At 60.3% G+C, this 455,000-nt stretch carries 422 protein-coding genes, 7 tRNA genes, 1 other RNA gene and 2 pseudogenes (1 of these 432 only partly in view); 204 read left to right on the top strand and 228 right to left on the bottom strand.

Annotated elements, in window-relative coordinates; all coding sequences use genetic code 11:
* From K3759_RS09055 to uvrA, 6 genes are all read left to right on the top strand, one after another.
* A protein-coding gene (locus K3759_RS09055) for an MFS transporter (protein ID WP_259981246.1) crosses the window boundary here: on the top strand, positions 1–23 show its 3' end. Its footprint begins 1,312 nt before the window's first position; only the last 23 of its 1,335 coding nucleotides appear in the window; its start codon lies beyond the left edge, outside the window; it ends in the stop codon at positions 21–23.
* Between the two features lie 65 nt (positions 24–88).
* Positions 89–688 carry a DUF924 family protein gene (locus K3759_RS09050; RefSeq protein ID WP_259981244.1) on the top strand — a complete coding sequence of 200 codons (600 nt, stop codon included), beginning with the start codon at positions 89–91 and terminating at the stop codon, positions 686–688.
* A gap of 98 nt (positions 689–786) precedes the next feature.
* A complete protein-coding gene (lpdA, locus tag K3759_RS09045) occupies positions 787–2,181 on the top strand; it encodes a dihydrolipoyl dehydrogenase (protein ID WP_259981242.1) in 1,395 nt (464 codons plus the stop codon).
* 73 nt (positions 2,182–2,254) lie between these two features.
* Positions 2,255–2,806 (top strand): dihydrolipoamide dehydrogenase, encoded by a 552-nt coding sequence (locus K3759_RS09040; RefSeq protein WP_259981240.1) that lies wholly within the window; start codon positions 2,255–2,257, stop codon positions 2,804–2,806.
* Positions 2,807–2,821: 15 nt separating this feature from the next.
* Positions 2,822–3,997, top strand: a complete 1,176-nt coding sequence (locus K3759_RS09035; protein ID WP_259981239.1) for an MFS transporter — start codon at positions 2,822–2,824, stop codon at positions 3,995–3,997.
* Positions 3,998–4,063: 66 nt separating this feature from the next.
* A complete protein-coding gene (gene uvrA, locus K3759_RS09030; RefSeq protein WP_259981237.1) occupies positions 4,064–6,949 on the top strand; it encodes an excinuclease ABC subunit UvrA in 2,886 nt (961 codons plus the stop codon).
* Between the two features lie 36 nt (positions 6,950–6,985).
* Here the strand turns inward: uvrA and K3759_RS09025 are convergent, their stop codons facing one another.
* From K3759_RS09025 to K3759_RS09000, 6 genes are all read right to left on the bottom strand, one after another.
* Positions 6,986–8,041 (bottom strand): transketolase, encoded by a 1,056-nt coding sequence (locus K3759_RS09025; protein WP_259981235.1) that lies wholly within the window; start codon positions 8,039–8,041, stop codon positions 6,986–6,988.
* A gap of 79 nt (positions 8,042–8,120) precedes the next feature.
* Positions 8,121–9,005, bottom strand: a complete 885-nt coding sequence (mmsB, locus tag K3759_RS09020; protein WP_259981234.1) for a 3-hydroxyisobutyrate dehydrogenase — start codon at positions 9,003–9,005, stop codon at positions 8,121–8,123.
* Complete coding sequence (locus K3759_RS09015; RefSeq protein ID WP_259981232.1) at positions 9,002–10,045, bottom strand: enoyl-CoA hydratase/isomerase family protein; 1,044 nt, start codon at positions 10,043–10,045, stop codon at positions 9,002–9,004. Before K3759_RS09015 ends, mmsB begins: the two co-directional genes overlap by 4 nt.
* 7 nt (positions 10,046–10,052) lie before the next feature.
* The gene (locus tag K3759_RS09010) at positions 10,053–11,195 is read right to left on the bottom strand and encodes an acyl-CoA dehydrogenase family protein (protein ID WP_259981229.1); all 1,143 of its coding nucleotides are present in this window, start codon (positions 11,193–11,195) and stop codon (positions 10,053–10,055) included.
* Between the two features lie 84 nt (positions 11,196–11,279).
* Positions 11,280–12,389, bottom strand: coding sequence for a carboxylate-amine ligase (locus K3759_RS09005; protein ID WP_259981226.1), 1,110 nt, complete (start codon positions 12,387–12,389; stop codon positions 11,280–11,282).
* 52 nt (positions 12,390–12,441) lie between these two features.
* Positions 12,442–13,941 carry a CoA-acylating methylmalonate-semialdehyde dehydrogenase gene (locus K3759_RS09000; RefSeq protein ID WP_259981225.1) on the bottom strand — a complete coding sequence of 500 codons (1,500 nt, stop codon included), beginning with the start codon at positions 13,939–13,941 and terminating at the stop codon, positions 12,442–12,444.
* Between the two features lie 112 nt (positions 13,942–14,053).
* Between K3759_RS09000 and K3759_RS08995 the strand changes: the two genes are divergently transcribed.
* The 3 genes from K3759_RS08995 to coaD all read left to right on the top strand — a co-directional run bounded on the left by K3759_RS08995 (position 14,054) and on the right by coaD (position 16,091).
* The gene (locus K3759_RS08995; RefSeq protein WP_259981224.1) at positions 14,054–14,974 is read left to right on the top strand and encodes a LysR family transcriptional regulator; all 921 of its coding nucleotides are present in this window, start codon (positions 14,054–14,056) and stop codon (positions 14,972–14,974) included.
* Between the two features lie 61 nt (positions 14,975–15,035).
* Positions 15,036–15,470, top strand: a complete 435-nt coding sequence (locus K3759_RS08990; protein ID WP_259981222.1) for a CBS domain-containing protein — start codon at positions 15,036–15,038, stop codon at positions 15,468–15,470.
* A 123-nt stretch (positions 15,471–15,593) separates the two neighbouring features.
* Entirely contained in the window at positions 15,594–16,091 is a 498-nt protein-coding gene (gene coaD / locus K3759_RS08985) for a pantetheine-phosphate adenylyltransferase (protein ID WP_259981220.1), read from the top strand.
* A 332-nt stretch (positions 16,092–16,423) separates the two neighbouring features.
* Here the strand turns inward: coaD and K3759_RS08980 are convergent, their stop codons facing one another.
* Positions 16,424–16,567: a hypothetical protein gene (locus tag K3759_RS08980; protein ID WP_259981217.1), complete on the bottom strand. Its 144-nt coding sequence runs from the start codon at positions 16,565–16,567 to the stop codon at positions 16,424–16,426.
* 58 nt (positions 16,568–16,625) lie between these two features.
* A complete protein-coding gene (gene gap / locus K3759_RS08975) occupies positions 16,626–17,627 on the bottom strand; it encodes a type I glyceraldehyde-3-phosphate dehydrogenase (RefSeq protein ID WP_259981215.1) in 1,002 nt (333 codons plus the stop codon).
* Positions 17,628–17,845: 218 nt separating this feature from the next.
* Here gap and K3759_RS08970 point away from each other — a divergent pair, with 218 nt between their 5' ends.
* Positions 17,846–18,820, top strand: a complete 975-nt coding sequence (locus K3759_RS08970) for a DUF808 domain-containing protein (protein ID WP_259981214.1) — start codon at positions 17,846–17,848, stop codon at positions 18,818–18,820.
* A gap of 83 nt (positions 18,821–18,903) precedes the next feature.
* Here K3759_RS08970 and tkt read toward each other — a convergent pair whose 3' ends face one another.
* Positions 18,904–20,919 (bottom strand): transketolase, encoded by a 2,016-nt coding sequence (gene tkt / locus K3759_RS08965; RefSeq protein ID WP_259981213.1) that lies wholly within the window; start codon positions 20,917–20,919, stop codon positions 18,904–18,906.
* A 309-nt stretch (positions 20,920–21,228) separates the two neighbouring features.
* On the opposite strand from tkt, the gene K3759_RS08960 reads away from it, so the two are divergent.
* The 4 genes from K3759_RS08960 (at position 21,229) to rpiB (ending at position 23,035) form a co-directional block, all read left to right on the top strand.
* Complete coding sequence (locus K3759_RS08960) at positions 21,229–21,759, top strand: hypothetical protein (protein ID WP_259981211.1); 531 nt, start codon at positions 21,229–21,231, stop codon at positions 21,757–21,759.
* On the top strand, positions 21,759–22,151 hold the full coding sequence (locus K3759_RS08955; RefSeq protein WP_259981209.1) for a cell division protein ZapA: 393 nt from the start codon (positions 21,759–21,761) through the stop codon (positions 22,149–22,151). Before K3759_RS08960 ends, K3759_RS08955 begins: the two co-directional genes overlap by 1 nt.
* Positions 22,148–22,483 (top strand): MliC family protein, encoded by a 336-nt coding sequence (locus tag K3759_RS08950; protein WP_259981208.1) that lies wholly within the window; start codon positions 22,148–22,150, stop codon positions 22,481–22,483. Before K3759_RS08955 ends, K3759_RS08950 begins: the two co-directional genes overlap by 4 nt.
* Before the next feature lie 102 nt (positions 22,484–22,585).
* Complete coding sequence (rpiB, locus tag K3759_RS08945; RefSeq protein ID WP_259981206.1) at positions 22,586–23,035, top strand: ribose 5-phosphate isomerase B; 450 nt, start codon at positions 22,586–22,588, stop codon at positions 23,033–23,035.
* Positions 23,036–23,211: 176 nt separating this feature from the next.
* Here rpiB and grxD read toward each other — a convergent pair whose 3' ends face one another.
* Genes grxD through K3759_RS08930 form a run of 3 tightly spaced genes read right to left on the bottom strand, consistent with a single transcriptional unit; the run spans position 23,212 to position 24,159 of the window.
* Positions 23,212–23,574 (bottom strand): Grx4 family monothiol glutaredoxin, encoded by a 363-nt coding sequence (gene grxD / locus K3759_RS08940; protein WP_259981204.1) that lies wholly within the window; start codon positions 23,572–23,574, stop codon positions 23,212–23,214.
* A 1-nt stretch (position 23,575) separates the two neighbouring features.
* On the bottom strand, positions 23,576–23,920 hold the full coding sequence (locus tag K3759_RS08935; RefSeq protein ID WP_259981202.1) for a hypothetical protein: 345 nt from the start codon (positions 23,918–23,920) through the stop codon (positions 23,576–23,578).
* A 2-nt stretch (positions 23,921–23,922) separates the two neighbouring features.
* Positions 23,923–24,159, bottom strand: coding sequence for a BolA family protein (locus K3759_RS08930; RefSeq protein WP_259981201.1), 237 nt, complete (start codon positions 24,157–24,159; stop codon positions 23,923–23,925).
* Between the two features lie 145 nt (positions 24,160–24,304).
* Between K3759_RS08930 and K3759_RS08925 the strand changes: the two genes are divergently transcribed.
* The 6 genes from K3759_RS08925 (at position 24,305) to K3759_RS08900 (ending at position 32,272) form a co-directional block, all read left to right on the top strand.
* The gene (locus tag K3759_RS08925; protein ID WP_259981200.1) at positions 24,305–25,264 is read left to right on the top strand and encodes an XdhC family protein; all 960 of its coding nucleotides are present in this window, start codon (positions 24,305–24,307) and stop codon (positions 25,262–25,264) included.
* On the top strand, positions 25,261–26,262 hold the full coding sequence (locus K3759_RS08920) for a molybdopterin-binding protein (RefSeq protein ID WP_259981198.1): 1,002 nt from the start codon (positions 25,261–25,263) through the stop codon (positions 26,260–26,262). The genes K3759_RS08925 and K3759_RS08920 overlap by 4 nt, the downstream gene beginning before the upstream one ends.
* Positions 26,263–26,348: 86 nt before the next feature.
* On the top strand, positions 26,349–26,834 hold the full coding sequence (locus K3759_RS08915; RefSeq protein ID WP_259981197.1) for a (2Fe-2S)-binding protein: 486 nt from the start codon (positions 26,349–26,351) through the stop codon (positions 26,832–26,834).
* A 115-nt stretch (positions 26,835–26,949) separates the two neighbouring features.
* Positions 26,950–29,325, top strand: a complete 2,376-nt coding sequence (locus K3759_RS08910; RefSeq protein ID WP_259981195.1) for a xanthine dehydrogenase family protein molybdopterin-binding subunit — start codon at positions 26,950–26,952, stop codon at positions 29,323–29,325.
* Between the two features lie 70 nt (positions 29,326–29,395).
* Positions 29,396–30,184 (top strand): xanthine dehydrogenase family protein subunit M, encoded by a 789-nt coding sequence (locus K3759_RS08905; protein ID WP_259981193.1) that lies wholly within the window; start codon positions 29,396–29,398, stop codon positions 30,182–30,184.
* Between the two features lie 162 nt (positions 30,185–30,346).
* Positions 30,347–32,272 (top strand): OmpA family protein, encoded by a 1,926-nt coding sequence (locus tag K3759_RS08900; protein WP_259981192.1) that lies wholly within the window; start codon positions 30,347–30,349, stop codon positions 32,270–32,272.
* A gap of 111 nt (positions 32,273–32,383) precedes the next feature.
* On the opposite strand, the gene infC is transcribed toward K3759_RS08900, so the two are convergent.
* Complete coding sequence (gene infC, locus K3759_RS08895; protein WP_348155125.1) at positions 32,384–32,932, bottom strand: translation initiation factor IF-3; 549 nt, start codon at positions 32,930–32,932, stop codon at positions 32,384–32,386.
* 199 nt (positions 32,933–33,131) lie between these two features.
* On the opposite strand from infC, the gene K3759_RS08890 reads away from it, so the two are divergent.
* Positions 33,132–33,401 (top strand): hypothetical protein, encoded by a 270-nt coding sequence (locus K3759_RS08890; RefSeq protein ID WP_259981191.1) that lies wholly within the window; start codon positions 33,132–33,134, stop codon positions 33,399–33,401.
* An 82-nt stretch (positions 33,402–33,483) separates the two neighbouring features.
* Here the strand turns inward: K3759_RS08890 and purF are convergent, their stop codons facing one another.
* From purF to alr, 5 genes are all read right to left on the bottom strand, one after another.
* On the bottom strand, positions 33,484–34,968 hold the full coding sequence (gene purF, locus K3759_RS08885) for an amidophosphoribosyltransferase (RefSeq protein WP_259985606.1): 1,485 nt from the start codon (positions 34,966–34,968) through the stop codon (positions 33,484–33,486).
* Positions 34,969–35,222: 254 nt separating this feature from the next.
* Positions 35,223–35,777 (bottom strand): CvpA family protein, encoded by a 555-nt coding sequence (locus tag K3759_RS08880; protein ID WP_259981189.1) that lies wholly within the window; start codon positions 35,775–35,777, stop codon positions 35,223–35,225.
* A gap of 29 nt (positions 35,778–35,806) precedes the next feature.
* On the bottom strand, positions 35,807–37,174 hold the full coding sequence (gene radA / locus K3759_RS08875) for a DNA repair protein RadA (protein ID WP_259981188.1): 1,368 nt from the start codon (positions 37,172–37,174) through the stop codon (positions 35,807–35,809).
* Positions 37,175–37,277: 103 nt separating this feature from the next.
* The gene (locus K3759_RS08870) at positions 37,278–38,081 is read right to left on the bottom strand and encodes a DNA repair protein (RefSeq protein ID WP_259981186.1); all 804 of its coding nucleotides are present in this window, start codon (positions 38,079–38,081) and stop codon (positions 37,278–37,280) included.
* A gap of 279 nt (positions 38,082–38,360) precedes the next feature.
* Entirely contained in the window at positions 38,361–39,404 is a 1,044-nt protein-coding gene (alr, locus tag K3759_RS08865) for an alanine racemase (RefSeq protein WP_259981184.1), read from the bottom strand.
* Between the two features lie 129 nt (positions 39,405–39,533).
* Here alr and K3759_RS08860 point away from each other — a divergent pair, with 129 nt between their 5' ends.
* Both K3759_RS08860 and K3759_RS08855 read left to right on the top strand, forming a co-directional pair.
* On the top strand, positions 39,534–40,259 hold the full coding sequence (locus K3759_RS08860; protein ID WP_259981183.1) for a sterol desaturase family protein: 726 nt from the start codon (positions 39,534–39,536) through the stop codon (positions 40,257–40,259).
* Between the two features lie 100 nt (positions 40,260–40,359).
* The gene (locus K3759_RS08855) at positions 40,360–41,667 is read left to right on the top strand and encodes a dienelactone hydrolase (protein WP_259981181.1); all 1,308 of its coding nucleotides are present in this window, start codon (positions 40,360–40,362) and stop codon (positions 41,665–41,667) included.
* Between the two features lie 43 nt (positions 41,668–41,710).
* Here K3759_RS08855 and K3759_RS08850 read toward each other — a convergent pair whose 3' ends face one another.
* The 10 genes from K3759_RS08850 to K3759_RS08805 form a co-directional block, all read right to left on the bottom strand.
* The gene (locus K3759_RS08850; protein WP_259981180.1) at positions 41,711–42,166 is read right to left on the bottom strand and encodes a DsrE family protein; all 456 of its coding nucleotides are present in this window, start codon (positions 42,164–42,166) and stop codon (positions 41,711–41,713) included.
* 175 nt (positions 42,167–42,341) lie between these two features.
* Positions 42,342–43,844 (bottom strand): replicative DNA helicase, encoded by a 1,503-nt coding sequence (locus K3759_RS08845; RefSeq protein ID WP_093927178.1) that lies wholly within the window; start codon positions 43,842–43,844, stop codon positions 42,342–42,344.
* 151 nt (positions 43,845–43,995) lie between these two features.
* Positions 43,996–44,673 (bottom strand): orotate phosphoribosyltransferase, encoded by a 678-nt coding sequence (locus tag K3759_RS08840; protein WP_259981179.1) that lies wholly within the window; start codon positions 44,671–44,673, stop codon positions 43,996–43,998.
* 55 nt (positions 44,674–44,728) lie between these two features.
* Positions 44,729–45,760 carry a dihydroorotase gene (gene pyrC / locus K3759_RS08835; RefSeq protein WP_259981178.1) on the bottom strand — a complete coding sequence of 344 codons (1,032 nt, stop codon included), beginning with the start codon at positions 45,758–45,760 and terminating at the stop codon, positions 44,729–44,731.
* Positions 45,761–45,806: 46 nt separating this feature from the next.
* Entirely contained in the window at positions 45,807–46,766 is a 960-nt protein-coding gene (locus K3759_RS08830) for a phosphoadenosine phosphosulfate reductase (protein WP_259981177.1), read from the bottom strand.
* 143 nt (positions 46,767–46,909) lie between these two features.
* The gene (locus K3759_RS08825) at positions 46,910–47,974 is read right to left on the bottom strand and encodes a glycosyltransferase family 2 protein (RefSeq protein WP_409202477.1); all 1,065 of its coding nucleotides are present in this window, start codon (positions 47,972–47,974) and stop codon (positions 46,910–46,912) included.
* Positions 47,964–48,653, bottom strand: a complete 690-nt coding sequence (locus tag K3759_RS08820) for an FkbM family methyltransferase (RefSeq protein ID WP_259981174.1) — start codon at positions 48,651–48,653, stop codon at positions 47,964–47,966. Before K3759_RS08820 ends, K3759_RS08825 begins: the two co-directional genes overlap by 11 nt.
* Before the next feature lie 3 nt (positions 48,654–48,656).
* The gene (locus tag K3759_RS08815; RefSeq protein WP_259981173.1) at positions 48,657–51,008 is read right to left on the bottom strand and encodes a glycosyltransferase family 2 protein; all 2,352 of its coding nucleotides are present in this window, start codon (positions 51,006–51,008) and stop codon (positions 48,657–48,659) included.
* Positions 51,008–51,634, bottom strand: coding sequence for a sulfotransferase (locus tag K3759_RS08810; protein ID WP_259981171.1), 627 nt, complete (start codon positions 51,632–51,634; stop codon positions 51,008–51,010). Before K3759_RS08810 ends, K3759_RS08815 begins: the two co-directional genes overlap by 1 nt.
* The gene (locus K3759_RS08805; protein ID WP_259981169.1) at positions 51,631–52,650 is read right to left on the bottom strand and encodes a glycosyltransferase family 2 protein; all 1,020 of its coding nucleotides are present in this window, start codon (positions 52,648–52,650) and stop codon (positions 51,631–51,633) included. Before K3759_RS08805 ends, K3759_RS08810 begins: the two co-directional genes overlap by 4 nt.
* 189 nt (positions 52,651–52,839) lie before the next feature.
* On the opposite strand from K3759_RS08805, the gene K3759_RS08800 reads away from it, so the two are divergent.
* The gene (locus tag K3759_RS08800) at positions 52,840–53,748 is read left to right on the top strand and encodes a MoxR family ATPase (protein WP_259981167.1); all 909 of its coding nucleotides are present in this window, start codon (positions 52,840–52,842) and stop codon (positions 53,746–53,748) included.
* Between the two features lie 5 nt (positions 53,749–53,753).
* The gene (locus tag K3759_RS08795) at positions 53,754–55,013 is read left to right on the top strand and encodes a VWA domain-containing protein (RefSeq protein ID WP_259981165.1); all 1,260 of its coding nucleotides are present in this window, start codon (positions 53,754–53,756) and stop codon (positions 55,011–55,013) included.
* 211 nt (positions 55,014–55,224) lie between these two features.
* On the opposite strand, the gene purL is transcribed toward K3759_RS08795, so the two are convergent.
* Entirely contained in the window at positions 55,225–57,384 is a 2,160-nt protein-coding gene (gene purL / locus K3759_RS08790; RefSeq protein WP_259981164.1) for a phosphoribosylformylglycinamidine synthase subunit PurL, read from the bottom strand.
* A 276-nt stretch (positions 57,385–57,660) separates the two neighbouring features.
* The gene (locus tag K3759_RS08785; protein ID WP_259981163.1) at positions 57,661–58,572 is read right to left on the bottom strand and encodes a LysR family transcriptional regulator; all 912 of its coding nucleotides are present in this window, start codon (positions 58,570–58,572) and stop codon (positions 57,661–57,663) included.
* A 168-nt stretch (positions 58,573–58,740) separates the two neighbouring features.
* Between K3759_RS08785 and K3759_RS08780 the strand changes: the two genes are divergently transcribed.
* The 9 genes from K3759_RS08780 (at position 58,741) to K3759_RS08740 (ending at position 69,348) form a co-directional block, all read left to right on the top strand.
* Positions 58,741–62,157, top strand: a complete 3,417-nt coding sequence (locus K3759_RS08780) for an indolepyruvate ferredoxin oxidoreductase family protein (protein ID WP_259981162.1) — start codon at positions 58,741–58,743, stop codon at positions 62,155–62,157.
* A 285-nt stretch (positions 62,158–62,442) separates the two neighbouring features.
* Complete coding sequence (locus K3759_RS08775; protein WP_259981160.1) at positions 62,443–63,252, top strand: glutamate racemase; 810 nt, start codon at positions 62,443–62,445, stop codon at positions 63,250–63,252.
* A 38-nt stretch (positions 63,253–63,290) separates the two neighbouring features.
* Positions 63,291–64,319, top strand: coding sequence for an N-acetyl-gamma-glutamyl-phosphate reductase (gene argC / locus K3759_RS08770; protein WP_259981159.1), 1,029 nt, complete (start codon positions 63,291–63,293; stop codon positions 64,317–64,319).
* On the top strand, positions 64,316–64,759 hold the full coding sequence (gene ccmE, locus K3759_RS08765; protein WP_259981158.1) for a cytochrome c maturation protein CcmE: 444 nt from the start codon (positions 64,316–64,318) through the stop codon (positions 64,757–64,759). Before argC ends, ccmE begins: the two co-directional genes overlap by 4 nt.
* 82 nt (positions 64,760–64,841) lie before the next feature.
* Complete coding sequence (locus K3759_RS08760) at positions 64,842–65,453, top strand: holin-associated N-acetylmuramidase (protein WP_259981156.1); 612 nt, start codon at positions 64,842–64,844, stop codon at positions 65,451–65,453.
* Positions 65,444–66,019 carry a holin family protein gene (locus tag K3759_RS08755; protein WP_259981154.1) on the top strand — a complete coding sequence of 192 codons (576 nt, stop codon included), beginning with the start codon at positions 65,444–65,446 and terminating at the stop codon, positions 66,017–66,019. The genes K3759_RS08760 and K3759_RS08755 overlap by 10 nt, the downstream gene beginning before the upstream one ends.
* Before the next feature lie 74 nt (positions 66,020–66,093).
* On the top strand, positions 66,094–68,058 hold the full coding sequence (locus K3759_RS08750) for a heme lyase CcmF/NrfE family subunit (RefSeq protein WP_259981152.1): 1,965 nt from the start codon (positions 66,094–66,096) through the stop codon (positions 68,056–68,058).
* Entirely contained in the window at positions 68,055–68,507 is a 453-nt protein-coding gene (locus K3759_RS08745; protein WP_259981150.1) for a cytochrome c-type biogenesis protein, read from the top strand. Before K3759_RS08750 ends, K3759_RS08745 begins: the two co-directional genes overlap by 4 nt.
* Positions 68,508–68,574: 67 nt before the next feature.
* Positions 68,575–69,348, top strand: a complete 774-nt coding sequence (locus tag K3759_RS08740) for an enoyl-CoA hydratase-related protein (protein ID WP_259981148.1) — start codon at positions 68,575–68,577, stop codon at positions 69,346–69,348.
* 3 nt (positions 69,349–69,351) lie between these two features.
* Here the strand turns inward: K3759_RS08740 and K3759_RS08735 are convergent, their stop codons facing one another.
* The 3 genes from K3759_RS08735 to gltX all read right to left on the bottom strand — a co-directional run bounded on the left by K3759_RS08735 (position 69,352) and on the right by gltX (position 72,931).
* Positions 69,352–69,651, bottom strand: coding sequence for a hypothetical protein (locus K3759_RS08735; protein WP_259981147.1), 300 nt, complete (start codon positions 69,649–69,651; stop codon positions 69,352–69,354).
* Positions 69,652–70,119: 468 nt separating this feature from the next.
* Positions 70,120–71,415, bottom strand: a complete 1,296-nt coding sequence (locus tag K3759_RS08730; protein WP_259981145.1) for a citrate synthase — start codon at positions 71,413–71,415, stop codon at positions 70,120–70,122.
* Between the two features lie 115 nt (positions 71,416–71,530).
* Entirely contained in the window at positions 71,531–72,931 is a 1,401-nt protein-coding gene (gene gltX / locus K3759_RS08725; protein WP_259981143.1) for a glutamate--tRNA ligase, read from the bottom strand.
* Positions 72,932–73,046: 115 nt separating this feature from the next.
* On the opposite strand from gltX, the gene K3759_RS08720 reads away from it, so the two are divergent.
* Entirely contained in the window at positions 73,047–75,074 is a 2,028-nt protein-coding gene (locus tag K3759_RS08720) for a ComEC/Rec2 family competence protein (protein WP_259981140.1), read from the top strand.
* Here K3759_RS08720 and lexA read toward each other — a convergent pair.
* From lexA to K3759_RS08685, 7 genes are all read right to left on the bottom strand, one after another.
* Positions 75,068–75,763 (bottom strand): transcriptional repressor LexA, encoded by a 696-nt coding sequence (gene lexA, locus K3759_RS08715; protein WP_259981138.1) that lies wholly within the window; start codon positions 75,761–75,763, stop codon positions 75,068–75,070. The two genes, K3759_RS08720 and lexA, sit on opposite strands and share 7 nt — an antisense overlap.
* A gap of 72 nt (positions 75,764–75,835) precedes the next feature.
* Entirely contained in the window at positions 75,836–77,008 is a 1,173-nt protein-coding gene (gene glp, locus K3759_RS08710; RefSeq protein WP_259981136.1) for a gephyrin-like molybdotransferase Glp, read from the bottom strand.
* Complete coding sequence (gene moaC / locus K3759_RS08705) at positions 77,005–77,478, bottom strand: cyclic pyranopterin monophosphate synthase MoaC (protein WP_311199005.1); 474 nt, start codon at positions 77,476–77,478, stop codon at positions 77,005–77,007. The genes glp and moaC overlap by 4 nt, the downstream gene beginning before the upstream one ends.
* Entirely contained in the window at positions 77,478–78,290 is an 813-nt protein-coding gene (gene trpC / locus K3759_RS08700; protein ID WP_259981131.1) for an indole-3-glycerol phosphate synthase TrpC, read from the bottom strand. The genes moaC and trpC overlap by 1 nt, the downstream gene beginning before the upstream one ends.
* A gap of 7 nt (positions 78,291–78,297) precedes the next feature.
* Positions 78,298–78,957 (bottom strand): uracil-DNA glycosylase, encoded by a 660-nt coding sequence (locus K3759_RS08695; protein ID WP_259981129.1) that lies wholly within the window; start codon positions 78,955–78,957, stop codon positions 78,298–78,300.
* The gene (trpD, locus tag K3759_RS08690) at positions 78,954–79,970 is read right to left on the bottom strand and encodes an anthranilate phosphoribosyltransferase (RefSeq protein ID WP_259981128.1); all 1,017 of its coding nucleotides are present in this window, start codon (positions 79,968–79,970) and stop codon (positions 78,954–78,956) included. Before trpD ends, K3759_RS08695 begins: the two co-directional genes overlap by 4 nt.
* Positions 79,967–80,548 (bottom strand): aminodeoxychorismate/anthranilate synthase component II, encoded by a 582-nt coding sequence (locus tag K3759_RS08685; protein ID WP_259981126.1) that lies wholly within the window; start codon positions 80,546–80,548, stop codon positions 79,967–79,969. Before K3759_RS08685 ends, trpD begins: the two co-directional genes overlap by 4 nt.
* Before the next feature lie 165 nt (positions 80,549–80,713).
* Between K3759_RS08685 and K3759_RS08680 the strand changes: the two genes are divergently transcribed.
* Complete coding sequence (locus K3759_RS08680) at positions 80,714–82,273, top strand: divergent polysaccharide deacteylase family protein (protein WP_259981124.1); 1,560 nt, start codon at positions 80,714–80,716, stop codon at positions 82,271–82,273.
* Between the two features lie 12 nt (positions 82,274–82,285).
* Here the strand turns inward: K3759_RS08680 and K3759_RS08675 are convergent, their stop codons facing one another.
* Genes K3759_RS08675 through fabI form a run of 6 tightly spaced genes read right to left on the bottom strand, consistent with a single transcriptional unit; the run spans position 82,286 to position 89,354 of the window.
* The gene (locus K3759_RS08675) at positions 82,286–83,326 is read right to left on the bottom strand and encodes a succinylglutamate desuccinylase/aspartoacylase family protein (RefSeq protein WP_259981123.1); all 1,041 of its coding nucleotides are present in this window, start codon (positions 83,324–83,326) and stop codon (positions 82,286–82,288) included.
* Between the two features lie 2 nt (positions 83,327–83,328).
* Positions 83,329–84,840: an anthranilate synthase component I gene (gene trpE, locus K3759_RS08670; RefSeq protein WP_259981121.1), complete on the bottom strand. Its 1,512-nt coding sequence runs from the start codon at positions 84,838–84,840 to the stop codon at positions 83,329–83,331.
* A gap of 12 nt (positions 84,841–84,852) precedes the next feature.
* Positions 84,853–86,697 (bottom strand): peptidyl-prolyl cis-trans isomerase, encoded by a 1,845-nt coding sequence (locus K3759_RS08665; protein ID WP_259981118.1) that lies wholly within the window; start codon positions 86,695–86,697, stop codon positions 84,853–84,855.
* Between the two features lie 30 nt (positions 86,698–86,727).
* On the bottom strand, positions 86,728–87,909 hold the full coding sequence (locus K3759_RS08660; protein WP_259981116.1) for an aminotransferase: 1,182 nt from the start codon (positions 87,907–87,909) through the stop codon (positions 86,728–86,730).
* 47 nt (positions 87,910–87,956) lie between these two features.
* Complete coding sequence (gene gpt / locus K3759_RS08655) at positions 87,957–88,490, bottom strand: xanthine phosphoribosyltransferase (protein WP_259981113.1); 534 nt, start codon at positions 88,488–88,490, stop codon at positions 87,957–87,959.
* A gap of 57 nt (positions 88,491–88,547) precedes the next feature.
* On the bottom strand, positions 88,548–89,354 hold the full coding sequence (gene fabI / locus K3759_RS08650) for an enoyl-ACP reductase FabI (RefSeq protein WP_259981111.1): 807 nt from the start codon (positions 89,352–89,354) through the stop codon (positions 88,548–88,550).
* A 238-nt stretch (positions 89,355–89,592) separates the two neighbouring features.
* On the opposite strand from fabI, the gene pdxH reads away from it, so the two are divergent.
* The 5 genes from pdxH to K3759_RS08625 all read left to right on the top strand — a co-directional run bounded on the left by pdxH (position 89,593) and on the right by K3759_RS08625 (position 95,736).
* Entirely contained in the window at positions 89,593–90,198 is a 606-nt protein-coding gene (pdxH, locus tag K3759_RS08645) for a pyridoxamine 5'-phosphate oxidase (protein WP_259981108.1), read from the top strand.
* A 19-nt stretch (positions 90,199–90,217) separates the two neighbouring features.
* Complete coding sequence (locus K3759_RS08640) at positions 90,218–90,763, top strand: cold shock domain-containing protein (protein WP_259981105.1); 546 nt, start codon at positions 90,218–90,220, stop codon at positions 90,761–90,763.
* Positions 90,739–91,236 carry a DUF192 domain-containing protein gene (locus K3759_RS08635; RefSeq protein WP_259981104.1) on the top strand — a complete coding sequence of 166 codons (498 nt, stop codon included), beginning with the start codon at positions 90,739–90,741 and terminating at the stop codon, positions 91,234–91,236. Before K3759_RS08640 ends, K3759_RS08635 begins: the two co-directional genes overlap by 25 nt.
* 77 nt (positions 91,237–91,313) lie before the next feature.
* Positions 91,314–91,390, top strand: a tRNA-Pro gene (locus tag K3759_RS08630).
* Between the two features lie 695 nt (positions 91,391–92,085).
* Complete coding sequence (locus K3759_RS08625) at positions 92,086–95,736, top strand: vitamin B12-dependent ribonucleotide reductase (RefSeq protein WP_259981102.1); 3,651 nt, start codon at positions 92,086–92,088, stop codon at positions 95,734–95,736.
* Between the two features lie 121 nt (positions 95,737–95,857).
* Here the strand turns inward: K3759_RS08625 and K3759_RS08620 are convergent, their stop codons facing one another.
* Positions 95,858–101,707 carry a DUF11 domain-containing protein gene (locus K3759_RS08620; protein WP_259981099.1) on the bottom strand — a complete coding sequence of 1,950 codons (5,850 nt, stop codon included), beginning with the start codon at positions 101,705–101,707 and terminating at the stop codon, positions 95,858–95,860.
* 351 nt (positions 101,708–102,058) lie between these two features.
* On the opposite strand from K3759_RS08620, the gene K3759_RS08615 reads away from it, so the two are divergent.
* Positions 102,059–102,397: a hypothetical protein gene (locus K3759_RS08615; protein ID WP_259981097.1), complete on the top strand. Its 339-nt coding sequence runs from the start codon at positions 102,059–102,061 to the stop codon at positions 102,395–102,397.
* A gap of 6 nt (positions 102,398–102,403) precedes the next feature.
* On the opposite strand, the gene K3759_RS08610 is transcribed toward K3759_RS08615, so the two are convergent.
* The 3 genes from K3759_RS08610 to K3759_RS08600 form a co-directional block, all read right to left on the bottom strand.
* Positions 102,404–103,114: an endonuclease/exonuclease/phosphatase family protein gene (locus K3759_RS08610; protein WP_259981096.1), complete on the bottom strand. Its 711-nt coding sequence runs from the start codon at positions 103,112–103,114 to the stop codon at positions 102,404–102,406.
* Positions 103,111–104,481 (bottom strand): phosphatidylserine/phosphatidylglycerophosphate/cardiolipin synthase family protein, encoded by a 1,371-nt coding sequence (locus K3759_RS08605; protein WP_259981095.1) that lies wholly within the window; start codon positions 104,479–104,481, stop codon positions 103,111–103,113. Before K3759_RS08605 ends, K3759_RS08610 begins: the two co-directional genes overlap by 4 nt.
* 93 nt (positions 104,482–104,574) lie before the next feature.
* Positions 104,575–105,072, bottom strand: coding sequence for an RNA polymerase sigma factor (locus tag K3759_RS08600; protein ID WP_259981093.1), 498 nt, complete (start codon positions 105,070–105,072; stop codon positions 104,575–104,577).
* A gap of 241 nt (positions 105,073–105,313) precedes the next feature.
* Here K3759_RS08600 and K3759_RS08595 point away from each other — a divergent pair, with 241 nt between their 5' ends.
* The 6 genes from K3759_RS08595 to K3759_RS08570 all read left to right on the top strand — a co-directional run bounded on the left by K3759_RS08595 (position 105,314) and on the right by K3759_RS08570 (position 111,354).
* Entirely contained in the window at positions 105,314–105,571 is a 258-nt protein-coding gene (locus tag K3759_RS08595) for a hypothetical protein (protein ID WP_259981090.1), read from the top strand.
* A 406-nt stretch (positions 105,572–105,977) separates the two neighbouring features.
* Complete coding sequence (locus K3759_RS08590; protein WP_259981088.1) at positions 105,978–106,577, top strand: outer membrane protein; 600 nt, start codon at positions 105,978–105,980, stop codon at positions 106,575–106,577.
* Positions 106,578–106,893: 316 nt separating this feature from the next.
* A complete protein-coding gene (gene cysS / locus K3759_RS08585; protein WP_259981086.1) occupies positions 106,894–108,264 on the top strand; it encodes a cysteine--tRNA ligase in 1,371 nt (456 codons plus the stop codon).
* Complete coding sequence (gene cimA / locus K3759_RS08580) at positions 108,261–109,877, top strand: citramalate synthase (RefSeq protein WP_259981084.1); 1,617 nt, start codon at positions 108,261–108,263, stop codon at positions 109,875–109,877. The genes cysS and cimA overlap by 4 nt, the downstream gene beginning before the upstream one ends.
* Positions 109,874–110,593: a trans-aconitate 2-methyltransferase gene (locus K3759_RS08575; RefSeq protein WP_259981082.1), complete on the top strand. Its 720-nt coding sequence runs from the start codon at positions 109,874–109,876 to the stop codon at positions 110,591–110,593. The genes cimA and K3759_RS08575 overlap by 4 nt, the downstream gene beginning before the upstream one ends.
* Complete coding sequence (locus K3759_RS08570; RefSeq protein ID WP_259981079.1) at positions 110,590–111,354, top strand: squalene/phytoene synthase family protein; 765 nt, start codon at positions 110,590–110,592, stop codon at positions 111,352–111,354. The genes K3759_RS08575 and K3759_RS08570 overlap by 4 nt, the downstream gene beginning before the upstream one ends.
* 4 nt (positions 111,355–111,358) lie before the next feature.
* Here K3759_RS08570 and K3759_RS08565 read toward each other — a convergent pair whose 3' ends face one another.
* Positions 111,359–112,570, bottom strand: coding sequence for an MFS transporter (locus K3759_RS08565; protein WP_259981076.1), 1,212 nt, complete (start codon positions 112,568–112,570; stop codon positions 111,359–111,361).
* A gap of 123 nt (positions 112,571–112,693) precedes the next feature.
* On the opposite strand from K3759_RS08565, the gene K3759_RS08560 reads away from it, so the two are divergent.
* The 3 genes from K3759_RS08560 to K3759_RS08550 are packed head-to-tail and all read left to right on the top strand — an operon-like array spanning position 112,694 to position 114,731.
* Positions 112,694–113,440, top strand: coding sequence for a precorrin-6A/cobalt-precorrin-6A reductase (locus K3759_RS08560; RefSeq protein ID WP_259981074.1), 747 nt, complete (start codon positions 112,694–112,696; stop codon positions 113,438–113,440).
* A complete protein-coding gene (locus K3759_RS08555; RefSeq protein ID WP_259981071.1) occupies positions 113,437–114,069 on the top strand; it encodes a DNA-3-methyladenine glycosylase in 633 nt (210 codons plus the stop codon). The genes K3759_RS08560 and K3759_RS08555 overlap by 4 nt, the downstream gene beginning before the upstream one ends.
* On the top strand, positions 114,066–114,731 hold the full coding sequence (locus tag K3759_RS08550) for an alpha/beta hydrolase (RefSeq protein ID WP_243260677.1): 666 nt from the start codon (positions 114,066–114,068) through the stop codon (positions 114,729–114,731). Before K3759_RS08555 ends, K3759_RS08550 begins: the two co-directional genes overlap by 4 nt.
* Here the strand turns inward: K3759_RS08550 and K3759_RS08545 are convergent.
* On the bottom strand, positions 114,728–115,171 hold the full coding sequence (locus K3759_RS08545; RefSeq protein WP_259981067.1) for a VOC family protein: 444 nt from the start codon (positions 115,169–115,171) through the stop codon (positions 114,728–114,730). The two genes, K3759_RS08550 and K3759_RS08545, sit on opposite strands and share 4 nt — an antisense overlap.
* 145 nt (positions 115,172–115,316) lie before the next feature.
* Here K3759_RS08545 and K3759_RS08540 point away from each other — a divergent pair, with 145 nt between their 5' ends.
* Complete coding sequence (locus K3759_RS08540) at positions 115,317–115,901, top strand: HNH endonuclease (RefSeq protein ID WP_259981065.1); 585 nt, start codon at positions 115,317–115,319, stop codon at positions 115,899–115,901.
* Positions 115,902–115,904: 3 nt separating this feature from the next.
* Here K3759_RS08540 and xth read toward each other — a convergent pair whose 3' ends face one another.
* Positions 115,905–116,687, bottom strand: a complete 783-nt coding sequence (xth, locus tag K3759_RS08535) for an exodeoxyribonuclease III (RefSeq protein WP_259981064.1) — start codon at positions 116,685–116,687, stop codon at positions 115,905–115,907.
* Between the two features lie 347 nt (positions 116,688–117,034).
* Here xth and K3759_RS08530 point away from each other — a divergent pair, with 347 nt between their 5' ends.
* Together K3759_RS08530 and K3759_RS08525 are read left to right on the top strand one after the other, a co-directional pair.
* Positions 117,035–117,298 carry a DUF6749 family protein gene (locus K3759_RS08530; RefSeq protein ID WP_259981061.1) on the top strand — a complete coding sequence of 88 codons (264 nt, stop codon included), beginning with the start codon at positions 117,035–117,037 and terminating at the stop codon, positions 117,296–117,298.
* 57 nt (positions 117,299–117,355) lie between these two features.
* On the top strand, positions 117,356–118,414 hold the full coding sequence (locus K3759_RS08525) for a DUF6902 family protein (RefSeq protein WP_259981060.1): 1,059 nt from the start codon (positions 117,356–117,358) through the stop codon (positions 118,412–118,414).
* Positions 118,415–118,430: 16 nt separating this feature from the next.
* On the opposite strand, the gene K3759_RS08520 is transcribed toward K3759_RS08525, so the two are convergent.
* Positions 118,431–118,754: an iron-sulfur cluster assembly accessory protein gene (locus K3759_RS08520; RefSeq protein WP_259981059.1), complete on the bottom strand. Its 324-nt coding sequence runs from the start codon at positions 118,752–118,754 to the stop codon at positions 118,431–118,433.
* A 96-nt stretch (positions 118,755–118,850) separates the two neighbouring features.
* On the opposite strand from K3759_RS08520, the gene K3759_RS08515 reads away from it, so the two are divergent.
* The 7 genes from K3759_RS08515 to scpB all read left to right on the top strand — a co-directional run bounded on the left by K3759_RS08515 (position 118,851) and on the right by scpB (position 126,082).
* The gene (locus K3759_RS08515) at positions 118,851–120,008 is read left to right on the top strand and encodes a deoxyguanosinetriphosphate triphosphohydrolase (protein WP_259981057.1); all 1,158 of its coding nucleotides are present in this window, start codon (positions 118,851–118,853) and stop codon (positions 120,006–120,008) included.
* Positions 120,009–120,056: 48 nt separating this feature from the next.
* On the top strand, positions 120,057–120,677 hold the full coding sequence (locus tag K3759_RS08510; protein WP_259981055.1) for a hypothetical protein: 621 nt from the start codon (positions 120,057–120,059) through the stop codon (positions 120,675–120,677).
* Between the two features lie 106 nt (positions 120,678–120,783).
* The gene (argS, locus tag K3759_RS08505) at positions 120,784–122,529 is read left to right on the top strand and encodes an arginine--tRNA ligase (RefSeq protein WP_259981052.1); all 1,746 of its coding nucleotides are present in this window, start codon (positions 120,784–120,786) and stop codon (positions 122,527–122,529) included.
* A gap of 79 nt (positions 122,530–122,608) precedes the next feature.
* Positions 122,609–123,628 (top strand): SPOR domain-containing protein, encoded by a 1,020-nt coding sequence (locus K3759_RS08500; protein WP_259981049.1) that lies wholly within the window; start codon positions 122,609–122,611, stop codon positions 123,626–123,628.
* Entirely contained in the window at positions 123,628–124,635 is a 1,008-nt protein-coding gene (gene nagZ, locus K3759_RS08495) for a beta-N-acetylhexosaminidase (RefSeq protein WP_259981046.1), read from the top strand. The genes K3759_RS08500 and nagZ overlap by 1 nt, the downstream gene beginning before the upstream one ends.
* Positions 124,628–125,422, top strand: a complete 795-nt coding sequence (locus K3759_RS08490; protein WP_259981043.1) for a ScpA family protein — start codon at positions 124,628–124,630, stop codon at positions 125,420–125,422. The genes nagZ and K3759_RS08490 overlap by 8 nt, the downstream gene beginning before the upstream one ends.
* 3 nt (positions 125,423–125,425) lie before the next feature.
* Entirely contained in the window at positions 125,426–126,082 is a 657-nt protein-coding gene (scpB, locus tag K3759_RS08485; protein ID WP_259981041.1) for an SMC-Scp complex subunit ScpB, read from the top strand.
* 254 nt (positions 126,083–126,336) lie between these two features.
* Here the strand turns inward: scpB and K3759_RS08480 are convergent, their stop codons facing one another.
* From K3759_RS08480 to K3759_RS08445, 8 genes are all read right to left on the bottom strand, one after another.
* Positions 126,337–127,413, bottom strand: a complete 1,077-nt coding sequence (locus K3759_RS08480; RefSeq protein WP_259985604.1) for a 2'-deoxycytidine 5'-triphosphate deaminase — start codon at positions 127,411–127,413, stop codon at positions 126,337–126,339.
* A gap of 78 nt (positions 127,414–127,491) precedes the next feature.
* Positions 127,492–127,568 (bottom strand) — tRNA-Pro (locus K3759_RS08475).
* Between the two features lie 67 nt (positions 127,569–127,635).
* The gene (locus K3759_RS08470) at positions 127,636–128,616 is read right to left on the bottom strand and encodes a MerR family transcriptional regulator (protein ID WP_259981039.1); all 981 of its coding nucleotides are present in this window, start codon (positions 128,614–128,616) and stop codon (positions 127,636–127,638) included.
* 3 nt (positions 128,617–128,619) lie between these two features.
* Entirely contained in the window at positions 128,620–128,922 is a 303-nt protein-coding gene (ihfA, locus tag K3759_RS08465) for an integration host factor subunit alpha (protein WP_040701172.1), read from the bottom strand.
* A 109-nt stretch (positions 128,923–129,031) separates the two neighbouring features.
* Positions 129,032–130,003, bottom strand: coding sequence for a beta-ketoacyl-ACP synthase III (locus K3759_RS08460; protein ID WP_259981035.1), 972 nt, complete (start codon positions 130,001–130,003; stop codon positions 129,032–129,034).
* Positions 130,000–131,076 (bottom strand): phosphate acyltransferase PlsX, encoded by a 1,077-nt coding sequence (plsX, locus tag K3759_RS08455; RefSeq protein WP_259981032.1) that lies wholly within the window; start codon positions 131,074–131,076, stop codon positions 130,000–130,002. The genes K3759_RS08460 and plsX overlap by 4 nt, the downstream gene beginning before the upstream one ends.
* Before the next feature lie 50 nt (positions 131,077–131,126).
* Entirely contained in the window at positions 131,127–131,333 is a 207-nt protein-coding gene (rpmF, locus tag K3759_RS08450) for a 50S ribosomal protein L32 (protein WP_093741388.1), read from the bottom strand.
* Positions 131,334–131,534: 201 nt separating this feature from the next.
* Entirely contained in the window at positions 131,535–132,086 is a 552-nt protein-coding gene (locus K3759_RS08445) for a DUF177 domain-containing protein (protein WP_259985603.1), read from the bottom strand.
* Between the two features lie 90 nt (positions 132,087–132,176).
* On the opposite strand from K3759_RS08445, the gene K3759_RS08440 reads away from it, so the two are divergent.
* The 3 genes from K3759_RS08440 to K3759_RS08430 all read left to right on the top strand — a co-directional run bounded on the left by K3759_RS08440 (position 132,177) and on the right by K3759_RS08430 (position 135,317).
* Positions 132,177–132,641 carry an outer membrane protein assembly factor BamE gene (locus K3759_RS08440; protein WP_259981025.1) on the top strand — a complete coding sequence of 155 codons (465 nt, stop codon included), beginning with the start codon at positions 132,177–132,179 and terminating at the stop codon, positions 132,639–132,641.
* 70 nt (positions 132,642–132,711) lie between these two features.
* The gene (locus K3759_RS08435; protein WP_259981022.1) at positions 132,712–133,434 is read left to right on the top strand and encodes a GNAT family N-acetyltransferase; all 723 of its coding nucleotides are present in this window, start codon (positions 132,712–132,714) and stop codon (positions 133,432–133,434) included.
* A 71-nt stretch (positions 133,435–133,505) separates the two neighbouring features.
* On the top strand, positions 133,506–135,317 hold the full coding sequence (locus tag K3759_RS08430; RefSeq protein WP_259981019.1) for an ABC-F family ATP-binding cassette domain-containing protein: 1,812 nt from the start codon (positions 133,506–133,508) through the stop codon (positions 135,315–135,317).
* On the opposite strand, the gene K3759_RS08425 is transcribed toward K3759_RS08430, so the two are convergent.
* The 3 genes from K3759_RS08425 to tyrS all read right to left on the bottom strand — a co-directional run bounded on the left by K3759_RS08425 (position 135,314) and on the right by tyrS (position 138,064).
* Positions 135,314–135,925 (bottom strand): hypothetical protein, encoded by a 612-nt coding sequence (locus K3759_RS08425; RefSeq protein ID WP_259981017.1) that lies wholly within the window; start codon positions 135,923–135,925, stop codon positions 135,314–135,316. The genes K3759_RS08430 and K3759_RS08425 overlap by 4 nt on opposite strands.
* Positions 135,925–136,680: a 3-hydroxyacyl-CoA dehydrogenase gene (locus K3759_RS08420; protein WP_259981016.1), complete on the bottom strand. Its 756-nt coding sequence runs from the start codon at positions 136,678–136,680 to the stop codon at positions 135,925–135,927. Before K3759_RS08420 ends, K3759_RS08425 begins: the two co-directional genes overlap by 1 nt.
* A 133-nt stretch (positions 136,681–136,813) precedes the next feature.
* Entirely contained in the window at positions 136,814–138,064 is a 1,251-nt protein-coding gene (gene tyrS / locus K3759_RS08415; RefSeq protein ID WP_259981015.1) for a tyrosine--tRNA ligase, read from the bottom strand.
* A gap of 66 nt (positions 138,065–138,130) precedes the next feature.
* On the opposite strand from tyrS, the gene K3759_RS08410 reads away from it, so the two are divergent.
* Positions 138,131–139,258, top strand: a complete 1,128-nt coding sequence (locus tag K3759_RS08410) for an anhydro-N-acetylmuramic acid kinase (protein ID WP_259981013.1) — start codon at positions 138,131–138,133, stop codon at positions 139,256–139,258.
* 248 nt (positions 139,259–139,506) lie between these two features.
* Positions 139,507–140,193, top strand: a complete 687-nt coding sequence (locus tag K3759_RS20235) for a hypothetical protein (protein WP_311199004.1) — start codon at positions 139,507–139,509, stop codon at positions 140,191–140,193.
* Between the two features lie 55 nt (positions 140,194–140,248).
* On the opposite strand, the gene K3759_RS08400 is transcribed toward K3759_RS20235, so the two are convergent.
* The 3 genes from K3759_RS08400 to K3759_RS08390 are packed head-to-tail and all read right to left on the bottom strand — an operon-like array spanning position 140,249 to position 142,998.
* Complete coding sequence (locus K3759_RS08400; protein WP_259981012.1) at positions 140,249–140,785, bottom strand: GNAT family N-acetyltransferase; 537 nt, start codon at positions 140,783–140,785, stop codon at positions 140,249–140,251.
* Entirely contained in the window at positions 140,785–142,062 is a 1,278-nt protein-coding gene (gene eno / locus K3759_RS08395) for a phosphopyruvate hydratase (RefSeq protein ID WP_259981011.1), read from the bottom strand. The genes K3759_RS08400 and eno overlap by 1 nt, the downstream gene beginning before the upstream one ends.
* Before the next feature lie 33 nt (positions 142,063–142,095).
* Positions 142,096–142,998: a DMT family transporter gene (locus K3759_RS08390; protein WP_259981010.1), complete on the bottom strand. Its 903-nt coding sequence runs from the start codon at positions 142,996–142,998 to the stop codon at positions 142,096–142,098.
* A gap of 129 nt (positions 142,999–143,127) precedes the next feature.
* Here K3759_RS08390 and K3759_RS08385 point away from each other — a divergent pair, with 129 nt between their 5' ends.
* On the top strand, positions 143,128–144,189 hold the full coding sequence (locus K3759_RS08385) for an AbrB family transcriptional regulator (RefSeq protein WP_259981009.1): 1,062 nt from the start codon (positions 143,128–143,130) through the stop codon (positions 144,187–144,189).
* A 10-nt stretch (positions 144,190–144,199) separates the two neighbouring features.
* Here the strand turns inward: K3759_RS08385 and K3759_RS08380 are convergent, their stop codons facing one another.
* Positions 144,200–144,898, bottom strand: coding sequence for an NYN domain-containing protein (locus tag K3759_RS08380; protein WP_259981007.1), 699 nt, complete (start codon positions 144,896–144,898; stop codon positions 144,200–144,202).
* Entirely contained in the window at positions 144,895–145,314 is a 420-nt protein-coding gene (locus K3759_RS08375) for a Fur family transcriptional regulator (protein ID WP_259981005.1), read from the bottom strand. The genes K3759_RS08380 and K3759_RS08375 overlap by 4 nt, the downstream gene beginning before the upstream one ends.
* Positions 145,315–145,661: 347 nt before the next feature.
* Between K3759_RS08375 and K3759_RS08370 the strand changes: the two genes are divergently transcribed.
* Together K3759_RS08370 and K3759_RS08365 are read left to right on the top strand one after the other, a co-directional pair.
* Complete coding sequence (locus tag K3759_RS08370; protein WP_259981003.1) at positions 145,662–146,969, top strand: DEAD/DEAH box helicase; 1,308 nt, start codon at positions 145,662–145,664, stop codon at positions 146,967–146,969.
* 92 nt (positions 146,970–147,061) lie between these two features.
* Positions 147,062–147,949, top strand: coding sequence for a DMT family transporter (locus K3759_RS08365; protein ID WP_259981001.1), 888 nt, complete (start codon positions 147,062–147,064; stop codon positions 147,947–147,949).
* Positions 147,950–147,952: 3 nt separating this feature from the next.
* Here the strand turns inward: K3759_RS08365 and K3759_RS08360 are convergent, their stop codons facing one another.
* The 4 genes from K3759_RS08360 to mazG all read right to left on the bottom strand — a co-directional run bounded on the left by K3759_RS08360 (position 147,953) and on the right by mazG (position 151,651).
* Positions 147,953–149,362, bottom strand: a complete 1,410-nt coding sequence (locus tag K3759_RS08360; protein WP_259980999.1) for a YdiU family protein — start codon at positions 149,360–149,362, stop codon at positions 147,953–147,955.
* Positions 149,362–149,811 (bottom strand): N-acetyltransferase, encoded by a 450-nt coding sequence (locus tag K3759_RS08355; protein ID WP_259980997.1) that lies wholly within the window; start codon positions 149,809–149,811, stop codon positions 149,362–149,364. The genes K3759_RS08360 and K3759_RS08355 overlap by 1 nt, the downstream gene beginning before the upstream one ends.
* A complete protein-coding gene (locus K3759_RS08350; protein WP_259980995.1) occupies positions 149,808–150,749 on the bottom strand; it encodes a nucleoside hydrolase in 942 nt (313 codons plus the stop codon). The genes K3759_RS08355 and K3759_RS08350 overlap by 4 nt, the downstream gene beginning before the upstream one ends.
* 77 nt (positions 150,750–150,826) lie before the next feature.
* A complete protein-coding gene (mazG, locus tag K3759_RS08345) occupies positions 150,827–151,651 on the bottom strand; it encodes a nucleoside triphosphate pyrophosphohydrolase (protein ID WP_259980993.1) in 825 nt (274 codons plus the stop codon).
* 64 nt (positions 151,652–151,715) lie between these two features.
* On the opposite strand from mazG, the gene K3759_RS08340 reads away from it, so the two are divergent.
* The 3 genes from K3759_RS08340 to K3759_RS08330 all read left to right on the top strand — a co-directional run bounded on the left by K3759_RS08340 (position 151,716) and on the right by K3759_RS08330 (position 154,381).
* A complete protein-coding gene (locus K3759_RS08340) occupies positions 151,716–152,885 on the top strand; it encodes a M20 aminoacylase family protein (RefSeq protein WP_259980992.1) in 1,170 nt (389 codons plus the stop codon).
* A complete protein-coding gene (speB, locus tag K3759_RS08335; RefSeq protein WP_259980990.1) occupies positions 152,885–153,850 on the top strand; it encodes an agmatinase in 966 nt (321 codons plus the stop codon). Before K3759_RS08340 ends, speB begins: the two co-directional genes overlap by 1 nt.
* A 105-nt stretch (positions 153,851–153,955) precedes the next feature.
* Complete coding sequence (locus K3759_RS08330) at positions 153,956–154,381, top strand: DUF1499 domain-containing protein (protein WP_259980989.1); 426 nt, start codon at positions 153,956–153,958, stop codon at positions 154,379–154,381.
* On the opposite strand, the gene K3759_RS08325 is transcribed toward K3759_RS08330, so the two are convergent.
* Positions 154,319–154,618 (bottom strand): hypothetical protein, encoded by a 300-nt coding sequence (locus K3759_RS08325; protein ID WP_243260587.1) that lies wholly within the window; start codon positions 154,616–154,618, stop codon positions 154,319–154,321. The two genes, K3759_RS08330 and K3759_RS08325, sit on opposite strands and share 63 nt — an antisense overlap.
* Positions 154,619–154,678: 60 nt before the next feature.
* On the opposite strand from K3759_RS08325, the gene prfA reads away from it, so the two are divergent.
* The 3 genes from prfA (at position 154,679) to K3759_RS08310 (ending at position 157,384) form a co-directional block, all read left to right on the top strand.
* The gene (gene prfA, locus K3759_RS08320; RefSeq protein ID WP_259980985.1) at positions 154,679–155,734 is read left to right on the top strand and encodes a peptide chain release factor 1; all 1,056 of its coding nucleotides are present in this window, start codon (positions 154,679–154,681) and stop codon (positions 155,732–155,734) included.
* 23 nt (positions 155,735–155,757) lie between these two features.
* On the top strand, positions 155,758–156,573 hold the full coding sequence (gene prmC, locus K3759_RS08315) for a peptide chain release factor N(5)-glutamine methyltransferase (protein ID WP_259985602.1): 816 nt from the start codon (positions 155,758–155,760) through the stop codon (positions 156,571–156,573).
* A 208-nt stretch (positions 156,574–156,781) separates the two neighbouring features.
* Complete coding sequence (locus tag K3759_RS08310; RefSeq protein WP_259980983.1) at positions 156,782–157,384, top strand: DUF4167 domain-containing protein; 603 nt, start codon at positions 156,782–156,784, stop codon at positions 157,382–157,384.
* A gap of 55 nt (positions 157,385–157,439) precedes the next feature.
* Here the strand turns inward: K3759_RS08310 and K3759_RS08305 are convergent, their stop codons facing one another.
* The 7 genes from K3759_RS08305 to lptF are packed head-to-tail and all read right to left on the bottom strand — an operon-like array spanning position 157,440 to position 165,436.
* A complete protein-coding gene (locus tag K3759_RS08305) occupies positions 157,440–158,018 on the bottom strand; it encodes a hypothetical protein (protein WP_259980981.1) in 579 nt (192 codons plus the stop codon).
* 2 nt (positions 158,019–158,020) lie between these two features.
* Positions 158,021–158,863, bottom strand: a complete 843-nt coding sequence (rsmA, locus tag K3759_RS08300) for a 16S rRNA (adenine(1518)-N(6)/adenine(1519)-N(6))-dimethyltransferase RsmA (protein ID WP_259980979.1) — start codon at positions 158,861–158,863, stop codon at positions 158,021–158,023.
* A complete protein-coding gene (gene pdxA, locus K3759_RS08295; protein WP_259980977.1) occupies positions 158,860–159,834 on the bottom strand; it encodes a 4-hydroxythreonine-4-phosphate dehydrogenase PdxA in 975 nt (324 codons plus the stop codon). Before pdxA ends, rsmA begins: the two co-directional genes overlap by 4 nt.
* The gene (locus tag K3759_RS08290; protein WP_259980975.1) at positions 159,831–161,069 is read right to left on the bottom strand and encodes a peptidylprolyl isomerase; all 1,239 of its coding nucleotides are present in this window, start codon (positions 161,067–161,069) and stop codon (positions 159,831–159,833) included. The genes pdxA and K3759_RS08290 overlap by 4 nt, the downstream gene beginning before the upstream one ends.
* On the bottom strand, positions 161,057–163,207 hold the full coding sequence (locus K3759_RS08285; RefSeq protein ID WP_259980973.1) for an LPS-assembly protein LptD: 2,151 nt from the start codon (positions 163,205–163,207) through the stop codon (positions 161,057–161,059). The genes K3759_RS08290 and K3759_RS08285 overlap by 13 nt, the downstream gene beginning before the upstream one ends.
* A gap of 1 nt (position 163,208) precedes the next feature.
* The gene (lptG, locus tag K3759_RS08280; protein WP_259980972.1) at positions 163,209–164,306 is read right to left on the bottom strand and encodes an LPS export ABC transporter permease LptG; all 1,098 of its coding nucleotides are present in this window, start codon (positions 164,304–164,306) and stop codon (positions 163,209–163,211) included.
* Positions 164,303–165,436 carry an LPS export ABC transporter permease LptF gene (lptF, locus tag K3759_RS08275; RefSeq protein WP_259980971.1) on the bottom strand — a complete coding sequence of 378 codons (1,134 nt, stop codon included), beginning with the start codon at positions 165,434–165,436 and terminating at the stop codon, positions 164,303–164,305. The genes lptG and lptF overlap by 4 nt, the downstream gene beginning before the upstream one ends.
* A 131-nt stretch (positions 165,437–165,567) precedes the next feature.
* Between lptF and K3759_RS08270 the strand changes: the two genes are divergently transcribed.
* Together K3759_RS08270 and K3759_RS08265 are read left to right on the top strand one after the other, a co-directional pair.
* Complete coding sequence (locus K3759_RS08270) at positions 165,568–167,040, top strand: leucyl aminopeptidase (RefSeq protein WP_259980969.1); 1,473 nt, start codon at positions 165,568–165,570, stop codon at positions 167,038–167,040.
* 7 nt (positions 167,041–167,047) lie between these two features.
* Positions 167,048–167,506 carry a DNA polymerase III subunit chi gene (locus K3759_RS08265; protein ID WP_259980968.1) on the top strand — a complete coding sequence of 153 codons (459 nt, stop codon included), beginning with the start codon at positions 167,048–167,050 and terminating at the stop codon, positions 167,504–167,506.
* A gap of 58 nt (positions 167,507–167,564) precedes the next feature.
* Here the strand turns inward: K3759_RS08265 and K3759_RS08260 are convergent, their stop codons facing one another.
* From K3759_RS08260 to K3759_RS08245, 4 genes are all read right to left on the bottom strand, one after another.
* Positions 167,565–168,011: a hypothetical protein gene (locus tag K3759_RS08260; protein ID WP_259980966.1), complete on the bottom strand. Its 447-nt coding sequence runs from the start codon at positions 168,009–168,011 to the stop codon at positions 167,565–167,567.
* A gap of 149 nt (positions 168,012–168,160) precedes the next feature.
* Complete coding sequence (locus K3759_RS08255) at positions 168,161–168,742, bottom strand: TIGR02281 family clan AA aspartic protease (protein ID WP_259980965.1); 582 nt, start codon at positions 168,740–168,742, stop codon at positions 168,161–168,163.
* 45 nt (positions 168,743–168,787) lie between these two features.
* Positions 168,788–169,426, bottom strand: coding sequence for a MarC family protein (locus K3759_RS08250; protein ID WP_259980962.1), 639 nt, complete (start codon positions 169,424–169,426; stop codon positions 168,788–168,790).
* Between the two features lie 92 nt (positions 169,427–169,518).
* Positions 169,519–171,384 carry an ABC-F family ATP-binding cassette domain-containing protein gene (locus tag K3759_RS08245; RefSeq protein WP_259980960.1) on the bottom strand — a complete coding sequence of 622 codons (1,866 nt, stop codon included), beginning with the start codon at positions 171,382–171,384 and terminating at the stop codon, positions 169,519–169,521.
* Between the two features lie 106 nt (positions 171,385–171,490).
* Here K3759_RS08245 and ndk point away from each other — a divergent pair, with 106 nt between their 5' ends.
* Complete coding sequence (gene ndk / locus K3759_RS08240) at positions 171,491–171,913, top strand: nucleoside-diphosphate kinase (RefSeq protein ID WP_067266630.1); 423 nt, start codon at positions 171,491–171,493, stop codon at positions 171,911–171,913.
* A 63-nt stretch (positions 171,914–171,976) separates the two neighbouring features.
* On the opposite strand, the gene K3759_RS08235 is transcribed toward ndk, so the two are convergent.
* The 3 genes from K3759_RS08235 to K3759_RS08225 all read right to left on the bottom strand — a co-directional run bounded on the left by K3759_RS08235 (position 171,977) and on the right by K3759_RS08225 (position 173,678).
* Complete coding sequence (locus K3759_RS08235; RefSeq protein WP_259980959.1) at positions 171,977–172,399, bottom strand: DUF4112 domain-containing protein; 423 nt, start codon at positions 172,397–172,399, stop codon at positions 171,977–171,979.
* Positions 172,400–172,495: 96 nt separating this feature from the next.
* Positions 172,496–172,618 (bottom strand): hypothetical protein, encoded by a 123-nt coding sequence (locus tag K3759_RS08230; RefSeq protein ID WP_259980958.1) that lies wholly within the window; start codon positions 172,616–172,618, stop codon positions 172,496–172,498.
* 145 nt (positions 172,619–172,763) lie between these two features.
* The gene (locus K3759_RS08225) at positions 172,764–173,678 is read right to left on the bottom strand and encodes an MBL fold metallo-hydrolase (protein ID WP_259980957.1); all 915 of its coding nucleotides are present in this window, start codon (positions 173,676–173,678) and stop codon (positions 172,764–172,766) included.
* Between the two features lie 44 nt (positions 173,679–173,722).
* Here K3759_RS08225 and K3759_RS08220 point away from each other — a divergent pair, with 44 nt between their 5' ends.
* Entirely contained in the window at positions 173,723–175,045 is a 1,323-nt protein-coding gene (locus tag K3759_RS08220) for an ATP-binding protein (RefSeq protein ID WP_259985530.1), read from the top strand.
* Positions 175,046–175,115: 70 nt separating this feature from the next.
* Positions 175,116–175,565, top strand: coding sequence for a DUF4442 domain-containing protein (locus K3759_RS08215; protein ID WP_259985529.1), 450 nt, complete (start codon positions 175,116–175,118; stop codon positions 175,563–175,565).
* A gap of 26 nt (positions 175,566–175,591) precedes the next feature.
* On the opposite strand, the gene K3759_RS08210 is transcribed toward K3759_RS08215, so the two are convergent.
* Positions 175,592–175,668, bottom strand: a tRNA-Ile gene (locus K3759_RS08210).
* A gap of 128 nt (positions 175,669–175,796) precedes the next feature.
* Between K3759_RS08210 and purM the strand changes: the two genes are divergently transcribed.
* From purM to rnd, 3 genes are all read left to right on the top strand, one after another.
* On the top strand, positions 175,797–176,843 hold the full coding sequence (gene purM, locus K3759_RS08205; RefSeq protein ID WP_259985528.1) for a phosphoribosylformylglycinamidine cyclo-ligase: 1,047 nt from the start codon (positions 175,797–175,799) through the stop codon (positions 176,841–176,843).
* Positions 176,840–177,436 carry a phosphoribosylglycinamide formyltransferase gene (gene purN / locus K3759_RS08200; RefSeq protein WP_259985527.1) on the top strand — a complete coding sequence of 199 codons (597 nt, stop codon included), beginning with the start codon at positions 176,840–176,842 and terminating at the stop codon, positions 177,434–177,436. The genes purM and purN overlap by 4 nt, the downstream gene beginning before the upstream one ends.
* An 80-nt stretch (positions 177,437–177,516) precedes the next feature.
* The gene (gene rnd, locus K3759_RS08195; protein ID WP_259985526.1) at positions 177,517–178,674 is read left to right on the top strand and encodes a ribonuclease D; all 1,158 of its coding nucleotides are present in this window, start codon (positions 177,517–177,519) and stop codon (positions 178,672–178,674) included.
* Between the two features lie 56 nt (positions 178,675–178,730).
* Here rnd and K3759_RS08190 read toward each other — a convergent pair whose 3' ends face one another.
* The gene (locus tag K3759_RS08190) at positions 178,731–179,249 is read right to left on the bottom strand and encodes a hypothetical protein (RefSeq protein WP_259985525.1); all 519 of its coding nucleotides are present in this window, start codon (positions 179,247–179,249) and stop codon (positions 178,731–178,733) included.
* A 126-nt stretch (positions 179,250–179,375) separates the two neighbouring features.
* Between K3759_RS08190 and K3759_RS08185 the strand changes: the two genes are divergently transcribed.
* Positions 179,376–179,786: a SufE family protein gene (locus tag K3759_RS08185; protein WP_259985524.1), complete on the top strand. Its 411-nt coding sequence runs from the start codon at positions 179,376–179,378 to the stop codon at positions 179,784–179,786.
* A 4-nt stretch (positions 179,787–179,790) separates the two neighbouring features.
* Here K3759_RS08185 and K3759_RS08180 read toward each other — a convergent pair whose 3' ends face one another.
* Together K3759_RS08180 and K3759_RS08175 are read right to left on the bottom strand one after the other, a co-directional pair.
* Positions 179,791–180,432 carry a DUF1638 domain-containing protein gene (locus K3759_RS08180; RefSeq protein WP_259985523.1) on the bottom strand — a complete coding sequence of 214 codons (642 nt, stop codon included), beginning with the start codon at positions 180,430–180,432 and terminating at the stop codon, positions 179,791–179,793.
* A 75-nt stretch (positions 180,433–180,507) separates the two neighbouring features.
* Positions 180,508–181,206, bottom strand: coding sequence for a B12-binding domain-containing protein (locus tag K3759_RS08175; RefSeq protein WP_259985522.1), 699 nt, complete (start codon positions 181,204–181,206; stop codon positions 180,508–180,510).
* 202 nt (positions 181,207–181,408) lie between these two features.
* On the opposite strand from K3759_RS08175, the gene K3759_RS08170 reads away from it, so the two are divergent.
* Positions 181,409–182,485: a PA0069 family radical SAM protein gene (locus tag K3759_RS08170; RefSeq protein ID WP_259985521.1), complete on the top strand. Its 1,077-nt coding sequence runs from the start codon at positions 181,409–181,411 to the stop codon at positions 182,483–182,485.
* Positions 182,486–182,488: 3 nt separating this feature from the next.
* Here K3759_RS08170 and bmt read toward each other — a convergent pair whose 3' ends face one another.
* Together bmt and K3759_RS08160 are read right to left on the bottom strand one after the other, a co-directional pair.
* Complete coding sequence (gene bmt / locus K3759_RS08165; protein WP_259985520.1) at positions 182,489–183,502, bottom strand: betaine--homocysteine S-methyltransferase; 1,014 nt, start codon at positions 183,500–183,502, stop codon at positions 182,489–182,491.
* A 134-nt stretch (positions 183,503–183,636) separates the two neighbouring features.
* Positions 183,637–183,954, bottom strand: coding sequence for a DUF1476 domain-containing protein (locus tag K3759_RS08160; RefSeq protein WP_259985519.1), 318 nt, complete (start codon positions 183,952–183,954; stop codon positions 183,637–183,639).
* A gap of 167 nt (positions 183,955–184,121) precedes the next feature.
* Here K3759_RS08160 and purC point away from each other — a divergent pair, with 167 nt between their 5' ends.
* From purC to K3759_RS08135, 5 genes are all read left to right on the top strand, one after another.
* The gene (gene purC, locus K3759_RS08155; protein WP_067629081.1) at positions 184,122–184,883 is read left to right on the top strand and encodes a phosphoribosylaminoimidazolesuccinocarboxamide synthase; all 762 of its coding nucleotides are present in this window, start codon (positions 184,122–184,124) and stop codon (positions 184,881–184,883) included.
* A gap of 48 nt (positions 184,884–184,931) precedes the next feature.
* Positions 184,932–185,162, top strand: a complete 231-nt coding sequence (purS, locus tag K3759_RS08150) for a phosphoribosylformylglycinamidine synthase subunit PurS (protein ID WP_259985517.1) — start codon at positions 184,932–184,934, stop codon at positions 185,160–185,162.
* A complete protein-coding gene (gene purQ, locus K3759_RS08145; protein ID WP_259985516.1) occupies positions 185,162–185,830 on the top strand; it encodes a phosphoribosylformylglycinamidine synthase subunit PurQ in 669 nt (222 codons plus the stop codon). Before purS ends, purQ begins: the two co-directional genes overlap by 1 nt.
* Positions 185,831–185,899: 69 nt before the next feature.
* The gene (locus K3759_RS08140; protein WP_259985515.1) at positions 185,900–187,627 is read left to right on the top strand and encodes an ATP-binding protein; all 1,728 of its coding nucleotides are present in this window, start codon (positions 185,900–185,902) and stop codon (positions 187,625–187,627) included.
* A gap of 4 nt (positions 187,628–187,631) precedes the next feature.
* Positions 187,632–188,966 carry a sigma-54 dependent transcriptional regulator gene (locus tag K3759_RS08135; protein WP_040701160.1) on the top strand — a complete coding sequence of 445 codons (1,335 nt, stop codon included), beginning with the start codon at positions 187,632–187,634 and terminating at the stop codon, positions 188,964–188,966.
* Positions 188,967–188,984: 18 nt separating this feature from the next.
* On the opposite strand, the gene K3759_RS08130 is transcribed toward K3759_RS08135, so the two are convergent.
* The gene (locus K3759_RS08130; RefSeq protein ID WP_259985514.1) at positions 188,985–189,275 is read right to left on the bottom strand and encodes a hypothetical protein; all 291 of its coding nucleotides are present in this window, start codon (positions 189,273–189,275) and stop codon (positions 188,985–188,987) included.
* A gap of 552 nt (positions 189,276–189,827) precedes the next feature.
* On the opposite strand from K3759_RS08130, the gene K3759_RS08125 reads away from it, so the two are divergent.
* Entirely contained in the window at positions 189,828–192,704 is a 2,877-nt protein-coding gene (locus tag K3759_RS08125) for a ribonuclease E/G (RefSeq protein WP_259985513.1), read from the top strand.
* Between the two features lie 94 nt (positions 192,705–192,798).
* On the opposite strand, the gene K3759_RS08120 is transcribed toward K3759_RS08125, so the two are convergent.
* Positions 192,799–193,026 (bottom strand): sulfurtransferase TusA family protein, encoded by a 228-nt coding sequence (locus K3759_RS08120; protein WP_259985512.1) that lies wholly within the window; start codon positions 193,024–193,026, stop codon positions 192,799–192,801.
* Positions 193,027–193,117: 91 nt separating this feature from the next.
* Between K3759_RS08120 and K3759_RS08115 the strand changes: the two genes are divergently transcribed.
* The 4 genes from K3759_RS08115 to K3759_RS08100 all read left to right on the top strand — a co-directional run bounded on the left by K3759_RS08115 (position 193,118) and on the right by K3759_RS08100 (position 197,464).
* Positions 193,118–193,870 carry a cytochrome c biogenesis CcdA family protein gene (locus K3759_RS08115; protein ID WP_259985511.1) on the top strand — a complete coding sequence of 251 codons (753 nt, stop codon included), beginning with the start codon at positions 193,118–193,120 and terminating at the stop codon, positions 193,868–193,870.
* A 54-nt stretch (positions 193,871–193,924) separates the two neighbouring features.
* Positions 193,925–195,151, top strand: coding sequence for a hypothetical protein (locus K3759_RS08110; RefSeq protein ID WP_259985510.1), 1,227 nt, complete (start codon positions 193,925–193,927; stop codon positions 195,149–195,151).
* Entirely contained in the window at positions 195,148–196,500 is a 1,353-nt protein-coding gene (locus K3759_RS08105; protein ID WP_259985509.1) for a cytochrome P450, read from the top strand. Before K3759_RS08110 ends, K3759_RS08105 begins: the two co-directional genes overlap by 4 nt.
* Positions 196,501–196,570: 70 nt before the next feature.
* Positions 196,571–197,464, top strand: coding sequence for a fructose bisphosphate aldolase (locus K3759_RS08100; protein WP_259985508.1), 894 nt, complete (start codon positions 196,571–196,573; stop codon positions 197,462–197,464).
* Between the two features lie 49 nt (positions 197,465–197,513).
* Here K3759_RS08100 and K3759_RS08095 read toward each other — a convergent pair whose 3' ends face one another.
* The 8 genes from K3759_RS08095 to K3759_RS08060 form a co-directional block, all read right to left on the bottom strand.
* The gene (locus tag K3759_RS08095; protein WP_259985507.1) at positions 197,514–197,741 is read right to left on the bottom strand and encodes an N-(5'-phosphoribosyl)anthranilate isomerase; all 228 of its coding nucleotides are present in this window, start codon (positions 197,739–197,741) and stop codon (positions 197,514–197,516) included.
* Between the two features lie 9 nt (positions 197,742–197,750).
* Positions 197,751–197,984, bottom strand: a complete 234-nt coding sequence (locus tag K3759_RS08090; RefSeq protein ID WP_259985506.1) for a ribbon-helix-helix domain-containing protein — start codon at positions 197,982–197,984, stop codon at positions 197,751–197,753.
* Positions 197,981–198,157: a DUF4169 family protein gene (locus tag K3759_RS08085; protein ID WP_007119696.1), complete on the bottom strand. Its 177-nt coding sequence runs from the start codon at positions 198,155–198,157 to the stop codon at positions 197,981–197,983. The genes K3759_RS08090 and K3759_RS08085 overlap by 4 nt, the downstream gene beginning before the upstream one ends.
* A complete protein-coding gene (gene fumC, locus K3759_RS08080; protein ID WP_259985505.1) occupies positions 198,154–199,545 on the bottom strand; it encodes a class II fumarate hydratase in 1,392 nt (463 codons plus the stop codon). Before fumC ends, K3759_RS08085 begins: the two co-directional genes overlap by 4 nt.
* 95 nt (positions 199,546–199,640) lie before the next feature.
* Positions 199,641–200,120, bottom strand: coding sequence for an SspB family protein (locus tag K3759_RS08075; protein WP_259985504.1), 480 nt, complete (start codon positions 200,118–200,120; stop codon positions 199,641–199,643).
* Positions 200,121–200,193: 73 nt separating this feature from the next.
* Complete coding sequence (gene chrA, locus K3759_RS08070) at positions 200,194–201,432, bottom strand: chromate efflux transporter (protein WP_409202515.1); 1,239 nt, start codon at positions 201,430–201,432, stop codon at positions 200,194–200,196.
* A gap of 371 nt (positions 201,433–201,803) precedes the next feature.
* Positions 201,804–202,151, bottom strand: a transfer-messenger RNA (tmRNA) gene (ssrA, locus tag K3759_RS08065).
* A gap of 70 nt (positions 202,152–202,221) precedes the next feature.
* Complete coding sequence (locus K3759_RS08060) at positions 202,222–202,977, bottom strand: FadR/GntR family transcriptional regulator (RefSeq protein WP_259985501.1); 756 nt, start codon at positions 202,975–202,977, stop codon at positions 202,222–202,224.
* Between the two features lie 79 nt (positions 202,978–203,056).
* Between K3759_RS08060 and K3759_RS08055 the strand changes: the two genes are divergently transcribed.
* The 16 genes and pseudogenes from K3759_RS08055 to K3759_RS07980 all read left to right on the top strand — a co-directional run bounded on the left by K3759_RS08055 (position 203,057) and on the right by K3759_RS07980 (position 219,395).
* Positions 203,057–203,845 (top strand): DUF2182 domain-containing protein, encoded by a 789-nt coding sequence (locus K3759_RS08055; protein ID WP_259985499.1) that lies wholly within the window; start codon positions 203,057–203,059, stop codon positions 203,843–203,845.
* A gap of 1 nt (position 203,846) precedes the next feature.
* Entirely contained in the window at positions 203,847–204,479 is a 633-nt protein-coding gene (locus tag K3759_RS08050; protein WP_259985497.1) for a DUF1326 domain-containing protein, read from the top strand.
* The gene (locus tag K3759_RS08045) at positions 204,476–204,976 is read left to right on the top strand and encodes a DinB family protein (RefSeq protein WP_259985495.1); all 501 of its coding nucleotides are present in this window, start codon (positions 204,476–204,478) and stop codon (positions 204,974–204,976) included. Before K3759_RS08050 ends, K3759_RS08045 begins: the two co-directional genes overlap by 4 nt.
* A pseudogene (locus tag K3759_RS08040) lies at positions 204,976–206,080 on the top strand (dimethylsulfoniopropionate demethylase). Before K3759_RS08045 ends, K3759_RS08040 begins: the two are co-directional and overlap by 1 nt.
* 36 nt (positions 206,081–206,116) lie before the next feature.
* Positions 206,117–207,103 carry an acryloyl-CoA reductase gene (acuI, locus tag K3759_RS08035; RefSeq protein WP_259985493.1) on the top strand — a complete coding sequence of 329 codons (987 nt, stop codon included), beginning with the start codon at positions 206,117–206,119 and terminating at the stop codon, positions 207,101–207,103.
* Between the two features lie 67 nt (positions 207,104–207,170).
* Positions 207,171–207,596, top strand: coding sequence for an HIT family protein (locus tag K3759_RS08030; protein ID WP_259985492.1), 426 nt, complete (start codon positions 207,171–207,173; stop codon positions 207,594–207,596).
* A gap of 175 nt (positions 207,597–207,771) precedes the next feature.
* The gene (locus tag K3759_RS08025) at positions 207,772–209,409 is read left to right on the top strand and encodes a BCCT family transporter (RefSeq protein WP_259985491.1); all 1,638 of its coding nucleotides are present in this window, start codon (positions 207,772–207,774) and stop codon (positions 209,407–209,409) included.
* A gap of 98 nt (positions 209,410–209,507) precedes the next feature.
* On the top strand, positions 209,508–210,731 hold the full coding sequence (locus K3759_RS08020; RefSeq protein WP_259985490.1) for an aminotransferase class V-fold PLP-dependent enzyme: 1,224 nt from the start codon (positions 209,508–209,510) through the stop codon (positions 210,729–210,731).
* Positions 210,732–210,792: 61 nt separating this feature from the next.
* A complete protein-coding gene (locus K3759_RS08015; RefSeq protein WP_259985489.1) occupies positions 210,793–212,214 on the top strand; it encodes a deoxyribodipyrimidine photo-lyase in 1,422 nt (473 codons plus the stop codon).
* Positions 212,215–212,276: 62 nt separating this feature from the next.
* Positions 212,277–213,488 carry a cyclopropane-fatty-acyl-phospholipid synthase family protein gene (locus K3759_RS08010; RefSeq protein ID WP_259985488.1) on the top strand — a complete coding sequence of 404 codons (1,212 nt, stop codon included), beginning with the start codon at positions 212,277–212,279 and terminating at the stop codon, positions 213,486–213,488.
* Between the two features lie 35 nt (positions 213,489–213,523).
* A complete protein-coding gene (locus K3759_RS08005) occupies positions 213,524–213,964 on the top strand; it encodes a TrgA family protein (protein ID WP_259985487.1) in 441 nt (146 codons plus the stop codon).
* A gap of 5 nt (positions 213,965–213,969) precedes the next feature.
* Positions 213,970–215,103, top strand: coding sequence for an NUDIX domain-containing protein (locus K3759_RS08000; protein ID WP_259985486.1), 1,134 nt, complete (start codon positions 213,970–213,972; stop codon positions 215,101–215,103).
* Positions 215,104–215,116: 13 nt separating this feature from the next.
* Positions 215,117–216,151, top strand: a complete 1,035-nt coding sequence (locus K3759_RS07995) for a cysteine synthase A (protein ID WP_259985485.1) — start codon at positions 215,117–215,119, stop codon at positions 216,149–216,151.
* Positions 216,148–218,514, top strand: a complete 2,367-nt coding sequence (locus K3759_RS07990) for a DUF3772 domain-containing protein (protein WP_409202508.1) — start codon at positions 216,148–216,150, stop codon at positions 218,512–218,514. Before K3759_RS07995 ends, K3759_RS07990 begins: the two co-directional genes overlap by 4 nt.
* A complete protein-coding gene (locus K3759_RS07985) occupies positions 218,511–219,233 on the top strand; it encodes an alanyl-tRNA editing protein (RefSeq protein ID WP_259985483.1) in 723 nt (240 codons plus the stop codon). Before K3759_RS07990 ends, K3759_RS07985 begins: the two co-directional genes overlap by 4 nt.
* 72 nt (positions 219,234–219,305) lie before the next feature.
* Positions 219,306–219,395, top strand: a tRNA-Ser gene (locus tag K3759_RS07980).
* A 112-nt stretch (positions 219,396–219,507) separates the two neighbouring features.
* Here K3759_RS07980 and K3759_RS07975 read toward each other — a convergent pair.
* From K3759_RS07975 to K3759_RS07960, 4 genes are all read right to left on the bottom strand, one after another.
* Complete coding sequence (locus K3759_RS07975) at positions 219,508–219,798, bottom strand: hypothetical protein (RefSeq protein WP_259985482.1); 291 nt, start codon at positions 219,796–219,798, stop codon at positions 219,508–219,510.
* A 437-nt stretch (positions 219,799–220,235) separates the two neighbouring features.
* Complete coding sequence (locus tag K3759_RS07970; protein WP_259985481.1) at positions 220,236–220,832, bottom strand: L,D-transpeptidase; 597 nt, start codon at positions 220,830–220,832, stop codon at positions 220,236–220,238.
* Positions 220,833–220,941: 109 nt separating this feature from the next.
* Positions 220,942–222,579: an FAD/NAD(P)-binding protein gene (locus K3759_RS07965; protein ID WP_259985480.1), complete on the bottom strand. Its 1,638-nt coding sequence runs from the start codon at positions 222,577–222,579 to the stop codon at positions 220,942–220,944.
* A 130-nt stretch (positions 222,580–222,709) separates the two neighbouring features.
* On the bottom strand, positions 222,710–223,279 hold the full coding sequence (locus K3759_RS07960; RefSeq protein ID WP_259985479.1) for a DUF882 domain-containing protein: 570 nt from the start codon (positions 223,277–223,279) through the stop codon (positions 222,710–222,712).
* A 331-nt stretch (positions 223,280–223,610) separates the two neighbouring features.
* On the opposite strand from K3759_RS07960, the gene K3759_RS07955 reads away from it, so the two are divergent.
* The 4 genes from K3759_RS07955 to K3759_RS07940 are packed head-to-tail and all read left to right on the top strand — an operon-like array spanning position 223,611 to position 227,856.
* Positions 223,611–225,227, top strand: a complete 1,617-nt coding sequence (locus K3759_RS07955) for a murein L,D-transpeptidase (protein WP_409202507.1) — start codon at positions 223,611–223,613, stop codon at positions 225,225–225,227.
* 34 nt (positions 225,228–225,261) lie between these two features.
* Positions 225,262–226,353 carry a UDP-3-O-(3-hydroxymyristoyl)glucosamine N-acyltransferase gene (gene lpxD, locus K3759_RS07950; protein ID WP_259985478.1) on the top strand — a complete coding sequence of 364 codons (1,092 nt, stop codon included), beginning with the start codon at positions 225,262–225,264 and terminating at the stop codon, positions 226,351–226,353.
* 32 nt (positions 226,354–226,385) lie between these two features.
* Entirely contained in the window at positions 226,386–226,643 is a 258-nt protein-coding gene (locus tag K3759_RS07945) for an acyl carrier protein (RefSeq protein WP_007119669.1), read from the top strand.
* A 4-nt stretch (positions 226,644–226,647) separates the two neighbouring features.
* Positions 226,648–227,856, top strand: coding sequence for a beta-ketoacyl synthase (locus K3759_RS07940; protein WP_259985476.1), 1,209 nt, complete (start codon positions 226,648–226,650; stop codon positions 227,854–227,856).
* A 74-nt stretch (positions 227,857–227,930) separates the two neighbouring features.
* Here K3759_RS07940 and K3759_RS07935 read toward each other — a convergent pair whose 3' ends face one another.
* Entirely contained in the window at positions 227,931–228,623 is a 693-nt protein-coding gene (locus tag K3759_RS07935; protein WP_259985474.1) for an invasion associated locus B family protein, read from the bottom strand.
* 467 nt (positions 228,624–229,090) lie between these two features.
* Here K3759_RS07935 and K3759_RS07930 point away from each other — a divergent pair, with 467 nt between their 5' ends.
* Positions 229,091–230,629 carry a DUF853 domain-containing protein gene (locus K3759_RS07930; RefSeq protein WP_259985472.1) on the top strand — a complete coding sequence of 513 codons (1,539 nt, stop codon included), beginning with the start codon at positions 229,091–229,093 and terminating at the stop codon, positions 230,627–230,629.
* Between the two features lie 106 nt (positions 230,630–230,735).
* On the opposite strand, the gene K3759_RS07925 is transcribed toward K3759_RS07930, so the two are convergent.
* From K3759_RS07925 to K3759_RS07900, 6 genes are all read right to left on the bottom strand, one after another.
* Entirely contained in the window at positions 230,736–232,040 is a 1,305-nt protein-coding gene (locus tag K3759_RS07925) for a branched-chain amino acid ABC transporter permease (RefSeq protein ID WP_259985470.1), read from the bottom strand.
* Positions 232,037–233,047 (bottom strand): branched-chain amino acid ABC transporter permease, encoded by a 1,011-nt coding sequence (locus K3759_RS07920; RefSeq protein ID WP_259985469.1) that lies wholly within the window; start codon positions 233,045–233,047, stop codon positions 232,037–232,039. The genes K3759_RS07925 and K3759_RS07920 overlap by 4 nt, the downstream gene beginning before the upstream one ends.
* Before the next feature lie 2 nt (positions 233,048–233,049).
* A complete protein-coding gene (locus K3759_RS07915; protein ID WP_259985468.1) occupies positions 233,050–233,871 on the bottom strand; it encodes an ABC transporter ATP-binding protein in 822 nt (273 codons plus the stop codon).
* The gene (locus K3759_RS07910; protein WP_259985467.1) at positions 233,868–234,650 is read right to left on the bottom strand and encodes an ABC transporter ATP-binding protein; all 783 of its coding nucleotides are present in this window, start codon (positions 234,648–234,650) and stop codon (positions 233,868–233,870) included. Before K3759_RS07910 ends, K3759_RS07915 begins: the two co-directional genes overlap by 4 nt.
* Before the next feature lie 88 nt (positions 234,651–234,738).
* Entirely contained in the window at positions 234,739–234,897 is a 159-nt protein-coding gene (locus K3759_RS07905) for a hypothetical protein (protein WP_259985466.1), read from the bottom strand.
* 143 nt (positions 234,898–235,040) lie between these two features.
* The gene (locus K3759_RS07900) at positions 235,041–236,225 is read right to left on the bottom strand and encodes an ABC transporter substrate-binding protein (RefSeq protein ID WP_259985465.1); all 1,185 of its coding nucleotides are present in this window, start codon (positions 236,223–236,225) and stop codon (positions 235,041–235,043) included.
* 186 nt (positions 236,226–236,411) lie between these two features.
* Between K3759_RS07900 and K3759_RS07895 the strand changes: the two genes are divergently transcribed.
* Positions 236,412–237,509, top strand: a complete 1,098-nt coding sequence (locus tag K3759_RS07895; protein WP_259985464.1) for a PQQ-dependent sugar dehydrogenase — start codon at positions 236,412–236,414, stop codon at positions 237,507–237,509.
* Positions 237,510–237,512: 3 nt separating this feature from the next.
* On the opposite strand, the gene K3759_RS07890 is transcribed toward K3759_RS07895, so the two are convergent.
* The gene (locus K3759_RS07890; RefSeq protein ID WP_259985463.1) at positions 237,513–238,517 is read right to left on the bottom strand and encodes a GlxA family transcriptional regulator; all 1,005 of its coding nucleotides are present in this window, start codon (positions 238,515–238,517) and stop codon (positions 237,513–237,515) included.
* A gap of 191 nt (positions 238,518–238,708) precedes the next feature.
* Here K3759_RS07890 and K3759_RS07885 point away from each other — a divergent pair, with 191 nt between their 5' ends.
* The gene (locus tag K3759_RS07885; RefSeq protein ID WP_259985461.1) at positions 238,709–240,079 is read left to right on the top strand and encodes a class II 3-deoxy-7-phosphoheptulonate synthase; all 1,371 of its coding nucleotides are present in this window, start codon (positions 238,709–238,711) and stop codon (positions 240,077–240,079) included.
* A gap of 87 nt (positions 240,080–240,166) precedes the next feature.
* Here the strand turns inward: K3759_RS07885 and K3759_RS07880 are convergent, their stop codons facing one another.
* A complete protein-coding gene (locus K3759_RS07880) occupies positions 240,167–240,865 on the bottom strand; it encodes a PAS domain-containing protein (protein WP_259985459.1) in 699 nt (232 codons plus the stop codon).
* Between the two features lie 241 nt (positions 240,866–241,106).
* Here K3759_RS07880 and K3759_RS07875 point away from each other — a divergent pair, with 241 nt between their 5' ends.
* From K3759_RS07875 to K3759_RS07815, 13 genes are all read left to right on the top strand, one after another.
* Entirely contained in the window at positions 241,107–241,997 is an 891-nt protein-coding gene (locus K3759_RS07875) for a YicC/YloC family endoribonuclease (RefSeq protein WP_259985457.1), read from the top strand.
* A gap of 72 nt (positions 241,998–242,069) precedes the next feature.
* Positions 242,070–242,648: a guanylate kinase gene (gene gmk, locus K3759_RS07870; protein ID WP_259985599.1), complete on the top strand. Its 579-nt coding sequence runs from the start codon at positions 242,070–242,072 to the stop codon at positions 242,646–242,648.
* Positions 242,645–243,166, top strand: a complete 522-nt coding sequence (locus K3759_RS07865) for a gamma carbonic anhydrase family protein (protein ID WP_259985455.1) — start codon at positions 242,645–242,647, stop codon at positions 243,164–243,166. Before gmk ends, K3759_RS07865 begins: the two co-directional genes overlap by 4 nt.
* Before the next feature lies 1 nt (position 243,167).
* Positions 243,168–244,220: a cell wall metabolism sensor histidine kinase WalK gene (locus K3759_RS07860; RefSeq protein WP_259985597.1), complete on the top strand. Its 1,053-nt coding sequence runs from the start codon at positions 243,168–243,170 to the stop codon at positions 244,218–244,220.
* A 138-nt stretch (positions 244,221–244,358) separates the two neighbouring features.
* Positions 244,359–245,399: a substrate-binding domain-containing protein gene (locus K3759_RS07855; protein ID WP_259985454.1), complete on the top strand. Its 1,041-nt coding sequence runs from the start codon at positions 244,359–244,361 to the stop codon at positions 245,397–245,399.
* A 72-nt stretch (positions 245,400–245,471) separates the two neighbouring features.
* Complete coding sequence (gene pstC / locus K3759_RS07850; RefSeq protein ID WP_409202506.1) at positions 245,472–246,968, top strand: phosphate ABC transporter permease subunit PstC; 1,497 nt, start codon at positions 245,472–245,474, stop codon at positions 246,966–246,968.
* Entirely contained in the window at positions 246,965–248,320 is a 1,356-nt protein-coding gene (gene pstA, locus K3759_RS07845) for a phosphate ABC transporter permease PstA (RefSeq protein WP_259985453.1), read from the top strand. Before pstC ends, pstA begins: the two co-directional genes overlap by 4 nt.
* Before the next feature lie 15 nt (positions 248,321–248,335).
* Positions 248,336–249,133: a phosphate ABC transporter ATP-binding protein PstB gene (gene pstB, locus K3759_RS07840; RefSeq protein WP_259985452.1), complete on the top strand. Its 798-nt coding sequence runs from the start codon at positions 248,336–248,338 to the stop codon at positions 249,131–249,133.
* Positions 249,134–249,137: 4 nt separating this feature from the next.
* Positions 249,138–249,845, top strand: coding sequence for a phosphate signaling complex protein PhoU (gene phoU / locus K3759_RS07835; protein WP_259985451.1), 708 nt, complete (start codon positions 249,138–249,140; stop codon positions 249,843–249,845).
* 4 nt (positions 249,846–249,849) lie between these two features.
* Entirely contained in the window at positions 249,850–250,539 is a 690-nt protein-coding gene (gene phoB / locus K3759_RS07830) for a phosphate regulon transcriptional regulator PhoB (protein ID WP_067936042.1), read from the top strand.
* A gap of 133 nt (positions 250,540–250,672) precedes the next feature.
* On the top strand, positions 250,673–251,680 hold the full coding sequence (locus K3759_RS07825) for an IS30 family transposase (protein WP_259985450.1): 1,008 nt from the start codon (positions 250,673–250,675) through the stop codon (positions 251,678–251,680).
* Positions 251,681–251,836: 156 nt separating this feature from the next.
* Positions 251,837–252,274 carry a type II 3-dehydroquinate dehydratase gene (aroQ, locus tag K3759_RS07820; RefSeq protein WP_259985449.1) on the top strand — a complete coding sequence of 146 codons (438 nt, stop codon included), beginning with the start codon at positions 251,837–251,839 and terminating at the stop codon, positions 252,272–252,274.
* Positions 252,274–253,029, top strand: coding sequence for a LuxR family transcriptional regulator (locus K3759_RS07815; protein WP_259985448.1), 756 nt, complete (start codon positions 252,274–252,276; stop codon positions 253,027–253,029). Before aroQ ends, K3759_RS07815 begins: the two co-directional genes overlap by 1 nt.
* Before the next feature lie 303 nt (positions 253,030–253,332).
* Here the strand turns inward: K3759_RS07815 and tsf are convergent, their stop codons facing one another.
* The 5 genes from tsf to K3759_RS07790 form a co-directional block, all read right to left on the bottom strand.
* A complete protein-coding gene (tsf, locus tag K3759_RS07810; RefSeq protein WP_259985447.1) occupies positions 253,333–254,208 on the bottom strand; it encodes a translation elongation factor Ts in 876 nt (291 codons plus the stop codon).
* A 99-nt stretch (positions 254,209–254,307) separates the two neighbouring features.
* Entirely contained in the window at positions 254,308–255,183 is an 876-nt protein-coding gene (gene rpsB, locus K3759_RS07805) for a 30S ribosomal protein S2 (RefSeq protein WP_259985446.1), read from the bottom strand.
* Positions 255,184–255,337: 154 nt separating this feature from the next.
* A complete protein-coding gene (locus K3759_RS07800; RefSeq protein ID WP_259985443.1) occupies positions 255,338–256,174 on the bottom strand; it encodes a 1-acyl-sn-glycerol-3-phosphate acyltransferase in 837 nt (278 codons plus the stop codon).
* Positions 256,171–256,929: a GNAT family N-acetyltransferase gene (locus K3759_RS07795; RefSeq protein WP_259985442.1), complete on the bottom strand. Its 759-nt coding sequence runs from the start codon at positions 256,927–256,929 to the stop codon at positions 256,171–256,173. Before K3759_RS07795 ends, K3759_RS07800 begins: the two co-directional genes overlap by 4 nt.
* A gap of 147 nt (positions 256,930–257,076) precedes the next feature.
* Positions 257,077–257,262: a DUF3553 domain-containing protein gene (locus K3759_RS07790; protein ID WP_259985441.1), complete on the bottom strand. Its 186-nt coding sequence runs from the start codon at positions 257,260–257,262 to the stop codon at positions 257,077–257,079.
* Positions 257,263–257,291: 29 nt separating this feature from the next.
* Between K3759_RS07790 and K3759_RS07785 the strand changes: the two genes are divergently transcribed.
* Positions 257,292–257,894 carry a histidine phosphotransferase family protein gene (locus K3759_RS07785; protein ID WP_259985440.1) on the top strand — a complete coding sequence of 201 codons (603 nt, stop codon included), beginning with the start codon at positions 257,292–257,294 and terminating at the stop codon, positions 257,892–257,894.
* A gap of 3 nt (positions 257,895–257,897) precedes the next feature.
* Here K3759_RS07785 and K3759_RS07780 read toward each other — a convergent pair whose 3' ends face one another.
* From K3759_RS07780 to K3759_RS07745, 8 genes are all read right to left on the bottom strand, one after another.
* A complete protein-coding gene (locus tag K3759_RS07780) occupies positions 257,898–259,163 on the bottom strand; it encodes a glutamate-5-semialdehyde dehydrogenase (RefSeq protein ID WP_259985439.1) in 1,266 nt (421 codons plus the stop codon).
* 31 nt (positions 259,164–259,194) lie between these two features.
* On the bottom strand, positions 259,195–260,301 hold the full coding sequence (gene proB, locus K3759_RS07775) for a glutamate 5-kinase (protein WP_259985438.1): 1,107 nt from the start codon (positions 260,299–260,301) through the stop codon (positions 259,195–259,197).
* Complete coding sequence (gene obgE, locus K3759_RS07770) at positions 260,289–261,323, bottom strand: GTPase ObgE (RefSeq protein WP_259985437.1); 1,035 nt, start codon at positions 261,321–261,323, stop codon at positions 260,289–260,291. Before obgE ends, proB begins: the two co-directional genes overlap by 13 nt.
* Positions 261,324–261,353: 30 nt before the next feature.
* On the bottom strand, positions 261,354–261,890 hold the full coding sequence (locus K3759_RS07765; protein ID WP_259985594.1) for a GNAT family N-acetyltransferase: 537 nt from the start codon (positions 261,888–261,890) through the stop codon (positions 261,354–261,356).
* A gap of 295 nt (positions 261,891–262,185) precedes the next feature.
* Positions 262,186–262,455 carry a 50S ribosomal protein L27 gene (gene rpmA / locus K3759_RS07760; RefSeq protein WP_007119633.1) on the bottom strand — a complete coding sequence of 90 codons (270 nt, stop codon included), beginning with the start codon at positions 262,453–262,455 and terminating at the stop codon, positions 262,186–262,188.
* A 12-nt stretch (positions 262,456–262,467) separates the two neighbouring features.
* Positions 262,468–263,157: a 50S ribosomal protein L21 gene (locus K3759_RS07755; RefSeq protein ID WP_243263100.1), complete on the bottom strand. Its 690-nt coding sequence runs from the start codon at positions 263,155–263,157 to the stop codon at positions 262,468–262,470.
* Between the two features lie 205 nt (positions 263,158–263,362).
* Entirely contained in the window at positions 263,363–264,172 is an 810-nt protein-coding gene (locus K3759_RS07750; RefSeq protein WP_259985436.1) for a DUF2059 domain-containing protein, read from the bottom strand.
* Positions 264,172–265,014, bottom strand: coding sequence for a DUF2059 domain-containing protein (locus K3759_RS07745; protein WP_259985435.1), 843 nt, complete (start codon positions 265,012–265,014; stop codon positions 264,172–264,174). Before K3759_RS07745 ends, K3759_RS07750 begins: the two co-directional genes overlap by 1 nt.
* 145 nt (positions 265,015–265,159) lie before the next feature.
* Here K3759_RS07745 and K3759_RS07740 point away from each other — a divergent pair.
* Positions 265,160–265,249: transfer RNA gene (locus tag K3759_RS07740), tRNA-Ser, on the top strand.
* A 429-nt stretch (positions 265,250–265,678) separates the two neighbouring features.
* Here the strand turns inward: K3759_RS07740 and K3759_RS07735 are convergent.
* The 12 genes from K3759_RS07735 to K3759_RS07680 all read right to left on the bottom strand — a co-directional run bounded on the left by K3759_RS07735 (position 265,679) and on the right by K3759_RS07680 (position 285,308).
* Entirely contained in the window at positions 265,679–270,832 is a 5,154-nt protein-coding gene (locus K3759_RS07735; protein ID WP_259985592.1) for a RecQ family ATP-dependent DNA helicase, read from the bottom strand.
* An 846-nt stretch (positions 270,833–271,678) separates the two neighbouring features.
* Positions 271,679–272,773: a site-specific integrase gene (locus K3759_RS07730; protein ID WP_259985433.1), complete on the bottom strand. Its 1,095-nt coding sequence runs from the start codon at positions 272,771–272,773 to the stop codon at positions 271,679–271,681.
* 485 nt (positions 272,774–273,258) lie between these two features.
* Positions 273,259–273,684, bottom strand: a complete 426-nt coding sequence (locus tag K3759_RS07725; RefSeq protein ID WP_259985432.1) for a hypothetical protein — start codon at positions 273,682–273,684, stop codon at positions 273,259–273,261.
* A 550-nt stretch (positions 273,685–274,234) separates the two neighbouring features.
* Complete coding sequence (locus K3759_RS07720) at positions 274,235–275,152, bottom strand: hypothetical protein (protein WP_259985431.1); 918 nt, start codon at positions 275,150–275,152, stop codon at positions 274,235–274,237.
* A gap of 412 nt (positions 275,153–275,564) precedes the next feature.
* Positions 275,565–277,385 (bottom strand): tyrosine-type recombinase/integrase, encoded by a 1,821-nt coding sequence (locus K3759_RS07715; protein WP_259985430.1) that lies wholly within the window; start codon positions 277,383–277,385, stop codon positions 275,565–275,567.
* Positions 277,386–277,653: 268 nt separating this feature from the next.
* Positions 277,654–278,019, bottom strand: a complete 366-nt coding sequence (locus tag K3759_RS07710) for a hypothetical protein (RefSeq protein ID WP_259985429.1) — start codon at positions 278,017–278,019, stop codon at positions 277,654–277,656.
* A 99-nt stretch (positions 278,020–278,118) separates the two neighbouring features.
* On the bottom strand, positions 278,119–279,717 hold the full coding sequence (locus tag K3759_RS07705; RefSeq protein ID WP_259985428.1) for a YfjI family protein: 1,599 nt from the start codon (positions 279,715–279,717) through the stop codon (positions 278,119–278,121).
* Between the two features lie 1,404 nt (positions 279,718–281,121).
* A complete protein-coding gene (locus tag K3759_RS07700; RefSeq protein ID WP_259985427.1) occupies positions 281,122–281,331 on the bottom strand; it encodes a DedA family protein in 210 nt (69 codons plus the stop codon).
* 39 nt (positions 281,332–281,370) lie between these two features.
* A complete protein-coding gene (locus K3759_RS07695) occupies positions 281,371–281,571 on the bottom strand; it encodes a hypothetical protein (RefSeq protein WP_259985426.1) in 201 nt (66 codons plus the stop codon).
* A 73-nt stretch (positions 281,572–281,644) separates the two neighbouring features.
* Positions 281,645–283,072, bottom strand: coding sequence for a TrkH family potassium uptake protein (locus K3759_RS07690; protein ID WP_259985424.1), 1,428 nt, complete (start codon positions 283,070–283,072; stop codon positions 281,645–281,647).
* A gap of 7 nt (positions 283,073–283,079) precedes the next feature.
* Complete coding sequence (locus tag K3759_RS07685; RefSeq protein WP_259985422.1) at positions 283,080–283,760, bottom strand: response regulator transcription factor; 681 nt, start codon at positions 283,758–283,760, stop codon at positions 283,080–283,082.
* On the bottom strand, positions 283,761–285,308 hold the full coding sequence (locus K3759_RS07680) for a DUF4118 domain-containing protein (RefSeq protein ID WP_259985420.1): 1,548 nt from the start codon (positions 285,306–285,308) through the stop codon (positions 283,761–283,763).
* A 238-nt stretch (positions 285,309–285,546) separates the two neighbouring features.
* Between K3759_RS07680 and K3759_RS07675 the strand changes: the two genes are divergently transcribed.
* The 4 genes and pseudogenes from K3759_RS07675 to K3759_RS07655 all read left to right on the top strand — a co-directional run bounded on the left by K3759_RS07675 (position 285,547) and on the right by K3759_RS07655 (position 290,580).
* Positions 285,547–286,584 (top strand): hypothetical protein, encoded by a 1,038-nt coding sequence (locus tag K3759_RS07675; protein ID WP_259985418.1) that lies wholly within the window; start codon positions 285,547–285,549, stop codon positions 286,582–286,584.
* A 3-nt stretch (positions 286,585–286,587) separates the two neighbouring features.
* The gene (locus tag K3759_RS07670; protein WP_259985417.1) at positions 286,588–287,247 is read left to right on the top strand and encodes a Fe2+-dependent dioxygenase; all 660 of its coding nucleotides are present in this window, start codon (positions 286,588–286,590) and stop codon (positions 287,245–287,247) included.
* A 660-nt stretch (positions 287,248–287,907) separates the two neighbouring features.
* A pseudogene (locus K3759_RS07660) lies at positions 287,908–289,188 on the top strand (IS1182 family transposase); the annotation flags it as partial.
* Positions 289,189–289,353: 165 nt separating this feature from the next.
* Positions 289,354–290,580 (top strand): FAD-dependent oxidoreductase, encoded by a 1,227-nt coding sequence (locus tag K3759_RS07655; protein ID WP_259985416.1) that lies wholly within the window; start codon positions 289,354–289,356, stop codon positions 290,578–290,580.
* Positions 290,581–290,731: 151 nt separating this feature from the next.
* Here the strand turns inward: K3759_RS07655 and K3759_RS07650 are convergent, their stop codons facing one another.
* Together K3759_RS07650 and K3759_RS07645 are read right to left on the bottom strand one after the other, a co-directional pair.
* Positions 290,732–292,105 (bottom strand): HAMP domain-containing sensor histidine kinase, encoded by a 1,374-nt coding sequence (locus tag K3759_RS07650; RefSeq protein WP_259985414.1) that lies wholly within the window; start codon positions 292,103–292,105, stop codon positions 290,732–290,734.
* Positions 292,098–292,769 carry a response regulator transcription factor gene (locus K3759_RS07645; protein ID WP_259985412.1) on the bottom strand — a complete coding sequence of 224 codons (672 nt, stop codon included), beginning with the start codon at positions 292,767–292,769 and terminating at the stop codon, positions 292,098–292,100. The genes K3759_RS07650 and K3759_RS07645 overlap by 8 nt, the downstream gene beginning before the upstream one ends.
* 144 nt (positions 292,770–292,913) lie before the next feature.
* Here K3759_RS07645 and K3759_RS07640 point away from each other — a divergent pair, with 144 nt between their 5' ends.
* From K3759_RS07640 to K3759_RS07600, 9 genes are all read left to right on the top strand, one after another.
* On the top strand, positions 292,914–294,434 hold the full coding sequence (locus K3759_RS07640) for a glycosyltransferase family 39 protein (protein ID WP_259985410.1): 1,521 nt from the start codon (positions 292,914–292,916) through the stop codon (positions 294,432–294,434).
* Positions 294,431–295,426, top strand: coding sequence for a glycosyltransferase family 2 protein (locus tag K3759_RS07635; protein WP_259985408.1), 996 nt, complete (start codon positions 294,431–294,433; stop codon positions 295,424–295,426). The genes K3759_RS07640 and K3759_RS07635 overlap by 4 nt, the downstream gene beginning before the upstream one ends.
* On the top strand, positions 295,426–295,854 hold the full coding sequence (locus tag K3759_RS07630; protein WP_259985406.1) for a GtrA family protein: 429 nt from the start codon (positions 295,426–295,428) through the stop codon (positions 295,852–295,854). Before K3759_RS07635 ends, K3759_RS07630 begins: the two co-directional genes overlap by 1 nt.
* Positions 295,855–295,941: 87 nt before the next feature.
* Positions 295,942–296,280, top strand: coding sequence for a PepSY domain-containing protein (locus K3759_RS07625; RefSeq protein ID WP_259985404.1), 339 nt, complete (start codon positions 295,942–295,944; stop codon positions 296,278–296,280).
* A gap of 166 nt (positions 296,281–296,446) precedes the next feature.
* The gene (locus tag K3759_RS07620) at positions 296,447–297,475 is read left to right on the top strand and encodes a metallophosphoesterase (RefSeq protein WP_259985402.1); all 1,029 of its coding nucleotides are present in this window, start codon (positions 296,447–296,449) and stop codon (positions 297,473–297,475) included.
* A 39-nt stretch (positions 297,476–297,514) separates the two neighbouring features.
* Entirely contained in the window at positions 297,515–298,114 is a 600-nt protein-coding gene (locus K3759_RS07615; protein WP_259985400.1) for a DedA family protein, read from the top strand.
* Positions 298,111–298,602 carry a DUF2127 domain-containing protein gene (locus K3759_RS07610; protein WP_259985398.1) on the top strand — a complete coding sequence of 164 codons (492 nt, stop codon included), beginning with the start codon at positions 298,111–298,113 and terminating at the stop codon, positions 298,600–298,602. The genes K3759_RS07615 and K3759_RS07610 overlap by 4 nt, the downstream gene beginning before the upstream one ends.
* Before the next feature lie 94 nt (positions 298,603–298,696).
* Positions 298,697–299,131 (top strand): EamA family transporter, encoded by a 435-nt coding sequence (locus tag K3759_RS07605; protein ID WP_259985396.1) that lies wholly within the window; start codon positions 298,697–298,699, stop codon positions 299,129–299,131.
* Between the two features lie 697 nt (positions 299,132–299,828).
* Positions 299,829–300,818, top strand: a complete 990-nt coding sequence (locus K3759_RS07600; RefSeq protein ID WP_259985394.1) for a hypothetical protein — start codon at positions 299,829–299,831, stop codon at positions 300,816–300,818.
* A gap of 219 nt (positions 300,819–301,037) precedes the next feature.
* Here K3759_RS07600 and K3759_RS07595 read toward each other — a convergent pair whose 3' ends face one another.
* From K3759_RS07595 to K3759_RS07585, 4 genes are all read right to left on the bottom strand, one after another.
* Complete coding sequence (locus K3759_RS07595) at positions 301,038–301,790, bottom strand: hypothetical protein (RefSeq protein WP_259985392.1); 753 nt, start codon at positions 301,788–301,790, stop codon at positions 301,038–301,040.
* A gap of 571 nt (positions 301,791–302,361) precedes the next feature.
* Positions 302,362–302,700: an HNH endonuclease gene (locus K3759_RS20280; RefSeq protein ID WP_409202505.1), complete on the bottom strand. Its 339-nt coding sequence runs from the start codon at positions 302,698–302,700 to the stop codon at positions 302,362–302,364.
* Between the two features lie 148 nt (positions 302,701–302,848).
* On the bottom strand, positions 302,849–303,082 hold the full coding sequence (locus K3759_RS07590; RefSeq protein ID WP_259985389.1) for a hypothetical protein: 234 nt from the start codon (positions 303,080–303,082) through the stop codon (positions 302,849–302,851).
* Between the two features lie 53 nt (positions 303,083–303,135).
* Positions 303,136–303,609 (bottom strand): hypothetical protein, encoded by a 474-nt coding sequence (locus tag K3759_RS07585; RefSeq protein ID WP_259985388.1) that lies wholly within the window; start codon positions 303,607–303,609, stop codon positions 303,136–303,138.
* A 494-nt stretch (positions 303,610–304,103) separates the two neighbouring features.
* Here K3759_RS07585 and K3759_RS07580 point away from each other — a divergent pair, with 494 nt between their 5' ends.
* Positions 304,104–304,319, top strand: a complete 216-nt coding sequence (locus K3759_RS07580; RefSeq protein ID WP_259985387.1) for a hypothetical protein — start codon at positions 304,104–304,106, stop codon at positions 304,317–304,319.
* A gap of 230 nt (positions 304,320–304,549) precedes the next feature.
* On the opposite strand, the gene K3759_RS07575 is transcribed toward K3759_RS07580, so the two are convergent.
* The 3 genes from K3759_RS07575 to K3759_RS07565 form a co-directional block, all read right to left on the bottom strand.
* Entirely contained in the window at positions 304,550–305,050 is a 501-nt protein-coding gene (locus tag K3759_RS07575; RefSeq protein ID WP_259985386.1) for a hypothetical protein, read from the bottom strand.
* A gap of 407 nt (positions 305,051–305,457) precedes the next feature.
* Complete coding sequence (locus K3759_RS07570; RefSeq protein WP_259985384.1) at positions 305,458–307,389, bottom strand: tetratricopeptide repeat protein; 1,932 nt, start codon at positions 307,387–307,389, stop codon at positions 305,458–305,460.
* A 402-nt stretch (positions 307,390–307,791) separates the two neighbouring features.
* Positions 307,792–308,151 carry a hypothetical protein gene (locus K3759_RS07565; RefSeq protein ID WP_259985382.1) on the bottom strand — a complete coding sequence of 120 codons (360 nt, stop codon included), beginning with the start codon at positions 308,149–308,151 and terminating at the stop codon, positions 307,792–307,794.
* A gap of 256 nt (positions 308,152–308,407) precedes the next feature.
* Here K3759_RS07565 and K3759_RS07560 point away from each other — a divergent pair, with 256 nt between their 5' ends.
* The 3 genes from K3759_RS07560 to K3759_RS07550 all read left to right on the top strand — a co-directional run bounded on the left by K3759_RS07560 (position 308,408) and on the right by K3759_RS07550 (position 311,865).
* The gene (locus K3759_RS07560; protein ID WP_259985380.1) at positions 308,408–309,889 is read left to right on the top strand and encodes a tetratricopeptide repeat protein; all 1,482 of its coding nucleotides are present in this window, start codon (positions 308,408–308,410) and stop codon (positions 309,887–309,889) included.
* A 595-nt stretch (positions 309,890–310,484) separates the two neighbouring features.
* Complete coding sequence (locus K3759_RS07555; protein WP_259985378.1) at positions 310,485–311,342, top strand: class I SAM-dependent methyltransferase; 858 nt, start codon at positions 310,485–310,487, stop codon at positions 311,340–311,342.
* 103 nt (positions 311,343–311,445) lie between these two features.
* Positions 311,446–311,865, top strand: coding sequence for a thioesterase family protein (locus tag K3759_RS07550; protein WP_259985376.1), 420 nt, complete (start codon positions 311,446–311,448; stop codon positions 311,863–311,865).
* A 454-nt stretch (positions 311,866–312,319) separates the two neighbouring features.
* Here the strand turns inward: K3759_RS07550 and K3759_RS07545 are convergent, their stop codons facing one another.
* Both K3759_RS07545 and K3759_RS07540 read right to left on the bottom strand, forming a co-directional pair.
* Complete coding sequence (locus tag K3759_RS07545) at positions 312,320–313,429, bottom strand: alkene reductase (protein ID WP_259985375.1); 1,110 nt, start codon at positions 313,427–313,429, stop codon at positions 312,320–312,322.
* A gap of 194 nt (positions 313,430–313,623) precedes the next feature.
* The gene (locus K3759_RS07540; protein ID WP_259985374.1) at positions 313,624–314,193 is read right to left on the bottom strand and encodes a carboxymuconolactone decarboxylase family protein; all 570 of its coding nucleotides are present in this window, start codon (positions 314,191–314,193) and stop codon (positions 313,624–313,626) included.
* Between the two features lie 118 nt (positions 314,194–314,311).
* On the opposite strand from K3759_RS07540, the gene K3759_RS07535 reads away from it, so the two are divergent.
* Together K3759_RS07535 and K3759_RS07530 are read left to right on the top strand one after the other, a co-directional pair.
* Complete coding sequence (locus tag K3759_RS07535) at positions 314,312–314,923, top strand: TetR/AcrR family transcriptional regulator (protein ID WP_259985373.1); 612 nt, start codon at positions 314,312–314,314, stop codon at positions 314,921–314,923.
* A gap of 304 nt (positions 314,924–315,227) precedes the next feature.
* Complete coding sequence (locus K3759_RS07530) at positions 315,228–315,929, top strand: haloacid dehalogenase type II (protein ID WP_259985372.1); 702 nt, start codon at positions 315,228–315,230, stop codon at positions 315,927–315,929.
* Between the two features lie 1,270 nt (positions 315,930–317,199).
* Here K3759_RS07530 and K3759_RS07525 read toward each other — a convergent pair.
* Genes K3759_RS07525 through K3759_RS07515 form a run of 3 tightly spaced genes read right to left on the bottom strand, consistent with a single transcriptional unit; the run spans position 317,200 to position 322,706 of the window.
* On the bottom strand, positions 317,200–318,720 hold the full coding sequence (locus K3759_RS07525) for a response regulator (protein ID WP_259985371.1): 1,521 nt from the start codon (positions 318,718–318,720) through the stop codon (positions 317,200–317,202).
* A gap of 7 nt (positions 318,721–318,727) precedes the next feature.
* Entirely contained in the window at positions 318,728–321,895 is a 3,168-nt protein-coding gene (locus tag K3759_RS07520) for a response regulator (protein WP_259985370.1), read from the bottom strand.
* A 46-nt stretch (positions 321,896–321,941) separates the two neighbouring features.
* Positions 321,942–322,706: a DUF3365 domain-containing protein gene (locus K3759_RS07515; RefSeq protein ID WP_259985368.1), complete on the bottom strand. Its 765-nt coding sequence runs from the start codon at positions 322,704–322,706 to the stop codon at positions 321,942–321,944.
* A 356-nt stretch (positions 322,707–323,062) separates the two neighbouring features.
* On the opposite strand from K3759_RS07515, the gene K3759_RS07510 reads away from it, so the two are divergent.
* From K3759_RS07510 to K3759_RS07500, 3 genes are all read left to right on the top strand, one after another.
* The gene (locus tag K3759_RS07510) at positions 323,063–323,917 is read left to right on the top strand and encodes a universal stress protein (protein ID WP_259985366.1); all 855 of its coding nucleotides are present in this window, start codon (positions 323,063–323,065) and stop codon (positions 323,915–323,917) included.
* A 30-nt stretch (positions 323,918–323,947) separates the two neighbouring features.
* A complete protein-coding gene (locus tag K3759_RS07505) occupies positions 323,948–324,361 on the top strand; it encodes a cytochrome c (RefSeq protein ID WP_259985365.1) in 414 nt (137 codons plus the stop codon).
* A gap of 139 nt (positions 324,362–324,500) precedes the next feature.
* The gene (locus K3759_RS07500) at positions 324,501–326,030 is read left to right on the top strand and encodes a PAS domain S-box protein (protein ID WP_259985364.1); all 1,530 of its coding nucleotides are present in this window, start codon (positions 324,501–324,503) and stop codon (positions 326,028–326,030) included.
* On the opposite strand, the gene K3759_RS07495 is transcribed toward K3759_RS07500, so the two are convergent.
* Positions 326,027–326,779 carry a response regulator gene (locus K3759_RS07495; RefSeq protein ID WP_259985363.1) on the bottom strand — a complete coding sequence of 251 codons (753 nt, stop codon included), beginning with the start codon at positions 326,777–326,779 and terminating at the stop codon, positions 326,027–326,029. The genes K3759_RS07500 and K3759_RS07495 overlap by 4 nt on opposite strands.
* A 138-nt stretch (positions 326,780–326,917) precedes the next feature.
* Between K3759_RS07495 and K3759_RS07490 the strand changes: the two genes are divergently transcribed.
* On the top strand, positions 326,918–327,601 hold the full coding sequence (locus K3759_RS07490) for a helix-turn-helix domain-containing protein (protein WP_259985361.1): 684 nt from the start codon (positions 326,918–326,920) through the stop codon (positions 327,599–327,601).
* 55 nt (positions 327,602–327,656) lie between these two features.
* Here the strand turns inward: K3759_RS07490 and ccoS are convergent, their stop codons facing one another.
* From ccoS to K3759_RS07405, 17 genes are all read right to left on the bottom strand, one after another.
* Positions 327,657–327,848, bottom strand: a complete 192-nt coding sequence (ccoS, locus tag K3759_RS07485) for a cbb3-type cytochrome oxidase assembly protein CcoS (protein WP_259985359.1) — start codon at positions 327,846–327,848, stop codon at positions 327,657–327,659.
* Positions 327,845–329,965: a heavy metal translocating P-type ATPase gene (locus K3759_RS07480; RefSeq protein WP_259985358.1), complete on the bottom strand. Its 2,121-nt coding sequence runs from the start codon at positions 329,963–329,965 to the stop codon at positions 327,845–327,847. Before K3759_RS07480 ends, ccoS begins: the two co-directional genes overlap by 4 nt.
* A complete protein-coding gene (locus tag K3759_RS07475) occupies positions 329,962–330,435 on the bottom strand; it encodes a FixH family protein (RefSeq protein ID WP_259985357.1) in 474 nt (157 codons plus the stop codon). The genes K3759_RS07480 and K3759_RS07475 overlap by 4 nt, the downstream gene beginning before the upstream one ends.
* Positions 330,432–332,021, bottom strand: coding sequence for a cytochrome c oxidase accessory protein CcoG (gene ccoG / locus K3759_RS07470; protein ID WP_259985356.1), 1,590 nt, complete (start codon positions 332,019–332,021; stop codon positions 330,432–330,434). Before ccoG ends, K3759_RS07475 begins: the two co-directional genes overlap by 4 nt.
* A gap of 95 nt (positions 332,022–332,116) precedes the next feature.
* The gene (gene ccoP / locus K3759_RS07465; protein WP_259985355.1) at positions 332,117–333,019 is read right to left on the bottom strand and encodes a cytochrome-c oxidase, cbb3-type subunit III; all 903 of its coding nucleotides are present in this window, start codon (positions 333,017–333,019) and stop codon (positions 332,117–332,119) included.
* A complete protein-coding gene (locus tag K3759_RS07460; RefSeq protein WP_259985354.1) occupies positions 333,016–333,204 on the bottom strand; it encodes a cbb3-type cytochrome c oxidase subunit 3 in 189 nt (62 codons plus the stop codon). Before K3759_RS07460 ends, ccoP begins: the two co-directional genes overlap by 4 nt.
* A 10-nt stretch (positions 333,205–333,214) precedes the next feature.
* On the bottom strand, positions 333,215–334,051 hold the full coding sequence (gene ccoO / locus K3759_RS07455; RefSeq protein ID WP_259985353.1) for a cytochrome-c oxidase, cbb3-type subunit II: 837 nt from the start codon (positions 334,049–334,051) through the stop codon (positions 333,215–333,217).
* A gap of 5 nt (positions 334,052–334,056) precedes the next feature.
* Complete coding sequence (ccoN, locus tag K3759_RS07450) at positions 334,057–335,667, bottom strand: cytochrome-c oxidase, cbb3-type subunit I (protein WP_259985352.1); 1,611 nt, start codon at positions 335,665–335,667, stop codon at positions 334,057–334,059.
* A gap of 111 nt (positions 335,668–335,778) precedes the next feature.
* Positions 335,779–338,226, bottom strand: coding sequence for an FAD-dependent oxidoreductase (locus tag K3759_RS07445; RefSeq protein ID WP_259985351.1), 2,448 nt, complete (start codon positions 338,224–338,226; stop codon positions 335,779–335,781).
* A 1-nt stretch (position 338,227) separates the two neighbouring features.
* A complete protein-coding gene (locus K3759_RS07440) occupies positions 338,228–340,690 on the bottom strand; it encodes an FAD-dependent oxidoreductase (protein WP_259985349.1) in 2,463 nt (820 codons plus the stop codon).
* Between the two features lie 87 nt (positions 340,691–340,777).
* A complete protein-coding gene (locus K3759_RS07435; protein WP_259985347.1) occupies positions 340,778–341,365 on the bottom strand; it encodes a helix-turn-helix domain-containing protein in 588 nt (195 codons plus the stop codon).
* Between the two features lie 91 nt (positions 341,366–341,456).
* Positions 341,457–342,722, bottom strand: coding sequence for an ABC transporter permease (locus K3759_RS07430; RefSeq protein ID WP_259985346.1), 1,266 nt, complete (start codon positions 342,720–342,722; stop codon positions 341,457–341,459).
* A complete protein-coding gene (locus tag K3759_RS07425; protein WP_259985345.1) occupies positions 342,722–343,525 on the bottom strand; it encodes a taurine ABC transporter ATP-binding protein in 804 nt (267 codons plus the stop codon). Before K3759_RS07425 ends, K3759_RS07430 begins: the two co-directional genes overlap by 1 nt.
* 111 nt (positions 343,526–343,636) lie before the next feature.
* Positions 343,637–344,629, bottom strand: coding sequence for an ABC transporter substrate-binding protein (locus tag K3759_RS07420; RefSeq protein ID WP_259985344.1), 993 nt, complete (start codon positions 344,627–344,629; stop codon positions 343,637–343,639).
* 427 nt (positions 344,630–345,056) lie between these two features.
* Positions 345,057–345,833 (bottom strand): MetQ/NlpA family ABC transporter substrate-binding protein, encoded by a 777-nt coding sequence (locus tag K3759_RS07415; RefSeq protein ID WP_259985343.1) that lies wholly within the window; start codon positions 345,831–345,833, stop codon positions 345,057–345,059.
* Positions 345,834–345,880: 47 nt separating this feature from the next.
* On the bottom strand, positions 345,881–346,555 hold the full coding sequence (locus K3759_RS07410) for a methionine ABC transporter permease (protein WP_259985342.1): 675 nt from the start codon (positions 346,553–346,555) through the stop codon (positions 345,881–345,883).
* Positions 346,545–347,606: a methionine ABC transporter ATP-binding protein gene (locus K3759_RS07405; protein WP_259985341.1), complete on the bottom strand. Its 1,062-nt coding sequence runs from the start codon at positions 347,604–347,606 to the stop codon at positions 346,545–346,547. The genes K3759_RS07410 and K3759_RS07405 overlap by 11 nt, the downstream gene beginning before the upstream one ends.
* A gap of 192 nt (positions 347,607–347,798) precedes the next feature.
* Between K3759_RS07405 and K3759_RS07400 the strand changes: the two genes are divergently transcribed.
* Positions 347,799–348,713 (top strand): MBL fold metallo-hydrolase, encoded by a 915-nt coding sequence (locus K3759_RS07400; protein WP_259985339.1) that lies wholly within the window; start codon positions 347,799–347,801, stop codon positions 348,711–348,713.
* The gene (locus tag K3759_RS07395) at positions 348,710–349,657 is read left to right on the top strand and encodes an MBL fold metallo-hydrolase (RefSeq protein WP_259985337.1); all 948 of its coding nucleotides are present in this window, start codon (positions 348,710–348,712) and stop codon (positions 349,655–349,657) included. Before K3759_RS07400 ends, K3759_RS07395 begins: the two co-directional genes overlap by 4 nt.
* A 552-nt stretch (positions 349,658–350,209) precedes the next feature.
* Here K3759_RS07395 and K3759_RS07390 read toward each other — a convergent pair.
* From K3759_RS07390 to K3759_RS07380, 3 genes are all read right to left on the bottom strand, one after another.
* A complete protein-coding gene (locus K3759_RS07390; protein ID WP_259985335.1) occupies positions 350,210–350,767 on the bottom strand; it encodes a hypothetical protein in 558 nt (185 codons plus the stop codon).
* A gap of 93 nt (positions 350,768–350,860) precedes the next feature.
* On the bottom strand, positions 350,861–351,586 hold the full coding sequence (locus tag K3759_RS07385) for an RlmE family RNA methyltransferase (protein ID WP_259985333.1): 726 nt from the start codon (positions 351,584–351,586) through the stop codon (positions 350,861–350,863).
* Positions 351,586–352,704 carry a Ppx/GppA phosphatase family protein gene (locus tag K3759_RS07380; RefSeq protein WP_259985332.1) on the bottom strand — a complete coding sequence of 373 codons (1,119 nt, stop codon included), beginning with the start codon at positions 352,702–352,704 and terminating at the stop codon, positions 351,586–351,588. Before K3759_RS07380 ends, K3759_RS07385 begins: the two co-directional genes overlap by 1 nt.
* Before the next feature lie 277 nt (positions 352,705–352,981).
* On the opposite strand from K3759_RS07380, the gene K3759_RS07375 reads away from it, so the two are divergent.
* Genes K3759_RS07375 through K3759_RS07365 form a run of 3 tightly spaced genes read left to right on the top strand, consistent with a single transcriptional unit; the run spans position 352,982 to position 355,328 of the window.
* Positions 352,982–353,278: a virulence factor gene (locus K3759_RS07375; protein ID WP_259985331.1), complete on the top strand. Its 297-nt coding sequence runs from the start codon at positions 352,982–352,984 to the stop codon at positions 353,276–353,278.
* 30 nt (positions 353,279–353,308) lie between these two features.
* Complete coding sequence (locus K3759_RS07370) at positions 353,309–354,238, top strand: methylenetetrahydrofolate reductase (protein WP_259985330.1); 930 nt, start codon at positions 353,309–353,311, stop codon at positions 354,236–354,238.
* Between the two features lie 10 nt (positions 354,239–354,248).
* A complete protein-coding gene (locus tag K3759_RS07365; protein WP_259985329.1) occupies positions 354,249–355,328 on the top strand; it encodes a methyltetrahydrofolate cobalamin methyltransferase in 1,080 nt (359 codons plus the stop codon).
* A 187-nt stretch (positions 355,329–355,515) separates the two neighbouring features.
* Here K3759_RS07365 and K3759_RS07360 read toward each other — a convergent pair.
* The 10 genes from K3759_RS07360 to K3759_RS07315 form a co-directional block, all read right to left on the bottom strand.
* A tRNA-Arg gene (locus K3759_RS07360) sits at positions 355,516–355,592 on the bottom strand.
* 74 nt (positions 355,593–355,666) lie between these two features.
* Positions 355,667–356,887, bottom strand: coding sequence for a cysteine desulfurase (locus K3759_RS07355; protein WP_259985328.1), 1,221 nt, complete (start codon positions 356,885–356,887; stop codon positions 355,667–355,669).
* A 3-nt stretch (positions 356,888–356,890) separates the two neighbouring features.
* Complete coding sequence (locus K3759_RS07350; protein WP_259985327.1) at positions 356,891–357,469, bottom strand: YIP1 family protein; 579 nt, start codon at positions 357,467–357,469, stop codon at positions 356,891–356,893.
* 1 nt (position 357,470) lies between these two features.
* Positions 357,471–357,953 carry a YIP1 family protein gene (locus K3759_RS07345; protein ID WP_259985326.1) on the bottom strand — a complete coding sequence of 161 codons (483 nt, stop codon included), beginning with the start codon at positions 357,951–357,953 and terminating at the stop codon, positions 357,471–357,473.
* Complete coding sequence (locus tag K3759_RS07340; RefSeq protein WP_259985324.1) at positions 357,953–359,233, bottom strand: SufD family Fe-S cluster assembly protein; 1,281 nt, start codon at positions 359,231–359,233, stop codon at positions 357,953–357,955. The genes K3759_RS07345 and K3759_RS07340 overlap by 1 nt, the downstream gene beginning before the upstream one ends.
* Complete coding sequence (sufC, locus tag K3759_RS07335) at positions 359,233–359,988, bottom strand: Fe-S cluster assembly ATPase SufC (protein ID WP_259985321.1); 756 nt, start codon at positions 359,986–359,988, stop codon at positions 359,233–359,235. Before sufC ends, K3759_RS07340 begins: the two co-directional genes overlap by 1 nt.
* A gap of 84 nt (positions 359,989–360,072) precedes the next feature.
* The gene (locus tag K3759_RS07330) at positions 360,073–360,879 is read right to left on the bottom strand and encodes a polysaccharide pyruvyl transferase family protein (protein WP_259985319.1); all 807 of its coding nucleotides are present in this window, start codon (positions 360,877–360,879) and stop codon (positions 360,073–360,075) included.
* A complete protein-coding gene (sufB, locus tag K3759_RS07325) occupies positions 360,879–362,402 on the bottom strand; it encodes a Fe-S cluster assembly protein SufB (protein WP_409202514.1) in 1,524 nt (507 codons plus the stop codon). The genes K3759_RS07330 and sufB overlap by 1 nt, the downstream gene beginning before the upstream one ends.
* Positions 362,403–362,437: 35 nt before the next feature.
* The gene (locus tag K3759_RS07320; RefSeq protein WP_259985317.1) at positions 362,438–363,574 is read right to left on the bottom strand and encodes a cysteine desulfurase family protein; all 1,137 of its coding nucleotides are present in this window, start codon (positions 363,572–363,574) and stop codon (positions 362,438–362,440) included.
* Complete coding sequence (locus K3759_RS07315; RefSeq protein WP_259985316.1) at positions 363,529–363,990, bottom strand: Rrf2 family transcriptional regulator; 462 nt, start codon at positions 363,988–363,990, stop codon at positions 363,529–363,531. Before K3759_RS07315 ends, K3759_RS07320 begins: the two co-directional genes overlap by 46 nt.
* A 172-nt stretch (positions 363,991–364,162) precedes the next feature.
* Between K3759_RS07315 and K3759_RS07310 the strand changes: the two genes are divergently transcribed.
* The 4 genes from K3759_RS07310 (at position 364,163) to K3759_RS07295 (ending at position 366,944) form a co-directional block, all read left to right on the top strand.
* A complete protein-coding gene (locus K3759_RS07310; protein WP_093926309.1) occupies positions 364,163–364,816 on the top strand; it encodes an alpha/beta hydrolase in 654 nt (217 codons plus the stop codon).
* Positions 364,816–365,052 (top strand): hypothetical protein, encoded by a 237-nt coding sequence (locus K3759_RS07305; RefSeq protein WP_093926310.1) that lies wholly within the window; start codon positions 364,816–364,818, stop codon positions 365,050–365,052. The genes K3759_RS07310 and K3759_RS07305 overlap by 1 nt, the downstream gene beginning before the upstream one ends.
* Positions 365,049–365,633 (top strand): HD family hydrolase, encoded by a 585-nt coding sequence (locus K3759_RS07300; RefSeq protein ID WP_259985315.1) that lies wholly within the window; start codon positions 365,049–365,051, stop codon positions 365,631–365,633. Before K3759_RS07305 ends, K3759_RS07300 begins: the two co-directional genes overlap by 4 nt.
* A gap of 96 nt (positions 365,634–365,729) precedes the next feature.
* Complete coding sequence (locus K3759_RS07295; RefSeq protein WP_259985313.1) at positions 365,730–366,944, top strand: NADP-dependent isocitrate dehydrogenase; 1,215 nt, start codon at positions 365,730–365,732, stop codon at positions 366,942–366,944.
* 125 nt (positions 366,945–367,069) lie between these two features.
* Here K3759_RS07295 and K3759_RS07290 read toward each other — a convergent pair whose 3' ends face one another.
* The gene (locus tag K3759_RS07290) at positions 367,070–367,276 is read right to left on the bottom strand and encodes a DUF6356 family protein (RefSeq protein WP_093926313.1); all 207 of its coding nucleotides are present in this window, start codon (positions 367,274–367,276) and stop codon (positions 367,070–367,072) included.
* Positions 367,277–367,391: 115 nt separating this feature from the next.
* On the opposite strand from K3759_RS07290, the gene K3759_RS07285 reads away from it, so the two are divergent.
* From K3759_RS07285 to typA, 3 genes are all read left to right on the top strand, one after another.
* Positions 367,392–367,850 (top strand): Lrp/AsnC family transcriptional regulator, encoded by a 459-nt coding sequence (locus tag K3759_RS07285; RefSeq protein ID WP_259985312.1) that lies wholly within the window; start codon positions 367,392–367,394, stop codon positions 367,848–367,850.
* 15 nt (positions 367,851–367,865) lie between these two features.
* Complete coding sequence (locus tag K3759_RS07280; RefSeq protein ID WP_093926315.1) at positions 367,866–368,195, top strand: multidrug efflux SMR transporter; 330 nt, start codon at positions 367,866–367,868, stop codon at positions 368,193–368,195.
* A gap of 146 nt (positions 368,196–368,341) precedes the next feature.
* Positions 368,342–370,159 carry a translational GTPase TypA gene (gene typA / locus K3759_RS07275; protein ID WP_243263037.1) on the top strand — a complete coding sequence of 606 codons (1,818 nt, stop codon included), beginning with the start codon at positions 368,342–368,344 and terminating at the stop codon, positions 370,157–370,159.
* A gap of 87 nt (positions 370,160–370,246) precedes the next feature.
* On the opposite strand, the gene K3759_RS07270 is transcribed toward typA, so the two are convergent.
* The 4 genes from K3759_RS07270 to recA form a co-directional block, all read right to left on the bottom strand.
* On the bottom strand, positions 370,247–370,972 hold the full coding sequence (locus K3759_RS07270) for a phosphatase PAP2 family protein (protein ID WP_259985311.1): 726 nt from the start codon (positions 370,970–370,972) through the stop codon (positions 370,247–370,249).
* Positions 370,973–371,054: 82 nt separating this feature from the next.
* Positions 371,055–371,342, bottom strand: coding sequence for a DUF1330 domain-containing protein (locus K3759_RS07265; RefSeq protein ID WP_259985310.1), 288 nt, complete (start codon positions 371,340–371,342; stop codon positions 371,055–371,057).
* Between the two features lie 5 nt (positions 371,343–371,347).
* Positions 371,348–374,005 carry an alanine--tRNA ligase gene (alaS, locus tag K3759_RS07260; RefSeq protein ID WP_259985309.1) on the bottom strand — a complete coding sequence of 886 codons (2,658 nt, stop codon included), beginning with the start codon at positions 374,003–374,005 and terminating at the stop codon, positions 371,348–371,350.
* A 172-nt stretch (positions 374,006–374,177) separates the two neighbouring features.
* Complete coding sequence (gene recA, locus K3759_RS07255; RefSeq protein ID WP_259985308.1) at positions 374,178–375,248, bottom strand: recombinase RecA; 1,071 nt, start codon at positions 375,246–375,248, stop codon at positions 374,178–374,180.
* 202 nt (positions 375,249–375,450) lie between these two features.
* Between recA and K3759_RS07250 the strand changes: the two genes are divergently transcribed.
* On the top strand, positions 375,451–376,044 hold the full coding sequence (locus tag K3759_RS07250; RefSeq protein WP_259985307.1) for a gamma-glutamyl kinase: 594 nt from the start codon (positions 375,451–375,453) through the stop codon (positions 376,042–376,044).
* Between the two features lie 31 nt (positions 376,045–376,075).
* Here K3759_RS07250 and K3759_RS07245 read toward each other — a convergent pair whose 3' ends face one another.
* From K3759_RS07245 to guaB, 3 genes are all read right to left on the bottom strand, one after another.
* The gene (locus tag K3759_RS07245; protein WP_259985590.1) at positions 376,076–378,310 is read right to left on the bottom strand and encodes an ATP-binding protein; all 2,235 of its coding nucleotides are present in this window, start codon (positions 378,308–378,310) and stop codon (positions 376,076–376,078) included.
* Positions 378,311–378,485: 175 nt separating this feature from the next.
* Positions 378,486–379,646, bottom strand: a complete 1,161-nt coding sequence (locus K3759_RS07240) for an RsmB/NOP family class I SAM-dependent RNA methyltransferase (RefSeq protein ID WP_259985305.1) — start codon at positions 379,644–379,646, stop codon at positions 378,486–378,488.
* A gap of 49 nt (positions 379,647–379,695) precedes the next feature.
* A complete protein-coding gene (gene guaB, locus K3759_RS07235) occupies positions 379,696–381,144 on the bottom strand; it encodes an IMP dehydrogenase (protein ID WP_259985304.1) in 1,449 nt (482 codons plus the stop codon).
* A gap of 190 nt (positions 381,145–381,334) precedes the next feature.
* On the opposite strand from guaB, the gene K3759_RS07230 reads away from it, so the two are divergent.
* From K3759_RS07230 to K3759_RS07215, 4 genes are all read left to right on the top strand, one after another.
* Positions 381,335–383,395: an ASKHA domain-containing protein gene (locus tag K3759_RS07230; protein ID WP_259985303.1), complete on the top strand. Its 2,061-nt coding sequence runs from the start codon at positions 381,335–381,337 to the stop codon at positions 383,393–383,395.
* Positions 383,395–384,240, top strand: coding sequence for a class I SAM-dependent methyltransferase (locus K3759_RS07225; RefSeq protein ID WP_259985302.1), 846 nt, complete (start codon positions 383,395–383,397; stop codon positions 384,238–384,240). Before K3759_RS07230 ends, K3759_RS07225 begins: the two co-directional genes overlap by 1 nt.
* A gap of 41 nt (positions 384,241–384,281) precedes the next feature.
* A tRNA-Gly gene (locus tag K3759_RS07220) sits at positions 384,282–384,355 on the top strand.
* A 197-nt stretch (positions 384,356–384,552) separates the two neighbouring features.
* Positions 384,553–386,604 (top strand): ATP-binding protein, encoded by a 2,052-nt coding sequence (locus K3759_RS07215; protein ID WP_259985301.1) that lies wholly within the window; start codon positions 384,553–384,555, stop codon positions 386,602–386,604.
* A 51-nt stretch (positions 386,605–386,655) separates the two neighbouring features.
* Here the strand turns inward: K3759_RS07215 and K3759_RS07210 are convergent, their stop codons facing one another.
* From K3759_RS07210 to zwf, 4 genes are all read right to left on the bottom strand, one after another.
* Positions 386,656–388,284, bottom strand: coding sequence for a long-chain fatty acid--CoA ligase (locus K3759_RS07210; RefSeq protein WP_259985300.1), 1,629 nt, complete (start codon positions 388,282–388,284; stop codon positions 386,656–386,658).
* 161 nt (positions 388,285–388,445) lie between these two features.
* Positions 388,446–390,038 (bottom strand): glucose-6-phosphate isomerase, encoded by a 1,593-nt coding sequence (gene pgi, locus K3759_RS07205; protein ID WP_409202504.1) that lies wholly within the window; start codon positions 390,036–390,038, stop codon positions 388,446–388,448.
* A complete protein-coding gene (pgl, locus tag K3759_RS07200) occupies positions 390,035–390,706 on the bottom strand; it encodes a 6-phosphogluconolactonase (protein WP_259985299.1) in 672 nt (223 codons plus the stop codon). Before pgl ends, pgi begins: the two co-directional genes overlap by 4 nt.
* Complete coding sequence (gene zwf, locus K3759_RS07195; protein WP_259985297.1) at positions 390,703–392,166, bottom strand: glucose-6-phosphate dehydrogenase; 1,464 nt, start codon at positions 392,164–392,166, stop codon at positions 390,703–390,705. The genes pgl and zwf overlap by 4 nt, the downstream gene beginning before the upstream one ends.
* A 160-nt stretch (positions 392,167–392,326) precedes the next feature.
* Here zwf and K3759_RS07190 point away from each other — a divergent pair, with 160 nt between their 5' ends.
* The gene (locus K3759_RS07190; RefSeq protein ID WP_259985295.1) at positions 392,327–393,274 is read left to right on the top strand and encodes a radical SAM protein; all 948 of its coding nucleotides are present in this window, start codon (positions 392,327–392,329) and stop codon (positions 393,272–393,274) included.
* Between the two features lie 17 nt (positions 393,275–393,291).
* Here K3759_RS07190 and K3759_RS07185 read toward each other — a convergent pair whose 3' ends face one another.
* A complete protein-coding gene (locus tag K3759_RS07185) occupies positions 393,292–393,561 on the bottom strand; it encodes an usg protein (protein WP_259985293.1) in 270 nt (89 codons plus the stop codon).
* A gap of 190 nt (positions 393,562–393,751) precedes the next feature.
* On the opposite strand from K3759_RS07185, the gene gyrA reads away from it, so the two are divergent.
* A complete protein-coding gene (gene gyrA, locus K3759_RS07180) occupies positions 393,752–396,502 on the top strand; it encodes a DNA gyrase subunit A (protein WP_259985291.1) in 2,751 nt (916 codons plus the stop codon).
* Between the two features lie 127 nt (positions 396,503–396,629).
* Here gyrA and K3759_RS07175 read toward each other — a convergent pair whose 3' ends face one another.
* The 4 genes from K3759_RS07175 to K3759_RS07160 all read right to left on the bottom strand — a co-directional run bounded on the left by K3759_RS07175 (position 396,630) and on the right by K3759_RS07160 (position 400,786).
* A complete protein-coding gene (locus K3759_RS07175; RefSeq protein WP_259985289.1) occupies positions 396,630–396,962 on the bottom strand; it encodes a hypothetical protein in 333 nt (110 codons plus the stop codon).
* 165 nt (positions 396,963–397,127) lie between these two features.
* The gene (locus K3759_RS07170) at positions 397,128–398,609 is read right to left on the bottom strand and encodes a carboxypeptidase M32 (RefSeq protein ID WP_259985287.1); all 1,482 of its coding nucleotides are present in this window, start codon (positions 398,607–398,609) and stop codon (positions 397,128–397,130) included.
* 3 nt (positions 398,610–398,612) lie between these two features.
* Complete coding sequence (ctaA, locus tag K3759_RS07165; RefSeq protein WP_259985286.1) at positions 398,613–399,758, bottom strand: heme A synthase; 1,146 nt, start codon at positions 399,756–399,758, stop codon at positions 398,613–398,615.
* A 263-nt stretch (positions 399,759–400,021) separates the two neighbouring features.
* Entirely contained in the window at positions 400,022–400,786 is a 765-nt protein-coding gene (locus tag K3759_RS07160) for an RNA methyltransferase (RefSeq protein WP_259985285.1), read from the bottom strand.
* A 122-nt stretch (positions 400,787–400,908) separates the two neighbouring features.
* Between K3759_RS07160 and K3759_RS07155 the strand changes: the two genes are divergently transcribed.
* Positions 400,909–401,532: a thiamine phosphate synthase gene (locus K3759_RS07155; RefSeq protein WP_259985283.1), complete on the top strand. Its 624-nt coding sequence runs from the start codon at positions 400,909–400,911 to the stop codon at positions 401,530–401,532.
* A gap of 40 nt (positions 401,533–401,572) precedes the next feature.
* Here K3759_RS07155 and K3759_RS07150 read toward each other — a convergent pair whose 3' ends face one another.
* Positions 401,573–402,718: a HupE/UreJ family protein gene (locus K3759_RS07150; protein WP_259985281.1), complete on the bottom strand. Its 1,146-nt coding sequence runs from the start codon at positions 402,716–402,718 to the stop codon at positions 401,573–401,575.
* Here K3759_RS07150 and K3759_RS07145 point away from each other — a divergent pair.
* The 4 genes from K3759_RS07145 (at position 402,717) to K3759_RS07130 (ending at position 406,237) form a co-directional block, all read left to right on the top strand.
* Entirely contained in the window at positions 402,717–403,544 is an 828-nt protein-coding gene (locus K3759_RS07145; protein WP_259985279.1) for a DUF4198 domain-containing protein, read from the top strand. The two genes, K3759_RS07150 and K3759_RS07145, sit on opposite strands and share 2 nt — an antisense overlap.
* Before the next feature lie 42 nt (positions 403,545–403,586).
* Complete coding sequence (locus K3759_RS07140; protein WP_259985278.1) at positions 403,587–404,471, top strand: PfkB family carbohydrate kinase; 885 nt, start codon at positions 403,587–403,589, stop codon at positions 404,469–404,471.
* Entirely contained in the window at positions 404,468–405,400 is a 933-nt protein-coding gene (locus K3759_RS07135; protein ID WP_259985277.1) for a pseudouridine-5'-phosphate glycosidase, read from the top strand. Before K3759_RS07140 ends, K3759_RS07135 begins: the two co-directional genes overlap by 4 nt.
* Positions 405,401–405,484: 84 nt before the next feature.
* Positions 405,485–406,237: a DUF502 domain-containing protein gene (locus K3759_RS07130; RefSeq protein ID WP_259985276.1), complete on the top strand. Its 753-nt coding sequence runs from the start codon at positions 405,485–405,487 to the stop codon at positions 406,235–406,237.
* Here K3759_RS07130 and K3759_RS07125 read toward each other — a convergent pair.
* Together K3759_RS07125 and K3759_RS07120 are read right to left on the bottom strand one after the other, a co-directional pair.
* Positions 406,217–407,251 (bottom strand): patatin-like phospholipase family protein, encoded by a 1,035-nt coding sequence (locus tag K3759_RS07125; protein WP_259985275.1) that lies wholly within the window; start codon positions 407,249–407,251, stop codon positions 406,217–406,219. The genes K3759_RS07130 and K3759_RS07125 overlap by 21 nt on opposite strands.
* A gap of 5 nt (positions 407,252–407,256) precedes the next feature.
* Complete coding sequence (locus K3759_RS07120) at positions 407,257–408,042, bottom strand: 3-hydroxybutyrate dehydrogenase (protein WP_311199019.1); 786 nt, start codon at positions 408,040–408,042, stop codon at positions 407,257–407,259.
* Positions 408,043–408,443: 401 nt separating this feature from the next.
* Between K3759_RS07120 and K3759_RS07115 the strand changes: the two genes are divergently transcribed.
* Positions 408,444–410,174, top strand: a complete 1,731-nt coding sequence (locus tag K3759_RS07115) for an extracellular solute-binding protein (protein ID WP_259985585.1) — start codon at positions 408,444–408,446, stop codon at positions 410,172–410,174.
* On the opposite strand, the gene K3759_RS07110 is transcribed toward K3759_RS07115, so the two are convergent.
* Positions 410,163–410,786 (bottom strand): helix-turn-helix domain-containing protein, encoded by a 624-nt coding sequence (locus K3759_RS07110; RefSeq protein ID WP_093927201.1) that lies wholly within the window; start codon positions 410,784–410,786, stop codon positions 410,163–410,165. The two genes, K3759_RS07115 and K3759_RS07110, sit on opposite strands and share 12 nt — an antisense overlap.
* A gap of 102 nt (positions 410,787–410,888) precedes the next feature.
* On the opposite strand from K3759_RS07110, the gene K3759_RS07105 reads away from it, so the two are divergent.
* Complete coding sequence (locus K3759_RS07105) at positions 410,889–411,533, top strand: DsbA family protein (protein WP_259985274.1); 645 nt, start codon at positions 410,889–410,891, stop codon at positions 411,531–411,533.
* 148 nt (positions 411,534–411,681) lie between these two features.
* Entirely contained in the window at positions 411,682–412,887 is a 1,206-nt protein-coding gene (locus K3759_RS07100; protein WP_259985584.1) for a multidrug effflux MFS transporter, read from the top strand.
* An 18-nt stretch (positions 412,888–412,905) separates the two neighbouring features.
* Here the strand turns inward: K3759_RS07100 and mfd are convergent, their stop codons facing one another.
* Entirely contained in the window at positions 412,906–416,382 is a 3,477-nt protein-coding gene (gene mfd / locus K3759_RS07095; protein ID WP_259985272.1) for a transcription-repair coupling factor, read from the bottom strand.
* A gap of 31 nt (positions 416,383–416,413) precedes the next feature.
* Positions 416,414–416,941, bottom strand: coding sequence for a component of SufBCD complex (locus K3759_RS07090; RefSeq protein WP_259985583.1), 528 nt, complete (start codon positions 416,939–416,941; stop codon positions 416,414–416,416).
* A 119-nt stretch (positions 416,942–417,060) separates the two neighbouring features.
* Here K3759_RS07090 and hemB point away from each other — a divergent pair, with 119 nt between their 5' ends.
* Together hemB and K3759_RS07080 are read left to right on the top strand one after the other, a co-directional pair.
* Positions 417,061–418,065, top strand: coding sequence for a porphobilinogen synthase (hemB, locus tag K3759_RS07085; protein WP_259985270.1), 1,005 nt, complete (start codon positions 417,061–417,063; stop codon positions 418,063–418,065).
* A 126-nt stretch (positions 418,066–418,191) separates the two neighbouring features.
* Complete coding sequence (locus tag K3759_RS07080) at positions 418,192–418,758, top strand: YSC84-related protein (protein ID WP_259985269.1); 567 nt, start codon at positions 418,192–418,194, stop codon at positions 418,756–418,758.
* A 77-nt stretch (positions 418,759–418,835) separates the two neighbouring features.
* Here the strand turns inward: K3759_RS07080 and K3759_RS07075 are convergent, their stop codons facing one another.
* On the bottom strand, positions 418,836–419,708 hold the full coding sequence (locus K3759_RS07075) for an NAD(P)-dependent oxidoreductase (protein WP_259985268.1): 873 nt from the start codon (positions 419,706–419,708) through the stop codon (positions 418,836–418,838).
* A gap of 96 nt (positions 419,709–419,804) precedes the next feature.
* Between K3759_RS07075 and K3759_RS07070 the strand changes: the two genes are divergently transcribed.
* On the top strand, positions 419,805–422,273 hold the full coding sequence (locus K3759_RS07070; protein ID WP_259985267.1) for a penicillin acylase family protein: 2,469 nt from the start codon (positions 419,805–419,807) through the stop codon (positions 422,271–422,273).
* Positions 422,270–422,836: a pseudouridine synthase gene (locus tag K3759_RS07065; RefSeq protein WP_259985266.1), complete on the top strand. Its 567-nt coding sequence runs from the start codon at positions 422,270–422,272 to the stop codon at positions 422,834–422,836. The genes K3759_RS07070 and K3759_RS07065 overlap by 4 nt, the downstream gene beginning before the upstream one ends.
* Here K3759_RS07065 and K3759_RS07060 read toward each other — a convergent pair.
* From K3759_RS07060 to trkA, 6 genes are all read right to left on the bottom strand, one after another.
* Positions 422,833–423,234, bottom strand: a complete 402-nt coding sequence (locus K3759_RS07060; protein ID WP_259985265.1) for a DUF2177 family protein — start codon at positions 423,232–423,234, stop codon at positions 422,833–422,835. The two genes, K3759_RS07065 and K3759_RS07060, sit on opposite strands and share 4 nt — an antisense overlap.
* A 108-nt stretch (positions 423,235–423,342) precedes the next feature.
* A complete protein-coding gene (locus K3759_RS07055) occupies positions 423,343–423,834 on the bottom strand; it encodes a GNAT family N-acetyltransferase (RefSeq protein ID WP_259985264.1) in 492 nt (163 codons plus the stop codon).
* A 33-nt stretch (positions 423,835–423,867) separates the two neighbouring features.
* On the bottom strand, positions 423,868–425,166 hold the full coding sequence (gene hflX, locus K3759_RS07050; protein WP_259985263.1) for a GTPase HflX: 1,299 nt from the start codon (positions 425,164–425,166) through the stop codon (positions 423,868–423,870).
* Positions 425,163–425,402 (bottom strand): RNA chaperone Hfq, encoded by a 240-nt coding sequence (hfq, locus tag K3759_RS07045; protein WP_007119530.1) that lies wholly within the window; start codon positions 425,400–425,402, stop codon positions 425,163–425,165. The genes hflX and hfq overlap by 4 nt, the downstream gene beginning before the upstream one ends.
* 130 nt (positions 425,403–425,532) lie before the next feature.
* Positions 425,533–427,086 (bottom strand): TrkH family potassium uptake protein, encoded by a 1,554-nt coding sequence (locus K3759_RS07040; RefSeq protein ID WP_259985262.1) that lies wholly within the window; start codon positions 427,084–427,086, stop codon positions 425,533–425,535.
* A 15-nt stretch (positions 427,087–427,101) separates the two neighbouring features.
* Positions 427,102–428,478 carry a Trk system potassium transporter TrkA gene (gene trkA / locus K3759_RS07035; protein WP_259985260.1) on the bottom strand — a complete coding sequence of 459 codons (1,377 nt, stop codon included), beginning with the start codon at positions 428,476–428,478 and terminating at the stop codon, positions 427,102–427,104.
* Between the two features lie 126 nt (positions 428,479–428,604).
* Between trkA and K3759_RS07030 the strand changes: the two genes are divergently transcribed.
* Complete coding sequence (locus K3759_RS07030; protein ID WP_259985259.1) at positions 428,605–429,099, top strand: hypothetical protein; 495 nt, start codon at positions 428,605–428,607, stop codon at positions 429,097–429,099.
* A gap of 45 nt (positions 429,100–429,144) precedes the next feature.
* On the opposite strand, the gene K3759_RS07025 is transcribed toward K3759_RS07030, so the two are convergent.
* The 5 genes from K3759_RS07025 to dusB form a co-directional block, all read right to left on the bottom strand.
* Positions 429,145–430,557, bottom strand: a complete 1,413-nt coding sequence (locus K3759_RS07025; RefSeq protein WP_259985258.1) for a sigma-54 dependent transcriptional regulator — start codon at positions 430,555–430,557, stop codon at positions 429,145–429,147.
* Complete coding sequence (locus tag K3759_RS07020; protein ID WP_259985257.1) at positions 430,550–432,805, bottom strand: PAS domain-containing sensor histidine kinase; 2,256 nt, start codon at positions 432,803–432,805, stop codon at positions 430,550–430,552. The genes K3759_RS07025 and K3759_RS07020 overlap by 8 nt, the downstream gene beginning before the upstream one ends.
* Before the next feature lie 95 nt (positions 432,806–432,900).
* Positions 432,901–434,280 carry a sigma-54 dependent transcriptional regulator gene (locus K3759_RS07015; protein ID WP_259985256.1) on the bottom strand — a complete coding sequence of 460 codons (1,380 nt, stop codon included), beginning with the start codon at positions 434,278–434,280 and terminating at the stop codon, positions 432,901–432,903.
* A 1-nt stretch (position 434,281) separates the two neighbouring features.
* The gene (locus K3759_RS07010; RefSeq protein ID WP_259985255.1) at positions 434,282–435,367 is read right to left on the bottom strand and encodes a nitrogen regulation protein NR(II); all 1,086 of its coding nucleotides are present in this window, start codon (positions 435,365–435,367) and stop codon (positions 434,282–434,284) included.
* On the bottom strand, positions 435,364–436,308 hold the full coding sequence (gene dusB / locus K3759_RS07005) for a tRNA dihydrouridine synthase DusB (RefSeq protein ID WP_259985582.1): 945 nt from the start codon (positions 436,306–436,308) through the stop codon (positions 435,364–435,366). The genes K3759_RS07010 and dusB overlap by 4 nt, the downstream gene beginning before the upstream one ends.
* Positions 436,309–436,540: 232 nt before the next feature.
* On the opposite strand from dusB, the gene K3759_RS07000 reads away from it, so the two are divergent.
* From K3759_RS07000 to K3759_RS06990, 3 genes are read left to right on the top strand one after another with little or no spacing between them, the layout of a single operon-like run.
* Positions 436,541–437,671: a bifunctional 2-C-methyl-D-erythritol 4-phosphate cytidylyltransferase/2-C-methyl-D-erythritol 2,4-cyclodiphosphate synthase gene (locus tag K3759_RS07000; RefSeq protein WP_259985254.1), complete on the top strand. Its 1,131-nt coding sequence runs from the start codon at positions 436,541–436,543 to the stop codon at positions 437,669–437,671.
* Positions 437,668–438,159 carry a phosphatidylglycerophosphatase A gene (locus K3759_RS06995; protein WP_259985253.1) on the top strand — a complete coding sequence of 164 codons (492 nt, stop codon included), beginning with the start codon at positions 437,668–437,670 and terminating at the stop codon, positions 438,157–438,159. The genes K3759_RS07000 and K3759_RS06995 overlap by 4 nt, the downstream gene beginning before the upstream one ends.
* Complete coding sequence (locus tag K3759_RS06990; RefSeq protein WP_243262996.1) at positions 438,160–438,633, top strand: CinA family protein; 474 nt, start codon at positions 438,160–438,162, stop codon at positions 438,631–438,633.
* Here the strand turns inward: K3759_RS06990 and K3759_RS06985 are convergent.
* On the bottom strand, positions 438,630–439,082 hold the full coding sequence (locus tag K3759_RS06985; protein WP_243262995.1) for a type II toxin-antitoxin system RatA family toxin: 453 nt from the start codon (positions 439,080–439,082) through the stop codon (positions 438,630–438,632). The two genes, K3759_RS06990 and K3759_RS06985, sit on opposite strands and share 4 nt — an antisense overlap.
* Before the next feature lie 68 nt (positions 439,083–439,150).
* Here K3759_RS06985 and hpt point away from each other — a divergent pair, with 68 nt between their 5' ends.
* From hpt to K3759_RS06965, 4 genes are all read left to right on the top strand, one after another.
* Entirely contained in the window at positions 439,151–439,687 is a 537-nt protein-coding gene (gene hpt / locus K3759_RS06980) for a hypoxanthine phosphoribosyltransferase (RefSeq protein ID WP_093926363.1), read from the top strand.
* A complete protein-coding gene (locus K3759_RS06975) occupies positions 439,684–439,860 on the top strand; it encodes a hypothetical protein (protein WP_259985249.1) in 177 nt (58 codons plus the stop codon). The genes hpt and K3759_RS06975 overlap by 4 nt, the downstream gene beginning before the upstream one ends.
* Positions 439,861–439,953: 93 nt before the next feature.
* Entirely contained in the window at positions 439,954–440,433 is a 480-nt protein-coding gene (locus K3759_RS06970; RefSeq protein WP_259985248.1) for a cytochrome c, read from the top strand.
* Between the two features lie 3 nt (positions 440,434–440,436).
* Complete coding sequence (locus K3759_RS06965) at positions 440,437–441,324, top strand: cytochrome c (protein WP_259985245.1); 888 nt, start codon at positions 440,437–440,439, stop codon at positions 441,322–441,324.
* Positions 441,325–441,345: 21 nt separating this feature from the next.
* Here K3759_RS06965 and lipA read toward each other — a convergent pair whose 3' ends face one another.
* Positions 441,346–442,299 (bottom strand): lipoyl synthase, encoded by a 954-nt coding sequence (lipA, locus tag K3759_RS06960; RefSeq protein ID WP_243262992.1) that lies wholly within the window; start codon positions 442,297–442,299, stop codon positions 441,346–441,348.
* Positions 442,300–442,541: 242 nt separating this feature from the next.
* Here lipA and K3759_RS06955 point away from each other — a divergent pair, with 242 nt between their 5' ends.
* Positions 442,542–443,090, top strand: a complete 549-nt coding sequence (locus tag K3759_RS06955; protein ID WP_243262991.1) for a peroxiredoxin — start codon at positions 442,542–442,544, stop codon at positions 443,088–443,090.
* A gap of 60 nt (positions 443,091–443,150) precedes the next feature.
* Here the strand turns inward: K3759_RS06955 and K3759_RS06950 are convergent, their stop codons facing one another.
* Complete coding sequence (locus K3759_RS06950) at positions 443,151–444,068, bottom strand: hydrogen peroxide-inducible genes activator (protein WP_259985241.1); 918 nt, start codon at positions 444,066–444,068, stop codon at positions 443,151–443,153.
* 95 nt (positions 444,069–444,163) lie between these two features.
* Between K3759_RS06950 and K3759_RS06945 the strand changes: the two genes are divergently transcribed.
* Positions 444,164–445,660: a catalase gene (locus tag K3759_RS06945; RefSeq protein WP_259985239.1), complete on the top strand. Its 1,497-nt coding sequence runs from the start codon at positions 444,164–444,166 to the stop codon at positions 445,658–445,660.
* Between the two features lie 45 nt (positions 445,661–445,705).
* Here the strand turns inward: K3759_RS06945 and K3759_RS06940 are convergent, their stop codons facing one another.
* Complete coding sequence (locus K3759_RS06940) at positions 445,706–446,794, bottom strand: DUF6456 domain-containing protein (protein ID WP_259985237.1); 1,089 nt, start codon at positions 446,792–446,794, stop codon at positions 445,706–445,708.
* A gap of 278 nt (positions 446,795–447,072) precedes the next feature.
* Here K3759_RS06940 and K3759_RS06935 point away from each other — a divergent pair, with 278 nt between their 5' ends.
* Entirely contained in the window at positions 447,073–447,369 is a 297-nt protein-coding gene (locus tag K3759_RS06935) for a DUF6477 family protein (RefSeq protein ID WP_259985236.1), read from the top strand.
* Between the two features lie 36 nt (positions 447,370–447,405).
* Here the strand turns inward: K3759_RS06935 and K3759_RS06930 are convergent, their stop codons facing one another.
* A complete protein-coding gene (locus K3759_RS06930) occupies positions 447,406–448,944 on the bottom strand; it encodes a trimethylamine methyltransferase family protein (protein WP_259985235.1) in 1,539 nt (512 codons plus the stop codon).
* 199 nt (positions 448,945–449,143) lie between these two features.
* Here K3759_RS06930 and guaA point away from each other — a divergent pair, with 199 nt between their 5' ends.
* The 6 genes from guaA (at position 449,144) to K3759_RS06900 (ending at position 454,974) form a co-directional block, all read left to right on the top strand.
* The gene (guaA, locus tag K3759_RS06925; RefSeq protein ID WP_259985234.1) at positions 449,144–450,706 is read left to right on the top strand and encodes a glutamine-hydrolyzing GMP synthase; all 1,563 of its coding nucleotides are present in this window, start codon (positions 449,144–449,146) and stop codon (positions 450,704–450,706) included.
* Between the two features lie 2 nt (positions 450,707–450,708).
* Positions 450,709–450,987: a putative quinol monooxygenase gene (locus tag K3759_RS06920; RefSeq protein WP_259985233.1), complete on the top strand. Its 279-nt coding sequence runs from the start codon at positions 450,709–450,711 to the stop codon at positions 450,985–450,987.
* Positions 450,984–451,853 carry a DMT family transporter gene (locus K3759_RS06915; RefSeq protein ID WP_259985232.1) on the top strand — a complete coding sequence of 290 codons (870 nt, stop codon included), beginning with the start codon at positions 450,984–450,986 and terminating at the stop codon, positions 451,851–451,853. The genes K3759_RS06920 and K3759_RS06915 overlap by 4 nt, the downstream gene beginning before the upstream one ends.
* A 116-nt stretch (positions 451,854–451,969) precedes the next feature.
* Entirely contained in the window at positions 451,970–453,058 is a 1,089-nt protein-coding gene (locus K3759_RS06910) for an OmpP1/FadL family transporter (protein WP_259985231.1), read from the top strand.
* Positions 453,059–453,168: 110 nt separating this feature from the next.
* A complete protein-coding gene (locus K3759_RS06905) occupies positions 453,169–454,101 on the top strand; it encodes a DMT family transporter (RefSeq protein WP_259985581.1) in 933 nt (310 codons plus the stop codon).
* A 12-nt stretch (positions 454,102–454,113) separates the two neighbouring features.
* Positions 454,114–454,974 carry an ATPase gene (locus tag K3759_RS06900; RefSeq protein WP_259985229.1) on the top strand — a complete coding sequence of 287 codons (861 nt, stop codon included), beginning with the start codon at positions 454,114–454,116 and terminating at the stop codon, positions 454,972–454,974.
* Positions 454,975–455,000: the final 26 nt, after the last annotated feature.

Raw genomic sequence — 455,000 nt, 5'->3', positions numbered from 1 at the left:
CGGATGATATAAAACGTGACTAGGCTTTTAGGGTAAGACGTTCTTAACTTTAATGAATCGCCCGAATTGCGGCAAAGGAGTGTGCGAGATGACTGGCACAAACACAGGCCCCGAAAACGTACTGAATTTTTGGTTGCAGGACATCGGTCCGACCGGGTGGTACAACAGTTCCGAAGATTTGGACGCCGAGATCCGTGCCCGTTTCGAAGAGCGCTGGAATGACGCGCAAGCGGGAAAGCTATGCCATTGGCTGACCACCCCCACCGACGCGCTGGCCTTTTTGATCCTCACTGACCAATTCCCCCGGAATATGTTCCGGGACACGGGTAAAGCGTTTTCGAGCGATCGTATCGCGCTGGCCGCTGCCAAATTGGCGATTGAAAAGGGGTGGGACATGCGTGTGGAAGCGCCCGAACGGCAGTTCTTCTATCTGCCGTTGATGCATTCGGAAAATCTCTGCGATCAGGACCGCTGCGTGCGCCTGATGTGCGAGCGTATGCCCGAAAGGGGCGACAGCAACCTGCTCCACGCCCGCGCACACCGCGAAGTGATCCGCCAGTTTGGTCGGTTCCCCTATCGCAACAAGGCGCTCTCGCGCAGCTTCACCGCACAGGAAACCTCATACCTGAAAGAGGGCGGTTACGGGCGGACAGTTAAGCAGCTTCGCGAAGGTCGGCAAGCGGCGTGAACCTCCGTGGGGGCGGATGCAACACGCGTGGTTGTGGCGATTGCAAATATGGTTTAGCGGTAAACTATATTTGCAAACCCTAACGCGAGGTCCGTGCCATGGCTGCCAAATCCTTTGATCTGATCGTGATCGGTGCGGGGCCGGGCGGCTATGTCGCCGCCATCCGTGGCGCACAGCTGGGCCTCAAGGTCGCAGTTGTAGAGCGGGAAAATTTGGGCGGTATCTGTCTTAACTGGGGCTGTATCCCAACAAAGGCGCTGCTGCGCTCTGCCGAAGTGTTCCACCTGATGCACCGTGCCAAGGATTTTGGTCTGGCAGCTGATAAGATCGACTATGACCTCGACGCCGTGGTGAAACGCTCGCGCGGCGTCGCCAAGCAAATGGAAGGCGGGGTCAAACACCTGCTGAAGAAGAACAAGGTCGAGGTCTTTATGGGCGAAGCCTCGATCCCCGCAAAGGGGAAGGTTTCAGTCAAAACCGAAAAGGGCAGCGATGATCTGACGGCCAAGAACATCGTGCTGGCCACCGGCGCACGTGCCCGCGAATTGCCGGGGCTAGGGGCGGATGGCAAACGCGTCTGGACTTACCGCCACGCCCTGCAACCCGTACATGACCCCAAGAAGCTATTGGTCATCGGGTCCGGTGCCATCGGCATTGAATTCGCAAGCTTCTACAACACCCTTGGCGCCGACACGACTGTTGTCGAAGTGATGGACCGTGTTTTGCCAGTAGAAGATGAAGAAATCTCTAAGTTCGCCAAGAAAGCCTTTGAGAAACAGGGCATGACCATCATGCAAAAGGCCACGGTCAAGAAGCTAGACCGCACTGCCGACAAGGTCACGGCTCATATCGAGCGCGACGGCAAGGTCGAAAAGCTTGAGTTCGACACCGTGATCTCTGCGGTCGGTATCGTCGGCAATACCGAAGGTCTGGGGCTTGAAGAGCTCGGTGTCAAAGTCGACCGGACCCATGTGGTGACAGACGCCTATTGCCGCACCGGGGTCGACGGGATCTATGCGATTGGCGACATCGCCGGAGCGCCTTGGTTGGCCCACAAAGCGAGCCACGAAGGCGTGATGGTTGCCGAACTCATCGCAGGCCAAAAGCCACATCCCGTCAAACCCGAAAGCATTGCGGGCTGCACCTATTGCCACCCACAGGTCGCCTCTGTCGGGCTGACCGAGGCCAAGGCCAAAGATCAAGGCTATGACATTAAAGTCGGGCGTTTCCCCTTCATCGGCAATGGCAAGGCCGTGGCCCTGGGCGAGCCGGAAGGGTTGGTAAAAACCATCTTCGACGCCAAAACCGGTGAGCTTTTGGGTGCGCATATGGTTGGGGCTGAGGTGACGGAACTGATCCAAGGCTACGTTGTGGGCCGACAGTTAGAGACCACCGAAGAAGACCTGATGAACACCGTCTTCCCGCATCCGACGCTCAGCGAAATGATGCATGAATCCGTGCTCGACGCCTTTGACCGCGTGATCCATATGTGAAGCGGGCGGGCAGGCTGCGCTAGACGTGACTTGCCCCGCCGCCGCCCTGGGCCGAACCGTCTGGAACCAGGTCGTGGTCAGTTTTAACCGTGTCGTCATGCAACGCAGTGGCCGCCGGATCCCAGTCCGACGTCATCCCGCAATTATCGCTGCTGCTGAGAGGATGGGCTTGTTTGGCAATCCGTCTGGCTTCAACAGCCATACCCCGTTCAGCTACCCGACCTGTGACAAATGCGCAGGGCCCTTCGCTGCTCCGGCCACCTGTGCATCCCGCCAGTTTGACCAGAACCTCGCCGATCAGACCCCGGAGAAACTGGATCGTCCTTATGCGGCACGACATGTGCAGCCGATGCTCCGCTCCGGTGGGTATTTTTGGATCGCCGTGCGGGTCATCATTCCCTTACACTCGGCACTAAACGACAACTCACGCTGGTCTGCGCGGGAGCCAAAGAACCCCATAATTAAAGATGTTTTCGACGAAGGTTGTACCAATGCGCAACAATGGGGCAACTGCAGCGCCATCGCCTGTCATCTCGAACCAGGCTGGCCACCGAAGTTCAATATGAATACGGATGACCTGACCAACTGCCCGCAAACGCCACTTTGCACCTGGGCGCTGACTTAAAGGTCCTGAGACAATATGACTGAACATACCTCCTTCCTGCGCGTCTTCGCGCTTTGGGCCGCCGGGCTCGGTGCTGCGGCGCAATACGGCAAGATGAGCGTCATCTTCGATCTTTTGCCAGACCTCTATCCGCAGGCCGGGGCAGCGCTTGGCTTTTTGGTGTCGCTGGTGGGCGGTGTCGGTATCCTCCTTGGGGTTGTGGCGGGCTTGATGGTGGCGCGCGTCCGCTATCGTCGGGCGCTGCTGTTCGCGCTATGGCTAGGGGCAGGGGTCTCGGCATTTCAGGCGCTGCTGCCGGGCTTTGGCTGGATGCTTGCCAGTCGGGTTGTGGAGGGGCTGTCGCATCTGGCCATCGTTGTCGCCGCACCGACGCTCATTGCGCAACTTAGCACTGTGAAAGACCGGGGGTTTACACTGACCCTCTGGGGTACATTCTTTGGCGTGGCCTTCGCCGTCTTGACCCTTACCGGTCGCCCGCTCGCACTGGCATGGGGCGTGCCCGCGCTTTTTGCGGCCCATGCGTTCTATATGGCGGGTTGCGCGCTGGTGCTCTTTGCCATCCTTCGGCGTTTGCCAGAGGAGGGCGCACAGCCGCCACTCTCCTTGCCGCAGATCCTCCGCGACCATCTGGCGATCTACCGGTCGCCCCACCTGTCTGCACCGGCAGCGGGCTGGTTGTTCTATACATTCAGCTTCGTCTCCATCCTTACTGTCCTGCCGCCCTACCTCCCCGAAGACTGGCGCGCGGTCACGATGGCGGCCATGCCGCTGACCAGCATCGCGGTCTCGATGACCATCGGCGTCGCCTTGCTCCGCCGTCTTCCGGCGGTTCAGGTTGTGCAGTCGGGCTTTGCGCTTTCCGCCCTCTCGATGGTTTGGCTGTGGCTCACCCCCGGTTCGTCATTGGCCTGTCTGGCCCTTGCTGGTGCCATGGGGCTGATCCAAGGGGCAAGCTTTACCGCCGTGGCGCAACTGAACCATGGCCCCGCTGCGCAGGCGCAGGCGAATGGTGCCGTGGCACAGATGGGCAACCTCGGAAACAGCCTTGGCACGCCCATCATGGCCTTTGGTCTGGCAACATTCGGAGGTGCGGCGCTGCCACTATTGGCGGGGGGCGCCTTTGTCATGGGGCTTGGGGCACATCTCCTCCTTGGTGCGGCCCGGCGTCGCAGGGCCCGAGTTCCTGTTTAGTTCTCATTTTTCCGTTGGAAAACACTGCATCAGCACCTATGTACAAACCGTTAAGAGGGGCATGTCATGGCTGAGCTGAAGAACATCGAAGTGCGCGGTGCGCGCGAACACAATCTGAAAAACATCGACGTAGATATTCCACGGGACCAACTGGTTGTAATCACCGGGCTTTCGGGGTCTGGCAAGTCGAGCCTTGCCTTTGACACGATCTATGCCGAGGGGCAGCGCCGCTATGTGGAGTCGCTGTCAGCCTACGCGCGGCAGTTCCTCGACATGATGCAGAAACCGGATGTTGACCATATTTCCGGCCTCAGCCCGGCGATCTCTATCGAACAGAAGACGACATCGAAGAACCCCCGGTCGACAGTCGGCACGGTGACAGAGATCTACGACTATATGCGTCTGTTGTTTGCACGCGTCGGCACCCCCTATAGCCCGGCCACCGGCAAGCCTATCGAAGCACAACAGGTTCAGGACATGGTTGACCGGATCATGACCATGGAAGAGGGCACGCGCGCCTATCTTTTGGCGCCGATTATTCGTGACCGGAAGGGTGAGTATCGCAAAGAATTTGTCGAGTTGCGCAAGCAGGGCTTTCAACGCGTCAAGGTGAACGGAGAGTTCCACGACCTTGATGAACCGCCGACCTTAGACAAAAAGTTCCGCCATGACATCGACGTCGTCGTCGACCGGATCGTGGTGCGTGAAGGTCTGGAGACACGGCTGGCGGATTCGCTCCGCACTGCGCTAGACCTCGCCGATGGTATCGCCATTTTGGAAACCGCGCCGAGTGAAGGTGAGGCCGAGCGGTATACCTTCTCCGAGAAATTTGCCTGTCCGGTCAGTGGATTTACGATCCCTGAAATTGAACCGCGGTTGTTCTCATTCAACGCGCCTTTTGGCGCTTGCCCATCTTGTGATGGGCTGGGCGTCGAGCTGTTCTTTGACGAACGGCTGGTGGTGCCGGATCAGAACCTGAAAATCTATGATGGGGCGCTTGCACCTTGGCGCAAGGGGAAGTCTCCTTACTTTAAGCAAACCATCGAAGCCATTGCGAAACATTATAAATTTGACCAGAAGACCCGTTGGAAAGACCTGCCTGAGCATGTGCAAGAAGTCTTTCTGCGGGGGTCCGGTAAGGAAGAAATCACCTTCCGCTATGATGAAGGCGGGCGCGTTTACGAGGTGAAACGTGTGTTTGAAGGGGTGATCCCCAATATGCAACGGCGCTACCGCGAAACGGACAGCAATTGGGTCCGTGAGGAGTTCGAACGCTATCAAAACAACCGTCCTTGCGGCACCTGCGGCGGCTATCGTCTGCGTCCAGAAGCGCTTGCGGTGCGGATTGGCCCCGCGACGGGTACGGAGGACGAACTGCTCCACATCGGTAAGGTTGTAGAGATGTCGATCCGTGAGGCCTACGACTGGTGCAAATCTGTGCCGGAGCACCTAACGGCGCAAAAGAATGAGATTGCCCGCGCGATTCTGAAGGAAATCCGTGAGCGCCTAGGATTCCTAAATAACGTGGGTCTTGAGTATCTTACGATGTCTCGTTCAAGTGGCACATTAAGTGGCGGGGAGAGCCAGCGCATCCGGTTGGCGAGCCAGATTGGCTCTGGCCTGACTGGTGTGCTCTATGTGCTTGATGAACCGTCCATCGGCCTACACCAGCGCGATAACGACCGGCTGCTCGGCACGCTGAAAAACCTGCGCGATCAGGGCAATACGGTGATCGTCGTGGAACATGACGAAGAGGCGATCCGGGAGGCGGATTACGTCTTTGATATCGGCCCGGGGGCTGGTGTTCATGGCGGGCAGGTGGTGAGCCATGGGACACCGGAACAGGTCGCGAATGATCCAAATTCTGTGACGGGTCAGTATCTTACTGGCGTTCGTGAAATTGCTGTGCCGACAAAGCGACGCAAGGGGAACAAGAAGAAGTTGCAGGTCGTAAAGGCAACTGGCAACAACCTGCAGAACGTGACCGTGGACTTCCCGTTAGGGAAGTTTGTCTGTGTCACCGGCGTATCGGGGGGCGGCAAATCGACCCTTACCATTGAGACCTTGTTCAAGACTGCTTCGATGAACCTGAATGGGGCGCGGCAAACGCCGGCACCCTGTCAGACCATTAAGGGATTGGAACACCTCGATAAGGTTATCGATATTGACCAACGGCCCATTGGGCGGACCCCCCGTTCGAATCCAGCGACTTACACTGGGGCCTTCACTCCGATCCGGGACTGGTTCGCCGGGCTGCCGGAATCGAAGGCGCGTGGCTATAAGCCGGGGCGGTTCAGCTTTAACGTGAAGGGCGGGCGCTGCGAGGCCTGTCAAGGTGACGGGGTCATCAAGATTGAGATGCACTTCCTTCCGGATGTTTATGTGGAATGCGAGACATGCAAGGGAGCGCGCTACAACCGCGAGACTTTAGAAGTTAAATTTAAGGGCAAGAGCATTGCCGATGTCCTTGATATGACTGTGGAAGATGCGCAGACGTTCTTCGCTGCCGTACCCTCGATCCGCGAGAAGATGGACGCGCTGATGCGGGTGGGGCTGGGCTATATCAAGGTCGGCCAACAGGCGACGACGCTTTCGGGCGGTGAGGCGCAGCGTGTGAAATTGAGCAAGGAGTTGAGTAAACGCTCAACCGGTCGCACGCTCTATATCCTTGATGAGCCGACCACTGGTCTGCACTTTGAAGACGTGCGTAAGCTGTTGGAAGTGCTGCATGAACTGGTAGATCAGGGCAACTCTGTTGTGGTGATTGAGCATAACCTCGACGTGGTGAAAACTGCGGATCACATCATCGATATCGGCCCTGAGGGCGGCGATGGCGGTGGTCGGGTTGTGGCGACGGGCACGCCGGAGAAGGTCGCGGAAGTGGCCGAAAGCCATACCGGAAAATACCTCAAACCGATGTTGTACAAACAAACAAAAGTGGCGGCGGAATAACCGCCGCCACCGATTGGCTTTCCCTGCGGCGTGCTCTTATAGCACGGCGCGGGCGATGCGGATCAGCTGCAGCGTCTCATAGGCACTGTCCTGCAGCGAGATCACCTGACCGTTCAGTACTGCGTAGTTGTAGCCTTCTTCCGGCTCGGCCAGACGGTAGAGGTTGATAAGGTCCGCCTGAGTCAGCGCTGCGGTCGGAGCAACGTTAATGCCTGAGCCGATAGTCGGTACGCGGGCCAGTTCATTGATGCGCAGCAGGGCGGTGTGATCTTCGTTGCTGAGCAGAACTGGCTGACCGTCGATCAACGCGTAGCGATGACCGTCGGGCGCGGCATCGAGGTTGTAGAGTTGCGCAATCTGATTGGACTCCAGCAACAGCAGCTCGCGTTCCGTGAGTGGGTCGGCCTCAAGATAGGGTTCGCGGCGCTCTCGCAGTAGCGTGTCCAGTTCATCGTCCGAATAGCTGGCCCATTGCTCATAGGTGACGCCCTGTTTCGCCAGCCCCGGGGGAACGCAGGGCGGGTCTTTCTTGGCCAGACCGGGGGGGCAGTTGCGATAGGTGATCAGCTCGTCCTCAGGCAGGGCAGCTGCATTCAGCTCTGGCGCGGCCAGAGCCAATGCGGCTGCGCCAAGGATAACGGCCATGTCACGGCCCTCGGGTGCCGGTGTGTTGAGAAGGCGGGTTACAACGGTATCGCGGTCTTGCGTGAAGCGGTTCACGCGCTCATTAAATTCGGCACGGTCCACACCTTTGGGCAGTTTGATGTCATCGCCCTTGATCTTGACCTTATCACCGTTGATCTTGATCTTGACCTTATCGTCTTTCTTGGCCTTCTTTTCCTTGTGTTTTTCAACCTTTTTCTCGTGCTTTTCCTTCTTCTTCTCAGCCTTTTTCTCGCGCTTGTCCTTCTTCTTCTCTTTTTTGTCTTTCTTGTCCTTGCCCTTATCGTCTTTGGCGAGCCAAATCGTATCCGGGCCGCTGGCATCAAACGCGATGGCAGACTGTGCCGGAGCGAAGCCGGATCCCGCGGCGGCCAATGGGCCGGTTGCGCAGGCGGTGGTTAGGATCGTGGTAATGAGCAGGCGTCGCATCAGGTGATCTCCAAAGATTGGTTCATTCTGAAGCCAACGCCTGCCCGGGTCAGGTCGTTCCCGCGTGGGGTGGATCAGCTCAACCTTGCCAACCGCGCTTTTCGAAACGGGGCAGCATGGCGGAGAAGTCTTTGCCCTTACCGCCTTCTTCTTCGACGAAGCGGGTGTAGAGTTCCTTGGCCAGTGCGCCCATCGGTGTGTCGGCATTGGCCATTTCCGCGGCCTGTTGGGACAGCCCCAGATCTTTGAGCATCAGTTCCGCCGCGAAGCCCGGTTTGTAATCGTTGTCGGCAGGCGATTTCGGGCCAACGCCGGGGGCCGGGCAATAGGCGTTCATCGACCATGAGTAGCCGGAAGAGGTGCTAACCACGTCGAACATCCGTTCGCGGTCAAGGCCCAGTTTATCGGCCAGCGCGAAGGCCTCGCAGGTGGCGATCATCGTAGCGCCAAGGATCATGTTGTTGCAGATCTTCGCCGCTTGGCCCGCCCCTGCATCGCCGCAATGCACGGCTTTCTGACCCATGATGTCGAAAAGTGGTTTGGCCTTTTCAAATGCTGCTTCCGCGCCACCCGCCATGAAGGTGAGGGTGCCGCCCTGCGCGCCGCCAATGCCGCCGGAGACAGGCGCATCGACAAAGAGCAACCCGGCCTTCTGCGCGGCCTCGGCTGCAAAGCGCGCGCTTTCCACGTCGACGGTTGAGCAGTCGACCAGCAGCGCGCCCGGGGCCATATGGGCGATTGCTTCTTCGGCGACTTGGCGCAGAATCGCGCCGTTGGGCAGCATGGTGATAACCACATCCGCGTCCCTAACGGCGTCGGCGATGGTCTTGGCTTCGGTGACCCCTTCGGCCGTGGTGCCAGCCACGTCGTTGCCGCGCACCGTATGGCCAGCGGCGGCAAGATTGGCGGCCATCGGCCCGCCCATATTGCCTAGACCGATGAATCCGATTGTGAGATTGCTCATGAGTTTTCCTCCAACTTCAATTCGTTATCGCCCAAAGAGGCGAGCATGGCGTCGATATCAGTATGCGGTACGTTCCAATCGGCATGTTGCCAGTTGGGGCTGCGGTCCTTGTCGATGATTGCGGCGCGCACGCCTTCGATAAAATCGCCTTTTTCCAGTGACCGCGCGGTAAAGCGGTATTCCTGTGCCAGCGCCGGGACCATGCCAATGCCGGGCCCGCGCAAGCGGCGCAGCATTTCGAGCGTGCAGGCCATCGACAGCGGCGAGTTGCGGCGCAGGGTTTTCAGTGTCCCGACTGCGAAATCGCTGTCGGACATTGAAAGGGCCGCGTTGATCTTTGACAGGCTTTCGCGATTGAAGAGGTGGTCCACCTCTCCCTGAACCTCGGCCAGCTTGGACGGGGGCGGGGTGGTGGCCGCGCGGTCGAGGATGAAGGGATCGCCGTTCTCCTCCAGTTGCGCGATGAGATTGGGCCATTTGGCTTCGGGGATGAAGTAATCTGCAAAGCCCGCGTGGAGCACGTCATTCGCCCCCATCCGCGCGCCGGTGAGGCCGAGGTATTCACCCATCCGCCCCGGTGCCTGCGCCAGGAGTAGCGTGCCGCCCACATCCGGGACCAGTCCGATGCCGCATTCCGGCATGGCGATTTTGCTGCTTTCGCCCACCACGCGGTGCGAGCCATGACAGCCAATGCCAACCCCGCCGCCCATGGTGAACCCCTGCATGAAGGAGATCACCGGCTTGGGGTAGCCATGTAGCTTGTTGTTGAGCCGATACTCATCAGCCCAGAAACGGCGGGCGAAGTCGAAATCGCCGGCCTTTCCGGTCTCGTAAAGCTGTGCCACGTCACCGCCTGCGCAGAAGGCCTTCTCACCCACTGCATCCAGCACGATCACGGCAACTTCCGGATCGTTGCGCCAGTTGTCGATCGCCTTTTCGATGGCGATACACATGTCGTAGCTCAGCGCGTTAAGCGCTTTGGGCCGGGTGAGAGTGATACGGCCGGCGCGGCCTGATTTGCGGATGCTGATATCGCTCATGTCGGGCTCAGCGGTTCTTGAGCATGTCGCGGGCGACAATTACGCGCATGACCTCGTTGGTGCCTTCGAGGATTTGGTGCACGCGCAGGTCACGAACCAGTTTCTCAATTCCGTAGTCCGCTAGGTAGCCATAGCCTCCGTGTAGCTGCAGGCACTGATCGACGACCTTACTGCCAGTCTCGGTCACGAATTTCTTGGCCATCGCGCAGAATTTCGTGGCATCCGGCGCGCCAGTATCGAGCTTCCATGCGGCTTGGCGCAGGAAGGTGCGGGCGGCTTGAAGTTCGGTCTCCATATCGGCGAGGCGGAATTGCAGCCCTTGGAACTGGTCGATGCTCTGGCCGAAGGCCTTACGGTCGCCCATGTACTCCAGCGTTTTGGTCAGTGCGGTCTGCGCGGCACCGACCGAGCAGGCGGAGATGTTCAGCCGCCCGCCGTCAAGCCCGGCCATGGCGTATTTAAAGCCCTTGCCCTCTTCCCCGACAAGGTTCTCAGCCGGGATTTTGCAGTCGTCGAACTGCACCAGCGCCGTCGGTTGGCTGCGCCAGCCCATTTTGTCTTCCAGCCCGCCAAAGGACAGGCCGGGGGTGCCGTCTTCGACAAAGACGGTGGAGACACCCTTGGCCCCGTCATCCGAGGTGCGCACCATGGTGACATAGGCGTCTGAATAGCCGCCGCCCGAGATGAACGCCTTGGTGCCGTTGAGCGTGTAGCCGTCGTTGGTGCGCTCGCAGCGGGTCTTGAGCGCTGCCGCGTCTGAACCCGAGCCGGGTTCAGTCAGGCAGTAGGACAGCACCGTGTTCATGCTCAGCACGCCGGGCATGATGCGCTCTTTCATCTCGTCACTGGCGAAAGTGTCGAGCATCTTGGCGCACATATTGTGGATCGACAGGAACGCCGCGACCGAGGGGCAGGCCATAGACAGCGCCTCAAACACCAGCGTCGCATCAAGCCGTGTAAGACCAGAACCGCCGGTTTCTTCCGAGACATAGAGCCCGCCGAAGCCCAGTTCCGCGATCTGGGGCCACAACTCCTTTGGGATCGTGCCGTCTTTTTCCCACTGGTGGGCGTGCGGGGCGATATTGTCTTGGCCAAAGGCGTAGGCCATGTCGAAAATGGCGGTCTGTTCTTCGTTCAATGCGAAATCCATCGCGGCTCTCTCCCTGAATGTCTCGGTGTCCTTGGAACTGAACACTTGTTTAATTCTATCAGCCGAGCAGAGCCGCAACAAGGCTCAGAGGTCGGCGTGATATTCCTCGATCAGATGGCGGACGATGGCTTCGCCGCCTTTGCCTTCGGGGGCATCCGCCCAAATATTGCGTTGCCGGTCAGCCGATGTGCCCTCTTTGACGACATCGCGCAGGGCGCAGACTTCATCGAGACAGCCAAGCACCTCGGCGTCCTCGGCCAACAGTCCGACGATCTCTTCAAAAAGGGTGTCAAATCCCTTCATTTTCCGGTCGCCGAAGTCGATCAGGCTGTCGCTTGTGCCATACCGCTGGGCACGCCAGCGGTTTTCGGAGATCAGGAAACGATCATATTTACGCCAGCTCAGGTTCGCATCGCGCAGTCGGAGGAGCATTCGGCACAGCGCCTGCGTCAGTCCGGCCAAGCCCAGCGTATGAGCCATGCGCGGCTGCACGTCGAAAATACGGGCCTCCAGTGTCGGGTAATGAACCGACGGGCGCAGGTCCCACCAGACTTTCGACGCGTCTTCAATGATCTCTAACTCAACGAGCGTATCAGTCGTGCGTTGGTATTCCGCCCAGCTGTCAAACTGCGGTGGCAGCCCGGTGCGCGGCATGTTGTCCATCACCGCCATGCGGTAGGAGGCAAGCCCTGTGTCTTCGCCCTGCCAAAAGGGAGAGGACGCGGATAGCGCCAGCAGATGGGGCAGGAAATAAGAAAGCTGCGGCATCAGGTCGATGCGCAAATCGTCACTGTCGAGGCCGACATGGACATGCATACCGCAGATCAACATCCGCCGGGCGACGTTTTCAAGCTCGGTTTCAAGCTGGGTATAGCGTTGCTTTTCCGTGGTTTCTTGCGCCTTCCAGTCAGAGAACGGATGGCAGCCCACGGCAATCGGTGCGAGATTATGTTCGTCTGACAGATCCGCAATGGTGCGGCGCAGGCGGCGCAAGTCCTCGCGGGCCTCGGCCACATTTTCGCAGGGTTTGGTGCCAATCTCGATCTGGCAGGCAAGAAACTCGGGACTAACCTGATCTTGCAGTGCCTCGCGACAGGCGGTCATCAGAGCTCCAGGCACATCGGCCAGCGCCAATGAATCCTTATCAACGAGCAGATATTCTTCTTCGATTCCGATGGTGAACTTGGGCTGCATGGCTCTGGCCTCCGGCAGGGGCCGGCCGCCCGAAGGCGGCCGGCGGGATGGATCACTCCATCACGGGGATGGAGAACTCGCCACCCTCTTTGATGCCCGACGGCCAGCGGGCCGTTACGGTCTTAGTGCGGGTGTAGAACTTGAACGCATCCGGCCCGTGCTGGTTCAAATCGCCAAAGACGGATTTCTTCCAGCCGCCAAAGGTGTGGTAGGCCAGCGGCACCGGGATCGGCACGTTGACGCCGACCATGCCGACATTGATCCGGTTGGCAAAGTCACGTGCCGCGTCGCCGTCACGGGTAAAGATCGCGGTGCCATTGCCATACTCGTGGTCCATCGCAAGGCCGATTGCCTCTTCGTAGTCCTTGGCACGCACACAGGTCAGCACGGGGCCAAAGATTTCCTGCTTGTAGATGTCCATATCCTTGGTCGCACGGTCAAAGAGGTGCGGACCGACGAAATAGCCGTTCTCATAGCCTTGCAGTTTGAAGTCGCGCCCGTCGACGACCAGTTCCGCGCCCTGATCGATACCGGTCTGAACCAGACGTTCGATATTGGCCTTGGCGGCGGCAGTCACAACCGGGCCGTAGTCCACGTCATTGCCGGAAGTGTAGGGGCCGACTTTCAGCTTTTCGATGCGCGGCACCAGCTTTTCGATCAGACGGTCGGCGGTTTCATCCCCCACCGGCACGGCCACGGAAATCGCCATGCAGCGTTCGCCAGCAGCACCGTAGCCCGCGCCGATTAGTGCGTCGGCAGCTTGGTCCATGTCTGCGTCGGGCATGATGATCATGTGGTTCTTGGCGCCACCGAAACACTGCACGCGCTTGCCGTTGGCACAGCCAGTTGCATAGATGTATTCGGCAATCGGCGTGGAACCTACGAAACCCACCGACTGAATGACGTCATGGTGCAGGATCGCGTCGACGGCTTCTTTGTCGCCGTTCACGACCTGAATGATGCCCTTGGGCAGACCGGCTTCTTCCAGCAGTTCGGCCAGCATCAGCGGGACGGAGGGGTCACGCTCGGAAGGCTTCAGGATAAAGGCGTTGCCGCAGGCGATGGCCGGGGCGAACATCCACATCGGGATCATGGCGGGGAAGTTGAAGGGCGTGATGCCTGCCGTCACACCAAGCGCCTGACGCATGGAGTACATGTCGATGCCGGGGCCGGCGCTGTCGGTGAAATCACCTTTCAGCAGTTCGGGCGCGCCGATGCAGTATTCGACCACTTCAAGGCCACGCTGCACGTCACCGGCGGCGTCGGGCAAGGTCTTGCCGTGCTCGCGGCTCAGCGCCTCGGCCAGCTTGTCCATGTCGCGGTTTAGCAGGGAGACGAATTTCATTAGCACGCGGGCGCGGCGCTGCGGGTTGGTCGCGGCCCATTTGGGCTGGGCGGCGGCGGCGTATTCAACGGCTTTGTTCAGCTCTTCGCCATTGGCGAGCGGCACTTTCGCCTGCACTTCGCCGGTGGCGGGGTTCATTACATCGGCGAAGCGCCCGGAGGTGCCTTTGACGTGTTCGCCGTTCAGGTAATGGGTCATCTCTTGCATGATCGGATCTCCTCTATGGTTGGCGGCACGATAGCCTTGCAAAAAGCAATGTAACAGAGGAAGGATGGCAAAACCGTCTTGCATTTTTGCAAAGCACAAAGAGGGCCGTTGTATGGATCAGAACTGGGACGACCTGCGGTTGTTTCTGGCGGTCGCGCGGGAGCAAAGCCTGTCGGCCGCGGGCAAGCTCTTGCGGCTTGATCCTGCGACGCTGGGACGGCGTATGGCACGGTTGGAAAAATCCTTGCAGACCGTGCTCTTTGTGAAATCCCCGCAGGGCTACGCGCTGACGGAAGCCGGCAGCGATCTGATGCAGCGCGCCGCCAAGGTCGAACAGGCGATGCGCGCCGCCAGCGCCGGGGTGCCGGTGCAGAGTGACAGGCTGTCGGGCCAGATTCGTGTAGGTGCGCCGGACGGGGCGGCGAACTATCTCTTGCCACAGGTCTGCGCCGGCATCGCGGCGCAGAACCCGGACCTGGATGTGCAGATCATCGCCCTGCCACGGGTGTTCAACCTGTCACGGCGCGAGGCCGATATGGCGATCGGCGTCAGCGCACCCACGGCGGGGCGGTTGGTCGTGCAAAAAGTGACGGACTACAAACTGCATCTAGCCGCGGCTGACAGCTATCTCGCGCGTCATTCACCGGTCCGGTCCACTGCGGATTTAGCCGGGCATCGGATCGTTGGCTATATCCCGGATATGATCTTTGACCGAGAGTTGGATTACCTTGCCGATCTTGGTGTGAACCGGGTGGCTTTGGCATCGAACTCGGTGTCGGTGCAGGTACGAATGATCCAACAGGGCGGGGGGATTGGCGTCGCGCATGATTTCTCCCTTCCCGCCACGCCGGGCGTGCGGCGGATTCTGCCCGATCAGGTGAGCCTGACCCGCGCCTTTTATTTGATCCGGCATGTCGATGACCGCCGCAACGCACGGCTCTCGGGCTTTGCCGAGGCACTGGCGGTGGGGCTGCGGGCCGAAACCATGCGGCTTGAGGCGCTGGCCGCCGAACAGGCTGCGCCAAAAGCTTGACAGAAAAGGATTTCGCGGTGACGCTGGACCCAAGACGGCCGTTCAAAGAAGGAGGCGCCAGGTGCTGGTATCGCAGATTCTCAAGACCAAACCGGATGACAAGGTGGTCACAACCAAGCCGGGTTTGCTGATCTCCGAAGCGGCTCAGATGCTGTCGGAAAAGCGGATCGGTACGCTGGTTATCTCGACAGATGGCAAGACTCCGGATGGTATCTTGTCGGAGCGAGACATCGTGCGCGAGCTGGGCCGGCAGGGCGCTGGCTGCCTTCAGCAAACAGTCGAAAGCATCATGACGACGAAACTCGTCACCTGTAGCCGCAACGACCGCTCGGATGCGATCCTGCAGCAGATGACCACGGGGCGTTTCCGCCACATGCCGGTGCTGGAAGACGGTGAACTGGTCGGGGTGATCTCGATCGGGGACGTGGTCAAGGCGCAGTTGCAAGAGCTGTCGATGGAGAAGCAGGCCCTCGAAGGCATGATCATGGGGCGCTGAGGGCGCGCGGCCACCCGGGTTCGGCCCTGATGACGGGGCGGCACTGCTACCGCTAACCGGGTTGCGCTCGGCCCGGTGAAATGCTTGGCTATGCCGCAACGCGGCACAAATCAGGACAGTTCCATGCGCATAGGCCTTTACCCCGGCACGTTTGACCCGATCACCCTGGGTCATATCGACATCATCCGCCGCGCTGCGCGCATGGTCGACCGGCTGGTGATCGGCGTGGCCATCAACCGCGACAAGGGGCCGTTGTTCAGCCTTGAAGAACGGGTGGCGCTGATCGAGGCGGAATGTGTGGACCTGGCCGCCGAGACCGGGGTCGAGATCGTGGTGCATCCTTTTGAAAACCTGCTGATCGATTGCGCCCGCGATGTGGGGGCGCAGATCATTGTGCGCGGCCTGCGTGCGGTCTCGGACTTTGAGTATGAATTCCAGATGGTTGGCATGAATCGCCAGCTCGACGATTCGATCGAAACGGTTTTTCTGATGGCCGAGGCCACCCATCAGGCGATTGCCAGCAAACTGGTGAAAGAGATCGCGCGGTTGGATGGGGATGTCAGCAAATTCGTGACCCCTGCAGTGAACGAGGTGCTGATTGAGCGGTTTGCGCGGAAGTAGCCTCTAAAGTGGAGAACGGGCCGATTGCGGGGCGGTTCTGCGCGGTATTTTAGAAAAGGATGAAGGGGAGGGGTGTGGCGCCAAATCGGCGGCCGCGCCTTTTTCGTTAGCGGAGTTTGGCCCCCATTGCCCTGGGGGTGTCGCACATGCGCTTGGAGAAGGCCCGCTTAATAGCGTACCATGGCAGGGTGGTTTGATCGGACGGGAAGATAGCGCTTTGGTGGGCGTTGTAGAAATCGGCAGAGACCGATTTGCGATCGGTGACCGATAGCATGCCGCTAGCGGGACTCGGGTGGTTGGACAGAAAAGGGGGATGGGAGGCGCGGCGCGACTTATCGCCAGAAAGCAATCCACTCGATTAGTTCAAAGAGCTTTTTACCAAGATAGATCATATGATCCGCGCCGTAGGAATAGACGTCAAGCAGCATCAATCCGGCAATGACAAGGGCCAGCACAATGGCGATGGGGTTGGTCATGTCGCGGCTCCGGGCGGGGTTGGCCTGATATTACAGGCGCACCCCCGCCGTGCAAGCCTTAGCCCAGTTTGCCCATGGCGACGGCGACATCGGCCATGCGGACCGAGAAGGCCCATTCGTTGTCGTACCAGCCCAGAACCCGCACGGTGCGGCCAGCGACGACGATGGTCTGGTCGGGGGCGAAGATGCAGCTTTCCTCGGTGTGGTTAAAGTCGATGCTAACCTTCTGCTCGGGATCATAGGCCAACACGCGCTTCATAGAACCCTGAGCGGCGGCGCGCGCGGCGGCGTTGATCTCTTCGACGGTCACGTCGCGGCTGGCTTGGAAGGTCAGGTCCACTGCGCTGACGTTGGGCGTGGGCACGCGCATGGCGGTGCCGTCGAGTTTGCCTTTGAGCGCAGGCAGCACTTCGCCCAAAGCCTTGGCCGCCCCGGTTGAGGTGGGGATTAGCGCCATGGCAGCGGCGCGCGCACGGTAGAGGTCGTCGTGGCGGCGATCCAGCGTCGGCTGGTCACCGGTATAGCTGTGGATCGTCGTCATCAGGCCGCTCTCGATGCCCACGGCGTCATGCATGACTTTGGCCAACGGCGCGAGGCAGTTGGTTGTGCAAGATCCGTTTGAGATCATCCGGTCGGCGGCGGTCAATTGGTCGTCATTCACGCCGTAGACGATTGTCTTATCGACGTTTTTGCCCGGGGCGGAGAGAAGAACGCGTTTGGCGCCGTTCTTAAGGTGGACATTGGCCTTATTGCCGTCGTTGAACTTGCCGGTGCATTCCAGAACCACGTCACAGCCGGACCAGTCCAGCTCTTCTAGGTTATAGCTCGACATCATCTCAATGTCGTTCTGACCGAGGTTCATATAGCCGTCGTCGACTGTGATCTCGCCAGGGAAACGTCCGTGGACAGAATCGTATTTGATGAGATGCGCGGCGGTGCTGAGCGGGCCGGTGGCATTTACCTTGATCACCTCGATGTCATCGCGCCCGGAGGCTGCGATGTGGCTGAGCGTGCAGCGGCCGATGCGGCCAAATCCGTTGATGCCAACTTTGATGGTCATGGTGCATTCCTTGTCTCGGGCCACGCAATCCGGGGCCGTATGTCGGGGTCGCGCGTTCTATATCCGCGGCGGACGGTCAGGGGGAAGGGGCAAAGCCAAATGATTTCCATATGTTAGCGTTAAACCTGTATGTTAGCGGTAAAGGTGTTGGTGGCTTCAGGCTTGCCAGATGGGCTGCACATGCTACTTCGGTTGCAATACGGAAAAAGGGGCACGGAATGAGCGGTTTACTGGCACTTGTGGATGACGTGGCGGCCATCGCCAAGGTTGCGGCGGCGAGCGTTGATGACGTGATCGGGCAGGCGGCCAAGGCGGGCTCAAAGGCGGCGGGCGCGGTGATTGACGATGCGGCGGTGACGCCGAAGTACCTGCACGGGTTCAAGGCCGAGCGTGAATTGCCGGTGATCTGGAAGATCACCAAAGGATCGTTGCGCAATAAGTTGCTGTATCTGCTGCCGGCTGGACTGCTTCTAGCGAATTTCGCGCCATGGGCGATTCCACCGCTGTTGATGCTCGGCGGGGCTTATCTGTGTTTTGAGGGGGCTGAGAAGGTTGCTCATGCGCTTGGCTGGGGACACGGCCATGAGGATTACCCCGATAAGGAGAAGGTGATCGAAGACCCGGCCCATCTTGAAGAGCAAAAGGCCGCGGGGGCGATCAAGACCGACTTCATCCTTTCGGCGGAAATCATGACCATCGCGCTGTCTGCGATCCCTGAAAGCAATTTTTGGATGGAAGCGGCGACATTGGCGGCGGTGGCGGTGATGATCACGGTTGCGGTCTATGGTGCGGTCGCATTGATCGTCAAAATGGATGATCTGGGGCTGGTGATGGCAAACAAAGGCCGCTTTGCCCTGACGCGGACGTTGGGGCGCGGCTTGGTGCGCGCGATGCCCGGCTTTCTGAAGTTGCTGACGATCGTCGGTACGGCTGCGATGCTTTGGGTTGGCGGGTCGATTATTATCCACGGGCTAGAGCAAATGGGCTTTGCTGCACCTTACAACTGGATCCATGATATTGCAGTCACAGTGGGCCATGCGGTCCCCGCACAATTCGAAGGGGCCGTGGAGTGGACTACAACAGCGGCAATCGATGGCGTCTTTGGTCTGGCTCTTGGCCTGCTGCTAATTCCGGTCGGTGAGAAAATCATCACGCCGATCTGGCGAAAGGTCTTTCATAAGGCCGCAGTGTAAAACGCGGCCCTAGTGATAGGACAATAGAAAAGGGGCGACGGATGAACCGTCGCCCCTTTTTACTGTGCCGCGTGATCCGTGGATCAGAGCAAGGCCTTGGCTTTCTCAGCGACGTTCTCCGCGGTGAAGCCGAAACGCTCGAACAGTTCTTCCGCCGGGGCGGAGGCACCGAAACGGTCCATGCCGACGAAGTCCGCCTTGCCGTATTTGCCGCGCTCGCCAAAGAGCCATTGATCCCAGCCCTGACGCATGCCTGCTTCGATACCGACACGCACAGCACCCCCGGGCAGCACGCGCTTGCGATAGGCCTCGTCCTGCGCAGCGAAAAGCTCCATACAGGGCATGGAGACGACGCGGGTGCCGATGCCCTCGGCCTGCAGCAGATCGCGCGCGGCCAAGGCCACATGCACCTCAGACCCGGTGGCGATCAAGATCACCTGACGTTTGCCTTCGGCATCGGCCAGGACATAGGCGCCTTTTTCGGTGAGGTTGTTGTTCTTATGCTCCAGGCGCACGGTCGGCAGGCCCTGACGGGTCAGTGATAGAACCGACGGCGTGGTTTTAGAGGTGAAGGCGATTTCCCAAGCCTCTGCCGTTTCCACCGCATCGGCGGGGCGGAAGACGTAGGTGTTGGGTGTGGCGCGGCTGATTGCCAGATGCTCGACCGGCTGGTGGGTCGGGCCGTCTTCGCCAAGGCCGATGCTGTCATGGGTCATGACGAAGGCCGTGGGGATTTGCATCAGCGCCGCCAGACGCATCGACGGACGCGCGTAGTCGGTGAAACACATGAAGGTGCCGCCATAGGGACGGATGCCGCCGTGCAGCGCCATACCGTTCATCGCCGCCGACATGCCGTGCTCGCGGATGCCCCAGTAGACATAGCGCCCGCCGCGGTTGTCCACGTCGAAGACACCCAGATCGGAGGTCTTGGTGTTGTTCGAGCCGGTCAGGTCCGCCGAGCCGCCGACTGTTTCGGGCAGGATCGGGTTCAGCACTTCGAGGGCTTTTTCGCTGGCCGCTCGTGTTGCCATCTTGGGCGCGGAGTCGGTGATCTGCTTTTTGAAGGCTTTGACGGTGGCGCTCATCTTCTTGGGCGCTTCCAGCGCCAGCGCACGGTTGAACGTCTCGCGCTTGGCGCGGGGCATCTTGTCGAAACGCTCTTCCCAAGCGCGGCGCGCGTCGGCACCGCGTTTGCCGATCTCTTCCCATGCGGATTTCACATCCGAGGGCACTTCGAAGGGGCCAGTCGTCCAGCCATAGGCTTTTTTGGCATCCGCCATTTGATCGGCATCGGTCAAAGCGCCGTGGCCTTTCGAGGTGTCCTGTGCCGCGTGGCCCAGAGCGATATGGGTTTTGCAGGCGATCATCGTGGGCAGGTCGGAGGCTTTCGCCTCGGTCAGGGCCGCGTCGATCTCATCGGGGTTGTGGCCATCGATTTCGATCACATGCCACTGCGCGGCTTTGAAGCGCGCGACCTGATCGGTATTGTCCGACAGGGTCACCGGGCCGTCGATGGTAATGTTGTTGTTGTCCCACATCACGATGAGCTTGCTCAGTTTGTGGCGGCCTGCCAGCGTGATCGCCTCTTGGCTGACGCCTTCCATCAGGCAGCCGTCGCCGGCGATGACATAGGTGTGGTGATCCACGACCTTGGAACCATACTGCGCGCGCAGCATTTCTTCGGCCATGGCGAAGCCAACCGAATTGGCGATGCCTTGGCCTAGCGGACCGGTGGTGGTCTCAACCGCGTCGGCAAGAAAATTTTCCGGGTGGCCAGCCGTGCGTGCGCCCATTTGGCGGAAGTTCTTCAGCTCTTCGATGGGGAACTGCTCATAGCCGGTCAGGTGCAGCAGCGAATAGAGCAGCATCGAGCCGTGGCCCGCGGACAAGATGAAGCGGTCACGATCCGGCCAAAGCGGGTTGGAGGCATCGAACTTCAGGTGCTTTTCAAAAAGCACGGTGGCCACATCGGCCATGCCCATCGGCATGCCGGAATGGCCCGAATTGGCGGCGGCGACGGCATCGAGGGTCAGCGCGCGAATGGCGGTGGCCTTGGACCAGTGATCGGGGTTTGCGCGTGCGAGGGCTGTCAGATCCACGGGGCGTTCCTTTGCGGCTGTGGCAGATTGGGCCTGTGCATACCAGCGATCGGGCAAAGTTCAAGCACAACCGGGTCTTAGTGGGGTGCGCCGGACTATGTGGGGTGAACTCCGCCTTCCAAGTCGCTGAAACAAAAGGGGGGCGCAATTGGCACGGTCTTTGGCTAACATCGCGGAAACCGGCTTATGCGGGCGATTCGCGCGCGTGACATTGCACGAGACGCGCGCTATCTGCCCAGAACGGCAGCCAACAACGGGCAAAGCAGGCAAATAATGCAGCCCCTAGAGCAGGACGAACAAGGAGACTTCATGCGGATGAGTGAACTTGAAGAATATCAACGCCGCATTACGGCCGCGATGGACCGATTGGCGAAGGGGCTGGATCAGCTCAACGCCGCCCCGGCGGAGCCGGACGAGGATATCGTACAGGCGCTGGAAGATGAACGGCAGGCCAATGCCCAGCTGACTGAACGGGTGAAAGCCCTCAAAGAAAGCCACCAGGACGAATTGAATTCCCTGCGCGATCAGATGGATTTCAACAACGATCGGGTGACCCAGCTTGATATGGACGTGCAGCGTCTGCGTCAGGCGAATGAGCAGTTGTCGGCAGCCTGTGAACAGCTGCGTTTGGCCAACGCCGAAGGGCTGGCCGACCCCAAGTTGATCGACACCGCCGTGATTGCCGAGTTGGAAAGCCTGCGTGCCACCCGCGCCATTGAGATGGCCGAAATTGACGCCGTGTTGACTGCGCTGGCGCCTCTGGTCGAAGAGAGCGAGCCCGAAGCACCCGCTGAGGATGACCGCGCCGAAGAAGAACCCAAGTCAGGAGGGGCCGACTGATGCCCGAAATACGGATCACCATTGGCGGCCGCCAGTTCGAGGTCGCCTGTCAGGAAGGTGAAGAGAGCTATCTGCACGCCGCCGCAAAAATGCTGGACGATGAAGCCCGTGTGCTGAGCGATCAAGTGGGCCGCATGCCCGAGGCGCGGATGTTGCTGATGGCCGGGCTGCTTTTGGCCGACAAAACCGCCAGCGTCGAAGACCGCATCGCCGAAGTGCGCGCCGAATTGGCCGAGCGTGAGGCCGAGTTGACCAGCCTGCGCAACACCAAGATCGAGCCGGAGCGTATCGAAGTGCCTGTCGTGCCGCAGGGTGTCAAAGACACCTTGGCCGAGATCGCCGCACGGGCCGAAGCGCTGGCCGCCGAGATTGAAGAGAAGTCGGACAAATGAGAAAACTGGTCAGAGCAGCCCTCTGTGCGCTGCTCTGGGCCGCTCCTGCCGGTGCTGAGACGACCGCTTTGACCTATCTTTGTGATCGTGGAGTAGCGGTGCCGGTGGTCTATGTCCCCGATGCCGATCCCGCTGTCGCGGTGCTCTATGTCGAAGGGCGGTTGATCCATTTGCAAATCATGCCCTCCGGCTCTGGCGCGCGATATGGCTGGCCGTCGGATGGGTCATCCTATGAATGGTGGGAACATCAGGGCCGTGCGCGCCTTGGCTGGCACGAGGGGGCCAGCGACGCGGTGACGCCGATCTATACGGACTGTGTGCCGCAAGATTGACCCCATGCGGGATTGCGGCGCGGGCGGCAATATGCTCTGGGGGGCGCGAAAAGTGCCCCTTGGGCGCTGGCTCTTGCGACGCAACAATCAGGACACTCTCCCATGACCGTGAAACCCCGCATCATCATCTCAAGTGACCACGCCGACATCGCCCTACGCCAAGACATCGCCCGCCATGTGGCCGAGCGCGGTTTTGAGGTCGAAGACATCGGCCCGGCAACGGCAGAGAGCACGGATTACCCCAAACACGGCGAAGCCGCCGCACGACGCATCGCAGCAGGGGAGTTCGACCTTGGCATCCTGATCTGCGGCACGGGGCAGGGCATCATGATGGCCGCCAATAAGGTCAAAGGCATTCGCTGCGGTGTTTGCGCCGATACATTCTCGGCCAAGATGATCCGGGCGCATAACAACGCGAATATGCTGTCGATGGGCGCGCGGGTGATCGGCGGCGGGCTTGCGCTTGAGATCGTGGATGCCTTTCTCGATACCGAGTTTGAAGGCGGGCGTCATGGCCGCCGCGTCGATATGATCACGGCGATTGAAGACTGAGCTTAAGGTGCTGCCGGAGCGCGCCCGTTGGGGTGCGTTCGGGGCGGTTTCGACACCGAGTTTACAGGGCGCTATCGCTGGTGGTGCTGCGCGGGGCGCCTGCAGGTGCCGGACAAAAAAAACACCCCGGAGGGCCAAACCGCTCCGGGGTGTTTTTCGTCTGACCTGTGGTCGCTTCAGCCGTTGGCTTCGCGGATCTTATCTGCAGCGTCCTTGTCGAACGCCACGCCGTTCTCGGCAAAGAGCGTGTCCAATTCGCCCGACAGCGTCATCTCGGTGATGATGTCACAGCCACCGACGAACTCGCCTTTGACGTAAAGCTGGGGAATGGTCGGCCAGTCAGAGAATTCCTTGATCCCCTGACGCAGACCCTCATCGGCCAGCACGTTCACATCGGCAAAGTTAACGCCCATGTAGTTCAGCACCCCGGCCACGCGGCTGGAGAAACCACACTGCGGCATTTCCTTGGTGCCTTTCATAAACAGAACCACGTCGTTTTTGGTGATTTGTTCTTTGATCTGGTTGGCGGCATCGCTCATGTCATTTGTCCTTCACATCTGATTTCTTGAACGCAGCGTGATAGCGCCGCGCATAGGTTTCATCGTCGGCCCAGGGCTTCACATCCAACTCGGCCCCGCCGAGAAAGAAACCGCCCCGTTTCTTCGTCCAATTCGTCTGCCCACGCTCAAGGCTCTCATTGCGCCGCGCGGTGCGGGCCACGGCTTCCAAATCCAATGCCTCCATCCCCAGCGGCACTTTGCCGGTCTCAGGACGCGGAGGCTGGCGGTGCGAGAGCGGCACGTGCCGCCCGCGCCCCGCACGGTGCTGGGCATAGGCGGTGGCGGCGATCCCGCCCAGAACAACCGCTGCGGCCCAGCCCCACATCGTCAGTCTGGCGTCCGAGTGGTCAGCGCCAGCGCGTGCAGATCACCATTTGATCCGTCCATCTTGCCCTTGAGGGCCGCATAGACGGCGCGCTGTTGCTGCACCCGGTTCATACCACGGAAGCTTTCGTCAACGACCATGGCCGCCATATGCACGCCGTCATTGCCTTCGACGGTGATCTTGGCGTCCGGAAAGGCCGCGCGGATCAGGTCTTCGATTTCGCTGGCTTGCATGGGCATGGGGTGGCTCCGGTTGCTGTGTTATCTTGGCCTAGATGTAGTGCCGCACCGCGCTGCGTGCAAGGCGAAGCCGAAGGCTGGATCGGGCATTGACCTTTGCCCGCGTTGCAACACACTCTGCGCCCTCACGGCGAAAGGACAGCAGATGGACCGGATCCCCGAACAGGCGCTCGAATGGGCCGAGGCTGGACAGCCTGTGGCGCTGGCCACGGTGGTAGAGACATGGGGCTCGGCCCCGCGCCGCGCAGGCGCGCAGCTGGCCGTGGCGGGCGACGGTACGATGATGGGTTCCGTCTCGGGTGGCTGTGTCGAAGGGGCGGTGGTGGTCGAGGCGCTGGAGGCGCTAGAGGACGGGCGGACGCGGCTTTTGGAATACGGTGTCAGCGACGGCGATGCCTTTGCCGTGGGGCTGGCCTGCGGCGGCACGATCAAAGTGCTGGTGGAGCCAATCGGGCCTGAGGCGTTGCCCCTTGAGATGCTGCGCGAATTGGTGGCGAAACGGACAAGCCGGCAGGCCGTGGCCTATGAGGTCGCGCTTGACGGCAGCACCCGGCACCTGACCCAGGACGGACACCAAGACCGCTTTCGCAGGGACCGGTCAGGGGTGGAGGAAGACAGCGGGCGTTTCATCGCCATCCACAACCCGCCACTGCGCCTTGTGATCGTCGGCGCGGTGCATATCGCGCAGCATTTGGTGCGCATGGCGGGGGAGGCTGGGTTCGACCCCATCGTCGTTGACCCGCGCGAAGCCTTCGGCTCCTCCGCGCGTTTCCCCGACTGCCGGGTGATCAACGACTGGCCCGATGCCGCGCTACGCGAGATTGGCCTCGATGCCCGCTCCGCCGTTGTTCTGCTCACCCATGACCCCAAACTCGATGATCCGGCGCTGCATGTGGCGCTTGCGTCAGCGGCCTTCTACATCGGCGCGCTCGGCTCGACCCGAACACAGGCCAGCCGTCTTGCGCGGTTGGAAGAGGCGGGCGTGGCACCGGATCAGGCTGCGCGGATCCATGGGCCGGTCGGCCTCGACATTGGTGCTGCCAGCCCCGCCGAAATCGCCGTGTCGATCCTCGCTCAAATGATTCAAAGCCTGCGTCGCCCATGAGGTTCGGACCGGTCCCCTTGAGCGATGCGCTTGGCGCGACGCTCGCCCATTCCGTCGCCGTCACAAAGGGGCGTCTGCGCAAAGGGCGGGTGCTAGTGCCGCAGGATATCGACGCACTTTCTAAGGCGGGCATCAAAGAGGTGATCGTCGCCCGGCTTGACCCCGGCGACATTGATGAAAATGCCGGTGCTGCCAGATTGGCCCATGCGCTCTGTGGTCCGGGTCTTCGGATGTCGCAGCCCTTTACCGGACGGGTAAACCTGCTTTCCGATGGGCCGGGCGTGGTGGTGATGGATCGTGCGGCGCTAGAGGCGGTCAACGCAGTGCATCCGATGATCACGCTGGCCACGGTGCCGCCCCATCAACAGATGGGTGAGAACGGCATGGTGGCGACGATCAAGATCATTTCTTATGCCGTGCCCGCCGAAGCGGTGGCGACCGCCTGTGCAGCGGCAGGAGAAAGCGCGCTGCGCCTTGCGCCACCCGTCCTGCGCGATGCAACGCTCATCATTACAGATGTCCCCGGCGGTGCCGGAGAGAAGGGCCGCGCGGCGGTCGAAGGGCGGCTGGCAGCGCTGAACGTGGCCTTGGAAGACGTCATCATGGTCCCCCATCGCAGCGCACCACTCGCCGAGGCGATTGCCGCAGCCCAGACCGACCTGATCCTTATCCTCACCGCCTCGGCCACGTCTGACAGCAACGACATCGCTCCGTCGGCCTTGCGTCAAGCAGGCGGCGAGGTGACGCGTTTTGGCATGCCGGTGGACCCCGGTAATCTACTCTTTCTCGGCCATCTGGGCACCCGAGCCGTGATTGGCCTGCCGGGCTGCGCCCGCTCGCCTGCGCTGAATGGCGCGGATTGGGTGCTGTCGCGGCTGGTTTGCGGCATTCCGGTCACCAGCGCGGATATTGCGGGCATGGGGGTGGGCGGACTGCTCAAGGAAATCCCGACCCGTCCGCAGCTGCGAAACCCCGACAAAAGCGCGAGCGGCAGCTGAGAAAAAGCCCTCAGAAAATATGTGTTCTCAACTAGTGCTTGTCGTGCTTAACTGCCTCTAACAAGCGTCAGACTGGGAGGAAGAACATGACACAGGTCAAGATGACCGTGAACGGCAAACCCGCGTCAGGGGAGGTCGAAGGCCGCACGCTGCTGGTGCATTTCCTACGCGATGATCTGGAACTCACCGGCACCCATGTGGGCTGCGACACCAGCCAATGCGGGGCCTGTGTGGTTCATGTGAATGGCAATGCGGTCAAGGCCTGCACCATGTTCGCGATTGAGGCTGACGGGGCCCAGATCGACACCATCGAAGGGCAGGCGGCCCCGGACGGCACGCTCAACACCATCCAGCAGGCGTTTCAGGATCACCACGGGCTGCAATGCGGATTTTGCACGCCGGGCATGGTGATGTCGGCAGCGGCCCTGCTCAAGGACAACCCCAAGCCGAGCGAGGCCGAGGTGCGCCATTACCTTGACGGCAACATCTGCCGCTGCACCGGTTATCATAACATCGTCAAAGCGATCATGGCCGCCAGTGGTCAGGACGTCAGCGCGCTGGCGGCAGAGTAAGGCTCAGAACAGCGTTGCGTTGAGCAGACCGGTGATGGCGGAGGGAGGACCACCAGAACCGGGCGCCGCGTGACAGATCAGGTGCATCCGCACCGCCACCAAACGGGAGGACATTATGCCTAAGGATTTTGAACCGACGCGCGGAATTGGCGCCAGCAGCAAACGACGGGAGGACATTCGCTTTCTCACTGGGTCGGGGCGCTACACGGATGATATTAACCTGCGCCGTCAGACCCATGTGTTCTTCCTGCGCTCTGACGTGGCGCATGGGCGGCTGACGGGGGTCGATACCTCCGCCGCCGAGGATATGCCCGGTGTGCTGAAGATTTTCACCGGCGCGGATTTTGCCGAAATCGGCGGCATGCCCTGTGGCTGGCAGATCACTGATAAACACGGCCAACCCATGCAAGAGCCGAAACACCCGGTTCTGGCCCATGAAAAGGTTCGCCATGTGGGTGAGCCCATCGCTGCCGTGGTGGCCGAGACTTTGGCGCAGGCGCGCGACGCCGCTGAAGCAATCGTCGTCGATATCGATGAGCTGCCCGCCGTGGTGAACATGAAAGATGCGGTTAAAGAAGGTGCACCAAAGGTGCATGACGATCTGACAAGCAACCTTTGTTACGACTGGGGTTTTGTCGAAGAGAATAAGGACGCGGTGAACAAGGCCTTTGAGGAGGCTCATCATGTCACCACGCTTGAACTGGTCAACAACCGTCTTGTCGCCAACCCGATGGAGCCGCGCGTGGCCATCGGCGAGTACGACCGCTCGGCTGGCGATTATACGCTCTATACAACCAGCCAAAACCCGCATGTGATCCGCCTGCTGATGGGCGCCTTTGTGCTGGGCATTCCCGAGCATAAGCTGCGTGTGGTGGCCCCTGATGTGGGCGGCGGCTTTGGCACCAAGATTTTCCACTATCAGGAAGAAGCCTTTTGCACCTTTGCCGCCAAGGCCGTGGGGCGTCCGGTGAAATGGACCTCCAGCCGCTCCGAGGCTTTCATGTCTGATGCCCATGGCCGGGATCACGTGACCAAGATCGAACTGGCGCTGGATGCCGACAATAATTTCAAGGCCATTCGGACCGATACCTATGCCAATATGGGGGCCTATTTGTCGACTTTCGCGCCCTCGGTGCCGACATGGCTGCACGGCACGCTGATGGCGGGGAACTACAAAACACCGCTGATCTACGTGAATGTTAAGGCGGTCTTTACCAATACCGTGCCAGTAGACGCTTACCGCGGTGCCGGACGGCCCGAGGCGACCTATCAGTTGGAGCGTTTGATCGACAAGGCCGCGCATGAGTTGAAGGTCGACCCAATCAAACTGCGCCGCCAGAACTTCGTGACGGAGTTTCCCTACGCCACCCCGGTGGCGGTGGAGTATGACACTGGCGATTACAACGCCACGATGGACAAGCTTGAAGAGATCGCTGACCACGCGGGCTTTGCGGCGCGGCGCCGCGAGAGTGAAGCCAAAGGCAAGCTTCGCGGCTTCGGCGTGAACTGCTATATCGAGGCTTGCGGCATCGCGCCGTCGAACCTTGTCGGCCAACTCGGTGCGCGTGCGGGGCTTTATGAAAGCGCCACGGTGCGGGTCAATGCGACCGGTGGGCTGGTTGTCATGACCGGCAGCCACAGCCACGGGCAGGGGCATGAGACCTCTTTCGCGCAGGTGGTGGCCGATATGATCGGCATTGATGAGAACATGGTCGAGATCGTCCATGGTGACACGGCACGCACGCCGATGGGCATGGGTACCTATGGCTCAAGATCGCTGGCCGTGGGCGGCAGCGCGATGGTGCGCGCGACGGAAAAGATCATCGCCAAGGCCAAGAAGATCGCCAGCCATCTACTCGAAGCCTCGGAAGGGGATATCGAGTTGAAAGATGGTGCCTTTAGCGTGGCGGGGACGGATAAATCCGTGGCTTGGGGCGATGTGACGCTCGCGGCCTATGTGCCGCATAACTATCCGTTGGAGGAGATCGAACCGGGGCTGGAAGAAACCGCCTTCTACGACCCGTCGAACTTTACCTATCCGGCGGGGGCCTATGCCTGCGAGGTCGAGCTTGATCCCGAAACCGGGCATGTCACGGTGGAGCGGTTCACCGCAGCGGATGACTTTGGCAACGTCGTGAACCCGATGATCGTCACCGGTCAAGTACATGGCGGTTTGGCACAGGGTATCGGCCAGGCACTGCTGGAAAACTGCGCCTATGACGAAGACGGGCAATTGCTAAGCGCGTCTTACATGGATTACGCCATGCCCCGCGCAAGCGATTTGCCGTTCTATGACGTGGATCACTCCTGCCAGACGCCCTGTACTCACAACCCCTTGGGCGTGAAAGGCTGCGGGGAGGCGGGGGCGATTGGCTCGCCGCCTGCCGTGGTCAACGCAGTGCTCGACGCCATGCGCTCGGGCGGGAAGGACATTGGCCATATCGACATGCCGGTCAGCCCCTCGCGGGTTTGGGAGGCGATGAATGGCTGAGCGCCTCGGCCAGCTGAAGATTGGATTAAGAAAAGAGGCGACGCTTGGCGGCCTCTGGGAAGGATGAAAGATGTATGATTTTGAGATAGAACGCCCGGCCAGCGTGGCGGATGCGGTCAAGGCTTTGGGCCGGGAGGACGCGCAACCGCTCAGCGGTGGGCAGACGCTGATCCCCACGCTCAAGGCGCGGCTGGCGATGCCGTCGGTTCTGGTGTCCTTGACGGGTATCGAAGGCCTTAAGGGCGTCGAAATGCGTGACGGCGCGCTTTGGATCGGGGGTGGGACGACCCATGCCACTGTGATGCGCGACGCGGCAGAGAGCTATCCGGCGCTCGCCAGCCTCGCCGCGCGGATTGGTGACCCGGCGGTGCGCAACCGAGGCACGATCGGGGGATCACTGGCGAACAACGATCCTTCCGCCTGCTATCCGGCGGGTGCCTTGGCCAGCGGCGCGACGATTGAGACCGATCGGCGGGAGATTGCGGCGGATGATTACTTCCAAGGGATGTTCACCACCGCGCTGGAAGAAGGAGAGATCGTGACCGGCGTGCGCTTTCCCATTCCGCAGGCCGCGCATTACGAGAAGTTCATCCAACCCGCCTCACGCTTTCCGCTCGTCGCGGCCTATGTCGCGCGGTTCAGCGACGGGGTGCGTATGGCAATCACGGGTGCGTCCAATGAAGGGGTCTTCCGCTGGACGGAGGCCGAAGAAGCGCTGTCGTCCCGCTTTGAGCCAAGCGCGCTTGAGGGGCTGGCCCTTGATGGTGGCGGTATGATCAGCGATCTGCATGGCAGTGGCGCTTACCGCGCGCATCTCTGCGCAGTCATGACGCGCCGGGCGGTGCAAGCAATCGCCTGATAGCCGATAACAAGCCTTAAACCTGTGCCGCGTCCCCTGCCGGGGGCGCGGTATTTTTATGGGCTAAGGTATTGATATTGGATAGCGGAACCAGAGCCCACATTATGCGTTAGGTGACAAGCGCTGCCCGAACGGCGTTCCCGCAATAATGAGGACGTGAACATGAAAAACCTACTGAGATCGACGACTTCGCTGGGTCTTAGCCTTGCATTGGCTTTCCCCCATGGTGCCTTTGCACAGGATCAAAATCTGGCTGAATGCGGCCCCGTAGGCGAAGCGACAGAGTTTCCCTGCGCATTTGATGATCAGACGGTAGAAAATGCCGAAGAACTGCGCGTGATTGCCGGGCTGAGCGCCGATGCGGAAGCAGATGCGAGTGCGGAAGTAGAAGCTGAAGGTGAAGCTGAAGCTGAAGCTGAAGCGGAAGGCGGTTCGGTTGTGGATCAAGCCACTGACGCCGTTGAAGCAACAGGCGACGCCGTTGCCGACGCTGTTGAAGGTGCCGAAGATCAGGCTGAGCAGGCTGCAGAAGCGGCAGAGGCCGAAGCGGATGCCGCCGCAGAAGAAGCTGAGTCCACAGCTGCCGAAGCTGAAGCAGCCGTAGAAGCCGAAGCAAATGAGGCCGAAGCTGAGGTAACAACTGAAGCAGAGACCGAAGCTGAAGTTGAAGCTGAGACAGAAATGTCTGCTGAGACCGAAGCTGAAGCCGAGACAGAGATGTCGTCAGAAACTGAGGTAGAGGCCGAGACCGCCGAAACCGAAGCTGAGGCTGAAGCCGTTGAAGAGTCGGAAGTCAAATCTGCGACAGAATCCGCGCCTGCTGATGTAGCTACCGGATCAGAGACAGATACAACCACCGACACTGAGACCACAGCTGGTTCTGCCGAAACCGAAGCCGAAACAAGCGGCGAAGCGGTTGGCGCAGAAGCCGATGCTGGTCTGACCGAAGAGCAAATCCGTGAACGTGATGAACGCCGTGCGGCCCGTCAGGCCGAGCGTCGTGAAGAACGCCGCGCCGAGCGCCGCGCGGAACGCGAAGCCGCTGCTGCAGCCGCTGCCGCTGCTGCTGAAAGCGACTCGGATGCCGAAGTTGTGACCGAAGAAGTAACTGAACAAGATGTCCGTAGCTCGGACGAAGACTTCGACACCAAAGTTACAGCAGCCGGTGATGCCGAAGCTGCTGCGTCGAATGACGACGACGGTGGTCTGTCTGACTTTGAAAAAGCACTGCTGCTCGGTCTTGGCGCCGTAGCCGTCGGTTCGGTGCTGAACAATGGCGAGAAAATCGTAAGCCGCTCGGGCGACCGCGTGGTTGTACAGGACGACTCAGGTGAACTGCGCGTCCTGAAGGACGATAATGCATTGATCCGCCGCCCTGGCGACCAAGTGCAAACTCAGACCTTCGACGACGGCTCGACACGTACCATTGTGACCAAAAGCGATGGCAGCCGGATCGAAACCATCCGGTCGCGCGATGGTACCGTTCTGCGCCGCACCAACTTTGATGCGCAGGGCCGCGAGTATGTGCTGGTCGATGACCTCGTGGAAGAGCGCGAGGTTATCGTGAACGACCTGCCGCAGGTCCAGGAAACACAGCAAGCCCAACGTGTGAGCACACAGGACGAAGCCGCGCTGCGTCAAGCACTGCAGGCTGAGTTGCGCAACGACCAAGGCCGGACATTCTCGCTCCGTCAGGTTCGCGAAATCCGTGAGGTGCGTTCGCTTGCGCCCGAACTGGAATTGGATGCCGTACGCTTCCCCACAGGTTCCGCCGCGATCCAGCCTGAGCAAGCCCGCGCGCTTGCAAATATCGGCACCACACTGCGTGACATGATCGAGAAAGACCCGCGCACTGTGATCCTAGTTGAGGGCCATACCGACGCCGTTGGCGATGCGAGCTACAATCTCGCTCTGTCTGACCGTCGTGCGGAAACCGTTGCACTGGCGCTGACCGAGTACTTTGACGTACCGCCAGCCAACCTGATCACACAAGGCTACGGTGAAAGCCAGCTACGCGTGCCGACAACAGCGGCAGAGCCTGCCAACCGCCGCGCTGTTGTACGCAACATCTCTGGTCTGCTGCGCTAAGCAGACCTAACTTAAAATAGAAAACGCCCCCGGAGCGATCCGGGGGCGTTTTACGTTGGAGACGAGAAAACCGTTCATCAAGCCCGCTAAGCAAGCCCGAGACAGTTTAGATCACTTGTTGGGCAGGGGCCCGATCACCATGACCATCTGGCGGCCTTCCATCTTGGGGAAGTTCTCAACCCGGCCAATGTCTTTGGTATCTGCAGCAACGCGCTCCAAAAGCTCACGACCAAGGTTCTGGTGCGCCATTTCACGGCCACGGAACCGTAGGGTCACCTTCACCTTGTCGCCACCTTCGAGAAACTTAAAGACGTTACGCATCTTCACATCGTAGTCGTTCGTATCCGTGTTGGGACGGAACTTGACCTCTTTGATCTCGATGATCTTCTGTTTCTTGCGGGCTTCGCTCTCGCGCTTTTGCTGTTCATATTTGAACTTGCCGAAATCCATGATCTTACACACGGGCGGCTTGGCATTGGGCGAAATCTCGACAAGGTCGAGGCCGGCTTCATCGGCCATTTCCATGGCACGCTGAGGCGTCACAACGCCGACGTTTTCGCCGTCCGCACCGATCAGGCGGATTTCAGTGGAGCGGATCTTGTCGTTGACGCGCGGGCCGGTGTCACGTTGGGGCGGCGCGTTATGAGGTCTGCGAGCGATGGTGATGGTCCTTTGATTGTTACCTATTCCGAGAATGCAAGGTAAACCCGGAGGGGGGCATCTTCAAGCCGCAAAATTGCGCTATAAGTGGGGTTTGCACCGATTTCCCCTTGATCCGCAGCAATTGTGACGCAATTGACGGGTATGCGGCCACGCGGGTAATCTTTGACTTCGCGGGGCGTAGATTAAGGGGAATAGAATGAAGAATCTGGTCTGGTTGGTCGTAGCGGCGCTGATTGCGCTGGCAGGCTATATGCTTTTCACTGGCAAAGGGCCGCAAGAAGTGGCGATTGAGGCTTCTGACGCGATCAATGCGCCCGCGCTGGCTGAGGATGCGACCCAAGCCGCTGAAGAAGCTGCCGATGCGATCACCGACACGGTGGATGCTGCAGGTGAGGCGATCAGCGACGCAGTGGATGATGCAACCGAAAGCGCAAATGACGCGGCAGAACCTGCGGCGCAGAATTAAACAACCGCTTAATAGCAAAAGATAAAGGCCGCGTCCGGAGTTTCGGACGCGGCCTTTGTTTTGAACATGGTCAAGCGCAGGCCTATTCGGCGGCAGGCTTCATCTGGAACCCCTCTTTCACCTGATCGGCGGGTGTCACCGGATAATCGCCCGAGAAACAGGCGTCGCAATACTGCGGGCATTCGGCCTTGCGGCCTTCAGCTTCGCCCACCGCACGGTAAAGACCGTCAAGCGAGATGAACTTGAGGCTATCGACTTGGAGGTGATCGCGCATCTCATCTTCCGACATGGTAGCCGCCAGCAGCTTTTCGCGCTGCGGAGTGTCGACACCGTAGAAACAAGGCCAAGCCGTGGGCGGGGAGGCGATGCGGAAATGCACTTCCTTGGCCCCGGCATCCAGAATCATCTCTTTGATCTTGCGCGAGGTCGTGCCGCGCACCACCGAGTCGTCGACCAAAATCACCCGCTTGCCCTTGATCAGCGCCCGGTTGACGTTGAGCTTGAGGCGCACACCCATGTTGCGGATTTGCTCGGTCGGCTCAATGAAGGTCCGGCCCATATATTGGTTGCGGATGATCCCCATCGCATACGGAATGCCGGACTCGAGGCTGAACCCGATCGCCGCCGGGGTGCCGCTGTCGGGCACAGGGCAGACGAGATCGGCGTCGACGGGGCTTTCCTTGGCCAGTTCACGGCCAATATTCTCGCGCGTTTCATAGACCGAGCGACCGCCGAGGATACTATCAGGGCGGCTGAAATAGACATGCTCAAAGATGCAGAAGCGCGATGGCACGCGGCGGAAAGGGAAATGGCTTTCGACCCCTTTTTCGGTGATGACCACCATTTCGCCCGGTGCAATCTCGCGCACGAATTCGGCACCGATAATGTCGAGCGCGCAGGTCTCAGAGCTGAGCGCCCAGCCATCGCCGACACGGCCCAGAACCAGCGGACGCACGCCCAGCGGGTCGCGCACACCGATCAGCTTGGTGCGGGTCATCGCCACGACTGAAAAGGCACCTTCGACCCGGCGCAGGGCATCTTCCATCCGTTCGGGGATGTTTTGCTGCAGGGAGCGTGCCATCAGGTGAATGATGCACTCACTGTCCGAGGACGACTGAAAGATCGAGCCGCGCTCGATCAACTCACGGCGCAGCGCATTAGCATTCGTGATATTGCCATTGTGCGCAATCGCGGCGCCGCCCATGGCAAATTCGCCAAAGAAGGGCTGCACGTCGCGGATCGCGGTCGGGCCTTTGTTGCCAGAGGTGGAGTAGCGGACATGACCGATCGATAATTCGCCGGGCAGAGTTTGCATGATGTCCTGCGAGGTGAAGTTATCGCGGACATAGCCAAAGCGTCGGGCAGATTGGAAACCAGCTTCGGGATCATAGCTGACGATGCCGCCAGCCTCTTGTCCGCGGTGCTGGAGGGCGTGGAGGCCAAGGGCCACAAACGTGGCGGCATCAGCAACGCCAACAACGCCGAAAACGCCGCATTCCTCCTTCAGTTTGTCTTCATCTCCGCTGTCGCGCAGATAGGATGTGTCAAAAGGATGGGCGGGTGGCATGAGCTTGGACAACGGGGCAACTCCGAATCCGGGTGAGGTCGCTGTCTATGTAGGGGCTTCGCACCCGACTGTCACCCCGCATGTCGCCCGCAAGCGGCACTGGGCGCGATAAAGCGATGCGCTCGATCGGCAGATGGGCAGTGGTGGCCATCAGGACCCCGCAGCCACTGCCGACCATATCCCAGATGCAAAACAGGCGGCCCTAAGCTTTGGCCGCCTGTTTAAAACGATTGTGTGAAGAGATTGTGAAGGCTTTACGCGCTACATTTCCCAACCAGCGCCTCGTAACGGTTGGTAATCCAACCAAGCGCCTCTTGTGGGTCTTTCTCTTCGATCTGGCCGGTAAAGCGCGAGAAAACGGCGGCGGAGCGGCTGTTTTCAACCATCGTTGTGCGCTCTCCGGTGATGACCGTGTCGTAGACGAAGAAGGCAATCGCCACGAGCAGCACACCCCGGACCACGCCGAAGACAAAGCCAAGCCCCTGATCGATCCCACCAAGAATCGACCGGTGCACCAAAGAAGAGAATAGCGGCGTGAAGAGCGACACAACGATCAAGGCCGCCGCAAAGACCAGCGCAAAGGCACCGATGACCGACAGCTCACAGCTATCGGCAAGGAACTCACCGACGTAGGGCAATTCGCGCACCAGCGGCTCAACCTGCGGTGCAAAGAGGAAGGCCAACACTGCAGCTGCAATCCAGCCAACAATCGCCATCAGCTCGCGCACCAGCCCGCGGCCATAGGCCAGCAGTGCCGATAGCACGATGACCACCGCAACCACCCCGTCAATAATGGTAAAACCGTCCATGCGCGTTCTCGCCCTCGTCTAAGGGGGGATCAGCCCGCCCCGAAAATTTCGCCAACAAATCCGGTCAGATCGCTCATTGTATTCAGCGCAATTCCGGTCGCACCCACGGCTTTCCCGCCGCGCGGTGCAATAGCGCTCGTAAAACCAAGTTTTTGCGCCTCTTTCAACCTGTTTTCCGTCTGGCTGGCGGGTCGCAGCGCACCGGAAAGGCTGATTTCCCCGAAAACAACGGTTTCGGCAGGTAATGCAACATCTTCGCGAGCGGAAAGGATCGCGGCGGCGACGGCCAAATCGGCGGCAGGCTCTGAAATTTTCATGCCGCCCGCGACGTTGAGATAGACGTCAAGCCCGGCAAAGGGAATGCCGCAGCGTGCCTCTAAAACCGCGAGGATCATTGCCAGACGCCCCGAGTCCCAGCCCACCACCGTGCGCCGCGCTTGGGAGTGGGGCGAGGGTGCAACAAGCGCCTGAAGCTCCACCAAAACGGGTCGTGTGCCTTCGATACCCGCAAAAACGACAGAGCCGGGAGAAGGCTGGCCGCGCTCGGACAGAAACAGGGCTGAGGGGTTGGTAACCTCGGCCAACCCGCTGCCGGTCATCTCAAAGACGCCGATTTCATCCGCCGGACCAAAACGGTTTTTCACCGCGCGCAGAATGCGGAACTGGTGGCCGCGCTCGCCTTCGAAATAAAGCACGGTGTCGACCATATGCTCCACCACGCGCGGGCCCGCGATCTGGCCTTCTTTGGTCACGTGACCCACCAGAATCACCGCCACACCGCGGCGTTTGGCAAAGGTGGTCAATTCATGCGCCGCCGCACGAACCTGACTGACGGAACCGGGGGCGCTTTCGACGTTGTCGGCCCACATGGTCTGAATGGAATCAATGATCGCCAGTTGCGGGCGCTCGGCCTCCAAGGTGGTGAGGATATCGCGCAGGTTGGTCTCTGCTGCCAGTTTCACCGGCGCTTCGGCCAAATCTAGCCGCTGCGCGCGCATGCGGACTTGAGCGCTGGCTTCTTCGCCGCTGACATAGATTGTCTTTAGCCCCGATTTCGCGAAATGGGCGGCAGCCTGCAGCAAAAGGGTCGATTTCCCGATACCTGGATCGCCGCCCACGAGGATCGCCGAGGCCGGCACCAACCCGCCACCCAGAACGCGGTCCAATTCGGCAATGCCCGATTGCGCGCGGGGCGGCGGGGTTTCTTGGGTGGCAAGGTCGGTTAGCTCAATGGCAGAGCCGCGCCGCGCGCCCAGAGATTTACTGGGTGGGCCTGCGGAGATGCCTTTATCTTCGACAATCGAGTTCCAAGCGCCGCAGGCGTCGCAGCGCCCGGACCATTTGGAATGTTTTGCGCCGCATTCGGTGCAAGAAAAATTTGAGGAGGTTTTAGCCATGGGCCCTTTTCGCGCAGGTGCCGGATGGCGTCAAAGGAAAAGCATCCGGCCTTTGGGCGATGATCCCGGGGGGGAACCCAAGGGCCGGATGCTGCCGCCTAACTTATTCGGCGGCCTTGGGTGGTAGGTCGATCACAATGTTATCAAGCGATGTGGGATCAGGCTTGCGATTGGGGGCGGGCGCTTCAGTTTGGACCACACGCTCAAGGCCAAGTTCCGGCATGATCTCCCGCATCTCATCGCGCAGACGTTCGAGTTGGGCCACGGCGACGCTCTCTTCGAGTTCGACTTCATGCAGCCAATGCTTCATTTCGGTCGAGATCCCCTTGGCCTGCGTGAGACGGCTGTTGAAAAGTTCAACCTCTTCTTGACGCTGCTTCAGGAAACTACGTGCACGGGCCAGTTTCTCGTCAGAATAAACTTCGGCCAGATCGCGGGCCACATGGCTCATCTGCGCGGCCATTTCCAGAACGGCGGGCTCCAGCGTGCTGAGGTCAGGGTGATCGCGAAGATAGGCAAGTCGCTCACGCACCGAATCGAATTCCGAACTCATCTGAAAAGTTTCAGCGCGGTCAGCAGCGTGAACGGCAGCATAGGCGCGTGCCACATCCTGCATGCCGACATTGAACTGGCGATGCGAGGTTTCAAGCTGCATGACGCGGCGGTTGGTGGGCAGGAAAAAACACAGGCCCACGGCCAAAACGGTCAGAGCAAGCTGGGCGTACATCCCGGCGTTCTCCACCGGCTCACCGCCATACTGCAAATCAAGACTGATCCAATTCCAAAGACCGAGTGCGGCCATAATGCTGGCACCGGTCAGAGCGAGTGCCGCGAGGGCGAAAACCACCAAGGCAAGGCGCTGAAAAGCGAATTGAACGAGGTAGGCAAAGGAACGAAGCTGGGACATACATTCTCCCCCCTGGAAGAGCTACTAAGCAAGTTTCTGCCGACCAACGCCCCCTTATCCTTCTTTGTTCCCGTTACACGCGGAATTATGCTGAGGATTTAACAATCTGTTGCAGATATCATGCCACAACCCGCCGTATTTCGGAAACTTTTTGGTCTGGAAGAGCGCATTTTTCCGTGATCCGTCGTGGGCGGGAAACGGCTGTTCGCCTTGGAGCAGGTTCTGCAAGTGGGGTGATTTTTGCCGCAAGCGTCCGCAGGACGGTGGAAAATCGCCGATCTATGCGCTGTAGGCGCGAGCGTATCTTGCACCGAGCGAAGTCAGCACTTCATAGCCAATCGTCCCGGCCCAATCCGCCAGATCGTCGACGCCCTTTGCAGGGCCAATCAATTGTAGCGTCTGAGGTGCGTCTGGCAGGGCGGAAATATCAACCGTGATCAAGTCCATTGAGATCCGGCCAACGATGGGCAAAGGGATACCGTCATGCTGGAAACAGGCTGTGCCCGCTACATTGCCCATCGCGCGCATGAGGCCATCGGCATAGCCTGCTGCAACGGTGGCAAGCTTCACCGTGCCCTCTGCGGTCCAAGAATTCCCGTAGCCTACAGTCTCACCCGGCGTGACGCTGCGGATTTGGATCACCGGTACATCAAGGGTAACGACGGGCCGCGCGTCAGTGAAGGGGCGACCGCCGTAAAGGCCAATTCCGGGACGGGTGACATCGAAGTGATAGTCGGGGCCCAGCAAAATGCCCCCGGTGGCAGAGAGCGAGCGTGGCGCGTCAATTCCTTGGGTCATCTCACGAAAACTGCGCAGTTGCGCGTCGTTCATCTCGTGATCCGGCTCATCCGAGCAGGCCAGATGTGACATGATTAGCGAAGGGCCTTGGCTTAGCGCGATGTCGCGCAGGGCCGCCCATTCCGCAGGCTCCATCCCGAGCCGGTTCATTCCGCTGTCGAGCTGGATGCCAAAGCCATGCCCGGGCAGGGTTTCAAGCTGGCGCAGCAGTTGCTCGGTCGAGTTGATCATCGGCGTCAGCGCGGCACCGGAAATCGCCTCGGCGTCGCCTGCCATATGGCCGGAAAATACATTGATGACCGGGCCTTCGCCCAAGGCCTGTCGCAGCGCCACACCTTCTTCGGCCAAGGCCACAAAGAACTGCCGTGCGCCAGCCTCGGCCAAGGCTGTCGCCACGCGGGCTGCGCCCAACCCATAGCTGTCGGCTTTGACGACCGCGCCGGTTACGGCTTCCGTCATGCGGTCAAGGGCGCGCCAGTTGTCGGCGATGGCTTGCAGGTCGATGGTCAGGGTTGCTTTGCTCATGCGCGGATGTGGGCCAGAATGCGGGGCGAGGTCAAGCGGCCAAGCGCACCTAACGTAACGCGCGACAACCGCGGCGGCGATTTGTTACGGTTTCGCCTACCGGATGCGCAGGAGGGGGAGGTCAGGCGGATGTCACGGATCAGGATTATGTTCGGCCATGCGGGTGTGTCCCTCATGGCGCTGGCCTGCGCGGTGGCCTTTCTGGCGATGCTCTGGGGGGCGCCGCTGTGGTGCTGGGCGCTGGTGCCACTGGGGATCGCGGCGCAGATGCTTAATGAATACAATCTGCACCGTCATATCTTCCACCTTGACCCGCCGAAACGGCAGTGGGCCTTCGATCTGCTTTACCGCGCGCATTACGGGCACCATGATTTTCCCACCAATCACGGTCTGTTCTTTGTCCCGCTTTGGGTCGCTTTGCCGATGCTTGTGGGGAATTTTCTTTTGGTCTGGGGGATCGCAGCGCTGCTGGGGTTTGAAGCGGCTATTTGGATCGCCACGGCAATTGTGCCTCTTGGCGGGGTGCTGACCTTTCTGAGCTATGAGTGGTTCCACATGACCGCGCATCTGACCCTCCCCAAAACGGCGGTTGAGCGCCATGTCACGCGGCTGCACAACCAGCATCATTTTCGGGACTTCAATAAGTGGTTCCACGTCAGCCCTGGTGGAGAGATCATCGATCGCGCCATGGGCACGGATATCGACGCCGAAGCGTTGAAACAGCAGCAGCGCATCGCCTTTATCCGGACTTTGGGAATGAAACCTGATGACCCGAGGCTGTTGGCATCCCGCGCCAAATTCGCCGGGAAATACGGGCTGACTGAGGCTGAAATAGCCCGCGCCGCGCGGGGATGAATGGGAAACTTCCGTAACGTCACGGGCAGGGCGCTTGTTTGTGTCGGTGGCGGAGGTAGGCTCAAGCCTATCCAAGGGAGGACGAACCATGCATCGACATATGACAACCACAGCCCTGCTTGCCGCCAGCCTTGCCGCCGGGGCGGCACAGGCCGAGAACCGGATCGACCAACAGCTGCCGAACGCGCCGGAACTCGCGGCCTATGGCGACCACGCGGTGGGCGTGCGCACACTTGAGATGGTGAACCCCGGCCAGATCGACATTCTGGCGATTGACCCCGCCGCCGACAAACCTGCCGAGATGCCGCGCTATGATCGGCCCCTGACCGTTGAGATGTACTACCCTGCCGCCGAGGGCGCGAACGGTGACACCGCCTTCAAAGCGTACCTGCGCGATGGCACCACCGAAGTCACCCTCACCGGGCAGGCCATGCGCGACGTGGACCCACTGGCGGGAGAGACCTTTCCGCTGGTCCTAATCAGCCACGGCTATCCGGGTAACCGCTATCTGCTGTCGCATCTGGCCGAGAACCTTGCCTCTAAAGGCTATGTCGTGGCGTCGATCGATCACACCGACAGCACCTATCGCACACAGGCGGCCTTTGGCTCGACCCTAGTGAACCGCTCGCTCGATCAGCTGTTCGTGCTGGAACAGATGGCCCAAAAGGCCGAAGAGGGCGGCGATTTTGCGGGGCTTTATGATGCCCAGAACACCGGATTGATCGGCTACTCCATGGGCGGCTACGGCGCGATCATCACCGCAGGCGGCGGCGTGACCGAGGCATCGGTCGGCTACACATGGGGTGGGCCGCATGGCACATTGGGCATTCATCAGGCCGGGTCCGAGACCCATAATGCGCTGCCCGATCCGCGCATCAAGACAGCCGTGGCCTTTGGGCCTTGGGGCATGAACCGTGGCTTCTGGGATGCCGAGGGTCTGTCGGGCGTGCAGATCCCGATGCTCTTCATTGCCGGATCGCAGGATGACACATCTCTCTACGAAGATGGCATTCGCGCAATCTGGGAGAACACCTCGGGCGTCGACCGCGCAATGCTGACCTATATGAACGCGGGCCACAACGCCGGCGCGCCGATGCCCGCTCCAGAGGAGTCCTATTATTTCAACGAAGACAAAGGATTCAACATCTCAGAACACTACACGGATGCGGTTTGGGACACGGTGCGGATGAATAATATCGCCCAGCATTTCGTAACCGCATGGCTGGACAGCCACTTGAAGGGCGAGGCTGAGAAGGCGGCCTATCTTGATCTGGTGGAGGATTCCAACGCAGGCGTCTGGTCGGTCGCAGAAGACGGGACCGAGAAGGAAGACCACAGCTATTGGAAAGGTTTTGCCGAAGGCAGCGCCAAGGGGCTGATGTATGAGACCCGCGCGGCGGGGGAGTAACAAAACGAACGCCCGGGGGGGGTGTCCCCCCAGGCGTTGCGCTTTACGGTTTGATGTAGGTATAGCCCATCTGTTGCAGACGCGAGAGTTCCGCAACGCCAGAAGGCACAATGTCTTCTTCCCACACGTCATAGAGATCGTTCTCATAGCTGATCTTGCGCCCGCGCAATGTGTTGTTGCAGACGTGGAAGCTGACGTTTTGTCCTTTGAGCGATGAGACGGTGGTCTGCATCTTCTCATTGCCTTTGGCATCGGCCAAGAGGCTCAGCCCGTTGCCGTGCAACACGACTTTCACGTCGATATTCTCGGCTCCGACAGCGTTGATGTGATTTTGAATGTTGCGCATGGCCCCCAGATGCGCCTTTGAGGCTTCGCCGCCGTTGTAGTTGATGTGATAGACGACTTTTTGCTTGCCGTAGCGCTCGGATTCTTCGGCGTGGAGCGCGAAGGCGAAGGTGGTGGCGAGCATCAGGCAGATGGCGCGGATGATATTGGTCATTTGGTCCTCCCAAGGTGAGTGACGGTACTGGCGCGATGCGCAGAACCGCCCATCTAGCCTAACGGCAGTGACGGACAATCCAAATCATTTATTCAGGTATGTGAATTTGATGAGGAGGGGAATGGTAGGAGAGTGCCACCGGCCCGCGAAAGAGCAGTGGCCATAAATCGAGAGATCAGAATTCCTGATCGTCGTTGCCGCCGCCCTGCTGCCACGGCTGCACAAGATTGCCGAAACGGGTGAACTTGCCCTCAAAGCTAAGGTCCACCGTGCCAATCGGGCCGTGACGCTGCTTGCCGATCACCACTTCGGCGCGGCCGTGCAGGCGTTCCATCTCTTCCTGCCAGGCGGCCATCTTGTCCAACTCGTGATCGCCGGGCTTCTCACGTTCTTTGTAGTATTCCTCACGGTAGACGAACATCACCACATCGGCATCCTGTTCGATCGAGCCGGATTCGCGCAGGTCCGACAGCTGCGGACGTTTATCTTCGCGGCTCTCCACCTGACGCGAGAGCTGCGAGAGCGCGATCACTGGAATGTCGAGTTCCTTGGCGATGGCCTTGAGACCCATGGTGATTTCCGAAATCTCGTTCACCCGGTTTTCGGATTTGCCGGTGCCGCGCACCAGCTGCAGGTAGTCGATGATCAATACATCAAGCCCGTGCGTCCGCTTGAGGCGCCGTGCGCGCGCGGCAAGCTGGCTGATCGGCAGGGCGGGCGTGTCGTCGATGAAGAGCGGGCAGGCCTCCAGCGCCTTGGCGGCATCGACGAAACGGCGGAACTCGGTCTCTGTCATATCGCCCGAGCGAATCTGCTGACTGGGGATTTCGGCGGCTTCAGACAGGATACGCGCGGCAAGCTGTTCGGCGCTCATCTCAAGGCTGTAGAACCCCACCACACCGCCGTCGACCGCGCCGGTCGTGCCGTCAGGCTTTGTCCCACGCTTGTAGGCTTTGGCGACGTTAAAGGCGATGTTGGTGGCGAGCGAGGTTTTCCCCATAGACGGACGCCCCGCGAGGATCAAAAGGTCAGACCGGTGCAACCCGCCGAGCTTTTTATCCATGTCGATCAGACCGGTAGAAACGCCCGACAGGCCGCCGTCCCGCTGATAGGCGGCATTGGCGACGTTCACCGCATCGGTCACCGCCTTGAGGAAGGACTGAAAGCCGCTTTCAACCTGACCCTGTTCGGCCAGCTTGTAGAGTTCTTGCTCCGCCTCGACAATCTGTTCGCGCGGCTCGGAGGAAACATCCACCTGCGCGGCCTTTGCCGAGATGTCACGGCCCAGTTGGATCAGATCGCGGCGCACAGCGAGGTCATAGATCATCTGCGCATAGTCGCGCACTGCAAAGGCGCTGATCGCGGCGCCCGCAAGACGGGCGAGATAGGCCGGGCCGCCGAGTTCTTTCAGACCCTCGTCGTCTTCCATGAAGGCCTTTAGCGTGACCGGGGAGGCTAGGTTGTTCTTGGCGATCCGCTGGGCCGCGATATCGAAGATCCGCGCATGGACAGGCTCGTAGAAATGCTTTGGCCCAATGACAGAGGCGACGCGGTCATAGACGTCGTTGTTGGTCAGAATGGCGCCCAGCAACTGCTGTTCGGCCTCAATCGAATGCGGCATCGATTCCGGTGCCTGTACAGCCAATTGGTTCGCGTTCAGCGATGTAATCTCGTTCATGACCTCACCCATATTTACCCAGATGGTCGTCATAACCAGCGGGTTTGCCCGGCGCAAATTGTATCTTTCTGTGGATATCTCTACGCGCAAAAGGCCCCACCACATCTTGCCTTGTGGCGGGGCCCTACGTCAACATCTTGCTGGAAATGCCTTACCCTTTGCGGGCATCCTGCCATTCGCGCGGGGCATTAAGAAAGGCTTCGACTTCGGTCAGCGTGGCCGTATCGAAGGCGTTCTGGGCGCGGGCTTCGGCCAGCACATCCCACCATGTGCAAAGCGCGTGGAGCGTAACGCCATGGTCGCCAAGGGTCTTTTCAGTCTGCGGGAAAATGCCGTAGTGAAAGATCACCGCCGTGTGGGCGCAAGTCGCCCCGGTTTCCCGAATCGCGTCGACGAAGCTGAGTTTCGAGCCGCCATCGGTGGTCAGATCCTCGACCAGCAGCACGCGCTGGCCTTCGGTCATCTCTCCTTCGATCCGGGCATTGCGGCCATAGCCTTTGGGCTTTTTGCGCACATAGGTCATGGGCAACGCCATACGCTCGGCGACCATCGCGGCGAAAGGAATGCCTGCGGTCTCGCCTCCGGCGATGTTGTCGAAAGCCTCGAAACCTGCATTCCGCATCACGGTGACGGTTAGGAAATCCATCAGTGTCGAACGGATGCGCGGGTGGGAGATCAGCTTGCGGCAGTCGATATAGGTTGGGCTTGGCAGGCCGGAGGCCAGCGTGAAGGGCTCTTCCGCGTTGAAATGGACTGCGCCGATCTCCAGCAGCATGCGCGCGGTGAGGCGGGCCATTTCTTCGGGGCTTGGGTGGCTGGTGGGGATCATGGCAGGCGTCCTTGGGTGGGGAGAGGTCGGAGCGGTATTTGAGAAAGGATGAAGATTAGGAGGTCCAGTGTAGATCGAAACCGGGGTCGAAGACCGTGACCGGGCCGTCGGGGGTGTCGATGCTGGTGGGGTGCTGAGGGGCGTCGCGGCGCAGGGTGATGCGGGTTTCGTTTGGCGGCAGGCCATAGAAGGCGGGGCCGTTGAGTGAGGTGAAAGCTTCGAGCTTGTCGAGGGCACCGTCGCCTTCGAAAACCTGTGCCAGGATCGACATTGTGTTGGGCGCGGTGAAGCAACCGGCGCAGCCGCAGGGTTGCAGTTTGGCGCCATCGGTATGGGGCGCGCTGTCGGTGCCAAGGAAGAAACGCGCGTCGCCGGAAGTGGCGGCAGCGCGCAGGGCGAGGCGGTGGGTTTCGCGCTTGGCGACAGGCAGGCAGTAGTAATGCGGGCGAATGCCACCGGCGAGGATGTGGTTGCGGTTGATCACGAGGTGGTGCGTGGTGATCGTGGCGGCAAGGCCGCTGTCGTTGCTACGCACATAGTCGGCGGCATCGGCGGTGGTGATATGCTCCATGATCACGCGCAGCGCGGGATGGGCGCGGCGGATCGGGTCGAGAACGCGGTCAATAAAGACGGCTTCGCGGTCGAAGATGTCGATTGCGCTGTCGGTGACTTCGCCGTGGGTGCAGAGCGGCAAGCCAATCTCGGCCATGCGGTCGAGCACGGGGGCGACCTTGTCGAAATTGGACACGCCGCTGGCGGAATTGGTGGTGGCGCCCGCAGGGTAGAGTTTGACGGCGTGGATCAACCCATCGGCATGGGCGCGGGCCACGTCATCGGGGTCGGTGTCCTCGGTCAGGTAGAGGGTCATCAGCGGGGTGAAATCCGCGCCTTCGGGCAGGGCCGCCATGATCCGGTCGCGGTAGGCGGCGGCTTGGGCGCCGGTCACCACTGGGGGCACGAGGTTCGGCATGATAATGGCGCGGGCGAAGTCGCGGGCGCTATGCGGCAGCACGGCGCGCAGCATGTCGCCGTCGCGCAGGTGCAGGTGCCAGTCGTCGGGACGGCGGATCGTGAGGCTTTGTGTCATGGGCGCGGGGCTAGCACAGAGCGGGGGCGCGCGCCAGATTGAAAACCTACCCGCTGGCGGTTGCGACCTCGGCCATACGGGCCTGTCGGCGGGCGCGCATCCGCTCGAGCCGGCGGGCAAAACGTGGGGCACTCATTCGCGCGCTGACATTGGCGCAAAGCGCTTCGAGCAATATCTCCCGCCCTTGGGCGTTAAGCGCTTGGCTGAGGTTGCGCAGATAGGGAAGGTAATCGCGTCGCGCGCGGTAGAGGGCGGCGAAACGCGCGGTGTCGAGGGTGCCATCTGCGGCGGCCTGCAGCAGAGGGTCAAGTTGATCGATTTCCAGCAGGTCGGTTTGCAGCGCGTCGCCCATAAAGGGCATGCGCAGTTTGGTTACATTAGCGCGGGTGAACAGCGCCGCATGCATCGCGTCGAGTTTCTCTCTCGGATCGTAGAGAACAAAAACCCGTTCCGCGGCGTCGAGCATATCGGGCGCATAGCCATAGCGGGAGGTGAAATCGAGGATGCGCATATCGGTGAAACGGTCGTCCCATTCGGTGATGCGCGGGTTTAGCGTTGCCTGCGGTTGGATTGCCACGACCGCCGCACCAGGAGACGCGACGGAATAAGCAGCGGCGGCATAGGCGCAGGGGCCAGCGCCGTAGAAAAGCACTTGGTCAAACTCATCGAAGAAACCGTCGTCGATCAGCCGGTCGAAATAGGCATAGACCTCTTCGGCGCGGAACCATGTGTCGCCATCGCTGGCCAGACACAGATGCGACCAGTCGTGGTTGCGCACCATGTCCCAGCCCAAGGGCTGCGCCTTGTCCGAAAGGGCATGCATGCCTTGGTAGGTTTCAAAGGTGACCAGCAGGGTGGTGTCACGCTCGATAAAGGCCGAGAAATGGCTTTTGCCTAAGGATTGGAAATAGCCATCTTCTTCGGCCACGGCCTCAACCGCGCGCAGCCATTTGCGCTTGGGCATATCGGCCAGTGAGCTTTCGATCGTAGGCGTATCGCTTGGCATCAGGGATCCTCGGGCATGGCACGGCGGGGCAGATCCGCCATTTCAGCTTTGTCTAGCCGGATAATAGGGCAAAAATGGGGAGAAACCGTGAGAATTTGAAGAGAATGTGACGGTTCTCCGCGGGCGGTGCGGCGACAAGCGGATTACTGCTGGCTTTTGCGCTCTCGGTCGCGCCTTGCGAATTTGACCATGAAACCTGCGGCTTTCGCGGTGACCGGGCGGCTTGGCGGAGCCATAAGCAGGCGCCCGAATAGGGCGCGGAAGGGGTCTTGTTGCATAAGGGCGTCGAAACGGGCGCGACGCCATTCGACGGCGGCCTCGTGCAGCGTGGCGAGGGTAGGATCGGCCTTAAGGGTGGCGAGTTCTTGGTCGCGCGCCGGGGCGGTGGCGTTGATTGAAGTGTCGGTCTCGATGTTGAAATTCCGCTCTACCCAATAGTCCAACCCGAGCATCTGATCGCTATGCACCGCGCGGCCCCGATCGGCCTTGAGCACATAGGACTCCATGGCGCCCAAAGGGTAGTGGTTAATCTGCGCGAGCCCATAATTCTGCCGCCCATAGGTCGAAAATATGCGGCGCGTCTTGAACAGATCGGGCAGGGGGCGGCCATGGCTGTCGAACCAGCGGGCTCGGCCCAACTGCTTAGGGTTGGGGCCGCGGGGACGGTGCACGCCGGGCTGCGCATAGGTGCCATCGTTGCGGTAAAGCGTCTTGAACATCGCCGCCCGCCACGGCCAATGCATCACCGCTGGCGCGCAGCGGGTAAAGGCCTCGGTCACCGGGCGGTCTTCGTATCGGACCTGATCCGCACTGCCAAAAAGCCGCCATGTGAGGGTGATCGCTGTGGCCTCGGGCAGGGCGGCGTGCAGCGCGGCGAGGCTGTGATCCCCGCAGTGGATGTTGACGAATTCATCGACGTCAAGCGGCAGGATCCAATCGGCCTGCTGCACAAGCTCCAAGTCGGCCGCGGCCTTCAGCGCGGTGAACTGAATGCCGCCATTCTCATAGGGGCCGTCGTTGCGGATGTGGGTCACGCCGCCAAGCTCTTGCAACCGGTCGAGCATCGCATCCGTGCCGTCGTCGCAATCGTTGGAAAAGACCAGCACATGGTCGAAACCGATGGCGCGGTGATGCGCCAGCCATTCCAGCAAGAATGCACCCTCGTTGCGGACGCAAAGGATCGCGAGGTGAGAGATCTTACCACTCACGGCGGAAGGCCACGACTTTGTTATGCGAACCGCGGTGGTAATAGGCCATTCCGGCCTGCATGAAGGCGCTGAACACCTTATTAACCCCCGCGGGGCCAATCCACTGCGGATGCAGTTCAATAATGGCGGCGCGGAGATTATTGAGGGGCAGGGCCGGGATCAGGTCAACCTCGGCACCTTCTATGTCGCAGATCAACACGGTGGGGGTGAGATCGGCAAAGACCTTTTCGGCATCCAACACATCGATCTGGTGAGTCTCGGGCGGTGCTTCGCCGTCGAAGCGGGTCATCGAAGACGACAGAATCTGTTCGCGCACGTGGAAGTCGACCTTGCCGGGCGCGGGGCCTAGGATGGCATTGGTGATATGGGCATTGCTCAACCCATTGGCCGCGTGGACCCGGCGGATGAAGGGGATGAGGTTGGGGTTCGCTTCAAAGGAATGAACCGAGGCGACTTGGCGTTTGCTGGCCACCAGTGTCGACATATAGCCAACCCCGCCGCCCAGTTCGATTACCCGGTCACCCTCGCGGACCACACGCAGCGCGGCTTCGCTTTCCTTTGCCTCATAGGCGTTTTGGCGCAGCAGTTTGCGGACCCGCCCGCGCAGGATCGCGGGATCATCGGGGAACTTCATGCCGCGGGAGTGGATGAAACTCGGCTCGGTCGGGGTGTCGGTCACGGGTCAGCTTTCCATGTCGAGGGCGAGAGCATAGGCGACCCGCTCGGTTGCGCTTAACTTGGTGTTAAGCGCTTGGCGGTAGAGATCGCGGAACTCTGGTATCTGGTGCAGTTCTTCTGCCTTGGCGCTATGCCAAGCAAGGCCCGCTTGGTGATGTGTGCGCAGTTGTTCGTCTGCCAGCAGCCGGTCCATCTCGGCGCGGAGGCGCGGTAGGTTGCGCTGGATTGAGACATCGCGGTGGTCGTTCCAATCCATGCGGATCCAGTAATTGATACCGATGGAACGGTCGACATGCAGCGCGCGCCCGCGTTGGCGTTTGACAAGGAAGGAAGCGGCTGAGCGTAGCGCGTAATGGTTCAGTTGCAGCAGGTCGTATCCGATGTTGCTTTTGGAAGAACGCCATCCATTGCGCAGCGCGTCGCGCGTCATGTCGCGGCCCGCGCCGTTGACCCATTTGACCCCCTCAGCCCGCGCATCGTTCAGCTTGTTGGGCCGGTGGCAGGAGAGTTTTTCATAGGCGCCGATGTTGCGGAACATCGTTTTGAACCCCCATGCGGTATGGGGCTTTGGGCAGAAGCTGGGCGCGCAGTGGTCGAATTGGCCGATCACCGGGGCCTCTGAAAGTGCGGTCACCCCGTTATGGCCAAAGAGCCGCCATGTCATAGCGACATTGGTGGCGTCCGGCGCGGCGGCGAAGAAATCCTGAAGTCGGCCATTGCCGGTGCGGATGTTCACGAATTCATCCACGTCGATATGCGCGATCCAGTCCGCGTCGCGGATCAGCGGCTCTTTCAGCGCTTGGTTCAGCGCATGCTGCTGGGGGGAGTTGCCCTTCCAGTCGTCATTATTGCGGTGTTGCAGGATGCCCATCTCTTGCAACCGCCCCAACACGGCATCGGTGCCGTCGGTGCAGTCATTAGTGTAGATCAGGAAATTATCAAAGCCCACTGCACGGTGATAGGCAACCCACTCAAGGATATAGGGGGCCTCGTTTTTCATACAGCCGACGATGACATTGCCGCTGCTGCCGGGGGGCAATTGGCGCGGTGCGACAGTGGTATAGGCAGGCGCGGGCTGATCCTCGCCCTCGGGGGCTGCGCGGTTGTGCGGGCGGAAGGGGCTGCTAAGGATCATCTCATGGTTGACCTTCACCCGGTTCAAGAGGTGGGCATTGGCCTCGCGGTCAGCTTCCGACGCTACGGGGTCCGATAGCATCGCCTCGAACTTGCGGGCCGACTGCCGCGCCATGTCAGCCTCCGCGCGTTTTTGCGCCAGAGGGGTCGCCGTGGTGCGGATGCGGTGGGCGAAGGCGGCAAGGTACTGTGTGGCGCGAAAGCCGAGCTCGGGGTCTGCTTCGCGCCAGAGAGGTTCCGGCGCATCGGGGGTAAGCGCCTCGGCCAGCGCGGGGAATTGGGCGATCAGTGCGGCGTTGTCATCGGCGAAATGGTCAGAGATCGGGGCAAGGTTGCCGGGTTTGATCGGTGCGCCGCCGATTTGCAGCGCTTGCAACATCTGGCTCCAAGTGCTGCGCGAGCAGGACAGGTCATGCGCCTGCAAATAGCGGATCAATACATCGTTAAACGCGCGCATTCGGGTGAGCCATGGCGCAGGCATAGGGGCAAGCGCGCGGCCCGGGTCCACTGGACCGAGGGGAGCGAGGCCGAGACTGTCCGACACCTCACGGCCGCCTTCTTTGGACAGCAGATGCGGCAGATCGAGCGGGCGAAGCTGCACGTTCTCTGCGCCAAATTCCTCGGCCCAATGGGTGTAAAGCGCGTGATAATCCAGCCAGAAGGGCGCGTTTTGCACGTCGGGGAACAGGCCGAAATCAGGGGCATTCTCTGTCGGTTCAAGCGCGCCTTGCCACCAGTTGCCCTGTGCGGCCAAGGCCAGTTCCTGCGTCAGCGGATGGCGGCGGCCTTCGCTCACGGCAAAGGCATAGTGCGCGGTGAGAAGCCGAGCCTGTTCTTCAAGATGGGCGATAATGCGGATATCGTTGAAATTGGAGCTGAGCAGATCACGCAGACGGGTAAGCTCTTCAGGCCGCGACAGCAGATTGCCGAGTTGCGCCGCGCTGAGCACCACATGATCGGCGCGGGTCTCTGCCAAGTCGCGGGGGATCAGCGCGTGGAATTCATCGCGCAGCGTGGCACCGATCAACGCACTGTCGAGTCCGCGTCGATGGCGTAGCAGCCCCACCGCATCGGGCGCGGCGCAGGCGGCATAGAGGCGGACATGGTTCCAATCAGCGGCCAAAATTCCTTCTTTCAGAAGCGCGTCCTTTTGCTGCTGCAGGATATTGCGCAATCGCGCGGCAGCTTTCTCGGTCGGGCCGATGAAAAGGGTGAGACGCATCACTCGGCCCCCACCTTGCCAGTGTTGCTTTGGCCCCACCATGGCAGGTCGATGCCGAGGTAGGCGGCGATCTTGTCGCGCGCACCGGGGTCTTCAATGTCGAATTCCAGAAAATTGCCGCATCCGGCAAAGACACGACGGCAAAAGGTGAAATGCCCCTCGACCCATTTGGCAAGCTCGGCTTCGCTGCGGCCAAACCCCCGCGGCAAGCCCGGTACATCGGCCTGAGGCAGGCGATGGCGGCCCAGATTGTTCCAGCGGATCATGCTGTTGGCTGTCTTTGCTGGATCGCGGTATGAGAGGAGAAATTTAACCTCGGGATGATGGCTTTGAATGGCGCTCAAGAGGCCCCAATCGGTCTGCGGCCAGAGGCTGCGGTCGTGGCGTACGGCACTCATTTCATTGACCACGTCGAACTCCCCCAATCGCGCGAGCGGGTCGCCGTTGGCAAAGTAATCGGCATAGATGATCCGGCCGACATGCTCTCCAGTGATTTCGGGCAGGGTGCTTTGCCCCTTGCGGATGCGCCAATCGGCAACCTTGAGCCCGGCGTGGCGTAGCGCGTCTGTGAGCGTGGTTGTGCCGGTCTTGGGAAGGCCTAGATTGATGATGCGCGGTCCCGTCATGTCAGCCCGATCTCGGCGCGGATATCTGCTTCGGCAGCGCAATAGAGGCTGGCTTTGCGCAGTTGCGCCTGCATCGCGCGGTAGGCCGGATCGGCCAGCAGCGCGTCGCGGCGCGCACGGTGGGCGGTAACGGCTTCGGCATGAAGGGCCGCGATGCCGGGCAGGGATTTAAGATGTTCCATTTCAGCATGCAGGGCGGGCAGGTAGCGCAGGATTGAGCGATCTTCCCAAGCGGTGTCATTCCGCTCGCGCCAATAGGTGTCATCAAAAGCGCGGTGTTCGCGGTTTACATCGCCCCGATCATTCTTGACCAGATAGCTGTCAAGCGAGCGTAGCGCGTAGTGGTTCAACGTCGCAAACCGCCTTGCGCCGCGGGCGGGAAAGGCGCGGATGCGGCGTTTGTTGGCAGCGCTGCGAAAGGGCGCGGGCACCTGTCGGCCTGCGCCATCGGTCCAATGCGGTTGGTGTTTTTCGTCATCATGAAAAGGCCGGTGCGCACCGTAGTAGCCTAGCGGGAAATCTTGGCGGACCAGTGATTTGACCTCTATCGCCGTATCGGCACAGCAGATGTCGGGGTTATGGCTGCGGGTAAATTGCGCGATGATCGGTGCATCGACGAATTCCTCGACCCCGCCATTGGCAAAGAATTGAAAGTGGACCGAAATCGCCTGCGGGTTGCCGCAAGCCTCAATGAGCGCGGGCAGGCGGTGGTCGCCCACATGTATGTTCAAAAACTCATCCACATCCGCGACCCAGACCCAATCGGCCCGTGTGACGACGGGCTGACCCCGCGCATCCTTGAGCGCCTGCATCTGGTAGTTCCGATTGGTCGCGGGGTTCGGCAGATGGGTGACGATGCCCCGCGCGCCAAGCGCGTCAAGCAGACGGTCGGTCCCATCAGTGCAATCATTGGAGTAGAAAAGAAAATCACTGACCCCGATCACCCGATTAAAGGCGATCCATTCCAGTAGAAAAGGGCCCTCGTTCTTGACGCAGGTGACAGCGGTGGTGCGCATGTCAGACCCCGCCGCGCCGGGTCACGATGATAGTACACTGTCCCATATCTGCCCCTGTGGCCCCGGTGGTTGTCCCCGGTGGCCGTCAATTATTGGATAAGACTATGGCAGCGCGGTGAAATCACGTCAATCTGCGCAAGCCTTGTCAGACCCCTTGACGGGGCGGGGCGGGAATGCACCACTGGGGCCATGAAAAACATTGATACCATCGACGCGGTCCAAAAGATGCTGAGCGCTGAGGGCTATGTCTGCGATCGCGCGCTTGGGGTTGTGGTTTTCCTGAGCCTGACACTGGGGCGGCCCTTGTTTTTGGAGGGCGAAGCAGGTGTCGGCAAGACCGAGATCGCCAAGGCGTTGGCCGCCGGGCTGGGGCGGCGGCTGATCCGGTTGCAGTGCTATGAAGGGCTCGATGCCTCTAGCGCGGTTTATGAGTGGAATTTTCCGGCTCAGATGGTGGCGATCCGTACGGCAGAGGCGGGCGGCGGCGCGGACCGGCGTGCGTTGACCCAAGAATTGTTCAGCGATGACTACCTGATCGAACGCCCCCTTCTGCAGGCGCTGCGCCCGGATGAGAATGGCGCACCGGTGCTGCTCATCGACGAGTTGGACCGCACCGACGCCCCGTTCGAGGCCTTTCTGCTGGAAGCCCTGAGCGATTTTCAGGTGACGATCCCCGAACTTGGCACGATCCGTGCGCCGGAGCCGCCGATTGTGATCCTCACCTCAAATCGCACGCGGGAAGTGCATGACGCGCTGAAGCGGCGGTGCCTTTACCACTGGGTTGATTATCCGGATGTGGAACGCGAGATGGCGATCCTGCTGGCCCGCGCGCCTGAGGCGGCGGAGGCGCTTAGCCGCGAGGTTGTGGCTTTTGTTCAGCAATTGCGCACCGAGGATCTGTTCAAGAAGCCCGGCGTGGCAGAAACCATTGATTGGGCGAAATGTTTGTTGGCCTTGGACGTGACGACCCTGAGCCCCGAGGTCATCGCTGATACGCTGGGGGCGGTGCTGAAATACCAAGACGACATCGCCAAGCTGCAGGGCTCCGAGGCCGCGCGCATTCTGGAACAGGCCCGCGCCTCGCTGGTGCCTGCCTGAGCAGGATGGCTGAGCAGCTTCCCCTCATCTTGCCGGACGATCCGAAGCTTGCGGGCAATATCACCCATTTCGCCCGTGCCCTGCGGCGGGCGGGATTGTCGATCGGGCCGGGGCGCGTGGTGGAGGCGGTGGAGGCGGTGGCTGCCGTTGGCTTCACCAGCCGCCGCGACTTCTATTGGACGCTGCACGCCTGTTTTGTGAGCCGCCCTGAACAGGCGCGGGTCTTTGCGCAGATCTTCCGGCTCTACTGGCGCGATCCGCGGTATCTGGAACATATGATGGCCGCGATGCTGCCCGCCATTCGCGGTGTGCAGGAGGACCGCCCCGCGACCCCGGCAGAGAAACGCGCAGCGGAAGCCTTGCTGGACGGCGCCGAAGCGCCGGAACGCGAGGATCAGCCCGAGCTTGAGGAAACGCTCATCGAGGTGGACGCGAGCCTCACGATGTCGGCGCGCGAACGGCTCAGAACGCTGGATTTCGAACAGATGAACCTTGCCGAGATGGCTCAGGCGAAGCGGATGTTGGCCAAGCTCTCGCTTCCGGTACCGCCGATGCCCAGCCGGCGGAATATGGCGGCGGCGCAGGGGCGGATTGATGTGGCACGTACAATGAAAGCGGCGCTACGGCGCGGGGGGGAGATGGAGCGGCTCTACCGGATGAAGCCACGTGAGCGCTATCCGAACCTTGTGGTGCTCTGTGATATCTCGGGCTCGATGAGCCAATACAGTCGGGTGATCCTGCATTTCCTGCATGCCGTTGCCAATCGCAAGGGGGCTGGCTGGGCGCAGGTGCATGGTTTCACCTTTGGCACGCGTCTGACCAATATCACCCGGCATCTCGCCACCCGCGACGTGGACGCAGCACTGGCAGCGGCGGGCGCACAGGCACAGGACTGGGAGGGCGGCACTCGGATCGGTGCAGCACTAGCGGCGTTCAACCGAGATTGGTCGCGGCGGGTCATGGGGCAGGGGGCGGTGGTTTTGTTGATCACTGACGGGCTGGACCGGGACGATCCGGCGGAACTGGCGCGTCAGATGCAGCGGCTGCAACTCACCGCACGACGGGTAATTTGGCTGAACCCGCTGCTCCGCTGGGACGGCTTCGCGCCCAAGGCGGCGGGCATTCGCGCGATGCTGCCCCATGTCGACAGTTTTCGCGCAGGGCATTCCATCGCGTCTTTGGAAGCCCTGGCCGAGGCGATCTCGCGCCCCGATGATCCGGGCGAAAAGGCGCGGATGATGGCGGGGTTGAACGCTGACCTCTAGGCGATGATGTGAGCGAAGTGGGGCTGCGGGCCTCTCCAAAACCAGAAGGTTTCAGAGCCACCTTTGATTGATCCCGGCCTGTCACCCGCCTGTCGTCGGCTCAAGCGAAATAGCCGTATCCCCTGAAGGGGCCCCTCGGCGATTTCGCTTGCCCCGCCGCCCTGCGCGCGACCCATTGTTCTCAAGCAAGGGCCGCTCCAAAACTAGAGTTTTAAGCGAAGGCCTTGGCGAAAGTGGTCCGATAGGTCTGGCGCAGATCGGACAGCGGGGCGGAAGCCGCACCGAAGCTGATCATGTTGCCACCGAAGGCGCCGATTTGGGAGACGGGAACGTTTGCGTCCTTGCCAGCGGCGATCAGGGTTTCGGCGGCCTCGGCGGTGCAGGCGACGAGGTAGCGGGCTTGGTCTTCACCGAAGAGCGTCGCGGTGTCATCGCTTTCGATTTCGACGCCGATGCCAGCGGTCTCGGCCAGCTCGAAGGCGGCGAGGGCAAGACCACCATCTCCGAGGTCGGTGCAGGCGGAGATTTGGCTGGACTGGGCGCGGATAAATTCACCGTGACGGCGTTCAGCCGCGAGGTCGACATGAGGCGCGTCGCCCTCGGTGCGGCCAAAGGCTTCGGCGAGCAGAGCGGATTGGCCAAGGTGGCTGCCCGTGGTTCCGATCAGAAGGGCGACATGACCTTCGCGCAGTTGATTGCTGATGATGTCATCGACGGTGTCGAGCAGGCCCACGGCACCGATGGTGGGGGTGGGCAGGATGCCTTTGCCGTCGGTTTCATTGTAAAGGGATACATTGCCCGAGACGATAGGCATGTCGAGCGCGCCGACAGCTTCGCCGATGCCTTTGATCGCGCCGACGAGCTGGCCCATGATCTCGGGCTTTTCTGGGTTGCCGAAGTTCAGGTTGTCGGTGGTGGCAAGCGGTTTGGCACCTACCGCGCAGAGGTTGCGGTAAGCTTCGGCCACGGCTTGTTTGCCGCCTTCGGTGGGGTTGGCTTTGACGTAGCGCGGGGTCACGTCGGACGTGAACGCCAGCGCTTTGTTAGTGCCATGTACACGTACGATGCCAGCGCCGAGGCCGGGCAGGCGGACGGTGTCGCCCATGACCATAGTGTCATATTGCTCATAGACCCATGCTTTGGAACTGTGGTTCACGGAGCCGATGAGGCTGCGCAGTCCTTCGATGGGGTCGATGGTGGGGGCATCGGTCAGCGCGGGAGCGGCGGGGGTTTCCACCCAGGGGCGGTCGTATTCTGGTGCTGTGGAGGCGAGTTTCGACAGCGGCAGGTCGGCTTTGACCTCGCCATTTAGGCAGATGAGGAAACGGTCTTCAGGGAGGGTTTCGCCGACGATTGCGAAGTCGAGGTCCCATTTGTCGAAGACGGCTTTGGCCTCGGCCTCAAGCTCGGGGCGCAGCACCATGAGCATCCGCTCTTGGCTTTCGCTGAGCATCATTTCATAGGCGGTCATATGCGGTTCGCGCGTCGGCACTTTTTCAAGGTCGAGACGCACGCCGAGGCCGCCTTTGTCCCCCATTTCCACGGCAGAGCAGGTCAGGCCTGCGGCACCCATGTCTTGGATCGAGATCACGGCACCGGTGGCCATCAGTTCCAGCGTGGCTTCCATCAGGCGCTTTTCGGTGAAGGGATCGCCGACTTGCACGGTGGGACGCTTCTCTTCGATGGTGTCGTCGAACTCGGCGCTGGCCATCGTCGCGCCGCCGACACCATCGCGGCCTGTTTTCGCACCGAGGTAAACCACGGGCATGCCGACGCCGGAAGCGGCGGAGTAGAAGATCTTGTCGGCATCGGCGAGACCGGCTGCGAAGGCATTCACGAGGCAGTTGCCGTCATAGGCTTTGTCGAAACGTACTTCGCCGCCAACGGTCGGGACGCCGAAGCAGTTGCCGTAGCCGCCGACGCCTTCGACAACGCCGTGCACAAGCTGGCGGGTTTTAGGGTGATCAGGGCGGCCAAAGCTGAGCGCGTTCATCGCCGCGATCGGGCGCGCGCCCATGGTGAAGACGTCGCGCAGGATGCCGCCGACGCCGGTTGCGGCGCCTTGGTAGGGTTCGATGTAGGAGGGGTGGTTGTGGCTTTCCATCTTGAAGACCAGCGCTTGGCCATCGCCGATGTCGACCACGCCCGCGTTTTCGCCGGGGCCGCAGATCACCTGCGGGCCGTCTGTGGGCAGGGTGCGGAGCCATTTCTTGGAGGACTTATAGGAACAATGCTCGTTCCACATGGCCGAGAAAATACCCATCTCGGTGTAGTTCGGCTCCCGCCCGAGGATATTGACGACCTCGGCGTATTCCTCGGGGGTGAACCCGTGGCTGGCGATGAGGTCGGGCGTGATGGCTGGATCTTGCATGGAAATTCCCCGGCTGGCGCGTTTGCGCCCTCATACAAGGGGAAATGCCGGGGGGGAAGTGGGTTTGGCCGCCTGCGGGTTGAAAGAATGGGAAGAGCCAAAAAAAAGGCCGAGCTAAAAGCTCGGCCAAGTCCAACAGGGAGGTATGAAGCGACGCGCCCTCAGGCTGTCAATCTTCATGACGGTGAAATAGGAGGCAGCGCTGCTCAAATCAAGGCTATTTAACATCGCAAGTCATCATGGCCGATATGCGCCTATTGCATGGCTGAAGGGCAGTCAGCCTTCGGCTTCGGTGCGTTCGCGCCAGAGTTTGCGGTAGGTAATGATCTCTTCCTGGACGAAATCCTTGAAGGCGGCGACGCGTTTGGATTGGCGAAGCTCTTCGGGGTAAGCGAGGTATACCGGCACTTCGGCGGATTCGATATCGGGCATCACCTGCACGATATGCGGGAAGTCCTGAATGAGGTAGTTAGGCAGCACGCCAAGGCCAAGGTGGTGCACTACGCCCTGCAAGACGCCGAAGTAGTTGTTCACCGTCAGTAGCGAGCGCAGGTCATACATCATCAACTCTTTGACCAGTTGCAGTCCCGCACCGACCTGATCGCTGTCGGTGTTTTGGCAGATCAGTCGGTGATCGGCCATATCTTCCATCCGCTGCGGTGTGCCATGTTTTTCCAGATACTCAGGGCTGGCGTAGAGCCCCATGCGCACGGTCATGAGACGTTTGCGGACCAGATCGGCCTGGCTCGGCTCTTTCATGCGGATCGCCACATCGGCCTCGCGCATGGGCAGGTCGAGCACGCGTTCTTCAAGCATCAGGTCGACTTTGAGGTCGGGGTATTGCTCATAAAGTTTGGGCAGGCGGGGGGCGAGCCAAAGGGTGCCGAAGCCGGTGGTTGTGGTCACGCGCAGCTCGCCAAAGACCTCTTCTTCGCTGTCGCGGATGCGCGCGGCAGCGGCGTCGAGACGCTTGGCCATGGCCGAGGTGGCGTCGAACAAAAGCTCCCCCTGTTCGGTCAGGATCAGCCCGCGGGCGTGGCGGTGAAAGAGATTGGTGTTGAGCTGTTCCTCAAGTCCGCGAATCTGCCGGCTAACCGCGGATTGCGATAGATTAAGCTTGTCGCCCGCATGGGTCAGAGACCCGGCATCGGCCACGGCGTGAAAAATTCTCAGTTTGTCCCAATCCATGGCCCGTACTTTCCTTGCCCAGCCTTTCTCCTATCTTAATAGGCGGGAGAAGACAGCACAAACCGTTCACCGTCGGTCGGGCTTTTCGGAATATCTGCTATACAGGTCAGTATTTGTGACCTATATACGGGGCAATCATGCAGACTGACGTGCTAGGGAGGGCCCGCCATGACAACGCAAAAGATTTCACTGAACGATCGTTTCGACCTTGAGAAAAGCCCGGTGCTGCTGAACGGCACGCAGGCGCTGGTCCGGCTGATGATGATGCAATCCGCACGCGACCGCGCGGCAGGGTTGAACACCGCAGGCTATGTGACCGGCTACCGGGGCAGCCCGCTGGGCGGGGTCGATCTGCAAATGCAGCGCGCCGAAAAGAAACTGGCCGAGCATAACGTGCGGTTTGAGCCGGGTCTAAACGAAGACCTCGCGGCGACGATGCTTTGGGGCAGCCAGCAAGCCGAGTTGCGCGGCGAAGGGAAATACGACGGTGTCTTTGGTCTGTGGTACGGCAAGGGGCCGGGTGTGGACCGCACCGGCGATGTGATGCGCCATGCGAATATGGCGGGCACCTCGCCCCATGGCGGTGTGCTGATGGCGATGGGGGATGACCATACGGGCGAATCCTCTACCGTGTTGCACCAGTCGGAATGGGCCATGGTGGACGCCTATATGCCCGTCGTCTCCCCCGCCGGTGTTCAGGAAATTCTTGACTACGGCATTTATGGCTGGGCGCTGAGCCGGTTCTCTGGCCTTTGGGTTGGCCTGAAGACGATGAAGGACACGGTAGAGGCGACCAGCGTCGTGAACGGCGATCCAAACCGGATGAAGCTGATCACGCCCGAGTTCGACATGCCTGACGGGGGCCTGAGCATCCGTCTGGGCGACACGCCGCACCTGCAAGAGGCGCGGATGATCGACTATAAGCGTTTCGCGGCGGAAGCGTTTTCCCATGCCAACAAGATGGACAAACGCATGTGGGGCAAGCGCGGGGCCAAGATCGGCTTTGCGGCGGCGGGCAAAAATTGGCTCGATCTGGTTCATGCGCTGAGCCTTTTGAACATTGATGAGAATGAGGCCGAACGCCTTGGCATCACCACCTATAAGATCGGCCAGACCTTCCCGCTCGACATGCAGGGTTTCCACGAATGGGCCGACGGGCTCGATCTGGTGGTCGTGGTCGAGGAAAAGCGCAAGCTGATCGAAGTGCAGATCAAGGAAGCGCTCTTTAACGACACCCACCGCCGCGTCTATGGCTGGCACAAGGGCGGTGCCGGCATGGAGCATGGCGAAGAGCTGTTCCCGACCCGGGGCGCGCTTGATCCGATCCTGATTGCCGAGAAGATCGGCGGTATTCTGCTGGAGGAAGGCCGCGAGACCGACGGCATCCGCGCCGGGCTGGAAGCGCTCAACGAAGCGCGCCGTTCGGACAATGCCGAGGACATTGCCGCACGTCTGCCCTATTACTGCGCAGGCTGCCCGCATAACTCCTCAACCAAAGTGCCGGAAGGCTCCCGCGCCTATGCCGGCATCGGCTGTCACTACATGGTGCAGTGGATGGACCGAGAGACCACCGGCTTCACCCATATGGGCGGTGAGGGCGCGAACTGGATTGGCGAAGCGCCGTTCTCCAACACCAAGCACGTGTTCCAGAACCTCGGCGACGGCACCTATAATCACTCCGGCGTTCAGGCGATCCGGGCGGCACTCGCGGCTGGGACGAACATCACCTACAAGATCCTTTATAACGATGCGGTGGCCATGACCGGCGGTCAGCACAACGAAGGCGATCTGGATGCCTACCGCATCGTCGCGGAGCTGAAGGCGATGGGCGTGAAGAACGTCGCCGTGGTCTATGACGAGAAAGAAGACGTGGACCTCACGCGCTTCAAAGGCGTCGAGGTGCATGAACGGGCCGAGATGCCGAACGTGCAAAAAGCCTACCGCGAGCATGAGGGCGTGAGCGCCATCGTCTATATCCAGACCTGCGCCGCCGAAAAACGCCGCCGCCGCAAGCGCGGGCTGTTTCCGGACCCCGACAAGCGGGTGTTCATCAACGAAGACGTCTGCGAGGGCTGCGGCGATTGCGGTGTGCAATCCAACTGCGTGGCCGTGGTGCCGAACGAGACGGAACTGGGTCGCAAGCGTGCGATTGACCAGTCGTCTTGCAACAAGGATTTCTCCTGCGTCAACGGGTTCTGCCCCTCCTTCCTGACACTGGAAGGGGCCAAGGTGCGCAAGGACCCGACCACCGAACTCAACATCCCCGACCTGCCGATGCCCGAATTGCCGACGATCAACGGCACGCATAACGTGGTCATCACCGGCGTCGGCGGCACCGGCGTTGTGACCATCGGCGCGCTGCTGGCCCAAGCGGCTCAGTTGGATGGCAAGGGTGCGGGCATGATGGAAATGGCCGGTCTTGCCCAGAAGGGCGGTGCGGTGCATATCCACTGCCGGCTGGCCGAGCGGCCCGAGGATATCAGCGCGATCCGCGTGGCGACGGGTGAAGCACATGCGCTGATTGGTGGCGATCTGGTGGTTTCCGCGGGGCATAAGACGCTGGGTCTTACGCGCGCAGGCCGCACCGGGGCGGTGGTGAACTCGCACCAGATCATTACCGGCGATTTCACCCGCGATACCGAATTCCAAATGCCTTATGACCGTCTGTCGCTGGCGCTGGAGGCGCGGTTGAAAGACGATGTGGCGATGTTCGACGCCTCTGATCTGGCCAAGGCCGCATTGGGCGACTCGATCTTCTCCAACATGATGATCTTTGGCGCGGCATGGCAGCGCGGCTTGTTGCCGCTGACACTGGAAAGCCTGCACGAAGCGATCCGCATGAATGGGGCTGCGGTCGAGCGCAACATGCGCGCCTTTGAGATTGGCCGTTGGGCGGTGCTTTACCCCGAGGACGCGCAGAAAGTGAGCCAGCCCAGCAAGGTCGTGGAACTGCCCAAGTCGCTGGATGAGAAGATCGCGTTCCGCGCCGACCATCTGACCGCCTATCAGGGCAAGTCTCTGGCCAAGCGCTATACAAAAATGCTCGATGGCATAGAGGACCGCGACGTCAAAGCGGCGGCGGCTTTGGGCTATCACAAGCTGCTGAGCTATAAAGACGAATACGAAGTCGCCCGCTTGCTGGTCACCAGCCGTGACAAGGCGCGGGCCGAGTTCGATGGTGACTTCAAGATGACCTTCCACATGGCACCGCCGCTCTTGTCGAAAATGGGGCCGAATGGCCGTCCGGAAAAGCGCGAGTTTGGGCAGTGGCTCGAAGGGCCGCTGCGGGTGATGGCCAAGTTCAAAGGGCTGCGCGGCACGCCGTTCGATCCCTTCGGCTATACCGCCGAGCGCAAGATGGAGCGTGCTCTGATCACCCAATACGAGCAGGACATGGCCGAGGTGCTGCCCAAGCTCACCGACCAGACCCGCGACGCCATTGTCGCACTGGCTGAGCTTCCCTTGCAGATCCGCGGGTTTGGTCCGGTGAAACAGGCCAATGAGGCCAAGGCCGAAAAACGCCGTGAGGAATTGCTGGCGGTGATCCGTGCGGGTGGGACCTCGACTGCGAAGGCCGCCGAGTAACCTCGGCGACCTGCGAAACCGCCCGGAATCAAGGCGTCAGGCCGCCGGGCAGCGCCAGACCGTCCCATGGTCTGGCGCTTTTGCAATCTGAGTGCCGGTTAAGAAACGAGCGCCTACGCGGCTTCGGGAAGCTGCCAAACGGCAACGGCACCTACGCCAGCCCCCGGTCCGGCGCTGCCCCGCTTGCGTCAGGAACGATCCGGCCATAGATTTCCGCGTCAAAGCCTCTTATGACTTGGCCAGACAACCGGGCGTGCCCCGACAAGAGGTAGGTGACGACAGACCATGGCAGTTGGTATTTTCGATTCGGGGCTGGGCGGGCTGACCGTCTGGAACAAGGTGCAAGAACGGCTGCCGGAGGTGGATTTTGTCTATCTCGCGGACAGCGCCCACGCGCCTTACGGCGTGCGGAATGCCGATGACATCTATAATCTGACCTGTGCCGCCGTGCAGCGGCTGTTTGATGCAGGCTGCGATCTGGTGATCCTCGCCTGTAATACTGCCTCTGCTGCTGCGCTGCGGCGCATGCAAGAGGGGTGGATCCCCCGCGAAAAACGTGTGCTGGGCGTCTTTGTGCCGCTGATTGAGGCGATGACGGAGCGGCAGTGGGGCGACAATTCCCCGCCGCGCGAAGTGGCCGTGAACCATGTGGCGCTCTTTGCCACCCCCGCAACCGTGGCGAGCCGCGCGTTTCAACGCGAACTTTCCTTCCGCGCGATCGGTGTGGATGTCGAGGCGCAGGCCTGCGGCGGGGTGGTCGATGCTATTGAAGAGGGCGACATGATCCTCGCCGAAGCGTTGGTGCGCAGCCATGTGGATGCGCTGAAACGCAAGATGCCCAACCCCGACGCGGCGATCTTGGGCTGTACCCATTACCCGCTGATGCAAGAGGCCTTTCAGGCGGCTTTGGGGGCGCAGGTGAAAGTGTTTAGCCAAGCGGAATTAGTGGCGGACTCTTTGGCAGATTATCTCAAACGGCACCCAAATATGATGGGCAGTGGCGAGGCGGCGTTTCTCACCACCGGCGACCCCGCCCGGGTGAGCGACCGTGCGACGCAGTTCCTGCGACGACAGATCACATTCACCGCCGCCTGAACTCCAATTATATTTCGTTCCGAACAAGGGGACAGACCATGACCCAGAACATCGCCATTCTTGGCGCCTCCGGCTATACCGGGGCAGAACTCATCCGGCTGATTGCTGGCCATTCTTCGATGAAGATCACCGCTTTGGGGGCCAACTCCAAGGCGGGGCAGACCATGGCAGAGGTCTTTCCGCATCTGCGGCATCTTGATCTGCCCGCGTTGGTTACAATCGAAGAGATCGACTTTTCCCAGATTGATCTGTGTTTCTGCGCGCTGCCGCATAAGACTAGCCAAGAGGTCATCGCGGCATTGCCGAAAGATCTAAAGATCGTCGATCTTTCCGCCGATTTCCGCCTGCGCGACCCCGAGGCCTACGCCAAATGGTACGGCAACAAACACGCGGCTGTTGATGTGCAGAAAGAGGCGGTGTATGGGCTCACCGAATTCTACCGTGAAGAGATCGCCGCCGCGCGTTTGGTGGCGGGCACGGGCTGTAACGCGGCCACGGGGCAATTTGCCCTGCGTCCGCTGATCGCGGCGGGGGTGATTGATTTGGATGACATCATTCTGGATCTGAAATGCGCCGTGTCAGGTGCAGGGCGCTCGCTGAAGGAAAACCTGCTCCATGCAGAGCTGAGCGAGGGCTATCACGCCTATGCGCTTGGCAGCACGCACCGCCATTTGGGTGAGTTCGATCAGGAATTCTCGGCCATCGCCGGGCGGCCCGTGCAGGTGCAGTTCACCCCGCATCTGGTGCCTGCAAACCGTGGTATCTTGGCAACCTGCTATGTCAAAGGGGATGCGCAGGCGATTTATGAGACGCTTAAAAAAGCCTATGCAGATGAGCCCTTTATCGAAGTGCTGCCTTTTGGCGAAGCGCCCAGCACCCGGCATATTCGTGGCTCGAACTTCTGTCATATCGGCGTGGTGGGCGACCGCCAGACAGGGCGGGCGACTGTGGTCGCGGCGCTCGATAACCTGACCAAAGGCTCCAGCGGGCAGGCGTTGCAAAACGCGAACCTGATGCTGGGCCTGCCGGAAACGGAGGGGCTGATGATGGCCCCGCTCTTCCCATGAAGAGCCTCAAGAAACAGCGCCGGATCCAGATCATTGCCGTGGCGGCGGTGGCATTGGTCCTATCGACCGCATTGATCGGTTACGCGCTGCGCGACGGGATCAACTATTTCCGCGCGCCGAGCCAAGTGATCGCCGAGCCACCCGGCCCGGCAGAGGTTTTTCGCATCGGCGGGCTGGTTGAGGAAGGCTCGCTGAAACGCGGGCAGGGGGAGGCGATTCGCTTTGCCGTGACCGATGGCGGGGCGACGGTGCCAGTTGTTTTCACTGGCGTTCTTCCGGATCTGTTTGAAGAGAACCAAGGCATGGTTGGCACCGGGCGCTATGTCGACGGGGTCTTTGAAGCCTCTGAAATCCTTGCGAAACATGACGAGACCTACATGCCGAAGGAAGTGACGGATGCGCTAAAGGCGCAGGGTGTTTACCGCGACCCCGAGGGCTGATTTGCGCGCAACGCGCGGCGGCATGAGCCTGCGTTAACCAATCTGGCAGAGCCTGTTTTCACCCAAGACAGGAGAGCCCGCGATGCAGACCGTCCGTGAGATCGCCAGTGCCATCGTCGCCCGTGAGGGCGGCTTTGTGAATGATCCCGATGACCCCGGCGGGGCGACCAACTTTGGCGTGACGATCCATACCATGCGCCGGTTAGGGCTGGATCTGACCGGCGATGGGGCGGTCGATGCGGCGGATGTGCGCCGCCTCAGCCGTGCGCAGGCGGTTGATATCTTCGTCAGACATTACTTCAACGCCCCGCGTATCGCGGAATTACCCGCGCCTTTGCAACCGAGCGTCTTTGACATGTATGTCAACGCAGGCAGCAACGCGGTGAAGATCCTGCAAAGCCTGCTTCGTAAGATGGACCAAGACATCGCGGTTGACGGTGCCATCGGCCCTCAGACAATCCGTGCGGCCCATGCCGCGTGGCGCGACGCGCCCGATCATCTGGTCGACGCTTATGGGATCGCGCGGCGCAACTACTACTTCCGTCTGGCCGACCGCCGCCCCGCAAGCCGGAAATATGCGCGCAGTCGGGCAGGCGGCAAGGGCGGCTGGATCCGCCGGGCCGAGGAATTCATAACGCCGCAATATCACATGACCGATGCGGCCTTTGCAGAGCGGGTGGCACAATGGGGCTGATCGAACGCATCTTCACGACTGTCTTCGGCGGTGAGCGCAATGTCATCCGCGACACGGTCGAAGTATTCCGCGAGAATGCCGAGGCCGGGGCGCAGCGCGCCCATGCGGTGCAGGGCCAAGCGATGGCGCAATACGGGGCGGAGTTTGCCCATCCGCGCACGGGCGGCTTTGACCGTTTCATGGATGGGCTGAACCGCCTGCCGCGCCCGATGCTGGCCTTGGGCACCTTGGGACTGTTCGTCACTGCAATGGTTAACCCGCTTTGGTTTGCCGAACGGATGCAGGGCATCGCATTGGTGCCAGAGCCGCTGTGGTGGCTGTTGGGGGTGATCGTCTCTTTCTATTTCGGCGCCCGGCAACAGGTGAAATCGCAGGAGTTTCAGCGCGCGATAGTGGGCACCATCGCACGGGTGCCGCAGGTGGTCGAGAATATCGAGACGCTGCGCAGGTTGCGCGCCGATAGCCCGCGCGTGGCCGACACCGGTGCCGACAGTCGTCTGGCCCTTGCTGTGGTAGAACCGTCGGACAATGCGGCCCTAGACGCATGGCGCCGCAGCCGCGCCTGACTGCGACCGATTGACCGTTTCCAACGTTTGATTTGCCATGGCTTAGGGGACTTAGGCCCCCTATAGTCCGACCCATGATTACAGAGCTTGGACATTTCGCGCTGGTGCTCGCCTTTGGCGTGGCCTTGGTACAGATGGTGGTGCCGATGTGGGGCGCTTGGCGGGGCCGCGCGGGCTGGATGGCGGTGGCCGAACCGGCGGCGGCGGCGCAGTTTATCCTGATTGCACTGTCTTTTGGCGCGTTGATGTGGGCCTTCATCACCTCGGATTTCAGCCTGCAATTGGTGGTGGCCAACAGCCATTCCGCCAAGCCGATGCTCTATAAAATCAGCGGTACATGGGGCAACCACGAAGGCTCTATGTTGCTTTGGGTGCTGATCGTGGCGCTCTTCGGGGCGATGGCTGCGTGGTTTGGCGGCAATCTGCCGCCGCGGTTGCGCGCGCGGGTGCTGTCGGTGCAGGCGGCGATTGGCGTGGCCTTTCTGGCTTTTATCCTCTTCACCTCCAACCCGTTCCTGCGCATGGGCACGCCGCCCTTTGACGGCCAAGACCTGAACCCGCTGCTGCAAGACCCGGGCTTAGCCTTTCATCCACCATTCCTCTATCTCGGCTATGTTGGCCTCAGCATGGCGTTCAGCTTTGCCGTGGCAGCGCTGATCGAAGGGCGCGTTGATGCGGCTTGGGGTCGCTGGGTGCGGCCTTGGACGCTGGCGGCTTGGGTCTTTCTGACCATCGGCATCGCGCTTGGGTCTTGGTGGGCCTATTACGAACTGGGTTGGGGCGGTTTCTGGTTCTGGGACCCGGTCGAGAACGCCAGCTTCATGCCGTGGCTCTTGGCAGCGGCGCTGTTGCATTCAGCGATCGTGGTGGAAAAGCGTGAGAGCCTGAAAAGCTGGACCATCCTGCTCGCCATTCTCGCGTTCGGCTTTTCGCTGATCGGTACCTTCATCGTGCGTTCCGGCCTGCTGACCTCTGTCCATGCCTTTGCCAACGACCCCGAGCGCGGGGTGTTTATTCTGGCCATTCTGGGTTTCTTCACCGGAGGGGCGCTGGTGCTTTATTCCCTGCGTGCGTCGGCGCTTGAGGCTAAGGGCGTCTTTGGCCTGCTCAGCCGCGAGACCGCCTTGGTGGTCAATAACCTGCTGCTGGCGGTGGCCTGTTTCGTGGTCTTTGTCGGCACCATGTGGCCGCTGGTGGCCGAGATGTTCCTTGATCGCAAACTCAGCGTCGGGCCGCCGTTCTTTAACGCTGCGTTTACACCATTCATGGTAGCGCTTGGTTTGATCCTGCCGATTGGCAGCGCCATGCCGTGGAAACGGGCCAAGATCCTCCGCGCGCTTTATCCGCTGCGCTATGTCTTTCTGCTGGCGCTGGCGCTCGGCGGGCTGGCTTTTGCGATGCAGTCCGGGCGCGGGCTGCTGGGGCCTGTGGGCATGTTCCTTGGGGCATGGCTGGTGATGGGCACCGTGGTGGACCTCATGCAGCGTCTGGGACGCGGTCCGGGCAAGTTGCGCCGTTTGCGCCGCCTGCCGCGGGCCGATTGGGGCAAGGCCACGGCGCATGGCGGGCTGGGCATCACCATGGCGGGGATTGCCGGGCTGATGGCTTGGGCCGTGGATGATATCCGCGTGGCCCGGATTGATGAACCTTTTGACGTGGGCAGCTATACGCTGACCCTACATAGTGTGAGCGAGGAACGGGGGCCGAACTACCTGACCACCATCGCAGAGCTTTCGCTGGCCCAAGACGGCGCGCAGATCGCCACGCTGCGCCCCGAGAAGCGGTTCTACCCCGTGGCGCAGATGCCCACGACGGAAGCGGCGATCGACTACAACCTCGCGCGGGATGTCTACGTGGTGATCGGGGACGCGCAGGACGGCGGCGGTTGGGCGGTGCGGACCTATATCAAGCCGATGACCAATTGGATTTGGATCGGCTGCGCTTTGATGGCGATCGGCGGGGTGCTGAGCCTGAGTGACCGGCGCTTCCGCGTCGCGGCTGGGGCACGAAAGCAGACTGTAGGAGTGCCCGCAGAATGAAACGGCTGCTGCTGATCCTGACGCTTCTCGCCAGTCCCCTCTGGGCGGTGCAGCCCGATGAGGTATTGGATGATCCTGCCCTAGAAGCCCGCGCGCGGGAATTGAGCCAAGGGCTGCGCTGCCTCGTCTGCCGCAATGAGAGCATTGATGAGAGCAACGCGAGCCTTGCCCGTGACCTGCGGTTGCTTCTGCGCGAGCGGTTGGTGGCCGGAGATAGCAACGAAGAAGCAGTGGATTTCATCGTTTCACGCTACGGTGAATACGTCCTGCTGAGCCCCCGCGCCACCGGGGCCAATTGGCTGCTTTGGGGGGCGGGGCCGCTGATGCTCTTGCTGGCCGGGGGGCTGGGCGTGGTCTATCTGCGCGGTCGTGCGCGCAGCAAAGCGGTAGGCGAAGTGCCGCTCTCGCCGGAAGAAGAAACTCGCCTGCGCGACATTCTCGACGGCTGACGCCCGGTTGCACTGGCCGTGGCAGCTTGCTTTGCTATGCTGCGGTTAAGCAATCGAGGATACCCAGATGGACTATGAAACGATCACCTATGCGCTGACCGACGGCGTCGCGCTGATCACGCTGAGCCGCGCTGATAAAATGAACGCGCTTACCACTCAGATGCGGGCCGAACTGACTCATGCAGTGACAGAAGCCGGGCGTGAAGCGCGGGTTGTGGTCCTCACCGGTGCTGGAAGGGCCTTCTGCTCGGGTCAGGATCTCGCCGACCGCGCTGGTGGCGTGGCCGATCTGGAAAAGACCCTACGCGAAGAATATGCACCGCTCTTACGTGCCATCGTCAATTGCCCGGTGCCGACGATTGCCGCTGTGAATGGGCCGGCAGCCGGGGCGGGGGCGAATATCGCGCTGGCCGCCGATGTCGTCTTTGCCTGCGAAAGCGCGTATTTCATGCAGGCCTTCACCCGCATTGGTTTGATGCCCGACGCGGGCGGCACCTATGCCCTGCCGCGTCAGATGGGCATGGCCAAAGCAATGGGTGCCGCGCTCTTCGCCGATAAGATCAGCGCGCGTCAAGCCGATGACTGGGGCATGATCTGGCAGGCGGTGCCGGATGCGGAGTTCGACGCACATTGGCGGGCCAAGGCGGCGCAACTGGCCGCCGGGCCCACTGCGGCCTATGCGGAAGCGAAACAGGCGATCCGAGCGTCATGGGACAATGGTCTCGAAGATCAGCTGTCGCTTGAGACCGAGGCACAGGGGCGTTGCGGCAAATCGCACGACTTTGCCGAAGGGGTCACGGCCTTCACGCAAAAACGCAGCCCGAAGTTTCAGGGCCGCTAAGCGCTAGCACAGGCGCTCAACCAGCAGCACATCATCTGCCGAAGGCGCCGGGCCGCTGGCCCGCGCCACCACTGCCACGGCGACCCCATCGGCCAAGACCGTGTGGACCGAGCGTGAAACCTGCGCAATGGTGATCCTTGGCGGGGTCTGGCCCTTGTCATAGACCACGGCGATCTGATCGCAGTCATGCAACGTGTCGGGCACCAACGCGCCTTGGGGGCCGGGCATATCTCTGGCCTTTGCAGGAGTCAGCCCTGTGGCGCAGTCCCACTGAAGCCCTTTGGTCCGATCTGATGCGGTCATTGCGCGTTCCTTCGTCTCGGCCATGCTGCGAGGCAGCTTAAAGTCTTCAACTAATGGAGCGGAATCTTACCGGACTGCGAAAGGGACGTCCCCCCAAGGCAGTGCCGCGCTATGCCTTTCCCACCCCGAAAAGACATCTTGCCTACACGCTAACGTTGATCGGGGAATCCCGTCAAGCGCGGGGCAGGCATTGTCATGCAGCGCGAAACAGTGCCGTAATTTGGCCGTATTTCTTGGCTGGGTGTTTCGAAACTGGCAAAACGCTTGGAAACATTCACTCATTTTCAGGAGCATTGGAACCGGTCTGTTGAAAAGCTCACGGTTGCCCGATTCGGTAGGGATCTGCGGGCCGTGTAGGTGGCGACCCCATTGTTGCCCTAGGGTTAACAACGCCCCCGGATACCGCTCGGTCAAAATGCGAAACGCCCCGGAAATCCGGGGCGTTCGCGTTGTCTTTTAACAGTCGGTTCAGCGGTTCTCGATATCGACGTAGTCGCGCTTGTCTTCACCGAGGTACAGCTGACGCGGACGGCCAATTTTAAGCTGTGGATCGCTGATCTGTTCTTTCCACTGCGAAATCCAGCCCACGGTCCGCGCAAGCGCGAAGATCGGGGTGAACATCGAGGTGGGGAAGCCCATCGCTTCGAGGATGATGCCCGAGTAGAAATCGACATTCGGGAAGAGCTTCTTCTCCGCGAAATACGGATCCTCCAGCGCCTGTTTTTCGAGTTCCTTGGCAACCTGAAGGATCGGGTTGTTCTCGACCCCCATAAGCTCCAGCACTTCGTCGGCGCTTTCTTTCATCACAGTCGCGCGTGGGTCGTGGTTCTTATAGACGCGGTGGCCAAAGCCCATCAGGCGGAACGGATCGTTCTTGTCCTTGGCGCGGGCGATGAACTCAGGAATGCGGTCAGGCGTGCCGATTTCCTTGAGCATTTCAAGGCAGGCTTGGTTCGCACCGCCGTGTGCGGGACCCCAGAGGCAGGCGATGCCAGCGGCGATACAGGCAAACGGGTTCGCACCCGAGGACGACGCCAGACGCACCGTGGAAGTCGAGGCGTTCTGCTCGTGATCCGCGTGGAGGGTAAAGATCCGGTCCATGGCGCGGCTAAGGATCGGGTTCACCTCATGATCTTCGGCGGGCACGGCAAAGCACATGCGCAGGAAGTTCGACGCATAGTCCAGATCATTGCGCGGATAGATGAAGGGCTGGCCGATGGTGTATTTATAGGCCATCGCCGCAATGGTCGGCATTTTGGCGATCAGGCGGATCGTAGCGACCTCGCGCTGGTGTTCGTCATTGATGTCGGTGCTGTCGTGATAGAAGGCCGACATCGCACCGACCACGCCTACCATGATTGCCATCGGATGCGCATCACGACGGAAACCGCGGAAGAAGTTCATCATCTGTTCGTGCAGCATGGTGTGGTTGGTCACCAAGCACTCGAATTCTTCCAGCGCTTTGGGGCCGGGCAGCTCACCGTAGAGCAACAGATAACATACTTCGAGGTAATGCGACTTCGACGCAAGTTGCTCGATCGGATAGCCCCGGTGCAGCAGAACGCCTTTGTCACCGTCGATGAAAGTGATGGTGCTGTCGCAGGCCGCTGTTGAGGTAAAGCCCGGGTCATAGGTAAAGACACCCGCCTGCGCATAGAGCTTGCGAATGTCGAGCACATCAGGCCCGTCGGTGGGGCTGTGGATCGGCAGATCGTAGCTCTTGTCGTCGATCGTCAGCGTTGCGGTTTTATTGTTATTGGTCATGAAATCCCTTCCCGAATGTAGGCTGCGGAGATGTGCCCCGCCGTCTGGGCCTAGCCCCAAATGAGGCTGTCCCGTTCAGTTATACCTGCCGCCCAAAGAAGTGGTGAACCAAAACTTAGGCCGCGGCGTCTGTCAGTCGGGCAAGGGTTTCATCGCGCCCCAGCACCAACATCATGTCAAAAACCGATGGGGTGACTGCCCTGCCAGCCAAAGCCGCCCGAAGGGGCCCCGCCAGCTTGCCAAATTTGGTGTCATGCGCGGCAGCAAAGCCGTTCAGTACCTCCTCCAGCGTTTCTTTGTTCCAGCTAGCATTTTGCAATTGCGGCGTCAATTCCGACAGTATGCCACGGGATACCGTATCAAGATTCTTTGCGGCCTTCTCATCCGGAGTGATCGGGCGTTCCGCGAGAACAAAATACGCTTTTTCAAGAAGTTCTGGGAATGTCTTCGCGCGATCTTTGAGGCAATACATGGCCTGCTCCAAACCCTCGGCTTGGGGTGCCGTAAGGGCAGATAGGCCAGCGGCCTCCAGATAGGCTTCGATTTCGCGCCGCAGCGCGGCATCATCGGCCTGCGCGATATGTTGACCGCAGAGGTTTTCCAGCTTTTTTAGGTCAAACTGCGCGGGGCTTTTGCGTATCCCGTCAAGGTCGAACCACTCCTGCGCCTGTGCATCGGTAAAGAATTCGTCATCCCCATGGCTCCACCCCAGCCGCGCGAGATAGTTGCGCATCCCCGCCGCCGGATAGCCCATCACCTGATATTCCTGCGCCCCCAAAGCGCCGTGACGTTTCGACAGTTTCTTGCCGTCCGCGCCGTGGATCAGCGGGATATGCGCCCAAACCGGCACGTCCCAGCCCATCGCCTCATAGATCATCATCTGGCGGGCGGCATTGTTGAGGTGGTCATCGCCGCGCACCACATGGGTCACGCCCATATCGTGATCGTCCACCACCACGGCGAGCATATAAACCGGTGTACCGTCCGAGCGCAGCAGGATCATATCGTCGAGCTGGTCGTTGCGGATGGTGACATCGCCTTGCACCTGATCGCGGATCACGGTGGTGCCTTCCAATGGGGCCTTGATCCGGATGACGAAAGGTGCGTCAGGATGGCTCGCCGGATCGGCATCGCGCCAAGGGGAGCGATAGAGCGTGCTGCGCCCCTCGGCCTTGGCCGCCTCGCGGAAGGCGGTGATTTCGTCTTGGGTGGCAAAACACTTATAGGCTTTGCCCGCTGCGAGCAGCTCGTTCGCCACTTCGGCGTGGCGCGGGGCATTCTCAAACTGGCTGACGATCTCGCCGTCGTGGTCAAGGCCCAGCCACGCCATGCCTTTGAGAATCGCTTCGGTCGCCTCGGGAGTGGAGCGCGCCCGGTCGGTGTCTTCGATCCGCAGCAGGAATTTGCCCCCCCGGCCACGCGCATAAAGCCAATTAAACAGAGCGGTACGCGCCCCGCCGATGTGCAGGAACCCGGTGGGAGAAGGGGCGAAGCGGGTCACAACAGGGGCGTTCATGGCGGGGGGCCTTTCGGTCAGAGATATGCTGTTCGGAGCGGCGTTTACCGATTGGTAACCATCCCGCTCCTAGGATTTGATGACTGTCTACCCAGTGCGATCCGCGGGGGCAAGCATGGGCCTTTGGAACCAGTTCAGCGCCATGATGCTGCGCCAGCGGGGGCATCTGTTTGGCTGGGTGCCGGTTTGCCTCGCTTTGGGTATCGGCTGGTACTTTTCGCTGGCGGAGGAGCCGTCTTTGTCGCAGCTATGGGGCGTTGCCCTCGCCGTGGCGGGACTTGCGATAGCATCGAGGCTGTTGCCTGAGGTCACGGCACCCTTTGCCGTGGCCATGGCCGTGGTTTTGCTTGGCCTGCTGCTCGCAGCGCTGCGGGCTCACTTAATGGCTGCGCCGGTGCTCGGTTGGCGCTACTACGGCCCGGTCGAAGGGCGCGTCGTGGCCCTCGACCGCAGCCAGTCGGACGCGCCGCGTGTCACGCTTGATCACGTCCGGTTGGACCGAGTGCCGCCCGGGCGCACCCCGGCGCGGGTGCGGGTATCGTTGCATTCGCCACTTCCTGGGGCAATCGCGCCCAGGCCGGGGATGCAGGTGATGACCACGGCGCATCTGTCGCCACCCTCAGGCCCGGTCGAACCGGGTGGCTTCGATTTTCAACGACATGCTTGGTTCGCCGGACTGGGCGCTGTGGGTTACGCCCGTGTCCCGCTGATGGGGATTGCGGAACCTTCTAAAAGGGATTTCGGGCTCACTTTGTTTCAGTTGCGTATGGCCGCCTCAGCCCGCGTGCGCGAACGTCTTCCCGGCGACATCGGCGGGTTCGCCGCGGCCATCACAACAGGTGACCGCAGCGCCATTTCTCAAGATGCGCTCCAGAACCTCCGCAGCAGCAATCTCGCGCATCTATTGGCAATTTCTGGTCTCCATATGGGGCTGCTGAGCGCGGTGGTCTTCGGAGCGGTCCGCCTGATCTTGGCCCTGCATCCTGTAAGCGCAACACGCTGGCCAAGCCGAAGCATCGCCGCGGGGGCCGCCCTCACCGCAGCCACAGGCTACCTTGCGCTGTCCGGCGGCAATGTCGCGACCGAGCGGGCCTATGTCATGTGCGCCGTCGCATTATGCGCGCTGATGATTGGGCGGCGGGCAATCTCATTGCGCGCCGTGGCCGTGGCGGGGATCATCGTGCTGACCCTGCGCCCCGAAGCGCTTATGGGGCCGGGGTTTCAGATGTCATTCGCCGCAACCACGGCGCTTGTCGCGGTCTTCGGCTGGATGCGCGATTTCGAAGGCGAGGTCATCCCGCGTCACCTCCGCCCGGTCGCCGCTGTGGTGATTTCTTCTGCTGTGGCAGGGTTCGCCACTGCGCCGATCTCAGCCGCGCATTTTAACACAATCGCGCATTACGGATTGGTGGCAAACCTGCTGTCGGTCCCATTGATGGGGCTTTTGGTCATCCCCGCCGCCGTCTTGGCCGCAGTCGCTGCGCCCTTTGGATTGGACGGGATACCGCTATGGGCAATGGGGCTGGGGCTGAGATGGATCCTTTTCGTCGCCGACGTGGTATCCCATTGGCCCGGGGCACGCAGCTTCGTTCCGGGGCCAGGGGGCTGGGTGCTCCCCCTGTTGTCGTTGGGGTTCCTATGGTTGATCCTGTGGCAAGGACGCTTACGCTGGCTGGGCTGCCTTGCGATGTCGCTGTCCTTCATACTCTGGCAAGGGACAGTGCGGCCGGAAGTATTGGTCGCAGAAACCGGAACGCTTGTCGGCGTGATGACCCCAACGGGCCGCGCGCTCAGTAAAGAGAAAGGCGCCGGTTTTGTCGCGCGAAACTGGCTTGAGAACGATGGTGACGGTGCCGATCAGGCCAAGGCGGCTCGGCGCTGGCCAGACAATGAAGTAAGCATCATTCATCTTTCAGGAAAACGGGCCGTCGCCGCATTTACCGGCTGTCAGAGCGGAGAAATCGTGATCGCGTCGGCTAAGGTCGAGGCGGCCCGGAACTGGGGCTGCCCTGTTTTCGATCCTGTTCAACTACGGGAAACCGGCGCGCTGGCGCTGCATAGATCACCCCAAGGATGGCAGATCACCACGGCAAAGGACCGCGCCGGCGCACGTTTGTGGAACAGCAGGCCGCCGCGTCAGTAGGTGCGGATCAACCCAACAAGACGCCCCTGAACCTTCACCTTATCCGAAGGCAGCACGCGGGTCTCATAGGCCGCATTCGCCGCCTCCAACGCGACCGAAGACCCCTGTCGGCGGAAACGTTTTAGCGTCGCCTCTTGATCCTCAACCAAGGCGACCACGATATCGCCATTGTCAGCGACCGATGTCTCACGGATCACCACGATATCGCCATCGTTAATGCCAGCCTCAATCATCGAGTCGCCCCGCACCTCAAGCGCGTAATGCTCTCCCTGACCGGCGATCATGCCACCGGGCACAGTGACGCTGTGGGACACTTGCGAGATCGCCTCAATCGGAACACCGGCGGCGATCCGGCCCATGACGGGCACGTCGAAGGCGTGATGAGATGTAATTGGCTGGGCGGTGGCCGGCGGTGGGGTGTCGGGGCGATCCCCGTCAATCACGCGCGGTGCGAAACCGGGTGCACCGCCTAGGCTCTCAGGCAGTTTCACCACTTCAATCGCCCGGGCGCGATGGGCAAGACGGCGGATGAACCCGCGTTCTTCCAACGCCGTAATCAACCGGTGGATGCCTGATTTTGACCGCAGATCGAGCGCCAATTTCATCTCATCAAAGCTGGGCGGGACGCCATCGCGTTGCGCGCGCTGATGAATGAAAGACAGCAAATCGAGTTGTTTTTTGGTCAGCATCGCACGCCCCCTGAAGCTTTTGTTGGTTTTGTTCTAGGGATGTTCTTGTTTTGTGTCAACCGCAGGTAGGCGTTAAATCAAAATGTACTGCTGTATTTCCCCGGCATTTCGTGCCGGATCCTGCGGCGGACGGATCATCAAAGCATCGGCCTGTGCCAGCACAGACAAAAGGGACGAATCCTGTTGATCATCTGGATAAAGCGCACCGTCTCGGAGGTTGGCCCGCATGTAATGCGCGCGCGGCCCGTTTGCGCCGATCTCGCGTCCGAGGGGGGCACTGTGTAGCGGCGCATGCACATTTGAGAGCCCGAGCATTCGACGCAGCATTGGCAGAACGAAGATCGCCCCGCAAACCATTGCCGAGACTGGATTTCCCGGAAGCCCAATCATCGTAGCACCCGCAATCTTCCCAGCCATGAGCGGCTTGCCCGGGCGCATCGCGACCTTATAAAAGGCCTGTTCCATCCCCAATTCCGCAGCAACCGGGGCGATAAGATCATGATCGCCAACTGATGCGCCACCGATCGTGACGATCAGGTCCGCACCATGGGCTAAAGCGAAGGCTTGTTTAAGCGATGCCACGGTGTCACGGGCGATGGGCAGCATCCGGACTTCGGCGCCAGCGTCTTCTAACATCGCGGCAAGCCCGTAACTGTTGGAGGCGATGATCTGGTCCGGGCCGGGGTCTTCGCCGGGCTGCACCAACTCATCGCCGGTGGCAAGGATCGCGATGATCGGTTTGCGGGTGACGGGCACACTTGCGACGTTCATGGCTGCCAACAGCGCCACATCGGCGGGGCGCAGGCGGCGCGGTGCGGTCAGTTCATCGCCAAGCCTAAAATCACCCCCGGCTGGTCTGATATTGTCTTTCTTATCAATTCGATGCCCAAGAGTAATAAGGTCGCCTCTCCGGGTCACGTCCTCTTGGATCACGACGAAATCTGCGCCATCTGGCACCGGCGCGCCGGTGAAAATGCGGACGGCCTGACCGGCGCGAAGCGTGCCTGCGTATCCATGGCCCGCCGCGGCTTCGCCGACGACCTTGAACATCGCATCGGGCTCGACCTCGGCCCGGCGCAGGGCGTAGCCGTCCATGGAGGACGCGGCGAAGGGCGGCTGGTTACGTTGCGCGGTCACGGGGCGCGATAGCACACGGCCATTGACGGCGCGGAGGGGAACGTCTTCGGACTTTAGGGGCGCTACAAGGTTAAGGACCGCGTCCAACGCCTCATCTACGCTGATCATGTCGCCTCGTAACGGCCTGATTTACCGCCATCTTTTAGAATGACCCTTGTGCCGCCGATCTCCATCGCCTTATCCACGGCCTTTGACATATCATAGACGGTGAGTGCAGCGACCGAGGCTGCCGTAAGGGCTTCCATCTCAACCCCGGTTTGGCCCGTGGTTTTGACTGTCGCAACGATACGAATACCAGGGAGGGAGGCATCGGGGGTCAGCTCGACACTAACTTTGGTGATGGGCAGAGGATGGCAAAGGGGAATCAGATCGGCGGTGCGCTTGGCGGCCATAATGCCAGCAAGCCGCGCGACGCCCAGAACGTCACCCTTCTTCGCGCGTCCTTCGGTAATGATATCAAACGTTTCCGACGCCATCTTGATGTAGCTCTCGGCCTTGGCCACGCGGGAGGTCACGGCCTTATCTGAGACATCGACCATATGCGCGTCGCCTTCAGCATCAAAGTGGGTGAGCGCCATCACATACCTCCGGGGACGAGTGGACTCGCCAACAGATCGCGGGTGGCCTGTTCGACATCTTCCTGCCGCATAAGACTTTCGCCAATCAAGAAACAGCGCGCGCCGTAAATCGCCATATCAGCGAGGTCGGCTGGGGTATAGAGGCCAGATTCGCAGACCAGAATCCGATCAGGCGGAACCGCCTCGGACAGTTGACGTGTCACATCAAGAGAGGTCTCGAAGGTATTGAGATTGCGGTTATTAATACCGATCATACGGCTGGTAAGTTTTTCGGCGCGGGCCAGTTCGGCGGCGTCATGCACTTCGATCAACGCATCCATTCCCCAGTCCTGCGCGGCTTGCTCCAACTCGGCGGCCTGCGCATCAGAGACAGAGGCCATGATGATCAGAATGCAATCCGCGCCAAGGCTGCGCGCTTCGGCGACTTGATAGGGGTCGTAAAGGAAATCCTTGCGCAGCACCGGAAGGTCGCAGGCCGCGCGGGCATCGACCAAAAACTCTTTCGCGCCTTGGAAACTCGGCGTGTCGGTCAAAACCGAAAGGCAGGTTGCGCCGCCTGCGGCATAGGCGCGGGCAAGGTCGGCGGGCTCGAAATCTTCTCGGATCAACCCTTTCGACGGGCTGGCTTTCTTGATCTCGGCGATCAGGCCATAGCCCTCGCGGGAGGCTTCGTGCAAGCGCTGCGCAAAGGGGCGCACGGGCGGTGCTGCACGGGCGGCGGCCTCCATGTCGGCCTGCGATTTTTCGGCCTTGGCAGCGGCGATTTCTTCCAGCTTATAGGCTTTGATTTTTTCCAGAATTGTGGCGGTCATGGCATCCTCACGGGTTTGTCCAATGTATGCCGGGCTTGCCTTGGCGCTGCAACCAGTCATTCACGCGGCTGAAAGGTCGTGATCCGAAGAAGCCGCGCCGGGCGGAGAGCGGCGAGGGGTGCGGCGTCTCGATCTTGAGGTTCTGCACCGGATCAACCTGCGCTGCTGCCTTTTGCGCATGCGCACCCCAGAGCAGATAGGCACGAGGACGATCCGAAAGGCGGGTGAGCACCTGCGTGGTCAGTTTTTGCCAGCCGAGTTTGGCGTGGCCATTCGCGTCGCCCGCAGGTACGGTAAGAACGGTGTTTAACAGCAAGACGCCCTGATCGGTCCAGAACCGCAGATCTGGGTCTTGAGGTGATGCGCCAAGATCGTCATGCAATTCCTTGAAAATATTCACTAATGATCTTGGAATAGGGCGCACGTCCGGTTCCGCTGAGAAGGCATAGCCGTGGGCGTGGCCCGGCGTGGGATAGGGATCTTGACCTAGGATGACGACGTCGACCGCATCGGGGTGGATATGTTCAAGGGCGGCGAAGATCTGGGGTGCGGGAGGGAGAACCTCGCGCGGCTCAGCGGCCAATCTCTCCGCGATGCCGGGCCATTCTTCTGCGAAAAAGGGCAGTTCTGCCCAACACCCAAGCGTGCTGAGGTTCAGGGGCGTCATTTCGCCTGACTGATGCGCGCCACTTTTTCGATCCGGTCCCGCGCAGCACCGCTGTCGATGCTTTCCCGCGCCATTTCGACGCCGGATTTGAGGTCGGTTGCCACATCCGCAACCACCAGCGCGGCCGCGGCGTTTAGCAGAACCGCATCCCGGTAGCCCGATGGCGCGCCGTCCAGCAGCGCTTTGAAATGTTTGGTGTTCTCAGCCGGTTCGCCCCCAGCGATTGCCTCGAATGGATGCACGGGCAGACCCGCGTCTTCGGGGTGCAATTCGCGCAGGTTCACCACGCCATTTTCCAAGGCCGCGACCCAGCTCACGCCGGTGATGGTCAACTCATCCGTGCCGTCGGAGCCGTGAACGAGCCACGCTTTTTCGGAGCCAAGGTGTTTCAGCGTCAGGGCCATCGGCTCGATCAGATTGCGGGTATAGGCGCCGGTCAACTGGCGCTTCACCCCTGCCGGATTGGTGAGCGGGCCCAGGATGTTAAAGATCGTGCGGGTGCCAAGTTCGGACCGGGTCGGCATGACATGGGCGACCGCAGGGTGGTGCATCGGCGCCATCATGAAGCCGATGCCGGCCTCAGCCAATTCCCGCTCCACAACGGCGGGGCCAACCATGACGTTGATCCCAAGCTGCGACAGCGCGTCGGAAGCGCCAGATTTCGAGCTGAGGTTGCGGTTGCCGTGTTTCGCGACGATCGCCCCGGCGCCCGCCGCGACAAAGGCTGCAGCGGTGGATATGTTGAGCGTGCCCTTGCCATCGCCGCCGGTGCCAACGATGTCGATCGCCCCTTCGGGCGCGCGCACGGCGATGCATTTGCTGCGCATGACCTGTGCCGCGGCGGCATATTCGGTGACCGTTTCGCCCCGGGTGCGCAGGGCCATGAGAAAACCGCCGATCTGGCTTGGCGTGGCTTCGCCTTCAAAGAGGATCTCAAAGGCTTCGACAGCTTGTTCCGAGGTCAGCGGCCCATTGGCGGCGGCGTCCAACAGAGGTTTTAACGCAGCGCTCATGCCGGGACTTTCATTTCATTCAGGAAGTTTTGCAGCAGGGCGTGGCCATGCTCGGACCGGATCGATTCCGGGTGGAATTGCACGCCGTGCAGCGGCAATTCGCGGTGTTGCAGGCCCATAATCGTGCCGTCTTCGAGCGAGGCGGTAATCTCAAGGCAATCAGGCAGGCTTGCGCGTTCCACCACCAGCGAGTGATAACGCGTGGCCCCGAAAGGCGAGGGCAGCCCGGCAAAGACACCGCGCCCTTCGTGCTGCATCTGGCCCAGTTTGCCGTGCACGATGTCATCCGCGCGCACGACTTTTCCGCCAAAGGCTTGGCCCAGCGTTTGATGACCAAGGCAGACACCCAAGAGCGGCACCCGCGCTTCGGCAGCGGCATGGGTCAACCCTAGGCAAATCCCCGCTTGGTCAGGATCACAGGGGCCGGGAGACAGCAAGATCCCGGCGGGGTTCATGGACATCGCTTCATCCACGCTAAGCGCATCGTTGCGGTGCACCTGCACATCCGCGCCGAGGCTGCCCAGGTAATGAACCAGATTATAGGTAAAGCTGTCGTAGTTATCGATGAGCAGCAGCACAGGCAGGCATTTCTTTGTATTAGGACTGGAGAAACCACGCCGGGGCGCGGTATAGGTTTTCGCATACATGTTCAGGCTTGAACCCTATCGTCAAGAGTTTGGGGCAAGCCAATTGAGGGATCGCCGGGCTTTCTGGCCGTGGCGCAGACAGCAGGAGTAGCGCAGATGGCACGCGGAATTCTAAGCGGGCTGATTTGGGGCGGTGTGGCCAGCATCGGCGTCGCCGGTGCGGTGTCGCTCATGATGCCCTTGCCGCTGCCGCCGCAGGTGGGCGATGCGCCGGGCTCCGGTCTCGCGCCGGCGCGGGTGAATGTGACCGATGCAGGCGACCAGGGGCGCAGCCGCGATTCCGCGCCGGTGTTGAACGCCCCCGCACCGCGTGCGGATGTCCCGCAGCAAGACAGCCTTGCCGCGCTCGACCCTGACACCCAGACCTCAGCCAGCTTGCCGGAGACGGGCGATGCCGAAGGGCTTAGCACCCCCGCAGCCCCAGAGGGCCAGACCCCGAGGTCTCCCGGTGCGGAAGAGCCAGTGCTGCCGAACCCACAAGCCATGGCGCCCGGCGTGCCGCAGCCCGTAGATGAGCTTTCGATCAGCACCGAACCTGCACAGCCGCCTGCGCCGGATGTGGCCGATATCGAAGGCGCTTTTGACGCCCCGCAGGGCATGGAAGCGCCGGAGGTGGAGGAGGCCGATCCAATCACCTTGCCAGCGGAAGAAGTGTCGGTTGAAGAGGATGCTGTGGAGCCCGCTCCGCAGACGGATGTGGTCGAAACCGCACCTACTGCTGACGCCGAAGCAGACACGCCCGAACCCATGGCGGACACTGAAACCGCCGCAGCAGACACCCCTGTGCCAGAAGATCTGGAGGCCGTAGAAGTCGATCCAGAACCCGCCGATCCCGAGGGCGACAGCCGCCCGGCCATCGGCTCACCGGCAGCTACGCTGACTGACCGCAACACGGGCGTTGTGATCAACCGCCCCGGCGCGACAGCCGTGGCAGAGCCCGGCGAGCCTGACGAGATCTCAGTTGAAGACCCGCGCCCCGTGGTGGTCAATAGCTTCGCTGGTGAGCTGCCCGAGGGCAAGCCGCTGATGAGCGTGGTGCTGATCGACGATGGCACCTCGGTCACCGCAGGGAGTGCTGGCTTGGCCGCGCTGCGCAGCTTTCCCTATCCGCTGAGCTTTGCCGTCGACAGCACTCTGCCAAATGCGGCGGAGCGGGTAAAGATTTACCGCGAAGCCGGGTTTGAGGTCTTGGCGATGGTCGATCTGCCGGAGGGCGCCCAACCCAGCGACGCCGAGACGACCTTTGCCGCCACGCTCGACCGGATCGGTCCGGTGGTGGGTGTACTGGAAGGGACCGAGAGCGGTTTTCAAGGCAGCCGTGCGCTGACCGATCAGGTAACAGATATCCTTGCGCAGTCAGGCCATGGGTTGGTGACACAGGACAAGGGGCTTAACACCATGCCCAAACTGGCGCGGAAAGCGGGCGTGCCTGCGGATCCGGTGTTTCGTGACTTTGACAGCAAGGATCAGACCGCGCGGGTGATCCGCCGTTTTCTGGATCAGGCAGCGTTCAGGGCCGGGCAGGAGGGGGCGGTGATCATGCTGGGCCGCTTGCGGCCCGATACCGTCTCGGCGCTGTTGCTCTGGGGGTTGCAGGACCGGGCCAGTGATGTGACCTTGGTCCCCGTCTCTGCGGTCTTGCTGCGCGAGGAGTGACCCCGCGCAGGTTTAGATGATCTCGTCTTCGTCGAAGAGCGGATCTTCTTCCAACTGGCTGGCCAAATCATCGACCGTTGCCTCCGCCGCGCGGGGGCTAAGCTTGGCAAGGTGAAAGACCGCGTCGCCTTCGTTGACGATGGGCAAGATCGCCCGCCCGATGAGGATCCCCGGCGCATCGGCCAGAAGCTCGGCTTCTTCTTTGCCAAACGGGTCTGACACGATGGCGAGCAGTTCGCCTTCGGCCACCGTCTCACCTTCGGCGCGGAAGGTGCGCAGCAGCCCCCCCGCAGGGGCGCGGAGCCAATGGGATGCGGTGCAGATATAGGGCGCGCTGCGGGCCCGGGCGATGCCCTTTGCGGGCAGCATGTCTTGGCCGCGCATGACCCGCAGGATCCCCGCGAGCCCCGCACGCACGGCCATTTCGTCAAAACGCAGCCCTTCGCCCGCCTCATAAAGCAGGATTGGCGTGCCTTGTTTTGCCGCGACCGCGCGCAAAGAACCGTCCCGCAGGGGTGAGGTCAGCACCACCGGCGCGCCGAAATCCATCGCCATCTTTTGGGTCACCTTGTCGGCGGGCGAGACGCGCACCTGCGGCAGGTTCGTGCGGTGGATCGCCGCCGAATGTAGATCCACACCAAAGTCGCAGCGCAGCACCACCTCTTGCAGGAAAATATGCGCCAGCCGCGCGCCAAGACTGCCAGAAGGCGAGCCGGGGAAGCAGCGGTTCAGGTCGCGGCGGTCGGGCAGGTAGCGTGAGCGGTTGAGAAAACCGAAAGAGTTCACCACCGGCACCACGATCAGCGTGCCACGCAGGGCAGAGAGTTGCGGCGCGCGCAGCAAGCGACGGGTGATCTCAACGCCGATGACCTCATCCCCATGCACGGCGGCAGAGACGAACATCGTCGGCCCCGGGCGTTTTCCGTGGTAGATCTCAAGCGACAGATGCACCGGCGTGTGATCCGGCAGAATCGAGACGGGCAGGTCGACCGCAAGGCTGCTGCCGGGGGCAACGGAATGCCCCGCAATCTGAAAGGGGGCACGGTTCGGCATGGTCAGCTGTTCCCTTTACCGCCAAAGCGCGCGGCATCGGCTGCAGCCCGGCGGATCGCGCCGGATTTATGGACGGTTTCCATGAACTCGGCCTCTGGATCGCTGTCGTAAACGACACCGCCCCCGGCTTGGATGTAGAGCGTTTCGTCCTTCACCACCGCGGTGCGCAGGGCGATGCACATGTCCATGTCGCCGCCCGCGCTGAAATACCCCACGCCGCCGCCGTAGACGCCGCGCTTTTCGGGTTCCAACTCGTCGATAATCTCCATCGCGCGGACCTTGGGCGCGCCCGAGACGGTGCCTGCGGGCATTCCGGCAAAGAATGCGTCGAGCGCATCTTTGCCCTCCTTCAACTCTCCGACCACGTTGGAGACGATGTGCATGACGTGGCTGTAGCGCTCAACAATGAACTCTTCGGTGGGGCGCACGGTGCCGATCTTGGCGACCCGGCCCACATCGTTGCGGCCCAGATCGAGCAGCATGAGGTGCTCGGCCAGTTCTTTCGGATCGCTCAGCAGGTCGGCCTCCAGCGCGCGGTCCTCCTCCGGCGTGGCACCGCGCTTGCGGGTGCCTGCGATGGGGCGAATGGTGACTTCGTTGCCAAAGACCCGCACGAGGATTTCGGGGCTTGCGCCGACCACATGGAAGCCGCCGAAGTTGAAGTAGAACATGAAAGGCGACGGATTGGTGCGCCGCAGGCTGCGGTAGAGCGCGAAGGGCGGTTGCGTGAACCCTTGGGCCCAACGCTGGCTTGGCACCACCTGAAAGATATCGCCCGCCTTGATATAATCGCGCGCCTTTTCCACTGCGTCCTTGTATCCGTCGCGGGTGAAGTTGCTGACCGGCTCCGGCGCGTCTTCAGGCTCTCCTAAATCGCGGGAGGTCTGCGGCATGGCCCGTTCCAGATCGCGCACGGCATCCATCACCCGCTCGGCGGCTTGGGCATAGGCGGCACGGGCCGTCTGACCCTCGGACACCCACGCGGGGGAGACGATGGTGACTTCGCCCTTCACCCCATCCAACACGGCCACGACCGAGGGGCGCATCATTACCGCGTCAGGCAGGCCGAGAGGGTCGGGGTTCACATGGGGCAGATGCTCGACCAGGCGGATCATGTCATAGCCAAGATAGCCAAAGAGACCGGCTGCGGCTTGGGGCAGATCATCGGGCAGGGTGATCCGGGATTCCGCTATGACATCGCGCAGACGGTCCAGCGGATCGCCGGGCATGTCCTCAAAGGCGTCCGCATCGTAGCGAGCGGCGCGATTGAGGGCGGCGGTCTCCCCCCGGCAACGCCAGATCAGGTCGGGCTTCATGCCGATGATCGAATAGCGCCCGCGCACGTCACCGCCGGTGACGGATTCCAGCACAAAGGCATTCTCTGCCGCGCCGGTGAGTTTCAGCATCAAGGACACAGGCGTGTCGAGATCGGCGGCAAGGCGGGTGTAGACGATCTGGTTTTCGCCCGCTTCATAGGCGCGGGCGAAAGTGTCGAAATCCGGGGTCAGGGCCATCAAAACTGCCTATCAGGGAAAGTTCACATGCACGGCACTGACCGCGCGCTGGTCGATCTGAGGATCGGCATCGCGCATCACTGCATTGCTGTAGATATCGAAAAGACCTTGGGCCAGCGCCTGATCCAACTGCTGCGACAGACGGTCCATCAGCGCTTGGGTTTCATCGTTCTCACCCGCCGGGGTCACGGCATCAAGACGCAACACCACCACATGGTCGCCCGCGGGCAACACGGCCACGCCGCCTTCGTCGAGGTCAAAAACTTGATCCATGAAGTTGTCCGGCGTGCCGTCCACATAGGAGCTGCGGGTCATGCCCTCACCCAGCTTGGGCTCAAGACCAGCGGCTTCAAAGCCACCTTCTTTGGCCAGTTCAGTGGTCAGGCTTTCGGCCTTGGCGGTCAGGGCCTCTACGATCTGCGCGTTGCGCCATGCGGTCTGAACCGCGTCGCGGGCCTGTTCGAATGGTTCGGGACGCTCGGGTTTGGTCTCATCCAGGCGCATGGCAAAGATGCCGCCGTCTTCCAACTGGTCGATCTGGGGGAAGGCATCGGCACTCAAGCCAGCCGCAGCCTCGCGGAACGCGCCGTAGGCGGCGATGCCTTCACTGCTTTCTTGGGTCCAGTCGATGGCGCCGAGGTTCATCTTGGTTTCCTTGGCCAGGTCTTCGAGCGTGGCACCCCCTGCGAGACGGTCGTCAATCTCTTGCGCGCGGGCTTCCACGGCGCGGGTCGCACGGGAAATGGCGAGGGTTTCTTCAAGCACCTCACGCGCCTCTTCGAAAGGCACGTTCTGTGCGGGCAAGATGCCGTTCACGCGGAAAAGTGCAGGCCCGAGCGAGCTGGGCAGGGGGCCAACAATCTCGCCGCTCTCGGCGGTAAAGACGGCATCACCAGCCGCGTCGAGATCGGATTTAGCGACATCGCCCATATCCACATCCGCCAGCGCCAGCCCGCGCTCTTCGACCAGCGCTTCAAAGGTGGTGCCGTCAACTTCGAGCGCTGCTGCGGCCTGCGTGGCGGCCTCTTCGTTGGCAAAGACCAAACGTTCAACCAAGCGACGCTCGGGCTGGTCGTATTCATCGCTGCGGGCATCATATTCGGCGCGCAACTCTTCTTCGGGCACTTCAACTTCGTCCAGCAGGTCTTCGGGGCGGAGCCATGCGTAGGTGATGCTTTTGCTGGCGGGCAGCATGAAGTCATCGGTGTTGGCGTCGTAATAGGCCTGAAGCTCTTCTTCTGTCGGTTCAGCGACGGGCGTGTCGAGGTCATCCGCGCTCAGCCGGGCCCAAGTGAAGCTACGCTCTTCGGCAACGTAGTCGACCAGCGTGCGGGCGTAGGTGTTAGGCATTGAGACGCCGCCCAAGATCGCACGTTGCAGCAGGCCGCGCGCGGCCTCTTCGCGGATGGAGGTTTCAAAGGCTGCTTCGCTCATACCGCTCTGCTGGAGGGCGAAACGATAGCCCTCGCGGTCAAAATTGCCGTCGATGCCCTGAAAAGCCGAGATCGCGACGATCTCATCGCGCAGGGTGGCATCGCCGATGGAGATGCCCATCTCGGCGGCTTCGTGATCCAGCGCGCGGTTGCGCACGATGCGTTGCAGCACCGCGCGGTCGAGGCCCATCTCTTGGGCGCGGGCAAAGGGCAGGCTCTCCCCTGTCTGGGCCTCAATAGCACGGATTTCCTGCTGCAACTGGCGGGCGTATTGATCGACTGAAATGGACTTGTCACCCACGCTGCCAATGCTGCGCAGATTGCCACTGAGATTGATCGCGCCAAAGCCGCCCAGACCCAAGATAAGCAGGCCCATCAAGACCCAAACGGCGGTTTTCGATAAGCTGAAGCCTTTTTTGGCCATGACACGGTCCCTCGTTAATTTCGGACCTGTCTATGCGTTGCGTGGCAGGGCTGCAAGCCTGTCGAAAAGCACCTCAAGACCGGCGGCGTCGAGGTTGGCAAAGGCGATGCGCAACTGGCTTTCGCCGCGCGCGTCGCCCTCGGGCTGGAACATCGTGCCGGGCAGGCAGAGCACACCCGCATCGCGCACCAGCTGCGGCGCCAGATCAGCAGAGGAGATGGGGAATGGATGGCGCAAGTAGGCAAAATAGCCACCCAGCCCCAAAAGCTCCCAACCCAGCGGTTCGATCTTTGGCATCAGTGCCGAGATGGCCGCCCGGCGGGCCAGGATTTCTTCGCGTTCGCCCGCGAGCCACGCGCTCAGGTTCTGCATCCCCCAGAGCGCGCCGTGCTGACCGATCTGCGCGGGGCAGATCGCCACAGTGTCGAGGAACTTTTCCACCTCCGCCAGCCGCGCCTTGCTGGCGATCAGCGCGCCGACGCGGTGACCGGTGAGGCGGTAGGCCTTGGAAAAGGAATAGAGGTGTATCAGCGTGTCGTGCCAATCGGGGTCGCTGAACAGCGCGTGGGGCGGGCCGGGGCGGCTGTGAAAGTCGCGGTAGGTCTCGTCGAGGATCAGCGCGATGCCATGGCGGCGAGCCAGATCAAAGAAGTCCTGCACAAGGGCGGCTGGATACTCAACGCCGCCAGGGTTGTTCGGCGTGACAAGGGCAATGGCGCGGGTGCGGGGTGTGATGGAGGCCTCGGCGCGGGCCGGGTCTGGCAGCATGTCCGCTTCGACGGGCAGGGGAACGGCGGTCACGCCGCTCATGTCGAGCCACATCTTGTGGTTAAAGTACCAAGGCGTCGGGATAATCACCTCATCCCCCTCACCGCAAAGCGTAGCGATCGCGGCGGCGAAGGCTTGGTTGCAGCCCGAGGTGATGCAGACCTGTTCGTCGGTCACCACGCCTGCGTATTTCTCAGCCGTTTGCCGTGCCAATTCCGCACGCAGTTCCGGCAGGCCCAACACGGGGCCATAAAGATGCGCCTCATCATTGTTCAGCGTGACGTCGGCCATCGCCCGGCGCAGCCCTTCGGGGGGCGGATCGACGGGGGCGGCTTGGCTCACGTTGATAAGCGGTCGGTCGTTGGTGAATGTCACGCCATCCAGCCAGCGCCGCGCCTCCATCACCGGAGGGAAGAATGTGGTGGCGGTGCGCGAAAGCGGCATAGGTGTATCCGGTCAGGTAAGGGGCAGGGAGGGTGGCCTAGGCCCCCTTAGTCCTTGCCGCGGTAGGGTTCGACGTATTGCAGGGCCATGTCCCACGGGAAGAAAATCCATGTGTCTTGGCTAACACCGGTGATGAAAGTATCAACCTGCGGCTCGCCCTCGGGCTTGGCATAGACGGTGGCGAAATGGGCGTTAGGGTAAAGTTCGCGCACCAGTTCGATGGTCTTGCCGCTGTCGACCAAATCATCAACGATCAGGATGCCGGTGCCGTCATCCATCATCTCTGCATCAGGGGATTTCAGCACCTTCGCCTCACGCCGCTGGTCAGCGGCTCCGCCGCCCGAATGATAGGACATGACCGAGATCGTATCGACCGTGCGGATATCCAACTCACGCGCGACGATCATCGCCGGGGCCATGCCACCGCGCGTAATCGCCACCACGGCACGCCACGCGCCATTGTCGGGGCCAAGCCCATCCAGACGCCATGCCAGTGCACGGCTGTCGCGGTGGATTTGATCCCAAGAAATGTGAAAGCCCTTTTCGTGGGGCAGGCGCGAGGCGTCCTTTTGGGTGCTCATGGTGTTCCTTTGCAGCGGCTGGCGCGGGAACCCGCGCGAGAAGAGATTTGGGGCGCGTTATTCCTTGGACATGTCCGGCGCGTCAACCGCCTTCATGCCGACAACGTGATAGCCCGCGTCGACATGCAGGTTTTCACCCGTAGTGCCACTGCCCAGATCCGACAGCAAGAAGAGGGCGGCCTTGCCCACGTCTTCGGTGGTGACATTGCGGCGCAGGGGCGAGTTGTACTCGTTCCACTTCATGATGTAGCGGAAATCGCCGATGCCGGAGGCGGCTAGCGTTTTGATCGGTCCGGCAGAGATCGCGTTGACGCGGATGCCGTCCTTACCAAGGTCTTCGGCCAAGTATTTGACCGACGCTTCAAGTGCTGCCTTGGCCACACCCATCACATTATAATGCGGCATGACCTTCTCGGCACCGTAGTAGGTCAGCGTCAGGGCGCTGGCACCGGGCGACATCATCTTTTCCGCGCGCTGCATCACCGCAGTGAAGGAATAGACCGAAATATCCATCGACATGGCGAAGTTGCCGCGGCTGGTGTCGACGTAGCGGCCCCGCAGTTCACCCTTGTCGGAAAAGCCGATGGCGTGAACGATGAAATCAAGCCCGTCCCAGCGTTCTTTCAGCCCGTCAAACAGCGCATCGATCGAGGCTTCGTCGCCCACGTCGCAGGGCAGAACGATGTCGCTACCAAGCTGCTCGGCCAAAGGGCCGACGCGTTTCTTAAGCGCATCGCCTTGGTAAGAGAAAGCAAGTTCCGCCCCCGCATCTGCCAGCGCTTTGGCCACGCCCCATGCGATGGATTTGTCATTCGCAAGACCCATGATGAGCCCACGCTTGCCCCGCATCAATTCGTTTCCCATTCCGCCGCCTTGTCTATGTTCCGTTTTGGTTGCCTTGGTCTAGGCGATTGCAGCGCCACCATCAAGACTGCACGCGCGCGTTGCCGCGCGTCATTTTCCATAAGACCGGCAGCTAACTGACGGAAATTGGGTGAGGTTGTCCTTTGAGTTGCCCATCGTTAACAAATGTCTTAGCGAATAACTCAGACTCCGGCATAGAACCGGTCACAGGCTCAAACACTCTAAAAGGGGATGCCAAATGGAGACGCGGACAGGTATCTTTGCAGGGGATGACCCCTTTGCAATCGCGCAACGTTGGCTAACCGAAGCAGAAGCGCGTGAGCCGAATGATCCTAATGCCATCGCGCTGAGCACGGTAGATTCGCAAGGGCTGCCAAACGCACGGATGGTGTTGTTGAAAGAGATCGAGCCGGACGCCTTTGTCTTTTACACCAATTACGAAAGCCAAAAAGCCGAAGAACTGGATGGCACGGGCAAGGCGGCGTTTGTCATGCATTGGAAATCCCTGCGCCGTCAGGTCCGGGTGCGGGGGCTGATCTCACGTGAAGACGGGCCAAAGGCCGATGCCTATTACGCGTCGCGCTCGCTTAAAAGCCGTTTGGGGGCGTGGGCCTCGCGCCAGTCGCAGCCCCTGTCGGGCCGCGGTGCGCTGATGGCTGAAGTGGCCAAGGTGACGGCGCAGCAGGGGGTGAACCCCAAACGCCCGCCGTTCTGGGGCGGCTACCGTATCACACCGCTGGAAATCGAATTCTGGGCGGACGGAGAGTTCCGTCTGCATGACCGCTTCCAATGGCGCCGCGCGGATGCCGCAGCGCCTTGGACCGTCACTCGGCTTAATCCTTGACGGGGCAGCACGATAAACAATGAAAGATGTATCTGAGAACGAAGCGGAACCGGCGGGGATCAAAGATCCCCTTGATGGGGTGGTGAAGTGGTTTGATCCACTTAAAGGTTTCGGATTCGTCGTGGCTGAAACGGGCGGGGCTGACATATTGCTCCACGTCAATGTGCTGCGCAGCTTCGGCCAAAGTTCTGTCGCCGACGGGGCGCGGGTCAAGGTCCGCGTGCAGCAGACCGAGCGCGGCGCGCAGGCGGTTGAAGTCCTGGCCATCGAGCCCCCCAGCGAACTGCCTGCCGCTGTGGTCGATTTCGCGGGGTTTGACCCAGACCAACTTGCCGCCGCCAAGTTTGAGCCTGCCCGCGTGAAATGGTTCGACAAGGCCAAAGGATTCGGATTTGCAAATGTATTCGGCTCCGCGGAAGATGTGTTTCTGCATATCGACGTGCTGCGCCAATCCGGACTTTGTGATTTGCAAACTGGCGAAGCGCTTGCCATGCGGGTGATTGTTGGCGATCGGGGCCATCTGGCTGCAGAGGTAAGCTCATGGGACGCAGTGATAGACGGCTAGGGGGGCTGAAGCATCTGGCAGCGGCGGCGCTCGCCACCCTGTTGCTTGCTGGAACGGCGGCGGCAGAGGTTTGCCGCGCAGATGCCGTGACCCTGCGGGGCGACTGGGGCAAGGCGCGTTTCTCCGTTGAGGTGGCGGATGACACGGCTGAGCGCGCGCAGGGGCTGATGCACCGGCGCTCTCTGCCGCTGAGCGCGGGGATGCTTTTTATCTATGACACGCCCCAGCCGCTTACCTTTTGGATGCGCAATACGCTGATCCCGCTCGATCTGCTTTTCATCGACGCGCAGGGCGTTGTGCAAAAAATTCACCACGCCGCCAAACCGCTGGATGAGACACCGATTCCGGGCGGGGATGATCTGCTCTCGGTCTTGGAGATCAACGGCGGTCTGTCCAAACGTCTGGGCATCATTGAGGGCAGCGAAATCCGCCATCCGGCCTTTGCAAAGAACGATCCAGCCTGGCCTTGCTAAAGACTTCGCCGATTTTGCCACTTTAAGGTCAATCGGGGCTTTTCAATCGGCGGGCTTATGGCTAAAGAAGCCCCAGTCGGAGCGTGGCGCAGCCTGGTAGCGCACCTGTTTTGGGTACAGGGGGTCGGAGGTTCGAATCCTCTCGCTCCGACCACTTTCTTCCAGAGCCGTTTTGGTCGGTCCCAGCCCTTGGTTGGGGCTGCATATGCTGGAACATTCGCATTCTGCACAAGATATAGTGTTGGCCGCCTGTGCTTTGGCAGGTCTCTGCCTTCTCGCAGAAGGAGCGTGTTGATTCTGTCGCGGTTGCAGGCGAGAGCGCGGCGCGCGCAGGCAAGGCGCCTCTTTTTTCGCATGGGTGGTCGGGAGGTATCGTCCGATATCCTTGCTCACACTCCGTGCTGTGGATGAATTTACCAAAATTCCAAGGCCCACCTGCTAACCCTGCCGCGATACATGATTATTTCGATTTCGCCCCGGCCAGCAGCTTGCGGGTATCTCTGGGGATATCCTGAGGCTGAATCACTGCGTGGTCGGCCAGCGCAAACCAGCAGGCATCGGTCAACCGAAAGCGGCAAAATATTTCGTAAAAAAACCGTTGACCAAATAGTCCTATCTACGCCAGTTTGTGGAAGTCAAGAAAAGCGCCACAAGATGTTGTGGTTAACGCAGGCAGGCGCTTTGACAGTGGGACAGGGTATAGAACCAACGTTTTAAGGTTTAGGGTCGTTCGTTATTGCGCGGGCGCCACAAGAAAGATCTGTCTTTGCTGTTTCGAATGAGGGGCGAGGCGGTCTGCCGGGGGCGGATCGGCTTGGGATTTGAAATGCTGGATATGAGGCAGCGACAATGAAAATTGAACGTAATTTCACTAAAGCCGGACAGGACGCCTATGCGGACTTGGACTTTGTCACCACGGTGTCGGAGATTCGCAATCCTGACGGTTCGGTGGTGTTCAAACTCGACAATGTCGAAGTGCCGAAATCCTGGAGCCAAGTAGCAAGTGACGTGATCGCGCAGAAGTATTTCCGCAAAGCAGGCGTGCCAAGCGCCACGCGCCGCATCAAAGAGAAGGGCGTGCCGGAATTCCTGTGGCGCTCGGTCCCGACAGATGACGCGACCATGGGCGGCGAGACGTCTTCGAAGCAGGTGTTCGATCGTCTAGCGGGTGCTTGGGCCTACTGGGGCTGGAAGGGTGGTTATTTCAGCACCGAAGAAGACGCTCAGGCCTACTACGACGAGATGCGCCATATGCTCGCTAGCCAGCGAGCGGCACCGAACTCGCCGCAGTGGTTCAACACCGGCCTGCATTGGGCATACGGCATCGATGGCCCTGCGCAGGGGCACTACTATGTCGACTACAAGACCGGCAAGCTGACCCGGTCCAAATCCTCCTACGAACACCCGCAGCCGCATGCCTGCTTTATCCAATCGGTCGCCGACGATCTGGTGGGCGATGGCGGCATCATGGACCTTTGGGTCCGCGAGGCGCGGCTGTTTAAATACGGTTCAGGCACAGGCACCAACTTTTCATCGCTCCGCGGAGAGGGCGAGAAGCTGTCGGGCGGCGGCAAGTCGTCGGGTTTGATGGGGTTCCTCAAGATCGGGGACCGCGCCGCTGGCGCCATCAAATCCGGCGGCACCACCCGCCGGGCCGCCAAGATGGTGATCGTCGACGCCGACCACCCCGACATTCAAGATTTCATCAATTGGAAGGTGCTCGAAGAGCAGAAGGTCGCGAGCATCGTGGCTGGCTCCAAGATGCACGAGCAAAAGCTGAACCTGCTTTTCGACGCGATCAAAGCATGGGACGGCGTGGCTGAAGATGCCTATGACCCGGCCAAGAACGATCAGTTGAAACAGGCGATCCGCGAAGCCAAAAAGGTCGCGATCCCCGAGACTTATGTCAAGCGGGTACTGGACTACGCCAAGCAGGGCCACACTAGCATCGAATTCCCGACCTATGACACCGATTGGGATTCGGAAGCCTATAACTCGGTTTCCGGCCAGAACTCGAACAACTCGATCCGCGTCACAAATGCGTTTCTGACAGCCGTCGAAAAAGACGCCGACTGGGAGCTTATCAGCCGCACCGAAAATCGGGTGACCAAGACCATCCGGGCGCGTGACCTTTGGGATCAAGTCGGCCACGCCGCGTGGGCCTGCGCCGATCCGGGGATCCAGTACCACGACACCGTGAACGACTGGCACACCTGCCCCGAAGATGGCGCGATCCGTGGCTCGAACCCCTGTTCAGAATATATGTTCCTCGACGATACGGCCTGCAACTTGGCCTCGATGAACCTGCTGACCTTCCTCAAGGATGGCGAGTTTCAGGTTGAAGACTACATGCACGCCAGCCGCCTCTGGACCGTGACGCTGGAGATCAGTGTGATGATGGCGCAGTTCCCCTCCAAGGAAATCGCGCAGCGGTCTTATGACTTCCGCACGCTTGGTCTGGGCTATGCGAACATCGGCGGGTTGCTGATGAACATGGGCTATTCCTATGACAGCGACGAGGGCCGCGCCCTTGGCGGCGCGCTCACCGCGATCATGACTGGTGTGGCCTATGCCACCTCTGCCGAGATGGCGGGTGAATTGGGGGCCTTCCCGGGCTATGCAAAGAACGCCAATCACATGCTGCGGGTCATCCGCAACCACCGCACCGCCGCCTATGGTGAAGCGGATGGGTATGAGCAGCTTTCGGTCAAGCCGGTGCCGCTGGATCACGCCAATTGCCCGCAAGCCGGGTTGGTCGAGATTGCCAAATCCTGCTGGGACGAGGCGCTGAAACTTGGCGAAGCGCATGGCTACCGCAACGCGCAGACCTCTGTCATCGCGCCCACGGGCACCATCGGTCTGGTGATGGACTGCGACACCACGGGGATTGAGCCGGACTTTGCGCTGGTGAAGTTCAAGAAACTTGCGGGTGGTGGCTATTTTAAGATCATCAACCAGTCGGTGCCTGCCGCGCTGGAGAAACTCGGCTACGGGTCGGCTCAGATCGAAGAGATCGTCAGCTATGCCGTGGGCCACGGCACAATCGGCAACGCACCCGCGATCAACCACACCACGCTGGCGGGCCACGGCTTTGGTGCCAACGAGTTGGCCAAGGTCGACGCCGCGCTAAAACAGGCCTTCGACATCCGCTTTGTGTTCAATCAGTGGACGCTGGGAGAGGCCTTCTGCACGCAGGTGCTTGGCATCCCGACCGAGAAGCTGAACGACCCGACCTTTGACCTGCTGCGCTCGCTCGGCTTTAGCAAGGCGGACATCGAAGCGGCCAATGATCACGTTTGCGGCACCATGACGCTGGAAGGCGCGCCGCATCTGAAAGAAGAACATTACGGCATCTTCGACTGCGCCAACCCCTGCGGCAAGAAGGGCAAACGGTACCTGTCGGTTAACAGCCACATCTATATGATGGCAGCCGCGCAGAGCTTCATCTCAGGGGCGATCTCCAAGACGATCAACATGCCGAATGACGCGACCATCGAGGATTGCCAGAAAGCTTATGAGCTAAGCTGGTCTCTCGGGATCAAGGCGAACGCGCTCTACCGTGACGGCTCAAAGCTGAGCCAGCCACTGGCCGCGGCGCTGGTCGAAGACGATGAGGACGCCGCCGAGACACTGGAAAGCGGCACGCCACATGAGAAGGCCGCCGTGCTGGCCGAAAAGATCGTCGAGAAGGTGATCGTTAAGGAGATCATCAAATCCCACCGCGAAAAGATGCCGCAGCGCCGGAAGGGTTATACGCAGAAGGCGAATGTGGGTGGTCATAAAGTCTATCTGCGCACGGGCGAATATGAAGACGGTAAGCTCGGCGAGATTTTCATCGACATGCACAAGGAAGGTGCAGGTTTCCGGGCGATGATGAACAACTTCGCCATCGCGGTCTCGGTCGGCCTTCAATACGGCGTGCCGTTGGAGGAGTTCGTCGATGCCTTCACTTTCACCAAATTCGAGCCCGCGGGCATGGTGCAGGGCAATGACAGCATCAAACAGGCGACCTCGATCCTTGACTACGTGTTCCGCGAACTGGCAGTGTCCTACCTCGACCGGACCGATCTGGCGCATGTGAAGCCTGAAGGCGCGACCTTTGATGATCTGGGCCGGGGTGAGGAAGAGAACCTCGGGAACGTCAGCGAGCTGAGTGAGAAGGCGGCGAATAAGTCACTGGAAGTGCTTAAGCAAATCAGTTCTTCCGGTTACCTGCGCAACCGTCTGCCGCAAGAGCTTGTTGTGCTGCAGGGCGGGCAAGGTGTGGAGGCAAGTGCTGCCGTTCAAACCCTCGCGCCACAGGTCAGCGGCGACTTGGCATTGGCGGTAAATTCCTCCGCTGCCGTCAATTCCGGCGCGGTGAGCCTTGATGCGCGGGCCAAGGCCAAGATGCAGGGTTATGAGGGCGAAGCCTGTGGCGAATGTGGCAACTACACGCTGGTTCGCAACGGCACCTGCATGAAATGCAACACCTGCGGCGGCACCAGCGGCTGCAGTTAAACCAACCCGCCGCGACGTAAGGTGAGGCAATTGTAAAGCGGTCCGAGCTTTCGGACAGGTTTGCAGCCGTTCAAGGGTGTATCGCACATCCTCGACCTGCAAGCCTGTCCGGCGGATCCGATCAAGGCGTGACGCGCACCTTGAAGATAACGCTCCCTTCAGCGCCTGCGGCGTGGGTTCCGCTGCAATCCCACCGCAAGGGGCCCATATATCCCGGCAGGTTAGTGCTCGGGTTTGCAAGATCGCAGATCAGAGAAGGGCTTACGGTTTGCGGTGTAGTCACCGCTTCCGCCAATTGTGTATAGGGCGGCGTTCGGTCGTAAATCACGATGGCCGATGCAATGCGCTGGCTTGGGTTCACCAAGCTGATGCGGTAGACGAGCACATCCCCGGGCGAGGCTTGGTTTGCATAGCCTTCGTCAGTGCCTTGGGTTTCGTTCCGGACTGTTTTCACCAGAACGAGTTGACTGCCACCGACTTCCACTGTCACGCGATCTGTATCGGTTACCACATGCGAAGCCGTGGTGCCGGAAAAGTCAGTCGTGGCTTGCACTTCATAGGTTAAAGCGCTGCCCGGTGGCAGGCCGCCGCCCGCCGAGACCCGTGAGATGAGACAGAGCTCATCGCCCGCTTGAACGGAGATGGGCACTGTCACTGGGGTGTCGGGTGCACCGTCGCAATCGTTATCGATGAAGAGTGCGACCGAGAACGCGCCGACCGACGGCTCGGAGATATTTTCAACGGTAAAGGTTGTGATTGCGGATGAGCTGGCGCGATAGAGGTGGGGGAGAAGGGCAATCTGGCCCGCGCCGATGCGCGCGTCACGGTCTTCACTCAAGGTGGGGAGAGGAATGATCCCTAGGGCAATTCCGCTGTAATCAGTATTGGGCGCGGGGGTAAAGCTGAACGCGCCATCATGGGGATCGCTATTCACCAATCCCGGCAATGATCCCGGTCTCTCGGAAATCGCGCGCCACCCCTCGGACGGGGCCGTGGAGATGGTCAAGCTGCCGGTGTAATCTGGCGCGAGCCGATAGGACCATCGTCCATCGGCGGCAGCTGGTGGACTTGCCAAGAGTGCGCCAGCATCATCCAGCAGCAGAATGCTGCCTGCATTGGTGCCAGCCTCGTCTCCCGTTGCCAACCCATCGTGGGCGACCGCGCCGCGGCCATCGTCGCGGATCAACTGGCCCGAGATTTGGCCGCCCGTGGTTGCGAGGGTGATCGTGACACTCGCTTCGTCGTCGTCGGCAATTCCATCCTGCAAGTCATCCTGTGACAGACCAACGGCGGGATCGCTGTCGAGGTCGGGCAGGGAACTGCTAACAATCTCAACCACGTTTGTGTAGTTGCCACCCGCCGTTACCCGGACACGAATGGTAAGCGTCTCGGTCGCGCCGGGCAGAATTTCATCCACGAACCAAAGCCCTGTGCTTGGATCAAAGTAATCTCCTGTCGGGGGGGCTGTGTCGCTGATATAGGCAAAACCCGCGGGGATGTTTTCGATCACTTTAACCCCGGAAGGCGAGCCGGGGCCGTCGTTTGTCACACTGATCACCCAGTCGATAATATCGCCTTCGACGGCGGTGGTGACCGGTGAGGTGGTGCCCGCCTGAAAGGCTTCTTTGGTGATCGAGAGATCGGAAAACTGCGGATCAAACCCAAAGTCGTATGCCACGGTAAATGCACCGGAATCCGCCCTTACACCGACGAGGGGGTTAGACGTACCGATTTGCGCACCGGGGGGCAGGTCTGCATCATTGACGTCCACCTCTACCCGGTAGGTGGCACCCGCGGGCAAACCAACGAAAGCATAGGTTCCGTCGGGTTCGGTATCGACAGTTCTGATGAAGCTATCATCGTCCAGATCATTTGGCGTCGCATTATCTGAGTAAAGATCCACCCGGATTCCGCCCGCCAAGTTCTTCTCTGTTCCGTCCTTTATGTCCGATCCGTCTTGGTCGACATAGATATTGCCCCCCAGACCGGAGAGAACGAAAGGTGTCCCGCCGCGACACGAGGTGCCATCGCTGAAACCGCCCTCGTCCGTCCCTGTTGCCAGTCTTAGCCTGTTGCCGCTTGAGGTATCGATTAGGTAAATTGAGTTCGAGTTTTCCTCGTAAGCGTACATCTGGCCGTTCTCGTCAAAGAAAACCGCGGACCAGATACCAGTGTAAACTGCGGGACCAAACTCCACCACTGTGGTGAAACCAGCGAGACCATTGTTCGCGAAGGCGCGAAATAGTCTGCCCGTGTCTTCGTTGATCCCGTAAATAAACCCATCCAACGGATTTACAGCAAAATCGGACACGGTTACAGCTTGGGATAGGATTAACTGTCCGGCGTCGACCGGGTTGTTGGGATCGGCCAGATCCAACAATTGCCAAGTCACGTCGTCTGCCTCATATACCAAGATGCCGTTGGGTAAGATATCGCCAGCATCTTCGGCCTGCTCGGCGCTGCCCGGGAATGTCAGCATCTCGGTAAAGTTCCCGATCCCGTCCACCCGCCAAAGCTCGTCTTTGCCGGGGCGAACCCCGTAGATATAGCCATCAAGCTCATTGTATCCCCAGCCGGCCTCTATCCGACGCGGCGCTGTGCCGAGAGATTGCAGCGACATGGAATAGCCCGATCCGGTGTCGCTAAAGCGCAGCTTACGCAATTGCGTAGGGTCGTCAGACAGCAAGTATAGGCCGCTGTCACATGAGACCGGAGGAACGTCGCCAGAAACAGTCAGCATGTAATCCTCAACCTCCCCGTCAAGTGCCACGGGGACCACGCCTTCGGTGGTCGACCATCGGAACCGGGCGAAGGTCGGCGTGAGCACGGAACCACCGGGAACGCTCACGTCAAACCGGATTTCGCCGTTGAGCGTGCCATCCTTATCTCCGGCACTGCCATCTTGAAGGTCTGAGGCGATCTGTTCCGCAGCGCCGAAGACACCGTTTCCGTTAAAGTCTATCCACGCCTGAAGATAGGCCACACCACCCGTTAGGCCGCCGACACCGCCGGTCACCTCGTTCACAAAGACGGTTATTTCGTTCGTGCCGCCCGCATAGAGTTGCGGCAGGGTGACACCATCTTCGTCGTCATTCCCGTCCAGATCATCTCCCAACGCATCGGGGCTTGCCTGCGAGGCCGCCTCGGGGTCGGGGGAGATTGCCCCCAGATAGGTGCCTGCGATGCCGGTTTCTGCGATAATGTGCAAAGGATCTCCATAGCTTGCCGGCGCGTCACCGCGATCGACCAGAGGGGCCGCAGCGATATTGATGGGGTAATCTTCGACTTCGCCATCTAGGAAGACATCCGCCACGCCGACGACCGGGGTTGTAGACCACCGGAAGCGGGCAAAGGTCTGGTCCAATACCGCATCACCGGGCACGATCACGTCGAACTGGATCAGGCCATCGCCCGCGACCTGATCCCCGCCCGTGCCGTCGTCTTGCAAATCACGCGCGATTTCTTCTGCGGTGGCGACGGCCATGACATCATTACCGTCGTAGTCGATCCAAGCGGTTAGGAAGCCACCATCGCCTTGCACACGCGCTTCTATCGTTGCGATAAACCCCTGAATGAGCGGGGGAATGGTGATGCCGTCGTCATTGTCCGAGCCCGCATCATCGGCGTTGCCGGGACCTGCGTCGCTCGTGACAGCGTCGCCTAAATAGACCCGTGGTTCTTGCGCCAGCGTATGGAGGGCATCTCCATAGATCGACGGGGCATCGGTGAAATCGGCACAGGCCTGGATGTCCGTCAGCTGAAGTGATCCGGCGAAATTCCCGCTATTATTCTTGCGTGTCCCATGATCGATCACAATCCGGTCGATCGGGGCACCAAACCCAACTTCCACGGCAAAGTTTTCCGGCAGGGCGGCTGTGGAGAATGTGCTGTTTCGCTCTGCCAAGACGGAACCATCGGCATTAGCCAGTCGCAGCATTGGCGCAGACAGCGGGCCGTCGGCGATGGCTGGCTGCGCGCGGACACCGTTACGTTCGCCGTAAATCGTTACGGATTCGTCGAGATCCAGGCTCGTGATATAGACATGGACCGAGTTCATCGGTGTATCAAAATCGACGTTCAATGTAGCATATTGCTGTGTCAAAACGGGATTGCCGCCATACCCGGCGGAATAGAGTTCATTCGAGGTTCCGATCGCGGCTGCTCGGCCGAAGGTCGCATCGGCGTTTGCGGCCACAGTGAGTGAACCGCCCACGCCGTAGCGGGTAAAAGCTGATGTCGCGCCGAGTGTTGCAGGACTGTCAGATGCCCAGTCGACAACCGAAAACCGCGTTCCAGAGCAGGTCGGAAGCGTATCGGCTGGCACGGCGGTAACGTTCACGCTGACGCTATCGGTATCGGCACCACCTTCGTCACTAGAGTTTGCTGCATCGGCAGTGATGCTGCCCCCCGCCGCCGTCGAGACATAGGCATCAAACTCGATGGCGCCGCTTCCAAGTCCGTTCAGGCTGGGAACAGGAAGCAGCGAGAAAGTGCCGTTTGTCGGGGCGGTAGCAGGGCGGATATCCGCGCCAGAGATCACCTGAAAATTCGTTGTACCAGAGATTTCCGGTGGCAGCGTTACCGAGGTTTGCACATTGGTCATAGGGCTTAGTGACGTATTCACATAGCTGACGCGGTAGGTCAGCGTGGCCCCTTGCGGGATATCGCCGCCCGAGTAGGGTGTCCCGTTGACTGCTGAAATAGAGATCGAGACAAAGAGGTCTTCAGGCCCCGCAGGAGAAACGGCAGAAGTGCCCGCGACCCAATAGCGCCAAGGGTTATCGTTCCCGGCGGCCGCCCCTTCGGCGGAGTCGCCGCCATGGCCCTCAGCGTTGAAATATCCGATATTAGCCGGGTCGCTGACCTTTACTTCCATGACGGCATAGAAGGTCTCTCCCTGCGCGATCCCCCCAAAGGCGTAGCGCACTGCATTTGTGTCGCTTGGCAGGGAAGCGACGCTGCTATTCAGGTTAAATCCAGCCGCAGTTTCGGTGCAGGCTTCGTAGGAGTTAACACCCGGATCCAATGTGTCAGGAAAGACCGAACCGGCACCATTGGCTGGCCCGTCGGGGCCCGCAAGAAGGGGATCATCCGCTTCGCACGACCCGGGATAGCTGATCCGGTTCCAAGGGCCCGTGGTGCCGTAACGATCCCAATCGGAACCTGAATCCGGGCCTGCCACAGGGCTGCCTGCACGAAAGGGTGTCGCACCGCGACCGCCGGTGATCGAGGTTTCTTCCTGCGTTGAGAAACCATTCGGATCGATTGTCCCCCCTGAACCGAAGGCGTTAATCTGAACCGCGTCCCACTTGTTGTGGACGCGTGCCGTGCCGGTGCCCCCCACGCTGCCCCACGGGCTGCCGTTCGTGGGATTGATGAGGTATCCATTCTCCAACGTCGCGATGTCAGAACCGTTCGCGAACAGGGCTGTGTCCGGACGTGTCGAGTAGAAAATGCCAGTATCCCCATAGATATAGGCAAGCCCAGCGTTGCAATTGGCGATGGAAAAACCTGCCGCTTGGCATTGGGTCGTTTCCGAGGGCGACCATCCGTTGGGGGAGATATCAAAGGTCTGTTGGCCCTTCGGACCCCAACCCTTCGATACGCCAGAGCCGGTGGACGCACGGGCAGGGCGGGCGTCACGGGGCGCCCCGGTCGCATCTGTGATATAGGCGGAGGTGACCTCGCTTCCCGCAGGAACATAGAGCGTCGCATATCCCCCCGGGCCGTCGATCGTCCCTTCGGCGATGACTGGAAAATCGGCAATGACGGCAACGGTATCACCGGCTGAAATCGGCGGCAGCCCCGCCGCGACCCTGTCCGCAATCTGCTGGCGGCTGGCATCGGTCAGTGAGATGCCGCCACCGCCCAGCCACGCACCATGGGACAGCACCATGGTCGAGAAACATAGCCAAAAGAATGCCCCCAAAACGGCCTTGGCACTCCTGCGAAAAAACTTAAAGAATATCATGACTTACTCTCAATTTATCCCGCTTCAGGCTTTCACTGGGCAACATTCGCGTCAATCTGGGCAGGTGGATGGCGGGCATGCGCTTTCGGATAGGTCAGCTAGGCTTTGGTGACATGTCTTAACCTCGCAGGGTTAACTATGTATTGAAGGGCGATTGCACCGGAGGTTCACGTCAGCAGGATGTCGGGGGCGTAATCTTGGGCCAGCGTAATGCGCCGACGGTATAAGGAGGTCTGAGTTTGCGGATCGTTTTAGATGCCGGGCCTTCACCTCATGGCGCGTGAAGCAAAACCAGCGTTAACCAAAATTAAACCAGTCTCTCCCTATCAAAGACAAGAAAGGGAGTATTTGATGAAACGTCTTATTATATTGGGATTTCTCACCGGATCATTGGCGGGTTGTGTCGAACCTCCGGCCTCGCCCATGGAAGCCGCGGCGCGCAGAGCGGCGGCGGCGGAATTAACGGCCAAACAATGTGCGGGCTTTGCGGGCGGCTATGAAAGCGTGCGAAAGCTGCGCCATGATGCGAACCAGAACATCGCCACTGCGCGGCGGCTTGGGGCGACGGATGCGACGATTGCGAAGGCCCGTGCAGATGTGCGCATGGCCTTTGACATGCAGGTCGCTTTCTCTACCCCGCAGCAGGCCTGTAATGTGATCGTGGGCGAACTGGCTTGGGCCACGGGGTAGGTGGTTTTAGCGATGCGCCACATCAAGCCAGATCGGCAGATGATCTGACGCACGACGGGTCTGCGACGTCTCTACCACGCCGCCCTGCCGCACGGTGAGATGCTGGTCCAGCGCAATGCGGTCAAGAAACGCAACGGGTATGCGCGCGTGATAGCTTTTGCCCGGCGCGTGGATGGTAAAACGTTTTGCCAAGCGGCCAAGCCCGACCTTTTGCGACCATTCGTTGAGGTCACCGGCGATCAGGGTCGGGCAGGCGGCGCAGGCGTCAAGATGGGCGATCATCGCGCTGAGCTGCTCTTTGCGCGACGGGCGCAGCAGGCCGAGATGCGAGGCGATCACCCGCAATTGCCGCGCCCCCAAATGAAGATCGGCCACCATCGCGCCGCGCGGCTCCACCCCCGGCAGGGTCAGATGCGCCACCCGGTCAATCTTGGCAGAGGGACGCACTAGAACGGCGTTGCCGTGCCAGCCAATGCTGACATTGCTCGGCGTGGGCACGGGCCGCATACCCGTGACCTCCTCTACCCGATCTAAGGGCAGGGCCGAGGGACGCGGGGCGCGGCGGCGGTCGGCCTCTTGTAGCACCACCACATCCGCATGCAGGCTGCGGATGATGCGCATGATCCGCTCAGGGTCGCGGCGGCGGTCGGTGCCCATGGCCTTGCGGATGTTATAGCTGACAATGCGCAGCGATTGCGGGGCAACGGCGGGGATCATAGGACAGGTGCTCCCAAACGGAACAGCCCCTCGGCCACCTTGCGGATCATCCCGGTGGGCGGCTTTTCCATGGCGCAATGCTCTGACAGATGCTCGAACCAGTCATGCAATTTGGCGACCGAGGCGGCGTCATAGACAAAGAGCGTCACTTCGAAGTTCAACAGCATGCTGCGCACGTCGAAATTAGCGGTGCCGACCAGGCCCATGTCGTCGATGATCCCGGCTTTGGCGTGGATCATGCCCGGTTGATAGTAAAGCACGTGGCCCCCGGCCTCATGCAAATCACGCAGGTAGGCACCGCGGGCGAAATCCGCGAGCCGCTGGTTGGAGCGTTCGGGCACCAGCACGCGTACATCGACGCCACGTCGGGCCGCCGTGGTAAGCGCCGCGCCAAGCGCTTCGGTGGGCACAAAATAGGGGGTGACCAGCCAGATGCGCGCCTCGGCCAGATGCAGCGCGCGGATCAACCCGTCGTGCAGCGGATCTTCGGCAATGTCTGGGCCGGAGGGGACCAATTGCACCGTTGCCGTCCCGCCCGTGTCGGCGGCGACGGAAGGCGCAGGCTCCAGCGTCTCACCACTCGCCACTTCCCAATCCGAGCGAAAGACATCGCCAAAGCTTTGCACCGCGCGTCCTTCAAGCAAATAGGCCAGATCGGTCCATCCGTCCTCCCGCGCAACGGGGCCGAGATAATGCGCGCCGATGTTCATTCCCCCCGAAAACACGCGGGCATCATCCGCGATAATCATCTTGCGGTGGTTGCGCAGGTTCAGGTGGCCAGAGCCGGGCACCTGCAGCAGCGGGGAGTAAAACCGCACCTCACCTCCCGCTTTGCGCAGACGGCGCAGGGCGGCAGCCGGGCCGCGAAAGGTGCCAAGACGGTCCATCAACAGGCGCACTTTCACACCAGCTTTGGCCCGTTCGGTCAGCGCGTCGACGAAGATGCGCCCGGTCTCGTCATTGGCGACGATGTAAAAGAGCACGTCGAGATGCTTCTCAGCCCCTTGGATCAGGGCCATCACCGCCTCATGCGCCGCTGTCGGATCGCCCAAGAGCCGCAGGTCTTGGCCATGGGCAGCCGCGGGCAGACCGAAATACTGCATCGTCGCGTCCAGCGTATGCACCGGGCGGGGCGGTGGGCCGCCGGTGTCGCCCTTCAGAAAATGCACCGGAGAGTAGCGCGAGGACTGCTTGCGAAAGCCGAGCCCCAAAAACAGCGGCACCGCGACCCAAGGCAGAACGATGATGAACAAGAGCCAAGCCGCCGTCGATTGCGGAGTGCGGCGCTGTTGCAAGATGACGATCGCCGCAAGCAGCGTCAGGATCACGATGATGACGATTTCCAGATGGGTGGTGATCCAAGACATAGGCTGTGGCTTGCTCCCTTTTGCTGCCAAGACAAGGAGATAACCCTTTCCACCTTAACAGCAAGCCTTGCCCCACCGATGGCTATGCAAATGCTAAATCAGCTCTCTGACGGAAGCATCTGCACCCAAGCCCATCTCCTCTCGCAACCGCGCGCGGGCACGGGCAAGCCGCGACATAACGGTGCCAAGCGGCAGGCCGGTTTGTGCTGCCAAAGCACGCGGGCTGCTCTCTCCGTCATGGACCAATCGCATCAGACGCTGCTGGTCGGGCGGAAGCCGGTTGATGGCCTCACGCAGATCGGCACAGGCCAGCCGGGCAGGGGCGGCGGGTGGCGTGAGGGCCATGTTCTCTTCCAATTCCTCGGTCTCGCGCCTTTGCCTCCAGCCTTGGCGGGCGAGGTTGTGCAAGGTGATCATCGCATAGCGGTCGGGCGCATCAATCACCGTGCCGTCCCGCAGCGTTTGCATCAGCCGCATGGCGGTTTCCTGCAAAAGGTCCTCTGCCTCTTCAACTGAATTGGAAAGCCGCCGGGCGCGGGTGCGTAATCTAACCCAAAGGGCGGAATGCGGGTCGGTTAGCTCTGTCGTCATCTCTGCCTCTTCTTCTCGTTTTGAAGGCAAGATGCTGATTTTTTCCAACACAACCAGTGCGCGAAATCCGCCGATGATCTGTACCGGGGCTTTTTGGGCGAGGGGCCGCTTAACCTAGCATCTGCGATCGGCAGACCCCCGCGCGGTGCAGTGTGCTGCCGAACGCAAAAGGGGTCTTGGGCATCTAACCTTATGAAGGCGCCCAAGGCCTTCGCATAACTAACCTGAACGGAGTATCAAAATGACACGACTGACCAAGATCGCCGCCCTTCTTTCTGCCGCGCTTGCGGTTCCGTCCTTCGCTTTGGCCAATACGATGGAAATTGACACCAATGGCGACGGGCTCTTGAGCATCGCGGAATTGCAGATGGTCTACCCCGAGATAACCGGAGAGCAGTTTTCGGTCATGGATTTGAACGCCGACGGCGGTTTGGATGCGGCGGAGGTTCAAGGTGCGGGTGAGGCGGGCATGTTGCCGACAGCGCCAACGGAAGAATGACCTGTTGCGGTAAACAATAGCAGGGACGTCCCAACTTCCCCTATGTGTCCTTTAAGGGTTCGGATCGAAAGGTTTGGACCCTTTTTCATTGGCGGGTGTTTCACTGGTGAGCGTCTCGGGATGTGAAGGGCCATGGTTGCCTAATTGTCAGAAAAATGTGGTGCATAATCAATATTGCAGTTGCAAGTTGCTGACAGATATACGTTTTTCCGGCCATCCCGCGCCTGTTCATTGTAGTTGATACATAACTTAAGCGGGGCTTGGCCTACCTTCTGTTGCAAATGTGCGACAATCAGCGCATCGCAAATCTGTGAAGTGCTTTTCCTGAAACTGAATACTAGATGAGGCGTTGCTTGAGTGACCCTGCGGCGAGGATCGCAGGTCACCTGTATTTAAGGAGCAGAACATGAAACGCACGACAACAATCGCCAGCATCGCCCTGATCGCATCCAGCGCATTCGCTGGTGTAGCCGCAGCAGGCTCGCTGGAAGACACCACCGTTGAAGCACCGGTTTTCACACCAGCACCGACACCTGTGGCCGTCGATGGCAGCTGGACAGGTTTCTACACTGGTCTTCAGGTTGGCCAGACCGACATCGACAGCGACAGCGGCGCGCTTGACGGTGACGACACATCCTACGGTTTCCACGCCGGTTACGACTATGACTTCGGTAAGTTCGTATTGGGTGGTGAACTCGATTATGACAAAACCGACATCGATCTGGGCGGCGGCGCAGGCGACGTAGATTCCGTAGCCCGTGCAAAGGTCAAAGCCGGCTACGACTTCGGCAACACCTTGGTCTACGCAACAGCCGGTGCAGCGCGTGCCGACACAAGCGTTGGTGACGAAACTGGTCCCTTCGCCGGTCTGGGTGTCACATATAAAGTGACTGACCGTTACACAGTCGGTGGCGAAGTTCTGCAGCACAAATTTGATGACGTAGGCGGAACAGGCGACGATCTGGACGCGACTACGATCTCGCTGCGCGGCTCCATGCGCTTCTAATCTGTCTTGGCGAGATCTCTCGCTTGGATAGTTGGACCGGCTTCCGAAAGGAGGCCGGTCTTTTTTTATCCGGTCAAGCCGCATCGCCGACACTTACATCCGCTGTTCGCATACCAATCGCAGACCGTTTAGAGCTTAGCCAGCAAAGGGCTTGGCGCAGAGCGGCAGGCTTGCTAGAAGCCTCTCATGAACACCGCAACGCTCATTATTTGCTGCATTACCCGCTGAGACATTCTCGCGGGCCGCTGTTCACGTCATTCCCATTTTGACAAAACTATGCCAAGCCCGCGCTACACCCGCGCAAGGACGCCTATCCATGACCCGTGACCTGACGATCAAGCTGCACAACACCGCCACTCGCAAGAAAGAGGATTTCACGCCGATTGATGCGCAGAATGTGCGGATGTATGTCTGCGGCCCCACTGTCTATGACCGGGCGCATCTGGGCAACGCGCGGCCCGTGATCGTATTCGATGTGCTCTACCGGTTGCTGCGCCACGTTTATGGGCCGCGGCATGTCACTTACGTGCGCAATTTCACCGACGTAGATGACAAGATTAACGCTCGCGCCGCTGCAAGCGGGCGCAGCATTGGTGAGATCACCGCCGAGACGACGCAGTGGTATCTCGACGATATGGCCGCCGTCGGTGCGCTGGAGCCTGATCACATGCCCCGCGCCACGCAATACATCCCGCAAATGGTCGCGATGATCCGCGGGCTGATCGACGAAAGTTATGCCTATGAGGCCGAGGGCCATGTGTTGTTTCGGGTACGCAAATACACCGAATACGGCGCGCTTTCGGGTCGGTCTGTCGATGATATGATCGCCGGTGCGCGGGTCGAGGTGGCGCCCTACAAAGAAGACCCGATGGATTTCGTGCTCTGGAAACCTTCGGACGCAGGCACATCGGGGTGGGAGTCTCCTTGGGGGCAAGGCCGTCCGGGATGGCATATTGAATGCTCGGCCATGGCCCATGATCTGTTGGGCGCGCGGTTCGACATTCACGGAGGCGGGATCGACCTGCAATTCCCGCATCATGAGAATGAGATCGCTCAGTCAAAATGCGCAGGCCACGGTTTTGCCAACTACTGGCTGCACAATGAGATGTTGCAGGTTGAGGGCAAAAAGATGTCCAAATCCTTAGGCAATTTCTTTACCGTACGCGATCTGCTGGACCAAGGTGTGCAGGGCGAGGTGATCCGTTTCGTGATGCTTTCGACCCATTACCGCAAGCCGATGGACTGGACCGTGAAGAAGCGCGAGGAGGCCGAAAAGACCCTGCGCAAATGGTATCTTCAGGCGGCGGAGGTGGAGGCTGCGACACCTAGTCCGGAACTGCTGGCGCTCTTGGCAGATGACCTCAACACCCATGGGGCGCTCACCGAATGCCACCGTCTGTCAAACGCGAACGATACGGCGGGCCTGCGCGGGGCGTTGATGCTTCTGGGATTGATGGGCGACCTGATCCCAGAATGGGCTGCGGTGCAGGCGCTGGACCTCAGCGACATCGAGGCCTTCCTCAGCGACGCGCGTGCCACGGCGATGGAGACGAAGAACTTTGCCGAGGTGGACCGGATCAAATCGGCGCTGACCTCCGCGGGCATCGAAGTGCAGATGAGCAAAGACGGCGTGAAGCTAACCCCACCGCCGGGTTTCGACCGGAGCCAGTTGGAGGGGATGTTGTGACCTGCGAACGCCTCACCCTCTACGACACTACTTTGCGTGATGGGCAGCAGACCCAGGGCGTGCAGTTCTCCACCGATGAAAAGCGCCAGATCGCCGAGGCGCTCGACACGCTCGGGGTAGACTATATCGAAGGCGGCTGGCCCGGTGCCAACCCCACCGACAGCGCCTTTTTCGAGGCCGCTCCGCAGACGAAGGCACGCCTCACTGCCTTTGGCATGACGAAACGTGCAGGCATGTCGGCCGAGAATGACGACGTGCTGGCCGCCGTGCTCAACGCCGGGACGCAATCGGTCTGTATCGTCGGCAAGACCCATGATTTTCATGTCAAAACCGCCCTTGGCATTACGCTGGAAGAAAACACCGACAACATCGTTAAGTCCGTCGCGCATCTCGTCGCACAGGGGCGCGAGGCGTTGTTTGACGCAGAGCACTTCTTTGACGGCTATAAGGCGAACCCGGACTACGCGCTTGAGGCGATCCGCTCGGCCTATGACGCAGGTGCGCGCTGGATCGTTCTCTGCGACACCAATGGCGGCACGCTGCCCGCTGAGATCGGCGAAATCACAAAGGCCGTGATCGCCGCGGGCATCCCGGGCGACCGGCTGGGCATCCACACCCATGACGACACTGAAAACGCCGTGGCCTGCACGCTGGCAGCCGTCGGCGCGGGCGCGCGGCAGATCCAAGGCACGCTTAACGGGTTGGGGGAGCGTTGCGGCAATGCCAACCTGACCACGCTGATCCCCATCTTACTGCTGAAAGAACCATACGCCAGCCAGTTCGAGATTGGCGTCACCCGCGCCGCGCTAAAAGGGTTGACGCGGATCAGTCGAATGCTCGACGAGATCCTCAACCGGGTGCCGATGAAACAGGCGGGCTTCGTGGGGTCATCGGCTTTCGCGCATAAGGCCGGGCTCCATGCCAGCGCCATTGCCAAAGACCCCAGCACCTATGAGCATATCGACCCCGCCTTGGTCGGCAATACCCGCATCATCCCGATGTCGAACCAAGCCGGACAGTCCAACCTGCGCAAACGGCTGAGTGATGCTGGTCTGGCCGTGGCCAAGGGCGATCCGGCGCTTGGACAGATCCTAGAGGAAGTGAAGGACCGTGAGGCGCAGGGCTATGCCTATGACACAGCGCAGGCGAGTTTCGAGCTGCTCGCGCGGGAGGTAATGGGCCAATTGCCGCATCTTTTCGAAGTCGAACGCTACCGCGTCACCGTCGAACGCCGCCGGAACACCAAAGGTCGCATGGTCAGCCTGTCGGAGGCGGTCGTGGTGGTCGAAGTCGATGGCGAAAAGCGTTTGTCGGTTTCGGAATCGCTCGACGCGGATGGCTCGGATCGTGGCCCGGTCAACGCGCTGTCCAAGGCGCTGGCCAAGGACTTGGGCAAATACAGCAGCCTTCTGGACGACATGCGATTGGTTGACTTCAAAGTGCGCATCACCCAAGGCGGCACCGAAGCCACCACCCGCGTCATCATCGACAGCGAAGACGGGCAGGGGCGGCGCTGGTCCACGGTGGGCGTCAGCGCCAACATACTCGACGCCTCCTTCGAGGCCCTGCTAGATGCGATACGTTGGAAATTGATCCGGGACCGCGCCCAATGACAGACGATATGACCGCCTTTTTCACCCTGCACCGCGACCTGCCACGCGAAGGGCCGGGAGAGTCTGCCGACGTCAACTGGGTCGTGGAGCAGGTCGACTTGCCCGCACGTGCCGAGATCGCGGATGTGGCCTGTGGCCCCGGCAGTGACATCGGCGCACTCCGCGCGGCGATCCCGCAGGGGCATGTCACCGCTCTCGATAAAACCGCGCATTTTGTCGACACCGCGCGGGGTCGTTTCGTGGCGGATGGCAATGTCACCCTGTTGCGCGCCGATATGGCCGCCATCGCCAATGAATATGATCTCATCTGGTGCGCAGGTGCGGTCTATTTCCTTGGCGTGACCGAAGCGCTGACCCGCTGGCGCAAATCCCTGCGCGCGGGTGGTGTGGTGGCCTTCTCCGAGCCATGCTGGCTGACCGATGCCCCCTCGGACGAAGCCCGTGCGCAATGGGCCGACTTTCCGGCGATGAGCGACGCGGACGGCATCGCCGACCAGGTCCGCGCGGCAGGGTATGAGGTCGTGGCCACCCGCGTTCTGTCGGATGAGGCATGGGAAAATTACTACACCCCGCTGGAGGCCCGCGTCGAAAAGCTGCGCCCCGGCGCAGACGAAGAATTGACGAACATGCTTGATGCCACTGAGGCCGAAATCGCCTGCTGGCGCGCGCATCGGGATGAGTTTGGCTACCTGCTGACGGTGGCCCGCCCCGTATGACTTTCGACGCCGACCTAAACGCCTGCGCCGCCATGGTAGAGCGCGCCGATCCTTGGCGCTTTCGCGCGGCCATGGCCTCCCCGGTTGAGACACGCAAGCTGCTCTTCCCGCTCTATGCCTTCAACGTCGAGGTTGCCCGCGCGCCATGGGTCACCCAAGAGGCGATGATCGCCGAGATGCGCCTGCAATGGTGGCGCGACGCGCTGGAGGAGATTGGCAAGGGTGGTCCCGTCAGGCGACATGAGGTGACCACGCCGCTGGCCCGCGCCATCGCGCGCGAAGATGCGGAACTGCTAGACGAACTCGTCGCCGCACGGCGGTGGGATATCTACAAAGATCCCTTTGAGGATGCTGGCCACTTCGAGCGCTACATCGACCAGACCGCAGGCCATCTGATGTGGGTCGCCGCGCGCTGCCTTGGTGCGACGGAGGAAGCAGTTGTGCGCGATGCGGCCTATGCCACCGGCATCGCCGCTTGGCTCTGTGCGATTCCGAATCTGGAGGAGGCGGGCCGTGTGCCGCTTCTGAACGGCACGGCGGAGGGGGTCTCGACCCTTGCCCAAGGGGCGCTGGACCGTCTGAAATCAGCGCGCGCCAACCGGGGGCAGATCCCGAAAACGGCGTGGCCCGCCTTACTGCCTGCCGCCCATGCCGGACCTGTCTTGCGTGCGGCTGTAGCAGCCCCACAAAAGGTCTCAGAAGCTGCGCTGCCTGACCCGCGCCGCCATTTCGCGCTGCGGGCCATGGTGTCGCGCTGGTAGGCGCTTAGCTGATTTGCGTCTCTCTGCGGCTGCGCATCACCAGCCAGATCAGCGACCCACCGGCCAGCACCAAGAACGGCACCATGGCAAAGTTCACCGCCGCCCAGCCTTCCTGCGCCGTGCCGCCTGAGCAGTTCATTAAACCGCCCGAGGCCAAAGAAGCGACGGTCACGCCGCCGAAGACCAGCAGATCGTTCAGGCCCTGCATCCGTCCACGTTCATGCGGCGCGTGCGCACCTGCAAGCATTGTGGTGGCCCCGATAAAGCCAAAGTTCCAGCCCAGCCCCAAGAGGATCAGTGCGACAAAAAAGTTGCCCAGTTCCACCCCCTGCAGCGCCACCAGCCCGGCGGCGGCAAGGATCGCGATACCAAGGCCCATGATCCGCTCGACCCCGAAACGGTTGATCAGATGACCGGTGAAGAAGGACGGCGTGAACATCGCCAGCACATGGCCGGTGACCACATAGCCCGCGTTGTCTTGGCTATATCCGCAGCCGACGACGGCAAGCGGGGTCGAAGTCATCACGAGGTTCATCAGCGCGTAGGATACCATGGCACAAATCACAGCCACCGCGATGCGCGGCGTGGTCAAAAGCTCCCAACGGCTGCGGCCCTTGGGCGCGTCATGGGCCGGGACTGGCGGCTTGGGGATGTCGATGAAAAGAAACAGCAGCGCGCCGATAAGGTTTACCGCCACCACCGCCAGATAGGTGCCAAGAAAGGGCACCACGAGGCTGCCCGAGGTCGCCGTGGCAAGCTGCGGCCCGATGATCGCAGAGACCAGCCCCCCGGCCATAACGTAAGAGATCGCCTTGGGTCGGAAGTCATCCGACGCGGTATCGGCGGCGGCGAAACGGTAAAACCCCTGCGCCGACATGTAGACGCCGGTGAGTAGGGAGCCTACCAGAAAGACTGGGAAAGAGGCCAGATAAAGCCCATAGGCCGCGACCGCGCCCCCCAGAGCGCCGCCCGCTGCGCCCAGAAAGAACCCGGCGCGGCGGCCATAGCGTTGCATGATGGCCGACACCGGCGTGGCCGAGAGCATGGAGCCCAGCACGATCATCGAAATCGGCAGTGTCGCAAGACAGACATTGGTCGCCAGCGACTGCCCGGCCAACCCTCCGACGAGGAAAATCATCGGCATCTGCGCGCCGAGAAAGGCCTGTGCCGCCACCAGCACCGCTACGTTGCGCCGGGCGCGTCTGTCGTCGATCATGTCTGAATTCCTCACTTCTCGCCAAGGCGTAGCCTTGCCGTCGGGTAAGGGCAAGTCCGGCACCGATTTTTGCCTCTCCGTTGGCGCTTGCGCCTGACGCCAAGCTCGCCGATGATCGCGCCGATGACCGCCCCAAACCGCCCTTCGCTGAACCTTCTTCTGCTCGCTGGCACTGCCGAGGCGCGGCAGCTTGGCGTCGCCTTGGCTGAGGCCGGGCACAGGGTCACCGCGTGGCTGACGGAACCGCCGCGCGGCAGCAATCCGATGCCGATGGCGTTTGAGATGCGCGCCCCTGAAGACGCTAATGCCCTGCGGCGCGACATGGCAGGTTTTGATGCGGTGCTCGACCTCAGCCATGGGTTCGACGCGGTCTTGAGCCACGCAGGCTTTGCCGCCGCCACGGCTTTAAGCAAGCCCTTTGTCAGCTTCACGCGCCCCGGCTGGGCTTTGGATGATCCGCAGTTGCAATCGGCGAGCGATGTGCCCGCCGCCGCCCAGGCCGTGCCACCCGGTGCCCGCGTCTTTGCCGCCACCGGTTGGGCCAGCCTGCCGCAGTTCCTGCCCTTTCAGGGCGCGCGCCTTATGCTGCGCCAAACAAGCCGCCATGACCGGCCTGCGCCCTATGCTTTCGTCGATCTGATCTTTGGCGATCCGCCCTTTACAGTCGCAAGTGAAACCGCGTTGTTTCGTGACCTCGGCGTCGATCTTCTGATCTGCCGCAACCTTGGCGGAGACGCCAGCCGCCCGAAAGTGGACGCCGCACTTGCTCTTGGCCTGCCGGTGGTCCTCATCGAAAAGCCGCGCTTGCCGGAAGGGGCGCACTGCCTGAGCGATCTTCACGCGATGATGGACTGGGTGGCCCGACTTTGAGCGCCTATCCTCCGATCACCTGTGATGCCGATGTGGCCGAGGGGGCCACTTGGCTGGCCAAGGCCGAGCCATGTTTTGCCATGGCGCTCACACGTACCGGGCCATTGCCACTGCGCCTGCGTCCACCGGGATTTGCCGGGCTGCTCGACATCATCGTTGGACAGCAGGTCAGCGTGGCCTCCGCCCGGGCGATCTATGCGCGGCTGGTTGAGGCGGGGCTGCATGAGCCGGAGAATGTTCTGCGCGCCGGGGACGACGGGCTGCGCGCCGCGGGGTTGAGCCGTCCCAAGGCGCGCTATGTGCTGGCCCTGGCGGAACGTGATTTCGACTTTGACGCGCTGCACAGCCTGTCTGATGCCGACGCCATTGCCGCACTGATCGACATGCCGGGCATCGGGCCATGGACCGCGCAGATTTATGTGATGTTCTGCCTTGGCCGCCGCGATGTGTTTCCAAGCGGCGATCTCGCGCTGCAAGAGGCCGCGCGGGGGCTGTTTGATCTGCCCGCACGCCCCACGCCAAAAGACCTTACCGCGATGGCCGCCGCATGGTCACCTTGGCGGTCGGTTGCGGCGCGCTTGCTCTTTGCCTACTACCGGGTGTTGAAACAAAAGGAAGGATTGTCATGACACGGGTTTTGAACGCCGAGCGCCGCGAGCCGGTCTCTGGCACCACACGGTCGGTTGTGGTGTTCCTGCATGGCTACGGCGCCAATGGCGCTGACCTGCTGGGGCTGGCCGATCCGATGAGCGAGCACTTGCCAGACACGCTGTTCATCGCCCCCGACGCGCCCGAAGCCTGCGCCGGTGCACCGATGGGCTTCCAATGGTTCCCGATCCCATGGATCGACGGATCGTCCGAAGAGGAATCGATGCGCGGAATGATGAGCGCGGTCGAAGACCTTGACGCATTCCTCGACGCGCTGATGGTGGACGAAGACGTGCTGCCCGAACAGGTCGTACTTTTCGGCTTTTCCCAAGGCACGATGATGTCGCTGCACGTGGCACCTCGGCGTGAAGATGCGGTAGCGGGGATCGTGGCTTTCTCGGGCCGCCTGCTGAACCCCGAAGCGCTGGCCGAGGAGGCGCGGGTGAAGCCACCGGTGCTGCTGGTGCATGGCGATGCCGATGACGTGGTGCCGCCGCAATCCCTGCCGCAAGCCGCCGAAGCGCTGCAAGAGGCTGGCTGGCAGGACGTCTACGCCCATGTGATGAAGGGCACCGGCCACGGCATCGCGCCAGATGGGCTGAGCGTGGCACTTGCCTTTATGCGTGACAAACTGGGGCTTTAACCCTTCATCTCGTCCCAGAGCCACGGTTCGGCGAACTCGATCGAGTTGCCGGCGGGGTCGCGCACATAAAGCGAGCGCGCCCCGTTGGGCCAATCAAAGCTGGTGTCGATCTCGACCCCGGCGGCCCGGAGGCGCGTTTCCATCGCGGCGATTTCTGCCCGGTTCATCGCAAAACACACATGCCCCGGACCCCGCGCCCCATGGGGTGGCACCGGCATCTTCGGATTGCCGGGCGGCTGGTCCGTGGCGGTGGCGTTGAAGACCAACAAGACCGCAGGGCCGAGCGCAAAGAACATATGCCGCCCCGGCACCTCCTGAAAAAGCTGCAAACCCAAGATGTCGCGGTAAAACGCCCGCGCCGCATCCAGATTATCGACGTAAATGGCGGCTTCGAGCAGGGCGCGCGGGGCTGGGGCAACGGGCAGGGGGGTTTTGATCATGCCACAAGGTTAACAAACTGTGCCCATCTGTCACGTCTCTGTCGTAATCTTTGGGCAAAATCGGCGACATCTAGTGGTTCACCTTTGTCTTGCCAGAGAGAAACCGCGAGATATAGTGAAAGAAACGGGCAGAGGACGCGACCAGATGGACGGCGATTTCAGGGCCGAATTTACCCGCCACCCGGCGGCACTCAAACACCACCCCGCGCTGGTGCTCAACGCGGATTACAGACCTTTATCCTATTACCCTCTGTCGCTTTGGCCTTGGCAAGAAGCGGTCAAGGCCAAATGGCTCGACCGGGTTGAGATCGTCGCAGAATATGACGAGGTGGTGCGCAGCCCCTCGACGGTGATTAGGATACCCTCGGTTGTCGTCCTCAAAGACTATGTCAAACCTCAAAAGCGCGTGGCCTTCACGCGCTTTAATTTATTTCTGAGGGATGAATTCCGCTGCCAATACTGCGGCGCGAAGGGCGATCTGACCTTTGACCATGTGGTGCCACGCGCCGCGGGCGGGGTAACGAGTTGGCAAAACGTTGTAGCGGCCTGTAGCCCCTGCAACCTGCGCAAAGGCTCGCGGCCCCTGCACCGGACCGGGCTTTGCTTGCGCAAGCCGCCGCGCCAGCCTGCCGCTGAAGAACTGCGCAACATGGGGCGCAAATTTCCGCCCGGGCATCTGCACGAAAGCTGGATGGATTTCCTTTATTGGGATGCCGAGCTGGAAGCCTGACGCTTAGATTTCCAACTCGACCCAGATCGGCACATGGTCCGACGGCTTATCGCGCCCGCGCACGTCACGGTCGATCTGGCAAGCGCGCAGCCGGTCCGCCACGGTCGGTGACAGCAGAAAATGGTCTATGCGAATGCCGTTGTTTCGGTTCCACGCACCTGCCTGATAATCCCAGAACGAGTAATGCCCCGGCCCTTGGGTCCGCGCGCGGAAGGCATCGGTAAGGCCAAGGTTCACCAACCGCCGCCATGCGGCGCGGGACTCGGGGCGAAACAGCGCGTCTTCGCGCCAGCTTTCGGGTTTGGCAGCGTCTTCGGCCTGCGGGATGATGTTGTAATCGCCCGCCATGAGGAAGGGCGTTTCTTCTGCCAGCAGCGCCTCGGCGCGGGCCTGAAGCCGCGCCATCCACGCGAGTTTGTAATCATACTTTGGCCCCGGCACCGGGTTGCCGTTGGGCAGGTAGAGCCCACAGATCCGCAGCGCCATATCGTCGCCCACGACCGTGGCCTCGATCCAGCGGGACTGATCATCCTCATCGTCACCGGGCAGACCACGGGTTACGTCTTCCAACGGCAGTTTCGACAAGATCGCCACGCCGTTAAACGATTTCTGCCCGTGGGTTTCAACGTTATAGCCGCGCTCTTCGAGCATTTCGCGGGGGAAGGCCTCATCGACTGACTTGATCTCTTGCAGGACCACAATGTCCGGCTGCGCCTCATCAAGCCATTCGGGAAGGGCCGCCGCGCGGGCTTTGATACCATTGATGTTGAAACTCGCGATCTTCATATCCGGCCCCCTTAAGATGTCCGACTGCTATCGCGCAAATGGCCTTGCGGAGCAAGGGGAAGGCTTGCGCGTTTAGGGAGATTCTCTCTCACCTTCCTCTACTTTGGCGGGAATGATGTGAAGGTGATGGCCGCTTTTGTCATGAGTCTGCCCTGTGGAGGGATCTTATTTTTCCCCGACCACAGGAGGAAAAACTGGTCACTGAGGCAGAACTGCGGCGCGGTATTAATGTGGATAACTCTTACAGTACAATAACTTAACGAAAAATTCCTTGGCGAAACACCTTTAAGATGCATCAGTGAGTCCACTACACCTTTAAATTGCAATTCCTTCTGAAAGGACACGACATGACTGCTATTTCTGCATGCAACATTGCCCCCGTAACAGCGCCGGAGACACAGGACAACCTGATGAGCCTTGGCGCGGGGGTTGGTCTTTTCACCACCGGTCTTAACCGCCATGGCAGCGAGATGCTGATGGGCGAGGGTACTGAGATGTTCACCACCGGATTGCAACGCAACAGCGGCAGCATTGCGCAGGGATCCGGCGTTGGTCTTTTCACCACCGGCCTCGCGCCTGCTGAGACGCAAGTGCTGCCCTTCACTGGTTAAAGTTTGAGTTGGCGGGCGGGTCTTCCGCCCGCTGCTCCCCTTATCGGAGGCGTCTCTATGACCAATGTTGTTCTGCTCAGACCTGACGATACATGCGATCCTACCACCCGGACGGCTCGGCTGATCCGATGCTTTGCGATCGAACGCCGCGCCCAAGGAGATGTCTTTTGGCTGAAGGAAAACGCGGAATTGCTGGGGGTTCTGGCAAGCACGGGCAACCGGTTAGATCGCGAAACGCTCGAACCGCTCCGCGCTTTCCACGCGGGGTCCCGAGACATGCTGCGTGACTTTCCGCAGTACTACCGTTTCATCCTGTCGATCTGTCTTGATCTCGAAGACCTCGGCCTGCCAGCACTTCACGGTGCCGCACTTTGCGATGAAGTGGCTCGCGCGGGGCTGGAAGGCGCTGAGCTGTCTGACCTGCAGCGGGCCGAAGCACGCCGCCTGCTCCGCCGTCGGGGCATGGGGCCGCAGGTCGGGGATGGTGCGCTTGGCCAGCGGTTGCGCGATTTCGTCTCACGCAGTGCCACCTTCGCAATGCCCAATCGCAAGGCGGCCTATGAGTTGACCCATATCGTTTATTACCTATCGGACTATGGCCGCTGCGACCCCGATTTGCCGAATGAAGCGGAAAAGAGCCTGCAGTTCACCGGATTGCTGGCATTTCTTGATCAAGACATGGACCTGCTTGCCGAAGTCTGCGCCGCGCTGCGCCTTGCCGGGGTGCAGCCCAGCCAATCGTGGGAAAATGCAGTTGCCGCCTGCAACCGCGGCTACCGCATCCAGCCGAACATCAGTGCTTCTTTGCAGGACGATTACCATGAATGGCTGGTCACTGGCTGGGCGGCAGATATCGCGGGCCGCCCGATGGGCGCCCGCCACCTCCCCGATGGCGCGCTGCGCTTTCATGCATGTCACAACGGGCAGGGGGCGCTGCGCCCGCTGGCGGCTTGCCTGAATGACATGGGGGCACAGCGCAGCGCGGATTGGGGGCACATGCGCCCGCATGTCCTGTCTTACCTTGGACCAGAGAGCCATGCGATCTTGCTGGAGGCCGAACGTTCCAGCCCGCATTTCGAACAGTTTTTCGAGGGCTTCGCACGGGCGCGTAGCTAAGCGCGCCCGGCAGGGTTTACATCGAAAAGGACGTGCCGCAGCCGCAGGCCGCCGTCGCATTGGGGTTCTCAATCGTGAACCGCGCACCGATCAGCTCTTCGGTGAAGTCGATCACGGCATCGGCTAGAAACGGCAGGGACACGCTATCGACCACCACCTTCTGACCACTGCCTTCCAGAACGAGGTCATCCTCGGCAGGTTCGTCCAGTGCGATGTCATACTGAAACCCCGAGCAGCCGCCGCCTTCGACAGCGATGCGCAGGGCCTTGCCTTCCTCGGCGGCCCCGATCTCAGCGAGGCGTTCAAAGGCGCGGGGGGTGACTTTGGGGGGCAGGTTCATCTGCGGGCTCCGATGCATCGGTTTTCTTTCGCGTTCCCCTAACATATAGAAACCACAAGGACAGGTCACAAGGACCGCGAGAGAGGACCAGCCGCAATGCGCGCAGAATTTGCCTCGGATCCGGACACCGCCAGGGGACGGTTGGTGCCGGAGGAGGAAAGCACGTTTCGCTCCTGCTATCAGCGGGACCGAGACCGGATCATTCACGCCTCCGCCTTTCGGCGGCTTAAACATAAGACGCAGGTCTTTGTCGAACATGAGGGCGATTATTTCCGCACCCGTCTGACACATTCGATCGAAGTGGCCCAAGTGGCGCGCACCATCGCAGGGGCGTTGCGCCTGAACGGCGAGCTAACCGAGGCCGTGGCGCTGGCGCATGACCTGGGCCACACGCCCTTTGGCCACACCGGCGAGGACGCGCTGCATAAGCTGATGGCGCCCTACGGAGGGTTTGACCACAACGCGCAGGCGATCAAGATCGTTACCACGCTGGAGCGGCACTATGCCGAATTTAACGGGCTGAACCTGACGTGGGACACGCTGGAAGGCATTGCCAAACACAATGGGCCCGTTACCGGAGAGGTGCCCCATGCGCTGGCAGACTACAACGCACGGCATGATCTGGAACTACACACCCACGCCAGCGCCGAGGCGCAGGTGGCCGCACTTTCCGATGACATTGCCTACAACAACCACGATCTGCACGACGGGCTGCGGGCGGGTCTGTTCACCGAAGCCGAGATTGCCGAGCTGCCCATGGTTGGCGCGGCCTATGCGGAAGTGGACCGGCTCTACCCCGACACGGACAGCTATCGCCGTCGCCATGAGGCGCTGCGGCGGGTCTTTGGGGTGATGGTCGGCGACGTGATCGAAACATCGTCCAAATTGCTGAAAGAGGCGGAGGCCAAATCCCCCGATGCCATCCGTCATCTAGGCCGCCCGGTGATCCGCTTTTCGGATCCCGTCTGGCAGGATCTGCGCGAGATTCGAAAGTTCCTGTTTACCCGCATGTACCGCGCGCCCTCGGTCATGGAGAATCGCGAGAAGGTGACAAAGGTGGTCGAAGACCTCTTTCCGCTGTTTCTATCTCAACCCAACCTGCTGCCGCGCCATTGGGCCGCGGCGATTGAGGCGGCAGAGGATGAAACCACGCTGGCGCGGATGGTCTCTGACTACATTGCAGGCATGACGGACCGCTTTGCATTGCAAGAACACGCCCGCCTCTTTGGCAGTGACTTGCGCAGCTTCCGCTAATCTTTGCGGCATGGTAGCCTGCCCCCTGTGATCCATAGGTGACCTGACATGATACAAACCCCCGTTCTGCCGGAAAGTCTGGCCGGTGACGCGACTTTCGCGATCCTCTCGGCAGGGCAAGCGCCGGGCCCAACAGTGGCCAAACGCGCGGCTGGTCTGGGGGCCGAAGTCGTGGCGATGGACCGCGACCCCGCCGTTCTGGCACGGCTAATGAGCCAATCACCCGCACGGGTCGAAGGGCTGGCGCTTGCCGGGGATCTGGTCAACCGGTTCGAGCCGCTTTACCGCAACTGGGGCGGCACGCCGCTGCATCTGGTGTTGAACCTGATGCCGCTTGATCCCGATGATTGCGCCCAAGGAATGGACGCACAAATCCGGGGGCTGTCTGCCATGGTGCGGGCCTTGGGCCGGGGCTTGGTGGCCGGGCAGGGGTCTGTCGTGACCGTCCTGCCGCGCCCCAGCCAGCCGCTGGCGCTTGCTGGTCATGGGATGATCGGAGCCTTTGAGGCAGCCAATGCCGCGCTCGATAAGGTCTTTGGCGCACGCGGGCTGCATTTTCACCTGATTACGGTGCCCGAGGGGCAGGCTGAGTTGGCCGCAGACACCGCGCTGTACCTTGGGTCCGAAGCTGGCCGACGGCTCCGGAGTGGGCGTTTGGACCTCGGCTGAGATCGCCGCTTCAAACGCCATTCCCTGACTTGGGCCATCGCGGCCCGCCGCTTCATTGACTGCACCCCCGCACATGATAAACGGGCGGGGAACAAGGATACCCGACATGAACCTATTTGCCGAAATTCGCCATCTTATCATTGCGACGCTGGAACAGATGGTCGCGCAGGACGCCCTGCCTGCGACCCTGAACTTTGACCCGATCACCGCCGAGCCCCCGCGCGACCCCGCGCATGGCGATATGGCGACCAACGCCGCGATGGTGCTGGCCAAGCCTGCGGGCATGAAGCCGCGCGATATCGCCGAAGCATTGGCTGCGCAGTTGCAGAACGATCCGCGCATCACCTCCGCCGAAGTGGCCGGTCCGGGTTTTATCAACCTGCGCCTTGCGCCGTCGGTCTGGCAGAACGTGGCGCGGCAGGTGCTCAGCCAAGGCACCGACTTTGGCCGCGCGATCCTCGGGGCCGGTCAACGGGTGAACGTCGAATATGTCTCGGCCAACCCCACCGGCCCGCTGCATGTGGGCCACACCCGTGGCGCGGTCTTTGGCGATGCGCTGGCCAGCCTGCTGGATTTTGCAGGCTACGATGTGACGCGAGAATACTATATTAACGACGGCGGCGCGCAGGTCGATGTGCTGGCGCGGTCCGTGTACCTGCGCTATCTCGAAGCCAATGGCAAAGAGGTGGCTTTCCCCGATGGCACATACCCCGGTGACTACCTGATCCCGCTGGGCGAGGCGCTGGCGAAAATGTATGGCGATAAGCTGGTCGATCAGCCTGAAAGCGAGTGGCTCGATCATATCCGCGATTTCGCGACCGATGCGATGATGAACTTGATCCGTGAGGATCTGGCCTCACTTGGCGTTGAGATGGATGTCTTCTACAGCGAAAAATCTCTTTACGGCACAGGCCAAATCGAAGCGGCGATTGCGTCACTCGAAGCTAAAGGGCTGATCTACGAAGGCGTGCTGGAGCCACCAAAGGGCAAGAAGCCAGAAGATTGGGAGCCGCGCGAACAGACGTTGTTCAAATCCACCGAGCACGGCGATGACGTGGACCGCCCGGTCAAGAAATCCGACGGGTCCTGGACCTATTTCGCCCCCGATATCGCCTATCACTACGACAAGGTCAGCCGCGACTTTGACATGCTGATCGACGTCTTTGGCGCGGACCATGGCGGCTACGTCAAGCGGATGAAGGCAGCAGTCTCGGCGCTGAGCGATGGTCATGTGCCGCTCGACATCAAGCTGACGCAGCTGGTGAAACTCTATAAGAACGGCGAGCCGTTCAAGATGTCCAAACGGGCAGGGACCTTTGTGACCCTGCGTGATGTAGTCGATCAAGTGGGCCCTGATGTGACGCGCTTTGTGATGCTGACGCGCAAGAACGATGCGATGCTCGACTTTGACTTCGACAAGGTACTGGAGCAAAGCCGCGAAAATCCGGTGTTCTACGTGCAATACGCCCACGCGCGGGTCGCTTCGATCCTGCGCAAGGCGCAAGAGGCCGGGGTCGAGGTTGCCGATGCCACGCTGATGGATGCGGATCTGACCAAACTTGACCATGACGCCGAGCTTGGCCTGCTGCGCAAACTGGCCGAATGGCCGCGACTGGTCGAAACCGCCGCGCGCAGCAACGAGCCGCACCGAGTGGCCTTCTACCTCTATGAACTCGCGTCCGATTTCCACAGCCTTTATCACCTTGGCCGCTCCGAAGATGGGCTGCGTGCGTTGCAGGAAGGGGACGCTGCCACATCGCAGGCAAAAATCGCCCTGTCGCGTGCCGTTGCGATTGTAATTGCGGCGGGTCTTGGTATTCTTGGGGTCACACCGGCGCAGGAGATGCGGTAACTGCACCAGCGCGCCGAAAACAGGCAACCCCATGACCAGACCCGCGTGGCGATGTATCACGCCGGGCAAAGAGGCAGAGATGGCAGATTTTACGTCTTCTTCGACGACGGCGGGCTATGCGCCCGATTCCGCGCATAGTTATGCAGTGGGCGCCACGCCCAAGACACTGACAACGCTCACCAATGTCGCGGGCGCCGTGGTTTCCTTGGCCCTTGTGGCAGGGATTGGTGTTTGGGGCTATAAGCTGCTTGTACGCGACGTGACCGGCATTCCGGTGGTGCGCGCGATCGAAGGCGAGATGCGCGTGCGCCCCGAAGAACCGGGCGGCGAATTGGCGCGCCATCAAGGGCTGTCGGTGAACGTCGTTGCCGCCGAAGGCAGCGCAGGACGGCCTGCTGATCAGCTTCGCCTTGCGCCGCGCCAGATCGAATTGCAGGACGAAGACCAGCCCGTCCAAGTGGCAATGGTTGCTGCAAAGACACAAGACGATGTGATCCAAGCCGTCGCTCGTGACACGGACGGCGACCTGATCGACGCCTCCGCCGCGATCCGCTCGGGCAATGTTCAAGACCTGGTGGCGCAGTTGACCAATGGCGTCGCCCCGCTGACCGGAGCAGGGGGGGAGGTGATTGCCTCCGCCAACCCCGTGGATGCTGCCGTTGCCATGGCGCTGGCCGATACATCGGTTCAGCCCAAAGTGGTCAAAGCCGTCCTCAACGCCCCCGGCGTGCGCAATTCACTGCGCCCGCGTCGCCGCCCCGCAGGCGCAGCCGTGGTGACACCCGCCGCCGTGCAGAGCAACCCGGTCGCAGTCGCCACGCAAGAGGTTGACCCCACAGCGCTTCCCGCTGGCACCCGCATGGCCCAGCTTGGCGCCTTTGACAGCCCCGAAGTGGCCCGTGAACAGTGGGACCGCCTGCAGAGCCGTTTCGGCGCTTATCTGCAAGGCAAGAACCGCGTCGTGCAAAAGGCCACCAGCGGTGGCCGGGTGTTCTACCGCCTGCGCGCCATGGGTTTTGACGATATCGCCGATGCGCGGCGCTTCTGTTCGGCTCTCGTCGCTGAAAATGCGGATTGTATCCCGGTGGTGATGCGCTGATGCGCCCCTTCGGGGCCACGATCCTCGACGCGACGGGCCACCGGCTCAGCGTCGAGGAAAAGGCGTTCTTCCGGGACGTGCGGCCCTTTGGCTTCATTCTTTTTTCTCGCAACATCGACAGCCCCGACCAAGTTCGCGCGCTTTGTGAGGAGATGCGAGAGGCGGCGGGCCATGACGCGGTGATCACCATCGACCAAGAGGGCGGCCGCGTGCAGCGCATGCGTGCCCCTGAGTGGCGCGATTGGATGCCGCCGATGGACCTTGCTGCACGCACCGGGGATCAGGCACGTCGAGCGTTCTATCTCATGTACCGGATCATCGCCCATGAATTGCACAGCGTCGGAATCGATAGCAACTGCGCGCCGCTGATCGATGTGGCATCGCCCGAAACCCATCCCTTCCTGCGCAACCGCTGCTATGGCGAGACGCCGGGGCAGGTGGCCGAGATTGGCCGCGCCGTGGCCGATGCACTGCTGGCCGGGGGCGTGTTGCCGGTGATGAAACATATGCCCGGTCATGGCCGCGCCACGCTCGACAGCCACCACAATCTGCCCCGTGTCGATGCCCGCCGGATTGATCTGGAGGCGGTCGATTTTGCGCCCTTCCGCAGCCTGCGGGAACTGCCTATGGGGATGACCGCCCATCTGGTCTATGACGCGCTGGATGATACCCCCGCGACCCTGTCTGCTAAGGTCATGCGGATCATCCGTGAGGATATCGACTTCGACAACCTTGTGATGACCGACGACATCTCGATGAAGGCACTGCAAATGACCCCTGCGGAGAGCACCCGCGCGGCCATCGCTGCGGGCTGTGACGTGGCCCTTTTCTGCAATGGCTTGCTGGAAGAGCGCCGCGCTGTGGCAGAGGCCGCTGGCGAGATGACACCCGCCGCCCAGACCCGCGCCCTGCGCGCAATGGATGCGCGGCACCCCCCCGATGACGTTGACATCGACGCCCTCAGCGCCCAGCTTGAGGCGCTTCTGGGCGGGACATTGCATGGCTGAAACGGCATTTGAAGAATACAGGGACGGGGCTGGCGGCTCCGTGGCCGATCGGCTGGCCGCCGAAGCCTTCATCATCGATGTCGAGGGCTATGAAGGGCCTCTCGACCTGCTGCTGTCGTTAAGCCGGACCCAGAAGGTTGATCTGCGCAAGATCTCGGTGCTGCAACTGGCCAGGCAGTATCTGGCTTTTGTTGAGCGGGCCAAGGAGTTGCGGCTGGAATTGGCGGCAGACTACCTTGTGATGGCAGCATGGCTGGCGTTCCTCAAGTCGCGCCTGCTGTTGCCTCCGGACCCTACCGAAGAAGGCCCGTCAGGCGAAGAGATGGCCGCGCATCTGGCGTTCCAATTGGAACGTCTCCAAGCCATGCGCGATGCTGCCGCAAGGCTCATGGCGCGGGACCAACTCGGCCGGGACTTCTTTGCGCGGGGCCAAACCCATGAGATCACCCGCGTCAAAAAGGTGACCTATACCGCCACCTTGCTGGACCTCATGCAAGGCTACGCGCGCACTCGCACCCGCGATGATTTCCGCCCCTTCGTGATGGACCGCGACAAGGTTTTCACCATGGAAGAAGCGCTGGAACGGATGCGCGGGCTGATTGGCTATGCAGGCGATTGGGGCGATCTGAACAGCTATCTGCCTGAAGGTTGGGAAAGCGATCCTGAGCGGCGACGCTCGGCCACGGCGGCGACCTTTGCTGCCTCACTCCAATTGGTCAAGGAGGGGCATTTGGAGATCCGCCAAAAAGAGATTTTCGCCCCCATCCAACTGCGCAAGAAGGATTGATGCGTGTCGGAAGACATTGAAACAAAAGAAAAGAAGCTGTTCGACGCGCCCTCGCTGGCCGAACAGGAACGTATGATCGAAGCCGTGCTTTTCGCCAGTTCCGAGCCGATCACCTTACGTGAACTCGAAGCGCGCCTACCGCGCGGTTCGGACGTGGGCGAGGCGATGGCCTTTCTACGTCACCGCTATCAGGGGCGCGGCGTGCAGGTGATGAAAGTTGGTGATGCCTATGCCTTTCGCACCGCGCCGGACCTTGGCTTTCTCATGCATCGGGAAACGGTCGAGACCCGCAAACTCAGCCGGGCCGCCATCGAAACGCTTGCAATCATCGCCTATCACCAGCCCGTCACCCGCGCCGAGATCGAAGAGATTCGGGGCGTCGCGGTCTCTCGTGGCACGGTCGATCAACTGCTAGAGATGGAGTGGATCCGCTTTGGCCGCCGGAAGATGACACCGGGCCGTCCGGTGACCTTTGTGGTGACGCAAGAGTTCCTCGATCACTTCGGTCTGGAAAGCGCGCGAGATCTGCCGGGGCTGAAAGAGCTTCGCTCTGCCGGGCTGTTAGAGAACCGCCCGCCCGCCGGTCTGCTGCCCACCGTGGGCGATGGCGAAGACGAGCCGGAGACCACCGAGGGCCAAAGCGAGCTGTTCGAAGATTGATGGGCAAGGGGCTGGATTCCGGCCCCGCGCACCTACATCAAGCGGGCTGATCCGAAGGAGAGGGCCGATGAAACCGTTCGTCAATGGTCATACGTCACCTCATGCGCCGCCTGCTGTCGCGCGGGGTAGGTGCTGGTGCGCGGCGTATTGGCAAACACGGGACCCGCAGGGGTGGCGCATTTAACGCAGGCACTGCGCAGCAGGGCATTCGGCTGCTGCGGCGTTTATTGCGATCAAGGTAAGCCTCCGCGCCATCAGCCGGAGCGGAAGTGCTTCGAGAGTTTCAGACCCTGACCTTGGTAATTCGATGCGATGTCGGCCCCGTAGAGCTGGCCGGGGACCTGTGCCATATGCTCATAGACCAAGCGACCCACGACCTGACCATGCTCCAGCACGAAAGGTGCCTCATGGCAGCGCACTTCCAGCACCCCGCGTGAACCTGTACCGCCCGCCTCGGCATGTCCAAAGCCGGGATCGAAGAAGCCCGCGTAATGCACACGGAATTCACCCACCATCGCTAAATAGGGCGCCATTTCAGCAGCATAGGCGGGGGGGATCGTCACGGCCTCGCGGCTAACCAGAATGTAGAAAGCACCGGGATCAAGGATGATCTGCCCATTGGTGCTGTGCACCTCTTCCCAATAATCCGCCGGTGCGTAGTGGCCGATTTTATCCAGATCAATCACCCCGGTATGCGGCTTGGCGCGGTAGCCAACGAGGCTGGTGCCGGGTAGGCGCAGATCGACGGAAAAGCCCAAGCCTTCGTCGATCACGGCTGTGCCATCTACCAAGGGGGTTTTATCATGCAGCGCACGCAGGGCGTCATCATCCAGCGTCGCGTCGCCGCTGCCGAAGCGGATCTGGTTCAACCGCATGCCAGGGCGCACAAGCACGGAAAAGGAGCGGGGGCAGATCTCGGCATAGAGCGGCCCTGTGTAGCCCGGCGCGATCCGGTCAAATTCGGTCCCGCCATCGGTGATGGTGCGTGTCAAAAGATCGAGCCGCCCGGTGGAGCTTTTGGCATTAGCGACCGCAGAGACATTTTCAGACAGCGCGAGTGTTTCCATCAAAGGCACGACATAGACGCAGCCCTTTTCCAACACGGCCCCATCGCTAAGGTCCACACGGTGCATCTCGAACTCTGCCAGGCGATCCGCGACCTTGGCCCCTTGCCCGGCAAGGAAGGATGCCCGTACGCGATAGGCGACGTTGCCGAGGCGCAGATCAAGGCTGGCAGGCTGGATCTGGGCAGCGGTGACCGCCGGATCAGCGGCAATGGCACCGCTTTCGATCATCGCTGAAATCTGCTGGTTGGGGAGCACCCCGTTCATCGCATTGGGCATCAAGCGGGGCCTTTCAAATGACAAACGCCCGCGCGTTACCGGCGCGGGCGTTTTGTTGTAGTCGGTTGGTCGGGCTAGCAGGACTCGAACCTGCGACCTTCCGTCCCCCAGACGGACGCGCTACCAGGCTGCGCCATAGCCCGACTACGTGGGCTTCATACCCGATCTCGCAGGGGGCGCAAGGGGGAATTGCCGATCTTTTCATTGCGATCAGTAATTACTTTCAAAGCCGGGTTCAGCGGCCATCCGCGCCCGCAACTCGGCCAAATCGAGCAGCAGACCAGCCACGAGCGGCTGCACATCGCGGGGCAGGTAATGCACACGGGTCGCCGCACTCAACAGACCCGGACGGGCTGGGAATTCAGCCTCGGGGGTGAAGTCCGGCAGGTCGATGATCGCGGGTCTGGGCGTATCGTCAAACTCTTCGATTCCCGGCTCAGTGGGCGCTTCATCTGCAGGGGATACAGGTTCCACATCGGTCGGCGCTTCGGGTTCAGACGCGAGGGGGCGTTTTAGGAAGTCGGGCAGGCTGGCATTTGCCGCGGCCTGCGTCTCGGGATCGGCTGGGGTCTCTTCGACTTCGGGGCCGACGGTTGGATCCAGCTGCGGCGCGTCGGGTGTGGTGCTGTCCGACGGTGCCAACGGATCAGGCGTCGCGCGCGGGTGATCGTCGGCAGGTGGCACAGGAGCGGGGGGCGTGGGCTCTGCGGGGGTGACCTGCGGCGCGCTTGGTGGTGTGGGAACGGGCGAAGCAGCGGGCGTATTGTCAGCCGATTTCGCTTCTGCAGTTTGCTTATCCGAACCAGCAGCGTCCGGCGCTTCAGCCTTCGTGCTGCCAAAGCTCAAAACCACACCGGTTTCCGGGCGGACTATGTCCGGTTTGGGGGCGGACCGAGGCTCCACAAAGTCCAACTCATCCAGCGGTGCGGAGAGGGAGGACACATGGGTCATCCCTTCTTCGCGCAGGATCTTTTGGACGCCTTTGATGGTCAGCCCATCATCATGGAGAAGCTTTTTGATCCCCCCCAACAGCAGCATATCCGCCGGACGGTAGTAACGCCGTCCGCCAGCCCGTTTGATGGGCTTTACCTGCGTGAACTTGCTCTCCCAGAACCGCAGAACGTGGGCCTGGATGCCGAGCCAGTCAGCGACTTCGGAGATGGTGCGAAAAGCGTCCGGCGATTTGACCATGGGTCAGGACTTGTTGCCTTCGGCAACGCGGTCTTTCATCAGATGCGAAGGGCGGAAGGTCAGCACGCGGCGCGGGTTGATCGGAACCTCTTCGCCAGTCTTCGGATTGCGCCCCACGCGCGCGGTCTTGTCGCGCACCGAGAATGTGCCGAAGGAAGAGATCTTAACCTGCTCCCCCTCGACCAAGGCGTCGGACATATGTTCAAGCACCGCTTCTACCAATTGGGCGCTCTCATTGCGTGAAAGACCGACTTCACGAAATACAGCTTCGCTTAAATCCATGCGCGTCAATGTCTTGTTCGGCATTATATCCCCCATGCTTTGCAACAGCATATGCTGCTCAGAATTTTAGAGTCAACATCAATGCCCGGATCGCGCGCGATTCGGCGGAAATTTTCTGCGTTAGCTCAGGGACTTACCAGCGCAGGACAACAGAGCCCCAGGCCAAACCACCGCCAATGGCTTCGGTAACGATGAGATCACCCTCTTTGATCTGGCCGCGCTCACGGCCCACAGACAAGGCAAGCGGGATCGAGGCTGCAGAGGTGTTGCCGTGGTCCTGTACGGTTACAACCACGCGCTCCATCGGCAGGTTCAATTTCTTTGCGGTGCCTTGGATAATGCGGATGTTGGCCTGATGCGGTACGATCCAATCGACATCATCGGCACTAACGCCCGCACGTTCCATTGCGGTATTTGCCGTGGCGGCGAGCTTTTCCACCGCGTGACGGAAAACTTGGTTGCCCTGCATCCGCAGATAGCCTGTGGTGCCAGTGGAAACACCGCCATCGACATAGAGCAAGTCCCGGTAGCGGCCATCGGAATTCAGGTCAGTCGCAAGGATGCCGCGATCTTCGGGGCTGCCTTTGCCTTCCTGCGCTTCGAGCAGCAGCGCCCCCGCGCCATCGCCAAAGAGCACGCAGGTCGAGCGGTCGGTCCAGTCCATGATCCGGCTAAAGGTCTCAGCCCCGATCACCAGCACGTTGCGCGCTTGGCCCGAAACGATCAACGCATTGGCGTTCGCCAGCGCATAGACAAAGCCCGCGCAGACCGCCTGCACGTCAAAGGCAAAACCACTGGTCATGCCCAATTCAGCCTGCACCATGGTCGCAGCAGAGGGGAAGGTGAGGTCAGGGGTGGAGGTCGCCACAATGATCGCGTCGACGTCAGAGACTTCGCGGCCCGCAGCCTCAAGCGCTTTACGCGCCGCGGCGCTGGCCATAGAGGAGGTATTCTCCCCTTCAGCAGCGAAATGTCGGCGTTCGATGCCAGAGCGCGAGCGAATCCATTCGTCATTCGTGTCGAGGGTCGCTTCAAATTCAGCATTTTCCACGACACGGGCGGGCAGGTAGTGGCCACAACCAGTGACAACGGCGCGCAGGCTCATTTGACGGACTCCTCAGATGGCAGCGTCGCGGCGACGCGAGCGGCCAACTTGTCATTGAATTTATTCTGCGACAACTGCGCGGCGAGCTTGATCGCCGCAGAGATGCCGGTTGCATCGGCAGAGCCGTGCGATTTTACGACCGTCCCGTTCAAACCCAGAAAGACGCCACCGTTCACGCGGCGTGGGTCGATCTTTTTGCTGAGGCGGCGGAGTGAGGTATAGGCCAGCAGCGAGGCTAGACGCGACAGGGGCGAATATTTGAAAGCTTCGCGCAGGCGGTTGCCGATCATGTTGGCAGTGCCCTCGCCGGTCTTGATCGCCACGTTCCCGGTGAACCCATCGGTAACGATGACATCGGCGCGGTTGCCTGAGATATCGCCACCTTCGACGAAACCCACGAATTCAAACCCCGTGGCATCACCTTGGGCGCGAATCAGATCGTAGGCTTCTTTGAGTTCCGTACGGCCCTTGTGCTCTTCGGTGCCGACATTCAGCAGGCCGACGCGGGGGCGGTCCAGATCCATGCCGTTGCGGGCATAGGAGGTGCCCATTAGCGCAAAACGCAACAGATCATCGGCGTCGGCACGTACATCGGCGCCTACGTCAAGCATCACGTTAAAGCCCTGAGGATTGGAAGAAGGGTAGAGCACGGCAATCGCAGGGCGGTTAACGCCCGGCAGCTTACGCAGCCGTATCATCGACATCGCCATCAGCGCGCCGGTATTACCGCATGAGACAGCCACAGCCGCCTCGCCGCTGCGCACGGATTCGATAGCCGACCACATGGAGCTGTCTTTGCCGGTACGTACGACCTGACTCGGCTTGTCGTCCATCGTGACGACATCCGTGGCGTGACGTATCTCGCAGCGGCCCGACAACTCACCACGTTTGGCGACCAAAGGCTCCAGCTGATCGCGGGGACCATGCAGGATAAAACCGATGTCGGGATTTGCTGTCGCAGAAAGCGCACACCCGGCAACAACTGCTGCCGGGCCTTCGTCACCCCCCATCGCGTCGACCGAGATCAGGGTGTGTCCGGCTTTCGCGTTGGGGTGATCGGGCTGTGCCGTCATCGGTGCGAATGCCTCACTGCCTTAGAGAAAACCTTGGAAACAGCGGCAGCTTAGGCTGCGTCGTCTTCCAGGTCTACTTCTTCGGTCAGGGCGACAACTTCGGTGTCATCGTAGTGACCGCAAGCGGCGCAGATGTGGTGCGGACGCTTCAGCTCACCACAGTTCGAACATTCGTTCGGGTTCGCTGCTGTGAGCGAATCGTGGGCGCGACGGTTGTTGCGGCGCGATTTGGATACTTTATTCTGTTGGACAGCCATGTCTGGTGCCTTTGCCTTCGGGGTTGCTGACATGCATAGGGCAGGCCGCAACCGTGTTTCAATTCGGACCCCGTTTCGGGCGTGACGACGCTTTAGGGCCGCAGCCGCGCAATGTCCAACCTTAATTCGGGTGAGGGCGGCAAAATAACGCGAAACCGGCGCGATGCAACCCGGTATTTCCGCGGTTTTCCGCCCGTTTTCTTAGGTTTGGTCTTTCTTTAGCGCATCGCGCAATGCACCCAGCCCCGCAAAGGGTCGGGCGTCTTCGTCGGTCATTGGCTCCTGGCCCGGTTCTGCATGGACCATCTGACCCAGCTCAACATCGCCCTTGCGGGGATATTCCGGCACTTCCAGCGCCAGCGCCTCGATCATCACTTGAGCCGGGTCGATCCACTTGCCCAGAGGTTCGGTCGTGTCATCTTCGGGCATCTCGACCTCTTCCTCATCGGGAAGTTCGAAATCATGGACAAAACGGCGGGTGATATTGACGTCGATACGCGTGGTCACCGGCTCCAGCGTCACAACGCAGGGCTGAACCACCGTGGCGCCCAAGGTGCCCTTGAGTTGCCAATCTTGCTTGCCCAGAGGTTTGATGCTGCCCGAGAAGCTGAGTTTGCGCAGGGCGGACAGCTCCAACTCCTCAGCGATTTGCGATAAAGCCTCCGCATCGGGGCGCAGCGCAAAGCCGTTTGGCTCCGTCTGAGACAGGTCAGCGACCCGTAGAGCGGTTGGCGTAGGTGATTTGCGCGACATGAGATCCGACTTTCGTTTCTTGTACACTTGGGGTGCCTTGGTGTATGCGAAATAAAAGCCATAATCCGTCAGGGCAAGAGGGCAGACCAAATGCGCAACACGAAACAGATCGGCAAGACAAGCCTTCGGCTCGCAGGTATGGGCCTTGCACTGCTTCTGATGGCCTGCAGCCCGCAGTATCAAAACCACGGTTATGTGCCGCCAGAAGATCAGCTAGAGCAGATCGTGGTTGGCAGCGATACCAAGGAAAGCGTCGCCCAAAAGATCGGTGTGCCCACCGCTTCGGGTGTTTTGAGCGATGATAGTTACTATTACGTTAAGATGCGCCAACGCGCCTTGGGGTTCATGGCCCCGAAAGAGATCGAGCGCGAGGTGGTCACCGTCAGCTTTAACCAAGCGGGCGTGGTAGAAAACGTCGAACGCTTCGGTCTTGAGCGTGGGCAGGTGGTGCCGCTGTCGCGCCGTGTGACAACATCACCAGTGGCCGACAACACCTTCCTGCGTCAGATTCTGGGCAACCTCGGCCGCTTTAGCCCCTCGGCATTCGGCAGCTAAGTTACCTCCAGCAGGTCCCGGCGCGTGATCGGCGGGGCAGGGCTGCGGACAACCGAAGGCGATCTCGCAGATGACCCAAGCGCCCCCGGGCCGATATCTGACGCGCGAAGCCACAACGCCCGCTGATATAACCCGTGCGCAAATGCTGCGGGCACGGTGTTTTCAGACCGGTGCAACGCGTGACACTGATGCTTTTGACGCAAAGGCCCGGCATTTTCTGGTTGAGGACCGTGCCAGCGGCGCGCTGGTCTGTTGCTTTCGCCTCACGCTGTTTCGCGCCGCGACCCTCGCGCAGAGCTATGCCGCGCAATTCTATGACCTCAATAATCTCACCCGGATCAATGGCGCTCTGCTGGAGTTGGGGCGTTTCTGCGTCGATCCAGACTGGCAAGACCCCGATATTCAACGTCTCGCCTGGGGGCAGTTGGCGCGGGAGGTGGACCGCAACGGCGCTGCATTGCTGTTCGGCTGCTCATCCTTCACAGGCACAGACCCGACCGCCTATCGCGATGCCTTTGCCCAATTGAAGCAAAAGCACCTTGCCCCTACGCAATGGCGGCCCGCCATGAAAGCCGACTGGACCTTCGCCTACGCCCGCGAAACGCATACCGCTGACCTCCGCCGCGCGCGCCAACAGACCCCGCCGCTGCTGCGCAGCTACCTTGCCATGGGCGGCTGGGTCAGCGATCACGCGGTGATCGACCGGCAGATGGACACGTTACATGTCTTTACCGGGCTCGAGATCGCGGCGATCCCGCCGAACCGCGCGCGGCTCCTGCGCGCCTTGGCCTAAAGCGCGCGAAAGCACAGCGCCCAACCTCAAGGGACATTGACCTTGGCCGCGCCGAGAGATAGCTGGCGGGCATGGCACGCGCACCCCTTTTACAACTCACCGACATTTCGCTGACCTTTGGCGGCGATCCTGTTTTCGAAGACCTTTCACTAGTGGTTCAGACCGGCGACCGGCTGGCTTTGGTTGGTCGCAATGGCTCGGGCAAATCCACGCTAATGAAGGTGATGGCCGGGCTTGTTGAGCCGGACAGCGGGGCGGTCATTGCCGGGCCCGGCGTGTCGGTCGGCTATATGGAACAGGAGCCGGATCTGTCGGGTTTCGAGACGCTGGGCGATTTCGCGGCGCATGGCCTTGACCCGGGCGAGATGTACAAAGTCGAGCGCGCGGGCGAGGGGCTAAAGTTCGATCCCGCACGCCCCGTCGCCACCGCTTCGGGCGGTGAACGCCGCCGCGCGGCACTGGCGCGGCTGATGGCCGAAGAGCCCGAGCTGATGCTGCTGGATGAGCCGACCAACCACCTTGATATCGAAGCCATCGCTTGGCTTGAAGCTGAACTCAAAAGCACCCGGACCGCCTTTGTCATCATCAGCCACGACCGCGCCTTCCTGCGCAATCTGACCCGCGCCACCCTCTGGATCGACCGCGGCGCCGTGCGCCGTCAAGAGATCGGTTTTGAGGGGTTTGAAGCATGGCGCGATCAGATCTGGGAAGAAGAGGACATGCAGCGCCACAAGCTCAACCGCAAGATCAAGGCCGAAGCGCGTTGGGCGGTTGAGGGCATCTCGGCCCGGCGCAAGCGCAACCAAGGCCGCGTGCGCGCCTTGCAAGACCTGAGGGCCGAACGCTCAGCCCAGATCACCCGTCAAGGGACCGCCGCGATGGCGCTGGAAGCCGGGCCAAAGTCAGGGCGCAAAGTGATCGAAGCGACAGGCGTGGCTAAGAAGTTCGGCGACAAACAGATCCTGCGCGACTTTTCGATCACTGTGCAACGCGGCGACCGCATTGCGCTGGTGGGACCGAATGGGGTGGGCAAGACCACGCTGCTTAACATGATGATCGGGAAAGAGCAGCCCGACACCGGCGAGATCAAGCTCGGCACCAATCTGGAACTCGCGCTTTTCGATCAGGCACGTGCGCAGCTTGATGGCAATATGACGCTTTGGGAAAGCCTGACCGGCGATCCTGACATGCGCGTCTCGGGCAAGGCCGATCAGGTGCTGGTGCGCGGACAGCCGAAACATGTGGTGGGCTACCTGAAAGAGTTTCTCTTTGACGAAGCACAGGCCCGCGCGCCGGTCCGCTCGCTCTCGGGCGGGGAAAAGGCCCGGCTGTTGCTGGCCAAGATTATGGCGCGATCCTCGAACCTTTTGGTGCTCGACGAGCCGACCAACGATCTGGATGTCGAAACCCTCGACCTCATGCAGGAGCTTCTCAGCACCTATGACGGCACCGTGCTGCTGGTCAGCCACGACCGCGACTTCCTCGACCGGGTGGCCGCCACCACCATCGCCATGGAGGGCGACGGGCGTGCCACGGTCTATGCGGGCGGTTGGACCGACTATCTGGCGCAGCGCGGGCAGGACGATTTTTCGGACAGCGTGGTAAAGTCCAAACCCGGCAAGGCCGAGCCGAAGGCTGAGAAAAAGCCGGCCGCCTCGGGTCTGAGCTTTACCGAAAAGCACCGGCTCGAAGCGCTGCCGGGTGAGATCGAGCGCCTTGAGGCGGAAATCGGCAAGCTCGAAGAACTGCTCAGCGACGCGGAATTGTTCACCCGCGAGCCGGTGAAGTTCCAAAAAGCCACCGATGCGCTGGTTCAGAGGCACGAAAAGCTCCAGAACGCTGAAGAAGAGTGGATGGCGCTTGAAGAGAAGGCGCAGGGTTAATCGGCTGAGTCCTTCAGGGCGATCTGCGGCCGGTATCCGGCGCGAAAAGCCGCAACGCTACTGGGCGGGGTAAGCAAGGTGACATGTCCCCAAGGGCGCGATTTTGGCGAACCGTAGCCTGAAGGGGCATAGGGGTAAAAGGCGTCACCAAAAAGCACCCCGCAGCGCCCCTCATGATCTAAGATGAAGCTCCCTGTCGGCAGGTCACGCGCCTCCACCTCTGGATGGCGGCGCTGCTGAAACACGCGCGGTACGGCGCGTTCGGCGTGCAGCTGACGGTCTAGGGCGGCAGCAGGCCCCGGCACATCGCAGCAGGCCCGAAACCGCCTATAGTCTGTGCCCCGGCATTCGGCGCAGGGTCGGTGCCCGGCGGCAAAGGCCACGGCCTCATCGAAAAAGAAAAGCTCGGTATAGTGGCGTGGGGCCATGAGGCGACGCTGACGCCCCTTGAAGCTCAGCACACAACACACCCAGTTCTGATGCGCCCATCGGCGTGTCGGGTGCAGGCCGCCTTCATCGTGCAGGATACCGCGGTTGCCCATGAAGCCACCTCGCGCGGGGTGGGCGATGATCTCTCCATCCGGCTGAACGCGGTTCTGCAGCGGCATCACCGCATCCTGAGCGCCCCGTCGAGGCGGATCACTTCGCCGTTGAGATATCCCATCTCAACGATGAACCCAGCCAGTCGCCCGTATTCCGACGGATCGCCGAGGCGGGCAGGGTTGGGCACATCCTTAGCCAATTCAGCCTGAACCTCTTCCGGCAGACCGGCCAGCATCGGCGTTTTGAAAATGCCCGGCGCGATGGTCATGACGCGGATACCGTCTTTGGCCAAATCCCGCGCCATGGGCAGGGTCATGCCAACGATCCCGCCTTTGGACGCGGCATAGGCGGCTTGGCCCTTTTGCCCATCGAAAGCGGCGATGGAGGCAGTGTTGATGATCACCCCGCGCGCGCCGTCGTCTTCGGGGCTGTTCTTGGCCATAGCCACCGCCGCGAGCCGCGCCACGTTGAAGCTGCCGACAAGGTTAATGTCGACCGTGCGCTGGAAGGCGTCCAATGGGTGCGGGCCATCGCGGCCTGTGGTCTTGATGCCAAGAGCGATCCCGGCGCAGTTCACCGCTGCTGTGATCCAGCCCATCTTGTCTTGGGCATAGTCCACCGCCTCTTGCACGGATGTCTCATCCGTCACGTCCGTCATGACGAAATGGCCGCCGATCTCTTTCGCGACGGATTCGCCCCGGTCGGCGTCACGATCCAGCAGGGTGACCTGCGCACCTTGCGAAGCGAAATAGCGCGCCGTGGCTTCGCCAAGCCCCGAGGCACCCCCGGTGATGATGGCGGCTGTGCTGTCTAGTTTCATGATGGCTCCCCCCGATATGAACGCTTGTTCAGTTCAACACGAAGTTTGGCCCCATGCAAGCCATGCTTGCTGGAACAGGTGATGAGCAGGAGGAGACTGGGGGCCGTAAGGCAGCCCCCGTTAAGTTAAGACTTTAGCCGATCTGCACCAGCGCGTGGCGTTTCTTACCTGCGCTCAGCTTGATAGGAGACGAGAGCGCGCCCGCATCGAGCATCAAGCCCGCATCTGTCAGCGGCTGATCATCAATCCGCGCACCATTCTCGGCAATCAGGCGCTTGGCCTCTTTACCGGAGCCCGCAAGGCCGGATTTCACCAGCAGTTGAACGATCGAGACCCCATCGCCCACATCCGCCGCCGTAAGAGTCAATGTAGGCAGATCGTCGCCCACGCCGCCTTTTTCAAAGACCTCGCGCGCCGTGGCTTCGGCGTTCCGCGCCGCTTCTTCGCCGTGCAGCAGGCCGGTGACCTCATTGGCCAGTCGCACCTTCGCCTCATTGATCTCAGACCCGGCAAGCCCGCCCAGACGGTCGCATTCGTCGACCGGCAGCTCGGTATAGAGCTTGAGGAACCGGCCCACGTCGGCATCGGTGCAATTGCGCCAGAACTGCCAGAACTCGTAAGGCGAAAGCATGTCGCCGTTCAGCCAGACCGCGCCCCCTGCCGATTTGCCCATCTTCTTGCCGTCGCTGGTGGTCAGTAGCGGTGAGGTCAGGCCGTAGACTTCGCCGTCGATCACGCGGCGCGTCAGGTCGATCCCGTTGACGATATTGCCCCATTGATCCGAGCCGCCCATCTGCAGGATACACCCATAACGGCGGTGCAACTCCATGAAGTCATAGGCTTGCAAGATCATGTAGTTGAATTCGAGGAATGACAGTGATTGCTCGCGGTCCAACCGTGATTTCACGCTTTCAAAGCTGAGCATCCGATTGATCGAGAAATGCCGCCCGATGTCCCGCAGGAAATCGAGATAGTTCAACTCATCAAGCCATTCAGCGTTGTTAAGCATCAGCGCGTCGCTCGGCCCATCCCCATAATCAAGGTAGCGGGCAAAGACCTGACGGATACCTTCGATATTGTCGTCAATCGCCTCGGGCGTCAGCAGGGGGCGTTCGTCCGAGCGGAACGACGGATCGCCCACCTTGGTCGTGCCGCCGCCCATCAGGGTGATCGGCTTGCCGCCGCACTTCTGCAACCACCGCAGCATCATGATATTGACCAGATGCCCCACGTGCAGCGATTTGGCTGTGGCGTCATAGCCCACATAAGCAGGAGCGGCACCTTTCATCAGGGCGTCGTCCAATCCCTGATAATCGGTGCAATCGGCCAGAAAGCCGCGCTGCATCATCGTGTGGATGAACTCCGATTTGGGATGGTATGTCATGGTGACTTGCCTCAAAACTGTATTGCGGGGCAATCTATATGCGCACGAGCGGCAAAGGAAAAGGCCATGAATAGGGCCATGCACAGGCAACATGTCGGAACCGGTGTGGTGACGGCATTGGGAATGATGTCGGGCACCTCTTTAGACGGGGTGGACGCCGCGATTTTGCGCACCGACGGCTATGACATCACCAGTTTTGGCCGCAGCGCCTATCGCAGCTATTCGGCCGAAGAGCGTCGGGTGATCGCCGCCGGATTCGGAAAATGGCACGGGGCCGAGGTTGAGGCGGCAGCCCAAGCGGTCGAGACCGCGCATCTGGCGCTGTTGGATGATCTGTTGAAAGATGAGCCTGCCGTTGAGCTTGTCGGTTTCCACGGCCAGACCCTTGCCCATGCGCCGCGGATGCAAGGCACGCTGCAAGTGGGCGACGGGGCCCTGTTGGCGCGACAGATCAATCTTCCCGTGGTCTGGGATTTCCGCAGCGCCGATGTGGAACTGGGTGGAGAGGGCGCGCCTTTGGCCCCGTTCTTTCACCATGCCTGCGCGCGATTTGCCGGTCGGGAGGGCCCGTTGGCCTTTTTAAACCTTGGGGGTGTGGGAAACCTCACCTGGGTCGATCCGCGTATTGCGCGGCCCGAGGAAGCAGGCGCGCTGCTGGCTTTCGATACCGGTCCGGCAAATGCGCCGATCAACGATCTGATGCAAGCCCGCCTTGGCCAAGACTTTGACGAAGGTGGCAAGCTGGCCGCGCGGGGCAGGGTGGAGCATGGTGCGCTGGAGCTCTTCCTCGCCGAGCCATACTTCGCACGCATGCCGCCCAAATCGCTCGACCGGAATGACTTCGCGGAAATGGTGGCGCTGGTGGGCGAACTGTCCGACGCTGACGCCTGTGCCACCCTGACCGCCATGTGCGCCGCTGGCGTCGCCGAAGCAATGCAGCATTGCCCGGCCCCGCCTGAGCGGGTCTATGTCACGGGGGGCGGGCGACATAACCCGGTGCTGATGCGGATGCTGGACGTCAGCCTTGATTGCCCTGTCGCTCCGGTGGAGGACATCGGGCTGGACGGCGATATGCTAGAGGCACAGGCTTTCGCATATCTCGCTGTGCGGGTGGCACGGGGCTTGCCGACCTCATGTCCCGGCACAACTGGCGTGCGGGCCGCTGTGGGTGGCGGCACCGTCAATCGCAACTGAAACACGGGCGCTGGCATTTCAATTCTGACGGGAATTTGCCAACTGGCGCCTAATAGGGCGACAGGGTGCAGCTTTTGCGCTGCCAAGCTGCCAATCCCGGCATATTTTTAACAAAGTTTCAAGAAAGATGCCATTTGCGCAATTATTTGAAACAAAACCTCATTCTGATGCGTGATTATAGCATGGGAGCCAAGGGCTGGCAGATGAGCTGGGTCCTAGCGCTACCGATCAAAAGAAGGAGATTCGAAATGACTATCTTTCAAAACAGAACCTTTACAAACGCCATGGCAATCACAGCAACGGCGATTTTGCTTGCGCCTGCTACCCATGCGGAAATCGGTCTGGGGGTGGGCGTCAGCGTCGGCGGTCATGGGAGCCACGGTGGCGCGGACGTTGGTGTGGGTGCCTCGGTCGGCGGAAGTGACGGCATCGGAGCCGGGGCCGGCGCATCAATCGGCGGCGGTGATGGCGTGAACGCAGGCGTCGGCGCGTCAATCGGCGGCGGTGATGGCGTGAACGCAGGCGCCGGCGCATCTATTGGCGGCGGCAGTCACGGTGCCGGGGCTGGGGCGGGTGTCTCGGTCGGTGGCTCTGGCAGCGGCAATATCGCTACGGGCGGTCAGGGCGCTGTCCCCGGTACAGCTGCAGGCCGGGCAACGGGCGTGGCCGACAGCAGTGCGACCTCGGCAAAACCGATCAACATCGCGACGCTTATCGGCGCGCCTGTTTGGAGCAAAGACCGCGTCTTGGTGGGGATGATCGAGGAAGTCAAACCCGGACCCAACGGTAAGGTCGACGCTATTCTGCGCCTTAACGCAGCCCTGAAAAGCGACAAAGACATTATTCGCATGCGGGTCGCGCCGCGTCTGTCTGACCGGGGAGCGCTGCTTTTGGGCTATTCGAAACAGAAGTTCCTGCAGCTTTTCGCAGGCTGATCGGCAGTAAAGTGAGAGGCAAGGGGCGGGGAACCATCCGCCCCTTTTTCACGCATTACCGGGACTGGGCGGCAGTGTCGGTCAACGGCAGCTCATAAAAGCAGATCGCCTCACGTGCGAAATCGGGCATCGGCTGGTAGGGGCCACGCTCGGCAAACCCAAGTGAAGCATAGAGCGCGCGGGCAGGTGCAAAGGCGATGGAGGTGTCAAGATAGACCTTCTCAAACCCATCCGCGCGCGCCTGATCAATCAACCTTTGGCAAATCGCACGGCCTGCACCGGTGCCGCGCGCCGCGTCCGTGACGAAGACGCGCTTAATCTCGCTCTCCCGATCGCTGAGCGCATGGGACATGCCGCAGCCAAGGGGGATGCCGTTACGCTCGGCCAGCAGGATGATTCCACGCGGGCGGGCGTGTTCTTCGGCCAGACGGTCCATCAGGGCGCTGTATTTGTCGTGGGGGTAGAATGTCTCAACAATCCGCCGCTCGGTCGGGGCGAAGTTGTACAGAAAGTCGCGGTAGGCCCAGCAAAGTTCAACCACCGCCGCGAGATCCGCAGCGGTGGTGACAGGACGAATATCAACTTTATACATCAGCCGCGCAGGATCGAGCGGCCCGCGTATTGGGCAGTCTCACCCAGCATTTCCTCGATACGGATCAACTGGTTGTACTTCGCCAGTCTGTCAGAACGTGCGAGCGAGCCGGTCTTGATCTGACCGCAGTTTGTCGCCACGGCGAGGTCTGCGATGGTGGCATCCTCGGTCTCGCCCGAGCGGTGCGACATGACGTTGGTGTACCCCGCGCGATGCGCGATATCGACAGCCTTGAGCGTCTCGGTCAGGGTGCCGATCTGGTTGACCTTCACGAGCATGGAGTTGGCGCAGCCGCGCTTGATGCCGTCGGACAGACGCGCGGGATTGGTTACGAAAAGATCGTCACCAACCAGTTGCACCTTATTGCCCAACACTTCGGTCAGGGCTTTCCAGCCGCCCCAGTCATCCTCGGCCATGCCGTCTTCGATGGAGATGATGGGGTAGTCGTTCACGAGGGCAGCCAGATAGTCGGCATTCTCTTCGCTCGACAGGGTCTTGCCCTCACCGGAGAGGACATATTTGCCGTCTTTGTAATATTCCGTCGCCGCGCAATCGAGGGCGAGGTACATGTCTTCGCCGGGCTTGTAGCCCGCTTTTTCGATCGACTTCAGAATGAAATCAAGCGCGTCGCGCGACGAGCTGATGTTGGGGGCAAAGCCACCTTCGTCGCCGATCCCGGTCGACAGGCCCGCGGCGGAAAGCTCTTTCTTGAGCGTGTGGAACACCTCGGCCCCCATGCGCACGGCTTCGCGGATGTTTTCCGCGGCGACCGGCATGATCATGAATTCCTGTATGTCGATCGGGTTGTCGGCATGTTCGCCGCCGTTGATGATGTTCATCATGGGTACGGGCAGAACGCGGGCGGTGGTGCCGCCGATATAGCGGTAAAGCGGCTGTGTGCAGTAATCCGCAGCGGCTTTGGCAGCGGCCATCGACACACCCAGAATGGCGTTCGCGCCCAAGCGAGATTTGTTCTCGGTGCCGTCGAGTTCGATCATGATTTCGTCGATTTCGACCTGCTCGGTCGCATCAATGCCCACCAGCGCTTCCGCGATCTCGCCATTCACGGCGGCACAGGCTTCCAACACACCTTTGCCCATGTAGCGAGACTTGTCGCCATCGCGGCGCTCATTCGCCTCATAGGCGCCAGTGGAGGCACCGGAAGGAACCGCCGCACGGCCCATTGTGCCGTCTTCGAGGATAACGTCGACTTCGACGGTCGGGTTGCCCCGGCTGTCGAGGATTTCGCGGGCGTGGATGTCGATGATCGTGCTCATGGGCTTTGTCCTCATGTTCGGGTTTGGGGCGGTTTACCCCGGCAGACCCGGCTTGGAAAGACCGCGGCGGGGCCGGGGGGTGATTTTGCGTTCCCGCAGGAGGGTATAGACCCCCGACGCGATGATGATCGCGGCCCCAACCAGCGTCAGCGTGTCGGGAGTTTCCTTAAAGACCAAGATCCCTGCAACCAGCGCAAAGAGCATCCGCATGTAGCGAAATGGCGTGACAAAGCTCACTTCGCCCACGCGCATGGCGGCCACGATGGCGTAATAGGCCATCACACCGATCACCATCGCCGCGGTAAGATAAATCACTTCGTCTCCGCCCGGCATCACGGCGGGGGTGCCGGCGGCGGCCATCAGGATCAACCCCGCCGGGACTAGCACGATAAAGGCGAGAAAGCTAAGCTGCATGGAACTGATGCTTTTGGGAACCTTGCGCGTCGCCAGATCGCGCAGGGCAAGGCCGATGACACCTGCCACGGCAAAGAGCGACAGCGCGTTGAACCCTTCCAACCCTGGGCGGACGATCAGCAGCACGCCAAGAAAACCCACGACAATCGCGCTCCACCGGCGCCAGCCGACGGGTTCACCCAGAAACAGTGCGGCCCCAAGGGTCACGGCGAGCGGCGTGGCCTGAAGGATGGCAGAGGCCGAGGAGAGCGGCGTCAACACAATGGCAGTCACGAAACACAAGGTGCCCAGCACCTCACCCACAGCGCGCAGCAGGATCGGCCCGGTCAGCATATCTGCAGAGAACAACCGCCGCCCCTGAATGCGCAGGATCACGGCAAAGATCGCCCCGCCACCTGCGCCCAAAAGCGCAATGATCTGGCCCACGGGGAGAGCATCGCTCGTCAGTTTGATAAACATGTCTTCAATGGCGAAACCGGCCATTGCCAGCACCATCAGCATCGCGCCGCGCAGATTGTCCATGTTCGTGTCCTTTCACCCGTGGTCTTGCCAGTCGCGCATGAACCTTTTGCGAAGAAAGGGCAAGGGCGCGTAATACGCGTTATGCGTGTAGCTCTGGCGCCCGTTGTAGCAGGGTGCTAGCCCTGTTGCATGAGATGGCCCACCCTTTCCCTTGCCCCGCGTGATACCGTGCTGACCCTCGGGGCTGGCACGTTCGGCGCGCTGCTGTTTTGGTGGCTCAATGCGCCGGTCTATATGCTGCTCGGCCCGGTGATCGCGGTGAGTGGTCTTGGGCTGGCCGGTGTGCGCACAGCGGTTGATCCACGGCTGCGGGATGCCTGTTTTGTAGTTTTGGGAATCGCCGTGGGGGCAGGTTTTAACCAAGATGCGGTCAACGCCATGGTGCGCTGGCCGCTGGCCTTTGTCTTTATGACCCTGGTGATCTGGGGCATCATGGCCGTCTGCCGCTGGATGCTGGCGCGATATTTCGGGTTTGACGCGCGTTCAGCGCTTTTGGCTTCGGCACCGGGGCATCTTAGTTTTGTGATGGCGATTGCCAGCGACAGCGGCTCTGACGTGCCGCGGATTTCGATCACCCAGTCGGTGCGGCTCTTGGCGTTGACCATCGTCGTGCCTTTTGCGGCCCTGCTCATGGGTGTCGATATGACTGGCAATATCGCCCCGGTAGGCGAAGGCATGGGGGTACTCTCGATCTTCGTGATGATCTGTGCGTCAGTGGTCGTGGGGCTGATCTTTGCCCGACTTTCGGTGCCCGCACCGCTTTTGATGGGGGCGATGGTGGTCTCTGCCATCGCGCATCTGACCAAGTTGGAGACAGGGGTACTGCCGGGGTGGCTGACCCTTATCGCCTATCTGGTGCTGGGCTGCCTGATCGGCACGCGGTTCTCTGGGATCACGCCCGCGCGGTTTGTCAGCGGCCTTGGTGCGGGGCTGGCGATTACCGGCGTGGCCGTCGGGCTGGCGGGGTTGGGCGCGGTGCCGGTGGCTTGGGCGCTTGGCATGCCGCTGGGGCATGTGCTGGTGGCCTTCGCGCCCGGTGGGCTTGAGACGATGATCGCGCTTGGCGCGGTGCTGGCCGTGGTGCCAGGGTTTGTCGCCGCCTGCCATATCATGCGACTGGTCGTGCTGAGCGTTCTATTGCCCGCCATGCTCGCCCGCGTGTCCCGACGTGAGAAGCGCCCCGCCGAGTGATACGCAGGCTTCAGGGTTTCAGCCGCACCATTAACCGGTTGCCGGTCTTGCGCGTCTCCAACGCTTTCAGGTCCGCCGCCAAGGCGCTCAGCTTGCCATGGCCGTATGTCCGGCTGTCGAAATCCGGATGCGCCGCCTGAATGGTCTGGCCGATCTGGCCGAGGTTGTACCAATCGTCTTCGGTGTCGATCTTGTCCATCGCCGCTTTGAACAGGGGCAGGGCGTCGGCCACCTTGGCGCTGGAGCGTGACGTTGTGTCCGGCTCGGCTCCATCAAGGTTTTCGATCAGGATGAAACGGTTGTAGACGTTGCGCAGCGAATCGTGGGTCTTCTTTTCGCCGATGCCGATAACCGTCACCCCATCTTCGCGCAGACGGTTCACCAGCGCGGTAAAGTCACTGTCGGACGAGACGATCACGATGATATCGAACCGGCGGCTGTGCAGGATGTCCATCGCCTGAATGACCAGCCCGATGTCGCTGGCGTTCTTGCCCTTGGTGTTCGCGGTCTCCTGATGGGCAACCAGACCCAGTTCCCGGATCGGGGCTTTCCAACCCTTGAGGTGGTCATTCGACCAATCGCCATAGACCCGGCGCAGGGCAGGCTCGCCAATCGTCGTGACCTCCCGCATGATGGCTGCGGCGTGTTTGGCCGGGACATTGTCGGCATCAATCAACACGGCCAGCAGGGGGCGGTCACGTTCGGTCATGAATCATCCTTTTTGATCGGCACACCGTAGAGTTCCATCCGATGCCCCTGCAATCTGTAACCCAGCTTGCGCGCGATCCGTTCCTGAAGCTCTTCGATTTCCGCGTCGACGAATTCGATCACCTCGCCGGAACTCACGTCAATCAGGTGGTCGTGATGTTCTCGCTGCGCATCCTCATAGCGCGCACGTCCATCGCCGAACTCTAACTTGTCGAGGATGCCTGCCTCTTCAAACAGTTTCACCGTGCGGTAGACCGTGGCAATAGAGATGCCGCTGTCGATCTTAGTGGCGCGGGCCAGCAATTCCTCGGCATCGGGGTGGTCGTCACTGTCGTGAATCACCTGCGCGATGATCCGGCGTTGACCTGTCATGCGCAGGCCCATGGCCTCGCACCGTTTGATGATCGGGTTGCGCATCGTTTCGCCCTTCGTCCGTCGGACCACGTTCCTAGCATTCTAGCGCGGCCAGACGCCACCGCAATTGAACCCTGCCGGTTGACTTTTGCCCGCGCACCGCCCATGTGGGGGTTAAGCGAAGCCTTCTGCCGCGTGAGCAGTATCAGCGCCAAGTCCCATGAGGGGCCACTGGATGCTGACGACAAGGCCCGCCGATGTTCCCAAAATCACGCGTGGGGCCAAGCGCGACAGACGGGTGTGAGGCATGTGGCCTGCGCCCGCGATCTGGCTTGCGCGACCCCGTGGCGCCTGAAATGGGCGCGGCGACTAAGGATGGCGCGCGCTTCTGCGTGCCGGAAAGTGAACGAATGAGCGATTTTGACATGATGGGCCTGCCAAAGAAACTGGTAGCCCGGTTGAATGAAATGGGTCTGAAAGATCCAACCCCGATCCAACGCCAAGCAATCCCCCAAGCCATGAATGGCCGTGACGTGATGGGCCTTGCCCAGACCGGCACCGGCAAGACGGCGGCCTTTGGTGTGCCGCTTATCGCGCAGATGATGGAGCTGGAAGGCCGCCCCGCGCCGCGCTCCGTGCGCGGTCTGGTGCTTGCCCCGACCCGTGAGTTGGCGCAGCAGATCGCCGTGAACCTGCGCGGCTATGCCGAAGGCACGCCGATCAAAGTGGCGATGGTGGTTGGCGGCCAGTCGATCAACACGCAGATCAAGCGTCTGGAACGTGGTGTCGATCTGTTGATCGCCACGCCGGGCCGTCTGCTGGACCTGCTCGACCGCCGCGCGGTCAAGCTCGACACGACGACCTTCCTTGTGCTGGATGAGGCCGACCAGATGCTCGACATGGGCTTCATCCATGACCTGCGCAAAATCTCAAACCTGATCCCGAAAGAGCGTCAGACGATGCTGTTCTCGGCGACCATGCCCAAGCTGATGAACGAGATCGCCAACAGCTATCTCAACAGCCCGATCCGCATCGAAGTCTCGCCTCCGGGCAAGGCGGCGGACAAGGTGACCCAAGAGGTACACTTCATCGCCAAGGCCGAGAAGACTGAGTTGCTGAAGGAACTGCTGGCCAAGCACAAGGGCGAGCGGGCGTTGGTCTTTGGCCGCACCAAACATGGCTCGGAAAAGCTGATGAAGACGCTTGTGAAAGCCGGGTTTGACGCAGCTTCGATCCATGGCAACAAAAGCCAAGGCCAGCGTGACCGGGCCATCGCGGGCTTCAAAGGTGGCGAGATCACTGTGCTAGTGGCCACCGATGTAGCGGCCCGTGGCCTTGATATCCCGGACGTTAAACACGTCTACAACTTCGACCTCCCGAATGTGCCGGACAACTATGTGCACCGCATTGGTCGGACCGCGCGGGCGGGCAAGGACGGCGCCGCCGTGGCCTTTTGCGCACCGGACGAGATGGGCGAATTGAAGGCGATCCAAAAGACCATGGGCATTTCGATCCCTGTGGCCTCGGGCCGTCCTTGGGAAGTGATTGAGGAGCCGTCCAAACCCAAAGGCCGTGGCCGTGGGCGCGGTGGCCGTCCCGGTGGCGGCGGTGGTCGTCCCGGTGGTGGTGGCGGTGAAGCTGCTGGCAAACCAAGCGGTGGCCGTCGTCGTCGGCGCGGTGGTGGCGGCGGGAAGCCGGGCGGCCAACAGGCAGCCTAAGCCGACGCTTAGAAGTTGAACGATCCAATGGCGCGCCGTGAAAACCACGGCGCGCCATTGACTTATCCGGGCCGGATGGCGCTTCTGGCGGAATGGAACGCAAATTGCACATCGATGGTTTTGGCGCTGTGGCCTTGGTGCTCTTTGCGCTAAATTTGGGCTTTAACCAAGTTGTAATCAAAGTAAGCACCGGTGGGTTCAATCCTGTCTTTCTGGCCGGATTGCGGTCTCTCGGTGCTGTGTTTTTACTGCTGATCTGGATGCGGCTTCGGGACGTGAGCCTATCGCTTCCGCGCTCTGCGCTGATGGGCGGGCTGGCAGCTGGGGCTTTCTTCACGCTTGAGTTTGTCTGCCTCTTCCTTGCGCTCGATCTGACCACGGTCAGCCGTGCGTCGATCTTGCTCTATTCCATGCCTGTCTGGCTTGGGATAGCGGCCCATCTGTGGCTGCCCGGCGAGCGCCTGAGCGGGGCGCGCCTGTTGGGCATGGGGCTGGCCATGGGCGGCGTGGCACTAGCGCTGAGCGATGGCGGGGCCGAGGGGGCGAGCTGGCTTGGCGATCTACTGGCCCTGCTTGCGGCGCTTTGCTGGGCTGGCATTGCGCTTTGCGTTCGGATCACACCGCTGTCAAAAGTACCGCCCGCGCAGCAGTTGATGATGCAACTGATCATCTCGGCCCCGGTGCTTTTGCTGCTTGCGCCGCTCTTTGGCCCCTTGCTGCGCGAGGTCGAGCCGGTGCATCTGGCAGGTCTCGCCTATCAGATCATCGCGGTGGCGAGCTTTGGGTTTCTGGCGTGGTTTTGGCTGCTAACCGTCTATCCTGCAGCCTCGGTGGCGTCCTTCAGCTTCCTCTCGCCCGTCTTTGCGGTGCTCTTGGGTTGGCTGATCCTGTCGGAGGAGATCGGGCTTACCGTTTGGCTCGCACTGCTGCTGGTCGCGGCAGGGATTTACCTGATCAACCGCAAACCCCGAGCGCGCTAGGGGTCAGGTACCGCAAAAGGTCGCCGGCACAATCTCATCTTCGGTCGGCGGGCGCTGCAACTCTGGGTTGGTCTCTTCAAAGGGCGAAGATAGCGCCTTCATTAACCGCTCAAACGGGGCCATGTCGCCTGCGACGGCGGCTTCGATCATCTGCTCAATCCGGTGGTTTCGCGGGATCACGGCAGGGTTTGCCGATTGCATGACCACCTGCGGGTCTGGCTCATCCTCAATCCGGGCGCGCCAGCTTTCCGCCCATGTATCAAGGGCGTCACGGTTGGTGAACTGATCACGCGCTTGCTCGGTCCCAAGGGCGCGGAACGTGTTGGTGAAATCCGCGCCGTCCGTTTGCATCAGGCTCAGCAGTTCATTGATCAGATCAACATCTTCGGGGCGGGGGGTGGAAATTCCAACCTTGGCCGCGAAACGGCGCAGCCATGCGGCTTCGATCAACTCGGGCATGGTGTGCACAATCTCGGTGGCCTCTTCGACGGCGGTCTCTTTGTCGTCCATCTGCTGCAAAAGCGAGGTCGCCAGTTGCGCCATGTTCCACACAACGATCTGCGGCTGATTGCCGTAGGCATAGCGGCCCTGCCGGTCGATAGAACTGAACACACGGCCCTGATGAAACGCATCCATAAAGGCGCATGGGCCATAGTCGATCGTCTCGCCCGAAATGCTGCAATTGTCGGTGTTCATCACCCCGTGAATAAAGCCGAAGGACATCCACTGCGCCACCAGTTCCGCCTGCGCAGCACAGACCGCGCGCAAGAGGCCAAGTGGGCCATCCGCGTCGGGGTAATGCCGCGCGATGGCATAGTCGGTGAGTGTTTTGAGCGCCTCCGTCTCACCGCGATGTGCAAAGACCTGAAAGGTACCGACGCGTAGATGGCTGGCCGCGACGCGGGTGATGATAGCGCCGGGCAGGGCGCCGGTTTCGCGCAGAATCGGCTCGCCCGTGGCGACAGCAGCCAAGGCGCGGGTGGTCGGCACGCCAAGTGCATGCATCGCTTCGCTAATTAGATATTCACGCAGTACCGGCCCGACCCATGCGCGGCCATCTCCCATACGTGAATAGGGCGTGGGGCCGGAACCTTTAAGTTGGATATCCCGGCGCTTGCCATCGCTGTCGATGACCTCACCCAGCAGGATCGCACGGCCGTCGCCAAGCTGCGGATTGAAATTACCGAACTGATGTCCGGCATAGAGTTGCGCCAAGGGTGCTGCCCCTTCGGGCACCGCATTGCCGCCGAAAACCTGCGCGCGGGTCTCAGCGTCGCCCCCTTCGATCCCCAGCAATGCCGCCAGATCAGCGTTCCATGCCAAGAGCTTGGGTTCTTTCACCGGCGTGGGGTCCAGCCGGGTAAAGAACCCCTCAGGCAAGGCGGCATAGCTGTTATCAAAGGGAATACGCATCACAGTTTCCGAGACATAAGCATGTAATCCTCGCGGGGGCGGAAGCCCGCACGGGTGTAGACTTTGAGCGCCGCCCTATTGGTGCGGTCAACTTCGAGATGTATGGCCTTCAACCCGCCCGCAGCCAGCGCGCGCGGCAGAGCGATCAGCGTCTCTGAAGCGATCCCGCGTCCCCGCACGCCGGGACGGACGTAGATTTCATCAATGATGGCGTCCAGCCCGCCGAATTCAACAGACCAGCCGAAACAAATCACCACATAGCCAATCGGCGCACGGGGCGGGCCGATCAGATAGGCGGCGCCATGGGGGATCCCCTCCAGCAGCGGCGCAAGCCCGTTGCGGCGCTGCTCATCAGTCATCTCAATGCCCGCTTCGGCGTGAAAGGCCGTGACCAGCCCGACCAGTTTGTCGAGGTGTTCAGGCGCGCCGAGGGTGAGATGTGCGCTCATAGGCGGGCCAGCCTTTCGGTGAGCAAGGCAAAGAACCCATCGGCGTCAAGGTCGCCTACGAAAACTGCGTTGGGCGCGCGGTCGGTTACCCCCCACCAGTCGGCCACGGTCATGCCCATGGTCAGTTCTGACTGGGTTTCGATCTCGACGTTGATGTGGCGACCTTTGAACAGGTCTGGATTTATCAGATAGGCGGTGACGCAAGGGTCATGTAGCGGCGCGCCTTCGGAGCCGTATTTCTCTTTGTCGAACCGCTCGAAGAAATCGGTCATCTCGGCCACGGCGACGCCTACCGGCGTGCCAAGCGCGCGGAAGGCGTCATTGCGCGGTTTGGTGACCAGCGCCTTGTGCGTCACATCGAGCGGCATCACAACGATGGGGATGCCGGATTTAAAAACGATATCAGCGGCATGCGGGTCGACATAAATGTTGAACTCCGCCGTGGGGGTGATGTTGCCCCCCTCGAAATAGCCGCCGCCCATCAGCACGATCTCTTGCACCTTCTCGGCGATATCGGGCGCCTTTTGCAGCGCCGTCGCGATATTGGTGAGCGGGCCCAAGGGGCAGAGGGTCACGCTGCCTGCGGGATGGGCGCGAACCTGCTCGATGATAAAATCGACGCCATGCCCCTCGGCCAGCGGCATGGTGGGGTCGGGCAGGTCGGGGCCATCAAGGCCGGTCTTGCCGTGCACATGTTCTGCCGTCACCAAGTCACGGCCCAGCGGGCGGTCGCAACCGGCAAAGACCTTTATATCCCGGTGCCCCGCCAACTCGCAAACGATGCGGGCGTTTTTCGAGGTCAGCTCCAGCGGCACGTTGCCCGCGACACAGGTGATGCCCAGCACGTCGATCTCTTCGGGGCTGGCCAGCGCGAGGAGGATCGCGACGGCGTCGTCCTGTCCGGGGTCGGTGTCGATAATGATTTTGCGCGGGGTCATGGGCTTACTTTCGTCAAATTGCTTGGGGCAGAGCCTTGCCGGAGGCTCATGTCTTTGTCCAGCCGCAGACCCGGCGATTAGCCGCGTTCCGCCAGTTTCACTGCATCCCAAAGCGCATCCATCTCGGCCAGATCACTGTCTTGCGGGGTTTTGCCCATTGCCGCGAGCCGGGCCTCAATGCCCTCGAAACGCCGGGTGAATTTGGCATTGGCGGCGCGCAGAGCGGCTTCGGGGTCGAGCCCAAGGTGGCGGCCCAGATTGGCCATGACAAAGAGAAGATCGCCGTATTCCTCCTCAACCTCAGCCTGCGAAAGCGTGTCCTTCGCCTCGACCAGTTCCGCGGCCTCTTCGGTGATCTTATCCAGCACCTGCGTCGTCTCGGGCCAATCAAACCCCACCCGCGCTGCACGTTTTTGCAGTTTCATCGCGCGTAAAAGCGCGGGAAGGCCAATCGCCACCCCATCCAACGTGCCCCCCTGCGCCTTGCCAGCGCGCTCGGTGGCTTTGATCTTCTCCCAGTCGGCGGTCTGCTGTTCGGCGCTTTTGTCGCGGGATTCGTCGCCAAAGACATGCGGGTGCCGCGCCACCATCTTATCGCTGATGTTGCGCACCACGGATTGGAAGGTGAAATGCCCGGCCTCTTCGCCCATGGCCGTGTGATAGACCGATTGGAGCAGTAGATCGCCCAACTCGCCCTCAAGTTCCGCCCAATCGCGGCGGGCAATGGCATCGGCAACTTCATACGCCTCTTCAATGGTATAGGGGGCGATACTGTCGAAATCCTGCTCGATATCCCAGGGGCAGCCGGTGTCGGGATCACGCAGGCGGCGCATAATTTCAAGCAGCCGTTCAATGCCCGCATCGGAATCGTGAATGAGATCGGCTTTTGTGTTGTCCGGCATTGCAGGCCCCATGTGTCTGGTGTCAGATGCACCCTGACCAAACCAACCCCAAGGAGTCCAGCCCATGCCCGTGGTAAACCGCATCAATGCCTTTGCGGAGGATATGACAGCGTGGCGGCGCCATTTGCATAGCATCCCTGAGTTGGATCTGGAATGTCATGAGACGGCGGCCTTTGTCGCCGAACGGCTGCGGGAATTTGGCGTCGATGAATTGCACGAAGGCATCGCGACAACCGGTCTGGTTGCCATCATCAACGGGCAAGGCGCAGGGCCGACAATCGGCCTGCGCGCCGATATGGATGCCCTGCCCATACATGAAGCGACGGGCAAGGACTACGCCAGCACCCGCATGGGCAAAATGCACGCCTGCGGGCATGACGGGCATACCACAATGTTGCTGGGCGCTGCCCGCTACTTGGCCGAAACGCGCAATTTCTCGGGTCGGGTGGCGCTGATCTTTCAACCTGCTGAAGAGGCCAGCGGCGGCGCTGGTATCATGGTCGAAGAAGGCATCATGGAGCGGTTCGACATCGCGCAGGTCTACGGCATCCACAATATGCCCGGGTTGGACGAAGGCGCGTTTTTCACCACCCCGGGGCCATTCATGGCAGCGGTGGACGAGTTTCACATTCACATCAAAGGCAAAGGCGGCCATGGCGCGATGCCCCATGACACCCGCGACCCTGTGGTGGCGGCCTGCGGCATCGCCACGGCGATCCAGACCATCGTCAGCCGCAATCATCTCGCCTCGCAGGATTTGGTGGTCTCGGTCACGCAAATCCACACCGGCAGCGCCGATAACATCATTCCTGAGACCGCCTATATCAACGGAACCGTGCGCACCTTTGACCGCGAGGTGCAGGAGATGGTGATACGCCGCATGCAGCAGATCGTGGACGGGCAGGCGGCGAGCTATGACGTTTCAGCAGAGCTGGTCTATGAGGTCGGCTATCCCGCCACGGTCAACGATCCGGCCAAGACCGAAACCGCCATCGCGGCGGCAAGCGAAGTGGTGGGTGCGGACCGCGTGCATGGCGACTATGGCCGCGAAATGGGCGCGGAAGATTTCAGCTTCATGCTTGAAAAACGCCCCGGTGCCTATCTGTTCCTCGGGACCGGCGAAGGCGCAGGGCTGCACCACCCTGAATACGACTTCAACGACGAGATCGCGCCGCTCGGCGCATCCTTTTTCGCCCGTATCGTTGAGCGGGCACAGCCAGCAGGAGGCAAGTAATGGCACTGGAAGACGCGGCCAAACAGATGGATATGGCCTTTACCCGCGAGGACCTCAAAGGGCCGAGCTATGAGTTGACCTTTGGCGGGGCGACCTCTTTCTTGCGACGTAAATACACCAAGGATTTGACTGGCGTGGACATCGCTGTGACCGGCGTGCCCTTCGACCAAGCGGTCACCAACCGCCCCGGCACCCGCCTTGGCCCCCGCGCCATCCGCGAGGCGAGTGCCTTGCAAGCGCCTGACGCGCCCTATGGCTGGGACTTTGACGTGCTGAGCGAATTCGCCATCGCGGACTATGGCGATCTGGCGTTTGATTATGGCCATGTCAGCCAGTTTCCCGCCGCTCTGACCGCGCATATCAAGACCATTTTGGATGCCGGCGCGGCCTCTGTCGTACTGGGCGGGGATCACTATATCTCATTCCCGATCGTCAAGGCCTATGCTGAGAAATACGGTTCGATCAGCCTGTTACAGTTCGATGCACACACGGACACATGGCAAGACGACGACATGGACCGGATCGACCACGGCACGATGTTCTACAAGGCGGTCAAGTCCGGCATCGTTGACCCTTCGACCAGCGTGCAGGTTGGCATACGCACAACCAACGAAGACACGATGGGCGTCAACATTATCGATGCCCGTGAGGTACATGAGAAGGGGCCGCAGGCCACCGTGGCTAAGATCAAAGAAATCCTCGGCGATCGGCCCTGTTACCTGACCTTCGACATCGACGCACTGGATCCGGCCTTTGCCCCCGGTACCGGCACGCCGGTTTGGGGCGGGCTGACCTCGGCGCAGACCTCTATCATGCTGCGTGATCTGGCCGGGATCAATATCATGGGTGGTGATGTGGTTGAGGTCTCTCCGCCCTTCGACACCACCGGGGCCACGGCGATCGCAGGCGCGCATGTGGCGACCGAAATTCTGTCGCTGCTAGGCCACCGCATGAGAACGGCGTGAACCGAGACGGCGAACCAAAGCGGCGGCCCTTAGGACTGAGGGCCGCCAACATCCCCGCGACATCTTTTGTCGCGCAATTCTGCGGACCTTTGAAAGGTGCTTAAAATGTTGTTCTGGATCATCGTTATCGCTCTTGTCGCTCTGGTGGCCTATGTTCGGCTTGCACCTATTGATACTGCACGCTGGCACGGACAGGCCGAGGGGCAGAAGATGGGCAAGACCCAAGCGGCCAATAGCTATATCTGGCGCGCCCCGGTCGAAGGTGACGGGCAAGAGACATTGGCACAGCTCGACCGTGCAATCATGCAGACACCGCGCACCGAGGTTGTCGCAGGCTCACTGGCTGAGGGCCAAGTCACTTACGTGACCCGTACCAAACTGATGGGCTATCCCGACTTCACCACCATCGGCGTCTATGGTGCAGATCCGCGCTACATTGAGGTCTATGGCCGCTCGCGCTTTGGGCGGTCAGATATGGGCGTCAACGCCAAGCGGGTCAATGCTTGGCTCGCTCAGATCGAGGCGCGATGACAGGCAGCCCTGCTGCACTTCGCGCCACATCGGCACATTGAGCGACATCTGACACTGGGCCATGAACATGCGGCCGCCGACCTGTAGACAGATGGTTTCACCCAGTTCCACACGGTCGCCGGTGCTGTTGGTGCAATAGCAATCAATCGTCTTCCCGCCCGGCGCTTTGACATCCGCAAGGGCAGGGTGCAGGGCCGTCAGGGCCAAGAGGCAGGACAGCGGCAAGATGCGTTTCATAACCTATGATAGCATAAGCCGCCTCTTGACCAAAGCATTTGCATAAGCGACAGGAACCCCATGATCCCGATGCACCGCCTCGCGCAAATCTCGCAACGCTTCCAGTTTCTGGAGGCCAGCATGTCTGCGGGCTCCGATGGGGCCGATTTTGCAGCCCTCGCCAAGGAATACAGCGATCTCAAGCCCGTGGTGGATCAGATCGACCTTTACCAGCAGCTTCAGCGGGACCTCGAAGAGGCCGAGTTGATGTTGAAAGACCCCGAGATGGCCGAGCTTGCCCGCGAAGAACTGCCCCGTCTAAAGGCGCGCCTGCCGGAGGTTGAGCAGGGCTTGCAACTGGCGCTTCTGCCGCGCGATTCCGCCGATGCGAAACCCGCGATGCTAGAGATCCGGCCCGGCACCGGCGGCGATGAGGCCGCTCTGTTCGCGGGCGATTTGCTGCGCATGTACCAGCGCTATGCCGAAGCGCGCGGCTGGGGATTTGACCTGATCGAAAGCCAGATGACCGAACTTGGCGGCGTGAAAGAGGTTGTGGCCCATATTACTGGCCAGAACGTCTTTGCCCGATTGAAATTTGAAAGCGGCGTGCACCGCGTCCAACGCGTGCCTTCGACAGAAAGCGGCGGGCGTATCCACACCTCAGCAGCCACCGTGGCGGTGCTACCCGAAGCCGAGGACGTGGATATTGAGATCAACGCCAATGACCTGCGGATCGACACAATGCGTTCTTCCGGCGCGGGTGGCCAGCACGTCAACACAACCGATTCCGCCGTGCGCATCACCCATATTCCGACCGGGATCGTCGTCACTTCGTCGGAAAAATCCCAGCACCGCAACCGCGACAAGGCGATGCAGGTGCTCAAAGCGCGGCTTTATGACATGGAGCGCAGCCGGATTGACAGCGCACGTTCCGCCGACCGCGCGGCGCAGGTCGGAACCGGCGACCGGTCCGAGCGCATCCGGACCTACAACTTCCCACAAGGGCGGATGACCGACCACCGGATCAACCTGACGCTCTACCGTCTTGAGGCCGTGATGCAGGGCGATCTGGATGAGATCGTCGATGCGCTGACCGCCGACGCCCAAGCACGTCAATTGTCGGAGATGGAGGGGTGAGCCCCCAGACTGCCGCCCAAGCCATGGCCGCCGCTGCTGGCCGGCTCCGTGCCGCGGGCGTGCCCGACCCGGCACGGGACGCGCGGCTGCTCTTGGCCCATGCCGCAGCCGTGGATGCCGCCCGCGTGACCCTGATCGCGCCCGAAGAAATTGCCCCCGACGTGGCCGAACGGTTTGATCAACTCATCGCCCTGCGCGCCGTGCGGGTGCCTGTCTCGCAACTGATCGGGAGGCGCGCGTTCTATGGCCGCGATTTCAGCATCAGCCGCGATGTGCTGGACCCTCGGCCAGAGACGGAAACGTTAATAGACCTTGCCCTTAGCGGTGATTTCAACCGGATATTGGACCTTGGCACCGGATCGGGCTGTATCCTTGTCACGCTGCTCGCCGAACGCCCACAGGCCACGGGGCTGGGCGTGGACCTCTCGGAAGCCGCTTGCCTTCAGGCCAGTGCCAATGCGGTGCAGCACGGCGTGGCAGAACGTGCCGACATCCGCCAGTCAGATTGGTTCAGCACGGTCGACGGTCGCTTTGACCTGATTCTGTCGAACCCGCCCTATCTTGCCGCCGAAGAGATGGCCGATGTCTCTCCCGAATTGCGCCAGCATGAGCCGGAAATGGCGCTGACCGATGGTCAGGACGGGCTGAGCATCTACCGCATCATCGCCGCCGAGGCGCAGGGCTATCTGACGCCCGAAGGCCGCGTCATGGTCGAAATCGGCTGGCAACAGGGCGAAGCGGTGCAGGATATCTTCACCACAGCGGGCTGGGGACGGGTGACACTGGCCCATGACCTGGGTGGGCGGCCACGGGTCGTTTGTGCTGATAAACCGGCATGAAATCGCGAAAAAACGATACTTTGGCAGGTTAAGTCGCAGTTTCTTCTTGCCCAATGCTTTCTGGCATGGTTAGTCAGAAGTGTTGCAGCGGTGGATGCCATAGGCGGTCCCGCGCGGCACTATGCCCAACATATCGCTTAGGCCGGGTTAAAGACGTGCTTTGCACCCCCGGTGAACGACACACAGCACACAAGGCTGACATCATTCCATGAATTCTCCCAGATCACGCTCCCGGTCGAAGAACAATCGCAAACGCTCCCCACATGGTGGTGGCGGCGGCAATGTCGTCAATCGGGTGTTCGACAGCTCCGGTCCTGAGGGTAAGGTGCGCGGCACGCCGCAGCAGGTTATCGAGAAATACAACCAGCTGGCCCGCGACGCGCAGCTTAGCAATGACCGTGTGGCGGCTGAGAACTTTCAACAGCACGCTGAACATTACCTGCGTCTGCTTAGCGAAGCACAGCGCGAGGTCGATCAGCGCCGCGAAGAGCAAGAACGCCAGAACCGCGAGCGTCAGGCCGAGCGGGATCGCGAGCGCGCCGAACGTCAGGAGCGCGAAGCACAGCAGGGCGGCCAGCCACAAAGCGATCAGCCGCAAGCGGACGAGCAGCCTGAGCAGGACAGCGCGCCGGTTGAACAGCAAGCTGAGCCCGAAACAAATAGCGACGAAAGCACGCTGGTTGAGACGCCTGAGAGCAAGCCCAAGCCGAAACGCGCCCCGCGCCGCAAGCCCAAGCCGAAAGTGGCAGATGCGCAGCCGCAGGACAATGGCAGCGACGGCAACGGCGACACCGCCAAGGCCGCAGAATAAGAAAAGCCCCGCAAATTGCGGGGCTTTTTCGTTGTGGGGGAAGGGCCGGGCTGTCTTAACCTTCCATCCCTGCCTGAACATATCTGACCCGCCCGTTGCGGCGCAGCACCTCTTCGCGCGGCTCCCAGTCATAGCGCGGATCGCTCATGACCGGGGACCAGAACAGCACGCCGCTCTGCCGCCAAGGATCAAGCACGATCCCCGCCTGCATCGGTGCCCCTGCGGCCGAGATGATGGCGGTGGAATGGTCAATCAGCAGCCGCGTGTCGCCATTGGCAATGGCGCGGTGCATGTCGAGCGTGGCGAAATCTTCGGCCAGCAGTCGTTTCTCAAGATCCTCTGCCCAATGCCAACACAGACCGCGGGGCTTGCTGCCGTTGTTGACCTTCACGTTGTGGATCAGTGGCGGGTCGGTGATCTGATAGGCAATCGCCAGTTCATGCGTATGGCGATAGGTGATCCGCGCCGCACGGGCAGCCTCTGCGGGATCCACGTTAGGAGAGAGCCCGCTAATGGCACGGGTCAGCGCCGCGATGTCGGCCTCTGTTCCCGGCGGAGGCGGCCCGTTGCGTGGCAAGGCACAGGCAGAGAGCCCCATCAGCAGTGCGCAGACGAGCAATAGACGGTAGAACATTTTCATCCTTTGGCAATTTCACGGGCAAGGGCGCAAAAGCCCTCAAGCGGCACTTGCTCGGCCCTGTCAGTAGGTTTCAGCCCGGCGGCATGAAGGCGGTCTTCGATATCGGGCGCGGCCCCTTTAAGCGCCGAGCGCAGCATCTTGCGGCGTTGGTTAAACGCCATGGCCACCACACGGCTGAGCACGGCGGGATCAGCTGGAAAACGCGGCTCGGGCAGGGCGGTCAGATGCACCACGCTTGACGATACCTTTGGGGGCGGCGTGAAAGCCCCAGGCGGCACTTGCATGACGATGCGCGCATCGCTGCGCCACTGCGCCAGCACGGCCAGCCGCCCATAGGCTTTGGAGCCGGGTGTCGCCACGATCCGCTCAGCCACCTCGCGTTGGAACATCAGCGTGAGGCTTTGCCAGAAAGGGGGCCATTGCGGCGGGGTCAGCCAGCGCACCAGCAACTCGGTCCCGACGTTATAGGGCAGGTTGGCGGCGACGCGGATCGGCGGGGTCAGGTGGCTGAGAGGGTCGATCTCCAGCGCGTCGCCTTCGATCACCGTGAGCCGGCCAGGATAGTGTTCCGCCACTTCGGCCAGCGCAGGCAGGCAGCGGCGGTCTTTCTCAATCGCCAGCACATGACGCGCGCCTTCCGCCAACAGACCGCGGGTCAGTCCACCGGGGCCGGGGCCGATTTCCAGCACGTCACAATCGGCCATGTCCCCGGCCTGACGCGCGATCTTGGCGGTCAGGTTCAGATCCAGCAGGAAGTTCTGGCCCAGCGATTTCCGCGCGGCCAACTCGTGGGTGTTGATCACCTCGCGCAGCGGCGGAAGGTTGTCGATTGCACTCATGTTTTCTGGCCCATCTGCCATGCCAGTTTGATCGCTTCGATCATGCTGGTCGGGTTGGCGCGCCCTTGGCCCGCGATGTCAAAAGCTGTTCCGTGATCGGGGGAGGTGCGCACGAAGGGCAACCCCAGCGTCACGTTCACGCCCCGGTCGAAGTCGAGCGTCTTGATCGGGATCAGCGCTTGGTCGTGATACATCGCCACCGCCGCGTCATAGCCTGCGCGGGCGCGGGCATGGAACATCGTATCGGCGGGCAACGGCCCGGTCAGCGCGTAGCCTTCGCCCTGCATCTCGATAATCAGCGGCGCGATCCAGTCGATCTCTTGCCGGCCCATGCTGCCGCCTTCGCCCGCGTGGGGGTTCAGCCCGGCGACGGCGATGCGGGGCCGGGCGATGCCAAAGCGGTTTTGCAATTCCTGCGCAGTGATTTCGATCGTGCGGCGCAGGCCCGCAGGGGTCAGCGCCTGCGGCACCTGATCCAACGCGATATGGATCGTGGCAGGCACGACGCGCAACTGGTCGGAGGCCAGCAACATCACCACATCCTCAACCCCTGCCAGTGCTGCGAGGTATTCAGTATGGCCGGGATAGGCGAAATTCGCGCCATCCTGCAGGGCTTTTTTGTGGATCGGCGCAGTGCAGATGGCGCAGGCGCCTCCGGTCTGCACCAAATCAACGGCGCGGGCGATCACGTCGATCACCCCCTGCGCGTGGCCGGGCTGCGGCACACCGACGAGCGCGGCACTGTCAAAAGCATGAGACAGCACAGGCAGCGCATCGGTGCTCGGTGCGCCTGCATCTTCGGGGCTATCGATCAAACGGTGCGGCACATCTTCAGGCAGGTGGCGCGGGTCGCCAATCCAGAACATCGGGATGTCAGACGAAAGCGCCGCCCAAGCACGGGCGGCGATTTCTGGGCCAATTCCGGCAGGTTCACCGCAGGTGATGGCCACCGGCCGGGACGGGCGGCTCATTGGCGGGTGATGCGGGCTTCGGCGCGTGCCTGTTCCAACAGCTGCGTAGCATAGCCCTCAAGCTTGCGCTGCCGGATCGAGCTTACCACCGCGTCGCGGTCCACCTCCGCATTGGCCGCCGTGGTGCGGTTGCAGAGCATCAGGAACACCAGCGTTTGCCCATCGGCACGGGTCAGCGTGGTCGAGACTTCGCCGGGATCGAGTTTGGCCAGTTCAATGGCTACGTCCTGTGGGATCTCACCCGGAGCCTTGGTGCCACGGTCGAGCACATTCGCGGGCTGGCCCTTGGCGACGCCATAGAGGTCATCGCACTGGTCCACCTGACCGCGCAGTTGCGCGGCGCGCGACAGGGCGGCCTCGGAACGGCCACCGGGGATGTAATAGGCCGCATAGTCAATCTCTGAATACTCCACGCTTGGCTTGCCGGTCTCTTCGATGCCGCGCAGTTGGAACAGCGCCACGGCATTGGGGATCGGCAGCGGGGCTGTCACCTCACCCGGCGACAGTGCCAGAAGGATCGGGCGCAGGCTGGCGGGCAGGTTTTCAAGCGGTGTCCAAGGCATCTTGCCGCCGCGCCCGCGCGACGCGGTGGCGGAATATTTGCTCGCATAGGAGGAGAACTCAGCCTCAGAACGGCTTTGCGCGATCCGCTCGGCCAGCGCATTCACCTGATCGGCGTTCTGGGGCGGTGCGGGGATGATGATCTCGGACAAAAGCACGCGCAGGCCGTTATTGCCTCGGCTGCTGCCGAGGGCGCGGTCAACCTCTTCGTCGGTGATGTTAACACGGCTATTATAGCGCGCGCGGATCAGGTCGCGCCATGCAGCGCTGATCACGATGAAGTCGCGGAAGGTCTCTTCTGAGATCTGCGCTTGGCCCAATACTTTCAGGAATTCCTCAGTGGTCAAATCCGCACGGCTGGCAAATTCGGCCATGCCGGATTGAATGCCTTCGGGCGTGACTTCAAGCCCGGCTTGATCAAGGATTTGGCCGCGCAGCCGGTCGTCGATCAGACCGTCGATAACGCTTTTGGTATCCGCCCCCGGTGCGCCGATCAGCTGCATGAAACGCTGACGCTGCTGCACTTCGTAACCGGTGATGACCTCATCGTTGACACGGGCCACGGGCGCAAAGAGGTTCTGCGCCGCTGCGGACTGGCCGATCACCAATGCAAGGGCGAGCGCCGCAGTGCCACGGATCCCGGCACGGACTGTCTGTTTCGTTACTTCCCACATGAGCGTACGTATCTTTCTGTTCCGGTGTTGGCGGCAAAGCCCCTGAGGCCGATGTTAAAACCGAAATCCGTTGAGGGCTCAACACTTGTTGAGGAGGAATAGCGCCGGCTGACGGAAAGGTCGACCTGCACGCATTCATTGTTGTAGCTCAGGCCAAGACCCGCCGTCGCCGCGCGTTCGTCCGCAAGGTCAAAGCGCCAATCAGCCGAGGCTTGCCATTGGCTGCTGATCGAATAGCTGCCGTCAAAGGTGATCTCTGACACATTCTCGTCGCGGTCTTCTGCGGCATCTTCCTGCAGCCAGACATAGCTGCCCGCAATCTGCCCGCGTTTGAAATCCCAGATGCCGCGCACTTCGGCCTTGGCGACTTCGAAATCGTCATCGACCAATCCCCGGCCAATGATGGCCAGACCGTTGTCGCTGCGCAATTGCCCGGCAAGAAGGAAATCCGAATGGGTGCCCTGTAGGCCCGAGCTAAAGGTGAATGCATCATCCGCATTGGCCCGGATCACCTGACCGAATGAGAAACTGCTATCAAACCCGGTCGGGTCAATCCGCGCCCAGTTCACGCCAAAGGCCGCAACCGCGCCGCGTTCACGTCGGTCAGGGCGGGGAAAGCGGCTGAGCGCGAGAAGGTTGCCCTCGTCATATTCGACCAGCGTGCTTTCCTCATTCGGAATGTTAAGCCTGTCGCCCCCGGTCCAGCCAAATTGTACGAGCGGCTCAAGCTGTTGCACCACGCCGCCCGCCTCGCGACGTTGCATGGGGTAGCGAAATGCAACAGAGGCATGCGGCACGAGATCAGAGTGGCGTTCGCTGTAAAAGGCATCCTGTGCGATGTTGAACAGACCAAAGCTCGCCCCGGCGCGGAGATCGGTCACCAGACCGTTGCCAAAGGTAAAGCGCCGCAGCCAGTCAGCCTCACCGTTGAGCCGCGACACATCGCGCCCATCAGCCTCGCCATCCCCATCGCCATCGGTGCTGAGGTCAGAGGCCCGGCGGTGGCTATGGGCCTCCAGCGTCAGCCGGACTTCGCCGCCAATCGAGGTTGGGAAATAGCGCCGTTGGTGTTCGCCGTCCAAGACAAGGTTGGGCAGAAGATCGTTGTCTTCGCCATCGCGCAGCGATTGGTAGTTCAACAGGCTTGCCCGGACATATTGATCCCGCCGCGCACGGCTGACGGTCAGCTCGCTCGTCAGACGGTCCTTGTCGGAATAGCCATAGTCACTGAGGTAGGACCGGTCGCTGGTGACCTCGATCCCGAAATAAAGTTTATAGTCGCGCCGCAGATCAAAGGAGCCAGTGCCAAAGAGGTAGCCACGGGTCTCACCCGGCTCCAGATCGTCATCAGTGATTGCGCCGTCAAATTCGATCCGGCCAGAGACAAAGGCCTGACGGTAGCGGAATTCGAGCGTGCGGGTCTCGGCAGAGAGATAGGGTGTCAGGGTCAGATCGCGGTGATCACCTATTTTTATGAAATAAGGCAATTTCAACCCCACACCCAATTGCGAAGTTGAGCGCACCGAAGGGGCGAGGAAGCCGGTCGCGCGGTCCAGCGTCGGATCGGGCAGGCGCAGGCGCGGCAGATAGGCGACGGGCACATTCTTGATGCGAAACTGCGCCTCGTCAAAGTAAAGTTGCTGGGCCAATTGGTCGTGTACAACCCGTTTGGCGCGGATCTGCCAAAGCGGCGTTTCGCCATCTTCGCAGACTTTACAGGACGTTACGGCAGCTTTGTAAAGCTGGCTATAGCGCCCTTCGACACGGTTGATCTGCACAGCGGCAAGCTGCAACTGCTGCTCTAAAATCATCCGCGCCCCGCGCAGCAGCCCCGATTGGAGCCCCGCATCGAGAGAGGCCGCATCGGCGAGGATCGTGGTATTTTCCCCCTCTGACAGGACAATCGGCCCTTCAATGCTTAAAGCGCCGGTGCCCTGGTCATAGCGGATCGCCGTGGCACGCAGCCGCGTCTCGCCTTGGAAGGCTTCGACATTACCCTGCGCGACCAAGACCTTATCACGGGTAATGAATACCTGATCAGCCACCAGAACGGCCGGTCGGTCGGTGGCCGGGGCGGTTTGCGCGCTGATCGTCAGGGGCGCAAAACTAAGGGCAAGTCCAACAAGGGCCGCGCGCATGTCAGCCGTCCTCCGCGTGCAAAAGCAGGCCTAACGCCAGAAAAATCGCGGCCACGGGCGGTGCCCAAGCGGCGAGGGTTACGGGGATCTGGCCGTTTTCGCCAAGGATCTGTGCAAAACTGCGAATGAAATACAAACCGAACCCCAGCAAGATCGAGGCCAGCACAGCAATGCCGGTCCCCCCAAAGCGGGTATGGCGCATGGTGAATGCGCTCGCAACCAGAACCATGGCGACCAGAAAGAAGGGCCGCGCCAGTTCAGCCTGCAACCAGACCTCATGCTGGCGCGTGCTGAACCCTGCCTGTTCCAATTGGCGAATGAACTCGGGCAACTCATAGATGGAAACGGCGGCCACCCGGCCAATGCTCTCGCGGATCCGCTCCACGGTGAGGGACGAGGGGATAGTGAGGGTCTCATGCTCCTCAGACGCGCCTTCGGCGTTCACACCAGCTTCCAGTGGCCAGATCTTGGCCCCGGTCAACTGCCAGTCCCCCCCGCGCAGTTCCGCGCTTTCGGCTTCAATCCGGCGGATCGGGCCTTTTTCGGCGTCATAGCTGATGATGGTCACGTTATAGAGGACAGAGGCGTCGCTGTTGGTGCGCCACGCGCGAATGACCGATTGGCCTTCCTCCGTGCCTTGACGCAGCCACAGACCCTCGTCGCTCACCGACAGGGCCGAACGGCCGTTGGAGCGGTATTTTTGCGTTAGCTGCTCGGCCCGCTCGCTGGTTGCCGCGACGATGGGGTTGAGCATGGCCACCGCCAACGTGCCGATGATCAGCGCCACCACCACCGGCGCGACCAGCGCACGCAGAGCAGAGCGGCCCGCCGCGCGGGTCACCACCAACTCCGAGGACCGCGCCAAACCGATGAAGAGCGCTACGGTGGCAAGGATCATGATCAGCGGCAGGATCATATTGATCGTCTGCGGCATGTGCAGCAGCGTCATGCCCAGCACCTGATCCCAGCCGACATCATCATCGGCAAAACGTCGTGCCTGATCCACACCGTCGACCAGCATCACCAAGGCGACCAGCACGCCGGCGATGACAAGAAAGCTCGTGAAAAAGCGGCGTGCGAAATAAAGGTGCAGGATCATGCGGTTGCCCCCTTGCCACGCAGATGCCGCCTGATCCAGCGCGGGTGCGCGGCTTGCCAGAGCATTGCCAGTGTCAGCGCCGCCCCGATCAGCGAGGGCAGATAGGCCAGAGGCCAAAGCGCCGCGGTTTCACGTATCTGCACCACCAAAGTCCCCCGCAGCCCGTCAATCGCGATGAGCAGGCCAAAGGCGATCACCGCCTCCCGCCAGACCCCAAAGCGCGAGAAGCCGCCAAGGATCAACGTGGCAAAACCGATCATCGCTGCGACGATACAAAACAGCGGTTGGGCAAGGCGGCTGTGTAACTCTTCGGCAACAACGCCCTCTGTCGTCTCGGTCTCAGCTGCAATCCCGGCCCAGTCCCACAGCAAGTCGGGGGTCACCATGGAACTGACGGACTGGTCAATCGCGTCACCGCTGCTGACCAGAGGGGAGATATCAAAGGAAAAGTCACGAAACTTGGCCGTTGCCAGCCGGTTCTGCTCGGTATCCAGCCGCTGCGCCATGCCGTTAAGCATAATCAGCGTGGTGTTGTCTCCATTGCGTGCCAGATAGGCTTCGGCGGCGGTATAGATCACCCCTTCATCAGCCTTGCGCCGATCCGACAGGAAGACATCGCGCAGCACACCGTCGTTGTCGATGGCGCGGGTGTAGAAGGTAACCTCATCAGAGGGATGCAGAAAAGTCCCCTCGGTCAGCAGCCGGGCGGTAAGGTTGCGTGAGATTTCGGCCTCGCGCTGCTTTAACTGCCCCTGCGCCATGGGAACCAGAAAATGGCTCAGCACTGTCATCATCAGCGCCACGCACAGGCCAAAGACAAAGACAGGCCGCGCCAAACGCCATGGGCCGGAGCCTGCGGCCTGCAGCACAGTCAACTCGGATTCGCCCGACATGCGGTTGGTGACATAGACCGAAGCGGCAAAGGTCGCGATTGGCAGGACGGTGACGATAAGCTTGGGCAGGCCAAGGGCCGTGAACTCCAAAAACACCAATGCAGATTGACCATCGCCAATCAGCCGGTCGAACAGAACGACCGCACGGTTGATCCAGAACAGGGCCACCAGCACCAGCGCGAAAAAGCCGAACATAACCAGAAGTTGCGACAGCATGTAGCGGTCAATTCGTGCCACTCTGATCCCCCGAGATGCTCTGACGGCGTTTGTGGAGATCGTAAAGCAATTCTCGGGGCGGGAAAACTGCTATCTGGCCATGCGCGGCGCGGCGCGGTAGGTCTGGGACAAAACCAACCATGAGGCACCCCATGACCGATCTGACCCCCATCACTTTCGCCGAGACTGACATCGACCGTATCGCGGGGCATTCCGGGCGGATCGCGGTCTTTCTTGAGCCTGAGGGTCGGCTTGATGCCGGAGCGCGGCGGGTCAACCGGCTGACCAAAGGTGCTTTGCAGCGGCTGGTGGAAAGCGAGCGTTTTGCCAAGCTGAAGCCCGGCGATGTGCTCAGCATGGGCTATCCGGCTGGCATGGCGGCAGAGGCGGTTGATGTGATCCACCTGCCGCGCCGAGCCGAGGTGATGACCGCGCGCAGGGCTGGCGCGGCGCTGGCCAAGCGCCGGGGCGACAGTGACCTTCTGTTGCTCGCCGCAGGCACGCGCCGGGTGGCGGATGTGGCCTTTGGTTTGGCAATGCGGGACTATGGGTTTGAGGATCACAAATCATCCCCCAAACCCCGTAAGGGCAGTGTTGAGGTGATGTGTTCCAAGCCTGAGGATGCACGCGAAGCTGCGGCGCCATTGATGGCCGTAGCGGAGGGCGCTTTCATGACGCGCGATCTGACCAATGCCCCTGCCAACATCCTGACGACCACCAACTTTGCCGAACGTCTGACCGAGATGGAGAGCTTAGGCCTTAAAGTTGAAGTTCTGGATGAAGAAGATCTTGCAACGCTCGGAATGAGAACGCTTTTGTCGGTCGGGCAGGGCTCTGATAGCCCCTCTAAGGTCGTGGTCATGCGGTGGGAAGGTGGCGCTGAGGGCACGGCTCCGCTGGCGCTGGTCGGCAAGGGGGTCGTCTTTGACACAGGCGGCATCAGCCTCAAACCCGGCGCGGGCATGGAAGACATGACCATGGATATGGGCGGCGCAGGTGTGGTGTCGGGCGTGATGCGCACGCTGGCGCTGCGCAAGGCCAAGGCGAATGTCGTCGGGCTGGTTGGGATCGTGGAAAACATGCCATCGGGCAACGCGACCCGTCCGGGCGATGTGATCACCACCATGAAGGGCGACACGGTGGAGGTTATCAACACCGACGCCGAGGGGCGCTTGGTGCTCTGCGATGTCATGTGGTACGCGCAAGACCGCTTCAAACCTGCGGCGATGATCGATCTGGCCACGCTGACCGGTGCGGTCATTATCGGGCTGGGCCATGAAAACGCTGGCGTCTTCTCGAACGACGACGGGCTGTGCAACGATTTCCTGAAGGCCGCCGAGAGTGAAGGCGAGGGCGCATGGCGTCTGCCGCTGGGACAAGGCTATGACGATCAGCTGAAAAGCCGGATCGCCGATATGAAAAACATCGGCGGGCGTCCGGCGGGGTCGATCACCGCGGCGCAATTCCTCAAGCGCTTCGTCAAGGATGAAACACCTTGGATTCACCTCGACATCGCTGGGGTCGCCTCGTTGAAGTCCGAGAGCACGCTGGCACCCGCGGGCGCGACGGGCTGGGGCGTGGCGGCACTGAACCGTCTGGTCGCCGACCGTTTCGAAAAGGGCTGAGCCGGAGATGGGGGCGGCTTACTTCTACCACCTGACCCAGCGACCTCTGGTCGAGACGTTGACGATGCTGCTGGAAAAGTCGCTCGCCAACGGTTGGCGCGTGGCCTTACGCGGGAGCGACCGCGAAGGGCTGCAAGCACTCGACCGGGCGCTTTGGACGTATTCCGAAGACAGCTTTTTGCCCCATGGCATGGCGGGCGGACCGCAGGACGTGGATCAGCCGGTGCTGCTAACTTTGGAAGACGGCACGCCCAATCGCGCGGATTGTCTGATGGCGGTGCATGGAGCCAATGTTACCGCCGAGGAAATCGCGTCGCTTCAGCGGGTCTGCGTATTGTTCGACGGGCATGACCCGATGGCGTTGGATCAGGCGCGCGGCCTGTGGAAGCGGCTGAAATCCGAAGGCGCATCGGCGCAATATTGGTCAGAAGAAAGCGGTCGCTGGGAGAAGAAGGCCGAAACCTGAACACCGGCCAAGAAGTGGCGGGGGCAGAGGCCAGACGACCCCCGCCCCCGATGGCGGTTTAGGCAGCTTTGTCGAGCGCGGGTTTCGCGACAGAGGCGGCGTAGCCCGCCTTCGTATTCTGCGCTTCCGGCTCAACCTTGCTGACGTAGGACTTGGCAGCTTCCACAGCGCTGTTGTTCACCGGCGAAATGGTGTCGAGCAGCGCACGGGTGCGCACACTGTCAACGTTCCGCTGGGCCGCCGCGCGGGCGAAGGCTTCGTTCTCAGCGTCCGAAGCTTTGGGGGCCGCCTCTGCCGGTTTTGCCTGAGCGGTGGCCTGAACCGATTGAGATTTGGTCGTCTCCTGCGCGGCAGTGGTGCCTTGCTTGGCCTGAGGTTCGCTGGCAGCCTTTGTTTCAGCCTGCTGGGCGTCGTTTTGGTTCTCCTCAGGGGCCGAAGCAGGTTCAGACGCCGGGGGTTTGCTTTGTTGGTAGGAGGAAGACCCCCCTAGAATACTTGACAGCATAGCAGCATGTTCTCCAAAATCAGATACAGTTATGCCCTGCAGATATCCGAGCAAAAGGGCGAAAACCTGTCCAATTCACGGCAAATACGGCGTCATTTTGCGGCGAATTACATCCTTTCTGCACAATCGAGGCCCGGCCAGACCCAGATTCAGCGGCTAAGCCGCAGCTCGCCGCCGCTGATTTCAATGCGCCCCCAGCGTTGCAGATACCCCATGCCCAAAAGCGATTGGCTCATATCGCCGTCGTTCACCACAGCGGGCACATTGTGATCGACCGCCGGGCCCACGACGACCTCATCCAAGCGAACGAATGCGGTGCGCGTCTCTCCATTGGCGGTGCCCGCGCGGCCAAGGTAGTCGAGCGCTTCGGGGTCAATGCCAATCCGCGCAGCATCCGCTTTGGTCAGCACAATGTCCGACGCGCCCGTGTCGACAACAAAGCGCACCGCCGCGCCGTTGATCTCAGCCGTCAGGTAGTAATGCCCATCGCGCCCGCGCGGCAGGACAATCTCACCCTCTTCGCTGATGGTAAGCTGTTGACGGGCAGTGTCGCGGGTGATGTCTTGCCACAGACCAACCCCTGCAGCGGCCCCGGTGAAGATCAGCCCCCAAACCGCCGCCTGTTGCAACGACTTGTTCATGTTCGGACGGCTCTGCATGAAGAACCAGCCAGCGACCATGACCAGCAGGACAATCAGATAGATCAGATGTGCAATCTCAAATTCGGCCATGAACGCGCTCCCTTACCTCTGATATAGGAAGGAAGCGGCCAAATGTCAGCCGGGCATCGGGCCGGGGCCAAAGCCGAAGGCCGCCAGACCGTCGAGCACGAATTGAACCGAGAGGGCGGCCAGCAACATTCCCAGAAGGCGGGTGACGATGTTGATCCCGGTTTTACCCATCGCCCGCTCCAACGCGCCGCTGACCTGCATCGTCAGCGCCATCACCACCAGTGTCAGCGCGGTGATCACAATAATGGTCAGCAACCCTTCGCCGCCCGGTTTCTCGCCCGTCAGCAGGATGACAGAGGCGATGGAGCCGGGGCCAGCAATCAGGGGAATGGCCATAGGGAAAACCGACGGATCGTCATGGTCATCCTCATCCGCCCGGTCTTCGCGCCGTTTGGTGCGGCGGTCGAACAGCATGTCGAGCGCGGTGATAAACAAGAGGATGCCGCCCGCCACCCGGAAGGCGGGCATGGAGATGCCAATGAAGTTCAACACCGCTTCGCCAAAAGCGGCAAAGATCAAAAGCACCAGCCCGGCCACGCCCACAGCACGCCATGCGATCAGCCGGCGTTGTGCGTTGCTCATCCCACGTGTAAGCGCGAGGAAGACCGGCGCGATGGCGATGGGGTCGATCACCACGAACATCGTGACGAGGGCGGTGATCATATAGGCGGTGTCGAGGGTCATGGATCTTCCTTGGCGCGGGGCAGTCTTGTCAGAATGCACGAGGGCCGCCCCTTAGGCGACCCCCGCGATGTGATAATTTGAACGCTGCCGGGTCAGGCTGTGGCCTTCTCCAGCTTCTCCTGTGCGCCCATCCAAAGCGATTCCGCGCGATCGAGCGCCTCCATCACCTCGGCGTATTTCTTGTTCCAGACCTCAAGCTCACCGGTCTTGGCGTCCTCATAGAGCGCGGGATCGGCTAGTTTCTTAGCCAGTTTGTCGCGCATCTCGTTGATCTTTTCCATCCGCGCCTCGGCCTTGCGAACCTCGCTGCGCAGCGCCAGCACCTCGTCGCGGCTGGCGCGTTTCGGCTTGGGGGTTTCCTTGGGCTGTTTCGACGGCTTTTTGCTGACCGGCTTTTCGGGCGTAAGCAGCATCTTGCGATAGGCCTCGAGATCGTCCTCATAAGGTTTGACCGTGCCGTTGGACACTAGCCACAGCCGGTCGGCCACCAGCGACAGCAGGTGCATGTCGTGGCTGACAAGGATCACCGCGCCGGAATAGCGGGTCAACGCCTCGACCAGCGCCTCGCGGGATTCGATGTCGAGGTGGTTGGTCGGCTCATCGAGGATCAGCAGATGCGGTGCGTGCAGCGTCGCCAAGAGCAGCGACAAACGCGCCTTTTGCCCGCCCGAGAGCCGCCCCACCTCGGTTTCCGCCTGCTCAGGGCCAAGGCCGAAGCCCGCCAGCTGCGCGCGTAGTTTTGACTGCATCACACCGGGACGGGCGGCGATCATATGCTGAAGCGGCGTCTCTTCGACGATCAGCTCATCCACTTGGTGCTGGGCAAAGAAACCGACCCGCAGCTTGCTGGAATTGACCTGTTTGCCCGCCATCAACGGCAGACGATCTGACAGCAGTTTTGCCAGCGTCGACTTGCCCTGACCGTTCTTGCCCAAGAGGGCGATACGGTCGTCTTGGTCAATGCGCAGGTTCAGGCGGGTCAGCACCGGGTTGTCGTCGGTATAGCCGACGGAGCCGTTCTCGATGTTAATGATCGGCGGCGAGAGTTCTTCAGGCTCCGGGAAGGTAAAGACCTTGCGCGCCACATCCTCAGGCGCGGTGATCATGTCCATCTTCTCGATCATCTTCAGGCGCGATTGGGCCTGTTTCGCTTTAGATGCCTTGGCCTTAAAGCGGTCCACGAAGCTTTGCATATGGTCGCGCCGCGCTTGCTGCTTCTTGGCCATCGCCGCTTGCAATGCGCGTTTCTCGGCGCGCTGGCGGGCGAATTGATCGTAGGGGCCTTGGTAAAAGGTCAGCTTGCGGTCTTCAAGATGCAGAATACCGCCCACCGCGCGGTTCAACAGGCCACGGTCGTGGCTGATGATTAGCACCGTATGGGGGTATTTCGCCAGATAGCTTTCCAGCCAGAGCGCGCCTTCGAGGTCGAGGTAGTTGGTCGGCTCATCGAGGAGCAGCAGATCGGGCTGGGCAAAGAGCACCGCAGCCAGCGCCACGCGCATCCGCCAGCCGCCCGAGAAGGCAGAGCAGGGCATCAACTGTTCGTCGTCGTCGAAACCCAGACCCTTGAGGATCGAGGCCGCGCGGCCTTCGGCGGACCATGCGTCGATGTCGGCCAGACGGGTCTGGATGTCGGCAATGCGGGTCGGGTCCTCGGCGGACTCGGCCTCTTTCATCAAACGCGCGCGTTCTACGTCGGCTTCCAGCACCGTGTCGATCAGCGAAGTCTCGGAGGAGGGCACTTCCTGCGCCACGCCGCCGATCTTGGCGCGCGAGGGCAGGGACAACTCGCCGCTGTCGAGCGTGAGTTCGCCACGGATGAGTTTGAACAGCGTGGTCTTGCCCGCGCCATTGCGCCCGACGATGCCCACTTTGTGGCCCTCGGGGATAACGGCGGAGGCTTCCTCGAACAGAGGGCGACCTTCGACGGAGTAGTTGATTTCTGAAATGCGTAACATGGATGCCGTTTGGAGCAACCTGAGCAGAAGGTCAATCGCGGCTTTTCATGTGCATGACCCCATGCTAGGGAGCGCGCAAATCAACACTTGCTATGGAGTACAGCCAATGGCCCTCGAACGCACTTTCTCGATCATCAAGCCCGACGCAACCCGCCGCAACCTGACCGGCGCCATCGTCAAGAAATTCGAAGACGCGGGCCTGCGCGTTGTCGCACAAAAGCGCATCCACCTGACAAAAGCGCAGGCGGGTGAGTTCTACAAGGTGCACGCCGAGCGTCCCTTCTATGACGAACTGTGCGAATTCATGGCCTCCGCGCCGATCGTTGCTCAGGTTCTCGAAGGCGAGAATGCCATCGCGAAAAACCGCGAAGTCATGGGCGCAACCAACCCTGCTGACGCGGCAGAGGGCACCATTCGCGCAGAATTCGCTGAAAGCGTTGGCGAAAACTCCGTTCACGGTTCCGACGCGCCGGAAACCGCAGCGGTTGAGATCGCATACTTCTTCTCCGGTCTTGAATTGGTCGGCTAAGCCACCGTTCTTCGGACAATGAATGAAAGGGTCGCCTTCGGGCGGCCCTTTTGCGCTTGGGGATCAGTTATTGAGCGTGGGGTGATGCGAGGACATGCGCCCTTCGACGTTTCCCGTAGGCGGTGCTTTGGCGGCTTGGTCTTTCAGGTGACGTTCCAGCAGATCGACGTTGCGCAGCTTCGACTTCCAACCAATGTCGAAAAGATCACCCACCAACGGGACCGAACCGATAACGTAGTCGATCCCGGTGTTCACCAGCATCTTCGCCAGCATCCCCTTTGGCGCGCCCATCCGGTGCGATTCTTTAAGGATATAGGCCGAAGGGAGCAGGGCGAGCGTATCGCCCACGACGGGCACGAAACCCAAAATCGAATCCCATCCCATGCGCACGCCGACAATCGGCAATTTAAAAGCGCTGTCCATGCTGACCGCCAGGCGGCGCAGACGGGCGAGGTCGGCTTCGTGAGAGGGGACGTGGGGTTCCATATCAGTCCTTGCGTGTTGCTCTAGGCTGCAAACGCGCAGTTAGGCACCAAAGTTCCCCCCGAGCATCGGCTCCTTCAAATGCATCGGAAAGCAAATTCAGAGACTGGCGTAGTCGGTAATCAAAGGCGTGGGCCGCTGCGGTGGCTGAGCCGAGGTGCCTTTCGGCGTCTGCTCAGGCTTGGGTTTTTGCGGTTGCGGCGTCCTGTCTAGTCGGGCCATCGGGTAGCTCCTTTGCTGCTCGCTGGGGTTTGAAGTCTCTCACCCCTGAAACAAGCTTCGGCGCGGTTCAGGTCCAAAATTGGGCTGGATTATGCCCAGAATGAGGATTTTGTTGCGATTTTGCGACGGAATCCGCTGCTTTCAGCTATGGGTTAAGGCTGAAACGGGCGTCCGCCTGCAGTGCCCCTTGAGGGCCGACACGTCCGCGACCAGTGAGATCGACCAAATGGGCCAGCACATTTCGCCGGGCCGCACCGAGCAGCGCGGCAGGGGTCTCAGTATAGATCAGGCGGGCAAGTTCTTCTGCCGTAGCGGGGCCGGCTGTCAATGCTTCAAGGATCGACGCCTCCCGGGCGCGGCGGTGAGCGACCAGCCAATCAAGCCGCGCAGTCGGGTCCGTGACCGGTGCACCGTGGCCGGGGTAAAAGACTCGCCATTGCCGCGCACCCAGTTTTTCGCAAGAGGTCATGAAATCAGTCAAATCCCCGTCCGGAGGGGAGACCAGCGAGGTGGCCCAGCCCATAACGTGATCCGCCGTCAGACAGGCATCCCCCCACGCAAGGCAGAGGTGATTGCCGATATGACCGGGCGTGTGCAGCGCTTGCAGCGCCCAGTCTTGGCCCTCCAGCATTTCACCATCAATCAGCGTATGGTCGGGGCTGAAGTCATGATCCACCCCCTCGCCACCGCCCATCAACCCCGCCTCGGCCAGCCCCTGCATCACCGGGGAGCGGCCCGCCGTGGCGGGGCCAAAAGCCCAGATCTCGGCCCCTGAGCGCGCGGCCAAAGGGCGGGCGAGCGGTGAGTGGTCGAGATGCGTATGGGTCACGATGATATGGCTGATCCGCTGCCCCGGCTCTATCGCAGCGAGGATCGCTTCAAGATGCGCGGGGCTTTCGGGACCGGGATCGATGACGGCGATGTCGGTGCTGCCCAACAGATAGGTATTCGTGCCGCGATAGGTCATCGGCGAAGGGTTGGGCGCCACGATACGGCGCAGCCCGGGCTCCAAGGTTTCGGCAAGGCCAATCTCGGGGTCGAAGTTGTCGGGCGGCAGCATGGATTAACCTTTCGCTGGGGCAGGGGGCTGGCTAAGGTCTAGCCATGAATTTTGCTTGGCTCAAACGATATGTGCCGCGCGGCATCTACGGACGCGCCGCGTTGATCCTGCTGTTACCAGTGGTGTTTTTGCAATTGGTCGTGGTGGTGATTTTCGCTCAGCGGCATTTCGAAGGCGTCACCAACCAGATGACCGACACGGTTCTGAGGGAGTTGGAACTGGTGATGCTGGCCGTTGGTACCGCGCCCGATGCCCAGTCGGTCCCAATGGCGGTGGAGGCGCGGGCGGGTCCGTTGGATTTCGTAATAACCCTCCCCAATCGCCCGCTGCCCGAAAAGGATAGCCTGCTGTGGTACGATTATTCAGGCCGGGTGCTGATGCCGCGTATGAGAAGCCGGATGGAGGGGATCAAGGCATTCGACCTCAGCGATGATGATTTTGTCGTGCTCTATGTCGAAAGCGTGCATGGTCCCCTGCGCATTCAGTTTGAACGGCGGCGGATCTCGGCCTCGAACCCGCATCAGCTTTTCGTCTATACGGTGTTCTTTGGCGTGCTCCTAAGCCTCATCGCCTCGATTTACCTGCGCAACCAGCTGCGCCCGATCAAGCGCTTGGCCCGCGCGGCGGAGGCTTTTGGCCGGGGGCGGCATGAACCCTACACGCCTACCGGTGCCGTCGAAGTCCGCGCGGCGGGTAACGCCTTTGTCGACATGCGCGCCCGGATTGAGCGGCAGATTGAACAGCGAACCTTGATGCTCTCAGGCGTCAGCCACGACCTGCGCACCCCGTTGACGCGAATGCGGCTTGGTTTATCGATGATTGATGAAGAGGATGCCGCGCCGCTTTTGGCCGATGTGGATGACATGCAGCGGATGCTGGATGAGTTCCTAAACTTCGCCAAGGGTGCCGCCGAGGGCGAGCCGGAGAAGGTGGAGCCGCATGGATTTGTACGCGCAATCGTCGAAGATGCGCAGCGCGGGGGGCGTCAAGTCACGCTTCTACCGCCCGAAGGCACTGGCGAGGGCATGGTAAAGCTGCGCAAGGTGGCGATGCGTCGGGCGGTGGACAACCTGATTTCCAACGCCGTGCGTTATGGCACGCAGGCCGAAGTCGCGGTCATGTTGAGCGACCGTACCCTGCGCATCCGCGTCGAAGACGATGGCCCCGGCATCCCTGAAGAACGCCGCGACGAGGCGACGCGCCCGTTCTCGCGGCTTGATCCTGCGCGCAATCAGGACAAGGGCGGCGGCGTGGGCCTTGGTCTTGCCATCGCCACTGACATCGCCCGCGCCCATGGCGGGGTGCTTCGGCTAGGAGAATCAGAACGGTTGGGCGGGCTGCGCGCGGATATCGTCATTGCGCGGTGACCCGGCGGCATGATTGTGCCATGCGCGCGCCTTTGCCAGAGTGAACCAACTTTTAAAGCGGAGCGCAGCCATGACCCCCTATGACATGATCAAATCCCATCTCGATTCGGCAGTGCCCTTCGCGGCCCATGTTGGAGTGAGATTGCTCAAGATCGGCGATGGCACCGCCAGCGCCGAACTGGTGCAGCGGCATGAAACCTCGAACCATATCGGCACGCAGCACGCAGGGGCGATGTTCACGCTGGGAGAGGCGGCCTCGGGTGCCGCCATGGCCGGGGCGATTGCCCCGGTGATTATGGACATGCGCCCCGTGGCGGCCATGGGGCAGATCACATTCAAAAAGATCGCCGAAGGCATGCTGACGGCCCACGCTGAAACCTCGCGCCCCGGGGCCGAGCTGCTGACCGCGCTGCAAGAGGACGGAAAAGTCGCCTTTGACGTGGCGGTCGACATCCAGAATGAGGCGGGCGAGACGGTCGTTGAGATGCAGGTGAACTGGCATGTCAGCGCCAAACGCTGAGGTCTGCGCGAAAGGCGGGGGCGGTATGGTAGGCCCGGCAGGACTTGAACCCGCAACCAAAGCGTTATGAGCGCTCTGCTCTAACCAATTGAGCTACAGGCCCGCCATGGGCGTTTGGGTATGACGCCACAGGCCGAGCGTCAAGACATTAGCTGCACCAAATGATTGCAGTGGGCGGCGCAATACTCTAACTCCGCGCGCAAGGGAAAATGCGCGCCGGGGGCCATGACCATGACAAAATCCGACAACGGAATCACCTATGCCGAAGCAGGCGTGGATATTGACGCAGGCAACGCGCTTGTAGAGCGGATCAAACCGGCGGCGAAATCCACCGCGCGGCCCGGCGTTATGTCCGGCCTTGGCGGCTTTGGCGCGCTGTTCGATCTGAAGGGCGCAGGTTTCACCGACCCGGTGCTGGTTGCCGCGACGGACGGTGTGGGCACCAAGCTGCGCATCGCCATCGACACCGGCAATGTGGACAGCATCGGCATTGATCTGGTCGCCATGTGCGTCAACGATCTGGTCTGTCAGGGGGCCGAGCCGCTCTTCTTCCTCGACTACTTCGCCACCGGAAAGCTTGAGCTCGACAGTGCCGCGCGGATCATCGAAGGCATCGCCAAGGGCTGCGCCGATTCCGGTTGCGCCTTGATCGGCGGCGAGACGGCTGAAATGCCGGGCATGTATCACGCGGGCGATTTTGACCTCGCCGGTTTCTCGGTCGGCGCAATGGAGCGGGGGACGGAACTGCCGCGCGATGTGAAGGAGGGCGATGTGCTCTTGGGGCTGCCGAGCGACGGGGTGCACTCCAACGGCTACAGCCTCGTGCGCAAGATTGTCGAGCGTAGCGGTCTGGGTTGGGGTGACGATTGCCCATGGGGCGAAGGTGATCTGGGCAGTGCACTGCTGACACCCACGAAGCTCTACGTCAAAGGCGCCGTGGCGGCCCTGCGCGCCGATGCCGTGTCGGCGCTGGCGCATATCACCGGCGGCGGCCTGACCGAGAACCTGCCGCGCGTGTTGCCCGTTGGGTTGGCTGCTGAGATTGACCTCAACGCATGGGACTTGCCACCGGTCTTCAAATGGCTGGCCGCCGAAGGGGGCATGGCCGAGGCCGAGATGCTCAAGACCTTTAACGCTGGCATTGGCATGGTTGCCGTCGTCTCTGCCGATAAGGTCGAGGCGGCCAAAGCTGCCTTCGCCGAGGATGGCCACGCCGCCATCGAGATCGGGCGCATCACCACCGGCAATGGCGTCACCTACTCAGGCGCGCTGCTTTGACCAAGCGGGTTGCGATTTTCGTCTCGGGCGGCGGCTCCAACATGCGAGCGCTGGTCGAGGATATGACCGGCGACCATGCAGGCCGCCCCTGTTTGGTGCTGTCCAACAACGCGGATGCGGGCGGAATCGCTTGGGCGCAGGGGCAGGGGATCGCGACGGAAGTGGTCGATCACCGCCCCTTCGGCAAGGATCGCCCGGCCTTTGAGGCGGCGCTCAGCGCCGCGCTTGAGGCCCATGCGCCAGACATCATCTGCCTTGCCGGTTTTATGCGCAAATTGACCGAAGGGTTTACCGATGCTTGGGCCGGGCGGATGATCAACATCCACCCCTCGCTACTGCCAAAATACCGCGGGCTGCACACCCATGCCCGCGCGCTGGAGGCTGGCGATACCGAACACGGCTGCACCGTGCATGAAGTCACTGCGGCTTTGGATGATGGCCCGATCCTCGGCCAAGCGCGCATTACGGTTCTGCCGGGCGACACGGCGGAGACTTTGGCCGAGCGCGTGCTGGTGCAGGAACACCGCCTTTACCCCGCCGTGCTGCGCCGCTTTGCCGCTGGTGAGCGGCAGCCAGTCATGCTCACGGGCTGACGCTGGTCAAACCTTCGTACGTGATGTACCTCTTGGCACAAAGCCCGATGACCGGGCATGCAACTTGTCAAAGAGCATTTATGAAAACCATCACCACGACAGCCGATCTCGCGCAATTCTGTGAAGAGGCGGCCCGCCATGATTATGTGACCGTCGACACCGAATTTCTGCGCGAACGCACCTACTATTCCAAGCTCTGCCTCGTTCAACTGGCCATGCCCGGCACCGACGACAGCAACGCCGTACTGGTCGACCCGCTGGCCGAGGGCATTTCGCTTGAGCCGCTCTACACGCTCTTCCGTGATACGTCAGTGGTAAAGGTTTTCCACGCGGCGCGACAGGATCTTGAGATTTTCTTTGTCGATGCCGAAGTCTTCCCTGAACCGCTGTTCGACACTCAGGTCGCTGCCATGGTCTGTGGCTTTGGCGAGCAGGTGGGCTATGAAACGCTGGTGCGCAAGATCGCGCATCAGGCGCTGGATAAGACCTCGCGTTTCACTGATTGGTCCCGCCGCCCCCTGACGGAGGCGCAAAAGACCTATGCATTGGCCGACGTAACGCATCTGCGCCAGATTTACGAATTCCTGGCCGCGAAGCTTGAGCAGACTGGTCGTGCGCGGTGGGTGGCCGAAGAGCTGGAAACGCTGCTCAGCCCCGAGACTTATGTGACCCAGCCGCAGGATGCGTGGAAGCGCGTGAAGACACGGACCAACTCGCCCAAGTTCCTCGCCATCGTGCAGGAACTGGCCGCGTTTCGAGAGGACTACGCCCGCACCCGCAACATCCCGCGCAATCGGGTGTTTAAGGATGATGCATTGGTCGAACTGGCAAGCCTAAAACCGACCAATGGCGAAGAGTTGAACCGCGCGCGTCTGCTGCTGCGCGAGGCGCGCAAGGGTGAGATTGCCGACGGCATTTTGAAGGCAGTGGCCGCAGGCGTGGCTTGCAAACCCGCAGATATGCCGCAGCCCGACCGCAAGCGTGACAAGTTGCAGGTCAACCCTGCCTTGGCCGATCTTTTGCGGGTTCTGCTCAAGGCCAAGACTGAAAGCGCAGGCGTTGCGGCCAAGTTAATCGCTTCGGCCAGTGATCTGGATATGCTCTCGGCGGGAGAGCGTGATGTGCAGGCGCTGCGCGGCTGGCGGCACGAAGTCTTTGGTGCCGATGCGCTGCTGCTCTGCGAGGGCAAGATCGCTTTGGCGGCGGACGGGAATGACGTGAAAACCGTAAAGGTCTGATACGATGAGAGCCGCCCGATTGAGGGCGGCTCTCATCAGTAATACGCGGTATAGCCTTAGCGGCGCGAGACTAGCGTGTTCATCTGCCCTTCGACCCGAATCTCCCGCACACCACTCAGCGTTTGATCGGTGAGACGGCGCGCGGCGATCACTTCGCGGGTGGGGCGGCTGCCCTGCGGGGTCGCTTTGTCGGGACGGATCCCTTCCAAACGGTAGGTGAGTACGCCATCTACGGGCTGTTCTTCGATCGTCGCAGGGGTCAGTCGGACCGCATAGATCCCCTGCCGCGCGGCAAGCCCAGTGGCCCGCAGGATCGCACCGCCCGGCACCGGCTCAATCGTCAAATCGGTGATCTGCTCAAAGGGGCGGCCCTCATAGGTGTCGACCTCAACCGAACGCCTGGCAAAAAGCCCGCGACGTTGGGGGATCAGCGGGTTGGCGCTTTCCGAAGGCTCGGCGTCAACCGAGCGGGCAGAGCCGAACCAGTTCAGCGGATTGATGCGGCTGTCACGGACCGTGCCACAGGCGGATACCAAAAGGGTCGAGGCCAAAAGAGCGAGGAGTGTCTTGCGCATGGGATCCGCCGTAAAGTTAACTTGTCTTGTGCTACCCCATCACGCCAGCCTTGGGAAGGGGGTGGACCTTTGCGCATCGGCATCCTACCTGTCAGGCAGTGAAATCTACCCAAAGAGAGTGCACAGATGGCCACGCCCGCTTTTGAAGAACTGGTCGAAGATTTCGAGTTTCTGGACGACTGGGAAGACCGCTATCGCCATGTGATCGACCTTGGCAAAGCGATGGATCCGCTTCCGGAACCGCTGCGCGTGCCCGCGACCAAAGTCGACGGCTGCGCCTCACAGGTCTGGCTGCATGCGCAGTTTGACGGTGGGAAGCTGCATTTCGACGGGGCGAGCGACGCGATGATTGTGTCGGGATTGATCGCGGTTTTGCGCAAACTTTACAACGGCTTGACACCTGCCGCGGTAGGCGCTGTTGATGCCAAGGCGGAACTCGCACGTCTGGGGTTGAACGACCACCTGTCGGCGCAACGCTCAAACGGGTTGCGGGCGATGATCGAACGTGTCCGAGAGACCGCAGCCCAGGAAGCGTAACACGTTAAAGGTCGCGCAGCGTGGTCTCAAGATCACCGTAGCCTGTGAACCGACGCTCGAAATCGAGACCCAACCGCGCCGCGCAATCGCGGGCCTTTTCGGTCAGGGCCGGATCGGTGGTCTGCGCCTGATAGACCAGCTTTTCATAGTTGCCGAAGTATATGTCCCGCAGTTCAGGATGCCGGTCCAGCCCCATGGGCTTGATGATGAAAGCCTCAAACTGTCGCACCAAAAAATCGGTGAGATAGAAGGTGGTGATCTCATCTTCGGAGGTCTTGGTAAAGTTTTCATTGCCTTGGAAAAAACTATAGCAATGTGGCCCGGCGACCATCTGCACGCCCATTTCTTCGCAGGCCCGCTCTAACCCGCCGCCGGTTCCGCAATCGGCGTAGACGACAAAGAATTCATCATAGTTCGCCCGGTGTTTGGAAACCGTATCGCGCACCGCTTGAGTGATTTTTTCAGGGTAGAGGTGATATTTTGCGGGCAAACAGGTGAGGTCCAGATGGGTCCAGCCATTGGCGGCTTTAAGATCCAATATCTCCCGCGCCAGCGCACCGCAGGCGATCAGTAAAATACGCCCCGCGCGGGTCGGCGCAAGCCCCTCTTGGGTGAGGGTCTGGTCATCTGGCAGGCTGTCTCTCATAGCGTCATCATCGCATGTCAGAAGGCCCAAAGCCAGCGGATGCCCCTGACCCCCTATAGGGGCAGGGGCATGACATCAGGCAGTGGCGGAATTGTGTTTCCGGCCCATCCATTCTTTTGCCGTTTCCACCGCAACAGCGGCGTCCCGACAATAGGCGTCGGCACCGATGGCCTTGCCGAATTCTTCGTTCAATGGCGCGCCGCCGACCAACACGATGTAGTCGTCGCGGATGCCTTGCTCGACCAATGTGTCGATCACCACCTTCATATAGGGCATGGTCGTGGTGAGCAGCGCCGACATTCCAAGGATGTCCGGCTTCTCGCTTTCCATCGCTTCCAGATAGGATTCCACCGCGTTGTTGATGCCAAGGTCAATCACCTCGAACCCCGCGCCTTCCATCATCATCCCAACAAGGTTCTTGCCGATATCGTGAATGTCGCCTTTGACCGTGCCAATGACCATTTTACCGACGCGGGGGGCACCTGTCTCGACCAGCAGCGGCTTGAGGATGGCCATGCCGCCCTTCATCGCATTGGCGGCCAGGAGCACTTCGGGCACGAAGAGAATGCCGTCCCGGAAATCGGCACCGACGATTGTCATACCGCCGACCAGCGCCTTGGTCAGGATGTCGTAGGGCTCCCAGCCACGGTCGAGCAGGATTTGAACCGCCTCTTCGATCTCTTCTTTGAGACCGTCATAGAGGTCATCGAACATCTGTTGGACAAGTTCCTCGTCGTCCAATTCGGCCAGGATGATATCGTCTTCTTCTGACATGGTGTTTCCTTCTGCTGGGCGTGCAGGTGCATGACACTTGGGCCCTTGTCTCACGGAACGTTTGCGCCGGGGTCGCGGTTTGCGACATCGGCCGCGCCTTGCGCGACGCCTTGGCGGCAAACTACTGCTTTTTGCGGTGTAAGGACAAGGTGTTGAGGGGGAGATACTTGCTGATGTTCGCACAATGTTCTAACCTTCTTTCATGGATAGAGAGGACCAGCGATTCCGCGTGCTTGGCCGCGCAGCAGGCAGCAATGATGCGGGCCGGTTTGAGCGTCATGCGCGCGTGGCCGAAGATGACGGCTGGGCCCGGGAAGAGGTGCTTCCGGTGCTGCGAACGGCCACGAGCATCGAGGTGCCGCGTAAAGTCATCACCTACAACCGCTCGCCGGATCTGCCTTTTGATCGGTCGATCAACCCCTATCGCGGTTGCGAGCATGGCTGCGTTTACTGCTTTGCCCGGCCCAGCCACGCCTATCTTGGCCTGTCGCCGGGGCTGGATTTTGAGACCCAGTTGATCGCCCGCCCCGAAGCGCCGCAGGTGCTGGCGCGGGAGTTGCGCGCGAAACGCTATGAGGTCGCGCCCATCGCCATCGGCACCAATACCGACCCCTATCAGCCGATTGAAAATACCCACGGCATTATGCGTGAGTGTCTTGAGGTGCTCTCGGCGTTCAATCATCCGGTGGCGATTGTCACCAAGGGCAGTCTGATCGAGCGGGATATTGATATTTTAAGCAGCATGGCCAAACGCGGCCTCGCGGCGGTTGGGATCTCGGTAACCACGCTTGATGCCCGGCTCAGCCGATTGATGGAACCGCGCGCGCCCGCACCACAGCGACGGTTGCAGGTGATCCGAAAGCTGTCGGAGGCGGGCATCCCGGTGCGGATCATGGCGTCACCCATGATCCCTGCGCTGACCGATCCGGAGTTGGAAGCGATCCTTGCCGCCGGGCGCGACGCAGGCGCGCGACATGCCAGTTGGATCATGCTTCGCCTGCCGCGCGAGGTTTCACCCTTGGTGCAGGAGTGGCTCGCCACCCATTATCCCGACCGGGCGGAACGGATCATGGCGCGGCTGCGCGATATGCATGGTGGAAAGGAATACGACGCAGGCTGGCACAAGAGGATGCGGGGCGAGGGGCCTTATGCGGAGATGGTGGCGCAGCGTTTTAATCTGGCGGTCAAACGGCTGGGACTGACCCGCGCGGGCGTGCCCTTACGCTGCGATCTGTTTAAACCGCCCCCCGAAAGGGGCGATCAATTGAGCTTGTTTTGAGGTTCAGCCCCGGCGGCGGCCGCGGCGCGGCGCGCGCACCGGACCTTGACCATCGGTGCCGTCGCTCTCTGACGAAAAGTCGCCGATTTTTTCGCGGATCTGCTCAAGCGTCGGGGCCGGGCCTTTCTCCGTGCTGTCGAGCGCTTCGCGCATCGCCACCAAATGCTCGGGAAGGGTGCCACAGCAGCCACCGATGATGCTGGCCCCGGCGTCGCGCGCCATGGTCGCATAACGCGCCATCAACTCAGGCGTGCCGTCATAGTGAATATGACCTTCGACATATTTTGGGATGCCCGCGTTGCCCTTGGAGATGATCGGCAGCGTGCCGTTCTTGGCTGCAAAGCCCAATACGGTGCGCAACAGGTCAGACGCGCCAGTGCCGCAGTTGGCACCATAGGCCAGCGGCGTGTTGTCCAGCCCATGCACCATATCGACCATCCCTTCGGAGGTCAGGCCCATCATTGTGCGGCCTGCGGTGTCAAAGCTCATCGTGCCGCACCACGGCAGGCCCGCCAGCGCGAAGCCTTCGGCAGCGGCGCGGTATTCTTCGGGGGCGCTGATCGTCTCCAGCCAGCCGATGTCGGCGCCACCCGCTTTGAGGCCGTCAGCCGTCTCGTGGAACATCTCAACGGCGAGAGAGTGGGACAGGGTGCCGACCGGCTCCATGATCTCACCCGTGGGGCCGACAGAGCCTGCAACTATCACCTTACGCTCGGCGGTATCAGCCACCTCTCGTGCCAGTTCGGCAGAGACGCGGCTTAGCTCATGAACGCGTTTTTCGGCACCGTGCAGTTTAAGCCGTGAGGCATTGGCCCCGAAAGAGTTGGTCAGGAAGAGATCGCTGCCCGAATCCACTGCAAACCGGTAAAGCTTGATGATCTTCTTCGGCTCATCGGTGTTCCACATCTCGGGCGCGTCGCCCGACATCAGCCCCATGTTGAACAGATTGGTGCCTGTAGCCCCATCCGCGAGCAATGTGCCCTTTTCAGCCAAAAGATCGGTGAATGCGTTGCTCATGGGGGCTCCTGTAGGGCTTGGGAATTTTGCCTGATGTCATGATGGCTTCATGGGGGCAATCTCATAATATTCATCTTCATTATGAGGGCAGGCGGGTAGAGTGCTCCCCGGCGCGTGGCCGGGGTGAGAGGGAGTTAGCTGGATTCGCTCAGAAGCTGCGCTTTGGCTTCGGCCATCAGGGTCTGCATCTTGGCGCGGATCGTCACTTCATCCGCGCGGTCGCCCAAGTCGCCAGAGACTTTGCGGTAAACATCTTCGTCGCCCGCCTCTTCGAAGTCGGATTTGACGACTTCTTTGGCATAGTCGTCAGCGTCGCTACCCGATTTGCCTAAAAGTTCAGCAGCCCAGAGGCCCAAAAGCTTGTTGCGGCGCGCCTCGGCGCGGAATTGCATATCCGCATCGTGGGCGAACTTGCTTTCAAAGGCATTTGCACGGTCGTCAAACTTGCTCATAGCGGGTCTCCGGTTGCTACTGTTACCTCTTTCATATGCGGTCGCCCCCCCGTTCCCGCAAGTGGCGTGGCAAAGGTGACGGGGCATGCTTGCAGCAGCAGGGTGCTTGCACTATGAGGAGCGCAAGCGGCGGGGATGTTCCCGGCCCCCTGTTGGAAAGGATGCCCATGGCCCGGCGCAACAAGATCTACGAAGGCAAGGCAAAGATCCTCTATGAAGGTCCTGAGCCCGGCACCATCGTGCAATATTTCAAAGACGATGCGACGGCCTTTAACGCCGAGAAGAAAGCCACGATCGAGGGCAAGGGCGTGTTGAACAACCGCCTGTCCGAGTTCTTTATGACCGGGCTGAACAACATCGGCGTGCCGACGCATTTCATCAAACGCCTGAACATGCGCGAGCAGCTCGTGCGGCAGGTTGAGATCATTCCGCTTGAAGTGATCGTGCGCAACTATGCTGCAGGCTCCATGTCCAAGCGTCTTGGCATCGAAGAAGGCACACAGCTGCCGCGCCCGATTGTCGAGTATTGCTATAAAGACGACGCGCTTGGTGATCCGCTGGTCACCGAAGAGCATATCGCCGCCTTTGGCTGGGCAACTCAGCAAGATATGGACGATATCCTGAGCCTCGCGCTGCGGGTCAATGACTTCATGTCGGGCGTGATGATGGCCGTCGGCATCAAGCTGGTGGACTTCAAGATCGAGATTGGCCGCGTTTACGATGGTGACTTCCAGCGTCTGATCGTCGCCGATGAGATCAGCCCCGACAGCTGCCGCCTGTGGGACATCGAGACGGGCCAGAAGCTCGACAAAGATGTGTTCCGCCGCGATCTGGGCTCGCTCACCGATGCCTATACCGAAGTGGCCAAACGTCTCGGCGTCATGCCCAAGAACAATGCGCCGGTGTCCAAGCCGACGTTGATCAACTAACGCGGCTTCGCCGTTCAATTTGCAGATGTTACAAAGGGGTGTCGCGCCATGAAAGCACGGGTGCATGTGATGCTGAAGAACGGGGTTCTCGACCCTCAGGGCGAAGCTGTCCGCCACGCGCTCGGAGCCTTGGGCTTTGCCGGGGTGAACGGTGTGCGTCAGGGCAAGGTGATCGAGTTGGACCTTGCCGAGGGCACGTCCGAGGCCGATGTGACCGCCATGTGCGAAAAGCTCTTGGCTAATACGGTGATCGAATCCTATTCGGTGGAGTTGGCCTGATGCACGCAGCGGTAGTTGTCTTTCCCGGGTCCAATTGCGACCGCGACCTTGCCGTGGCCTTCAAAGCCGCGGGCGCCAAGGTTTCCATGGTCTGGCACAAGGACAGCGAACTGCCGCAAGGCGTTGATATCGTGGGTATCCCCGGCGGGTTCTCCTATGGGGATTACCTGCGTTGCGGGGCCATTGCTGCGAATTCGCCGATCTGCCGCTCTGTGGCGGGTCATGCCAATCGCGGCGGCTATGTGCTGGGCATCTGCAACGGCTTTCAGGTGTTGACGGAGACCGGCCTGCTGCCGGGCGCGCTGCTGCGCAATGCGGGGCTTAAGTACATCTGCAAGACTGTGGGCCTCAAGGTCGAGACCACGGCCAGCGACTACACCAACGGCTACAGCGCCGGCCAGGTGATCAACATTCCGATCGCGCACCACGATGGCAATTACTTTGCCGACGATGAGACCATCGCGAAACTGCGCGGCGAAGATCGTTTGGCTTTCAGCTATGCCGACAACCCAAACGGGGCGCGCGACGATATTGCGGGCATTCTGTCGGAAAACCGCCGTGTGCTGGGCATGATGCCGCATCCTGAGCGGGCGGCGGAAGCGGCTCATGGCAATACGGATGGGGCGGCGCTCTTCCGCGCATTGACCGGCGCGCTGCAGACCGCTTGACTTGAGTGCATCGCACGTAGCGCGTAGATTGCCGCGATGAGTGATGCATCCGGTTCCGAAGGCAATAGCATGGCCGTATCCTGGCGGGTGCGGTTTGCCATTGCATTGCTGATGATCCTCGCCGTGGTGACGATCTCGATCACCAACAAGTTGCTGACCGACCGTTTTACCGAAAGCACCCGCAATCGCGCTGAACTGCGCATCGCGCTATACAGCGGCAACCTGCTGGCCGAGTTGCGGCAAAACGCGATTGTGCCACAGCTTTTGGCGCGCGACCCCACGTTGATCGGTGCGCTGCAATCGGCGGACTATTCCTTGTCGACACAGCGGCTTATCTCTTTCGTTGAGGAAATCGGCGCGGCCTCTTTGATGCTCTATGACATCGACGGGCGCACGGTGGCGGCGACAGACCGTAACCGCCTCGGCTCCGCGCATAAGTCTGAACCCTATTTCGTCGATGCCATCCGCTCCAACGCGACGATTTTTTCGACGATTCAGCGCGAACAGGGCGGCTACCGTTTCCTTTATTCGCGGCGCATGCAGTCTGGCGGCACGACCCTTGGGGTGATCGCCGTTGAGGTTGATCTGCAAAAGTTCGAACGCGCTTGGGCCGGGATCTCCGACGCGGTGATCGTGATGGACAGCACGGGCCAGATCATCCTTGCCACCGAGCCCCGCTGGCGTGGGCTAACCGAGCCCGAAGCACTTGCGAACCACACGCCCCAGAGCGCCATTGAGCGCGCCATTCAGGCCACCACCGATTGGACCGCACTGCCGCCCGATGCCTATTTGCAGGGCGAAGCGGTAATGCGGCTGGAAAACCGGATTCCGTTCCGCGGCTGGCGGATGAGCAGCTACACCACCTATGCCTCTGTCCGCGAAAAGGTGAACGGGGTGCTGGCCTTGGAAGTGATGGGCTTTGCGATTCTGCTGGCGCTGGCCTTCTATTTCCTCAGCCGCCGCACGGCGGGGCGGCTCGCGATCTTCCAGCGGGAATCGGCCAAGCTCAGGGCGTTGAACCTCGCACTTCAACGGGAGATCGCTGAGCGCAAACGGGTGCAACAGACCCTCGCCGTCGCCGAACAAACCCTTGAACAATCGTCAAAGCTTGCTGCCTTGGGCGAAATGTCCGCCGCCGTCAGCCATGAGTTGAACCAACCGCTTGCTGCTATGAAGACCTATCTGGCAGGCGCGCGGCTGCTTTTGAAACGAAACCGGCAGGATGAGGCGCTTTCCTCATTCGGGCGCATTGACGATCTGATTGAACGGATGGGCGCGATCACGCGGCAGCTTAAATCCTATGCCCGCAAGGGGCAGGAGGCTTTCTCTCCAGTCGACATGGGAGCGGCGCTTGCTTCTTCCCTGTCGATGATGGAGCCGCAGCTACGCCAGCGACAGGTCCAGATCAGCCGTATTCTCCCCGATAATCCGGTACTTGTGATGGGAGACCGTATGCGGATCGAGCAAGTTATGGTAAACTTGCTAAGAAACGCATTAGACGCAACAAAATCGGAACGAAACCCTCAGGTGGACATTATACTATCAGCGGGGGAGACGGCGACATTAACCGTGCGCGATAATGGCCCGGGGATTGAGGACTTGGACGCGCTGTTCGAACCTTTCTACACGACCAAGCAGCCCGGCGACGGTGTTGGGCTGGGTCTTGCCATTTCATCGGGGATCGTAAACGACCTCGGCGGACGGCTCACAGCCCGCAACGGACAGAACGGCGGTGCTGTGTTTGAAATGCAGCTGCCCATATTGGCAGATGAAACGAAGATTGAAGCGGCGGAGTGAACGCATGGCTCAGGCAATGAAAATCGCGATTGTAGATGATGAACAGGACATGCGGCAGTCCATCAGCCAGTGGCTTGCCCTTTCGGGCTATGACACCGAAACTTTTGGTAGCGCCGAAGATGCGCTGAAGACGCTCGGCCCGGATTATCCCGGCATCGTCATTTCTGACATTAAAATGCCCGGCATGGACGGGATGCAGTTTTTAAAGAAGCTGATGGGCAGCGACTCGGCCTTGCCGGTCATCATGATCACCGGCCACGGCGATGTGCCGATGGCGGTGGAGGCGATGCGCGTGGGCGCGTTCGACTTCCTTGAAAAGCCCTTTAATCCCGACCGGATGAGCGAACTGGCGAAGAAGGCTACCAATGCGCGCCGTCTGGTGATGGACAACCGCGCCCTGCGGCGCGAACTGTCGGACGGCGGCCAGCTGATGAAAAAGCTGATCGGCCAATCCCCCGTGATGGAACGGCTGCGCGAGGATATCCTTGATCTGGGGCAGGCCGATGGGCATGTGCTGATCGACGGGGAGACCGGAACCGGCAAGACCCTTGTGGCACACGCCCTGCACGCGGTCGGCAGTCGCGCGGGCAAGAAATTCGTGCTCGTCTCCTGTGGTGCTTTGGAAGAAGACGCATTGGCCAAGCGGCTGTTTGGCCCGATGCAGCCCGAAGATGCGCAGTTGCCTGCCATCGAAGAGGCACGTGGCGGTACGTTGGTGTTGGAAGACATTGAGGCATTGTCCGAAAGCCTTCAGGCCCGCTTGTTGAGCGCCATCAATGAGCAAGGCACCCCGGCGGAGACACGCATCGTTGCGATCTCGAACCTGCAAGAGGCGGGTCGCACCTCCGAAGACGCGCTGCGCTCTGATCTATTCTATCGTCTGGCCGCTTTGCGCATTACCGTGCCACCGCTGCGCCAGCGGGGCGAAGACATCCTGACGCTTTTCACCCGCCTGAGCGATCAGTTCGCGGATGAATACGGGTGCGACGCGCCGCAGGTCTCGGCCCAAGAGGCGGCGCAGCTCTTGCAGGCCCCGTGGCCCGGTAATGTTCGCCAGTTGATCAACGTGGCCGAACGCGCTGTTCTGCAATCGCGCCGGGGATCGGGCACCATCGCCTCGTTGCTGATGAGCGACCATGATGAGATGCAGCCGGTGATGACCACCGAAGGCAAGCCGTTGAAAGAATACGTCGAGGCCTTTGAGCGCATGTTGATCGACAACACCATGCGTCGTCACAAGGGCTCAATCGCCAGCGTGATGGATGAACTTTGCTTGCCCCGCCGGACGCTGAACGAAAAAATGGCGAAATACGGGTTGCAGCGGTCAGATTACCTGTGACCACAAGGGCGGCGCAGCTTAACCGCCGCGCTGCTCTGCGATCTCAATTGCCTTGCCGTTTTGATCGGTAATACAGGACCAACTCGCGGCACCGGGTACATCCACGACATAGCGGTAAAGCTCGACCACTGGCCGGGAGGTGTTTACTGCCACCTTTGCCGCACCCGTCTGCTGGCCCACCGCCGCCACACAGCTTTTCTGCCCGCGCAGGTCGGCCAGCGCCGCAGGATTGTCAGCCACGGCGATTTCATCACAGGCAGTGAGACCCAGCAGGGTCAGACAAAGCGCGGGGCGCAGAATTTTTTTCATAGAAAGCGGTCCTTTAAAATTGCAGGCCGCAAATGGCGGCGGGGTCATTCAATCGTGCCACCCGGCTCAGGCTTTGGCGACAGTCTGAATGTTTCCAAGCCCATGACCCTTGTCAACCGAGCCGAGATAAACGGCATTTGACTGTTGCTCATTCGATTGACCATTGTGTTTCACCCCCTAAAGCTCTTAACTAGCCTGATAAGTCCTGTAACGCCCAACCGGCGTATGGCGACTTTTGACAGTTTCGCTGCCGCGCGACCCCGACACCGGGGGGCAGGCAGACCGATTGGGCCGGTAACGGCCGAAGAACCGCTGATATTCGCGAGGGTTAGCCCAAACGAAGCACAGCTAAATTAATGGATGTAAGAGGCGCGACAAGCCCTTGCATCGGAGAAGAACCGCGATGACGCGCGCAGATGCTCAGAGCAGACAGACCGGGGCCATTCGTGGTCCCGCTGTTGCCGCGTCCTCCATCGCCCTGACAAGTCACACCTCCCAGCCCGATGCCCCACCAGGGGCTTTTTGCGCGCGGGTGCTGTGCATAATGGATCTATGTCTAAGAAAATGCTTATCGATGCCACCCACGCCGAGGAAACTCGCGTCGTGGTCGTGGATGGAAACAAGGTCGAAGAATTCGATTTTGAATCAGAAAACAAACGCCAGCTTGCCGGCAATATCTATCTAGCCAAGGTTACGCGCGTCGAGCCGTCGCTTCAGGCGGCCTTTGTGGACTATGGCGGCAACCGTCATGGCTTCCTCGCTTTTTCGGAAATTCACCCCGATTATTACCAGATTCCCGTGGCCGACCGTCAGGCGCTGCTGGAAGAAGAGCGCGCCTATGCTGAAGCGCAGGCCGCCAAGGACGACGAGGACGAGAAACCCAAGCGCACCCGTTCGCGGTCGCGCAGTCGGTCAAAAAGCCAAGCGGTTGACACCAAAAGCGATGATGCCGTCGCTACCACTGAGGTCGCCGAAGAGAACAGCGATCAAATCGCCGGTATGGAAACCGTCGATCTGGACAGCGAAGAGGGCAGCTCGCCCATGGAGCGGGTCGCTGAGACCCCGGTGGAAGAGCCCGAGAACGACAATGACGCGACGGATGCAAGTGCCGATGCGCAGGATGCAGCGACCGCGTCCGATGATGCAAATGGTGACGACGACGCCGGTCACGACGCCACAGCCAAAGACGATTCCATAGAATCTGTTGCGGACGAAGATGACAGCGAAGACATTCGCCCAATCCGCAAACCGCGCCCGCGTCGGTACAAAATTCAAGAAGTAATCAAGGTCCGCCAGATTCTGTTGGTTCAGGTCGTCAAGGAAGAACGCGGCAACAAGGGTGCGGCGCTGACCACTTACCTCAGCCTCGCGGGCCGCTACTGCGTGCTGATGCCGAACACTGCCCGTGGCGGCGGCATCTCGCGCAAGATCACTAATGCGGCGGACCGCAAGAAACTGAAGGAAATCGCGACCGAGATCGAGGTGCCGAAAGGGGCCGGCCTGATCGTGCGCACGGCGGGTGCCAAACGTACCAAGGCCGAGATCAAGCGCGACTACGAATACCTGCAGCGCCTTTGGGAGCAGATCCGCGAGCTGACGCTGAAATCCATCGCGCCCGCGAAAATCTACGAAGAAGGCGACCTGATCAAACGCTCGATCCGCGACCTCTACAACCGCGAGATTGACGAGATCCACGTCGAGGGCGAGCGTGGCTACCGCATCGCCAAGGACTTCATGAAGATGATCATGCCGTCCCACGCCAAGAACGTGAAGCTCTATAACGAGAGCCTGCCGCTCTTCGCCCGCTATCAGGTCGAAAGCTACCTCTCAGGCATGTTCAACCCGACAGTGCAATTGCCCTCGGGCGGCTACATCGTGATCGGCGTGACCGAAGCGCTGGTGGCGATCGACGTGAACTCGGGCCGGGCCACCAAGGAAGGTTCGATCGAGCAGACCGCGCTCAAGACCAACCTCGAGGCCGCCGCCGAAGTGGCACGTCAGCTGCGTCTGCGTGACCTCGCGGGCCTGATCGTGATCGACTTCATCGACATGGACGAGCGCAAGAACAACGCCGCCGTCGAAAAGATGATGAAAGACAAGCTCAAGACCGACCGCGCGCGCATCCAGGTGGGCCGTATCTCGGGCTTCGGCCTGATGGAGATGAGCCGCCAGCGCCTGCGCCCCGGCATGATCGAGGCGACGACCCAGCCTTGCCATGCCTGCCACGGCACCGGCCTTGTGCGTTCGGACGACAACCTCGCGCTGTCGATCATCCGCCAGATCGAGGAAGAGGGCACCCGCCGCCGCTCCCGCGAGGTATTGGTCCGCGCACCGGTGGGCATCGCCAACTTCCTGATGAACCAGAAGCGCGAGCATATCGCCAACATCGAGATGCGCTATGGCATGTCGGTGCGGATCGAAGGCGACCCGACGCTGGTGAGCCCCGACTTCCACATCGAGAAGTTCAAGACTGCCACCCGCACCGTGCCACCCGTGTCGGATCATATCGTGTCGGTCGATACATCGCTGATGGATCAGATTGACGAGGACGAGAGCGCCGCAGAGGCCGAAGAGGAAGAGGCAACCGCCGCGCAGGAGGCTGCCCAATCCGAGAATGGAAATGGGAATAGCGGCGAGAATGGTGAAGAGGGCGAGGGCAAGTCCAAGCGCCGCCGCCGCCGCCGTCGCAGCCGGGGTGGCCGTGGCCGTAATGGCAATGGCGACCAGCAGAATGGTGCAGAGGTCCAGAATGGTGCTCAGGAGCAGGACGCCGCAGACTCGGACGACAGCGACAAGGCCCAGCCGGTAGAAGCTCAAGCGTCCCAGACCGATGGCGATGATGCGCCTGCCACTGAAGAAAAGCCTAAGCCTAAAACTCGGAGCCGGTCGCGCAAGCCCAAAGCTGAAGTGGCCCCCGAAGCGGAACCCGCACCCCTGGCGCTTGCCGCAGCCGAAGGCGATGAGCCAAAGGTCACTGCAGAAGCCGAGGTTGAAGGCGCACCAAAGCCCAAGGCCAAACGCAGCCGTGGCAGCCGCGCCAAGAAGCCCAAGGCTGAGGCAGAGGCTGCAGAAGGCACCGTGACGGCAGACGCCGTAGCGGCAGAGGAAGAGGCCGCACCCGCCCCGAAACCCAAGCGCCGCAGCCGTGCCAAGGCGAAACCGGCCGAGCCGGTGGCCGAAGCTGCGCCTGATGCAAAGGCTGAAGCTTTGCCCAGTGACGCGCCAATCGCGGCACCGTCGCCGGAAACGGCAACGCCTGTCGCGGAAGAGCCGCAGCCTGCGCCTCAACCCGAGCCTGTCCCGCAGACCGTAGCTGCTGAGGCTCCGGCAGCGGAAGCCACGCCTGAACCCGCTGCGGAACAGGTCCAAGAGCAGCCCGTCGAGAAACCCAAGCCCAAGCGCCGGGGCTGGTGGTCGCTGGGCAGCTGAACCACGGCACTTAAACAGAAACGGCGGGCCTTAGGGCCCGCCGTCTTCGTTTTGATCATGTAAAAGGTAGCGACGCCGCGTACGCGGATGCGTCTTAGCCGCCCTTTGTAATGACGTAGAGTTCCACCGCGCCTTCGGTCCGGGTTTCGGTCAACTCATGCCCGGCCTCAACGCAAAAATGCGGCACATCGATCACGGCAGCCGGATCATCAGCATGCATATGGAGTTGATCGCCCGGCGCCAAAGCGGCCAGTCGCTTGCGGGCTTTCAGCACGGGCAGGGGGCAGAGCAGCCCCGTGGCATCTAGTTTTTCGATCTTCATAGGATCAGTTAATCCAAGAGTTTCTCAAGGTCCACGATCTTGTGACAATATGACAGGTGACGCCGGGCCGCTCTCGGTCTAGGAGTCAGTCATGTTTGAAATCAGCCTCCTCGACGCCGGGCTTTTGCCCGCCATGACAATCGCCCTGATCGCCGGGATTTTCAGCTTCCTGTCGCCCTGCGTTCTGCCCATTGTGCCTCCCTATCTGGCCTATATGGGGGGCGTGTCGATTAACGACATGTCCAGCCAATCCAGCGCCCGGCGGCGCGCGGTCGTAGCGGCGTTGTTCTTTGTGCTGGGGCTGAGCACGGTGTTCATCCTTTTGGGCTTTACCGCCTCGGCGTTCGGGATGTTCTTTCTGCAAAATCAGGCGCTCTTTGCCAAAATCTCAGGCGTGGTGATCATTGTCTTTGGCCTGCATTTTGTGGGTCTGTTCCGCATACCGTTTCTTGATCAAGAGGCGCGTTTGGACGCAGGTGATAAAGGTGGATCGAGTTTCGGTGCCTATGTTCTGGGGCTGGCTTTCGCCTTTGGCTGGACGCCCTGTATTGGCCCGCAGCTCGGCGCGATCCTGTCGCTCGCGGCCAGTGAGGCCTCAGTCTCTCGCGGGACGCTTTTGCTGGGCGTCTATGCGGCAGGTCTTGGTATTCCCTTTCTATTGGCCGCTATGTTCATCACCCGCGCGATGACACTGATGAACCGGATCAAACCGCATATGAAACTGATTGAACGGATCATGGGCGGGCTGCTGGTTCTGGTGGGGCTGGCGCTGCTGACTGGGGCTTTCACGACCTTCTCTTTCTGGCTGCTAGAGACCTTCCCAATCCTCGCCACGGTGGGATAAAGCCTTATTCTTGCCCCGAATTACGGCTAGACTGTGCCGGACAAGGGGTTGGGCATGAGCGACAGCAAAACAGGGCAGGTCAAGACGCGTCGGGTGTTCTACATCCCCGGCTATGATCCGATTCACCCCCGCCGCTACCGCGAGCTTTACCGCAAGGAAGGCGCGGCGCAGGCGGCGATATCTGGCTATGAGATCGGTTTGAAACCCAAGGCGGGCAAGGGCAACTACGGCTGGCGCGTCGATGCTGAGATTGACGGCCGTCAGGTCACCTCGCAGGTTGAAGTTTTGGTTTGGTCCGACATCGTGCGCGAAAGCATGAGCAATTCGATCCCCGCGACCTATTGGCAATTGCTGTGCACCGCTTGGGTCTACATCGGCTCGGGCGCGCTTTGGCGGTTGATGCGGCTGCGCAAGGGGCCAGTGATTGCGGCGCTTTATCCGGTGGGAATGCTAATCTTGCAGGCGTTGCTGGCGCTGGCGATTGGCCTGCTGACTTATCGCCTTCTCGGAATGATAAGCGACCATTGGGCGGCGCGGCTGGCTTTTGCGGCTATCGGCGTGGGTTTGGGCATCGCTTTGCTTCGCTGGTTCAAGAAGAAAGACGGCAAATTCTTCGCCTATTACCTCATGCATGACTATGCCTATTCCGCCGCCACGCGGGGTGCGAACCCGCCGGAGTTGGAAGCCCGCATGGAGATGTTTGGCCACGACATCGCCGCCGCCTTGGCCGAGGGCGTTGACGAGGTGCTGGTTGTCGGACATTCCTCCGGCGCACATCTGGGGGTTTCGGTACTGGCCGACCTGATCCGCGCGGGCAGGGTGCCCGGGCAGGGACCTGCTTTGGGGTTTCTCTCGCTAGGGCAGGTGGTGCCGATGGTGTCCTTTCTGCCGCGCGCCGACCGGTTGCGCGCCGACTTGCGCTATCTCTCAACCCGCGATGAACTTACGTGGGTCGATGTCACCGCGCCCGGCGATGGCTGCGCCTTTGCGCTCTGCGATCCGGTGTCGGTTTCTGGCGTCGCCCCCGACGGGAAACGCTGGCCACTAGTCTTTTCCGCCGCCTTCACCCAAACGCTCAGCCCCGCGCGCTGGAAGGCGTTGCGCTGGCGGTTCTTCCGGCTGCATTTCCAGTATCTCTGTGCCTTCGACCGGCCGCGCGACTATGACTATTTCCAAATCACTGCAGGGCCGCAGACCTTGGCCGCGCGATATGATGGGCGCCCGGCCTCCAAATCTCGTATTGACCACGCGGTCAGCAAATACACTTCTGTCGCCGCATGAACCTGCCCCCGAAGCCTCCCGCGCGCCCTGATCGTGTGTCACTCTGGCGCTATGCCAAGCTGTTTCGCGCCGACATCCTCTCGGCCCAGCCCGCCCGGCTTTACCGGGCGTGGATGGCGGAGTTTAAAACGCCGTTTTTCCGCAGCTACTTGATGAACCAGCCCGAACTGGTGAAAACGGTACTGAAGGACCGGCCCGATGATTTCCCCAAGTCCGACCGGATCGGTGAAGGGCTGCGCCCGCTTTTGGGCAACTCCGTCTTCCTGACCAATGGCGAGACATGGAAACGCCAACGCCGCATCATCGATCCGGCGTTCGAAGGGGGCCGCCTGCGCGAAACCTTTCCTGCCATGTGGGACGCGGCAGAAGCCGCCGCCGTGCGGCTCGACGGACAAGTGGGGCAGGTGGTCGAGATCGAGGCCGAAACCAGCCATGCCGCCGCCGATGTAATCTTTCGCACGCTGTTTTCGCTGCCAATTGAACACGAAGTCGCCCGCGCGGTCTTTGACGAGTTTCGCAACTACCAACGCAGTCAGCCGATCCTGAACCTTGGTGCGCTCTTGCCACTGCCACATTGGATGCCGCGCCTGTTCCGCAAAGACACCCGGGCCAGCGCTGCGCGGATCAGGGCGTTGATTACCGAGTTGACCCAAGAACGGATGCAACAAATCAAGGCGGGCACCGCGCCCGACGATCTTGCCACCAAAATCATGACACAGGCAGACCCCGAAACGGGGGCGCGGTTTAACACCGAGGAGATGGTCGATCAGGTCGCGATCTTCTTCCTCGCGGGCCATGAGACAAGCGCCTCCGCATTGGCTTGGGCGCTTTATTTGATGGCCACGCACCCCGAATGGCAAGAGCGTTTGGCCGAGGAAGCGCAGGCGCTGGAGATTTGCGATTTCTCGCTGATGTCCCAGCTGAAACTCAGCCGGGATGTCTTTCGCGAGACGCTGCGCCTCTACCCGCCCGTGCCGATGATGGTGCGCGAGAACAGCTGCCCTGAACGCTTTCGGGATCGGGATGTGAAGAAGGGCGCGCAACTGGTGCTCAGCCCGTGGCATCTGCATCGGCACGAACGGCTTTGGGACAACCCCGACGGTTTTGACCCGACCCGCTGGCAAACCGAGAACGGCAAACAGTGCCAGCGCGAGGCCTTCATTCCATTCTCCGCCGGGCCGCGGGTCTGTACCGGTGCAGGATTCGCGATGGTCGAAGGGCCGCTGATCCTGTCACGCATCCTGCGCGACTTCCGCCTGACGGCGCAGCCCGACCGTGTGCCTGTGCCCGTCGCACATTTGACCGTCCGTTCAGATAAGGGCATTTGGTTAGCGCTATCAAAGCGCTAGCCTTCTATCATCGGCTTTGCGTTTCGATTAGAAACGCTGCAAACGGAATCAACAATAGGACGTGGGTGACATGGGCTACGACAAGGCGCAACTTGAGCAAATGAACAGCGGCAAGGGCTTCATCGCGGCGCTCGATCAATCGGGTGGCTCCACCCCCAAGGCGCTAAGCCTCTATGGCGTGGAACCGTCGGATTACAATGGCGACGAAGAAATGTTCAAAGCCGTCCACGACATGCGCGCGCGGATCATTCTGGCCGAGGATTTCACCTCTGACAAAGTGATTGGCGCGATCCTTTTTGAGCGCACGATGGATGACACGATCAACGGCAAACCCGTCCCGCAGCTGCTCTGGGAAGACCGGGGCGTGGTGCCTTTCCTGAAGATCGACAAGGGTTTGGAAGAGACCAACAATGGCGTGCAGATCATGAAGCCGATCATGGAGATCGACGATCTGCTGGCCCGCGCGGTGAAACACGGCATCTTCGGCACCAAAGAGCGTTCGGTCATTCACGATGCCAATGAAAACGGCATCGCGGCCGTGGTGGCGCAGCAGTTCGAACTGGCGAAACAGGTCTGTGCGGCGGGCCTAGTGCCGATCATCGAACCTGAGGTGAACATCAACTCCGACAGCAAAGCTGAGGCTGAAGAGATCCTGCGTGGCGAGATCGAAAAGCACCTGAACACGCTGCCTGAGGGCGAAATGGTCATGCTGAAGCTGACGATCCCAGAAAAGGCCGGTCTCTACGACGGTCTGGCGGGTCACGCCAACGTTCTGCGCGTTGTGGCGCTGTCGGGTGGGTATTCCACGGCTGAAGCCTGCGAACGGCTGGGCAAGAACCGCACCATGATTGCCAGCTTCTCGCGCGCTTTGACAGAAGGGCTCAACGTCAAAATGACAGATGCGGAGTTCAACGAGGCGCTTGGTCAGAACATCGAAAAGATCTACCAAGCTTCGATTTGTTGAAGCGGAATTTTTTGAAAATTCCGAGGCCGTTTTCTTTTAAAGAAAACGGCTACAAGATGCGCCGGATGGGTTCTCTATTGCAAAATATGATGGCCTGTCCGGCGTTCTCAACCGCTTGAAAACCCCGACGTTTCAACTCGCGTTCGAATTCGCGGCGACCGACGAACTTTTCGATATCGCGCGCTTTACGTCGAATAACCTGACCGCGGATTGCCGCCTTGGAGGCGAATATATCATCCAGCCAAGCGCCGGGTGAAAGAGTGGATGCGAGGGCCATGGCCCAACGCTATTCCGCTTTTAGTAAACGTTCCTTTAACGATCGCAGCACGAACAAGCGGATCGCCCCAGCAAGCCCGATATCAAGCCCCCGTGTCGCGTCAATCTCGGTTACCAATGCGTTGATCGGCATGCCACGTGCAACGGCAATTGCGCGGAACTCATCCCAGAATTCATCTTCGAGAGAGATTGATGTCCGGTGACCCCGAAGGGTCACCGAATGTTTGCGTGGCCGCGCGTTCATGTCTCGCGCTTATGCGCTTCCAGATTGCGGGCGATCTGTTCGGCGCGGGCCTTCAGCGCTTCTTTTTGCGCTTTGGTCTGGCCAAAGCCCACGGCGTTTTCATTCGCGCGGGCCTTGCGGGACGACCGATCCCGCTCTTTCTTCACCTTGTTGAGGTTGATGGGCGCACTCATTTTGGTCCGATCATATTTTCGGGCCGCACGACCCGTTCAAAGGTTTCGGCATCCACGAAGCCCAGTGCGATGGCCTCTTCTTTCAGCGTGGTGCCGTTCTTATGCGCGGTCTTGGCGACCTTTGTGGCATTGTCATAGCCGATCTCAGGCGCGAGCGCCGTCACCAACATCAGTGACTCGCGCATCAGCTTCTCGATCCGGTCTGCATCGGCCTTGAGGTCGACCATAAGATTGTCGGTAAATGCCGAGGCCGCGTCACCCAAAAGTTGCATGGATTGCAGCACGTTATAGGCCATCATTGGCTTATAGACGTTGAGCTCAAAATGACCCTGCGAGCCTGCGAAGCCTACGGCGGCATCGTTGCCCATGACGTGGATGCAAACCTGCGTCAGCGCTTCGCACTGGGTCGGGTTCACTTTACCCGGCATGATCGAAGAGCCCGGCTCGTTTTCAGGCAGGATCAATTCGCCCAACCCGCAGCGCGGGCCGGAGCCCAGCAGGCGGATATCATTGGCGATTTTGAACAGGCTGGCCGAGACGGTTTTCAGCGCGCCGGAGATTTCCACCATCGCGTCATGGGCGGCCAGCGCTTCAAATTTGTTCGGCGCGGTAACGAAGGGCAGGCCGGTGATTTCGGCCATATTATGCGCCACGGTCTCGGCCCAACCCTTTTTGGTGTTAAGCCCGGTGCCGACGGCGGTGCCGCCTTGGGCCAGCTCATAGATGCGGCCAAGCGCGTCGCGCACGCGGGCGATGCTCATGGCGACCTGATGGGTGTAGCCAGAGAACTCTTGGCTCAATGTCAGCGGCGTCGCGTCCTGCGTGTGGGTGCGGCCGATCTTGATGATGCCGTCGAACTCTTCGACCTTCTTTTGCAATGCGCCGTGAAGCTTCTCCAGCCCCGGCAGCAGCACGTCCCGCGCCGTCATCGCGGTGGCGATGTGCATCGCGGTGGGGAAGGTGTCGTTCGAGGACTGGCCCATGTTGCAGTGGTCGTTGGGGTGCACCGGATCTTTCGAGCCGATGGTGCCGCCCATGAGCTCAATCGCACGGTTGGCGATGACCTCATTAGCGTTCATGTTGGACTGCGTGCCCGAACCTGTCTGCCAGACCACCAGCGGGAAGTTGTCGTCGAACTTGCCTTCAAAGACTTCGCCAGCAGCCTGAATGATCGCTTTGCCGCGTTCCTCATCCAGCGAGCCTTGCGCCACATTCGCTTGCGCGCAGGCTTTCTTGATCACGCCAAGCGCCCGCACGATGGCGATGGGCTGCTTTTCCCAGCCAATCGGGAAGTTGATGATCGAGCGCTGCGTCTGCGCGCCCCAGTATTTGTCGAAGGGGACTTCGAGCGGACCAAAGCTGTCGGTTTCGGTGCGGGTATCGGCCATTGTGCGGCTCCTGCTGTGACTTATCGTTGTCCAGCGGTGTACCTGTGCCTTGCGGCCTGCGCAATGCAGGGATGGCGCTAACGGCCAATCCAGACTTACTTCCTAAAGGAATCCAGTGATACGATTTCGGCGTCTTTGACCGGCTCTTCTGCGACTTCCAACTCATCTTCATCAGTCTGATCAAGCGTGCCTTCTTCGCTGTCGTCATCGTCCTCTTCGCTCTCCTGCTGCTCAAACCGCAAGCCAAATTCAACCGAAGGGTCCACGAAGGTGCGGATCGCGTCGTAGGGGATATAGAGCGGCTCTGGCGCATCGCCAAAGTTCAGCGTGATCGCAAAACCGTCAGCCGTTACTTCCAACCCGTCATACCAATGCTGCATGACCACGGTCATCTCACCGGGGTAGCGGTCAGACAACCAGTCAGCCAATTCCGCATCCGGATGCGATGTATCGAAGGTGATGAAGAAGTGGTGATTCCCCGGCAGACCGTTGTCCGATACGTCTTGCAATACCTTGCGGATCAAACCTCGCATGGCTTCGTGCATTAGGTTGCCGTAATCGATACTGCGGCTCATTCTTCTCTCCGGTCCGGGCGATGGGCAGGGATCAGCATACCCCATTCACAGGCGAGTAAAAGGGGGCGCAGCGCTAAATAGCGCTAACGGCAAGGGCGAGGGCTGCGAGCAACACCATGGTCGTGACGAAACCGCGCCTGAAGGCCAGCATCAGCACCGCAGCCGCAACGGTAAGCGCGGCGGCCATGGGGTCGAAACTCATCCAAACCGGCTCTGGCAGGGCGAGAAAGACGCCGGGACTCACCCGGTCAAACAGGACATGCAGCGCAAACCAGACAGAGAGATTGGCAATCACGCCAACGACAGCCGCCGTAATGGCCCGCAGCGCCCCGGCGATACGCGGCTGCGCAGAAAGCGCTTCGAGATAGGGCCCGGCAAGGAAAATCCACAGGAAACAGGGCGTGAATGTCACCCAAAGTGCCAGCAACCCAGCAGTCAGCGCGCCCATTGGGCCGCTTTGGGCAAAGCCCGCCAGCATAGCGACAAATTGCGTGACAAGGATTAGCGGCCCGGGTGTCGTCTCAGCCAAGCCAAGCGCATCGATCATCTGGTCGGTGTCGATCCAGCCGAAATCCTGCACCACAGTCTGGGTCATATAAGCCAGCACCGCATAGGCACCGCCGAAGGTCACCACAGCGAGCTTGGAAAAGAACAGCCCCAGTTGCAGGAGAAAATCATCGCTTAGTCCGGCTATCAATAAGAGGGGCGCAGCCCAAAGCGTGCCCCAAATCAGCAGGGTGCGCAGGCTCTGGGCGGGAGGGGCGCTTGTGGGCTCGGGCCGGGCGGCAGACCCACGAACAAACATCCCAACGGCTCCTGCGATGAGGATGATAAGCGGGAACGGCAGGCCAAATAGGAAGAGGCTAATGAATGACCCAAGCGCCAGTGCCCAGCCCAGCCGTCCATGCAATGCTTTCGAGGAAACTTTCAGAAGCGCTTGAAATACGACAATAACAACCGCAGCTTTGATGCCGAGAAACGCCGTTTGTACGAAAGGCAGTTGACCATACCACGCGTAAAGCAACGCCAATATGGCGATGATTATGGCCCCCGGGACCACGAAAAGCAGACCGCCCAGCAACCCGCCTGGCACTCCGCGAAGACGCCATCCCGCATAGGTCGCCAATTGCATCGCCTCAGGCCCCGGCAGTAACATGCAAAGCGATAGGGCGCGCAGGTAGGTTTGCTCACTCAGCCACGGGCGGTCTTCGACCAATTCGCGGTGCATCACTGCGATCTGTGCCGCCGGGCCGCCGAATGACATCAGCCCGATGCGCCCGAAGACATGGGTCATTTCTGACCAAGAAGGCATGTAATCCTGCTCAGGGAGAGCATGGGGTTCTGGCGCGGCCATGGGGCATCCTATGCAATCGCAGGTGCGAAGCCTCAAGATACGGTTTTCGCAGCTTCCTCAAAGGGATAGCCTCGGACAATGAAGCGGTCAAGCAGACCCGCGCGCCCCGAAATCCTTACGACGCCGGACGCAACATTAACAGCCCGCCAGTTTCCCCTTGAACACACTCATGACTGGGATGACTACGGCCAACGCGATTTTGGGCCAATGCAATTTTGGCAATAGATGCGAAACGGACTGCCATGCCTGCGCATCTCCCTTGCACAGACGTAAATCGAGGCAATACCAAAGGTACAGCAACAACAAAAATAGATGAAGTAGGGGGTGTAAGTGCAGGTTTCTGTTGCCAGGTACCTGCGAACCCCGCCTTAAGCTGCAAAGCCTAAGGACTTAGATTTCAGTCGCTGAAACCGCTTACGCGGCCATCGCAACTGGAGCACGATTGTCATTTGCAATTGTACATTTTGTACCGATAACGGTGGTAACTCACCGAAACAAAGCAACCCCTTTAGACGTTCGTCGATCCTATTTCGGCCCCATGATCCCCAAATGAAGGATGTTTGGTGGAGCCGCCGGGTACCGCCCCCGGGTCCGAACCGCTTATTACGAGCGCGTTTATGTCCATAGTCCCGAAGGACAGGATTAAAGTAGGGCTGCTAGGGGTGAATTGCAAGGGGCGCGATGCTGGGAAATTTCAGGGTCAGGGTCTGCTCATAAAGCATTGTTTAGCTTTATGTATCCGAATTCTCAGCCCTGAGACTTCGCCTTTCCAGCCTCCCGTGCGGCCCGCGCGGCGAATACACTCTGTGCTAACTGTTGGGTTTCCGCTTCCAAAGCGCTCAACCCCGCCGTCACGGCCAGACCGTTGCGCGCCTCTGCCGCATCGGCGATTGCCTCGTGCAGCGCGACGATACGCGCACGATCTCGCGCGGTGAAGGTGATCATATTCATCAAAGGCTGCATGGCTTCAACGGCACCGGCGAGTTGGTAGCTCAGCACCGGATTGCCCGCGCCATCCACCAGCGCGCGGTGAAAGGCCACGTCAGAGGCGCAAAAGGCCTCATCTGTCAGCCCCGGCTGCGCTTGTCGATGAATCTCAGCGCGCATTGTGGCAAGATGATCAGCGGTGCGCCGCTCTGCCGAAAGGGGAGCGCAGGCCCGCTCAAGCGCATAGCGCGCCTCGCAAGCGGTCTCGAAACTCACCGCATTCATCGACAACAGTAAGGTAGAGGTGGTGATCTGCTGGTCATAGGCATCGGGAAAGCTCAGACGGTTCACAAACGCGCCACCAGTGGCCCCACGCTGCGTGCGGATCAGCGATTGCGCAGCGAGCCGTTTCAGCGCCTCGCGCACCGTGGGGCGCGAGACCTCGAACTGCTCCGCCAATTCCGCCTCGGACGGCAAACGCTGGTCCACGATCAGCCGCCCGCCGATGATGGCATCACGGATGGCAGTAGCGATCTGCGCCGACAAGTCGGCAGGGTTGCTCGGGTCGATTTTCATATGTCTTACAATTAATGTTTGCGGGGACTTTAATTGTCTGACATTAAATTCACAAGAGCATCCACGAGGAGGGGGCGCGATGTCTGCAATGGTACGGTCTACAATGTGGCTTGGGTTTTTCGCCCTGATATTGGCCGCTTGGTGGATGATGTATGCCATGGCGACGCAGATGGACGTTGACCTGCTGGGACGCCCTGGTGCTATGGGCGAACGGATGCGGCAGATGGATCCGGGCATGGATATGTATATGCCCATGGCGCGGTTCTTTCCGCTGTTAGTGATGTGGGGCGCGATGATGGCGGCGATGATGGTGCCGACCATGGTGCCCACGCTGCGGGCTTACGAAGACCTGATGACCTCGGCCAATGGCACCCGCATCGGTTGGGCTGCCGTGCTTGCGGGCTACATTACCGTCTGGCTCGCATTCGCCGCGGGGATCGCGGGGCTGCAACTGTTGCTCTTACATGGCGGGATCATCGATATGCTGGGCATCGCCAAATCCCGCTGGACCGCAGCGGCGCTGCTGCTTGCCGTGGGCCTGTTTCAATTCACCCGCGCAAAGGAGGTCTGCCACGGCGTGTGCCACTCCCCAATGATGTATTTCATGGGCCATTGGCGACCCGGCGCCGCGGGCGGCTTTCGCATGGGGCTGGGCCTCGGCGTCTTTTGCGCAGGCTGCTGCTGGGGCTTTATGGTGCTGGGTTTCGCAGGCGGGGTGATGAACCTTGCCTGGATGGGACTGGCGACGCTTTTCATGATTGTCGAAAAGCTACCCCAAATCGGACATTACGTAACAAAACCAATGGGTTTCGCCCTGATCCTCGGCGCAGGCGTCGTGGCGGGTTGGCCCATGATAACAGGAGGATAATATGCCAAACAGAGAGATGACACCCGCCGATTGGGCCGTAAAAGGCGAGCTTTTCCTCAATTGCTCCTGCGACGTTTTCTGCCCCTGCGTGGTCAGCCTCGGCGCGCATCTGCCGACCGAAGGCCACTGTCACGCCTGGATGGGCATTGTGATCGACGAAGGCCATTTTGAGGGCGAAGATTTGGCGGGGCTGAACGTTGGCCTGTTGGTCGATATCCCGGGACGCATGGGCGAAGGCAACTGGAAGGTGGCTGCCTATGTCGATGATCGTGCAAACGAGGCGGCCTATGACGGTTTGTTGAAAATCTTCAGCGGTGCCGCGGGCGGGACCACGGGGCTGTTTACGATGCTGGTGAGCGAGATCATCGGTGCGGAGCGTGCCCCGGTCGAGATCATCCGCGACGGCAATCGCCGTGTCATCAACATTGGCCGCAAGATCAACGGAGAGATCGAACTCCTTGCAGGGGCCGTGCCGGGCGAGCCAGTGACGATCACCAACTCCAAGTACTGGATGGGCCCCAATATCGTTGCCGCGCGCGGCGTGAAGTCCAAAGTGCGCGATTACGGACGGGTTTGGGATTTCGGCGGAAAATCCGCTGAGGTCTGCGCGATTGACTGGCAGGGTACCAAGTGATTACCCCCGGTTACGCCCAAGAGATGGCCCGATACAACGCGTGGCAAAACAGGCAGTTAATAAGCGTTGTTAAGGTAATGCATGAGGATGCGTTAACGCAGGATCGCGGGGCTTTTTTTGGCTCGATTCTCAGAACCCTGAACCATCTTCTTTGGTGCGACCAAATCTGGTTGTCCCGTTTTGATCCGGCCTTCCCGAGGCCGGAAGGGCGGGACACCGAACTCTGTCCCACAGGTGCCGCTTGGTGCTCTGCGCGGCAAGAGTGCGACGCGGATATTTCGAGCTGGGCCGGGAACCTCCATCAGGATGCTTTGGATACCGATTTAGCGTGGCATTCCGGGATCTTGCAGCGTGATGTTAGCACCCCTTTGGCGCGAACTGTGGTGCATTTCTTTAACCACCAAACCCATCATCGGGGGCAGGTGCATGCCATGCTGACGAGCGCCGGGCAAGACGCGCCGGTGACCGATTTGATCTTGATGCCGGAGGATGGCTGATGGCTGAACTTTCCCCTTCACGCCGCATCCGGCGCACGCCCTTTTCGGCTGGCGTGGAGGCTGCGGGGGTGAAGGCCTATACGGTCTACAATCGGATGCTGTTGCCCACCGTCTTTGAAAGCACCGAAGCCGATTATCACCATTTGAAGAAAGCCGTGCAAGTCTGGGATGTGGCTTGTGAAAGACAGGTTGAACTACGCGGGCCGGACGCTTCTCGGCTGATGCAAATGCTGACCCCGCGCGATCTGCGTGAGGTGGCTCCGGGGCGCTGCGTCTATGTGCCGATCGTGGATGAGACCTGCGGGATGCTGAACGATCCCGTCGCCGTGAAACTGGCTGAGGACCGCTGGTGGATATCCATTGCGGATAGCGATTTGTTGTTGTGGGCCAAGGGGATATGCAACGGTTATCGTCTTGATGTCTTGGTGGATGAGCCGGATGTGAACTTATTGGCCGTACAGGGGCCGAGGGCCGATGACCTCATGGCGCGGGTCTTTGGCGATGCGGTGCGCGACGTAAAGTTTTTCCGCTTTGGTGAGTTTGAGTTTCAGGGCCGCGCTATGAACATCGCGCGCTCCGGCTACTCCAAACAGGGGGGGCTTTGAGATTTACACGGAGGGCGATGATATCGCCATGCCGCTGTGGCACGCTCTGTTCGCGGCGGGGCGCGATCTGGATGTGCGCGCGGGCTGTCCCAACCTGATTGAGCGGATCGAAGGCGGATTGTTGAGTTATGGCAATGACATGACTGATGATAACACCCCGCATGAATGTGGCCTTGGCAAGCTCTGCGACACGCAGGCTGCGATGGGATGCATCGGCAGAGATGCGCTGCTTCGGGTGGCAAAGGAGGGGCCAGTGCAACAGATACGCCCTCTAGAGATTTCGGGCGATCCGGTCCCGCTTTGTGACCGGGCTTGGCCACTGATGGCTGGTGACAAGCGCGTAGGGCAGGTGACCTCGACCGTGTGGTCGCCTGATTTTGCCGTGAATGTCGCCATTGGAATGGTGCGGATGACCCATTGGGATCCAGGCACCCGGTTGCAGGTCCAAACACCCGAAGGCGTGCGGGACGTAACCGTGCGTGAGAGTTTCTGGGCCTGATGCCCGGCATATTGAAACCTGAAAAGGAGATGAGCCATGAGCTTTAATGCATTGATTGTGAACAAAGACGACGAAGGCAAGACCCACGCCGAGGTTACCCAAATCACCGAAGATCAACTGCCCGACGCCGAGGTAACGGTCGCGGTCGAGTATTCCACCGTGAACTACAAAGACGGTCTTTGCATCGGACCGGGCGGCGGTTTGGTTCGGAACTATCCGCATGTGCCGGGGATCGATTTCGCTGGCACAGTCGAGACCTCAAGTGACGACCGCTACAAGGCCGGTGACAAGGTCGTGCTGACTGGCTGGCGCGTGGGAGAGGCGCATTGGGGCGGATACTCCCAGAAAGCGCGGGTTAAGGCCGATTGGCTGGTGCCACTGCCCGAGGGGCTCGACACACGGCAGGCGATGGCCGTGGGCACTGCGGGTTTTACCGCGATGCTGGCAGTGATGGCACTGGAGGACCACGGGATCAAGAATGGGCCAGTTCTGGTCACAGGCGCTGCGGGCGGCGTCGGCTCGGTCGCAACTGCGATCCTTGCCAATCTCGGCTATGAGGTGGCAGGAGTCACCGGCCGGCCCGAGACCGAGGACTACCTAAAAATCCTTGGTGCCAGCCGGATAGTAGCCCGCGATGAGATCAATGAGACAGTCAAGCGCCCGCTGGAAGGCGAGACTTGGGGCGGCTGTATCGACGCTGTGGGCGGCGCGATGCTGGCCCGTGTGCTGGGGCAGATGGAATATGGTGCGAGCGTCGCGGCCGTGGGCCTTGCAGGCGGAGCAGCGTTGCCTGCCACAGTGATCCCATTCCTGCTGCGTGGCGTGAACCTTTTGGGCATCGACAGCGTAATGCAGCCCTATGACAACCGTCTGCGCGCATGGGAGCGGGTGGCCAAAGACTTGCCGATGGAGAAGCTTGACGCGATGATCCACCCCGCGACCCTCAGCGATCTGCCCAAACTCGGCGCGGATATCCTGAAAGGTCAGGTCAAAGGCCGTGTGGTTGTCGATGTAAACGCCTGATATTGCCTTGGCACAGGGCGGCGTGGTTAATGGACCGCGCCGCCCCGACCGCCAGAAGGAGAGCATGATGGCCGACTATGACGACGACAATATCTTCGCCAAGATCCTGCGCAAAGAAATTCCAAGCTTCAAGGTCTATGAAGACGACAAGACCTATTGCTTTATGGACATCATGCCGCGCGCTGAAGGGCATTGTCTGGTGATCCCCAAGTCGCCCTGTCGCAACATGCTTGATGCCAGCGCCACTCAGTTGGCCGATTGCATGGCCACGGTCCAAAAGGTCGCCAATGGCTGTCTACGGGCCTTTGGCGCGGATGGGATTACCGTTCAGCAGTTCAACGAAGCTGCGGGCGGGCAGGAGGTCTTCCACCTGCATTACCACATCTTGCCCCGTCATGCGGGCGATAGTCTGCGTCCGCCGGGGGTGCAGGGTGACATGGACCGGATCCGCGAACAGGCCGATGCGATTGCAGCCGCGCTCGGGACAGGGTAACCCCCTCTCTTCTACGTCGCAGCAGGACGCCAAGACGTCGTTTTCTCCAAGTGTCTCAAGACGCTTGGCTGCAAAGCTTGCCCAATAGGCGCAAGCCTCTATCCTGTTGCACAGACGAAAAGAACGGACGTCGTACATTTGTAGGGCGATCCGTCATCATAAGAGGGAACAGATAATGAGCGATACAACTTCGCACGGCATCCCCGAGCCTGAAGGCAAGGCGGACGTGATTGATACCGATTATGAGATCGGTCAAGACAATATCGAACGGCAAATCGGGCCGTTCGGGCTGGATATTCACAATCCGGTCTTTCTGATTTCGGGGATCGCGGTGGTGATCTTTGTCTTCTATACGATTGCTCTGCCAGACCAGGCGGCCGGGGTCTTCTCGGCCATGTTTGATTTCACAACCAAAAATTTCGACTGGTTCCTGATTGGCGCCGCCGATCTGGTGGTGATCTTCGCGCTTTTGCTGATCGTAACGCCTTTCGGCAATGTTCGCCTTGGCGGCAATGAGGCGGTCGCGGATTACACCTATCTGGGCTGGTTCGCGATGCTTTTCGCGGCAGGCATGGGCATCGGCCTGATGTTCTATGGCGTGTCCGAGCCGCTGACGCACTTCTCGACCTCAATGGGCGAGACTACGATTGAAAACGGCCTTCGCACCGACTGGGCGCCATTGGGAGCCGCAACAGGAGACGAAGCCGGGTCGCTGCGCCTTGGCATGGCGGCGACGATCTATCACTGGGGTCTGCACCCTTGGGCGATCTACGCCATCGTCGCGCTGGCGCTGGCGCTTTTCACCTATAACAAAGGTCTGCCGCTGACGATCCGTTCGGCCTTCTATCCGGTATTGGGCGAGCGTGTCTGGGGCTGGCCCGGGCATATCATCGACATCATCGCGGTCTTTGCAACGCTCTTTGGTCTGGCAACATCGCTGGGTCTGGGTGCGACACAGGCGAATGCAGGCTTGAACGAGTTGTTCGGTGTGCCGATTGGCACCACATCTGAGATTGTGCTGATTTCGCTGATCACTGCTATTGCGCTAATTTCGGTTCTGCGCGGCCTTGATGGTGGTGTGAAGGTGCTGAGTGAGATCAACATGGGGTTGGCGGCATTGCTGGCGCTCTTTACGCTGATCGTCGGGCCGACAGTGTTCCTGCTGACGTTCTTCTGGGACTCACTGGTGGCCTACATTGAGTATCTGCCTGCACTGGCAAATCCCTTTGGCCGTGAAGACGTGAACTTCTCTCAAGGTTGGACCGCGTTCTATTGGGCGTGGTGGATCAGCTGGTCACCCTTCGTTGGCATGTTCATCGCCCGCGTCAGCCGCGGCCGCACCGTGCGCGAATTCATCGTTTGCGTTCTGTTGATCCCTTCGCTGGTCTGCGTGCTTTGGATGTCGATCTTCGGCGGCACTGCGATCCATCAGGTGCTGAACGACGGCTATACTGGCGCACAGGATGCTGGCTTGCCGCTGCAGCTCTTTAAGATGCTGGATCAACTGCCGCTCTCATCAATCACTTCGTTCATCGGCATCGTGCTGGTGGTGGTGTTCTTTGTCACCTCGTCCGACTCCGGCTCGTTGGTCATCGACACGATCACTGCAGGCGGCAAGGTCGATGCGCCAGTGCCGCAGCGGGTGTTCTGGTGCATCTTTGAAGGTGCCGTGGCCATCGCCTTGCTGATCGGCGGCGGCTTGGCGGCGCTGCAGTCCATGGTGATCTCCACCGGGTTGCTGTTTACGCTGCTCTTGCTGTTCATGTGCTACTGCATCTTCCGCGGTCTGCAGGATGAGCGGAAAATCCGCTAAGCAGACCCACTTGGCGAACTCTCCAGCGGCGGCTCCTCGGGGCCGCCGTTTTTCTTTAGCCGCTTGACCTTAGCGGCCTCCCGGTGGACCTTCGCGCCATGCATATTGATTCCGACTGGGTCCGCGCCCAATTCCCCGCCTTCGCCGAGCCGAGCCTTCAGGGGCAGGCATTTTTTGAGAACGCCGGTGGGTCTTACACCTGCCGCCAAGTGATTGACCGGCTGCATCGTTTCTACACCCAGCGAAAGGTGCAGCCCTACGCCCCCTATGAGGCGAGCCGTCTGGGCGGGGAGGAGATGGACGAGGCCCGCAACCGTATGGCCGCGATCCTTGGCGTAACCCCAGAAGAGCTGAGTTTCGGCCCCTCGACCACGCAAAACACCTACGTCTTGGCGCAGGCCTTTGGGCAAATGATGCAGCCCGGTGAGGCGATCATCGTGACCAACCAAGATCACGAAGCCAACACAGGGCCGTGGCGGCGCTTGGCCGAGCGGGGCATCGAAATCCGCGAGTGGCAGATCGACTCGGAGACCGGGCATCTGGACCCGGCGGACCTTGAAAACCTTCTGGACGAAAAGGTCCGACTGGTCTGTTTCCCGCACTGTTCCAACGTGGTGGGAGAGATCAACCCGGTGACCGAGATCACGGCGCTGGCCCATGCCGCTGGCGCCTTCGTCTGCGTTGACGGTGTGTCCTATGCGCCGCACGGCTTTGCCGATGTCGGGGCGTTGGGGCCGGACATTTACCTCTTCTCAGCCTATAAAACCTTTGGGCCGCATCAGGGCGTGATGGTCATTCGCCGCGCGCTGGCAGAGCTATTGCCGAACCAAGCGCATCACTTCAACGGCGATGTGCTGTACAAACGTTTCACCCCGGCGGGGCCGGATCACGCGCAGATCGCTGCCAGTGCGGGCATGGCAGATTATATCGACGCTTTCCACGCTCATCATATCGGCGGCAGCGCCGATACTACAGCGCGCGGTGTCGCTGTGCATGACGCGATGCGCGCGCAGGAGACGGCTTTGCTGCAACCACTGCTTGATGCGATGGCGGCGCGCAATTCGGTGCGACTAATCGGCCCCGGCGTTGCGGAAAAGCGGGCGCCGACGGTGGCACTTGCGCTTGACCGGCCCGGGATCGAGATGGCGCAGGCGCTGGCCGAGCGAGGCATCATGGCGGGTGGCGGCACCTTCTATGCGGGCCGAGCGCTTAGTGCGATGGGGGTGGATGACAGCAAGGGCGTTTTGCGCCTGAGTTTCACCCATTACACCACCAAGGACGAGATGGATAAACTGCTGAATGCACTGGATGATCTGCTCTGAACCTTGACCCCGCTGCGGGGGCGCTATGTTTCGGGGTCAACCTAGGAGCAAGGCCCCGACCGTGAGCGAAAATTCCCCCATTATCATGTGGTTCCGGCGCGATCTGCGGCTGAGCGATCAGCCTGCCTTGACGGCAGCCTGCAAGACGGGCCGCCCGGTGATCCCGCTTTTCATCCATGACGACCAGTCAAAGGCTCTGGGGGCCGCACCGAAGTTTCGGCTGGGGCTGGCTTTGGCCTGTCTGGGCGATACGCTCAAAGAAAAGGGCAGCCGCTTGATCCTGCGCCGCGGGGACGCACTGAACGTTCTGCGCGACCTGATTGAGCAAACTGGGGCAGGGGCGGTCTATTGGAGCCGCCTTTACGATCCTGCCGCGATTGAACGCGATACCAAAGTGAAGGATGCGCTGAAGGAAGATGGGGTCGAGGCCTGCAGCTTTGCCGGTCATCTGATGTTTGAGCCTTGGACGGTCGAGACCAAGACCGGCAGCTTTTACAAGGTGTTCACCCCCTATTGGAAATCCGTGCGGGGCCGCGATGTGGCAGAGCCTTTGGCGAACCCAAGCGAGATTGCCGCGCCCGAAGACTGGCCCGACAACGACACGCTGGACGATTGGCAGATGGACGCCCCGATGCAGCGCGGGCGTGATGTGGTGCGCCCCTATGTCCGTCTGGGAGAGGCCGCCGCGCAGGCGCGGCTGGGATCCTTCATCGCGCATATCGTCGAAGGCTATGATGAAAGCCGCGACATTCCGGGCGAAGATGGCACCTCCGCCCTGTCGGAAAACCTGTCGTTAGGCGAAATTAGCCCGGCGCAATGCTGGCACGCAGGCCAACGGGCGATGCAAGAGGGCAAGCGGGGAGCGGAGACCTTTTTGAAAGAACTCGTATGGCGCGAGTTTGCCTATCATCTGATGTACCACACGCCGCGCATCCTTGATCAAAACTGGCGCGAGGAATGGCAGGCTTTCCCGTGGAACGAGGACGAGCGCCGCGCGGAGGTGCTGGCGTGGAAACAGGGGCGCACCGGCGTGCCCTTCGTCGATGCTGCCATGCGCGAATTGCAGGTGACAGGGCGGATGCACAACCGAGGTCGCATGATCGTGGCGAGTTATCTGACCAAACACCTCATGTGTCACTGGCGGATCGGCCAAAAGTGGTTCGAAGAGCACCTAATCGACTGGGATCCGGCCAACAACGCGATGGGCTGGCAATGGACGGCTGGCTCCGGCCCCGATGCGACGCCGTTCTTCCGCATTTTCAATCCCGAGACCCAGCTTGATCGGTTCGACAAGGGCCGAGACTATACCCGCCGCTGGATCGCCGAGGGCCGGGCAAGCCCGAGCAAGGATGCGCTGGCCTATTTCGATGCCATTCCGCGCCGCTGGGGCCTCAGCCCGGATGACGACTATCCCGACCCGATCGTCGATCTTTCGGAAGGGCGCGAACAGGCGCTGGACGCCTATCGCAATCGTGATTTTTAAATTTTTGCGAAACAGCAGCCTGCGGTTACAGTAGGCGCCAAGAATAAGAACGGAACCGAGGTATGAAGCTGACGACAACAGAGGGGCAGAAGGGTCTGCCGCGCTATTTTCCGCAGGTCTTTGCCATGGCGCAGGCGATGCAGCATGGGCGGGTCGACTTCGTCTTGCCCGATGGCCGCGCGTTCCGGGCCGAAGGCGCGAAACCCGGCCCGGTGGCCGAGGTGCATATTCACAACGATGACCTCTTTGCCCGGTTGATCCGCGAAGGCGATCTGGGTTTTTGCGACGCATATCTCGATGAATGGTGGTCTACGCCGGACCTCCAAGCCTTCATGGATTTGGTGCATGCGGGGAATGAGACGGTCTATGACGGTTTCCCCGGCCAAGGGCTGCTGCGCCAGTTCGAGAAGTTCCGTTTCTGGTTACAACGCAACAACCGCAAACAGGCCAAGCGCAACATCAGCTATCACTATGACTTGGGTAACGCCTTCTACGGTCTCTGGCTGGATGAGACTATGACCTATTCCTCAGCCATTTTCGAGGGCGACGCGCAGCAATCCTTGGAGGCGGCGCAATTGGCAAAATACAAATCCATGGTCGACCAAATGGGCGTGCAGCCCGGCGATCATGTGCTTGAGATCGGCTGTGGTTGGGGCGGTTTCGCAGAATATGCCGCCGCCGAGCGTGGGTTGAAGGTGACGGCGCTGACCATCAGCCAAGAGCAGTTCAACTACGCGCAAGACCGCATCGCCAAGGCGGGCCTGTCGGACCGCGTGACCTTCAAACTGCAAGACTACCGCGACGAGACCGAGAGCTATGATGGCATTGCCAGCATCGAGATGTTTGAGGCGGTGGGCGAGAAATACTGGCCGGTCTATTTCGACACGCTCCACCAGCGGCTGAAGCCGGGCCGAGCGGCGACTTTGCAGATCATCACCGTCGCCGACCGCCGGTGGGAGGTCTATAAACGCGGCGTGGATTTCATTCAGAAATATATCTTCCCGGGCGGCATGCTGCCCAGCCCAACCGTGCTGCGCCAGCAGGTTGAACGCGCGGGGCTGGTCGTGGACCGCTCGATTGAGTTTGGCAAAAGCTATGACATCACCCTGCGCCGCTGGCACGAAACCTTTAACGCGAAATGGGATCAGATCACCGCGCTTGGCTTTGACGAGCGCTTTCGCCGGATGTGGAATTTTTACCTCACTTCCTGCGCTGCGACATTTGACAGTGGAAATTGCGACGTGACGCAGATTACGGTACGGCGACCTGTGTGACCGCCCCTGCGGTCCGACCCCGCTAGGAGCCGAAAATGCCGACTGGTGCACGACTTATGGCAGCGATCTCGCTCGCGGTGCTGGCCTTTATCCTGTCGGGAATGGTCGTGCCCTTAATGCCGGAAAGCACAGATTTCGGGTACTTCCTGCCGCTCAACATGGTTCTGGGCCTTCTGGTCGGCTGGCGTGTGATGGGCAGGCGGGCCGGGCGGGGAACTACGGCGGCGATCAACAACGGTCTGGCCGGAGTCTTTGTGCTGATGCTCTGGGCAATTTTCTTGCAGGCTGCGAATGAGATGGTCCGTCTCGCCTTGCGCAATCGCTATGATGATCCCTTTGAGGCCATCGTCGCCATTTTCCAGATTGGGGCTGAGTTCGGCGTGATGATTGCCACTGTACCCATGGGCGTAGCGCTTGTAGTGGGTGCCGTGATCTCTGGTCTGCTGACCGAATTTGCCCATAATCGGTGGTCCTAACTCCCATGCGACATTTGTTTATCTACGGAACTTTGCGGTATCTGCCGCTGCTGGAGCTTGTACTGGGCCGCCCCGCTGGGGCGATTGATCTCAGCGAGGCGAGTTTGCCCGGCTACCGCGTCTCTGCCGCAGCGGAGGGGCCGTTCCCCACGATAGAAGTTTGCGAAGGGGCGCAGGCCGAAGGCTTGCTGGTGCAGGGGCTCAGCGCGGATGATTTCGCGCGGCTCGATTTCTATGAAGGCGCGTTCGATTATGATCTGGTGCCGGTGACGCTGGCAGAGGGGCAGGCGGCCGAGGTCTATCTGCCGCAGCCGGGGCGCTGGACGGCGCAGGGGCCGTGGTCGCTCGCACAGTGGGAGGCCGATTGGTCCGCGCTCTCGTGCAACGCGGCACGAGAGGTGATGAGCTATATGGGCAAACGTCCCCGGGCCGAGGTTGACGCGATGTTCCCGATGATCCGCCGCCGCGCCCATCAGCAGGTGCTGGCAGAGCAGGGTGCCCATGATCCGCTGACCCTTAACGGCAAGATTAAGGTGACTGATCGCAGCCGCGTTTACGCAAAATTCTTCGCCCTTGATGAAATCTCGCTGCGCCATGAGACCTTTGACGGCGGCATATCCCCGCAGATTGACCGCGCGGTTTTCATCGGCGCGGATGCGGCGCTGGTGCTGCCTTATGATCCGCTGCGCGACCGCGTGCTGCTGGTTGAGCAAATCCGCATGGGGCCACTGGCCCGAGGCGATCACACCTGCTGGCAGTTAGAGCCCATTGCGGGCCATGTCGATCCCGGCGAAACACCGCAGGCCGCCGCGCGGCGTGAGGCGCAGGAAGAGGCCGGAATCACGCTGAGCGTCTTGGAATCGGTGGGCAACGTCTATGCCTCGCCCGGCAATGCGACGGAATTTTTTCACATTTTCGTGGGATTGGCGGATTTACCGGATCATATCATCGGCACGGGCGGTTTGGCCGCCGAGGGCGAGGATATCCGTTCGCATCTGATGTCCTTTGACGATCTTATGGCTTTGGCTGATGCGCAGGCGCTGGCCAATGCGCCATTGGTGGCAAGCGCCTATTGGCTGGCCCGTCACCGCGAACGCTTGAGGTCCGAAGGCACGACAGCTAAACCGGACGGAACATGAACTGGGGGCAAACATGCAGGTTGCAAAAGATCTGGCCGAGGCCATTGGAAACACACCGCTGATCCGGCTGCGCGGCGCGAGCAAAGAGACCGGCTGCGAAATCTTGGGCAAAGCGGAATTCATGAACCCCGGTCAGTCGGTCAAAGACCGCGCGGCGCTGTTCATCATTCGCGATGCTATTGCGCGGGGCGAGTTGAAGCCCGGCGGCACCATTGTCGAAGGCACGGCCGGCAACACTGGCATCGGGCTGGCGCTGGTTGGCGCGTCGATGGGGTTCAAAACCGTCATCGTCATCCCTGAGACGCAATCTCAGGAGAAGAAAGACATGCTGCGCCTTGCCGGTGCAGAACTGGTGCAGGTGCCCGCAGCTCCTTATAAAAACCCCAACAACTTTGTCCGCTATTCCGAGCGTTTGGCAAAGGAACTGGCTAAGACCACGCCCGAAGGGGTGATCTGGGCCAACCAGTTCGACAATACCGCCAACCGGCAGGCGCATATCGAGACGACAGGCCCCGAGATCTGGGAACAGACAGGCGGCAAGGTAGATGGTTTCTGCTGCGCCGTAGGCTCGGGTGGCACATTGGTCGGCGTTGCCATGGCGCTTCAGCCTAAGGGCGTGAAGATCGCGCTGGCCGATCCCGATGGCGCGGCGCTGCACAGTTTTTATACCGAAGGCGAGTTGAAGTCCGAAGGCAGTTCCATCGCCGAAGGCATCGGGCAGGGGCGGATCACCGCGAACCTCGAAGGGTTCAAGCCGGATTATAGCTATAACATCTCTGACGAAGAAGCCCTGCCGGTGGTCTTTGACCTGCTGGAAAACGAAGGGCTCTGCCTTGGCGCTTCTTCTGGCGTGAACGTCGCAGGCGCCATGCGCATGGCGAAAGAAATGGGGCCGGGGCATACGATCGTCACCGTGCTTTGTGACTTTGGCACGCGCTATCAGTCCAAGCTCTTTAACCCAGAGTTTTTGCGCGAGAAGGGGCTGCCGACGCCCGGCTGGCTTGATGCCGCGCCGCAATCCATCCCAGGTGTTTTCGAGGATACATGACCCAAATGCTCCGCTTCGCCCTTGGCCTTACCGCGTTGCTGGTCTGGCTGACCGGCGCTGCAGTCGCTCAAGAACCGGTACTGCCGGATTTTGATCAATGGGAATCCGTTGCTTCGACCGCCGAAGAGGTGATTGACGCGACGGACACCACCGAGACCATGCTAGAGGTGCAGCGCGCCCGGCTGGTCGAGTACCGCACCAAATTCGACGCGGCGCGAAACCTGAACGCGGCGCGGATCAATGCGCTGCGGGAACAAATAGCCGCCCTTGGCACCCCACCAGAAGGCGAAGGGGCCGAGCCGGAATCGCCCGAGGTCGCTGCCAACCGCGAGGAGTTGAACAGACAGCTCAACACCCTGCTAACCCCGGTTCAGCGGGCCGAAGCCGCGTTCCTGCGGGCCGACGCGCTGATTGGTCAAATCGACGTAGCCCTGCGCGAGCGCCAAACCGAACAGCTGATGGAGGTTGTCCCCACGCCGCTCAACCCGGTGCACTGGCAAACTGCCGTTAACGATCTGGCTATCGCAGCGGGTGAGATTGCCGCCGAAGCCCCCGATAATGCCGAAACGGCACGCCGCAATCTGCGGTCCTCCTTGCCAGCGGTGTTGGCGCTTACGGTGCTGGGGTTGGTGCTGATATTGCGCGGGCATCATTGGTCGACGGCAATTGTCGGGCGACTGCAGCGGTTTGGCGCGCGCGGTTTTGGCATCTGGCGCTTTGTGGTTTCGCTGCTGCGGATTATCCTGCCCACGGCGGGTATGGTGCTGCTGGTGATGGCCGTGTTGGCGACCGGCTGGCTTGGGCCGCGCGGGTCTGCCTTGGTCCAGCTTATCCCGGTGATCGGCGGCGCGATGCTGGGCGTTCGCTGGGTGGCCGAACGGGTGTTCTCCCGCGATGAGGACGAAGCCCTGATCCTGCTGCCGCGCCCCGAGCGCAAAGCCGTACGTTTCTACGTCAGTATCATTACAGTAACCGTCATCCTTGGCGCGATCATCGACGCAATTTTCGACGGGCAACAACCGGCTGAGACCACCGAAGCGGTGCTGCGCCTGCCTGTCATGTTGCTCAGCGCCTTTGCCCTGTTCCGCATCGGTCGCATTTTGCACGGTCACAGCGACCCGGTGCCGGATGATGAACCTGCCTCTGAAGAGCCACGCGTCTCGACGCTGAGCCGCGTGGTGCGCGGTCTGGGCTTGGGTGCGATGATCGTGGCGATTGTGTCTCCTCTGTTGCTGATCAGCGGCTATTACAACGCCGCTGTGTCGCTGCTGCCGCCCTATGTCACCACACTTGTCCTTTTGGGGCTGGTGATGACGCTGCAACGGTTCTTGGCGGACGTCTACGGCGCGATGACCGGGCAGGGGGTGCAGGCGCGTGATGCCTTGATGCCGGTATTCTTTGGCCTGATCCTTCTGTTGTTGTCGCTGCCCGTAATGGCACTGGCATGGGGCGCAAGGGTTACCGACCTGACCGAGCTTTGGGCGCTGTTCAGTCGAGGCTTTGCCTTTGGTGAGACGCGCATCCGTCCGACAGATTTCCTGTCCTTTGCGGTCATCTTTGTCATCGGCTATGCCGCCACCCGTCTGATGCAGAGCGCGCTGCGCAGCAATGTGCTGCCTAAAACGCGGATGGACATCGGGGGGCAGAACGCCATCGTCTCGGGAATCGGATACGTCGGTATCTTCCTCGCCGCGCTGCTGGCGATCACCGGGGCCGGGATCGACCTTTCCGCGCTCGCTTATGTTGCCGGTGCGCTGTCAGTCGGTATCGGTTTTGGTCTGCAAAACGTCGTGTCGAACTTCGTGTCGGGCATCATCCTGTTGATCGAACGCCCTATCTCCGAAGGCGATTGGATCGAGGTGGGCGGGCAGATGGGCTATGTCCGCGATATCTCGGTGCGCTCAACAAGGATCGAAACCTTCGACCGGACCGACGTCATTGTGCCCAATGCTGATTTGATCAGCGGCACGGTCACCAACTATACGCGCGGCAACACCGTGGGGCGTTTGATCGTGCCCCTGGGCGTGGCCTATGGCACTGATACCAAACGTGTGGAGGGCATCTTGCAAGAGATCGCCCAAGCCCAGCCCATCGTGCTGACCAACCCGCCGCCTGCGGTGCTGTTCCTGAATTTCGGCGCGGACGCGCTGGAGTTTGAAGTTCGTTGCTACCTGCGAGACGTCAATTGGATGATGAAGGTCAAGAACGACATCAACCACGCCATCGCCGCGCGCTTCAAAGAAGAAGGGATCGAGATACCCTTTGCGCAACGTGATCTGTGGCTGCGCAACCCAGAGGCCCTGAAGGGCGAAGCCGCACCCGCGTTGGAAGACAGCAGCGACAAGGTGAGGCCACAGGCATGACAGGCGAACTGTTTCGGACGGAATCCTATCTGCGCGACGCGCCCGCCCGCGTGGCAGCCCATACGCCCGAGGGCGGGGTGATTTTGGACAGCTCTCTGTTCTATCCCACTGGGGGCGGCCAGCCGGGCGACAGCGGCTGGCTGACATGGGACAAACAGGAACTCTCCATCGCCACCACTGTTCGCGACCGCGACAGTGGCCGCATCGCGCTGGTTCCGGCAGAGCCGCGTGCCCTGCCGCCCGTCGGGGCCTATGTTACCCAGGAGCTTGACTGGGACCGCCGTCATAAACACATGCGCGTCCATACCGCTCTGCATCTCCTTTCAGTGGTGATCCCGCATCCGGTGACGGGCGGCCAGATCTCGGCCAGCCATGGGCGGCTTGATTTCAACATGCCCGACGCGCCACAGGACCGTGACGAGCTCGAAGAGGCGCTGAACCACTTCGTTTCCCTCGACGCGCGGGTGAGCGAGGACTGGATCACCGAAAGCCAACTCGACACTACCCCCGAACTGGTCAAGACCATGTCCGTCGCGCCGCCACGCGGGCGCGGGGATATTCGGCTGATCCGTATTGGTGAGCCGCAGGATCCCATCGACCTGCAGCCCTGTGGCGGTACCCATGTCGCGCGGACGGGCGAAATCGGCGGCCTTCGCCTTGGAAAGATTGAGAAAAAGGGCCGGTTAAACCGCCGCGTCTATGTTCATCTTGGCGGCTAGATAAATTTATCCGTCTTGGGGGGATTTCGCTCTTGCAACTCACTGTCCCCCCAAGCTAAACCGCGCATCAACGGAGCGGTGGCCGAGTGGTCGAAGGCGCACGCCTGGAAAGTGTGTAGGCGGGAGACCGTCTCCAGGGTTCGAATCCCTGTCGCTCCGCCATTTTCCCTTGAATGATTTTCTAGAGATATGGTGCCCGTTTGGGCCTGACCTCCAGACATGCAAAAAGCCCGGCACCTTTCGGTCCGGGCTCTTTCAGTTTTCCGGACGGGGGTCAGCGGGAGTCGTTGCCAGCCCCAAAGCCGCCATAGATATAACCATCACCCAAGCTGCTTTGCGCATCGTTGGTAGAGAAGGTTGCTTCTGATGCGCGGTCATCTGCGAAAGTGTCCAGCAGCAGGTCAGCGGCTCGCGCATTGGGACGGGTGGCCCCGGCGTCTTCAGCGTGGACGACAGTTGCTGTCACAGAGGTGTCCAAACGCAGGTCTTCGTAACGAGTCGACTGGCCGGCAAAGCCTGCAGTGGCGATCAAAGTGGCGGCGGCAGTTGCGATAAAGAGTTTCATTTTCCAGTCCTTTCAAGGTTTGGGAAATGGGCTTCAGCTTTCACGCTCTGGGAAGAGGTGGGGAGGTCGAGGGGCCCGTTCGATACAATGATATTAAAGGGTTACCGGTCTCAGTTACAAAGCAACTCGGATCACTGGCCCGTGTCGAAGCGAGACCCTGCGCGATTGATATGTAACAATGCGCGGTAAGTCATTAAGCGGCTGTTCTGAAAAGTTTATTCTGAGTTCTGGACAGAAACCAACTGCATTGAGGTTGTCAGCAACCGCTCTCCAACCCTTATTACATTCCCTTCGCAGGAACGTGACCGGCCCAACTCATCCCACAGCTACTCAATCCGTGTGCGATGTTTCATTCTCGGATGCTGATATCTGCCAACGAAAAAAGCCCGGAACGGACATTCTCCGTTCCGGGCTTTGTGCTTCATCAGCCAAATCTATCAGACGAGCGGTTCGTATAGCACCACGCGGGTGTTCATTGGTACCCGGTCGTAGAGTTCGGCCATCTGATCGTTCACCAAACGCGCGCAGCCATTGGAGACACGTTTGCCCAATGTGCTGGGATCGTTGGTGCCGTGAATACGCAGGAAGGTGTCGCCACGCTCTTCGGTAAAGAGGTAGAGACCACGCGAGCCCAGCGGATTATCCAATCCGCCCTCCATCCCATCAGAGTATTTAGCGTATTTTTCCGGCTCGCGGTCGATCATATCCGGGGTCGGGGTCCAGCTGGGCCATTCTTTCTTGGCCCCAACATAGAACTCGCCGGACTCGTACAAGCCCGGACGGCCAACGCCCACGGTATAGCGCCATGCCATATTGTCCGGCAGTGTCCAGTAAAGAGCGAAGTTGTCGGGATCGACATGGATTTCATAGGGAGGCGCGCCTGCGGCAATTGGCACCTTCCGCGGCATCATGTCTGGCGGCACATCATAGCTCGGCATTTCTTTGGGCGGATGTGCCAATGCGGGAGTTGCAAGACCTGTACCAAGTGCTGCGCCGCTGGCCGCTACGCCGGTGATGAAATGTCGTCTTCTCATTATGTTGTTCCCCTATTCTTCAATCGCGTGTTGAGGGTGAAACCATTTTAAGGCCGCGCTGTTCCATTCGTAAGAGAGGATCACAAACTGTTGTAACTTTCCCACGGCGTCAGGGCGACATCCTTGCGAGCGCGCCCTCTGCCCATCGGTCGGCAGATTGGCCAAAACAATCATGCAGGGAATCTACTGCTGTTACGCTGCCAAGCGCCAGACGCCCTAGTAAGCAGAGGCCGGGAACAGACTCTCCGTTTCGGTCCCGTAACGTCCCGTCAGGCTCAATCGCGGCTGCCAGGTTGGCTGAGACTGGCGTGACCCAGCCTTTCGCGATGAGATTGGGCAGGGGTGGCACCTTGATGTGAGAGAGGTCTGGCGGAGGCAGCACGGCGTCGATGATGACAGAGACCTCACACTGCCGCCTTTCCGCCCGAAGGGACCAGCCTTGCACCGTGTCGGCAATCTCTGGGTCCGTCACGAAGGACAGATCAACCAGCCCCGCGTCAATCAAGGCCAGAAGTTCACACGCCGAAGACAGAGGCGGGCCGTAGGAATAACGTTTCATCCCTTCGTCGAAACCGATCAGCCGCTTGGCCGTTTCAGGCGTCGCGCTCCCCGGATTGAAGGCCGCGCGCCATTCGTCCTGCCATTTGCGCCAGACCTGTCCAAGGGCGTAGCCGATGCTTGGCGCGGTCCGCCCGGCGGCGAGTTCAATTCCATGCCGCAAGGCGTCCATCGGGGGCTGACTGTCTTGCGCGCCGGGGTCGGACCACTCCGCTGTGAGCCACGCGGAGACCTGCGTCTCACGCACGCCCTGCTGTGTGAGGATTCGCGCCACGACCGGCGCTAAGGCCGCAGTGATAAGTGACGATGCCTTTTGCGGCGCAGCGTTGACTGCCGCGCCGGCGGCTTGGGTGAAACGCGCGGTCTCATTCGGCAACGGCGTAAAGAGGGCATCAAGGTCCGCATCCTGTGGCTTGGGGAAGGGGGGCTGGCCATTGAGCGAGAAAGGCAGAATACAGGCAGGCTCCCGGCCCGAGGGGTGATAGCCCGCCGCATCAAAATGCCCCCCCTGCGCCATGGTAAGGCTGCGCAGCACGTCAAAGGTGGACAGACCCAAGCCCCGAATGGCCACGCGCTTGCCTTGCCAACTCTGAGCCTGTGCCTCAAGGGAGGCCGCAGGATAGGCCTGCGCGACTTCGGCCCCGGTCTGCGCCGCGTGATCTTGCCAATTCGCCCATTGCTCATCCGGCTCCACCGGGGGCTGACCGAGGGTCAGGAGGACTTCATCATATCGCGCCTCCGCGCCGGTCTCTGACTGAAGTCGCCAGACTGATCCTTCCTGCGAAAGCTGCGCAATACGCGCGGGGATCAATGTGAGCTTGGTGTCAGTTTCAGTAAAGCTCCGCTGAAAGAGATCGTCCCGCCGCGCTTCGAGATAGCGGCCCATGTCAGCGCGGGATGGAAAAGCGTCGGGATCAACTGGTTTGCCCTGCCAGTCCGCGAAACTGCCCACGGCAGAGCCCTGTGGGGGGCGGATGGCGATATCCCGGTATGGAATGTTGAGCAGACAATACGCCGGCTCGGAGGGGGCAAAGTTTGGACCTGCGCCGGGAAAGGCGCTCGGCTCGTAAATGTCGATCTGCACAGGGCGTAGGGAACTCGCCAGCCGCCGGGACAGGGCCTCCAATGCCCCAAGCCCGCGTGGACCGAAACCGATCACGGCTATCCGTGTTGTCGCCTGTACCTGCATCACGCTCCCCCGGCCATATTCAAGCGCGACCGTAGACGTGGGCTATGGGCAGGGAAAGGCCTCACCCGCAACAAAAAAGGCACCCGAAGGCGCCCTAATTAAATCATTCGTCCCACAGTGCAGGCTGCGATCAGCCGCCCCAGCTACGAACATTGCCGCAGTCCATATGGGTGAAGTTGGAGCCGGAGTAGCGACCAACGCCGCCGCCGCCGCAGGCGATCGCAGCGCGCGCAACTTGATGCACCGAACGCGACGCAAGCCGCAGATCAGCCGCCTGACCCTTAAGGTGAAGCGAATTCTTGGCCACACCGCTGGAGCGGGAGCGCAGCATCGCATTGGTCTTGGGGCTGCGGTAGCCGGAGAGGAGCATATAGGGCTCGTTCACATCCAGCAGGTTGTGTGAAGCGGCCATGATATCAACGGTGCGTAGGTCCATGTTGGTGACCTCATCCGTCCGCCAGTCGCGCATGAAATGGTTGATCTCGGCAAAGGCATCTTTGATATAATGGCCTTCGATCCAGTAGATCATGTCCAGTCGTTCACCTGTACGGCCGGAATACATACGGATGCGGCGGATATCGCCAGCGCCACGCAGAAAACCTGCCGCGTTAGAGAAGGTAGGAGCTGCTGCAACAGTTGTTGCTGCGAATGCACCCAGAAGGGCGCGTCGGGTCATCCCCGAGGAGCTTTTGCCTGTCATGTGTCTCTGTCCCGTCGTCTGCCTAAGTTACCCAAGATGTTACATGGGCCATTCATCTCATCCCCAGATGCAACATTGTTATTGCATAGCGGGAAAATCTGACCAAGGCCTGAATCAGAAAGGTTCCCGAGTGACACAAATTTAGGCAAGTTTTTGCGCAATGCGGCTAAAAAACCCAGTGTTTACAGGGCAAACCGATGCGTGATGCGCACAATCCAAAATCAGAATTTTCTACGAACGGAAAATTGAATGGACTTGCGCGTAGTAATATTGGCAAACCGATCAAGCAATAGGGTCGCTTGGCGGCAACGATATATTCACGGGGAACGACATGGCATTCAGCGCGACTTTTTCACGGCATTTGCCCAATCTAATTGCGGGGTTGGCCCTGATGATCGCGGCGCTGTTTTTACCGGGTTCCGTCGCTGCACAGGTCACCGCTTTCAAGCAAGCCGTTGCCGAAGCCGCCGCCCAAGATGATGATATCGCGGCCTTCTACCGCGAGAACGATTACACCGCGATCTGGACAGGTGCCGCCGACGAACATCGCGCGCGCCGCTCGGAACTGCTGCGCGCAATCAGTGCGGCAGAGGATCACGGCCTGCCTGTGACGCGCTATAACCCCGATGCCGTTTTAGACATGCTGCGCAATGCGAAATCCCCGCGCGATCGGGGATTCGCCGAAGTGGAACTTAGCCGTGTCTTCCTACGCTATGCCCGGGACGTGCAGACCGGCGTCTTGATCCCTAAGCGGATCATTAGCCAGATTGTGCGCGAAATCCCGTACCGCGACCGCAAGACCTACCTGCAAGACTTGCCCAAATCCTCTCCCGCTGCCTATTTCCGGACGCTGCCGCCGCGCAGCCTTGAGTATAATGCGTTGCTCAAAGAGAAGATCGTGATGGAAAAGCTTCTGTCGCAGGGCGGCTGGGGCCCGTCGGTGCCCGCGGGCAAGTTAGAACCCGGCGATACCGGCAATGACGTGATTGCGCTGCGCAACCGCCTGATTGCTATGGGCTACCTTGAGCGCTCGAACGCCGTTGGCTATGACGCGAGCCTCACAGACGCCGTGCGCCAGTTCCAAGAAGCCCACGGGCTGAACACCGATGGGGTCGCGGGTCCGGCCACGATGAAGCAGATCAACATCGGTGTTGAACAGCGCTTGCAATCGGTCATGGTCGCCCTTGAGCGTGAGCGTTGGTTCAATACCGACCGCGGCAAACGCCATATCCTTGTGAACATCCCCGATTTCTCGGCCAAGATTATCGACGATGGCAAGACCACTTTCCAAACCCGTTCTGTCGTCGGTGCTGCACGCGAGGATCGCCCGACGCCCGAATTTTCGGATGTGATGGAGCATATGGTGGTGAACCCAAGCTGGTATGTGCCGCGCTCCATCGTGACCGGGGAATACCTGCCGCAGCTCAAGCAGAACCGTAACGCGGTGAACCATATCGAGATCACCGACAGCCGCGGACGGAAGGTGAACCGCGGTGCCGTGAACTTTAACAAATATACCGCTCGGACCTTCCCCTTTTCCATGCGCCAGCCGCCCAGCAACACCAATGCCTTGGGTCTGGTGAAGTTCATGTTCCCCAATAAGTACAACATCTACCTGCATGATACCCCAGCCAAGAGCCTCTTTGACCGCGATGTGCGGGCCTTCAGCCACGGCTGTGTGCGTCTGGCCGAACCCTTTGAATTTGCCTATGCGCTGCTCGCACGGCAATCGGCTGACCCGGAGGGGGAGTTCCAGACCGTGCTGCGTAGCGGACGTGAGACACGGATCGTTTTGAAAGAGCCTGTGCCCGTGCATCTGATCTACCGCACCGCCGTGACCAACGCCCGTGGTCACACTGAATACCGCGATGACGTTTATGGCCGGGATGCGCTGATTTGGAACGCGCTCGCTAAGGCGGGGGTGGCCTTGCGCGGCGTTCAGGGGTAACTCTCGGGCGCGCAACAAGTAAGGGCCGCCCGATATGACCTATAGTGTTCAGCAAATCGCCAAGGCCGTCGGCGCCAGCGCCGAGGGCGACATCGCACTCAAGGTCAGCGGCGTTGCCGAACCGGCCAGCGCCCAACGCGGCGAGATGGCGCTGGCGATGGACCCGCGCTATGCCAGCAGCCTCTCCGATGGGGCCGCCGAAGTGGCAATGCTTTGGGAGGGGGCTGATTGGCGGGCACTGGGGCTGAAGGCCGCGATCCTGCCCAACCGTCCGCGCTATGCGCTCTCTGGCGTGACGCGGTTGCTCGACAAGGGGCAGGGGTTCAAACCGGGCATCCATCCTACAGCCGTGATCGATCCCGATGCCACTTTGGGTGATGGCGTCTCGGTCGGCCCGCTGGCGGTGATCTCTGCCGGGGCGACGATAGGGACAGGAAGCGTGATCGGACCGCTGTGCTTTGTCGGTGTGGATGCGACATTGGGCGAGGGCTGTTTCCTTCGTGAACACGTGAGCATCGGTGCGCGCGTCACCATCGGGCCACGCTTCATTGCGCAGTCCGGCGTGCGTCTGGGCGGCGATGGTTTCTCCTTTGTGACGGCAGAGCTGTCCACCGTGGAAAGCGCGCGGCAAACCTTGGGCGATCAGGGCGACGCCGCACCACAGCCTTGGACACGGATCCATTCGCTCGGCGCTGTGATGATCGGCGCGGATGTGGAAATGGGCATGGGCTCCACCATCGACAATGGCACCATCCGCGACACCCGCGTGGGCGATGGCACGAAAATCGACAACCTTGTCCACATCGGCCATAACGCGGTGATCGGCAAAAACTGTCTGCTTTGCGGGCAAGCCGGTGTCGGCGGCTCCACCCGTGTAGGCGACAATGTTGTGCTGGGCGGGCAGGTCGGTTTGGCCGATAACATCACGATTGGCGACCGGGTGATCGCGGGCGGCGGGACGATCGTGTTGTCCAACGTGCCCGAGGGGCGCACCATGCTGGGCTACCCCGCCACGCAGATGAGCAAGCAAACCGAAATCTACAAGGCACTGCGCCGCTTGCCCAAGCTGCTGCGTGATGTCGCGGCCCTGCAAAAGGTGGTTTCCAAAGCCGACAAGGCTGACTAAACCTGCCGCGGACATTGTTGAGGGACGCAGCCATGAGCACTCAGGATCAGGTCATCACCATCCTCGCCGAACAGGCCATGATTGAGCCGGAGGATGTCACGCTCGACAGCACGCTGGAGGATCTGGGCATCGATAGCATGGGGGTCGTCGAAAGCATCTTCGCCATAGAAGAGACATTCGACATCAACGTGCCCTTCAACGCCAACAGCCCCAGCGAAAGCGATTTCGACATTTCGACCGTGCGCAGCATTGTCGCCGGGGTGGAACGGCTGAAGGCCGAACAGAGCTAAGCACATGAAGAGAGTTGTCATCACCGGCGCCGGCACGATCAACGCTCTGGGCCTGTCGGTGCCAGAGACACTCGCTGCCATGCGCGCAGGCAAATGCGGCATCGGCCCGCTGGAGTTCCGCGATGTGGAGCGGCTGGCCATCCGCATCGGTGGTCAGGTGCGCGGGTTTGAGGCCGAAGGCCGCTATAACCGCCAGCAAGTCGCGCTTTACGATCGGTTCACGCAATTCACCCTCACCGCCGCCCGCGAAGCAATTGAGCAGGCGGGGCTGACCTTCACCGATGAGCTGGCCGCCCGCGCCGGTGTGGTGCTGGGCACGGCGGGAGGTGGTGTGTCCACGTGGGACGACAACTACCGCGCCGTCTATGAAGAGGGCAAAAACCGGGTGCATCCCTTTGTGGTGCCCAAGCTGATGAACAATGCCGCCGCCAGCCATGTCAGCATGGAATGGAACCTACGCGGCCCGTCCTTCACGGTCTCGACCGCCTGCGCGTCGTCCAATCACGCCATGGCGCAGGCCTTTGCCATAGTCCGATCTGGCATGAGCCCGGTCATGGTGACGGGCGGATCGGAGTCGATGCTCTGCTTCGGCGGCGTGAAAGCGTGGGAAGGGCTGCGCGTGATGAGCCGCGATGCCTGCCGCCCGTTTTCGGCCAACCGCAACGGAATGGTACAGGGCGAGGGCGCGGGGGTCTTTGTTTTCGAGGAATATGAACACGCCTGTGCACGTGGGGCGGAAATCCTTTGCGAGGTCGCGGGTTTCGCCATGACGTCGGATGCCAGTGATATCGTCATGCCCTCCAAAGCCGGGGCCGCGCGGGCGATGCAGGGGGCGCTGGCCGATGCGGGGATCAACCGCGAAGAGGTCGGCTATATTAACGCTCATGGCACCGGGACGGCGGCGAACGACAAGACCGAATGTGCGGCGGTCGCGGATGTGTTTGGCACTCACGCGGATCAACTGATGATCTCTTCGACGAAATCCATGCACGGCCATGTGATCGGCGGCACCGGTGCGGTTGAGCTTTTGGCCTGTATCATGGCGCTGCGCGACGGGGTGATCGCGCCCACCATCGGCTATGAAGAACCCGACCCGGAATGCGCCCTCGACGTGGTGCCGAATGAGGCCCGTGACGCGCAGGTCGATGTGGCGCTCAGCAACGCCTTCGCCTTTGGTGGGATGAACGCCGTTCTGGCCCTGCGCCGCACCTGATCCACCTTAACGCCAGACGAAAAATGCCGCCCCCATCAGGGAGCGGCATCAGCATTCCTGAATTTAGGCAGGTCTTACTGCTCGATCACCGAGACTTCGTCATAGCCAGCGGTGAAACCGTCGAGCGAGAGTGTTAGCTTCACTTCCTGATCAGGGGCCAACGCGGGCACAATGGTCAGAACCGCTTGCTTGCCGCGCTTGAAGGCCGCGATATCGGCGTCTGTCAGACCCATGCGCACGTAGCAGCCGACCGGGTTGCAGAAGGCATAGGGATAGCGACGCGCCTTGCCACCGTCGACCGAAAGGGTCAGCTGCGCGGGCAGGGCGGTCTCAAGTGGCACAACGACCGTGGCACCGGCCTTGGCTTGACCACCACCGGGCAAACGGAAGAGCGAAACTTCGGCAACCGGCGCGCCCTCACCATCGGCGAGGAGCTGATACATCTGGCAAGGGTCGACTTCTTCCTCGGTCTTGATGCAGCGCATCTCCCAGGAACCGATTTCTTTCTTGGTGTAAGGCTTGCCCAGTTCGGGGTCTTTGTCCGCGTCCTCGCCAAGGCTCAGCTGCTCTTCGATCTGGCCCGCATTGCCACTGGTGCCGGGCTGCGGCTTGGGCTCTTCGGCCTGCGTACCGCTCTCTTCTGCGGCAGTCTCAGGTGCTGCGGTCTCAGACGTTGTGGTATCTGTTGCGGTCTGGGCGAAAACGGTGATCGGGGCCGTCAGTGCAAGCGCTGCGCAAAGCGGCAGGGCGGTCATAAACTTGCTCATGTCATATCCACATTAGTTGCGTTACCGCCCCTTACCATGCCGCCCCGGGATTGTCAGTGGTCATGGCCGCATTTCAATCATGGATCGGGCAAATTCATGCCGACCTAAGGTTGCACGGATTCCTTGCAATGTCAGAGGTTTAGCTGCCGGAAAAGCAAAAGGGGACGCAGCGCGCCCCCTTCCGTGTACTTTCTCCCCGTCGGACTGGGCCGACTTATTAATGCCACGTTAGGCAAGCGCGTGGTGTCGGTCAACAGGAAAAATGCGACAATCTGTCAGGGTGTTGCGACAGCCCGTGATAGAAAAAGGGCCGCACCCGAGGGCGCGGCCAGTCTAACAGGGAGGAAGTAAACCCCGCCCGATAGAAGGACATGTGGGCGGGATGCCTTCACTATGGCGCGCAAAGGTTAAGTTTGTATGCTCTAGTGGAACGGACGAATGGCTAAAATTGACAGAAAGGCCCCAACGTGAGCAGTGACATCTTTATCGGCGGCGGCGGTCCCGACTATGCGACCAAGCAATTCCTCGACCTCGGCTATGCCAACCGCCACGGGCTGATTGCCGGGGCGACGGGTACCGGCAAGACGGTGACACTGCAGATCCTTGCCGAAGGTTTTGCCAATGCGGGCGTTCCAGTGTTTCTGTCGGATGTGAAGGGTGACCTCTCGGGCCTCGCGGTGGCGGGGAGCGAGACTGCCAAACTACACGGCCCCTTCACCGAACGCGCCGCCAAGATCGGATTTGACGACTATACCTATCAGTCCTTCCCGGTGACCTTTTGGGATCTCTTCGGAGAACAGGGCCACCCGGTCCGCACCACCGTGTCTGAGATGGGCCCGCTGTTGATCGCTCAGCTTTTGGACCTCAGCGAAGCGCAGGAGGGTATTTTGAACATCGCCTTCCGCGTGGCTGATGAGGAGGGCATGCCGCTGTTGGATCTCAAAGATCTACAGGCGTTGTTGGTTTGGGTTGGAGAGAACGCGAAAGATTTGGCGCTGCGCTATGGCAATGTCTCCACCGCATCGGTCGGCACGATCCAGCGGCGGTTGCTGGTGTTGGAGAACCAAGGCGGCGCGCAGCTTTTCGGGGAGCCAGCGCTGGCGCTGTCGGACCTGATGCGCAGCGATGCCGACGGGCGCGGGCGGATCAACATCCTCGCCGCAGACAAGCTCATGGGATCGCCCAAACTTTATGCGACCTTCCTATTGTGGCTGATGTCCGAGCTTTTCGAGGAACTCCCCGAGGTGGGCGACCCCGATAAACCGAAACTCGTATTCTTCTTTGACGAGGCGCATTTGTTATTTGACGACGCGCCTAAAGCGTTGGTGGATAAGGTCGAACAGGTGGCACGGCTGATCCGCTCAAAAGGTGTCGGCGTCTATTTCGTGACCCAAAACCCCGCCGACGTGCCGGATGATATTCTCGGCCAGCTCGGCAACCGTATCCAACACGCGCTACGCGCTTTCACCGCCCGCGACCGCAAGGAACTGCGCCAAGCCGCGCAGACCTACCGTGAGAATCTGCGGTTCGATACCGAAGAGGCCATCCGCGAGGTTGGCGTTGGCGAGGCGGTGACTTCCATGCTCCAGCGCAAAGGCATCCCCGGCGTGGTGGAACGCACGCTGATCCGCCCCCCGTCTTCGCAGCTTGGTCCGATAACCGGTGCGGAACGCGCCGCCGTGCTCAAAGGGTCAGACCTCGCCGGGAAATACGAAGCGTTGCAAGACCGCGAGTCGGCCTATGAAATGCTCAAAGCCCGTGCCGAAGCCGCCGCCAAAGAGGCCGAAGAAGCCGAGGTAAAAGCAGAAGCGGAAGATGAAGCCGCCCGCGAATTTCAGAAAGCCCGCCGCTACGGTGGCGCCCGCAGCAGCAGCCGTAGGTCTACCACAGCCAAATCAGACGGGTTCGGCGACGCCATCGCCACCGCCGTGATCAAAGAGCTGAAAGGCACCACAGGCCGCCGCATCGTGCGCGGCATCTTGGGCGGCCTGTTCAAAGGCCGCTAACGACCTCTGCAACCAGCAAAAAGGGGCGCGGTAAAAACACCGCGCCCCCCTCTTTTTGGCTATAAATACTTAACGCCGCCCGCGCCGAACGCAGGCCGCCCGCGTCTTACCGCTCCGGGATCAATCCGCGGGGGCTGAAGCGCAGCACCAGCAGCAACACCATCCCCATCGTCAGCAGACGCATATGCGCCGCACTCTCGATCAGATGCTCCTTGAGCGCGGAGCCTTCGGACATGCCAGCGGTGATTAGACTCATGAGCCAGAGACCCATCGGCTCGACCTGTACCCAGAGGAACCAAATCAGGAAACCGCCCAAGATCGCACCAAAGTTGTTGCCCGACCCGCCGACGATCACCATGACCCAAATCAGGAAGGTGAAGCGCAGCGGCTGGTAGGTGCCGGGCGTCAACTGGCTGTCCATCGTCGTCATCATCGCACCCGCGATGCCGCAGATCGCGGAGCCGAGGATGAAGACCTGCAAATGCCGTGCGGTGACGTCCTTGCCCATCGCCTCGGCCGCGACTTCGTTGTCGCGGATCGCCCGCAGCATCCGGCCCCAAGGCGAATGCAGCGCCCGTTGGCTCATCCACAGCAAGACGATCAGCACCGCGGCGAAAAGCGCGATGTAGAGCAGTTTGACCCAAAGCGTCGAGGCGTCTACCGGATCAAAGCCAAAACCGGCGGCGCGTTCGACAAAACTGGGATCATTTTGCAGGTCGATCTCATAGGGGACGGGACGGGGCAGGCCGATGACGTTTTTGACGCCGCGGCTCATCCAGTCTTCGTTTTTCAGCACCGCGATGATGATCTCGGCAATGCCCAGCGTTGCAATCGCAAGATAGTCCGAGCGCAGGCCCAGAGCTGTCTTGCCGATGAGCCATGCAGCACCAGCGGCAAAGAGACCACCCACCGGCCAAGAGATCAGCACCGGCAAGCCCAGACCACCGAGATAGCCGCTCTGCGCCGGGTTGATCGCTTCCACCGCCTCAACCGCAGGGTCGAGCAGGGCGCGGAAGACGAAGAAGCCGATGATCAGAACCGCGATCACGGTCAGCGTGCGCGCGATGCCGGGGGCCATGCGTTTCATCAGCATGACCGCCGCGACCACTGTGCCCGCGCCAAGTGCCAGCGCGCCCAGAATGGCGAAACCACCGGTGGACCATGCGCCTTCGGTCGGGGGCATGGAAACCAGCACAGCCGCCAGACCCCCAAGCGCCACGAAGCCCATGATGCCGACGTTGAACAGCCCGGCAAAGCCCCACTGGAGGTTCACCCCAAGCGCCATAATCGACGAGATCAGGCCCATGGCGATGATGAGCAGCGCCGAGTTCCAGCTTTGCTCGAAACCAGTGTAGATGATCATCAAGGCGATGATCGCGAAAAGGATCGTGTTTTTCACAGTCTGGGTCATACCGATTTCCCCTTGAACAGCCCGGTGGGCTTGATCAGCAGAACGATCAGAAGAATGACGAAGCTGACCGCAAATTTGTAATCCGTGCTCATAAGCTGGACCAAGCCATCAGGCTCCATCCCGTCGGGCATGACGTAGCCCAGCACCTTTTTCCACGCATAGGTGATCGTCACCTCTGAGAAGGCGATGACGAAACCGCCCGCAATGGCCCCAACCGGGCTGCCAAGGCCACCGACGATGGCGGCGGCGAAGATCGGCAGCAGAAGCTGGAAATAGGTGAAGGGTTTGAACGACTTGTCGAGCCCGTAGAGCGTGCCTGCGATGGTCGCCAGCGCCGCCACGATCATCCAGGTGATCATCACCACGCGCTCGGGGTTGATGCCCGACAGAAGCGCCAGATCCTCGTTGTCCGAATAGGCCCGCATGGATTTGCCCGCCCGGGTCTTGTTGAGGAACCAGAACAGCAGCGCCACCACGATGATCGCGGTGACGATGGTGATGCCCTGCGTCGTCTTAAAGGCGAGGCCTTCTTCCAGACCGGTGAGCTGTTTGAAGTCCCGCGCCGACATGATGAAGCGCTGACCGTCGAGGAAGTTCTGATCGTCCGCGCCAATGATGAAGCGGGTGATGCCGTTGTAGATGAAGGTCACGCCGAGCGAGACGATCACAAGGATCACCGGCTTGGCCTTTTGCTCGCGGTAGAACTTGTACACCACCCGGTCTGTGCCCAGAAGCAGCAGGATCGCAAAAGCGATGCCGAAGGGCAGGGCGAGCAGGGCCGTCGGCAAGACGCCGAGGCTCAGCCCCATGGACTGGAACAGCCATGTCACAAGGATCGTGGCCATGGTGCCCATGGCCATCGTATCGCCATGCGCAAAGTTGGAGAACCGCAGGATGCCGTAGACCAGCGTCACACCAAGCGCGCCAAGGGCGAGCTGCGATCCATAGGCGATGCCCGGGATGAGGACATAGTTCGAAAGTGCAATAAATGCGTTGAGCAGATCCATGTTCAGCCCCCCAGAAACGATTTGCGGACTTCAGGATCGGCCAGAAGCTCTTTGCCGGTGCCGGTAAAGGCGTTTGCCCCCTGCACGAGCACATAGCCCTTGTCCGCGATCTCAAGCGCCTGACGGGCGTTTTGTTCGACCATCAGGATCGGGATGCCGGTGCGGGCAACCTCAATGATCCGGTCGAACAATTCGTCCATGACGATCGGGCTCACGCCCGCGGTCGGCTCGTCGAGCATCAGCACCTTGGGCTGGGTCATCAGCGCCCGGCCCACGGCGACCTGCTGGCGTTGACCGCCCGACAATTCGCCCGCGGCCTGAAGCCGCTTTTCCTTAAGGATCGGAAACAGGTCATAGACCTGCGCCATCGTATCGCGGAAATCATCGCGGCGGATGAAGGCGCCCATCTCAAGGTTCTCTTCCACCGTCATCGAGGTGAAGATGTTGGAGGTCTGGGGGACGAACCCCATGCCCTTGGCCACCCGGTCCTGCGGGCTGAGGGCAGTGATGTCTTCCCCATCAAGCCGCACATGTCCCTTGCGCATGTCGAGCATGCCAAAGACCGCCTTCATGCCCGTGGATTTGCCTGCGCCGTTGGGGCCGACGATCACGGCGATCTCGCCGCGGTCTACTGCGATGGTGCAGTCGTGCAGAATGTCGGGGCCATTGCCGTAGCCCGCAGTCATGCTGTCGCCGATCAGGAAGGGACCGCCGGGGGCGGGGTGGGTTTTGCCGCTGGCCTTGGGCATGATGCTGCCTTGGCCCTTTGCGTTGCCGACCGACCAGTCTTTGTTGCCGCGGTCGCCGTAGGGTTCATTGCTCATGCGCCTACCTTGTCCTTGTTCTTCAGGCCGGTGCCGAGATAGGCCTCGATCACCTGCTCGTTCGCCTTGATCTCATCGAGCGTGCCTTCGGCCAGCACGTGGCCCTCGGCCATGCAGATCACCGGGTCGCAAAGGCGGCCGATGAAATCCATGTCATGCTCGATGACGACGAATGTGTAATTGCGTTCTTTGTTCAGCCGGATGATCGCGTCACCGATGGTATTGAGCAGCGTGCGGTTCACGCCCGCGCCGACCTCATCAAGAAAGACGATCTTGGCATCCACCATCATGGTGCGGCCCAGTTCCAACAGCTTTTTCTGACCGCCGGAGATCTGGCCAGCCTTTTGCTCGGCCAGATGTTCGATGGTCAGGAATTCCAAGACCTCATCAGCCTTGGCTTTGAGCGCGCGCTCTTCATTGGCGATGCGTTTGGTGCCGAACCATGTGTTCCACAGCGTCTCACCCGATTGATCGCCGGGGACCATCATCAGGTTCTCGCGGCAGGTCATCGATGAAAACTCATGCGCGATCTGGAAGGTGCGCAGCAACCCCTTGTGGAACAGCTCATGCGGCGGCAGGCCGGTGATGTCTTCACCGTCCATGGTCACCCGGCCCGACGTGGGCTGAAGCACGCCAGCAATGACGTTGAACAGCGTGGTCTTGCCCGCGCCATTGGGACCGATCAAACCGGTGATCGATCCCTTCTCAATAGACAGGCTGGCCCCGTCCACGGCGTGAAAGCCGCCGAAATGTTTGTGTAAGTCGTCTACGACGATCATATGTCCATCCCCGTGTCCGCCACATTTGTGGCTGGTTTTTATTGGTCGTTGTTTTCCGCGCGGTTCGATGTGCGAACTGCGCCCATGATTACAGCGAGATGCGATTCTTGAAAGGAACCGTTTGGGTCAGATGAAAATGAACCCGCGCCCGCGTCGCGGTCTTCGCGGCGGGTGGATCGCTGGTATCGGCCTTTGCACCTCCCGCGCAAACAGCCATGGCCTGTGAAGCCATCCGTTGAGTGTTCATCTGTCTCTCCCTGACGGGACATGTTTCCCAGGTCCTCGCGGGGCGCCTTGTAGAGGCAGCGCCCGCGAAAGAAAAGGCGTTTTGAAAAAGCAAAGGCCCGATCGCATCGCGACCGGGCCCTGCAAGGTTCGATGACGCAGGGATCAGCGGTAGCCGACCGTGACCATCTTGCCGTCTTTCATCTCGATCTCACGGTAGCTGCCCGCGCTCTCGCCCGGTCCGATCAGCTCAACTGCGGATGCGCCGACATAGTCGACATCGCCGCCGTCCTTGAGGATCTGAAGCGCCTTGCCCAGTTCACCCGGCAGGATTTTCTCGCCCGGTGCGTTGGCCACTTCCATGACCTTTTCCTTGTAAGCGGCCGGATCGTTGGAGCCAGCAGCCTGCATCGCCAGCAGCATCAGAGCCGCAGCGTCATAGGATTCCGGTGAGAAGGCGTTGGTCGGCTCGAAACCGGCTTCCTTGCCCATCTTCTTGTAGGTGTCGGGGCCTTCGCCAGCCGCACTTGGGTTCTGACCAAAGGAGCCATCCGCGATCTCGGCGAACTTCTCTTCCAGCGTGTCGGAAACCATGCCGTCGGGGAACATGAATGTGTCGAACGCGCCTGCGTCCAGCGCGCCGTTCACGATGCCCGCGCCGCCCTGGTCGACGTAGCCTGCAACGATCAGCACTTCACCACCGGCCGAGGCCAGAGCGCCGACTTCGGCAGAGTAATCCGCCTTGCCGTCTTCATGCGATGTGTTGATGGTGACGGTGCCGCCGGATTCCTTGAACGCGGTCTCGAAGCTGTCGGCCAGACCCTTACCATAGTCGTTGTTGGTATAGGTGACGGCGACTTCCTTGATGCCACGGTCATTCAGGATGTCGGCCATAACCTGACCCTGACGGGCATCAGATGGCGATGTGCGGAAGAACAGGCCGTTGTCTTCGACGGTCGACAGAGCAGGCGATGTCGCGGAAGGCGAAATCATCACGATGCCGTTCGGAATGGCGACGTTTTGCAGCGAAGCGGTGGTCTCGCCCGAGCACATGCCGCCAACGATGCCGCTGACGCGGTCGGAGGTGATCAGACGCTCTGCGGATGCCACGGCAAGACCTGCGTCGATGCAGCCAGTGTCGCCACGCTCTGACGATACGGTCGCGCCATCGAGGAACATGCCGCTCTCGTTGACTTCGGCAATCGCCAGTTCTGCACCGGCGGCCATGTCATTGGCCAGCGATTCCAGCGGGCCGGTGAAGCCCAGCAGAATGCCGATTTTCGTATCTTCCGCATGCGCGCCAGTGGCGAGCAGAGCAACAGCCGTTGTGGCCATCAGTATTTTTTTCATTTGGTTCTCTCCCTTAGTTGAACTCTCGTTCTGATCGAACGTTAGGTTGTGGTTTCGGAAAAGAAAAGACGATTTATCAAGTGTTTTTAACGGGCGGCTTTTCGCGTGCGGCGGGTAGGGTGGTGGAAATGGGCGGCTGGATGTCTACATCCTACCCCAAGCCCCCATTCCCAAAGGAGCCTTCCCATGACATCCGCCAAACATATCGCGACCGCCACTCTGATCGGCCTCGGCAGTATCCACGCCGCAGCGGCGGTGAGTGCGCAAGACAGCCTGACGATCACGCCGATGGCCGAAGGTCTAGAGGCCCCCTGGGGCGTCGCACCCTTGCCCGGAGGGGGCCTTCTGGTCACGGAAAAAGCCGGGCGGCTGATCCATGAAAAAGATGGCACGCGGCAGGAAGTTTCGGGCCTGCCGGCGGTTGCGGTGGTCGGGCAAGGCGGTCTGCTCGACATCACATTGGCGCAGGACTTCGAGCAAAGTCGGGAACTGTTCCTGACCTATGCCAAACCCCAGGGGGGCGGCGGCGCGGGCACGGCATTGGCTTCTGCGCGCCTGTCGGAAGATGCCAGCACACTTGAGGGCCTGACCGAGCTTTTCGCTATGAAACCCGGCAGCGACGGTGGGCAGCATTTCGGCTCGCGCGTGGTTGAGGCACCGGATGGCACGCTTCTGGTGACCATTGGCGAGCGCGGCGACCGGCCCGCCGCGCAAGACCGCAGCACGCATAACGGCAGCATTATCCGGGTGAATCGCGACGGCTCGATCCCCGACGACAACCCCTTTGTGGACATGCCCGATGTGCTGCCCGAGATCTGGTCCTACGGCCACCGCAATCCGCAAGGCGCGGGGCTTGATCTGGAAGGGCGACTTTGGGTGTCTGAACATGGGGCCAAGGGCGGTGACGAAGTAAACCGCATCGCCAAAGGCGCGAACTATGGCTGGCCGGTGATTTCCTACGGGGAGCATTATTCAGGCGCGAAGATCGGTGAAGGGTCTGCAAAAGAGGGCATGGAGCAGCCCGTATTCTACTGGGACCCCTCCATCGCCCCTGCGGGTCTGATGGTCTACTCCGGCGCGCAGTTCCCGGAGTGGAAAGGCGATATGTTCGTAGGCTCGCTCAAGTTTGACTATATCGCCCGGCTGAGTGGTGACCCGCTGGAAGAGGTGCAGCAGATCAAAACAAAGGAAACCGCCCGCGTGCGCGACGTGGTCGAAGGCCCAGAGGGGGGCATCTGGTTCATCTCCGAATCAAATGGCACCGTCTACCGGATCACGCCCTAGGCCTTACGCAGGCTGCCGCGAGGATTGGCTGCCCCGCTCGCGGTAAGGGGTGGTCTGGTAATGCGCACGGTAGCATTTGGAAAAATGTGAGGGCGAAGCGAAACCACAGGCCAGCGCCACATTGATCACGCTCATATCCGTCTGCATCAACAAGTTGCGCGCCTTTTGCAGCCGCAGTTCCATGTAATATCGTTTCGGACTGCGGTTGAGATAGCGCCGGAACAACCGCTCCAACTGGCGGGTCGACATGCCAACGTCGCGCGCAAGGATCGACGGGCTGATCGGCTCTTCGATGTTGCGCTCCATCTGTTGGATGACTTGGCTGAGTTTGGGATGGCGCACACCGATTCGCGTGGGCACCGACAGGCGCTGCGTGTCTTGGTCGGTCCGGATCGAGGAATAGATCAGTTGATCCGCCACCGCATTGGCGGTTTCTTCGCCGTGGTCATCGGCGATAAGCTTGAGCATCAGATCCAACGAAGAGGTGCCGCCCGCCGTGGTCAGCCGGTTGCCGTCCATCACAAAGACCGATGTCGTCAGGACAACTTCCTCAAATTCCTCGCCAAAGCTGTCTTGGTTTTCCCAGTGGATCGTGGCGCGTTTGCCATCCAGCAGCCCAGCCTTGGCCAGCGTATGCGCGGCCGTACATAGTCCGCCAACCACCAGGCCTTTGCGCGCCTCGCGGCGCAGCCACGCCAGCAGCTTTTTGGTCGTCGCTGCCTGTACGTCGATGCCGCCACAGACCATGATCGTATCGTCGCGGCCTAATTCGTCGAGCCCGTTATCAAGCGCAAAGACCGCGCCTGAAGAGCTCATGCAGGTCTCGCCGCTTTCGCCCACGACCTGCCATTCATATGCCTCCCGCTCAAGCATGCGGTTGGTGATACGCAGGCATTCCACCGCCGAAGCAAAGCTCAGCAAGGTGAAATTTTCCAAGAGCACGAAGATAAAACGCCGTGGCTTGTCGGAGTGGGGGGGCATACGGGTGGCCGGGCGCGGTGGGGACATCTCGGCGTCTTTCTACTCAGGTCGTCTCTGCCAGCATGTGCCATGGCTGCCAGAACTTGCGGCAAACATTGCCCATGGCCCTGCCGCAACGTCAATAGGTCGTATTTCGGTTCTGGTCACTTTCCCCGCGCCTTTGTATAGAGAAAGATCACGAAGCGCCGACACTCGGCGCTGTGGAGCGGAGTAGAAAGATGACAGACTGGAGCACTTCAAGCTGGCGCAGCAAACCGCGCGTCCAGATGCCCGATTACCCTGACCAAGCCGCGTTGCAGGCGGTTGAGGCGCAGTTGGCACGCTATCCAGTCCTCGTTTTTGCAGGCGAAGCGCGCCGGTTGAAAAAGCATCTGGCTGCGGCGGGCCGTGGGGAGGCATTCCTTTTGCAGGGCGGCGATTGCGCCGAGAGCTTTGAGCAGTTCAGCTCTGACGCCATTCGCGACACGTTCAAGGTGATGTTGCAGATGGCAATCGTGCTGACCCACGGTGCCAAAGTGCCGGTAATCAAGCTGGGCCGTATGGCAGGTCAATTCGCCAAACCGCGCAGCGCTCCGACCGAGACGGTCGATGGTGTGGAATTGCCCAGCTACCGCGGCGACATCATTAACGATCTAGCCTTTACCGCAGAGTCCCGCATTCCGGACCCGCAAAAGATGCTGCGCGCCTACACACAGGCCGCCGCCACGCTGAACCTGCTGCGCGCCTTCTCGACCGGGGGCTATGCCGATGTGCATCAGGTCCACGGCTGGACGCTGGGCTTCACCGATGACGAAAAGGCCGAGAAGTACCGCGAGATCGCCAATCGTATCTCTGACACGCTGGACTTCATGGCCGCTGCGGGTGTGACCGCCGAAACGGCGCATACGCTGCAGTCAGTGGAGTTTTACACCAGCCACGAATCCCTGCTGCTGGAGTATGAAGAGGCGCTCTGCCGCCGTGACAGCCAGACCGGCAAATGGCTGGCAGGTTCGGGCCATATGATCTGGATCGGCGACCGCACACGGCAGCCGGACGGCGCGCATGTGGAATTCGCCCGTGGTGTGCAAAACCCCATCGGCCTGAAATGCGGTCCGTCCATGACCAGCGATGACCTCAAGCAATTGATGGCCAAGCTGAACCCCGACAACGAAGAGGGCCGTTTGACCCTGATCTCGCGCTTTGGTGCGGGGCAGGTGGGCGATCACCTGCCGCGTCTCATCAAAACCGTGCAGGAAGAGGGCGCGAATGTCGTTTGGACCTGTGACGCGATGCACGGCAATACGATCAAATCCTCGACCGGCTACAAAACCCGGCCCTTTGATTCCGTACTGCGCGAAGTGCATGAGTTCTTTGCCGTGCATAACGCCGAAGGCTCTGTCCCCGGTGGTGTGCATTTCGAGATGACCGGCCAAGACGTGACCGAATGCACCGGCGGTGTGCGGGCGGTCAGCGACGAAGACCTGTCAGACCGTTATCACACGGCCTGCGATCCCCGCCTGAACGCCAGCCAATCGCTGGAACTGGCGTTTTTGGTGGCCGAAGAACTGTCGAACCGCCGCTCGGCGCAGGCGACACGCGCGGCTGGATAACAGGCGCGGTCTTAGCCTGACTATATCATGGTAAACGCCGCCCCGCTTGATGTTGGGCGGCGTTTTTACGCCCGGACAACTGGCGCGCTATTCTTGCTTGGACTTCACCAATCGCAGATAGGGCGGAATATATCCCGTCGTGGCAGGTGTGAAACGGGCTTTCCCCTCAGCAAATCCAGTCTCCCTTGGCAAAGACGGCTGTTGACACGGGGCGGCATATCGCAAAGGTCGGGTCGCTCCGCCCAAGGTGCCGTGCCGGGTCGCCTGAGCCAGATCGAAACGCCGTGGGGTTTGGCCAATCTCGCCTTGCACGACCAAACAGCCAAGCACCCGGCTCACGTCGCCCAGATCGCTTTTCAGCGGCAAAAGCAGCATCCGCCCCGTCAGAGCCGGTCGACCATATGAGGCTACCGCACTGAGGTGGAGCGTGGTCTGCCCGGGCATCTGAAAAACTTCCTCTAGCGCTTCGGCGACCCGCGGGCGTGATCGCGTGCCGAAAAGGGCAGTGATCGGCATGCCGCGCACCTCCATCCCCATGAGGTCGCGCAGGTGACCGCCCGCGATGCGCAACCGTCCAACACCCACCGCGACACGCTCAAGGATAAAGGCATATTCCAGAGCGGATTCTATCCCACGCGGATCAATATCTGACCGTCGCGGCATCAATCTGTTGCCGCGCAAGGCTTCCCAATAGGCTTCGACCTGCGCCAGCGGGCCATAGCCAACATGCGTCCGATGATCTGACATGGCGACAACATTCTGCGCGGTGTGGCCTGTATTGCCCATTAAAACTTACCCATAAGGACTTGGCCAATACAGCTGCCGTTGTTGGAACGACAGCGGCACAATGCGGCCCAAGATATTACCAAATGATTAATACCGTAGGTCGAAAGGAAGTGCGTCAGGCTTTTGAGGAAATGGTTAATTGCACGGGCGGCAGATCGGGCATCGTGCCGGTCCGGGGCTTGCCCCTCGCGGGGGTTTCACCGTAAGGCAGGACATGACCGCCCTTGCAAGGAACGCACCGATGATCAGGTCCATGACAGGTTTCGCCTCTGCCTCCGGCGCTTTGGAGGGCTGGAGTTGGTCTTGGGAGCTGCGCGGGGTTAATGGCAAAGGGCTCGACCTACGCCTGCGCGTTCCTGATTGGGTGGAGGGGCTGGAAGTCGCCCTGCGCAAGCAGGTGACGGGAGAGGTGGCGCGGGGCAATATCACCTGTAACCTGCGCATAGCTTCAGCCGAGAATGACGGTACGCTGCAGGTCAACACTGCACAGGTCGACACGTTGCTTGCGGCGCTGCATGAAATCGAAGCCCGGGCGATGGATGCCGGTGTCTCGCTTGCACCCTCGCGGGCCAGTGACATTTTGACCATGCGCGGCGTGTTGGAACAGTCCGATCAGGCGCAGGACATTGATGCGCTGCGCGAGGCCTTGTTGGCAGAATTCCCTGCGGTCTTGGAGGACTTCAACGCCATGCGCCGCCAAGAAGGTGCTGCATTGGCGGACGTGATGCAGGACCAGTTGAACGAAGTAGAGACCCTCGCCGCCAAAGCCGCAGCATTGGCCGATGCGCGAAAAGAAGACACCGCCGCCAACCTGCGCCGCAACCTCGCGCGGGTGATGAACAACAGCGAAGGCGCGGATGCCGACCGGGTGGCGCAGGAACTGGCGCTGATTGCCGTCAAAGCCGATGTCACCGAAGAGATTGACCGCCTCGCCGCCCATGTCGCCGCTGCACGGGCGCTGATCGGTCAGGGCGGGCCGGTGGGGCGCAAGCTGGATTTCCTGATGCAAGAGTTCAACCGCGAAGCCAATACGCTCTGCTCCAAGGCGCAGAGCACGGAACTAACGACTGTCGGTCTGGCCTTGAAGGCGGTGATCGACCAAATGCGCGAACAAGTGCAAAATGTGGAGTAAGACGTGACAAACCCAAGCCGACGCGGCCTTCTGATCATCCTCAGTTCCCCCTCCGGGGCGGGCAAATCGACTATGGCCCGCGCCCTGCGCGCATGGGATCCGACGATCAATTTCTCGGTCTCCGCCACCACCCGCGCGCCCCGACCGGGCGAGGCAGACGGCAAGGATTACCGTTTCGTCGGCGAAGAGGACTTCCGACAGGCCGTGGCCAAAGGCGAGATGCTAGAGCACGCGCATGTCTTCGGCAACTTCTACGGGTCCCCCAAAGCCCCCGTGCAGGCGGCAATCGATCAGGGGCAGGACATCCTTTTCGACATCGACTGGCAAGGCGCACAGCAGATCCGCAACTCGGACCTGAACACCCATACGCTGTCGATTTTCCTACTGCCGCCGTCGATCACAGAATTGAAACGCCGTTTGGAGAGCCGGGGGCAGGACGATGCCGCGACAATCGCCAAGCGGATGGGCAAAAGCTGGGATGAGATCAGCCACTGGGATGGCTATGATTTTGTGCTGGTGAATGATGACCTAGACCAGACCGAAGCGCGGCTCAAATCCATCATCACCGCCGCCCGGCTGCGGCTGAGCCAGCAGCCCGCGATCAAGGACCATGTCCGCCGCCTGCAATCTGAATTTGAGGATTTGAAATGACCCTTTATGCCCTCGCCGACGCCCGCCCCGAAGTCGCCCCCGAGGCTTGGGTCGCCCCTGATGCCAATGTCATCGGCAAGGTGACGCTTGGACCCGAAGCCTCGGTCTGGTTCGGCAGCACCTTGCGCGGCGACAATGAAATGATCACCGTGGGGCGCGGCAGCAATGTGCAAGAGAACTGCGTTTTCCACACTGATATGGGCTATCCGCTAACCGTAGGCGAAGATTGCACCATCGGCCATAAAGTCATGCTGCACGGCTGCACCATCGGCGACAACAGCCTGATCGGCATGGGCGCCACGGTGCTGAACGGCGCCAAGATTGGCAAGAACTGCCTGATCGGGGCAGGGGCGCTGATTACCGAAAACAAGGTGATCCCCGATGGGTCGCTCGTTATGGGTGTGCCGGGCAAAGTGGTACGGGAGCTTGATGCGCAGGCGATCCAGCGGCTGACTGCGAGCGCCAAACACTATGCCGAAAACGCCGCGCGCTTCCGCCGCGATCTTGAACCGCTCTGACATGGGCAGCACCGCCGTTACATTGGCCGATGTGGTCGCGGCGCTGCCGCTGCCGAGCGTTGCGATCAACGCCGAAGAGCGGATCACCGTTCTCAATGCCCCCGCCGAGGATTTGCTCGGCAAGGGCCTGCTGGGGCGCCATTTCGTCACCGCATTGCGGCAGCCCGGGCTGGTTAAGGCGGTCGAACGGTGCCTTGCCGGAGACGGCCCTTGCCAAGCGCGGTTCACGAGCATCGGCGGCGAACATGGCACCACCTATGACGTCAGCCTGCGCCCTTTGGGCGATCACGGGATTGTTCTGCTAAGCTTCAATGACGTGACGGAGATGGCGCAGGCAGGCCAGATGCGCCGCGATTTCGTGGCGAATGTGAGCCATGAGTTGCGCACCCCGCTCACTGCGCTCATCGGATTTATCGAAACGCTGCAGGGCCCGGCGCGTGATGACACGGCGGCGCGCGAACGGTTTCTGGGGATCATGGCGCAGGAAGCCGAGCGGATGAACCGACTGGTGGGCGAGCTTTTGTCGCTCAGCCGGGTCGAGGCCGAAGAGCGCGTGCGCCCGGAAGTGCCGATTGACCTGCGCGATGTGCTGCGCGGCACCCTGCGCAACCTTGCGCCGCTGGCGGTGGATAGCAACGTGACATTGGCGCCGACATTGGGCGATGCCCCGGCGCGTGTATTGGGGGATGCGGATCAATTGGTGCAGGTCTTTACCAATCTTATCGAGAACGCGATCAAATACGGCGGGCGCGACAACAGGGTCGAGATTTCGGTTAAAAGCACGGCCCATGACCCGGCAATGCGCGGCCCGGCGGTCTATGTCAGCGTGCGCGACCACGGCCCCGGCATTGATGCGATTCACCTACCACGCCTGACCGAACGGTTCTACCGCGTCGACAGCCATCGCAGCCGCGCGCTTGGAGGGACGGGGCTGGGATTGGCCATCGTCAAACACATTATGAATCGCCACCGCGGGCGGCTTAAGATCACCAGTACCCCCGGCCAGGGTGCGGAATTCCGCGTGATTTTGCCGATGAAAACGGAATCTGACTAAATTTTGTAGAAATTTGGTGATTCAGGCCGACTGTCATGAAACTGTAACGTTGCTGTCACAAAAGCACAGCACCGCCTTCATAGACCGGGCGCAGATCACCATGGGGTGGTCACCAATTCGCATCTGACAGGAGATATCATGTCACTCGCAAAACTCACCACTTCCGCCCTGGCGATTGCCGCCGTATCCGCAACTGCTGCTGCCGCGCGTGACCAAGTACAGGTTGCCGGTTCCTCGACCGTGCTGCCATATGCCTCCATCGTCGCCGAAGCCTTTGGCGAGAACTTCGACTTCCCGACACCGGTCGTGGAATCGGGCGGTTCCTCGGCTGGCCTCAAACGTTTCTGCGAAGGCGTGGGCGAGAACACCATCGACGTGGCCAACGCCTCGCGCCAGATCAAAGACGCCGAAGTGGCGGCCTGTGCCGAGAACGGCGTGACCGACATCATCGAAGTGCGCATCGGCTATGACGGCATCGTTTTCGCCTCCGACATCAACGGCGAGACTTTCGCCTTCACCCCGACCGATTGGTACAAGGCTCTGAGCGCCAAAGTTGTCGTCGACGGCGAAGTGACCGAGAACCCCTATACCACATGGGATCAGGTCAACCCCGACTTCCCCGCGCAGCCGATCCAAGCCTTCATCCCCGGCACCAAACACGGCACACGTGAAGTGTTCGAGGAAAAAGTGATCCTCGCGGGCTGTGAAGAAACCGGCGATCTTGAAGTTTTCGCCGAAGCTGCGGGCGGCGACGAGAAAGCGGCTGAGAAAGAGTGCATCAGCCTGCGCACCGACGGCAAGTCGGTCGACATCGACGGCGACTACACCGAGACGCTGGCACGCATCGAAAGCAACAAAGACGGCATCGGCGTCTTCGGTCTGGCCTTCTATGAGAACAACACCGACAAGCTTCAGGTTGCCACCATGGGCGACGTCGAGCCGACCACCGAAAGCATTGCATCCGGTGACTATCCTGTGTCGCGTCCGCTGTTCTTTTACGTCAAGAAAGCCCACATCGGTGTGATCCCGGGCCTGAAAGAATACGCTGAATTCTTCGTCGCAGACGAAGTGGCTGGCCCCGACGGCCCGCTGGCCGAATACGGTCTGGTCTCCGACCCCGAACTGGCCGAGACCCAGTCCGTGGTGGCAGACGAAACCGTCATGGGCAGCGGTTCCTAAGCCTTACTATAATGACACCGGGGGCGGGCAACTGCCCCCGGTTTTTTCGCTTTTTGATCCACCGGGGGACATGTGGGACAAATACTGACATCAAGCGCGGTGCTACCGCTGGTCATCCTGATCGCGGCTTTGGCACTGGGCGGGTACTTCCTTGCGCGGGGTCGGGCTTTGACCTCGGCCCAGGGCGACAGCCGCAATCTGCATTCGCTGCCCAGCTATTACGGCTATAACGCGGTGATGAGCGTGGCAGTGCCCGCGCTTTTGGTTCTGGGTACCTGGCTACTGGTGCAGCCGATGCTGGTGCAATCTTCGGTGGTCGATATGATCCCCGCCGGAGCGGTGCCCGAAGGGTCCTCCGTCAACTTAATCATGAGCGATGTGCGCCGTCTGGCCGATGGGCTGGATGCGACGGTTTCTGCAGGTGGCATGAGCGCTGGCGATGCGTCGGACCTCTCCGCCGCTGGGGAACTGCGCGCGTTGCTGGCCGAGCGAGGCGTCGCCATTGGGGCTGAAATCAGCCCCGAAGTCCTCGCCGCTGCGCAGACTTACCGCGAGATGTCGGCCACGGGCAATTTCTGGCGCAACATCATCGTAGCCCTGATTGCCCTTGCCGGGCTGGTCATGGTTCTGCGCGAAACCAACGCCGAATTTCGCGCCCGCAATCGGGTCGAAGGTGGCATCAAAGCGCTGCTGATCCTCGCCGCATCGCTGGCGATCCTGACCACCGTGGGCATCGTGCTGTCGATGCTGTTTGAGACGATCAATTTCTTCAAGCTGCATCCTTGGACTGACTTCTTCTTCGGCTCCTCCTGGGCGCCCAATTTCCGCGGCGACAGTGATCTGTCGATCCTCCCGCTGCTCTGGGGAACTCTCTATATCTCTCTCATCGCGCTGCTGGTGGCCGTGCCCATCGGGCTTTTCGCGGCGATCTACCTGAGCGAATACGCGGGCCCCAAGGTGCGTGCCACGGCCAAACCACTTCTGGAAATCCTCGCCGGTATCCCCACCATCGTCTACGGTCTGTTCGCATTGCTGACCGTGGGGCCGTTCCTTGTGGAGGTGTTCGGTCGCAGCGATGCAGGGCTTCTGGGCGTTGACTGGATGTCGGGGGCGACCTCGGTTCTGACCGCAGGGCTGGTGATGGGCATCATGCTGATTCCCTTCGTCTCCTCCCTGTCCGATGACATCATCAACGCGGTGCCTCAGTCGCTGCGCGACGGCTCCTTTGGCTTGGGTGCCACACAGTCCGAGACGATCCGTCAAGTCGTGATCCCCGCCGCCTTGCCGGGTATCGTCGGCGCCGTTTTGCTGGCCGCGAGCCGCGCCATCGGTGAGACGATGATCGTCGTGCTGGGGGCAGGGGCCATCGCCCGGATCTCGGCCAACCCGCTGGAAGCCATGACCACCATCACCACCCGCATCGTCAGCCAGCTCACCGGGGACAGCGATTTTGCCAGCCCTGAAACGCTGGTGGCCTTCGCCCTTGGCCTGACCCTCTTCGTCCTGACCTTGGGCCTCAACGTGCTGGCCCTCTACATCGTGCGTAAATACCGGGAGCAGTACGAATGAGCGATATCCCCAACCCCGCAGCCCCCTTCGCAGACCCGCGCGGCGCGTCCTTGCTGAAGCAAGACGCGCGTACCAAACGCCGCAACGCCGCCGAGGGTCGTTTCAAACTCTATGGTATCGTGGCGATCACCATCGGCTTGCTGATGCTGCTCACGCTGCTCTTTACCATCATCTCGCGAGGGACGGGCGCGTTCCAGCAGACCTATGTGACACTTTCCGTGCCGCTCTTGGAACACAAGCTCGACAAGAACGGCAACCGCGATCTGGAAGACATCAAAAAGGTCTCGACCTTCGGTTATTCCCCTCTGCTGAACGCGGCCTTCGAGAATAAGATCGAAACTGCAGACATCGAAAGTGACCTGAAAGCCAAGGCTATGGCTGGCATCCTGTCGAAAGATGCCGCCGCCCAATTGCGTGATCATGTGCTTGCCAACCCGGGCCTAATCGGCCGCGATGCGGAGTTTGAATTCCTCACCAACAGCCGCGTCGATGGCTATCTCAAGGGCCGTGTCAGCCGTGAGAGCATCGCCAACGACAAGAACATCAGCGCCGAGCAGCTTGATCTGGTTGATGCGCTGATCGCAGATGGCAGTATTGAAAAACGCTTCAACCTCGACTTCATCACTGGCGCCGACGCCTCTGACGCACGGCCCGAAGCGGCGGGCATGGGTGTGGCAATGATCGGTTCATTCGCAATGATGCTGGTGGTGCTGGTGCTGGCACTGCCAATCGGAGTCGCGGCCTCGATCTATCTTGAAGAGTTCGCACCGAAAAATTGGATCACCGACATTATTGAGGTGAACATCAGCAACCTCGCGGCGGTCCCGTCGATCGTCTTTGGCATCTTGGGCCTTGCGGTTTTTATCAATTACATGCACCTGCCAAACTCCGCACCCTTGGTCGGTGGTCTGGTGCTGACGCTGATGACCCTGCCGACGATCATCATCTCGACCCGCGCCTCGCTGAAATCCGTGCCGCCCTCGATCCGCGATGCGGCGCTCGGGGTAGGGGCCTCAAAGATGCAATCGGTTTTCCACCATGTGCTGCCATTGGCTGCGCCCGGCATCCTGACCGGGACCATCATCGGGTTGGCCCAAGCGCTTGGGGAAACAGCGCCTTTGCTGCTGATCGGGATGGTCGGCTTCATCGCCTCCAACCCGCCGGAAAGCATTGCCGAGGGACTGATGTCGCCGAACTCCGCCATGCCGGCCCAGATCTACGAATGGGCCAAACGCGCTGACCCGGCCTTCTATGAACGCGCTTGGGGCGGTATCATCATCTTGCTGGTGTTCCTGATCTCAATGAACGCCATCGCCGTGCTGCTGCGCCGTCGCTTTGAGCGGCGCTGGTAAACGAGGGACGGGACCATGAAAGACAACAGATATTCGGAGAGTGACGTGACAATCCAACCCGTCAAGATCGCGGCCCGCAATGTGCAGGTCTACTACGGTGACAGCCACGCCATTCGCGACGTGGACATCGACATCAACGACAAGACAGTGACCGCCTTTATCGGCCCGTCGGGCTGCGGCAAGTCGACTTTCTTGCGCTGTATCAATAGGATGAACGACACAATTGATTCAGCCCGTGTGACTGGCGATATCCGGATCGACGGCGAAGACATCTATGACAAACGCGTCGATCCGGTGCAGCTGCGGGCCAAAGTGGGCATGGTGTTCCAAAAGCCGAACCCGTTTCCGAAGTCGATCTACGACAACGTCGCCTACGGCCCGCGCATCCATGGGCTGGCGCGCAACAAGGCCGATCTGGATGAGATTGTCGAACAGGCGCTGCGCCGTGGGGCGATCTGGAACGAGGTGAAAGACCGTCTGCACGCGCCGGGCACCGGCCTCTCGGGCGGACAACAGCAACGTCTGTGCATCGCCCGCGCCGTCGCGACAGAGCCGGAAGTGCTTCTGATGGACGAACCTTGCTCAGCCCTTGATCCGATCGCCACCGCGCAAGTTGAGGAATTGATTGACGAATTGCGGCAGAATTATTCCGTCGTGATCGTCACACACTCCATGCAACAGGCCGCACGGGTGAGCCAGAAGACCGCCTTCTTCCACCTCGGGAACCTCGTTGAATATGGCGACACCGACGACATTTTCACGCGCCCCAAAGACCCGCGCACCGAAAGCTACATCACCGGCCGTATTGGATAATATCATGTCAGATCAACACATTGCATCAGCATTCGACCGCGATCTGGAAGCCGTTCAGGCGCAGATCCTCAAAATGGGCGGCTTGGTCGAAGACGCCATTCGCCGTGGTGCCCAGTCACTTGAAACCCGCGACGAAGAGCTCGCCAATGAGGTGAGGGCAGGGGACAAGGCCATCGACGGGCTGGAAGAGCAGATCAACGAAAGCGCCGCCCGCGTCATCGCCTTGCGCGCCCCGACGGCCATTGACCTGCGTCTGACGCTCAGCGTCATCAAGATTAGCGCCAACCTGGAACGCATTGGCGACTATGCGAAAAACATGGCCAAGCGCAGCAGCGTGCTGAACCAGATGGAGCCGGTCAGCGACAGCACCGGCGCGATCCGCCGCATGGCCGGCGCGGTTGAGGCGATGCTGAAAGATGCACTTGACGCCTATATCCAGCGCGATGCCGATCTAGCGCGCGACGTGATCACGCGCGACGAAGATGTCGACCAGATGTATAACGCGCTGTTCCGTGAATTCCTGACCTTCATGATGGAAGACCCACGCAGCATTACCGCCTGCATGCACCTGCATTTCATCGCCAAGAACGTTGAGCGTATGGGTGACCATGTGACCGCCATCGCCGAACAGGTCGTCTATTTGGTGACTGGTGAGACGCCTGAGGACGACCGGCCCAAGGCTGACCGCACCTCGATCATCACGAAGGGCTGAGACGATGGACGTGACCCGGCCACAGGTTTTGCTGGTAGAAGACGAACCCGCGCAACGAGAGGTGCTGGCCTATAACCTCGAAGCCGAAGGCTTTGAGGTACGGCGCGCCGAGGATGGTGAGGAAGCCATGCTGCTGGTGTCAGAGGCCGCACCTGATCTAGTGATCCTCGATTGGATGATGCCCTTGATGAGCGGCATCGAAGTCTGCCGCCAGCTAAAGTCGCGAGAGAGCACCAGGCATATCCCGGTCATCATGCTCTCAGCGCGCTCCGAGGAAGTGGACACAGTACGGGGCCTTGAGACAGGCGCGGATGACTATGTGATCAAGCCGTACAATCTGCGCGAACTCATGGCACGGGTGCGGACGCAACTGCGGCGGACACGACCCGCAGCCGCAGGCGCGCTTCTAAGCTTTGATGACATCCAGCTTGATCCGGAGCGTCACCGTGTGAGCCGTGCGGGCAATGAGCTGAAACTGGGGCCGACTGAGTACCGATTGCTTACAACGTTGCTGGAGAAACCCGGCCGGGTGTTCAGCCGTGACCAACTGCTCGATCACGTTTGGGGCCGCGATATCTATGTCGACACACGCACCGTCGACGTTCACATTGCGCGGTTGCGCAAGGCGCTGACCCGCGAAGGCGGCGGCGATCCGATCAGAACGGTACGTGGGGCCGGATACGCCTTGGGTTAAGCAATATTGTGCCTTCCGCAGAGCTCTATTTAGTTACATAATACCAATTATACGCTTTGTGTATTTCTGTAGATGGATTCACAAATGAAGTGCGAATTCTGTATTAAAACAGAACCTTGCATGGAGTTGATCAATGGGACGCTGCTACCCTCACCTGAACCTCAAAGAACGTCGCAAGCTGGCCAGATGGCTTGAAGCGAAGATGCCCGTCAAAGAGATCGCCGACAATCTGCAACGCGCGCCGTCAACGATCTACCGTGAGATCAGACGAAACACCTATTCTGATACCGAACTTCCGCAGCTGAATGGCTACCACGCCATGATTGCACAGGATCAATATGAGAAGCGTCGTGCGGTGCATCGCAAGTTGATCCGAGACCCGGAGATCAAGGCAGCTGTTCGCGACCGGTTTGATGCCGGTTGGTCGCCCGAACAGATCGCCGGGCGCATGAAGCTGGAACGCCATCCGATGCGGGTCAGTCACGAGACGATTTACCGTTACGCCTATTCTAACGATGGCCGTGCTGAGAAGTTTTATCGCCACCTGCCTGAGCATCGCAGGCGTCGCAGGCCACGTGGAACGCGCAAGCATCATGGGCGTAGGTTTCTTGAGGAATTGGCCATAGCCCATCGTCCCGAAGCGATAGCCGAACGTAGCCAGTTCGGGCATTGGGAGTGCGATCTGGTTATGTTCCGCAAGGAGTTTGGGAAAGCGAATGTGACTTCGTTGGTCGAACGCGTGAGCCGGTTCGCTGTCGTTTTAAAGAACCCAGATCGTCAGTCAAAGCCGGTAATGGAAGGCCTGATTGATAGCTTGTCTCCCCTGCCCGCTGAAGCCCGTCGCAGCATCACATTTGATCGCGGCACAGAGTTCACTGCCTGGCGGCATTTGAAAGCTGGGCTTGGTGTCGACGCTTGGTTCTGCGACCCCCAATCGCCTTGGCAGAAGGGTACGGTCGAAAACACCAACAACCGTCTACGCCGCTACCTTCCGCGAAAGGCTGATCCCACGGTGCTCACAGATCGATATTTAAGGTCGATCTGCGACTGTCTCAACAATACGCCGCGCAAGTGCCTGGGGTATCAAACGCCCGCTGAAGTCTTCCGATTGAACCTGATGGAAAGGGTGACGTCACCCTGATAAACTGATCAAACAGAAATTGCACTTCAACGTGAATTCACATACTGGCCTTTTGTTGCGTTCTTCTCGCCACAGTAGCACCTCAATGCCACCTGACGCTGGACAGCGCCAGTTTCGCTCCGTTAACACTATCTAGATGATTTTGAGCGAGTGATTATGGCCTCTGTACTGATTTTGAACGGCCCGAACCTGAACCTTTTAGGCACACGACAGCCTGAGGTTTATGGCAAAACGACCTTGTCGGATGTCGAAGCTCTCTGCGCGGCGGAAGCTGCGCGGCTGGGGTTAGAGGTACAGTTTGCGCAGTCTAACCATGAAGGTGCGCTGATTGAGCTGATTCATGAGGCCCGCAGCCGTCACGCAGGTATTGTTTTGAACGCTGGCGCTTACACGCATACATCGATTGCCCTGATGGATGCTATTGCTTCGGTCGAACTGCCTGTGGTCGAAGTGCATCTGAGCAATATACATGCCCGAGAAAGCTTCCGGCACAGGTCCTATATCGCCCCTGTGGCCATCGGCCAAATCTGCGGATTCGGTGCACACGGCTATGTTCTGGCACTTCAGGCCCTTCAACATCGTCTCGTAAGCTAATGACTTTGCGCGACTATCTTCACAAGATCGCGCATAGCCCGACAATCGAAGAACTCTGGAATGCCCATACGCGACAGATGGCTGACTACGGGTTCGACCGGTTGATCTACGGCTTCACGCGCTACCGAACCCCGACTTCGCTGGGCGATCCAGCGGATTTTGTGATTTTGAGCAATCAAAGCTCAGAATATTTGAATGGATATCTGCACAGCGGGCTTTATTTCAACGCCCCGATGGTTCGTTGGGCGCTGAACAACGAAGGCGCTTGTAGCTGGGGCGTCCTTTATGAAATCGCACAACGCGAAGGTCTGACCGAGACGGAAAACCGGGTGATTGAGTTCAACCGCAGCATGGATGTGACGGCCGGCTATACGATCAGTTTCCGCTCGATTTCGGCACGGTCCAAGGGTGCCATTGCGCTGACAGCCAAACGCGGGATGACTCAACAGGAAGTTGACGCCATCTGGGCAGAGCATGGGGCGGATATCCAACTCATGAATGAGATCGCGCATCTTAAAATCCTCTCCCTACCCTATAGCAGCCCCAACCGCAGCCTCACGCGCCGCCAGCTTGAAGTGCTTGAATGGGTTGGAGATGGCAAGACGACGCAGGACATCGCTCTTTTGATGGGTCTGACGGCCGCTACGGTGGAAAAGCACCTCCGTCTCGCGCGCGAAGCGCTGTCGGTTGAGACGACGGCTCAGGCCGTATTGAAGGCCGCCTTCGCGAACCAAATGTTCGTTATGGATCCTTAATATATTAAGGTATGGAAAACCTTACTGGAACCTAGGGTGGTAGATGTCCATGGTCCGCCAGTATCGCGGGTGTTCGCATCAGCGATACGACGGGCCGTTAATCCCTGTAATACCAGGGCACTTCTCGGGCCGCCGGTCTCAGTCAGGTATATTTTTCACCTGGCTGACCGGAACCCTACCCAACACTTAAGGAAACACCCTGCCCTGCACTGTTGCAAGACGCTACTATTCGCAAATTTCCGCGAAACGAAAAAAGGCGACGCATCGGAATGCGCCGCCTTTTTCGTAATATAGATGAAAGGCTTAGCCTTTGGCAGCCTTAGCCACTTCGGCGGCGAAGTCTTCTTTGACAACTTCGATGCCTTCGCCAACTTCCAGACGCACGAAACCGGTGATGGTTGCGCCGATTTCTTCTGCTGCTTTGCCGACGGTCAGGTCGGGGTTCACAACGAAGGACTGGTTCAGCAATGTCACTTCGGACATGTACTTCTGCATCCGGCCAACGATCATCTTTTCGATCACGGCTTCGGGCTTGCCGCTTTCACGTGCGATGTCCATCTGGACCTGCTTTTCTTTCTCGACAACTGCCGGGTCCAGATCAGCTTCGGAGAGCGACGCTGGGTTCACAGCGGCAATGTGCATCGCAACCTGCTTACCGAACTCTTCGTTGCCACCGTTCATGGCAACCAGAACGCCGATTTTGCCCATGCCGGGTGCAGCTGCGTTATGCACGTAGGAAACAACGGTCTCGCCGTCGATGCTTTCCATGCGGCGCAGGGACATGTTCTCGCCGATTTTGGCGATGGCGTCGGTCAGCGTGGTCTCAACGGATTTGCCATTGATCTCAGCCGCTTTCAGCGCTTCGACGTCATCGGCTTTCAGCGCCGCGTCTGCGATGTTGCTGACCATGGACTGGAATTCAGCGTTCTTGCCGACGAAGTCGGTTTCGGAGTTCACTTCAACCGCGACACCGTGACCGCCTTCAACCTTAACGGCCACAAGGCCTTCGGCTGCTGTACGACCGGATTTCTTCGCCGCTTTGGCCAGACCTTTGGTGCGCAGCCAGTCAACGGCGGCTTCCATGTCGCCGTTGCTTTCTGTCAGTGCCTTTTTGGCGTCCATCATGCCTGCGCCGGTGGTGTCGCGCAGTTCCTTGACCATGGATGCTGTGATTGCCATCTCGTGGGTCTCCTTTGGAAATAAGGGGGCGGGCCCGAGGCCCGCAAATATTGGAAATCGGGGCAGGTTACCCTGCCCCGTGTTTCAGGTCCGTAACGCTTAGCCTTCGGCTTTTGCGACGGTCTCTTTCTTGGATTCGATGTCCAGCGGTGCATCTTTGCCCATGGCATCGTTGTGCACGGTCTCTTCGGACGCATTGCCGATTTCGACGCCGGTGCTTTCTTCGCTTACCGCTTCTTCCTGCGGTGCTTCTTCCATCGCGCCGAGGTCAACGCCTGCCGCACCCAGCTGAGCCGACATGCCGTCAAGCGCCGCACGTGCTGCCAGATCGCAATAGAGCGAGATGGCGCGGGCCGCGTCGTCGTTGCCGGGGATGATGTAGTCAACGCCATCGGGCGAGCAGTTGGTGTCAACCACGGCCACAACCGGAATGCCCAGTTTGTTAGCTTCGGCGATTGCCAGTGCTTCTTTTTTCACGTCGATGACGAACAGAAGGTCCGGACGACCGCCCATTTCACGGATACCGCCCAGCGATGCTTCCAGTTTGAACTGGTCGCGCTCCATGCCAAGACGCTCTTTCTTGGTCAGGCCTTCAAAGCCGCGCTCGGACTGCTCATCGATGTTTTTCAGACGGTTGATCGACTGCGAAACGGTCTGCCAGTTGGTCAGCGTGCCGCCGAGCCAACGGTGGTTCATGTAATACTGTGCGCATTTCTCTGCGGCTTCGGCGATCGGCTGGGCAGCCTGACGCTTGGTACCGACGAAGAGAACGCTGCCGCCTTTGGCGACGGTGTCACGGATGATTTTCAGCGCATCGTCCAGCATAGGAACGGTTTGCGTGAGGTCCATGATGTGGATGCCGTTGCGTGCGCCGTAGATGTACGGGCCCATGCGGGGGTTCCAGCGCTGTGTCTGGTGACCAAAGTGTACGCCTGCTTCAAGCAATTGGCGCATGGAGAACTCAGGAAGAGCCATGTCTTTATACCTTTCCGGTTTAGCCTCATCGGGGGTATGACAGCGATATGCTGCCAACCGGCGGACGTTTTGGGATTTCTCCCCAAAAGGCCCAACCCCGACTGCGGGTTCAAGTGGGGCGCGTATAGGCCAGCACGCGCTGCGGTGCAAGGGCTTATTGCACACCGGTCTGGCGGGCACTGTGCCCTGCCCGCACCATGGCTTCGCAGCGCTGCGCCAGTGCCTTGCGCCCGGCAAACGCCGCCACGGGCAGCGGCGAGTGATAGACCACCTCGACCGTTCCCTGTTTCCGCGCGGCCAAGGTTGTGAGCAGATGCGCACCGAAAGACATATCCCCCCACCAGCCGTAAAAGCGCGCATCTTCGCCCCGGGGCGCATGGTAGATCACGCTCACCGGCTGCACCGCGATCTCATCACGCAGTTCGGAATCAAAAAAGGCCTCGAAAAGCGTCGTTTTAAAGGGCAGCACTTGTAGCCCATCGGTGCTGGTGCCTTCGGGGAAGAACAACAGCTTATGCCCTGCCATCAACCGCGCGCGAAAGACCTCGGTCTGGCTGCGGGCTTCAGCCCGGTCCCGCCGGATAAAGACCGTCCCCGTGGCCCGCGCCAACCAACCAATACCGGGCCAGCCTGCGACTTCGGATTTGGAGACAAAATAAATCCGTTTTGCCGCGTTAAGCGCGAAAATATCTAGCCATGATGTATGGTTGGCCACCACCGCGCCACGCCCCTCCATCGGTGTGCCATGTCTGACAAAGCGCATGCCCAGCACCCAAAAGGCCGCGCGACAGACCGTCTGCGTGATATAGGGTGTCACAGGCCGGTGCAGTCCGAAAATTGGCCGCTCAACCAGCCGCAGCAGAACCAGGATCACCAGACCGCCAAAGACCAAAAGCGCAAGCAACAAGCCGCGCAGGACCACACGCAGCGTCCCTCCGAAGGTCAGCCGCAGGTTCGGCGGTGGCTGGTCACTGTCCCAAGTCGTAGTCATCCAGCGCCCCCACCATAAATTCGCGACTGGCGTGCACTCATCTGCTTCGTATCAAGGATCAGGCAGACATCTGTGGTGTTAAAGGCGCGGTCAATATAGGCGCCCTCCCCTACAGAACCACCCAAACGAAGATATGCTTTGATCAGGCTCGGCACTGCCAACATGGCCTTGCGTCGATCAAGGTCCTCTTCTGGGATCAGGTCCATCGGCGCAAATTCCCGGGCGCGAACGCGCAGTTCCAGAGGCGCAAGATGCCGGTGATGGAGAAGCGAAAGTGGCTCGGCCAAAGTGGCCGTATCGGTGCCATGAAAACTCGCCACACCAAACAGAACCTCGATCTCATGCTCTGCCACATAGCGCGCCAAGGCGCCCCAGAGATGGTGCATCGCAGCACCACCGCGGTACCTCGGATCAAGGCAAGACCGCCCGAGTTCCAACAACTTGCGCCCCGATTGTATCAGCGGTGTCAGGTCGTATTCCGCCTCGGAATAGAAGCCCCCTGCCCGCGCGGCCATGTCGCCGCGCATCACACGGTAAACGCCCGCGAGCTTGCCATTGCGCAGATCCGTCAAAAGTAGGTGATCAAAGAAGGGGTCAAACCGGTCCCGCTCCAACCCCGCCGCATGGTCCACCATCGCGCCGCCGCCACCAAGCTCTTGGACAAAGACCTCATAGCGCAGCCGTTGCGCAGCCTGCACATCGGCGTCCGTTTGCGCCAGTCTGACCTGAAAATCTGCTGCAACGCCCCGCGGCATCGGCCATTCCTGTGCGTAAAACAAAGTCTCCGCCTGATAGGCAATCAGCCCCTGAGGCGCAACACTTGCCAGAAGGACAGCGATCGCCTACTCTTCCTATAGTTGCGTTATATAAAATAACTTCCACTATTAAGGATTTGGAAAGGATCACCCCTCATCAAAGACCGGCACCAATTCTAAGCGAAAGCTGTCTATGACCACCTTGCCCTGGTCACGAAAGTTGACCGTCACCTTGCCGCCGATGTTGCTTTGCACTTGGCCTGCGCCCCATTCGGGGTGTTGCGGATGCATGACCAACATGCCCGGCGTAAGCAGCGCATTTAGATCATCCATGCGTTTTCCAATCATTCTGGGAGGCCAACATGGGCCAGATTAACCTCGACCTGCCCGCACTCATCGGCAGCCGCATCTGTCACGACTTGATATCGCCAATTGGTGCGATCAACAACGGCCTTGAACTGCTCAATATGGCGGGCACCGGGGCTGCTCCGGGGCCAGAGCTTGAGCTGATCGGCCAAAGCGTGGAAAGCGCCTCTGCCCGGATCCGTTTTTTCCGCATCGCTTTTGGCGCCGCCGGTGAACAGACCATGGGTCAGGGTGAGGTGACATCAATCTTACGCGATCTCTACGCCGGCTCACGGGTTGAGATCGACTGGCAAATCACCACGCCACAATCGCGCAACTGCGTGCGGATGGCATTCCTTGCTCTGCTGTGTATGGAAACAGCCCTTCATCATGGCGGGCGGATCACTGTTGCTGAGGAGGCCGGCCATTGGCGGCTGCAAGCTGAAGCCGACAAAATTGCCGTCGAAGCTGAGCTTTGGGCGCTTCTGTCTCAGCCAGATCAAGACAAGCCCCTTCAGCCGGCGCAGGTTCAATTCGCGCTTCTGCCAATCCTCGCCCAAGTACAGGGGAAAGAGATCACTCTGGACCGGAGCGAAACGGAACTGACCCTGTCCTTTTAGGTGTTAGCTGCGCACCGTGCCGTCGCCGCGCACGAGATACTTAAAGCTCGTCAACTGCGCCGCCCCGACCGGGCCGCGAGCGTGGAGCTTGCCAGTGGCGATGCCAATCTCCGCGCCCATGCCAAACTCGCCGCCATCGGCAAATTGGGTCGAGGCATTGTGCATCAAGATTGCAGAATCCAACCCATTCAGGAACGTCGCTGCGGTCTCATGGTTCTCGGTCAGAATGCAATCTGTATGGCCCGAGCCATACTGACGGATATGGGCCATAGCGGCCTGCACATTGGGTACTGTTCGCGCGGCGACGATCATGTCGAGGTATTCCTGCCCCCAATCCGTATCCGCGGCAGGCACGGTTCCGGAAATATCCTGCAATACCGCATCTGCGCGCACTTCGACACCAGAATCGACCAGCGCGCGGATCACACCATTGCCGATGGTCTTTGCGATATCTTCATGGATCAAAAGGCATTCCGCGGCACCGCAGATACCTGTGCGCCGCGTCTTGGCGTTCAACACCACTCTAAGCGCTTTCTCGGGGTCCGCCTCGGCATCAATAAAGATGTGCACGATACCCTCCAGATGGGCAAAGACCGGCACCCGCGCTTCACGTTGCACCAGCCCGACAAGCCCTTTGCCGCCACGGGGCACGATCACGTCAATGGTATCGGTCATGGTCAACATTTCACGTACCGCAGCGCGGTCGCGGGTCGGCACAAGCTGCACTGCATCTTCGGGCATCCCCGCATTCCGCAGCCCTTGCTGCAAGCAACGGTGGATCGCGCGCGAGGAATGAAAGCTCTCCGATCCGCCGCGCAGGATGACCGCATTTCCTGCCTTAAGGCAGAGCGCGCCAGCATCCGCCGTCACATTGGGGCGCGATTCATAAATCACTCCGATGACCCCCAGGGGCGTGCGAACACGCTGAATGTTCAACCCCGAAGGCTGGTCCCAATCGGCAATCACTTCGCCCACCGGATCAGCCTGTTCCGCGACAGAGCGCAACCCATCGACCATGCCGCGAATGCGGTCTTCATCCAGCATCAACCGGTCCATCATCGCGTCCGACAAACCTTTGTCGCGGCCAAAGTCGAGGTCTTTGGCATTGGCGGCAATGATATCGGCTCGGTCATTCCATACGGCTTCGGCGGCACCAAACAGGGCGGCGTGTTTACGCTCTGCCGTCGCGGTGGCCAATTCTGTCGCCGCAGCGCGGGCACGGGCACCGATATCGGCCATCAGTTCGGGAATATTTTCGATGTCATTCATGGCCTTATACCCCTGTCTTAATCTCGCGCGCCTAAAGCGCCATGTCGTCCCGGTGGATCAGCGCGGCACGCCCGGGATAGCCCAAAACCGCCTCGATCTCCGCACTTTTATGCCCTTTGATCTGTCCGATTTCTTCTGCCGAATAGCGGCAAAGACCGTAGCCAATAGCGTGGCCCGTAGGGTCAAACATCGCGATACTATCGCCCCGCTCAAAGCTGCCCTCGACAGCCGTAACCCCCGCTGGCAGCAAGGATGTCCCCCTTGCCAAAGCTGCGACCGCGCCTGCGTCCAAAGTCACCCCTCCGCGCGGTTTCATTGCTGCAATCCAACGCTTGCGGGCGGCCTGCGGATCGCTCTGCGCGCTGAACCACGTGGCATTTGCCCCGGATTCCAAAGCCGTCAGAGGGCGCATGACAAAGCCATCGGTGATCGCCATCGCGCAACCCGCAGCCGTTGCGGTGCGCGCCGCCATCAGTTTGGTTTTCATGCCGCCTTTGGAGAGTCCCGAACCGGCATCGCCCGCCATTGCCTCGATCTCAGGCGTGATCGTATCAATGACGTCATAGCGTTTCGCAGTTGGGTCATGCGTAGGATTGGCGCTGTAGAACCCGTCCACATCCGACAGCAGGATCAACTGATCCGCCCCCACCGTCACCGCGATCTGCGCAGCAAGACGGTCATTGTCGCCAAATCGGATTTCATCGGTGGCGACCGTGTCATTCTCATTCACGATCGGCACCACACCGAGGGAGAGCAGTTGCTCCAGCGTTGCGCGGCTGTTGAGGTATCGACGGCGATTGGCGCTGTCTTCGAGCGTTACCAAGACCTGCGCAGTCGTGATGCCGTGGGGTGCCAGCACCTCTTCATAGGCGCGGGCGAGGCGAATTTGTCCAACCGCTGCTGCAGCCTGCGCCTGTTCCAACGCCAAGACGGTCGGCGGTAACCCCAGAACGCCGCGGCCAAGCGCGATGGAGCCCGAGGACACCAGCACAACATCGCAGCCCAACCCTTTGAGCCACAACACATCTTGCGCCAGTCCGGTCAACCAGTCCCGGCGCAGGTTGCCGCTTTCGCGGTCCACCAAAAGGGCGGAACCGATCTTGATGACGGCACGGCGGGCGGTGCTTAGGGTTGCCAAGTCTCTTCTTCCTCAGAGGTGCGGAAACGCAGGCGGTCATTGTCGATATTCTGGCGCAGGGTGCGTAGCACCTCGATGACGCCCTCACCGGCCACGCCTGACATCATCATGACGTCGCCACCGCAGGCTTTTTGCAATTCTTTTAAACGGGTTGCACGCTCTTCTTCATCCAATGCATCAACCTTGTTGAGCACTGTGACCCGCGGTTTCTCGGCCAGATCGCCGCCATAGGCCTCCAGCTCGCCGATGATCGTGTGATAATCTTCGGCCACAGTCTCGGATGTGCCGTCGATCAGGTGCAACAATACCGCGCAACGCTCTACATGGCCTAGGAAAAGATCGCCCAGCCCACGCCCTTCGGAGGCCCCTTCGATAAGGCCGGGAATATCCGCAACGACGAATTCAGTGTTATCGACGCCAACCACCCCAAGGTTCGGGTGCAGCGTGGTGAATGGGTAATCTGCGATTTTGGGCCGCGCGTTGGACGTGGCTGCCAAAAAGGTTGATTTCCCGGCATTCGGCAGGCCCAGAAGACCCACGTCAGCGATCAATTTCAACCGCAGCCAAAGCGTGCGTTCAACACCCTCTTGGCCGGGGTTTGCCCGACGGGGCGCTTGGTTCGTGGCGGATTTAAAGTGCAGGTTGCCCCAGCCGCCATTGCCGCCGCGCGCAAGCTGAACGCGCTGGCCCAGCTCTGTCAGATCGGCGATGACCGTCTCTTGATCCTCGTCGAGGATCTCGGTGCCCACGGGCACGCGCAGGATGATGTCGTCGCCATCCTTGCCGGTCCGCTGTTTGCCCATACCGGGTTGACCGTTTTTGGCAAAGAAGTGTTGCTGATAGCGAAAGTCGATCAGCGTGTTCAGCCCATCCACCGCCTCAGCCCAGACCGAGCCGCCCGTGCCGCCGTCGCCGCCGTCAGGCCCACCATATTCGATGTATTTCTCGCGCCGGAACGACACGCAGCCGCCCCCACCGCCACCGGATCGGATGTAGACTTTGCACAGGTCGAGAAACTTCATGGTCTTGCCTTTCAGGCACGGGAAACGGTCCTACAGCTTGCGGCTATAGGTCCATGTGGGTACGGCAGCATCGCGGGCCAAGCAATAGGTTTCCGCGTCGCCGAGATAGACAAACCCTGCATTGGTCAGCACCTTAGCCGAGGCCGGGTTGTCGTGAAAAACAGAGGCAAAGAGTGCGTCATTGCCCAATGGGTTGGCATCCACCAAAGCCTGCACCGCGTCAGAGGCCAGATGGGTGTTCCAGAAAGCAGGCGCGACCCAATAGCCGACTTCGGACTGGTTGCGGTCCAACCGGGTCAGGGAGATCACGCCCATCACTTCGGAACTCTCTGCGCGGGTGCCGTCCATGACCCAGACGTCCTCTTCACGGTCAGCAGACATGGCACGGGTGATATAGGCCTCAACACTGCCGGGCGGCAGCGGATGCGGGATCGAGGATGTCGCCTTGGCCACCCGCGGGTCGCTGGCGTACATCTCAATCAGGCCCATATCCGACCGGCGCACCGGGCGCAGGTCAAAACGCTCTGTCTCAATAACCGGTTGGTTCACAATCGCTTCCAACTGCATTGTCATGCTCCTCCTCCGAACAGACTGAATTGGGGGCCTCTGGCCAGATTGGCCGCCCCTGCCCCGATCAGGCGCAAACGCCGCCCCGAGGCTTTGATACATTCGACATATTCCTCCCTGCCGAATGTAACGACTTTATCAAATTTAGACCCACACCCTGAAAGGGCGGAAAAGCGGCCTTCCGGGTTTAAGCACCCTAAATCTGAAAACAAACACATGGGACTTATCCCGAAATAAGAAAAGGGACCGGCGGTATCGCCGATCCCTGATTTTTTCAAACCCTGTGGGGTACGGCTTATTCAGCGGCCTCCGCGCGCGGCAGAACCGAAATAAACGTGCGGTTTTTCAGACCCTTGTGGAAGGTCACAGCACCGTCGACGGTTGCGAAGATCGTGTGATCTTTGCCCATGCCAACGCCGTTGGCAGGCCAAAACTTGGTGCCGCGCTGACGCACGATGATGTTGCCAGGGATAACGGCTTCGCCGCCATATTTCTTAACGCCAAGGCGACGACCAGCTGAGTCGCGCCCGTTACGGGATGAACCGCCTGCTTTTTTGTGTGCCATCTCGGTCTCTCCTTAGCCTTTGGTCTTTTCTTTGGCCTGATCGACCCAGCCTTCGCGCTGGATCCGGCCTTTGAAAGACAGTTTCTCGTCAACTTCAGCGATATCCGCTTCGGTCCATGCTGCGATCTGCGCGAAAGATGTGATCCCCGCTTCGTGCAGCTTCTTCTCAAGTGCCGGGCCAACGCCGCTCAGCTCTTTCAGGTCGTCGGAACCCGCGTCGGCTTTCTTCGCCTTGGGTGCGGCTTTTTCGGCCTTCGCTTTGGGCGCGGCGGCCTTCTTGCTTTTGGCTGGCTTTACAGCGTCATCGGATTTGCCGGTGATCGCAGCAACAGCGGCAGCGCTTACGGAGCCGGTACCGATGGCAGCAGCAACGCCCGACTTCTCTGCGCCGGAGGCCAGAATGTCGGTGATTTTGATCAGGGTCAATTTCTGACGGTGACCCTTGGTACGCTTGGAAGAGTGCTTCCGGCGACGCTTGACGAAGTTGATAACTTTTTCGCCTTTGATCTGATCAACGACTTCGGCCTGAACGCCGGCATCTTTAACCATAGGCGCGCCAAGCACGGGGCTGTCGCCGCCGAGCATCAGAACTTCGTTGAACTGGACTGTTTCGCCAGCATTGGCCGCAATACGTTCAACCCGCAGCATATCGCCGGATTGCACTTTGTATTGCTTGCCGCCTGTCTTGATGACCGCAAACATGCGTCTTCCTTTTCTGTCATCCGCGTCCTGTGGCCCCCGGTGGGAGTTTGTGGATGACCTTCCAGCCAATCCGCCTCGAACAGCGCGCCCATGGGGCGTCATTAAAAATCAATCCCTAAGACGGATGACCCGCCGGGATGCGGGCTTATCTTCGGAATGACGGTGTAAGTCAAGCAGGTTTTCCGGCCAGGCCACGTGGTGGCCATCAGAGGCGTTCATCCACCATATTCAGGGCCGCGGCCCGTCCCAACGCGTAGGAGATATCCTCATAGGCCTTCCCGAAACCATCGAAAAGCCCTCGGTTCAAGGCGCGTCCTGCGTCGGTTTCGGCGAAGGTGGCATAATCCTCAATCTCAGCGTCGCTTAATGGGTGATAGGCCAGCAGCATATAGGCGTGCACCCAGACAGAGGTATCTTCGGTCACAGCATCGAGATCGGTGCCAATATCGGCGAGCAGGTCTTCGTCGCTGTCTTCCAGCGCCCCACCATCACGCATGCCGCGCAGGAACTGAAAATTGCTGTTCAATGCCGTGCTCACATTACGGTCGATCATATTGGCGGCATCTATCAGGCGGCGGACCAAAGCGATCCGGGGATCATGATCACCGGCCAGCACACCATAGTTTGCCCGCGCAATCAGTTCGACCTCACGGTCTGCAATGGCCGCACGCCCCGCGTTCTCCAGCGCGACGATCCGGCTGCCGAGGTCCGCGGAGTAAAACGCGATTGCCGTCTCTACCTCGTCAGGGGTCATCGTTTCTTCCAGCGCACGACGGACCATCTCAACCATGCGGCCAGCGTCGTGAATGCTCTCAACCTGCATTTGCCAGCCAGGACCGCCCTGCCCGCCAAGCATCTCTTGGTTCAGCGTCTCCGCATGGGATAGGCCTTCATCACTGAGAATTACCGCTGCTTCCTGAAGCTCCAACAGATCGACCAGCACAGTCATCCGCGCATCGGCCCATGCGGGCAAGGTCAAAAGCCACAGAAGTGGCGCCAAAATCCAAGCGCGCATCAGAGATCCTGACTGGGCTGCATGGCCGCAAGCCGGTTGGCCACTGCCTCGAACCGGTTGGCCATGATTTCATACTGCACGGCATTCATCAGCGTATAGACCTGCTGCATCTTGGGGTGCTCCAGTGCCTCGGCATAGGCGGCAAGATCGTCATCCGAAAAGGATTGATAGGTATAGGCCGCATTGGCCAGCGCATTCACCGCAATCTGAGCGCCCAGTTCATCGGCCTGCGCGCGCATCGCCTCGCGCAGATCAGGCTCTTCCATCTGCAACTCAATCACCCCCGCACCAGCAGCGGCAAGGAGAAAGCGTATCTGCACCTCCTGAATGGCCCGGACCGAGATTTCTTCGACATCGCTGGCAACATTGAGGCGCCGCAGGGTTTCCAGACGCGGAGATTCGATCCCCTCAAGGCCCGAGATGATCGCAGCACCGCTTTCCGCCTTCAGCCCATCATCCTCGGTCATATGCGCTTTGTTCTCAACCTCGACCAATCGCTTGCCGAGGTCGCTGGCATAGAACCCGGTCGCGTGATCCAGCAGATCGTCGCTCAGCGTTTCGGCCAAGATATCCATCGCCATGTCGTGCATCATCTCGGTATCAAAGACATCACCCACCAGCCGCGACCATTCTGAGCCGAAGTCTTCGGTCTCAAGCCCCAGCATCTCCGGAGCGGAATCGGCTGACAGACGGATACTATCCAAGGCCACGTCGAAGCCCGTGACCTCCAAAAACCGCTCCAAGGCACCGCGCTCCGCCGCACGCAGCGGTAGAGCGAGCGCAATGAGCACGATCAGTGCCACGACGAACGGGGCTGCAAGCAAGCGGTTTTGACGGAACATGGGCTGTCCTTTCGGAGAATTCTGCCCTTAAGCTTAGGCCTTCCTCACCCCGGCGCAATGAAAATCCCTTAACTTTCCCTTGATGCGCAAAACCCCTCTTGCCACTGTTGGCAAAGGCGACTAAACGGGCCACCCAGACCCCCGCGGAGAGGTGCCGGAGTGGTCGAACGGGGCGGTCTCGAAAACCGTTGAGCCTGCAAGGGTTCCCAGGGTTCGAATCCCTGTCTCTCCGCCACTATCCCCCTGATAAAGCTTATAAAAATGCGAAACCCGGGGCGTAGTGCGCCCGCTTCTCGCGCTGCTTCGAATGGTGAAAAGTGTCATACTATGACACCTTTTTCACCTTCCGACTGCGCCGACTATGCCCCCTCTGGTCGCCTACTATGACCCCTATCCTATGTTGAAAGCGCTTTACCACGCCGAGGCGTAGGACCGCGCTTACCGCCCCCAGACCCAGCGGCGCGGGCACCACGTCACATCATGTCGCTCCTGGAAGAGCACAGGGTGATGCAAGTAAAGTTCGAGCAGTTTGTGAATTCGGTATGCTTGGTCGCGACGAGATCAGGAATAAGTCGCCGCCGGGTCGGCCCCCATGGGAATTGGCGATCCAAACGACGCCTTCGGCCCTAAGCGGCCCTTTATCGCAAGTGGAGCGAACGACCGTTTAACCGCGCTGCTGGTCGTTCTGATCTCTTCCGGAAACCCTTTCAGCACACTTGACCTCTTCGAAGACCAGTTCAGGCACAACGACTTCCCAGTTAGCGCGTTTCATCAAATGATGAAAACGCTCATCTGCATCCTCTTTGCGCCAGCTTATGATGGCCGCGATCTCGCCAGAGACAAATTCCGTGCCAACTGGTGGCGCGAATGCTTTTGACATTCGCCCAAGGACACGTCTTTGAGCATCCTCAATCTGCCAGCGATCCCCAACTTTAGAGAGCCTGACTGGCGCACCAACCTGTGCTTCGGCGACCGCGGTATGAACAGCGTGCTGATCACCCTGGCGTCCTGCGAACGACAGATCGACCATCTTCATCTCGGGCGATTGAAAGAACCGGCGTGGGCCGGGGATTGTCGCCAGGTCGGGCACCACGTGCCGCGTGACCACGGAAGGCGAGACGGTGGGGAGGTATTCGTGATTGTCGTTACTCATAACGATCAAGTTGCGCCGCGCACGCGTCATAGCGACATAGAACAATCGCCTTGGCGCATCCTGATCTTCGTTTTTCGAGGGTCGTTCCCATCCACCGTCCATGATCACGACATCGTCAAATTCGAGGCCCTTTGCGCGGTGTGCGGTCAACAGTTTGAGGGCGCGCTGCTCGCCCCATGAATTCTTCGACCATTCAGCAAACCATTCGATCACGTCAGGGGTCGGGAGCGCTTTGCCGTCAACTTCGCGTGCAAGCTGGCCAAGTCCCTCGCCGATCCGGTTGGTCCAACGGCTTGCGGGTATCGCGTTCAGGGTTTCGGTCAGGTCGCCCACGCTGACCATGGCCCCATGCCTCGCGCGCAGGTTGCTTATAAACCTCTGCATTTCGCGGGTGCGCCATAAACTTGGCAGGTTCTCGTTTGCCATTTCGACGGGAATCCCCAGGGCTTCGGCGAAGTCGCGGACCGGCGAAAGCTTGCGCCAATCACGAGAAATGATTGCCGCACCCCTCCAACTCCAATCCGGGATCAATTTTGACAGGCGGATCATCTCGTTGACCGCAGCAAGGGCCTGAGCGTCATTTCCTGGCGGGCAGCCAAGAATCTGGACCCGCCCCTGAGCAACCGGGTCGAGGCTTTCCATGATACCCCCGACCGGGTCCTTTTGCCGCAATTGGTCGACGGTAATTCCATGCCCTGTTTTCATACGTTCCCGAGAACCTTCGATCACGGCGTTCGCTGCGTTAATAATGTTCTTCGACGAGCGGTAATTGTCGGTCAGAAAGACTGGTTTGGCTGAATAATCATGTTCGAATTGCCGAATGTGACGCACCGATGCCCCGGCAAACGCATAGATATTCTGGTCGTCGTCGCCGACCGCGAACAGGCTGATCCGTTGATCGGGGTCATCGATGCTGCGACCGGCCACCGCAGCGATCAAAGCGTATTCTTCGGGGCCGACGTCCTGATATTCGTCCACGAGAATCCAGCGAAACCCCTGGATCAATGTCTCTCGCAAGGCTTCGGCCTCTACTTTTTCCAGCCCGTCGCCACGCAAGAGACGTGCCGCATCGGTCAGAAGCGACTCGAAATCGGGCTCATCGGCCTCTGCCCGTCCGGCGAAACTCGCGCCAACCAACCGCATGGCCAAGGCATGAATGGTCAGAACCGTTACGAAACGAGCATCTTCGCCGATCAGTCGACGCAAGCGTTCCCGGATCTCGGCGGCCGCATGACGATTGTAAGCAAGCACCAGTATACCGTTTGGATCTTCGCGCCTGATCCGGACCAGATAGGCGACACGATGGACCAGCACACGTGTCTTACCCGATCCCGGCCCCGCGAGCACAAGCACATTGGTTTGTTCACGGTCGTCACGCACGATCTGCTCTTGTGTCGAATTCCCCAGATCGTCGACGATCTCGGCATAGGACTGAGGCGTTGCCTGCCGTCTGAACTCCGAAATTTTCCCCGGCATCCAAGCTTTCATGAAGTCGGACTGATCCATTGCAAAATAGTCATGCGCGAGCCGCTGGGCCTGATCAATTTCGTCGATGCCTTTGGTGGCATAAGCCGCCATCACGTGGGTCTGGACGGTCTGTTCGCTGTAGTGGTCTTCGAGCGGTGCGAAATGCTGGGTGGTAAAGCCGCCGCCTTTCGGGTTGATGTGCAATGTCATGGCTGAGCGGAACACGGACAATCCCTTGCCCAGCGTCACCACCTGCTGTTCGTGCAGCCACAGAAGCGCCCGGTCCATAAGCTTTGCCGGATCATTGACAGATGCCCGCAACAGCGCATCGCTGTTGATCGCTCCAAGAAGGTCGCCAAGCGTGGTCTCGACAGGAACATCTTTCCCACGGAGGCCGGACTGAACCTTGTTGATCAAGTGTGAAACCAACCGCTCTGCCGCCTGCCTGCGAAGCTGGGTGGTCTGATCGATTACTGCCCATGATCTTTGCATTCGCACCATGAGACTGCTTCGGGACACCTTGCGCAGGCCAATATTGCCTTTGCCGCCATCCATGTCGCGACCATCCTGCGCAATTCCACGGAGCAACCCCTCGACGATATCTGGCCGCACGGAGGCATGTCCCTGCTCCCGGAGGGCCTGTGCCACCGAGGCCAGATGGCAGGGCCAAGCCTCGTCGATATCCGCGTCTGGCGCTTGCTCTCTTAGGGTCGCGATCAGATCTGCTTCTAACCGGGACGCCGCTTCGAACCGTTTCGGCGAGGCATTCTCAACGCGCAGATGCACGAAGATGGTGATGTTTGTATCATCTTTTGCGATCCCCAGGGTCTCGAGATCCGCCAAGGCTTTGCGCACGCCCGACACCGTCAGCCCACTGACCCCGCAAAGCTCGTCCGTGGTAATGCCCTCTTCTTGCGGCGCGTTGATGATATGCTGCACGATGGCTGCCAGATCCTCGCGCCGCCGCTGGGTAATCTCGGCGGAGGCAAGGATCTCGCGGGCCTCTTGGATGCTCCTTATCCGGAGCGAGGCTGGAAAGACCTGCACCCGGTTTTCTTCACGGTTCAGAAGGTGCGCCTCTTCCAGCCAAGCGACGGCCGTCTTTACCCTTGTATCGTCGGTATTGCTGTCTCGCTGGAAATCCCGGTCTTTCTCCTCGTGAACAATTTCGCCCGGTGTAGCAACGATCTCACCGCCTTTTCTGGTCCGAGTATCAAGGCGCCGCAGTGCCTTCAGGATCGCGCCGATTTCATGCCGCGCGAGTCGAGACCGCGCGCTCAGGCTGAACTGACGATCGACATCTTCTGTATTATAAAGAAGGACGCAGCTTGCAGGATCGCGGTCCCGCCCGGCGCGACCTGCCTCTTGCAGATAGTTTTCCAGTGACCCGGGCACATCACCGTGAACCACCAGACGGATGTCCGGCTTGTCTACCCCCATACCAAAGGCGTTGGTAGCCGCGATCACGCGCAGATTGCCGACACGGAAGTCCTCTTGGATCTCGCGCTTGTCATCGGCGCTAAGGCCCGCATGATACCGTTCAGCGGCGATGCCCTGTTGTTTTAAGAACTCCGCCACGCGCTCGGTGGCGTTTCGGGTTGCACAATAGACAACCGCCCCGGACACACCCTCGCGCGGAAGCTGAGCCTCGATCGTATCGAGGATATCGGTCATCTTGGTTGCCCGCTGCGTTGGTCGCACTTGGAAGCTCAAGTTCGACCGAGATGCGCCGCCGTCGATCAAAGCCAGCTCGGTCCCCAACCGCTCTCTGAAATGACCTCGGATGTCCTGCACCACATCCGGCTTTGCCGTTGCGGTCAAGCAAAGCACTGGAGCCGGTTCGTCGCCTGAGCTTTCCTTTATAAACCGCGAAACGTATCGATAGTCGGGACGGAAATCTTGCCCCCATTTGGACACGCAGTGCGCCTCGTCCAGCACCCACAGCCCCACTTCACGCTGTGCCAAAACGGACCGAATTGTTGTGCTGCGCAGTTGTTCTGGCGAAATTAGCAGGATCGCAGCATCCCCAAGCCGCACCTTGTCGAGCGCATCCTGACGCTCGGGCAAAGACAAGAGCCCGTTGATCGTAACCGCCGACGAAATTCCGGCTCGCACCAAGCCCTGAACCTGGTCCGCCATCAGCGCCACGAGTGGCGATATAACAACAGTCAACGCCCCAGTCTTGTCGAACTGAGACAGCGCTGGGATTTGATAGCAAATAGATTTGCCCGTGCCTGTCGGCAGGATGCCTAATAGGCTGTCGCCGTCCATGGCCGTCGCCACGATCTTTTCCTGAAGTGGGCGTCCGCCCTCGTCGACCGGTTCCGGGCGGAAACTTGGAAAGCCGAACCAACGTTCGAGGGCACGGGTGGGATCGTTGTGCTCTGCGCAATAGCCACAGTGCGGATCACGGCAATTCGAGTCCCTCAGGTCTTTGACGAGCCGTGCGGCGTCACGGAACTGTGCTCGGACCCAAGGCGGCATGACAGAATCCCCACCAGCGACCGAAATCCAGGAAAGAGCATATGCCATCGGCCAGCCCAGCCCAGTGTCATGGAGCCGCTCGAGCACAGCTTCAACCTGCGCACGGCAGGCTGCCTCTTTCAGCAGCGTCCGGAGAACCCCGTGCGCTTCGGCTTCGGTCGGAATGGACGCCCCCCGCACATCGCTGAACAACCGATCAAATCCGTCGCTACTGGGTCCTCGGCAACATAGCCAGTGATAGGCCAGCAGTGTCTCTGGCGATGATTTGTTCAGCGACAAAAAAGCGTCGATCTGGTTGCGAAGGACCTCGAACACAAGACGCGCGTCGAACTCGGGATCGTTAACGTGACCACTTTGAAGCCGCCCATCGTGGTAGTGTTTAACCAGACGGTGATAGGGATTGCGCGGAAAAGCCAAAGGGTTGAGCCACAGCGTGTCGATCGGTCCGTCTGCGAGCTTTGCGAAGCGCGGCGACACCGCCATGAGATGTGGCAAGTCGTGGCGCAGAATATTGTGCCCAATGACATGGGAGAAGCCCGCGCAGAACAGGTCGAGTCTTTCAAACGCGGCCTTCGGGTGACCTTTCCGATGAACAATCCCCCCCCCTTCACCTTCCGGCACGGCGGCAAAGGCGAATATTCGGGCTTCTTTAGGATCGACCTCCAAATCAATCGACAGACAGCGTGACAAGATTTCGGAATGGTCCCGCGGCATTTGAATGCCGATATCACCCGCTGAGTCGGCGTTTGATTTTTCAGGTTGCTGTGGCCGGGCGCGGGAAAGGGCTTTCGCTATGCCTCGGGAAATTATGTTCTTCATACTGGCAAGTTAGTGTTCATTTCTAAGGAGCGGAACCATCGGCAGCCATTTGATCTAAGATATTCTCGCGATGCCATGCCAGATTTGTCAGGTGGGGCCAGTTTCTCTCGTCTCAGGGCCGCGGCAATCAGATTGACGTCGCAATTCAGCGGAAGCAGGAAGCCGATGAACGCAAAACTTTGCTTCGCAAAATCAGCAACCCCGTAGGCAACAGTCTATCCGTGCTTGCCTCTATATGCCGCAGGTGCTCGTGCGTTGCACAACAAAGATGACCTTGACGAGACGGTCCTCGGGCGCCTTGTTGCAATCGGTCATACTAATCGGCTGGCGATCGAGAATGCCACTCAAGGTGCGGCATTGCCTTCCCCAATATGTGCATCAATCAACATTTTTCCTGTGAAGGATCACGTTGAGATTAACGAAGTGGAACTTTAGATCAGCAGCGATGATGTCATGCCGTTAGCGTTTATGGTGATCCCAGGTCTGTAGCGGACCTTCCTGAATTCCGCGGCGAACGTCCGCAATCCGCCCGACTCGGATCATGCCGCGCTGCTAAACCAAAGGCCTTTTCAGCCCACCGCACACAAGCTTATCATGATCCAAACCCCCTCGATCGCGGCTGCGAAACGCTGGCGAGCTCTGCCAATTCAGCAGCAAATCAGTCCGTTCAGGAAAGAGTGGGGACCCTGCAGTCGCAGGATCCCCTCCTCGGCTTCTGAAACGTTGGGGAAACCTATTCTATTACAACCCATTGTCTCCATCAGAACGCACGCGGTTTTGCTGTTGCTGGGAAAGATACCGGAGGTAGTAGCGTTCTGTTGTGAGGACCGACCCGTGACCGATATACTTTTGGACTTTGTAGATAGACCAACCCTCACGCAGCTTTTCGATCGCGAACTTGTGGCGCAAATCATGAAGCCGGGCGCCGAACTCGACCTCTTGACCATATTGCCAAAACAGATTTGCCGGATCTTTGTAGAAACCGTGCTCGGTCTTGTTCCAGAAAACATAGGCAGAGAAGTTTGACCGCGGGATCTCGAGCAGAATATTGATCGTGCTCTGGGTCAGCTCGATGGTGCGAACTTTACCTCCCTTGGTGTTGCGTAGCGTCGCGAAGACGTTGCCCTGAATTGGGTTCTCCATACCGCTGATGTCAGGCCACTTCAAAAGAGCCATTTCCGTAACCCTCCCACCCGTGGTTTCGAGAAATCTCGGAAAGTAGCTCAGCGTGCCGGGGGCTCGATCCGATACCCTCGCAATTGCTGCTTCGGTTGGCAGAACGATATCAGGAAGAACTTCTTTCATTCCCTGCTTCTCGAACTTCTTGACCGGGTTCTCCTCGATCCAGCCATCGTTTTTCACTGCGGTCATCAAGTGGCAAAACGCGGTCAGGTCTCGATTGATGGTAGCAACGGTCACCCCTTCCTCCCGGCGGCGTGCAACGTATTCGGATACGAACCCGACTTGCACGTCGGACGCCATGACACTTCGGATATCAAAGCCGAGATCATCGCAAATCTCGTCCATTACACGGAGGATTTGTCGGAGACTTGTTTGGTAGCGCTTCCGCGTCTCAGCGCCCCATCCGGCTTTATCACCATCCAGGCGCTCGTAGAATTTCAACCAGCCAGCGGAGAACGTCCAATCAAGTTCTCCCGCCTGCTCCATCCCCCGCAGTTCCTCTACGCGGCGTTTTGCTTTCTTTTCCGCAACGCGAAGAGATGTTGTTCTAAGCGACCCTCTGTGGGTCTCACCGTTGATCTTGACGCGGAACCAGTAGAATTTCGTGCCTGCCGGTTTGAAGACGTTTTTCGGAAGTTTGACGTTGTTTGACATGCATTGCCCTCTTTAATCCATTGGAGGGCCAAGTCGTGATCGAACGTCCACAGACCGCCGAGTTTGGCGGCACCTGGGATCCGGTTGTTCGTGGCATGTTGTGTGATCGCCCTCTGGGACAAACCACTCAACCTTGCAACGACACACGCCTTGAGCCTCGGTTTCATCGTGTCGAGGACATTGGCCATTTCTTCAGAAACCGAAGTTGGGGTTTGATAGTTTTTTCTGGGCATAGGTTTTCGCTCCACCACGTTTTGCTTGCGAGGAGGAAGTGAGCTTCCGATCGTGTTCCTGAACTTGGTTTGAATGGCGAGTTCTGGGGCGTGGAACATGCTGGAATGACAGCGTTATGGCCGCAGAAGGAAGGCGCTGTCTGGGCATAGATCTCCCATCGCACAGGAAATCGCACATGGACCATGCGTGAGGCAGCGTGCCAAACCCCTCGCGGCGAAGAAGTTCGGCCGGGGGCACCCCGGCCGATACAGTTATCGGCGCATTTCTGCGGTCAATTTTTCGGTCTCTCGCATCATGATGACCGTCGAGACGCGCCTTTCCAGGGTTAACAGGGCTTGCTGAAGCCGGTGGAGCGCGTGACCGCGCTCGCTGACATGGGTCTCTTCCCACGCCCCAGACATGGAACATTCGTCGAAGTGGATTGAAGTCCGTGTCTCCCCAGCGATGCTCGTCTCCAGGCTGTTGGCGATCCCGTGCAGAAGTTCGGCGTTCCGCGTGGAAAAAAGAGCTGCTGCAGACCCGCCACATGACATCCCGCGGATCGGCCCGAGCAGATCGCAATCGAGTTCACGATCGTTGCGGATTACCGCATAGGCTTCCGTAACTGCTCGAACTGCTTTAAGCGCATCGTAGATAGCGATCGAAACGCAATTTGGCTGAGCGGTCAGGTCTTGCATGGGTTACCTTCCATGCTCTCGGCCGACGCCCGGCCTGTTTGAGTTGCGGTCATCATTACAGCCTCGGAAAAATTAACTGCGAGGATGCGGATCTCGTCGAACTGAGACGCCTCGGGACTATGTCCTTCCCTCCACGGGGGCTCGCTGCTGTCCAAATCGGGGACAACCTCCCCCGCGAAGAGCGCGCTTAACTCGTTTGCCTCGTTAAGGACGCGTCGCGTGATTGGGGATCGGTGGCTCAGATCACACAGCAGACACCCTGCCCCGCGCTGCCAAACCCGTCCGCCCAACAGCATTGCGGCATATTGGATTGCTTGATGATAGTCTTCCGCAAAGCGGTGCAGCGCAGTGGCTGGCTGTGGGATTTCGAACATAAAGTTCTCCCTATTATGCCTCGGCGGAATTGCCGCAGGCTACAAGACGACCCGTCCCTCCTTTCTCAGACCGGTTCTGCTAATATGGTGATGTATCTGTAAGAGGGCTGCTTGCCTTCTTGCTGCTCTCACCGAAGAGGGCAGCATGAAGACAAGTCCGACCTCTCTCCTCGGCCTCAACCGCTGACATGCCTTTGGCGCAGTGCTTGGATCTTCGCCCGCCCCCGGCGAGAAGATCGTCTTTTTCGGCCTTCGAGGATGTAATGCTGGGCAGTGCGACCATTTCCTTGACCGCAAAGTGCCAAGGCGATCCACTGATCGTCATTTTCGCTCTCGAACATCAGAGTGTGCCAGAGCGATCGGATGATGTGCGCGCCAATCCCGAAATGACGATGCCAGCAACGTGTGGGCCATGACCTGCCCGGAGAGCTTTCTCCACCATCCCGCGAAAACAGCGGCATCCCGCACTTCGCTTCGTAGGCTTCCCAGAAGTCACTCCCGGTCATGTCGAGCATGATCAATGCATCGAGGAAGGGCGTCAGTTCCGGCCAGAGTTCAGGACGATGGTAGGGCTGCTCTCCTTTCCGCATCACGATGTGCAAAGACCAAGCCTCAGCGTGCCGGGACAACTCAGAGCCGATGACGATCCGATGGAGGTCGCCACAGCGGAGCGGACAGACCACGCTTAGCGCCAGACATGCCGCGTCAAGGGTGAGGCGTGCCCGCAGCGCAGAGCCATCTGGAGCCGCCTCTGACAGCGACAGGAGCTCTTCTGCCTTGACCCAGACATCGCCCAAACCCTTGCCGCTCTTGGCCGCCCAGACGTCCTTACGCTTACGCTCGCGCTTGGCCGCGCGGTCATAGCGTTTCTGCAGACGGAGCAACTTGGCGATGATTTCTTCATCGAGGTCGCACCAGAGGGCAAAGATACGCAATTCCTTCAGACGGGACGCGATGGATGTGTTGGCATTTCCTTCGGCATGCCGCGCGGCCCGGTAGAGCTCGATGGTATCGGATGACAGATCGGCACTCAGTGCGTGATCTTCGCAGACGCGGGCAAAGACCCGCAGGGTCGATGCCAGGTTTCGGATCACTGACGCGCCGGGAGGATTGCGGTCCTCTAAGTCAATCAAGTCTCGCTCAGCAGCCGCACGACCATCGCGCATCTCGCGTAACGCCCGCTGCCATGCGCGAGGCAATTGGTCCTCGGGCATGGAAAGCTTAGGCGAAATCCGTGATCTTCGGTTCTCCGCAGTCTCCTTTACAGGATTAGTTCTGCGCCATTTATCGGAACGCTTTTGTCGCAATGCCAATCGGATACAGCCAAGCTGCTCCGGGCGGTTTGTGTTCAATGCGGCGCGCAGCTTTTCGAGCTTCGAGGCACTTCCGAAGCTGACGAAATCCTCCTGACGTGGCGCGCAGACACCACGGGCTGCCAGGTGGGCATCCCACCTCGCCAATAGTCGCCCTCTGGAGGCCTCCGCGGATGGTGCATCTGTTTCCACCTCAGGCCGCATCATTGTATTCTCCTTTCCGGTGTTTGTGGATTTCCTTGCGAGCCTGCTGAAGTTTTTCCCGACCAGCCTTCGAAGCGCGACGCTTATTCATCCAGCCGTAATATTTACGCACTGTAAGCTCATCGTCGCCCAGAAGCGCAGCAGCCTCGTCCCAGGCGTTCGGGTCCATAGACAGGATCCAATAAGCCGTGACATGGCGCGCTTGATGCATCGTCATGTCGAAGTTCACTTCGATGCAGGCGCGACGGAACATCTGGGAGAAGTTCGACCGCTCCATGGGGCGGTCGGATGTGGATGGGAACAGGTAGTCGCTGTCTGTGTAGGGTTTGTTGAATGGGTGCTCCGAGACCAACCGGGGCCGGATCTCTTTCAGATACCAAACCACGATCGGTGCGAGATCATCATCGGCGATCTCGTCAATAAACGCGCCGTTCTTGACCTGCTCTCCCGGAATTGAAAGCCGCAGCTCACGCAACCGATTGTCTTGCCCGAGGTCTCGCACCTCGAATTCTGCGCCCTCGCCGCGCATGCGCAGCGTGCGCAAGTTGGTCGCCCGCAAAGGAGAAGCCCGAAAGAGCATGGCTGCTGCGAGAGCCGCCACACCCGCACGGAGGGCTTCCATCATCTCGCCAGGGCGCACTTTTCCCGCGCGGGATTTTGATAAGGTTCGCTCCGCCCGGTGCTGCAACTGTTCCGGTAGCCGGTGCGCGCGTTCTTGCTTGGCCACATCGCGATCAAAGTCCTCGATCCAGGTTTCCCGGGCCTTGGACATCTTCCCCACAGAGGCGGTTCTGATCGATGGCTTCTTTCGCAGTTTGGCGAGGCGCTCGACCTCCCTGGATGAGGGTTCGAGATAATTTACCGCGAGATGCACAAGGCGCGTTACGTGGTTGTGCAGTGTGCTGGAGTTAGTCTTCTGGCCTCTTTCCTGGCGCGCTGTGACCCAATGGTTGGTCGCGGCGACGAGATTGGCATAAGTGATTACCTCCGCAAGGTCAGCGTCTTCTTCCAAGAGATCGGTGGCGGCCAGCCCATTCAAAAGCCAATTAAGGGATTCCTCATATGCCTTTGCGGAGTTGGCACTGAATTGGACCGGCGCCCCCTTGAGCGGCGCGTCGTCACCATCACGCTTCAAAGCGATGATCTCATCGAAGTCCTGCCAAATAAGCGCGGCCCCAGGGCGCTTGGCTTTGCGGCGCCATTTGTTTGGCTGAGGGCGCATTGGCGCTGGCTTGTCGATCTCCTGGATCGGGAGAAGTTGCTGCAGTTCGGGGAGGCAAGTCCGGTGTGCGATCAATGCGTTGAGCCGACCGAGTCCGCGAAGGAAGGACTTTCGTTGTGCAGAGTTGAGATGGCAGATCCGCTGTCCGACCCAGACACCCGTAATCTCGTTCGGGGGAGTTGCGGCCTGCGATGCCACGCGCGCGAGCACACCAAATGTCAGGTGGGAGTTGGGGCCAAGAAGTTGGCCTTTTCCCTGGTTCTCCTCGACATAGGAGAGAAGCGTCGCCCATTCGCTCGACATCGCGACAGGCTTTGGCGCTGATGTTACCCTCGCAATCACCATCCGAGAGTTCTTGCGCCAGGTGCGGAATTGGTTCGCGGTCTGAAAGGGCTTGGGCACGTGACGCACACGCCCGCGTCCCCATTTGCGATCGAACGCCGCGAGGTCCGCCGGAATGCGGCCCAGGTCCGTTTTGTAGACCTTCTCGCATTTGCGGATGGATGCTCGGAGGTTCTTCTCGAAGGAGGCGGCATAGCCGAGATCTGGCAGCGCCTCTTCAACTTGTCTCATGGTAATGATGGTCATCTTATTATCTTTCAGGTCGTTTGAGTGTTTGGGGAGGTTCGGCTAACAGCCTTCCCAAACTCTCAGATGCACCGTGAAAGACAGGGATCGCTGTTGCGCCAAATCAGCCGGTTTGGCGCTAATTGAACGGAATCAGGGCGGTTTCAGCCGCACACCCTTCGCCATACATTCCCGGTATGTTGAGGGGTCTTCGGCTGAACCTGCGCGAAACCTGTCAGCGTTGCGCCATACAGGTTCCTTTGGTGCGGAATCCGGGTGAAACCTGAAGTCAGCCATAGATCGCGGCCTCCTGCATGTCGCATTCGCGGAAGCGCCAATCTTTCCCGAGCAGGATCCCAGGCAGCCGCCCCTTCTTCGCACGATCCGTGATGGTGCGCGGCGATAGATGGGGGAAGAATTTCCGGGAAACCTCGGCGGGCTTCAGAAGCGGGAGTCGGAAATTTTCCACCAAGTTCTCGGGCACGTAGCCTGCCCCCTCAAGACGCCAGATGTCGTGCCATGAGTATCGTTCCGGATTGATCGCAACGGGACGCACACCTAAAGCCTTGAGCAGCTTACGGGTGGTATCTTGACCAAGTTTGAAATGGGCAGCGATCTCGCTGACTTTTGGCGATGTTTGATGCTGTATGTGCATAGGCCCAGCTCCTTTTTCAGGAACTGGGCCCCAGAATACTCAATCCGAAATATTCAGCTCATATTTTTCTTCAGATCAGTATTGCATCGGCAAAGGCCCTCAAGAGGCTTCTCGATCAACCTCATGCCGCTTGCCCATCGATACGACGTTGGTCGTATTTGCCGCCGGTTTCGAATTCTCTCCAATGCTGGCTTTGGCTTCAGAGCGATAGGCTTTGAGCAGGCGGTAGAGGCGTTTCTGGTTCCGACTGCGCTCTCGTTGGGCCCATCGTTCCAGAACCGTCGCTGCGCGAGTTTGCAAAAGCTCGATTCTCGCCTGACGCTGTGCAGTCAGGCTGGCGTCCTCTGGAACAATCTTATCAAAAAGGTCCTGCGAGTTTTCCAAGCGGTCCAGAACCCCGAGGATCTCGGCGATGCGTTCCTTGGAAAGCTCTTGGCCTTGCTTTTTGCTAAGACGACGCTGAACGTCCCGCACTTTCACTTCTTTCGATCCATCGCGAAGCAGCCCTTCGCGCTTTGCAGCCACCATCTGAATATGAGAGCGTTCGCCCCGATCATATTCCCGCATCATGATCAACGTGCTTTCAAGGTGGAATTCCGCGTATCTGGTGGCCAGCTCTGCAGTTTCCAGATCGATGGGCCGCCGGGACTTCCCGAGCAGAAAGTGCAGCACGACAAGGTAGCTGAGGATAGAAAAGCCGGTTCGCCGAACGAAAGACCCTGGCAAAGCGGCATTGCCCCACTTCGTTCGGAGGCTTCGCCACCATCCCTCCAGATAAGGAAGGACGCCATCGTTCATTGTGTAGGTCTCCAGAGCGCCCTCTTGGAAACAAAGAGCGTGCCAGAGCTCTGTGAGTTCTTCCTGCCACTGTTCGATGCCTTCGCCCACGAAATACATGAAATGGTTGAACATATCCGTGTCGCTTCGAGGCGGCGCGATCACGTAATTGAACCGCTGACAAAAACCATCGAGCATGCTCGCGGCATCCACGTTATCAGCCCAGGTCTCCCGAACACTCAGGCCCAAGAACGTGAAGTGAGGGTCTTCGACGGAAAGTTTTTCAACCTCTCCCTTCAGGCGATTTGAGATCGGCTTGTGGGAGTAAGCGTCAAGCATCCAGGGCTTGATGCGGGCGTAGTTCGACTGCTTGAGAATCTGCTGGAAAAGCTGCCCCACCTCATCTTGAAACCAGTAAGCTCCATTATTCTCAGCCAGATCCATGATCCATTGTGCGTCCGTCGATCCGGTAGGGAACATCATGACGCCGGAATCATGGCCCTTCGGCATGAGGATCTCCGCCACCTTGTCCGTGGCAAGGGTCTTCGAACTACCAGACCCAGCAAGTGCGATGGTCCAAAGGATCGGACGCTTCGTGCCGAGCCCCGGGATCCAAAGGGTGGCTCCACCTTGCGTGAGGTAGGATGAGGCGATCATGATCAACTGGAAAAGCGGAAGTGCGTAGCTTGCATCAGTTTTCTTGAAGAACCGGCAAAGTCGATCGAAGAAGGAACCGTTCGGAACGAGACCATCGACGGCCAGCGCTTCGGGGCATTCCTTGGCGGCAAGGAGGGCTACGAGTTGCTCACACTCTTCTCGCTTCAAAGAGCGGCGTCTTCCATTCTCCTTGATCTTGATGTCGTTGAACAAGGAGTTCTGGGGCTTCTGGATTCGGGTAGTTTTAGTGGGTTTGGTCGGCATCGTGTGCACCTTTTGAGGTTGTTGGTGCACGGGAAGTGCTGGCATTCCAGCAGTTTCCATGTTGGTTTGACTCAATATTGCGCCATCGGAGCGCCCGCGCCCAACCGACAACCGACAGCCCACCTAAAATATTGATAGAAATCGGAAAAAGGCTGCTGGGCGGAGCCGACACAAGACCGACAAGAGCTGCGACTCTTGATGCTATGTTGCGCGATGCCTCCCCTTACCTCTCATCCAGCTTGTGTTTCCCGCGAAAGGATAGCGACCGATCAGCGATCCTATGGGCGCGCTTTCAAAGTCATTCCCAACGTCCCATCCAATGATCTCAGCTCCGAGCCGCGAGCAGGCGTTTCCGACGAGCCCACTTGACCTGTGACGTAGACGTCTGTTCCTTTCCTCACCGTCGATGGAAACGTCGAGCTCGAATTGACCCGTGTATCGTAGACGCTTTTTTGGACAGGGACGTTTATAAGGGCTCTGCGTAGGGTGCATGTATTACATCATGGCTCTTCGCTGCGTTCGCAGTTGCCACCGACGTGCAGCTGCTCCCGTGTTCATATGGGCGGATAGTGTGCATTCACTGCAAGTGCGAGGTTGCCACGCGTCGATGGCGATAGCTGACAGTCAAGCAGCCGCGGAACAGATGTTTGTGCTGCGGTGCGGAAGGCGGCTTTGAGCCCAAACTGAGCGCGCGAAGGGGCGGAGTTCTTCGCAGTTGCGGCATAAATTAGGCTGACAAGAGCGGCCCAAAGCCGCCATTCGCCAAGTGGCTATCGCTGCAACGCAGCTTCCCCGAACAAGCCAATCGGGACGTCGCGCGGCAAAATCTTGTGTGCGATGGCCAGCAGTGAGGGCCTTCCTGCTGTTTGCTACCGTTCCTCGTCCCGTGTCGTGCCTGCGAAGACCGCCAAAAGTGTGAGGGTTGCGAGCTTCGAGGCCGAATATTTGAATCGGAAATTTTTATCGGACTGGGGATCTCGGCGCTGCCGTTACAAATTTGGAAAGCTGCCATAATAGCCTGGGCAAGAAGTAACGTTGCAATGGGCCGGTGGTTCAGTCTGCGCAAATCTCGCTGTTCCACCGCCGTCATCTTTACGCATTGGGTCGAAGCAGTCGCAAGACATAGAGAGCCAGAAGGCCCAAGAGCAAAGCATTTGTTACCGGATTTATCCACGCTTCGACTTTGGCGATTTGCGCCTCAAGGAGATAGCCTGAAATTGTGAGGGCGGCCGTTCAGAGTAGGCTGCCTGACCCGGTGTTGAACAAAAAGGGTAATTGCGGCATCCCCGTCATTCCGGCGGAACGGATATCAGCGTTCGGACAGCCGGCACCATTCGACCCAGAAACACTGCCGTGCCGCACGATAAGCCTGCGCATTCGTGCTTCAGATACCAACGTGCAGATTCAATACCATAGGAATGCGCCGGTCGCTGAACTGATCGTGCCGGCAATCACTACACAGACGAAGGAAAAGTCACCGCTTGCCGCGAGATAGCCTGCGAACGGCACGATGACTTCTGAAGGGATTGGAGAGAAGACGTTCTCGATCAGCATGAGGGCCGCGACGCCGAGACTGCCCATGGAAGCCAGTAGCAATGTGATGAAGTCAAACATTGGCGGACCTTTGTGGTCGGCTGCGCTGGATTGCGAGAGTCAACATTGGACTGTGCCGCTGTCTGTTTCCGTCGATCCGGGACCCGTGAGGTAGGTCCGGCTGGCCGCTTTATCTGTAAAGATCAGTTTCGGCACGCCTGTCGTTCCGGTAATTAGTCCCTCGGAGAAGGCCGCAGGCTCAAGGTTGCCCCGTGTTAATTTGCCACCGGCCCCTACCACGAAGGCGATCGTTCCCTTCATTGACGCATGCTCTGCCGGCACATTTGTCACCACGGGGCGAAAGCGCGAAGACTCACGAGAAAGGTCCGGCAACTTATCTCAGTCCCGCAGTCTCACGCCAATAAGTCGGGACGAGTAGGACATAAACCGTCAACATCTCCAATCGCCCGACATACATTCCCAAGCTCAATAACCATTTTGCAGGTTCGGATAAGGTTGAGAAATTGCCTGCCGGTCCTATGATTGACCCGACGCCCGGCCCAACGTTGGCCACGGCAGTGATTGCGCCGCTCACAGCCGTGGCGAAGTCCAGCCCCATCAACGCCAGAGCAAGGGCGAGCACGAACACTGTCGCCGCGAAGAAGGTGAAGAACGTCATCACACCGCTCATGACATCATCCCCCACGATCTTTTGATCGTATATGATCGGAAATGTGCCGTGCGGGTAGTAAATGCGCCGCACTTGAGCGCGAACGGCGCGCGCAAGGATTATCCATCTCATCATTTTGACACCGCCAGAAGTGGACCCGGTGCATCCGCCCATGAGTGTCAGGCACAGGAACATTGTAACAGCGAAGGGCCCCCAAGCTGTGTAGTCTGTCGTAGCGAAGCCGGTGGTCGTCACCACAGAGATGACGTTGAAGGTAACCAAGCGAAGACTTTCAAGCAGGGGGGCATTCGCAGTCCAAACCCTCCACACGGTGAGAAGGCAGATCACCGCTGTGAGGGTCATAAGGAGGGCTCTCACCTGTTCGCTTTGCCAAGCGCTACGGTTCAGAACACGGATATACCACGCGAATGGTAGCCCGGCACTCAACATGAATGCACTGCCGATCCACTGCAAGTAAGCGCTGTCGAAATGTCCGAAGGAGGCGTCGGATGTCGAATACCCACCCGAGGAGACGGTCGTGAAGGCATGCACGCTTGCCTCGAACCCCGTCATTCCGCCCGCCAGATAGAGGATCGCGCAAACCGACGTCAGCACCAAGTAGATCCAGATCGTTGCCGCTGCGAAATGGGCGGCGCTGGTTAACGCTTTTTCGCCCTTCTCAGAACTTTCTGTCTGGTAGAGTTGCATGCCGCCAACTCGCATGGCGGGCAAAAGCGCAATCCCCGCCACGATGAAGCCCACACCGCCGATCCATTGGAGGATGGCCCGCCAGAGAAGGACACCTGGGGCGGTTCCGTCAAGACCGGTCATGACTGTTGAGCCGGTCGTGGTAATACCGGACATCGACTCGAAGAACGCGTCGGTGAACGACAATCCCCAGAGCCATAACGGAAACGCACCGGCTCCCGCCGCCACCATCCACGCACTTCCCGTGAGAAGGAACGACAGCCGGCGATCAAGGCCCTTACCCCAATCCTGCGCGCTTAGGCACACGCAACCGCCGATCAAGATTGTAAGGATGGCGGCTTCGACAAAGACTGTCCGTGTTGCTGGAAACAGCACGGCGTCAAATGCCATTGCTATCCCCAGGGCGAGCAGCAGGGCACCGTTGATGAAAGCAATGAATTTCAAGAGCGGCTCATCCCTCGCGAAACCGGTAACCGATGCCGGGCTCGGTGAAGATCCACGTCGGATCGGTCGCATCATCGCCAAGCTTGGCTCGAAGCTGCTTAATGAAAATCCGCAGATACTGGCTATCTTCCGCATGGGCTGGCCCCCAGACTCGCTCCAGTGCCATCCGCTGTGTGACGAGACGGCCGGAATAAGAAGCGAGGAGCCAGAGTAGATCGAATTCCTTGGGGGTCAGGGAGATGGATGCCTTCTCCAGCAGCGCGGTCCTTTCGGGAAGATTGAGTGCGAGGCCCCGAATTTCCAGTTGAGTGATCGAGGCCCGCTCGCCGCCGCGATCCCGAAGGAGGCCTCTGATGCGAGCCAGAAGCTCGCGCGTGCCGAATGGCTTGGTCACGTAATCCTGTGCGCCAAGATCAAGCGCCTCGACCTTCTGGACCTCATCCGACCTCACTGAAAGCACCAGAACCGGCAGGTCGTGGTTTTCCCGCACGGTAGCAAGCACACGCTTGCCATCCATGTCGGGAAGGCCCAGATCGAGGACCATGAGGTCAGGTGCCGTGGTCGATGCTTTGGTGATACCCTCCTTGCCATTTGCTGCCTCCGCAATGGTGTAACCGGCTGCCTCGAGAGTGATCCGCAGAAATTTTCGGATCTGGTCCTCGTCATCTACAATCAGAATATGTGCCATTCAGTCTTCCTTTACGACGAGCGGCAACTCGAGAACCATCACGGTGCCGTTCTCGCCGGTGCTGACACCCTCGGCACGGATTGAGCCTCCGTGCGCTTCGAGGATTCCACGCGCGATAGCGAGACCGAGGCCGGTCCCCGCCTTCTGCGAATCGCCAGCGTTGACCCTGTAAAACATCTCGAAGACCTGCCCGCGCGCGTCCGCCGGAATGCCTTGCCCGTGATCGCCGACCTCAATGTGGAGGCCGCCATCGGATATCTCTGCGCGGATGGTTATCTCAGATCCAGCGTCAGAATATTTGACGGCGTTGTCGAGGACATTGACGAATGCCTGCTCCATAAGAATAGGATCAACCTTGATTGCCGGTAGGTCATCCGGCAGATCCACCCGCAGCCTGTATCGGGTGAGATTATGGCGAAGTCGCTGCCGCACGCTGCCGATGATCTCCGACAGATCGCACGCCCTGCGCCGCGGCACGAGAGCGCCGTGACTCAGGCGCGTCATGTCCAGTAAATTCTGAATGTATCGGTCAAGGCGCTCCCCTTCTTCGCGAATGGTGTCGGCGAGGGCTTGGCGGGCTTCGGGTGTGTGCGCGAGCTGCGGCTCTGCCAGCACTGAAGCCGCTCCGATGATGCTCACGAGCGGTGTGCGCAGATCATGGCTGACAGAGCTCAGAAGCGCCGAGCGAAGCCTTTCCGTCTCCGCCGTGAGGCGCGCGGCTTCGAGAGAGGCGTTGAGCTCAGTGCGTTTCAGTGCGAGCGCCAGCTGGTCTGCCATTGCGACAAGAAGTTTTCGGTCTTCTTCGTCGAGTGGAAGTTCCTCATTAGACAATACTGCAAGGGCGGCCATGGTCTCGTTGCCGGCGACAACCCGCGCCATATGCCAAGGCATTTGAGACTGTGGGAATGGCTCTACAGTGCCGGCCCCCAGGTGGTCGAGCAATTCGAGCGCTTTCTTTCGTTCGGCCGGCCCGAGCCCCGGCCAGGCCTCGGAGGCGAGCAGATCAGCGCCACCGCCTGTTTTGCGAAACAAGGCCGCCCCGCCACCGAATGTGCCCGCGATCTTTTCAACCGCGGCCTGTGCGACCTCCTGAGTCGTTCCTGCTGCCGCGATCTGCCGAGTGAAACCATGGAGGAACGAGACGCGCTTGTGGCTTCGGTGCAGTGCAGCAGCACGGGCTCTCAAACGCGCGGCCAATGTGCCGGTCACGATCGACACCAGCAAGAACAGGCCGAGGGTGACGAGATCGGTCTCCTGTATCACGCGTAAGGTGAGGCGTGGTTCGGTAAAGTAGAAATTGTAACCCAGCACCCCGAGCAACGATGCGAGCATGGAAGGGCCGGGTCCGAAGAGCGAGGCAACGATGATCACCCCCGTCATAAAAATGAGTGACAGTTCTCCGGGGGGCAACAGTGCCTCCAGGCCCCGCGCGATACTCGTTATGCCAGCCATGACGAGTGCCGCTGCGAGATAAGCAAGCAATCGAATGCCGTGCCCGCGGGGCAGGCTGCGATGCCATCGCGCGGGGGTATTCAAAGGATAAAGCATTACTTGGCCTGATTGCAGAGCGCGGCATATGTCCGCGAAAGGTCTATATCGGTGCGGCAGCATTAGGATTCTATATCTATCGAGGGCCCGGGCCGTAAAAATAGCGTAAGGACTGCCCCCACGCGATTGCAGAAGATGTTGTCCGATGCAGGTATCGGCCCACGAGAGCCTTGCCTGTTGCATCTGGTAAGTGAACGTGCGTATGTCCGAGTGTTTTAGTAAGATAAGGAGCCGATACATGTCGATGGAGAAAAAACCACGCGTGGTGATGGCGCGGCGCATGTTGTCGCTGACAGCGACCACAGCAACCGTAGCATTGACCGCGACAGCCCCCGCAGCCGACGCCGGGATTTGGCGCGAGACGTCCTCGATCGTTCTTCACCAAGCATCTGCGACGACAGCAACTTCCAGCAAGATCGAGGGAGAGGGCGAAGGCACCACCCAGGCTGAAAGCGAAGGTGAGGGAGCAGGCACCCACGCTAAAGGCGAAGGTGAGGGTGAAGGCGACGCTCATGCCGAGGGCGAGGGAGAAGGTGAGGGAGAAGCCGACGCTCACGCCGAGGGTGAAGGCGAAGGTGAGGGAGAAGCCGACGCTCACGCCGAGGGTGAAGGCGAAGGCTCCTCCAGCGGCGAAGGTGAAGGCGCCGGTTCCGGCGATTCGGGGCAGGCCCTGCAACGCGACCTGAGCTTCATGGAGGGCCACCTCCGCGCCGGGCTGGCGCTTTATGAGGCCGGTGATCTGGCGGCAGCGAAGACACACATGGGTCACCCGATCGAGGAGAAATATGGTGCGGTCGCAGACCCGCTCGCCGAACGCGGTCTGGACCGCCTGCGCGGGCAGATCTCGGCCATCGCCGCGGCGACCGAAGCGGAGGCCCCGGCAGCCGAGATCACCGCGGCATTTGACGCAGCACGCGCCACGATCGAAGAGGCGCGCGAGGGCCTTTCAAACAAGGACCAGATCCTCGGGTTGGCCCAGCTCGTGCGCGTTGCCGGCGAGGAATACGCTGTGGCGGTGGAAGGCGGCTCGATCTCCAACCTGCACGAGTATCAGGACAGCTGGGGTTTCCTGCGGGTGGTCGAAGACGAGCTTCGGCAGATCGCCGAGACAGGTGACGGCGCGGCGCGTCACGTTGCGGAAGAAGCGCTTGAGTATCTCGCCGAAACGGACGCTGCTTTCGGCGATATTCAGGGTCAGGGCGAGATGACGCTTGATCCCTCCCTGCTCTTCGGCGCCGCCGCGCGGATCGAGCTCGAAGCACTGGAGCTTGGCTAAACCATGATTCTTGTCATAGCCAATGTGCTGGACAGCCACGAGGTGGCGGCCCTGAGGGCCGCCGCCGATGGGCTGGAGTTCGTCGACGGCAAGACCACCGCCGGGCGCTACGCCAAGGACGTGAAGCAAAACCTCCAGGCGAAACCTTCCAAGGCGCTCGAGGCTCAGTTCGAGAAGGTGCGGACGGCGCTCCGCGGCAACGAAATCTTCCGCGCCGCCGCCCGGCCCAGCAAATTCGCCCGGATGCTGCTGTCACGCTATCGCTCGGGCATGGAATACGGGCTGCATGTCGATGACCCCTACATGAACGGCAACCGGACCGACCTGTCCTTCACCTTGCCGCTCTCGGACCCCGAGGAATATGATGGCGGCGGCTTGGTGATCGACGACGGGATCGAAGAGAGGGTGGTCCGGCTCGCGGCAGGCGATGCGGTGCTTTACTCCACCAGCGCCCTACATCGGGTTGAACCGGTGTCCCGGGGCGAACGCATAGCGTTCGTAGGCTGGGTGACCAGTCGTGTGCGCGATCCCGCCCGACGTGAGGTTCTCTACGATCTGGACGTCGCCGCGAGCGAGCTTTTTGCCGCCGCCGGCAAGACGCCGGCCTTCGACCGGCTTTTTAAGGCCAAGAGTAACCTCTACCGGATGTGGGGCGACGATTGACGGTGCCCGGTCGGTGTGGTGCGGGGGGCGGAAGCGGCTGTGTCAGCTCAAACCCTGATCGAAGGGTAGCGGCGCTACTACAATACGGTCAGGCCGCACTGCGCTCTGGGATACCGTCCTCCAGCGCCTGAAGTATCGTCTCGATAGACCATAGGAGCAGTATGGACTAACAATCAAATCGGACCGCTTTATGGAGTCAGACCGAAAGGTAACCCTACTGTCCCTGAGAAAAAGCAAATCTTTCAGAGATGTTCAGCTTACATGCCTCGCGAAGGTCTCGGCCGTGCCATAACGTAGTCGCCTACAGTTCGGAGAAATCCGCCAATCTCCTGGGTTCCCCCGAAACGAGACCACACCACAATTAACGCACTGAAGTCCATCCATGATTTCTGCAACAAACGCAGATTGAACGCCATGCTCGGCACTTCCTCAAGAAGGCCATGGCGACCACAAAGCTATGGCAGTGTGAGGTTCCATAGCCGCCGTTCGCTGCGTTAGGAAGTTCAAGGTGCTGGCGGATGTCCGTTCTATCATAGAACAAAACCATGCTGTGCAAACGCGGCAGACGTTTGCTTTCCACCATGCTGTTGAAAAACTCTTTATTGCAGTGCGGCAAGGCCTTTGATTCACTCGATTATGAGGGGATTGGAGAATTTTGTCATGATGGGCACCCAAACGGCACCGGCACAGCTTTTCTATGACTTCGATCTGGAGCGTCATGTTCCTTCCGGTCACATACTTCGCGAGATCGAAAGGTTTTTCGACGTGGATGGGATGCGGGATGCCCTTCGCCCCTTATACAGCCACCTCGGGCGTCCTTCGATCGATCCAGAACTGATCATCCGGATGCTGGTCATTAGTTACGTCATGGGCATCCGATCGGAACGTCGCATTTGCGATGAGGTCCATCTGAACCTTGCCTATCGGTGGTTCTCTCGGCTGGGCCTGGAGGGAAAGGTCCCGGATCACTCGACGTTCTCACGGTATCGCCATGGCAAGTTCCGCGACAGCAACCTGCTGCGGCAGATCTTCGAGGCCACGGTCGAGCGGTGCTTGAGGGAGGACCTGGTGTCCGGCGAGGGCTTTGCCGTGGATGCCAGCCTGATCTCTGCTGACGCCAACAAGGCTCGGTCAATCGCAGCCGAGGACTGGAGCCTTGAGGTGGCGCGCGAAGCTGGGAATCGGGCGGCGCGGGGATATCTGGAAACGCTGGATGATGCCGCCTTCAGCGCGGCGTCACCGACCCAGCCGAAGTTCGCGGCAAAGTCCGACCCGGGGGCGCAATGGACCCGCGCCGAAGAAAGTCGCCCCTATTTTGCTTACGCCACCAACTATCTGATCGACACCAAAAGCTCGATAATCATGGATGTCGAGGCGACGCGAGCCATTCGCCAGGCCGAAGTCGGGGCGTCGCGCACGATGCTCGACAGAACCGAGAAACGGTTCGGGATCAGGCCGGATTGGCTGGCGGCCGACACTGCCTATGGCAACGCCGAGAACCTCGGATGGCTGGTTGAACAGCGGAGCATCATCCCCTTCATACCGGTGATCGACAAGTCGGAGCGGACAGATGGCACCTGGTCCAGATCCGACTTCGAATGGGACAAGGCGAACGATCAATACATCTGCCCCGAAGGACACGCCCTTAGGCAATATCGCCGGAACTACTCCAATCCAAACCGGGGTCAGAACACCGGCGGGCGGAAGAGATATCGTGCCTTAAAGGCGACATGTCAGGCCTGTCCATCCAAGGAAATTTGCTGCCCGAAAGCGGAGGCCCGATACGTCACCCGAGAACCCCACGAGGAAGCAGGCGAGTTCGCCCGCGCATGCAGAAAGGCCAAGGCCTACGAGGTATCCCGAGACAAGCGAAAGAATGTAGAGATGCTTTTCGCACACCTGAAGCGCATTCTCGGTCTGACCCGGCTACGCCTGCGCGGTTTGCGAGTTTGACTTCGGCCGCCATCGTGCATTGATAATCAGGTCGACCCGGCGGCGTAGCTTGTCGACCCGCCGTCACGCCGCTGCGGTAACGGCCGAACGTGGCCAGGACGGTCAGATCGTGCGATACTCTACGCACCATCTTAATCTGAGGAGGCAGGACCTGTGGCAGAAGAGATTTCGGCGCAGTGTTGCATCGTGGGCGGCGGACCGGCCGGACTAACGCTCGGTTTCCTATTGGCCCGCGCCGGCATCGATGTTGTCGTCCTCGAAAAGCACGCCGATTTCCTGCGCGACTTCCGCGGCGACACGATTCACCCATCGACCATGGAGCTGATGCACGATCTCGGCCTTCTGCCCGAGTTTCTGGACCTGCCACATCAGCGGGTGCCGAGCCTCTTCGGGCAAGTCGGGCCGGACCGGGTGCAGATTGCTGACTTCTCCGGCCTGCCGGTTCATGCCCCTTTCATCGCGATGATGCCACAATGGGACTTCCTGTGCTTTCTGGCGGAGAAGGCGAAGCAATACCCCTGCTTCCGCCTGTGTATGGGCGCCGAGGGTCACGCCTTGCTGACCGAGGACGGGAACGTAACGGGCGTCCGTGCCGAGACACGCGAGGGCATGATCGATATCAAGGCGCCGTTGACGGTCGCGGCCGACGGGCGCGGGTCGCGCCTGCGGGCGGACGCGGCCCTGACGATGAAAGAACTCGGCGCACCGATCGACGTGCTCTGGTTCCGGCTGTCGCGCCTCGATTCCGATACGGAGGAAACGCAGGGCCGCTTCGACGCCGGTCAAATACTTATCGTGATCAATCGTGGTGACTATTGGCAATGCGCCTACGTCATTCCCAAGGGTGGCTTCGAGAAGAAGAAGACAGCGGGAATCGGAGCATTCTGCGCGGAGCTGGCAAAAGTCGTTCCGTTCGAGGCCGATCGCGTCCGTGAATTGGAAAGCTGGGAGCAGGTGAAAATCCTAAGTGTGCAGGTGAACCGGCTGGAGACCTGGTGGCGGCCTGGACTGCTTTGCATTGGCGATGCGGCTCATGCCATGTCGCCGGTGGGCGGCGTCGGAGTGAACCTCGCGGTGCAGGACGCGGTGGCCTCCGCCAACGTCCTGGCGACTTCGTTGCGGCGCGGCACGCCGTTAAGGAACGAGCTCGCAGCAATCCAGCGCCGTCGCGAATGGCCAACACGCGCAACCCAGAGGCTGCAAGTCCTGATCCAGAATCGCGTTCTACTGACGGCTTTGCGCAGCGGGTCGGATTTTCGGGCACCATTCCTTTTGCGGATGATGACACGCGTGCCGCTGCTCCGAGACCTGCCTGGCCGGATCGTTGGCTTGGGATTGCGGCCAGAGCGCCCAGATCCGGACCTCTACATTGAGCGGTAATTCGCCTTCAAACGAGATCCAAGGGCGGAAAGTGCAACTTCATTCCTTTGGTGGCATTGTTCATTTTCTCATGCAATTTTTGATTTGAGGCGAATTAACTTCATTTCTTAAATACGCAAAAAGCCAAGCAATAGTCCGGCTCAAATAGCATTCAGCTCAAAAATCTAATCTCAAAAGTTGTCCCTGGGTCATTATGCGACACAGCTATTTCAGCCCCATGCAGCTCGCAAATTGCTTTAACGAGTGCTAAGCCAAGTCCATTCCCAGGACTATTGCGACTTTTCTCACCCCTGAAGAACCGTCGAAAAATACGCTCTCGATTCTCGCGTTCGATCCCCGGACCATCGTCAGTGATGCGCAAGGTCGGACCGACTGGTGTGTTTTCCGCCAAGACCAAAACCTTAGAACCAACAGGACAATGTTTGATTGCGTTCTCGACAAGGTTCGACAGTAGTTGCGTCAGAAGATTTCTATCACCAACAACCACAAGCTGTTCGCCCGGTATCTTAGTGGTCAACTCAATGCCAGCATCCTCGGCCGCAGGTTCAAAGACTTCCGTAACATTGGCTATGATTTCACAAAAGTCGTTCCACACGAACCTTTCGCGGCGGTCACTTCCCTCAATCTGAGCGATACGCAGAAGGGCGTTGAAGGTCGCTATGATTTCTTCAGTTTGATCGAGACTGGTCGAAATGTCGTCCGGGCGGATAGTCGGGCTGTCTCGCAGCTTCTCCAACCGCTGCCGAAGATGCTGAAGCGGTGTGCGCATATCATGGGCAATGTCGTTCGAGATTTGCTCTTGGCTTTCGAGCAGACGTTTGATCTGGTCGAGCATACTATTGATTTCGGTTGATACCCGCGAAAGATCATCACGAGCCTTTGGGACGGTTGAAATACGGGAGGCGAGGTTGCCAGAGGAAACCTCCGCGAGGGTATTGGATATCGCCGTAATCCGGCGCTCGGTGATGCGGCCTATTCGGACACCCACGATAAGGCCGAGGATGACAACCGCCAAATAGCCTACCACCAAAGCTATGCCGAGCGCTTCCAGTATCTCCAAGACGATATGGTCTCCTGCCCCTTGGATCAGAAGATAGGGCCCAACATCATCTGCGCGTAGCCAATAGCCAGTGACCTCATCATGAATTTCTCCGGCAAGCGGCAATTTCTGTGCCGGAAGATAGTCCGGCAATGGGTTTTCGAAGGCCGAAGATAAGTTGCCAGAAACAATCGCGCCCTCGGCGTTCAGAAGCTGGTAAACCCGAGCATTCTGAAAGCTGACTTCGGCGAGGGCATCGACGCGGTCGATCAATACCTCATCGCGGCCCAACTCAAAGATTTCAATCAGCGTCGCCGCATCGCTGCGCATTTGATCGAGCACCCAGTCTTGGACTTCGTATTGCGTAAACCAATAGGCCAATGCGAAAACGAGCGCAGAGAGCACCGAATAGAGGAACGAGTATTGCAAAGACAGCCGTATGGATGTCCGCAACGCTGAAGGACCTTTGCGCTTAGGGTTATCCATGAAGGCTGTATCCAGCGCCCCGAACGGTATGGATCAACGGCTGCTCGAAGGGTTTGTCGATCTTGTTGCGCAGACGGCTGATATGCGTTTCGACGACATTGGTGTTCGGGTCGAAGTGAAAATCCCAGACTGCTTCAAGCAGCATCGTCCGCGTTACAACTCGGTCAGCATTTTTCATCAGATAGCTAAGCAGCCGAAACTCGCGCGGCTGCACAGCGATCTCCTGACCGGATCGGCACACAGTATGGCGGATCAGGTCGACCTCCAGATCAGCGACCTGAAGTCGCGTTTCTTCGGCCTGCATCGGGGGGCGGCGTGCAAGTGCAGTTAGGCGCGCGGAGAGCTCAGAAAATGCAAAAGGTTTCACAAGGTAGTCGTCCGCCCCGGCTTCCAATCCATTCACCCGGTCGCTCAAACCGCCGAGCGCGCTCAGGAACAGGATCGGCGTATCAACGTTCGCACCGCGCACTGATTTGACGAGGGTCAACCCATCCAAGCCGGGCAGCATCCGGTCGACTACGATGACATCAAAGTCATTGTCCAGCGCATCAAGAAAGCCCTGTTTGCCATCAGACGCATGTTTCGTCACATGGCCAAGCGCCTTTAGGCTGGTGCAGATATACTCAGCCGTCTCGCCATCATCTTCTACAACAAGCACCCGCATCTGCGTCCAAGCTCCATAAGGTATTGAGAAAATAGTCTGCTTTGCGGCTTTGCACCATCTTTGTAGTGTTACGGATTGGTATAGTGCCGACCATCTTTCGCAAACCACCACCGTCTTATGCCCTGAGAAAAAGGACAGGGCATTATGGTCGCAATAGATCCGAAATTCGCAATATCCGTGCGGCACGAGCATGAGAGGCGCTTCGCTTTAACCCGCAGTGACCAACGGTTCCTGCTGTTTGCACTCGGTGCATTGTTCGCTGTGCGCCTGCTTGCCATGTTCTGGTGGCCTTTCACAGATTCAACAGAAGCCCGTTATGCCGAGATCGCGCGTAAGATGGTCGAGACCGGGGACTGGGTCACACCTCAGTTCGACTATGGCGTCCCGTTTTGGGGCAAACCTCCCTTACATACTTGGCTGTCTGCCTTGGGGATGAAGCTCTTTGGCGTTGGGGCCTTCGGCGCACGGATATTCATATTTGCTGCGTCGTTGGGGGTGTTATGCCTAATTTTCACTTGGGTGCGCCAGCATCGAGGCGCAGATCAGGCTCTTGTCGTGACCACGGTGCTCGCCTCATCTTTTATGTTTTTTGGCGCGTCGGCCTTCGTGATGACGGACATGGTCATGGTGCTTGGCACTACCTTGACCATGATCGGCTTCTACAACTGTATGATGGACAGCCCCTATCGCAGTGCATGGGGACGGTGGTTCTTTGTCGGCATCGCTATCGGCCTTTTGGCGAAGGGACCGGTCGCGCTGGTAATCACAATGATCGCGCTTCTGCCGTGGCTCGCGGTGACCGGACGCTGGCGGGAATTACAGGGGTTTCCCTGGTTGTCCGGGCTGTTGATCGCTGCAGCGCTGACCCTTCCATGGTATATCCTGACCGAGATCAAGACGCCGGGTTTCCTGCGCTATTTTCTTGTTGGAGAACACTTCCAGCGCTTTGTCGTGCCGGGCTGGCAGGGTGATCTCTACGGGTCCGGCCATCAGCAGCCCAAAGGCCTGATCTGGCTCTATGCTTCGGCTACGTTTCTGCCGTGGAGCTTGTTTTTCTTGGCCTTACTTCCCCGGGCGGCATCTTGCGTCAATGAAATGACTGGCAGTGACCGTGATTGGCACAGCTATCTTGCACTTTGGGTCGTCGCGCCGCTGATCCTCTTCACGCCCGCCGCAAACATTTTGCCGGCCTATGCTTTGCCCGGGCTTCCCGCCGTAGCGGTTCTCCTGGTTTCGCTTTGGGCTCAGGGTAGAGGCCGACCGGGGTGGTGGGCGCGGAGCGCGGTCTTCATGGCCATTGTTTTTGTGGGGCTGGCATTTCTATCTCTGACCATTCTGGCACGTTACCAGCCCGGATCAATCACTGATCGGTCAGAGCGCGGATTAGTAACCGCGGCGCAAAGTTACGATCCTGATGTGCAGATTACCTATTGGGGCGGTCGCAGCTTTTCGGCCGAGTTCTATACGCGAGGCAGAGTTCAGTTCACCGAGCGAACCGCGACATTCGATAGCCTTGCAGACAATGGCTTGCGCGACGCGGTGGCCATCCCGGCATCTATCGCCTCGGAACTGGTTCCTTTTCTGGGTCCGCGGTTCGATCCTGCCGGACGGTTTGGGCATCGCATTCTGTTCGTCGAAGATTTGGATCGGGAGGTAACACGATGAACCGTCGCCCCGAAAGCTATGTTAAGCCTAAGCTCGTTCCTTCCGCACAACCTATTCCCGATCTTTCGTTTGTGATCCCCGCTTTCAATGAGGCGGGCAATATCACCAGAACGGTGGCCAAGGTGGATGCGCATGCCCGCAGGCTGGTGAGTAGTTTCGAGATCATCATCGTGGACGATGGCAGTCTCGATTCCACCTTTGAGGAAAGTCGAGCGCTCTATGCCCAATATCCAATTCGTGTGCTGCGGCTGTCGCGGAACTTCGGCAAGGAACATGCGATCATGGCCGGTCTGGAGAGCACAGTGGGAGCGGCGGTGGTCATCCTCGATGCCGATCTTCAGGAACCCCTCTTTCATCTCGAAACCATGCTGAAGCATCGCGCCGAGGGGTATGAGATGGTCTATGCTGTCCGCGCGCAACGCGGCGACGAAACATGGCGCAAACGGGTTTTCACCCGGGCGTTCTATGCCCTGCTGAATATCGGCGGCGACACCGCGATACCAGCCAATGCGCGCGATTTTAGGCTCATGGATCGACGGGTTGTCGATGCGCTCTGCGCCTTGCCTGAGCGCAATCGCTTTATGAAGGGGCTGTATGGCTGGGTCGGCTTTCGCACCAAGGCTGTGGCGATTGAGTTGGCCCCGCGGGCGACCGGAGCCTCTAAATTCGGCTTTGCTGGATTGTTTAAGTTAGGTTTGACCGGCCTTACGTCCTTCACCGCATGGCCGCTAAGGGTTTGGACAGGGATAGGTATGACCATTGCTACCTGTTCAATTCTCTACGCCCTCTGGATTGCCATCCGCACCCTCGTCTTCGGCATCGACGTGCCGGGGTGGTCGACACTTGTGGTGGCCGTCATGTTGCTGGGCGGCGTGCAACTTATCTCCATCGGTGTGTTGGGCGAATACCTCTCGCGGGTCTTTACGGAGGTCAAAGGCCGTCCCGGCTTTATCATTGCCGAGGATTTTTCGGCAGATTCGGAGCACCAGTGATGTGGCGCCAGTTGTTGCGGTTCGGGATGGTAGGTCTGTTCGCGACCTTCGTTCACATGATGATCGGCTTTCTGCTGATCCAGTCGACCTGGCAGCCGCTTTTGGCGAACCTGTTCGCCTTCACAATCGCTTTCGTGGTCAGCTTCATCGGCCATCTCGGGTTCTCCTTTGCCGATCAGGAAGTCAGCGCATCAAGCGCGCTGTGGAAATTTGCGCTTGTCGCCCTGATCGGCTTTGCCTTTAACGAAGTGCTTCTGATCATGTTGCTGTCCGAAGAGGATCTTACTGACACGGTGAGCCTGTGGATCTCAACCGGGTGCGCGGCGGTTTTGACTTTTGCACTCAGCAGATTTTGGGCATTTCGCACTGCGCGAGGGGCGGGCGAGCCGGCTGATGTGGACCCATCTGCTAAACTAACCAATCAGTAATCTGGTGGAGACCTTACCGACCGCAAGAGTCGGCTATGACCTAAGGTGAGGCTCCAGTTGGGGGCCATGCAAAGAAGGAACACCACGATGAAACGTATGATTTCTCTTACCACAGTGATTGCCGCTGGTGCAGTCGCGATAGCCGGAATAGCACGGGCTGAAACAGAGAATTCGAAAGAAATGACACTGTTCTCTGAAGCGCAGATCGACATCCAGAAAGCACTCACCGTCGCTTTGGAAGTTGTGGATGGCAAGATCGCCTCAATTGAATTCGAAGGTGAGGATGGCAAGGCTGTCTACGAGGCAGTCGCCGTCTCCCCGGATGGGGCTATGACCGAGATCCTTATCGATGCCAATGACGGCTCAGTGATCGCACAAGGCCCATACATGGACGATGACGACGAGGAAGATGACGACAACGGTTAAATCTACCCCAGCGCGGCACAGGGTCATCTTGCTCCCGCGCTGGAAGTTTCCGTTCCCTTCATCGTAAGCGCCCCCAGCAGTCTGAGCAACACCTTACCAATTGGTAACCTTTCGGTAAGCCTTTGATCAGTCCCCAAACTCTACAGGTGCTTTTAAGGAGAACCCGATGAGAAAGACCGTCTTTCGAACCCTGCTGGCGTCAGCAACGGCCCTCGTTCTGATCGGCGGAACCGAAGGACAAATTTTTTCCATCGCGGGTTCCGGCATCCGGTCACTGGCGAGCCCCTCGCAATCGCAGTTATTCGACACTAACCGGGTCCACAAACTGGATGTTACGCTGCCTTTCTCTGTTCTGGCAGCAGGTGACGTCGCCTCTTGTGCAGGGAGGGGTTATCTCAGCCGAATGGACAGAAACCTGCGCTATGCGGTTGGTCTCCCTCGAGCGAAGACGGTGCCGAACGAGGGTATGATAGAAACCACAGCGATCTTGGAGCAATACCCTGAGACGACGGTGCTCGCCCTGGGGGATCTGGTCTACAGACGCGGCGAAGCCGTGGGCTTTGAAGATTGCTACGACCCTTATTGGGGAGCTGCATGGGCCCGCACATGGCCAACCCCCGGAAACCACGAATACCAATCACCTTTTGCCTATGCCTATTACGACTACTGGCAAGATCGTGCGGGGCCAGACCGAAACGGCTATTACGCCCTGAAAGCCGGGAACTGGTTGATCCTGTCGTTGAACAGCGAGATTGATGCGTCCCCAGGGTCGGCACAGGCAGAATGGGTGAAGGAAGTGCTCGCAGCGCACACGGACAGTTGCACTGCGGCATATTTCCACAAACCCGCATATTCGAGCGTGACGCGCAGCCGAACTGACAGTGCGCGGGCTCTTTTCCGGCTCGTCGCGAAAGCAGGCGTCCGTTTTGTCTTACATGGACACAACCACTTCTACGAACGCACTGCGCCGCTGAATGCCGAGGGCAAACCGGATCAGGGCGGCACGATCGCTTTCGTGGTAGGGGCCGGTGGCAAATCCACACGGGGCAACCTCAAGCCTGCGGCCTTCTCCGAGCGACTAATTACCGGGACAACAGGCATGTTGAAGCTGACCTTCTCAAATAAAACGGCCAGTTGGACCTACCTCACCGGTCCCGGATCGATGGAAACAGACAGCGGCACGGTCCAATGTTGACACCCGCAGTCCAGCACAGCCACCCGCAAAGGCCCGATCATGTTTGACTTTATCACATCGCTACTGGCTTCCATGGGCAGCCTCGGCGTCGCGGCCCTCATGCTGATCGAGAACGTCTTCCCCCCAATCCCTTCGGAAGTCATCATGCCCTTCGCTGGCTATCTCGCGGCAGGCGGTGAGCTCTCCTTCGTCAGTGTAGTGATCGCAGGCACGATCGGTTCAGCGGCTGGAGCCTTTCTGTGGTATTGGATCGGCACATTGGTATCCGAAGCACGATTGCGCAGGCTCATTGCCCGGCACGGCAGGTGGCTTACCATCTCAGAACAAGACCTCGACCGATCTCTTGCGTGGTTTCGGCGCAATGGCGGCAAAGCAGTCTTTCTGGGCCGGATGGTGCCAGGTGTCCGAACGCTGATATCCGTCCCCGCCGGAATGACAGGGATGCCGCTGTTACCATTTCTTCTCTACACCGGGTTGGGCAGCCTGATCTGGACAGCCGCCCTCACCATTTCAGGCTATCTGCTGGAAGCGCAGTTTGCCAAGGTTGAAACGTGGATCAATCCGGTGACAAATGTCCTGCTTGGAGGCCTTCTTGTGCTTTATGTCTGGCGGTTGCTTCGCCCCAAGGCAGAAAGATGACAGCGGTAAAACAGCATAATTCAAAAAGCTTGAACCACCGATTATTTGCGGTGACCCTTTTTGCAAAAGCAGTCTTAGGCGTTCTTCAATTGGCAACGGCTGCGGCGATCTTCGCGGGAGCAGTAGATCGCCTTCCTGCTCTCACCCAATGGTTCTTTCGCGCAGAGCTTGCGGAGAATCCTAATGATTTCCTCGCGACCCGCGCCATGTCGCTCGCCGGTGTCATCCCGACATCGGATCTCGCGTTCTATACCACTTACTTTCTGGCGCATGGCGGGCTTCATATCGCGATCGTCGTGGCCCTGCTCTACGGCGCAGCATGGGCGCATCGCGCAGCGCTTTTCGTGCTTTGGACATTTGTGATCTATCAACTATTCGAATGGCTCACTGTTGGCGGCGTGGCTCTGCTGGTTCTGACAGCGATTGATCTAATGGTTATCTACATCACGGTGCGCGAACAGCGCAGTCGTGCTCTTTTGGAGCCCTGACGCGAAAAATGAGGTCTCCGTTATGGGCCTGATCTAAAAAACCGAAGCAAATCTTCCCCTTGTCTAAACGCTCAAACTCAAAAGAGGAAAATTCATGCATTACGTTTCAGAATCCTGGCTCTTTTGGGCCATTCACGCCGCCATGTTTGCGGCACTCACCGCGATCTTTGCAAAAGTCGGGGTGTCGGGCGTCAACTCCAACTTTGCGACTTTTCTGCGCACCATTGTCGTCGTTCTCGCGTTGGGTCTGCTGGTTTGGTTGATGGGCGAGGTGCAGTCGCTATCTACAATCTCCGCGAAGACGGGGATCTTTCTGGTGCTGTCCGGCCTCGCGACTGGCGCGTCATGGTTGTGCTATTTTCGCGCGCTCCAGCTCGGCAAGGTCTCGCAGGTAGCACCTATCGACAAGTTGAGCGTTGTGCTCGCCGCCATTATTGCCGCGGTTTTTCTGGGAGAGAAGTTATCAATTGCCGGATGGAGCGGCGTCGGTTTGATAGGGCTCGGCGCGGTTCTTGTGGCCTTGTCCTAATATGCCGCGAACGAGGCTTGGGAACAGAAAAGTGCCTGGTGACTTCGGTAGGAACGTCATGTCGACCTACTTTCACGGCCTCTTTAATGCGCAGAACCTCAGGTGAGAGCTAAGGTCGCAAAACTTGAACGTTTCGACCGTTGAAAAATCAATGTTCTCAAAAACTGAAAGATGGAAACTGCCGTTCGAGCATCACGCAGCGAAGGTCGGCTCTCCGCCCTTCATTCCCAAAGCCCTCGCAATCGCAGCGCAAACTGAGCGGCCGCAGCGAACGGCAGGAAAGTCCGCACTGCGGTCTATCAGCCGCCGAAAATGCTGCGCGATACACGAACGGCCGGTCTGGGGAAGCCGCGCTGCAGCATTGGAAGGCTGGTTCAATGGCCGGTTAGGGCCGTGATAAACAAAGTCGAAAGCCTCGGTTTCCAGATCTCGGCTCTCAAGCGGTTCGTGCCAACCGCAAAGTTGAGGCGCGCCTAATTTTGCCGCATCGAGGGATACCATCCTACGTCTCAAGGCCGTCGGAGAAGCCCGCTTCCGCCCCCAGCTATGCGACGGCGCGGGTGTGGCAATCGGCGCAGCATCTTCGGTTGCAATCCTGTCGTTCGGTTGACTACTCGTCTGCCGGTGCTGACGATGTAGTGCAGATCGCACTGCAAAACCACAGATAAGGGCTGCACAGTTGAACCGAATAATTGCTATGTGGACTGCAATCTGGTGTTTCGTTTCGCCGCTTGAGGTAAATGCGGAAGTCGCTCAGCTGGATGACAGGACGATCAGGATCACAGGTCAATTCGATGCGAAGTTGGTTGGCGAGTTCCGTGCAGCTGTCGCGCGAGCACCAAACGTTGCAACGGTCGAGCTCCATTCGCCCGGCGGCCGGGTCTACAGCGGTCTCGAGATCGCCCGGATCATCTACGACCTGAGACTTAACACGTGGATCACCGCGGGCAGCGAATGCTATTCAGCATGCTCGCTCGCCTTTCTTGCGGGCGAGCTTCGATTGGCCGACGGACTTCTCGGTGTCCATCAGGTATCGGGTGTGAACGATGATTCACTGACTCAACTCGTAATTTCGGAAGTCTTCGATGCCCTGCGTCAGTTCGGCGTTTCGGATGCCCTGATTTCACGGATGCTGCGGACACCGCCGGACGACATTTACGTCTTCTCAGCAGACGAACTTGAAGATTTCGGCATCAACAGACGGCTCGGAGATGTCTCGGATGAGGACCTACCCCATCTGCGGGTCCTGACCAGCACCCTCAACCAAGATTGGCTCACGGGGACATTCCTCAACACGCACACCCTCAAGCCGTTTTTCGCGATGGAGAGCAGGTTGCTCGATCCGGTCTTCCGTATCGTCTACTATCCGCACTCCGACGCCTCGTTTGGCGAGATTATCTGGGAGAGCAGGGAATTCCCGTCAGGCCAGACGGATCTCACGCTCGTCTTCGAACGCCGCGGCCAGGAGCCGCTATGGGCCCGTATTAGGGCCAACGTGGAACCAAATGGCTACACCTTCGACCTACCCATAGACGGTGCATCCGGCCTCGAGACGTTCTTCTCCGCCTTCGCCTACGCCCATGAATTCAGCATTAAGGATTTCGCTGCCGAAACCATCGCCAATTACAGCTTGGCAGGGTCGCTCCGGGCCACGGAGCAGTTTACGACCCTTCTGCGGCAGCGCTGATGAGCGCTGGGCTAACCGCGCCATTGAGAAGCCAGTCAGGGCAGTGAATGACCGCTTTGCGGAAGCGGCGCCAGCGACGAGCAGATCGGCAGACGTCCGTTCTGGTCAGCTCATTCCGGTTGGCTACCGAGCCTCGAACGGCAGCTTGGCCCACCCTCGGCGACCGACACTATATGCGGCCACTCCCAAACAAAAATGTGGATTCGATCGGCCTGCCGTTCATAGCCGTCCCCCGATCCATGTAGTGAAACGATGCCAAGTCCCGCCAAAGTCTGGCGTATTTATCTTGTTCACTTCATCGGCGACGTTTTCGAGGGCCACAATGCTCCCCTCCCAAACATCCTTCGGGGAATCCTTAATGCTGTTCCACACTTCCTCCTTCGTGGGTATTTGCAGCGCACAAACCGCGCTTCTGTCCTCAGAGCGGGCAGTGTTAGGATCAAGGGCAACTTGCAGTTCGTAAAGATCAGTCATGTTGGCACAGGCAGTCCTGAACTCGTATGTTGTTGCAGCAAGAACGATTCCGATACCAAAGAATGGTATGCTTTCACCCGGGATGCTTGCTGCATTCGTCAGGATCGAACGTTTCGTCCGTGTCATGGTGCGGTCAATAACACCTTGTGCAGCCTGCTTAGCGGTAGTTGTTTGCCCGCGATAAGTGACAGCGGCAGCGTTTCGAAGGCGCGCATTCTCCGCAACGTGCTTGGTGGCGCGGCGCCTCTCTCGATCGAGGTCCGTTTTTAGCTGGGCATTATTGGCAGCGAGATTTCCGGCCTTGGCGTTTGAACGGCCCAGAACGGTAGATGTGGTGCCAGCTACCGCCGAAATTGCGGTGCTCGTAATAGCAGCCAGAGCAGTGACTGTGTGACTGGCGATGAAAAATCCGAGAAAAAGCAAAATGTAAATTACGCGGGCGGTCTTAAAGGTGGCTCCAAAAGTCCCAATTATGAGTGCTAAAATCTTTCTAAACATCAAGTGGTCCCATCTTTTTGGACAAATCTGCAGCGTTCCTAAGGTGTATCGGGTTTAGGTTTCATGCTGTTTTCTGCTTCTCCATGTCAGTATATGTTGAAGACCGATCCGTGAGGTTCTGATCATGGCCCATATCACATTTTTAGAAAGTTCGCGGAGCCAGTTTGGGAAAGTGCGCCGCTAAGATCTCGGAACGCGAGGACCTTAAAAGTCGGCGTTGTCGCCCCCTTGTCGCTTCCACTTTGAATCGGGATGGATAGCCATATCCACGTTTCGCGCGCCTGCCTTACCCCAGATCCGGTATGATGCCCATCGGGCCAAGCGCCAGAGAACCCACTGGGCAATCCAACCAACCGGATAGATCCCGATGGACACGAGAATGACAATGAGGACCGCCTGAAATGTTGTCAGATCTTGCAGCATAGATGCTAACTTATCCGATCTCTCGCTATAGTCACGCCCTTGATCAGTTACGGGCGTGATCATTTTTCAGGCTCGATGGGACCGGCAATCTGACGAGCCGGTAGATAGCTGGTCCCGAAGGTGTAATCTTTTGAGACAATTGAAGAAACTATCTCATGGACGGACGGCCGCTTGTTTTCGAGCGAAAACCCACCCCAGGCCCTCCGTAGTTGCACCGCGCACATTCCGGGCGGAGATTCTCGATCCCGTTTGAGCCGCCATCGATTAGCGCCACGATATGGCCTTTTGTATAAGGCCGCTTCTGACCGTTAGGGCGCTCGACGACATCCCAGGACCGCCCACACCCAGGGCAGTGGGAGAACGTCGCAGCGTGAACGAGCCATTCGGCCTCGGTATGTGAACCAGGCGCCGCGGCCTTGCGCAAATTATAGGCCTTGCCCGCACGGCGGTGACAAGCAGCACAATTACCACGCGGACGGCGTTCCATGGAACCGCAGACCGACCCGTCGGGCAAGGTTCTTCTGCAGGGAGTGGACGAGGAAAGGGGCATCGGAAGCTCCGGTTAAATGAGCAAAAAATTGTGATTGGGTCAAGGTTACGCCGGAACCGTAGAGCGTAACCTTCGGGAGAAGCGTTTAGTGCAGATGGCGTCGAAGGCGCCGGTCGTCATGGCAGACAGTGTCGACCGCATCGGAGGCGAGGATGATGTAGATACCGAGACAGTCTCGTAGCTCAGGGCAGTCTCTCTCGAACTCTCTGCGGAGATCGTGGTCGAGCCGGACCAACGTGCGGCCTGCACAGGCTTGCTCCTCGGTGCCGTATTGCAGCACCAAGTCGAGAGCTTTGGCTTCGATACCATGGCCCTGCATAGGTGCGCAGGCGTGCCGAGATGGGCGAAGCTTCGGTCGATGATGATGAGGGTTCATGCAACGTCTCCCAGGTCACGGCGCAGTGCCAGTTCATGCGCCTTGCCAACAAATGTCGGCACATCAGCGCCAATAGCTTCTGCGACATTCCGGGCCATGGTCGGATCGAAGAGATAGGTTCCGTCAAGCCAGCCGTGGTTAACTTCGAGCGCGTCGGGAGACCCGAGACGCCGTGTGGCGTGTCGACTAATAAAATCCGTCAGCTGCTCCATTCGGTCAAAGGCGCGCAGCCGCTCGTTCATAACCAGGTCATCAGAAGGTCCGGTCGGCGTAGCGTTGAACCCCCGTCGCCCCGGCAACCACCGGCGGGCCTCATCGAGCGGCACTCGCACGGGTTTCGCCCCCGGAACTGCGGTCAGGCCAGCAGCACCGTTTTGCGAAAGTGCATTTCGGACCGCGCCCTCGGTAATGTCAGCGAGCAAGGCCAACTGGCGGACAGAAAGCTGATGGTCAAAGAGTGCAAGAACCATTCGCGTCAGACGCTACATGCTGGACTCGAATTTGTTGATTCACTGATCTCGGAAGATCAACTCGACATGTTCGACATCCAACCAAGCCGTCAAAGTTCAGATGATCAAGCAGCGCGGTCCCGGGAGACTGCCCAACTCCAGGACTGAATCCTTAAAAAACAGGTCATTAGATTCTGCCTCTGAGGAAACTGTTTAGAAGAGATCGGCATCTAAATGGAAAAGTTATTTCCGCCGGATTATGCGGCCCTGATACTGCTTCAGGATGACCACCATAACCGATGATCTGTTCGCGCCTGGAATCACCCACATCGAGGTTCGATGCTGGAAGTGCGGTCATACAGTAACCCGCAGGCCATGCCATCTACCGCATGGGATCACTCAACACGAGTTCGAGCGTCGGTCTGTCTGCAAGCGCGGCACAGGCTGGCCGCAGGTGTCTCGATTTCCCAAGAAAAACTCGACATCAATGTGATAAGCTGGAAGAAGGAGTCCGCATGAAACCCAAGGTGCCCAGATTTTCATTCAAAGAACGCGCAGCTGAGAAAGCTGCCTCGCGCGAACGCGATGAGGAGCTACTTCGTTCTGGCAAGTCCTCACACGCTGATATGGCGCGAGCAAATGGCGGTTCCATCCGCGGGATGCGCTACAAAGGCCCGGCAAAGCGCATTCAGGCGCTGGCGGCCAAACTGTCAGACGAAGAAAGTTCCTGATTGTCATTGGCCGAAGACACACTGTTACTTCTCGACTACCTGCGGCCGAGTGGCCAAGGCAGCTTCTATCGACAGACGTGGCTGCTGCGTTCGGGGTAGTCTCCGTAAGGTGATGTCGAGCGCCAGCCCGCTCCGGACAAGGCGCTCATACATTTGTTTACCAATCGTGCGCCGGTAGTCTCTTGGGCTTCCTCAGTCGCTGTATGTGGGCACTTCTTCATCGGTTGTTCTTATCCGTGGAGAGGTTGGGAGATTTCCGCCTTAAAGGAAGCCACGATGGCATCCGCATCTTTCTCTAACCTATCGCAGGGCCGCGCATTGCCGAGGCTGCGGTTAGGTAGGGTGAGCCAATGTAGAAACGCCATCTGACCACCCCAGGCGTCTGGGCGCATCTTCATCAACTCGATAAGTGTCGGATGAACCCGCTGCCTGGTCACGTCGAACTGGAACAAAGGATAGGCCGCCTGCCCTTCAATGTTGAAACGTAGGATCTGACAATCGACCTCATGATGAAACAAGGTGGCGGAAGGATCCTTTTCCGACAGGCTCAGCAAAATGCAGGCATCATCTTGATCTACCATCGGGACAGAGGCGAGTATTTCATCTCGCACCTTCGCAACGCGCCTCATTCTTTTCCAGAATGCCTTCTCCATGGGACTGGCTTCATCCATCTTCTTGGAGAACCATTCGATCCAATTTGGGTCTGATACATCCGGTTTTGGGTCTGTCATCGCAGCGATCTCCCTACGTCGAAACCACTCTACCACGGATTCGAGACGTGGGTTACGCGTCGAGAGGGCACCTGCTCAGAACCAGTGATCTCTCGCGAATGTTGGCAGGATCTTGAAGCTAATCATCGAAGGCTGGGAGCGTAGCCGCTGAATAGGTCTGTGCGAATTTCGGCTGTCGGCCCATTGCCGCCTTTCAACCTTTGGCAGACATGCTGCGCTGCGGCCCGTCGAACCGGCCATTCGTGCATTGGGCAGCATACTCACCGCTTAAACGTCGGTCTGCGGACATACTGGCCCCCCCCTGAGCGGCGTGCAGCTGGACAAAACCGAATGCGCCCCAGCAAGGGCACGCAAAGACGCGAGCCCCCTCATATCATGAGTAACGCAAGACACGCCCCCGGAGGCTATTATTCTGTAAGAAGTGCTTTGTAGTTTCGCAGGACATCCAAGTATTCGGGATCATGTTTCCAAGAGGGAAGGCCACCGAGCAAGATCTCTGTCGAAAGGCCTGGATGGGCGGCCAGCCACTTATGTCCGGCATCAATTGCTCTGTCCCGCTCGCCCATCAGCCAAAGCGTTCCGAAGAGCATACGATACGCCCAATGTGCTTTGGGAGCCGCACGCATACCCTTCTCGATATGCTCAAGCGCCTCATTGAGGCGTCCGAGAGCGCGCTTCGCCGCAGAGCGGCCGAAGTCAATGTTGAAGAGGAAAGGATCAAGCGGACTGAGATCCTCAGCACGGTCAAAATGACCCAAAGCCTCTTCCTGCCGGCCGCGATAAACCGCAACCCATCCAAGCCGCAGCCAGCCCCATGCGTTGTTCGGATCAAGATCGAGAGCCCTGCGCGCAAGATCTTCGGAGGTTGCGAAATCCCGCAAGCTGAGCGCGGCTGTTGCACTGAGCGCCGTGATCGTCGCCGAATGGTCCCGGGCCAGCGGCAGCGCGCGCTCGAAGGCGGCGCGACTTGCAGCCCTGGCCCGCTCAGGTGTCAGCGACCACAGATAGCAGCATTCCTGCGCATGGCACCACGACTTCATCGCGAGTGCATGTGCCGCATCGGGATCCCGCGCAATCGCTTGGTCAAGGAGCGCCAGTGCGCGACGATTTTCATCGGGATCGTGGACCCAAAAGTGCGGCAAGGCCGTTAGCAGGAGGTCATAAGCGCTGCGCACTTCGGGCGGTTGCCGGCGGGCCCGCAGGATCTCCGCGGCACGAAGGTTCGGCGAAAGCTGCCCTGCAACATGGGTCGCGATGCGATCCTGAAGTTCGAACAGATCGTCCAGCCGGTCATCGAACCGCTCGGCCCAGCGCGTGTGCCCATCCTCGCCATTGACCAATTGCACCGAGATTCGCACGCGGTCCCCTGCCCGCTGCACCGATCCTTCCAGCAGGTATTGCGCACCAAGCTTTCGCGCTATGTCGGGTAAAGCAGTGGGCGTCAAATGCAACATGAAGACCGATTGCCGCGCGATCACATCGAAATCCCGACATCGGCTAAGCGCGCCGGTGATCTCTTCGACGATGCCGATTGCGAACATGTCGGGCGCGGATGCGCCAATTTCTTCAAAGCGCAAAACGGCCAGGGATGGTCGCTCTCCTTTGGCAGCCTTTTCGGGGCGCACCAGCGCCGGTATCTCCCTTTGCCGCATGGCGCGCAGCCAGGCCTCGAAGGCTTCGGATGGCAGATCGAAGCCTTGGAGGAAGTCGCCCTGCCCCTTCGGGCAAGCGACCCCATCTGGATCGAGCCAGACCCTCTGCCGGTCAGCGGCGATCACGTCTCCCAGCGTTTTTCGCAGAACAGACAATTCCTGCCGCAAAGAGGCCCGTGCCTGCGCCTCACCCCGATCCGACCACAAGAGATCCGCAATGGCCCCGCGTTCCGCGCGCATCCCCGGTTGACACGACAGGTAGGCAAGGAGCCCTTCCGCGCGCCGGCTGAGACCATTCAGAACGACGCCGCCATTCTCGGCGCGAAAAGGACCTGTAAGATGTAGAACAAGCTGAGCCATTGCAGATCCGAATGTGTGGAATGCCGCATTTTGCGCTCTGCGCGCGACTTTTGACGGGATTATTGCATTTCGGACGGTTCTCCGCAGCCCAAAATTGCGCTGGGTTTGCAGCGGCGCGCGAAGATGTCTCGTCGAAACCTCAAGATGGAGACCCCGATGCCCCGCATATTCGCTATAGCCCGCACCGAGTTCCGCAATCCCATGAGCTCCCTTTTGCGCCGGATCGCTCGCCATCTCCGGATGCGAAAGGAGATCCACGAACTGAACAATCTTCCATCCGACCGCTTGGAGGATCTGGGCATCGCGCCGCGCACCGCGGCCAATCACCGGAGCAGCGGTGAGACTGGATTGCTTCCGCCAACGCGCCTTTGGTGAGCGGATGGTATTTAGATTTAGGGGGTGTCCGCATAGTGTGTTTGTCCGTTAAGCGGACCCTCCTGCCATTCGCTGTTGGCGCTCCATTTGCGCTGCGATCACGAAGGTTACCGAGCCAAAGGGCGGAGAGTATGGATTCTCTGCGCTTGCACGTTCTCGTTCTTCAAGCCACGTAAGCCGTCATTCGTTGAGCCGCGGCATAAACGAGACCATTGCTTGGAAGCGACTGCCGAAGCAGTCGCTTCCTTCTGATTGGCTGGCGGCGTTCATGTCTCATTCCGCCGTTCCCTCATCCTGAGGCACCCGTTTTCATAGGGAGAAGTATCCATTGATTTGCATTCTTGGGCGAACCCGTCAGCTTGTGCAAAACTCGCAAATCGTCTCCTCGAAAAATGCGCCTCGTGCTTCGACAGGCAAAGAAGACAGGCCGGCACCAGTCCAGTCGGCCTCAAGCCGGTAGAGTGCCTTGGCATCAATGCCGCGCCCGAAGATGTATGCTTCGACATAGCCTTCGTTCTTTGCTTCGAGCACGAGGAAGTGCGCGCCGTTCATTTCAACGGCATCGATTTCCCGAACATCCAACGCTTCGAGCAGGCCCTTGTTTGCACCGGACACGGGCTCGTTCGTTCGGATGGCAAATTGATCCGCCGAAGCAGCGCAGGTTGTGGCGAAGACGAAGGCGGCTGCGGTTTTGGTCATTTTTTTAAGTTGCATGGCTCGTTTCCTTTCGGGGTCGGTTTTGGTATGATCCGTTTGGCAGGGTATCTTCTTCAGACAGGCAAAAGTCCCAGACGCGGACCGGTGATGGTGACCTTTATGGGAAGTCAAGGAGATGCGTTTCGCCAAACGAAGAGATACGAAATCTTCTGAAATAGACCTTGGGAGCGCGGTTTTCGATCTCTCCGTTGGGCGGTTATTCTGTCATGACGGGAAGGAGCTGGACCTGCGGCACCAATCCCGTGAAGTGCTCATGGCGCTTGCCCAGGTGCCCGGTGAGATCGTGAGCCAGGATGCGCTGCTCGAAGAGGTCTGGCAGGGCCGTTCGGTAACTCCCGACAGCGTCGCGCAATGTATTGCGGAGATACGTCGGGTCCTCAAAGACCATGACAAGCGCATCGTTGAGACAGTCCCCCGGTCGGGGTATCGGCTGGTTCCGCCTGCGCCTGACGCACCGCTGTGGTCGCAACGCAGAGGGCAACTGGCCTTGCTTGCTGTCATGGTGCTCTGCGCGACCGCACTCGGCTTTACCCTGCTACGGCCCGCAGCGCCGCCGGGGCCGCCGGTCATCGCAGTCTTGCCGTTCGACGACTTCAGCCCGCCGAAATATCAAGGCTACTTGAGCGATGCCGTGAGCGACAATATCACAACCCAGCTGGCGCGCTATCCGCAGTTCTTGATTATCTCGCAGAGGTCGAGCTCTGCCTTCAGGGATTCCGATCTCGCCACGTCTGACATTGCCGAACGCCTTGGAGCCGACTTCGTCTTGGAAGGCAGCCAGCAATACGATGGCACGGATGTGCGCACAACGGCCCGGCTGATCGACGGTGCGACGGAAGCAAGCCTCTGGGCTGATGAATTCGACGTCCCTATGGATGAACTCCTGCGCGCGAATAGCCGGATCAGCCGCAAGATCGCCCATGCAGTTGGGGAAAAGGTCGTCGACATGGCCGAGCCGCAGATTGCAGCCGGTGATGTCAGCGCCCTGCTGATCTCAAACGCGGCACAAAGTAGAATTATGCGGAATTTCTCCAAGGAAAGTCTGCTGGTCAACATCGCGGAGCAGGAGCAATCCATTAGGGATTATCCCGAGTCCGCCTGGGGGCCACTCGGTCAGGCCCTGTCGCTGCGCATCGGGCTGCGCTACGGCTGGGTCGAAGGGGATGAGGATGCGATCCGCCGGCGGATGAACGATCTCGCCCGGAGGGCGGTGGAACTGGACCCGAACAACTTTCTTGCGTTTCACGCTCTGGGCCGCGTGCTGATGTTCAACCGCGATGTCGAAGGCGCCATCAGCGCCTTTGACCGCGCGGTGGAGTTGAACCCGTCTTCATCCTTTGCCCGCAATGCCTTGGCGCAAGCGCTGTCCTTCGTCGGCAGAACCGAAGAAGCGCTTGAGGAGATCGCTGATATCGAGCTGATCGATCCGATCTATGGGCATGACACGAACTGGACCAAGGCACGGATACAGTGGCAAATAGGTGCCTGCGACGAGGCATTAGATACGTTCACGGCCGCGCCTTCGATGCCAGCGGCCGCAAACAAGACGCTCGCCGCGATCTATCAGTGTGTGGGTAGAGCGGACGAGGCCAAGGCTGCCATACAGGCTTTCCTCAAAGAACACCCGGAATGGAGCGTGGCACGCGAACGGTCAGTGATCACGGGCATGTGGACAGCACCGGGACTGGCAGATCGCTGGCTTTCAGCGCTGGCGGCTTCGGGCATGCCCTTCTAAGACTTGAAAAGGTTTCTGTGCAAACACGTTCTCTTTTTGGGGTCGCAGCACCAGTGGTATCCTTAGCGAGCTGGACGCATTTAACTATTCTTGCCAATACGCTACCGCCAATTAGCAGTGCGCTTGGCCGCACTGTATGCCGAAACGGTCATCGATACCGGATGCAGTGAACGGCGGCTATCCGCCCCCTTCCTGTCGAGAATGGAAAGCAGACGTTTACGGCCCACAGCCGACACTCGAGTCATTGATTTGCGCCGGGGTGCGGCTTAACCGAACCGGCCATTCGTGCGTTGCGCAGCATTTTTCGGGCCATATCGCACGCGCCTCATAAAAATGAGTGCGACAAAAGCAAGATGGGGGTGTCCGCAAACCGTGTTGGTGCGCTGCGTTGTCTCGCAGATGGGCCTATCTCACTCCGCTCTTCATGCGGAGGATACCCATGCGGCACAAAGACTCTTGCCGGTTTCTCGATGCCCTCATCCGCTCGGCGGAGATCGTCCGCGCCTTGTAGAGCAGATGTCGCGCAAAGGTCTGTTTTGAGCCCAAAGCGGACCTCGCCAAGACGTCTAAGGATCCCGAGCAACCTGTGTTATACTTGCTCGATCAACTCGGAGATCCGCACATGACGAACGCTCAATCGGTTTCTGATCATTGGGGCAAAGGCGACGTTTATGCGCGGATCTTGGACGCAATGGAGCTTGCTGGGATCGACCGTGTGTCTGCGACCATAGAAGACCTGGCACCAGTCGATCATTTCCACGCACGGGGCTTCCCTGCAACCGTCGAGCTTGCCGATGTCTTGCCGATCCAAAAGGGGGACCGGCTCGTCGACATTGGCTGTGGCATCGGCGGTCCCGCCAGATATCTGGCCAAACGCTTTGGCTGTTATGTGGATGGTATCGACATAACTGGGCCCTTCGTTGAGGCAGCCAACCGGTTGAGTGTGCTTGTCGGGATGGAGGATATGGTAAAGTTTCGACACGGCGACGGTCTGCAACTCCCCTATGACGATGAAGCATTCGATGGTGGATACGCGCAACACGTTACAATGAACGTTCCCGACCGGGATGGCTTCTTCGGAGAAGCCTTCCGTGTGTTGAAGCCCGGCGCGTTCTTTGCGCTGACAGAACATGGGCTCGGCGAGGCCGGGGAACCACATCACCCTGTCCCTTGGTCAGAAGACGGAACGGGCGCTCATCTAATGCGCCCATCAGACACCGTCGCGGCGCTTGAGCGTGCCGGGTTCTCCCAGATTAAAGTTACGAATACCGGGGAAAAATATCTGCAGGTCTACAAGGCTGCCATCGAGCGCGCCGAGAAAGGTCAGGCCCCGGTGTTCGGTGTGCATATTCTCCTGGGCGAACTCGCGCCACAGATCGTTAGAAATGCCGCCCGGAATATCGAGGAGGGCAGAACCCATCCGGTTCAGATTGTCTGCTTCAAGTCCAAATAGAGCATTCCTTCGGTGAAATGCGCTTGTCCGCTCTGTCCGCTCTCTGCGCGCTTATCGTGAAGCGAGACAGACACGCATCCGAAGGAGATATGGGAGCGAGCTTATGCCAGCGATGATTTCATTTCGTTCTGTGGTTGACCCATCTGACTGCGATTTTCTCGGTCACATGAACGTGTCCCGTTACTTTGCAGCCTGCTCCGACGGTGTATTTGCAATCCAATCGGAAATGGGACTGACAGCGAACGATATGCGAGACGGTCGACAGCTCTCATTTGCCGTCGTCAATGCTCAGAGCGACTTCCGTTCTGAATTATCTGCAGGCGATGCGATAAGGTTAGAATCCTCTGTCATTGAGATCGGTTCCAAGTCCATGACGTTCAGGCATCGTTTGATCAGGTCAGATGGCGAGATCCTCGCCTTCGAAACCGTCTTCAAATGCGTTCTCTTGAACCTTGAAACGCGGAGAGCTGTCGAAATCCCAGACGATGTTCGGGAGACAGCAGCACAATGGCTGAAACCATAGGGACAAAACCTCTGATCGTCCCCGTGCGGAACACGCAGGGCATTTCGAGCGAACGGTAGGAAGGTCCACAGAGCGACCCAACACGGTTTGCTGACACCCCCAGCAAGATGCAGTTGCGTATGGCCAATTTTCTAAACGCTTTCGACAGTGTCAAATATGCAGGATCGGAGTGACGATTTTCTACGGAGGGGGAGAAAAATTAGGGCCGCGTTGAGCGGAATCTTTTTATGTTACGCCAACATTAAGTTTGCCGAATTTTGGAGCCGGGATAACCTTGTAAATCGATGCGCTTAGCGCCTTCAATTGCGATGGCGCACTGATGAGACACGCGCGATCCGTTGCCAAAAGCGACCGCGTGCGCCTTCAGGTGATAAGGATGATGTCGAGGGGGGGCGAATATGACGCGCGCCCGCACTTCTGACCCCGTCAGAAAGCCCGGCGCGCGCCACTCGGTTCAGGCCGCCTTGCCGGTGTCGGCCTCATCGAGGAAGGGATAATCGATATATCCCTTTTCGGTGCCACCGTAATAGGTGTCGCCGTCACCCTCATTCAGCGGCGCATGCAAGTGCAGGCGCTTGGGCAGGTCGGGATTGGCGATGAAGGGACGTCCGAAGGTTACCGCATCGGCATGGCCTTCGGCCACGGCGTGCGCCGCGCTGTCGCCGTCATAGCCGCCATTGACGATGTAGAAGCCGCTCCACTTGGCGCGCAGACGCTCCATGACGGCGGTTTGGTCTGCATCGGTCTCGGCCCCTGGAGCCTGTTCGACCATGTGCATGTAGGCCAGCCCGCGCTTATCAAGCTCTTCGATGAAGTAGCCGAAATGCGCTTCGGGATCGCTGTCATGGACATCGTTGAACTGTCCCAGCGGCGACAGACGGATGCCGATGCGATTGGCCGGCCAGACCTCGCCGACGGCGTCAAGGATTTCGTTCACCAAACGCAGACGGTTTTCTGGCAATCCGCCATAGCCGTCGGTGCGATCGTTTACCCCGTCCATTAGGAACTGCTCGAGCAGGTAGCCGTTGGCGGCGTGCACCTCGACGCCGTCGAAACCGGCCTCTTTCGCCGCCTTGGCGCCGATCACGAAGTCTGCAATGGTCTCGCGGATGCCTGCCTCGGTCAGCGCCTCGGGCTTGGAGGTCGGCTCGAAGCCGTTGTGGGTATATGTCATCGCCTCGGCCGCCTTGTCGGTGGACGATACCGGCGCTCGACCCTCTGGCAGAAGCGAGCTGTGGCTGATCCGCCCCACATGCCAGAGCTGAAGGAAGATGCGGCCGCCATTGGCATGGACGGATTCTACGATCTTCTTCCAGCCGTCGATATGGCTTTGGGTGTAGATGCCGGGGGTCTTGATATAGCCCTTGCCCATGGCGGAAACCTGGGCCGCCTCGGTGAGGATCAGGCCGGCCGACGCGCGCTGGCTGTAATAGGTCTCGGCCATCGTGACCGGGGTGCCGTCATCTTCGGAACGGTTGCGCGTCAGGGGGGCCATCAGCACACGATTGGGAAGCTCCAGATCACCAAGCTTAACGAACTGGAACAGGGGGGAACGATCGGTCATGTCATGTCTCCATGGTTTTTATTGGAAGGCTGTTGAGCAGGTCCCGGGCGGGCACCGCGGCTTGGGGGGGGGCGCCGGGGTGCCGGCGGGACACGCGGCGCGGAACGCTGCCCTGTCGGGGGTGTTGAAGGGTCGGGGATCGCGGAGGCGCGGGCGGCCGGCATCGCGTCGCCGGCCGGCCCCATGGACGGACCTCAGGCCGCGTCCTTGCGCGCCTTTTCCCAAGCGAAGGCCTTCATCGGCTCGTCGACCGGCGTTTCGGCCAGGTGGTTGGTGTAGTTCGACATCACCTTCTGCGACACGCCGAGGATCACCTCGAGCACCTGGCGCTTGGTGAAGCCGGCGGCGAGGAAGGCATCGACAGCCGCGGCGTCGACATTGCCACGGTCGCGCACCGCCGCGAGGGTGAAGCTGCGCAGCGCCTCGAGACGGTCATTCGGCAGCGGTGTCTCGTCGCGCAGCGCGTTGGTGATCGCGTCGTCGACCTTCATCATCTTGGCGATGCCGGTGTGGGCGGGCACGCAGTAATGGCATTCATGTTCGACATTGACGCTCTGCCAGACCACCGTCAGTTCGTCCTTGTCGAAGCTGGTCTTCTCGGCGAACAGCTTGTGCAGCTGCTGGTAGCCCTCGAGCAGCGCGGGCGCTTCGGCCATCACGGCATGCAGGCCGGGGATGCGGCCAAAGGTCTTTTGCGAGGTCTCGAGCAGCGGGCGGCTCTCTTCGGGGGCGGTCTCGGCGGTGTGGATGGTAAAGTCGGTCATGGCGGCTCCTTTCATTTTTGAGTGAGCGTTCAAGATTGCAATGCATCAGATAGCTTTACTTGAGCAGCCATTCAAGTTATTTTTTGAGTATTCACTCAAATGAGATCGGAGCCAGTGCATGGGGCGACAGGCGACATATGACCGGGACAAAGTTCTGAACTCCGCGATGGAGCTGTTCTGGGCGCGCGGCTTTCACAATACTTCGCTCAAGGATCTGGAAAGCGCACTCGATATGCGACCGGGCTCGATCTACGCGGCATTCGGCTCGAAGGAAGCGCTGTTTCGCGCCGCGCTCGAACGCTATGCGCGTGACGGGCGGGCGGGGCTTGATGAGATCATGCGCCGCGCCGAGACACCCATCGCGGGGCTTGCGGCTTATGTGCGTCTCTTGGGCGGGATCGCACGAAAGGCGATGCCGTCGCGCGCCTGCATGCTGGTCAAGACGCTGCTTGAGACTCCAGATGACGCGCCCGAACTGCGAAAATCGGCCGAAGATATGATGCGCGCGGCCGAGGCCACCTTTGCGGGCGCTTTTCGCGCGGCGCGCGACAGTGGTGAAATTGCCCCAAATAGTGATCCGGATGTGCTGGCCGCCCGGCTGCAGTCGGCGATCTTCGGCCTTCGCGCCTATGCGCAGCGCAGCGATGCAGGCGATCGAGTCGAGAAGATCGCCGAAGAGATCGCCAGGGACCTTGAAGGACTGAGGGTGGAATTACCACCTAACTCTTGAACGGTTTCCGGGGTGCTTCTTGCTACCCTTTGCCTCTGCTCGTCGACGACGGTCTGGTTGCAGTAGATCACGGCGGGCGGTTATGGCCCCGTCCGGCCATCGCTGCGGAGACTGTCGCAGGCATGATCTTTTCGCCAAGCATGGAAGGCTGTGTTCGTAAATGAGTTTCCCGTGGGTCTCGCCACTGCGTTGCTTTTGGCTCTCATCATCGAGCCACCCTGCGAAAGCTACTACCTCGTTGAGAAGCCCAAGCATGCTGAGTTGATGCAACTCGTTTAGATTAAACAAAAAAGGAACGACACTCATGCCTGATCGCCATCCTCTCTCGGCCATTGTCTTCGACGTCAACGAAACCCTGCTCGACATCACCACCCTGGAACCGCTTTTCAGACGACTATTCGGGACGGCGGGGGTCATGCGCGAGTGGTTTGCCGAACTGATCCTCTATTCGCAAGTGATGACACTCTCCGGGCGCTATGCGCCGTTCGGGGAGCTGGCTGCCGGCGTCTTGCGCATGGTTGGCGACAACAAACATGTAACAATTTCCGATGAGGACACCGCCGAACTTGGATCACTAATCGGCTCCATGCCGACCCACGCGGACGCAAAACCCGCGCTGAGCAGATTGCGGGATGCCGGGTTCACTCTTGTTACTCTGACAAACTCAGCGCCAACATCATCACCGACACCAATGGAGAAGGCCGGTATCGCAGAGTTCTTCGACCAAAACTTTAGCGTCGCCGAGCTCGGCAAATTCAATCCACATCCCGATACCTACAAGATGGTTGCGGAACATATGAACATGGAGCCCACGAGCCTGTGCATGGTCGCCTGCCATTTGTGGGATACGATCGGAGCGCAGTCCGTCGGTTTCAAGGGAGCGTTCATCGCCCGCCCGAACAACAGTATCCTAAAGGCAACGGGAGTGCCGATACCCAACTTCTCATCTGATGATCTTGTCGACTTGGCAGATCAGATCATAGCGGAAAATAGGGTGATTGGCTAATCACCTGAAGCCTTAACCGCTTGCGGCCTATTCCATTGGAAGATTCGGCTCAACAAACGAGTTACCCCTCATCCAAAATGTAGCTTCGGTCCGCGCGATGTTCTCCAGACCGACGAGATGAACCAATATGCTTTAACTGAAGATCGCAAGAGTGGGCTTGTCCAACTCGGTCAGTGAGGTGTCGAAACTCGCTCCGGGAAGGCATGCGCCAAGTCACTCTGTCTGCAGGAGGACTTCTTTGGCCCACGGGCCATGCCTCAGACTTTTTCATCCCGCCCTCCGCATCGACCATCCTGCCTTCGATCTGGAAAGGTGGGCTAATGTCCAGTTCGCCAGAAAATTCTTGGCGCGTTCGCACGTGCGGCGAACCTCCGGATTCCGCCCATTCCATCATGAGGGAGCCTCGGCGAGAACGGCCCATTCCCGCCATTCGGGGAGCCATTCCCGCCACTCGGGGAGGTAGTCGCTACGGGCCGCGGGAGCCGAACTTGGGCTCATGGATCTACAAGTGACTGATGTATCGTTCTTGAGTCGACACAAGTCGGTTTGATCCCTAATATATATGGACACGGCCTATGTCGCAGGCCATCGCTATTGTGCAAGGCTTTGCGCAAAATGCGTAAACCTTTGAGAAAACGCCGCGCAAAGTATCGGGCGTGGACCACGGTTTTTTTCCAATGCCACTAAAGGGGACCGCGCAAGGTTACGCGGCATCCTACAGTCGCTCATGGAAGGGCGCAGGATCTTCCACGCGAGCAAACCAAGCACGGTGTTACTCAGTTTCAGATCGAAAGCCTTCAAAGCTATGACCCTTTTCTATGACACCTGAGTATGCTCAGCGTTCCGATCCAGCCCTTTTCGCTGACCCGAAAGCCTTATTTGTTGATCTTTTCTACCTGAACGCATCAAGAAAAACGGTCTCGAAAACCGTTGAGCCTTCACGGGTTCCCAGGGTTCGAATCCCTGTCTCTCCGCCACTATCCCCTATAGAAATCGTACAGATTGTCAGACACGGGGCTTAGTGCGTTCATGTATTTCAGGTAGAGCCGTCCGAATATAATTGGTGAAGCGATCCCCCCCGCACAATATCATGGATCGCGGCCTTAAGCCGGTAACGCCAGCCCTCGAAACGGGCGAACAACGGTATTTCGCTTTTACCTACAACAGCCCCCCGACCTTTTGAACTGAGCAAAAGGGTCGCTCTCTGTATAGATCGTCTGTTCCGACGGTGACCTAACCTTTGGCCCGTTCCAAAAACCTGCGACGCCGGTCAGGTCGCGGACGGCTGCCCGACCGTTCTGGCTTCCGCGGTCTCCTCTACCTGTTTGGGCATAACCAATGCCAAGCCAGAGACAAGACAGGCCAACGCCGCCCAGACCCAGACACTCATGCTTTCACCCAGCAGCAACACGCTCCAAAAGATGCCTGCAGCCGTCATAGAATACCCCGCTTGGCTGGCAAAGACCGCTCCTGTCGTGCGGATGGTATAGACCAACAGGATGGAGCAGAACGAGCTGATCGCCGCAATGAGGAATAACGCCCACCCATAGTCTCCAAGTGCGATCTCTGGGGGTATGAAAGAGCCCGATAGCACGGTCAGGGGGGTCATCAGACACGCTGCAGCGATGATCGTGCCAGTGGCCACTGCGATGGGGTCGCATTCCCCGCCAGGTATCGCCGCGACGATGATATCTTCGATCGCGTAGCAGAATGGCACCAAAAGCGCGATCAGCATCCAGACCCATCCGCCTACACCTCCGGCTTCGTTACCGGGCACCATGATCAATACGACGCAGGCCAACCCCAGACACAGACCGAAAAATCGTTTGAGGCTGGGCGCTTCGAACCCGAGAGAGGCGGCGATGATGAACACCATGAAGGACTCGGCTGCGAGTATGATTGAGATAATCATTGCCGACACCTCAGAGGCTGCCCAAAGCAAAAACAGCTGCGCCAGCGCATTGCCGAACAGGCCAAGCAACATGTAGCGCCTAATTTCAGGCCAGCTTGTGCCCGGATGGCGCCCAGTGACGATGGAGACCGCCAGCATCAATCCAGCGCTGATCCAGAGTGTCCAGAAAACTGCACCCAAGGGATGCAGCCCATCAACCATGATGATCCGCGACACCGAGGGGACGAGACCCCAGCAGGCCCCTAGCAGAAGCAACAGAAAGCCCCCCTTGAGCAGGCTGATCTGGTTGCGCAGGTTCTGTTCGCGGCGATAAACCTCGCTGGCCATGCCGAGAAACACGCGCGCGAGATTGCCAAGCTGATCGTCACGCTGCGAGATATCGTCAAGGCCAAGACGGGACGGGTCAAAATCCTTTTGCTCGATCACCCCCGAAGCGGCTGCCAGCCGATCGACCTGCTGGAGATATTCAAGTTCCTTGTCGCGCAACCGCTTGCGCTCAATCCCAGCACCCAGCCGCGCCTTCAGAAGCACCGGGTTGAACGGTTTGGTCAAAAAATCATCGGCTCCCAGTTCGATGGCGCGGACGCTGTCCTGCATCTCTTCAAGCGAAGAGATCACGATCACTGGAATATCGCGCATTGTAGGATCGCCCTTTATAATGCGCAGCACTTCAAACCCATCTATGCCGGGCATCACGATATCAAGCAGCACGATGTCGAACGGCTGCTTCTTGAGCTTATCGAGACATTCAGTCCCAGACGCGACCGTCTCGACGTCGAACCCAAGGTTTCGAACGGCAAACTCCATCTTCATCCGATTTGTCTTCTGATCGTCGGCGACAAGAACCCGGCCTTCATTACGTGCAGATGAAATGGTCATGTTTCCCTCATTGCAATATCTGTTGCTGGCGCAGTCGCGTTTCCGCCGCTGCGTAGAGTTGTGGGATGCGAGCGGCCAGTGGCAGGGCTTCATCAAGCTGTCCGGCGCGACAAAGGTGTTCAACTTCCCGGCAATGTTGGGACAGGATGCTGGCCCCGAAATCCGTGGCGCTGGATTTAAGTGTGTGCGCGGCCTGCCGTAACGCTTCGGTATCGTGGTCCTTTGCAGCGGCTTCTATCTGAAGGGTCAGCACCGGCCCCTCGTCGAGAAAGCTCTGCACCAGTTCGTCGAGTGCTTCGCGATCCCCGCCGATCGTTTCAAGCAAGACATCAAGCGCGCCCGGATCAAATTCTGTTATGTTCTCTGGCAGGTCATCCTGCGCCTCATTTTTGTGTGCGCCGCGACAGTCCTTCAGGGCCTCGACCAAGGCCTCAACCCGGATTGGTTTACTGACATAGCCGCTCATGCCTGCTTCGAAAAACCGCTCCCGGTCCCCGTCCATGGCATTGGCTGTCACGGCGATAATCGCCGGGCGCTTTTCAACCGGGTAATCGGCGATAATCTGGCGAGTTGCCTCGACCCCGTCCATTTCCGGCATTTCAATATCCATCAAAACGACGTCATAAGTCTGCCGTTTCAGGCCTTCGAGCACCTCTTTGCCATTTCCTGCAACATCGGAAGTATAACCAAGGCGTTTCAGGATCATCCTGCCCAGTTTTTGGTTGGTAGCGTTGTCGTCGGCCAGCAGTATGCGCAGCGGCAAGCGCTCTGCCATGGTGACGTCGAAGGGGGCGGACTTCTGCTGCATAGGTTCAATCACTCTCATTGGTTTTCCGGCGAACACGCTGACCAGCGCGTTAAGCAGCGGGGAAGGCTTGATGGGTTTTGACAGAACCTCCGCAAAGCCGATGGGTTCAAGCGCTGCGCGGTTTTGATCGCTTGCCTGTCCAAGCGAACTGAGCAAGATCAGCGGCATGTCTCGCGTGGCTGCATCCGCGCGCAATCGGCGGGCCAGTTCAAGGCCGTCCATCCCGGGCATATGCATGTCGAGCACCGCAACATGAAATTTCCGCCCCGCCGCCACCAATTCAAGCGCCGCCTCGGGGCTGTCCAATGCAACCGGATGCATTGACCAGCTCTTGACCTGCCGCGACAGCAAATCGAGATTGGTGGTATTGTCGTCGACGATTAACACGCGCTTGCCATCCAGATCCGGGCGCGCCTCGTTGAGGTCGATCTGGCCTGCGTCTTCCGCAACAGGTGCAAACAGGGTGAAATGAAAAGTGGTCCCTTGATCCGGTTCGCTTTCGAGCCAAATTCGCCCCCCCATGAGGCCCACAAGTTTCCTGCTGATTGCCAGCCCTAGACCTGTGCCGCCAAACCGCCGCGTTGTAGAGGCATCGACCTGACTGAAAGATTCGAAAAGGACGTCCTGCCGTTCGGGCGGAATACCAATACCAGTATCGCGCACCGAAAACAGAAGGGCGCAGACGCCCTCCGGCGCCGTGGCATCGGGGTCAGGGCCGACCGTCAGAACGACCTCGCCTTTTTCGGTGAACTTAATCGCGTTATTCAGCAGGTTCAGCAAGACCTGACGCAGGCGGGTCGCATCCGTGACAACAGTCGTGGGCGTGGTAGGTTCAATGTAATATGCCAGATCGAGGCCCTTACGCCCGGCTGTCATGGCGACCAGATCAAGCGCGCTTTCGACGCAATAACGCAGATCGAAAGCATTGCGTTCAAGTTCCAGCTTGCCGGCCTCCACCTTGGAATAATCCAGAATGTCGTTAATGACCGTCAGCAAACTTTCAGCGCTGTCGTTGATTGTGCGGGCGAAATCCATTTGCTCGGGATTAAGAGCGGTGTTCATCAGCAGGTTGCTCATGCCGATCACCCCGTTCATCGGCGTTCTGATCTCATGGCTCATGTTGGCAAGGAACTGGCTCTTTGCCACAGTAGACTTGAGGGCGAGGTCGCGCGCTTCTTCGAGAGAGTTGACCAGTTCCTCCAGCTGCGCCTCACGCGCCTTGTCCTTCGTAATGTCAGTGAAAACACCAACAATGCCGCCCGCTGCCGTAGGCCGCTCACTGATCCGCATCCAAGTCCCATCGGTGCGGCTTTGCTCAAACGGGCCATTGGGGCGGGTGTGCTGTGCGATCCTTTTTTCAACCCACGCCCCGATATCCTGCACTTCGATGATTTCGGATCGGGCGACATGGTCGGCAATTTTACGAAAACTTAACCCCGGCTTGATCGTGAGATCGATACGCGCATACATGTCCTTATAGCGCTCGTTGCAGATCACGAGCCGGTCATCGGCATCGAAAAGGGCAAACCCCTCGTTGATGGCCTCAATTGCTTCGGTCAGTTGCTGCTTGCTGCGCAAGACCTCGGCATCGGCCTCTTCACGAAGCTGCGACAGGCGCTCGCGTTCGGCCAGACTATCGCGGAACAACGCGAGCGTTTGCGTCATCTTGCCAATTTCGTCGCGCCCCGCATGGGGCAGGTCTACTGCAAGATTGCCCGAGGTGATCTGCCCCATCGCTTTTAAAAGGTGCCGAAGCGGCCGGCGGATGGAACCAACGACCCATAAGGTCAGCGCGCCACCGATAAGGGTGGCCGCAATTACCACCGCGGTTGAAAGACTGACCGCGCGCGTAGCCTCAGCAAAGGCGGCATCACTTTTTGCCACCGCCCGTTCTTCTAAGTCATCGACCAACGCCCCTAGCGCGGCATCAATTTCTGTGATGTGGCTTTGTCCCTGCGCGACAAGGGAATTGCCCAGCACGCGCTGATCATTGGTATAGGCTTCAACCGCCAATAGCGCTTGTTCTACAAAGGGGTCGATCTGAGCACGAATGACCGCCACTTGCTCAGGCGCGAAAGGTTCGAGCGCGGCAAGGTCCCTTTCCAATGCCTCACGTGCGGCTGTCGCATTGTTTTCAGAACGCATCAGCAGACTGACCGACAGATCAGATAGCCAGTACTTCAATTCGCCAAAATGGGTGCTGGCCGCGGTCGCGTGGGTTAACACATCAAGCGCCTGCGTCCCTTCTGAAATGGCCTCCGAGTTGCGCACGAGCTGTGTAGACAGAAACACGTTGGTCGCGACCAGAAAGGTCAGAAGGACGGCAGACAGGAAAACGATACGGGCAAGGATAGGCAGGTTTTTCATCCAGCAACTTTCTTAATTCCAGCTGCTGATGATGCTGCGCGCTGTGTCACCGCATTAAACTGATGCTAATTACACCACCCAAATCCCCAACCTTTCCTCCCTCCTTGGGATAGCCGGTCACATCGATATCGCCCTCGGGCCCACCATGGCAGGATATACAGCCCGCGCTGTAATATTCAGGAACCAGGACCCGGAAGGCAGGCTGGTTATCAAAGGGCGCTTCAGCGGCGAAAATATCATTCTTCGGCCAGTCTTCGGACATCAGCAGATCGGAAATAATCCCGGCCTCCCATGCATCCGGACGCGCCTTACGATTACGCACCAGTTCTGGCGGTGCTGTCACTTTGATCACCGCCTGATCGCCCACAAGTTGGTAAAAGCGCTCATTGACCAGACGCCCGAACACCGCAGGGACAAAGCCTTTGAAAGCGATACCCTCGCTGTTGATCGTTGTCTGGTTGTCCTCCATCACCTCGCGGATCGCGGTCATCTGCGCCATGATCAGTTCCGCTTCGCGCGGGTTCTGACCGTCATACAGCGGTGGGACAGAATTCGCTTCGATGTAGCGGTCGCGGGCGATGCCCAGAACGAAGTCTCCGGTGAGACCCTTGTCCTTGCCGGTCGGATCGTTGATCACATCCTGATACGAACCAATGACTGCGCGCGCTTCGCGCAAAAGCGATGCCAGACGAAGAGCGGTTTCCAGTTCCTGATCCTCGCCCGTCTGGGCGCGCGTAGAAAACGTTGTGGCAACCAGAAGCGACAGCAATAAAAAGGTCGCCAGTCCACGCTGTGCAATAAAAACAGTCACTAGCCCCCCTAAACAGCGAAAAGCCAAGTTAAAGGCAGTGGTAAATTTTTCGGAACAATATCGCTATTTATTGGGGATAACGCACGCGTTTGTCAATGATTATGCTCTGACGGCAAAGAGAGCGCTCGGAAATTACCGCAAGAACGAGCCCTCGCGGCACGCGATGGATCACTGTCAAACCCTTATGTGTCGCCAGATTCGACACTTAGTCTTTCACCACTTTCAGTTTAAAACTGCTAACCTGTCGGGCTTGCAATCAAGTCGCGCCTCGGCGTCCTCGCCTTCCCTTGATCCAGATCAATGCGGCTGCGCCACGCCCACGCCATACTAAGCGCGGTCACATGAGGAGCCTCGCCATGCAGAATTCCACACTCACTGTCGTTCTTGGGGTAAATGCCCGGCCCAGCCACCTAGAGCCGCTCAGCCGCATAGCGCAGGCTGAAGACACCCATCTAATCGTTCTGCTGCTAAGCGAAACACCTCCCGTACCGGTCTATTCCATCGGTATCGGCGAGCTCAGCGCTTACTCCCTGCCCGCAGGCTGGCAGGCGGATGTCGATGAGGCGCGCGCTGCAGCAGAAATACAGCGTGAGAAAATATCTCATTATCTCACAAACCAAGGTGCGAGTGCTGATGTGCGCGCGGTCTGTGGTGAGATCTCGGCCCTGCGGAACACAGTCGCACGGGCGGGGCTGACCTGTGATGCCGTACTTATCGGAGAGGACCTGCGCGCCGATGAACGTTTGTATGATGATATTGTGCATGCCGCTCTCTTCGATGCCGCAGCACCCGTTCTGCTGAATGCAACGGTTCCCAAGGCTGCTCTGACCCCCCAATCGGTCTTTGTGGCTTGGAAAGCCGGCATTCCCGCCAGCCGAGCGATCCGCGCAGCTTTGCCGACCTTGCGCGCGGCGCGGGAGGTCACGGTAGCGCTTTTCGATCCGGTCTCAGCTTCAGCCTATGACGGGGAAAACCCCGGCACGGACGTGGCCGCTTGGCTGACGCACCAAAGGTGCCGCGTCGCGGTTCAGCAATATGCAAGCGGCGGACAGGAAATCGGGACCGCCATCCTGAAGCGCGCGAAAGAGACCGGAGCGGACCTGATCGTAATGGGGGCCTATGACCACTCGCGGCTGCGCGAAAGGGTCTTTGGCGGCACCACCCGGACGCTGATCGAACAAAGCGCCTGCCCCGTCCTCTTGTCTCATTAACCTCCGCTCACCGCAAAGGAACACCCCACCATGCACCTAAAATTAACTGCCCTTGTCGGAGTTTCCTGTGCTCTTTTATCAGCCTGTTCGGACGGCCCTGTTGAGAGGGCCGACACGGTTCGAGAAGGGCAACGGGTTTACGCCAAGGAATGCGCTGCCTGCCACGGGGTGCGGGGCGAAGGGGCTGGTCCCGCCTCGCTGCACTTGGATGTGGTGCCACCTGATCTGGCGGGGCTAAAACAGCGCAACGACGGGTATTTCCCACGGGAATTCGTCAGCCGCTTTGTCATGGGGCGATTGGAAAAAGACGACCCCTCCTCCCCCATGCCGGATTTTTCAGCCGTTGGATTGCGCCATGTCTATCCGAATGGCGGCGCGGATGGGGAGGTGCTGGAAACCGACTTTGCCAATCTGCTCGACTATTTAGAGGCGATCCAGTGGTAGAACCTTCGGAGTAATGAAGCCAACTCCGAGGCAAGCGCACATTGCGACCCTGCCCGCTTTCACGGTAACGGATAGCTTGCATGCCCTTGGTCAAGCACGTTTGCTATTGCCCAAGGCCTCTTACAGACGGAACCCTTGCATGAAGATCAACGACGAAAGCCCCGTCCTACTGGCCCTTCTGGATGCCGCCGTTGACGCCATGGTTGTGGCGGATCACGCGGGGAATATTCTGCGGGTGAACAAGGCTGCGGCGGCGCTTTTCGGCCATTCCGTTGAGGCTTTGGTGGGGCGAAACGTGCGCATGCTGATGCCGGGGGACATGGCCGCTCAACACGACGGCTTTCTGCGTCAACATCTTAAAACCGGTGAGAAACGCATCATCGGTGTGGGCCGCGATGTCGAAGGGAAGCGCGCGGACGGCAGTGTTTTTCCGCTGCATCTTTCCGTCGGGCGCACGGATATCTCCGGCGAGGTCGCCTTTGTTGGCATCATGCATGATCTGTCGCGCAGAAAGGCCGCCGAAGAGGCGACCGCCCGCTCACAACGGATGGATGCCATCGGCAAGATGACCGGCGGGATTGCCCATGATTTCAACAACCTGCTAACGGTCGTGATCGGCAATCTGGAACTGCTGGAGATGTCGGAAACCTCCGCCCAAAGCGGTGCACTGATTTCCGACGCGCTGGAAGCGGCCGAGATTGGCGCGGACCTGACCTCGCGACTGATGGTCTTTGCCCGCAAGAGCACGCTGAACGCCGCGGTGATCGACCTCAATGCCGAAGTCTCGAAAGCCGTGGCGATGTTGAACCGCACCATCGGCGCGCATATCGCGGTGGAAACGGCCTTTGCCGACGATCTCTGGCAGGCCAAGGTGGACGCCACCCAACTCCAGACCGCCGTCTTGAACATCGCCCTCAATGCCCAAGACGCCATGCCCTCGGGCGGCAAGATCACCTTGGAAACCCGCAACATGCAGCTTGACGACACCTATGTCGCGCAGGAGATCGGCATCGACATGGGCAACTATATCCGACTGTCGATTGCGGACACGGGCGAAGGTATGTCTGCTGAGACCCGGACCCGCGCGATGGAGCCGTTTTTCTCAACCAAACCCGTTGGTCAGGGCACGGGGCTGGGCCTGTCGATGGTTTACGGCTTCATCAAGCAATCCGGCGGGCATATCGCAATTTACAGCGAGCTTGGCAAAGGAACGACGATCAGCCTCTATTTCCCCGCCCTCGTAGACACTGACCGACAAAATCCCACCCCCGGCAATGATCCAGAGCGTCATGCAGGCATTGGCGCGGGTCTGCGCGTGCTTTTGGTCGAGGATGATCCGATGGTGCTGCGCCTATCGGAAACACGGTTACAAAATCTGGGGTTTGACTGCGTCACCACGACAACCGGCGATGCCGCTTGGGAAATACTGAAAACGCGCGATGACATCGATGTGGTCTTTACCGATCTGGTGATGCCCGGCAATTTGTCGGGCCACGCCTTGGCCACGCGGGTCGCGCAAGAGATGCCTCACCTGCGGATATTGATAACCTCAGGGTTTTCCGAAAACATCCTGCGCGGAGAAGAAGAGAACTACGCCTTCGCCATCCTGCGCAAACCCTATCGCCAAGCGGACCTGGCAGAGGCTTTCCGCGCGTTGCTGCGTGATTAATCGGTGATAGAGGTAGGGCTTTCAGTCAGCACATAGCCCAGCCCGCGCACCGTCTTGATCAGCAGCGGACGGGCCGGATCACGCTCAACCTTCTTGCGCAGGCGGGCCACTTGATTGTCGATTGTGCGGTCCAACGGCGCCCAGTTATGCCCGTCGATCAGGTCCATCAGCCGGTCTCGGGAGAGCGGCCTTTTGGCGTGATTCAGGAACGCCGCCAAGAGTTTGAAATCGGCAGTGGTAAGGTCGCCTTCGTGCCCGTCACGATGCACCAAAAGCATACGATCAAGGTTGATCTTCAGCCCATCGAGCGCGAGCCATGTTTCTTCGCTTTGGGCCGCTGGCACCCCCACCTCGCGTTTGCCGCTGCGCCGGAGGACAGATTTTACCCGGGCCAAAACCTCTCGGACATGGAAAGGTTTGGTCAAATAGTCATCCGCGCCCAGTTCCAGCCCGACCACCCGGTCGATCACGTCGTCCTTACCCGTTACCATGAAGATCGGCACGTCATGGTCGCGCTGAAGGTCGCGCGCGATGTCGAGCCCGTCCTCCGCCCCGAGGTTGAGGTCCAAGGTCACCAGATCGAAGGCTTCCTCCGCAAAGGCTGCGCGCACGCTTTGCGCGTTATGTGCTTCGGTCACACAATAGCCGTCGCTTTCAAGGCAGCGCCTCAGAAGCGTTCGGACCTTGGCATCATCGTCCACAACAAGGATCTTTTTCGCGGCCACGACCATCATCCATAAAAGTTGCATTTGTATAGTCCGCAACCCAAGCGAGCACCAGCTATCCCACTGCCGCCTGCGACAAAGCGTTACAAAGGGATACAATGACAAAGGTCTTTCTGCGACGCGCGCCTGAGAATGTGACCGCGCCCCAGAAAGGACGATCGCATGTACGTGACGCTATCAAATGAGTTCACCCCCGCAATCAGAGTGCCAGAGACGCAGCTCGGCCCCCGCACTCCCGCCGCCCAATCGCTGCGCAAACGGCAGGAGGTCGGCAGCCATCTGTTCCGCGAGGGCGATATTGCCAGCCACATCTATGAGATCACATCGGGTGTCTTTCGCCTGACCCGCGTGCTCGACAACGGTCGACGGCAGGTCATCGCCTTTGGGCTGCCGGGTGACATCATCGGCTTTCCCAATGGCGCGCTGCATCACAGCAATTGCGAGGCGATTGAAGGTGCGGAGGTCATCGCGCACCGCCGCCATACGCTGGATAGTTTTGAAGGGGATCACGAGACGCACAAGCGGCTGCTGAACGCGGCCCTCCGTGAGATTTCCGCCATGCAGGATCATTTCATGATGCTGGCCCGAAAATCCGCATTGGAAAAGGTCGCGTCCTTTCTGATCACGCTGGCGGAGCGCACCGGCAGGCCGATTGGCAATTACACCACCTGCGCCTTGCCCATGACCCGCGGCGACATCGCTGATTTTCTGGGGCTGACAATCGAAACCGTCAGCCGCACCCTGACCCGTCTGCGCAAACAGGATATCATCGCGTTTGAGACCTCGCAGTCGGTGCTGATCAAGGATATGGATGCGCTGATCTCGGCCTCTCAGGCCGCTGACTGAAAGCGGCCTTCCCTTTTATGAACCCCAACGCGGGCCTTAGCCCGCGTTTTACGTTTCAGACCCGGCCTTCCGGCCCCGCATCCTGCCGTTCTTCACCTCGGGGCGGCTCCTCATTCTCCAACAGGATCCGCGCGGCGTCGCCTTCCAGATCTTCGTATTGCCCGTGGCGCAGCGTCCAAAGACAGGCCGCAAGCCCAGCCGCGCCAAGACAAACGGAAACGGGGATGAGAACAATCAGGATATTCATCGGCGCACCGCATTCAAAACCACGAGGATCGACGAAGAAGACATCACCGCCGCCGCCATCAACGGCGTGGCATAGCCCATGACCGCCACGGGGATCGCGACCGCGTTATAGACCGCGGCCAAGGCCAGGTTCTGCCGGATCCGGCTGCGCGCACGGCGGGCCAAGCGCAGGGTATCGTCCACCGCCGATAGGTCACTGCCCAGCATCACCCCATCCGAGGCGACCCGCGCCGCATCCAGCGCCGTCGCTGGCGCGAGGGAGGCATGGGCCCCTGCCAGCGCTGCCGTGTCGTTCAGCCCATCGCCCACCATCAGCACCCGCTTGCCCTGCGCGGTTAGGTCACGCACCAGCTCGGCCTTATCCTCAGGGCAGACCGCGGCATGGACCGTCGTAATCCCCAGCCCTTGCGCCAGCGCGGCAGCACGCCGCGCAGTATCGCCAGTCACCATGCCGACCCCTAGCCCCCGCTCCTGCAGGGCGCTGACCACTTCGGCGGCACCTGCGCGGGGTGTTTCGCGTAAAGGCAGGGGGATGCAACGATCTGGCAGGCCCAGCTCCGGCCCGTCCTGCCCCCGCCACAAGGAAACCGGCGCGCCGTTCCACAGACCGCAGACACCTTCACCCGTCACCTCCTGCAACTCGCGCAAATCGGCCGGCAGCTGCGCATGCAGTGCCGCTGCCAAGGCGCGAGACGCCGGATGGTCCGAAGCCTGCGCGAGGGCAAGTGCCACCGAAGCGGCCTCCGCATCCAGCGCGGGCAGCCGCGCCACCCCTGTGGTCAGCGTACCGGTCTTGTCGAACAGGACCGTGTCCACTTCGGCTAAACGCTCCAGCGCCGTGGGGGATTTCAGCAGCACGCCCGCGCGAAACAAGCGCCCCGTCATCGCCGCCGTTACCGCTGGAATGGCCAGCGCCAAGGCGCAGGGGCAGGTGATGATCAGCGTCGCCGTGGCCACCGCGATCGCCTGATAAAGGTCCCCCGTCAGCCCCCACCAAACGGCAAAGGCCAGCGCCGCCAAGCCATGCACCACCGGCGCGTAAAGCCGTGCTGCCCGGTCCGCGATCCCGCTGTAGCGGTGCTTGCCGGTCTCGGCCACTTCGACCAAAGCCGCGAGGCGGCGCAGGGTGCTGTCCTCGGCGCGGCGGGTGACGCGCAGGGTCAGCGGCGTGCCAAGGATCACCTCGCCCGCGCAGATCGGCCCGCCCGCCGCCACGGCGACGGGGTCGGCCTCTCCGGTCAGGGCCGAGCGGTCCACCATCGCCGCCCCCATTGCGATGCCATCGACCGGCGCGCGCGCCCCGGCGGCAAGGGCGATGCGGTCGTCGGGCATCAGGGCGCTGACGTCCACCGTCTCGCGCCCCATCGCGGTCAGCCGGGTCGCGCGGGGCAGTTCCAGCGCGGTCAACTCCGCCGCGGCGGAGCGTGCCGTCGCCCGCGCGCGATGCTCAAGATAGCGGCCCACCAGCAGGAAAAAGGTCAGCGACAGCGCCGCGTCAAACCAAGTATGCGCCCCGGTGGCGGCGAAAGTTTCATAGAGCGAGGTCGCCGCCGCCAGCAGGATCGCCAGCGCAATCGGCACGTCCATGTTCATCCGCCCGGCCCGCAGGGCGACCCACGCAGAGGCAAAGAACGGCACCGCGGAGAAGGCCAAAGCGGGCAGTGCGATGGCCGCAGAGATCCAGTGAAACATCTCTCGCGTGATGTCACCTGCCCCGGACCAGACCGCGACCGAAACAGCCATCACGTTCATCATGGCAAAGCCCGCTACGGCAGCACGGGCCAACAGGCGGCGGCCTGTGTCATCCGACGTCGGGCGCAGGGCGGTCGCGTCCAACTCATGCGCCTCAAAGCCCGCGTCATTCAGCGCCTGAAGCGCCGCGCTGGCGTCACATTCGGGCATCAGAACGATCCGCACCCGTTTGGCCCCGAGGTTCACCCTTGCTGCCTTGATCGACGGCAGTTTAGCCAAGACCCCCTCAACCCCGGCGATACAGGCCGCACAACGGATCTGCGGCAGGGCGAGGTGGATTGCCTGGTCGTTCTCCGCAATACGCTGTGCCGCGGCCTCGGCCGAGGGGGCGCTCGCGACACAGCCCGGACAGGCGGCGACGGTCATCGTGTCACCCGCAAGGGAATGCGGCGGCGAAAGAGAGTGCCATCGGCGGCGCGCATTTCAATCCGCAGGTTCCAGTTGCCAGCGCCTGCGGTGACCGGCGCGGTCCACGCGCGGCCATCCCAAGCGAAATCAGGCGTTATGTCATCCGCAACAGTAGTCGCGCGCCCCAGTGTCGCCGCGAGGATTTCGGGCCGGACTACGCCTTCGGCATCCTGCACCGCCAAGTGAAGAGCCGCCCCCGTCAACTCAGTCTGCACGGCCCAACCGAGCGCCTCCTGCGCCGCGCGGTCGGTTTCAAAATTCTGCGAGGCGACGTAGCTCGATTCGGTTTCCTTGCCCGGGAAGGTACGCACCGCGCTGAAGGCAAGCGCGAGGTTCACCGCGATGATGACGGAAAAACCGCCCACGAAGATCGCCAACACATGCCAGCCTGTCAGGGGGCGCTCCTTTTGCAAATGCGCTGTGGTCATTGGCTGTCCTTTCCATTGAAAATCGTGTCGCCGTAGGCACGCTCACCCGAGCGGAGATCTTCGACCCAGAACTGCAGATCGCTGCGCGGCGCGGCAGCGGCGGCGGTTTGCGGTGGGGCGATCACATAGACCCGTTGCAGGCGGCTGGTGTCGGCAGGCACGTCGACCACCGGATCAGCTGCGCCTTCGACTCTGAGTTGCAGTCCGGTGGTGCCGCCGAGGGACAGCCGGAAATCCCGTGCCTCCCCATGTTTGTTGCGCAGACGGATGTCATAGGCATTACGGATCGACCCATGCGACAGGGTGACGAAGGTCGGGTTGCGCACCGGCGCGACGGTCATGTCGATCTCTGGCCGGATGAACAGCGCGACCACAAGCGCCACACCGATGGCCGCCCAAGCGGCGGTATAGATCAGGGTGCGAGGGCGGAAGACATGCTGCCAAAGCGGTTTAGGTTGCCACGAAGGCGCGTTGGCCCCGGTGACGTCGCCGGCAGGCGCTTCGGCAAGACCCGCCACGGCGGCGCTTTGCCTCGGTTGGGTGGGAGGTTCATCATCCAGCGCGAGGTAGTCGATCAACCCGCGCGGACGCCCGATCTTGGCCATCACGTCGTCGCAGGCGTCGATGCAAAGCGCGCAGGTGATACATTCCATCTGCTGACCTTCGCGGATGTCGATCCCCATCGGGCAGACCGCGACACAGGCGTTGCAATCAATGCAATCGCCCAAAGTCTCGCCCCTGCGGGACTTGCGGTCCCCGGCGGTGTTTTTGTCCAGCGCCGCCCCGTAACGCGCCACCGCATCGCCGCTGCCAATCGCCTCGGCGGCGGCTTGCTGGCGTTTCACACCACCTTTGCCGCGCGGCTCCCCCCGCCACTTGCGATAACCTACGGTCAGAGTACCGGGGTCCATCATCGCGCCTTGGATGCGGGGCCATGGGCACATGTAGATACAGACCTGTTCGCGCATGAAGCCGCCAAAAATGAAGGTCGCGGCCGTCAGCACGGCGATGGTGGCATAGGCCACGGGGGCGGCTTGCAGGGTTACGAGGTCGCGCGCCAAACTGGGCGCATCGGCAAAGTAAAAGACCCAAGCGCCGCCCGTCGCCACCGCGATCAGCAGCCAGACCACCCATTTCGCCCCCCGCAGCCGCGCCTTGCGCCAGCTCCACGGCGCATTGTGCAGACGAATACGCGCGTTGCGGTCGCCCTCAATCCAGCGCTCCACGGTCATGAAGAGATCGGACCAGACGGTTTGCGGGCAAGCATAGCCGCACCAGACCCGGCCCAAAGCGGAAGTAAACAGGAACAGCCCCAGCCCCGCCATGATCAGCAGTCCGGCGACGAAGTAGAACTCATGCGGCCAAATCTCGATCCAGAAGAAATGGAAACGCCGGTTGGCGAGATCGACCAGAACCGCTTGATCCGGCAGGTTTGGCCCCCGGTCCCAGCGGATCCACGGGGTGATGTAATAGACCCCCAGCGTGAGGATCAGGATCACCCATTTCAACCGGCGAAAGAACCCGCTGACCCGGCGGGGAAAGATCGGCTCGCGCGCGGTGAAAAGCGGAGGGGCGGTGTTGGACATGGCAGTTGGCTCCGGGGTTACGTCTTGCGGCCTACACCCGGGGGGCGCAGGCCGCTTTGATCTGCATCAATCCGCAAATTATTTGTCCTACCGGCTTAATCGGCGACTGCACCCTCGGCAGCGACCCCGGCCTCGCCACCGCCCAGACCGTGGACATAGGCAGTCACGGCGCGCACCTCAGCCTCGCCCAGACGTGCCTGCCACGGCGGCATTACCCCCATGCGCGGCGCTTTGAGTTGGCGCAGGATCGCGTCATGGCTGCCGCCGCGCAGCCAGATCGCATCGGCTAGGTTCGGCGCGCCGGTCTCGCGGTCGCCAAGGCCGCGTTCCCCATGGCAAGCGCTACAGTTGTCGGCAAAGATCTCGGCCCCCGCCAGCGCCGCAGCTTCGTTATGCTCAAGGCCTGACAGGCTGCGCACGAAATGGACGGTGGCGTTGAGATCAGAGTCTTCCATCCAGTCGAAAGGCGGCATTTCCGAGAAGCGCGCGTCGGCGTCATCCTCGTTGCGGATGCCGTGGCGCACGGTATAGGCGATCTCCTCCATCGTGCCGCCCCAGAGCCAATCGTCGTCCAAAAGGTTCGGATAGCCCGAGGCCACGACACCCCCTGCCCCCGCGCCATGGCATTGCGAGCAATTGGCCGCAAAGACCGAGCGCCCGGCCTGCATGGCGAAACGGTGCAGCTCTCCGTTGTCCTTCAGCACCGCCAGATCGACGTTGACAAGGCTCTCCGTCAGATCGGCGTTCGACAGGTCCACGCGGGCGATCTCGGCGGCAACCTCACCACGGGTGGAATAGCCCAAGAGCCCCGCCGTCGCCCCCGAAAACATCGGCCACGCAGGGTAGAGGACGGTATAGATCACGCCCCAGACGACGGTGGCGTAGAAAGTCCAAAGCCACCAGCGCGGCAGCGGCGTGTTCAGTTCTTCAATACCGTCCCAACTGTGGCCTGTGGTCTCGGTCCCGGTTTCGGGGTCGATCTTGCGATTATCGGTCATGTGCAGGCTCCGTCATTGCGGGCTTGGTCAGGCGCTTCGTTGCGAAACGGGACGGCGGCGGCATCGTCGTGTAGGGCGCGTGAACCGGGGCGAAAGGCCCAAGCAATGACGCCGAGAAAGATCAGCGTCAGGATCAAGAGTGCCCAGCTGTCGGCCAGTTCGCGCAGGAAGGAATAGGTGTCCATTGCGGTCTCCTCAGCGGTTGGCGTCGGGCACGAAGGTCGAGAAATCGACCAGCGTTCCGAGCATTTGCAGATAGGCGATCAGAGCATCCATTTCGCTGATGCCGGGCTGCCCGTCGAAGCTGCGCACCTGCGCGCCGGGGTAGCGTTCGAGTAGCGCGTCGTAGTCCCCCATGGGATCGACCTGCACCCGGAAATCGCCACGGACATTCGCGATCATCTCATCACTATAGGGCACCCCAACCGTCCGGTGGGTCGCTACCAGATCGGTCACATCCTCAGGCTCAAGCTTGGCGTCCATCAGAAAGGCGTATTTCGGCATCACGCTTTCCGGCACGACCGACTGCGTGTCCATCAGATGATCCACATGCCACTCATCCGAATAGCGCCCACCGACCCGCGCCAGGTCCGGCCCGGTGCGTTTAGAGCCCCATTGGAACGGGTGGTCGTACATCGATTCCGCGGCAAGGCTGTAGTGGCCATAGCGTTCGGTCTCGTCGCGCATCGGGCGGATCATCTGGCTGTGGCAGACATAGCAGCCCTCGCGCACATAGATTTCCCGCCCCGCCAGTTCCAGCGGCGAATAGGGGCGCATGCCCTCGACCTCTTCGATGGTGTTCTCCAGCCAGAACAGTGGCGCGATTTCGACGATCCCGCCGATACTGACCACCCCGAGCGAGGCAATCAGCAGCAGGGTCGCATTGCGCTCGAACCGCTGGTGAAAGGTGATCGTCTGCGTCTCGGGCGGCAGCTCATTGGGGATTTTGCCTGTCTTCAAGCCTTCGCTGGCGGTTACGACCTTGGGATCGTCAGCAGGGTCATAATTTGGGCTGTGAGGGTTCTTGGCCATTGATCTTACTCCGCTGGCAGGGCGACGGTGACGGGGCGGGCTTGCGGGGCGCGGATGGTCATCCACATGTTCCAGACCATCACCGCACCCCCCGCGAGGTAGAGCACCCCGCCCAGACCACGGACCACATACATCAGGAATTTGGCTTCGACGGTGTCGGCAAAGCTGTTGACGAGGAAGCCATTGGCATCGACCTCACGCCACATCAGCCCTTCCATGATGCCTGAGACCCACATCGACGCGGCGTAGAGCACGATCCCAAGGGTCGCGAGCCAGAAGTGCAGGTTGATCGCCGCCATGGAGTGCATCTGCGCCCGGCCCCAGAGCCGCGGGGTCAGGAAGTAGAGCGCCCCGAAGGTGATCAACCCGTTCCAGCCAAGCGCGCCGGAATGCACATGGCCGATCGTCCAATCGGTGTAGTGGCTCAGCGAGTTGACCGCGCGGATGGACATCATCGGCCCCTCGAAGGTGGACATGCCGTAGAAGGCGAGCGAAGCGACAAACATGCGGATGATCGGATCGGTGCGGATCTTGTCCCACGCGCCTTCGAGCGTCATCAGACCGTTGATCATGCCGCCCCAGCTTGGCATCCACAGGATGATCGAAAACACCATCCCCAGCGTCGCCGCCCAGTCGGGCAAGGCGGTGTAATGCAAGTGGTGCGGACCCGCCCAGATATAGAGAAAGATCAGCGCCCAGAAATGGATGATCGACAGTTTGTAGCTATAGACCGGGCGGCCCGCCTGTTTCGGCACAAAGTAATACATCATGCCCAGAAACCCGGCGGTCAGGAAGAAACCCACCGCGTTGTGCCCGTACCACCACTGCGTCATCGCATCCTGCACGCCTGCAAAGACCTGCACCGATTTCGAGCCCCAGATCGACACGGGGATGGCAAGGTTGTTGACCACATGCAGCATCGCCACAGTGATGATGAAGGCCAGAAAGAACCAGTTGGCGACATAGATATGGCGCTCGCGCCGCTTCAGAATCGTGCCAAAGAACACGGCGAGGTAAGTCAGCCAAACGATGGTCAGCCAGATGTCGACGTACCATTCCGGCTCGGCATATTCCTTGGATTGGGTGGCCCCTAGAAGATAACCGGTCGCCGCCAGAACGATGAAAAGCTGATAGCCCCAAAAGACGAACCAAGCCGCGTCGCCCCCCCAGAGCCGCGCCGCCGACGTACGTTGCACAATATAGAAAGAGGAGGCGATCAGGGCGTTGCCGCCAAAGGCAAAGATTACCGCGCTGGTGTGCAGCGGGCGCAGGCGGCCAAAGTTGGCATAGGGCTGCGCCCATTCGATATTCAGCGCGGGAAAGGCCAGTTGGAAGGCAATGAAGGTGCCCACCAGAAACCCCACCACGCCCCAGAACGCCGTGGCAATCACGCCATAGCGAATGGGGCCATCCATATAGCCCTGCGGTGCCCTAGGTGCGACAGGCCCGGCGTCTTCGACAGGCATCCCGCGCAACTGCCAAAAGAACAACCCGGCGGCCACCAGCATGACCAACAGGGCATGGACCATATAAGCCGGATCGCGCGCCCAATCCGCCCCGAGTGCCGCAATGAGCATTACCAACGCAAGCACGATCAACTTGAGCGTATCGAACATATTCCGAATCCCTTCATCTTTGGGAAACGGATCGCATGGCGCTCCATGCACTTCTTTGATCTATGTCAAAGATGGCCACGAAAGCTTGCGCAGAGGGTGATTTATCACGGCTTAGCTCTTGGAACGCGCCCCGCTGGGATCATACATCGGTTTCAAGCTCGCCTCGGCCCGTACACGCTGGCCTGCCACGTCGATCTCATAGGTCGAGCCGAGCAGATCGGCGACGTTTTCCCCTTCACAGGGCACATAGCCCAGACCAATCGCGCCGCCCAAGTGATGCCCATAGTTGCCCGAACTAAGATAGCCCGCGATTTTCCCATCCCGCAGGATCGGCTCGGCATGATAAAGCAGGGGCTCGGGGTCCGTGAGGCGGAATTGCAGCATCTGCAGTTTCAGCCCTTCCTCCTTCTTGCGCAGCACCGCGTCGCGGCCAATGAAATCAGGCTTTTCGGTTTTTACCGCAAAACCCAATCCGGCCTCCAGCACATGGTCCTCGCAGGTGATGTCATGGCCGAAGTGGCGAAAGCCCTTTTCGATCCGGCAACTGTCCATCGCATGCAGCCCGCAGAGTTTTAGGCTAAAGGCCGCGCCCGCCTCCATCAGCACCTCGAAGACATGGCCCGCCATCTCGGCACTGACGTAAAGCTCCCAACCCAGTTCGCCCACATAGGACACCCGATGCGCCCGGGCGAGGCCCATGCCGATCTCGATTTCCCGTGCCATGCCAAAGGGATGCGTCTCATTCGAGAAGTCGTTGGGCGACACCGCCTGCAAGACCTCACGTGCCTTTGGCCCCATGACCACCAGAACCGCCTCGCCCGCTGTCACATCCGTAATTACCACCTGACGGTCGCCCAGATGACGGCGCAGCCATGTTTCATCCGCCAGCCGTGTCGCAGCGGGAGTGACGACCAGATACGCTGTTTCGCTCAGGCGGGTCACGGTGACATCCGCCTCGATCCCGCCGCGGGGGTTGAGGAACTGGGTATAGACGATCTTGCCCACCGGCACCGCCATCTGCGCGCCGCAGACGTGGTTCAAGAAGGCTTCGGCCTCCGGCCCTTCGACCCGAAGTTTGCCGAAAGACGACATATCATAAAGCCCCACGCCCGTACGAATGGCGGCATGTTCGGCGGCCTGATTTTCAAACCAATTCTGCCGCCCCCAAGCGTATCGGTAGGCGCGCTCCTGACCTGGCCGGGCGAACCAATTTGCCCGCTCCCAGCCAGCAAATTCACCCATGACGCCGCCGTGTTCCAGCAGATGCACGTGAACCGGGCTGCGCCGGATGCCCCGCGCGGTGGCCTTTTGGCGGTAGGGGAAGTGATCGGCGTAGAGGAGCCCCAACGTTTCGGTCGAGCGCGTCGCCAGATAGGTTCTATTGCCCTGAAAGGGCTGCATTCGCGCGATGTCTACGTCGCCCAGATCAAAGGGTTTCTGCCCATCCTCCATCCACTGCGCCAGCGCCATGCCGGCACCGCCCGCGGATTGGATACCGATGGAGTTGAACCCGGCGGCGACCCAGACATTGTCCATCTCCGGCGCTTGGCCGAGGTGATAGGCATCATCGGGCGTGAAACTTTCGGGGCCGTTAAAGAAGGTATGAATCCCCTTCTCCGCCAGCAGTGGCAGCCGTTTGATGGCCATCTCAAGGATCGGTTCGAAATGGTCGAAATCCTCGGGAAGTTGATCGAACTCGAAACTCTCGGGAATGCCCTCCAGTGCCCATGGTTTCGCGACAGGCTCAAAAGCACCGAGCAAGATTTTGCCCGCATCCTCTTTGTAATAGGCATATTCATCGGGGACACGCAGCACCGGCAATTCGCGCAAGGAGGGGATGGCTTCGGTAACGATATAGAAGTGCTCACAGGCCTGCAGTGGCACGTTGCTGCCCAGCATCTGGCCCACCTCGCGCCCCCACATACCTGCGCAATTGATGACATGTTCGGCCTCGATCCGCCCCATGCTGCCATCCTCTCCCGCCCAATCGACCGCCGTGATCCGGCGCCCCGCGCGGGTGACCCCGGTGGCCTTTACCCGCTCTGCCACGACCGCGCCGCGCGCCCGCGCGCCCTTGGCCAGCGCCAGCGCGATATTGGTCGGATCGCCCTGCCCGTCTTTCGGCAAATACACCGCCCCGGTCATGCCTCGGGTTTCCACATGGGGGTATTTCGCGCGGACCTCTTCGGGGGTGATCTCCTCGACCTCCACCCCAAAAGCACGGGCCATCGCGGCTTGACGCAGGATTTCCTCGCGCCGCGCTGCTGTCAGGGCGGCCGTGATCGACCCCACGCGCTTGAACCCTGTGGAGACCCCGGTTTCGGCTTCCAGCGCGCCGTAGAGTTCTTGGGAATATTTCGCCAGCCGCGTCATGTTCTGCGTCGCGCGCAGCTGCGCAATCAGCCCTGCGGCGTGCCATGTAGTGCCGGAGGTGAGCTGTTTACGCTCTAGCAGCACGACATCGGTCCAACCGAGCTTGGTCAGATGGTAAGCGACCGAACAGCCGATCACGCCGCCGCCGATGATGACCGCGCGGGCTTTGGAAGGAGGTTGTACCATCTCAGACCTCCTGCGCGCGAATGCGGGCATTTTCGCTGTCCCAAAGCGGCGCGTCGGGCTGCACGATGGCGCGGAAACTCTGGCCGAAAATCTCGACCATAAGGTCAGTGCCCGGCACAGCGGCTTCGGCCTGAACCACCCCGAGGGCAATGGAGGCATCGACCCGGTAGCCATAGCCACCGCTCGTCACCTCGCCGACGGCTCGCCCGTTCAGGCGCAGCGTGGCGATCGGGGGCGCGTCCTGCGGGTTGCCTTCGATGGTCAGCGTCACGAAACGCCGCTGCGGCCCCCTCGCCTGCTCTGCGATCAGCGCTGCTTTGCCAGGGAAATCCTGTGGTTTGTTCAGACGCAGGAAGCGGTCCAACCCCGCCTCCAACAGCGTGTACTCCTGCGACAGGTCGCCCTTCCACGTCCGATACCCCTTTTCCAACCGCATGGAATTAAGCGCGAACATCCCGAAGGGCATGGCCCCGGCAGCGATGATCGCATCATATATCGCGGGCATATCTTCAGGGGCAGCATGTATTTCCCAGCCCAGCTCGCCTGCGAAACAGACCCGTGCCAGCAGCGCGGGTTTGCCCTGCACCGATGCCTCCTGAAGGCTGAGCCACGGCAGCGCCAGATCGGCATCCGGGACAAGTGACGCCAAAAGGCTGCGGGATTTCGGGCCGCAGAGGATCAAGGTGGAGACCGCGTCGGTCCGATCTTGCAGACGGATCGCGCCGCCTTTGGGCAGCGCATCGCGCAGCAGATCAAAGTCATGCCACTGCGCGGGGGCAGCGGTGATCAGAGTGAAATCATTCTCTCCGTGGTGCAGGATCGACATCTCGGTCAGCACCCGCCCCCGGCTGTCAGGGAAATAGCCTAGCGTCATTCGCCCGACCTTGGGCAGTGCGCCTGCAATTCGGCCCATCAGCCAATCCGCCGCCCCATCACCCGACAGCGTGAACCGCGAGAAGCCCGGCAGGTCCAACACGCCGACATGATCGCGCACCGCCTCGACCTCATCACGCACACGGGAAGCCCACGGGCCTTTGCGGTCCCATGTCTGGGTCGCGGCCTCCGACCTGTCATCGCCGGGTTTGGCGAACCAATTCGCCCGCTCCCATCCGTTGTAGGCCCCCATCTGACCGCCCGCTTCGCGCAGACGGTCGTGCAGCGGCGACAGCTTCTTGTCGCGCCCGGCAGGCCAGGCGTGATGCGGGAAATGCATCGCGTATTCATGGCCATAGGTTTCCAGCGCCTTAGCGAGGGTGAAGTCGTGATCGGCATGGGCGGTAAAGCGACGCGGGTCGACATCCCACATGTCCCATTCCGTCTCACCCGCCATAATCCATTCGGCCATGACCTTGCCCGCGCCGCCGCCCTGCGCGATGCCGAAGGTGAAACTATGCGCCTCAAAAGCATTCGGCACGCCCGGCATCGGGCCGAGCATCGGCAGACCGTCGGGCGCATAGGGGATCGGCCCATTGATGACCCGGCCCACACCGCTGCTGCCCAAAAGCGGCACCCGCGCCATGGCGTCTTCGATATACCACTCTAGACGATCCAGATCGTCGGGGTACAGTTGAAAGCTAAAATCCTCGGGCATCGGATCGTCGGGCGTCACCCAATGCGCTTTGCAATTGCGCTCATAGGGGCCGAGGTTCAGGCCGTTCTTGTCTTGCCGCAGGTAGTAGGAGCTGTCGACATCGCGAACCATCGGCATCTTATGGCCTTTCTCGGCAGTCCATGTAGCAAGCTCGGGGATTTCTTCGGTCAGGAAATACTGATGGCTCATCACCACGGCGGGCACCCGGCGGCCCCCATGGGGGCGGAACCATTCGCCCACCCGCTGCGCGTAATATCCGGCGGCATTGACCACTTTTTCGCAGCAGATATCGCCCTTATCGGTATGGACGATCCATTCGTCACCGTCCCGGTCTATTCCAGTGGCGGGGGTAAAACGGTGTATCTGCCCGCCCGCCGCCCGCGCGCCTTTGGCAAGGGCTTGGGTCAATTGCGCCGGGTCAATATCACCGTCCAAGGGATCCCAAAGCCCTCCCGCCAGATCATGTAACTCGATGAAAGGATTGTGTTCTTTTAACTCCGCCGGGGTGCACATCTCCATTCCCAGCCCCTGTGCGCGGGCCATGGAGGCGACATGCTCAAACTCCTGCATTCGCTCCCGGCTATGGGCGAGCCGCAGCGCTCCGGTGACGTGATAGTTGATCGGATAGCCTACTGCCTCGCCCAAGCTGCGGTACATCGCGAGCCCATAGCGCTGCATGTTCATCACTGCCCAAGAGTTCGAGAAGTTCGGACAGTTACCGGCCGCATGCCAAGTGGAGCCTGCCGTTAGTTCGTTCTTTTCAAGCAGGACGCAGTCGGTCCAGCCTGCGCGGGCGAGGTGGTAGAGGGTCGAAACCCCAACCACGCCGCCCCCGATGATCACGACCCGTGCCGTTGTGGGAAAATCAGCCATGCTTAGCTCCTATCGCTATACATTGCCGAAGGGTCGGCCAAAGGCTCCCCCCGACCGGTTTGAAATCATCTGAAATGAAAGTCCGATTCAGTAAACGGGTGGCGAGATCACCCAGACCACAACAGCGGGCGTATCGTAGGGGTTGTCCCAGGTATAATATTCGCCCCGAATGCGGAAACTGTCGCCGGGCCCGACGCTGAACCGGCGTCCTCCGATATTCAGGTTCAACCGCCCAGAGATGATAAACCCTACTTCCTGCGTCTCTCGTCTGATCGGCGCGTCCAGCCCCGAATAGGCGGCGAAGGTAGAGTGGATGACTTCGAAACTGTCGGTCAAATCGGGCGACAGCAGCTCTTCTGTAAGGCCGTTCGCAGCACTTCCCATTGCCCGCCTTGCGCCCGCGCGGACGACATAGCCCCGCTCTTCGGGTGTCACTGCCGCCTCGCCAAAGAGCAAAGAGATCGGCACGCCCAATACCTCTGCCATACGCCGCAAATCGGCGATGGCGGGGGTTGAGATGTCGCGTTCCACTTGGCTGACCCATCCGACCGAGCGGTCCAACGCCTCGGCCATATCGGTCAGGGTGAGTTTGCGTCCCTTGCGGATCGCCCGCAGGTCTGCGCCAAGTGAGCGCGGCGTAACAGCGTCGGAGATGCGCGGTCGCTCCTTGGTCATGTGAAAATTTCCTCCATTTTTTCACTGTGGCGCGGAATTCGGCGTCTGGCAAGTGTGTCTCCTTGAAAGCGGTGGGTTGCGAAGGGCGGCCTTAAGACCGCCCCTTCCAAGGGACCAGCACCCGCTCAGCCTTGCGCATCAGCATGTCGATGCCAAAACCGATTACGCCAATGAGGATGATCCCCATAAGGACGATGTCAGTCAGCTGAAATTTAGAGGCGACCATGATCATCATGCCCGCGCCCTTCTCGGCCGCGACGAGCTCGGCGGCCACCACCGTACCCCAGCAGACCCCCATCGCCACCCGCGCACCGGTAAAAATCTCGGGCAAAGAATTCGGCACGATGACATGGCGCATGATCTGCGCTTTGGACGCGCCCAGCGAATAGGCCGCATGTACCTTGGTAATATTCACCCCCGACACCCCCGACCGCGCCGCGATGGCCATGATCCAAAGGGCCGCGAGGAACAGCAGGATGATCTTGCCCACTTCGCCGATCCCAGCCCAGATGATCACCAACGGGATCAGCGCAAGCGGTGGAACGGGGCGCATAAACTCGACAATGGGATCAAACCAACCGCGGAACCAGCCCGAAAGCCCCATGGCATAGCCCAGCGGAATGCCCACCAGCGCGCCAAGGGCAAAGCCGACCACCACGCGGAAAAGCGAATAGCCCAGATGCTCCCACAGGGTGCTGTCTCGGTAACCTTGGCTGGAAATTTCACCCAGCCGGGCGACCACGGCCTCAGGCGGCGGCAACCAGATCGGCTCCATCTGCCAGCCCTTTGCGGGCTCAAAGTTCAGCGTGCCCTTGGGGGACATGCCAACCCGTCCAAAGTCAGTCTGCACCTCGCCACCGGGTACAATTTCCTGACCGTTGACTGCGATGACCCGGTGCCCGGCATCGCGGTCTTTCTCATCGTTTTTGTCGACCCGCAGAAGCCCTGAACGCCACGCGCCTATGGTGAAAGCATCATTCTTGGCCCACCCCTCACCGGGGTCGACCTGCGGCACCTCGGCCTCTCCACCGACCGGATGCACCAGCACGGTAATCGTCGCATCATCACGGCTGCCGTCCTCAGCCTCGGCGGTATATGTCAGCACGGCCAGCCCCTCGAAGGGACCGGGCGCATGGAGGAACCGGGGCAGCAGGGACGAGCCGGTAAAAGCGCCCCAAAGCAGGAAAATTGTGAGGATCGAGATCACGCTGGCGCTGCGGTTCGACGTCACCGCACTCTCATCGCCGAAGGTGACTGTTTTGCGCGCCACAAATCCATTCGCGGTCTGGTCCACGATAAGGCGCACCAGAAAGAAGGACGCCGCGAAGATGACAATGTATATCAATAGGATAAGCATTATGCGTCCTCCGTCCGGCCCATGATTTCTTCTTCCATGTCCCAAATCATGCCTAGGATCTCTTCGCGTCTTTCGGCGAATTCGGGGTGTTTCTTAACCTCGCGCAGATCTTGACCTACGCCCAGATCGGCAAAGGGCAGACGGTATTCGCGGTGAATGCGCCCCGGACGCGGGGCCATGACCAAAAGGCGCTCACCCAAAAGCAGCGCTTCTTCGACTGAATGGGTGATGAGAATGATGGTCTTGCCGGTCTCTTTCCAAAGTTTCAGTACAAGGCTCTGCATCTTTTCACGGGTCAGCGCATCAAGCGCGCCCAAAGGCTCATCCATCAAGATCACATCGGGATCATTGGCCAGACAGCGCGCCAGTGCGACGCGCTGCTGCATCCCGCCGGAAAGCTCGTAAATCGCCTTTTCCTTGAAGTCCCGCAGCCCGACGATATCGAGCAGGTGATCGACCTCCGCCCCGTATTGCTTTTCGTTCTGCCCCTTCATCCGGGGGCCAAAGCTTACATTCTCGCGGACCGACATCCACTCAAACAGCGCGCCTTGTTGAAAGACCATGCCCCGCTCTGCATCCGGTCCGGTCACATTATGGCCATTCAGCACAATCTTGCCCGAAGTCGGGGCAAGGAAGCCCGCCACGATGTTGAGCAAAGTGGTCTTGCCGCAGCCCGAAGGCCCCAGCACAGACAGCAGCTCGCCCTCTGCAAGATCAAGCGATACATCCTCAAGCGCCTGCACATGACTGCCATTGGGCAGGTCAAACCGCATCGACAGATTTTCGATCTTTAGTCCCGACATGCCACCCGGTGCCCCCCTTGTATTTTTATAAGGCCGCCCCCGCCTGCCCGGCCCTTCGCAGCGAGGGGCCGGGCAAAGATCGAAGGCCGCCCATTATTGAGCCTTCTTGGCTTACATCTCGCCCGCTGACTGCAACGGGCCGGTGTTCACCGCGTCATCATAGCTGTCGAGTGCCGCGTCGATTGCACCCGCTTCGACAAAGACATCGGCCACGCCTTTCATGAACTCCTGCGCCCCACCGCCGAGCCATTTCTCTCCCATCTGCTCCTCGACCGATGGAAAGGTGAAGGTAGCAATCGTTTCCATGGTGGCGTCTTCGTCCATGCCTGCGTCCTTGGCGATGACGGGCAGCATTTTAGCGTGGTTGGCCTCATCAGCCCACATGGCGTTGGCCTCTGCCGTGACTTTCAGGAACGCGGCGACCGTATCGGAGTTTTCGGCCACCCAAGAAGCCGGGCCGGAGGTCACGTCGAAAACGAGAATGCCCAACTCTTCTTTTTCCGCACCGGTCAACAGGATATTGCCGTGTTCCAACATACGCCGCAGCGATCCGCCCCAGCCGCAGGCCATGTCGACCGAGCCCTGAGCAATGGCCGCAGCCCCGTCAGGCGGCGCCATATCGACCACATCAAGCGACCCAACATCGACGCCGAAGTGGCTCATTTGTTTAAGAAAACCGTAATGCGCCGCGGTGCCGAGCGGTACGGCGACCTTCTTGCCCGACAGTTCCGCGGCGGAGGATTTGTCAATTTCCAACTCTTCCCGGATCACGCAGTTATCGTTCTCCGAATAGCTTACCGCGACATCGAGAATTTGAATATCCTGACCCGCCGAAGTTGCCACGACGAAGGGCGGCACGCCTTGGCTCACCGACATTTGCACATCGCCCGAGGCCATTGCAGCTGACATGGCGGTGCCCGAATCGAAGCTGACCCAATTCACGGTCTTGCCGAGCGCCTCGTCATACATGCCCTCGGCCTTGGCATATTGGAACGGCATCGGCCATTCGAGGAAATACCCCACGGTCAAATCTTGCGCGGCGGATTGTGTGACACCCATCACAAGCAAGCTCGCGGCGGTGCCCATAAGCTTCATAGTCTTCATGATACTCTCCCTAGGTTTATTATGGTCGCGTCTTCTCATTGAACGTCCAGTTCACATGTTTCGCGACCATTGGCCCCTGTCGGATATCAGGAGGGGCAAGCCCCGGGTCATGTGAAAAAATCCCTCACGATTTCACGATACGAGTGAAATTGAACTTTTCAACAAATTTCTCACGCCGCAGCGCAACATAATTACAATGTTAATAAGTTCGCGTGAAATTTAACCGCAGCGCCTGGTCCCTTTGCAAACGTCGGGAATACTAAGGCGAATTTCGTAAATAGAAATCTAACGGTTTTTGCAGACTGTCGAACTCAACCTGAACAAATAGGGAGTTTAGTCGCCACAAATCGTCAGCCTTGCAAGGCCATGGTGATCTTGACCCGCCTGCAGCGGGTCAAGTCTGTCGTTTCTCGCGTTAGGCGCGGCCTTACCAAGAGGTAATAACAGTGCCCTGATAGCTCTCATCGATAAAGGCTTTAACCTCATCGGAATGGTAGGCTTTGAGCAGCGTCTCTACCCATGCGGCTTCCTCGTCGCCTTTGCGCACGGCGATGACGTTCACATACGGGTTATCGGCGCTTTCCATCGCGATGGAATCTTCTTTTGGGCTGAGACCAGAAGCAATCGCGTAGTTGGTGTTGATCAAGGCCGCGTCCAGATCGGCCAAAGAACGTGGCAATTGAGCGGCGTCAAGTTCCTTAAAAGACAGGTTCTTGGGGTTCTCGGTGATGTCGAGCACGGTCGGCACCAGACCGGCGGCCTCATCAACCTTGATCATGCCCAGTTGCTGCAGAACCAGCAAAGCGCGGCCACCGTTGGTGGGGTCATTCGGGATGCCGAAAGTCGCACCTTCTTCGAGATCGGCGATGTCGGTGATCTTTTCCGAGTAGACGCCCATCGGGGTGGTGATCGTGTTGCCAACGACGCTCAGCTCAAAGCCGCGGTCCTTCATCTGCGCTTCCAGATAGGGCACGTGCTGGAAGGAGTTGGCTTGGATATCGCCATCGGCCAGCGCTTGGTTCGGCACGACATAATCCGAAAATTCGATCACGTCGATGTCCAGCCCCATCGGCTCGGCGATGCGGGCCACTTCTTCCATAATCTCGGCATGTTCGCCGGGGGAAACACCGACTTTGATTTCTTCGGCAGCGAGGCCCGTGGCCATCAGCGCCAGAACGGAGGTAAGAGTTGTAAGACGAAGCATAGTAGTCTCCTTAAGTTGAAAGATCAGTGGTGGGAGAAAGCGGGAACTTATTGCCCGCCGCTTTTGCTTGCGCGCTTGTCCACGGCACTGGCGATACGTTCCCCAATGGATTGAACAAGCTGCACCAAAACGATGAGGATGATCACGACGATCGCCATCACATCAGGCATAAACCGCTGGTATCCATAACGAATACCCAGATCGCCCAGACCTTCGCCGCCTACGGCTCCAACCATCGCGGAATAGCCGATCAGGCTCACGATGGCGAGGGTCAGGCCCAGCGTGATCCCGGGCAAGGCTTCGGGCAGCAGCACCTTGCGGATGATCTGCAGCGGGGTCGCCCCCATGGCACGTGCGGCTTCAATCAAGCCGGAATCGACCTCACGAATTGCGTTCTCCACCAGCCGCGCAATGAAGGGAACCGTTGCAATGGTCAGCGGCACGATGGCCGCAGTGGTGCCGATGGAGGTGCCCGCGACCATGCGCGTGAAAGGGATGATCGCCACCACGAGAATGATAAACGGCACGGAGCGCGTGGCGTTCACCACCAGCCCAAGCACCTTGTTCACCCAAGGCGCAGAGAGCAGTTCTCCGCGCTGCGAAGTGGCCAGAAACAGCCCCAGCGGCAGGCCGAGGACTGTGCCAAGGATCGCTGAGATAGCAACCATATAGAGCGTCTGCCCCGTCGCTTCGATTAGAAGGTTAATGAGATTAGCGGACATAGCCCAGCACCTCCGTCAAAAGCCCGTGTTGTTCCAAAAAGGCGCGCGCTTGGGCCGCCTGCGCGACGGGCAGCGACACCAAAAGATTGCCAAAGGGCCGCGTGCCGATCTCTTCCACCGCGCCCGCAAGGATGTTGACCGGGATGCCCATATCCTGCGTCAGCCGCGCCAGCATTGGGTCGGTGGCATGTGCGCCGGCAAAGGTCACGCGGATCACCTCTTCGCCGCCCGTCGCGGGTGCGGTTTGGGTCAGGCGGTCTTTGACGAAAGCTGGCAGGGTGACACCGGTCACGCCCGAAAGGAAGGACCGGGTCGTCGCATGTTGCGGCGCGGTGAAGATATCATAGGTCGCGCCATGTTCAACGATCCGGCCCGCGTCGATCACGGCCACATGGCTTGCGATGTCGCGGACCACGGCCATCTCATGGGTGATCAGCAAGATCGTCAGCCCCAGATCGCGATTAATGTCTTTCAGCAGCGCCAGAACCGTCTGGGTGGTCTCAGGGTCCAGAGCCGATGTGGCCTCATCCGAGAGAAGCACTTTCGGCCCGGTCGCCAGCGCGCGGGCGATGCCGATGCGTTGTTTCTGGCCGCCCGAAAGCTCCGCTGGATAGCGGCCCGCCTGCGCGCTAAGCCCAACCCGTTCGATGAGGTCTGCGACCCGCGATTTGATCTGCGCCCCCGACACCCCGGCGACTTCGAGCGGCAGCGCGATATTGCCTGCCACCGTCCGGGAAGACAGCAAGTTAAAATGTTGAAAAATCATGCCCACGTCACGGCGGATTGCGCGCAGCGTGCCGCCCTTGGCAGCGCTTACATCTTGGCCACCGACCAGCACCTTACCAGAAGTGGGACGTTCCAACCCGTTTACCATACGCAGCAGCGTCGACTTGCCCGCCCCCGAACGCCCGATGATCCCGGTGATGGAGCCGGGCGCGATCTCAAGGGAGATTCCCTCAAGCGCGTTCACAGTCGTCCCGCCCGCTTTGGTAAAGGCCTTTCCGACCTTTTCAAAGGCAATCGAGGCGCCTTGTGTCTTGTTATCAGTCATTTTCTGTCCGGATTGGCGTAGGTTTCGGGTAGTGCCCCCGTAGACAGAACCCCGCCCCGCGATGCAAGCCACGATCATGCATAGCTGCTTTGTTTTTAAGGCCTAACTCACGGTGGGTTATTCTCCCTTGTGCCCGCAGCGCGGGGGGATGATTATATTCACGAATCGGAATGAATGGCGGGAGGGGAGAAAATGCAAATCAACAGACGGATGGTGCTGGCCGGAATGGGCGGTGCTGCCCTCGCCCATGGGCCGTTGCGTGCCTTTGCCACGACCTCTGCCCAGATCGGTGACTATGAGTTTGTCAGCGTGAGCGATGGCAATCTTGTTCTGCCGCGCAGCTTTTTCTTCGACGGGTTGCCGCAGGAGGACCTGGCGCAGGCCTTAGCGCCGTTCGATCTGCCCCTAGATCAGTTAGAGCCGCCCTGCAACCTGACCCTTCTGCGCGATGCGGAACGCGTGGTCTTGTTCGACGCAGGCTCAGGTCCCGCCTTCATGCCCTCTGCCGGGGTGCTGCTGGATAGTCTTGAGGCAGTTGGCGTTGCGCCGGAGGCGGTGACAGATGTAATTTTTACCCACGGCCACCCGGATCACCTCTGGGGCGTGCTGGATGATTTTGACGATTTGGTCTTCCCCAATGCCAGCTATCACATGGGTCAGGTTGAATGGGATTATTGGCGCGATCCGGCAACCGTTGACACAATCGGTGCCGCCCGGGCCGCCTTTGCCGCTGGGGCCGCGCGGCGGTTGGAGGCGATTGAGGACCGGGTGAGCCATTTCTCCGATGGCGAGGAAGTCTTGCCCGGCATCACGGCCCAAGCAAGCTTTGGCCACACGCCGGGACATATGTCATTCGTGGTGGGCGGCAGTGAGGCGCTGATGATCGGCGGCGATGCCATTGGTAACCACCATCTTGCCTTCGCCCGACCCGGCTGGGCCAGCGGGTCGGATCAAGACCCGGAGCTTGGCGCACAGACCCGCGAGCGCCTGCTGGATCGGCTTTCGCATGAACAGATGTTGCTCATGGGGTTCCACCTGCCGAATGGTGGGTTGGGCCGTGTTGAACGGGATGGCGACAGCTATCGTTTCCTAGGGACAGAGCAATGAAGAAAATATTACTCACGACCACCCTGATCATCGCCACGGGCGTCATGGCCAGTGAAGATATCGCCGACAAATACCCCGGCTCCTTGCTCTATGACAAACCCTATGAAGTCATCCCCGGTGTCTTTTCCGCCATCGGCGCGACGGCCCCGCCCACCTATGAAAACGCGGGCCATAACAACAACCTAAGCTTTATCGTGACCGGCGAAGGCGTGGTCGTCATCAATGGCGGCGCGGCCTACGGTCTGGCCAAGGCGCTGCATGAAGAGATTAAGGCCGTGACCGATGAGCCGGTAAAGCTGGTGTTCAACGAGAACGGTCAGGGCCATGCGGTCTTGGGCAACAGTTATTGGGCGGAACAGGGCGTGCCCATCGTCGCCCATGTGGACGCGGCGCATGAAGTCGAAAGCTTTGGCGGCAGTATTCTGGACGGGATGAAACGCTACAACCGCGACCGCGCCGAAGGCACCGAGGTCCAACTGCCGACCGAGACCTTCGAAGATGAATATACCGTCGAGATGGGCGATTTCCGGATCGAAGCGCGCTATCTAGGCCCCGCGCATAGCCCGGGCGACATCGTGATCTGGCTGCCGAAACAGCGCCTCGTCATCTCGGGCGATATGGCTTTTCACGAACGCATGCTGCCGATTTTTCCCGACACGATGACCGCTGAATGGATCGAGACATGGGAAACCGCGTTTGAACCGCTTGAGGCGACCTATGTGATCCCCGGTCATGGGCATCCAACGAGTATGGATCAGGTGCGGCGCTATACGCGGGATTACCTTGTCTACCTGCGCGGTAAGATCGGCGCGCATCTGGAGGAGGGGGGCGGGTTGGCGGAGGCTTACTACGTAGATCAATCGCCCTATGCGGGGCTCGACACATTCGAGGAACTGGCGACGAAAAACGCGGGCCGCGTGTTTGAGCAGATGGAGTTCGAGTAAGGCAGCCTGCTCCTTCCTGGCGCGGCTGAAGGGCTGGGAGGCTGCCGCAGCGTCGCGACACCGGCGCATGATTGCGGCTCTTTTCTTCCTTGAAAGAGACATTCATGGAGGACACGGCGTTGGTTCTTCACGCTTGCAGATGCTCTGCCGTGCCGTCCGGGCGAGGTGTGACCGCAGTGCTTTGGGTGCGAAATGAGCCTTTTATGCTAATTGTTTCCATACCCCTGCCTTCCTACCCCCTCAGGAACGCCCTATTTGCCGGGCTTTTTAGATAAACGCCGAACTTAGGCCAAGCTAAACGCCGCGAAAGCCCGATATGTCCCAGAACCCTGAACCCGAGGAAATGAACCGGCATCGCCATCTGTTTGAGATGCTGTGCCACGCCGAGCGGGCAGCACAAACAACGGCGCGGCTTGCCCTGCCCGCCCAGCAGCCTGTGGATCAAACCATGATGGACGAACTGCGACAGGCTGCAGTGCGGTCCCTTGCCCCTGCGCCGCCTGCAGAACGCAATGGCTTCTGGGCCAGATTGCGCGCGCGGAAGTGGCGGCATCAAAAGAAGGCGGCGGCTTCCAATTCGACCGTGATCACCCCAATGATCGCGCCATTCGACGGCTCTGTAATGGGCATCGACACGCGGCTTTGATGGGCCTTTGTGCTCTCGTCGACGGCGACTTGATCGATCACGAACACCCCCGATGGCGGCGCGAAACGATTGCTGCTTTTTGGTTTCCCGCCTTTAAAATAAACCGAGGCCGTGCCGCTGGTGACCACGGTCAGCCCATAGGCGTCCAGCAACGTCACCTCGGCGATCTGACCCTCAGCACGGGCGATCTGGGCCTTTAGAAAGGCCGCGACCGAGGGGGCCTTTGCCTGCGATGTCTTGATAGCATGCCCTAACGCCGCTCCGGGCGCTGCCGCTAGGATGTTCATCTGACGGTGTCGCAGATTCTGCTCTGCAATCGCATCTACAATGCGCGCGTCATTCACCCACGTCATCAGCTCCCGGTCGATGTAATCGTTGATTGCCCACGGGACTTCGGACGCAGTTACCCTGAGACCTGAACACAGGACGAAGATGAGCGATACAATTGGTAGGTGTCGTAGCATCGGGGAGTCCTCATGAGGTGAGCGGCCAAAGGACCGCGGGAGGACTGCACCCTAGCTGTCGATTGGTTTACGCCTCATGAACGGCACCGCTGCTCAGGTCTCTTCACCCTTGAACCCGGTGGCTACCACGAATTTCTCCGAGGAATCCGCACGGCTCGCCGGGGGTTTGATATTGGCGACCTTGGTAAAGCGGCGCTTCAGCAGCTTTTGCAACTCACCCTCTGCGCCACCGGCCAGAACCTTGGCCACGAAAGTGCCACCCTCTTCCAAGACATCGAAGGCGAAATAGGCCGCCGCTTCGCAGAGCGCGATGATCCGCAAGTGATCCGTCTGCTTATGCCCCGACGCGGAGGCAGCCATGTCCGACATCACAACATCGGCCTTGCCGCCGAGCCATTCCTTAACCTTCAGGTCCGCGTCGTCTTCCATGAAATCAAGCTGGTGCAATTCGCAGCCGGCAATCGGCTCCATCTCTTGCAGGTCGACGCCGAGAATGGTGCCCACCTGTTTTCCCGACCGCTCGCCCAGCACATTACAGCGTTTGACGGCCACCTGACACCAGCCGCCCGGCGCCGCGCCAAGGTCAACGATCCGCGCACCCGGCACGAGGAAGCGGAATTTGTCATCCAATTCCATGATTTTATAGGCTGCCCGCCCGCGATAGCCTTCGGCCTGCGCGCGTTTGACGTAAGGATCGTTCAACTGCCGCTGCAGCCAGCGGGTTGAACTCAGTTTGCGCCCGCGTGCAGATTTCACCTTGACCTTCAGGTCACGCTGACCGCGCCCTGAGGTATTCTTTCCGTCCGGTGTCTTGGCCATCAAAAGACCCCTTCTTCTAATACGCCATCGGCGCTCATCTGTGCATATAGCAGGCCTTCGCGCAGACCGCGATCCGCAACTGACAGCCTGTCGGTCGGCCAGCAGCGCATCAGCGCCTGCAAAATCGCAGCCCCCGACATGATTAGCGCGGCCCGATCCTGCCCGATCCGGGGATCCGCGCGTCGTCCGCCCGGTCCCATCGCGATATAAGAATGGATCACCTTATCGATCTGCGCGCTTGTCATGCTAAGGCCGTCGACCTTGGTGCGGTCATAGCGTTTCAGGTTCAAGTGGCTCGCCGCTACGGTGGTCACGGTGCCCGAGGTGCCGACGATCTGGAACCGCTTTTGCGACTGGATCGTCTGGTAGGGCGTGAAATCGGTGAGGTTTTCTTCAAAAAACCAGCTCATCAGAGCAAACCGCGCGGCGTCATCCTCTACGTCGGAAAATTGATCGCGCAGGGTCGCCACGCCCAGGGGCACGCTGATCCAATCCACAACCCGCGCCGAGGGCACATCGGATTTAGCCTGATTGAACCCACCCTGCAGCCGCATGATCGACCGCGCGCGATCAGCCCGCGGCACTTTGGAGATGTCGATCCAGACCAGTTCGGTTGAACCACCGCCGATATCAACGACCAGCAAGTTTTCCGTCCTGCGGCTCACCAGCGGCGCGCAGGAGATCACGGCAAGCTGGGCTTCTTCCTCGGGGCGGATGATGTCAAGCTTGAGGCCGGTTTCGCGCTGGATACGGCGCATGAACTCCGCGCCGTTATGTGCGCGGCGGCAAGCCTCTGTCGCCACAAGACGCATGTTCTGCACCTTGTTACGCCGCAGTTTCTGCTGGCAAATACGCAATGCCTGAATGGTGCGCGCCATCGATCCGCGCGACAACCGCCCGGTTTTTTCTAAACCGGCACCCAATTGGACCGATTTTGAGAAACTGTCCACCACATGGAAACCGCTGCCACGAGGCTGGGCGATCAACATGCGGCAGCTATTTGTACCCAGATCTAGGGCCGCATATAGCTCATTAGATCTGGGCGGAACTGGCGCGGGGCTCAGAGCCGGAATGTCCTTATCGAGCGCACCCGCACCTTTGGGACGCTGTGGCGCCATGGTTACGCGCCTTTCATATCGAGTTGTCCCCAAGGTATTCTCTGCGCAGTGCCGGTGCAAGAGGTCGCGGCGGCTTGGGCCATTTTCCGCGGCGTATTCTTTGGCCCCGGCTCACAATCATCTTGAGAATAATGGGGGCGCAGAGCCCTCGTGATGGCCCGCCCGATGCGTTATCACCACCCCAAGTCGCGGATGGGTCGTGTTTCGTCGAAAAACGGCCCTGTCCTGACCGCGACGCTCGTTAGACAGGCTTAAACCGGACCGGAGGAATCTTCCCATGCCCGCAGTCACGATCGTTTATTGGCGCGATATTCCGGCTCAGGTCATCGTCGGCAAGGGCCGCCGTGGCTCCAAACGCCAGCTGCCCGAACGCTTTGAACAGGCGATCGACCGCGCGGCAATGAAGATTGGCGCCGAGGATACCGACGCCTATCTGGCGGAATGGCGCAAGGCGGAGCCCTTTGAGGTTGAGGGCGATCCTGATGCCATCGCCGACGCCGAAGCTGCCCGGATCGATGCGGAATACGACCGCGACCGTATTAAGCAACTGATTAACAACGACGGCTGGGCATAGCCTGCCAGCCCTATGATCAAGGACACGCTCATGGCACTTTTAAACTTCCGCAAGAAAGAAACGCCCGCCCCACAGGCGCCGGTGGCCGAAGTTGAGGCGCTATTGAAAGATTATTCGATCGAGGTGATGCCCCGCACCGCCGAGAAGGTCGAGGATTTCCGCGTCCTGCTGCCCGAAGGCACCCGCGTCTATATCGCCCATATCGACGGCACACCGATCGAGGATATGGTCGCCACCGCCGCGCGGCTGAACGCCGATGGCTTCAAGGTCATGCCGCATTTCCCGGCCCGCATCATCAAGGATCGCGCGACGCTGGCCGATTGGATCGCCCGCTATCAAGGAGAGGCAGACGTGCGCCAGGCGCTGCTGCTGGCGGGCGGTGTTACCGCTCCCGTGGGGGAATTCAGCGACTCCATGCAGCTGATGGAAACGGGACTATTCGATGAGGCTGGCTTCACACGACTGCATGTGGCGGGCCATCCCGAAGGCAACCGCGACATCGACGCCGACGGGGGCCGCTTGAACGTCGATGCCGCGCTGCAATGGAAAAACGATTTCCAAAGCCGCACCGATGCGGAGATGGCCATCGCCACGCAGTTCGCCTTTGAAGCGCAGCCGATCATCGAATGGGCCGACAGCCTTAAGGCCGCAGGCATCACCCTACCCATTCACATCGGCATCGCAGGGCCCGCCAAACTGCAAACGCTGATCAAATTCGCCATCGCCTGCGGTGTCGGGCCCTCGCTCAAGGTGCTGCAGAAACGCGCGATGGATGTCACCAAGCTGCTGTTGCCCTATGAGCCCGCAGATGTGATCAGTGAATTGGCCGCCTACAAGGCAGCACACCCGGACTTTAACATTACCCATGTGCATCTGTTCCCGCTCGGCGGGATCAAGACCAGCGCCACATGGGTCCAAGAAAACGGCGGCGCCTCTGGGGTGCCCGCCGACGCAGCCTAAAGGAAATTACATGACCAGAACCGTCATCGAATCCAAGACCAAGACCGCCATCATCGGCTTTGACGAGCCGTTTTGCGTGATCGGAGAGAGGATCAACCCCACAGGCCGCAAGATCCTTAGCCAAGAGCTTGAGCAAGGCGATTTTTCTAGAGTTGAGGCCGATGCCATTGCACAAGTCGCCGCAGGTGCCACGGTGCTGGATGTGAACTCGGGCGCGGTTTTCTCCAACAAGATGGCCGAAGACCCTCGCTACGCCGACAACAACTTTGTCGAGCCGATGCTGATGCCGGAACTAATCAAAGTGGTGCAAAACGCCGTCGATGCGCCAATCTGTATCGACAGTTCGGTCCCCGGCGCGCTGGAAGCGGGTCTTGAGGCCTGCGAGGGCCGCCCGCTGCTGAACTCCGTCACCGGTGAAGAAGAGCGGCTCGAACTCGTGCTGCCGCTGGTCAAGAAATACAACGTGCCGGTGGTGGCGATCTCAAATGACGACACCGGCATCTCTGAAGATCCAGACGTACGCTTCGCTGTGGCGAAAAAAATCGTCGAACGCGCCGCCGATTTTGGCATCCCGGCGCATGACATCGTCGTCGATCCGCTGGTCATGCCAATCGGCGCGATGGCGACAGCGGGCCATCAGGTCTTCACCCTCGTGCGCCGCTTGCGTGAGGAATTGGGCGTGAACACCACCTGCGGTGCGTCGAACATTTCTTTCGGTCTGCCCAACCGCCACGGGATCAACAACGCCTTCCTGCCGATGGCGATGGGTGCTGGCATGACAAGCGCCATTATGAACCCGGTCGCGGTGCCGCTGAACGCGGTCAAGATCGCCGAAAAACGCGCTGAAATGTCCGCAGCTGGCATCATCCTACCCGAAGAGATGGACGACGAGACCTTCGCGACGCTCTTCAACCTCGGCTCCACCAAACCCCGTCCGGGCAAAGAGATGGAGGCGATCCGTGCCGCCAACTTCCTCTTTGACCGTGACCCCCACGGCAGCGCTTGGATCGAGTTCAACAAGGTTGCCCCCAAAGCCGGTCACGAAGGCCGGGGCCGCGCAGGCCGCACCGGCGGACGCCGCCGCCGGTAAGCTACTCACGCTTCCTAAAAGACCCCGTCAGCATCGCTGCGCGGGGTCTTTTTATGTGACTATCACTTTCCCGTACCGCAGCCAGAGACAGCCCTCGGGCAAGCTGCCGAGCCATTTGAACGAAACGAAGTGATCCCGTTCGAACACTCGGGGGCGAAGAGATGACGCGTAACGATATCGGGAAAGATGGCGGACCCTAGAGGATTCGAACCTCTGGCCTCTGCCTTCGGAGGGCAGCGCTCTATCCAGCTGAGCTAAGGGTCCACTGAGAGGCGGTATAGCCAGAGCGCGCCGCCCCTGCAATGGGAAATCAGGGTGCGGGGGCGGCGAAAATGGGCTCAGGCAAAAAGATCATGCGCCAACTCAAGCGCATCAACCAATGTGTCGACCTCGGCGCGGGTGTTGTACATGCCAAAGGACGCGCGGCAGGTGGCCGAAACGCCGAGATGTGTCATCAAGGGTGCCGCGCAATGGTGCCCTGCCCGCACCGCAACGCCCTTTTTGTCAAGCACGGTTGAGATGTCATGGGCATGGGCCGCACCGTCCAATGTAAAGCTGAAGATGGCCGCTTTGTCGGGCGTCGTGCCCTGCAGGTTCAGCCAGTTCAGACCGCCGAGACGTGAAACGGCGTAGTCGCGCAGATCGTCTTCATGCGCAGCGATATTCTCCATCCCCAGATCCATCATGAAATCCAACGCCACACCAAGGCCGATGGTGGCAACGATACCGGGCGTGCCAGCCTCGAACATCATCGGCGGGTCGTTGTAGCTCACCGCGTCTTTCGTGACCTCGCGGATCATGTCACCGCCCCCGATGAAGGGGCGCATCTCGGCCATCCGCTCGGACTTGATATAGATGGCGCCAGAGCCCGAGGGGCCATAGAGCTTGTGCCCGGTGACGGCATAGAAATCGCAGCCAATGTCCTGCACATCCACCGGCATATGCACCGCGCCCTGTGAGCCGTCGACCAGCACCGGAACGCCTCTCTCATGCGCCGCCGCTGTGATGGCTTTCACGTCAACCTTGGTACCCAAGACATTGGAAAGATGAGAAATTGCAACCAGTTTGGTCTTCGGCCCGATGGCATCGATTACCGCCTGTGGGTCCAACGCGCCCGTGGCGTCCACATCGACCCACTTCAGCACCACGCCTTGGCGTTCGCGCAGGAAATGCCATGGCACGATATTGGCATGATGTTCCATTACCGACAGAACGATCTCATCACCCGCCTGCATCCGCGGCATTGCCCAGCCATAGGCGACGGTGTTGATCCCCAAGGTCGCACCGGTGTTCAGCACGATCTCATCTTCCGATCCGGCATTGAGAAAACGCGCAACCGTGCCACGCACGCTTTCGTATTTGTCAGTCGCCAAATTAGAAAGGTAGTGCAAGCCACGATGAACATTGGAGTATTCTTGGGCGTAGGCTTGGGTGATCGCGTCGATCACAACCTGCGGCTTTTGCGCCGATGCGCCATTGTCGAGATAGACCAGCGGCTTGCCATTCACCTCACGGCCAAGGATCGGAAACTGCGCCCGGACGGCTTCAACGTCGAACATGACTTAAACTCCTTGGGCAGTGAGCCCGATCAAAGACAGCAAGAGGCCAAGACCCAGCAAGACCCCAAGCGCGGCCCCCGCCAGCACGGCGGCGGCATGCAACAGCCCCGGCAGATGCAGCAGTTCGGCCACGAAATTCAGCAAGATCCAAAGACCCCAAAAAGTAACAACGAAAGAGGCCAGCAGCGCGACAGGCGGCAATGCCAATGTCAGCAGCAAGATCCCCAGTTGCGCGCAAAGCCGCAGCGCTTGTAGCCACACAACAGCGGCCAAGAGCGGCTCGACCGCGCCCTGCCCGCCCATCGCCCGGCCAACCCAAGACAACGCATGGACATAAAGCAGCATCAGCCCCACCAGCAGCGCAAAGAGGATCAGGGGCGATTGGAAATAGCCGGGCAAGGCCATGGCCGGCGGCGCAATGGCGAACATGGCAGAAATCACCAGCGCGTTAAGCGCCGCCACCAAAGCAAGCGCGGTCCAGATTACCTCACGCCCCAAAGGCAGAGCAGCGATATGCTGGGCCGCCGCGCGGGGGGCGCGCAGCGTAGTCTGCACCAGCGGGATCAAGGTTTCACTGTTCATCTCAACCCCGCTGCGCCGCAAGGAGGCCCGAAACCCAGAACCAGAAAAACACCGCCAACCAGACCAGCCCCACGATCTGGGCCTGAAGGCCCGGCCCGATGAAGCCAAGCGAAAGGCCCAGCAGCAGCAGGATCGGCGACGAGGCGAGGAGCGACCAAACCAAGGTCAACCGCACCGCATAGCCGGTGAGCCGCTGCCCCGCGATGCGGCTGATCGCCCAGATCATCGCGGCAAAGCCGTAGAGCAGCAGCGGCATCAAGAAGATCCAGAAGAACGCGCTCCAATACTGCCGGACCGAGAGTGGGCCTTCGGGATCAAGATGCGCCGCACGCGCCTGGTACGGAGACAGGGCCACGAAAATCAGCAGCCCCGCCATCAGCGCGAACATCAGCAAGCGCACTTCGTTGCGGCCTTGCGCCAGCAGCCCCGACATCACTTTGCCGGGGCCGCGATAGGTCGCCACGATATCGCTGGTCACAGCCATCAGCTGCTACGACGCTCCAACCACGAGCTGAGACGCCCGTTGATCTCCTCGCGCAGACCCTCGGCTTCGATCTCCTCAACCGCTTCGGCGAGGAAAGCGAGGGTCAGAAGGTCGGTGGCCTCGTTGTGCGACACACCCCTCGCGCGCAGATAAAACAACGCCTCCTCGTCGATCGCGCCCGATGTGGACCCATGCGAGCAGGCCACGTCGTCAGCGTAGATTTCGAGCTCCGGCTTGGCGAGGAACTGGCTGTCGCCATCCAGCAGCAGCGACTGGCTGATCTGGTAGCCATCGGTCTTCTGCGCGCCTTCTTTGACGAGGATCTTGCCTTGGAACACGCCGGTTGCGCCGTTGCGCAGCACCTTCTTATAGACCTGACGGCTCTCGCAGTTCACCGCGTCATGGGTGATGAAAACCGTATCATCGTGGTGGAAATCACCATCGCCGACACAGGCACCCGCCACATGGGCCGAGGCATCATCGCCGGTCAGTTCGATCACGCATTCATTGCGCGTCATCGCGCCGTTGACAGTGACGGTGAAGCTCTTGAACAGGGATTCGGTGCCGAGGCGGGTAAACAGATGCGTCGCCGCACGGCGTTCATGGTCGCGGCCCTGTGCGCGGACGTGGTGGAAGCGCGCGGTGTCGGCCACCTCAACTTCCATCACTGTGTTGAAGCGTGCAGCGGCGGGGCCGTTTTCCAATAGGGTCACTTCGGCCCCGGCGTCGAGCTTTACCAAATGATGCAACATCGCGTCAGAAGTCTCTGATTTGTGTTGATAAACCAGATTGATCGGTTTGCTTGGGCTGCCGGTGACATGGATCAACACACCATCCGTGGCGAAGGCTGTGTTCAGCGCCGCGAGGGGCCGTGCGACCGGGGTCTGGCCGTTCTTTTCCAGCGTCCCATAGAGGTCGCGCGCCCAGTGCAGATCGGTATTGGATTCGGCCAAACGCTCGATCTTTACTCCTTCCAGCGAAAGGTCATCGGAGGCTTCCGCGTCGAACACGCCATCGACGAAGACAATCCTCAGACGGTCGGTGCTGTCAAACAACGGCGCATCGCCGTGGTCGAAAACTGCGGCAGGCAGTGCCTCGGCCTGTGTCAGCGTATCCGGGCGGGTGAACTTCCAATATTCATCACGGCGCTGTGGCAGGCCCATGGACCGGACCCGCGCCAGCGCGTCTTCACGCGCCGTCTGCGCCCAGCCACCCTGTGGCATGCTCAGCGACGCGATCATCGCTTCGGTTGCGGTTTCTTGCAGTTTCGCTTCGGCCATTACACCACCTCGGAGAGGATGTCGGCGTAACCGTTGTTTTCGACTTCAAGCGCCAGCTCGGGTCCGCCGGTCTTGATAATGCGGCCGTCGGACATGATGTGCACGACGTCTGGCTTGATATGGTCCAGCAGGCGCTGGTAGTGGGTGATCACGAGGAAGCCACGGCCTTCGGTACGCAATGCGTTGACGCCCTCGGCGACCAATTTCATCGCGTCCACATCAAGACCGGAGTCGGTTTCGTCCAAGATGCACATCTTTGGTTCAAGCATCGCCATCTGCAGGATTTCGTTGCGCTTTTTCTCACCACCCGAGAAGCCCATGTTGACAGGGCGCTTGAGCATGTCGGCGTCGATCTTAAGGTCCTTCGCCTTGGCGCGGATCACCTTGAGGAAGTCAGCCGCCGACATTTCCTCTTCGCCGCGGGCCTTGCGCTGAGCGTTTACCGCGGTGCGCAGGAAGGTCATGTTACCGACGCCGGGGATTTCGACCGGATACTGGAAAGCAAGGAAGAGGCCCGCTGCAGCGCGCTCTTCTGGTTCCAGTTCCAACAGGTCATTGCCTTCGAGCGTGGCGGAGCCTTCGGTGACTTCGTAGCCGTCTTTGCCCGACAGCACATAGCTCAGCGTGGACTTGCCCGAGCCGTTCGGCCCCATGATGGCATGCACCTTGCCGGCTTCGACTTCCAGATCGACGCCTTTGAGGATCTGCTTGTCCTCTTCTTCCAGTTTCACGTGCAGGTTTTTGATGCTCAGCATTTCGGTCTCCTTCTGGCGCCACGTCGCGCCGCAATTGTCATTATTTCGGTTTTTGAACAGGGGCTTGCCCCTGCGTGTTAAAGTTCATGCCGCCCCCTGACGGGCGCAGAGCGCGGCGGGAAAGCTGTCCACCAGCGCTGCGCGGCAGGCATTGATGCCGTCCTCATAGGAAAGCGGCGCGTCGGGTTTTGGAGCGTTGGCGATGTCGCTCACAGCAAGCGGTGCGCGCATGGAACGGCCTACAGAAGCAGCATAGTCGTGGAACTTGAGACGGCCCTGTCCTTCGGGCGCAACCCAGGTGTTCGCCACGCCATAGGCATCCGCCGTGATCAGCCCGTGCAGGGAGGAGGCAAAGACATGGGCGCAGGAGGCGATGGCGGCGCAGACCTGCTCGGCGGGGTCACGCGGATCGATCAGCACATAGGCGCTGTCCGAGGCCACGAGGTCCAGAAGCTCCGGGTCATCCGCCAGCGTGTGATGCGGCACGATGCCGATCTTGTCGGCGCGTGGCGCGTCGCTGGGCAACACCTCGTTCACCAGCAGCCCCGGATCGCCAAAGGCATCGGTCTCGATCCCCAGCAGCGCCGCGGTCACCGGCCCGCGCAGCAGCGCAACCTCGACGTTCTTCAAAAATCCGCGCCCGCCCGGGGGCCGCAGCAAGCCGCTCCCCCAGATCACAGGCTTTGCCCCTTCGCGCGGCGTATCAAAATTGCGCCGCACGATCTGTAGGAGCGACCCAAGCGCAAAGACCTCGGCCTCATCCACCGACGCATGCACCACCCGCCGCCCTGAGACATGGCTCAGGATCAGCGGGCTCAGCGCATCGCCGAAGTTCGGCTGCGCCTTCCACCAGTGCAGGCGGAGGGGAGTATGCGCCGCATCAAGGCTCATCAGCCGACGGAGCCTTCGAGCGAGATCGCTACAAGCGCCTGTGCCTCCATGGCGAACTCCATGGGGAGCGCTTGCAGCACGTCCTTGCAGAACCCGTTCACTACGAGGGCGACGGCCTCTTCCTCGTCCATGCCACGCGAGCGGCAGTAGAACATTTGGTCGTCGTCCACCTTGGAGGTCGTCGCCTCATGCTCCACGCGGCTCGAGTTGTTCTTGACCTCGATGTAAGGCACGGTATGCGCCCCACATTCCGAGCCGATCAACAGACTGTCACACTGGGTATAGTTGCGCGATTCCTTGGCCTTAGGGTGCATCGAAACGAGGCCCCGGTAGGTGTTCTGCGCCTTGCCCGCCGAGATGCCCTTGGACACGATGCGCGACTTGGTGCGCTTGCCAAGGTGGATCATCTTAGTGCCGGTGTCGGCCTGCTGCATGTTGTTGGCGATGGCGATGGAGTAGAACTCGCCCTGGCTGTCGTCACCGCGCAGGATGCAGGAGGGGTATTTCCACGTCACGGCAGAGCCGGTCTCGACCTGCGTCCACATCACCTTGGCCCGGTCGCCCCGACAATCGGCGCGTTTGGTCACGAAGTTATAGATGCCGCCCTTGCCGTTTTCATCACCGGGATACCAGTTCTGAACGGTGGAGTATTTCACTTCGGCGTCTTCTTCGATGATGATCTCGACGACGGCCGCGTGAAGCTGGCTCTCGTCCCGCTGAGGCGCGGTGCAGCCTTCGAGGTAGCTCACGTAAGAGCCCTTGTCCGCGATGATCAGCGTCCGCTCAAACTGGCCGGTGTTTTCGGCGTTGATGCGGAAATAGGTCGACAGTTCCATCGGGCAGCGCACGCCCGGCGGGACGTAGACAAAGGACCCGTCGGAGAAAACGGCGGAGTTCAGCGTGGCGTAGAAGTTGTCCGAAACCGGCACGACCGAGCCAAGGTACTTCTTCACCAGATCGGGGTATTCGCGGATCGCTTCCGAAATCGAGCAGAAGATCACGCCGGCCTTCTTCAGTTCCTCTTGGAAGGTTGTGCCAACGGAAACGGAATCGAACACCGCATCCACAGCCACTTTGCGGCCCTCGGCAGGTGCATCTTCGGCGCCCTCGACACCGGCAAGGATCATCTGTTCCTTCAGCGGGATGCCCAGCTTCTTGTAGGTATCAAGCAACTTCGGATCGACGTCATCGAGCGATTTCGGCTTGACCGCCATGCTCTTGGGCCGGGCATAGTAATACTGCTTCTGGAAGTCGATCTCGGGGTAATCGACCATCGCCCAATCGGGCTCTTTCTTGGTCAGCCAGCGGTCATAGGCCGCCAGACGCCACTCGGTCATCCACTCGGGTTCTTCGTTCTTCTCCGAGATCAGACGCACGATATCGGGGTTCAGCCCCATCGGGGCGTAATCCATCTCAATATCCGTGGACCAGCCGTATTTGTATTTGCCGCCAACTTCGCGCACGGCGTCCACGGTCTCCTGGTCGACGCCTTCCTTGACGCCATCTTTTTCTTTCAGGGTCACATTATCCAAGGTCTCGTTCCTTTCCGTGGGGGCGCTCAGGCGGCCCGCGTTTCGTGCTTTTTCATTTTTGCGATCCAGCTCGACGCGAACCGCAAGACATCTTCCCGGGTGGTGTTCAGACCCAGCGACACCCGGATCGCGCTGGCGGCCTGTGTTTCATCAAAGCCCATGGCGCGCAATACGGCACTGGCGCGCACCTTGCCGCTGGAGCAGGCCGACCCGGCTGAAATGGCAAAACCTGCAAGGTCCATCTGCATCACCTGAGTCTCGCCTTTCCAGCCGGGCGTGATGATGCAAGACGTGTTGGGCAGGCGCGGCACATCTTTCCCTACAAAAATAGTCAGACTTGAAGCATCTGCAAGGGTTGCTTCCAGCAAATCGCGCCGTTCAGCTACCTCTTCCCACCGCCCCGCGGCCACATCCGCCACTGCAGCTTCGGCCGCGGCACCAAAGCCCGCGATTCCGGGGATATTTTCGGTGCCAGAGCGGCGGCCCATTTCCTGCCCGCCCCCACGCAGCTGCGCCGCCACATCTATGCCCCGCTTGACAATCAATGCGCCGATGCCTTTCGGCCCGCCGAGTTTATGGGCCGAAACAAGGATAAAATCCGCGCCGGAGGTGGCCATCTTGAACCGCGTCTTACCAAGCGCCTGTACGGCATCGACCAGCACGAAGGGTGTTTTGTCCATCGCCCAGCACTGCTGCGCCAAAGGCATGGTCTTTTGCAAAACGCCGGTTTCACTGTTGGCGGCTTGCAGGGCGACGACCTCCGCATCCTCAACGGCGCTCAGATCACCGTCCCAAATGCCAGTCGCATCCACGTTTAACCGCTCTGCCTGCCCCCAGGACAAGACCGCGTCATGTTCCACCGCAGACGTCACAACACGCGCGCCCAGAGACGCGGCAAGTGCCGCCGCCTCCGTGGCACCGGAGGTAAAGATCACATCCACCGGATCACATCCGACCAACTCCGCCACCTGCGCGCGCGCACGCTCGACCACCGCCTTGGCCGCCCGCCCTTCGGCATGCACCGAAGACGGATTACCGGGCAAATCCATCGCCGCAATCATCGCCACGCGCGCCTCGGGCCGCAACGGCGTGGTGGCGTTATGGTCGAGATAGGTTCTCACGCGTCGTCCACCACAGCAAAAAGGTTCGGCACCGCGGGGCATGGGGCAAGTTCGTTTTCTACCACGTCCGACAGCCGGGTCTGGTGCAAAAAGACATAGACATGCGCGCTCAGCCCCTGCCATAGCCGATTGGTCAGCGATTGCGCCCGGCTGCCCGAGAGCCCGCCGGACGCACCCGCGCCCTTATGCATCGCGTCCACCGTCTCATCCACCGCCGCCAGCACATCCACCACGCGGATATCCACAGGGGAGCGCGCCAAACGGTAGCCCCCACCGGGGCCGCGCACAGAGCTCACCAGCTCGGCCCGGCGTAATTTGACAAAGAGCTGTTCCAGATAGGGCAAAGAAACCGACTGCCGCTCTGCAATGTCGCCCAGCGATACGAGAGAGCCCTCAGGTTGGAGGGCAATATCGGCCAAAGCGACCATGGCATAGCGCCCTTTGGTAGATAGCTTCATCGTCTTACCCTCATTCGCCGTGCCATATGATTGACGTGGGCGGCTTAAATGCCTAAGTCCAAAGACTGATCCACGCGAGACTGCGCGGAACCAGATTAGAACCGTTCTAAGGTGGCCTAGCGAATTCGTCAACTATTCGCGGCGATCTTTGAACCCCCAGACAGGGACACCCATGCCCGAGGTTATTTTTCCCGGACCCGAAGGCCGCCTTGAAGGCCGCTACCACCCCCAAAAAGAACGTGACGCCCCGATTGCCATCGTGCTGCATCCGCATCCACAGTTCGGCGGCACGATGAATCACAAGGTTGTCTATAACCTGCACTATGCGTTCTACAACATGGGTTTCACCGTGTTGCGCTTTAACTTCCGCGGCGTAGGCCGCAGCCAGGGTGAATACGACCAAGGCATCGGCGAATTGTCCGACGCGGCTTCGGCGCTTGATTACTTGCAGTCGATGAACAACAACTCCAAGCATTGCTGGGTTGCTGGTTTTTCCTTCGGCGCATGGATCGGCATGCAACTGCTGATGCGCCGGCCTGAGATCACCGGCTTCATCTCGGTCTCGCCGCCCGCGAATATGTACGACTTTTCGTTCCTCGCCCCCTGCCCGGCCTCAGGTCTGGTCATCAACGGCACTGCCGACCGCGTGGCGCCGCCTGCGGACACGACCAATCTGGTCAGCAAGCTGCATGAGCAAAAAGGCATCACGATCACCCATCAGGAAGTCGAAGGCGCCGGGCACTTCTTTGAAGAGCCGCATATGGACACGTTGATCACCTCGACCAGTGACTATGTGAAACGCCGTCTGACGGAATCCACGCGCTGATGGCGGATGCGGTCGTTATCGAACTGGCCAATAAGCTTGCCGAGGAATGTCTCGCTGTGCAGGCCGAGACCGGTGAAGAACGGCTGTTTATGGAAGTCGGCGAGGTGCTTGGCGCCTCGTCGCAAACGCTCGAAGAAGCCTTTTTGACGGCCATCCGTACGCGGATGGCCAATGACAAGGCGCGCGGCTTTCTCGCTCGCAAGTTACGCGAACATCGTGGCAAGGCAGGCGCATGACCGAGCGGCTCGACCAGCAGATCGCCTTTCTGAACGAGGCCGATAAGCTCAAGACCATCCTGCGCGGCACCACCCTGTGCGATGCTAGCCGGGCGGAGAATTCTGCCGAACACTCATGGCACCTGACCCTTTATGCGCTGGTACTGGCCGATCAGGCCGGGCCGGGGGTGGACATCAACCGCGTCATTAAAATGCTGATCCTGCACGACCTTGTTGAGATCGACGCCGGCGACAATCCGATCTTTGGCGACTACGACGCTGCCGATATGGAAGCGCAGGAACAAATCGCCGCCGACCGGATCTTTGGCTTGCTACCCCCCGATCTGCGCGATGACCTGCGCGAGATTTGGGAAGAGTTTGAAGCCGCCGAAAGCCCCTCAGCGCGCTTTGCCAAATCGCTCGATCGATTCCAGCCGCCCATGCAGAACCTCGCCTCGGGCGGTGGCAGTTGGACCGACTACAATGTCTCAGAGGCGCAGATCGAAGAGAAGGTGGGCAGCAAAATCGCCATTGGCGCCCCTGCCCTTTGGGCCTACGCCCGCGCCCGCATCAGCAGCTTTTTCGCCGGGGTCGGCGCCTAGGCGCGACCTTCGGCATACCATGGTATACGATCTTCCTCTCTGGCCCCGAATGGGCTAAAGCACGGGCAAATGCATCCTCAACCAAAGGAATTCGTCATGTCGAAGATTAAGGTAGAAAACCCCATCGTCGAACTCGACGGCGATGAGATGACCCGGATCATCTGGGATTTCATCAAGAAGAAGCTGATCACGCCCTATCTCGACGTCGACCTGAAGTATTACGACCTCGGCATGGAAGTCCGGGATGAGACCGACGATCAGATCACCGTCGACGCGGCCCATGCGATCCAAAAACATGGCGTTGGCGTGAAATGCGCGACCATCACGCCCGATGAAGCGCGGGTTGAGGAATTTGGCCTCAAGCGCATGTACCGCAGCCCGAATGGCACGATCCGCAATATTCTGGGCGGCGTGATCTTCCGCGAGCCGATCATTTGCCGCAATGTGCCGCGCCTTGTGCCGGGCTGGACCCAGCCGATCGTCGTGGGTCGCCATGCCTTTGGCGACCAATACCGCGCCACTGATTTCCGTTTTCCCGGCAAGGGCAAGCTGACGATCAAATTCGTTGGCGACGATGGCGAGACCATCGAGAAAGAGGTCTTCGACGCGCCCTCCGCCGGTGTCACCATGGCCATGTACAACCTCGACGATTCGATCCGTGATTTCGCGCGCGCGTCTTTTAACTACGGTCTGAACCGCGGCTGGCCTGTGTATCTTTCGACCAAGAATACAATTCTAAAAGCCTATGACGGGCGCTTCAAAGACCTGTTCCAAGAGATCTTTGACGCTGAATTTGCCGAGGATTTTAAAAAGAAGAGCATCTGGTACGAACACCGTCTGATCGACGACATGGTCGCCTCGGCTATGAAATGGTCGGGAGGCTATGTCTGGGCCTGCAAGAACTACGACGGCGACGTGCAGTCCGACACCGTGGCGCAGGGCTTTGGCTCGCTCGGTCTGATGACCAGCCAGCTGATGACCCCCGATGGCAAGATCGTGGAGGCCGAGGCCGCCCACGGCACCGTGACGCGCCACTACCGCCAGCACCAGAAGGGCGAGGAAACCTCGACCAACTCCATTGCGTCAATCTACGCCTGGACCGGCGGGCTGAAGCACCGCGGCAAGCTGGACGATAACACGGCGCTGATCAACTTCGCCGAGACGCTGGAGAAGGTCGTAGTGGATACGGTCGAGGCGGGCTTCATGACCAAAGACCTCGCGCTGTTGGTTGGCCCCGATCAGGGCTGGCTAACGACCATGGGGTTCTTGGAGAAGGTGGATGAGAACCTCAACAAGGCGCTGGCGGGCTGAACTGGCACGATGCAAGATGACAGGGGGTCGCAGCGATGCGGCCCCTTTTTTCGTAGGCCCGTTGGGATCAAGCTACAAGCGCCTTCTGATCGCCGACCCGCGGGCAGCCGCTGGCCCTCAATCCCCTACTGCCCCCGGTTATGCGTTCGCGCGTAAAGCTTGGCGATGATCCCGCTGGCGGTCTTCTCGAACAGGCAGGGGATAAGCGCATGCACCAGTGCCGCACCCGCCGCTGCAAAAAGCAGGCCCGAGAACTTCAGCGCGAAGGCCATATGTTCAAAGAATGTCTCATCCACCTTGGCGGGATGGTCGAGGAAGATGCGTGCGATCATGGAAAACTCCTGTAACTGACTTTGCATCAAAATAGACCAAAAGCCCTGTGACGTTTTCTCAAATCTGTGCAGATATATACTTGCCTATGGGAAAACTTCCCGCCAGATTTCCTAGATGACAACACTTGATGAAATTGACCGGCGCTTATTGGTCGAACTGCAACGTGATGCGGCCCAATCGCTCGAAGCGCTTGGCGCGGCGGTGAACCTATCGCGTAACGCCTGCTGGCGGCGCATTCGTACGTTGGAAAAGGCCGGCATTATTAAAGGCCGCGTGACCCTCTTGGACGCCGCAAAACTTGGCCTTGGCCTTAGTGTCTTCATCCAAGTGCGCACCAACGCCCATGCGCCCGACTGGCTTGAGAAGTTCTCCAAAGCCACGCAATCCATGCCCGAAATCCTTGGTGTCTACCGCATGACCGGGGATCTGGACTATTTGATCCGGGCGCGGGTTGCGGATATGGCGGGTTACGATCAATTGTATCAAGATCTCATTCGCCGGGTGCCGCTTTCGGATGTCTCGGCCAGTTTCGTGATGGAAGAGATCAAGGAAACCACGCAACTCCCCCTTTGATAAAGGCGCGCCCCCATGCACTACCTGTGGCTGTTCATCGCGATCATCGCGGAAACCATCGGCACGACCGCGTTGCAAGCCTCGCAGCAGTTTACCCGGCTTTGGCCCTCGGTGGCGGTGGTCGTGTTCTATCTCGTGTCGTTTTATTTCATGGCGCTGGCGCTAAAGGTCATGCCGGTTGGGATTGTCTATGCCATTTGGTCGGGCCTTGGCATCGTCTGCATCGCAGCGATTGGCTACTTACTTTTTGACCAACGGCTTGATGGTCCGGCCCTGCTCGGGCTGAGCTTTATCATCACCGGCATTCTGATAATTCATCTCTTTTCCGGCACGACCACCCATTAAAGTGGCAGGCGCGCAGCGATGGACCGCGCAAGCGGCATCCATCGGGCATTAGGGCTAGCAATTGCAGCCGGGGCGCGGTATGGGCGGCGCAATTATTCGCGCAGCTTCAGGCTGGCGCGCCACTCCCCTATCCAAAGGCTGACTTAATGGACCTGCGCAACATCGCAATTATCGCTCACGTCGACCACGGCAAAACGACGCTGGTAGACGAGCTTCTGAAACAATCCGGCACCTATCGTGAAAACCAGGCCACGACTGAGCGTGCCATGGACAGCAACGATCTGGAACGCGAGCGCGGCATCACCATCTTCGCCAAGCCGACCTCGGTCGTCTGGAACAACACCCGCATCAACATCGTCGACACCCCCGGCCACGCCGACTTTGGTGGCGAAGTCGAGCGCATCCTGTCGATGGTTGACGGTGTGGTCCTGCTGGTGGATGCCGCCGAAGGCCCAATGCCGCAGACCAAATTCGTGACCTCCAAGGCGCTGAAACTGGGCCTGCGCCCGATCGTCGTGCTCAACAAGGTCGACAAGCCCGACGCCGAGCCCGACCGCGCGCTCGACGAATGCTTTGACCTTTTTGCCAGCCTTGACGCCACGGACGAGCAGCTTGAATTCCCGCATATGTACGCCTCTGGCCGTTCCGGCTGGGCCGATGCCGAGCTTGATGGCCCGCGCAAAGACCTGAACGCGCTGTTTGATCTGATCCTCACGCACGTCCCTGCCCCCAAGCAGATTGAAAACGCCGATAAGCCCTTCACCATGCTGGCCACCACCCTTGGCGGTGATCCGTTCCTGGGCCGTCTGCTGACCGGTCGTGTGGAAACCGGCACATTGAAAGCCGGCCAGACCATCAAAGCAATGTCGCGCGATGGCACATTGATCGAAAACTTCCGCTGCACCAAAATCCTTGCCTTCCGCGGGTTGGAGCAGACTGCCATCGAACTTGCCGAAGCGGGTGACATCGTGTCGATCGCGGGCATGACCAAAGCGACAGTGGCCGACACATTGGCCGATGCATCGGTTAGCGAAGCCATCCCGGCACAGCCGATCGATCCGCCTACCATCACTGTGACCTTTGGCATCAACGACAGCCCGCTGGCGGGCCGTGACGGCAAGAAAGTCCAGTCCCGCGTGATCCGCGAGCGCCTGATGAAAGAAGCCGAATCCAACGTCGCGATCAAAATCTCCGACACACCGGGCGGCGACGCTTTCGAAGTGGCCGGTCGTGGCGAATTGCAGATGGGCGTTCTGATCGAAAACATGCGCCGCGAAGGGTTTGAGCTTTCGATCTCCCGCCCGCAGGTTCTGTTTCAAGAGATCGACGGCGTCCGCCACGAGCCCATCGAAGAAGCCACCATCGACGTGGATGACGAATACTCCGGCGCGGTTATCGAGAAAATCACCGGCGCCCGTAAAGGCGAGTTGGTCGAGATGAAGCCAGCCGGTGCGGGCAAAACCCGCATCATCGCGCATGTCCCATCGCGCGGGCTGATCGGGTACCACGGCGAATTCCTGACCGACACGCGCGGTACCGGCGTCATCAACCGGGTCTTCCACTCTTGGGCCCCGCACAAGGGCCCGATCCCGGGTCGTCGCGCGGGCGTTCTGATCTCCATGGAAAACGGCACCTCGGTGGCGTTTGCTCTGTGGAACCTCGAAGAGCGCGGCAAGATGATGATCGGCGCGCAGGCTGACGTCTACACTGGCATGATCATCGGTGAGCACAGCCGCGAGAATGATCTTGAAGTGAACCCGCTGAAGGGCAAAAAGCTGACCAACGTGCGCGCTTCGGGCACTGACGAAGCGGTGCGCCTGACCACGCCAATGTCGCTGAGCCTCGAAGAAGCCATCGCCTATATTGACGATGACGAGCTGGTCGAAGTGACGCCAAACGCCGTTCGCCTGCGCAAGCGCTACCTTGACCCGCATGAGCGTAAGCGGATGGCCAAAGCCGGCTAAGTGGCCTCATAGATTACGAAAAACGGCAGCCCATCCGAACGATGCGCTGCCGTTTTTATGTGCGGAGAGAGTTAGCGCAAGGCGTTGCTAAGTATCGCTCGCCTCCTGTTCGATATGCCCACGCTTGGCCAGACTGCGCGCGACGAGCAGACATAGCACTGCCCAAGCACCGCCGCCCAGCCACCCGGCTGCCACATCGGTCGGCCAGTGCACCCCCATATAGACCCGGCTCATGCCCACCAGCAGAGTGAGCATCACGGCGACAGCCAGCGTATAGGCTTTGAGCGCCCATCGCTTTTGCGCCCGCGCCACCATCGCCCCGAGGGTCAAATACGCCACCGCGGCCATCATCGAATGGCCCGAGGGGAAGCTCGCCGTGTGCACCAGCGATCCATGCGGCACAAGGTCGGGACGTGGACGGTCAAAAAATTCCTTGGCGATGCTGCTCAGTACGATCCCGCCGCCGACGGTCACGAGGATATAAAGCGCAGTGGACCACCGCCGCTGCAGCATGAAAAAGACCGCGACTACCACCGTCGTCATCACCAAAACCGCTACGCCGCCCAAGGCTGTCAGGTCGCGCCCGATCTCCTCCACCCACCAAGGGCCGATGGGGTCAGATAGATCGCCGGGGGTTCGGAGGAATAAAAGAATGTCGCGATCAAGGCTGCTGGTGCTGCCAGCAACGACCTCTTCGGTCAGTTCCGCCAAGGTCCAGACTGCGATAATCGAAAGGCTCATTAAAGCGAGCGTGGTCACTTCCACATGGCGGCGGCACCAATGGGCGAAGGCGGATATGCGGTCGAGGTTCATAGGGCTCAACCTCAGTTTCAAAGGTTGGTTCCCGCTGAGCAATTAAAGCGCCCCGCCTTTTGCTAAAGCGGGGCCGCTCAGATCATTCGTCGGTTTCGACGATAATCAATTCGCGCTCAGACGCGCCGCGCGCATGGTTTAGTGCCGCTTGGTAAGCATCTGAGTGATAGCATTTTTCTGCCGTTTCAACGTCTGGAAAACGCGCCACTACATTGCGGGGCCGCTCCTTACCCTCAAGCTGAACAAAACGCCCGCCGCGTGCGATGAACTTGCCACCATGGGCGGCAATCGCTTCGGTCGCACCGGCGGCGTATTTCTTATACGCCTCTTCGTCGGTGACGGTGACATGTGCAATCCAAAGTGCGCCCATGGGTCTTATCCTTTCAAAACGTTTTCAGCTGCAGCAATCGCCGCATCCGCATTCTCTGCCGAGGCGCCGCCGCCCTGGGCCATGTCAGGCCGACCGCCGCCGCCCTTTCCGCCCAGTTCAGCCACCGCCGCCTTGACCATGTCGACCGCGGAGAGGCGATCTGTCAAATCCTTCGTCACACCGCCTGCCACAGCGGCCTTGCCCCCGGTGTCGGCAATTAACAGCACCGCGCCTGAACCAAGCTTGGCCTTATGTTCATCCACGAGTCCCGGCAAATCTTTGCCCGTCACGCCGCTCAACACTTGGCCCACGAACTTAATCCCGTTGACCTCACGCGCCTCGGGAGCAGCGGCCCCGCCGCCCGACATCGCCAATTCGCGGCGCAGCTGCGCCACCTCGTTGGAGAGGCTCCGGCGTTCGTCTAGCAGCGCGCGCACCCGCTCCGGCACATCGCTGGTCGACGTCTTGAGCTCTGCTGCCACCCGGCTCAGGGCCGCCTCTTGCTCGCGCAGCCATGCCAAGGCTTCGGTTCCAGTCAGGGCTTCGATCCGTCGCACGCCCGCGCTGCTGGCACTGTCGCCCAGCAGAACAAACGCACCGATATCGCCGGTCTGACGCACATGCGTGCCGCCGCAAAGCTCCAGCGAATAGGTCGATTTGTCGCTGCCTTTGCCCGAGCCTTCCATTTGCCCCATCGAGACGACCCGCACCTCATCCCCGTATTTCTCGCCAAAAAGCGCCTGTGCGCCCATGGCCCGCGCGTCATCCGGGGTCATGATCCGCGTTTCCACCGGGGTGTTCTGACGGATATAGTCGTTCACCTCGCGCTCGACTTGCGTGAGCTCCTCTTGCGTCAGCCCTTTGGCATGGGAGAAATCGAACCGCAGGCGGTCATGCGCATTGAGCGAGCCACGCTGCGACACATGATCGCCAAGCGCATTGCGCAGCGCTTCGTGCAGCAGGTGCGTGGCCGAGTGGTTGGCCCGGATTGCCGTTCGCCGTAGGCGGTCAACTTCCAGCACCGCGGTCTGGCCCGGCTTTACTTCGCCTTCGACAACATGGCCGAAATGCACGAATACGCCAGCCGACTTGCGCGTATCGGTCACATTCACGATGCCGGTCTGCGTGCGGATCACACCGGTGTCACCCACCTGCCCGCCACTTTCGGCGTAGAAGGGAGTCTGGTTCAGCGCGACTTGGACGTCGCTGCCCACGGCTGCGGCGTCGATCTTGTCGCTGCCCTGTACCAAGGCCACGATCTGCCCCTCGGCGCTTTCGGTGTCATAGCCCAAAAACTCGGTCACGCCGCTTTTGTCAGCCACGTCGAACCAAACGGTGGCATCCGCCGCCTCACCCGATCCGGCCCAAGCCGCGCGGGCCTTGGCCTTCTGCGCTTGCATAGCCGTGTCGAACCCTTCGGTATCCACCGCGCGGCCCTTTTCGCGCAGCGCATCCTGCGTCAGGTCAAGCGGGAAACCGTATGTATCATAAAGCTTGAACGCCGCCTCCCCCGGCAGGGTCGCACCTTCGGGCAGACCACTCAATTCATCATCCAGCAGCTTCAATCCGCGATCAAGCGTTTGACGGAAGCGTGTTTCCTCAAGCAGCAAGGTCTCGCGGATCAGCGATTGCGCCTGCCCCAACTCAGGGTAAGCCGCACCCATCTGCTGCACCAAGGACGGTACCAGTTGATGCATTAAGGGATCCTTAACGCCGAGCAGATGCGCATGGCGCATGGCCCGGCGCATGATCCGGCGCAGCACATATCCGCGGCCTTCGTTCGAGGGCATCACCCCATCGGCAATCAAGAAAGAGGTCGACCGCAGGTGGTCCGCGATGACCCGGTGATGGGTCTTGCCGGGCCCATCCGGATCGGTCGAGGACGCATGGGCGCTGGCCTCAATCAAGCTGCGCATCAGATCGGTGGCGTAGTTGTCATTGGTGCCTTGCAACAGAGCCGCGACCCGCTCAATCCCCATACCGGTATCGATGGACTGGTTCGGCAAAGGCTGGCGGGTGCCATCTTCGAACTGCTCGTACTGCATGAAAACGAGGTTCCAGATCTCGACAAAACGGTCGCCGTCCTCCTCGGGCGATCCCGGAGGGCCGCCCCAGATGTGGTCGCCGTGATCATAGAAAATCTCGGTACAGGGGCCGCAGGGGCCGGTGGGGCCAGCGGACCAAAAATTATCATCCGTGGCGATGCGAATGATGCGTTCGTCCGATAGGCCGGTGTGGGCCTTCCAGATTTTAACCGCTTCTTCATCCGTATGGTAAACTGTGACCAAAAGCCGGTTTGGGTCGATGCCGAACTCCTTGGTCAGCAGGTCCCAAGCAAAGGGGATCGCTTCAGATTTGAAGTAATCGCCGAAGCTGAAGTTGCCCAACATTTCGAAAAACGTGTGATGCCGCGCGGTATAGCCCACGTTGTCGAGGTCATTGTGCTTGCCGCCCGCGCGCACACATTTTTGCGCCGAGGTGGCGCGGCTGTAATCGCGGGTCTCAACACCGGTGAAGAGGTTCTTGAACTGCACCATGCCGGCCGCGGTGAACATCAACGTCGGGTCATTGCGCGGGACCAGCGGGCTGGAGGGCACGACCTGATGCCCCTGCGCATCGAAATAATTCAGAAAAGTTGAGCGAATGTCATTCAGCGTCTTCATGGGCGAGGCCTTCCGGGGCAGATTGGGTCGGTCCCAAATACCCCTCAGCCCCGGCGCTGTCTACCGCAACTACACATGAAAAGAAGGCGCAAGCTTTGGCCAGACCACATGAAAAAGGGGCGCGGCCCATGGCCACACCCCTGTTCACGATCACATTGCATCCTATGCCGGATCAGGCTTCAAGGATATCGGCGTCGTCGCGGTCCGACCCCTGAAAATCCAACCCATGCGAAGCGCGGATTTTGTCTTCGATCTCATTCGCCATGGCGGAGTTCTCTTTCAAGAAGGTCTTGGCATTCTCGCGCCCCTGCCCGATCCGCTCATCGCCGTAGCTGAACCAAGAGCCAGATTTGTCCACCACCCCAGCTTTGACCCCAAGATCGAGCAGTTCGCCCATCTTAGAGATACCTTCGCCATACATGATATCAAACTCAACCTGCTTGAAGGGCGGTGCGACCTTATTCTTCACGACCTTGACGCGGGTGGCGTTGCCGACAACCTCATCGCGATCCTTCAAAGCGCCGATGCGACGAATGTCGAGACGGACCGAGGAGTAGAATTTAAGCGCGTTACCACCAGTCGTGGTTTCGGGCGAGCCAAACATTACGCCGATCTTCATCCGGATTTGGTTGATGAAGATAACCATACAGTTCGACCGGCTGATCGAGCCGGTCAGCTTACGCATGGCTTGGCTCATCAAACGGGCCTGAACGCCAACACTGCTATCGCCCATCTCACCTTCAAGTTCCGACTTGGGCGTCAGCGCCGCGACGGAGTCGACGATGACCATGTTCACGGCACCTGAGCGCACCAGCGTATCGGTGATCTCCAGCGCCTGCTCACCCGTGTCGGGCTGCGAGATCAGCAGCTCGTCAATGTCCACGCCGAGTTTCTTCGCATATTGCGGGTCCAGCGCGTGTTCCGCATCCACGAAAGCACAGACACCGCCAGCTTTTTGCTGTTCCGCCACGCAATGCAGGGTCAGCGTTGTCTTACCCGACGATTCCGGCCCATAAATTTCAATGATACGCCCCATCGGCAGACCGCCGATGCCAAGCGCGATATCAAGGCCAAGCGAGCCAGTAGAGCTGGCCTTGATGTCCTGGATCGCCCCTTCGGCGCCCAGCTTCATGATCGACCCTTTGCCGAACTGACGTTCGATCTGGGCCAGCGCGCTGTCGAGCGCCTTTTGCTTTTCCGCGGTTTTCTTGCTGTCCATTGTCAAAAGATCTGCCGTTGCCATTAGGTTCATCCCTTAGTGTCACAGTGGCGTCCCGGCGGCAATCGCCTGCGGGCAGCACCGCTTATGTTCTTCTAATGTTCTATATGAGGGTAAATGAAGAACATTTCAATCGTTTTGTTTGTGCTTTATGTTTTCACGGGAATGGTAAAGAATTAGTTTACCCTGCAAAACGGGTCCGTGCGCAGCAGGGGATGTGACGTAAGTGATTGTTTTTTTCAAAGAACGGCTGGCCTTTTTGTCGGTGCCCAAAACCGGAACCACGGCCTATGAAACGGCCCTTGCGCCCCGTGCAGATATGGTGATTTCAGATCCCCCAATGCTGAAACACGCTCCCGTCTATCGCTACAATCGGTTCATCCGGCCAATGTTTCTTAAAGTTTGCGATACCGAGCTGGAGCTTATGGCCGTAATGCGCGAGCCGATTTCTTGGTTGGGCAGTTGGTACCGCTATCGCCAGCGCCCTTTCATGGAAGGCAAACCAAACAATACCTTCGGAATCACATTCGATGAGTTCGTGCTTGCCTATATGAAGGGGGATAAGCCGGGGTTTGCCGATGTAGGCAGCCAGTTGAAGTTTATGGAAACACAACCGAATGGCACCGGAATTACACATCATTTTCGCTATGAAGACCAGCAGCGTTTGCAGAGCTTCCTTCAGGAGAGGCTGGATATTACCTTGTCCCTCGGTCAGGAAAATGTCTCCCCCAAAATGGCGCTGGAGATTTCACCGAATGTTGAGAAGCGATTCCGCCGGAAATTTGCGGCGGAGTTTGAGCTTTACGATTCGATCCCTTAAACGGGTTCGTCGGCCAACTGACAAAGTCTTTCTAATGCAATTGGTTATGCACTGTATTGGTCAGATCGGTTAGCGAGAATGGTTTGGGCAGGAAAACTGAGTTGGGAATTTTCGACTGTTCCTCGCCGAAATTATCCTCTGCATAGCCTGAGACAAACACGACACGCACATCTGGTCGCTGCTTGAGCGCTTGGCGGACCCAACTTGGGCCGTCCATCCCCGGCATCACGACATCGGTCACAAATACATCGATATCAAGCTCTTTATCTTCCAGCGTTTTCAGTGCGGCTTCGGCAGATTCCGCTTCGAGCACAGTATAGCCACGCAGCCGTAGGGCGCGGCTGGCGAAGGCGCGCACCGGCGCCTCATCCTCGACCAGCAAGATCACCCCATCCGAGCGTTGTGGTGGTCCCTTCTCTGGCGGTGACACCACCGCACGAGACACGGTGGTAGGTTGCCCCTCAAGCACGGGAAAATACAAGGTGAAGGACGTTCCCTGTCCTAACTCGCTGTCGACGAAGATGAACCCACCGGTTTGCTTGACTATGCCATAGGCGGTCGAAAGGCCGAGGCCTGTACCTTCGCCCGTGCGCTTGGTGGTGAAGAACGGTTCAAACACTTTTTGAAGTTTATCGCGCGGGATACCGGTGCCATCATCATTCACCTGCACGGTCACATAGCGTCCGGCGGGGACGCTCACCCGGTCGCGCTCAAGCGGTTGATCAAGCGATGTAACCTCCGTTACGATACGGATCTCACCCCCGGCGGGCATTGCATCGCGTGCATTAACAACAAGGTTCATAAGTACCTGTTCCAATTGACGTTTGTCTGCGCGAATGGGCGCGAGCACCGGATCGTGGCTTAGCGTGAGGGTCACCTTCTCCCCCACCAGGCGATTCAGCAAATGCGTCAGATCGGCGAGCGTATCGCGCATGTTAAGCGTTTCGGGTCGTAGGGTCTGTTTGCGAGAGAAGGCTAAAAGTTGACCGACGAGCGCTGCAGCCCGGTTGGCATTTTGATTGATCTGTACCAGATCGCTAAAGTCCGGGTCACCTTGATCATGGCGCAGCAAAAGCAGGTCGCAATGGCCGGAAATTGCAGTGAGAAGATTGTTGAAATCATGTGCCACCCCCCCGGCCAACTGGCCGATGGCTTGCATCTTTTGGCTTTGCACGAACTGCGCCTCTAGCGATTTGAGCTCAGTTGCATCCTGGAGAACCGCGATCAGCGCGGCCTCGCCGCCTTCAGATATACGGTTGAGAGAGACCTGCACGAAAATCTCCCGATCCGTTCGGGTCAGCCTCAGAAACTCGGATTTTTGCACCAACCGCCCCGCGAGACTGTCATCCAACCAGTCCGAGATGGAGCGGCCCAGACCCTCCATCAGCTGCGAAAGATGTGCGTCCCGCCGCAGTGACACGCCAAGCAACTTGGCCGCCATGCGGTTGAATGCCAATACAGTCCCATCGGGGCCCAGTTTGATCATTGGCACAGGGAGATCTTGAAAGGATTCCCATCCCAGTTCGCTGGGCGAGACGACACCATCGGGGGGCGGCAGGAGGTAGAGCGCGCGGCGGTTGGCACCGGCGTCAACTTCGGCCACCAGAACCTGTCGGTTGCCTTGGGCGGTCGAAATTTCCATGACCGAGCCGGGCATCATGGGCAAAGAATTGAACAATCGGTCAAGGGATTTGACACGCTCCCCGACAAGGCTCCGGGCTGCGCCATTCATGAACAGGATTGCCCCACTGCGGCCTATCATTACCATTGGCAAAGCCATGCTTTCATGCGCGTTGCGCGGGCCGTCGCGGGCCGCGACGGGGTCAATGCGCCAAAGAAACCGTTCCGTTGAAAGTTGGTGCACGGAGATGCGCACCGGGCCCTTGCGGGTGATTACCTCTTCCCGTGCGTTGCCACTGGCCACGGCCCGGGATTGCAGACGGTAGAGTAGCCCCACCGGATTGGAAAAATGTGCCCGTAATGCCTGCGCGAGGGTTTCTTCATCGGAATGTCCGAATTGCTTTTCTGCCGCTTCATTGCGGTAAATGACTTGCCTGTCCGTGGTGACGATGAAACTGGGCGTGGCATCTTTTGCGACAAAATCTGCGACCCCACCAGAGCTGGCTTGATCCACGGCCTTCGCCCGCAAGTGCAAACCAAAGTAACCTATAACAATTAGGGCGAGCGTTACGGCTGACGCGGTAAGCCCAAGCTTCATCCCCGCCTCTGTGCTACGCAGCGCGAGGGCGCCGGTGACTATGGCCATCAGTCCCAAGAGCCACAGCCGTCCCAGACCTGCCTGGCCCCCCATCGCTGAATGCCGGATGTCCTGCTGCACGCAAATCCCCTCACAACCGAATCATACGACTATTACGTGCGACAGAGGTTAAGCAGGATTTAACCTCTGACGATTTGCACGTATTGGTTGATTATGGGGAAAACTACTCGCGCGTCAACTGTGCTGAAAAGAAGCCATCCCCATCGGAGGTGACATCATGGCGGTCCATTCGTATGACTTTCCACTCAGGATGGCGGATCAAAAAGGCTTCGACGCGCGCCTCATTCTCTTCGCGAAAAAGCGAGCATGTGGCATAGGCCAAGACACCCTGAGATGCCGTAAGTGATGCCGCAGTATCAAGAATTTGGTCTTGGATCGTGGTTAACTCGGTCAAGCGATCGGCAGTAAGGGTCCACTTTCCCTCCGCCGCGCGCCGCCATGCTCCGGACCCTGAACAGGGCGCGTCGCATAGAACGAGGTCGTAAGGGCTGCCCGCCTTGGCCTGCTCAGTATCGGCCATGGAAATTTCGACGCCTGCGCGTTCGGCGCGAGGGGGAAGGTCGCTCATCCGGCGAGGATCAATATCATGGGCGGTGATTTGGCGCGAGAGGTCCATTGCCAGAGCCAAAGCTTTGCCACCGCCCCCGGCGCAGTAGTCGAGGACCCGACCGCCCTGAGGCAAAGCGGCGACGACCGCTTGGCTCGCAGCATCCTGCAACTCCACGTAACCCTCTATAAAGGCGCGTGAATTTCTGATACGGCGCGTGCCTTCGGTCACCATCAACGCCGCATCGGCGAGCGGATTTGAGTGGGTTTGAACGCCGTCTTCAGCCAAAATCTCCTGCGCGGCGGATACCTTGATCCGTGCTGTGTTGACCCGCAGACAGATCGGCCCCCGCTCTTGAAGCGCGATGGCCGCGACATCCGCCTTTTCGCCGAGCGCCGCATCGAAGAGAGGCAGCAGCCAGTCGGGTAGGTTTAGCCTTGTGGCGCGATCTTCGGGAGCGTCAGGGAACGTGCGTTCCTCAACACTTAGCGGCGCGGGCGCGTGGCCGTCACCGGTGAAAAGCGCATCAAGGTCGGCACCCTGCCCGTGCAACACACCAATCATCAACGCGCGGCCCGTCTCCCCCCTGCCGAAATATGCCGCCGTCCGCTTCTGGCGCAGCACATCAAAGACATGGTCCCGCACGGCGGCACGGTCTTTGGAGCCTGCAAATCGGCTTTGCCGCGCCCATCGGGTCAGCGCCTGTTCGGCGGCCAGCCCCCCGGCAATCGCGTCTAAAACTTCAATCGCAGCCGATACGCGCGCGCCCGGGGTCATGGCATCTTCCTTGTACAAAGAACGGCCCTTGGGCCGTTGCTTTTATGGGTTAACCGATACGGTAGTTCGGGCTTTCGCGGGTGATCTGCACGTCATGCACATGGCTTTCTTTCAGCCCTGCGCCGGTGATCTTCACAAAGCTGCAGTTGCGGCGCATCTCATCGACTGTGGCACAACCGGTATAGCCCATTGCCGCACGCAAACCGCCCACCAACTGGTGAAGCACATTGCCCGCGCTGCCCTTATAAGGCACCTGGCCTTCGATGCCTTCCGGCACCAGCTTGTCTGAGGCGGCATCTTTCTGAAAATAACGATCCGCCGAGCCGCGCGCCATGGCGCCCATGCTCCCCATGCCACGGTAGCTTTTAAAGCTACGGCCTTGATAGAGAATGACTTCACCGGGGCTTTCGTCGGTGCCAGCGATCATACTGCCGACCATGGCGCAGGAGGCCCCTGCCGCGATCGCCTTGGCGAAATCGCCCGAAAACTTGATGCCACCGTCAGCGATGATCGGCACGTCACCGGCGGCGGCCACGCAATCCATAATCGCGGTCAACTGCGGCACGCCGACGCCCGCGACCATCCGCGTGGTGCAGATGGAGCCGGGACCGATGCCAACCTTGACCGCATCGGCGCCTGCGTCGATCAGCGCTCGGGTGGCAGCGCCGGTGGCGACGTTGCCCGCGACAACTTGAACGTCGCCGAAATGCTTTTTGGCCCGTGTCACCGCAAGGGCCACGCCTTCAGAATGGCCATGCGCTGTGTCAATTACGATCATATCGACGCCCGCGTCGACCAAAGCTTCGGAGCGTTCAAAGCCCGCGTCCCCCACCGTGGTGGCAGCAGCGACGCGCAGACGGCCCAGATCATCCTTGCAGGCGGTTGGGTTCAACACGGCCTGTTCGGTGTCGCGCAGGGTCAGAAGCCCGGTCAGCTTGCCCTTGGCATCGGTGACCAGCAGTTTTTCGATCCGGCGGGATTTCATCAGGCTGATCGCCTCGTCCCGGTCGGCAGGCTCTTGCAGGATCGCCAGCCGGTCAGAGGTCATCATCACCGACACCGGCGTCCGGTCGTCAGAGGCAAAGCGCATATCGCGGTTGGTCACGATACCGAGCACACGGCCATTTTCGTCTACAACCGGGAAACCTGTTACGCGGTAGCGTTCTTGCAGTTCCTTGGCGTCCGCGAGGGTCTGTTCGGGCCGCAGGGTGATCGGGTTGTAAACGATGCCGGATTCAAACCGTTTGACCCGGCGCACTTCGCGGGCCTGCTCTTCGATCGAGAGGTTGCGGTGCACCACCCCCATGCCACCGGCCTGAGCCAGCGCAATCGCCATGCGGCTTTCGGTCACTGTATCCATGGCCGAGCTTAGCAGCGGGATGTTGAGCGCAATGCTCTGCGTGACGCGGGTTCTTGTATCTGCGGTAGACGGCAACACAGAGGACGCCGCGGGAACCAGCAGTACGTCATCAAAGGTCAGGGCCTCACGAATCTCCATTTAACACCTCGGTCTGGATGGGTTCATTTGGCGGTTTCCTATTTCACGGATGACCCGGATTGGAAAGACCTATTCCCCGGCGTAAGCCGCAAGGCAAGAATGACGCGCGCGCTGCACGAATTGCCGCCCCGCATCTTTCCCCCGCCGCGCGGAACGCTATGGTGGCGCAAAGAAGTAAAGGACGGCCCCGATGAGCAGTGATCCCCTCGTGATTTTCACGCCCTCCGGCAAGAGAGGGCGCTTTCCTAAAGGCACACCGGTGCTTACCGCCGCACGGCAGTTGGGCGTTGATTTGGACTCGGTCTGTGGTGGCCGCGGCATCTGTTCGAAATGTCAGGTCTCGCCGGGCTATGGTCAGTTCTCCAAACACGGCGTCACCGTCGCGCCCGATGCGCTGAGCGAATGGAACGCGGTGGAAGAGCGCTATGACGAGAAACGCGGCCTGAAAGAAGGCCGCCGTCTGGGCTGTCAGGCCACGGTGCAGGGCGACGTGGTGATTGACGTGCCGCCAGAGAGCCAGGTGCACAAACAGGTCGTGCGCAAACGCGCCGAGGCGCGGGAGATCGTGCTGAACCCATCGGTCAAACTCTTCTACGTTGAGGTGACAGAGCCCGACATGCATGAACCCTCAGGGGATCTGGAGCGGCTGCGCACCGCGCTGGCCGAGCAATGGGAACTTGAGAAAGTCACCGCCGATCTGCACATCCTCCAGATGATGCAGCCGGTCCTGCGCAAGGGCGCGTGGAAGGTGACAGTCGCCGTGCACCTAGGCGATCATGAGAACGCTGCCCGGATCATGAACATCTGGCCGGGGTATTACGAGGGCACGGTCTACGGGCTGGCGGTCGACCTTGGCTCTACCACCATCGCGGCGCATCTGTGCGACCTGCAAACTGGGGAGGTTGTGGCCTCCTCTGGCGTGATGAACCCGCAGATTCGCTTTGGCGAAGACCTGATGAGCCGTGTTAGCTATTCGATGATGAACCCCGAAGGCGCGCAGGAGATGACCCGCGCGGTGCGCGAGGGGATGAACGCGCTTTTCGCCCAGATTGCTGCCGAAGGGAATGTCGCGCCGGACCTGATCGTTGATGCGGTTTTTGTCTGCAACCCGGTGATGCACCACCTGCTGCTGGGCATTGACCCCTTTGAGTTGGGCCAAGCACCCTTCGCGCTGGCGACCTCGGGTGCGCTGCGTCTGCGGGCCGTGGATCTGGACCTGAATATCCACCCCTCTGCCCGCGTTTATCTGCTGCCCTGTATCGCAGGCCATGTGGGCGCGGATGCCGCCGCCGTCGCCCTTTCTGAGGCGCCAGAAAAGTCTGACGATCTGATGCTTGTGGTCGACGTAGGCACCAACGCGGAAATTCTGCTAGGGAACAAAGAAAAGGTGCTCGCCTGTTCCTCGCCCACCGGGCCCGCCTTTGAGGGTGCGCAGATCAGTTCCGGTCAACGCGCGGCCCCCGGCGCGATTGAACGGGTTGAGATTGACCCCGAGACCAAAGTCGCCCGTTTCAAGGTCATCGGCTGTGATCTGTGGTCCGACGAAGAGGGCTTTGAGGAGGCCGTGGCCAGCACCGGGATCACCGGCATCTGCGGCTCTGGAATCATCGAGATGGTCGCGGAAATGCGCATTCACGGCATCGTCGACGCGCCCGGCTTGATTGGTAGTGCAGAGCAGACCGGCTCACCCTCGGTATTCGCCGATGGGCGCACCAACAGCTATCTAGTCTACGACGGCACCGAAAAGGGCGGGCCCAAGATCACCGTCACAAACCGCGATATCCGTGAAATCCAAATGGCCAAGGCCGCGCTTTATTCCGGCGCGCGCCTGCTGATGGACAAATTCGGCGTCGATAAGGTGGACCGTGTGGTGCTGGCTGGTGCCTTTGGCGCGCATATCAGTCCGAAACATGCGATGGTGCTGGGTATGATCCCTGACGCGCCGCTTGAAAAGGTCACCAGCGCGGGCAATGCGGCAGGCACCGGGGCGCGGATTGCCCTGCTCAACACCGACGCCCGGGCAGAGATTGAGGCCACGGTGCGCGCCATCCACAAGATCGAAACCGCTGTCGAACCGCGCTTCCAAGAGCATTTCGTCAATGCCTCTGCCATTCCCAACGCGGTGGAGCCCTTCCCCATCCTCAACAGCCTCGTCGCTCTGCCGAACGTGACCTTCAACACCGGCGGCGGCGGCACAGGCGGTGCCGCAGGCGAGCGCGGCGGACGCCGTCGCAGAAGAAAGGCTACGTGATGAGCGGGCAAGACAACAGCGATCAAGTCGAATTCTGGAGCAGTGCGGTGGGCCACAGATGGGCCGCGCGGCAGGCCGAGTTGGACATTCTCATGCAGCCGGTGCTCGACGGTGTGCTGGCGCGGGGCGATCTGAGCTCCGGTTTGCGCGTGCTTGATATCGGTTGCGGCGCGGGCGCGGCTTGCCTTGCTGCCGCGCAAACGGTGGGTGAGACGGGTGCGGTGCTGGGCGTTGACGTATCGGAACCGCTGCTCAATCTCGCGCGCCAGCGTGCCGCCGACCTGCCCGATGTCGCCTTTCACCACGGCGACGCGACGACGCTTGAACTTGATCCACCTTACGACCGCCTGATCTCGCGCTTCGGGGTGATGTTCTTTGCCGACCCTGTTCTCAGTTTCACCAGAATGGCAGCGCAACTGAGCCCCGGCGCGCGGCTTAGCTTTGCTGCTTGGGGGCAAATCCCAGAAAACCCTTTCTTCACCCTGCCTGCCCGCGCGGCCCGCACCACTATCGGTGCCATGCCGAAGAGCGACCCCGACGCACCCGGCCCCTTCGCTTTCCGCGATCCCGAACGCGTCAAGGCAATCCTGTCGGAGGCGGGCTTTGCCGATATCACCTGCGAGGTGACTGCGCTTGACCTCACCCCCGCAGGCTCGGTCGACGACCTTGCCCAAAAGATGTGCGATATCGGCCCGGCCAGCGGCGCGATCACCCATTTTGAGGCCAGCCCAGCACAGGTAGCAGAGTTGCGCCAGACCATCGCCGACGCCCTCGCCCCCTATGCGCAGAACGGTTCCCTGCGCCTGCCGGCAGAGATCAATTTCGTCACCGCCACCAAACCCTGACTTGACCTTCTCCTGCGCGCCGATTATCTCAACCTCAGCGCGCGGGTATGGTGAAAAGGTATCACGGCAGCTTCCCAAGCTTTAGTTACGAGTTCGATTCTCGTTACCCGCTCCACGCTAGATTGCTGCCCCCGCATAAGCGACGGATCAGCACTTGGTTGCGCGTAGGCTTCCCTTAGGTCACCCACATGAAAAGCCTACTGATGTCCGAATTTTGCCATGATTCCCCCTAAAGGTAGCGCCCAACAGGGAAGCAACTTACGCGCAGCTGGCCCAACGATGTCAGATGCGCCCGAGGCAAAGGATAAAAGCGTGGCAAACACGTTTCGGGACTACGCGACATCGAAGGCGTATATTATCGTCAATTTCATTGTGCTGTGCTGCGTCGCCGGCATCAGCTATTCGATTGTCAAACTCGATTACGAGCAACATATCGCCAGCATCCGTCAGGATGCGCGCCAAGCGCTGCATGAAGTCAGCAATCAAGTGCAGCACCAGTTTCAAGAAACCATTCTGGTGACCAAAAACATCGAGAACATCTTGCTCTCGGGTGAATCCTTCAAAGACAAGAAAATCGAATTGCTGGTCAAAGAGTTGCGCGACCGGAACCCGGGCATTCAGGCCTTTGCCCTCGCCCCCGATCTGAAGATTACGCAGAGCTACCCCAAATCCCCGAATGGGGAAATCATTGGCCTTGAATACAAAAACATCCCGGCGCAGCTGTCCGGGGTCGCCAATGCCTACCGCCGCCAAAGCCCGACCATCGAAGGCCCGCTTGATCTTGTCCAAGGTGGCAAGGGCTACATCATGCACTATCCGGTTTTTGAGCGTCCCATCGGGCTTGGCGCGCCGCGTTTTTGGGGTGTGATGTCGATCGTGTTCCAGCCCGACCGGCTATTTGAACCGCATCAAAACCCGCATCAGGCCGCAGATTACACCTATAGCCTCCGCGCCTTCCCGACAGGTGTCTTGCCGACCGAGCTTGAGCCCGAGGCGATAGACATTGGCGCACCGGTCCGCACCCGGTTTGAGCTTTTGGGTAAGACGTGGGAGGCCACCGCAAGCCCCGTCAACGGCCTGCCCCCCTATGCCCCGCAAAGCCCCTATCTCGTTGCTTTTGCGCTGGTTGCGACGATTGCCTTGATGGCGGGTCTCTGGGCCTTCCGCCGGGTAACTTTGAAAAAGCAGGAGGCGCATGCGCTTTTGGCGGAAGGCATCGGCTCAATTCAAGAGGGTTTCATCGCCTTCGACGAAAAAGAACGTCTGGTCACCGTGAACCGCAAGTTCCTTGAGTATCACCCCGAGATTGCAGACCTTCTGGTGCCCGGCAAAACCATCGAAGAATTACTGCGCCATTGGGTGGCGCGTCACCAGCATCCGGAAAATGTAGAGGAGCGTGAGGATTGGATCGCCAAACGTCTCGCCCGTTTCCGTAATCCGACCGGGGCGTTCAATTTGGAAGTTTCTGACAACTTCTGGCTCAAGGTCACGGAGTCCCGCACGCCGCATGGCTATACCGTTGGCATCTGGACCGATGTGACCACCGAGAAACGCGCGCTGGATGCGGCCAAGTCGGCAGACCGCGAAAAGACCGAGTTCCTCAACAACGTCAGCCATGAGTTGCGCACCCCGCTTACCGTGATCTCGGGCCGGGCGACCTTCTTGCAGCATGCCGAGAAATTGCCTCAGGCGCGGCGTTTGCAGACAGCTTTGACCAACAGCCCCAATGCTATGCCAGACATCCGCAACAGCGTGGATGAATTCCAAAACTTCGTCTCGGACCAAGCGGGCGGCATTGCGGGATCGTCCAAACATATGCTGCGACTTGTTGAAGACCTGCTGGATTGGACCAAAGTGGCCCGCGGCAAAATGGAGTTGGAATTGCAAGAGGTTGAGGCCAGTGACATCGCCCGCTCCGTTGCCGATGACCTGCGTCCGGATGCCGAGGCCAAGGGGCTGACGCTCACCTACGAAGACAATGGCACGGCCACTGCCAATGCCGACCCCGTCCGCCTGCGGCAGATCCTTTACAACCTTATTTCCAACGCGATCAAATTCACCCGCAGCGGCAATATCCACCTTAAGATGTATCAGGACGCCGAAGAGATCACCTTTTCCGTGACCGACACGGGCTGTGGCATCTCTGAGGAAAACCTTGAGCGGGTTTTCCTGCGGTTTCAGCAGGTTGACGGATCAATGTCACGGGAAAATGGCGGCTTGGGTCTGGGGCTGGCGATTGCTGAGCAATTGGCGACCCTCCACGGTGGCGGGCTGTCGTTGGAAAGCCAAGTTGGTATCGGCAGCACGTTCCGGCTGACCTTGCCCCGGCCCTTGGCCGACAGCGAGATGCGTCGCTCGGCTTGACGTATAATTCAGGTAAACGCCCCGGCCCAGATCGGACCGGGGCGACTTACATCAGCTTCCGCCTTGCATCAGCACATTGCCATACCGGTCACGTAGGTCGCGTTTAAGCACTTTTCCCGTTGCATTGCGCGGCAATTCCTCGGCAAAAACCACCCGGTCCGGCACCTGCCATTTTGCAATCTGGTCCTCGAAGACTTTGAGGATATCCGCCTCTGACGGATCGGCCCCTTCGGCCTTCACGGCAATTAAGACCGGGCGCTCGTCCCATTTGGGATGCGTCGCGCCGATCACCGCGGCGTCGGCCAGATCGGGATGGGCGATGGCGATGTTCTCTAGCTCGACCGAGCTGATCCATTCGCCGCCCGATTTAATGATATCCTTGGCACGGTCACGGATGGTGATATAGCCGTCCTTGTCCATTGTCGCGATATCGCCAGTGTCGAACCAGCCATCGCGTAGAGTGCTGTCGCGGTCGGACTGGTAATAGGCGTCCAAAATCCAATGCCCGCGCGTAACCAGCGCGCCTTGGGTCTCTCCGTCATGGGGCAGCGGCTGGCCTTCATCGTCCCAGATTTCCAATTCGACGCCGAAGACCGGGCGGCCTTGGTTCTCGCGCAGTTTGTGCTGCTGGGCCTCGGGCAATTCGCCGTGTTTCGCCAAGGGTTTGTTGACGCTGCCCACGGGCGACATCTCGGTCATGCCCCACGCGTGGATCGTCTCGACGCCATAGTCCTCGCGGAAGGTCTTGATCATCGACGGAGGACAGGCCGAGCCGCCGACCACGGTGCGCTCAAGGCTGGTGAGTTCACTGCCCGACTTCTTGGCCGCCGCCAAGAGCCCCTGCCAGATCGTCGGCACGCCGAGCGCCAGAGAGACGCGGTAGCTGTCGATCAGCCCCACCAAAGACGCCCCATCAAGGTTCGGCCCCGGCAGCACCATCCGCGCGCCGGCCATGGCGCTTGCATAAGGGCAGCCCCAAGCATTGACGTGGAACATCGGCACCACGGCCATGACGATATCGCGCGCGGAAATAGCGATGCTGTCAGCCATGTTAATGCCAAAGGAATGCAGCACGGTCGAGCGGTGGGAATAAAGCACGCCCTTGGGATTGCCCGTGGTGCCCGAGGTGTAGCACAGGCTCGACGCCGTGTTCTCATCCAAATCGGGCCAGTCGAAACCGGCGTCGCCTGAGGCGACCAGTTCATCGTAGAAGACCAGCCCCGGCAGGGCCTCGGCGGCCTCGGCATTAGGGCCAGACATCAGCACGAGATGCTTGAGATGCTCCAGCTTGTCGCGGATCGCGGCGACCAGTGGCACAAAGGTCTTGTCGATGAACAAAACCTCATCCGCGGCGTGATTGAGGATATAGACCAGTTGATCGGCGAAAAGACGGGGGTTGATCGTATGACAGACAAAGCCCGCGCCGGAGGTACCAAAATAGATCTCCAAATGCCGCCGGTTGTTCCATGCAATGGTCCCACAGCGGGCCTGAGGCGACAGCCCCAGATCGGTCAAGGCCGAGCCCAAGCGCCGCGCGTTCTCGGCCACCTTGCCCCAGTTGGTTTCCTCGACCCCGCCTGTGGTTGAAACCGAGATGATCTCGCCTTCGGGGTGATAGCGTTCGGCATGAGCGATCAGGCTTGAGATCAGCAGCGGCTGCGTCATCATCTGGCCAAGCATAATGGGGATCCTCCAATCATTTGCGTCGAGACTGTCCAAAGGTCAGGGCAGTTGCAAGCCTTCCCCTCCGGCAAGTCGAAATCGGCAACGATAGGCAGCAGAATGGCCCGCGCAGGCGGGGTTCGCCTGCGCGGTTTTTCAATCAATTTTGGATGTAGTCCCTAGCCGCGATGCTGGTGGATATAGCCGATTAACCCGGCGGTAGAGCCATCCTTGCCCTCGGGAGAAACCTCTCCTTCGACCAGCGGCTGGAGTGATTTGGCCAGTTCCTTGCCAAGTTCCACGCCCCATTGATCGAACGAGTTGATGCCGAGGATCACCCCTTCGACAAAGACGCGGTGTTCATAAAGCGCGATGATCTGGCCGAGCGTGAAAGGATCAAGTGTTTCATAAGCCAGCGTGGTTGAGGGCCGGTTGCCGGGGAAAACACGATGGCGCGCTTGGCGCTCAAGCTCATCGCCCGACAGCCCGGCATCGCGCATGATCGCCCGCGCTTCGTCCAAAGACCGCCCGCGCATCAGCGCTTCGGATTGAGCGAGGCAATTGGCGATCAGCAGGTCATGGTGATGCTGCAATTCCGGCTCATGCCCCTTGGCCGCGACCAGAAACTCGCACGGGATCACACGGGTGCCTTGGTGGATCAACTGATAGAAAGCGTGTTGGCCATTGGTGCCCGCCGCCCCCCAGACCACCGGACCGGTGTGGCGCGGGCTGTCAGAGCCGTCCATCTGCACGCCCTTGCCGTTCGATTCCATCTCAAGCTGTTGCAGGTAGTCGGGCAGCATCTCAAGCCGTTGATCATAGGGCAGCACCGCGCGGGTGGCATGGCCACAAATTTGGTTGTGCCAGATGCCCACAAGCGCCAGCAACATCGGCATGTTCTCCGCCGCATCGGCGGCGCGGAAATGCCGGTCCATCTCCTGCGCGCCGCGCAGGAAACTGTAAAAGGCCTTGGGGCCAATGGCGATCATCAACGACAGGCCAATCGGCCCCCAAACGGAATAGCGCCCGCCGACCCAATCCTCGAACCCGAAGACCTGCGCGGAATCGATGCCAAACTCAGCGGTCTTATCCTCGGCGGTGCTGAGGGCCGCGAATTGCGTGGCCGGATCGCCGCCATGATCTTGCATCCACGCCCGCGCCGTACGCGCATTGGTCATGGTCTCGATGGTGGTAAAGGTCTTGGAGGCGACGATCACCAAAGTCGTCTTGGCATCCAACCCGCGCAGCGTGTCTGCGATATGCGCGCCATCGACGTTGGAGACAAAATGGCAGCGCGGCCCATCGTGATAGGGCGTCAGCGCGCGGGTCGCCATGGCAGGGCCAAGGTCAGAGCCGCCAATGCCGATATTCACCACATCCGTGATGCCGCTGGCGCGCACCTGATCGGCAAAGCTGCGCATCCGCGCGAGCGTGTCGCGTACCTGCGGCATAACATCTTCGCCCGCCACTTCGATCGCTCCGCCATCAAGATTGCGCAAAGCGGTGTGCAAGACCGCGCGGCCTTCGGTCTCATTGATTGGTGCACCCGCGAACATCGCATCGCGGCGCTCTGTGACATTGGCGCTCTCCACCAGTTTCAGCAGCGCCGCTCGGATCTCAGTGTCGATATTCGTCTTGGCGTAATCCAACAGCATGTACTGTGTGCGCAGCGAAAATTCCTCAGCGCGTTTAGGATCGTCGAAAAGCGAAGTTATCTTCCGGTCAGCCACCGCAGCTTGCCGTTCTTCGAGGTCTTGCCAAATCTTCATCATGCCGCCCAGTAGACTTCGGTTTCATTAAGCACTGCCGCAATGGGTGCCTCATCGGGGGAAAGCCCCTGCGCCCGCTCCAAGGCGGCGCGTTTCTCATCGCCAAAGATCACGAGATGTTTGTTCAATGCCCCATCCAACGCATGGGCTGGCAGGGTAACACGCGCAGTCGGCTGACCCTCGGGATAGACGGGGCACAAAAGCGGCGCGTCAGAGGCCAGCGCATCCCGCAGACTCGGATCGCCGGGAAAGAGCGAAGCGGTATGCATGTCATCGCCCATCCCCAAGAGCATGACAGAAATCGGCATGTGGCTCGCCAGACTGGGAGCCACGGCCTCGGCCCCTTCCCCCGGCGAGAGGCCGGGCCGGAAGTAGGGAATGAACCGCGCGGCGGCAGCACGGTCGTTCAGCAAATGCTCGCGCACCAGACGCGCATTTGACAGCGGGTCATGCTCATCAACCCAGCGTTCGTCAGTCAGCAGAACATCTACACGGTCCCAATCGAGATCGGTGGCGCTGAGCATCTCGAAGATCGGCCCGGGGGTAGACCCACCCGGCACGGCAAATGACACGCGGTCATTGCCCGATAGCGCCGATTTCAATTTGCCCGCCAGTTTGTTGGCGACATTCATGACCAGCATTTCGCGGTCTGCATATTCGATGAAGTTCATGGGGATACCTTTCGCCATTCACGGCCATCGCGCCGCATCATTTCACCTGCATCTGTGGGCCCGGCAGAGCCGCTGTCATAGGGTTTTGGCACATCATTGCGCGCCTCCCAGCCTTGGATGATCGGATCGGTCCAAGCCCAAGCGGCCTCGACCTCATCGTCGCGCATGAACAATGTTTGGTTGCCCCGGATCACGTCCATAATCAGCCGCTCATAGGCATCAACCTGATCCCCCCCATCGGGGCCAAGCGCTTCGGCAAATGTCATATCAAGCGGCACATCGACAAGACGCATGCCCCCCGGCCCCGGTTCCTTGATCGTCACGCCAAGGGTGATGCCCTCATTCGGTTGAAGCCGGATCGACAGCACATTGCGGTGGCGGCCCGCGTCTTCGGCAAAGATCGAATGCGGCGTATCCTTAAAAACCACGGTGATCTCGCTCGACCGGGCCACCATGCGTTTGCCGGTCCGCAGATAGAACGGCGTGCCATGCCAGCGCCAATTGCTGATATGCGCCTTCAGTGCCACAAAGCTTTCGGTGCGCGAACGCGGGTTGTCGACGGCGTCGCGGTAGCTGGGCGCCTTTTCCTCATTCCCCGCCTCGGCCTCATACTGGCCACGGACAAGGTGATGCGGCAGCACCGGGTCGATCGCACGGATCACTTTCAGCTTTTCGTCGCGCACCGCGTCCGGGTCAAAGCGTGCAGGCGGTTCCATCGCGATTAAGCACAAAAGCTGCATCAGGTGGTTCTGCACCATGTCCCGCATGGCACCGGATTTATCGTAATACTCGCCCCGCCCGCCGACACCCACCGTCTCAGCCACAGTGATTTGGATGTGATCGACGTATTGGCGATTCCACAGCGGCTCGAACAGCATATTGCCAAAGCGCACGGCCATGAGGTTTTGCACTGTCTCTTTGCCAAGGTAGTGGTCGATGCGGTAGATCTGCTGTTCTTTGAAGTAGGTCGCCAGCGTGGCATTCAGCGCCCGCGCACTCTCCAAATCGCGGCCAAAGGGTTTTTCGACAACGATCCGGCATTCCTCGCCCGCCATGCCCCAGTGCTGCAACCGCTCCGCCAAATCGCCAAAGAGCCCCGGCGCGACGGAGAAGTAGTAGACCTCAATCCGGTCCTTCCCGGCCATCAACTCTTGCAACTCAGGCCAGCCGGTCTCTCCGCGTGCGTCGATGGCGACGTAATCGACTTTGGCTAGAAAAGCATCGAGGTTGTTGCAGGCATCCTTGCCCCCGAATTCACTGATCGCCTCTGACACCATCTCGCGGTAACCATCAGCGTCCATCTCGGTCCGCGCAGCGCCGATGATCCGCGCCTCTTCCGGCATCTGACCCGCGCAATAGCGGCGGTAAAGCCCCGGCAAGATTTTGCGTCGGGCCAAATCGCCAGTGCCGCCAAAGATAACCAGATCAAAAGGGTCGACAGGGATAACACGCGAAACCATTGATCAATCCTTGTCGGTGCGAGATAGCAGAGTTAGCGCAAACATACTTATTTTCACCCAGTTCACAAGACTGTGCACCCCGCAGCTTGGACTTTTAGGCAGGGCCGCAATACCTTACCACAACTGGATAGGAACACACGGGATCACGCAAGGACCAATCATGAAAGATATCGCGCAGGCAAACGAGGGCAAGTTCCAGAACCCGGCGGTCACCGCCAAGGGGGAACCACGTGCCACCGTGGCTCTGCGCGGGGCCGAGACGCTGTGGTTCAACACCGGCACCCTGTGCAATATTGAATGCGTGAACTGCTACATCGCCTCTAGCCCGAAAAATGACGCGCTGGTCTACATCACCGCTGATGAGGTGCGCGAATACCTTGATCAGATCGTCGAGCGTGACTGGCCAGTGCGTGAGATCGCCTTTACCGGCGGCGAGCCCTTCATGAACCCGCAAATGGTCGAGATCACCGAAGCCTCGCTGGAGCGTGGCTATGAGGTGTTGATCCTAACAAATGCCATGCGTCCGATGATGCGCAAATCTGTGCAAACCGGACTGCTGCGGCTGCGCGATGCCTATCCGGGCAAGATGACCCTCCGCATCTCCGTCGATCACTACCGCCGTGATCTGCATGACGCAGAGCGTGGTAAAGGCGCTTTTGACAAGACGCTGCTGGGCATGGAATGGCTGCGCGACAATGGGTTTCGCATGGCCGTGGCCGGACGCTCGATCTTCGCGGATAGCGATGCGGGCAGCCGCGCGGGCTATGCTGCGTTTTATGCCGAACACGGGTTTGACATCGACGCCCAAGACCCCGGCATGACCGTGCTCTTCCCCGAGATGGACGAAGCCGTCGAAGTGCCCGAGATCACAACCGCCTGCTGGGGCATTTTGGACATCTCGCCCAATGCGGTGATGTGCGCGTCGTCCCGTATGGTGGTCAAACGTAAGGGTGCCGAGAAGCCCGCCGTGCTTGCCTGCACCCTACTGCCCTACGACCCGGAATTCGAGCTTGGCACAACCTTGGCCGAGGCGGAGCGCGACGTATCGCTGAACCACCCCCATTGTGCCAAGTTCTGCGTCTTGGGCGGGGCAAGCTGTTCGGCGTGACGCCCCTGCCCTTTGGCCTAATGTAGCGTAAACTCACCCACTTGGTTCTGCCATTCACCGGGACCAATCAGCTTGCGATGGGTAAATCGGACCGAATGCAGCGGGCCATCCAGCTCCGCGCGCCAGAATTCGACAAATTCAAACAGGCGCGGATGGTCCGGCGCGATGTCATAGTCCTGCCAGATGTAGCTGTTCAGAACATGGGTATAGTCCGGCATGTGGTAAAAGAACTCGGCCGTGGTCAGACCATAGCCTTTCAGCATCATTTCAGTTTCACTGCGGGGCATATTGCGCCTCCTTTGCTGCCTCTATATTACAAGCTTGCGCGGCAAGAATTACTTTTCAATAAAATCAGCATGTTGGCACTCAGTTCGGAGTGCTGCCAGTGCCTTTTGGCCACAGCCATTGCACCTGATATGCCCCGTCTGCTATAGAAAACCCCAAGATATAGAACCATAAAAATGGTGGGCAAGACACGTGAACGATACGCCAGAAACTCCTGATAACGCAGACGAAAAGCCTATTTTCCACGGGCCGTCGGTGACAATCGAACACGAAATGCGCACGTCCTATCTGGACTATGCGATGTCGGTGATCGTCAGCCGGGCGATCCCCGACCTGCGCGATGGGCTTAAACCGGTGCACCGCCGCATCCTTTTTGCCATGCATGAGACCGGCAACACCCACGACAAATCCTACCGCAAGTCTGCCCGCCCGGTGGGCGACGTGATGGGCCAGTACCACCCGCACGGCGACTCCGCGATCTATGACGCGCTGGTGCGGATGGCGCAGGATTTCTCCATGTCACTGCCCTTGCTTGATGGTCAGGGCAACTTCGGCTCAATGGACGGCGATAACCCGGCGGCGATGCGCTATACTGAAGTGCGCATGGACAAGCCCGCGGCCTATCTGTTGGCCGACATCGACAAGGACACGGTCGATTTTCAGGACAATTACGACGGCAAGCAAAAAGAACCGACGGTTCTGCCCGCACGCTTTCCGAACATGCTGGTCAATGGTGCGGGCGGCATTGCCGTCGGCATGGCGACCAACATCCCGCCGCATAACCTGGGCGAAGTGATCGACGCCACACTGGCCCTGATCGAAGACCCCGATCTGACCTCCGAGCAGTTGATCGACTATGTCCCCGGCCCTGATTTCCCGACGGGTGGCATCATGCTAGGACGCTCCGGCGCGCGCAAAGCCTACCTTGAGGGCCGCGGCAGCGTCGTGATCCGCGCCAAAACGCGGGTGGAAGAAATCCGCAAAGACCGCTGGGCCATCGTGATTGATGAGATCCCCTATCAGGTCAACAAGGCTTCGATGATCGAAAAGATCGCCGAGCAAGTCCGCGACAAGAAGATCGAAGGCATTTCCCACGTGCAGGACGAAAGCGACCGCAACGGCGTGCGCGTGGTGGTCGAGCTCAAACGCGACGCGACCGCCGAGGTGGTGATGAACCAGCTCTACCGTTTCACGCCGATGCAGACCTATTTCGGCTGCAACATGCTGGCGTTGAACGGGGGCCGCCCCGAGCAGCTCACCTTGCGCAAATTCCTGAGCTATTTCATCGACTTCCGCGAGGACGTTGTCGCCCGCCGAACCGCCTATCTGCTGCGCAAGGCGCGCGAGCGCAGCCATATCCTGTGTGGTCTGGCCGTCGCCGTCACCAATATCGACGAAGTTGTCGCCACCATCCGCTCTTCCGCCGACGCCGCCGAGGCCCGCGAAAAGCTGATGACGCGACGCTGGCCTGCCGAAGACATCCTGCCCTATATCGCGCTGATCGACGACCCGACCCATACCGCGAATGACGACGGCACCTATAACTTGTCCGAGGCACAGGCCCGCGCGATTCTGGAACTGCGCTTGCAGCGCCTGACCCAGATTGGCGTTAAGGAAGTCACCGACGAGTTGGAAGAACTGGCCAGCAAGATCAAGGAATACCTGGAGATTCTGGGCAGCCGTGAGCGCATCCTCGGCATCATCTCCGACGAGCTGCGCGAAGTCCGCGACCAGTTCGCCGTGCCGCGCCGCACCGAGATTGTCGACTGGTCCGGTGACATGGACGACGAAGACCTGATCGCCCGCGAAGACATGGTCGTGACCGTGACCTCGGGCGGCTACATCAAACGCACCCCGCTGGCGGACTTCCGCGCACAGCGGCGCGGCGGCAAAGGTGTCTCGGGTATGCAGACCAAGGAAGAGGATGTCGTCACCAACCTCTTCGTCGCCAATACGCATACGCAGCTTTTGTTCTTTACCACCGACGGCATGGTCTACAAGCTCAAGACATGGCGCCTGCCCCAAGGGGCACGGACGGCCAAGGGCAAGGCGATCGTCAACATTCTGCCCATCCCTACAGGCGTCTCCATTGCGGCGATTATGCCCGTCGACCGGGATGAGAAAGACTGGGACGACCTGCAAGTGGTCTTTGCCACCTCCGCGGGCACCGTGCGTCGCAACAAGCTTTCGGATTTCACCAATGTGAAATCCAACGGCAAGATCGCCATGAAGTTCGAGGGCGAGCACGAGGGCACCACGCTGATTAATGCGCGCATCGCGTCAAACGATGATGATGTGATGCTGGTGACCGACGCCGGTCGCGCGATCCGCTTCCCGGCAACTGATGTCCGCATCTTCAACTCGCGCAACTCGGTCGGTGTGCGCGGCATCCGTCTGGGCGAAGGAGACAATCTGGTGTCCATGTCCGTGATCCGCCATTTCGAGGCCACATCGGAAGAGCGTGTCGCCTACCTCAAGCAGCGCCGCCTGATGGCTGGGCTGACTGAGGATGACATCACCGACGAGGAAGAAGAGCAGGTTCAGGCCGGACAGTTGAGCACCGAACGGTATGCGGAAATGTCGGCGGCCGAAGATCTGATCCTGACGATCACCGCCAAGGGCGCGGGGAAAGTTTCCTCTGCCCATGACTATCCGGTGCGCGGTCGTGGCGGCATGGGTGTGACAGCTTGGACCAAAGCAATGGCGCATGGTCCGATTGTCGCCTGTTTCCCAGTTGAGATGTCCGATCAGGTAATGCTGGCGACCTCCAAAGGCCAGTCGATCCGGGTGCCGGTCGAAGGTATCTCCTTCCGCTCGCGGAGCGCGGGTGGTGTGAAGGTGTTCAGCACCGGTAAGAATGAAGAAGTCGTTAGCGTGGCCTGGATTGCCGACCAGGGCAATGAAGAGGATGACGCCATCGAAGATGACAGCGCCGCCGAGTAATCGCCGGTCGCTCTGCCCCGGGTGAAAGCTTGGGGCGGGCATCTCACTCGCTTAATACCAGACAATAAAAAAATCCCCCATGCAAAAAGCACGGGGGATTTTCTAATCTTAAACTTCCGTTAGGAAATTAGTCGGTAGAAGTAGTCGTTGTGGAGGACGAGGAGCCCGCCGCAATCGCAACCAAAACCAATGCCGCACCAGCAGCTACTGCACCGCCACCAAGGCCCGCACCGGATGCAAAAAGACCAGCGCCATCGGCACGTACGCAAACGCGCGCTGTGTTACCGTCAACTGTTACCGGGTTCGGCTTACAGTTGTAGATCACACCGTCAGCGCCTTGAACCTGAAGCGAATAAACTGCATCGTCGGACGCCCCAAGAACGCCAGCCTGCGTAGTTGTTTGGGCGAAAGCAGCACCCGAAAGAGCGATAGTCGCCGCCACCGTTGCAAGAATTTTCATTGTCTAGGTACTCCTATATCTCGTCAAAAATTAAAACTCACCGCACCATCGCATACTATCTCAATCAGCGCAAAGACGAAATGTTAAAGCATAGTTAAGAATTGTCGTGGTGCACGCTGATTACGCAACACCGAAAAACGGCCATTTGTTCCCATTTTTATGCAGTTAAATCTTATATAGATCGCTAAACTTTTTATCTAGGTAGTTCAGCAAGGGGGCTTCGGTCGGCGCCTTTCCGCAGGCCCGTACAATTACCTCGCGCGGTTCGTAAAGGCCCCCATGTTTCTGAACATTCTCCCGAAGCCAACCTGTTGCAGCGCTGGTATCACCTCGCGCCAAGTCTTCATCGAGATTCGGTACCGCCGCGCGCAGCGCTTCGTTGAGGCAGCCAGCATAGACGTTGCCAAGGCTGTAGGTGGGGAAATACCCCAGCAGCCCGACAGACCAGTGCACGTCCTGCAGAACACCATTCGCCGGGCGATCGACCTGATAGCCAAAGTCAGCGGCAAACCGGTCATTCCATGCAGCTTCCAGCCCGTCGACCTGCAGATCACCTGACATCAAGGCGCGCTCAAGGTCAAAGCGCATGAGGACGTGTAGGTTATATTGCAGTTCATCAGCCTCAGTCCGGATGAACCCATCTGACACACGGTTGACGATCCGGTAAAACGTCTCGGCATCCGGCACACCGAAGTCGCCATAGACCGCAGTCATCTCGCCATAGAGCCAGCCCGTAAAAGCGCGGCTGCGGCCGATTTGATTCTCGTAAATGCGGCTTTGGCTTTCATGCACCCCCATCGACACGCCGCGTCCCAGCGGGGTCAGCAGATAGACGCTGTCGATCCCCTGTTCGTAGGCGGCGTGGCCGACCTCATGTACCGTCGAATAGAAACAGTTGAACGGGTCGAGCGCATTGGTCCTTGTGGTGATCCGAACGTCCAACCCTGAGCCGGACGAGAAAGGATGCACCGCTTTGTCGATCCGGCCTGTGGCCAAATCATAGCCAAAGCGCCGGGCCAGTTTGCCGGTCAGCGTCATCTGTGCCGCCTCATCAAAGGTCCCCTCCAGCACCGGTGGCGCTTCGGCCTCGCGCACCGCCGCGCGCAACTCGGTCAGTTTCGGGCGCAGCGCGCCGAACATGGCTTCGAGGTCGACCGCCGTTGTGCCGGGCTCGTAGTCCTCCAGCATCGCGTCATAAATGCCGATCTCACGGCCTTCGGCTAGCGCAGCCCCCTCCTCGCGTTTAAGGGCGATTACCTCTTTCAAGGTCGGGGCGAAGGCGGCAAAATCATCCGCGGCGCGGGCCTCGGCCCATGTACCCTGCGCGGCAGAGGTGACGCGGGCAATCCGTGCTGCCAGATCGGCGGGCACACGGGTGGCGCGATCAAAGTCGCGGTTGATGTGGCGCAGGTTGGCTTTGCCTACGTTATCCAACGCCGCCGCATTGATGTCGCCAAGCCAATCCGCGATGCGCGGATCAATACGGCGGGCGTGCAGCACGCTTTCCATTGCGGCCATTTCCTCCCCCCGCTGCGGCGCGGCGCCACGGGGCATGACCGTTTCTTGATCCCAGCCCAAGCGCCCCGCGACCTGCGCAAGCGCTTCGGTTTCACGCTGAAAAGCCATCAAATCATCGTATGCAGTCATGTCTTAGCCTCTTAGCGATGTGGCGACGGGATAGGCCGCAAGGAAACGGGCGCGTAGGATCAGCACCCAAAGCAACACGGCCAGCGCCTGATGCGCAAGCGCCAGATGTACGGGGGCGGCATAGAGCACCGTGGTGATGCCCAGCACCACCTGCAATGCCAGCGCCGCCATTGCCGCGTTGAAGGCAAAGCGCGTGCGCGCATGGGCCGAGCGGCGACCGCGCAGCCAGACGACCACCCCGAAAGCAAACAGCAGATAGCCTGCCATTCGGTGCATGAACTGCACCAGTCCGGGGTTTTCAAAAAAGTTGCGCCATGTGGGGGCGATGTCAAAAGCCTCGGGCGGAAAGAACTGCCCCTGCATCAGCGGCCAATCAATGAAGTATCGGCCTGCGTCAATCCCGGCCACTAGCGCGCCCAGCAGAATTTGCAGCGCTGCGAAGTGCATCAGTCCCGTGGCCATGCCGAACTGTTTGGCTTCCTTGGCGCGGCGGGCTTGAATGAGGTCACGTTCAGGGCGGCCCAGTAGCAGGACATACCACGTAATGAACCCTAGGATGACAAAGGCCAGCCCCAGATGTGTGGCCAGACGGTAAGAGGCCACATCCGTCACCCCCTGGCCGCTGGTCACGCCTGAGGCAACCATCCACCAGCCGATCGCTCCCTGCGCGCCGCCAAGTGCGCCGATAAAGAGCAGACGTTTGTTCCAGCCCACTGGAATTTGACGTCGAACGAGGAAATAAAGAAAGCCCAAAGCCCAGACGAGGCCAATCACTCGGCCAAGTTGCCGGTGGCCCCATTCCCACCAGTAGATGCTTTTAAAATCAGAGAGTTCCATCCAAGCGTTTTGGACCTGAAACTCGTCGATCTGCTTGTACTTGTCGAATTCCGTCTGCCAATCGGCCTCACTCATCGGCGGCAAGGCCCCGGTAACTGGACGCCATTCGGTGATGCTGAGGCCACTGTCGGTGAGCCGCGTAAGGCCCCCTACGGCGATCATGATAAAGACCAGAGCGAAGAGGATCATCAGCCAGATCCGGATCGCGCCCCGTGCGCCGCCCCGGCCCTTGTCAATACCGCCGGTTTGCACCGGGGCACGGCTGGGTTGGTCGGTCCCGACCTCTTCGAAAAGTTTGCGTTTTTCCGCCATGGCGCGCCTCATTTTCCGTTTGGATGCAGTGGTATGACATGGGCGGGGAAAGGTCTAGCGGGGTGGGTTATGTTACCGCAGGATGAATTTGCCACCGGGCGCGGGACAAGCCGCAGGTGCCGGGCCGTCACCTGCCCGCCCCAAGGTGATCCAATTTGGTGAGGCTGGGCGCGGCATCGCACAAAGTCCTGATAGAGAAGGATAAAATGGCATGAACGAGCCTAGGCCTCGCCACCCACGGGCGGACGCTGGCCCTTGGTCGCTCAGCCCTTTTCCTTCCAACGGACCATTTGCCGCAGGATCCCATGCAGCATCTGCACATCGGCCCGCGTGAGCGGCATCCGCGACCACATGTTGCGCAAGTTCAGCTTCATCGATGCGGTTTTATGTTCTGGATAGAAGAACCCCGCCTCTTCCAACCGTTCCTCATAATGCCGCGCCAGATGGTCGACCTCGACCCCCTTTGCCCAATCGGTGCCAGCCATCTCGGTCACCTCATGCGTCACATCACCCTGCGCCCGCATCCATTCGTAGGACATCAAGAGCACGCATTGCGCGAGGTTGAGCGAGGCGAACTTGGGGTTCACCGGAACCGAGACAATCGCATTGGCCTGCGCGATATCCTCATTCTCCAGCCCTGCCCGCTCAGGCCCGAAAAGCACCGCAATCCGTTGTCCTGCAGCGATTTTCTCTGCCGCCAGCTTCATCGCAGCTTCGGGGCTATAGACCGGTTTGGTCAGGTCGCGGCCCCGCGCCGTGGTGGCAAAGGTGAAATCGCAATCGGCCAGAGCGCTCGGCAGATCGGCGCAATGCTGCGCCTCATCCAACAACCGCCCCGCGCCCGAGGCCATGGCCACGGCAGACTGACTCGGCCAGCCGTCACGCGGTGCCACGACGCGCATATGATCGAGACCGAAGTTCCACATCGCGCGCGCCGCAGCGCCGATGTTCTCGCCCATCTGCGGGCGGACAAACACAATCGCCGGGATCGGCGCGGGAAGGACGGGGGAAGTTGATGTCTGGGTCATGCGCGCCTCATAGCTCCTGCGCGTTCGCACCGCAAGAAAGCCCGCGCAGCACACGCATATCCGTTTTCTTTTGCAACGCCTTGCGCTACTCAGACCCCCAGACCCGAGCAAGGACAGTGACCATGGACGCGCCAGAACAACCGCAGATTTACCTTATCACCCCTCCCGAAGTTGAACTGAGCCAATTCCCCGCGCAACTGGCCGCCGTGCTGGACGCGCATCCGATTGCCTGTGTGCGGATGGCTCTGTCGACGCGCGACGAAGACCGCCTGTCCCGCGCCGGTGACGCGCTGCGCGAAGTCACCCATGCGCGCGACGTGGCCTTGGTGATCTCGGATCACCTATTGATGGTCGAGCGTCTTGGCCTTGACGGCGTACATCTGAGCGACGCGGCCCGCACCGTGCGCCATGCCCGCAAGGAATTGGGCGAGGACGCGATTGTCGGCAGCTATTGCGGCACCTCGCGGCACGAAGGCATGGCAGCAGGCGAAGCGGGGGCGGATTATGTCAGCTTTGGCCCCACGCAGGCCAGCGCGCTTGGCGATGGCAGCTTTGCCGAAGCCGATCTGTTCCAGTGGTGGTCCGAGGTGATCGAAGTGCCCGTCGTCGCCGAAGGTGCGCTCGACATCGACATGATCCGCAAACTGGCCCCGCGCACAGATTTCTTCGGCATCGGAGCCGAGATTTGGGACAAGGACGATCCGGTGGCCGAACTTGCCACCCTGATCGCCGCCATGCAGGGCTAAGCGTCCCTTAGGGCAGCCCCGTAAAGGGCTGCCCGTGCGCTTACAGAAACACCCGCTCAATGAACCAATAGGCCCCGACCGCCGCGATGACGCAGGAGGCGGGCACAGCGATGGCGCGGCGATACCAGTCGCGTTTCATCGCCAAGCCGACCAGCACGAAGGCAATCGCGATCACCGCAAGCTGGCCCAATTCCACACCGATGTTAAAGCCGATGAGCGCGGGCACAAACTGCCCCGCAGGCAGCCCAAAGTCGCCCAGCACCGAGGCAAATCCGAGCCCATGCAACAGACCAAAGCCAAAGATCACCAGCGGTCGCCAGCGGTTCAGACCTGAGTGAAAGATATTTTCAACCGCCACATAGGTAATTGAGGCCGCTATCAACGGCTCTACAATTGCGCCCGGCACATTGACCCAGCCCATCGCCCCAAGTGCGAGCGTCACCGTATGGGCCAGCGTGAAGGCCGAGACCTGCCAAATCAGCGGGCGCAGGTGGGTAGAAAGGAAAAACAGCCCCAAGACAAAGAGGATGTGGTCTAGCCCCTTGGGCAGAATGTGATCGAAACCAACCGGGATATAACTGACAAACGCCTGCCAACCGTTCTGCGCATCACCGCCGGAAAGTACGATCTCGGGGCTCGTCTCACCGCCCGCCAGATATCCGGTGTAGGGTTCCTCCACCCCTTGTTGACGTAGCACCAGCGCGCCGGCACCATCGGGCCAGGTCACCTGCACCCGTTCCGCACCAGTTGGCACCTCGGCCTCCAGCCGCCAAACACTGTCGCGCGGCAGCTCTGCGTCGACCCCTTCGGGCACGTCAACCGATACGCTATCCAGCGCCACGGCCTCTCCGTCCACGCTGAGCAGAGGCAAGCTGTTCCAGTTGGGCAGAAGCTCAGGCGCGCGGGCGGCGATGCGCTCGGCAGGTAGGCTGCGCAGCGCATCATAATCACCCGCATTCTCGGCATTGTCCGTGTCTTCGACACTGTCGAGGTCAATCCCCGCAAGCAGGGCTTCAAAGTTGATCTGAAGCTCCAACACCGCGCGGCCTTCGGTAACTGTCAGGTCCGCAATGGTGGGTTTGACCTCATGGGCCTGTGCCGTGATGCCCAGTGAAAACAGGATCGCGCTTGACAAAACCCACAGCAACGCCAGCTTGGTTCTTAGCCAATAGAAAGTTCTTTTCATGAAAATGTCCCAGTTGTCCGCTATTATTTTCAGTGTCTTACCGGCAGCACCGGCATTTGCCCATGAATACTGGCTGTCACCGCTGAACTATCAAGTGGAAAGCGGCGAAAAGATCGCAGCGCATTTCCGCAACGGCGAGGAATTTGTCGGCGCGACTTTCCCCTACCTCCCCAACCGGCTTAGCCGGTTTGAGATCGTGGTAGAGGGACAGGCTTTTAACCTCTCTCCCCGCGCAGGCGATAACCCGGCACTACAAATCCCCGCGCCGGGCCGGGATGCGCTGGTGGTTGTGGTGGCCGAAACCACCCCCTCCAAGGTGACCTATGAGGAATGGGAGAAGTTCCTCTCCTTCGCCGAGCACAAGGATTTCCCGAAGGCTGAAGCCGATCACAGCGCCAACGGCTGGTCCCAAGAAAAAATCGTGGAGAGCTATACACGTCACGTCAAAACCCTGATCGCCACAGGCTCGGGCGCAGGGCAAGACGCGCCGACCGGCATGACCACGGAATTTGTCGCCCTGACGAATCCCTATGATGCTGATTTTGAAGATCAAATGAAAGTCGCGCTTTTCTATCAGGGTGAACCCCGCGTTGACGCCCAAATCGAGGTCTTTGACCGCGCACCAGATGACAGCGTCACCATCTCCCTGCACCGCACCAATGCGGCGGGCGAAGCGGTCATTCCTGTGATTGCGGGCCATGAATACCTTTTTGACGCCGTGGTGCTGCGCCCGGCGGCAGAGGCCAAGACCGGCGCTGAGTACAATCCCGATCAGCCGGTTTGGGAAACGCTCTGGGCGGCGCTGACATTCGCGGTGCCACAATAACGCCGCTTGCGCGTGGGCAGATTTGGCGGCTAGAAGCGCCGCATGACGAAGACAGTTGACATCCTATGCATCGGCTCCGTCCTGTGGGACGTGATTGGCCGCTCTGAAAACGCCATGCGCCAAGGCTCTGACATGCCGGGGCGTATCACACGTTTGCCGGGTGGCGTGGCGCTAAACATCGGCATGGCATTGGCGCGCTTTGGGCTGACGCCCGCGCTGTTGTCTGCTGTCGGGCGCGATGCGGAGGGGGATGAATTGATCGCCGCTTGCTCCCTGCGCGGGCTGATCACCGATCACGTTTACCGCTCCGACGACCTGCCGACCGACCGCTATATGGCCGTCGAAGGGTCTAACGGGTTGATTGCCGCGATTGCCGATGCCCATTCATTGGAAGCAGCGGGCGACAAGATCCTGCGCCCGCTGGAAGATGGCAGCCTGCCTGCGCCCTATAAAGGGGCCGTGGCGCTGGATGGGAACCTGACTGTTGAGTTGCTCGCCCGCATGGCGCAAAGCCCGCTGTTGGCAGAGGCTGACCTGCGCGTCGCCCCCGCCTCGCCCGGCAAGGCGCTGCGGCTGACGCCCTTCCTCAAGGCCGGTCGCGGCACGCTTTACGTGAACCTCGAAGAGGCCGGGCTGCTCTGTCAGGCAAGCTTTGACGATTCCCCCACCGCCGCCCGCGCCCTGCTGGCCCGTGGCGCGCTCCGTGCCGTGGTGACAGATGGCGGCAACCCCGCCACAGTGGGGCAAGGCGATGATATCATCACCCTCACCCCACCCTCGGTCCATGTGGCCCGGGTGACGGGCGCAGGCGACACATTCATGGCCGCCCATGTGGCTGCCGAACATGGCGGTGCCGTCGCACAAGCCGCCCTCAAGGCCGCACTCGACGCTGCCGCCCTTTACGTTTCCGGAGAGACCAAGATATGACCACCGCCCCTTCCGCCCTGTCCCTGACCTTCAGCGCCGAGGTGGCCAAGGCCCGCGAAAGCGGTGCCGCGATCGTGGCGCTGGAAAGCACCATCATCACTCATGGCATGCCCTATCCGCAAAACCTAGAAGTGGCGCGGCAGGTTGAGCAGGACATCCGCGATGCCGGGGCTGTCCCTGCCACCATCGCCGTGATCCGGGGCGCGCTGCACATCGGCTTGGACGATGACCAGTTGAGCGATCTGGCCCAAGCCAAGGATGTGGCGAAACTCTCGCGCGCCGATATGGCCGTCTGCATCGCTTCGGGCGGCACTGGGGCCACCACTGTCGCCGCCACCATGATCGCTGCCAACCTTGCGGGCATCGAAGTCTTTGCCACGGGCGGCATCGGCGGCGTGCACAAAGGCGCGGAGGAGAGCTTTGACATTTCCGCCGATCTGATGGAACTGGCACAGACCCCCGTGACGGTGATTGCGGCGGGCGCCAAGGCGATCCTCGACGTGCCGAAAACGCTGGAAGTGCTGGAAACCCAAGGCGTGCCGGTCATCACCGTTGGTCAAGACAGCTTCCCCGCCTTCTGGAGCGCGGGATCCGATTTACAGTCGCCGCTGCGTCTCGATGACGCGGGCGCGATTGCCAAAGCTCACCGCACCCGCGTCGCCATGGGTCTCCCCGGCGGTCAACTCGTGGCCAATCCGATCCCCGCGGATGAAGAAATCCCCGCCGCCGAACTGGCGCCGATTATTGCTCAGGCGCAGTCCGAGGCCGATGCGCAGGGTGTCAGCGGCAAGGGCGTGACCCCTTTCCTGCTCCAGCGCATCTTTGAGCTGACCGAGGGCCGCTCGCTCACCGCCAATATCGCATTGGTGCGCAACAATGCCCGACTGGGGGCCAAGATCGCCGCAAACCTCGTCAACCTGCCGCGTTAAAGGCGAAAAACACCGTCGAGCCATTGCCGGGCCGGGGCAGACGCCTTAGCTATGTTGCGAATAACTCTTCGGAAAACGGCACAGATGAACACACCTTTCGATCCCGATCCCGCGCAGGCCCGGCGTAGTCTTGTGGCAAGGCTGCGGGCGTCTTTCCTGACCGGGTTGGTGGTGATCGCGCCCGTCGGGCTGACCATCTGGCTTATCTGGACGGTCGTTGGATGGATCGACGGCTTTGTGCTGCCGCTGGTACCCAAGGCCTATCACCCTGATCGCCTGCTACAGGATTTCCTCGGGCTGGACCCGTCGATGCAGTTCAATGTGCGCGGCCTTGGGGTGGTGATCTTTCTGATCTTCACCGTGTTGGTCGGCTGGGCCGCGAAGGGTCTTATTGGCCGCTCGATGATCCGCTTTGCCGAAAGTCTGGTGGAACGTACCCCCGTGGTGCGCACGATCTATTCAGGCATCAAGCAGATCTCCGAGACGATCTTTGCCCAATCCGAGCGGAGTTTCGAGACCGCCTGCCTGATTGAATACCCCCGGCGCGGGATCTGGGCGCTTGGGTTTATCTCTACCGAGGCGAAAGGCGAAGTGCTCAAACGCACTGACGCCAATGGCGAAATGCTCTCTGTCTTTTTGCCGACCACACCCAACCCCACCTCGGGGTTCTTGCTGTTCGTCCCCCGTGCCGATGTCATCGAACTCGACATGAGCGTGGAAGACGCGGCGAAACTGGTGATCTCTGCCGGGCTGGTCTATCCGCCGCGCCCCGGTGCCGACCTGCCCGAGGCGCTGGCCCTGTCGGACCCCGAAAACTCAGCCGAACATCGCGGGTAAATTGACGCTGCTGCGCTGGTTCAGGTCGTCAAAGTGATCCATCAGGAATTGATCCGCTGCCGCGACACCCGCTTCATGCAGCGCGCCTATCACCGCTGGATTGGGCAACATCTTGGTCGCCACCGACAGCTGCGCCATGAGCGCGTCGTCAGCGATCATATGCATGTGGACCCGCTTCATCCGCCCCTCGGGAAAGGTGCCATCCGCAATCAGCCGCTGCACAAAATCAATCGCGCGCATCTCCCGCAAGAGGCTGGAATTAAAGCTGATCTCATTGATCCGGTTCTGGATTTGCTGGGGCGTTGTCGGCAGGTCTTCACGCTCTAGCGGATTGATGTTCACCACGATAATGTCTTCCGGCAGGTCATCGCGAAACAGCGGAAACAGCGCCGGATTGCCAGTGTAACCGCCGTCCCAAAAGGCTTCGCGCTGGCCGGTTTGGGCGTCGTCAATCTCAACCGCCTTAAAGATCGTCGGCAGGCAGGCCGAGGCCAGCAGCGCGTCGGGGCCTATCTCGTTCCCCTCAAACACCCTGATCTTGCCGTTGCGCACACGCGTGGCACAGACAAAGAAGAACGGCGGCTGGTTCGCCCCAACCTTGCCATAGTCGAAACGCGCCACGACATCCTCAAGCGGGTTGCGGTAAAATGGCCCGTAAGCATAAGGCGAGACGACCCGTGTGAGCGAATCCGAGATCGCCATCGGCAGCGAATATTCCATCGCCTGACTGAGCTTATCCAACCCAAAGGGTGCGAGCCAATGCGATAGCCGCAGGTCGGAAATGCCCGACACCTGCCCCCAGAGCCAATCAAGGTTCTCTCGCGCCCCCTCGCGCCCGCCTGAGATCATGCCCGATTTCAGCGCCGCACCATTCAGCGCCCCGGCTGAGGTGCCGGAGATGCCACAGATTTCCAGATCGTCCTGCTGCAACAGCCGATCCAATACCCCCCAAGTGAAAGCGCCGTGCGCGCCCCCCCCTTGGAGGGCGAGGTTAATGCGTTTACTGTTCCCCACAGCGTCTACAACGCCGTCCAGCCGCCATCGACGCTGATGGTGGTACCGGTGATCTGGGCCGCCGCATCCGAGCAGAGGAAAGTCGCCGTGCCGCCCATCTGCTCGACGGTGGCGAACTCCCGCGAAGGCTGACGGGTGAGCATGACCTGTTCGATCACCTCTTCGCGGCTCATGTCATATTCCTTCATCGTATCGGGGATCTGTTTCTCGACAATCGGGGTCAACACATAGCCGGGGCAGATAGCATTGCAGGTTATCGGCTCCTTCGCGGTTTCCAGTGCCGTGGTCTTGCTGAGGCCCACGATCCCATGTTTCGCCGCGATATAGGCGGATTTATAGGGCGAAGCCGTCAGGCCATGCGCCGAGGCGATGTTGATCACCCGCCCCCAGCCCGCTTTGCGCATCATCGGCAGCGCTTCGGCAGTGGTGTGAAAGGCCGACGACAGGTTAATCGCGATGATCGCATCCCATTTCTCGGCCGGAAACTCAGGGATCGGAGCGACATGTTGGATGCCTGCGTTGTTCACCAGAATGTCGCAAGACCCGGCTTCGGCGATCAAACGCCGACACTCCGCCCCCTTGGACATATCGGCCTTGATGTACCGGGCGGTTATATTGCATTCCTCGGCCATCTTCTGCGCCAACGCATGATCCGCCTCGTCATCGGTAAAAGAGTTCAACACGATATCGGCCCCGGCCCGCGCCAGTTCCCAGGCGATGCCCAGTCCGATTCCAGAATTCGATCCGGTGATCACCGCAGTCTTGCCGGACAGGTCGATTGTGAAAGCCATGGCGCATCTCCTTGTTCATGCTGCGACTGCATCATGTACTGCGAACCGGGCAAAGGGAAAGGGTTTGCGCGCGAAACCGCCAAGGGAGGGAAGCGGCGAACGATAGGCCAAAAAAAACGCCCGCACGAGGCGGGCGTAAGTTATTGAGGCAGGTTTCATACAGGCAAGAAACCTATCGAGCAGTGACCTCTGTATACGCCTTCTATGGTCACAATCCAAGCTAAAAGTTTGATAAGGCGGGAATCCGCGGGTATGGATTAACTCCAACAAAATAAGGGCAGATCGTGATTGTTTCAAAAATGAGCTGGGATTTTTTCTCGACAGGCCGGGGCGTTGCGGCCCTTTCTTCACTGATTCTGCTCTCTGGCACGGCCTGGGCTGCCCCTCAGCATGGAATCGCCATGTACGGTGAGCCTGAACTGTCTGCCGATTTCACCGCTCTTCCTTACGTAAATCCCGAGGCTCCAAAGGGCGGAGAGATCGTTCTGGGCAATACCGGGGGATTCGACAGCCTTAACCCCTTCGTGCGTAAGGGCACCGCGCCTTGGCAGCTGCCGCATTTCACCCATGAGACCTTGATGGGCCGCTCATGGGACGAACCTTTCGCGCTTTATGGCTTGCTAGCTGAAAGCATTGAGGTACCCGACGACCGTTCATGGGTAGAGTTCACCCTGCGTGAAGAGGCACGGTTTTCCGATGGCAGCCCGGTCACCGTCGAAGATGTGATCTTCTCGTTCGACCTTCTGGGCACCGAGGGCCACCCGCGCTACCACGGGCTGCGCCAGCAAATTGATAGCATAGAGCAGACCGGCGCGCGCAGCCTGCGGATGACCTTCAACAGCGACAACCGTGAGCTTGCCTTGCTGGCTGGGATGCGCCCCATTCTCAGCAAAGCGCAATGGGAAAGTCAGGACTTCGCCAATGCCCCCTTGACCGAAATACCAATAGGAACTGGCCCTTACGTCATCAGCGACTATCAAGCGGGCCGCCATGTCACGCTGACGCGCAATCCTGACTACTGGGGCGCCGAGGTGCCCTTTCGCCGCGGCACGCATAATTATGATGAGGTCAAAATCGACTTCTACGGCGATGCCAATGTGTTGTTCGAGGCATTTAAAGCTGGCCAAATTTCGGCCGTGCGCGAATTCAACGCCGAGACTTGGGCCACACAATATGACTTCCCGGCGATCAGCCGGGGCGAGGTGGTAAAATCCAGCTTTCCGCACAGCAAACCCTCGGGCATGACGGGCTTTGTGATGAATTCCCGCCGCGCGCCCTTTGACGATTGGCGGGTGCGCGACGCGCTGATCTCCGCCTTCAACTTCGAGTATATCAACGAAACGCTGACTGGCGGCGCCCTGCCCCGGATCACCTCTTATTTCTCCAACTCCGACCTTGCCATGCGCGATGGACCGGCGACAGGCCGCGTCTTCGATTTGCTGGCCGATTACGCCGACACCCTGCCGCCGGGCACGGTGGACGGCTATACGCTGCCCGTGGCCGACGGCTCTGCCCGCAACCGATCAGGCATTCGCGCGGCGATGCAGCAACTCAACGCTGCGGGTTATGAAGCTGAGGGCGGCGTCATGCGCCGCGCGGATGGCACGCCGCTGACATTCACCATTCTTCTGTCCAAAGGCAGCCGTGAAAACCTAGCAATTGCAGAGCTTTACACGCAGGCGCTAAAGCGGCTTGGGATCACGGCGCAGATTGAAACAGTTGATGATGCGCAGTTCGTGGCGCGGCAGAACGAATATGACTTCGACATGACCTTCTTCCGACGCGCCCTATCGCTCAGCCCCGGCACGGAGCAGCGTTTCTATTGGGGGTCAGAGGCCGCCGATCTGCCCGGCACGCGCAACCTCATGGGCGTGCGCTCTCCCGCCGTCGATGCGATGATCGATCAGATGCTGCAAGCGCGTGAGACGGCGGATTTCGTCGCCGCCACCCGCGCGCTGGACCGTATCCTCACCGCTGGGCGCTATGTCATTCCCTTCTGGCAGTTCGACGAGGGGCTGATCGCCCATGACGCGCGCATGGCATACCCCGACACGATCCCGCTTTACGGCGACGGGCCGAACTTCATGCCCGAGGTTTGGTGGTGGCAACCGGCCGAAGGCTCAGACCAGTGAGGTTACCCAGAGGATCGTCGCATCCTCATCGCTGAGCGAGACGACATTGTGCCCCATGGTGGCGTCGTAATAGGCGCTATCGCCCCGGCGCATGTCGACAGGCTCGTAGAACTCCGTAAAGAGCCGCACCATGCCGGTCAGCACGTAGAGGAATTCCTCCCCATCGTGGCGCACCCAGCCGTCGAATTCCTCCATTCGACGCGCTCGGATGCGCGCACGGTAGGGCAGCATCTGTTTTTTGCGCAGCGCATCAGCCAGCAGGACATGTTCATAGGTGCCGGTGGCCTTGGCCGCGCCCTCTTCGGCGCGGGTCACGGCCATGCGCCCGGTGATCTTCTCCCCCGCAGGCGGCGTAAACAGTTGCGGCACGGTAATTTCCAACCCCACGGCGAGCTTTTTCAGCGCGTCATAGGTGGGCGACATCAGCCCGTTCTCGATCTTGCTAAGCGTAGAGCGCGCCAATCCGGCCTGCCGGGCCGCCTGCTCCAACGTCCAATTGCGCGCCTTGCGCAACTCGCGCACCCGCGCGCCAAGGTCGACCGGCGGGGCGGTCTCGCTTGCGCCGCTTTCGCGGGCGATCTGGATCATGGAACGGTGCGGCGTCTCTGTCATGGACCTGCTATAGCCGCGCCCAAAGGCGCTTGCAACGCTGCCCGCTTGCGATACCCGCCGCACCCCGCTATGCCCATTGCGCAGCAATAGATGGGGCGCACCATGGCCGAAGCGATCAAACTCGATATCATGTCAGACCCGATCTGCCCGTGGTGCTATATCGGTAAGGCGCATCTGGACCGCGCGTTGCAGGACCAGCCCAATCATCCTTTCGCAATTGAATGGCACCCGTTCCAGCTGAACCCCGAGATGCCGCGCGAGGGGATGGACCGCCGTGCGTATCTCGAAGGCAAATTCGGCGGCAAAGAAGGCGCGGTGAAAGCCTATGCGCCGGTCGTGGAACACGCTGAAAAAGCCGGGCTGAACATCAACTTCGAGGCCATGCAACGCACGCCGAACACGTTGGATGCCCACCGCCTGATCCATTGGGCCGGGATTGAGGGCCGCCAAACCGCCGCCGTCTCCGCCCTTTTCAAAGCCTATTTTGTCGATGCCCGAGACATTGGAGACGCCGAAGTGCTCGCTGATATCGCCGACAGTATCGAAATGGACGCCGCCGTGGTCGCTCGCCTGCTGAAATCCGATGTCGACGCGCAGGACATCCGCGACCGCGATGCCCATAGCCGCAAGATGGGGGTGAACTCCGTGCCGACGTTCATCATCGCCAATGCCCATGCCGTGCCGGGCGCGCAGCCGCCTGAGCTATGGGCGCAGGTCATTGCCGATTTGACCAAGCAACAGAGCTAAACGGGGCGGAAATCATTGCCAAGTTAAGCGTTCTCGATTATCGAGAGCGCAACCACAAGTTATTCCCTGAAGCCTGCCCAGACGGATCCGCCGTTCGGGACAATCGCCGGAGCGCGCGCCCGTGACCACTCAAAACCCAGAATTCTCTATGGGGCGGATCGAATTCGTCGGCCTCATCGCGATGATGACCGCTACCATCGCCTTTTCCATCGATGCAATGCTGCCCGCCCTGCCTGAGATTGCAGCAGAACTCTCGCCCGAACTCGCCCACCGCGCCCCGCTGATCCTCACGGCCTTCGTGCTGGGCATGGGGCTGGGCACGTTCTTTAGCGGGCCGTTGTCGGATGCTTTCGGTCGCCGCAACGTGGTCTTTGGCGGCGCGGCACTCTATTCGCTGTCGGCCTTCGTGGCATGGATGAGCAACTCTCTGGAAGTCATGCTCGTGGCCCGTATTTTTCAAGGGCTCGGCGCCTCCGGCCCCCGCGTGGTGGCCGTGGCAATCATTCGTGACCTCTATCAAGGGCGCGAGATGGCACGGATCATGTCGGTGGTGATGATGGTATTCGCACTGGTGCCGGCAATGGCCCCGATGCTGGGCGCGGGGATCATCCTCACGGCTGGCTGGCGCGCGATCTTTATCGCCTTCATGGCCTTCTCGATCATCTCGGTCATTTGGATGGGCCTGCGCCTGCCCGAAACACTGCCGCCAGAAAGCCGCCGCCCCCTGCGCGCACGGTTGATCATTGGCGCAGTACGTGAGTTAGTCGGACACCCCACGGTACGCCTGTCGATCCTCGTGCAATCGCTGGCCTTGGCGATGCTGTTTTCGATGATCATGCTGGTACAGCCGATCTATGACACCGTCTATGGTCGGGGAGAGAGCTTCCCGCTGTGGTTCGGGGGCATCGCCGTTGTGGCGGCCAGCGCCAGCCTGATCAATGCGCTGCTGGTGGTGCGCTATGGCATGCGCCGATTGGTGAGCATCGCCTTTGGCTTTCAAATTCTGCTGTCAGGGGCCATGTATTTCCTGAACCTCGGCGCCCTGCCCGACCCTTACGGCTTTGCCGCCTTCGTCTTCTTCCAGACCTGCCTGTTCTTCCAAGCGGGGCTGACGTTGGGCAATCTCAACGCCATCGCGATGGAGCCGATGGGCCATATCGCGGGCATGGCGGCCTCTGTCGTAGGCGCGATCTCGACAGTGCTGGCCGCGCTGATTGCCTCCCCCGTGGGGCTGATGTTTGATGGCACGACCAAACCGCTGGCGCTGGCGATGCTTGTTATGGCGATCGCGGCCTATGGGATGATGCTCAACATGGGACGGGTTGAGAACCGGCAACCGGCGGCGGCGGAATAACCGCCGCCTTACAGGGGCTTAGCCCTTTGCCTTTGCCTTTGCCTTCTTTGCGGTTTTCTCTTTGGCGATCACATGTTCAGCAAGGTCACGTGCAATGGCAAAGGCACCCTTGATCTTATCGGCATCCGACTTCCAATCGCGGCGCACGACAATCTTGTTGTCCTTGACCTTTGCAAGCCCGCGCTGATCCTGAATGAACTGCACCAGCCCCTCGGGCGAGGCGAACTTGTCGTTGTGGAACTGGATCGTCGCGCCCTTCGGCCCGCCATCGAGCTTGGCGATCCCGGCGCGTTTGCACATGGCCTTGATCCGCACGACCAGCATCAGCGTGTTGACCTCTTTCGGCAGCTTGCCGAAACGGTCGATCAACTCGGCGGCAAAACCTTCAAGTTCCACCTTGGTCGACAGCTCGCTGAGACGGCGGTAAAGGCCCAAGCGCACATCCAGATCGGGCACATAATCTTCGGGGATCAGCACCGGCACGCCAAGGTTGATCTGTGGCGCCCATTGCTCGTCGGCCTCGCTGAGTCCCTCCATCTCGCCCGCTTTGATCTTGGCAATCGCCTCTTCCAGCATCGACTGGTAAAGCTCAAAGCCTACATCGCGCATCTGGCCGCTTTGATCTTCGCCCAGCAGGTTGCCCGCCCCGCGAATATCAAGGTCTTGCGACGCCAACGTAAAGCCCGCGCCGAGCGTGTCGAGACTGCCCAACACCCGCAAACGTTTTTGCGCGGTATCCGTCAGCTTGGCGCGCGGTTTGGTCGTGAGGTACGCATAAGCGCGGGTTTTCGAGCGGCCCACACGGCCCCTGATCTGGTAAAGCTGCGCCAGCCCGAACATGTCGGCCCGGTGCACGATCATCGTGTTGGCGGTGGGAATATCGAGGCCGGATTCAACGATTGTCGTGGCCAGCAGAATGTCGAACTTGCCGTCGTAAAAGGCGTTCATCCGGTCATCCAACTCGCCTGCCGCCAATTGCCCATGGGCGATAACGTAAGTTAATTCAGGCAGTTGCGCTTTGAGGAACTCCTCGATCTCGCGCAGGTCCGACACACGCGGCACCACGTAGAAACTCTGCCCGCCGCGATAATGCTCCCGCAGCAGCGCCTCTCGGATCGTCACCGCGTCGAACTCGCTGACATAGGTGCGGATCGACAGACGGTCGACGGGCGGCGTGCCGATCACCGACAAATCGCGCACCCCGGTCAGCGACAGTTGCAGCGTGCGCGGGATCGGCGTCGCGGTGAGGGTCAACACGTGAATGTCCGTGCGCAATGCCTTGAGCCGCTCCTTGTGACCCACGCCAAAATGCTGCTCTTCGTCGATCACCAGCAATCCAAGGTCTTTGAACCGGATGCCCTTCGCCAGCAGCGCGTGGGTCCCGATGACGATATCGACGGTGCCTTTGGCCATCTCGTCCCGCGTCGCCGTCGCCTCTTTGGCCGAGACAAAACGGCTCAACTGGCGCACCTCAATCGGAAAGCCGCGGAAGCGTTCGGCAAAGCTTTTAAAGTGCTGCCGCGCCAGCAGCGTCGTCGGCGCAATCACGGCGACCTGCACACCGGACATGGCCGCAACAAAGGCCGCACGCATGGCGACCTCGGTCTTGCCAAAGCCCACGTCGCCACAGACCAGACGGTCCATCGGGTTGCCGCTTGTCAGGTCGTCGATCACATCGCCAATTGCGCGCAGCTGGTCATCGGTCTCGCTATAGGGGAAGCGCGCCGAGAAGGCATCCCACATGCCCGGCGGCGGGTCGAGAACGGGGGCCTTGCGCAGCGCCCGCTCGGCCGCGATGCGGATGAGCTTGTCCGCCATTTCGCGGATGCGTTCCTTGAGCTTGGCCTTTTTCGACTGCCACGCCCCACCGCCGAGCTTGTCCAAAAGCCCTTCTTCATGGCCATAGCGCGACAGCAGTTCGATGTTCTCAACAGGCAGATAAAGCTTTGATTGCTCGGCATATTCCAGCACGAGACATTCATGCGCCGCGCCCGCTGCCGTCACCACTTCCATGCCGTGATAGCGCCCGATGCCGTGGTCCACATGAACCACCAGATCGCCGGGGCTGAGGCTTTGCGCTTCGGTCAGGAAATTTTCGGCCCGGCGCTTGCGTTTCGGGGCGCGGATGAGGCGGTCGCCCAGCACGTCCTGCTCGGAAATCACCGTCATCCCCGGCGCTTCGAACCCGTGCTCCAATGCCCAAACGGCCAGATGCAGCCCGCGTTTACCGATGCGTGTGGCATCTGTCACCGGAATCGCTTCGGCCAGTCCTTCGTCTTCGATCAGCCCGGTCAGGCGTTCGCGTGCGCCTTCGGAGTAGCTGGCAATCAGCACCGGTCCGACTTCAAGTTTCGCTTTAATATGCGAAGCCAACGCGCCGAAAAGGCTCACAGATTCCTGCTGCCGCTCCGGCGAGAAATTGCGCCCGATCCGCGCCCCGGCGTCCAATACCCCCGGCCCGGTCGGCTGCGGAAGCGGGTTGAATTGGATCACCCGACGCCCGACCAATTCTGCCTCCCAAGCATCGTCGGTCAAGTAAAGCCCCTCAGGCGGTGCGGGTTTATAGACGCTATCCATTTTGGAGCGCGTCTTCATCGCCAGTTGTCGCGTCTCATATTGGTCGGCGATCGTGTCCCACCGCGCGAGGCGCATAGGCGTCAGTTGATCGTCCAGCGTGATCGTAGCCTTCGGCAAATAGTCAAAGAGCGTTTCGAGGTTGTCGTGGAAAAACGCCAGCCAATGCTCTGCGCCCTGATGTTTGCGGCCCGCGCTGATCGCCTCGTACAGCGGATCGTCGGTGCCTGCCGCGCCGAACTCAATGCGGTAGTTCTGCCGGAAACGGGTAATCGCCGCCTCGTCGAGGATCACCTCGCTGACCGGGGCCAGCTCCACCAGATCGAGCTTTTCCGTGGTGCGCTGCGTCGCCGGGTCAAAGCGGCGTGCGCCGTCCAGCACATCCCCAAAGAGATCGAGCCGCACCGGGCCAAGGTCGCCGGGCGGGTAGATGTCGATGATCCCGCCCCGCACCGCATAGTCGCCCGGCTCCATCACCGTGGGGCTTTGCACAAAACCCATACGCACCAGAAATTCGCGCAGCGCCTTTTCGTCAATCCGGCTGCCGACACGTGCCGCAAAGGCGGCATCGCGGAGGGTCTCGCGCGCGGGGATGCGTTGGCTGGCCGCATTCAACGTCGTCAGCAGAACGAATTGCTCGGGCATCCCATGCACCAGCGCAGCCAGCGTCGCCATGCGCTGCGCTGAGATATCGGCGTTGGGCGACACCCGGTCGTACGGCAGGCAATCCCAGCTTGGAAAGGTGACGACTGGCATCTGAGGCGCATAGAACCGCAGGGCGGCCTGCATTGCCGCCATCCGCTTGTCATCGCGCGCCACATGGACCACCGGCTGGCCGCCCTTGGCGAGTTCATCAAGAATGGCGCGGGCATCAAAGCCTTCGGGAACGCCGGAGAGGGTGATATTACGCGGATCGTTCATCGGGTCTCAATTGGGCCTCAGGGAGGGCCTGTCAACCCGCCAGCGCACCAATGCTTAGATTTTGATACATTCCCCAAAGCGCGGTCACGAAGATCGAGATCATACCGATGATCTGGGTATAGAGCCGGTGCCGCATCAAACGGCGCTGCAACACGTCACCGGTCGAGCCTTCAATGCGGATCAGCCGCGCGGTCGACAGGCTCAGCAGCCCTACCAATGACATGGGGAAGCCGAGCAGCAGCAGGGCTTGGGCAAATTCGATGCCATAGGCAAACCCTAAAAGCACCAAAGAGGTCAGCACGAAGAACCCAAGCCCCAAGAGCCAGAGGCCCGAGACCTGCGAGATATAGAGCAGACGGTTCACATTGATGCGCACGATGTCTTCGAGATCAACCTGCGCCTCACCGCCATGACGCCGGGCGCGCAGCACCATGTCAAAGGGCACGCCCAGCACCCAATGACTTGCGGTGGACCACATCACAGCCAGCGCGATCCAGAACCAAAGGTTCGAGAAAGAGCGCATGTCAATCATTTCGAAAAGGGTCTGATACCAGTCCAAGGCGTGCTCGTCCGAAAATTGAGTTCGCATCTCTTAGCTGTCCGACGCGACAATTCATAGGGTTGAGGCGTTCAAAAATACATGGCAAGCCCGTGCCAAGCCATTCTGAGGTAATTTTGATGCAACCCGTCCACGCCCCCTTCCCCGCCACCCGCTTGCGCCGCACCCGCGCCAATGCCGGAATCCGCGCGCTGGTGCGCGAGAATGACCTGCAATTGGGTGATCTGATCTGGCCGGTTTTTGTGCGCGAAGGCGACGGGGTCGAAGAGCCGATCCCCTCCATGCCCGGCGTCATGCGCCGCTCGGTTGACAAGCTGGTCGCGGCGGTACGCGAGGCGGCGGATCTTGGTATCGGCGCGGTCTGCGTCTTTCCCTATACCGGCCCCGAGGACCGGACCGAAGACTGCGCCTGCGCGTGGGATCCGCAAAACGCCACCAACCGCGCCATCACGGCGATCAAAAAGGCCGTGCCGCAGATGGTGGTGATGACCGATGTGGCGCTGGACACCTATAACATTAACGGCCACGACGGTTTTGTCGAAGACGGCATCATCGTGAATGACCGCACCGTCGAGGCGCTGGTCAAGATGGCGCTGGCCCAAGCCGAAGCAGGCGCGGATATCATCGGGCCGTCGGATATGATGGATGGCCGCATCGGCGCGATCCGTGAAGCCCTTGAGACCGCCGGGCATCACGATGTGATGATCCTGAGCTATGCCGCCAAATACGCCAGTGCATTCTACGGCCCGTTCCGTGATGCAGTGGGCGCGTCTTCGGCACTCACGGGCGACAAGAAAACCTATCAAATGGATCCCGCCAACAGCGACGAAGCGCTGCGGCTTGTGGCACGCGATCTTTCGGAAGGCGCGGATATGGTCATGGTCAAACCCGGCATGCCCTATCTGGATATCTGCCGCCGTGTGAAAGACGCTTTCGGCGCGCCGACCTTCGCCTATCAGGTGTCGGGCGAATATAGCATGATCCGAGGCGCGGCGGACCAAGGTTGGGTCGATGGCGAACGGGTGATGATGGAGAGCCTTCTGGCCTTCAAACGCGCGGGCTGCGACGGGGTGCTGACCTACTTCGCCCCCGATGTCGCCCGGCTTTTGGCCAAAAGCGCGTGACCTAAGGGCGTAAATCTGCGCAAAGGGACCAATCAACATGACAAGGCGCGTGATTATGCGTAATCTCGCGCATAAGCTGGGAAAACCGGCAGCAGGCAACCGATCTCAAATATACAGGCAGAGAACATGAGCAATCAAACATACAACCGGCGCATTGTGACATTGGGCGCCCTCTCGGCGCTCGGGGTGACCGCGGCCTGCGGCAACGGCGTCGGCGGACGTGGCGGCGCGATGATCGACGCGCGTGTCGACGCGACACTGGCCGAGATGTACCGCGGCTATCCCAACACGCGACAGTTGGCCGAAAAGGCCAATGGCATGCTCGTCATGCCGCTGGTGACCGAAGCGGGCCTTGGCTTTGGCGGCGCATATGGGCGCGGTGCCCTGCGCGTCAACGACGTGACGGTGGACTACTATTCAGTGACCAAAGCCTCGGGCGGGTTGCAGATCGGCGCGCAGCAATATGCGCATGTGCTGTTCTTCATGACCGAGCCTGCCTTGCGCGAATTCCGCAGCTCGCCGGGTTGGGCCGCAGGGGCCGGTCTGGAATATGTGATTTCCGACAAGGGCGACAGCGTAAGCGCCGACACCACCACCGTCATGGCCCCCGTTCTGGCGGCGGTCTTTGGCCGCGCGGGCCTGCGCATCGGCGCGACGCTGGAAGGCACGAAATACACGCGGATCATCCCCTAACGCAGGGTCAACCAATGGTCTTTGAAGGGCAGCGCCAGTTTTTAACCGGCGCTGCCCTCTCTCTTTTGCCGTTTGGCTTAGCCCATGGCGCGCAGGCGTTTGATCAGGCTCGACGTATCCCAACGCCCGCCGCCCTGCTTTTGCACGTCTTTATAGAACTGATCGACCAGCGCTGTGACCGGCAGGCTCGCCCCTGTCTCATCCGCCGTGTTCAGACAGATGCCCAGATCCTTGCGCATCCAATCCACTGCGAAACCGTGGTTGAACTCATCCTCCAGCATGGTCTCATAGCGGTTCGCCATCTGCCATGACCCGGCGGCACCTTGGCTGATCACCTCAACCACTGCGCGACCATCAAGCCCGGCTTTTTCTGCGAAATGCAGCGCTTCGGAAAGCCCCTGCACCAGCCCGGCGATGGCGATCTGGTTGCACATTTTGGTCATCTGGCCCGCGCCGCTGTCGCCGATGCGGCGGCAAATCTTGGAATAGACCTCCATGATTGGCAGCGCCCGGTCAAAGGCGCCCTCATCTCCGCCGCACATGATCGACAATTGGCCGTTTTCCGCTCCTGCCTGACCGCCCGAAATCGGCGCGTCGACAAAGCTCACCTGCGCGTCATCGGCGGCGGCATAAAGTTCGCGTGTCACGGCCGCTGAAACGGTCGTGTGATCGACAAAGATCGCCCCCGCCGTCATACCGCCAAAGGCCCCGTCCTCTCCCAGACAGACCGAACGCAGGTCATCGTCATTGCCCACGCAGGCAATCACGAAATCCGCATCCTTTGCCGCCGCGTGCGGGGTCTTGGCCATGGAGCCGCCATAGGTTTTCACCCAGTCGTCGGCCTTTGCTTCGGTGCGGTTATAGACGGTCACTTCGTGGCCGGCCTTTTGCAGGTGCCCCGCCATCGGAGCCCCCATGACACCCAGTCCCAGAAACGCGAGCTTAGCCATGTGCTTTTCCTTATCATTCAGTTGCGTTATTGCCTGACATTACACCTACCACCCTGCGCGCTCCGGTCAATCTGCGCGCCAGCCGAGGACCCCCCGATGGCATTGATGTTTCGCTGGCTTATCCGATTGGCGGTGTTTCTCATTACGCTGAGCGTGGTGGTCTTGCTGCTGGTTTACTGGTTCGCCGCGCGGTCGCTGCCCGATTATGACGATACGGTTCAGGTTCAAGGCATCACCGCCCCGGTTGAAATCGTGCGCGACAATGCCAATGTGCCGCATATTTTTGGCGAAACCGATGGGGATGTCTTCTTTGGCCTCGGCTTTGCCCATGCCCAAGACCGGCTGTGGCAGCTGATCACACTGCGGCGCACCGCACAGGGGCGGTTGTCTGAGGTTTTCGGCACTGCCACCGTGACCACGGACAAGCTGATGCGGCGCTATGATCTATATCGCCTCGCCGTTGCCGCGGCGGATAAGCTCGACCCCGAGACCGAGGCCGCACTCGAAGCCTATTCCGCCGGGATCAACGCGCGTCTCGATCAGATCAACACCGAAGCCTTGGGCCGGGGCGCGCCTGAGATGTGGCTGTTCAATGCGCCCATGGCTCCGTGGCGACCTGCGGATTCGCTCGCGGTGGCCAAGTTGATGGGCCTGCAGATGTCGGGTCATCTGGAGGCCGAAGTGCTGCGCGCACGGGTGTCGTTGGAGTTGAGCAACCAAGACCGCCTGCGCGATATCCTGCCCGATGCGCCGGGCAGCGGGGTCGCCGCCTTGCCCGAATATGCCGCCCTCTTTCCCGAGGTGACGACGCGCCACGCCGCCGCGGTGCCGATGGACAGTCACCCGCTGTCGCCATTCAAACGGCAGGCCTTCGCCGGCGCTTCCAACGCTTGGGCCGCAGCGCCCACGCGCTCTGCTGCGGGCGGCACGCTTTTGGCCAATGATCCTCACTTGGGTTTCACCGCCCCCGCAATCTGGTATCTGGCCCGACTTGAGCTGGAGACGGGCGGCGTGATCGGCGGCACCATTCCGGGCATGCCCGTGGTGCTCACGGGCCGCAGCGCCGATCTGGGCTGGGGGCTGACCACCGCCTATGTCGACGACCAAGACGTCTATATCGAAGAGCTGAACCCCGACAACACCGAGGAATACCGCACCCCCGACGGGTTCAAGAGGTTCCGTAAACGCTCGTCCATCATCAATATCGCCGATGCCGACCCGATCACCGTTACCCTGCGCTGGACCGACAACGGACCGGTGCTGCCCGGTAGCCACTACAACCTTGGCAGCATCACGCCGCCGGGGCATGTGGCCTCTGTCGCCGCGACCCTCCTGACCGAAGAAGACACCTCGCTTGCCGCCGCGATGAAGGTGATGCGCGCGAAATCGGTGCAGCAGGCGATCAATGCCGCGACCGACTATGTGGCGCCCGCGCAGAACCTGACGCTGGTCGACCGCGACACCATCGCCATGAAAACCATCGGCGCCATGCCGCGCCGCGATGCCAATCACCAAAGCGAAGGGCGCATGCCCAGCCCCGGCTGGATCGCCGCCAACCGCTGGGACGGAATGCTGCCCTATACCGCGAACCCTGAGTTCATCGCCCCCGCGGGCGGCATCCTTGGCAACACCAACAACAAAACGGTTGACCGCCCCTTCCCCAACCACGTTTCCTTCGTCTGGGGTGATACACAGCGGGTGCAACGCTGGCAGCGGCTGATGCAAAACCGCGAGGTACATACCCGCGACAGTTTCATCGAAGCGCAGCTTGATACGGTCAGTCCCACGGCCCGCGCGCTCTTGCCGCTCATCGGAGCGGAGCTTTGGTTCACCGGAGAGGCCGCGCCCGATGGCACGCCCGAGCGTCAACGTCAGCGCGCGCTTGATCTGCTGGCGGGCTGGTCCGGTGAAATGAACGAGCACCTGCCTGAGCCGCTGATCTATGCCGCATGGGTCCGCGCACTACAGGACCGTCTGATCCGCGATGAACTAGGGCCCTTGGCCGAAGAGTTCACCCACGTCCAACCGCTTTTTATCGAACGCGCCTTCCGCGATGTGCAGGGAGCCGCGGAATGGTGTGACGTGCGCCAATCCGCGCCGGTAGAGACCTGCCACGACATGGCGCGGTTGGCGCTGGACGACGCACTGCTCTGGATCAAGGAGACTTGGGGCACACAGCTTGAGTCCCTCCGCTGGGGCGACGCGCATCAGGCCACCCATGACCACCCTGTCTTGGGCGAGGTGCCGCTCCTGCGCTACTTCGTGAACATCCGCCAATCAACCTCTGGCGGGGACAATACGTTGCAACGCGGGCTGACCCGCGGCACGGGCAAAGACCCGTTTTATAACGTCCATGGTGCAGGCTACCGAGGGGTTTACGATTTTGCCGATCCCGACAGTTCGGTCTTTGTCACCTCGACCGGGCAATCCGGACATTTCCTGTCGCGCCATTATGACGACATGGCGCAACTCTGGCGGCGCGGTGAATATATCCCAATGTCGCTGGATGCCGAACTGGCCCGCGCCGCCGCCGTGGGCGTGACCCGTCTGGAGCCTGCCCAATGACCGCCCGTGTGATCCTGCTGAACAAACCCTACGGCGTGCTGTCGCAATTCACCGATAAGGGCACCGAGGGCAGCAGCCGCCCAACCCTCTCGGCCTATGTCGATGAAAAGGGGTTTTATCCCGCCGGACGGCTGGACCGTGACAGCGAAGGCTTATTGGTGCTGACCGATCACGGCCCGCTACAGGCCCGCATCGCGCATCCCAAGTACAAGCGACCCAAGACTTATCTCGTGCAGGTCGAAGGCACACCGGACGCCGCCGCCTTAGAGGCGTTGCGCAAAGGTGTGGAGCTTAAAGACGGCCTTACGAAACCTGCAGAGGTAGATCAGATCGACACGCCCGAGACCCTCTGGCCGCGCGACCCGCCGGTACGTTTTCGCAAGACGGTACCGGACGTTTGGTTGCGCATCACCATCCGCGAGGGGCGCAACCGCCAAGTGCGGCGCATGACGGCGCATGTGGGATTGCCCACCCTGCGGCTGATCCGCGCCAGCGTGGGCGATTGGGAACTGGCCGGGCTGCAGCCGGGCGCTTGGCGCTGGTCGACGGAGAACGGCCGTTAGGTCAGCGCGCGGGCGATGGCGACGCCCGCGGTCGCCGCCGTGCCGGTCAGGAACGACCCCCAAGCGAAGTCCCGCGCCACCATGGCCCATGTCCAATCCTTAAGCGTCGCCAGATTGGTGAACTCATAGGTGCCATAGCCCATCGCGCCGATCAGCAACGCATTGCCAAAGACCCAAAGCAGCGAATGGTCCTGCATCATCGCGGGCCATGACACGAACCACAGCACCACCGCCACGAAGAAGGCGTAGAAGATTAGCGCCGGGGCCACGCGAAACTCATCAAGCAGCCAACCGCCAATGTCCCGCTCAAACACAGGTTTGATGAGATAGGTCAATCCAAGGTAATCCAATCCGAGGAAGACAACGACGGTTGAAATATAAAGGATGACGAGTGTCATTCGGCGCGCTCCGTTACTGATCGTATGACCATATGCGGCAGGACGTGGAAATTTCGAGGGGTTGGTCGTGAATAATGGGGCCTACACCCCGATCCGACCAATTGCCGCCTAGGACCGCGACCGCCGCATCAAAACCTCATCATGGTAGACACCGTTTACGTAAAGCGCCTCGGTGTCCACCGCCCATGTCGTAAACCCCATCCGCTCATAAAGGCGCAGAGCGGCTTGGTTTGTGGAAACGACCGATAGGCGGATTGAAGTGCAATCGGCAGAGGCCTCCGCTATGGCTGCCTCCATCAGCGCCGCCGCCAGCCCGGCCCCGCGCGCCCTTGGTCGCACGAACATGCCCCAGATCGTCGCGATATGACGGATTTTGGGCGATTGGGACTGGGCAAGCCCAACGATGCCCTCAAGGTAACCGGCATCACTGAAGCCACCAAATACGCAGCCCGATCCCAACCGCTTTGCCACATCGGCAAGTGTCAGGTTGGCTTCCTCCTCGAAGGATGCACCAAAGGCCTCTGAGTGGCTTCGCAACCCTTCGAGCCTGAGCGCATGAAAGGCAGCGGCATTACGGGCCTCAAGTTTCCGAATTTGCATCTTTTCCAATCCACTCGGCTTACGCCCAAACGATCAAATCTGCTGGAATTCAGCCTCTTGCCGCGCGGACCAGCGAACGGTAATCTCGAACCCGTCTTCGGTCTGACGCTCGCCTTCGACCACGTCCTGCGCAAACAGCCATGCGCGTTTCTTGCCTTCGGCAAAGCCAAGGATCAGCTCCGCCTCGCGTACCGCGCCTTGCAGCGCTTCGGCGATGGTCTCCTGCAGTGCCTCGAGCCCCTCGCCCGTGATGGCCGAGATTGCCAGCACATCGTCGTTGCGCGCCGCGCGAGCGCGCATGGCTTCGGCGCGGTCTTCGGGCAGCAGGTCCAGCTTGTTCCAGACCTCGAAACTGCGGGTCTCTTTCGGCACACCCAAAGTTGCGAGGATGTCGCGCACGTTCTGGGCCTGCTCTTCGGTCTCGGCGTGGGACACATCGCGCACATGGCAGACGATATCGGCCGCCAGCACCTCTTCGAGCGTGGCGCGGAAGGCGGCGACGAGTTCCGTGGGCAAATCAGAGATGAACCCCACCGTGTCGCTGAGGATGATCTCAGGCCCGTCCGGTAACACAAGGCTGCGCATGGTCGGGTCCAACGTGGCAAAAAGCATGTCTTTCGCCATGACCTCGGCCCCGGTCAAACGGTTGAAAAGCGTAGATTTCCCGGCATTGGTATAGCCCACAAGCGCCACAATCGGGAACGGCACCTTGGCCCGCGCGGCGCGGTGCAGGGCGCGGGTTTTCACGACCTTTTCCAACTGGCGGCGCAGGCGCACCAATTGGTCATCGATGGCACGGCGGTCTGCCTCGATCTGCGTCTCACCCGGACCGCCGACAAAGCCCAAACCGCCCCGCTGACGTTCAAGGTGGGTCCAAGCGCGCACCAGCCGCGTGCGTTGATAGTTCAGCGCTGCCATTTCGACCTGAAGCACCCCTTCACGGGTCGCCGCACGGTCGCTGAAGATCTCAAGAATCAGCCCGGTCCGGTCAAGCAGTTTGACGCCCCAAGCCTTCTCAAGGTTGCGCTGCTGGACCGGGGTCACCGGGCCATCAACAAGCACAAGCTCAACTTCGGCGTCTTTCATGCGCTGATCGAGTTCCTCAATCTTGCCTTTCCCGAAAAGCATGCCTGCATGCACCGTGCGCAGCGGCACGACTTCGGCCCCCACCACTTCCAACTCGGGCAAGGCCTCGGCCAAGGCCACAGCTTCGGCCAGCGCGGGTTCTGGCGCGCGCCGGTCGTTGTCGGTTTTAATATCAGGATGCAGCACCCAAGCGCGTGTTACGCGGGGCCCGTCGCTGTTATCGATCTGAAATGCTGGACGGCTCAAGAAGCGTCTTCGCCCTCGTAAAGGCTGATCGGCTGGCTCGGCATGATGGTGGAAATCGCGTGTTTGTAGACCAGTTGCGATTGGCCATCCCGGCGCAGCAGAACGCAAAAGTTGTCAAACCAAGTGATGACACCCTGCAACTTGACGCCGTTAATCAGGAAAATTGTCACCGGGACCTTTGTCTTGCGGACGTGGTTTAGGAACGCATCCTGAAGGTTCTGTCTGTCTGACGCCATGGTAGTCTCGCCTTTTGTTCTTGCTGGCGTCCGCGTACCGGACCCCCCCGTTGCGTCAAGTATGGAGTGCGCAAGCGCGAGTTTCCAGCCCCAATATCAGAGGTCTAGGTCGGTTCTAGCGCTAAACGTGTCAGGCGCGCCACAAATTCGGGGTCATTAGCGCAATAATTGCCAAAGTTTCGAGCCGTCCCAGTACCATTGCGCCGCTGAGGATGACTTTGGCCGCCAATCCCAGTTCAATCAGACGAATGGGTGTGTCAGCGGCATGTTCGATCAACGGCCCCGTGGTGGATAGTGTGGCGACGGACATGACCACCGCCGCATCAAAGGGCGCGCCAGTAAGGGTCAGCAGCAGGGTCACCCCGGCCAGCGACATGGCAAAGAGCATAAAGAAGATCCACGCGATGAACGCGCCGTTGCTTTGCAACCGCCGCCCCGCCGCACCGGCCCCGCTGACTGAGTTGGGATAAACCAGACGATCCATCTCGCGCACACCATTTTGATAAAGCGCGAAGACCCGCAGCAGTTTCACACCGCCCGCCGTGGTGGCCACCCCGCCGCCAATCAGGGCCAACCCCATCAGCACCAGACCCGGCGTGCGCAGCCCCGACCAGTTCTGCGCCTCGGCCCAATGCTCGGACACGAAACCGGTGGTCGTGAGAAAAGACAGCACTGTGAAAAGCCCACCCCAAAGCGCCTCCAAAGCGCGGGTGCCGTCGACCTCGACCTCAACCTCAAAGGCGCCGATCCAATGGCGTGCAAACAGCAACAGGGGCACACCGATCACCACCAAAAGGCCGATGCGAAACTCTGGGTCAGTCATCAGCCCCCCTTGGGTTGCTGTGACGGTATCTTTGGAAAAGGTCAGCCGCGAGAGGGCGAAGAGCATGAACAGCATCATCACCGCCTCGCCCGTGACACCGATCTGTGCTTCATCGACCCCGCCGATGGGCGAAATACCCGAAGTTGCCATGACCGACATCGCATGACAAAGCGCGACCAAAGCCGTCTCGCCACCGATCACCAGCAAGAGCCACAACAGCAGCGTAAGCCCGAAATAAATCGGCAGCAAAGCCTGCGTGGTGCGCAGCAGACGTTGGCGGGGCGTGATCCGGCCCATCCGGTTGCCCATACGGTCATCGGGCCGCCCGGGTTCAGCCTGCGCGGTCACCTCAAACCCGCCCAAATGCAGCGGCGCGAGAATGGCCGAGGCCGTGACCCACATCAGCAGCCCCCCCATCCAACCGACCTGCGCGCGCCACAGATGCAGTGTGTTGCTCAGCCGTTCGGGATTATCGAACATCGTGGCCCCGGTGGTGGTCAGGGCGCTGACCATTTCGAAATAGACGTTCACGAACCGCGTCGTCGGCAGCGCCTCAAGGAAAGGCACCGCGAAAAAGACCGGCAGAAACACAAAGGCCGAGAGAAGTGACAAGAGCGGTCCGAGCGCGCCGTCCAAGGGCTTGCGCCCGGCATGGGCGATGGCAATGAGCGTGAAGGCGACAAGCCCTAACAAACCGGCATAGAGAAAAGCACGGCTCGCCAGATGGTCGTTCACAACCAGCCCGTGGATCGACGGCAGGATCATCGACACAGCAGAAACGCCGAACAATTGCAGGAAGAGCGGCAGTTGCACGATCTCTCGGCGGATGCCGGTGGGACGGATGCTGGTCGGTTGCGTCACGCGGCGCTCCTGCGCTTAGAAAAAGTCGATCGAGACCTGCAAAAGCTGCTCAACCCGTGGCACATCTTCGGCCAGAGCGAAGAGTGCGACCACATCGCCCTCGTCGATCCTAGTGTTGCCCAAGGGGCGGATCACCTTGCCCTCTTTGCGCAGCATGCCAATCAACACGCCTTCGGGGAAGTCGATTTCCGAGACTTTCTTGCCCGCAAGGGGCGAGGTAGATAGGACTTCGGCCTCAATTACCTCGGCCTCGGCATCGCCGATGGAATAGACCGCCCGCACCCGCCCGTGGCGGATGTGGCGCAGGATCGAACTGACCGTTGTGGCACGCGGGTTGATATAGGCGTCGATGCCAAGGTGGGTCATCAACGGCACCAGCGTCGGGTCATTGATCAGCGCGATCACATAGGGACAGCCTTCGGCCTTGGCGCGCACGCATGACAGCATGTTGGTCTTGTCGTCATCGGTCACCGCCAGCATCGCATCCGCGCGGCTGATCCCGGCTTCGGCCAAAAGCGCCGCATCCAGCCCGTCGCCATTCAGCACGATGGTCCGCTCCAAGCCTTCGGCAGCACGTTCGGCGCATTTGCGGTTCTTCTCGATCATCTTGGTGCGCACGCGCAGCGGCCCGGCCTCAAGGTGTTGGGCCACGGTCAACCCGACATTCCCGCCGCCCACCAGCACGACGCGCTCTTGCTTGGTGGTTTGTTTGCCGAAAATCTCCATCGTTCGGGCGATGTCGTCGTGATGCGAAAAGACATAGCAGTCATCGCCGACAAAAAGCTGATCCTTCGCCTCGGGCGCAAAAAGCGTGCCATCGCGGCGCACCCCCACGACCACGGCGCGCAGGGTAGAAAAGAGATCGGTCAACTGACGCAGCGGCGTGTTCACCACCGGGCAATCGCTGTCGATGGAAATCCCGAGAAGCTGCGCCTGCCCGTCCATGAAAATTTCGGTATCGAAAGCGGCGGGCGCGCTGAGACGCTGAAGGGCTGCGGTCGCGACTTCTTTTTCAGGGGAAATCACCACGTCGATCGGCATGTGGTCGCGGCGGTAGAGGTCGGAATAAATCGCATCCAGATAGGACTGGCTGCGCAGACGGGCGATCTTGCGGTTGATGCCAAAGACCGAATGCGCGACCTGACAGGTCACCATATTGACCTCGTCCGAATGGGTCGCGGCGATGATCATCTCAGCGTCCCGCGCGCCTGCACGGTCCAGCACATCAGGGTAGCTGGCGAATCCGGCGATGCCCTGCACATCCAGCGTGTCGGTGGCGCGGCGGATCAATTCGGCATTGCTGTCGACCACGGTCACATCGTTGCGCTCTCCGCTGAGGTGACGGGCAATCTGCCAACCCACCTGCCCTGCGCCGCAAATGATGATTTTCATGAAGGCTTCCTTACCCTGAGCAAAGATCGTGTGAGGGTTGTCTTGGGTCGGTTAGAGGGCATGACAGATGGGTTGGCAAGGGTCAAATCAATTGTCTTTACTCCGCAACAGCGGCATGATGGCGCTATGAAACCGATATCGCTTCGCCCCTCTCGCGCCGCCTTTGCCCTAACGCTTATCGCCTTGGGGGTTGCCGCCTGCGCGCCGCTGAATACCTATTACAAACCGGGCGCGAGTGTCGCGCAGGTGAACCGCGCGACCACCGCCTGCGAAGTGCAGGCGCTGCGTGATGTGCCGATCTCCACCCAAGTCCGCCGCGAACCACCGCGCTATGTGCCCGAGCGGCGTCACTGTATTGCCGACAATAAATGCAGGGTTACGGGCGGCTTTTATGTCCCCGGTGAGCTGGTGACATTTGATCCTAACGAGGATCTGCGCAACCGGGTTGAGGGGCAATGTATGGCCGATCAGGGCTTTGCCCCTGTGTCGATCCCCGCTTGCCCGAACAACATCGCCCGCGCCGCACCGCCGCGCGCGACCACGACGCTGCCGGCCCTGAACTCCAATTCCTGCGTGATCCGCAACAAGAACGGGTCTTTCCAGATCGTTACGCGCGGCTAACTGGGATCGCGAGGGGTGCCGCCCCTCGCGCCTGAGCCTTGCGGCTTAGCCCGTCGCCTCCACTTCTTCGTCCACATGTGCAATGCGCACACCTGCCTTGGCCGAGGTCACAACGCCAAGCGATTTCAACTTGCGGTGCAGGGCGCTGCGTTCCATGCCGACGAAATTCGCGGTGCGGCTGATGTTGCCGCCAAAACGGTTGATCTGAGTCAGCAGGTATTCCCGCTCAAAGGCCTCGCGCGCTTCGCGCAGCGGCAGTGTTGCCAAGGCGCCCGAAAGCACCACACGCCCATCATCGCCGCCTGCTTCCTCCTCTCCGGGCAACTCGCGGGCCTCAATCGGGCCGGTGCCATCGCCAAGGATCAGAACCCGCTCGACAAGGTTTTTGAGTTGCCGCACATTGCCGGGCCAGACCATCGTCTGCATCAAGGCCACGGCGTCGTCTGTCAACGCGCGCTCGGGCAGACCTTGCGAGGCTTTGAATTCGGCGATGAAATGCTCGGCCAAAAGCGGAATGTCCTCTCGCCGTTCTTCGAGCGAGGGCACGGCAATCGGCACGACGTTAAGGCGATGGTAAAGCTCTTGGCGGAATGTATCGGCCTTGATTGCCTGATCCAGATCGCGATTGGTCGACGAAATCACCCGCAGATCAACCCGCACCTTGTCGTTTCCGCCGACGCGGGTGAACTGCTGATCGACCAAGACCCGCAGGATTTTCGACTGGGTGCCAAGCGGCATGTCCGCGACCTCATCAAAGTAGATCACCCCGCCATGCGCCTGCTCCAACAGCCCTGGCTCAACCACGCGGTCCGGCGTCTCGCGGCCAAAAAGCACTTCTTCCATCCGGTCCGGGGCCACCCCGGCACAATTGACGGTGACGAAGGGTGCTGAGGCACGGGCGGAATGGGCATGAATATAGCGCGCCGCCACTTCCTTGCCCGATCCGGCAGGGCCGGTCAGCATCACGCGGCCATTGGATTTGGTCACCTTATCAAGCTGGCTCAGCAGTGCGCGATAGGGCGCAGAGGTGCCGATCATCTCGGAGGTGGCATCATCGCGGCGCTTGAGGTTCTGGTTCTCCCGGCGCAGGCGCGAGGTTTCCATCGCGCGGCGGATCACCACCAACAGTTGGTCAATGTTGAAGGGTTTTTCGATAAAGTCGTAAGCACCTTGCTTGATCGCTGCGACGGCAATTTCGATATTGCCGTGGCCTGAGATAATCACCACCGGCACATCCGGATTGTCGCGTTTGACGGTCTTGAGAATATCGATCCCGTCCATCCGGCTGTCTTTAAGCCAGATGTCGAGGATGATCAGCGCCGGTGCCTCGGTGTTGATCTCGGCCATCGTCTCGTCTGAGTTGCTGGCCAATCGCGTGGCAAAGCCTTCGTCCTGAAGGATATCCGAGATCAACTCACGGATGTCGCGTTCGTCGTCTACAATTAGGATGTCACTCATCTGCCTTGTCCCCTTGGTCTGTCGTTGTGTCGATGGCCAGCGGCAGCGTTATCACCGCCATGGCCCCGTGATGGTCTTGCCCGTCAAATGCGGGCGCGGTTTCGAGCGTCAGGCTGCCGCCATGTTCCTCGAGAATCTTTTTGACGATCGGCAGGCCCAGCCCGGTGCCTTCGCTGCGCGTGGTTACATAGGGCTCGAACAACCGCGCGCGGTCTTCGGGCAGGCCGATGCCATTGTCGGCGATGGTCAGTCGCAAGAGCCGGTTTTCCGGTGTAAGCGCCACGCGAATTTGCGGCACATGCCCCTTGGGCGCGCCGTCTTTCTTCAAGCTATCAATTGCTTCGCCCGCGTTCTTGATCAAGTTGGTCAGCGCCTGCGAGATCATCGTGCCGTCAATATTGGCCATGATCGGCTGCGCTGGCAGGTCAAGTTTGATTGCAACGTCTTCCTGTCTGCTCTGCTGGAGAAGCACGGCATCGCGCAGCAACTGCCGGATGTCCTGACGGCTGGTTTCCGGCTCTGGCATCCGCGCGAATTTTGAAAACTCATCGACAATGCGCCGCAGGTCGCCCGTTTGCCGGATGATCACGCCGGTCATCTGCTCCAGCGCGTCATCATCCCCTTCGGCCATTTTGGGGCCGAATTTGCGACGAATGCGCTCAGCACTCAACTGGATGGGCGTTAGCGGGTTCTTGATTTCATGGGCAATCCGCCGCGCCACGTCGCCCCATGCGGCCATGCGCTGCGCGCTGACCAGATCGGTCACATCGTCAAAGGCCACCACATAGCCCTCAAGATCGCCGTCCTTGGATCGACGCGTGGCCATACGCACCAACAGATTTTCCATCGCCCCTTGGCGGGAGACCTTAACCTCGGCCTGCGCCACCTCGTCCGAGGCAGCCTTGACCGTCTCGAAGAGCGGGCCGAACTCCGGCACGGCAAGGGTCAGAGGCAGGCTTTGCTGATCTTCCGACCAATCCAGCAGCCGCATGGCAGAGCGGTTCACGAAGGTGACGCGCCCCTCCGGGTCCAGCCCCACCACGCCAGAGGTCACCGAGCTCAGCACGGAATCGAACAGGCGGCGGCGGCGCTCGATCTGGTCGGTATTTTCCAGCAACGTCTCGCGTTGGCCTTTCAACTGCCGCGTCATTTGGTTGAAGTAGCGGCCCAGCATAGCGATTTCATCGTCGCCCTCTTCTTCGCGGACCTGCACGTTCAGGTCCCCCGCGCCCACCTGCTGCGCGGCCCCAGTCAACCGACCGACCGGGCCAGAGAGCCGTTCGGCAAACCACAAGCCCAGCCAGACAGCAGCCAGAATAAGAATTACCGCAAAGCCCAAATAAACAAGCGCGAATTCAAACAGCAGTCGCCCGCGCTCGGATTCAAGTTGTTGATACAGACGCACCGTCTCTTTGGTTTCATCCAGCAGGGCCAGAATCTCACCATCCACGGCGCGGGAGACATAGAGGAAACGATCTACATAGGCGTCCATCGGCACCAGTGCGCGGAATTCGTTGTTGGGCCAATCTTCGATGACCAGAAGGCCTTCTTCACTGGCTGCTTCAAGCTGCGCCTCTGTGGGAGCCTCGAAATCAAATAGATAGGACCGATCACCGCGGGCGCGGATTTGCGCGGTGCTGTCAATCAGGAAGGCTTCGCGCAGGCCGCGCTGGATTTGCCGCTGGCCTTCGCCCAAAAGCTCACTGTCGCTGAGGTTGATGCCCTGCGCACGGGCGCTATCGATGCTGCGGGCAAGGGTTTGCGCATCTAGGATCAGGCCTTCGCGCTGCTCGGCCTCATAGGCCTCTGCCGCTGCCAGAGATGAGCCAACCACGCCGCTCACCCGGTCAGAGAACCAGCCTTCGAGGCCCACATTCACGGTAAGCCCGGCAAAAATCGCCACCGTCACGGTTGGGATGAGCGCCATCAAGGCAAAGACACCCGTAAGCCGAAGGTGCAGCCGGGAGCCCGCAGATTTAGCGCGGCGCGCTGAAATCAGCCGCCCGACCTGAATAAGGACCAGCGCCGCCACCAGCAGCACATAAACAAGATCGGACAACAGGATGAGCCGCAGGTTGAGCGTGTCCGCCCCCTGCCCCAAGGGCCCAAGGGCCAGATAGGTCGCAAGCGCCAAAACCGGCCCCAACACAACCAGCCCAAAGGTGGACCAATTGCGCAGCCGTTTGACTCGCCTGAGACGCCCCAACCGCTCGAGCTTGAACCTGCGTGACCGGGTTGCCACCCGCATACCTCACCGATGTTGTGATGCATCGCTGCATCAACCGCCATATTATGTGGTCCTGATCAGGATAGTACCCCGATGGCCACTGTTATGTGGCTCTTTTACATCATCTTGCGGCCCCGTGTCACCTCAATATCGAGGTCCGTGATCTTCTTACGCAAGGTATTTCGGTTTATTCCCAACAAATCAGCACATTTAGCTTGGTTACCTGCGGTTGCAGCCAGTGCGATTTCGATCATCGGCAGCTCAACTTCCCGCAAGATCCGCGCGTAAAGTCCCGGAGGCGGCAACATTGAGCCGTGCAAATCAAAATACCGCTGCAAATGACGCTCGACCGAGGCGCCCAACCGTTCGGTATCCGCTTCGGTCTGCATCGGGGCCGGGCCGCTTTGCGCGCCGAGCAGTTGTTCCGCCTCGCTCGCCGTGATCTCAGCCGCCTGGCTGGCCAGCGCCAGTTGCCGCATCGCATGTTCCAATTGGCGCACGTTGCCCGGCCATGGGAATTTGAGCAAAATTTGCGCGGCCTTATCCGACAGTTTGCGCGGGGACGCGGCGCCGGGATTGGCGCGGGTCAAGAAATGTTCAGCCAAAAGCGGGATATCTTCCACCCGGTCCCGCAGCGCGGGCACTTCGAGGGTGGCCCCCGACAGGCGATAATAGAGGTCGCGGCGCAGATTGCCCTCTTGCATGGCCGCATCCAGATCGCTTTGGCTGGTCGCCATAAAGCGCGGCGCGTCGTCGCCCGGTGCGTCCATCATGCGCACCAAACGGGCCTGAATTTCTTGCGGGAAATCCGCGATTTCGTCAATCATCAGTGTGCCGCCACGGACCCGCGCCAGGACCCGTGAGGGGCCTTCGATATCCGCAAGGTCAGCATCCGTCACCGTGACAAACGGCAGGCTGCGACGGTCGGAAAAGTCGTGAATGGCCCGCGCGATCAGCGATTTGCCTGAGCCGCTCTCGCCCCAGATCAGCACCGGCAGGTCGGTGTTCATCACCCGCGCCACGGTCCGGTAAAGCGCCTGCATCACCGGGGTGCGGCCGATCATCGGCAGATCATCGCGTTCGGCGTCAATCTCGGCACTGTCGTCGGTGCTGGATTTCCGGCTCAGCGTCGCGCGCTGCTCCAACGCGCGGGCGGTGCGTTTCATCAGGTCCGGCAGGTCGAAGGGTTTGGGCAGATAGTCAAAGGCTTCGGCCTCTGCCGCCTTGATCGCCGTCATGATTGTGTTCTGTGCCGAGATCACGATCACCGGCAGGCCGGGACGGTCCTGCGCAATTTTCGGGAGCATTTCCAAGCCGTTGCCATCGGGCATGATCACATCAGAGATCACCGCGTCGCCTTTGCCCTCGCTGACCCATCGCATCAAGGTGGTCAGGCTGGAGGTGGCATGGACCTTGCAGCCCGCGCGGGTGAGTGCTTGGGTCAGCACGGTGCGGATTGTGCGATCGTCATCGGCGACGAGGATAGTGCCATCCATGTCAATTCTCCTTAAGGGCGGCGGCGCCTGCGCGCGGCAGCGAAATGCGGAATGCGGTGCGACCGGGGGCCGAGCTGACAGAGATCCAGCCTCCGTGGTCTGAAATGATCTTGCTCACGAGGGCGAGCCCCAGCCCGGTGCCATTCTCACGGCCCGAGACGAAAGGATCGAAGACATCGGCGCGGATATGTTCCGGCAAACCGGGGCCATCGTCGATCACCTCAATCTGTAGGGGCAGCGGCTGGCCGTCTCCATCGGCGCGGCGCAGCTGGAAGCCATGTTCATAGAAGCTGCGCAGCCGGATCGTGCCACCTGCGTCCCCCGCGGCCTCTGCAGCGTTGCGGATCAGGTTCAGCAAGACCTGCAAAAGCTGATCCTTGTCACCAAGTGCGGGCGGCAAAGAGGGGTCGTAATCTTCGATAATCTTCATCTTCGCGCCAAAGCCCAACAGCGCGGAGCGTCGCGCACGGTCCAGCACGTCATGCAGGTTGACCGGCTTACGCTCGGGCGCCATGAGGTTGCCGAATTGCTCGACCTGCTCCAGCAGCTTCACGATGCGGCGGCTTTCGGCGACGATGAGATCGGTCAGTTCCAGATCATCCTTGGGCAAGTTCATCGACAGCAGCTGCGCCGCCCCGGTGATCCCGGCCAAAGGGTTCTTGATCTCATGGGCCAGCATCTCGGCCATGCCGATGGCCGATTTGGCGGCAGATTTTACGCTGTGATCCTGCGTGATGCGCCCGGCCAATTCACGCGGGGTGATCATCAGGATCATCTGCCCCTCCCCACCGACAAGCGGTGCGATCTGCAAGCCGCATTGCAAAGGCGCGCGCTGCATCGCCCCGACATCCACGTCATTCACAAAAAGCGGTGTGCCCTGAAGCCGCGCGCGGGCGAAAGCGGCCTCAAGCGGGTGATCCACGGCGATCAACTTCCAGATCGACTGGCCGATGGTCGCGCGGGCCGAAGCGTTAAGGAACCCTTCGGCAGAGGGATTCAGATCAACGACCCGATCATCGGCACCAACGATAAAGGCGGGCACCGGCAAGGAGGTCCAAACCTGCCGCTCCGGCGTTTCGGCTCTCATGCTGCGACCAGGGTTTGCTGAGCCGCTGCGTCATACTGCATAGCCTCGGCGATCAGATTAAAGGTGGTTTTCACCTCCCGCGCGGTCAGCACCGCACGGCGGAGGTCGGCGGGGGTGCCGCAATGGTCCATATACCAGCCCAGATGTTTGCGGGCGACCTTGGCCCCCAGATCCGTCCCATAAAACCGCAGCATCTCGTCGTAATGCTCGGTGACCATCTGAGCCATCGCGGGCCCTTTGGGGATCACCGGTTTGGCGCGTCCGTGCAGGTCATGGGCGATCTCCGCCAGCAGCCAAGGTCGCCCCTGCGCCCCACGCCCAACCATCACGCCGTCTGCGCCCGACAGGCGCAGCGCTGTCCGGGCCTCTTCGCTGCCGATGATGTCGCCATTGGCGATGACGGGGACATTCACTGTCTCTTTCACCGCGCGGATCGCAGCCCAATCGGCGCGACCCTTGTAGAACTGACAGCGCGTGCGCCCGTGGATGGTGATCATCTGCACGCCCGCGTCCTCGGCCCGTTTGGCGATCGGGGCGGCGTTGAGCATATTGTCGTCCCAACCGAGCCGGGTTTTCAACGTCACAGGCACCTTGACCGCGCCGACCACCGCTTCGATCAGCCGCAGCGCGTGATCGGGCGTTTTCATCAATGCCGAGCCGGAGGCGCCCTGCGTCACCTTTTTGGCCGGGCAGCCCATGTTAATGTCGATGATCCGCGCGCCCATCGCCTCGACCATCCGCGCGGCTTCGGCCATCGGTTCGGCCTCGCGCCCTGCAAGCTGGACGGAGGTGCCGATGACATCCAGCCCCAGCTCCGCTTTCTCTCGGGTACCGGGGCGGCGGCTGAGCAGTTCTTGGCTGGCGACCATCTCGGACACGACCAACCCCGCCCCGAATCGCGCCACGAGGTTGCGATAGGGCAGATCGGTGATCCCGGCCATCGGGGCGAGGAATACCGGCGGGTCGAATGTCAGGGGGTCGGCGGTCACATGCTTAATCCTTGTGCGGTCGTTCGTTGTGTAGCTCTGCCACGGGGTGACCTCAATGAAACTAGCCTGAAAAGCAGCTATGCGCCAAGCCATTGCCTATTATTTAGGCAGCCGCCTCAGATTGCACCCCGCCGCCGCATTGCCTAGACAGGGCCATGTTCACCATGTTTTCCGGATCGCCCAAATGAGTATCGCAGCCCTGATCGTTGCCGCCGGGCGTGGCAGCCGCGCAGGCGGTCCGCAGCCGAAACAATGGCAAGCGCTGGCGGGGGCACGTGTGATCGACCACACGCTCGCCGCCTTCCGCGCCCTGCCCCAGATCACCGAGATCGTGCTGGTACTGCACCAAGACGACATGGATCAGGCCGAGGCGTTTGCGGCGCAGGGCATTACTATCACCACTGGCGGGGCGGAACGTGCGGCCTCGGTCCAGCGCGGTCTTGGGGCGATTGGCCAAGCGAAGAAGGTGTTGATCCACGACGCCGCGCGGCCCTGCGTTTCGGCTGAGATCATCACGGGCGTGATCGAAGCGCTGGACCAGTATCAAGCCGCCGCCCCCGGACTGCCTATCACAGATGCGCTTTGGCAGGGCAGCGAAGGCCGCGTCACCGGCACACAAGACCGCAAGGCCCTTTTCGCCGCGCAGACACCGCAGGGCTTTGACCTCGCCGCAATCCGCGCGGCTCACGCAGCCTATGACGGCCACGCGGCAGATGATGTCGAAGTCGCCCGCGGGGCAGGCCTGACCGTTGCTATCACCCAAGGCAGCGCCGATAACCTGAAAATCACCCGGCCCGAGGATTTCGCCCGCGCCGCCCGCGTATTGGAGACCCGCATGGACATTCGCACCGGCAATGGATTTGACGTGCACGCTTTCGGCCCCGGAGATCATGTGACCCTCTGTGGCATCGACATTCCCCACACCCATGGGCTGGTCGGCCATTCCGACGCCGATGTCGCGCTGCACACGGTGACCGATGCCATCTACGGTGCGCTGGCGCGCGGCGATATCGGCCAGCATTTCCCGCCGAGCGATCCGCAATGGAAAGGCGCGCGCAGCGATATTTTCCTGCGCCACGCGGCACAGCTCGCCCGCGATATGGGGTTCACCCTGACCCATGTCGACTGCACGCTCATCTGCGAGACGCCGAAGATCGGCCCCCATGTGCAACCGATGCGCGCCTCCATGGCCGAGATACTGGGGATCGAGATCGACCGCGTATCCGTCAAAGCGACCACAAGCGAGCGTCTTGGCTTTACGGGCCGTGGCGAAGGCATTGCCTGTATGGCCACAGCAACATTGGTGAAAAAATGACCCCTGCACATCTGATCGCGACTCTGTTGGGCGTAGGCCACATCCGCCCCGCCCCGGGCACTTGGGGCTCGCTCATCGCCCTGCCCTACGCGTGGCTTTTGCATGTGATGGGGGGCTTTCCGCTGCTTGCGGTTGGGGTCCTCGTGGCGATCCCCTTGGGCTGGTGGGCAACCGCGCGCTATACGGCAGGCGGGCCGGATCATGATCCCGGTGAGGTGGTCATCGACGAATTGGTCGGCCAATGGATCGCGCTCTTGCCGCTGTCCTATGCCGCATGGTCGATGCAGATCCCAATCCTTGCCATGTGGCCCGGCTGGATCGCCGCTTTTGCGCTGTTCCGGCTGTTTGACATCACCAAACCGTTGATCATCGGCTGGGCCGACCGTCAGGGCGGGCCATGGGGCGTGATGCTAGACGATATCTTTGCCGGGATTTTCGCAGCACTTGGCGTCATGGCGCTGGCCGCGCTTTATCACGGGGTGCTGTAAATGACCCTTGCCGCGCAACTGTTGGAAAAAGCGCATGAAACCGGTGCGATGGTCGCCTGTGCAGAGAGTTGCACGGGCGGGATGCTGGCCGCGGCACTGACCGATTTGCCGGGGTCTTCGGCCCTACTGGATCGCGGCTTTGTCACCTATACCAATGCAGCGAAAATGGCGATGTTGGGCGTGTCGGAGGCGACGCTGGCGCAGTGGGGCGCGGTGTCTGAACAGGTGGCCGAAGAGATGGCGGCGGGTGCATTGGAGCGTTCTGAGGCGCAGATCGCGGTGTCGATCACCGGCATCGCAGGCCCCGGCGGATCAGAGCATAAGCCCGAAGGCCGGGTCTGTTTCGGCCTTGCAACGTCGGCGGGGGTCCAGACGGAAACAATTGAGTTCGGCGCGAAGGGCCGCGACGCGGTACGTCTGGCGGCCCGTGACCATGCGCTTGGCCTGTTGCTGCGAGGCTTCGCGGCGCTTTAACCTTGGGGGCCGTAAAGCTCTTTCGCACGGTTCTCGAAGGCCCGTACGATCCGCTGCATCGCCTCGTTGAAAACCACGCCGATGACCTTTTGCAGGATCGCGTTGCGGAACTCAAAATCGACAAAGAAATGCACCTGACAGCCTTCGAGGTTATCCTCAAAATGCCAGTTTGATTTCATATACTTGAACGGCCCGTCCAGATATTCGGTGTCGATCTTCTTGGCCTCGGGCCAAAGCACCACACGGCTGGTGAAGCGCTCCCGAAACACTTTGAAAGAGATCACCAGATCGGCCTCCATTACCCGGTGATCGCCACGGTCTTCGTCGCTGCGAATACGCGCGGCAGCGGTCCAAGGCAGGAATTCGGGATAGCGGGCCACATCAGCGACAAGATCATACATCTGTTGCGCGCTATAGGGCAGTTGGCGGGTCTCTGAATGGGTGGGCATTGCGTTCCGTTGCGTTGCGGGTTACCCCCTATTTCACTTTTCGACCCCGCAGATTCAAGGGCAAAACCATGGCACAACGGCCTTACGTCATCGATGAAATGATCTCGGCCAAGGCCATCGCGGCCCGGATCGAGACTCTCTGCCGCGAAATTCACGACGAATTTGACGGCACCGACAAACTGGTCGTGGTCGGTCTGTTGCGCGGCTCCTTCGTGTTCATCGCCGATCTGGTGCGCGAGTTGGACCTGCCGATCGAAGTCGATTTCCTCGAAGCCTCCAGCTATGGTGACGGCATGGAGAGCAGCCGAGAAGTCCGCATTCTCAAGGACTTGCGCGGCGCCATCGAAGGGCGCGATGTACTGGTCGTCGAAGATATTGTCGACACGGGCCACACGCTGCACCATGTCACCAACCTGCTGCGCTCGCGCGAACCTGCCCGGTTGAAGTCTATTGCACTGCTCGACAAACCCACCCGGCGTGAGGTCGATCTTAAAGCAGACTGGACCGGCTTTGAAATTCCCGATGAATTTGTCGTGGGCTACGGCATCGACTTTGCCCAACGCAACCGCAACCTGCCCTTCATCGGCAAGGTCCGCTTTACATGATGGACCCACGGTGGCTGCTGCGCATGTCTCAATGGGCGCGCAATCCACCGTCCACGAAACGGGTGATCGTGGTCTTCGCGATCATCGCGGTGGCCTTGGCCATCAGCTTGATCGAATGGTTGGGCTACTGGCCTGACTGGGCCACAGCAGAGCGGATCCCCCGCCGGTTCTAAGCCGAAGCGCGCTTGTTATCCTGCTGATCACGTTTTTGTTTTTTGTGGCCCGCCCCTCCCATGTTACGCTGCGGCAAGAAAAGGGAGATGACCATGTATTTGACCAAAAGCATTGCCGCCATCGGCGTCAGCGCCGTATTGATCGCCACCGCCGGTTTCGCCGCAAACCACAGCGACAAAGCCGCGAGTGACGCAGTGAACGCGCGCCACGCGCAGATGCAGCTGATCGCCTATCACACCGGCATTCTGGGCGGGATGGCCAAGGGCGAGACGGAATATAACGCCGAAATGGCAACCGCCGCCGCAACCAACCTGCATGCCGCCGCAGGTTTTGAGCGGAACACCCTCTGGCTTGAAGGCACCGAGCAAGGGGCCGTCGAAGGGTCCCGCGCCAAGGCCGAAATCTGGAGCGATTCTGAAGGGTTTAGCGACGCTTTCATGGCGCTGGAGACCGCCAGCGCGGATATGATCGACGCCGCAGGCACCGATCTTGACGCGTTGAAAGCGGGCATGGGTGCTGTGGGCAAGGCCTGCGGCGCCTGTCATGACGATTACCGCGGCCCAAAGAACTGATCTTTGCGCCGTGTAATTCCTGTACTGCTGGGCTGTGCCGCTCTTGGCGCGGCCCTTGGCTGGGTCATTACCCGGCCCGATCCGCTTAAGCCGTCCTACGGCTCGGGGCTGACGCCTGAACCCGAAGCGGGTGCGCTCGTTTTTGCCGCCGGGGGCTGCGTGTCATGTCATGCCGCGCCTGAGAGTGAGGGGGACGAGATGCTGGTTTTGGCCGGTGGCCTGCCCTTCCCCAGCGATTTCGGCACCTTTCACGCACCCAATATATCGCCAGACCCGACCCACGGCATCGGTAAGTGGACCCTGCCGGAATTTGCCCGCGCCGTGACGCGCGGCGTCTCGCCCGAAGGCCAGCATTACTACCCCGCCTTTCCCTATACCGCCTACCAGCATCTCGCCCCGCAGGACGTGGTTAATCTCTTTGCGTATATGCAAACCCTGCCCGCCGCAGAGGTGCCGAGCCTGCCGCATCAGGTGAGCTTTCCCTTCAATGTGCGGCGCGGCCTCGGCGCGTGGAAAATGCTGTTTTCTGACGAAGATTTCGTGCTGGCAGATGCGTCAGATGCACAGGTCGCGCGGGGGCGCTACCTTGTCGAAGGGCTGGCCCATTGTGGGGAATGTCATACGCCGCGCAACGCTCTGGGCGCGTTGGAGCGCGAGGCTTGGCTAACCGGCGCACCGAACCCCTCGGGAAAGGGCCGCATCCCCGGCATCACGCCCGCACATCTTAAGTGGTCCAAGGCCGATCTGGTGGAATATTTCACCTCCGGCTTCACGCCGGAATATGACAGCGCGGGCGGTGAGATGGCCGAGGTGGTCAGCAATCTTGCACAGCTGCCTGAGAGCGACCGCGAAGCGATTGCTGCCTACCTCAAGGCCCTGCCCGGCGGGTAACGCCGGGCGCGTCCTTTTCGATCAGGCAATACCCAGTTTGCGGTTCCGCGCCTCACGCAGACGCGCGAAATCGTCGCCCGCGTGGTAGCTCGACCGGGTCAGCGGCGTGGCGGAGACCATGAGGAAGCCCTTGCCGTAAGCCGCCTTTTCGTAGGAGGAGAACTCCTCTGGCGTGACGAAACGGTCCAGCGCGTGGTGCTTTGGCGTCGGCTGTAGGTATTGGCCAATGGTCAGGAAGTCGATATCGGCGGCGCGCATGTCTTCCATCACCTGAATGACCGATTGCCGGTCTTCGCCCAGGCCCACCATGATGCCCGATTTGGTGAACATCGACGGGTCCAGTTCCTTCACCCGCTGAAGCAGGCGCAGAGAATGGAAGTAACGCGCGCCGGGGCGCACTTCGGGGTAAAGGCCGGGGACGGTTTCAAGGTTGTGATTGAACACATCCGGGCGCGCTTCGACAACCTTTTCAAGGGCTTCGGGGCCGCAGCGGATGAAATCCGGCGTCAGGATTTCGATCGTCGTGTCGGGGCTGCGGTGGCGCACGGCGCGGATGGTTTGGGCAAAATGCTCGGCCCCGCCATCTTTGATATCGTCGCGGTCGACCGAAGTGATGACGACGTGGTTCAACCCCAGTTTGGCAACCGCATCGGCCACACGGCCCGGCTCAAACACATCGAGATCCTCTGGAGGCTTACCCGTAGCGATGTTGCAGAAGGTGCAGGCGCGTGTACAAACCTCGCCCATGATCATCATCGTGGCATGACCCTGAGACCAGCATTCGCCAACATTCGGGCAGCCCGCCTCTTCGCAGACCGTGGTCAGCTTGTTGTCGCGCATAATGCGCGCGGTCTCGGCATAGCCCTTGCCGCCGGGCGCTTTGACCCTGATCCAACTCGGCTTTTTCGGCTGGGCGTTGTCAGGCTTGCGCGCCTTTTCGGGGTGGCGCTGTTCGGGTATCTTCAGATCGCGCATCGGGGGCCTCTGATCATTGTGTCGCGGTCTGTTTATCATAGTCCATGGCCCGATGACCACCTACAGGATGCGCCCTCAGAACAAGGCAGCCATGCGCCAGCGGCATCACCCTATTCCTCTGATTTAGCGCGTTGTTTTCTAACCGGAAAGTTACAATGCAGCTGCAGCATTGCGAGAGTTGATCAGGCACCCTATATGGGCTACCAAGCCTCAAAGAATCCAATCCGAGAAAGAGAGACGCGATGAAACCCGGTATCAATGTCCCCAATGTCACCTTCAAAACGCGCGTGCGCGACGACAGCATCGAAGGCTCCAACCCCTTCCGCTGGGAAGACAAGACCAGCGATGATTTCTTCAAGGGCAAGCGCGTTGTCCTGTTCTCCCTCCCCGGTGCCTTCACGCCGACATGCAGCACCTACCAGCTGCCCGGTTTTGAGAACAATTTTGCCGCCTTCCAAGAGCATGGCATCGACGGCATCTACTGCCTGTCGGTCAATGACAGCTTTGTCATGAACAAGTGGAAAGAGATGCAGGGCGTCCAGAACATCGACGTGATCCCAGATGGCTCGGGCGAATTTACCCGCCGCATGGGCATGTTGGTCGCCAAAGACAACCTTGGCTTCGGCGCACGCAGCTGGCGCTATGCCGCGATCGTCAACGACGGTCAGATCGAAGCTTGGTTCGAAGAGCCCGGCATCAGCGACAACCACGGCGATGACCCCTACGGCGTGTCCAGCCCTGAGAACCTGCTGGAATACCTCGAAAACCAGAAACAGACCGAAGCGGCCTAAGCCCTTTCTCTGTGATCGGATCGGGCCGCTTGGCCCGATCCCCCGCTGCCCCGCCTGCGCTTAGTATCTCGCGCGCAGCTGCCCGGTCAGTCCTTCTCCCACCTCTGTCAGTGTCTCGGCCAGTTGCGCGGCCCAACCTCCGCCGGGGGTGCCTGCCCGACGTACGAGCCCGATCTGCCGTGAAGGCTCCGGCGCGCCGAAACGGTGCAACCGCAGGCCCGGCGCGGCATCAAGCTCGGTCTTGGCAGCGATTTCGGGCATCAGGGTCATGCCAAACCCCGCCTCCACCAGCCTTGATAGGGTGGCAAGGGACGAGGCCCCGGTATGGATGCCCGCCTGCGTCCGGTCGCGCTGACAGACATCCAGCGCCTGATCGGTTAAGCAGTGGCCGTCCTCCAGCAGCATCAGCGGCGTGCGCGCTAAGTCGGTCGGGTGGGCGACCATGGTTCCGGCCATCCGCTCCGCCGATCCGGCGAGCAGGAAACGATCCTCAAATAGCGCCACTTCGGCCAGACCGCTTTCCCCCACGGGCAGCGCCATGACGGCGGCATCCAGCGAACCTGCACGCAGATCGGCCAAAAGCTGATCGGTCTGCGCCTCGCGTACTTCCACCCGCAGAGAAATATCCTGCGCGCGCAGGGCGGCCAGCACACCGGGCAGCAGGTAGGGTGCCACGGTGGGGATCAGTCCAAGGTTCAACGTGCCTGCCAGCCCAACCTGCTCGCGCGCGGTGGCCTCCAGCAATCTGGCGCGGCGCAGGATATCCTCGGCACGTGTCAGCACCTCGCGGCCCAAAGGCGTCAACACCGACGCCCGGCTTCGACGCTCAATAAGCCGCCCGCCAAGCGTTTCTTCCAACCCCCGGACCTGCACCGAAAGAGCGGGTTGCGAGATGTTACACGCCTCCGCCGCGCGGCCAAAGTTGCCCAAAGTCGCCAGCGCACGGAAGTATTCGAGTTGTTTCAACGTAAAGTTCATAACTTTTTCCTATCGCAAATTTACAAAACTGCAATTGGAAATTATGGCCAGCATAGGTCATGTTCCTCCCAGACAATAACCGAGGGGAACCCAAGATGAGCAAGCGTCTCACCACCACTGCCGGCGCACCGATGCCGACCAACGAAACCAGCAAGACCGCGGGCAGCCGTGGCCCGGTGCTGCTGGACGACTACCAACTGATCGAGAAACTGGCTCATCAGAACCGCGAGCGTATTCCCGAGCGTGCCGTGCACGCCAAGGGTTGGGGCGCGGAAGGCACCTTCACCGTCACCCATGACATCAGCGACTATAGCTGTGCGGCGATCTTCTCCGAAGTGGGCAAAACCTGCGAAATTATCTCGCGTTGGTCCACCGTGGCGGGCGAATTGGGCGCCGCCGATAGTGAGCGTGACGTGCGCGGGTTCTCGGTGAAATTCTACACCGAAGAAGGCAATTGGGACGTGGTTGGCAACAACACCCCGATCTTCTTTGTGCGCGATGCTTACAAATTCCCGGACTTCATCCGCACCCAGAAACGCCACCCGCGCACCAACCTGCGCTCGCCCGAGGCGATGTTCGACTTCTGGGCGGCGCAGCCAGAGTCGGTGCACCAAGTTACAATCCTGATGTCCGACCGCGGCATTCCGGTGAACCCAATGCATATGCACGGCTACGGCAGCCACACCTATTCGATGTGGAACGCCAAGGGCGAGCGTCACTGGGTGAAGTTCCACTTCCGCTGCCAGCAGGAGATCCGTAACCGCTCCAATGAGGACGCGGAGAAGCTGATCGGGTCGACACGTGAAAACTTCCAAGAGGATCTCTTCAACGCAATCGAAGGCGGCGACTTCCCGAAGTGGGAGCTGAACATCCAAGTCATGCCCGAGGCAGAGGCCGAGACCTGCGGCTTCAATCCCTTTGACCTGACCAAAGTCTGGCCGCATGCGGATTACCCGCTGATCCCGGTAGGTATGTTGGAGTTCAACCGCAACCCCGATAACTATTTCCAGAGCATCGAAAACGCCGCCTATTCGCCGTCGAACAAAATCCCCGGCATCGGCTTCTCGCCCGATAAGATGTTGCAAGCGCGGGTCTTTTCCTATGCCGATGCACACCGCTACCGTCTTGGCACGCATTACGAGGCTCTGCCCGTCAACGCCCCAAAGGCCGCGCCGATGCACCACTACCACAAGGACGGGTCGATGCGGTTCTTCCCACAGCAGACCGGCCACCCGGATGCCTATTACGAGCCGAACCAATACGAGGAATCGGCCCGTCCTGATCCGTCGGTGCAAGAACCGCCGTTGCGTATCTCGGGCGATGCAGATCGTTATGTCCAAGAGGAAACGGACGCCGATTACGTCCAGCCGCGCAAGCTTTACCTTGAGGTCTTCGACCAAGGGCAGCGTAACCGTCTGCACGCGAATATGGCCGGTGCCATGGCCCCCTGCTCGCAGCCTGTAAAGGAACGCTGGTACGCTGTGCTTGAGAAAGTGCACGCCGATTACGCCGCCGGTGTACGGGCCGCCTGTGAGAAAGACGCAGTGGCGATCTCGGTGACAGATGAGACACCAACGAAGGTCGCTGAGTAAAGCGATTGGGGCGGCAGGGCTATGACCTTGCCGCCCCGCCCCTTTTTATCCGATCATTGGGCCACCCGGCCCTACGGTCTCATCGTAATGCCGTTTAAGCCGCATTAGCGCGATGCGCAGAACGATCTTGCCTGACCGTGCCGACCACCCCAGCCGTTTTTCCGTGGTTTCAAGCCCTTCTAAATAGCAGCAGCAGCGCAAGACGACATCCGACAGCCCCGGGCCAAGGTCGGCCATCGCATCGGCCACCCGCTTGCGCGCCTCTGCTGCAGCCATCACACCTGACCCATCGCGGCGTCCCGTGGGCTTGGCCCCGGGGGTCAGGAAATGGTCCCAATTCTGGGTAACTTCCCCCCCCATCTGCGCCAGTTCAAAATCTTCGCGCAGCCGTTCGCCCGCATGCACCAGTCCCTCTTCCAAGAAGGGCGCGCCGGCTTTATCGCGCCGCCGGGCCAGCGCGGAAAGTGGGCTTTCTGACAGGCAATAGCGGCTACGGCGGGGGGCCGCGTGGGCATCCGCGCCCTCTTCTGTCCCGTGATCGCCGGGCATGCCCAAAAACGCGGTTTGGTCCTCGGCAAAGCCCTCGGCCCCGGCGCCTTGCGCGTCAATCATCCGCCGCAGTGCAGCGCGCCCCGCGCCGGTAATATGATAGCGCGTCACCCGCCCTGCGCTGCCCGGCGTGATCCAGTCTTTCAGCGCCATCGCCTGTGCCACGGCACTGTCCACCACGGCGGTCCGGGCACCGGGGCCGGTATCCGTTTCGCGCACGACGACGGCCTTTTCCATACCTTCGGCCACGGCCAAGACCGCGCCGGTTTCATGCAAGCGACGAAGAGCACGCAGCGCTTCGGCAGCAAAAGTGTCTTCATCAAGAAGGGGGGCGGCGGGCTTGTTCATTATCGCTGTCTTTCCTGCTGGGGGGCCAGCAGTACAATCCAAGCCACGCCGCACCGCGCCGAGCCTGCGCAGGGCTGCATCCACCAGCGGATCGTCGCGCCGGGTCTCGATACGGCGAATTTGTCGCATGATCGTTGAGGCATGACAGCCAGCTTGGCGTGCCAAAGCCCGGATCGGTGCGCCGGTCTCCGTATGTGCGAGGTAATGTAGGGCCCCATGCGGCACCCATCCCGGCATGACTGTCTGTTGGGTTTGGTGATGCGCCTTCAATTGACTGCCACTTCCATTTTGGCGGGTCCCCAAGCTGGAGAGTTATCCCCAGAGATATTCACAACCTATGGATGTTTTGGTTACCCGTTCGTTAAAATCATCGCGTTTGGCAATGATTGTTTCCAAAAGGTAAACGATGCCGGAATGCGCCGTGCGCCGAGAACTCATACCACGCAACACCCGGAAAGGTTGTGACACAATTTGCCGATCAGGGTGATTCACCACCCGCTTACCGGAGAACTGTGATGCAAGATCTGCTGACCATGCTGCAAAGACTTCACCGCCCGCGCCTGTTGATGCGCGCCGCGCGGATCGGCGCCGAAGAATACCGGCGCGGCACCCATCTTCCCCGCATCTTGGGTTTTGGAATACTGCCGCGCCACGGCACCGCGCTGATTAAGCTGATCGAGATTGAAGCCGAGTTGGACAACCAGCGCAAAACGGCAGATGCAAGCTATAGCTTGATCCGCCACGTAGATGTTCTGATCGCCATGATCGGGGAGGCGCGTTTTTTGAAAGCCGCGCAGACCCCCAGCGCCTGAGGGCTATGCGGGGGGTTCGCCCCCCGCCCTAAAGGTTTACGTGAAGCTGTCAGGCTCCGCTGCCTTACGCTCGGCCACAAAGGCATCAAGCGCTTCGCGAATGGCCGGATCCAGCGCCGGTTGCTGGTAGTCTGCCAGCATCTTTTCGACCCGCGCCGTGGCCAGCGCTTGCGTGTCGCGCGCGCCCTCGTCTGACCATGTCTCAAAGGGTTTGTAGTCCAACAGGTCCGACTTCCAAAACGCCTCCCGAAAGTTGCTCTGCGTATGGGCACAGCCAAGGTAATGCCCCCCCGGCCCGACTTCGCGGATCGCGTCCATCGCTTGGGCGTTCTCATCTATCTCCACCCCACGGGCGAGGTGATGCAGGGTGCCCAATTGGTCGGCATCCATGACGAATTTTTCGAAGGAGGACACCAGCCCGCCTTCCAACCAGCCACAGGCGTGCAGCATGAAGTTCACGCCTGACAAAAGCCCCATGTTCAGGCTGTTCGAGGTCTCATAGGCCGCCTGAGCATCTGGCAGTTTCGAGCCGTTGAACGACCCGGCGCTGCGGTACGGCAGGTTCATGCGCCGCGCCAATTGCCCAGCGCCATAGGTGATATGCGCAGCCTCTGGCGTGCCAAAGGTTGGTGCACCACTGTTCATGTCGATGGAGGTCACGAAGGCCCCCATGATGACAGGCGCACCGGGGCGCACAAGCTGGCTATAGGCAATGCCGGCCAGTGTCTCGGCCAAGACCTGCGTCAGTGTCCCGGCCACACTTACCGGCGCCATAGCCCCTCCCACGATGAAAGGCGAGATGATGCAGGCCTGATTGTTTTCGGCATAGACTTTAAGCGCTCCCATCATCACATCGTCAAACGTCATCGGCGAGTTGATGTTGATGAGCGAGGTCATCACAGTGTTTTCCTGGACGAAGTCCTTACCAAAAAGGATGCCGCACATATCGACACTGTCCTGCGCCCGCGACGGTTCGGTCACCGAGCCCATGAAGGGCTTGTCGCTGAGCGTCATATGCGCATGCAGCATATCGAGGTGACGTTTGTTTACCGGGATGTCGGTCGGCTCGCATACCGTCCCCCCCGAATGGTGCAGCCATTTGGACATATAGCCCAGCTTCACGAATTTCTCGAAGTCCGCCATCGTAGCATAACGGCGCCCCCCGGCGGCATCGCGCACAAAAGGCGGGCCATAGACCGGGGCTAGGACGAGGCTCTTGCCCCCTATGACAACATCACGCTCCCGGTTACGCGCCACTTGGGTAATCGTTGACGGTGCCGTAGAGCACAGCTTGCGGGCCAGCCCCCGTGGGATGCGCACTCGCTCCCCCTGCACATCGGCACCGGCGTTGCGCCACAGTGCCAGCGCATCGGGGTTGTCGGGAAAGTTCACACCGATCTCTTCCAGCACCGTGTCGGCGTTCTGCTCGATGATCTGCAACGCTTCTTCGGTCAGCACTTCGAAGTTCGGGATGTTGCGCTCGATATAGCGCGCTGTCTCAAAGGAGACCGCTGTGCGTGCCGCGCGCCGTGCCGCACCTCCGCCGCCGCGTGCCCGTCGTGCTGATTCCGCCATTGCTCATTCCTTCCCGCAACTCTTGACCTGTCACTAGCCCATTCCCAGCGCCCCCTTCGCGCGGATAACGTCCCCTAGCGGCAAAAAGCGACATCGCGTGCCGCCCGCGCGCCTCCTGCGCGGATTAAACGCCGCAGGTGCCTGTCTTCGGCCCGCTTGAGACTTGCCACAGCGGCCTCTCGGGCCTAATCACACCCCCATGACAGATATCACCCATGACCGCCTTCTTATCATCGACTTCGGCAGCCAGGTTACGCAGCTTATCGCGCGTCGCCTGCGGGAGCTGAATGTCTTTTGCGAAATTCACCCGTTCAACACGGTGGACGATGCTTTCCTCAAGGAATTCGCGCCCAAGGCGGTGATCCTATCGGGTGGCCCGTCCTCTGTGTTTGCCGAAGGCGCGCCGATGCCGCCGCAGGCTGTGTTTGAACTGGGCGTGCCGATCCTTGGCATCTGCTATGGCCAGCAGGTCATGATGCACTGCCTTGGCGGTCATGTGGAGCGTGGCCACGGCACCGCCGAGTTTGGCCGGGCGTTCGTTACCCCTACTGGGCAACAGCTTGAACTGCTCGAAGGCTGGTTCGCCACTGACCGCGAGCAGGTCTGGATGAGCCACGGCGATCACGTGAGCAAGATCGCCCCGGGGTTCGAGGTCTACGGCACCTCCCCCAACGCGCCTTTCGCCATTACCGGCGACGTGTCGCGCAACTTCTACGCCGTGCAGTTCCACCCCGAGGTGCACCACACCCCCAACGGTCCGCGCCTCTATGAGAACTTCGTGCGTCTGGCAGGCTTCAAGGGCGACTGGACCATGAGCGCCTATCGCGAGGAGGCGATTGCCGCGATCCGCGAGCAGGTCGGCGACCAGAAGGTGATCTGTGGTCTGTCGGGTGGTGTCGACTCCTCCGTGGCCGCCGTTCTGATCCATGAAGCGATTGGTGACCAGCTGACATGCGTCTTTGTCGACCATGGTCTGCTGCGCAAGGGGGAAGCCGAAGAGGTCGTCACCATGTTCCGCGACCACTACAACATGCCCCTGATCCACGCGGATGAGCAGGAGCTGTTCCTGGGCGAGTTGGACGGCGTCTCTGACCCCGAGACCAAGCGCAAGATCATCGGCAAGCTTTTCATCGACGTGTTCCAGAAACACGCGAAAGATGTGGGCGATGCAACCTTCTTGGCCCAAGGCACGCTCTACCCGGATGTGATCGAAAGCGTCAGCTTCTCGGGTGGTCCTTCGGTGACGATCAAAAGCCACCACAATGTCGGCGGCCTGCCCGAAAAGATGGGCCTCAAATTGGTGGAGCCGCTGCGCGAACTCTTCAAGGATGAAGTGCGCGAGTTAGGCCGCGAGTTGGGCCTGCCGCCGTCGTTCATCGGACGTCACCCCTTCCCCGGACCGGGCCTTGCGATCCGCTGCCCCGGTGAGATCACCCGCGAGAAACTGGCGATCCTGCGCGAGGCCGATGCGGTCTATATCGACCAGATCCGCCGTCACGGGCTCTATGACGACATCTGGCAGGCCTTCGTGGCGATCCTGCCGGTGCGCACCGTGGGCGTGATGGGCGATGGCCGCACCTATGACTTCGCCTGCGCTCTGCGTGCGGTGACTTCCGTGGATGGCATGACCGCGGACTACTACCCGTTCACTCACGACTTCCTTGGTGAAACCGCCACGCGGATCATCAACGAAGTGCCGGGCATTAACCGCGTCACTTATGACATTACCTCGAAACCTCCAGGCACCATCGAGTGGGAATAAACATGAGGGTGGCCCTGACCGGCCACCTTCGCTGCGCCACCCCGGCCCAAGCGGACCGGGTGCGCGCGGGGCTTGACGCGCATCTGAGTCTCACCCGTGCGGAGCCGGGATGCCTTCGGTTCGACGTGACCCCCACAGATGATCCGCTTGTCTGGCAGGTCTCAGAATTCTTTGCCGACCGCGCGGCCTTGGACGCGCATCAGGCGCGCGTGGCGGCTTCTGACTGGGCCACACTCACTGCCGGGATCAAACGCGACTATCAAATCACGAGCTCGGCATGACACCCACTTTCCGCGCGGGACTTTGGATGATCGGCTCCATCGGCTCCTTCTCGACCATGGCAGTGTCAGGGCGTGAGTTGTCGGCTCGGTTCGATACCTTTGAAGTCATGCTCTACCGCAGCGTCATCGGCGTGATCATCGTCCTGTCGCTCGCTTGGGCCACCGGAGCTTGGCGCCAGATCAATACTCGCAACTTTGGTATGCAGCTCTTGCGCAATCTTGCGCACTTCACCGGGCAAAACCTGTGGTTCCTCGCCGTGTCCTTGATCCCGCTGGCGCAGGTCTTTGCGCTTGAGTTCACCTCACCGCTCTGGGTGATCGTCCTATCGATCTTTCTGCTGGGCGAACGGCTGACCGCAACGCGGGCGCTGGCCGCTGTCATGGGCTTCATCGGCATCCTGATCGTCGCACGCCCTGATATCGGCAACCTGAACACCGGCATTCTGGCGGCGGCGGGCTGTGCAGTCTTCTTTGCCCTCACAAACGTTCTGACCAAGCGGCTGACCCGCACCCAAGGGATCACCACGATCCTGTTCTACCTCACCACGCTGCAACTTATTTTCGGCATGATCTCAGCTGGTTACGATGGCGACATCGCGCTGCCTACGGCAGAGACTGCGCCCTTCCTGCTGCTTGTCGGCGCTTGCGGGCTACTTGCGCATTACTGCCTGACCAATGCGCTTAGCCTTGCGCCTGCCACGGTGGTGGTGCCGATTGATTTTGTCCGTCTCCCGGCCATCGCAGTGATCGGTATGCTGCTCTATGGAGAGGCGCTGGACATCTGGGTTTTCATCGGCGCCGCCATCATCTTTGCTGGCAACTATCTCAACCTCTGGTTCGAGACCCGCAAACCACACATTTCGTAATTTTGGCACAGATTTGCGCCTGACCTTAGGTCAGGAATTGACGCAAACGGCAGCTATCCGCTTAGATCATCTCAACCTGCGCCGGGGAGGATCGTCGCAGCATTTGGGAGAAAAAAATGAAATCACACTTCTTGGCACTTCCGGCGCTTCTCGCGTCGACCGCCGCCGTACATGCGGGTGGCATTGACCGCTCTGGCCAGTCCATCAATGCTTTGTTTGAAAGCGGGCGGTATGCGGAGTTCAGCTTTGGGCATATCTCACCTGACACGTCGGGCACATCGGTCGCCGCTCTCGGCAGCCGCGATTCAGGCAACGCTACGGAAAGCTACATGCAGTTCGGTGCCGCCTATAAGGCCGACATCAATGACAAGCTGTCCTATGCGATCATCTATGACCAGCCCTTTGGCGCGGACATCGATTATCCCACCGGCACCGGCTACTACGCGGCAGGCGCGCAGGCTGATCTTGACGCGCACGCTCTGACCGGCCTGCTGCGCTACCGGATGAACGACAACTTCAGCGTTCACGGCGGTCTGCGCGTGCAAACCATCGAAGCCACGGCAGCTGTCCCCTTCGTCGGCGGTTATACGGTTGACGGTGAGCGCGACACAGGCGTTGGCTATGTCGCTGGTGTCGCCTATGAGCGCCCCGACATCGCCATGCGCGTGGCGCTGACCTATAACTCCAAGGTCGAGCATGACGTCGACACGACCGAGTTCGGCGCAGTGATGAGCACGACCGAAATCGAAACACCTCAGTCGGTGAACCTCGACTTCCAGACCGGAATCGCTGCTGACACATTGCTTTTTGGTGGCATCCGCTGGGTTGATTGGTCTTCCTTCGACATTTCTCCGGCAGCCTATGCTGGCGCCACAGGCGGTGCCTCCCTTGTTAGCTATGATGACGATGTCTTCACCTACTCGCTGGGTGTGGGCCGTCGTTTGAATGACAACTGGTCGGTCTCGGCCTCTGTCGGCTATGAGAAGTCAGAAGGCGGCTTTGCTTCGAACCTCGGCCCAACCGATGGTAACAAAAGCCTCGCGCTTGCCGCCGTCTATACCCGCGATAATATGAAGATCACCTCAGGCATCCGCTATGTGAACATCGGCGACGCACAGACTGCGATCCCGACCAACGCTCCGGCGGCTAACTTCGAGGACAACGACGCGGTCGCCTTTGGCGTCAAGGTCGGTTTCACTTTCTAAGCCGCCTCACAAACCAATCTATCACGCCGCCCAAAACCTTTCGGGCGGCGTTTTCGTGCATGCGCATCTTTCGGGTCGCAGAGGCCAAATATTGCGCCTACACCACCTCCATGATCACACAAAAAACCATCCCCCCGCGCGCTTGGATTGAAATGGGCTTTCTTGCCCTGCTCTGGGGCGCGTCCTTTGTCGCCGTGCGCGTGGCGCTGGATGAAATCGGGCCGCTGACCTCGGTCGTACATCGGGTGTTCTGGGCGATGCTGGTGCTCTGGGCCGCCGTCGCAGTCATGCGCCTGCCCCTGCCGCGTGAGCCGCGGATTTGGGCGGCTTTCCTGCTGATGGGCCTTTTGAACAACGTAATCCCCTTCTCGCTGATGGCGTGGGGACAGTTGCATATCCCTTCCGGCCTGACCTCAATCCTCAACGCGGCCACGGCGATCTTTGGCGTCTTGGCCGCCGCGATTTTTCTCTCCGACGAGCGCATCACCCCGCGAAAAGCGCTTGGCGTCTGCCTCGGCTTTGCCGGGGTCAGCACCGCCATCGGGTTGGAAAACCTCACAAACTTCGATCTCGGCAGCCTTGCACAACTCGCCGTGCTGGGCGGGGCAATGTCCTATGCCATGGCCGGTGTCTGTGCGCGCAAACTGCTGCCGAGCCAACCGCCGCAGCTGGCCGCTGCCGGGATGCTGACCGGGGCCACGCTGATCATGCTGCCGCTGGCATGGGCCGTCGAAGGGCCGCTGACGCTCGACCTTGCCCCCGCCACGCTCATGGCCATCGCCTATTATGCGCTGGCCGCCACCGCGCTGGCCTATCTGCTCTACTACCGCGTGCTGGGCATGGCGGGCAGCAGCAACCTGATGCTGGTAACGCTGCTGGTCGCCCCCGTGGCGATCCTGCTGGGCGCATGGCTGCGGGATGAGACCCTGCGCCCCGCCGCCTATAGCGGTTTCACCCTTCTCGCGCTCGGGCTTCTGGTGCTCGATGGCCGCATCTGGCGTCTGGTGAAACACTGGGGTAGTCAGGGGAAACGAAGTACTTAACCTTGGTGATACATGCTCTACCCCACGGCTGACGATTGGCGCGCGGCGCCGCGCCGCAAAGTTCTGATCTTCGGCATGTCGGGCTTGGGCAAGACCCATCTCTCCAGCCTGCTGCGCGCCAGCGGCGATTGGTTTCACTACTCCATCGACTACCGCATCGGCACCCGCTATCTGGGTGAGCTGATTGCCGACAACGCCAAGGCCGAGGCGATGAAAGTGCCCTTCCTGCGCGATCTGCTGCTCAGCGACAGTATCTACATCGGCTCGAACATCACCTTCGACAACCTGTCGCCCGTGGCCACATGGCTGGGCAAACCGGGCGATCCGGCGCGTGGCGGTCTGCCGATGGAGGAATACGCCAAACGGCAAGGGGCCTTCCGCCGGGCCGAGATCAACGCGCTGGAAGACACCGCCTATTTCGCCACCCGCGCCGAAGCGCTCTATGGCTATCCGCATTTCATCTGCGACACCGGCGGGTCGATCTGCGAATGGGTCGATCCCGAAGACCCGGACGACCCGTTGCTGCGGCAATTGGCCGAGGAATGTCTGCTGGTCTGGATCAAGGGCGACGAGGCCCATACCGAAGAACTCATCCGCCGCTTTGACAAAGCGCCCAAGCCGATGGCCTATCAGCCCGAATTCCTCGCCCGTGCTTGGGCCGACTATCTTGCGGAAAAGAACATCACCGAAGACGCCGTGAACCCCGATGATTTCATCCGCTGGACCTATGCCGCCGCCCTGTCGCACCGCCAACCGCGCTATGAGGCGATGTCGAAATGGGGCGTCACGATCACCCCTGCCGACATCGACGCGCTGAAAGCTCCCGAAGACTTTACCGATCTCATCGCCCGCCACCTGCCCACGGGCGGTTGAACCCGCCCTGTCCAAGATTATCTGAC

Origin of the sequence: Sulfitobacter sp. W027, from assembly GCF_025143985.1 — a bacterium.
Classification (GTDB): Bacteria; Pseudomonadota; Alphaproteobacteria; order Rhodobacterales; family Rhodobacteraceae; genus Sulfitobacter.
Note: the sequence above shows the minus strand (reverse complement) of the source record. Positions and strands in the feature narration are given on the sequence as shown.

What these genes read in the sequence shown, in the direction of transcription:
- K3759_RS09050 (WP_259981244.1), top strand. Translation starts at nt 89, where the DNA reads ATGACTGGCACAAACACAGGCCCCGAAAACGTACTGAATTTTTGGTTG.
- lpdA (WP_259981242.1), top strand. Translation starts at nt 787, where the DNA reads ATGGCTGCCAAATCCTTTGATCTGATCGTGATCGGTGCGGGGCCGGGC.
- K3759_RS09035 (WP_259981239.1), top strand. Translation starts at nt 2,822, where the DNA reads ATGACTGAACATACCTCCTTCCTGCGCGTCTTCGCGCTTTGGGCCGCC.
- uvrA (WP_259981237.1), top strand. Translation starts at nt 4,064, where the DNA reads ATGGCTGAGCTGAAGAACATCGAAGTGCGCGGTGCGCGCGAACACAAT.
- K3759_RS09025 (WP_259981235.1), bottom strand. Translation starts at nt 8,041, where the DNA reads ATGCGACGCCTGCTCATTACCACGATCCTAACCACCGCCTGCGCAACC.
- mmsB (WP_259981234.1), bottom strand. Translation starts at nt 9,005, where the DNA reads ATGAGCAATCTCACAATCGGATTCATCGGTCTAGGCAATATGGGCGGG.
- K3759_RS09015 (WP_259981232.1), bottom strand. Translation starts at nt 10,045, where the DNA reads ATGAGCGATATCAGCATCCGCAAATCAGGCCGCGCCGGCCGTATCACT.
- K3759_RS09010 (WP_259981229.1), bottom strand. Translation starts at nt 11,195, where the DNA reads ATGGATTTCGCATTGAACGAAGAACAGACCGCCATTTTCGACATGGCC.
- K3759_RS09005 (WP_259981226.1), bottom strand. Translation starts at nt 12,389, where the DNA reads ATGCAGCCCAAGTTCACCATCGGAATCGAAGAAGAATATCTGCTCGTT.
- K3759_RS09000 (WP_259981225.1), bottom strand. Translation starts at nt 13,941, where the DNA reads ATGCAAGAGATGACCCATTACCTGAACGGCGAACACGTCAAAGGCACC.
- K3759_RS08995 (WP_259981224.1), top strand. Translation starts at nt 14,054, where the DNA reads ATGGATCAGAACTGGGACGACCTGCGGTTGTTTCTGGCGGTCGCGCGG.
- coaD (WP_259981220.1), top strand. Translation starts at nt 15,594, where the DNA reads ATGCGCATAGGCCTTTACCCCGGCACGTTTGACCCGATCACCCTGGGT.
- K3759_RS08980 (WP_259981217.1), bottom strand. Translation starts at nt 16,567, where the DNA reads ATGACCAACCCCATCGCCATTGTGCTGGCCCTTGTCATTGCCGGATTG.
- gap (WP_259981215.1), bottom strand. Translation starts at nt 17,627, where the DNA reads ATGACCATCAAAGTTGGCATCAACGGATTTGGCCGCATCGGCCGCTGC.
- K3759_RS08970 (WP_259981214.1), top strand. Translation starts at nt 17,846, where the DNA reads ATGAGCGGTTTACTGGCACTTGTGGATGACGTGGCGGCCATCGCCAAG.
- K3759_RS08960 (WP_259981211.1), top strand. Translation starts at nt 21,229, where the DNA reads ATGCGGATGAGTGAACTTGAAGAATATCAACGCCGCATTACGGCCGCG.
- K3759_RS08955 (WP_259981209.1), top strand. Translation starts at nt 21,759, where the DNA reads ATGCCCGAAATACGGATCACCATTGGCGGCCGCCAGTTCGAGGTCGCC.
- K3759_RS08950 (WP_259981208.1), top strand. Translation starts at nt 22,148, where the DNA reads ATGAGAAAACTGGTCAGAGCAGCCCTCTGTGCGCTGCTCTGGGCCGCT.
- rpiB (WP_259981206.1), top strand. Translation starts at nt 22,586, where the DNA reads ATGACCGTGAAACCCCGCATCATCATCTCAAGTGACCACGCCGACATC.
- grxD (WP_259981204.1), bottom strand. Translation starts at nt 23,574, where the DNA reads ATGAGCGATGCCGCCAACCAGATCAAAGAACAAATCACCAAAAACGAC.
- K3759_RS08935 (WP_259981202.1), bottom strand. Translation starts at nt 23,920, where the DNA reads ATGTGGGGCTGGGCCGCAGCGGTTGTTCTGGGCGGGATCGCCGCCACC.
- K3759_RS08930 (WP_259981201.1), bottom strand. Translation starts at nt 24,159, where the DNA reads ATGCCCATGCAAGCCAGCGAAATCGAAGACCTGATCCGCGCGGCCTTT.
- K3759_RS08925 (WP_259981200.1), top strand. Translation starts at nt 24,305, where the DNA reads ATGGACCGGATCCCCGAACAGGCGCTCGAATGGGCCGAGGCTGGACAG.
- K3759_RS08920 (WP_259981198.1), top strand. Translation starts at nt 25,261, where the DNA reads ATGAGGTTCGGACCGGTCCCCTTGAGCGATGCGCTTGGCGCGACGCTC.
- K3759_RS08915 (WP_259981197.1), top strand. Translation starts at nt 26,349, where the DNA reads ATGACACAGGTCAAGATGACCGTGAACGGCAAACCCGCGTCAGGGGAG.
- K3759_RS08910 (WP_259981195.1), top strand. Translation starts at nt 26,950, where the DNA reads ATGCCTAAGGATTTTGAACCGACGCGCGGAATTGGCGCCAGCAGCAAA.
- K3759_RS08905 (WP_259981193.1), top strand. Translation starts at nt 29,396, where the DNA reads ATGTATGATTTTGAGATAGAACGCCCGGCCAGCGTGGCGGATGCGGTC.
- K3759_RS08900 (WP_259981192.1), top strand. Translation starts at nt 30,347, where the DNA reads ATGAAAAACCTACTGAGATCGACGACTTCGCTGGGTCTTAGCCTTGCA.
- K3759_RS08890 (WP_259981191.1), top strand. Translation starts at nt 33,132, where the DNA reads ATGAAGAATCTGGTCTGGTTGGTCGTAGCGGCGCTGATTGCGCTGGCA.
- purF (WP_259985606.1), bottom strand. Translation starts at nt 34,968, where the DNA reads ATGCCACCCGCCCATCCTTTTGACACATCCTATCTGCGCGACAGCGGA.
- K3759_RS08880 (WP_259981189.1), bottom strand. Translation starts at nt 35,777, where the DNA reads ATGGACGGTTTTACCATTATTGACGGGGTGGTTGCGGTGGTCATCGTG.
- radA (WP_259981188.1), bottom strand. Translation starts at nt 37,174, where the DNA reads ATGGCTAAAACCTCCTCAAATTTTTCTTGCACCGAATGCGGCGCAAAA.
- K3759_RS08870 (WP_259981186.1), bottom strand. Translation starts at nt 38,081, where the DNA reads ATGTCCCAGCTTCGTTCCTTTGCCTACCTCGTTCAATTCGCTTTTCAG.
- alr (WP_259981184.1), bottom strand. Translation starts at nt 39,404, where the DNA reads ATGAGCAAAGCAACCCTGACCATCGACCTGCAAGCCATCGCCGACAAC.
- K3759_RS08860 (WP_259981183.1), top strand. Translation starts at nt 39,534, where the DNA reads ATGTCACGGATCAGGATTATGTTCGGCCATGCGGGTGTGTCCCTCATG.
- K3759_RS08855 (WP_259981181.1), top strand. Translation starts at nt 40,360, where the DNA reads ATGACAACCACAGCCCTGCTTGCCGCCAGCCTTGCCGCCGGGGCGGCA.
- K3759_RS08850 (WP_259981180.1), bottom strand. Translation starts at nt 42,166, where the DNA reads ATGACCAATATCATCCGCGCCATCTGCCTGATGCTCGCCACCACCTTC.
- K3759_RS08845 (WP_093927178.1), bottom strand. Translation starts at nt 43,844, where the DNA reads ATGAACGAGATTACATCGCTGAACGCGAACCAATTGGCTGTACAGGCA.
- K3759_RS08840 (WP_259981179.1), bottom strand. Translation starts at nt 44,673, where the DNA reads ATGATCCCCACCAGCCACCCAAGCCCCGAAGAAATGGCCCGCCTCACC.
- pyrC (WP_259981178.1), bottom strand. Translation starts at nt 45,760, where the DNA reads ATGACACAAAGCCTCACGATCCGCCGTCCCGACGACTGGCACCTGCAC.
- K3759_RS08830 (WP_259981177.1), bottom strand. Translation starts at nt 46,766, where the DNA reads ATGCCAAGCGATACGCCTACGATCGAAAGCTCACTGGCCGATATGCCC.
- K3759_RS08815 (WP_259981173.1), bottom strand. Translation starts at nt 51,008, where the DNA reads ATGCGTCTCACCCTTTTCATCGGCCCGACCGAGAAAGCTGCCGCGCGA.
- K3759_RS08810 (WP_259981171.1), bottom strand. Translation starts at nt 51,634, where the DNA reads ATGACGGGACCGCGCATCATCAATCTAGGCCTTCCCAAGACCGGCACA.
- K3759_RS08805 (WP_259981169.1), bottom strand. Translation starts at nt 52,650, where the DNA reads ATGCGCACCACCGCTGTCACCTGCGTCAAGAACGAGGGCCCTTTTCTA.
- K3759_RS08800 (WP_259981167.1), top strand. Translation starts at nt 52,840, where the DNA reads ATGAAAAACATTGATACCATCGACGCGGTCCAAAAGATGCTGAGCGCT.
- K3759_RS08795 (WP_259981165.1), top strand. Translation starts at nt 53,754, where the DNA reads ATGGCTGAGCAGCTTCCCCTCATCTTGCCGGACGATCCGAAGCTTGCG.
- purL (WP_259981164.1), bottom strand. Translation starts at nt 57,384, where the DNA reads ATGCAAGATCCAGCCATCACGCCCGACCTCATCGCCAGCCACGGGTTC.
- K3759_RS08785 (WP_259981163.1), bottom strand. Translation starts at nt 58,572, where the DNA reads ATGGATTGGGACAAACTGAGAATTTTTCACGCCGTGGCCGATGCCGGG.
- K3759_RS08780 (WP_259981162.1), top strand. Translation starts at nt 58,741, where the DNA reads ATGACAACGCAAAAGATTTCACTGAACGATCGTTTCGACCTTGAGAAA.
- K3759_RS08775 (WP_259981160.1), top strand. Translation starts at nt 62,443, where the DNA reads ATGGCAGTTGGTATTTTCGATTCGGGGCTGGGCGGGCTGACCGTCTGG.
- argC (WP_259981159.1), top strand. Translation starts at nt 63,291, where the DNA reads ATGACCCAGAACATCGCCATTCTTGGCGCCTCCGGCTATACCGGGGCA.
- ccmE (WP_259981158.1), top strand. Translation starts at nt 64,316, where the DNA reads ATGAAGAGCCTCAAGAAACAGCGCCGGATCCAGATCATTGCCGTGGCG.
- K3759_RS08760 (WP_259981156.1), top strand. Translation starts at nt 64,842, where the DNA reads ATGCAGACCGTCCGTGAGATCGCCAGTGCCATCGTCGCCCGTGAGGGC.
- K3759_RS08755 (WP_259981154.1), top strand. Translation starts at nt 65,444, where the DNA reads ATGGGGCTGATCGAACGCATCTTCACGACTGTCTTCGGCGGTGAGCGC.
- K3759_RS08750 (WP_259981152.1), top strand. Translation starts at nt 66,094, where the DNA reads ATGATTACAGAGCTTGGACATTTCGCGCTGGTGCTCGCCTTTGGCGTG.
- K3759_RS08745 (WP_259981150.1), top strand. Translation starts at nt 68,055, where the DNA reads ATGAAACGGCTGCTGCTGATCCTGACGCTTCTCGCCAGTCCCCTCTGG.
- K3759_RS08740 (WP_259981148.1), top strand. Translation starts at nt 68,575, where the DNA reads ATGGACTATGAAACGATCACCTATGCGCTGACCGACGGCGTCGCGCTG.
- K3759_RS08735 (WP_259981147.1), bottom strand. Translation starts at nt 69,651, where the DNA reads ATGACCGCATCAGATCGGACCAAAGGGCTTCAGTGGGACTGCGCCACA.
- K3759_RS08730 (WP_259981145.1), bottom strand. Translation starts at nt 71,415, where the DNA reads ATGACCAATAACAATAAAACCGCAACGCTGACGATCGACGACAAGAGC.
- gltX (WP_259981143.1), bottom strand. Translation starts at nt 72,931, where the DNA reads ATGAACGCCCCTGTTGTGACCCGCTTCGCCCCTTCTCCCACCGGGTTC.
- K3759_RS08720 (WP_259981140.1), top strand. Translation starts at nt 73,047, where the DNA reads ATGGGCCTTTGGAACCAGTTCAGCGCCATGATGCTGCGCCAGCGGGGG.
- lexA (WP_259981138.1), bottom strand. Translation starts at nt 75,763, where the DNA reads ATGCTGACCAAAAAACAACTCGATTTGCTGTCTTTCATTCATCAGCGC.
- glp (WP_259981136.1), bottom strand. Translation starts at nt 77,008, where the DNA reads ATGATCAGCGTAGATGAGGCGTTGGACGCGGTCCTTAACCTTGTAGCG.
- moaC (WP_311199005.1), bottom strand. Translation starts at nt 77,478, where the DNA reads ATGGCGCTCACCCACTTTGATGCTGAAGGCGACGCGCATATGGTCGAT.
- trpC (WP_259981131.1), bottom strand. Translation starts at nt 78,290, where the DNA reads ATGACCGCCACAATTCTGGAAAAAATCAAAGCCTATAAGCTGGAAGAA.
- K3759_RS08695 (WP_259981129.1), bottom strand. Translation starts at nt 78,957, where the DNA reads ATGACGCCCCTGAACCTCAGCACGCTTGGGTGTTGGGCAGAACTGCCC.
- trpD (WP_259981128.1), bottom strand. Translation starts at nt 79,970, where the DNA reads ATGAGCGCTGCGTTAAAACCTCTGTTGGACGCCGCCGCCAATGGGCCG.
- K3759_RS08680 (WP_259981124.1), top strand. Translation starts at nt 80,714, where the DNA reads ATGGCACGCGGAATTCTAAGCGGGCTGATTTGGGGCGGTGTGGCCAGC.
- K3759_RS08675 (WP_259981123.1), bottom strand. Translation starts at nt 83,326, where the DNA reads ATGCCGAACCGTGCCCCCTTTCAGATTGCGGGGCATTCCGTTGCCCCC.
- trpE (WP_259981121.1), bottom strand. Translation starts at nt 84,840, where the DNA reads ATGGCCCTGACCCCGGATTTCGACACTTTCGCCCGCGCCTATGAAGCG.
- K3759_RS08665 (WP_259981118.1), bottom strand. Translation starts at nt 86,697, where the DNA reads ATGGCCAAAAAAGGCTTCAGCTTATCGAAAACCGCCGTTTGGGTCTTG.
- K3759_RS08660 (WP_259981116.1), bottom strand. Translation starts at nt 87,909, where the DNA reads ATGCCGCTTTCGCGCACCGCCACCACATTCTTCCCTCCGGTGATGGAG.
- gpt (WP_259981113.1), bottom strand. Translation starts at nt 88,490, where the DNA reads ATGAGCACCCAAAAGGACGCCTCGCGCCTGCCCCACGAAAAGGGCTTT.
- fabI (WP_259981111.1), bottom strand. Translation starts at nt 89,354, where the DNA reads ATGGGAAACGAATTGATGCGGGGCAAGCGTGGGCTCATCATGGGTCTT.
- pdxH (WP_259981108.1), top strand. Translation starts at nt 89,593, where the DNA reads ATGGAGACGCGGACAGGTATCTTTGCAGGGGATGACCCCTTTGCAATC.
- K3759_RS08640 (WP_259981105.1), top strand. Translation starts at nt 90,218, where the DNA reads ATGAAAGATGTATCTGAGAACGAAGCGGAACCGGCGGGGATCAAAGAT.
- K3759_RS08635 (WP_259981104.1), top strand. Translation starts at nt 90,739, where the DNA reads ATGGGACGCAGTGATAGACGGCTAGGGGGGCTGAAGCATCTGGCAGCG.
- K3759_RS08625 (WP_259981102.1), top strand. Translation starts at nt 92,086, where the DNA reads ATGAAAATTGAACGTAATTTCACTAAAGCCGGACAGGACGCCTATGCG.
- K3759_RS08620 (WP_259981099.1), bottom strand. Translation starts at nt 101,707, where the DNA reads ATGATATTCTTTAAGTTTTTTCGCAGGAGTGCCAAGGCCGTTTTGGGG.
- K3759_RS08615 (WP_259981097.1), top strand. Translation starts at nt 102,059, where the DNA reads ATGAAACGTCTTATTATATTGGGATTTCTCACCGGATCATTGGCGGGT.
- K3759_RS08610 (WP_259981096.1), bottom strand. Translation starts at nt 103,114, where the DNA reads ATGATCCCCGCCGTTGCCCCGCAATCGCTGCGCATTGTCAGCTATAAC.
- K3759_RS08605 (WP_259981095.1), bottom strand. Translation starts at nt 104,481, where the DNA reads ATGTCTTGGATCACCACCCATCTGGAAATCGTCATCATCGTGATCCTG.
- K3759_RS08600 (WP_259981093.1), bottom strand. Translation starts at nt 105,072, where the DNA reads ATGACGACAGAGCTAACCGACCCGCATTCCGCCCTTTGGGTTAGATTA.
- K3759_RS08595 (WP_259981090.1), top strand. Translation starts at nt 105,314, where the DNA reads ATGACACGACTGACCAAGATCGCCGCCCTTCTTTCTGCCGCGCTTGCG.
- K3759_RS08590 (WP_259981088.1), top strand. Translation starts at nt 105,978, where the DNA reads ATGAAACGCACGACAACAATCGCCAGCATCGCCCTGATCGCATCCAGC.
- cysS (WP_259981086.1), top strand. Translation starts at nt 106,894, where the DNA reads ATGACCCGTGACCTGACGATCAAGCTGCACAACACCGCCACTCGCAAG.
- K3759_RS08575 (WP_259981082.1), top strand. Translation starts at nt 109,874, where the DNA reads ATGACAGACGATATGACCGCCTTTTTCACCCTGCACCGCGACCTGCCA.
- K3759_RS08570 (WP_259981079.1), top strand. Translation starts at nt 110,590, where the DNA reads ATGACTTTCGACGCCGACCTAAACGCCTGCGCCGCCATGGTAGAGCGC.
- K3759_RS08565 (WP_259981076.1), bottom strand. Translation starts at nt 112,570, where the DNA reads ATGATCGACGACAGACGCGCCCGGCGCAACGTAGCGGTGCTGGTGGCG.
- K3759_RS08560 (WP_259981074.1), top strand. Translation starts at nt 112,694, where the DNA reads ATGACCGCCCCAAACCGCCCTTCGCTGAACCTTCTTCTGCTCGCTGGC.
- K3759_RS08550 (WP_243260677.1), top strand. Translation starts at nt 114,066, where the DNA reads ATGACACGGGTTTTGAACGCCGAGCGCCGCGAGCCGGTCTCTGGCACC.
- K3759_RS08545 (WP_259981067.1), bottom strand. Translation starts at nt 115,171, where the DNA reads ATGATCAAAACCCCCCTGCCCGTTGCCCCAGCCCCGCGCGCCCTGCTC.
- K3759_RS08540 (WP_259981065.1), top strand. Translation starts at nt 115,317, where the DNA reads ATGGACGGCGATTTCAGGGCCGAATTTACCCGCCACCCGGCGGCACTC.
- xth (WP_259981064.1), bottom strand. Translation starts at nt 116,687, where the DNA reads ATGAAGATCGCGAGTTTCAACATCAATGGTATCAAAGCCCGCGCGGCG.
- K3759_RS08530 (WP_259981061.1), top strand. Translation starts at nt 117,035, where the DNA reads ATGACTGCTATTTCTGCATGCAACATTGCCCCCGTAACAGCGCCGGAG.
- K3759_RS08525 (WP_259981060.1), top strand. Translation starts at nt 117,356, where the DNA reads ATGACCAATGTTGTTCTGCTCAGACCTGACGATACATGCGATCCTACC.
- K3759_RS08520 (WP_259981059.1), bottom strand. Translation starts at nt 118,754, where the DNA reads ATGAACCTGCCCCCCAAAGTCACCCCCCGCGCCTTTGAACGCCTCGCT.
- K3759_RS08515 (WP_259981057.1), top strand. Translation starts at nt 118,851, where the DNA reads ATGCGCGCAGAATTTGCCTCGGATCCGGACACCGCCAGGGGACGGTTG.
- K3759_RS08510 (WP_259981055.1), top strand. Translation starts at nt 120,057, where the DNA reads ATGATACAAACCCCCGTTCTGCCGGAAAGTCTGGCCGGTGACGCGACT.
- argS (WP_259981052.1), top strand. Translation starts at nt 120,784, where the DNA reads ATGAACCTATTTGCCGAAATTCGCCATCTTATCATTGCGACGCTGGAA.
- K3759_RS08500 (WP_259981049.1), top strand. Translation starts at nt 122,609, where the DNA reads ATGGCAGATTTTACGTCTTCTTCGACGACGGCGGGCTATGCGCCCGAT.
- nagZ (WP_259981046.1), top strand. Translation starts at nt 123,628, where the DNA reads ATGCGCCCCTTCGGGGCCACGATCCTCGACGCGACGGGCCACCGGCTC.
- K3759_RS08490 (WP_259981043.1), top strand. Translation starts at nt 124,628, where the DNA reads ATGGCTGAAACGGCATTTGAAGAATACAGGGACGGGGCTGGCGGCTCC.
- K3759_RS08480 (WP_259985604.1), bottom strand. Translation starts at nt 127,413, where the DNA reads ATGAACGGGGTGCTCCCCAACCAGCAGATTTCAGCGATGATCGAAAGC.
- K3759_RS08470 (WP_259981039.1), bottom strand. Translation starts at nt 128,616, where the DNA reads ATGGTCAAATCGCCGGACGCTTTTCGCACCATCTCCGAAGTCGCTGAC.
- ihfA (WP_040701172.1), bottom strand. Translation starts at nt 128,922, where the DNA reads ATGCCGAACAAGACATTGACGCGCATGGATTTAAGCGAAGCTGTATTT.
- K3759_RS08460 (WP_259981035.1), bottom strand. Translation starts at nt 130,003, where the DNA reads ATGAGCCTGCGCGCCGTTGTCACTGGTTGTGGCCACTACCTGCCCGCC.
- plsX (WP_259981032.1), bottom strand. Translation starts at nt 131,076, where the DNA reads ATGACGGCACAGCCCGATCACCCCAACGCGAAAGCCGGACACACCCTG.
- rpmF (WP_093741388.1), bottom strand. Translation starts at nt 131,333, where the DNA reads ATGGCTGTCCAACAGAATAAAGTATCCAAATCGCGCCGCAACAACCGT.
- K3759_RS08445 (WP_259985603.1), bottom strand. Translation starts at nt 132,086, where the DNA reads ATGTCGCGCAAATCACCTACGCCAACCGCTCTACGGGTCGCTGACCTG.
- K3759_RS08440 (WP_259981025.1), top strand. Translation starts at nt 132,177, where the DNA reads ATGCGCAACACGAAACAGATCGGCAAGACAAGCCTTCGGCTCGCAGGT.
- K3759_RS08435 (WP_259981022.1), top strand. Translation starts at nt 132,712, where the DNA reads ATGACCCAAGCGCCCCCGGGCCGATATCTGACGCGCGAAGCCACAACG.
- K3759_RS08430 (WP_259981019.1), top strand. Translation starts at nt 133,506, where the DNA reads ATGGCACGCGCACCCCTTTTACAACTCACCGACATTTCGCTGACCTTT.
- K3759_RS08425 (WP_259981017.1), bottom strand. Translation starts at nt 135,925, where the DNA reads ATGCCGCTGCAGAACCGCGTTCAGCCGGATGGAGAGATCATCGCCCAC.
- K3759_RS08420 (WP_259981016.1), bottom strand. Translation starts at nt 136,680, where the DNA reads ATGAAACTAGACAGCACAGCCGCCATCATCACCGGGGGTGCCTCGGGG.
- tyrS (WP_259981015.1), bottom strand. Translation starts at nt 138,064, where the DNA reads ATGACATACCATCCCAAATCGGAGTTCATCCACACGATGATGCAGCGC.
- K3759_RS08410 (WP_259981013.1), top strand. Translation starts at nt 138,131, where the DNA reads ATGAATAGGGCCATGCACAGGCAACATGTCGGAACCGGTGTGGTGACG.
- K3759_RS20235 (WP_311199004.1), top strand. Translation starts at nt 139,507, where the DNA reads ATGACTATCTTTCAAAACAGAACCTTTACAAACGCCATGGCAATCACA.
- K3759_RS08400 (WP_259981012.1), bottom strand. Translation starts at nt 140,785, where the DNA reads ATGTATAAAGTTGATATTCGTCCTGTCACCACCGCTGCGGATCTCGCG.
- eno (WP_259981011.1), bottom strand. Translation starts at nt 142,062, where the DNA reads ATGAGCACGATCATCGACATCCACGCCCGCGAAATCCTCGACAGCCGG.
- K3759_RS08390 (WP_259981010.1), bottom strand. Translation starts at nt 142,998, where the DNA reads ATGGACAATCTGCGCGGCGCGATGCTGATGGTGCTGGCAATGGCCGGT.
- K3759_RS08385 (WP_259981009.1), top strand. Translation starts at nt 143,128, where the DNA reads ATGAGATGGCCCACCCTTTCCCTTGCCCCGCGTGATACCGTGCTGACC.
- K3759_RS08380 (WP_259981007.1), bottom strand. Translation starts at nt 144,898, where the DNA reads ATGACCGAACGTGACCGCCCCCTGCTGGCCGTGTTGATTGATGCCGAC.
- K3759_RS08375 (WP_259981005.1), bottom strand. Translation starts at nt 145,314, where the DNA reads ATGCGCAACCCGATCATCAAACGGTGCGAGGCCATGGGCCTGCGCATG.
- K3759_RS08370 (WP_259981003.1), top strand. Translation starts at nt 145,662, where the DNA reads ATGAGCGATTTTGACATGATGGGCCTGCCAAAGAAACTGGTAGCCCGG.
- K3759_RS08365 (WP_259981001.1), top strand. Translation starts at nt 147,062, where the DNA reads ATGGAACGCAAATTGCACATCGATGGTTTTGGCGCTGTGGCCTTGGTG.
- K3759_RS08360 (WP_259980999.1), bottom strand. Translation starts at nt 149,362, where the DNA reads ATGCGTATTCCCTTTGATAACAGCTATGCCGCCTTGCCTGAGGGGTTC.
- K3759_RS08355 (WP_259980997.1), bottom strand. Translation starts at nt 149,811, where the DNA reads ATGAGCGCACATCTCACCCTCGGCGCGCCTGAACACCTCGACAAACTG.
- K3759_RS08350 (WP_259980995.1), bottom strand. Translation starts at nt 150,749, where the DNA reads ATGACCCCGCGCAAAATCATTATCGACACCGACCCCGGACAGGACGAC.
- mazG (WP_259980993.1), bottom strand. Translation starts at nt 151,651, where the DNA reads ATGCCGGACAACACAAAAGCCGATCTCATTCACGATTCCGATGCGGGC.
- K3759_RS08340 (WP_259980992.1), top strand. Translation starts at nt 151,716, where the DNA reads ATGCCCGTGGTAAACCGCATCAATGCCTTTGCGGAGGATATGACAGCG.
- speB (WP_259980990.1), top strand. Translation starts at nt 152,885, where the DNA reads ATGGCACTGGAAGACGCGGCCAAACAGATGGATATGGCCTTTACCCGC.
- K3759_RS08330 (WP_259980989.1), top strand. Translation starts at nt 153,956, where the DNA reads ATGTTGTTCTGGATCATCGTTATCGCTCTTGTCGCTCTGGTGGCCTAT.
- K3759_RS08325 (WP_243260587.1), bottom strand. Translation starts at nt 154,618, where the DNA reads ATGAAACGCATCTTGCCGCTGTCCTGCCTCTTGGCCCTGACGGCCCTG.
- prfA (WP_259980985.1), top strand. Translation starts at nt 154,679, where the DNA reads ATGATCCCGATGCACCGCCTCGCGCAAATCTCGCAACGCTTCCAGTTT.
- prmC (WP_259985602.1), top strand. Translation starts at nt 155,758, where the DNA reads ATGGCCGCCGCTGCTGGCCGGCTCCGTGCCGCGGGCGTGCCCGACCCG.
- K3759_RS08310 (WP_259980983.1), top strand. Translation starts at nt 156,782, where the DNA reads ATGAATTCTCCCAGATCACGCTCCCGGTCGAAGAACAATCGCAAACGC.
- K3759_RS08305 (WP_259980981.1), bottom strand. Translation starts at nt 158,018, where the DNA reads ATGTTCTACCGTCTATTGCTCGTCTGCGCACTGCTGATGGGGCTCTCT.
- rsmA (WP_259980979.1), bottom strand. Translation starts at nt 158,863, where the DNA reads ATGAGTGCAATCGACAACCTTCCGCCGCTGCGCGAGGTGATCAACACC.
- pdxA (WP_259980977.1), bottom strand. Translation starts at nt 159,834, where the DNA reads ATGAGCCGCCCGTCCCGGCCGGTGGCCATCACCTGCGGTGAACCTGCC.
- K3759_RS08290 (WP_259980975.1), bottom strand. Translation starts at nt 161,069, where the DNA reads ATGTGGGAAGTAACGAAACAGACAGTCCGTGCCGGGATCCGTGGCACT.
- K3759_RS08285 (WP_259980973.1), bottom strand. Translation starts at nt 163,207, where the DNA reads ATGCGCGCGGCCCTTGTTGGACTTGCCCTTAGTTTTGCGCCCCTGACG.
- lptG (WP_259980972.1), bottom strand. Translation starts at nt 164,306, where the DNA reads ATGATCCTGCACCTTTATTTCGCACGCCGCTTTTTCACGAGCTTTCTT.
- K3759_RS08270 (WP_259980969.1), top strand. Translation starts at nt 165,568, where the DNA reads ATGACCGATCTGACCCCCATCACTTTCGCCGAGACTGACATCGACCGT.
- K3759_RS08265 (WP_259980968.1), top strand. Translation starts at nt 167,048, where the DNA reads ATGGGGGCGGCTTACTTCTACCACCTGACCCAGCGACCTCTGGTCGAG.
- K3759_RS08260 (WP_259980966.1), bottom strand. Translation starts at nt 168,011, where the DNA reads ATGCTGTCAAGTATTCTAGGGGGGTCTTCCTCCTACCAACAAAGCAAA.
- K3759_RS08255 (WP_259980965.1), bottom strand. Translation starts at nt 168,742, where the DNA reads ATGGCCGAATTTGAGATTGCACATCTGATCTATCTGATTGTCCTGCTG.
- K3759_RS08250 (WP_259980962.1), bottom strand. Translation starts at nt 169,426, where the DNA reads ATGACCCTCGACACCGCCTATATGATCACCGCCCTCGTCACGATGTTC.
- K3759_RS08245 (WP_259980960.1), bottom strand. Translation starts at nt 171,384, where the DNA reads ATGTTACGCATTTCAGAAATCAACTACTCCGTCGAAGGTCGCCCTCTG.
- ndk (WP_067266630.1), top strand. Translation starts at nt 171,491, where the DNA reads ATGGCCCTCGAACGCACTTTCTCGATCATCAAGCCCGACGCAACCCGC.
- K3759_RS08235 (WP_259980959.1), bottom strand. Translation starts at nt 172,399, where the DNA reads ATGGAACCCCACGTCCCCTCTCACGAAGCCGACCTCGCCCGTCTGCGC.
- K3759_RS08230 (WP_259980958.1), bottom strand. Translation starts at nt 172,618, where the DNA reads ATGGCCCGACTAGACAGGACGCCGCAACCGCAAAAACCCAAGCCTGAG.
- K3759_RS08225 (WP_259980957.1), bottom strand. Translation starts at nt 173,678, where the DNA reads ATGCTGCCGCCCGACAACTTCGACCCCGAGATTGGCCTTGCCGAAACC.
- K3759_RS08220 (WP_259985530.1), top strand. Translation starts at nt 173,723, where the DNA reads ATGAATTTTGCTTGGCTCAAACGATATGTGCCGCGCGGCATCTACGGA.
- K3759_RS08215 (WP_259985529.1), top strand. Translation starts at nt 175,116, where the DNA reads ATGACCCCCTATGACATGATCAAATCCCATCTCGATTCGGCAGTGCCC.
- purM (WP_259985528.1), top strand. Translation starts at nt 175,797, where the DNA reads ATGACAAAATCCGACAACGGAATCACCTATGCCGAAGCAGGCGTGGAT.
- rnd (WP_259985526.1), top strand. Translation starts at nt 177,517, where the DNA reads ATGAAAACCATCACCACGACAGCCGATCTCGCGCAATTCTGTGAAGAG.
- K3759_RS08190 (WP_259985525.1), bottom strand. Translation starts at nt 179,249, where the DNA reads ATGCGCAAGACACTCCTCGCTCTTTTGGCCTCGACCCTTTTGGTATCC.
- K3759_RS08185 (WP_259985524.1), top strand. Translation starts at nt 179,376, where the DNA reads ATGGCCACGCCCGCTTTTGAAGAACTGGTCGAAGATTTCGAGTTTCTG.
- K3759_RS08180 (WP_259985523.1), bottom strand. Translation starts at nt 180,432, where the DNA reads ATGAGAGACAGCCTGCCAGATGACCAGACCCTCACCCAAGAGGGGCTT.
- K3759_RS08175 (WP_259985522.1), bottom strand. Translation starts at nt 181,206, where the DNA reads ATGTCAGAAGAAGACGATATCATCCTGGCCGAATTGGACGACGAGGAA.
- K3759_RS08170 (WP_259985521.1), top strand. Translation starts at nt 181,409, where the DNA reads ATGGATAGAGAGGACCAGCGATTCCGCGTGCTTGGCCGCGCAGCAGGC.
- bmt (WP_259985520.1), bottom strand. Translation starts at nt 183,502, where the DNA reads ATGAGCAACGCATTCACCGATCTTTTGGCTGAAAAGGGCACATTGCTC.
- K3759_RS08160 (WP_259985519.1), bottom strand. Translation starts at nt 183,954, where the DNA reads ATGAGCAAGTTTGACGACCGTGCAAATGCCTTTGAAAGCAAGTTCGCC.
- purC (WP_067629081.1), top strand. Translation starts at nt 184,122, where the DNA reads ATGGCCCGGCGCAACAAGATCTACGAAGGCAAGGCAAAGATCCTCTAT.
- purS (WP_259985517.1), top strand. Translation starts at nt 184,932, where the DNA reads ATGAAAGCACGGGTGCATGTGATGCTGAAGAACGGGGTTCTCGACCCT.
- purQ (WP_259985516.1), top strand. Translation starts at nt 185,162, where the DNA reads ATGCACGCAGCGGTAGTTGTCTTTCCCGGGTCCAATTGCGACCGCGAC.
- K3759_RS08140 (WP_259985515.1), top strand. Translation starts at nt 185,900, where the DNA reads ATGGCCGTATCCTGGCGGGTGCGGTTTGCCATTGCATTGCTGATGATC.
- K3759_RS08135 (WP_040701160.1), top strand. Translation starts at nt 187,632, where the DNA reads ATGGCTCAGGCAATGAAAATCGCGATTGTAGATGATGAACAGGACATG.
- K3759_RS08130 (WP_259985514.1), bottom strand. Translation starts at nt 189,275, where the DNA reads ATGAAAAAAATTCTGCGCCCCGCGCTTTGTCTGACCCTGCTGGGTCTC.
- K3759_RS08125 (WP_259985513.1), top strand. Translation starts at nt 189,828, where the DNA reads ATGTCTAAGAAAATGCTTATCGATGCCACCCACGCCGAGGAAACTCGC.
- K3759_RS08120 (WP_259985512.1), bottom strand. Translation starts at nt 193,026, where the DNA reads ATGAAGATCGAAAAACTAGATGCCACGGGGCTGCTCTGCCCCCTGCCC.
- K3759_RS08115 (WP_259985511.1), top strand. Translation starts at nt 193,118, where the DNA reads ATGTTTGAAATCAGCCTCCTCGACGCCGGGCTTTTGCCCGCCATGACA.
- K3759_RS08110 (WP_259985510.1), top strand. Translation starts at nt 193,925, where the DNA reads ATGAGCGACAGCAAAACAGGGCAGGTCAAGACGCGTCGGGTGTTCTAC.
- K3759_RS08105 (WP_259985509.1), top strand. Translation starts at nt 195,148, where the DNA reads ATGAACCTGCCCCCGAAGCCTCCCGCGCGCCCTGATCGTGTGTCACTC.
- K3759_RS08100 (WP_259985508.1), top strand. Translation starts at nt 196,571, where the DNA reads ATGGGCTACGACAAGGCGCAACTTGAGCAAATGAACAGCGGCAAGGGC.
- K3759_RS08095 (WP_259985507.1), bottom strand. Translation starts at nt 197,741, where the DNA reads ATGGCCCTCGCATCCACTCTTTCACCCGGCGCTTGGCTGGATGATATA.
- K3759_RS08090 (WP_259985506.1), bottom strand. Translation starts at nt 197,984, where the DNA reads ATGAACGCGCGGCCACGCAAACATTCGGTGACCCTTCGGGGTCACCGG.
- K3759_RS08085 (WP_007119696.1), bottom strand. Translation starts at nt 198,157, where the DNA reads ATGAGTGCGCCCATCAACCTCAACAAGGTGAAGAAAGAGCGGGATCGG.
- fumC (WP_259985505.1), bottom strand. Translation starts at nt 199,545, where the DNA reads ATGGCCGATACCCGCACCGAAACCGACAGCTTTGGTCCGCTCGAAGTC.
- K3759_RS08075 (WP_259985504.1), bottom strand. Translation starts at nt 200,120, where the DNA reads ATGAGCCGCAGTATCGATTACGGCAACCTAATGCACGAAGCCATGCGA.
- chrA (WP_409202515.1), bottom strand. Translation starts at nt 201,432, where the DNA reads ATGCCTTCTTGGTCAGAAATGACCCATGTCTTCGGGCGCATCGGGCTG.
- K3759_RS08060 (WP_259985501.1), bottom strand. Translation starts at nt 202,977, where the DNA reads ATGAAAATCGACCCGAGCAACCCTGCCGACTTGTCGGCGCAGATCGCT.
- K3759_RS08055 (WP_259985499.1), top strand. Translation starts at nt 203,057, where the DNA reads ATGTCTGCAATGGTACGGTCTACAATGTGGCTTGGGTTTTTCGCCCTG.
- K3759_RS08050 (WP_259985497.1), top strand. Translation starts at nt 203,847, where the DNA reads ATGCCAAACAGAGAGATGACACCCGCCGATTGGGCCGTAAAAGGCGAG.
- acuI (WP_259985493.1), top strand. Translation starts at nt 206,117, where the DNA reads ATGAGCTTTAATGCATTGATTGTGAACAAAGACGACGAAGGCAAGACC.
- K3759_RS08030 (WP_259985492.1), top strand. Translation starts at nt 207,171, where the DNA reads ATGGCCGACTATGACGACGACAATATCTTCGCCAAGATCCTGCGCAAA.
- K3759_RS08025 (WP_259985491.1), top strand. Translation starts at nt 207,772, where the DNA reads ATGAGCGATACAACTTCGCACGGCATCCCCGAGCCTGAAGGCAAGGCG.
- K3759_RS08020 (WP_259985490.1), top strand. Translation starts at nt 209,508, where the DNA reads ATGCATATTGATTCCGACTGGGTCCGCGCCCAATTCCCCGCCTTCGCC.
- K3759_RS08010 (WP_259985488.1), top strand. Translation starts at nt 212,277, where the DNA reads ATGAAGCTGACGACAACAGAGGGGCAGAAGGGTCTGCCGCGCTATTTT.
- K3759_RS08005 (WP_259985487.1), top strand. Translation starts at nt 213,524, where the DNA reads ATGCCGACTGGTGCACGACTTATGGCAGCGATCTCGCTCGCGGTGCTG.
- K3759_RS08000 (WP_259985486.1), top strand. Translation starts at nt 213,970, where the DNA reads ATGCGACATTTGTTTATCTACGGAACTTTGCGGTATCTGCCGCTGCTG.
- K3759_RS07995 (WP_259985485.1), top strand. Translation starts at nt 215,117, where the DNA reads ATGCAGGTTGCAAAAGATCTGGCCGAGGCCATTGGAAACACACCGCTG.
- K3759_RS07990 (WP_409202508.1), top strand. Translation starts at nt 216,148, where the DNA reads ATGACCCAAATGCTCCGCTTCGCCCTTGGCCTTACCGCGTTGCTGGTC.
- K3759_RS07985 (WP_259985483.1), top strand. Translation starts at nt 218,511, where the DNA reads ATGACAGGCGAACTGTTTCGGACGGAATCCTATCTGCGCGACGCGCCC.
- K3759_RS07975 (WP_259985482.1), bottom strand. Translation starts at nt 219,798, where the DNA reads ATGAAACTCTTTATCGCAACTGCCGCCGCCACTTTGATCGCCACTGCA.
- K3759_RS07970 (WP_259985481.1), bottom strand. Translation starts at nt 220,832, where the DNA reads ATGAGAAGACGACATTTCATCACCGGCGTAGCGGCCAGCGGCGCAGCA.
- K3759_RS07965 (WP_259985480.1), bottom strand. Translation starts at nt 222,579, where the DNA reads ATGCAGGTACAGGCGACAACACGGATAGCCGTGATCGGTTTCGGTCCA.
- K3759_RS07960 (WP_259985479.1), bottom strand. Translation starts at nt 223,279, where the DNA reads ATGACAGGCAAAAGCTCCTCGGGGATGACCCGACGCGCCCTTCTGGGT.
- K3759_RS07955 (WP_409202507.1), top strand. Translation starts at nt 223,611, where the DNA reads ATGGCATTCAGCGCGACTTTTTCACGGCATTTGCCCAATCTAATTGCG.
- lpxD (WP_259985478.1), top strand. Translation starts at nt 225,262, where the DNA reads ATGACCTATAGTGTTCAGCAAATCGCCAAGGCCGTCGGCGCCAGCGCC.
- K3759_RS07945 (WP_007119669.1), top strand. Translation starts at nt 226,386, where the DNA reads ATGAGCACTCAGGATCAGGTCATCACCATCCTCGCCGAACAGGCCATG.
- K3759_RS07940 (WP_259985476.1), top strand. Translation starts at nt 226,648, where the DNA reads ATGAAGAGAGTTGTCATCACCGGCGCCGGCACGATCAACGCTCTGGGC.
- K3759_RS07935 (WP_259985474.1), bottom strand. Translation starts at nt 228,623, where the DNA reads ATGAGCAAGTTTATGACCGCCCTGCCGCTTTGCGCAGCGCTTGCACTG.
- K3759_RS07925 (WP_259985470.1), bottom strand. Translation starts at nt 232,040, where the DNA reads ATGACCCAGACTGTGAAAAACACGATCCTTTTCGCGATCATCGCCTTG.
- K3759_RS07920 (WP_259985469.1), bottom strand. Translation starts at nt 233,047, where the DNA reads ATGGATCTGCTCAACGCATTTATTGCACTTTCGAACTATGTCCTCATC.
- K3759_RS07915 (WP_259985468.1), bottom strand. Translation starts at nt 233,871, where the DNA reads ATGAGCAATGAACCCTACGGCGACCGCGGCAACAAAGACTGGTCGGTC.
- K3759_RS07910 (WP_259985467.1), bottom strand. Translation starts at nt 234,650, where the DNA reads ATGATCGTCGTAGACGACTTACACAAACATTTCGGCGGCTTTCACGCC.
- K3759_RS07905 (WP_259985466.1), bottom strand. Translation starts at nt 234,897, where the DNA reads ATGAACACTCAACGGATGGCTTCACAGGCCATGGCTGTTTGCGCGGGA.
- K3759_RS07900 (WP_259985465.1), bottom strand. Translation starts at nt 236,225, where the DNA reads ATGAAAAAAATACTGATGGCCACAACGGCTGTTGCTCTGCTCGCCACT.
- K3759_RS07895 (WP_259985464.1), top strand. Translation starts at nt 236,412, where the DNA reads ATGACATCCGCCAAACATATCGCGACCGCCACTCTGATCGGCCTCGGC.
- K3759_RS07890 (WP_259985463.1), bottom strand. Translation starts at nt 238,517, where the DNA reads ATGTCCCCACCGCGCCCGGCCACCCGTATGCCCCCCCACTCCGACAAG.
- K3759_RS07885 (WP_259985461.1), top strand. Translation starts at nt 238,709, where the DNA reads ATGACAGACTGGAGCACTTCAAGCTGGCGCAGCAAACCGCGCGTCCAG.
- K3759_RS07880 (WP_259985459.1), bottom strand. Translation starts at nt 240,865, where the DNA reads ATGGGCAATACAGGCCACACCGCGCAGAATGTTGTCGCCATGTCAGAT.
- K3759_RS07875 (WP_259985457.1), top strand. Translation starts at nt 241,107, where the DNA reads ATGATCAGGTCCATGACAGGTTTCGCCTCTGCCTCCGGCGCTTTGGAG.
- gmk (WP_259985599.1), top strand. Translation starts at nt 242,070, where the DNA reads ATGGCCCGCGCCCTGCGCGCATGGGATCCGACGATCAATTTCTCGGTC.
- K3759_RS07865 (WP_259985455.1), top strand. Translation starts at nt 242,645, where the DNA reads ATGACCCTTTATGCCCTCGCCGACGCCCGCCCCGAAGTCGCCCCCGAG.
- K3759_RS07860 (WP_259985597.1), top strand. Translation starts at nt 243,168, where the DNA reads ATGGGCAGCACCGCCGTTACATTGGCCGATGTGGTCGCGGCGCTGCCG.
- K3759_RS07855 (WP_259985454.1), top strand. Translation starts at nt 244,359, where the DNA reads ATGTCACTCGCAAAACTCACCACTTCCGCCCTGGCGATTGCCGCCGTA.
- pstA (WP_259985453.1), top strand. Translation starts at nt 246,965, where the DNA reads ATGAGCGATATCCCCAACCCCGCAGCCCCCTTCGCAGACCCGCGCGGC.
- pstB (WP_259985452.1), top strand. Translation starts at nt 248,336, where the DNA reads ATGAAAGACAACAGATATTCGGAGAGTGACGTGACAATCCAACCCGTC.
- phoU (WP_259985451.1), top strand. Translation starts at nt 249,138, where the DNA reads ATGTCAGATCAACACATTGCATCAGCATTCGACCGCGATCTGGAAGCC.
- phoB (WP_067936042.1), top strand. Translation starts at nt 249,850, where the DNA reads ATGGACGTGACCCGGCCACAGGTTTTGCTGGTAGAAGACGAACCCGCG.
- K3759_RS07825 (WP_259985450.1), top strand. Translation starts at nt 250,673, where the DNA reads ATGGGACGCTGCTACCCTCACCTGAACCTCAAAGAACGTCGCAAGCTG.
- aroQ (WP_259985449.1), top strand. Translation starts at nt 251,837, where the DNA reads ATGGCCTCTGTACTGATTTTGAACGGCCCGAACCTGAACCTTTTAGGC.
- K3759_RS07815 (WP_259985448.1), top strand. Translation starts at nt 252,274, where the DNA reads ATGACTTTGCGCGACTATCTTCACAAGATCGCGCATAGCCCGACAATC.
- tsf (WP_259985447.1), bottom strand. Translation starts at nt 254,208, where the DNA reads ATGGCAATCACAGCATCCATGGTCAAGGAACTGCGCGACACCACCGGC.
- rpsB (WP_259985446.1), bottom strand. Translation starts at nt 255,183, where the DNA reads ATGGCTCTTCCTGAGTTCTCCATGCGCCAATTGCTTGAAGCAGGCGTA.
- K3759_RS07800 (WP_259985443.1), bottom strand. Translation starts at nt 256,174, where the DNA reads ATGACTACGACTTGGGACAGTGACCAGCCACCGCCGAACCTGCGGCTG.
- K3759_RS07795 (WP_259985442.1), bottom strand. Translation starts at nt 256,929, where the DNA reads ATGCCGCGGGGCGTTGCAGCAGATTTTCAGGTCAGACTGGCGCAAACG.
- K3759_RS07790 (WP_259985441.1), bottom strand. Translation starts at nt 257,262, where the DNA reads ATGGATGATCTAAATGCGCTGCTTACGCCGGGCATGTTGGTCATGCAT.
- K3759_RS07785 (WP_259985440.1), top strand. Translation starts at nt 257,292, where the DNA reads ATGGGCCAGATTAACCTCGACCTGCCCGCACTCATCGGCAGCCGCATC.
- K3759_RS07780 (WP_259985439.1), bottom strand. Translation starts at nt 259,163, where the DNA reads ATGAATGACATCGAAAATATTCCCGAACTGATGGCCGATATCGGTGCC.
- obgE (WP_259985437.1), bottom strand. Translation starts at nt 261,323, where the DNA reads ATGAAGTTTCTCGACCTGTGCAAAGTCTACATCCGATCCGGTGGCGGT.
- K3759_RS07765 (WP_259985594.1), bottom strand. Translation starts at nt 261,890, where the DNA reads ATGCAGTTGGAAGCGATTGTGAACCAACCGGTTATTGAGACAGAGCGT.
- rpmA (WP_007119633.1), bottom strand. Translation starts at nt 262,455, where the DNA reads ATGGCACACAAAAAAGCAGGCGGTTCATCCCGTAACGGGCGCGACTCA.
- K3759_RS07755 (WP_243263100.1), bottom strand. Translation starts at nt 263,157, where the DNA reads ATGTTTGCGGTCATCAAGACAGGCGGCAAGCAATACAAAGTGCAATCC.
- K3759_RS07750 (WP_259985436.1), bottom strand. Translation starts at nt 264,172, where the DNA reads ATGCGCGCTTGGATTTTGGCGCCACTTCTGTGGCTTTTGACCTTGCCC.
- K3759_RS07745 (WP_259985435.1), bottom strand. Translation starts at nt 265,014, where the DNA reads ATGTTCCGTCAAAACCGCTTGCTTGCAGCCCCGTTCGTCGTGGCACTG.
- K3759_RS07735 (WP_259985592.1), bottom strand. Translation starts at nt 270,832, where the DNA reads ATGCCGCGGGACCATTCCGAAATCTTGTCACGCTGTCTGTCGATTGAT.
- K3759_RS07730 (WP_259985433.1), bottom strand. Translation starts at nt 272,773, where the DNA reads ATGTCAAACAACGTCAAACTTCCGAAAAACGTCTTCAAACCGGCAGGC.
- K3759_RS07725 (WP_259985432.1), bottom strand. Translation starts at nt 273,684, where the DNA reads ATGCAAGACCTGACCGCTCAGCCAAATTGCGTTTCGATCGCTATCTAC.
- K3759_RS07715 (WP_259985430.1), bottom strand. Translation starts at nt 277,385, where the DNA reads ATGACCATCATTACCATGAGACAAGTTGAAGAGGCGCTGCCAGATCTC.
- K3759_RS07710 (WP_259985429.1), bottom strand. Translation starts at nt 278,019, where the DNA reads ATGCACATACAGCATCAAACATCGCCAAAAGTCAGCGAGATCGCTGCC.
- K3759_RS07705 (WP_259985428.1), bottom strand. Translation starts at nt 279,717, where the DNA reads ATGCCGACCAAACCCACTAAAACTACCCGAATCCAGAAGCCCCAGAAC.
- K3759_RS07700 (WP_259985427.1), bottom strand. Translation starts at nt 281,331, where the DNA reads ATGTTTGACTTCATCACATTGCTACTGGCTTCCATGGGCAGTCTCGGC.
- K3759_RS07695 (WP_259985426.1), bottom strand. Translation starts at nt 281,571, where the DNA reads ATGAAGGGAACGATCGCCTTCGTGGTAGGGGCCGGTGGCAAATTAACA.
- K3759_RS07685 (WP_259985422.1), bottom strand. Translation starts at nt 283,760, where the DNA reads ATGGCACATATTCTGATTGTAGATGACGAGGACCAGATCCGAAAATTT.
- K3759_RS07680 (WP_259985420.1), bottom strand. Translation starts at nt 285,308, where the DNA reads ATGCTTTATCCTTTGAATACCCCCGCGCGATGGCATCGCAGCCTGCCC.
- K3759_RS07675 (WP_259985418.1), top strand. Translation starts at nt 285,547, where the DNA reads ATGTCGATGGAGAAAAAACCACGCGTGGTGATGGCGCGGCGCATGTTG.
- K3759_RS07670 (WP_259985417.1), top strand. Translation starts at nt 286,588, where the DNA reads ATGATTCTTGTCATAGCCAATGTGCTGGACAGCCACGAGGTGGCGGCC.
- K3759_RS07650 (WP_259985414.1), bottom strand. Translation starts at nt 292,105, where the DNA reads ATGGATAACCCTAAGCGCAAAGGTCCTTCAGCGTTGCGGACATCCATA.
- K3759_RS07645 (WP_259985412.1), bottom strand. Translation starts at nt 292,769, where the DNA reads ATGCGGGTGCTTGTTGTAGAAGATGATGGCGAGACGGCTGAGTATATC.
- K3759_RS07640 (WP_259985410.1), top strand. Translation starts at nt 292,914, where the DNA reads ATGGTCGCAATAGATCCGAAATTCGCAATATCCGTGCGGCACGAGCAT.
- K3759_RS07635 (WP_259985408.1), top strand. Translation starts at nt 294,431, where the DNA reads ATGAACCGTCGCCCCGAAAGCTATGTTAAGCCTAAGCTCGTTCCTTCC.
- K3759_RS07630 (WP_259985406.1), top strand. Translation starts at nt 295,426, where the DNA reads ATGTGGCGCCAGTTGTTGCGGTTCGGGATGGTAGGTCTGTTCGCGACC.
- K3759_RS07625 (WP_259985404.1), top strand. Translation starts at nt 295,942, where the DNA reads ATGAAACGTATGATTTCTCTTACCACAGTGATTGCCGCTGGTGCAGTC.
- K3759_RS07620 (WP_259985402.1), top strand. Translation starts at nt 296,447, where the DNA reads ATGAGAAAGACCGTCTTTCGAACCCTGCTGGCGTCAGCAACGGCCCTC.
- K3759_RS07615 (WP_259985400.1), top strand. Translation starts at nt 297,515, where the DNA reads ATGTTTGACTTTATCACATCGCTACTGGCTTCCATGGGCAGCCTCGGC.
- K3759_RS07610 (WP_259985398.1), top strand. Translation starts at nt 298,111, where the DNA reads ATGACAGCGGTAAAACAGCATAATTCAAAAAGCTTGAACCACCGATTA.
- K3759_RS07605 (WP_259985396.1), top strand. Translation starts at nt 298,697, where the DNA reads ATGCATTACGTTTCAGAATCCTGGCTCTTTTGGGCCATTCACGCCGCC.
- K3759_RS07600 (WP_259985394.1), top strand. Translation starts at nt 299,829, where the DNA reads ATGTGGACTGCAATCTGGTGTTTCGTTTCGCCGCTTGAGGTAAATGCG.
- K3759_RS07595 (WP_259985392.1), bottom strand. Translation starts at nt 301,790, where the DNA reads ATGTTTAGAAAGATTTTAGCACTCATAATTGGGACTTTTGGAGCCACC.
- K3759_RS20280 (WP_409202505.1), bottom strand. Translation starts at nt 302,700, where the DNA reads ATGGAACGCCGTCCGCGTGGTAATTGTGCTGCTTGTCACCGCCGTGCG.
- K3759_RS07590 (WP_259985389.1), bottom strand. Translation starts at nt 303,082, where the DNA reads ATGCAGGGCCATGGTATCGAAGCCAAAGCTCTCGACTTGGTGCTGCAA.
- K3759_RS07585 (WP_259985388.1), bottom strand. Translation starts at nt 303,609, where the DNA reads ATGGTTCTTGCACTCTTTGACCATCAGCTTTCTGTCCGCCAGTTGGCC.
- K3759_RS07580 (WP_259985387.1), top strand. Translation starts at nt 304,104, where the DNA reads ATGAAACCCAAGGTGCCCAGATTTTCATTCAAAGAACGCGCAGCTGAG.
- K3759_RS07575 (WP_259985386.1), bottom strand. Translation starts at nt 305,050, where the DNA reads ATGACAGACCCAAAACCGGATGTATCAGACCCAAATTGGATCGAATGG.
- K3759_RS07565 (WP_259985382.1), bottom strand. Translation starts at nt 308,151, where the DNA reads ATGCAACTTAAAAAAATGACCAAAACCGCAGCCGCCTTCGTCTTCGCC.
- K3759_RS07560 (WP_259985380.1), top strand. Translation starts at nt 308,408, where the DNA reads ATGGCGCTTGCCCAGGTGCCCGGTGAGATCGTGAGCCAGGATGCGCTG.
- K3759_RS07550 (WP_259985376.1), top strand. Translation starts at nt 311,446, where the DNA reads ATGCCAGCGATGATTTCATTTCGTTCTGTGGTTGACCCATCTGACTGC.
- K3759_RS07545 (WP_259985375.1), bottom strand. Translation starts at nt 313,429, where the DNA reads ATGACCGATCGTTCCCCCCTGTTCCAGTTCGTTAAGCTTGGTGATCTG.
- K3759_RS07540 (WP_259985374.1), bottom strand. Translation starts at nt 314,193, where the DNA reads ATGACCGACTTTACCATCCACACCGCCGAGACCGCCCCCGAAGAGAGC.
- K3759_RS07535 (WP_259985373.1), top strand. Translation starts at nt 314,312, where the DNA reads ATGGGGCGACAGGCGACATATGACCGGGACAAAGTTCTGAACTCCGCG.
- K3759_RS07530 (WP_259985372.1), top strand. Translation starts at nt 315,228, where the DNA reads ATGCCTGATCGCCATCCTCTCTCGGCCATTGTCTTCGACGTCAACGAA.
- K3759_RS07525 (WP_259985371.1), bottom strand. Translation starts at nt 318,720, where the DNA reads ATGACCATTTCATCTGCACGTAATGAAGGCCGGGTTCTTGTCGCCGAC.
- K3759_RS07520 (WP_259985370.1), bottom strand. Translation starts at nt 321,895, where the DNA reads ATGAAAAACCTGCCTATCCTTGCCCGTATCGTTTTCCTGTCTGCCGTC.
- K3759_RS07510 (WP_259985366.1), top strand. Translation starts at nt 323,063, where the DNA reads ATGCAGAATTCCACACTCACTGTCGTTCTTGGGGTAAATGCCCGGCCC.
- K3759_RS07505 (WP_259985365.1), top strand. Translation starts at nt 323,948, where the DNA reads ATGCACCTAAAATTAACTGCCCTTGTCGGAGTTTCCTGTGCTCTTTTA.
- K3759_RS07500 (WP_259985364.1), top strand. Translation starts at nt 324,501, where the DNA reads ATGAAGATCAACGACGAAAGCCCCGTCCTACTGGCCCTTCTGGATGCC.
- K3759_RS07495 (WP_259985363.1), bottom strand. Translation starts at nt 326,779, where the DNA reads ATGCAACTTTTATGGATGATGGTCGTGGCCGCGAAAAAGATCCTTGTT.
- K3759_RS07490 (WP_259985361.1), top strand. Translation starts at nt 326,918, where the DNA reads ATGTACGTGACGCTATCAAATGAGTTCACCCCCGCAATCAGAGTGCCA.
- ccoS (WP_259985359.1), bottom strand. Translation starts at nt 327,848, where the DNA reads ATGAATATCCTGATTGTTCTCATCCCCGTTTCCGTTTGTCTTGGCGCG.
- K3759_RS07480 (WP_259985358.1), bottom strand. Translation starts at nt 329,965, where the DNA reads ATGACCGTCGCCGCCTGTCCGGGCTGTGTCGCGAGCGCCCCCTCGGCC.
- K3759_RS07475 (WP_259985357.1), bottom strand. Translation starts at nt 330,435, where the DNA reads ATGACCACAGCGCATTTGCAAAAGGAGCGCCCCCTGACAGGCTGGCAT.
- ccoG (WP_259985356.1), bottom strand. Translation starts at nt 332,021, where the DNA reads ATGTCCAACACCGCCCCTCCGCTTTTCACCGCGCGCGAGCCGATCTTT.
- ccoP (WP_259985355.1), bottom strand. Translation starts at nt 333,019, where the DNA reads ATGACCGATAATCGCAAGATCGACCCCGAAACCGGGACCGAGACCACA.
- K3759_RS07460 (WP_259985354.1), bottom strand. Translation starts at nt 333,204, where the DNA reads ATGGACACCTATTCCTTCCTGCGCGAACTGGCCGACAGCTGGGCACTC.
- ccoO (WP_259985353.1), bottom strand. Translation starts at nt 334,051, where the DNA reads ATGGCCAAGAACCCTCACAGCCCAAATTATGACCCTGCTGACGATCCC.
- ccoN (WP_259985352.1), bottom strand. Translation starts at nt 335,667, where the DNA reads ATGTTCGATACGCTCAAGTTGATCGTGCTTGCGTTGGTAATGCTCATT.
- K3759_RS07445 (WP_259985351.1), bottom strand. Translation starts at nt 338,226, where the DNA reads ATGGTACAACCTCCTTCCAAAGCCCGCGCGGTCATCATCGGCGGCGGC.
- K3759_RS07440 (WP_259985349.1), bottom strand. Translation starts at nt 340,690, where the DNA reads ATGGCTGATTTTCCCACAACGGCACGGGTCGTGATCATCGGGGGCGGC.
- K3759_RS07435 (WP_259985347.1), bottom strand. Translation starts at nt 341,365, where the DNA reads ATGACCAAGGAGCGACCGCGCATCTCCGACGCTGTTACGCCGCGCTCA.
- K3759_RS07430 (WP_259985346.1), bottom strand. Translation starts at nt 342,722, where the DNA reads ATGCTTATCCTATTGATATACATTGTCATCTTCGCGGCGTCCTTCTTT.
- K3759_RS07425 (WP_259985345.1), bottom strand. Translation starts at nt 343,525, where the DNA reads ATGTCGGGACTAAAGATCGAAAATCTGTCGATGCGGTTTGACCTGCCC.
- K3759_RS07420 (WP_259985344.1), bottom strand. Translation starts at nt 344,629, where the DNA reads ATGAAGACTATGAAGCTTATGGGCACCGCCGCGAGCTTGCTTGTGATG.
- K3759_RS07415 (WP_259985343.1), bottom strand. Translation starts at nt 345,833, where the DNA reads ATGCTTCGTCTTACAACTCTTACCTCCGTTCTGGCGCTGATGGCCACG.
- K3759_RS07410 (WP_259985342.1), bottom strand. Translation starts at nt 346,555, where the DNA reads ATGTCCGCTAATCTCATTAACCTTCTAATCGAAGCGACGGGGCAGACG.
- K3759_RS07405 (WP_259985341.1), bottom strand. Translation starts at nt 347,606, where the DNA reads ATGACTGATAACAAGACACAAGGCGCCTCGATTGCCTTTGAAAAGGTC.
- K3759_RS07400 (WP_259985339.1), top strand. Translation starts at nt 347,799, where the DNA reads ATGCAAATCAACAGACGGATGGTGCTGGCCGGAATGGGCGGTGCTGCC.
- K3759_RS07395 (WP_259985337.1), top strand. Translation starts at nt 348,710, where the DNA reads ATGAAGAAAATATTACTCACGACCACCCTGATCATCGCCACGGGCGTC.
- K3759_RS07390 (WP_259985335.1), bottom strand. Translation starts at nt 350,767, where the DNA reads ATGCTACGACACCTACCAATTGTATCGCTCATCTTCGTCCTGTGTTCA.
- K3759_RS07385 (WP_259985333.1), bottom strand. Translation starts at nt 351,586, where the DNA reads ATGGCCAAGACACCGGACGGAAAGAATACCTCAGGGCGCGGTCAGCGT.
- K3759_RS07380 (WP_259985332.1), bottom strand. Translation starts at nt 352,704, where the DNA reads ATGGCGCCACAGCGTCCCAAAGGTGCGGGTGCGCTCGATAAGGACATT.
- K3759_RS07375 (WP_259985331.1), top strand. Translation starts at nt 352,982, where the DNA reads ATGCCCGCAGTCACGATCGTTTATTGGCGCGATATTCCGGCTCAGGTC.
- K3759_RS07370 (WP_259985330.1), top strand. Translation starts at nt 353,309, where the DNA reads ATGGCACTTTTAAACTTCCGCAAGAAAGAAACGCCCGCCCCACAGGCG.
- K3759_RS07365 (WP_259985329.1), top strand. Translation starts at nt 354,249, where the DNA reads ATGACCAGAACCGTCATCGAATCCAAGACCAAGACCGCCATCATCGGC.
- K3759_RS07355 (WP_259985328.1), bottom strand. Translation starts at nt 356,887, where the DNA reads ATGTTCGACGTTGAAGCCGTCCGGGCGCAGTTTCCGATCCTTGGCCGT.
- K3759_RS07350 (WP_259985327.1), bottom strand. Translation starts at nt 357,469, where the DNA reads ATGAACAGTGAAACCTTGATCCCGCTGGTGCAGACTACGCTGCGCGCC.
- K3759_RS07345 (WP_259985326.1), bottom strand. Translation starts at nt 357,953, where the DNA reads ATGGCTGTGACCAGCGATATCGTGGCGACCTATCGCGGCCCCGGCAAA.
- K3759_RS07340 (WP_259985324.1), bottom strand. Translation starts at nt 359,233, where the DNA reads ATGGCCGAAGCGAAACTGCAAGAAACCGCAACCGAAGCGATGATCGCG.
- sufC (WP_259985321.1), bottom strand. Translation starts at nt 359,988, where the DNA reads ATGCTGAGCATCAAAAACCTGCACGTGAAACTGGAAGAAGAGGACAAG.
- K3759_RS07330 (WP_259985319.1), bottom strand. Translation starts at nt 360,879, where the DNA reads ATGAGCCTTGATGCGGCGCATACTCCCCTCCGCCTGCACTGGTGGAAG.
- K3759_RS07320 (WP_259985317.1), bottom strand. Translation starts at nt 363,574, where the DNA reads ATGCCCCGCGGTGCCGAACCTTTTTGCTGTGGTGGACGACGCGTGAGA.
- K3759_RS07315 (WP_259985316.1), bottom strand. Translation starts at nt 363,990, where the DNA reads ATGAAGCTATCTACCAAAGGGCGCTATGCCATGGTCGCTTTGGCCGAT.
- K3759_RS07310 (WP_093926309.1), top strand. Translation starts at nt 364,163, where the DNA reads ATGCCCGAGGTTATTTTTCCCGGACCCGAAGGCCGCCTTGAAGGCCGC.
- K3759_RS07305 (WP_093926310.1), top strand. Translation starts at nt 364,816, where the DNA reads ATGGCGGATGCGGTCGTTATCGAACTGGCCAATAAGCTTGCCGAGGAA.
- K3759_RS07300 (WP_259985315.1), top strand. Translation starts at nt 365,049, where the DNA reads ATGACCGAGCGGCTCGACCAGCAGATCGCCTTTCTGAACGAGGCCGAT.
- K3759_RS07295 (WP_259985313.1), top strand. Translation starts at nt 365,730, where the DNA reads ATGTCGAAGATTAAGGTAGAAAACCCCATCGTCGAACTCGACGGCGAT.
- K3759_RS07290 (WP_093926313.1), bottom strand. Translation starts at nt 367,276, where the DNA reads ATGATCGCACGCATCTTCCTCGACCATCCCGCCAAGGTGGATGAGACA.
- K3759_RS07285 (WP_259985312.1), top strand. Translation starts at nt 367,392, where the DNA reads ATGACAACACTTGATGAAATTGACCGGCGCTTATTGGTCGAACTGCAA.
- K3759_RS07280 (WP_093926315.1), top strand. Translation starts at nt 367,866, where the DNA reads ATGCACTACCTGTGGCTGTTCATCGCGATCATCGCGGAAACCATCGGC.
- typA (WP_243263037.1), top strand. Translation starts at nt 368,342, where the DNA reads ATGGACCTGCGCAACATCGCAATTATCGCTCACGTCGACCACGGCAAA.
- K3759_RS07270 (WP_259985311.1), bottom strand. Translation starts at nt 370,972, where the DNA reads ATGAACCTCGACCGCATATCCGCCTTCGCCCATTGGTGCCGCCGCCAT.
- K3759_RS07265 (WP_259985310.1), bottom strand. Translation starts at nt 371,342, where the DNA reads ATGGGCGCACTTTGGATTGCACATGTCACCGTCACCGACGAAGAGGCG.
- alaS (WP_259985309.1), bottom strand. Translation starts at nt 374,005, where the DNA reads ATGAAGACGCTGAATGACATTCGCTCAACTTTTCTGAATTATTTCGAT.
- recA (WP_259985308.1), bottom strand. Translation starts at nt 375,248, where the DNA reads ATGGCAACGGCAGATCTTTTGACAATGGACAGCAAGAAAACCGCGGAA.
- K3759_RS07245 (WP_259985590.1), bottom strand. Translation starts at nt 378,310, where the DNA reads ATGGCCATAGTCACCGGCGCCCTCGCGCTGCGTAGCACAGAGGCGGGG.
- K3759_RS07240 (WP_259985305.1), bottom strand. Translation starts at nt 379,646, where the DNA reads ATGACCCCGGGCGCGCGCGTATCGGCTGCGATTGAAGTTTTAGACGCG.
- guaB (WP_259985304.1), bottom strand. Translation starts at nt 381,144, where the DNA reads ATGGAGATTCGTGAGGCCCTGACCTTTGATGACGTACTGCTGGTTCCC.
- K3759_RS07230 (WP_259985303.1), top strand. Translation starts at nt 381,335, where the DNA reads ATGAGCAGTGATCCCCTCGTGATTTTCACGCCCTCCGGCAAGAGAGGG.
- K3759_RS07225 (WP_259985302.1), top strand. Translation starts at nt 383,395, where the DNA reads ATGAGCGGGCAAGACAACAGCGATCAAGTCGAATTCTGGAGCAGTGCG.
- K3759_RS07210 (WP_259985300.1), bottom strand. Translation starts at nt 388,284, where the DNA reads ATGCTTGGCCAGATGATGACGCAGCCGCTGCTGATCTCAAGCCTGATC.
- pgi (WP_409202504.1), bottom strand. Translation starts at nt 390,038, where the DNA reads ATGATGAAGATTTGGCAAGACCTCGAAGAACGGCAAGCTGCGGTGGCT.
- pgl (WP_259985299.1), bottom strand. Translation starts at nt 390,706, where the DNA reads ATGAACTTCATCGAATATGCAGACCGCGAAATGCTGGTCATGAATGTC.
- zwf (WP_259985297.1), bottom strand. Translation starts at nt 392,166, where the DNA reads ATGGTTTCGCGTGTTATCCCTGTCGACCCTTTTGATCTGGTTATCTTT.
- K3759_RS07190 (WP_259985295.1), top strand. Translation starts at nt 392,327, where the DNA reads ATGAAAGATATCGCGCAGGCAAACGAGGGCAAGTTCCAGAACCCGGCG.
- K3759_RS07185 (WP_259985293.1), bottom strand. Translation starts at nt 393,561, where the DNA reads ATGCCCCGCAGTGAAACTGAAATGATGCTGAAAGGCTATGGTCTGACC.
- K3759_RS07175 (WP_259985289.1), bottom strand. Translation starts at nt 396,962, where the DNA reads ATGAAAATTCTTGCAACGGTGGCGGCGACTATCGCTCTTTCGGGTGCT.
- K3759_RS07170 (WP_259985287.1), bottom strand. Translation starts at nt 398,609, where the DNA reads ATGACTGCATACGATGATTTGATGGCTTTTCAGCGTGAAACCGAAGCG.
- ctaA (WP_259985286.1), bottom strand. Translation starts at nt 399,758, where the DNA reads ATGGCGGAAAAACGCAAACTTTTCGAAGAGGTCGGGACCGACCAACCC.
- K3759_RS07160 (WP_259985285.1), bottom strand. Translation starts at nt 400,786, where the DNA reads ATGACCCAGACATCAACTTCCCCCGTCCTTCCCGCGCCGATCCCGGCG.
- K3759_RS07155 (WP_259985283.1), top strand. Translation starts at nt 400,909, where the DNA reads ATGGACGCGCCAGAACAACCGCAGATTTACCTTATCACCCCTCCCGAA.
- K3759_RS07145 (WP_259985279.1), top strand. Translation starts at nt 402,717, where the DNA reads ATGAAAATGTCCCAGTTGTCCGCTATTATTTTCAGTGTCTTACCGGCA.
- K3759_RS07150 (WP_259985281.1), bottom strand. Translation starts at nt 402,718, where the DNA reads ATGAAAAGAACTTTCTATTGGCTAAGAACCAAGCTGGCGTTGCTGTGG.
- K3759_RS07140 (WP_259985278.1), top strand. Translation starts at nt 403,587, where the DNA reads ATGACGAAGACAGTTGACATCCTATGCATCGGCTCCGTCCTGTGGGAC.
- K3759_RS07135 (WP_259985277.1), top strand. Translation starts at nt 404,468, where the DNA reads ATGACCACCGCCCCTTCCGCCCTGTCCCTGACCTTCAGCGCCGAGGTG.
- K3759_RS07130 (WP_259985276.1), top strand. Translation starts at nt 405,485, where the DNA reads ATGAACACACCTTTCGATCCCGATCCCGCGCAGGCCCGGCGTAGTCTT.
- K3759_RS07120 (WP_311199019.1), bottom strand. Translation starts at nt 408,042, where the DNA reads ATGGCTTTCACAATCGACCTGTCCGGCAAGACTGCGGTGATCACCGGA.
- K3759_RS07115 (WP_259985585.1), top strand. Translation starts at nt 408,444, where the DNA reads ATGTACGGTGAGCCTGAACTGTCTGCCGATTTCACCGCTCTTCCTTAC.
- K3759_RS07110 (WP_093927201.1), bottom strand. Translation starts at nt 410,786, where the DNA reads ATGACAGAGACGCCGCACCGTTCCATGATCCAGATCGCCCGCGAAAGC.
- K3759_RS07105 (WP_259985274.1), top strand. Translation starts at nt 410,889, where the DNA reads ATGGCCGAAGCGATCAAACTCGATATCATGTCAGACCCGATCTGCCCG.
- K3759_RS07100 (WP_259985584.1), top strand. Translation starts at nt 411,682, where the DNA reads ATGGGGCGGATCGAATTCGTCGGCCTCATCGCGATGATGACCGCTACC.
- mfd (WP_259985272.1), bottom strand. Translation starts at nt 416,382, where the DNA reads ATGAACGATCCGCGTAATATCACCCTCTCCGGCGTTCCCGAAGGCTTT.
- hemB (WP_259985270.1), top strand. Translation starts at nt 417,061, where the DNA reads ATGCAACCCGTCCACGCCCCCTTCCCCGCCACCCGCTTGCGCCGCACC.
- K3759_RS07080 (WP_259985269.1), top strand. Translation starts at nt 418,192, where the DNA reads ATGAGCAATCAAACATACAACCGGCGCATTGTGACATTGGGCGCCCTC.
- K3759_RS07075 (WP_259985268.1), bottom strand. Translation starts at nt 419,708, where the DNA reads ATGGCTAAGCTCGCGTTTCTGGGACTGGGTGTCATGGGGGCTCCGATG.
- K3759_RS07070 (WP_259985267.1), top strand. Translation starts at nt 419,805, where the DNA reads ATGGCATTGATGTTTCGCTGGCTTATCCGATTGGCGGTGTTTCTCATT.
- K3759_RS07065 (WP_259985266.1), top strand. Translation starts at nt 422,270, where the DNA reads ATGACCGCCCGTGTGATCCTGCTGAACAAACCCTACGGCGTGCTGTCG.
- K3759_RS07060 (WP_259985265.1), bottom strand. Translation starts at nt 423,234, where the DNA reads ATGACACTCGTCATCCTTTATATTTCAACCGTCGTTGTCTTCCTCGGA.
- K3759_RS07055 (WP_259985264.1), bottom strand. Translation starts at nt 423,834, where the DNA reads ATGCAAATTCGGAAACTTGAGGCCCGTAATGCCGCTGCCTTTCATGCG.
- hfq (WP_007119530.1), bottom strand. Translation starts at nt 425,402, where the DNA reads ATGGCGTCAGACAGACAGAACCTTCAGGATGCGTTCCTAAACCACGTC.
- trkA (WP_259985260.1), bottom strand. Translation starts at nt 428,478, where the DNA reads ATGAAAATCATCATTTGCGGCGCAGGGCAGGTGGGTTGGCAGATTGCC.
- K3759_RS07030 (WP_259985259.1), top strand. Translation starts at nt 428,605, where the DNA reads ATGAAACCGATATCGCTTCGCCCCTCTCGCGCCGCCTTTGCCCTAACG.
- K3759_RS07025 (WP_259985258.1), bottom strand. Translation starts at nt 430,557, where the DNA reads ATGAGTGACATCCTAATTGTAGACGACGAACGCGACATCCGTGAGTTG.
- K3759_RS07020 (WP_259985257.1), bottom strand. Translation starts at nt 432,805, where the DNA reads ATGCGGGTGGCAACCCGGTCACGCAGGTTCAAGCTCGAGCGGTTGGGG.
- K3759_RS07015 (WP_259985256.1), bottom strand. Translation starts at nt 434,280, where the DNA reads ATGGATGGCACTATCCTCGTCGCCGATGACGATCGCACAATCCGCACC.
- K3759_RS07010 (WP_259985255.1), bottom strand. Translation starts at nt 435,367, where the DNA reads ATGAGAGCCGAAACGCCGGAGCGGCAGGTTTGGACCTCCTTGCCGGTG.
- dusB (WP_259985582.1), bottom strand. Translation starts at nt 436,308, where the DNA reads ATGGCCGGGATCACCGATCTGCCCTATCGCAACCTCGTGGCGCGATTC.
- K3759_RS07000 (WP_259985254.1), top strand. Translation starts at nt 436,541, where the DNA reads ATGAGTATCGCAGCCCTGATCGTTGCCGCCGGGCGTGGCAGCCGCGCA.
- K3759_RS06995 (WP_259985253.1), top strand. Translation starts at nt 437,668, where the DNA reads ATGACCCCTGCACATCTGATCGCGACTCTGTTGGGCGTAGGCCACATC.
- K3759_RS06990 (WP_243262996.1), top strand. Translation starts at nt 438,160, where the DNA reads ATGACCCTTGCCGCGCAACTGTTGGAAAAAGCGCATGAAACCGGTGCG.
- K3759_RS06985 (WP_243262995.1), bottom strand. Translation starts at nt 439,082, where the DNA reads ATGCCCACCCATTCAGAGACCCGCCAACTGCCCTATAGCGCGCAACAG.
- hpt (WP_093926363.1), top strand. Translation starts at nt 439,151, where the DNA reads ATGGCACAACGGCCTTACGTCATCGATGAAATGATCTCGGCCAAGGCC.
- K3759_RS06975 (WP_259985249.1), top strand. Translation starts at nt 439,684, where the DNA reads ATGATGGACCCACGGTGGCTGCTGCGCATGTCTCAATGGGCGCGCAAT.
- K3759_RS06970 (WP_259985248.1), top strand. Translation starts at nt 439,954, where the DNA reads ATGTATTTGACCAAAAGCATTGCCGCCATCGGCGTCAGCGCCGTATTG.
- lipA (WP_243262992.1), bottom strand. Translation starts at nt 442,299, where the DNA reads ATGCGCGATCTGAAGATACCCGAACAGCGCCACCCCGAAAAGGCGCGC.
- K3759_RS06955 (WP_243262991.1), top strand. Translation starts at nt 442,542, where the DNA reads ATGAAACCCGGTATCAATGTCCCCAATGTCACCTTCAAAACGCGCGTG.
- K3759_RS06950 (WP_259985241.1), bottom strand. Translation starts at nt 444,068, where the DNA reads ATGAACTTTACGTTGAAACAACTCGAATACTTCCGTGCGCTGGCGACT.
- K3759_RS06945 (WP_259985239.1), top strand. Translation starts at nt 444,164, where the DNA reads ATGAGCAAGCGTCTCACCACCACTGCCGGCGCACCGATGCCGACCAAC.
- K3759_RS06940 (WP_259985237.1), bottom strand. Translation starts at nt 446,794, where the DNA reads ATGCCGGGATGGGTGCCGCATGGGGCCCTACATTACCTCGCACATACG.
- K3759_RS06935 (WP_259985236.1), top strand. Translation starts at nt 447,073, where the DNA reads ATGCAAGATCTGCTGACCATGCTGCAAAGACTTCACCGCCCGCGCCTG.
- K3759_RS06930 (WP_259985235.1), bottom strand. Translation starts at nt 448,944, where the DNA reads ATGGCGGAATCAGCACGACGGGCACGCGGCGGCGGAGGTGCGGCACGG.
- guaA (WP_259985234.1), top strand. Translation starts at nt 449,144, where the DNA reads ATGACAGATATCACCCATGACCGCCTTCTTATCATCGACTTCGGCAGC.
- K3759_RS06920 (WP_259985233.1), top strand. Translation starts at nt 450,709, where the DNA reads ATGAGGGTGGCCCTGACCGGCCACCTTCGCTGCGCCACCCCGGCCCAA.
- K3759_RS06915 (WP_259985232.1), top strand. Translation starts at nt 450,984, where the DNA reads ATGACACCCACTTTCCGCGCGGGACTTTGGATGATCGGCTCCATCGGC.
- K3759_RS06910 (WP_259985231.1), top strand. Translation starts at nt 451,970, where the DNA reads ATGAAATCACACTTCTTGGCACTTCCGGCGCTTCTCGCGTCGACCGCC.
- K3759_RS06905 (WP_259985581.1), top strand. Translation starts at nt 453,169, where the DNA reads ATGATCACACAAAAAACCATCCCCCCGCGCGCTTGGATTGAAATGGGC.
- K3759_RS06900 (WP_259985229.1), top strand. Translation starts at nt 454,114, where the DNA reads ATGCTCTACCCCACGGCTGACGATTGGCGCGCGGCGCCGCGCCGCAAA.